We start from the raw sequence: 461373 nt of genomic DNA, 5'->3' as shown, positions 1-461373 counted from the left end.
GGTCAAGTGGTGAGCCTTGAGCAACTACAAGATGTAGTCAAACGCTATGCCTTAGAAATGCAGCTTGGCGCTGGTTTGCTTGAATTTATTGGTGAAATTGCGCAAAAAATTTATTTATATACGCTTCAGTCTACCGCCACTGTCAATGACTTGGTTTCTGATTATCAATTTGAAATCTGGTTATCCAAATTTCTAGAACTCGATAATGTGCGGGTTTATTTGAACCAATTTTTGAAAAGTAGCCCTGCGATTCGGCAGTTGTGTCAGTTTATTGCTACAACGGTTTTACAAAATAAGCTTCCTGTATTATTTACAACCTCAAACTCCAAAAGTCAGTTGCCAGAACGCGCTGAGTCTGAATGGAAACGTAAATTACGTCAGTTTTCGAGCATTCAGCAACAACGCCTTGAACAAAAGCTAGAAGATTATCTAGCTGAGTTTATTCAGCAGCAACTTGCTGGGTTAAGCATTTTAAGTAATGAGGATTTGGAAATTCTCATTCGTGATATTTGGGATGATGTCAAAGAGAAAACCATCTATCAATACGCCTCTCAACTTAAACCCATTGATATTGAAGAATTTTTTGTTCTAATTTATGAGTATTGGAAAGAGTTGCGCCAATCGCCTTTAATGCAAAATCTGATTTTACATGGAGTTGAGGTGTTCTATCGTTTTTATGAAGATGAAACTCTGCAAGATTTACTGTTTGGAGTTGGATTAACAGAACAAGATATACAAACAGAAGCTTTACGTTTTTATCCTAAGGCGATTCAGGCATTGGATGAACAGGATTTATTAGAGCCTTTAATCTTTAATCTATTGAAACCATTTTACCTTCGTTCAGATACGCTTAATGTAATTTCTAAACATTTAAAATCGAACTAATCTTTAAGCTCAATACATTTTCTAGTATGTATTGAGCTTAAAACCTGATAATCAAAAATAATAACCCACCGCGAGATAAAACATTTTATCCCAGCCATTCTGAGTTTGATTCCCCTGTGCCAAACTTTCAGCGTCTCCGCCGTTCATCGGGTCATTGCGACTCATAAGGTATTCAGCCTGAACGCCAATGGCTTTATAATTAAATGCAATCCCACCAATTAAACGCTCTGAATCTTTATAACCTGATTCATCTTTAAAGAAACGACTATGCGATAAATACGGCCTAATATTTTCTAAGTGAAAATAGGGTTGCTCAAAGGTGTAATTCACTTCATTGAGGAAATAGCGTCCTTGGTTTGCCAGTTGGTAATTGCTATCAAAAGCACCCATGGTTGAGCTGTCTGGGAACATATCGTCGTGATTATTGATCTTCTGCTGACCATATAAACTAAGCCATTGCCACTGACCGAATTGAGTCGTAGCAAAAATATTCCATGTGCTACGATGTCCATCGCGATGAGTACGTTTATTTTCAATCTCTGAATACCAAAAAGATGTCCCTAGCTCTGTACTTAGCTGACGACGTTCATCTAATTCAATTTTTTTGGTTAACCTCGCGATCCACATATTTTTTTCTTTTAAATGTGTTCCCGTAGTTAAATCATCTGATTCCACAAAGTTTGGAGTATAACGACTGGCATCTTTTGATGTGCCTTTATAATTTCCACCATCACTTGGATAGAATGCAAAGCTCGCGTGATAGTCATCATGATGAAGTTGGTATTGGATTCCAAGATTGGAAACATCCTCAAACCCTAAGGTATTCATGAGCGTTTCATAATAACTACTGCCCCAAAATTCACCTAATCCAAAATTAATAGGCTGCAAACCTAAACTTATCCGTTGTTCATCATTTAACTTGTAGCCTATCCACGCGTGACGTAAAAAAACCGCATCACAAAGTTGATCATATCGATAGCAGCGTCCATCTATCGAAGCCAGCCAATCTGGATTTTCATAATCCAGCACCAGACGAATATCTGCTAAACGCCAGAGATTATTTTGACCCTCATTGGCTTTTTCCTGATAATCCTTACTATAAAAATGAGTTCGTATTGCACCTGAAAGTTTGATTTCCCCCAGATTTTCTTGAGGATCACCCCAACTTAAATCGGATGCCCATAGGCTGCTCGAGCTAAAAATAATACTTGTTGTGAGTAGTAATACTGACTTATTCATGTCATAACTTCCTGAAAGTGAGGTAATGAAAATGCATAAGTTCGTTTTTAATTAGAAAACTAAAACATTGAACTTGATGTTAACAAAAGTAGATGAACGAAAAATGTAAATAAAAAAAAAGATCACGTAAGGTACATGATCTTTAAAAATGGTGGCTATGACGGGACTTGAACCTGTGACCCCCGCATTATGAGTGCGGTGCTCTAACCAACTGAGCTACATAGCCATAAACTGTGTGCGCATTATCTATAGAAGCAGGATAAGCGTCAACACCTTTAGCGACCATCTGTTCATCAAATACTCAAATACATTGAAATACTGGGTGACATTTAAAATTTAAGAACATTTAGCATACAAAATACAATATTGGGTGATGCATGACTCAAATTCTATTGAGCAGTTTATTTGAGATAAATAAATTAAAAATAGTATTGCTGTGTATGTTTAGACAAAAGACTTCTGTCATCATGGTTTGAAACCGCCTTTTATTTTTCTTCCGCAAAAAGAAATAAAAGAATGTCTGAAATAAGTCTAAAAATGATCCATATAAAACTTAAAGAATATTTAATTTTTGATCAATTTGATACAAAATTTATTATATATATGTAACCAAGAATCATTCTCTATAATAAACCCGTTACTATGTGATCTTGAAAAAGTTTTCGACATATAAGGACGATCCAATGACACGAGCATTTAAGACTACGCTTTTTCTTTTAACTACATCAGTCATCAGTATGTCTGCACTTGCTGACTTTAAACAAGCACCTTTACCCTATGCCAGCAATGCTTTAGAGCCCGCCATTGATCATCAAACCATGGAAATTCATTATGGCAAACATCATAAAGCTTATGTCGATAACTTGAATGCACAGATTAAGACTTATCCAGAGCTCGACAAAATCGAACTTATTCAGCTACAAAAACAGATTTCAAAATACAATACAGCTGTTCGTAATAATGGTGGTGGTCATTTTAACCATACCTTCTTTTGGGATAGCCTAGCACCCACAGCGAAAACAGGGCAACCAAGCGCAACACTGCTGAAAAAAATCAATCAGGACTTTGGTTCATTAGATGCCTTTAAACAAAAATTTAACGAGGCAGCTTCGGGTCGTTTTGGTTCAGGATGGGCTTGGCTGATCGTCACGCCAGATGGAAAACTTGCCATCACCTCAACACCGAATCAGGATAATCCACTCATGGATATTGCTGAAACAAAAGGTACGCCTTTACTCGGATTGGATGTTTGGGAACATGCCTATTATTTAAAATACCAAAATCGTCGTGCGGACTATATCAAGGCATTTTGGAGTGTGGTGAACTGGAATAAAGTCAACGAACGTTATACACAAGCCGTCAAAAAATAATTTTTCTGCATCCATAAAAAGCAAGCGCCATTTAGGCGCTTGTTTTTGCTTTTAAAATATTAACCTTCTTTCCGACGCATATGCGGGAATAAAATAACATCACGGATACTTGGTGCATCAGCAAATAACATCACCAAACGATCAATTCCGATGCCTTCACCTGCGGTTGGTGGTAAACCATACTCAAGTGCTTCCACAAAGTCAGCATCATAGTGCATCGCTTCATCATCACCTGCATCTTTTTCTGCAACCTGCGCCTGAAAACGTTCCGCTTGATCGATCGGATCATTCAACTCCGAGAAACCATTCGCCAATTCACGACCACCAATAAAGAATTCAAAACGATCAGTAATATGTGGATTGTCGTCGTTACGACGCGCTAGTGGTGACGTTTCCGCTGGATATTCAGTAATAAATGTAGGCTGACGCAATTTGGTTTCAACGGTTTCTTCAAACACAATCGTTTGTAATTTACCTAAACCAAAGCCAGGTTTTACCTGTTCTTTTAATACGTCTTGAGTAAATTTAGCCAAAAATTCACGATCATTCACATTTTCAGGCGTAAATTCTGGATTATTTTCCAAAATCGCATCGAACATGGAAATCTTTTTAAACGGCCCTTTAAAGCTGAATACTTCGCCTTGATACGGAACGTCTGTACTACCCAGAATATCCAGAGCCAATTTTTCCAGCATGTTTTCAGTCAATTGCATCAGGTCTTTATAATCCGCATAAGCCTGATAAAATTCGATCATGGTAAATTCAGGGTTATGACGTGTCGATACCCCTTCATTACGGAAGTTACGGTTAATTTCAAACACACGTTCAAAACCACCTACCACCAGACGTTTTAAATAAAGCTCAGGCGCGATACGCAAGAATAATGGCATATCCAATGCATTGTGATGCGTTTCAAATGGACGCGCAGAAGCACCACCCGGAATGATATGCATCATTGGGGTTTCAACTTCCATAAAACGTTCATTGTTCAAAAATGCACGAATCCCTGCAACCACTTTGGCACGAATTTCAAAAGTCTTACGCGTTTCTTCATTGACGATCAAATCCAAATAACGTTTGCGATATTTAGCTTCGGTATCAGTTAAACCATGAAATTTGTCTGGTAAAGGACGCAACGATTTGGTCAGTAATTCAAAGCCTTCAAGGTGAACATATAAATCGCCTTTGCCTGAACGACCAATATAGCCTTCAGCCGCGATAATATCGCCCAGATCCAGACTCTTAATGGTTTCCAAAGTTTCTGCTGGCAACCCTTTACGGTCCACATACAGCTGGATACGACCTGTCATATCCTGAATCACCATAAATGATCCACGATTGAGCATGACACGCCCTGCAACTTTCACATAAACATGTTCAGCCGCTTCAATCTGTGCTTTATCTTGATCGTTAAATTGTTCTTGTAAATCAGCAGCGTAATGTTCGCGTTTAAAGCTGTTTGGCCACGGACTTTGGCCACTTTGCTTCGCATTGTCCTGAATTTGTTTTAACTTGGCATGACGCTGTGCAATTAAATCGTTTTCGGAAATAATGGGTTCAGAAGTCGATTGAGCGTTTTGTTGCGTCATCTCTGCCTCGATTAAGTAAAAAAATGAAGTCGTAGAGTTTAGCAGATGTCATCAGATTTTCGTATGATTTCTTCGGCTCTATCTTTGAAATTCATGTGAATCCTATTTTCTTGAATGCTTTAACCCATCTCCTTAGACCAAAATCTAAGATTCATTCTCCATACTTCACAGTAAAATATTTAAACATTGAGGTGCTTTTAAAACGAATAGCTGTGGACATGGAATGACCAGTTTATTCATCCTACTGGTTTAAATAAAAATGCTGCAAGATCAATTTAAAATATTATTTTTGCATGGCTTGGATTCCTCGCGTGAATCCACCAAGTTTCATGCTATTCAAAGTACAAACAAGTTTTGTATTGATGTCGATTATCGCAATTTAAACTATGAAACAGTTGCACATTTTTATCGAAATATTATTCAAAGCATTCGACCAAATATTCTGATTGGACATAGTCTAGGCGGGTATTGGGCGCTTAAACTCTCTAGTCAATATCAATTGGCTGCGATTGTGGCTAACCCAAGTTTAACCCCTCTTTTTCGTGATGACTATCCCCCTATTTCGCCTGAAGATCTGGATAACGATCTTCCACGACTGGCTTATCTTGAATTAGGTGATGAGGTGATCGATATGCGTGAAGTTCAATCACAATTGGAAAACTATATGCTAATCGATGCTGTTGAAGGTGGTCATCATCGTCTTGAACAGCCCGAAAAGATTAATCATCTAATTGAACATATTCAAAAACAGTACTTTAAGTAAATCTGAAGGCTATCCTATAGCGCCTATAGAGAATGAGGTCTCATTCTCTTTTTATGGATATGATTTATTCAGAATAACCCTCAGATTTATTATCTAGCACATGCCAGACTGATAAACCTAAATCCGCATGAAGATCTGGCAAATCCAGTAAAATGACAGCACCCAAGACCTGATGTCCACATTTTTGACAAAGTTGATTAACCGCTTTTAAGGTTCCACCTGTCGCTAGCACATCATCTACCAAAATAACTTTTTGCGCTTCGATTTGCGCTGACATTTCTAACTGATCTGAACCATATTCCAGACTATAACCAACACATTCGACTGGTGGTGGTAGCTTGCCCGCCTTACGCACCAACAATAAACCTTTTTTTAATCGTTGTGCCAATAACGTGGCTAATACAAATCCTCTTGCCTCCACTGCAACAAAACTTTCGACCTGTTGTAATTGTGACTCGGGAATGGCTGCAATTAATGCATCAGTGAGTAAGTCTAGTTCTTTGACAAATAAAGGAGTTAAATCATAAAAACAAATGCCTTTTTTAGGAAAATCAGGCACAGTCCGAATATGCGACCATAAAGTCTGAGCAAGAGCGGTCATAAATACAATCTAAGATGGCAAATGAATGTCTTAATTTTACACCTTCATATTTAACTAGACCAGTGAGACCAATCAACAACAAGATTATTGATTAATTATCACGCCACTTTTTCAAGAAAACCGCGATACAACCAATTGTAAAACATCAATTTATTTTTATTCAAAATGACTTAATTGGCTTCATTGCCCAAAAAACCACGCTTTTGTCCCAAGCTGCCATTCCGCTTTTATTCTGAATGATTAAACTCCTTTAATTGCTTTACTTAGCTGATGATCTGCGCAAAAATCATAAGTTGTATAAATGTGATTGCATTTATCGCTAGAGTCTATATTTAGAGAATGGATTCGTTTTACGACAGGCAGCTGAAGCGAACTTATCGGGTTGGAGAATCAAATGAAAAAATATCAATGCATCGTATGTGGATGGATTTATGACGAGTCAGAAGGCTGGCCACAAGACGGCATTGCACCGGGGACAAAATGGGATGACATTCCAGATGACTGGACTTGCCCAGATTGCGGCGTTTCAAAAGCTGATTTTGAAATGATCGAAATCTAATATGTTTCATCAAGACCATGTACAATTCATGGTCTTTTTACTTAAAAGTTAATCATTTACTGTGAATGGAGAATACGCAATGCATCCTATCGTCATCATTGGATCAGGCATGGCAGGTTACACGTTGGCTCGCGAGTTTAGGAAATTAAACCCAGACCATGAACTTCTCATGATTTGTGCTGACGATGCAGTAAATTATGCTAAACCGACTTTATCTAATGCACTTGTTGGCAATAAAGCACCTGAACAAATTCAGTTGGGTGATGCCGAAAAAATGTCAACACAACTCAATATGCAAATTCAGACGCATACATGGGTCAAAGAAATTCATGCAGATCGTCATGAGCTAGTCATAGAAAAAGATGGACAACAAAACGTTCAACCCTATTCAAAATTAGTGTTAGCTGTGGGTGCAAATCCGATTCGCCTTGCCATTGCAGGCGATGGAAGTGATGACATTCATGTGGTGAATTCACTGATTGATTATCGCGCCTTCCGCGAAAATCTAGCGCAATGTAATGACAAACGTGTGGTCATTTTAGGCGCTGGGCTCATTGGCTGCGAATTTGCAAATGATCTTCAAAATACAGATCACGATGTCACCGTCATTGATTTATCACCTCGTCCTTTAGGTCGTCTATTGCCAGCCCATGTAGCCGAAGCATTCCAACAAAATCTAGAACAAAGTGGCATTCGTTTTGTACTTTCAACCACAGTTGAAAAAGTCACAAAAATAAATGATGGACAGGATTATGCGGTTACACTTGCCAACGGGCAGACCCTCGTTGCAGATATCGTCCTTTCAGCCATTGGTTTACAGCCTAATATCTCTTTGGCAAAAACCGCCGAGATTCAAACCAGTCGTGGTGTCATTACCAACAGTTTACTCGAAACTAATCAAACTGATATTTTTGCAATTGGCGACTGTGCCGAAGTCAATGGAACATTGCTTCCTTATGTTATGCCAATTATGCAGCAAGCTCGTGCATTAGCTAAAACATTAACTGGACAAACAACGTCTGTACATTATCCAGCCATGCCCGTTGCTGTTAAAACACCTGCGGCACCTCTGACTGTACTTCCCGCCCCTGTAGATGTTGACGTCAATTGGGAAACTGAAGAACTTGAAGATGGCATGCTTGCAAAAGCTTCAGATGCTGAGGGGACATTACGTGGCTTTGTACTGCTTGGGCCAACAGCAGCGAAACAACGTTTGACCTTAACAAAACTCGTTCCAGACTTGATTCCAGCTCAAATTTAAGGTTTAAATAATCCAAGGCATTTATCTTGTTAAATGCCTTTTTGGAGAATCAAAAGAAAAATGAATAGCGCCTTGGAATACAAAGTTTCACCTTACACCTCATTTATGCATGAAACAAAAGTCAAACTGAGCAATGGACTTGAACTTCATGTCGAAGTCGGTGGCGATCCTGAAAAACCAACGATTTTATTGGTGATGGGCTTGGGCGCCCAAATGTTATTCTGGCCTGATTTCTTTTGTAAATCATTGATCGATCAAGGCTTTCATGTCGTTCGTTTCGATAATCGTGATATTGGTCTTTCCTCCAAGATTCGACATAAAGGGAAACGTTTAAATACGCTTAAGCTGATGGGACGTTTTGCATTGGGTTTAGGCAATCAAGGTGCGCCTTATACCCTTTATGATATGGCTGAAGACGTATCCATGTTGATTGATGAAATGCAATTGGGTAAGGTTTATGTACTCGGAGCATCAATGGGCGGGATGATTGCCCAAATTGTTGCGGCGAAATATCCTGAAAAAGTAGAGAAGTTAGGTTTATTATTTACCAGTAATAATCAGGCCTTGCTACCGCCTCCATTTCCCAAACAGCTTTTTAGTCTGATTGGTAAGCCTAAATCCAATGATGAAGATGGTATTATTAATCATAGCCTAAAACTTTATGAAATTATTGGCTCACCGGGTTATGTCAATCAAATGGAAGCCATGCAAACTGCACGCAAACTTTATCAACGCAGTTATCATCCTGCGGGCGTGTTACAACAATTTTTAGCCATTTTATGTACAGGTTCATTACTACAACTTGATAAGCAAATTCAACAGCCCACCCTTGTTGTACACGGATCACAAGATCGGTTACTTCCGCCAAGTCATGGTAAAGCTGTTGCCAAAGCAATTTCAAATGCCAAATTTGAATTAATTCATGGAATGGGGCATGATATCCCTGCACATTTTATTCCACAACTTAGCGGTTTATTTGCGAACCACTTTAGAACATCAAATTAGGACACTATGGCTGCATTACCATCATTGAGACAGCTGTCATACTTAGTGACGCTGTCAGAAACGTTGCACTTTACAGAAGCAGCACGTCGTTCTTTCGTCACGCAGTCGACTTTGTCGGGCGGGATTATGGAACTTGAACGTTTGCTTGGTGGCGTTCTGGTTGAACGTGACCGCCAAAATGTACGTTTAACTCCGCTTGGTGAACAAGTGGTTGCGCGGGCTCGTGTTTTACTGGCAGATGCTCAGGATTTGATGCGTTTAAGTCGGGAAATGAGTGAACCTCTCACAGGAGATCTCCATTTGGGGATTATTCCGACCATTGCGCCTTTTATTTTGACACCGCTTCTTGAAGAGGTGCATAAGCAACTTCCTAAGATTCAGCTTCATCTACACGAAGCACAAAGTGAAAAAATTGTAGAGCGCCTTGAACATGGCAATCTGGACATGGTGCTGTTGGCTCTACCATTTGATACCCGCGGCTTAAAAGTCTCAGAAGTTGCCAAAGAAGACTTATACCTCGTCTGTAATAAACATGATCAACATTCTTTAAATGCTCAATCTTTGGATGATCTTGATTTATCCAGATTGATGCTTTTAGAAGAAGGTCATTGTTTACGTGATCATGCTTTAAGTGCCTGCCCAATTGGTGAGCGTAAAAATGATAATCGTCTGAAAGCCAGCTCCTTACCTACCCTGATTGAAATGGTATCTTCAAACTTAGGCTTTACCTTGTTACCTGCGATCGCGATTGAAACGCATATGTTAAAGGGTAATGATGAGTTAGTAATCAAACCACTTCAGGATGCTCCAAGTCGCACCCTCGCCTTAATCACGCGCAAAAGTACTCCACTTCAAAGCGAGTTTGATGTGATTTTAGGTATTTTGAAAAAGATTACAGCGAATTTAAATTAACACTATCTATAAATAAAAGAGTTTTCGCATATTACGAAAACTCTTTTTTATGATTAAATTTTTAATATTCTTTAATCACGATAAAAGCGAATACATTATTCACTTTTATCTCACGCTAATTTACTTAGAAAATAATTTGTTGATTATGTAATAAATCATCAATGGTTAGATTGGCATGCGTTTCATTGGCCTGAAAATTAAGTGTAAGTAGGGTTTCAGATTGATATGATCCAGCTGTACCATCGCGGTCAACATTGAGTTTATAAGACGTATCACTCACTTTAACCAAGCTTAAATAATCATTGATATTTCCAGCGTTGGCAGAAGAATCCAACAACTCTGAGACATTAATTTTATCCGCATTTTGGTCTGTCGTGATATTGCCTACATGGAAATCTGTCCAAGTATCTAACCCACTATGACCGCCTAAACTGTTATTGGATAAAAGATCAAAGAATACCGTATCTGAACCCGAACCGCCATTAAATGTATTTTGTCCAGAACCACCATTAAGATAATCATTTCCGGCGCCCCCATTCAAAATATCGTTTCCATCGCCGCCTCGAAGTATATCGTTAGCAGATCCGCCCTTTAATATATCATTACCAGCAAGACCATATAGATGTACAGATGATGTGCTACTTGCATAATCCAGTGATGAAGAATCATCTCCAGATGTACCTACATGTACTGGCGTATTATTTCCAGAAAGTAAGTTTTTCAAGACTCCCGCATCAGCTAAATCCATTCGAGTATATTCTGTTGAAAGATTTGTCAGATCCGTTGCTTTAATCGTCAAATCATTCAAAAGACTGAGGCTTAAAACTCCCCCTAAAAGGCCACCCGACATTTTCACTGAAGCTAAAAACTCATTAATGATCTGATTATCAAGTGGGGTATTTGCAGTTAATGACTCAATGGTAATTTTGGCTGGTTGGCCAGGAATTAGAACTATTCCCAAGAGAGGATCCGTAACCGTCAAACTACTTGTCTGTGCAGTTATTTTTAAACCAAACATTTCTGCTAAATATTGCGAATATTCAAACTTTTCACCACCTAATGAGACTGTTGAATCTAATGTAATTTCAACTTTTGATAAATTGTTATTAACATCAGCCGCTACAAAGAACTGCTTATTTAAATCAATTAAGCCCGTAACATCTGCACCCACTAAACCTAACAATGCATTACTATTTGCCGCAGCAATTGGTGCTGCTGGTCCAGTTACATTAAGAGTAAATGTTGAATTTGTCTGATTTCCAGCAACATCACCCGCGCTAATTGCCCAAGTATGTTGAACACCTGTCGCAGATGAGGTCAATGCGTTTGTTGGCGTGTAACTCCAATTTCCACTTGCGTCAACATTCACGGTTATAGGTGTTCCACCATCCTGAACAATGCTAATCGTAGTATTAGGCTCTCCTTTCCCATACAGTGTTGGTGTTGAGTCATCTGTAGTTGCCCCAAAATATAAATTATTTTGCGACACGCCTACATTGTCCTGCGCACCCAAAATACTGAGCAAAGGCGGTGTGGTATCAATCGTTACAGCGCCCAAATCGGTTATTGCACTAACATTACCCGCACTATCTTTTTGTTGAACCTCTACGCTGGTATAAATACCATCATTTAATGTAAAGCTTGAACCTGTACCTGTTTGCCAACTACCACCATTTACACGATATTCCCATGTTGCATTTTGCTCAACTCCAGTAACATTTATCGTTCCATTATTGGTAATATGATCTGCATTACTGCTTCCATTATCTGCAGCTAGACTTAAACTAAGAGTAGTTGCACTTTTATCAGCAATATTAATGGTTAAAGTTGCTTGATCTGAGCTAATACCGTTAGACAACGTATAGGTAAATACATCTGTTTTTCCTGCTGATGTTGCATCTCCATAGGCATTATAAGTATAGGTACCATCTGCTTTGATGGTTAAGGTGCCATATTTCCCTGCAAGCGTAACATCAGTATTATCAGATAAAACTACTTTTTGAACACCCTCACTGTTTTGAATTAAAGTAATAAAATCACCCTGATTTGGATGATCATTTGTGATCACATTTCCTGAAGCGCTTTCTACGGCAAAATCAGTTTCAGTGAGTGTTGTGGTAATAGTCGTGGTTTGAAGAAGAGTCAAGGTATTGCTTAAAAGGGCTTGAGCCACATCTGAAATAATTGTGTCTGCAAGTCCAGTAAAACCAATAGTATTTAAAACACTAACTATAGGATTTACAAGTTGATCAACACCAAGCCCATTAAGTGTAGCTAAAACAGGAGTAAGTAAATTGACCGCAAGTGGTCCAAGTGTAGAACCCAAAGCATTTGATAGCGCAGTTAAAATAACTGTCTGATTATTTGCACCAATGATTACGCCAGCATCCCCTAAATCTTGTAAGGATACTCCACCACCATCGGCATCAAGCAGATTCGTTAAAGTGCTAGAATCATTTCTTACCACCACAGAATAACTACCAGGTAATAAACCATCGATGGTTGCAGTTAAAGTGTTATCGCCTGTTAGCCCCAATATTGGAAGACCGGCTACATCTCCTAATAAAGAGTTTTGAGTCACAGCCGAATACACAATATTTCCACTGCTATCTATCACATCTAAACGGAATGCATCTGCCACAGCAACCAATGCTGTCTGACTAATCTCAATTTTCAATGAACCAGACTGGTCAGGAGCAACGATCACTGATGCACTATTGTCAGTGTTATAAGTCGACTGTAACAAACCCAATACTTGAGTGTCACTATCAATTACTGGTGCATAAGTGACTGAGGTCTGGCTGATAATATCTAAATCAACCGTATCATTAACAGCATCGACTGTTTCTATCGTATAAACCTTATCTTGTGTAACGATACCAATATTACCTGCTGCATCGCTTGCACTGACACTCACATTGATGGTTTTGTCTGCATCTGCAACCAATTCACTGCCCGCAACACTGATGCTCCATGCTCCTCCTGTTTGTACGGTGGTCGGAATATCTGTGCCATTAACATTGACTGTCACCGCATCGCCTACGCGATAGTCTCCAGTCACACTTCCACTGATAGTCACGTTGCCGCTGGCTTCTGTTGCATTCAGGATGTTGTCAGTGGTGATGTTATTAATAGTAATAGTGGTACTACTGCTATCTGGCGGTGTAGTGTCAACCGTATAAACCTTATCTTGGGTCACCACACCGACATTACCCGCTGCATCGCTTGCACTGACACTCACATTAACGGTTTTGTCTGCATCTGCAACCAATTCACTGCCCGCAACACTGATGCTCCATCCTCCTCCTGTTTGTACGGTGGTCGGAATATCTGTGCCATTAACATTGACTGTCACCGCATCGCCTACGCGATAGTCTCCAGTCACACTTCCACTGATGGTCACATTGCCGCTGGCTTCTGTTGCATTCAGGATGTTATCAGTGGTGATGTTATCAATAGTAATAGTGGTACTACTGCTATCTGGTGGTGTAGTGTCAACCGTATAAACCTTATCTTGGGTCACCACACCGACATTACCCGCTGCATCGCTTGCACTGACACTCACATTAACGGTTTTGTCTGCATCTGCAACCAATTCACTGCCCGCAACACTGATGCTCCATCCTCCTCCTGTTTGTACGGTGGTCGGAATATCTGTGCCATTAACATTGACTGTCACCGCATCGCCTACGCGATAGTCTCCAATCACACTTCCACTGATGGTCACATTCCCGCTGGCTTCCGTCGAATTCAGGATGTTATCCGCGGTGATGTTATCAATAGTAATAGTGGTACTACTGCTATCTGGTGGTGTAGTGTCAACCGTATAAACCTTATCTTGGGTCACCACACCGACATTACCCGCTGCATCGCTTGCACTGACACTCACATTAACGGTTTTGTCTGCATCTGCAACCAATTCACTGCCCGCAACACTGATGCTCCATGCTCCTCCTGTTTGTACGGTGGTCGGAATATCTGTGCCATTAACATTGACTGTCACCGCATCGCCTACGCGATAGTCTCCAATCACACTTCCACTGATGGTCACATTCCCGCTGGCTTCCGTCGAATTCAGGATGTTATCCGCGGTGATGTTATCAATAGTAATAGTGGTACTACTGCTATCTGGTGGTGTAGTGTCAACCGTATAAACCTTATCTTGGGTCACCACACCGACATTACCAGCTGCATCGCTTGCGCTGACACTCACATTGATGGTTTTGTCTGCATCTGCAACCAATTCACTGCCCGCAACACTAATACTCCATGCTCCTCCTGTTTGTACGGTGGTCGGAATATCTGTGCCATTAACATTGACTGTCACCGCATCGCCTACGCGATAGTCTCCAGTCAAACTTCCACTGATGGTCAAGTTGCCGCTAGCTTCTGTTGCATTCAGGATGTTATCCGCGGTGATGTTATTAATAATGACTGTGGTGGTGGTGCTGTTGGGTGCTGTGGTATCAACATTTACAATCGTTTGAGCTGAATCTATATTTCCCAGACCATCGTCATGTATAACAATTATAGTATTGCTACCATCAGCCACACTTACCGAAGTAACAACTTTCTGTGCATCTATTTCTGACTGCGTCAAAGTATGTGACTCGCCATTGATTACAATCACATCTCCAACAACCGCATCTGCACCTAAGCTAATATCTACATTGACTTTACCATCCACACCCAATTCTGCGGTGTTAATCACACCATCATTATTTGCATCTTCTCCTGCTGATAATGCCACGCTACCTATGACATCTTTTGCAGTTGGATCAAAATGAAAGTCATTATTCCCATCCAATGTCGCATTTGTACCCGTATTACCTGCAAGATCGGTATAACCACTTCCTGAAACTTGAATACTTGGTTGTTCTGTGCCTGATTGGGTAAATTTTGCTGTCCAAGTCAAACCGCCATCGGTGCTTTGAAGTTGGGAAATCGAACCGCCTAGGACTTGGATATCTGATTGATCAAATCCAATCACTTTTTCACTAAAATGAAAGGTGATGTCTACTACTTCGTTAGCGGATAAGGTGGTATCACTGGTCGTAATCGTCAAACTTGGCGCTGTCGTATCAATTATCAAATCGAAAGCTGGACTCGTATTGCCTTTGTTACCTGCTGAGTCAACCAAAGCGACAGTAAATGAATGATCACCCTCACTTAAATCAGTTGATGGGGTAAAACTCCACGAACCCGTAGCAGGGTCTGTAATTACGGCTATACCAATCGCGTTACCATTATCGTAGACAGTGATTACACTGCCATCCGTTAAACCAGATGGACCTACAATACCCATAAGGGTTGGGGTTTTGTCGTTACTGCTATCACCAGAATCCAATGCTCCCGTTTCAGGTACTGCATTATCTTCAACAGAATTTATAGTTGGAGTGAGAGTTGGTGCTGTCGTATCAATATCAATACGAATACTATCAGTCACACTTTCATTGCCAGCCGTATCAATCACAGAGGTGGATCAGGAAATTTGAACAACACTTATAAGTGATATTTTGCTCCCCAAATGATGTTATAAACATCAATATATGGAGTATTTTATGGCACGTAGACCAAGAAGAAATCATTCAAATGATTTTAAAGCTAAGGTAGCACTTGCTGCGATTAAAGCAGAAAAAACACTTGCTGAATTGAGTGCTGAATTTGATGTTCATCAAAACCAAATTATCGACTGGAAAAATCAACTGATTTCAGCTTCCTCGCAAGCTTTCGATCAATCAAAAGCTCCAACAGAACCACCCATCGATCTAAAAAAACTACATGCAAAAATCGGTGAGCAGGCATTAGAAATTGATTTTTTAGAAGGTGTGTTGAAGAAACTGGGCCGCTTCAACCACAAAAGTTAATCGATGACTCACTTCAGATTTCAGTATCTAAGCAAGCTCAGCTGCTGAAAGTCTCCCGTGGTTGTTATTACTATCGCCCAAAACCTGTGAGTGCATCAGATCTGAAGCTAATGCGGTGTATGGATGAGTTACATATGCAATACCCTTTTGCAGGTAGCCGGATGATGCGTGATTTGTTGAATCGTCAAGGACATCATATAGGACGACGTCATACACGTACTTTAATGAAGAAAATGGGCATTAATGCGTTATATTGCAAACCAAATTTAAGCCAGGCTAATCAAGCTCACCGCAAATATCCATATCTGCTCAAAGGATTGGCTATTCAGCGCAGTAATCAAGTGTGGTCTACGGATATAACGTATATCCCTATGGCAAAAGGCTTTGTTTATTTATGTGCTGTGATTGATTGGCATAGCCGCAAGGTACTTGCGCATAGAGTATCGATTAGTATGGAGGTTACATTTTGCATAGAAACATTAAATGAAGCTATTGAAAAATATGGTCGACCTGAAATATTTAATACAGACCAAGGCAGTCAGTTTACCAGTGATGCATTTATTGATGTATTGAAATCAAATGGCATTCAAATCAGTATGGATGGTAAAGGTCGATGGGTTGATAATGTGATGGTTGAACGATTATGGCGGAGCGTTAAATATGAAGAGGTGTATCTCAAAGCCTACAGCAATGTTTTGGATGCGAAGAAGCAATTAAACGCATATTTTGAATTTTATAATTTGAAACGACCTCATTCGAGTCTGGACAAAATGACTCCAGATGAGTTTTACTATGACCAGCTACCACAACAAAATAAGGTAGCTTAACTAGAGCAGAGTATCACTTATAAATAAGCTTTTAGTTGTTCAAACATGTGGAACCACCTCTCACTTTTGCACGATAAGTATGCTCACCATCACTAGCAGCTGTAACATTTGGACCACTTAAATCCGTCCATGTACCAGCAATTAATTCTTGATAAACAACAGTGGTTCCCGCTTCTTGACCAGAAATACTTAAGTCAAAAGTATTATCATTGCTTATACCATCTGCCTGTACACCGCTATCGGTCAGATTACTAAAAGCCAGTGTACCTGCCACAGGTGGAGTAGCATCGATGTTGATACTGATAGTGGCGGTCGTACTTTCATTACCCGCAGCATCAGTTACTTTTGCACGATAAGTATGTTCACCATCGCTTGCTTCTGTAATGTTTGGACCCGTTAAATCTGTCCATGCACCCCCAATCAGCTCTTGATAAACGACAGTTGATCCTGCTTCTTGACCTGAAATACTTAAGTCAAAAGCTTTATCATTGGTAATACCATCCCCCTGTACGCCGCTGTCGGTCAAATTATTGAAAATTATTGTTCCCGCAGCGGGTGCAACCGTATCCACAATTAAATCAAAAACAGGACTAGCATTGCCTTTATTTCCAGCTGGATCAACCAAAGCAACTGTTAGCGAATGATTACCCTCACTTAAATCAGTTGATGGTGTAAAACTCCATGAACCCGTAGCTGGGTCTGTAATCACCGCTGTACCAATCGCATTCCCATTATCGTAGATAGTAATGACACTGCCATCTATTAAACCAGATGGATCTACAGTACCTGTCAAGGTTGGCATTTTGTCGTTGCTGCTATCTCCTGAATTCAGAATTCCCATAACAGGCGCAACATCATCACTCACTGATCCTATTATTGGTGTAACATTTGGAGGTGTAATATCAACATTAACAGTCGTTTGAGCTGAATCTATATTTCCCAGACCATCGTCATGTGTAACAATTATAGTATTGCTACCATCAGCCACACTCACCGCAGCAATAACTTTTTGTGCATCTATTTCTGCTTGCGTCAATGTGTGTGATTCGCCATTGATTACGATTACATCCCCAACAACTGCATCTACACCTAAGCTAATATCAACATTGACTTTGCCGTCAGCTCCTAATTCTGCTGTATTAATTACACCATCATTATTTGCGTCTTCTCCCGCAGATAAAGCCACACTGCCTATCACGTCTTTTGCATCTGGATCATAATGAAAGTTGTTATTGCCATCCAATATGGCATCTGTACCATTATTACCCGCAAGATCGGTATAACCAGTGCCAGAAACTTGAATGCTAGGCTGATCGGTACCAGACTGGGTGAATTTTGCTGTCCAAGTCAAACCACCATCAGTGGTTTGAAGTTGTGAAATTGAGCCTCCTGTGACTTGAATATCAGACAAGTCAAATCCGATGACTTTCTCACTAAAGTTAAAGGTGATATCTACAGTTTCGTTAGGCGATAATGTGGTATCAGTTGTCGTAATCGTCAAACTCGGTGCTGTGGTATCGATAGAAATGTCTTTGGAAATGGTATTGCTATTTCCTGCGGCATCAGCTGCATTTACCACAATGGTATGTGAACCATCGGTTAAAGCAGGTAATGTATTGTCTGGCAGCGTCCAGGTTCCATCCCCGTTATTCGTAGCTGGATAACTCACACCATCAACGACAACTGTGACTTTTGCAGATGGATCATCAACCGTTCCATGCAATGCTGGTGTATTATCATTGGTTAATAAATTATCCAAACTCACTACTGGCGCCACACCATCAACAACTACTTGTGCAGGTTGCGAACTATTTCCAGCAGGATCCTGAGCGACCGCTATTACTTTATCGCCATCCTGAAGTCCAGGATTTGGTACATCCCATTTCCCATCAGAATCAGCAACTACTGTCGCTGTAGTTCCATCAGGAAAAGTTACTTTTACTGTAGAACCTGATTCGGCTGTTCCCGTAATTGTATCCGTACCATTTACTGGATTAATTATTGGTACATTGGGTGCAATCGTATCAATCACTAAATTATCTGTTATTGACCCGACATTCCCTGCTGCATCAGTTGCATTTACCACAATGGTATGTGAACCATCGGTTAAAGCAGGTAACGTATTGTCTGACAGCGTCCAGGTTCCATCCCCGTTATTCATAGCTGGATAACTCACACCATCAACCACAACTGTGACTTTTGCAGCAGGGTCATCAACAGTTCCATTTAAAGCAGGCGTTGAATCATTGGTTAAATGATCATCAAGAGTCACTGTTGGTGCTACACCATCAACAAACACCTCTGTAGGTGATGAAGTATTTCCCGCTGGATCCTGAGCAATCACTGTTACTTTATCGCCATCATGAAGTCCAGGATTTGGTACACTCCATTTCCCATCAGAATCCACAACCACTGTGGCTGTAGTTCCATCAGGAAAAGTTACTTTTACTGTAGAACCTGATTCGGCTGTTCCTGTAATTGCATCCGTATCATTTACTGGATTGACAACAGGGGCAGCTGGTGCCACAGTGTCGATCATCACTGTCCCAGTGGTTGTCCCCACATTTCCTGCGGCATCAGTTGCATTTATCACAACGGTATGCGAACCATCAGTTAAAGGTGGTAATGTATTGTCTGCCAGAGTCCAAGTACCATTCCCATTATTAGTAGCCGGATAACTCACTCCATCGACAACAACTGTGATTTTTGCAGTTGGATCATCTATTGTTCCATTCAATATTGGCGTTGAATCATTCGTCAATTGAGTAGAAAGAGTCACTTTTGGCGCGACTTTATCTGGATTGTCAACTGGTGTGGTGCCGCTCCCTCCTGATGATCCACCACCTCCACCACCAGCCGCAGCAGCAATTGCCCCTACAGCAGCTACGCCAGCCACCCATGCCCACGGACTAATCGCATTGCCATGATCATCATATAATAATGGCTCAAGCTTGGTTAATGGTTCATAGATAACGGGATTCATCGCATTGCCTTGAGCATCGACAAACTGCGCCCACATTAATTTATTAGGTGCATCTTCAAACACTAAGCTATTGTTAGTTGCAGTTTGGGTACTAAAGAAATCCTGAATAATGATTTTTTCGCCATTATTCAATTCGACAACTGCACTCATTCCATTTCTTGTAATGGCTTTAACATCTGTGGATGGGGCTTTTATTAAAACAACTGAGGCTTCTGTTAATTTAACGGTACTAGCAGTTGAATTAACTAAAGTTGCATGGCTCGCTTTGGCAATAATTTGTATATCTGACATATTCTCATTTCCTTATTTATTTAGTCTTAGGGTTTTATTTTCTAATTATTTCACTTCGATATCTCACACTGTAAAATGAGAAATACTTCAGTTTTTATGTAAATATTATTTAAAACCTAAAATTTAAAAAATAAAATATGCAAAATATGACACATTAAAAAAAAATGATACTCAAATCACTTAACGCATAATCAAAACACATAAATACTTGTTTAATTTATAAAAATTTATTTAACAACAAAATCAAGTCACATTTAAAATACATTTCGATACAAAAGATACACTATAAAATTATTATTTATTTAGATGATCTTTAAATAAGTTCAATTAATTTAAATATTTTTTAATAATAGCATTTTCACTTTAATTCATTCTAATATATTTATTAAACAAAATTTAATAAAAAAGCTAAAAGTTACATCCATAAACTTTTAGCCATATTGAAAACTACATAAAAAGAACTAACCAATTAAAAATTATCGGGATTCTCTAAACGTTTTACTTCTTCAATTTTATTAGGATTATGCACAGAGGCTATTCCATCTTCTGATTTTTTATCAATAATGACTTCAGGGTTGTAAATCGTAATAGTCTCCATTCCGTTGGCATCTTCACCAACAATGTATTTAAACCCACGCCGATTCATTTTATGGCATAACTGCTGATACCAACCTTTAAACCCTTGAGTTTCCTCATTCGGATTATAATAAAATGCATTCATCACCGCAGGTAAACCCAAACCACAAACAACACCCGAAAGAAGTACGCTAATAAATGTATAACCAATTAAAATACTACTATATTCACGTAATTCAGGAACGTTTGCGACTGCTAATATTAAAGCTAATGAAATACCACCACGTACGCCCCCCCAAGATAATATCGTCAAACTACCATTATAACTCTTTGATCTAAATGATGGAAAAAATGAGAAGGATAAAAAGTTTGCTGCAAATCTAGAAATATGTAGCGCAATAAATGCAAGAATCCCCCCAAAAATCATGCTTGCATTTAAATCCAGAATAAAAAGTTCCAGCCCAATTAATGTGAAAAGGAAAGAATTAATAATCCCTTCCACGGTATGCCAGAAATGATTAACTTCACGGATTTCTCGTTCCTGTAATATTTCTTTCCATTTGTTACCTACGATTAATCCCCCAATCACACAAGCAATCGGTGCGGAAGCATGGGCAAATAATGCCACCAAATAAGAACCACAAGCGAGTAATGCTGTTGTTAAAATCAGGGATTCCATTTCATGTTTCCCACGAAGTAAGCGTAGAATTCCTAATCCAAACGCCCAGCCAATCATCGCAGCAACGACAATTTCATAAACGAAATTTTCAAGTGTATGCATAAGAGAGAAATGTTCCCCTTGCAATACATTGAGTAAGGTCATAAATACCGCAATACACATGGCATCATTAAATAAAGATTCACCTTCTAATTTAACAATCAAATGATGTGGAGCGCGAACCGAACTCAGTACACCCTTAATACCGATCGGATCTGTTGCACCCAAAGCTGACCCTAAAAGGAGTAATACAAGTATAGGAACTGGATGACCAATCAAAAATTGAAAACCATACATTAAACCTGCAAAAAGAATCGCACAAAGCAATAGTGCAATCGTGGCCAGTATCCCGATCGGTTTCCAATGGTTTCGTAAATCAGATATTTTAAATTTGAGCGCTGAGGAGGTTAAGATGAAGCAGATTACACCATTGATTAAAAAATCATAAAAATCAATCCCCCGTACCGCTTCTTCAATATTATGGATATTGATGGTGATAAATTGATTGCCTTGAAGTAAGTTCGCCCCCCATTGCAAAACAAATACCAACACCGCCGAAACAATAGGCACGCCAATGGCTTGAGGAAAATCTAAAATTCGCTTATTGAACATCGTAGTTGCAATTGAAAGTGCAAATATAACGCTCAGTGCTTGTAGTAAAAAATAATTACCCATAAAAGTCCTTCACTTATTACAGGAATAACCGAAACCGTTTTCAATTATTTCTAATAAAAATACACATCAAAATGTCATTTCAAAGTCATGATAATTTTAACGAAAACTTTCTCTCAATCTGTGAAATAATTAGCTTTTTTAACATAAAATCTACCTATTCAAAGAGTGTATGATGTTTTTACAATCAACATGCTTGAACAGGTTCGAATGTTAAAGTCTTGGGCTTAATTTTAAAATTTTAGTAGATGAGTATGCATCAAACGATCAAAAAGATATTCCGCTTGAGCCTAGCGATCTGTATTTTTGTAATTACTGCCGCTTTGGTCATCACATGTCTTATCAAAGCACAGGATATTTTAAACAGTAATGAGCTGTATGAAAGTCGAAAAGTCGTTCATTTTAGTACAGATGCAGATCATCAATACATCTTGATGTCGAATAATCAAAAACCAGATCAATCTGCGCTGATCGTGCTAAAAGATCACGGTTATGTGATGAAGCTCAGTTGTGAACATTATTTAAAAACTGTTTGTACGGATCAATACAATCTATTTAGTACACGTTACATCCGCAAAGCGACCATTCAATCGATCGGAAATTATCTTTATTTTCAAAATATTCAATGGATAGACATTCAAAACAATCAACCCACCGCTTTGACTTGGTCACAGCAAGATATTCAACAGCTTTATCAGAATGATATAGACAATTTAAAATATATCTTAGGCGCATTGATTTTATTTTCATTGAGCGGATTGTACGTTTGTTATCGGATCATACGTGATTTTAGAAAATTCATTGGTTAGTTCACATGATGATAAAGATAAATTGAACCTCAATAATTTATCCCATTTTTTATTTTTCAACTTAGATTTTCAATAAAGAGTGACAATGGAAATTGGCTCAAATTTAATCAGTTTGCGATCCAAAAGTTGTCGGATTGATCTGTTAAATCTGAGCCAATATTGGACATCATTATTTTGTTAGGCTAAACCGATCGGTAATCGTTTGAATACGCTCTGCATAACTTTTGACTGTTTCAATATCACCTTCTGGAATTTCATCTACACTGGCATCCGCAGGAGTTTGAATCAGTGCACCGACTGAACCACCCAGATTATTGATGTCCTGACGCGTTGCTGTTTTAGTATTGGCAGGCAATAAACCTAAACTGACCCAAATACCACCATGTTGTGATGCCAATGTCTGGAACTGAATTAGAGTGACTTGTTTATCACCATTTAGACTTGCACTGTTAGTAAAACCACCAAAAATTTTGTCTTGCCAAGCGCGCGTGAACCATTTCTTAGAGCTTGCATCGGCGAATTTTTTAAATTGCCATGGTGCCGCAGCCATATAGGTTGGTGCTGCAAATACAATTGCAGCAGAATCATCTAGCGTCTGCCAGTCATGATCCTGAATATCACCATCCTGATTAATTTCAATCAAATTCGCTTCAATTTGCGCGGCAAAAGTTTCTGCCAAAACCTTAGTGTGACCATAGCCTGAAAAATAAACCAGAGATACCTTAGCCATTAGAAATGCCCTATTTGCATGGAGATGGTTTAATGATATATTTTAGAAACTAGGTGTCAATTAGTTACCAAACAATAACCAAGTGCTTTCTCGTAAAATATTTACACAAAAGCCACAATTTAGGAGTACAGTCGTGAATTCTGCCTGCGGATATAATGTCTATAGTCAAAATTGTCCTGCACGTCTTTTTTTTGAAAAAATTGCAGATAAATGGGTACTATTGATTTTAAATGTCTTGGAAGAACAACCGATTCATTTCAATTTGCTCAAGAAAAAAATTGAAGGAATTTCTCCAAAAGTTTTATCGCAGAAACTAAAAATATTAGAACGGGATGGCTTTATTTTGCGCGAGGTACAAGATACTGCGCCCATTCGAGTCGAATATCGTTTAACCGATTTAGGTCGCGATGTTTCGCAAACAGCTTTACAACTCAAAGGATGGGCAGAAACCCATATTGAAGCTGTTCTCAAAGCACAACAAAATTATGATTCATCTCAAAACACAGCGACATCATAAAAAAGAGAGATAGAATGACACCTCAACCTTTAATTGCAGTTCATAATGTCGAACTGAGTAGTCAGTGGTATCAACAGGTTCTTGAACTTAAAAGTGGTCATGGCGGCACTGAATACGAACAACTGCTGAACGAACAAGGTGAAATGGTTTTACAGCTACACCAATGGCAAGCGCACCATCACCCTTATTTGGGCAATCCTGATGCCGCCAAAGGCAATGGTGTTTTGCTCTGGTTTAAAACCTTTGATTTTGATGACTTGGTACAGCGTTTACAGATACATCAAGTCAACATTCTGGAACAACCGAAAGTCAATTTAAATGCCAACCATCGCGAAGTCTGGTTTAAAGACCCTGACGGTTATGTCATTGTGGTTGCAAGTCATTATGGAGATATTTAAATCTTCTTATGATAAAGGCTGAAAACCTTGTTGCCGCCATGCTTCATAGACAATCACTGCCGTTGCATTCGACAAATTCAGACTGCGTGAGTTTTCTGCCATCGGTAAACGAATCCAGTTTTTTTGTGGAAACATTAAACGCACATGCTCAGGCAAACCGCGCGTTTCAGGCCCCATCAATAATGCAACCGAACGATTTAAATCGACTGTATGTGGTGTCGCACTGCCTTTGGTGGTTAATGGAAAAACTTCAGATTCAGTAATTCCATGCGCTTTAAGATATTTAAGGCATTGTTCAATATTGTCCCAGATCTTCATCCGCGTATATTCGTGATAATCCAATCCAGCACGTTTCAATTTTTTATCATCGAGTTCAAAACCTAAAGGTTTGACCAAATGTAACTGCGCACCTGTATTAGCGCATAAACGAATGATATTACCCGTGTTGGCAGGAATTTCAGGCTCAAACAATACAACGTGGATCACAAAGTCTCTCTACTAAATAATTGGAACAATTCGTGTTATAACCATTGCAATTGTTCACGTAAACTGACCACTTCACCAATAATGGTCAAAGTTGGTGCATGGATATGGTATTCGGCAACTTTAGATGCAATATCAGAGAGTGTACCGACCACTACTTTTTGTTCAGGAGTTGTGCCTTTAGAAATCAAAGCGACAGGCATATCAGGACGTTGACCATGTGCAATGAGTTGCTGGCTAATATGCTCAAGCCCGACTAATCCCATATACAGCACAAGCGTCTGATTTTCATACACCAGTTCATTCCACGGTAGTTCTGGCGAACCCTCTTTTAGATGTCCTGTCAGAAAACGTACACTTTGCGCATAATCGCGATGAGTCAATGGAATACCCGCATAAGCTGAACAGCCTGACGCTGCGGTAATACCTGGCACCACCTGAAACGGAACACCCGCTGCAAATAACTCCTGAATTTCTTCGCCACCACGTCCGAAGATAAAGGGATCGCCACCTTTTAAACGGCAGACACGTTTTCCTGATTGTGCGTATTGAACGAGTAAAGCATTAATGCCATCTTGCGGTACACTGTGATTGGATCGTGCCTTACCCACATAGACTTTTTCGGCATCACGGCGGCAAAGCTCTAAAATCGGAGGAGAAACCAAGCGATCATAAATGACTACATCTGCTTGTTGCATCAGACGCAAGGCTTTAAGTGTGAGTAATTCTGGATCACCCGGCCCAGCACCCACCAAATAGACCTCACCTTTAAGCGCAGTCCATTCAGAAAGCGCCTGTGCCATCATTTGATTGGCGGTTTCCAGATTGTCATGAAACACTTGTTCTTTGAGCGGACTGGCATACAGTTCTTCCCAGAAAATACGACGCTCATCTGGATTGGTAATCTTAGTCTTAACTCGGCTACGCCACTGTCCAGAGAACTCAGCGAGTTTCCCCATACCATGTGGTACTAATGTTTCAATTTGGGTACGCAACTGACGTGACAGCACAGGTGAAGCCCCATTTGAGGCGACAGAAATGACTAATGGCGAACGATCAATAATCGCAGGCATCATGAAACGACAGTTGGGAATATCATCCACACTATTCACTAACAGATTTCGGAGTTCGGCTTGCTCAAACACGCGTTGATTGACCGCAGCATCATTGGTTGCAGCAATCACTAAACGATAGGCTTGATCTAAATCACTGTCTTCAAATACTTTTAAATACAGTGTCCCTTGGCTTTGTTCAACCAGGGTTTGAAGCTGCTCCTCAATTTCAGGTGCAATTACATCAAGAATTGCACCCGCCTTGACCAGTAATAGTGCTTTGCGATAGGCAATATGCCCCCCACCCACGATCAGACAACGTTGCTGTTGCAACTTAAGTGAAATTGGAAGAATTTCCACAGCCGACCTCTACATCTTGATTTTGGGTAGGTTAAAGCAAAAATCATGCACAATAGATATCGATTTGATTAATCGATATAAGTTGCTCCACCCATATAAGGGCGCAATACTTCTGGAATTTCGATCGAGCCATCAGCACGTTGATAATTTTCCATCACCGCCAATAAAGTACGCCCCACCGCCAAACCAGAACCATTTAAGGTATGTACCAATTCAGTTTTTTTCTGATCCGCGCGGTAACGTGCCATCATACGACGTGCCTGAAAGTCACCCATATTTGAGCAGCTTGAAATTTCACGATAGGTATTTTGACTTGGAACCCAAACTTCTAAATCGTAAGTTTTGGTTGAACCAAAACCCATATCCCCGCCACAAAGAAGAATTTTACGATAAGGTAAGCCAAGTGCCTGCAAGACTCCTTCAGCATGACCTGTTAATTCTTCTAATGCCTGCATCGAATTTTCTGGTTTGACGATTTGCACCATTTCAACCTTATCGAACTGATGTTGACGAATCAAACCACGGGTATCACGTCCATAAGAACCAGCTTCACTACGGAAACAAGGCGTGTGTGCTGCATATTTAAGCGGTAAACGATCTGCATCAATGATTTCGTCACGCACAAAGTTGGTCACAGGGACTTCAGCAGTGGGGATTAAGTAATATTCTTTTTCGCCTTGTAGCTTGAACAAATCTTCTTCAAACTTTGGCAGTTGGCCTGTACCACGTAATGAATCTGCATTGACCAAATACGGTACATAGGCTTCGGTATAACCATTTTTTAAGGTATGAGTATCTAGCATGAATTGCGTTAAAGCACGTTGTAACCGAGCTAAAGGCCCTTTCAATACGCTAAAACGTGAACCCGTCAACTTGGTTGCGGTTTCAAACTCAAGACCGCCCATCCACTCACCCAAATCGGTGTGATCTTTTATTTCAAAATCGAACTGACGTGGTGTTCCCCATTTTGAGATTTCCACATTGTCATTTTCATCTTTGCCTTCTGGCACAGAATCATCTGGCAAGTTTGGAATACTCAGTGCTTTGTCTTCAATTTCAGCCTGTAATTCTGCTAAAGCAACTTCTGCTGCCTTAATTTCATCACCAATGGCCTGCATACGCGCCATGATCTCAGAGGCATCACCGCCTGCTTTTTTAATCTGACCTACCTGTTTAGCACCAGAATTACGTTCTGCCTGTAAACTTTCAGTTTTGGATTGAAACTCTTTACGGCGCGCTTCCAAAGATGCCCATTCAGCAGGATCAAGTTGTACACCACGTTTTGCCAAAGCCTGATTTACAGCTTCAATATTATTTCTGAGTAATTTTGGGTCGATCATAGCCAATCATAAGTTGCAAAGAAAAACTGCCTATAGTGTAAGTGCTTCACAGCAAAAAATATAGTCACTATGAAGTGACTATATTTACAAATCATGATTTTAGCTTTCAGGTATTGATTATTCTTTAGGTAGCACAGGCTGACTTGGTAAATATTCAGGTTTGACTACATCTATGGCCTGATCATAAGGTAATGTCAATTCACTTAAACCTTCGGCATAAGAAGCCAGTTCATACAGTGGATACACAAAGACAATGCCTTCATTACCATAGTAGAAGTTATCGCTCAGTTGAAATTTATCTTTGCTAATATTGTGTTCTTCCAGCCAGCTTTGATTAAAGCTATATAAGCGATCACGCACAGTTGTATCGCTTCCTTCTTTCAGCAAGTCTGCAACACTCACGCGTTTTTTCTTATTCAAGTCAAAAATGACATATTCTTCATGATGCATCCCATGTGCTGCGCCCGCCGAGTAGGTATAGCTATATAACTGAAATGAAGCCAAATTATAATTTTGCCCCAAATAACGCACAAAGATCGTGCTTTCACCATCCTGAGGCATACCTTCAGGCAATTTGACTTGCTGATCCTGAATATTGTCAAACGCATTTGGATCGGCTTTTTTGATCCGATTCATAAAATATTCATTGATCCACGGTTGATTGGTTTCGACTGTTTGAAAATGATACGTGGTACACCCATCTTCCAAACACAGCTTATTTTTGGGTAATTTAACTGTAACTACCTTAGACTGAATGACAGGCACACTCACTTTTTCAACTTTGCTTTGTGTCGGAGTGTCGTCCTTTTTACTCTCCGTTTTTGGCTGACAGCCCACAGTGAGAAACACAGCGCTTAAAAATGGCAGAATCAATAATGTTGTTTTAAAGTGTCGTGCAGACATTGCCGCCCCTTCTGATCGTTTTCGATGTTCATTTTGATCTACTATACAAAGCTCTATTTATACTGAACATTGAAAATATGTATCTATATGATCCATCAAAAAATTAACCGCCCAAAATGAGCGGTTAACTGAAGCGATGTTTTGGAAATCAACCAGATATTATTGATCAATAATATCTGTTCCCTTTGGAGGCGTGAAATTAAAAGTCGAAGCGGGAATCGATGGATTTAGCTTCACATTATTAAAACGCACATAAGTCGTTTGACCCAAAGAGTCCTGTAAAATCATCAAACTTGGGGCTTTATTTGCACCAAAACTAATGGTCAGACTTTGAAAAGCACCTTCACTGTCTTTAGGGTATAAGGTGTAATAAGTTTTGCTGCTATCAGGCTGAGTCACACGATAAGACTGCATAATCTGATTGGTATTACCCGACAACAATAACGCAGGTGTATTGGCAACCTGATCATCCAGGTTTTGGCGTACCGCTTGCTGTAAATCAGGGTCATAAATCCAGACGGTTTTACCTGTTGTCGCAATCGTTTGTTTTGAGGGTGAAGTCGTTTCCCAGAAGAATTTACCCGGACGTTCTACTTTCATCACCCCTTTAAAGGTTTGATTCATATGTTGTGCGGTTAGACCTTTATTTTTTGGCGCACGAGTATTATTAGTAGCTTTTGTCGTTTGTTCAAAATTGGCAGATAAACTTTGCATACCACTCAATTGTTTCACTAGGTTTGAGGTCGCTTGCTGTTCCGAAGCTGCCGTGGCCGCAAAAGCAGTTGCGCTCATGACAGGTGCAACCACACTGGCGCTTAGAGTTAATGCATATGCCACTTTTTTTACGGAAATCATAAAATAAAACCTCTAATCAGTTTTTACTGTTATATCGATATCTTACTGTTTTTGAAAACTAAAATTGTGGAGAAACACATGGATTTTGTGTAATTAATGTCTCCAACCACAATTTTATGTACAAAAATCACTGCATTATGAAGAAAATAACAAGATAAAGATATTCAATTAGATACCGAACTATTATGAGAGGAGATATCAAAATTAAAATACAGTGTTCTATTATACGGACTGATCTTATCTGGATAAAAGTCATATGCTAAACAGATGACAATAGATTAAAAATAATGGAGTTCACCTATGAAAAGCCTTGCATTTATTCATCGCAACGATACCCGTTTTTCAGTCGGTGACTTCTACCCTGTACTTTCCGTGTTTTCTTATCATGAACTAGGCAATACCGTTTCCCCTTTTTTATTGTTGGATCATTTAGGTCCTGGCGTATTAAGTCCGTCAAATAAACGTCGTGGTGTAAATGAACATCCACATCGCGGCTTTGAAACCGTAACCTTTATGTTTGAAGGTGAGTTAGAACATCGTGATTCTACTGGCAGTGGCGGAATCATTGCAAAAGGCGATGTACAATGGATGACTGCGGCCTCTGGCGTGATGCACCGCGAACAATTTAGTTCTGCTTTTCGTGAGCGCGGCGGAGCTTTTGAAATGGTACAACTTTGGGTCAACTTACCCGCTAAAGATAAAATGGCCGAGCCACGTTATCAAAGTTTAAAAAATGCCGATATTCCAAAGATTGAATTACCTCAACAGGCGGGTTCAGTTCGAGTCATTGCAGGACAGTACCAACACGTACAAGGACCAGCACTAACCTACAGTCCAATGACTGTTTTAGATATTGATCTACGTCAAGGACAGCACCTGATCTTGCCTGCCCAGCATGGGGACAGCTCTTTACTTTATTTGCGTCATGGTCAGATACAATTTACAGAACAAGATGAGCTTTTAGAGGAACAGGCGTTGGCTGTCATGTCGAGTCATGGAGAAAATATTCAAATCACGGCATTGCATCACAGCAAATTACTTTTACTTTCAGGAAAACCGTTAGGTGAACCCATCAATGGTCAAGGTCCTTTTGTCATGAATACTTATGATGAAATTTTACAAGCCTATGACGACATTAAACATCATCGATTTATTCGAAATCAGGCTAAAGAGACAAGTTCGTAAACCAAGTAATAGCTTTAAACATAAAAAAAACCCGCAAGATGCGGGTTTTTTAAACTATTAAAACTTATACAGATTCAACAGTTACATAGCGACGGCCAAATTGACCTTTCACTTCAAACTTTACTACGCCATCAGCAGTAGCAAATAAAGTATGGTCACGACCCATACCTACGTTAGCACCAGCGTGGAATTCAGTACCACGTTGACGAACGATGATGTTACCAGCAGTTACTGATTGACCACCGTAGATTTTAACACCTAACATTTTAGGATTCGAATCACGACCGTTTTTAGTCGATCCACCAGCTTTTTTAGAAGCCATGTCTATTACTCCTCGTGATTAGCCTGCAATACCCGTAATTTTCAACTCGGTAAACCATTGACGGTGACCTTGTTGTTTACGGTAGTGTTTACGACGACGCATTTTGATGATGCGGATTTTGTCGTGACGACCATGACCAACCACTTCTGCAGTTACTTTTGCGCCAGCAACAACTGGAGCACCGATTTGAATGCTATCACCATTTACAACCATTAATACGTCATCAAACGTAATAGTTGAGCCAGTTTCAGCTTTCAACAATTCAACTTTAAGGGTTTCACCCTCAACTACACGGTGCTGTTTACCACCGCTTTGGATTACTGCGTACATAACGTACTCCAACCAAGCCCGTGTCGTCGTGTCGATAAAGGGATATATCGATCTTAAAACGAACGCCACTGGGATGTATAAGGCGAAAGATTTTAAGGGATAACTGGGCAAACAACAAGTATTTTGATGCAAAATTACGCAAGCTAAAACAAAAAATAAGAAGAAAGACAGTTAAGCTTTATGATCGGCTGAATCAACCTAGTATTTCGTTTGAATATGTGTAAAATCGCAAATAAGGTTTAAAAACAAATTGCTACTATAAAACCACTCAACATGGAGCTTCTCCCTATCGCTGGCTAGACAATATTTAGCATCAAACGTTCATACCGTTGTATCGGTATGAAAACTTGTGTTTTGTCATTCATTTGAGTTTAAGATTTTATAGCTTTAAATCCATTGAGCAAATTACCAATATATTGATGAGGTTTCCTTTCATATGGCCATCGACTTTAAGCAAGATATACTCGCGCCTGTAGCTCATGACTTTGCTGTGATGGACACATTTATTAATGAAGGAATTACCTCAAAAGTCGCTTTAGTCATGGCGGTGAGTAAACATGTAGTCGAAGCTGGCGGTAAGCGTATGCGCCCCATCATGTGTTTGCTGGCAGGTCAGGCATGTGGCGTTCAAGACTTAGAACATCATCGTAAATTGGCTGCGATCATTGAAATGCTGCATACCGCGACGCTAGTACACGACGATGTTGTGGATGAATCGGGCTTACGTCGTGGCCGCCCAACAGCCAACGCAACGTGGAACAATCAAACGGCGGTTTTGGTAGGTGATTTTTTAATCTCCCGTGCTTTTGATTTATTGGTCGATCTAAACGACATGGTCTTACTCAAGGACTTTTCAACAGGAACCTGTGAAATTGCCGAAGGTGAAGTGTTACAACTTCAGTCGCAACATGACCCTGAAACTACAGAAACAACCTATTTAAATATTATTCACGGTAAAACTTCCCGACTATTTGAACTGGCCACCGAAGGCGCAGCGATTTTAGCCAATACCCCCCAATATCGTGAGCCATTACGTCATTTTGCAGGTCATTTTGGCAATGCTTTCCAAATTATTGATGATATTTTGGATTACACTTCTGATGCAGACACCTTAGGTAAAAATATCGGTGATGACTTGATGGAAGGCAAACCCACGCTACCATTGATTGCCGCGTTACAAAAAACCACTGGCGAAGAACATGACATTATTCGTAAAAGTATTTCCACAGGTGGGATCACGCAACTTGAGCGAGTCATCCAGATTGTGCAAAATTCGGGTGCTTTAGAGTATTGTCGCGCCCGTGCTGAGCAAGAAACACAAGCTGCGCTTGATGCTTTAAATCAATTACCAGATAGTGAGGCGCGTCAAGCACTTACCAATCTGACTTTAATGGCTTTACATCGGATTCAATAATCTCTTTTGCCTATGCATATAAATTTATCTGATCTTTACATTCAAATGCAGCAACAGCTTGATCAAACTCAGGCTGTTTTAGATGAACATATTATTATTGAGCTGATCAATCGTATTCGTCCAAGCGACAGCAAAAATCAAGATGAAATCAATGATAAGTTTGAGGCATTTGTCGAGTCTTTACTGATCGGACCTAACGCCGCCAACACCTTACAAAGCTTTTTATTACGTCTAATCAATCAATACAAACAAACCAGTTTATATGCCGACAGTGGCATATTGTCTTTAGATGGTTTTTGGAATCAGTTAGTCAAACGTCTTGGCGCACACTTTCTCCCTTTAATTCAGGATGACCATGACCTGAGTACCTTGATTGGCAAAGTATTTCATCAACGTAGTGACAAATATTGGCTAAATGCGATTGATGAAAAGCACTGGTATGCTCTTTTTGAAATCATTGGGCAAAGTAATAGCAATATCGATGAAAAACGTGCCATTCAGGATCAAATGATTAAAGCCATTACGGTTTTATCTTACCGTATCAGTGGTATTGGCTTATATCCAGAATTTATTAATGCGCAGCCTGAACTGACCGAATATGAATCGCCTTTTTTAGTGCAAAATCGAGAAGTGATCGATTTTATTGAAAAATTTAAAAAGCAGCATTATACCGGTCACGAAGTTGCAGTGCTTGAACCGCCTGATGCCTCTCAAGCCTTTGTTATGTTTGAGCAATGTCGGGAAGTTGTACTTAAAATACGACGAGCCACCAAACGGATCGGTGTCAGTCTGAGTCTGACTTATTTATTGTCCTTGCTTGAGCAATGTCTGGATCGAATCGAGTTACTTTTAAATATTGTGGTGGGTGATGCCCAAATTCGTTATCTCTCACTGGGTGAATTTCTAGAAGATATTACAGAAGCACATTATAGTGAAAAAAGCGTACGCTCACTAATGACCACAAACAGTGAGTTAATCGCCTTACAAGTGACAGAAAACGCCAGCCGCACTGGTGAACACTATGTAAGTACCGATAAAAAAGGTTTTTTTGAAATGTATCGGGCCGCCGCAGGTGCAGGTGTGATCATTGCCATCATGGCAACACTGAAAATATTGGCCGCACGACTCACCCTCGCCCCCATGATGCATGCCTTTATTTATAGTATGAACTATTCATTGGGCTTTGTTCTGATTCATGTTTTGCATTTTACGGTTGCGACAAAACAGCCTGCCATGACTGCGGCTGCGCTTGCTTCGACTGTACAACAACGCAAAGGTTCAAGAACGGCTCAAATTGCAGAACTGGCAGCCCTAATTATCAATATTATCAGGACACAGTTTGTTGCGATTTTAGGAAATATTTCTATCGCCATTCCTACGGCCGCCATCATTACTTATCTGTGGCAATACTTTTTGGATGAACCATTACTCAATCATGCAAAAGCCAATATCGTACTGCATAGTTTGAACCCTTTTACCTCGCTGGCTATTCCCCATGCCGCTATTGCTGGTGTGTGTTTATTTTTATCAGGCTTGCTGGCGGGTTATTTTGACAATATGGCTATCTATCGTAAAGTCGGCCCACGGTTGAAAGCACACCAACGGTTGGCAAACTGGATGGGTCAAGAGCGCCTCAATAAATTTGCCGACTACATCCAACGTAATCTTGGTGCGCTTTCGGGTAACTTTATTTTCGGGATTATGCTCGGGAGTATGGGAACCATAGGCTTTATTTTAGGTTTACCTCTAGATATCCGACATATTGCGTTTGCTTCTGCCAACTTTATACAAGGTTTGATGTGTATTAATGGTCCCCCAGATATTGGACTCATTATTGTTTCTTTTTTAGGGGTGTTACTCATCGGTTTGACCAACCTATTTGTTAGTTTTAGTTTGACTATTATTGTGGCTTTGCGGGCGCGTCGTGTACGCTTTGAACAATGGAAACCTTTAGCCAAACTGGTAATCACACATTTTCTCACTCGTCCTAGTGATTTTTTCTGGCCACCCAAACAGCCTCTTGAAGTGGATGATGGTACAGCCAAGTCAGGATCTGCATCACACTAGCGACGGTTCTAAATAATGAAGAAAATGTGCCAAAATTCACTTAAAATTGTTATATTTGTGTGCTGATAGTTAAATATTTTCAAAAAAGAAATTAGTATAAATAACCTAGTCTTGAAAAAAAGTGTACTGGCGAGTACACTTCATAACCATATTCCAACCGATAAGCTTGGTTAAACTGAAGGCTGTAAGTATGCCCTACCTAATACTCTGTATTGGTTGCATTTTATTTTTGTTGAGTGTGTTTGGTTTATACTCTCCCGTCATCTCAGGATTTGATCTACATGCAATTCAAATCCTGAATGAACACCGAAATAAAACGCTCAATCAAATTGTAATTACTTTAGCTTATTTAGGTGGCATGCCTTTTGTATTATTTTTTACTATGGTCTGGTGTTTAGTCTGCGCATGGTATAAAAAATACTCAACACTCATCTTCATTTTAATAGGTGTGAGCGGAAGTATTGTTTTAGGATGGTTATTAAAGTGGTGTTTTAATCGGCCCAGACCACCAGAAGTCTATCAGCTGGTGGTCAACTATGGCGCATCATTTCCCAGTGCTCATAGTGCCTACGCGGCTACTCTTGCCAGTTTAGTCATCTTGATTTATCAAAATCATCCTAAAAGATCATATTTCCTAGTGGTTTCCTGTTTTTGGCTGCTTAGTATGGGGCTCTCAAGAGTGTATGCAGGTGTTCATTATCCTACAGATGTATTAGCGGGTTGGAGTATCGGTTTTATTTGGATCTCACTGCTTTGGTTGTGGAAACAAAGCAAGTTGAACAACAACAAATTATTTTTAGATAAAGCTCTAAATGAGGTGAAACAATGATGTCTGCAAAGCTTTGGGCTCCAGCCCTTACTGCTTGCACATTAGCAGCAAGTATCGCACTTGTTGGCTGTAGCAAAGATCCAAAAGATGCGCAGCAAGCTGGTGCAGCTCAGCAAATGCCCCCGACTGAAGTGGGTGTGCTTGTCGCACAACCACAAAATGTTGAGCAAAAGGTTGAGCTTTCTGGGCGTACAACAGCCTATCAAATTTCTGAAGTGCGTCCTCAAACGAGCGGTGTAATTCTGAAGCGGTTATTTACAGAAGGAAGTTATGTTCGTGAAGGTCAGTCATTGTATGAGCTGGATTCAAGAACAAATCGTGCGACTTTAGATAACTCCAAAGCAGCATTGTTACAACAGGAAGCGAATCTAAACTCACTAAGAACCAAAATGAATCGTTACAAACAACTGGTTTCGAGTAATGCGGTTTCTAAGCAAGAATATGATGATTTAGTTGGACAAGTGAACGTTGCAGAAGCTCAAGTTGCTGCGGCTAAAGCGCAAGTTAAAAATGCTGAAGTCAATTTTGGATATTCAACCATTCGTTCACCTATTTCTGGTCAATCAGGACGTTCTTCGGTAACGGCTGGTGCATTAGTCACTGCGAATCAGACAGATCCACTGGTGAAGATTCAACAGCTAGATCCAATTTATGTTGATATCAATCAGTCAAGCGCTGAATTGTTACGTTTACGCCAACAATTAAGCAAAGGAAATCTGAATAACAGCAACAATACCAAAGTCAAAATCCGCCTTGAAGATGGTTCAACTTATCCAATTGAAGGTCATCTCGCTTTTTCTGATGCCAGCGTAGATCCAGATACAGGTACGGTGACTTTACGTGCTGTATTCTCAAATCCAAATCATTTACTGCTTCCTGGTATGTATACGACTGCTCAGATCACTCAAGCCGTGATTCCTAATGCTTATCTGGTTCCGCAACAAGCCGTTACACGTACACCAACTGGTCAAGCAGTTGCCATGTTGGTCAATGCAAATGGCGTAGTGGAACCGCGTCAAATTGAAACAGCAGGTACTAATGGTACCAACTGGATTGTGACCAACGGCTTAAAAACTGGCGATAAAATTATCGTTGACGGTATCGCAAAAGTGAAAGAAGGTCAGCAGGTTTCTGCAAAACCTTATCAGGCACCAGCGCCGCAAGCAGGTGATCAACCACAAAATCCAAAAGCAAATGCAGAAACACAAAAGTCAGCTGATCAAAATAAAGCTCAACCTGAACAGAAAGCTGCTTCAAATGCATAAGGGGTAGAGTGAATGGCTCAATTTTTTATTCATCGCCCCATCTTTGCGTGGGTGATTGCATTGGTCATTATGTTGGCAGGGATTATCTCTCTGTCAAAAATGCCAATTTCACAGTATCCAACGATTGCGCCGCCCAAAATCTCGATTTCGGCGACGTATCCAGGTGCATCTGCTGAAACCATTGAAAACTCAGTGACACAGGTCATTGAGCAACAGTTAAATGGTTTGGATGGTTTACGTTATATCAGCTCTCAGAGTTTATCTAATGGTAGCGTTGCCATTGATGTTAACTTCAATCAAGGTGTCGATGCCAACATCGCGCAGGTTCAGGTTCAAAACAAACTGCAAACTGCCACAGCATCTTTACCTGAAGTGGTACAACGTCAAGGGATTACCATTAAGAAATCGGGCGCTAGTTTCTTTCAGGTCGTTGCATTTTATTCACCCGATAATTCTCTATCTGGTGCAGATATTAAAGATTATATTAACGCCAACATTAAAGACCCACTGAGCCGTGTCCCAGGTGTCGGTGAAGTACAGGTCTTTGGTGGTCAGTATTCGATGCGTATCTGGCTCGACCCTGCAAAACTAAATACCTACCAACTTACTCCTATTGATGTATCAAATGCAATTAAGGCACAAAATGCTCAGGTTGCAGTTGGTCAGGTTGGTGGTGCACCTGCTGTAGAAGGTCAAACCATCAATGCCACAATCAACGCTCAAAGTCTGTTACAGACACCAGAACAGTTCCGTAATATTTTCCTGAAGAATACTTCATCTGGTGCTCAGGTACGTTTAGGGGATGTAGCTCGCGTTGAATTAGGCTCGGAAAACTACCAGTTCAACTCAAAATATAATGGTAAAGAAGCAGGTGGTATTGCGATTCGTCTTTCAACAGGTGCAAACGCACTCGATACTGCGAACAACGTACAGACTGCTTTAGACAAACTTCGTCCCAACTATCCGGCTGGATTTAAAGATGAAATTGCGTTTGATACCACTCCATTCGTCAAGCTATCGATTGAAAACGTAGTTCATACATTGGTTGAAGCAATCGTACTGGTATTTATCGTGATGTTCTTGTTCTTACAGAACTGGCGCGCGACGATTATTCCAACACTTGCAGTGCCTGTTGTTGTATTGGGTACATTTGCAGTCATTAATTTGTTTGGGTTTACCATCAACACACTTACCATGTTTGCCATGGTTCTCGCGATCGGCTTATTGGTCGATGATGCGATCGTCGTAGTGGAAAACGTTGAACGAATTATGCAGGAGGAACATCTTGAACCTGTACCTGCAACCGAAAAATCAATGCAACAGATCTCTGGCGCTCTTGTGGGTATTACTAGCGTCTTAACAGCAGTATTTGTGCCGATGGCTTTCTTTGGTGGAACAACAGGGGTCATTTATCGGCAATTCTCGATTACGCTAGTGACAGCCATGATCTTCTCTTTGTTCATCGCGCTGACCTTTACTCCTGCGCTTTGTGCAACATTCTTGAAGCAGCACGATCCAGATAAAAAACCAAGCAATAATATTTTTGCACGCTTTTTTAGATGGTTTAACGAGAGTTTCGACAAACTTTCTTCTAAGTATCAAAATGGTGTCAATCATATGACACATCATAAAATATTCTCAGGGATATTCTATGCAGTCATTATTGCTATTTTTGTCTTAGTGTTCCGTAATTTACCAAGCTCGTTCCTACCCGATGAAGATCAGGGTGTGATCATGACACTGGTACAGTTACCTCCGAATGCTTCATTACAAAGAACAGATAAAACGCTTGATACGATTACTGATTATTTTATTGATCAGGAAAAGAAAAGTGTTGCTTCTATCTTCACCGTATCTGGCTTCTCATTTACAGGTCAGGGACAAAACCAAGGCTTGGCATTTGTTCGCTTAAAAGACTGGGCAGATCGTACATCAGATGACACTCAAATTGGTGCGATTGTTGGTCGAGCCATGCGCTTGAATGGCATGATTCAAGATGCCTCCATGATCTTCCCATTACAATTGCCAGCCATGCCTGAATTGGGTGTGAGTCAGGGTTTTGACTTCATGTTGAAAGACGTGGATGGTCAAGGACATCAAAAACTGTTACAAGCTCGAAATACCATACTGGGTCTTGCATCCAAAGATTCACGTTTGACCGCAGTACGTCCAAACGGTATGGAAGATACACCACAATACCAAATTGAAATTGATCAGGCGAAAGCTGGTGCCATGGGCGTTAGTCTGGCAGATATCAATAACACTATGAGTATTGCCTGGGGGAGTAGCTATGTAAACGACTTCCTCGACCGTGGTCGTATTAAGAAAGTCTATATGCAAGGCGAAGCCGCTGCACGAATGATGCCTGAAGATTTGGATAAATGGTATGTGCGTAATAGTGCGGGTACGATGGTTCCTTTCTCAGCATTTACCACAGGTCACTGGAGCTATGGTTCACCGCGTTTAGAACGCTATAACGGTGTATCATCTATGAACATTCAAGGTTCACCTGCCCCTGGCGTGAGTTCTGGTGAAGCGATGCAAGCCATGGAAGACATCATGCAAAAACTTCCATCTATGGGTCTTTCTGGATTTGACCATGAATGGACAGGACTTTCTTTAGAAGAACGTGATTCTGGTCAATCAGGAACAGCTGTTTATGTTCTGTCTTTGCTGATTGTATTCTTGTGTCTTGCCGCGTTATATGAAAGCTGGTCAATTCCGTTTTCAGTAATGCTAGTGGTGCCATTAGGTGTATTAGGTGCCGTACTCCTCACCTACTTTGGCTTCCATGTTCTGCATAATCCAAACCTTTCCAATAACATCTACTTTAGGGTAGCGATCATTGCCGTGATTGGTCTATCCGCGAAGAATGCGATCTTGATCGTTGAGTTTGCCAAAGAGTTACAGGAAAAAGGTGAGGAATTATTTGATGCGACCATGCATGCTGCAAAAATGCGTTTACGTCCCATCATTATGACCACACTTGCCTTTGGCTTTGGTGTACTCCCACTTGCAATTTCTTCAGGTGCGGGTGCAGGAAGCCAGCACTCTGTTGGTTTCGGTGTACTCGGCGGCGTACTCAGTTCAACACTTTTAGGTATTTTCTTTATCCCTGTATTTTATGTATGGATTCGTAGTATCTTTAAGTACAAACCAAAAACCCCAAATAATCAGGAGCAAACATCGTGATGCAAAAAGTATGGTCTATTTCGGGTCGTAGCATTGCGGTATCTGCACTTGCGCTTGCTTTGACTGCTTGTCAAAGCATGCGTGGCCCAGAACCAGTGACAAAGGCCGATATTCCTGGAAGCTATAGTTATGGCGCTTCAGGTACATCTATTGCAGAACAAGGCTACAAAGACTTTTTCTCTGACCCTCGCTTATTGCAAGTGATTGAGTTGGCTCTAGACAATAACCGTGATCTTCGTACGGCGACTTTGAATATTCAACGCGCGCAGCAGCAATATCAAATTACTGAAAACAATCAGTTACCAACTATTGGTGCAAGTGGTAGTGCTGTTCGTCAAGTCACACCGACTCGTGATCCAAATAATCCTTATTCCACCTTTCAGGTCGGTTTAGGGGTGACCTCTTATGAGTTGGATTTTTGGGGACGTGTTCGTAGTCTAAAAGATGCAGCCCTCGATAATTATCTCGCGACACAAAGTGCGCGTGATGCGACACAAATTAGTTTGGTCAGTCAGGTGGCTCAAGCTTGGTTAAGTTATTCTTTTGCTAGTGCGAATTTGAAACTGGCTGATCAGACCTTAAAAGCTCAACTTGATTCATATAATTTGAACAAAAAACGCTTTGATGTCGGGATCGATAGTGAAGTTCCATTACGTCAGGCGCAGATTTCTGTTGAAACTGCACGCAATGATGTAGCGAACTATAAAACCCAAATCGCGCAAGCACAAAACTTGTTAAATTTACTGGTCGGGCAACCTGTTCCACAGAACTTACTGCCAAATCAACCTGTTAAATCTGTAACACGTCAAAATTTATTTGCGACGGGCTTACCAAGTGACTTGTTGAATAATCGCCCTGATGTAAAATCTGCGGAATATCAATTGAGTGCCGCTGGTGCCAATATTGGTGCAGCAAAAGCAGCATTATTCCCGACGATTAGCCTTACAGGTTCGGCAGGTTATGCGTCTGCTGAATTGAGCGATTTGTTTAAATCTGGCTCAGGTATGTGGTCAATTGGACCAAGTATTAACCTGCCAATCTTTGATTGGGGCACTCGTCGCGCGAACATCAAAATTTCTGAAACTGATCAGAAAATTGCATTGTCTGATTATGAGAAATCAATTCAGTCAGCATTCCGTGAAGTTAACGATGCATTAGCCACACGTGCCAATATCGGAGATCGTATCTCTGCGCAACGTCGTCTGGTGGAGGCAACCAATACAACCTACAACTTATCCAATGCCCGCTTCCGCGCTGGTATTGATAACTACTTAACGGTATTGGATGCGCAGCGCTCATCTTACTCAGCAGAACAAGGCTTATTGTTACTTGAACAAGCCAATTTGAATAATCAAATTGAGCTTTACAAGACTCTGGGGGGTGGCGTTAAAGCCAATACTACAGATACTGTTGTTCATCAGCCATCAAGTGCTGACTTGAAAAAACAGTAATTCTCAATAGTTTGACTAAGCTCACTTCGGTGGGCTTTTTTATTGCATCTATATGACTTTTTTTATATCTTCATAACACCATTTTTAAAAAATAAGTATATGTTATTAAGTAATTTAGAAAGTATGCCAGGTTACCTCATCACACAACAACTTGATGTCGTGTACGGAAGCACTGTTCGTAGTAAACATGCGGGACGCGATTTGCTTGCAGGTTTAAAAAATATCGTGGGCGGTGAACTCACCGCATATACAGAACTTCTAGAAGAATCCCGTCAGGAGGCTATGCAACGTATGATTGCTAAAGCTGAGCAATTAGGTGCAAATGCAATTGTAGGAATACGTTTCTCGACATCGAACATTGCACAAGGTGCATCCGAACTTTTTGTGTATGGTACAGCCGTGATTGTGCAACCTCATGCACCCAAACTCCCCGATCCTTTTAGTTCTTAAGGCATAACTGATGGAAAATCTTATTTTTCAGGTTGTTCTTTTTTTGATTCTTTGTGCTATTGGATGGGGTTTTGGTCGGTATTTTGAACGAAAACACTGGCGTGAACTTGAGCACAAAGAGCAGCAACTTGCTCATATTCGCATTGATAGCAATCGCTTTGTCTATAGTGAATTATCAGGTCAATTTATTTCAAGTAATGTTGTGATTTCTCATGATTATTTTAAATACATCATTGCCAATATCCAGAATTTTTTAGGGGGTCGGCTCACCAGTTATGAAACCGTAGTCGATCGTGCACGAAGAGAAGCCATTGTCCGACTTAAACAAGAAGCTGTTCGTCACGGCGCAGATAAAATCATGGGACTACGTTTAAGTACCACGGAACTCGGTATGCAAGGCGGTATGGTCGAAGTATTTGCTTATGGAACAGCTATTTTTGCTAAAACTACAACAGAACAATCAAGAAGTTGAGAGCAACTTCTTGATAAAACCAAATAAAGCTATTATTTCACTTTCATTTTACGAATCATTTTATAAAGTAAAGAAGGGGCTAAGCGAGAGATTAAAACACCTAGTTTTTCTTTAGTCCCCCCGACTACAATATATTCCTGTTCCTGCATAAGCGCCTTCACCACTTCCTGCGCAAATTCATCGGCTTCAAGACCATTTTCAATTGCTTCATCTTGATGACCTTGTGGCTTTCCTTCGCCATTAAGCGCATTAAAAGACACATTGGTTTTAACAAAGCCTGGAAAGATCACCGAAACTCCAACGCCAAACTGTGCAATTTCAGCACGTAAGCTATTCGCCCACATATGAATCGCTGCTTTAGCTGCCGAATAACTGGCGCGATATTGAGTGCCTAACAAACCCGCCACACTAGACACAAAGACAATTCGACCTGTTTTTTGCTGAATAAATGTCGGAAGTACAGTTTTAGTCAGATAAACTTGTGAAAAATAATCCACCTCCATAATCGCACGTTCAGTTTGCATAGTGGTGTCCTGAATGAGCGCGCGTTGACTCAATCCTGCATTGTTAATGAGCCAGTCAATTTTTCCTTTTTCTTCCAGAACTTGTACATAGGCATGGCGAATTTGAACTTCGTCGGTAATATCCGCAGCAATTGAAAGATGTCGTTCAGGTTTAAATAAACTGATTCTGACATTTTCCAGTTCATCGTATCGGCGCGCGGTTAAGATAACCTGAGCTCCCTGTAATGCACATTCACGTGCCAAAGCTTTGCCTAACCCCGATGATGCCCCAGTAATCCAGACGACTTTATTTTCAAGTGGTATTAGCTTCGCCATGTTTATTCCCTTATAAAAACGCTTATAAAATAAAATTATGCTTCTTTTTGCATAAACATCAGAAAGTGTTCAATATATTCATTTGCTGTACTTGAATCAATTTTTTCACCTAATTTTTCAAGACGTTTGTATCCTAAATGCGTAGTCATCTTAATCACACCATTAAGGGTTTTATCTACAACCAAATTAAATTTGAGCAGTTTCTTAGGCTTACGAATAAGACTGGTAACCCCCTCGTCCACAATCTGAGTCAGCACCTGAAATGCTTTAGGCACATAACTCATCTGCCCTTCGCGCACTTTTTCAATATGTGCAAAAGCTTCTTGAACCAAGGATGGATCTAACTCATAACGAACATAAATTTGTCGATTATGCTCACTTAATAAATCTGAAAAATAGTTGACTAGCGGTGTTAATCGTTCATTGCTAAAAAAAGAAACAGACCACGGCATATATTTACGCATAGTCTCTAAAACCTGTTGAACTACTTTTTCTGATTCTGCGACATGCTTTTGCGCATCTACACTATTCTTTTGCTTTTGTTGATATAACAAATCGGCAAAGACCTGCTCAATAATTTCACAGGCAATTTCAGATAAGACATTCCCCAATGCCTTAGACTGACTTTGTTCAGCGCCCAAATTTAATTGAGTACGAATATTTTCAAAACGACCATGTGTTGCTTCATTAATTTTTAAAAAAACTGCATATCCCATTGCATCATCCCTAAATTCCTAACATCTTCTGTAGCTTGTTTTTATAGACCAGTGAAACATTGATCTGATGTAAATTTAACAAGTTTCGATCAAAACATAAACTTTTTTACTGACTCGACAGACTACTTAACCATCAAAATAGATCAGCACTTTTTTGCCACAGTCAATCTGATTGTAACGCGCCATTTTGATTGTTTTTTTGCTACAATAGATGCAATTTTTTATACACTTTTGACTTTTAAATTATGTCTGACGCAAACGCTCCATCTGCTCAAAACATTGCGACCACTTACGATCCGACTGAGATTGAAAAAAAGTGGTATCAAACTTGGGAACAACAAGGTTACTTTAAGCCATCTGGTCATGGTGAATCATTCTGTATCATGATTCCACCACCCAATGTCACGGGTAGCTTGCATATGGGACATGGTTTTAATAATACCATCATGGACGCTTTGACCCGTTATAACCGTATGATGGGAAAAAATACCTTATGGCAACCGGGAACTGACCATGCGGGGATTGCCACACAAATGGTGGTTGAGCGTCAATTGGCCGCGCAGAATGTCAGTCGTCATGACTTGGGTCGTGAGCAATTCATCGACAAAGTCTGGGAATGGAAAGAGCAATCTGGCGGCACCATTACCAAACAAATTCGTCGTTTGGGTTCTTCGGTTGACTGGTCGCGTGAACGCTTTACCATGGACGAAGGTTTATCTAATGCCGTTAAAGAAGTCTTTGTTCAACTGCATGAACAAGGCCTGATCTATCGTGGTAAACGTTTGGTCAACTGGGATCCTAAACTCCAAACTGCCCTATCTGACCTTGAAGTTGAATCGGTTGAAGAAAAAGGCTCTTTGTGGCATTTCAAATATTTCTTTGAAGACAAATCACTTAAAACTCAAGATGGCAATAACTATCTCGTCGTTGCAACCACACGTCCTGAAACCTTATTAGGTGATAGTGCAGTTGCGGTACATCCTGAAGATGAACGTTATCAACATCTGATTGGCAAAAATATCGTATTGCCGATTACTGGCCGTTTAGTGCCTATCGTTGCAGACGAATATGTCGAAAAAGACTTTGGTACTGGCTGCGTCAAAATCACCCCTGCGCATGACTTTAATGACTATGACTTAGGCAAACGTCATGACTTGCCAATTATCAATATCTTCAATAAAAATGCCGAAATTCTGGCTGATTTTGAATTTATTGCCAAAGCAGGCGAACAAATTTCAGCAAGCATTGCTGCACCGACCGACTATATCGGTCTGGAGCGTTTTGCTGCCCGTAAAAAATTGGTTGCACAGGCAGAAGCAGAAGGCTGGTTGGATCAAATTCAACCGTATGACTTGAAAGCACCTCGTGGCGACCGCTCAGGTGTCATTGTTGAGCCATTATTGACCGATCAATGGTATGTCAAAATTGCACCGCTTGCTCAGCCTGCGATTGAAGCGGTTCAAGATGGACGCATCAAATTTGTTCCAGAGCAATATACCAATATGTATATGGCATGGATGAACAACATTCAGGACTGGTGTATTTCACGTCAATTGTGGTGGGGTCATCGTATTCCTGCATGGTACGACGTTGATGGCAACATCTATGTCGGTCGTAACGAAGAAGAAGTTCGTGCCAAAAATAACATCCCTGATGATGTGACGTTACAGCAAGACGAAGATGTTTTAGATACTTGGTTCTCATCAGGTCTTTGGACATTCTCAACACTAGGCTGGACAGGTGATGCCGCCAAAGATAAAGAAAACTATTTCTTAAATACCTTCCACCCGACCGATGTTTTGGTGACAGGTTTTGACATTATCTTCTTCTGGGTCGCACGAATGATCATGCTGACCATGCACTTTATGAAGAATGACGATGGCACAGCACAAGTCCCGTTCAAAACCGTGTATGTACATGGTTTAGTACGTGATGGCGAAGGCCAGAAAATGTCAAAATCGAAAGGCAACGTGCTTGATCCTTTAGACTTGATTGACGGCATTGATCTAGAAAGTCTGGTGGCGAAACGTACTTTTGGTTTAATGAATCCGAAACAAGCCGAAAAGATTGAAAAATCGACGCGTAAAGAATTTCCGGAAGGAATTAATGCCTATGGTACAGATGCGGTACGTTTTACCTTCTGTGCGCTTGCCAATACTGGCCGTGACATTAAGTTTGATTTAAAACGGGTTGAAGGCTACCGTAATTTCTGTAATAAAATCTGGAATGCGACCCGTTTTGTCTTGATGAATGTAGAAAGTCAAACGGTTGCTCAAGAAGCACATCCTGAGCTTTGGGAACTTCCAGAACAATGGATCATCAGCCGTCTGCAAAAAGCAGAACAAGCCGTTCATCAAGCATTTGCAACGTATCGTTTGGACCTTGCTGCACAAACCATTTATGACTTTATTTGGAATGAATATTGCGACTGGTATGTTGAACTGACCAAACCCGTCCTGAATGATGCAGAAGTATCTTCCGAGCGTAAAGCTGAAGTTCGCCGTGTGTTACTTGCAGTGATGGAAGCATCACTTCGTCTAGCACATCCATTGATGCCGTATTTAACCGAAGAAATCTGGCAAACACTTGCGCCGATGATTGGTAAAGGTGGCGATACGATCATGACAGCGCAATACCCTGTTCCTGAAGCAGCAAAAATCAATGAACAAGCCGAAGCAGATATGCAGTGGTTGCAAGGTTTAATTGGTGCAGTGCGTAATATTCGTGGAGAAATGGGCTTAGGGAATGCACGTTTGTTACCAGTATTGCTGCAAAATATTTCGGATGCAGAACGTACTCAAATTGAGCGTATTGAGCCACTCTTTAAAGCATTGGCTAAAGTTGAAAGTATTGAATTTTTGACGAAAGATCAAGAACCACCATTATCGTCTTCTAGTGTTGTTGGTCATGCGTCTGTCTTTGTTCCAATGAAAGGTTTGATTGATCCGAAAGCTGAACTGGGTCGTTTACAGAAAGACTTGGATAAAGTTCAAAAGCAACATGACCAGATTGCCAATAAACTAGGTAATGAAGGTTTTGTGGCGAAAGCTCCTGCTGCTGTAGTGGAAGGTGAAAAAGCCAAGTTGGCTGAATGTGCGGATCAGTTAAGCAAGATTAAAGCGAGTATGGAGCAGATTGCTGCGCTTTAAAATACTTATTCTCAACATAAAAAATACCCATCCTAATTTTATTTAAGATGGGTATTTTTATGTCATTCAGTAAACAAGCTCAAATTAAAATATCATCTAGATAAATTTATGAAGTATCAATTTACATATAACCAATCCATAAGTTCGTTATCTTTTCTACATTAGCTCTCAATTAATTTGGGCTAAGTCCACTTAAAAATATTAAAACATGCATAATCTTCATATTTTATGGTTGTAAATCATTAACAATCGTCATTACAGCTTTTTCGATATCCTCGATTTCATTCTGTGGAGTACCAGTACTAGATAAATCACGAGCTATTTTTTTAAAATTTCCTATCATTCCACCTTTAGATGCTATTTGTTGTTTACGTTGAAACGTTTGAACGACTTCTCCGTTATAAGTAACTTTCACATTGTAAGTAAAAACAGTATCCGCATAGCCACCAACAAGTTTATCTCCACCTATAAACTTTAACCCTTCTCCCATAAATACTCGTTTATGAATTAAGCCTATATCTACTAGTGCAAACCCTGTCGATAGATTAGATATATTCTTATGCTGACGTTCTAGTTGCTTATTTAGCTCATCTACGTATGTTTGCTGAATGTTATCTTTTGTGAGAAAACCTTCCTTTTGCACACTGCTCTCTAACCGAATATTTACGTCATTCAATTTATATTGTTTAGGGTGCATATTGGTGAAGGCAATAATATTTTGTGATTTTTTATCAATATTAGTTGGATTAGATGCACAACCAACCATACCCAAGACTACTGGTAAAATCACCATTAAAAATTTTTTCATATTTTAATTTCACATAAAGATTAATATAAGCATTAACAAAGACTAAGTCTTTGAACGCATCAAAATTCTATCTGCTTTTCAAATTAAATTACATGCATATTTAAAACTGAAATAACAGGATATTTAAACTATGTCTTTTCAAAGTAAAAGCGTTAAATAAATTTGATTACAGATACTTATCAACATCATCCCCAAACAAATCACCAAACACAACGTCATTGCAGCACACAAAGTCTGTAAACTAATCACTGCGGCGATAAGCTGACTATCTGCTTTTAAAACTTTAGTTAAAATATAAGCGGTCGATGCAGTCGGTAAAGCAAAGAAGATCATCATAATCTGGATTTCAAGATGCGATACCCCAAACCACAGATACTTCGTTTACTCATTACCACAAGCACCATATTTGCTCAAGATGCACCACAATTATTGAAAAAATGATGAATCACATCCAAACTGGTGCGTTTTTTGCTTAAAGTTTCAAATTATCAAAGCATGATGACTTTGGTTCCTATTTTTTAGATTTACTAAACCATTTTGGTGCATTAACTCTAAAAATTATGTATTAAAACTGGTTTATAGCACCTATTTTGAGCAAACTATGCAAAATGTAGATCTCTTTTTCTTATTGCTTGGAGCAGTACTCGTCTTAGCCATGCATGCAGGTTTTGCATTTTTGGAATTAGGGACAGTTCGCCATAAAAATCAGGTCAACGCCCTCAGTAAAATTTTGACCGATTTTTCTATTTCAGCAATTGCCTATTTTTTTATCGGCTATTACATCTCCTATGGGCTGCATTTTTTTCACATGGGCATAACGCTTTCGGCAGAACATGGTTATAACCTGATGCGTTGTTTCTTCTTACTGACGTTTGCCGCAGCCATTCCTGCCATTATTTCAGGTGGTATTGCCGAACGAGCCAAGATGCGACCACAAGCGATTGCCACCTTTTTATTGGTTGCTCTGGTTTATCCATTTTTTGAAGGTATTGCATGGAATGGCAATTTGGGTTTACAGAGTTGGTTACAAACACATTTTGGAGCACCATTTCATGACTTTGCAGGTTCTGTGGTAGTTCATGCCATAGGTGGCTGGATTGCACTTGCCGCCGTAATTTTATTAGGTGCACGTCATGGTCGTTATAAAAATGATGGTCGTGTCAGCGCGCACCCACCATCATCTATTCCTTTTCTGGCCTTAGGTTCATGGATTTTAATTGTTGGCTGGTTCGGCTTTAATGTCATGAGCGCCCAGCGGGTTGATGCAATTTCTGGCTTGGTGGCAATCAACTCACTCATGGCAATGGTCGGCGGTACATTGAGCGCAAACTTAGTCGGAAAAAATGATCCAGGATTTTTACATAATGGACCTTTGGCTGGACTTGTTGCAATTTGTGCAGGCTCAGATGTCGTGCATCCTTTTGGGGCATTGCTGATTGGGTTAATTGCGGGTGTGATTTTCGTTAAGTTATTTACTTATACCCAAAACAAATTGAAAATTGATGACGTTCTAGGTGTTTGGCCTTTGCATGGCGTTTGTGGTGTTTTTGGTGGTCTTGCTGTAGGAATATTTGGACAACAATGGCTAGGTGGATTAGGTCATGTTTCTTTTCTATCACAGTTAATTGGAAGTGCTTTGGCTGTCAGTATTGCTTTACTGGGCGGCTTCATTGTCTATGGTGTTTTAAAAATGACGATGGGCATTCGATTATCACAGGAAGAGGAATTTCAGGGCGCAGATCTTTCTATTCATAAAATTTCTGCGAACTCAGAAGAAGGCATGTTTTAGATCAATTTTTTGATTAATTTTTATATTACCTTAGCGGCTCCATTGAGCCGTTTTTTTATACATCATCATTTAAATTTACTCAACAAATCCCATCGTGACAGCACGTATCAATCCGCCTAGAATAAAAGACAGATGATGACAGGATTATATTGATGGGCAATTTTGCAGACTTCTTGAAGGCGTCTATTGATCAACAAAATGAATCGATACAGTCTTATGAGTACAACGGTCGTAAAGTTTGGTTAAAGAAAGCATCTGAGCGTCATGCACTTTGGTTATACACTCCTTTGAGATGGTTTGCCCGCTTGCTTCAACTAGATGCACTGATTCCCGTTCCTAATCGTGGTGGCAAAGAGGTCATTCAATGTGAATATCAACGCCTTACTGCTCTGCAAAAGTTAGGTATCAAAACGCCACAGGTTTTGGCTGTTTCACATGAAGGTATTTTAATAGAAGATGCAGGCTCCAGTGAGCACGAAGTCGTACAACTAGATCATGCCTTAGCCAGAGCCATCAGCTCTGAACAACGCATTCAACTCTATACCGATGCAATTTTGGCAATTCAATCTATACATGCAAAGGATAGTTATTTGAGTGAAGCATTTGTCCGTAATATTTTAGTCGATGAGGATCATCAGTTTACCTTTATAGATTTTGAGACAGATCCGGGAGAACTTTTAAGTTTAAATGAATGTCAGGTACGTGATTGGTTATGCTTTATTTTTTCATCGTCATATCGACTTGAACTCACGGAACTTGATCAAGCAAGTGCTATTTTTTATCAGGCTTTAAATAACAATAAAAAGGTCTATCGTGACATTTGCAATATTGGTCATAAATTGCAGTGGATCTTGAGTTTTAAACCTGAAAAATTAGGCAACGACGGCAAACGTATCCAAAAAAGTATGTTGTTTTTAAAGAAACTAGAATGCCAAGACCCATTACCGATGATTTAAAACACAGTTGATCCATTCGCTTTAGCTCTGATCAATGCTTTAGTCTCTTGGCTTTTTTAAAATCTTTAAATATTTGGGCTTTTAATAGGCTAGCTCTTAAATATCTTAACTTTTTAAGATCTTGGGTAAGCAAACCAAAATACTGAGTCCACCCAATTCTATGCTTTGGGAAAGAATCAGTTGACCACCTAAACGCTGTGTTGCTTTATCCACAATGGATAACCCCAAACCACTGCCCACTTCCAGATGATGATGTACCCGATAAAAACGTTTTAATACCTGATCATAATATTGAGGATCAATCCCCGCACCACTGTCTTCAATTTGCACGCAGGCACAGCTATTTTCATCTTCATAGACGGAAATATTAATCACTCCTGCTACGGGAGTGTACTTAATCGCATTATCAATCAGGTTAAAAATAATGGAATGTACTGTGGGCTCAATACTCACCATTTCAATGTCTTCATTGCGCTCAAAACCCAGATCTATTTCCTTTTCCATTGCTAAATTCATCAATTGCTCAACGCAATTTAAGGCAACATTATTAAGTTGGAAAGTACTGAATCGCTCAAGGCTACTCATTGAGGCATCTTGTTTAGCCAGAGCCAACAGTTGACTGACCAAATGCTGAATTCGCGCGAGTCCTTTGCTCAGATTTTGAAAGGCAGCATGATCAGGAAACTGACTGAGTAGAATCTTGGTTTGCAAATTTAAAGCAGTAATGGGTGTCCGTAACTCGTGAGCGGCATCAGCGACAAATTGTTTCTGCTCTTGTTGAGCCGTCGAAATTCGTTCAAACAACCGATTCATTTCATGAATGGTTGGAGAAAGCTCTTCTGGATAATCTTTTTCATGAATAGGCGCTAGATCATTAGAATCACGCTGTATCAATTCAGATTTGAAGTCATCCAAGGGTTTTAAACTACGTCGAATAATACCTGCCAAACCAATCAAGGCAAAAGGCAAAATAATGACATAAGGGAGGAACATACTACCCGCAAGTTCCAACGCCATCACTTGTCTGACTTTTTCTTGCTGACTGATCTGGATTTGAAAATCTTTGGTCGGCATCACATAAGTACGCCAGATGCCATGGTCGGTTTGCTGGGTATAAAATCCAGCATACTTCACAGGAGGAACCAATAAACGGTCTGCATGACTTAAATGACTTTGATCTTTATAAGCCCAAATATCAACAAATAAATCTTCTTCACGATACACACGATCTTTTTCAAAATGACTGACGACTGCTCCATAAGGTTGAGTCGCAGCACGTTTGGCCAAATATTGCATTTGTGCATCAAGAATTTGATTACTTTCCTGCAATGCAATTTTATAAGCTGAAAATATCAGAACACAGCCGAGCAATATACTAAAAATGGACGTGTACCAGATTAAGCGTCGCTTTAAAGAGTAATGCAGGGCCATAATGGAAAAATTCCTTAGCTGTGACCCAGACGATAACCTAAACCACGAATGGTACGGATGAAATCTTTACCCAGTTTAGAACGTAAATGATGCACATAGACTTCAATGGTATTACTGGTGACTTCGCTATCAAAGTCATACAGTTTATCTTCGAGATTTGCTTTGGAGAAAATCTTGTTTGGATGTGTCATCAGTGGAATTAAAATTGCCCATTCACGATTGGAAAGTTCAACTTCCTGACCTTTGACTGTTGCAACATGCTTTTCGATATTTAAAGTCACATCACCACTTTTAAGAATTTGATCCTGACTTGTGGCCTGGGCTTCCTTTCCACTTCGACGTAATAAGGCATGAATACGGGCCAATAATTCATCAAATTCATAAGGCTTAATCAAATAATCATCTGCCCCTTGATTTAAACCATCCACACGATTTTCCAGTTGATCACGCGCTGAAATAATAAGCACAGGAACAGCCGTTTTTTGACGAATCTGTTTAAGCACTTGCATGCCATCCATCATCGGCAAACCGAGATCAAGCAATACCAGATCAAAACTTTGTTTTGAAAGTTGCGATAAACCATCAATTCCGTTATTTACCCACTCCACATCAAATTGATGATACTTAAGCAAAGTGAGCGTAGACTCTGCAATCATGAAGTCATCTTCAATAATCAGGATTTTAGGCATGGTGTTGGCTCACAGCTAATTAGTTTATTATCAGGATTTATATCAGTATGTCATCTGGCTCAGATCTTCATAAGATGTGAAATATCTGAAGTACAATGACTGCGTATCTGAACATTAAAATGTTTATTTTCATCTATATTTAAACAGGTTATGTTTAAAATGACTAGACCAATATAAATCCTGCACACAATTTTATATTGAATAAATAACGTCAATCATTTTCGGCTTGATGAAATTTTATTTTGACCTAATTGAATGATTTGAATAAATCATCTTGATTTGTCAAATCTACTAAAGTCTCATATAAGCTTAAAAAATGGAATTGGGCATCAACATCATATTCAGATTACATTCACTAATCTAAGAATTTAAGCTTAAAACTCTCTTAAATACATAAAGGTAAGCGTAATACTCAACTTTAATTAGCCTATTGATTTATTGGAATTTAAGCGACAGCCTAGTTTCTCTGGCTGCTGTTCATCTTTGTTCAGCCACTTTTCAGGATGAAATCACTTGAGTAACGGTGCATTCTATAAGCTTTGCAAAAGGTGTCGGCTTAAAACTTGAAGTGGACTGCCTATCGCCCACCGTGCAGAAAATGCTATAAACCACTAGAAAAGTCGATTGAAAGAAATTAATTTTTAAAAATTTGTGCCACATCAATTGAATTAATTTGATATGACAATTTTTATTATGCTTATGATCTGCTTACGCTACATAAACCCCAAAAACAACAAAGCCCCAATAAAGTGCGTTTTCCATTTTAAGTCGGCCTGACGATCCCTCTTGGAATCAAATAATTCGGTGCCTTACCATCTGAAAGCAGGGCTTGAAAGTCATTGGCCCATAGTGCGAAGCCACCAACTGAATCACAAACATAATTTTCAAAGTAGTGAATAACCTCTTTAGGTAATGTCGACTTATTTTCTCTATTTCTAATAATATCGTATGGTCGAGCACCTTCTGGCGCATAGACATTCAGTATTTGACGAATGTTTTCAAATAACCCGTCATTTATCTTTGTAATCGCAGTAATCTTTTCCTTTCTACCAATTCGCTCTCGTGTTTTTCGATGAATAAAACGCGCATATCCGCCTTCACGAATCCATTGATGATAAAGGGCTAGCTGACTTTGCATTTGTTGTTCAAATGAGGAACTACCTTTTACATGAGCCATAAAATTATTCAAATCTTGTTGCCATTGGGGGTTAAAAGTATAGAAGTTTCTAAAAATTATATTTTTTGCTTTTGACTTTTCAAGTTCGTGTATCGTAAAAAATTTTAATCCATAGGCCGTCGCACGATTAAACATTGCATGTAAAGTGATCCTGGATAAGCCTAAATTACGACCTTGCTCCATAGGCATATAGCCTCCCCCCACATTTGAATGTGCCCCTGGAAAGACTTGTTGATCATGAATTAATTCTTTTACATTATTTGCACTAGGTCGTCCTGTTGGAGTAACAGGAAATGACTGTCGCATTTCAAGCGAGGCAGCCAAATGCATACTGTGCTCAACATAACTTTCTATTCGGGTACGATAGATTTGCGGAGCCTTATTTTGCGCAGCCATCCCAATCGATTCCACCGTATCAAAAATACCCAAGAATTTTGCAGTTAATGGCTTACCCCGATAAAAAAGTTTCTGAGCATTACCCGTACCTTGGCTCGTCACATTTGGCGCATATTGTAACCAGTTCATAAAAATACGCGCTTCGGTCGCACCACGTGAAAAGCCAAAAGCGGAGACATTGATTTCCGTAATACCATTTTGTTGATAGATTCTATCCAGATAAGCAACTAACTCAAAAATGGCTTTTTGTAAACGCTGTTGTATTCCAAGAGCGAACCCCAGCCCCATCTTCCCTTGTTTTCCAGTGCCCGTCTCGGAATAGCCCTGCTTACGCCATTGTGGATCAGTGATATCAATTGGACCTTTTAATCCTCTGGCACCATTGGCAACTTTAGATGAATCATATTCTGAATATTTATCAAACTGAAATGCTGTTCCCAATCCCTCATAATAAAATTTTTGTATTCCTTTTTCAGCTTCTTGCTTATGTGCCTCAAATAGGGCGACGACATTACTTTGATTTAGAGTCGTAGCATCTGCATCTTTGTTATTGCCTGTACCATCAAAGAAAAAGCTGACCCATACAGGAACACGACAAGTCTTACAGGGACTTTCGGTCGCTTTACCATCTTTGACCAACACTTTGGCGGAAATCAACATATCACGAACCGAACGGGTTTCATTTTGTATCGCTTGGGTCATAAATGCTCCTATTATTATTTAGTTCATCTTAATCTGGAAACTGTTTTCGGGCCGCTTCATTCTCAGGAATACTGTTCCACATTTGTGGCGAACTTAGAGTTATGCTTTTTGATTTTTCTGCTAGTGCTTGATCAAATAAGTCCTTGCGGAAACTTGGCCAGCGCATACTGACTTCAATGACACCAGTATTATTGGGGAAATAATGCAAAACAGCAAAAGAACGTGGAGTATCTTTCAGGTTTTCTACAGGCACCTTAATATGATATTGCTTATATCCCTCCCCATGGTCGGTATAAAAACTGACTTCAGCCGTATCACTATTTGCCAGTAGATGAGCACAGCAGGCTGTTCCTGAGCCACCGACACTGCCCAATCTTTCTGCTGCCTCTACAATTGTGCTGCCCTTCCCATTCACCTGAAGCTGGCCAAGTTCCTCGGTAGTGTAGTTATAAACCATAAAGGATAAATCTACAGTTTCCGTTTCAGCTTTACAGGCCACCATCATGGGTAACATGGTTAGAGAGATTGCAAACTTTAAGAATTTATTCATCATTTTTCCTAGCTTCTTTGCTGTATTTAATCTGGAAAATCTATTCGGGCAACTTCATTTTCAGAAATGCTGTTCCACATAGTTGGAGAGTCTAATTCAATCGTTTTTGCTTTTTCTCCCACTCCCTGCTCAAACAGGTCCCTACGAAAACTTGGCCTACGCAAAGTGACTTCAATCACACCAGTATTGTTCGGGAAATAATGTAAAACTGCATATGAACGTGGAGTATCTTTTAAGTTTTCAACCGGAACTTTGATATGATACTGCTTATATCCATCGCCTCGATCTGTATATAAACTTACATCAGCTGTATCACTGTTAAGCAATAATGAAATACAACAAGCGGTTCCAGCTTCACCCACACTACCGAATCTTTCTGCAGCACTCGCAATTCGATTTCCTTTACCATTGACCTGAATTTCTCCAAGTCCAGCAGTACTATAGTTATAAACTAAAAAAGTTAAGTCCACAGTTTCCGTTTCAGCTTTACAGGCCACCATCATGGGGAGCCAGAACAGATATAACAGAGTTTTTAAACAATTCATCATATTCAGTCTTCTATAGCTGGGCTTTTTGATATTGCTTGTACCAATGGTCAAGCTCATTCAAATCAATTTCATCTGTTGCTTTTTGGAAACTGATATTCATTCTCTGGGCTTTCAACAATGCTTTTTTAAATGGCCCATCGCTAAGAAGAAACTCACCGTGATCCTAGCCAAAATAATGGACACATAGTCTCTCTAAAGATAACGTAAGGTTAACTTTGGAGATGTAAAATGGCTAAACGCTTTAGTCCAGAATTTAAACAGCAAGCAATTGATTATGCACTTTCAAACTCACACGAGTCTGTAGCTACAATCGCCCAGAAATTAGGTGTGGGTTATTCAACATTAGATAAATGGATTCGTGAGACCAACCCCACTGGTTCCAGCAAAAGACAGCTCTCGCCAGAACAACAGCGTATTCTCGATTTAGAAAAAGAAGTCAAACAACTCAGGGAAGCTAATGATATTTTAAAAAAGGCGCATGTGTACTTCCTGACAGATCATGCCAAGAAAAGTACACGGTAATCCAAGGCCTAGCTGTGACTGAAATTACGGTTTCTTCTGCCTGTAAATGCCTAGGTGTCAGCACTTCGGGCTACTATGCTTGGCGAAAGAGACAGATTTACGTCAATCAGAAGTACACTGATTTAAAAGCTGTATATTGGCAACACCATGCTCGCTTAGGAGCACCTTCATTGGTGCACGACATGCATGATTTAGGTTACTGCATGAGTGAACGTACAGTTGGCATTCAAGTTAATTTCATTCGGAGAAGTTAACTCAATATTCGATTTAACAGAAAGGATCTTAACAACTTCATTCGCAATCATCTCAATAGATTTTTCATGAGTCTGTATTTCCAACTTACCCTTAGCACTAATAATTTGCATAAGTTCTTCATGAGAAAATAAACTCATCCCTTTTTGGCTGGCAATAACAGTGTTTTGATCACTCACTAAATTGATATTTTGTTTGGCAGAAATATAAGTATTTTACTGACTTTGAATCATTACATTTTTAGAAGAATTTAATGTGATATCTGCTGGACTCGTTAAAATAATAATCGCTTCTTTTAAGGTTTTAACCTCTTGATCTTTGCCAGAAGCTTCGAGCGCTTCAATACTTTTAGTTAAGGTTGCAAGTGCCTCTAAAGCCATAACCTTATGTTCTTTTATATTTTCATTTAAAGTCTGATTCCACTCTTCATGTATTTTTAAATCAGCAATTGTCTGATCAATATTTAAAACATCATCATTCGCATTTTTTTGTTTATACGTTGAAAGCAGTAGTCCATCACCAGCACGAACTGCCCCCCATTGATCACTACGTAGTTCAAACCCCTCACCACGACCTTCACTTTCAGCCGTTTCCTTTGGATGGCTTAGATTACCGAGGTTCAGTTGGGTTACACCGTGACTACTGTGTAATTGGGCACTGATTTGTCCAGTCGTATCATCAAAACGTAGTTGGTTATAGCCCTCGCCACCAACTTCTTTTGAACGAATTCCGCTGAGTTTTTTTGTATCGGGCAACTGACCTTTAATATCAAATTTGGTGGGTGAACGTTGCGCTTCATGAATACGTCCAGTCACAAATGGGCGGTCAATATTGCCATCAAAAAAGTCAATTACTACGATTTCATCTTTACGTGGTAAAAAGCGCGCACCATAGCCTTCGCCCGCCCACGGAGTGAGCACATCGACCCATGCTGAATCAGTATCACTGTCATTCGATCCCGCACCACCATCATGTGCATGGTCTTCTGTACGGGTAAATAGAAAGCGAACCTTGATTCGCCCCCATTTATCAACATGGATTTCTTCACCATCACTCACCACTTTGGCACGCTGCACATGCGCAGTCGGTCGGTGAAGTAACGGATCATATTCAGGCACAATCGCAATCGTTCGACGTACTAGCATTAATTCATTGGCTTGGCGTTCGTGCTCGCTGTCTTTACTGATTGGCCAATGGCTAAGATTGAGTAATTTTTCGACTTGCTCCTTTATATCTTTCGGAAGATTGTTCTGGTTATAAAAACGCTTAGTTAAAATTAGAAATTCTTTATCATTCTGACTATGATTTTTTTCTAATTCTGGATGATCATTCAACTGAAACCAGTGACCAACCTGAGTATCTCGAACACTACTATGTGCAGTAAAGTATTTCGCCTGTAAAGCCTGATATTGATTGAGCTGCTTCTTGAGTTTCTCTAATTGATTATTTCCTGATGCTGTTGCCTGATCCTCTCCATTTAAATCAGCAATCCATGCTGGTGAAATGTTCCAGACTTAAACTTTCATTATCTCGCTGGGTACTGTGTTGATGTGAACTGAGAACTGAACCACCGGCATCTTCTTGACTTAGACTATCTGCTTGCCAACGTTGCACATGTATAGCCGTAGGCTGTAATTGGCGCTGGGCAATAAAACTGGTAATACTGTCAGCCTGCTCAACCGCATTGGAACGGTGGTAACGAATAGATCGGCGTTCAAGCGCCTTAAATTGTGCGTTATCATCAATCAGACGTAACTTTTGGGCTTCGATACTTTGACTTGAACTCGCAACAATATAATTCGACTCATCAATTAAAAAGTTAATCGACTCTTCGCGTAATAATCGTGTTAAATATTCATAATCGCTTTAAAGGGCGGATATCATAGTTTTGAGTTAAACCACTGGTATCTAGTTTCAGACTAGCGGCAGACAAAGGGCTTTTGCTTTGCCATTCCTTGAAAATAATTTCGCAAATATCCACCGCACTTTTATTCATAAATACGCGGCTATTGCGTCTTTTATGCCATAAGCTGGTGGCATCCTGCATTGTTAGTCGATAAAGGCTCAATGCACCATCACTTTGTCCCTGACTAGCCCCTGTAATAATTCCAGTTGTTCTAAAGAGTTGTCCGTAATCTGTAACTTGATCAACGGCAACTTGGTTACCAATAAATTGTTTTAATTCGATATAGGGATTTGTAGATAGACAGATCAGTTCTAAGGAGAGTCCCTCATTAATACCATGATAACCATCAACACGTTGTAACATGATTTGAGTATTTAGGGCTGCATTTGAAAACTGAATACTAATGGCACGTTTTTGAGTATCAAGACCTAATTTTTCCAAGACTTGATAAATATTATTTAACATTTTTATAAAATATTTGATCAATATTATTGCATTTTACAAATATAGCCTTCCCATGTCCATACAACTCTGTCTATTTATGACAATTTACGTCATATTTTTGATTGCAGTTTTTTTAATAAAATTCGACGATATTTAATCTGCTCTTTACTAATTTGATATTCTTGTTGCAATTGTTTTATCTTTAAATTCGTTAATGGGATGGCATGTTGCAAAACCCATTTTTCTATTTTCCCCTGCCCAATCGTTTCTTCTATCTTTAATTTTCGACGTAATGCTTTACGTGCATTATGAATTTCTTCGATTGTTATTTTGAGTTGTTCAGCAATTTGTTTAATGGTCATCACTGGATTAAGAATCGTATCACGATGCTGATAACGCCCGAGAATACCTTTATAACCTTTCAGACCATAGGCAAGGCACCAAGCAAAAGTATCTATCAATTTTGGAACGGCTCAGGATGCCGTTATTTGCTGACATGCCAATTAATACGATCACCAGCCAAATGTTGCGTAGCGCGGTGAATGGACGTGAATGGACTTCAGCGAAGACTAGAAATGATGCTTTGATTCCATTACGCGGCGCATTTGAGTTAGCGCATGACGATGAAATTATTGATAAGAATCCATGCGATCGATTGAAGAATCAGAAAACTCAAGAAGCTGAACCTGATCCATTTAATGAAATTGAAAGGGAAAGAATACTGAACTGGTTAAGAGAGAAATATCTTGCAGACTACCCAACTGTGTATTGGTATTTTGTGGTGGCATTTTGGACAGGTTGCCGTCCATCAGAAATTATCGCACTCACTTGGCAGGATGTAGATTTTTTGAATAAGCAGATTCACATCAATAAAGGTCGTGTGAACGGCGTTCAGCAGGGAACCACTAAAACCAATAAAGCTCGATTTGTAGATTTGAATGATTTTGCATTTGAAGCATTCCAACAACTCAGATTACTAACTTATCTCAAATACGAGCATGTATTTATCTGTGATGAGACTGGTGAGGAATTTACTACGCAAAAATCATTGAGTGAAAAGTTTGTAGCCTCACTGAAAGCGAATGGCATACGCTATCGCCCTGCCTATAACACTCGTCATACTTATGCGACTGTATGCTTAATGAATGGACTTAATCCGGTCTATGTGGCTTCACAGCTGGGTCATAGTTTGGTGATACTCATGAAGCGTTACGCGAAGTGGATTAACTCGGATAAAAACAAAGAAGAGATAGCTAAAATTTCGAATAGTGCCAAAATTGTGCCAAAGAAAAAGGGAATCAAACTATATATTTGATTCCCTTTAAAATATTTGGCGGAAGCGGTGTCCGTCTAACACCAATCCTAAGAAGTCCAATCCAATATTATAAATTAATATTTTTCAATTAATTACAATTACACCCATCCAACTCAGTCTTGTCTAATCCGACTATTTCCAGTATTTTATGAGGGGTAATTTGAGGGGTAGACAATAACATGCCAAAGAAAGCTAAAGAGCTATCTGCGCTTAGTGTAGCAAAAATTAAAGAGACTGGTCGATATCACGTAGGTGGTGTTGATGGTCTTTGTTTAAACGTCGAAGGAACTTCCCGTGTCTGGATTTTACGTGCGGTGGTGGGAAAACATCTGGATAAAGATGGAAAATTAAAACCTCATCGACGTGATATTGGTATTGGTCCATACCCTGAAGTTTCTTTAGCTGAAGCTCGTGCTAAAGCCACTGAATTAAAATTACAAATACGAAGTGGTATTGATCCAATTGTCCATCAACAGGAACAGCTTGCAAAGCTTCATGTTCAGCAACTACGGAACAAAACATTCATGGAATGTGCAAAAGTTGTTATTGCCAATAAAACCCGTGAACTCAAAAATGAAAAACATATTGGACAATGGTCATCAACACTAGAAACTTATATTTACCCAACTTTGGGCAATCTTACTATTAGTAACATTACCAAAGCCGATATTGCTGAAGTTTTAAGACCTATTTGGGTTGAGAAAAACGAAACAGCCAAACGTATCCGTGGTCGTATAGAAACCATTTTTGATTATGCCAAAGCAATGGGATATTTTGAGGGTGACAACCCTGCCGAATGGAAAGGCAATCTTGAACCTATATTAGGTAATTTAAAGCAGGAATCACGCCCTCACCCATCCCTGCCCTATGAACAGGTTGCTGAGTTTATCCAACACTTAAGACAGAAAAAAGGAATTTCACCAAAAGCTCTGGAATTTGCAATTTTAACCGCCTGTCGCTCTGGTGAGATTTTTGGGGCGAAATGGCAGGAAATTGATTTTAAGAATAAAGTCTGGATTATTCCTAAAGAACGTATGAAAGCAGAAAAGGAACATCATGTGCCTTTGTCGAAAGAAGCGATAAGTTTGCTTGAATCAATTCAAAATCATACTCTAATTCAAGATTTCATCTTCCCTGCGCCACGGAGTGGTGAGATGCTTTCTGATATGTCTTTGACGACCCTAATCAAACGACTGCATGAGCAAAAGCTTAAAGAAAATGGCTTAGGCTATATTGATCCCAAACAAAACCGAGTCATTACAACGCATGGCTTTCGGTCTACTTTCCGTGATTGGTCGGCAGACAAAACAGATTACCGTAGAGAAGTGTGTGAACATGTTCTCGCACACAAACTTCCAGATAAGGTTGAAGCTTCTTATTTACGTGGAGGCTATTTAGAAAAACGTAAAGGCTTAATGGCTGATTGGGCAACATATATCATGCACAAATAGCCTGAAGCCATGTGGTACAGCTCAAAAAAGTACAATCCCAATTACAAAAACACTTAATATAAAAATAAGAGATAAAGGAATTTTATCTCTTATAAATCTGAATTTTAATTGCTCATCCATCCAACTAATTTGATGTTCCCAAAAGAATTTGTAATGAGCATACCAATTACTAAAAAGGATCTGCTTACTTATCCCACACTCGCTTTAAGTAAGCGAATCCGAAATAGAGAAACGCTGGCGTAACACTATAAGTAGCTAAATAAAAAAACAATATAGAAAATCTAACTCCACCCATGAGAGGTGGAGTTAGCTTGATTTATTTCAGTGAATGTATTGATTATTCTTGATTGTCTAAATACTTTTCAGCATCCAATGCTGCCATACAACCCGAACCAGCCGAGGTAATCGCTTGACGATAAATACTGTCTGCCACATCACCCGCAGCAAATACACCCTCGATAGATGTAGCTGTTGCATTACCCGTAGTTCCACTTTGGACTTGGATATAGCCATCACGTAGGTTCAATTGACTTTCAAACATTCCTGTATTGGGTTTATGTCCAATCGCAACAAACAAGCCTTGCACTTGAACATCTTGGATACTTGCATCTTGAGTGGATTTAATACGTACCGCCGTTACACCTGTGTTGTCACCTAAAACCTCATCAACTTGATGGTTCCAAATAATGCTGATTTTGCCCTCTTTTTCTTTGGCAAAAAGATGGTCTTGCAAAATCTTTTCAGAACGCAGACTGTCACGACGGTGTACCAGTGTCACATGTGCAGCGATATTTGACAGATATAAAGCTTCCTCAACCGCAGTGTTACCACCACCAACCACCATGACATTTTGGTTTTTATAGAAGAAACCATCACAGGTTGCACAGGCACTCACACCCTGCCCCATGAAAGCTGCCTCTGACTCAAGACCTAGATATTGAGCCGTTGCACCTGTTGCAATAATCAGTGCATCACAAGTATATTCACCCATGTCACCTTTGAGTACGAATGGGCGAGTTTTGAGATCCACCTCATTGATGTGATCATAGACCATTTCTGTACCAAAGCGTTCTGCATGCGCCTGCATACGCTCCATGAGTACAGGACCAGTTAAGCCCTCAGCATCGCCAACCCAATTATCAACTTCAGTCGTTGTTGTTAATTGCCCGCCTAATTGTAGTCCAGCAATCAATGTTGGTTTGAGGTTGGCACGAGCTGCATATACGGCTGCACTATAACCCGCAGGTCCCGAACCTAAAATAATTAAACGAGAATGTTGATTTTGCATTTAATTTTCTCCAGCATTCTACAAACTTCGCTGATTAACACGTTTTGATAATTCTTCAGCAGATTCTTTACGCTCAGAATAACGATCAGTTAAATACTGACTTTGCCCCCGTGTCAGCAAGGTGAATTTATACAGCTCTTCCATCACATCCACGATACGGTCGTAATACGATGATGCTTTCATTCGCCCATCTTCTTCAAACTCTAAAAATGCTTTTGGAATTGAAGACTGATTCGGAATCGTGATCATCCGCATCCAACGCCCTAAAATACGCATTTGATTGACACTATTGAAAGATTGCGAACCACCACTGACTTGCATTAGTGCCAGTGTTTTTCCTTGAGTGGCACGAATCGCACCACCTGCCAATGGAATCCAATCTATCTGTGACTTAAAGATCGAACTCATTGAACCGTGACGTTCAGGCGAACACCACACCATGCCCTCTGACCATGCCAAAAGCTCATGTAGTTCTTTTGCTTTTGGGTGTTCCATATCCGCATCTTCTGGCAAAGGTAGCCCTTTCGGATGAAAAATTTTAACCTCAGCACCAAACTGTTCCAAGATTCGACCTGCTTCCATCACGGCTAAACGACTATACGAACGCTCACGGTTAGAACCATATAACAACAAAATACGTGGCGCATGATCTAACGATTTAGCTTGAACTTTTTCCAAAGTTGGCTGTTCAAGTAGCTCCATATCAACATTAGGAAGATTCATTACAATTACACCGATTTAAAATACTTTTTTCTGAGCCATAGAGACACACTCACTAAAGCGATCAATACAGGTACTTCAACTAAAGGACCAATCACGGTGGTAAATGCCACAGGTGAAGCCAAACCAAAGGTTGCAATCGCTACAGCCAAAGCCAACTCAAAGTTATTACCAGCAGCCGTGAAAGAAATTGCTGTGGTTTTAGGATAGTCATTGCCCATCCATTTACTCATAAAGAAGCTGATGAAAAACATCACAATAAAATAAATCGTGAGTGGGATTGCGATACGCAGAACATCCAATGGTAAGCTCACTACATCACCACCTTTTAGGCTAAACATTGCCACGATGGTAAAAAGAAGTGCCAATAAACTGAGTGGGCTGATCTTGGGTAAAAAGACATTTTGATACCAATCTAAGCCTTTGGCTTTGACCAAAACCAAACGAGTCAAGAAACCAAGAAGAAATGGAATCCCCAAGTAAACCAACACCGCATGGGTAATCGTCCAGAAATCAACATTGATCACTTGCCCTGCAATACCGAAATAGGGTGGCAAGAATGTGAGGAACAGCCAAGCATAGGTACTAAAAAACAGAATCTGGAAAATACTATTGAATGCCACCAACGCTGCTACATATTGGTTATCACCACAGGCTAAACCATTCCACACCAAGACCATTGCAATACAGCGAGCCAAACCGATCAGGATCAAGCCTGTCATGTACTCTGGATAGCTATGTAAAAAAATAATTGCTAATGCAAACATTAATACAGGCGCAATCACCCAGTTCTGCACCAAAGACAAAGTTAAGGTTTTCTTGTCTTTAAACACTTGTGGCAAAGTAGCATAGTCCACTTTGGCTAAAGGTGGATACATCATCAGAATCAAACCAATCGCAATTGGAATATTGACGGAATCCACACTCATTTTGTCTAAAGTAACGGAAGCTTGCGGAAAGAACACACCTATCGCAATCCCCAATGCCATGGCGATAAAAATCCATAGAGTGAGGTTACGATCTAGAAAAGATAATCTTTGTTGAGCCATGATGTTCTCATTCAATATGCGAAATTTGATTGATTGCTGCAATCAAATCTGGGCGAGACATATGAGTTGTATCTAGTGCCAATAAAGCGTCTAAGCGGCGGTTGATATGATCAACAGTAACTTGGAATGCTTTTAATTTTTCTTCTTTCGGCAAATCTAAATGTGAAGGATCAGCCAAGCCCCAATGTGCCTTAATCGCTCCACCTAAATAAAGTGGACACGCTTCTTGAGCTGCTGAATCGCAAACAGTAATCACGACGTCAGGTTGATATTGTTCGCAGTCATCAATGGTTTTACTCCACAAACCATCTGTTGAGAGACCAAGATTTTCTAAAGTTTCTATAGTCAATGGATGTACTTGCCCTGATGGCTTACTACCTGCACTGTATGCTTTCCATCCTTCAGGCGCACGACTGTTAAAAAGGACTTCTGAGAGGATGCTACGGCAACTATTTCCAGTACACAAAAAAAGAAATTTCATATTCTATTACTCACAATAGCTATTTATTTGGATATTTTGGGAATCTTTATTTACTATGGTTTGACTGCTTACCAAAAGATTCAGAACGTCATGGCACCACATTGGTAATTGCGGATTAATGCTGTAATACACCCATTGGCTTTGTCTCCTGTCCTGTAAGAGACCAGAAGAACGCAATAACGCTAAATGCCTAGAAATCTTTGGCTGACTCAGTTGCAACTTTTCAGTCAAATCACAAACACATAATTCTTTATTCTCAGCGACTAAAGTCACGATATTTAGTCGAGTTTCATCTGATAAGCATTTAAAAAAATTAACTTGGTCCATTCTTAACTCCCATTCACTTATTTGGATATGCGGATAATCACATACAAAAAGTAAAATTTTTAATTCACTCGTTGACCATTTTCATCAATCACTTTTTCACCATCCTCTTTCGTAAAGGCACCCTTCTGAGGTAATGGTAGAATATCTAAGACAACTTCAGAAGGACGGCTTAAGCGAGTGCCTAATTCAGTAACAACAAATGGTCGATTAATCAATATTGGATGATCAAGCATAAAACTAAGTAACTGCTCATCACTCAAATCACTACGATCAAGGTCTAAATCCCGATAAGGATCTACATTCTGGCGAATGGCCTCTCTTACTGTTAATTTTGCATCCTGAATCAATTTAACTAATTCGTCATGACTAGGTGGTGTAATGAGATATTCAATCACAGTTGGCTCAATCCCTGTATTACGGATCAAAGCCAAAGTGTTGCGAGATGTCCCACAAGCTGGGTTGTGATAAATCGTCACAGTTGATGAAGTTGTCATCGAATTGAGCTCTTTTGATAATTTATAATATCTTTATATTCGAATTACCATATATATGCAATACCATATGTTTTGTTTTTTATTAGAGAATAAGGCTCTTTTGAAAAGAACCTCATTACTATCAAAATTCTATCTACTAAATCATCCTATTTTTTTAACTTAGCAGCTACGACTGTGTATGTTTCTCCCTCAGCCTTTAATTCAAAATCAACTTTTTGCCCTACTGCAAGCCCATTCAATAATGCAGGATCAGCAACTTTAAAGCCCATGGTCATCGCAGGCCATTTAATCGCAGGAATTGCCTCATGATCGAGTGTCAAAATATTTTCTTTCGTATCAATAGCCGTAATCACTCCAACTGCTTGAGTTGTCGTTGCTGTAGATGATTCTTTACTCATCTGCTCCATAGGCGCTTCCGCTTTCTTTTGCTCTGACGCCTCATTTTTACTACATGCACTTAACGCAGTAACAGTGGCAACAAGAGCGACAATTTTAATAAATTTAAACATAATAAAACCTCTTTGAACGAAATAAGAAAACTATCAAGATTTTGATAGTTTTCTTTTGATTAAAAGCTGATATGCAGCGGGAATAACAAACATTGATAAAAGTGGAGCTGAAATCATGCCCCCAACCATAGGTAAAGCAATACGACTCATCAATTCAGAGCCCGTTCCAGTTCCTAAAAGGATAGGAATCAAACCCGCCAGAATGACAGCTACAGTCATCGCTTTAGGGCGAACCCGTAGTACTGCCCCTGTACGAAGGGCATCATTGAGTTGCTGCTCAGTTAAAGATGATAAATTTTGTTGAGCATGTTCTATCGCCTGCTTTAAATAAAACAACATGACCACTCCAAACTCTGCGGCAACACCGGCAAGTGCAATAAAGCCTACTGCAATGGCAATTGAGAAATTATAACCACTGAAATACATTGCCCAAATACCACCAATTAAAGCGAATGGTAGAGTCAGCATAATCAGAGCAGCATCTTGTACTTGTCTAAAAATCAGATACAGCAATAGAAAAATGATCATCAAAGTGATTGGTATTACTACCTTTAGGCGAGCATTTGCTCTTTCCATAAATTCAAATTGACCTGAATAACTAATACTCATACCCGCAGAGCGTTTCACTTGTTGGTCAATAGACTGTTTCAAATCCCGAACAACGGAGGCTAAATCACGTCCTTGTACATCAACATAGACCCAACCACTTGGACGAGCATTCTCACTTTTTAACATCGGAGGACCATCTGTGATTTGAATGTTGGCAACACTACTCAAAACAATTTGCTGACCTGATTCAGTCAGAATTGGTAAATTTCTTAATGCCTCAAGTGAATCTCGAATTTCTCGCGGATAACGTACATTAATAGGATACCTTGCTAACCCTTCAACAGTTTCACCAATATTTTCCCCACCAATTGCTGATGACACAATTTGCTGTACATCGGTGATATTGAGACCATAGCGTGCAGCTTCCATTCGATTAATATCGATATCAACATATCGCCCACCAGTGAGTCGTTCAGCTAAAGCTGAGCTAACACCGGGCACTTTTTTGGCAACCTGTTCAATTTGTTGTGCTACCCGATCAATATCTTGCAAATCATTTGCTGAAATCTTGATCCCGATTGGGCTTTTAACCCCGGTCGCCAACATATCAATTCTGTTACGAATAGGCGGCACCCAGATATTTGTTAAACCCGGTACTTGAACAGCTTTATCCAGTTCTTTTATCAACTTATCTGGTGTCATACCTGAACGCCATTCAGATCGTGGTTTAAACTGAATCGTGGTTTCAAACATTTCTAAAGGTGCAGGATCTGTAGCCGACTCTGCTCGCCCAGCTTTACCAAATACAGTGGCAACCTCTGGAACAGTTTTAATCATTCGATCAGTCTGTTGAAGTAATTCAGAAGCTTTTGCTGCGGACAATCCCGGTAAAGCTGAAGGCATATACAGTAAATCACCTTCATCCATATTAGGCAGGAACTCTCCACCTAATTGCGTTAAAGGAAAAAGACTGATAAGAAAAATGAGTAACGCACCTAATAACGTTGTCTTTGGATAAGCTAAGACTTTATCTAACATAGGACGGTATATTTTGATGAGAAAACGGTTTAATGGATTCCGTTGTTCAGATGGTAACTTCCCGCGAATCCAGTATCCCATCAAAACTGGAATCAATGTAATAGATAGCCCCGCAGCAGCAGCCATGGCATAAGTTTTAGTAAATGCCAATGGAGAGAACAATCGTCCTTCTTGTGCTTGCAAAGTAAAAATGGGAATAAAGGATAAAGTAATGATGAGTAAACAGAAAAATAAAGCAGGCCCAACCTCACTGGCAGAACGTGTAATGATGTCCCAACGCTCTTGTATTTCTAAAACTCGATCAGGATGTTCATGTTGCCAAGCTTCGATATGCTTATGTGCATTTTCGACCATAACCACAGATGCATCAACCATAGCACCAATCGCGATTGCAATCCCACCCAATGACATGATATTGGCATTTAGTCCCTGATAATACATCAATAAAAAGGCTGACAAGATTCCCAAAGGCAAAGAAACAATCGCAACCATTGCTGAACGTAAATGCCAGAGGAATAGCCCACAAACCAAAGCCACTACAATAAACTCTTCAATTAATTTATGGCTGAGATTCTCTACCGCCCGATCAATCAATTGACTGCGGTCATACACAGAAACAACTTGTACACCTTTCGGTAGACTTTGTTGTAATTCAGCAAGTTTTTCTTTTACAGCAGTAATGGTTTCACGTGCATTTTTACCAGCACGTAAAATCACAACACCTCCAACAGTTTCCCCTTGTCCATTGAGTTCAGTAATTCCACGACGCATTTCAGGACCGAGTTGAATCGTTGCAACATCTCCAAGAGTGATTGGAACACCTAAATCGTTTGTACGTAACGGAATCTGCCGAAAATCTTCTAATGTTTTTAAATAACCTGAAGCTCTCACCATATATTCAGTTTCAGCCATTTCTAGGACTGAACCGCCAGTTTCCTGATTTGCCTTTTGAATTGCTTCAATTATGCTTCGCTGAGTTATACCGAATGCTGCCATTTTGGTTGGGTCTAAAACAACTTGATATTGTTTAACCATCCCCCCAATTGTGGCGACCTCAGCCACATTTGGTACTGTCTTCAGTTCATACTTCAAAAACCAATCTTGTATGCTTCGCAGTTGTGAGAGATCATGTTGCCCTGTTGGATCAACCAAAGCATATTCGTAGATCCAACCAACACCTGTAGCATCTGGTCCTAATGAAGATTTTGCATTTGCAGGCATTCTTTCTTGTATTTGATTGAGATATTCCAATACACGAGAACGTGCCCAATAAAGATCAGTATGTTCATCAAAAATGACATAAACAAACGAATCACCAAAAAAAGAATAGCCCCGAACAGCTTTAACACCGGGTACTGATAACATGGTCGTTGTTAAAGGATAAGTCACCTGATTTTCAACAATTTGTGGTGCTTGACCGGGAAAATTAGTTCGCACAATCACTTGTACATCAGACAGATCTGGCAAAGCATCAACCGGAGTATTCTTGACAGCCCAAGTTCCCCAAACGGCAAGAACTACAGCAGCTAATAAGACAAATACTCGATTTGTAATTGAAAAACGAATAATACGGGCGATCATAATGGTTCTCCCGTTTAGTTCTGCATAGATGTCATAGACATCTTGGAAATGTCAGAAATAACATAAGCATCCCCAACACGTGTAAAACGAAAACTGACCTGCTCGCCTTGCTGAATTTGGGTAAATGGTTGTACTGGTTGTTTAAAGCTCATGGTCATAGCCCCCCACCCCAATTCAGCAATTGCATGATGTGAAATGGTAATGTCTTGAGCTGTAACTTTTTCCACTTTACCAATGCCTTGGTATATTGATGCCTTAGTCACTTGAGATGATGTAATCGATTGTCCAGTGTTCAGCTTATCCAGTACACCCTGTAAATTGGCCTCAGAATCAATTAGGAATTGTCCCGAAATCACGATTTTCTGACCAGCGTTCAAACCCTGTAGAATTGCTATTTTATTTCCGTCACTCTGTCCTAACTGTACAACAACAGGTTCGAAACGCCCTTTTTCATGTGCGACAATAATAATATTACGAGTACCTGTACGTATAACAGCTTGCTCTGGCACAACTAAACTGCTTTGAGGATTGTTGGAAAATTTGACAGAAGCAAACATTCCGGGCTTGAGTTGCCCCTCTCTATTGGGTAACTCAATACGAACTTTTATGGTTCTGCTTGTAGTATCTAATGTCGGTAAAATATCAATGACTTTGCCAGACACTTTTTGAGGGTACGCAGCAAAAGTTGCTTCGATTTTATCTCCTCGCTTTATCCCAGCAATTTGCGTTTCAGGCACTGCTGCTTCTAACCAAATTGGATTCACGCCTTTAATGGTGGCAAGTGTTTGCCCCATAGCTAAAGCCATTCCACTACGAACTTCTAGTGAGTCAATGAATCCACTCAAAGGAGCACTCAAAGTCATATTAGACTGTACTTGATGTGTCCGTTCGACTTGATGGATCACATTTGGTGGGATTCCCAGAAGCTGTAGGCGTTGTCGACTTGCTTGAATAAGAGAACGGTCTCCTATTTTAAGTACTGCCAAAAACTCAGTCTGTTCCCCAGTCCACTCAGGGATTGAAATATCAGCAATCGGACTCCCTTGAGTCACTATATCCCCGACTGCATGGCCATAAACACGCTGAACAAAACCACTTGCTCGTGTTTGCAGAATTGCTACCTGTCGTTCATTCGCTTGTAATATGCCATTGGTTAACAAGGTATTGCCCATTACAGCCTGTTCGACTGTGGCATAACGAATGGCTAGATTTTGTTGAAGAGCTGGATCAATCTTTACTCCTGCACTTTCAGTTATTCCAGAAGTACTTTCATCCGCATACTTAGGGACTAACTGCATATCCATAAAAGGGGATTTCCCTGGCTTATCAAAATGCTGTTCTGGTTTCATTGGATCGTACCAGTACAACACTTTAGCAGTTGCCTGATCACTTACAGTTTGCTTTTCATCATTTTGATGCGCATACCAATATCCAATCCCACTACCGACTCCCAAGCTGCCCACAATCAAGCCAGCAATTACAAATGCCAATTTATTTTTTAACATTATCTTGACTCCTCAGCATGGTTTAAGGTGGGTTCTACAAAAGAAAAATAGAGCTGGGCTTTGATAATTGCTTGCTGTTGTTGTAAATCGATGAGACGTAATCGCTGATTTAGTAATGCTTGTCGTGTCTCAATGACATCTGACAAATTGGCTTTACCAGCCTGATAACTTGCTAACTGTAAAGTTACTTTTTCTTTAGCCAAAGGAAGTGTACTTTGAACGGTACGTTGGATTTGTCTTTCAAGAGCTTTTAAATCCGATAGCCCCTCATCTAACATGGTGAGATGGTCGCGGTATTTTATCTCCTGATCTGCTGTAATCCGATTTTGTTCAGCTAATGCTGCCTGAATGAGCGGACCACTACGTTTTTTTGAAAATATTGGTAGTTCTGTTGTCAGTTGTACACCAATCATATCTCCAAATTCAGGAGCACGATGCTGATAGGCAAGCTCAATACCCCAATCTGGTTTTTGAAGGGCTTGGGCTTGCTTAAGCTTTGCTTCAACAGTTTGCTTTTCTGCTTGGAATGCTTTTAGTTCAGGGTGTTGATGCAGATGATGATATAAACGTGATGTATCAAAATTAATTATAGGTTCTTGGGTAGGCAAACTTTCTATTTCAGTTGTACCACTAGAATCCTCACTGATTAATCGGTGTAATTCTAGTTTTGCCTTATTTATATCTCGAAGCAAATCATCTTTTTGATCAAGCAAAATAGTTTTGTCCAGCCTAGGGGAAATTGTATTAGCAACCATGGTTCGACCAGACGCAACCTGTGTTTGTGTAATCTGGGATAGCAATCCATTTTCTGAAAGAAGGTCATCATATAACGCCAGTTTACGCTCAAGATAAAAACGTTTAAGCCATGCCGATGCTACTTTTTGACGTAACTCAATTCGCAGAATTTCTGTTTGAGCATTTGCTGAACCCAATTCAGCTTTTGCTAATTCAACTTCAGCTAATCTTTTGGCACGATTTGGAAAATCTTGCATGATGCCAATCTTTTGCATCGTCATCCCCTCTTGTGTGACAGACCATGCAGCATCACCTGATACAGGGTAATTATCGAGACCCACAAATAGTTTAGGATTGGGCAAAATACCTGAAGCTGAAACTATATTCTCAGCACCTTCAATCTGAGCACTATTAGCTCTTAGAGCAGGCGCATATCGCTCAGCAAGCTTCAATGCTGTATCCAAAGTCAGTGGCTGGGCATAAGCATGTCCATAACTCAAGAAAAAACAGATCGTCGCAATCGAGCATCCACCCCATTTTAGGGACAGCTTTCCTTTATTAAAGTTCATATTTTTAGCTCTAAAATGATGTACACGCGCACGTGCAGAACACCCATAGAAAACTCTATGAATGATGAAGAATCATCAAATTAGTTAAAGCGTGGGGGTTTCCATAAATTGGAAAGATCAGATGAGATGAAATTTTGATTTAATGGAGAAAAAGTAGACTGTTCCGCAGGTAAAAAAATCATCGACTGCAAAACATCCAGCGCTGTAGATGTATATGCAATTTTAGAAAATGACATAATACAATCTTGCTTAGACATACATGATGGATCATGTAATTGCTTCTTAATCTTTACCTCAGCTTTCATACAATCCATGTGCATAGCACTTGCTTTTTCATGATCTTCAGAATTCATCATTTGCATGGATTGTGTATCTTGAGATGACATTAAACATGGGCTATGTACAGATGCAGCAGCTGCTGCCGATCCTACAATTAGGATAGCAAAAGATAAAAACAGCGATAAGCATGTCCTTAACAAGTGCATAACATCAAGACCAAAATTTAACCTTTTTAGTTTTACAGATTATCCTGTAAATAACAATCCTATAATTAATTAAACTAATTCATTAAACAGCGGTTGTTGGTTTATATCAACAACCGCCTTCTAAATTAAAACCGACTTATAACTTGATAAGTTATAAAGGAAAATAAATAAGCCAATGAAAAGAGATATACAGCCATTACGACTGGTTGTTTCCAACTCCCTGTTTCTCTTCGAATGGTCGCTAGTGTTGCTAAACAATGCGGGGCAAAGATAAACCAAACTAACAATGACATACCTGTCGCTAGCCCCCATCCATCCGGACCAGATATTTGAGATAATAAAGTCTGGGTAACTGCATCTTCATCACCAGACATTGCATAGATCACCCCTAACGCAGCAATAATCACTTCACGAGCTGCCATTGCAGGAATCAAAGCAATACAAATTTCCCAAGTAAATCCAATCGGAGCAAATATTGGATGGATTAGATGCCCTAACTGTCCAGCAATACTATAATTGATTGGTGGCATTGTTGGATTATCAGGTGGTAAAGGGAACGTTACCAAGAACCATAATAAAATAGAAAGTGCGACAATAATTCCACCAACTCTTTTTAAGAATATAGTTGCTCTATCATAAAGCCCCAAAGCTACATTTCGAACATCTGGAATACGGTATGTAGGTAATTCAAAAATGAAAATACTTTCAGTTTTATCTTTTCTGACTAATTTCAGGAATAAAGAAACCAATAAAGCGGATACGATTCCTGACATGTAAAGCCCGAACAGAACTAGACCTTGTAAACTGAGCCAACCATAAACCAACTTGTTTGGAATGAATGCAGCGATCAGCAAAGCATATACAGGTAGTCGTGCAGAACACGTCATTAAAGGTGCAATCATAATCGTTGCTAAACGATCTCTTTCAGAGCTAATACTTCTAGTCGCCATGACTCCGGGAATTGCACAAGCAAAGCTCGAAAGTAGTGGAATAAATGAACGCCCACTTAAACCAGCTTTAGACATCAGCTTATCTAACAAAAAAGCAGCTCTAGGTAAGTATCCCGATTCTTCTAAAATTAAAATAAAGAAAAATAAGATCAGAATTTGAGGCATGTACGCGAGTACACTACCAGCACCTGCAATTACACCATCAACGACCAAACTTCTTAAAAGTGGATGAGTAATCAGAGGTCCTATCGCCCCACCAAACCATGAAATCGAATCCTCAACAAAGGAAATTAACGGTTGAGCCCAAATAAAGACAGCCTGAAACATTACAAACATGGTAAAGGTCAATATTAATAATCCAAAAACTGGATGTAAGAATATTTTGTCCAAGAAAGCCGTTCGTTTATCACCATTATCATTTTTCAAGATGACTTGTTTTGTAATATATTTGATTTGGTCAAAGTGACTCAGATCAGAATGATAAGGGGCAACAAACAAATTCTTTTGATCCAATTGGGTCAATAGCCCCTGAATGCCTTTTGTTTTTACAGCTACTGACTCAACAACAGGAATACCTAAAAGCTGAGATAGCTTCGTTGTATCAATTGAAATCCCACGCTTTCTAACCTCATCCATCATGTTAAGAACAAGTAACATTGGTCTGTTTAAAGCCCTGACTTCAAGTACAAGACTTAAATGAAGATGAAGATTCGTAGCATCGACAACACATACAAAAATATCAGGTATAACTTCGCCTTTTAATTCACCAAAGCATACTGCTCTAGTTACCTCCTCATCTAAACTGCTCGGTTTTAAACTATAAGTCCCAGGCAAATCCAATACTCGAACGGTATCACCAGATGGCAGTTTAAAAAATCCCTCTTTCCGTTCTACCGTTACCCCAGCATAATTTGCAACTTTTTGACGAGTCCCTGTGAGGGTGTTAAAAAGTGATGTTTTACCGCAATTAGGATTACCAACAAGTGCAATATTTTTAGTGTCCATTGGTAATCTCTACAAAAATTCGTTCTGCTTCATTTTTTCTTAAGGCGAAACGTGAGGTTTCGATTTGAACCAACACAGGATCACCACCAAAAAGCCCTTTCGCAAGCACTTGTAAGGATTCACCTACTCTAAAGCCCAGCAGTTCTAAACGCTCCAGAACAGGATCATTTTTATCTTGATACTGTTCACCCTTTTTAAGATCAATGATTTTTACAGTCTGGTCTTGCTTTACTTGAAATAAATTCATTGTCAGCACCCTACTTCAACGCCAAAATTTTTCGAGCGCCATTCAGTACAAACAGTGAAACAAGAATACCAATAATCAAATCTGGGTAAGCTGAACCAGTCCATGCAACAAGTACACCTGCTAAAATAACCCCCATATTTACTATTACGTCATTAGCTGAAAAGATCCAACTCGCTTTCATATGGGCTCCGCCATCTCTATGCCCAGAAATGAGATACAAGCACGTCACATTGGCAATAAGTGCTAAGAAGCCAATAATGATCATCAAATCTGACTCTGGTTCACTACCGAACATGAAACGTCTGACAACATCAATAATAACGATCAAAGCTAATAAAAGTTGAATCCATCCTGCAAAATGAGCTGCTTTTAATTGGTATTTAGCCGCTTTCCCTACCGCGTAAAGTGCTATACCGTAAACGGCCGCATCAGCAAACATATCAAGAGAGTCCGCAATGAGCCCCGTCGATGCGGCAATAATTCCACTTATGAACTCAATAAAAAAAAGAACACCATTAATCGCTAGTAATAATTTAAGGACTTTCGCCTGCTTAGTCGGATCTGGTGTTTCAGGCAATTCCCCAGTGGCTTTTACTGTTTCCACGAGCTTTGCACCAAAACCTAGGGCTTCAAGTTTTGTGGTAATTTCATTAATCCCATTGGTATGGAAAACAACTAACTGTCTTTGCGCCAAATCAAAAGATAAACCTTTAACTTCATGCAAGGGAGAAAGTGCCATTCTTACCATTTGCTCTTCTGCCGAACAATCCATCTTCGGAATCAGAAAAGTACTAGCTTCTTGTGCTTGTTCTTTATTTTCATAAGCTTCAGTTTTATTTAATTTTGCCCCAAATCCAAGAGCTTCAAGTTTTGCAGTGATTTCATTACTTTCACCATTATGCAGAACTTTTAGGTTTCGGTTCGGCAAATCAAAAACCAAGCTCTTAACATCTACCAATGAAGATAAAGTCATCCGAACCATTTGTTCCTCTGCGGAACAATCCATTTTCGGGATGCTATAGTCACTGATGAAAGTCGCTGTATCTTCACTCCCCCTAATCTTTTCAGGTGAAGTTATCGAATCCGAACCACAGCATGAATTCGACTGCTTACTACCGCATGAATCTTTTTCATCAGGGTTAGGTTCTTGCTGTACCTCATTATCGCAACAAGAACTTTCACTTTCTTCTGTAGCTAAATCTTTAATTTTACAAGAATCTGTTTTTGATTCATTTTGTTTTTGCTTAGTGTCTTCACAAGAACTTTCTTGATTACAACCGCAACCACTCATTGATGTGCCTATAGTCATATCTTCACGTATTGCATATTAAAATCCCTATAGCTACTATAGAGTCAATAGATCAGGTGACTTGAAATGAACTTAAAAATTGGTGAATTATCTCAGCTATCCGGTTGCCCTGTTGTTACAATACGGTTTTATGAAAAAGAAGCTTTATTACTAGCCCCTAATCGTTCGGAAGCTAATTATCGACTTTATAACAAAGACCACTTAGAGCGACTTCTATTTATTCTTAATTGCCGAACTTTGAATATGAGCTTGGACGAAATAAAAATTTTATTAGCATACAAAGACAAACCTTGTGGAAACTGTAGTTCTATTAACATCTTAGTTGATAAACATATTCATCAATTAGAGCAGAATATCCAAAAACAGATTCAGCTTAAGCAACAACTTTCTGATTTAAGAAGCAAATGCTCTGGTTTTTTGGAAATTAACTCTTGTAAAGTACTTGAAGGGTTATCCGTAAGTTTAAAATAATTAAGAATGAATAATGGAATATCACCATTATTCATTCTTAATAAAATATTTAGAAAACTAATTCAATACCTGCCCCGTATAACCACCCCTTTTCAGAATTTGTAGCTTCTTGAAAAGTTGTTAATTTCTGTCCTTTTTCATATTGATAAGCGACATCAACAAATGGTCTTATACGCTTATTAATCTCGTAACGAGTTTTTAGACCTGTCTTTAACTCAGACAAACCTGACTTTGTAGCAAAATCAGAATTATCATTAAACACAATATCTGCTGCAATATATGGCTGAGTAATTAGCTTTTGAGTGAGTAATAGATCTCGATCAAACTCAAAACTGGCTCCCCAAAAATTATTTTCACCACCATAAAGGTAGGCTTTTGTCTCAAAGAAATAAGGTGCAAGGCCTAATAATCCAATAACGCCATCAATGCGATTACTATTACGGTTATTTTTGTCCTCACTATACCTTACCCCAGCTTGTACATCCCAAAATGGTGCAACATTTCTACTGTAAAGAGCTGATACATCATATTTGGGATCATTACTCTCCGCTTTATTCATATTAGCTTCAACAAACATTCGATTTTCATCTGTTCCAATCAATGCCTCGAAACTCGAACCTAAGCTGCCCTTTCCATCTTTATCAACTATCCACTCATTGGAAAATTTAGTTGTCTGATAAATTTGCCCACCATGCTCGTTCATATGATTTTGGCTAAAAGCTAAAGTTTCAGACCCTTTGCTGTTTGAAGACTTTTGATCAGTATTACGTTCAACATAGCCTAATCCGCCTGATTCGCGTAAAAGCACACTCATACTTGACGTACTCTTATTTAGATTTTCAGTCGAATTATCATTCGCAAATGCCATACCCGCTAAGCCAATTAAAGCAACAGATAAAATTGTTTTTGAATATAACTGTTTAGTGATGTGCATGTTGATTCACTCCCTCATGGCTAGTTTGAGGTTGGGCAACGATACTTTTCGTATCATCATCATTGCTATCTACATTTGCCACAATGAGTTTGTTCATCATTCCAGCTGCCATGTGATATAACAAATGGCAGTGGATAGCCCATTCACCCAATTCATCAGCAGTAAGTAAAGTTGTAACTGTTTTCCCCGGTGGCACAATGATCGTGTGTTTATTTGGCATATTACTTGGATCTTGACCATTTTCAAGCTGCATAAACATACCGTGCAAGTGCATTGGGTGAGCCATCATACTGTCATTCACAAATTTCAAGCGTATACGTTCCCCGTATTTCACTTTGAATGGTTCTGTTTCATTAAACTTCTTACCATTAATTGTCCAAATATAGCGCTCCATGTTCCCACCAAGACGGATTTCCATTTCACGTTCAGGGGCACGAGTATCTGGTTGAGGCTTTAAAGATTGTAAGTCACTATATTGAAGTGCTTTTTGACCAACAGGTGTTGAAGCATTTGCCCAGCCATATACAACATCACCATTCTTTTCTTGTGTAGGTGCATTAGATGTAGTCATTTGCATGCCATGGTTCATACCTGACATAGATTGATCTTTTGAGCTGTCTGTCATAGACGACATATCGTGATCCATGCCTTTCATTGAAGACATGTCATGGTTCATTCCAGACATTGACTGATCTTTTGAGCTGTCTGTCATAGACGACATATCGTGATCCATGCCTTTCATTGAAGACATGTCATGGTTCATTCCAGACATTGACTGATCTTTTGAGCTGTCTGTCATAGGCGACATATCATGATCCATGCCTTTCATTGAAGACATGTCGTGATTCATGCCCGCCATAGAAGACATATCATGCCCCATCCCCATATCTTCCATAGTTAATAAAGAACGAGGACGTGACTTCGGCATTTTGATTTGATTTATTGGAGGAGTATTCTCATCATGTAAGGAACCAACTGAAAAACCACTCCTATCAATTGATTCTGCTTCAATTTGATAATTTGATTGTTTGGGTTCTACAATAACATCATACGTTTCAGCCGTCCCTATTCTGAATTCATCAACCGGAACAGGTTTCACTGGTTGCCCATCTGCACTGACTACCGTCATTTTCAAGTTAGGGATTCTGACGTCAAAGAATGACATTGCTGAGGCATTAATAAACCGAAGACGTACTTTTTCACCCGTCTTAAAATTACCAGTCCAATTTTGTTCTGGAGTCTTACCATTCATCAAAAAAGTATATTTTGTCACATCAGACATATCTGTCTTGAGCATTCGCATCTGGTTCCACATCGAACGGTCTTGCCATGTTGCTTTTAAACCATCTTTTTTAATTTGTTTAAAAACATCAAAAACAGTTTCACGACGGTTCTGATAATAGTCAGCTTCTTTCTTTAGATTATTCATGATTTTATCACTAGTTGAATCATGAAAATCTGAAAGTAATACGACATAATCCTTATCTGTTTTCTCAGCTACAGTTAAAGGTGTCCTATTTTTGGGGTAAATGACTAACGGACCATACAAGCCCTCTTGTTCTTGACCTTTACTATGCGAATGATACCAATAGGTACCATTTTGGCGTACCTTAAACTTATATTCGTAGGTCTTATTAGGGGCAATACCGTCAAACTGATTAAATCCGGGTACGCCATCCATGATGCCCGGTAGAATTAACCCGTGCCAATGAATAGAAGAATCTTGTTTTTTTAGCTTGTTATGGACACGAATAATAGCATCATCACCTTCCTCAAACTCAAGAAGAGGTGCAACAAATTTCCCATTAACCGTAATTCGTTTTAAAGGCTTACCTGTGATATTCACCGTTTGCTCAGCGATTGTTAAATCATATTCTTTAACTGCTGCCACAACCCAAGTTGATGAAAATAAACCGACTCCTATTAAAAGGACATGCGTTAATTTTGTAGACATTTATTTCACCTATCTAATATAAGGATGGGAGAATCAAGCAAACCTATTATTCGCTTTAATTTCCCCCGATCTTTCATTTATCGTATTTGTTATTTATTTGATGTATTTGACATGTTCATCTTTGAGTGGTCCATGTTCATCATACTGGAATTATCCATATTACTCATTTTAGATTGCCCCATATTCATCATCTTAGAATGATCCATCTGAGACATATCCGTCATGTTACCATGCTCATGCTGACTATGATCCTGTTGGGTTTTATCATCATTCTTCATATTACAAGGTTTTTGACATTTCTCTTGCGTCTTTGAATCGGCTTTAATTTCAGACACAACTGTAGTTCCTTGTTTCACATCTGCTGCCCAAGACTGAGTTCCTACAATTAAAGTACCAACACACATAAGAGTGGTTAAGCTACGGCTGAATAGAGTTTTCATGTTTTGCTCCAAAAATTAACTTTATGTAAATACCTTAAAGGCCTTCACTAAACATCTATGTGACATGAAAATGACATTTTTGTAATCTACAACGAATCACGTATTTATAACGTTATTATGTTCTTAATGAGTGATATGGGATTTTTATCAATGAGAATCTTACTAGTTGAAGATGAACAAAAAACCGGTGACTACCTTAAACAAGGTCTATCTGAAGCTGGGTATATAACGGATTGGGTAACGGATGGATTATCTGGTAAACATCAAGCGCTTTCCGAAGAATATGACCTCATCATTTTAGATGTGATGCTTCCAAAGCTAGATGGTTGGGATATCATTTATGATATCCGAAAAAGTGGCAAAACTATGCCTATTCTTTTTCTTTCAGCACGTGATCAAATTGAAGATCGTGTGAAAGGCTTGGATTTAGGTGCTGATGATTATCTAGTCAAGCCTTTTGCTTTTGCTGAGTTATTAGCACGAATTAAAAGCTTACTCCGACGGGGACAACAAAAAGAAGATAGTAACCTTATTACAATTGCTGATCTTGAACTTGATCTTCGTAAACGCCGCGTCACTCGCGCTGGGCAACGTATTGACTTAACAGCTAAAGAATTCGCGCTGATGGAATTATTTATGCGTAGACGTGGTGAGATATTACCTCGTACGCTCATTGCCTCTCAAATATGGGACATGAATTTTGATAGTGATACCAACGTTGTAGAAGTCGCTATCAAACGTTTGCGCAGTAAAATTGACAGTAATTTTAGCCCAAAGCTGATACAGAACATACGTGGAATGGGGTATGTTTTAGAGGTAGAAGATGACTCGTAAATTGTTTAATGCAATCAGCTTTCGTATAGCAATCATCTTTTCTCTTTCTACTGTTATCATCTTAATGATTATGGGGTTGGTTATTCACAAGCTCGTAATGCATCATTTTGAAGCTCAAGACCGAACTCAATTAGAAGGCAAAATTCAACTTATAGAGAATCTACTTGAACAGAACCCATCTAACTCTCAAGAACTAAATTTATATTTAAAAGATGCCTTAATTGGACATCACGATCTGATTGTTCAGATTGAACGTCCAACAGGTCAAGTTATTTTTAGCTCAGCACCATCAGTAATTCATCCCCAAGCACTCAACAAATCAAAACAAGATCCATGGCTTGAATGGAAAATTAAAAATAAGACTTATCGTGGCTTAATTTATAAAAAGACTTTTGATCATAATGACTCGTTTATATCAGCTCAGATTATTGTTGGAATCGATACCTCTGAGCATCTACATTTCTTAAATGACTTTAGACGTCAACTTTTATACATTGGATTTGTGGGTACAATTTGTTTAATGTTCTTAGGGTGGTTCGCAGCATGGCGAGGGCTACGTCCAGTACAACAAATGGCAAAAGTAGCAGAGGGTATCTCAGCCCAACATCTTTCTGAACGTTTAGAAGTCGAAAATACTCCAACCGAACTTAAATCACTGGCTGTCGCTTTTAATGATATGTTAGATCGGCTAGAAGCCGCAGTAGAAAAACTTTCAGATTTTTCATCTGATCTTGCTCATGAAATAAGAACACCTATTAACAATTTGATGACTCAAACTCAAGTATGTTTATCTCGTAGTCGAAATATTAATACTTATCAGGAAGTTCTATTTTCAAATTTAGAAGAGTTTGAGCATTTAGCTCGCATGGTCTCTGATATGCTATTTTTGGCAAAAGCAGAACATGGTCTACATTTACCTAACCTACAACAGGTTAATTTAGTTAAAGAAGTTTCAGCATTATTTGATTTTTATGATGCTATCGCTGCTGAAAAGGGAATGTCACTCGAACAGAGTGGTTCAGGTAGTATAAAAGGTGATCCTTTAATGCTACGCCGCGCTTTAAGTAATTTGTTATCGAATGCAATTAAATATGGCAAATCAGATTCGGTCATCAAAATCACATGCCAACAAAACTTTGATACAACAACATTCATCATTGAAAATGAAAGCTCCCCACTATCATCAGAACAACTTAATCGGTTATTCGATCGTTTTTATCGAACAGATGTATCTAGACAGAGAGTTGAAGAAGGTACTGGCCTTGGTTTAGCAATTACCAAATCTATTCTTGATGTGCATGGAGCTTCCATTCAAGCGACTTATAACGAGGGACATATTTCTTTTAAAATTATCTTTAAAAATTAGTGATATCTCGGTTATTAAGCACTCATTCTAATGATGCTTACCACTCATTAACTTACGCTAATGAGTGGTAAGTCGTGATTATTTTTGATGACGTAATCGTAAGGCATTACCAATTACCGATGCTGAGCTTAGGCTCATTGCTAATGCAGCAATCATAGGCGAGAGTAACCAGCCAGTAAATGGATACAGTACACCAGCAGCCAAAGGGATACCTAATCCATTATAGAGGAAAGCAAACATCAAGTTTTGTTTCATATTTTTAACAGTTGCCTCTGATAAAGAACGAGCAATTTCAATACCACGTAAGTCACCTTTTACTAATGTAACTTGGGCACTATTCATTGCTACATCAGTACCCGTGCCCATTGCGATTCCAATATCAGCTTGAGCCAAGGCTGGTGCATCATTAATTCCATCACCAGCCATAGCAACAATTCTCCCTTCTTTTTGCAATTTTGTGACCAAATCTAATTTATCAGCAGGTTTAACCTCACCATAAACCTCACTAATTCCTAACTTAGCCCCAACTGATTTTGCTGTAGTTAGCCCATCACCTGTTGCCATGATGATTCTTAAACCTGAGTCTTCCAACGATAAAAGGGCCTCTGGAGTGCTTGCTTTGATTGGATCTGAAACTGCCAGAAGACCTAGCAGTTTTCCATCGGCTGCCAAATACATAACACTGGCACCTTCAGCTCTTAATACCTCTGCTTGTGGAATAAGAGTGTTAACAGATATCCCTAATTGCTTCATCAGTGCCGTATTGCCTAGCGCTAATTTTTGTCCGTTTATCTCTCCATTAACACCAATACCTGAACCTGATTCAAATGAAGTAGGTTTACTTAAAGTAAGATTTCGCTCACGGGCGGCACGTACAATTGCATTTGCTAAAGGATGCTCACTGCCCTGATCTAAACTCGCAGCTAAACGGAGGACTTCATTCTTTTCATATCCTGAAGTGGCTACTACTTTATTGAATGATGGTTGTCCTTCTGTCAAAGTTCCTGTTTTATCAATAATCAATGTATCAATTTTACGTAGATTCTCTATTGCGGCAGCGTCTCGAAAAAGTACTCCATTTGATGCACCTCGCCCTGTTGCTACCATAATTGACATTGGCGTAGCTAATCCCAAAGCACATGGGCATGCGATGATTAAAACAGCTACTGCATTGATTAATCCATAAACCCAACTAGGTTCAGGTCCGAATAGCCCCCACCCCAAAAAAGTTAGAACAGCAATACCTATAACCCCCATAACAAATCGTCCTGCAACATGATCCGCCATCCGCTGCATAGGTGCTTTTGAACGTTGAGCCTGAGCAACCATTTGCACGATTTGAGAAAGTACGGTTGATGATCCAACTTTTTCTGATCGCATCACCAATGAACCATTCATGTTCATTGTTGCACCAATGACTTGATCACCCACACGTTTTGTAACTGGCACAGGTTCACCAGTTAACATCGATTCATCTACAGAGCTTGAACCTTCTGTAATGACTCCATCAACAGGAACTTTTTCACCGGGGCGTATCCGTAATAAATCGCCTACGTGTACATGAGATAGTGGAATATCTTCTTCTATACCATCAACACTGATTTTTCTTGCTGTTTTAGGTGCTAGCCCAAGTAGGGATTTAATTGCCGCTGAAGTTTGGGAACGTGCTTTTAACTCTAGCACTTGACCTAACAATGTGAGAGAAATAATCGCTGCGGTCGCCTCAAAATACACAGCAACACGCCCCATAGATACAAATGAGTCTGGAAATACTTGAGGTACTATTGTTCCAACAAGGCTGTATATAAAAGCAGCTCCTGTACCTATTCCAATCAAGGTCCACATATTTGGACTCCGATTCCAGATTGACTGCCAACATCTAACAAAAAATGGCCATCCCGCCCAAAAAACTATTGGCAAGGTAAGAAAAAGTTCAATCCAGCTTTGCACCTGCATTTCGAACCAGTTCAATTGATGACCAAACATTGCTAAGAAAACTACAATAATGGTTAGCGGTAAGGTCCACCAAAATCTATGCTTAAAATTCTTGAGTTCTGGGTTTTCATCAGCGTCATCTAAGTCAGGAAGTAAAGGCTCTAACGACATACCACAGATCGGACAATTTCCCGCATGGTTCTGTCTAATTTCAGGATGCATTGGACAAGTGTATATCGTGAAGGTATTAACATGAGCAGGCTGATTAACTTCATTTGAATCCTCACCATCCCTCTTTTGTGGTTCTTTTAACGTAACTACATTCTCAACTTTAGTAATATAAAAATGAGGATCACTTTTAAACTTTATGTGGCATTTCTCACTACAAAAGTAAAAAGTTCTATTTTTAACTTCTTCATAAAACTTGGATGCTTCTGTAACTGTCATACCACAGACAGGGTCAGTAAGTCTGTTATTGAGTACTTTGTTTTCATGATGATGGTCCATAAAAGCCTCCTTCATATTTAATTTTTTAAATTAATAATTTCATTAAGATGGAAATAGACTCCCTCTTATTAGTTTGTTTAGTGATCATTGTTTTCTTTAAAGCCAGTGTACCACTTGTGGTTTTTTAATTTTTAAAATGACAAAAATGTAATTTTGAAGTCATCGGGATGTTTCTCTCATCCTTTAATAATAAGCATGAGAAAGGTGATGACCAAGCAACCAATTGATGCATTTCATTCGGTCATTACTGAGCCCAAGATTAGTTTAAAGAGGATGAAGAAATGAAAATTTTCAAAAATAAAATGTCAGCTCTACGTAACACTCTCGTAGGTGCAACACTGATTGTTACTGCTTCAAGTGCATTTGCACACGTGAAACTTGAAAGTGCAATTCCTGCGATCAATGCTTCTGTAGCAAGTCAACCAAAAAACATAACACTCAATTTTGGTGAAGAAGTCATGCTAATGAACGTTAAGTTACTTGATGCCCAACGTAAGGATATCCCTTTGAACTACCAAATAACTCATGATATGAAAAAATCATTTGACGTAGCGGTTCCAAAACTAAAAAAAGGAAAATATACGGTGGTTTGGACCACAATGGGTACCGATGGCCATAACATGAATGGTGAATATAATTTCACTATTAAATCGGCAAAATAACAATGAGTGAAAATAGTCAACATGCCAGCAGCTTGCTGGCATGTTGCTATAATAAAGGGAGAAAAATATGATTCCTGAGACTTGGATATATGCAACATGGTTGGTTAAAGTCATTTTATATTTAGGGATTGCATTTGTTATTGGCGGTGCTTTCTGCTATTTCTTACTTGGACGTTATGTTGAAATCAAGGAGACTATTCTAAAATACATGACTATTGGTACAGGTTTAGGCCTTTTTTCAAGTGTTCTCGGCTTCTTCATTCTTATAGGAAGTTTTGCCAACACTGGCCTTTCAGGTATGTGGGATAGCAACTATATAAATATACTAGTCAATACTCCTACTGGACATGTCTCTATCATTCGATCAATCAGTTTTGCACTTTTACTCATATTTATGATAGTCAAACTTAGTAAAGGGACGATTGATATTTCCAAAACTGAAGGAGCAATCTTTACCATACTGCTCACACCAATCGTTTTAAGTTTTTCACAACTCGGACACGTCACGAATTTACCCTTATTCGCTCAAGCTTTGTTATCAATACATGTACTTGTAATGTCCTTATGGATGGGGTCGCTTTATCCATTATGGAAAACAAGCAAAAAAATTAATGGCTTACCACTTAAAGAACGTATGCATCTATTTGGGCAAATAGCAGCCTTTATTGTAGGAATACTCATCGCTTGTGGTCTTAGTATTGCTTTATTACTCTTTAAAGATTTTAATACTCTAATCAATACACCTTATGGGCATGGATTTATTATTAAAATATTATTTGTCCTAAGTATTTTATTGTTAGCAGCCTTTAACAAATGGTATTTCACACCTCGCTTACAAGACCCGAAATTTGCGAAACAATTGGGCTATGCCATTTTATTTGAGATGTCATTAGGTCTATCAATTCTTTTAGCCACTGGTTATATCACCACTGTAGTCGGTATTGAGTAAAAAAGGATCACGCTATGACTTCATGGATGAAGTACAATTTATTATTTTTCATTTTTTTGAATACGACATCATGGGCTGAACCTAGCACTTCAAAAACGATTCGCTCCTTAGATGATACCGAATTACGTAATATCACTGATCATAATCATGGCGACACCAAAGTCGAAGAGAATAAAGACCATCATTCTAAAGATAAACAACTACGTAATGAAGATAGTAGACAACAAAAAGTTATAAATGGATTAATGTTACAAAAGCCTAACGTACTACCGCCCTCCAAATAAACGATACTTAAGTAATGTTTATTGATTCAATAAGTAGTTCAAATTTTTTAATAAAAAATAGTAGCAATATTACTGTTGGGGGCTTCTTAGCCCCCAACAGTATTTAATTCAGAGCTTGAACCGACTGCTGTAAGCCTTTCTGAATATCTTGAACATGAGTGAGATCATGCGTTTGCTGATGCTCTGTTTGAGATTCAACGCTGTAAAACTCCTCCACTATATCCAAACCCTCTTCACCTCCCACCTCAAAGCAGGCATTACCATAACCCTGCCGTGCCACATGATCCAAAGCCTCCTGATAGAACCCTGCTGTCTTACTTTGTTCATCCATCTGTTTGGCTGAACTAATCGCATCTTTCAGGTTTGTGCCATCACGTAAAGTCAGATCCACGTAGTAGATCGGGGTACGGTAACTTTGTGTGGTGCTTTTACCTCGCAAGGTCAATTGCAATGGCAAACAAGAAAGTAAGTCACCCGATGCTGCGTGATAGTAACGAAGTCGAGCTGCCAAAGTGCGGATGCTGTTAAAGCCTGTGGTTCTAAAGATGAAAGTACCAAACTCATCTGATTCATCTAAGTTGACGTAGAGTCTGCCATAGGGCTTGCATAATCCACCCTGTGCCAATGGACATAAATCAGGGGATGGACAAGGATGTTGTTCAATGCCATTTTGACCGAGTCGCTGACAGCTTTCGCCATTGCCTGAACAGATTAAACGTCCAGTTTGGCGGTCAAATAGGCTGTACTCTGCTCTTAAGTTGAGATCGGGATCATTGAAGATCATGCGGACTGGAATGCTTCTCAGCTTTTGGTTCTGATTGGGCGCTTTGGCACGTAGTTGCTCATCCAGTGGATGTTTGACCCACCCATCTTTATTTTGGATTTGGCTGGTAATGGTAAATTGATCATCTTTTTCAGGCAGACGTTTTCCATTCTTTTCGACAATTTTGCCGATACTGATACGCCCCAACACAGGTGGGGTAATAGCTAAACCTTTAATCATGATGATGTACTCTATATAGATGTTGAAATGGCGTTTAAATTTGGATAAATAAATTTTGGGCATAAAAAATCCCATACTTGTTTGGGGTATGGGATCAGTTGGTTGGGGTGTTAGTTAAATTGAAATGGGTTACTTGGGTATCAGCCCTATCCACCATTCGGATAAATCTGAAAGCGTCGTGTTCCTGCTTTGGTTTGGGGAAATTGCTGTAGGTATTCAGGATGCTGTTTAAGCAATGATTTACTGTCTAGGCTGATTGAGTCTTGTGATTTCTTCCATGTGACTGAACCACCTGTAAATACCGCTCGCTCTGCTTCTTTCATCATCATTTGTAGTTGATGTTTCAGTTCATCAAAATACTGCTGGTGTTGTTCAACTTTATGTCGCTCCTCTAGTAACTGATTAAACAAATAATTAGCTTGTTCATTTTGGGTCAGGTCTTCTACTGTTAATGGAATCTGTTCAGGATAAAGTTGTTGCAAGGCTTTAGCTGCTGAATCCGAAGCATCTACACTGGGTGGAATACCTGTTTCGACACATTGCCAGAAATGACGTTCCGCATTAATGATGTGCTGAATCACAGTTTCATTACGAGTCACTTTATAGATTTTGGTTTCATGCCCACAGATCAAGGCACAAATATGCGCTGCCTGTTTACCTGTCACTGCCAATTGATGCTGTACCTGACACAGCACATATAAAGGCACGCCATCTCGCCATAGTTTTGCGCCATATTCCCCCACGGTTTTACATTCCAAAATTTGCACTTCTTCATTACCGACTACAGCATAATCCAAGTTCGCCAACATAAACTGTTTGTCTTCATCAGGGTGTTGCAATACTGCATTAACTCGACGGACTTTATGATTGGTGTGCATGCTGTAGTATTCAGCCACCAAAGGTTCTAGCTTTTTTCCCCAGTACAAGGGTGCGTAACCTGCACTTTCATCCTCGATGTTTTGTTGCATCCGCCCTGTCTTGATCATCCACAGTTCCAGCATCGACATATAGGGATTCAGTCCACAGGCCGTTGCTGCATCACTGCTGCCAATACCCTGTTTTCTGACTTCTAACCATTGTTGATAGTTCATCTGTTTGGTGTTGGCAAGTCTTTTTGCTGTAAGGGCTTTGGTCTTTCGTGGTTGCGTATTCGGTCGATCTCGTTTGGTTCGGGTTCCCACCTCAATCTGCTGAATGGATTGATTTAGATTCGGTAAATAGGGTTGTAGTGGTGGGTTATTTAGCGTGTTTTGAATTTGAGTATGACTATTCATTGCAATTATTCCTGTATCGATAAAATCGTAAAAGCTGAATTTTGGGCATAAAAAAGCCGCATGAGGGTGCGGCTAAAGGTGTTGCTGTGCTTGTACGGTGTTACTGTATGCTTAGGCTAATGGAGCTGGCTTAATTGAAACTGAATTTAGGCAATCATTCTCAATGCCTGTTCCAGACCACGCTGTTTAATGGCAGCCCCTGCACCAAACCATGCTGAATCGAGTCGATGATCGGTACTCATCGCTCGACGTTCATGGTCACAGAACTCGGTGATGCTGCACAATAATCCATAAGCGGTATCCTTGGCTGAACTCAGTTCTGCACCACGTCCATGTCCGTTAAACATGGTCATGACTTTCGACATGGCACGTCCATTTGGCTCGGTTTTATTGTCCGCTTTGGTTGGGGTGTTGATGCCTTGGTTTGGCATAGCAGCATTTCGATAGAACTGAATGATGCTTTCATCTTGTTCAGCCATAGTTAGGTTGGTATTGTTAAACACCGCATCAAAGAAGGCTGCTGCTTCCTGCTGAGTTACCTTACGCTGGCTCAGTTGTTTCATTTCATACATGTGTTCATCCCATGCACGGACTGAAATACCCAACTGTTGTTTAACTTTCTCAGCATCGAAACGAGTGCTGTGTGGGACTTTAACCACACCTGCACTGGTATTTTGTCCTTTGAGAGCAATTGCCAAAGTATTGTTACATACCACCCGGATACTGGTGAACTGTGCAGTGGTTGCTAGAGTGCCATCACAAGCCGTCGCTAGTAGAATATAGCCATTACTCACATCCTTACCCTTGAGTGCTGAAGTCTGTCCAGTCTTGGCTAATGCCCAGAATTTCTTGCCACCTTTCAGTACCCCTGCGGTTTCCAGTTCAAAGCCTGATTGCTCCGTCAGGTCTTTGTAGAAGTGTAGGATTTCCATCGGTTGGACTTCTTGAAAGCGTTGGCTGACCACGGATAAAGGTGCATGCGTATCTGAACGGTAAAGCACTCGTTGTTCTTCAAAAGGCATGATGATGCTTTGTCCACGTTCATTCTGTGCCATGTAATTGACATCCGAGGATTCTATCCGCCAGTCCATGCCTGCTTGTTGTGCCCAAACCTCGATGGGTTGGTTTGGTGTGAGTTCATTGCCTAACCCATGCCAAGGGGTTTGTCCAGTGAATGCCATAGTTTCAACTAAATGTGCCATAAGAATAATTCCTGTATCGATTTTGAATGGGTAAAAGGGTTCGATTTAAATTTTGCTAAATACTTAATTGCGTAAATTCGGGCTAAAGCTGCGGTCACAGTTGTTGCAGTAATACTGTTTGCGATAAGTTGGGTGAAGCGGTTGTTGCTGTTCATCTTCAGTGATCAACATCCAGATACCGCCAATCAGTACCCCAACGATTGCACCTGCAATTGGAGGAATATTCAGGCTTTTGGAAACACTCACTCCTAATGTGGCAAGTGCCATCGGTGACATCACACTATTGGAAATGGGGTTATTGGTTGAGGTACTGGGTAAATGTTGGGTTGATTCAAGCAGTACCGTCTCTCGGGACTGGCAATAAGGACATGGCAAACTCATTGTGGTATTTCCTGTAAATGAATAAAAAAACCTGCTGGGGAAGCAGGCAAAATGATTGCAATGTAGCTGAAGCATGTATTGGTGCTATCTCAAATGGAGAAACACTGTTCTCAATTAGATGCTATGTATTTGTATTTTTTTAGAATGCGTTTTTTTTCATCAGTTTTAGGCAATTTTTGAATGATGATTAAACAGATCAATTGACCTGTTTTTTAGCAGCGATTATGATGCAAGGGCTGACCTACATTGTCAGTCGGTTTTGACAGACCGCTCATCTAGCGCATCGGAGTTTATTCATCTGAGTATTCTTTGTATGTGTAAAAACCTTCTCGTCCCCCTTTGCGGTAGAACGGGAGGGGGACGCGTTCGCGCGTGCTGGTTCTAGATGTCCAGTCTGTCAACCCCTTTTCGTTCTGCCACCATAATCAATTGACAGTGATTCGGTAGAACTTCTAATTCATCTAGGAGTCAACCATGACGCAATTTACTGTGCTTTATTATTCCCCTGCACTTTCTCTGCCTCTCAGGCATTTTATTCCAATTCATTTATCACACGCTTTCACTGTGTCCTGATTGACTCAAGGCATCAATTAACTGCTGCATCCATTTTGGTCAGTGGTGTTTTGTGCTGGATAAAAATCATGAAATTCATCGCACAGCTTATTTTGGTTGTCCTTATTGTGCTCAGTAACAGCATCGCTAGAGCCTATGACAGCCAAGCAAAATGTATTTGAAATTACAGGCAATTTCATAATTCATTTTTAAAAACTTAAAAAATATTGGATGGGGAAAATAATAGGATGAAATACATTTCAATTGCGCTGCTCACCAGCCTTGCGTTGGTCGGCTGCTCAAAACCACAACAAGATGATGTAGAGAATAAAGAACTATCTCAAAAGATTGAAAACATGTCATTGAATGATGCTGTCCCTGCACAGGCTGTTTCTTCTCCTTTGATTATCGCTCGCAATAAAATTACACCTCCGCTAACAAAGACTGGAGAAGACTTTCAGGAACTCATCAAAGATGAGGGGTATTTTTCCTTTTATCCACCGTATAAAACCATCTATGGATTGCAGATGTTTGCTGAAAATGACGATGTTGCAGATTATTGTGCAAACTGCGTGTATTTCCAGTCCATTCTCAATGATTTAAGAAATGTGCTGGCTTTAAAAAACAATCAAGTTTTAGTGATCGGACATACTGATCAACAGTTTCCTGCATTCACTTTTGCTTTAGGTGATGACTATTCTTTGCGTGCAGCGCATGATACGGCAATCAATTATATAAGATCGACAATGCAGGTGACTCCACCACAAAAAGATCAATTTGAGAGTACAGAACAATATCAACAACGTATTCAGACACTTCAAAATGAGTTGGATACTAAAAATGCCCATCTAAATTATGACTTGAAGCTTTTAGAACTCAGTTTAAATGCTACGTCTGGTCAAAGTCTGTTTATGCCAAGCAGCTATACACCGAATGATCGACCAAATGGTCCGATTGATAATTTTGTTTATTACGATGCTGATTCGAAACAATTACATTTTGAGAATATGAATTTCGCATCTGATCTTATTGTGAATTTCACAGCCCCATCCACGCCAGAGTTAGCACAAAATATTATTACGGCTGGTGGACAGAAGTATGTCGGTTACATTTTTAACTTCAATAATCATAAATTGGAATTAGAGAGCTTAGTCATTTATCAGGCCAACAACACTCAAGCTGATTCTGCGAATGAACCGATTGCCATCCTTGAACCGAGCACCATGTCCTTTCAACGCAAACATTTCAACGGCATAGAAAATGCTCGATTAAAGCAATTTGATGTGACACTGAAAAAGCCAATTCCTTTTGATTTTAGCTTGGAAAACTACACGCCGATCGAAAAGGTATTTAAAAAGATCGATGAGTAATTCCCACTTTTATAAAAAGTAAAAAATTGATTGACCAAACAATTAAATACACAGAGTTGGGCTTTCACCCAACCCTGTAGATCACAATATTCGATTAAATATAGGCATGTGTAATGAATTTTATTCCATCGATTGTTTTATCCAGTGTGTTGCTACTGACTTTAACTGCGTGTAATTCAGGTAACGATGCACCAAAACCAAAGGATACCCCAACTCAAACAAGTGAGCATAGCACTGCTGATGCGACTGAAACTCCGCCTCAATCTGAAGATGATTTTCCAGCCGTTGATAAATCCTTTCTGGAAGATGAGTCATATAATGCTGAGGAAGGGACTGAACCCACTGTACAAGAACAATTTGAAGTCCGTGTCCGTCGTGAAGAATCACAATACTCCATGACAGGCTATACCGATTTGTTAAACATCATGTCCTTGAACGATGCGCCAACCACCATCACAGGGGTTTTAATCAACCGTGGTAATTGCAGAAGCAAAGGCACTTACGATTACCAAAATATGCGCTATGGCTCAGTGGCAAAAGTCTACTTGGGCTGTTCCGCTGAATATGTCCGTGAAGTGACCATCACCACCAACAGTGGTTTGACCTATACCTATAATTTTTAGAGATTTAATCACAGCGATTTATACAAGCATAAAAAAGGCGTTCTAATCAGAGCGCCTTATATTTGAAAAGTTTACTTAGCAGGGATATTCCCTGTATAGCTTTGCCATAAATAGGAAATATGCTGACTCATATACCGATAAAGTTTGAGGGGGCCATTTAGAAACTCAAGCTGTTTACTCCAGTAGCTACGCATATCACTGTCCGCAAAGTAACAGTGTTTTTCCCAAACCAAATAAGGTGATCCTTGCACAAGCTCATGTCCCTTGTGTAAACAAGCCCCTCTCCATACCCGTAAGATAAAATCAGAATATTTACACTCATCACCAATCACATAAATGATGGCATGGACTGAATAAAATCCATTCAGTGATTTCACAATACGCCATTGCACATCATACAGCTTGCCAGCTAATTCTTCGGATTGATGTAATCTTTCCAGCCATTTACTAGCAAGTTTTGGTAATTTAACTTCGGCATCAAATTGTAAGGGAATAGTAAACATACAAGGTAAATCATAGATCATACAATTGATCTGCTTATGTTTGTCTAGACAACGTTTAAACAATGCCTTTTGGAATTTAATACTTTCATTAATTGGTTCAATAAATTTTGTATATTCCAGTGCAATCCGTCGTTTCAGAAACTTATGTTTAAATTGATCATGAATAAGCTCTGCATTCTCTACAAGGTAATTCATATTACCGTAATGAGAAAAGCCTACTGTATCAAAGATTGCAGCCCAATAAGGATTTAGTTGAAATCCATGTAATACCAAACGGTGATAATGCAGCCAAGGTAGAGAATTTAAAAATATACGATAATTCTTATCCAAACATTTGGGTGATCGTTTATCCATAACCGCTAGTTTCCCATTTTCAATTTGAGCTGCATTTTGAATACTCTGTCCTAAGAACAAATGAGTATTAACATCCAGCATGAATGGGATAATTGGTGTCTGCGGTATATAGTGTGCTTGAGGAGTCGCTGAATAATGAGTCATTTCATGCCTCCTTTTGACCAGTATTTTTAAGAGATTTACCCATTTTTATCGCAACATCCTTAGCAATATTTTTACCAAATACACGTATGAAGTAGGCTTTATCATTTCTAAGGTTTTGCTCATTCTCTTCATCCTGCTTAATCCTTTTATGCACAATGAATTGGTCTCTTTTGGTTATATAACGGATGGCTTTAATCAAATACTCGTATTTTTGTTTATCACTGCGATGTAAGGTGCCAATACCGACATCTTTGTATTTGCCATTGTGAGCATCAATATTGCAATTATAGTAAGTCCCCTCATCACCAATCACTCTTTTCCAGACCTCACCAATCTGTTGTGCTAACTTAATGTCCTGTGAGTGTTTACGACCATCGAGAAAGAAAAAACAGTGGTAGTGATAGCCCGTTTTTTCGGCAAATTCCAATTTCCATAGATAGCCCAATATACGTAAATTTGAAGTACGCTTTAAATAACGAAGGCATGTGATTAAATCTGCTTTGACTTGGGCAAGTTCAGGGTTTTGTGTTTTTCCATAACGAAAATCGACACGAGCAATGACAATTCTCGAATGTTTAGCCAGTATCGTATCTACACATTCTGTAGCGACCTTTTGCTGATATTGGGAACGTTCCCTTCGTTTTTTCTGTTGGTATTTGAATTCCTTTTCTTGAGTTAGCAAATACAAACGTTCAATGAATAGATTAATTAATTCTGCATAACAAATTGAAGTTATTGTTCCATCAGTATTTCTTAGCTGAATAATATCATTGGGGTAATGTAGATAAAAATCAGCATGAAAATAACCCTTTAGAATTTCGTTATACGCTTGCATAACAATCTTATGATGCTCACAATCATAATGCTCTAGAGGATCAAACCCTTGGATGAGTATTTGCTTTAATAATTCAATGAATTTTTTATCAATAGGCTCATACCATCCATGATACAGAGTGCCTTTGATCTTACGATAAGCCTGCACATAGTTGTGTTTTAAGATTTGTTTTACTAATTCAATTTCTGAGAATATTTTCTCAGCTTCAGGATTTGATCGAATTTCATATTGGTTATATTCAGTGTTGAAATCTAATAAGTAATCCAATGCCAATGAGCTTGAATGCTGATCGTCTGCTGCATTGAAGCATTCTTCATACATTGAATTGAGTAAAGACTGTTGCTCTTCCAATGGTGCTGTAATCTGAATGGGCTGATTAGATGAATCAGTATCAGTTATTTCAGTCTGCTGATTTAGAAAGTGTTCAGGTACTTGTGTTAAGTATTCATGTGCTAAAGCAGGTGTTTGATTATTACTCATAAGATAGGATGATTGATTCATAATAATGAACTTCTCTGTACGTAATTACACCTAACAATTTGTTAATTAAGTCAATTTATATAATAATTAATATTATTAGATATACTGATCATATAAGTAACACAAATGGTCAGGCGTAAAAATCACTGTAATCCCATGACCTCGAAATCAAGGAATTACAGTGTTATAAGGGTTAATAGGGTATGTGAGAGTTGTAAAGATATCTTGCTAATCTGGTTAGCTTTTTTTTGAATTGATCCAATCAATTATGTCCTGCTCTAACCAACCAACGGCTGATAGTCCCAATCTAATCGGACGAGGAAAAGACGAATCATATCTCTTGGATTTCGGGTTCATTTTGTCATACAGACTTGATTTACTTAAACAGACTAATTCTGTTACTCCTTTCATTCTAAGAATCTGATTTTTTTTGGTTTCTGAGGTTTGCATTGTTTACTCCGATTTAAACCTGATGTGGATGTCTTCGGATATAAATATGCTCTAGAATCCTCAGAAACATCAGCAAAACAAGATTCACAATTGTTAAGTAGCGTATTTAAATGAGTAATCCCGTCTTCGATCATGAAATTTACAGAATAGCTCACCCTGTAATGCAAAAATTAGTAAAGCAAGCTGTAAAAGCAAGAGAGTTTCAAGCAACTTTCCCAAATCTGTATAACGAGTTAATACGTATTAGGGATGTAATATTGAGGCAACTGGTCAACCTGCTAACTGAAAAATATAAAGAAAGAAAGTCACTACCTATTGAGCAAATCAAGATTGAAGTAGAGATAATTGTCTTTGGCAGACAGTTACTCAACCATGTAATGGGATATTGTCAAACAAGGCAATTAGTGGATGAAGATATATTTTTGTTAAACCATTTACTTCAACCAGATGAACTAACATCAATATTTGAAGAACTTTATTGCATATTTTGGGAAAACATCAAAAGTTATGAAGAATGGACACAATTCCCCAATTTTTCGACAAACCTCAAACGTATTTTGAACGAAAAGTATTTCTTACCTGACTTGTTACCATTCTGGGATATTAAATCTCTATTTTTGGATTATCTTAAAATTTATATTGAATATCATAATTTTAAGAATAGCAAAGATATAAAAGGCACAAATATAACTCAAGTCCCTTCATATCACGAAGTTAGGAATGCAATTAAAGGATTGAAAATTTATGGTACACCACTACAGAAGTCCACAAAATCATTTATTGGATGCTCTCCGTTAGATGCCAATTTGCCACCTTCAAAGTTCATAAATCTTCATCTAAATCTAGAAGAGGATGTTAGCAATCTGCCTGTGCTTTTAAGTAAATTTATACATGAATTTATGGCTACAAGATTAGATAATCAGAGAAATGGGACAGATGCCCAGCCTATTATTGACAATAAGGTTTCTGAAAAAATTCATAGCTTGAGCATCATTTTAGATGATTGTGCAAATTCACTTGAAGTACTCAAAAGAGCTGATGCAATTCTTACTGCGCTAATCAGCCTGATTTACTACGATAAAATTTTTGAAACAAAGATCAACAAGGGTAACATCCAGCAGTTTGAATCAGCGAATTATTCTAAATTTATGCTAAGTGAAATTCACGGCTCTGCAAACCAAACTATAATTGAGAATGCTATCAATCAAGATCGTCGCAACTCAATCAATCATACAGGCATGGATTATTTTTCCGATTTGTTCCAAACGCTTTATGAATTACTTGAAAATGATAAAGATATAAAAACCATAAAGCCTAAAAAAGCAACAATATTTATCACTTGTGGTATGAGGGACATACTTTATGAACATACATTTAGTAAAGCAAGTCTAAGTAAAGGTCTAAATGATATGGTGAAAAATTTATCACCAGAAAATTTATATGAGATCATCAATCTGTAAGGATGCAGACAACTTAACAGTCCGTATGATATACCAGTATCATCAAATTTATGGGTTTAACATCACTTACAAGCATCTAAAGAATATGGGTAGATTTATTTTTTTACAGTCTGCCCATAATTATGAATCGATAAAATCTCATAAACAGAATGTATAAGATCAAGAAAACTCATCCAAGATGAAAGTAAAGATAAGCAACAGTAAAAAACCAAATACAACAGACCATTCAAGCATAAGACCAAAGTGGATATTTGCAAAATTCCCCACCTTAAAATCAGTTTGGAATTCTACTAGAAATTTTCTTTCAACTAATATGATGTCCAAATAAGTAAAAAGATGTCTCTTTAGATATCACCTAATCCAATGTTTGATGAGGGGTAGGTTGAGGGGTAAAATCATAGATAAAAAACAAGCCCTTGTAAAAACAAGGGCTTATTTAAATATTTGGCGGAAGCGGTGAGATTCGAACTCACGGAGGACTCACACCCTCGTCGGTTTTCAAGACCGGTGCATTAAACCGCTCTGCCACGCTTCCATGTGCGTAAGAATACAAAGACACTTCATTTTATTCAAGAAAAATTTGAGTGCCTGATATTCAATTGGATATTGTTTCATCAAAAATTAAAGCTGGGCAGCCAATTCTGCACCTTCGCGAATTGCGCGTTTAGCATCTAACTCAGCAGCCAATTTTGCACCTCCAATAATATGATAATTCGCAAGTGTCGCTTCATTTTCACTTGGCATCAAATCCTTAATCGATTCTTGCCCTGCGCAGACGATAACAGTATCTACCCGTAATAACTGATCATACCCATTAAGCTCAACCCACAGTCCTTCATCAGTCACAGCTTTATATTGCACACCGCGCATCATACGCACTGCATGTTTTTTCAACTGTGCACGATGTACCCATCCAGATGTTTTGCCTAAACCGATACCCAATGGCGTCGTTTTACGTTGTAATAGATAAACCTGACGAATGGGTGCTTCAATTTGCGGAGCTTGCAAACCACCTTCGGTCATATAATCTGGTTGAGGATCGATGCCCCATTCACGTTGCCAATCAACTAACGGTTGCGGCTGAGGTTGATGTATTGGTTTTAATAAAAACTCAGATACATCAAAACCGATCCCACCTGCACCAATCACAGCTACACTATTTCCGACTGGAGCGCCTTTGAGTACTTCTGCATAAGATAAAACTTGTGGTAATTGACTCCCTTCAATTTTAAGCTGACGAGGAATCACACCTGTTGCGACAATCACCTCATCAAAACCCTCACGCTCTAATTGCTCACGATTGACTCGTGTGTTTAAGCGTAAATCCACACCCGTTTTTTCAATTTGAACTTTAAAATAACGAATGGTTTCATGAAATTCTTCTTTGCCTGGCACCACTTTCGCCAGATTAAATTGGCCGCCAATTTCAGAATTTGCTTCAAATAACGTCACCTGATGTCCACGACTTGCCGCCACAGTTGCCGCAGACATGCCTGCAACACCGCCACCGACAACCGCAATTTTCTTCGGTTTTTTTGTTTTTACATAAACCAATTCTGTTTCATAGGCTGCCCGTGGATTAACTAGACAGGTGGCTCGTTTATTTTTGAAAGTGTGATCCAAACAAGCTTGATTACACGCAATACAAGTGTTAATTTCATCAACACGATTGGTTGCGACTTTCGTCACCCAAAATGCATCAGCAAGGAGTGGTCGCGCCATTTGCACCATATCTGCTTTGCCTGCTGCCAAAATTTCTTCGGCAGTATCAGGCATATTAATACGATTTGACGCGATCACAGGGATTGAAACATGCTGTTTAACATACGCCGTATAATCCACGAAGGCAGCACGTGGCACAGAAGTTACAATCGTTGGAACACGTGCTTCGTGCCAGCCAATTCCTGTATTTAAAATGCTCACGCCTACTTTTTCCAGTGCCTGAGCAATGGCAATCACTTCTTGCATGGTATTGCCATCGTGCACCAAATCAAGCATGGATAAACGAAAGCTAATGATAAATTTTTCGCCTACTTTTTCACGAATTGCTTTGACGATTTCAATCGCAAAACGCATTCGATTTTCGACTGAGCCACCCCAACGGTCTGTACGTTGATTGACATGGCGACTTAAAAATTGATTCAGCAAATAACCTTCAGAACCCATAATTTCTACGCCATCATAGCCTGCCTTTTTGGAAAGACTGGCGCAACGCGCATAATCCTCAATGGTTTCAAGAATATTTTTTTCCGACATTTGACGAGGCTTAAACGGAGAAATAGGTGATTTAATCGGACTCGCTGACACCACAAAAGGCTGATATCCATAACGACCCGCATGCAAAATTTGCATCAAAATCTTGCCGCCATGTTTATGCACCGCATGAGTAACCAATCGATGATGCGGTATATCTGCCAATGAATTCATGGTTCCACCCGCAGGTAACAACCAGCCTTGACGATTCGGTGAAATCCCTCCCGTAATAATTAAGCCCACCCCCCCTTTGGCCCGCTCGCCAAAATAAGCAGCTAACTTGGGATAATTATAAAAACGGTCTTCTAGCCCCGTATGCATCGATCCCATCACAACTCGATTTTTAATTGTGGTAAAACCTAAATGTAATGGTTTTAAAATATGTGCATAGCTAGTCATAGGAAATCCTTGTTGAATTTGGCGGTGCAACTTGTTGCATAATACTTTAATACTTTTTTTATAGGTTGGGATGGCTTGTTATCTTTTTTTAGCTGTTGAAATTGTCAATCATCGCTAAAGCATATCTTATTTTCTCTACAAAAGATGAATTGCTGAAACAACGCTTTTATTCATTCTGGAATTCTACTGAGCTCCATACCGTTATGATAACTATAGTTCATTGAACAACTTTGACTTCGGTTGATCCTTAAAAAATGTTATTCCGTCTTATTCCTATCCTAAATGAATCTCTACTGTACTTCATCAGAGATTCTAAAAAATAAAAAAGCCATAAAAAATATGGCTTCCAAGTTAAAACGCTTTCTTTCAATATGAAATGGTCATTCTTATCGAGATTGTTTAGAACAATAATTAAATTGGGCATTTTTTGATTTTAATTTCAACGAACTCATCACAATCCCTGAACAAATCAAGGCAGCTCCCATCAGAATATTCATCGTGAGAGGTTCATGCCAGATTAACGCACCAAAACATAAACTTAAAACAGGTATACACATAATTGAAATCGAAGCGATAAAGGTATCGACCTGACTCACAATCCAGTTCCACAGGGCAAATGCAAAACCAGTTCCAATGACAGCAATATAAAAAAGCAATGATTGGTTTAAAGGATTCATCCATACCGTTATATCTACAGGCTCAAATATTAAAGCACCTATCAGAATCGCAATCCCACCGATGAGCATTTGCCAGATTGTTAGCTTAATTTTGTCATAAGTTGCAAAATTTTTTTTGATATACACCGTTGCCATTGCCCAGAAAAAACCCGATCCGATCAAGAGTAACTCACCTGCTAAAGACAGATTCCAGCTCAAATGCAACAGTTGTGGCCAAAGAATCGCAATCAGTCCTAATGTTCCTAAAATTAATCCTAAGACCTTTTGTCTGTTTAAACGTTCGTGTAAAACATAGTGTGCCAAAATCCCAATAAAAATAGGCATGGTAAACACCAACACGGCGGACAAGCCAGAATCTACAAATTGCATGGCAAAGATTTGTGTCGCATAGAAACCCAGACACACCAACGCACTTAAAATGATTAAGGATTTCCATTCGCCACGTTTAGGCAGAATCGATTTCTTCAAAATCAACTGAAGCAGCATTAAAGTCACAGCAGCCAAAATCAGACGGAGCGAAGTAAATAAAAAAGGTGGAAAAACCTGCAAGCTATGTTTAACCAGTCCCCATAAAGATCCCCATACCAGACATAATAATGCGATCGCACTGATGACCCGAATATTCACGAGCGTCTCTCAACAAATCAAATAATATGGTGATAGTGTATAAAACAAATGACATCATGAATAATGCTATGTTTTAATAGATACATCATTTTTTTTAATGCCTTTTTAAAAGAGTCTGCTTGATCTGATTAAATTGGCTATTTTGCACAGATTGAGGCATCTCTATGAATATTGACATTAGCGATATCCGGTCATTTGTAACTGTTGCCGAATTAAAAAGTATTACCGCAGCGGCGCATAAGCTTAATTATTTACAATCCAACATGACCGCCAAAATCAAGAAAATTGAAAACCATTACAAACGTCAACTTTTTATTCGCAAGCCCAAAGGCGTTGAGTTAACTGAATCTGGATTACATCTTTATAGTCAATATAAAAAAATGCTGTTTACGTGGGAAGAAACCGAACACAAAATCGATCAACAAGACAATAACTTACGCTTTGGCACCAATACCAGTTTAGGTGGCATGCGCTTTTATCCCTCTTTTAGTCAACTCTATCAGGCCTACCCTGAGCTTTCGATTACCATGAAAACTGGTGCAACAGGTTTTATTGAGGATGAAATATTAGCTGGAAATCTGGATATCGCTTATGTGCTTGGTCATCCTAAGCAAAAAAATATTCAGTATATTCAAAAAGCTGAAGACCAATTAGTGATTATCGGAAAAAATGTGATTAATCATGAACGGCTTGAGGATTGTTTGAATCAGCAAAATATTCTGTTGGCATCTGAAGAATGCTGTTATGCCACAACACTGGATCAGATTTATGCAGACTATGGTTTAACTAAAGGTGAGTTTACCCACATTTATGATCATGAAGCTTTGATTCATTTCACGCAACTTGGAATGGGCATTTCTATGCTGGCCAAATCACTGATTGAAAAATATAAGATTCAATATTATCGGGAAATACCTGAACAATATCGCAATATTGGTTTATATCTGATCGCACGTAGCGACCATATCTTTACCCCGATTGAGAAACAATTTATTGGATTAAATGATACTCTTCAAAACAGTCAAAGCTTCCATCAGGTTAAAGTGGCTTAAAAAACTAAAATTGAAAAATTGAGCGCCTCTAAAAATATCGACATCGATTTTTTATTTTTCGGGATGGATATTGAACGATCAGAAAAAATAAAATGAAAAAAGTGCTACAATATCTGCCATTCTGAATTCTCAAGACCATCGGTTTAGGTCTTTTTACAAATGTTAGTTAGGATTAGCAATGACTGATAACGCAACCATTTTGCAGCATGTACCAGTAGGCAAAAAAGTGGGTATTGCCTTCTCTGGTGGTCTGGATACTTCAGCAGCTTTATTGTGGATGAAACAAAAAGGTGCAGAGCCTTATGCATATACTGCAAATCTGGGCCAGCCGGATGAAGATGACTACGATGCCATTCCAAAGAAAGCTGAACAATATGGCGCAGTCAAAGCCCGTCTTGTAGACTGTCGTTTACAACTGGCTTTAGAAGGAATTGCGGCGATTCAATGCGGCGCATTTCATATCAGCACGGGTGGTGTTCCTTATTTCAACACGACGCCACTTGGTCGTGCGGTTACTGGAACCATGCTGGTGACTGCCATGAAAGAAGATGATGTGAATATCTGGGGCGATGGCTCTACCTATAAAGGGAATGACATTGAACGTTTCTATCGTTATGGTTTGCTCACAAATCCAAATTTAAAAATCTATAAACCATGGTTAGACCAACAATTTATCGATGAGTTGGGTGGTCGTGCAGAAATGTCACAATTCCTGATTGATAACGGCTTTGACTATAAAATGTCAAAAGAAAAAGCCTATTCAACTGACTCAAACATGCTCGGTGCAACGCATGAAGCCAAAGATCTTGAGTATCTGGATGCAGGTATCAAAATCGTTGATCCAATCATGGGCGTGGCATTCTGGAAAGATGAAGTTGAGATTCAGCCTGAACTGGTTTCTGTGACTTTTGAAGAAGGTATGCCTGTTGCATTGAATGGACAGCGTATCGAAGATTCTGTTGAGTTTATCCTAGAAGCAAACCGTATCGGTGGTCGTCATGGTCTCGGCATGTCTGATCAAATTGAAAACCGTATCATCGAAGCGAAATCTCGCGGTATTTATGAAGCGCCTGGTATGGCATTACTTCATATCGCTTATGAGCGTTTAGTTACTGGCATCCATAATGAAGATACGATTGAACAATACCGCATTAACGGTTTGCGTTTAGGTCGTTTGCTTTATCAAGGTCGCTGGTTTGACTCACAAGCGCTGATGCTACGTGAAACTGCGCAGCGTTGGGTTGCAAAAGCGATTACGGGGACTGTGACACTTGAACTTCGTCGTGGTAACGATTACACCATTATGAATACTGAATCTCCAAATCTGACTTATGAAGCAGAGCGTTTAACCATGGAGAAAGGCGATTCCATGTTTACACCAATGGATCGTATTGGTCAGTTAACCATGCGTAATCTGGATATTACCGATACACGTGCCAAACTTGGGATCTATACCAATACAGGTTTACTGTCGATTGGTCAGGGTTCAGCTGTTCCTCAATTGGACACCAAAAAATAAGTCGATCTTTAAATAAAAAATTAAGTGCATCGAGTTTGATAATTCAATGCACTTAATAAAATAAAAGAGAGGTTCAATTGAGCCTCTCTTTTATTTTTAAGTCTAAATCATGATCGGCGGCGATAAAGTACCAGTCCAACAAGTCCTAATACTGTAAAGATACCTAGGCTACCGCCACCACTACTACTCTGGTTATTAGTAGTAGATGCTGTATTTTTTAAAGTCACAGTCGCCTCTGATGACTTTGTGCCATCAGCATCGTAAATGAGATAACTAAATTTATAGTCAAATACGTTGAAATTATTTTTAACCTGAATCGCAAGATTACCGCCATAGCAGGTTTCTTTTTGATCAGGATATGGACATGGCCCAGTATGCTCAGAAGTAACGGTGATACCTGAAGGAACGGTGGTTAAACGAATTGGTAATTCAACCCCATTTTCATCGTGGTAAAAAGCAGGTTTGTTTGGCTTATTGACCAAAGCCGAAACAGGCCCATCACCATCATCAGAAGCATTACTCAGTAAATTGACATTGATCTTCTGATCAGTTCCATATTGGATGGTGTATTCAGCGGCTTTGGCAATTGGAGCAATATTGACAAAGTTCACCTGCATCAAACCTGATGATTGTTTAGATGTATTGAGTGAACCATCTGCATTTTTTAGGGTTAAGGTATACTGACAGAAGTTATATTCACCTGCTTGAGTAATCCCATCATCCAGACGATAAACCATGATCCGCTTAAGATCAGGATTCCATTCACATTTTAAATTTTCATCTGGTCGAACATCAAGTTTAGTGCTATCACCACTTCCTGTGATCATGCCAACACCCAAGGCTTTTACAGAAACGGCATAAGTATCTGGCGTCAAATGCTGAATTTGACGACCACCATCTGGCAGCACAACTTCATCTGGCAGACTAAATGCAAATGGATCTACATAGACAGCCCGATATTTCTCATTGGCTTTGGTATAGCTAAGGAGATCTTCATACTCTTTAATACGTTTATTGTAATAAGGCAAGAAATCTGGATTTGTACTGGTGTTTGCAACTTGCGCCTTAAAGAAATCTAATTGTGTTTGATAGCCATCCAGTAAGGTAACAAGAGAACTATTGACGATACCATTAATATCGCCTGCGGTTAAACGCATGATTTCAGTTGAACCAAGATCACAGCTATTTCGCCCTGCTGGATTTAAGATTAAAGTTCCATCAGTGATACGATTAATACCGCGTTGATCTTGGGTGCTACATCCATCGGTATTCACATCGACCAAATCTGTATCGGATGAATTATCTTTAGGGAAGTAAAGAGGTAAGAAGCTGGTATATTCCGAAGGTGTCTGCAAGCTACTTAACACACTCGACATACTGCTGTTACTCATGTCGATATTGGTCTGTTTCTCTGGCAAGACTTCACTTGCAACATCGCACTGACTTTGACTTCCAGCGGCCAAACTTACTGCATTATAGACTAAGCCTACACCAGTATCTTTTTGATCTTTGGCTTCACCAAGTAAATAACGACATGAACGATTACTATTAAATGCTAGTATGTTAAATGACAACACTTTGATACCAATTTTGTCATATAAAAAAGTACTGAACGCATTATTTTCTACAATCGTGTTACTCACCATTTGCAAAGTACTTGCTGTACTTAACTTGTTTACATCGGTATTTACGCGGCTATCTCCTGTAAATTTGATAATGCTTCCATTATCAGCATTTACCGTATTCTGTGCGATGGTATTTGCAGTTAAAGTCGTGGTCGGTTCACCACAAAACTCCAGTGTACTTTTACTATCCGAAGAACCATTTTGAATAAAACTGTTATTGGTAAACGCCAACGTGCGTTTGTTGTATGACAAATTATCCAGACAACTCATGGCGAGTACATCACCAATATTGTCGACATCATTTTGGTTCTTCTTAACGGTTTTATTACCCTGATAAATCCCACTGGTTAAAGTTAACGATGAATTATTACCTTCGAGATAAATCGCAGCACCCTGATTTGCACTTGAATTTAAAATCGAAACCCCTGTTAAAGTTGTCGCAGCACCTAGATAGAGTGCACCACCACGGCTGTCACTCTTACCATTTTGCAACTGGACATTACTCACCGTAATAGAAGCTTTTGTACCACTGGTATTAATGAGTCGGCTCTTACCCTGACCATCGATAATCGTCTTCAAGATCGTTTTAGCTGGATAATCATTGGTTATGACATCGATCTTGCTGTAGTCTTGAGGAATTTTTCCCATCAATGAAATAGATGATGCTGGAACCAGCTCCGAATTAAGCTTATAGCTTCCTTCTTCAAGCTGAATGTAATCTATGGCAGAAGCTGCGGTATTTCCAGCACCACAGCCACCGTAAGATCGATTCAGTTCAGCCGCTTTCATCGCCATCCGAAGTGAACATTTACTGCTACCTTGATCATCAATATCATCAAAAGTATTGACATAAATGGTTTTATCTTCTGCGGCCATGAGTGACATGGCAGATAACACCATTACTGTCAGTAGTCCTTTTTTATAATTTTTCATGACTTATCCCTTATATCCCTATCCCTACTTTTTAAATCGTCTTAAACCTACAAGTCCCAATAAGGCGATTAACATTCCATAACCAAAGCTACCACCACCCGTTTTTACTTTTTTACTTTCAAAATCATTCGGTGGATCTTGTACAATTTTTCCAGGAATATCGATATAGCGATTTCCAATAGAATCACTGAATCGAGTAATCGTGGTCATAACGCGAAGTTTAAACTCATCAGAACCATGCCAGTTTCCATTTGGTACATAAGTCACATTACCTTCCTGATCGAGTGTTAATGTACCTTTAGATGGCGTGTTGGTTTGCACGATTTGCAAACAACCTGCCTGCCATGCTTTACCGTCTTCTCGTTTGCCCAATAAGCTTTCACATTCACTGGCAGGAAGTAGTTCCCCATCGGCTAACTGATCCGCAATCGAAAACTTCGCAGTTTCACCATACAAAATATCTTGGCCTACAGGTGAAATAGAATCTGCATCAATGACCAATTCAATCGCCCCAATGTCACAAAGCTCTTTCGTGCTACGTGTTCTGCCACGCTGATCGACCGATTCGCAACTGGAAAGACTGGTAATATTAGTCCCATCACTGAGGACACGACCTCGATTCACAATCAGCGAATCACTTAAAGTTTGATAAGACATCAAAAGACGGGGTTTGAAGAATCCCAGAAACTGCTTTTCAGGCAAGTAATATGGACAAAGCAAACCTTCTGCTGGAGCAGCATTACATTTGCCTTCTAACTCACCCGCCAATAAGGTATTACTGCCTATCTCGATATTTGGATCAGTCGAATTGCCACTACCGCAATCAGAAGTCTTGGTCAGATTGTTAATGAATTGGGTTTTATCGCCATCTGCAAATACACAGTTTTTTGAACCATTTTCAGAAATGATGCTATTAGACACATAAGCATCACCTTTTGGTGCTTGAAGGTAGAAACCTGCGTTATTTCGAATCATGGTGATATTATTAATAATCATGCCATCACGTACATTGGTGATATAGCCCGTATTATTAAAAATCGTACTGTTCTTTAAACCATATAAACGAGAGCTGGCATTACCACTGGTTGAGTCATCATTAAATGCGATAGCAGAATATAACAATGTCGATTGATCTAAACCTGTTGCCTTGTTGTCACGCAGAACAGTCTGATAAAGATGAAACCTTGGTAATTCACTATAAATGACTGCGCCTTGCGAAGCTGTATTATTCTGGAAAATAACATTTTGGGCACTAACGTAGCCTGCACTTTTGTCAGTAGAGACACCTTCGTTATAAATCGCGCCACCATTGACCGTGGCATGTCCATTGATCAATTTGACATATTGCAAACCCAAAGTCTCATGGTTGAAAATTAATCCACCATTATTAATAGGACTATTTGGATTGCCTTCCAGATTGACCTCAATCAATGAAACGCTATATTGGGCATTTTCACTATTGTCATCATATATTTAGAATATACGGTCATTGCCGACCATTTTAATCGTGGCATTATTTAAACCATATTGGTTTTCACCGACACTGGTGTCATACGTTGTTTTAAGCTGTAACGCTTTCTGAATTTTAATCTGGCTATTTAATTCATAGGTTTTTTGTTTTTCCAGCAATACAACAGCGGTAGAGTCTTTTCCCCCACATCCATTATAGCCTGCTTCTGGCATTCCCTGATTGATATACTCAATTGCTTCGCGCAAAGAACAGAGATTATCGTTCTTAACTTCGTCTGCTGTTGTATTGACTATGATTTCGCCAGCACTATATGCATGACCAGCGACAAACAACAGCCCAACGCCTATACCCCGCTTGAGCATACCTTTCTCCTTCATTTCCATTTTCATTATTTTTGTAAAGTCGCCACGTCCTAGCAACTTTTCGTTCAATTTGCGTACTTTCGCATAGCTTGAGTAATTACTCAAGATTTTTCACATGACTAGCGATACTCATCTATCAAGGCATAGATTTGCCTCAAAGTCGCATTAGAAAGCTTGGTTTTTTCACCTTTGAGCATTTTTTCAAGCTGTGCCAATGTCTGTAATAGTAAAGACGCTTGATGAGGACCATGCAATAGCAGATATTCAATTATTTGCGGATCAAAATGCAAACCGCGACGTGCTACAGTGGATAACACCAAAGCTTCACGATCAGCATACAGACTGCCATTGGGTACTTTCACACTCACAGCCTGTGTTAAACGCGACTGTAAATCAGGAAGTTCCAGTTTGAGTTCAATCGGAGCAACGCGCGATGAAAATACTAGTTGTCCACCGACTTCATTATTATAATTAATGAGATGAAAAACAGCCCGTTGCCAATGCGGAACGCCACTAATCGCTTCAATGTCATCTAACGCGACCAGATCATAACGCTCCAGTGAAGTAATCGCTTCAATCGGGGCATCTAAAAGTTCAAGCAATGAAACTTTGATTGCAGATTTACCTATCTCCAGATAGGAATCACATATTGCTGAAAGTAAATGACTTTTTCCAGAACCCGCCCCGCCATAAATATAAAAGCGATTGACTAATCCTGCATGTAACTGACGAACGGCATCAACAACATGTCCCCAACCCGGCCCAGAAAAATCGCTGATTCGGGCATCAAGTTGAGGTTCAATATCCAACTGTAGTTGACGCATACTATGTCATAAACCTCGTGAGCAACCTCTTGGCTATTTAGGTGTAGAATTGTTTGGGACATCAGTATCTTGCGGGTTTTTGATTTCAATATCAAGATCAACATTTTCAGTTTCGACACTAATATGTTCACCCCCAGCATGTTGTACAACAATGGCATCTGACCCATATAGCTGACTATGCTCATAAGCTTCACGAACATGTCGCAACAATACCACGATAACAGCAGCGACAGGCAGCGCGATCAACATTCCCCAGAAGCCTGCAAGTTGTGCACCTGCTAGTACAGCAAAAACAACCGCCACAGGCGACAAACCGATTTTATCACCCAGCAAAAATGGCTGTAGAATATAACCTTCAACGGCTTGTCCAATCATAAATACAATCACGACCAGCGCGAGTTGCATCCAGTCCACGCCGAACTGAAACAGTGTGGCAATAAGTGCTGCAATAATGCCTACAGCAAAACCTAAATACGGGATAATACTGGCCAACCCTGCTACCATCCCGATAATGAGTCCAACTTCAAGACCAATCAGTTGAAGTCCTACAGCATATACAATACCTAGTAGCAACATCACCAAAAATTGACCTTTTACAAATGCACCTAACACACTATGACATTCACCTACTATGCGTAGAGTACTTTCTTCATAAGGACGTGGAATGAGACGACGTAAGCTTTGCAACATACGGTTCCAATCGAGTAAGAAATAAAACGCAATTACAGGGATTAAAACAACAGTTCCGCCAATTTGGATAAAACTTAGACCAGACTGAGCCAGTCTTAAAGCCATTGCTTGAATACTGTCGGCACTATAATTGGTCTGGATATATTCCATGACCACTGTTGAAATCTGATCGGTATCAATTTCCATGCGTTCCACATTAAAGGTATGTGATACCCATGGCAGAAAAGTCGCATTGATCCAATGAATGCCCGCAGGAATACTATCTCTGGCATAGATCAACTGTTGCCAAACTAAAGGAACGACATACCAGATTGCCAAAACCAACAAGATGCCAATACCAATAAATACAATCCCAATAGAGACCCAACGAGGAAGTCCGATTTTGCTGAGTTTCTCAACCAGTGGACTAAATAAATAGGCAACCAAAAATGCGACCACAAATGGAATCACAACGGGTTTAAGTAAATAAAGAACCCAAATTAAAAGTGCTATACCTGTCAAAATAAAAATGCGACGCAGGGTACGATCTTGCATAAAATCTGACCTTTTTCTAATGTATTCGTTATAGAGGCAAAAATATTTAATTAAAGATAGCATTTAAAAGCATAAATAACATAAGAGTTTCGTATATTCAGGTTATAATCTGCCGCCAATGCGGAGACTTCACTATGAGCAACTCAACTTCTACCCCAAATACTGGTTTAAGCTATAAAGATGCGGGCGTCGACATTGAAGCGGGCGACGCACTGGTCGATCGTATCAAGTCGGTAGCTAAACGTACTACTCGCCCTGAAGTCATGGGCGGTCTAGGTGGCTTTGGCGCACTCTGTAAAATTCCAAAAGGTTATGAAGAACCAGTTTTGGTTTCTGGCACAGATGGTGTAGGCACAAAATTACGTTTAGCACTCAACCTCAATCGTCACGACACCATTGGGCAAGATCTGGTTGCCATGTGTGTCAATGATTTATTGGTCTGTGGTGCAGAACCATTATTCTTCCTCGACTATTATGCAACAGGACATTTAAATGTAGACGTTGCAGCTAATGTCGTGACTGGTATTGGGAAAGGCTGTGAGCTTGCAGGTTGCGCATTGGTAGGCGGTGAAACTGCTGAAATGCCAGGCATGTATGAAGGTGAAGATTACGACTTGGCTGGTTTTGCAGTCGGTGTGGTTGAACAAAGCAAAATTATTGATGGCTCAAAAGTAAAAGCAGGTGATGTTTTGATTGGCATCGCTTCAAGCGGCGCACATTCAAACGGCTATTCACTGCTTCGTAAAATTCTTGATGTAAAAAATGTTGATTTGACTCAACAAATTGACGGTCGCTCATTGGCCGATGTCGCAATGGAACCTACACGGATTTATGTAAAACCAGTGCTTGAACTGTGCAAACAAGTCGATGTGCATGCAATGGCACATATTACTGGTGGCGGTTTACCGGGTAATTTACCACGCGTACTTCCAAACGGTGCTCAAGCAGTAATTGATGAAGCATCTTGGGAATGGCCAGAATTGTTCAAACTACTTCAACGAGAAGGTGGTGTAGAACAGTTTGAGATGTATCGTACCTTTAACTGTGGCGTGGGCATGGTCATCGCAGTAGATGCGGCTGATGCAGATAAAACCATTGAAGTGCTGAATTCACAAGGTGAAAAAGCATGGAAAATTGGTCATATTCAGGATAATGCTGAATCTGTAGAAGGTGCTGACGAAAAAATTCGTGTGATCTTTGCGTGATGAAAATTGCGGTACTTGTTTCAGGAAATGGCAGCAACTTACAAGCCCTGATTGATGCTCAATGTATGCAACATTGGTCTGGTGAAATTGTCGGTGTCATTTCCAATAAAGCAGATGCCTATGCGCTAGAGCGGGCTAAACAAGCCAACATCGAAACGCAAGTCATTGAACATAAAGCTTATCCTCACCGTGAAATGTTTGATGATGCTATGCATCATCAACTTATACAGTGGGGTGTCGACCTTGTGATACTTGCTGGTTTTATGCGGATCCTGAGTGAAAAATTTGTAAAAGCATGGGAAGGGAAAATGATTAATATTCACCCTTCCCTATTGCCTTTATATAAAGGCATGCATACCCATCAACGAGTGCTTAATACTGGCGACGTTTTTCATGGCTGTACTGTTCATTATGTGACGGCAGAACTTGATGCGGGCCCTGCCTTATTACAAGGTGTAGTTAAAGTTGCTCAAAATGATAATGCCAACACGTTAGCAAAACGTGTGCATGAACTTGAACATCTGATTTATCCTCAAGTGGTAGAATGGATTTGTAATCAAACTATTCAGTATCAGTCTGGTCAGGCATTATTTAAAGGCAAGCCGATTAGCAAACCTTTACAGCTCTGCCAAATGTAAAAGTAAAGTGGGCACAGCCTAAATTGCTGAAAATTTTCAATAAAAGCCAGTTAAATAATTAACTGGCTTTTAATTTTTCAGACATTTGAGTTGATGATGATATTCCCAAGCTCCTCAATCCATTTGAGTAAGCATTTCAAGATCAATGGTAGATTGTTTTTCATTCAAATCAGATGAACTGATTTTGACAAATACCATATAACTCACCATCTACTATTATCGTTGTGAAGGTCATTGAATCATTTGATTATGTATAATACTTGATCTTAAATTATTCCCATAAGATGAATATTATAGGTTTAAAATTATTTCAAAATAAGAAACCCTATAAAATAATAAATTATTGCCTCAACAATAACTTTTTTGTTTATAATCATAAAATTGCGCGCTTGTAGCTTAACTGGATAGAGCAGTTGCCTCCTAAGTGACCGACGTGGGTTCGAGTCCCGCCGAGCGCACCATTTTATGTCCACTTCCCTTAAACTGAGACAGTCATAACTAGAGTTTTCTGATTAAATAAGATCAGGAGACAGACATGAAAAAATGAAGATTTACCGAAAGCCAAATTATCAGCATCTTGAAAGAAGCCGATGCTGGGATGAAAGTTGACGATATTTGCCGTAAACATGGTATTGGCAATGCCACCTATTATGTATGGAAAAGTAAATATGGTGGTATGGAAGCATCTGAAGTCAAGCGTATGCGTGAGTTAGAAGAAGAAAATACCAAACTAAAAAAAATGTTTACTGAACTCAGTCTGGAAAACCATGTGATGAAGGAATTATTCGCAAAAAAGGGTTGGTGATAGCAGATCGACGAGATTGTGTGAATGCTCTGATTTCACTTGGATTGTCAGTCATGCAAGCCTGTCGTTTGAGTGGGTTCAGCAAAGCCAGCTACTATCGACGAAGTACAAGTTGGCGTAAGCGAGATGCTGCTGTCATTGATGCCTTAAATTATGTCTTGAAACAGTCTCCACAATCGGGCTTTTGGAAATGTTTTGGTCGTATTCGTCGTCAAGGCCATAGTTGGAATCACAAAAGGGTTTATCGAGTGTACTGTTTGATGGGTTTGAATATGCCACGTCGCCAAAAGCGAGCTCTTCCTAAGCGCATTGCACAGCCCTTGAAAGTAGTGGCTCAAGCCAACCATCAATGGGCGCTAGATTTTATGAGTGACAGCCTGTATTGCGGTAGACGTTTTCGTACTTTGAATATTGTGGATGAAAGTACTAGGATGTCTGGATATTGAAGTTGATACATCACTGCCCGCTGAACGTGTTGTCAGAGTACTGGATAGATTACCGCAGCAACGTGGTTTACCTAAGCAACTTCGAGTTGATAATGGTTCTGAATTGATTTCGGCTAAATTACTGGACTGGTGTGAAGAACATAGGATTGAAGTGGTACATATACAACCTGGCAAGCCACAGCAGAATGCATTCATTGAACGGTTCAATGGTTCATTCAGGAGAGAATTTCTCAATGCATATTTATTTGAAAACTTAACTCAAGTGAGAGAAATGGCATGGTTGTGGCGTACGGATTACAACGAGCAACGCCCCCATGAAAGTTTAGGCAATTTACCCCCTGCGATTTACAGGGTAAAACTGGAAAACTCTAGTTATGACTGTCTCAGTTTAAGGGAAGTGGACATATGCAGCTATGAATGGCAAAACACCCTATGAACGATTAAAAGAAAAGTTATGCTAAAATCTTGGTGTCAGTGGAGGTACTAGTATTCACACCATCGATAGATGGGAACCAAGCAAACGATCGCAATCAATACAATCAGTGCCAAATACAGGGCATAACCCAACCAATCCCCCACAATTCCACTTAAGATATATAAACCACCGCTTACTGTTGCCATGATGGCAACCTGAAAAGTGAAATCTGTTCCTGCAAACGCTTTGCGACTGTATTGCATCACCAAAGTCAGCATAACCACTAAAAGCATCGCTGATACCGCATCTTCCAGTGCATTAATCAAATACACAATAAGATTAGGAATCTGGACATTCCGCTCAAAAGCGAAGGCTAAACCTGCATATGCGAAGAGCGTTAAAATTTTGCAATAAGAAAACACCACCAGCAAGGTTGATCGTGTATATCGCTTAAGTAAATAACCTGCGATAACTGCTCCACACAATGCCGCAAATGCACCGAACATGGTGATATAGACACCAATCTGAGTAAAGTTCAGTCCTATATCAACCATAAGGGGCTTTAATAAAGGACCACTCAAACCATCAACAATTTTAAAACTGATCAGTACCCACAACCAGCAACGTAACTCAGGCGACTGCGTAAAATGCTTAAAATAGTCTTTCAATGCAAATTGCGTTGGGGTTGGTTGCGATGCATGATTTATTCGGGTTTGTTCATTGTTATAAGACCAGACAGGAATGGTATTGACGAGTACCAGCAAAGCCAGACCGAGAAAAGTCATTTGCCAACTAAACCAATCCAGAGCCCAAAGCAAAACGCCTCCACCCACAATAAACCCAAGACGCGAACCAATCACCTGAAAGGTATTGCCCCAATGTTGCTGATCTGTTTTCAGCAGATTCACTGCCAATGCATCAGTGGCAATATCCTGTGTCGCACCAGTTAGATTAAGGCAAAGCAGCAGTACAAAAAATAAAAATAGGGAATCTGTTTGGCTCAGTGATTCAATCGGATAAAAAGATAACATTACTAAAATAAGCACACTAAAAATCTGAGTCGGTAAAATCCAACTCCGATAATGTCCTATTTTAGCGCTACCCAAGCGATCGACTAAGGGTGCCCAAAGAATCTTGATTGACCACGGCAACATCAGTAAACCAAACCCACCAATATGTGCCAAAGAGACTCCCTGCGATCTTAAAATCACAGGCAAGGCATGGGTCATGAAACCAACAGGTAATCCCTGCGCCCAATACAATGAAAATAATAAGACATATAAGCGCACAGGATTGAGCATCCTTTTCCCTTTGCAAAAAAGTTGAGCAGTAAAGTCTACATTTTGCCAATGTCAGTTCAATTTCAAAAGCCTATGATCATAAAAAAGGATTTTTATAGTGATAAATATATACCACATTTTCCAGAATTACCTGATCAAGTCCCGCATCGGGGTACACCTTTGAGCCGAGCATTATTTAAAACCCTTTTTTTAGCGCAAGGCTGGAGCATTGAAGGTGAATTTCCAAATTTAAGTAAGGCTGTTGCGATTATTGCGCCACATACCTCAAATATTGATGCATGGTATGGTTTCTTGGCGATTGGTGGACTAGGCATTAAGATTACTGTGTTGGGTAAAGATAGCCTCTTTAAACCGCCCTTTCAGCCTTTTTTAAAATGGGCTGGCTTGATTCCTGTGAAACGTGATCGTATCAATGGATTAACTGCACAAGTGGTGGAGTTTATTCAACAGCAAGATCAAATTTGGGTCGGTATGGCGCCTGAAGGCACTCGAAAAAAAGCAGAAAAAATTAAAAGTGGTTTTTATCAAATCGCTTTAAAAGCACAAATCCCAATTGTCATTTTTGCTTTTGATTTCGATCATAAGATTATTCATAGCTTGGGCGTGTTTGATCCAACAGGTCACTATGAACAAGATTTGGATCAGATGATGCAGCGATTTGCAGGAAAATTCTCACCGCATACCCCAGACTGGCTCTCACTACCTTTACAAAATCTAGTCAAAAAATGCTAGTATTCAGGTCTCAAATCTGTTGAGATGTGCGCATCTTTTTGACCATTTTTTGCTATTTTAACTGAAAATGAAAGTTGCACATTTTGCCTTGATTGGCACCCTGAGCCTTGCACTATTTGGCTGTGATAAAACCGTTAAAACTCCGACTCAAACCACTCCTCTCAAAGCCCGCGAACCTGTGATTGCATTGGCTCTTGGCGGTGGCGGTGCGAAAGGATTTGCACATATTGGGGTGATTAAAGTTTTAGAATCTCATGGGATCAAGCCTAAAATCGTGACAGGAACCAGTGCTGGAAGTTTTGTTGGCAGTATTTATGCGAGTGGTCAAACGCCTTACCAAATGCAGAGTCTCGCGCTGAAGTTACAGGAATCTGATCTGCGCGATCTTACCCTCAATCGTCAAGGCATTATTTTAGGTCAAAAATTACAGGATTATGTGAATACTCAAGTCGGAAATAAACCGATTGAAAAGTTCCCGATTCGTTTTGCCGCTGTTGCTACTCGTCTGGACAATGGTCAAAAAGCCGATTTTATTAAAGGTAATGCAGGTCAGGCCGTTCGCGCATCGTGTAGTATTCCCAATGTCTTTGTACCTGCAACAATTGGGAATGTAAAATATGTCGATGGTGGTCTAGTCAGCCCAATTCCAGTTAAAACGGCCAAAGATATGGGTGCAGATATTGTCATTGCTGTCGATATTTCTGCCCGTCCGACAGGTTCTGGCGCAGGCAATATGCTAGGTTTATTGGATCAGACCATTAATATTATGGGTCAGCAAAGTATTAGCACTGAGCTCAATCAGGCCAATGTCGTCATTCAGCCTAAAGTTGGCAATTTAGGCGTACTGGATTTGAAATCGAGCAATCAGGCCATTTTGGAAGGTGAAAAAGCGGCACAGCTCAAAATTAAACAGATTCAAGGCGTCATTAATGCCTTTAAACAATCTCCTGCCGCACTCAAACCGGCACCACGTCCAAAATTTTAAAGCTTGTTCATCTTAGACTTCTTTTATCAATCCCTTTGATGTCTCGCTAAGAGAGAAAAATAAAGGGAGTCTAAAAAGCGATGAAAAAAAGCCATTCTCAAGGGTATTTGACTCTGATTTAAATATCCTACACCCCATCAACTAGAAAGCATTTTTTTGATTTTTATATTCATTTCGCTATTTTAATATTCATCTTTGCCCAGTTCTGTTACATTGATAACTGATGATTTTTTCATCTTTCACATAAGTAATATGAGCAACGCTATGGAATTAGTTTTAGAACCCTGGCATTGGTTTGTTTTAGGTATCATTCTCATGCTTTCTGAGTTGATTTTACCTGCCTTTGCCGCCCTTTGGTTTGGTATTGCCGCCATTATGGTGGGTGTTTTATTGTGGCTTTTCCCCATCATGTGTTTAAACATACAAATTGTGATGTGGATCATCTTGTCTATTCTTTGCACGATTCTATGGTTTAAATTTATTAAGCCACTTTCAATTGATAAAACCAAAGCCGGATTATCCCGCGAAGCCACCATTGGTCAAATTGGCATGGTAATTCAGGTCGGTTTAACTCATGATCAGGTCGTGGTGCGTTTTGCCTTGCCCGTATTGGGTGCTGATGAATGGAACTGCCGTAGCCTCTCACCTGTAGAGGTGGGTGATCGTGTACGTGTAGTCGATATTATGGGCAATGATCTGGTTGTTCAATTACATAAATCTCAAGAAACATAAGAGGATTTTTTATGCCAGTCGGTACGATTATTGGTTTAGCCTTTCTCATTTTTGTGGGAGTGACCATTTTTAAAGGGGTACGTATTGTTCCTCAGGGCTATAAATGGATTGTTCAGCGTCTAGGAAAATATCATGCAACACTCAGTCCTGGACTAAATTTTGTGATTCCCTATGTCGATGAAGTCGCTTATAAAGTCACGACCAAAGACATTGTCTTAGATATTCCTTCGCAGGAAGTCATTACTCGCGATAACGCGGTTTTGGTCATGAATGCCGTGGCTTATATTAATTTAACCACGCCTGAAAAGGCGGTGTATGGTATTGAGAACTATACATGGGCAATTCAAAATCTGGTTCAAACCTCGCTACGTTCTATCGTCGGCGAAATGGATCTGGATGATGCATTATCCTCGCGTGATCATATTAAAGCTAAGCTTAAAGCTGCCATTTCAGATGATATTTCAGACTGGGGCATTACCTTAAAAACCGTCGAAATTCAGGATATTCAACCGTCAACAACAATGCAGGCGGCGATGGAAGCGCAAGCCGCAGCAGAACGTCAACGTCGTGCAACCGTCACTCGTGCAGATGGTGAAAAACAAGCGGCGATTTTAGAAGCCGATGGTCGTCTGGAAGCTTCGCGTCGTGATGCTGAAGCTCAGGTGGTCTTGGCTGAGGCTTCGCAAAAAGCCATTGAAATGGTGACTTCGGCAGTCGGTGAACAGGAAATTCCTGTGGCTTATTTGTTGGGGGAACAATATATCAAGGCCATGCAGGATTTGGCGAAATCCAATAATGCCAAAACCGTGGTACTCCCTGCCGATATTCTCAATACTATTCGTGGTGTGATGGGACGAAATCCGTCATAATCCCCAAATAATACCTCAACACGTGCAATTTTTTTGAAAAAGAATTGCACGTTAAAATCCTGAAAATTAGTTTTTTCTCGATAATACAAACTGTGCAATTTCCAGCAAATCTTTGGCAGATTCACCAAAATAATCCAAAGCTGCAAGCGCTTGTTGCTGTAAAGATTGGGCATATTGTTGTGCTTGTTCTAAACCCATCAATGCTGGATAAGTTGACTTTTCTACCTGTTCATCTTTACCTGCGGTTTTACCTAATGTTTCGGTAGTGGAAATAATATCTAGTACATCATCATGCACCTGAAAAGCCAGCCCAATGTTTTGCCCAAATTGACGCAATTGAGGAATGGCTTGATCTGTGCCTGAAAATGCGGTGACGGCACCCATCATAATCGCAGCCTGAATCAATGCCCCAGTTTTATTGCGATGGATGGTCTCAAGTTGATCTTGATCGATTGCTTTGCCTTCTGCCTGTAAGTCCATGACTTGACCACTGACCATTTTAGAACTAGCAGTTGCCAAGATTTGAACTTGTTTTAGTACAACTGTACTATCAACACTTGCCTGTTGGTCAAATAAGCGACTGGTCAAAACTTCAAATGCCATCGACTGTAAAATATCTCCCGCGAGTAAGGCGGTGTCTTCACCAAAGGCCACATGACAAGTCGGCTGCCCACGGCGTAATAAATCATTGTCCATACATGGCAGATCATCATGAACCAATGAGTAACAATGAATAAATTCCACCGCAACCGCAGCACGACGTGCCGCAGCAAAATTTGAATGTTCACTGAGTGATGCTGCTGCATAACACAATGCTGGACGCACACGTTTTCCACCTAACATTACAGCGTGATAAACGGCTGACTTCAAAGGTTCAGCCAAAGAAAAAGCATCTAAGGCCAATTTTAAATCTTGCTGAATACGCTCTTGTGCCGCAAATAATGCATTGGCATTTACTGGTGAAATCGATGTCACGACAGCCTCTGATGAAACAAAAAATAAGAGATCTTTACACGCCCAAGCGCGATCTGATGAGTTGCCCACAAAGATAACATATTCATATCAGGCTTAAACTTTTTTCATCAACTAAAATGTGACAGATGTATCTGTTTTACATAAAATTTAAACTTGATAAAACCTTAATCAAAATTTTATGCAATGGATCATTCTAATGAAATGCTTTTATTCTTTTCTCGGACTTTGACATTCTTGATCGCAAAACATAAACGCGATTCAATTTCAGAAAATGACGTCGATTCTTGAAATGAAGGTTTGTAAATCGCAACCGTTGCAGTAAGGCGATCATGAACACCTTCTTCAAAAAAATATGCAGCATCATAAATTGCAATGCGCAAACGCTCTGCCAATGTATAAGCCGTAAGTTCTGAGGCGTTAGGCATAACAATGACAAATTGAGCAGAATTTAGTCGATACAGCATACTTTCTTTGGGATTTAAATAACTTTGTAAAAGTTCTGCAATTTCTTTTAAAACAATGTCTCCCTGACTATAGCTATACGTCTGATTGAATTTTTTAAAATCATCCAGATCAAACATCAAGGCATAAAAAGGGGTCTTTTTTTGCTCGGATTGAGTTTCACTTAACCATTGTTCCAGTGCCAAGCGATTGGCAGCACCAGTAATCGCATCAACATACAGATATTCCTGTAAACGTAGATTATTAAGTTCGAGTACTCGCTCTCGGCGTTTTAATTTAGTCACTTCCGCCCAAACCGTCATCAACGCGATAATTTGCTCATTATCGTTTTTTAAGGCTCGGCAATACGTATTATAAAAATGACCCTTTACATAGAGTTCTTTTTCATAATGTCCGTCATTATGCTCAAATTGTTCAAGTATAGCGGATATTTCAGATTCAATATTGTCAATAAAGCTATTGATCGACTTGCCTTGCATATATAAAGCATCACTAGCATAGATATCGGCAAATAACTGATTGACCTTTAGAAAAATGCCATCACTACTTAAAATAAATGCAGGAACAGGTAATTTATCCAATAAAGACAGAGTGGGTACTGAACTTTGTATAGATTCCTTGGAGATTAGAGGTGTCAACGTACGTAATTGTTGCTGCCCCAAAATAAACACCGTTTCTAAATCATTATCATTAAGCATATTTGCAATTATATTTTCCCACCAGAAGGACATTGTACTCAAAATTTCTTCAAAATATGCAATAAAATCCACTCATTTAATTATTTTAATGATCTAATTCTCACAAATAAATTAGACTTCTTTCATAAGTCCCTTTTACTTCTGCCTATGCAAGAAAAATCACGAGAGTTTAAACAAGGATTAAAGAAGTGTATTTAAGATAATCTTAAAATAAATCGCCTTTTGCGTTACATAGAATTCAAAAGCCTCATTTTAACGCGCTAAATTCAAACTTAATATCAATTCTCTTTACTCAACGATAAAGTCCTGTATAGCTTATTTAATCTATATCGGGACTTTATGTCGAAATTAACTCATACTGCTTATTGCAGCAGATGAGCTGCTTTTAAAAGCATGTTTTTATTAGAAACTATCTGATGGAACGCGTACCCAGCCTTCCATTAATACACGCGCACTGCGACTCATGATGGCCTTTTTCACTACCCATTTTTCACCCTGTTGTTCGGCTTGCGCTCCTACTCTTAAGCTGCCTGATGGATGCCCAAAACGTACAGCTTCTCGTGCACCGCCCCCTGCCGCAAGATTGACCAAAGTTCCAGGAATAGCAGCAGCAGTTCCTATGGCAACAGCTGCCGTGCCCATCATGGCGTGATGTAATTTACCCATAGATAATGCACGTACCAATAAATCAACATCTTGTGCTTGAACCGTTTTACCGCTTGAAGATTGATAAGTACTTGCAGGAGCGACAAATGCAATTTTTGGCGTATGTTGGCGCGCTGCGGCTTGACTCACATCTGAAATCAAACCCATTTGAACTGCACCATAGGCACGAATTTTTTCAAAACGTGTCAAGGCTTGAGCATCACTATTAATCGCATCCTGCAATTCCGTGCCGGTATAACCCAAATCGTGAGCATTTAAGAAAATTGTAGGAATACCTGCATTGATAAAAGTGGCTTGAAAACTTCCAACTTCTGGTACATCAAGCGTATCTACGACATTTCCTGTCGGAAACATGTCGCCGCCCTCTTCGCCATCATCAGCAGGATCAAGAAATTCAATTTGTACTTCTGCTGCGGGGAAAGTCACTCCATCTAATTCAAAATCACCTGTTTCCTGAACCTGACTATTGGTGATAGGAACATGTGCAATGATAGTTTTTTCAATATTTTTTTGCCAGATTCTCACTGTACAGATACCATTTTCAGGAATACGGCTCGGATCGACCAAGCCATGACTAATCGCAAAAGAACCGACCGCAGCAGTTAAATTGCCACAATTTCCACTCCAATCCACAAAAGGCTGGTCAATGGATACTTGTCCAAATAAATAATCAACATCATGCTCTGGCTGCGTACTTTTGCTCAAAATGACGGTTTTACTGGTACTGGATGTTGCACCTCCCATGCCATCAATTTGTTTTCCATAAGGATCTGGACTTCCAATCACTCGGAGCAACAATTGATCACGCGCCTGTCCAGCCACTTGTGCAGATTCAGGTAAGTCATCCAGTTTAAAGAAAACGCCTTTACTGGTTCCACCACGCATATAAGTTGCTGGAATTTTAATTTGTGGTTGCGAACTCATGATCCGTTATCCTTTTCATTTATTTTTTGCTTAAGACAAAATGTAACATGACTAATTTCATACATCATATAAGTAAAAAAAGCCAATATATGAATCTCTAGACTTAAGTCTAGAAATTTATTTTCTTACAGCAGGGTATGTTTTCTCAATGACCCAAATCCTGACGAAACGATTTAAAATGTCCATGCATTGATCGAAATCAAGATAAATTCGACTATTAAGTTCAACTAAAGTTGATCGCTTTTTTTATAGTCAGGCTAGGCTAAAATCACTTGATCTATTAGAATGTCCCACTTATTCACGGTCGAGCGAAGTCCTTTGAACAACGATTCTTCAAAACTTCAGCGGGGGTTAAAAAACCGTCATATCCAATTGATTGCCATGGGAGGCGCAATTGGTACAGGTTTATTTCTTGGTTCCGCACAAGTTATTCAATCTGCTGGTCCCTCTATTATCCTAGGTTATGCCATTGGTGGTTTGATTGCTTTTCTCATCATGCGCCAACTTGGTGAAATGATTGTAGAAGAACCTGTTGCGGGTTCATTTAGCCATTTTGCTAATAAATATTGGGGCAAGTTTCCTGGCTTTTTAGCAGGCTGGAACTACTGGATTCTTTATGTTCTGGTGGCTATGACTGAACTAACAGCAGTCGCTAAGTATATTAATTACTGGTGGCCTCATATTCCGTCATGGGTTTCTGTATTGTTTTTCTTTGTGGTGATCACGGCAATCAACTTAACCAATGTTAAATTTTATGGTGAATCCGAGTTTTGGCTCGCCATCATTAAAGTCGTTGCAGTGATTTCAATGATCATTTTTGGTCTGTATCTGTTGTTTACAGCAGGTCCAGATTCAACTGCATCATTTAGTAATCTATGGACACATGGTGGATTTTTTCCAAATGGGTTTGATGGCTTATTTTATATGTTGGCATTTCTCATGTTCGCCTTTGGCGGCATTGAATTGATCGGAATGGCAGCAGCAGAGGCAGATGATCCTAAGAAAACTATTCCTAAAGCGATCAATCAAGTCGTGATTCGTATCCTAATTTTCTATGTGGGTTCATTGACTATTTTGCTGTCGCTGGTGCCTTGGAATCAGTTGGATTTAGGCGGTCTGGATAAAAGCCCATTTGTGATGATCTTTAGTCAATTGGGAATTGGCTGGGCAGCTCATCTACTGAATTTCATTATTTTGACTGCGGCTTTATCGGTTTATAACAGTGGAATGTATGCCAATAGTCGGATGCTCTATGGTCTAGCGCAGCAAGGCAATGCACCAGCCGTGTTTAAAAAGGTGAATAAAGAAGGTGTTCCTATTCCAGCCGTTTTATTGTCTGCGGTATTGATTTTCGGTTGTGTATTATTGAACTATTTTGTTCCAGAAGATGCGCTTGGTCACTTGATGTATGTCGTTGTGGGTGCTTTGGTTCTAAATTGGGCGATGATCAGTCTAACCCATTTAAAATTCAGATCTGCAATGAAAACATTGCATCACAAAGTATCCTTCCCTGCGCTTTGGTCTCCTGTGAGTAACTATATCGTTCTTCTGTTTATTGCGGTTGTACTCTATATCATGTGGACACAAGGATTTAAGGAATCAGTGATTATGATTCCGATCTGGATTGTGCTGATGTATGTTTTATATAAGTTATTAAATTCTAAGCCCTCTGCTTCTGAATAAAATCACGATATTACTTGTTAAAAAAGTTTGACTTTTTTTGATTAAAGCCAGTTACGCAAGTAACTGGCTTTTTGCTTTATTAGACTTCTTTCATCATTGTCTAAAATTCTTTATTGTTCAAAGCTTCTCTATTTTTCTCGCAGAGGAAGGAGTAAAAGGAACTGATGAAAGAAGTCTATTCTAATCTCTAATTTGGAGCCAACATTCCCGCACTTGGGGTGTGGTCTCTGATTATTATTGAGCTCTATCCATTTAGGATCAATACATCTTATTTACAAATATTTCGCCAGTTTATAGTAAGAAATTTCTATTCGATTTTAGTCAATCGCGGTATTTTGAAGATAATTCAAACCTATTTGCATTCATAACACTTGTATTGAGGCAGGTGCTAAGACACCTGTTCCATGTTTTCAAATGACTTTAGAACTGAGCAGGAAGCCAGAACTTTAGCTCATAAAAAAGCGCGTTAATTACGCGCTTTTTTGTTGGCTCTGCTCATTGATTAATTGTCTAATCTGATCAGATGTCGCCAATGGATATTCCAATGGGAACATATGCCCACCTTTGACCACCGTATACGGAATACTTAATGTTTTTTTGGCTTTTTGAGGAAAACCTCGTTTTAGAAAATCACTTCTTTCTCCAACCACCAAATGTACAGGGACATGTGGAGAATGACGCGGTGTTAACCACCACCAAGATGGATTCTGTCGGAAGATCTCAACTTCATCTGCCTTAGGAATGGTCAGCGTCACACCACCGCGCGCAGGATCTGGACTTAAGCCATACTGAATATAAGCCTCGAAACATTCTGGATCAAAATGCTGATAAAAACCCTTAGGACGCAATAATTCAGCGGCTTGCTCTTTCGATGCCCAATGATCCCGACGTCGTGAAGACAAACCAGCAGGTGTCATTTTATCCACTTGCTTTGGACTGATCAGCTTTGCCATATGAAAAGCAAAGGAGTATTTACCCAAAATCAACGGCGGATCTAGCATGATCACTTGAGAAAACAATTCTGGACGTTGATAGCAAGCCATCAAGGTTAACACTGAACCCAGAGAATGTCCTAGACCAATCACTTTGCGACCTTGCGCCTGTTGCACAATACTATCAACAATTTGCTCAACCAGATGCGGCCAATGATTGGTAATCGGATAACGCTTATCTGGCCCGATCAAAGGCACATAAATGATGTCATAGTCATCTTTAAGTGCATCAAAAAGTTTTTGATAGACTTTGGACGGCACGCCATTGGCGTGCGCAAAGTGAATTATTGGTTTATCAGATATCATATTTACGAACTCAATTACTTGAATTGCGCCTGCTGTTCCGTCTGCAATTGCTGAGAAATCGACTGGCTAATTCCCTGACCTATTTGTGATCCCATACGTCCAAGCAAAGACTCAAATGGACTACGTTCAATGGTATAGTTTACTTTAGTATCAAGTTTTAGCTCACGCATCAAACTATCTATGTTACCTGTACGGTCAGCAATACCGAGTTTAATCGCTTGTTCACCTGTCCAGAATAAACCTGAGAAGATCGCAGGATCATCTGTTTTCAGGCGTTTACCGCGACCTTGTTTCACTGCATCGATAAAGTGTTGATGCACATTATCCAATAATGCCTGAATATGTTCACGCTGCTGCGGATTAATCGGTTTGGTCATGCTCAGAATGTCTTTATTTGAACCTGAAGTCATGGTGCGGTCTTCAATACCTAACTTTTGAGCAAGCCCACTTATGCCGTAATTCGGCATAATTACCCCGATCGACCCGACCAGACTTGAAGGGTTGACAATAATTTCATCTGCCGCCGACGCGATATAGTAAGCACCAGAAGCTCCCATATCACCAATCACTGCATAGACTTTCTTGTCGGTATGCTGTTGTTTTAAATATCGAATTTGTTGCCAAATTTCATCAGACTGCACAGGTGATCCACCTGGAGAGTTGATATTTAACACTACAGCTTGACTTGATTTTGACTCAAATGCTCGTTTCAGTGCTTTATTGGTATCTTCGCTGTTGACGGACTGGTTACCTGAATCAATCGTACCAATAATATTCACGACCGCCAGATGCGGACTTGAACTTGAAGTCGTTGTACTACTTTCTACACTAGAACACCCACGACCCAAAACAACGATAATGAAAATTAAGTAAAGAAAGGTGAGAAGTTTGAAAAATATTCCCCAACGTCTGGCTCGACGTTGTTCTTCTACAGAGGCAAGAACCGCTTTTTCCAAAATTTGCCATTCCTGTCCAGCCTTATTATTGCTATTCGATGGTTCATTTTGTGGTTTTGGTGGCCAATCGGACATAAAAAACAACCCAAAAAGTTAAAATCTCTGCCATTATATACACTGAATCGGTAAAAACTATTTAATCGATAGGATTTCACTTATAATATTTTTGTCCGATGATTTTTTCCTTACTTTATTCAACACTTTTTTGATAATGACGACACCTGATACTCATAGCTTCAATTACCGTCTTTTAAGGTTCGTTAGCCGACAGCCTATTCAATTTTCACGTTTTATTGCGCGTATGCTCGCAGGATTAGTCAACACTTTAAAAATTACCAAAACGTCTAGAACCATTCAGCTAAACCTACAAATCGCTTTACCTTATTTGACTGAAGATGAACGTGATCAGATTACACAACAAGCCATTCGTAATGAACTCACTTCATATTTTGAGTTCTTTAGTGTTTGGGGTTCGTCTAATCAGAAAAATATTTCTCGTATTCAAAATATTACAGGTGAGCATTATTTCCACGAAGCCTTAGCCGAAAATAAAGGCTTGGTTTTAATTGTTCCACATTTTGGTACATGGGAAGTGATGAATGCATGGTGTGCACAATTTACAGCCATGACCATTTTATATAAACCTGTTAAAAATGCAGATGCAGATGTATTTGTCCGTGAAGCAAGAAGCCGAGAACAGGCAAATCTGGTTCCCACTGATGAAAGTGGTGTTCGTCAGATTTTTAAAGCCTTGAAGAAAGGTGGAACGACAGTGATTTTACCCGATCACTCCCCACACGTAGGTGGAGAAATGGTCGATTATTTTGGTATTCCACTTGCATCAAGTAACCTAAGTTCAAAACTCATTCAAAAAACCAAAGCCAAGGCACTTCTTCTGTACGCGATTCGAAATGAAAGTGATGGTTTTGACATGTTTATCGAACCGATTGATCCTGCGATCTATGAAGGATCAGATGCACATGGCACCTTGGTCATTCATCACGCCATTGAAAATCTAATTCGTCGATATCCTCAACATTATCATTGGAGTTATAAGCGCTTTAAAGCGAATCCTGAACTCGACAATGTTTATACGCTAGAGGATGAAGATGCTTTGGAAAAAGTAGAACAAGTCCGTGAACAAGCCAAAAAACTTAATATGACTCGTACAGATTCAGCCACTTAACTGTATTTCGATATTGTTCCAGTTTTACTTCATGATCTTCCACCTTAAACGTGATCGTTCCTGACTGGATCGTGGTATAAAGCGGAATATGTAAAGCATCTAATCTAGATAAGGTTTCTAAACTCGGATGTCCATAACGATTGGTATATCCAACGGATGCAACCGCGATTTTAGGCTGATAATGTTTTAAAAAATCATAAGATGAGCTGTGCTTGCTACCATGATGTCCCAACACCAAAACATCAACTTTTAAGTCGGGATACTTATGCAAAATTTGATATTCGGTCTCCCAGCCAGCATCGCCCATAATTAAAAATCGACGTAAACCATTCGCCTTCAACAGCTCCAGATAGACCACGCAGGAATATTCATTTCGGTTGTATTGAATTGTTTGATCATCAACAGGTTCAGGAGAAAGTATTTGTAAGCGTATCTCTGAAGTCTGCCATGTTTGACCCGTATGACATCTGGAAAAAGAAGCATCTGTTTGTAACGATAATGTGGGCTGTGGTAGGGTTTCATTGGCCATTAAATGCTTGACTCTGGTTTGCTGCAAAACAGCAGCAAGCGCTCCACTATGATCCTGATCCAAGTGAGAAAGTAAAATACGATCAAGTTGTGCAACCCCTTGAGATTTTAAATAAGGAACCACAACATTTTGACCAATACTAAATTTGCTTTCATCATAATAACCGCCCGTATCAATCAGCATACGCAGAGATGCATCTTGTACAAAAACAGACTGCCCTTGCCCTACATCAATCACCGATATCTGTGTATCCCGTTTAATCCATGCCAATAAAAATATGGGACAAATACATAACACTGCCCATGACTTTGGAATACTACCTCTAGGTAAAAATAACAACACAATACCGAGACTAAAACTGAGCAAAAGCATGGGAGTTAAAGCAAATGCGTACAGCTCAGGCTGAAAAAGATGATCCAGACCGTTTAAAATAAAAAATAAAAGACCTATTAATAAGTCATTAATATGAAAAAGTAGCTGTCCCAAAGACGGAATGATCAAGGAGATACAAGCTGCAATAATGCCCAGTGGCACGATCACCCCACCTAAAAATGGGATCACAATCAGATTGGTAATCGGCGCGATCCAAGACAGCTGTTTAAAAAATATAAGCACCAGTGGACATAAAGCAATAAAAATTTTCCATTGCGATTGAACCAATATTTTGCTGTTTTTCCAGATTTTTTGCCTTAGATTAGGTACTGAATCTGACTGATGCTGCATGGATTGATAAATATTTAATAAAATAAAACAAGCACCATAAGATAACCAAAAAGCAGCCGATAAAATACTCAATGGATCAATCCATACACTCAGACTTGCGGTATATAACAGCAAATTAAACGGTCGAATTTCATGTTTAAAGATTAAGAATAAACTGGCAATCAGGGTGAATAGTAAGGTGCGTAATGCTGGAATTTCAAAGCCCACAAATGCGGTATAAATAAAAACACAACTACAAAATGGCACAATCATCAAAATTTTTCTGGGAAATCTTAAATAAAGTGTGGGCTGGTATTTATGGATTATGGAGCTTAGTAGCCATGTAAATAATGCCGCCAAGATGAGTACATGTGGACCAGAGATCGCCAATAAATGTGAAATACCAAAGCGCTGAAACATTTGTTCCGTATTTTTATCCAATAAACTACGATCACCTGTCAACAGCGCCAGCATTAATGCTTCATATTTCAGGGGTTGCTGTAGTAATTGAATACGAAAATCCAGTCGCAATTGCTCAACATTTAGACCAAATTTGTGCCAGAGATTGTTTTGCTGTTTGAGATGTTGCTGAAAACCCAAACCATAAACTTGTTGCATCGATAAGGGCTGAATCTGTTGGACTTGAAAGCCTGACATCCAGTTTTGCTGAACAAACCACTTTTCCTGATCGAATCCTCCTGCATTCGCATAACCATGCACAGGCTTCACGATTCCCTGTACCTGATAATATTGTCCTAGCGCTAAGCTATTATTGTTAATCTGCATATTTTCCAAAAGCTGATCATCAATATAAGCTAGCCATATAACAGTAGGTTTATTTTGAGATAAAATTTCTATTGGCTGCTTAATTCCGTGTTCTGTACTTTCTCCGATTTTTCGAATATAGATGACTTCAGATGCCCTTCTTGACGTCATTTCTTTATATTTAAGATGTTCAGTCAAGGCATGATCTGTGTATAGATCACCAAGTATCAACATAACAAATGTTGAACTTGCGATTAGAACTGCTTTAAAGGATATATTTTCGCTGCATGTTTTTATTTTTACAAAATAAATCATCCATAAAATCAAAACAAATACAATAACATAAACGCTGATCGATTTCAGGTAAGGCAATGAATATCCCATCAAACTGATGCCTGCAATCCATCCCAACAATATAATTTTTAACATGTAATTTTATAGGCATTCTTTTTGGGCAAAATTAAAGCCCATTTTCATGAGCTTTAAAAGGTTATTGGTCGGTAAATCATTTCATCTTAGCTAATTTGATCAACCCATAAACCATCTTGCATATGCAAAATTGAATCTGCGGATTGAGCAAGCTGCTCATCGTGTGTGACTATGAGCATGGCCATATTCAGCTCTTTTTTCAGATCCATCAACAACTGAAAAATCGTCATCGCTGTTTTACGATCCAGATTACCTGTGGGTTCATCGGCTAACATTAAAGCAGGTTTAGTCACTAAGGCACGAGCTAAAGCCACACGTTGTCTTTCACCCCCCGATAACTCACCAGGTTTATGTTCCAAACGATGTGATAATCCAACTCGTTCTAGCAAATACTCTGCACGTTGTTTCACCTCTTTAAAGTTGCTATTACTACGCAGCATAAGCGGCATTGCTACATTTTCGAGTGCCGTAAATTCAGGTAACAAATGATGAAACTGATAAACGAAGCCTAAATATTCATTACGCTTAAAACCGCGCTCCGCTTCACCTAAAGTGTCAAAGCGCTGACCATTTAAAAATACTTGACCTTGCGTTGGCTGATCCAGTCCGCCCAATACATGCAGTAAAGTACTTTTACCAGAACCACTTGCTCCCACGATTGAGACAAAATCACCCGCGTTCACCTGTAAAGACAGACCTTTAATCACGTCAACCTTGGATTTACCATCGGTAAAACTTTTATAAATATCTTTGGCTTCCAGAACGATTTTACTCATAACGTAAAGCCTCCGCAGGCTGAATTTTTGCAGCACGCAAAGCTGGATAAATGGTCGCTAAAAAGCTTAAGATTAAAGACACAGAAACAATCAACACCACATCTTGCCATCTTAAATACGACGGTAAATAGTTAATAAAGTAAGCGTCAAACAAATGCCAGCCAAAAGCAGTATTGAGCCAGTCGATCACATTACTGATACTGGTCGCTAGTATGATGCCCAAAATCGCACCTGCAACGGTCCCAATCACACCAATCACCGTGCCTTGTACCATAAAAATTTTGGTAATGGTCGCTGGAGAAGCACCCAAGGTTCGCAAAATGGCAATATCTGATTTTTTATCGGTCACGACCATCACTAAAGAGGATACGATATTAAATGCCGCTACCAACACAATTAAGAACAGTAGCAAACTCACCATCGCCTTTTCCATCTGAATCGCACTGAATAAGTTACCGTGAGTATAGGTCCAGTCAGATGCATAAAAGTTCGGTGGCAGGGTTTTCACAATGTCATTTGCGACTTGAGGTGCCTGAAAGATATTGTCTAATTTTAGTCGGATACCTTGTGCGCCATCGGGCAAACGTAACAGCGTTGAAGCATCATTTAGGGCGATATAGCCAATCATCGAATCGACTTCTGCGCCAATGCTAAAAATTCCCACCACTTTGAAACGTTTAAAACGCGGTACGACACCTGCTGGCGATGGCGTTGCTTCGGGAAGCACTAAGGTCACGTTATCATGAAGACCCAGCCCCAATGCATCTGCCATTTGTTTACCCAATACTATGCCAAACTCACCTTTTTGCAGGCTATTAATATTCCCTGCAACCATATGATTTTGGATAATAGAAACCTTGGTTTCGTATTTGGGTTCGATCCCAGTCACCATAATGCCTGCCACCTGACCATGTGCAGTCAACATGCCTTGTAACTGGGTAAAAGGGGCAACACCCGTGACATGCGGATGACTTTCAATTTTTTTTGCAAGTTCTGGCCAATCTGTTAAAATTTGTGTTGAAGAAACAGTAGCTTGAGGTATCATGCCTAAGACACGGTTTTTCAACTCACGGTCAAAACCATTCATGACCGATAGCACGGTGATGAGTACGGCAACACCTAAGGTGAGACCAATCATGGAAACCAATGCAATAAAAGAAATAAAGTGATTACTACGCCGTGCGCGAGTATATCTCAACCCGATATATAACGAGATTGGTTTAAACATACCATCTAATCCGAGGTAATTTCATTATGGAAAATTCACAGCATTCGAGTGGTATAACTGAACGCCGTGTCATGTCTCGTATAGATGCTGCGTTAAGAATCAACTATCAGATTATTTCTGATGCAGTTGCGCTTAACGATCCTTACGATCCAAGTTTTGTTTTGCCGCGCTATTTTCTACTACTTGCAGAATTAGATCAAATTGATCATGCGTTTAGCTACGAATTAGAACAATTAAATCAAAAAGATCAACAAATTGCTCGTATCTTATCTTTATTTAATCAAAAATTGAATTTAATTACGGGTTCTCTGTACGACTCTATCGTTCAATCCATCTTACCAAGTACTGAACAAGTCAATGTCTCTGAAACTGGACTCAGTTTTTATGCATCTGAGTCATTAAATGAAAGCACTTATATTCATATCACCCTTAGTCATCCTGACAACTATTTTCATATCGCGGTGACGGCTCAAGTGGTATATAGCATTCCTGAAGATGATCATAAATTTAAAACAGGGGTTTATTTTATTACCTTGCATCCACACGATCGAGTGAAGCTAGCAGAATGTATTGCGGAACAAATATTAAACGACTAACTAAATCTTTATGAAGGTTATTCGTTTTCAAATGATTGCTTGGAATTTTGCTGTTTTAAGTGCATTTGTAATCTACGACTGGCTTGTAAATCTTTATAAAAATATAGAAATAACCCAATTAAAATAATCGCCGCGCCTATCACCCCAAACATGGATAGTTTTTCGTGATTGACCAAAACACCAACCAACATGGCCAAAAGTGGTGTCATGACATTGGTGAGTGATAAAGTCGTCGCTTTGATATTGCGTACCAATTTAAAATAACAAAACATCGCGATCAACGATGCCATAATCACGGTATAAATTAAGGCCAATAACGATTTAGCTTCAGGTAGATGTGTGGGTGCATATTGCCAAATCCACGGCATCAAACAAATTGCTCCTAAAGCTGAGACTAAAATCGACCCTGTTGCCTGTGCCATCGGTTGTACATTGGCATTGACTTTCTTGACCCAAAAAATGGATAGACAATACATAAATACACTGATCAGCATTAAACCAATCCCAATGGGCTGAATATTCTGCTCAGATCCAGCAAAACAAATCAGTGCAAGCCCAGAAATCGCCACAAACATTCCTAGCCATTGCAATCGATTCAGATGTTGATTCAAAGCAAAATGCGCCATTAGTCCTGCAATAATCGGCGCTAGACCAAACATTAACGCGATAATTCCCGAACTTAAATATTGTGTTGCGATATAGGTAAAAATCTGCGAACCAATCAGACTAAAAGAACCCGCCACATAACTCTGTAGTGCAACTTTGTCGGTAGGAAATTTAACTTTGAGAAAAAACAATAAAATCGCAGCAATGGGTAAAGCAATAAAAAAACGTAACGCCATTGCCCATAATATATAAATATCAGACACGCTCCACACAATCGCAAGAGGCGTAGTGGCCCAGATAAACACCAACACAACATAGGTTATGACAATGTTACGTTTAGATAGCATTCTGGATTCTCATGCTGTTTTACGCTTTTGTTTCAAAATGGTTTGATCCAAAGCACTCGAAAACTCTCGTTTATCCCGTTCAGATATTGGCGGTGGCCCACCTGTTTGTACACCTGCGCCGCGCAAGGTATCCATAAAATCACGAAGATGTAGACGCGCCTTAACATTTGCTGTGGTATAAACCTCACCACGCGGATGAATCGCAACGCCGCCTTTTTCAATCACTTGCGCTGCAAGCGGAATATCTTGCGTAATGACAATGTCATTTTCTTGCATCCGCTCCACAATTTCTTGATCTGCCTGATCTGCACCACTCATGACTTGAATGGATTTAATTCGAACTGATGGTGTAATCCCGACATTTTGATTGGCGACGAAGGTCACTTCGAGTTGATAACGATCAGATGCCCGTAAAATCACTTCACGCAGAATTTTAGGCAATGCATCTGCATCTACCCATAACTTGAATGCTAACAACTGCATGTCTCTTGGACGAAAATAAGCAATATTTTAACAGATTCAGTTTTGCGCATGGATATTTATTCGGGTGAAAAATCCTGATGTTTTTTTTACATAATTACAGTGCTAGACTTGAAAAAACCAAGATATGCTCGATTTAATATATCAAGTTATCCATTTTCGATTCACAGCCAATATGAAAAATCAAAACAGCCCTGAAATCATTCACATTGAAGAAAATAATTTTGGCAGTCATGCGCAGCACTGGACACTTCTTTCTACCCAGCCTGAGCAAGATGTCCCAAAATGGTTGGGCTTGGCTTTAGATAGCCCTGTTATGCCGATGGGGATTTGTGAATGTGAAGAAGAAATAGATCAGGCTTTTTGGCTCATTCAAGGCCCTGCAAAGTCTCCTATTCAACTGAATCAGATTATTGCAGTTGAAAATAATAAACCAAAAGCATTAAAAACTGCATTTCCTACATTTGAAAGTCCGTATAAATTTAATGCGACCATTGATCGAATTATTACTTCGGATTCTGCGACTCAAGCAGTATTACGACTAAAAGTAAATGCAAACACGATTATTTATGCCTTTGATAATTTATATGCTGTCAATCATGGCCATTATCAAAAAGATCAAAATTATCAGGTTCAACTCAATGCTTGGGCCTATGAGTTAGAACAGGTAGCGGATAATGAAACGATTATTGTGGATGATCCAGCCTCAATTAAACATCATCGAGCATTAAATGATATTTTAGCTGAACATAATGGCGTGGCACCTGAAAATTTACAGGAACTGATTAATGCATGGGAGCCGAAAACCCCTGAAGATAAAGAACCTGTCACTGTTGATTTTTCTAAAATGGTGGCCTATTTATATGGCGAAACAATGGGTCAGGAAGATGAAGCGTGGTTTCAGGGTAATATTGTAGGTAAAACTTCCATGACGTTTATGAATGAGGAATATACCCTTTATGATGTCACTTTAGTTTTAGAAGATAATCTGCCTGCAACATTAATTCGTATTGCAACAAAACAACATTTGTATAAAAACTTTGAAATTGGGCAGTATATTCGCGGCAACCTCTGGATTCAGGCGAATATTTATGCTAAAACTACGAATAATTAATATATTTTCACAATAATTTAATTATTAGGCTCATTAATGAAAATTATTCGAGAACAACAAAGCTATAGTCTCATCCAATTTAGTGGTCAACGAATTAAGTTGGACAAAGGCGCCTTTTGCTTTTTTATTCTTGGAATGTTTCTCGCAGCCATGATTTTTTACCATTTTGGCTTATTAGCTGCCTAATTTTATTGGTTTTTTGATATATCAAATATGCAAAACAAAGCCCTCACATTTTGAGGGCTTTATTTTTTTGCTCAATTAACCATTGCGTCGAGCAAAGTCATCCATAAAGTTCACCAAAGCTTGTACACCTTCAATCGGAACAGCATTATAAATACTCGCACGCATCCCACCGACTGAGCGGTGTCCCGCCAGATTTAACAAATGATTTTCTTCAGCTTCTTTCAAAAACAGTTTTTCCAGAGCTTCGTCTGCCAGAGTAAATGGCACATTCATAATTGAACGATTCGCTTCAGCTATCGGGTTATTATAAAAGTCGCTGGCATCGATATAACCATAAAGCAATTTGGCTTTTTCCAGATTCACCTGATGAATAGCCTCTATCCCACCCTGTTCGAGTAACCAATCAAAAACCAAACCAGACAAATACCATGAATAAGTCGCAGGCGTATTCACCATTGAATCATTTTTTGCTTGTGCAGAATATTTCAAAATACTAGGAATCTCTGAACGAGATTGATCCAATAAATCATCCCGAACAATGACGATCGTTAAACCCGCTGGACCAATATTTTTTTGCGCACCCGCGTAAATCAAACCGAACTTGGATACATCAATTGGCGCAGACAAAATACTTGAAGACAAATCAGATACTAAAGGTGCATTCACCTCTGGAACACCCGCGAACTGTAAACCGCCAATAGTTTCATTATCAGCATAATGTACATAGGCAGCATCTTGAGATAAATTCCATTCGCTTTGGTCTTTAATCGCCAGTTTGCCATTGAGCGTTGTACCCGCTTCTACGATATTGATCTCGCCATAACGCTGTGCTTCTTTTAAGGCTTTTTCTGACCAAATCCCAGTATGAATATAGTCTGCTTTAGGATTTTTACCCAAAAGATTGAGTGGAATCGCTGAAAATTGAAGTGATGCCCCGCCCTGTAAAAATAAAACCTGATAATTTTCAGGAATATTCATCAGTTTACGCAAGTCCGCTTCAGCTTTTTCCGCAACCGCGACATAATCTTTACTGCGATGACTCATTTCCATGATGGAAAGGCCCTTACCGTGCCAGTCCAATAACTCAGCTTGAGCTTTTTCTAAAACGGCAGTGGGTAATGCAGCAGGACCAGCACAGAAATTGTACGCGCGCATGATTTTTCCTTTGTTAGAGTGAAACAAAACTGAATGTGGCATTTAACCATATCTTGAAGTTTCGTGCAGTAATTGAACCCATAAATATTTCAATATGAACTGCTAAGTCTCTTGATTTAGTCTATTCAAAATCTTAATTTAGGCTAATATCAAACTGACAATCTCCTGCTTGATCAAGATTAGGGTTTGATTTGGACTTGATCAGCGGTTTAAGCCTGTTATACAAATGTATTGTAAACAATTCAATAACTTACTTTTATAAATAATCGATTACACTAGCTGAAAATATTAAAAGTTGTTTTCTATGAAATTTAGACGTCAGGTTTATACAACAAAACCAACCTTCTTGACGCAGACTTTATTCAAGATCATGGCGGTTGGATTAGGTTTTACAGGCTTGTGCGCTCAAGTACAAGCCCAAAGTTATAGCTATGCACAAGCTGAACAGCAAGTGCTTGAAAACTCGTACACCTCTCAGGCCAATCAAGCCCTGCAAAGTTCTGCAAAATTGGATGCCGAAGCTGTAAAAGGTTTGGGGCTACCACGGATTGATTTGAATGTTCGCGCCTATAAATTTCACAACGAAGTAGATGTGCCATTAAATTCATTTAAACAGGGCATTGAAAATGCGCTGAATGAGAAACTCGATAACCAGTTGAATGAATGGGAAAATGTGATTCCTCCTAATATCATTGGTGATATTGAAAATGGAGTCAGTGGTGTTATTCATGATGGCGTCAACATGGTTCCTAATTACGCCAATTTAATCTTACAAGATGAACAAATCAGATCATCTATCTCGATGGTCATGCCGCTTTATACAGGCGGCTTACTCAAATCAACCAAACAAATTGCAGCGATCCAATCACAACGTTCAGAACTTAATACCGAGCAACAACAAGACGTACAACGCTTTGAAATGATTCAGGCTTATTTCAATGTGCAATTACAACAGCAATTGCTGAAATCTAGTCAATTTAATTTTAATGCCATGCAACGGCATTTGGATAATGCTCTCAAACTTGAAAAACAGGGCTTTTTAAGTAAAGGACAGCGCATGCAGTTTGAAGTGGCAAGGAACAATGCGCAGCGTTTATTGCAAAATGCACAGGCAAATTTACAAAGTAGTCAGTTTCAACTCAATAATCTGCTCAGAACCAATCAAGTGAATCAACTTACTACGCCGTTATTTGTTAACAAAGCCCAAACTCAATCATTAGACAATTTAATGGCCACCTATCCAGAACAGTCCAGTCTGGTGCGTAAAATGCAAATGGATACTCAAATTGCCAATGAAAATGTTCGAGCTCAACAAGCCGCCAAAAAACCAAATTTATTTGCTTTTGGTGAATATAGCCTCGATGATAAAGAAAACTGGATCGTTGGTATTGCAGCTCGCTATAACTTATTTTCAGGCATTGATAAAAGTAAAAGTATCCATTCTGCCGAACTTAAACGTTATGCTACAGAATTACTTACGGCACGTACCAAACAAGAAATTGAAAATGTGCTGAATAAATCTTATAGCGAACTTCATTCAGCACAACAGACCCATAGTTTACTTTTACAAAACCAAAAAGCGGCACAGGAAAATTTACGCATTCAAGAGCTGTCCTTTAAAGAAGATATGGGTACTGCAACACAAGTGATTGATGCTCAAAATGCCTTAAATGCTTTAGATAGCGAAATGGCGCTCAATGCCTATAAATATATTTTATCATTGGCGACTTTATTACAAAGTCACGGATCGATTTCAAACTTTAAAGCTTATGTAAACCAACCAAATACCGATTTCATTCGTTAAAGGAGAGGACATGATGAATCAAGATCAACCACCATCTGACGCTCAACATCCAGATTCCTCTTCTAATCCAGAGAATACAGAAGCAAAACCTGATCAGATCGAGCAAAATCAAACGGAACAACAGCAAAGTAAGTCTGAAAAACCTAAAAACAAAGGACTCTTGAAAGTCATCGTTGCAATTGTGGTGTTATTACTCCTGGGACTGATTGCTTATGGATTATGGAAAGCCTACCAACCCAAACAAGTACAAGTGCAAGGTCGAGTAGAAGCTGAAACCTTACATATCAGTACCAAAGTGCCTAGTAGGATCGAACAAGTTTATGTCTCTGAAGGGCAAAAAGTAAAAAAAGGACAGGAACTGGTGTTGTTAACTAGCCCTGAAATTCAGGCAAAGAAACAGCAAGCTCTGGCTGCCTTACAATCTGCACAAGCGCTGCAATCCACGGCTGAACGTGGTTCACAGCAAGAAAACATTGAGACGTTGTATGCCAATTGGAAAAGTGTACAGGCACAGGCAGAACTGGCCACTAAAACCTATCAACGTGGAGCCGTGCTCTATCAAGAAGGTGTAATTTCACGGCAACGTCGTGATGAAATGTATGCTGCTCAACAATCTGCCAAAGCACTCAGCGAAGCAACTTATCAACAATATGCCCGAGCCAAACGCGGCAGCACCCCTGAACAAAAATCAATGGCGGATGCGCAGGTTGAAATTGCTCAGGCTGCATTAGCAGAAGCTAACGCACTTGAAGGTGAAACCAAACTGTATTCACCTGTCAATGGAACTATTTCTAAAACTTACGGCAAACCATCCGAGCTGGTCGCGACCGCTGTACCCGTGGTTAGTATTTTGGAAGATGATGAACTTTGGGTGAGTTTAAATGTGCGTGAAGATCAATATCGCTCGGTGTATAAAGCCAAGACTCTAGAAGGTTATATTCCTGCGCTCAATCAAAAAGTCGAGTTTAAAATTAAAAATATTGATGCGGAAGGTGAATTCGCCACGATTAAAACCACGCGCCAAACAGGTGGTTATGACATTCGTAGTTTTAAACTACATTTAGTCCCAGAACATGCCATACCAGATTTGAAGGTAGGAATGAGTGTGGTCTTTAAAGTGACTGAGGCAAAATAAACATGCTGGCCAGTATGTTACGAGAGCTACGCTATCTCCTTCACAATAAGTGGGATCTGGCAATGGTGGTGATTGCCCCACTATTTATCATTTTGTTATTTGGTAGCATGTTTTATACGGGCAAACCTGATCATCTACCCATTGCCGTCATCGATCAGGATCAGAGTGAACTCAGTCGTAACATTAGTCGTGATTTATCACTCAATCATACCCTCGATGTAAAATATCAAACTCAAAACCAGACTGAAGTTGAGAATTTACTCAACCAAACCAAAATCTGGGGTTATGTCCATATCCCTGCGGGCGCAGAACAGCGTTTGGTCAATGCACAGGATGCCCAAATTAGTATAGTGTTTAATCAGTCATTTTTTAGTGTGGGAAATACGGTTTCATCGGCCATGCTTTTGTCTGTTTTGAATGGCATGGCAGATTTTGCTGGAGAAAGTTATCTGGGAAATGTGCTGCCTTACCTCAGTATGCCAACACCCAACGTTAAAATTTCAACTTTATATAATCCAAATTTAAGTTATGAATTTTACTTAGAACCTTTTGTTATTCCTGCTATTTTACATTTATTACTATGTTGCTGTGTGGCATTTGCGATTGGACAGGAATTAAAAAGAGAAACTGTACCTGACTGGGCAAACCAAGATGATTATATCCAAGCACTTTTTGCAAAAATATTGGTCTATGTGGTGATTTATACTTTCTGGACTTGGGCGTGGATGTTTTGGTTAATCGAGATTAGAGGTTGGTTTGTTGCAGGAAGCTTAGTGATGATACTGGCAGGACAAATTTTACTGTATTTTGCCTATGCCTTTATTAGTTCAACGGTAGTGCTTGCCAGTAAAAATTTAGGACGAACTTTTGGGTTTATTGCAGTTTATGGAGGCTCATCGTTAAGCTTTGCGGGTGTCACATTACCATTAAATAATGCTCCCATTTTTACTCAGTTTTGGTCAATGATCATTCCTTATACCCCTTATGCACGTTTACAAACAGAGCAATGGGTTGTAGGGAGTGATATCTCAATTTCAGTTTGGTCTTTTCTCATCTTACTGGGCTATTGTCTATTTTATTTTGCGCTGAGTGTGTTACTCATGAAAAAGTTAGTGAAGGAGCAAAGCAATGCATAATTTCTTTCACTATTATCTTGAAACATTTAAAAATATTTTTAAAAACTCATCTATTTTGACCACCGTCATTTTATCTGTTTTCTTTTATAGTATCTTTTATCCAACGGCCTATAAGGCAGAACACGCTGAATCTCTTCCTATCGTCATTGTAGATGAAGAACAGAGTGTCGTCACTTCAACGATCATTACTCAAGTTGCCAATAGTCCTGATGTGAAGATTAAAGCAGTTACTGGTAATTTTCTTGAAGCCGAACAAATGGTGCGTAACCAAAAAGCGGATGGCATCTTGTATTTACCCAACAATTTGTCTAACAGTATTCAACGCGGCGAAGTTGGAGGGATCGGACTTTATATCAGTACTGCCTACTTTTTAAAAACCAAAGATATTGGATTAGGCTTAGCCACTGCGATTGAAAATGCGATTCGTGAACAAGCCGAACGCTTTGGAAAAATTTCACATTTCAAACCCGAACTTTCAATCCACCAAATCCCTTTGTTTAATACCTTATCAGGTTATGGAAGTTATATTTTCCCTGCGGTCGCACCTGTGATTATTCATCAAACCATCGTTTTAGGTTTGGGCATGTTGATTGGCGGTTTTCGAGAAAAAAACTGGCGTCCGAAAGCAAGTGAATTTTGGGGAATTTTTGCCTGCTTTTTTACCATAGGTTGCTTAGGTTGTTTTTATTTATTCGGCTTCATTTTTTGGGTTAATGACTATCCACGTGGCGGAAACTTCTGGGGAATGCTGTTGGCTGTACCCATTTTCGTCAGTTGTGTCAGTGGATTAGGTCTACTTTTTGGTTCACTCTTGGATATGTCTGAACGAGCTGGACTTTTTCTGGTTTCGACCTCTATTCCCTTATTTTTATTAACAGGCATTGCCTGGCCTATTCAAGCAATGCCGTTATGGATACAGGGTTTTACTTGGCTTTTGCCTTCCACGCATGCTGTTCAATTGTTTATACAACTCAATCAGATGGGTACCCAAACTTATTTTGTATTACCTAAACTGATCTTTTTGAGCTGTGCCGCAGGGACTTTCTTATTCATTGCTTATTATCGTTTAGTGATGCATCCCAAAGTGTTATCAAATAAGTCTTAAAAAAAGTACGCCTCAAGCGTACTTTTTTATCAATTTGCTTGACTTACCAATTTACATTGACACGGCGATTGGGTTCTAGACATTCAACCAGTTGAGACTTATCTGAGTTTGTCCCACATTGTTGATAGGCAGTGGTCTGATTTTTCGCTTCTATCTTTATACGATTAGAATCAATGCCATATTGCGTCAACAATGTCGCTACCGTTTGTGCGCGTTTTGCAGAAAGTTTTTGGTTATAGGCATAAGACCCTAATCGGTCGGTATAACCCGCAACAATCACAGGACGATGATCTTGTGAATGATTAATCTGTTCTGCAATTTCTTTGACCGAATCTACTCCAGTTGTAATTCCTGCAACATCTGAGCGATCAAAAGCGAATAGGATATCTTTTGATCGAACGGGTGCTGGAGCAACAGGTACTGGAGTTGGGGTTAAAGTTGGTGCTGGATTGCTAGGATGTATTAAAGCTTCACAATCCTGACCTTTCCAAGATAATCGCTCAGCCTTGTTGTTCTTGTCAAAATCAATACGAAGCTGGCAACGTTTATAATCATTACTGTTCGGTACACGAATATCCAACACATAATTCCAGACTTTTGCACCAAAAATTCCTTCATTAAATTGTGGATTACCTAATAGGTGCCTGATCTGGTCTTTATTCAATCCAGTATCTAAACGAACTACATCAGCCACTTCATAACGCAATACCTGTTTAAGATAGCTTTTACTGATGTCAGGGAAAGTAATTTGTTCTGTCGTTGCCGTCGGTTCAGCTGCTGTTGCAGACATCATAAAGCCCAACATTGCAGCGAACATAAAAGTTTTTTTGATTTGCATAGCTTTTGTTCTCTTTAATATTTTTGTGAAAGGAGATGGCCCATCCATCTCCTGTTGAGCATTCATGAAATTAATCAATCACACCACTGATACCCACACGGACACTTGGATCTCCCTGCGACGCTGCTGCAACACCGCCTGTAATTGACCAGCGACCATTATCCGCAGTTTTACGCAAGGTTGCACCGACTGCATTTTCTCCACCATGATAAGCAGCGCCTACAGCATAGGTAAATTTACCCGCAACAAAAGGCGCTCCTTCCAGTGCCATCGCAGAAGCAATACCTGCATTGGCTTTTTTCTCGACATCATCAATACGGCCGTTTACGTTATAGAACACTTGTTCCAAACGATCTCCAAGATTGGTAATTCGATTTCCAAGATTGATATCTGCCTGATTTAATGCACCCAATGCATCTCCGACATTGTTATAACTTCCATTATTTACATTGTAGGTAGGGCCAGTAAATTGACCATTTTCATACTTGGCACCCCCACCCAGCGAGTTCACGATATATTGATTCGAGGTATTTAATTGCGAACCATTGACAGCATCTTTGGATGTGCTGGAAATTTCACCCGGTGCCACATTTGTGATTTTATGATTGCCTGCATTGATACCATTTTGGTCAATATTTACATCGCCAACTTTCACATTATTTGCAGTCACGGTATTTGAGGTGACCGAGTTAAATTTCACATCATCTGCGGTCGCAACGGTATATTCTTTACCGCCATTACTATTGGTACTTTCTTTAACCGTAATATTTTGACCTGCTTCAACAGTGCTATGTTGACCTGCTTTTTGATTGATTGATCCAATCGCATCATTAATGTTGGTTGCACCCGTGCCTCCAATATTGGTAATGGTATTGCCATCGCCTCCCTGAAATGCACCATCACCGATAATGTCATGAATCTGGCTGCCATTGACTGCATCTTTACTGCCTTGAGCAATGCTACCTTCTGCAACACCAGTGACTTTATTGCCAGCTGCATCGATACCATTTTTGGTTACACTTGGCCCACCATTGATGGTTAAACCATTGTTATTCACTGTTGTATCACCAGCCTTCACACTATCAACTTGAATATCTTTCGCCAAGTCAACCGTAATGTTATTGCCTGTGTTATTGACTTTGATATTGCCGTCTTTATTGGCAAAATCCACAGTATCCGTTGGTTTTACCTGACTTGCATTTTGACCATTGGTGGAAACTGTCCAACCTTTATTGGCATTTTGGGCGGTGTCATTGATCGATTTGATCGCATCATTGATGTTATTTTGTCCAGTATCCCCAATATTATTATTGGTATATGTCCCAGTATTAGGATCATAAGTGGTATTGCCACCAATAATATTTTGAACACCGCTACCCAGATCGTGAAGCTGACTGCCATTTACCACATCTTTTGAATTTGCTGCGATGGTTCCCGCTTCTACACCCGTAATTTTATTGGTGGTTTTGTCAATGACCACATTGCCGACCGTTACTTTATCAAAATTCACTTCTGGCGTGGTGGTAACAGTCACCTTGTCGCCATTTTGAATAAGCTCCACGTTATCGCCAGAAATCATGGTAAATCTTTGATTCGGCTTAATCGTTTGAAGTGATGAATTTACGGTTTGCCCCTTACCTGATGTAGCTGTAGTAAACACCCATCCTTCTTCTGCAATCGCTTTTACATCATTTAACTGATTCACATTGACTGCATCCGTTCCATTTTTACCTGGGGCCACATTGCTAATAATTTGGTTACCCGCATTAATTCCACCTAAAGAGATCGATGGAGTATTAGACAAAGGTAAACCTGTAATAGGGTCAACAAATCTTAGACCGCTCTTATCAATAACTGTTCCACCAGCATTCACACTATCTAGCAGCAAATCTTTACTCAGACTAAAGTCAATGGTCGTGGTTCCATTACTATTAGTCGCTGCAACCTTAAGATTCTTTTCGTCATTCGCGAGACCTATATCGACAGTATCTTCTGGTTTAACTTGAGTAGATGCTAAAGTTGAATCTGATTTAACATTCCAGCCTTTATTGGCATTTTGAGCAACGTCACTAACCGATTTAAGCTGCTCTTCTGTGGCCGCTTGCTTTTGGTTATAGGTTGCATTCGGATCCCATGTGGTATTGGTTAACCCGCTAACTCGACCTGTGGCCCCATTAATAATAACTGGGTTTGATCCAGCCCCAACCGTAATTTGTGATGCACCTACGGTGGTCGTATTTGTTCCATCAGACACCACGGTACCATCTACCGTACTGCTATTTGATTTTGCACCATCTTTTAGTTCAACCTTGCCGTCAGTCACTTTAGTGTTACCAACCGTTAAACTACCCGCTTTGCTCAAATCTATATTTTTGGAAAGCTCAACGGCAACCTGACCATTCACGACTTTGGTGGTGATATTGCTATCGGCACCTACAATATCAATGGTTTCACCTAACTTCTTATTAACTGTATTACTATCCGCTGCTTTAAGGCCAAAACCTGAATCAGTTAAACCTGTCTGGATCGTCTTTAATTGTTCTTCTGTCGCTGCACGACCTACGGTTGCAAAGTCCGAACTTGTCGTGGTTTTGTTGGTTAGGCCTGTAACATTACCAGAGGTCACATTGGTCGAACCCACTGTCAATCCATTGTCAGTCAAGGTATTAGAGCCCACTTTGACTTCATTATTTTTTATGCTAGAAGATCCAACTGTTAAACTTCCGGCTGAAGTCAAATTCACATCAGGATTTAGATTTACGGTCAGATTATTCGCTGTAGCAGCTAATTTAATGTTACCGTCTGTGTTATTAAAATCCAAGGTTTCATCTGGTGCAATCTTCTGCGCAGCTGATGCGACTCCGCCTTTGTTTGTTGAAGTGAATTTCCAGCCTTTATTGGCATTTTGAGCAACGTCACTAACCGATTTAAGCTGCTCTTCTGTGGCCGCTTGCTTCTGGTTATAGGTTGCATTCGGATCCCATGTGGTATTGGTTAAGCCACTAACACGACCTGTGGCTCCATTAATAATAATTGGGTTTGATCCAGCCCCAACCGTAATTTGAGATGCACCTACGGTGGTCGTATTTGTGCCATCAGACACCACGGTACCATCTACCGTACTGCTATTTGATTTTGCACCATCTTTTAGTTCAACCTTGCCGTCAGTCACTTTAGTGTTACCAACCGTTAAACTACCCGCTTTGCTCAAATCTATATTTTTGGAAAGCTCAACGGCAACCTGACCATTCACGACTTTGGTGGTGATATTGCTATCGGCGCCTACAATATCAATGGTTTCGCCTAACTTTTTATTAACCGTATTACTATCCGCCGCCTTAAGACCAAAACCTGAATCAGTTAAACCTGTCTGGATCGTCTTTAATTGTTCTTCTGTCGCTGCACGACCTACGGTTGCAAAGTCCGAACTTGTCGTGGTTTTATTGGTTAAGCCTGTAATTTGACCGGTGTTGCCATTAATCGTAACAGGACTTCCTCCAGTCGCAGGCCCGACTTTAACCACAGGCTCCAGACCAAACGTAATTTGATTATTTCCAGTATTGGTCACTTTAATATTAGTATCAGTTGCACTGAAATCAACATTTTCACCTAAGGCAATCGTATCCTTAGCGGCTGTATTTCCATTTGAACTGACGGTAAAGCCTTTATCTATAATGCCTTTGATCTGACTACCATTTACAGCATCCATTGAAGTATCAGTGATTGCTCCAGCGCCAACATTGGTAATCTTATTGGTTCCCGCATTGATACCTGTCGCGCTGATACTTGGTGAATTTGGAATAGCCCCACCACTCGAATTAACAAACGTTAATCCCTTGCTATCAATCACTGTACCCGCGGCATTTACACTATTAAGTTTGATGTCTTTAGAAAGTTTGACCGTCAGTTTGTTGTTGGTGCTATCTGCAACGACACCAATATTATTATCGGTTAAATTTGTTGCGACAGATTCACCACCAACAATACTGAGCTGCTGACCCAATTTACGTTGAACATTTACACCCGCGTTATCCCCTGTGAAGGTAAGTGGTGTCGCAAGTTGATCTTCCGTAGCTGCCCGTCCAGTTGTGTAATTATTTGGATCAAAGGTTTTATTGGTTAAACCAGTAATGGTTCCATTTTTACCATTGACACTAATAGTGGCGCCTCCAGACTGCCCCCCAATATTCACCACTTCGGCCAGTTTTAGATCAACATTTGTACCTGAATGGCTGACTGTAATATTTTTATCACTATTGGAGAAATCTACTGTTGCGTCTGGCGCTACATTAGACTTGTTGGCTGTATCTTTATTGGTCGTGATGTTCCAACCTTTATTGGCTGTATCATTCACCAGCTTTAACTGCTCTTCTGTCGCTGCTCGTCCTTGCGTTGCAAATCCAGATACAGTTAAAGTTTTATTGGTTAACCCAGTTAAAGTTCCTGTTGACCCACTAAGCACGACATTATTGGCAGCATTCTTTAATGTAATGCTATTTGCATCGATCGTATTACTGCTCGCACCTGCTGTCATTACAGTATTGGTCGATGTACTCACATTGCTATTATTGGAAGCATCTTTTATTTCCACTTTTCCATCTGTTAATTTAGTAGTTCCAACCGTTAAACTACCCGCATTGGTTAAATTCACATCTTTCGCCAGTTTTAACTGCAAAGTATCGGAGCCATTGGCGACCACACCAATATTACCCTCGGTTAATGTACCACTTGCACCACCCGTAACTTTAAGCTGATCACCCAACTTACGATCAACTTTTGTACCACTATCACCAGCAAAGCTAAGTGGTTTTTGTACCTCTTCCTGTACTGCGAAGAGTTGACTGCCGTTAACAGCATCAGTACTTGTAGCAGTCACACGACCCGCAGCAACATTGATAATTTGTCTTTCATTATCCTTTGTTCCAACACTGACAGTAGATAAACCTGCACCAGAACCTGCATAGTTATAATCTCGACCATTAATGGTGCTTTTCGTCGTTTGGTTATAATCACCTGATACCGAATTACTTCCTAAGGCTACAGCGTTGGCATGATTATTATTAACCGTTGTATTACTACCTAATGCAATTGAATTTTCTGCATAAGCATTTGCATTTGTACCTGTAGCAATTGCATTTTTTGCATATGCAGTTGCTGTTTTTCCAATGGCAATTGCTTGTTGAGCTTGAGAAACAGCACCATTACCCAGTGCCACTGCATCACTTGCAGAAGCCCGAGCCTGATTACCAATTGCGGTACTATTTTCTGATGAAGCAGAAGCTCCAGTGCCTAAAGCCAGAGCATTGAGCGCAGAGGCATTTGCCGCTGTACCCATTGCATTTGCATCTTTTGCCTGAGCTTTTGCATTGTCACCTATTGCATTTGCACTTTGTCCCGATGATGATGCTTTATTCCCGATCGCTGTGGTATTTTCAGCGGATGAGGTGGCTTGTCTTCCGATAGAAATACCTTGTTCACCCTGAGTCAATGCTTCATTACCAATTGCAACGCCATTGTCCTGACTTACAATCGCCTTTCGACCAATTACGATCGCTTGGTCTGAATTTTGTACTTCTGCATCACTACCAATGGCAATAGCGTAATTTGTTGTACTGCTCGTCGCATCAGTCTGAACATTTTTACCGATCCCAATACTATCGATACCTTTGGTACTGACTAAAGTTCCTAAAGCGATATTGTTAATATCTGCCGTAGTATTTTCTTTACCGATAGCAATCGAACTTTCACCTTTCGCTCGAGTTCCACTATTACCAATTGCAATACCATTTAAAGCCTCAGTACGAACGTTTGAACCTAAGGCAATACTATTTTCTGCAACAGCCGTAGTCCCAGTACTTGGACCAATAGCCACTGAATTATTTGCAATCGCTTGGTCACTTAACTTATTCGCTCCATCAGTGCTATTGATGGACACATATTTGACTGTGGCATCTTTCGCAAGCGCTTTGACCTGTCCTAAATTAACGGCTTGATCATCTTTGGTCGCTGTCGCAACATTGTTGATGGTTGTTCCTTTTCCGCCATTCGGACCTAGATTAATTTCATTCTGACTTGAGTTCGTGTAAGTGACATAATAATCAGTAGGTAAAGGTCCGCCACCGCCACCACTAGCAGCAATTGCCGCGACAATACTTCCGTAAGTTTTACCATTAATATCAATTTCACCAAATTTCCCATCGGTGGAACCTGTCAAACCCAATATAGAAGAAACGTCATTATGTAATTGAGTCAATTGGCTCACATTCACAGCGTCTGTTGGATTTCCCCCTGGCGCAACATTGGTAATTCTTCGAGTCGTTGTTCCGTTCCCAACCGAAACAACACTGTAACCAACCGTCGCAACATCTGGAATCGTATCAGAGACTAAATAGGCTTTCGTCGTCGAATTAGTACTAGCATCACTATTTATACCCAACGCAATGTTATTGGCAGCTGCTTGGGTATTGGCACCGAGTGCAATACCGCCTGTGCCCGTGACTTGAGCATTGTATCCCACAATGGTTGCATCGGTTCCCGAAGTGACTTTAGACGAGTTTCCAACTACAACAGACTGGCTAGAGCTTTTGGTTTCTGAGCCTAGTGTCACTGAACGTGTAATGGCTCCTCCATTTGTATTACTATTGCGTCCAATGGAAATATTATCATCGCCATTAATGCCACTTCCCGCTGCAATCCCTATGGCAATATTACTATCCGAACTAGAATTGTTATCTGGAGATAAATTAGAACCTGCGCCACTGCCAATGGCAATGTTTTGATTACCAACGACATTTTGTCCTGAATTTTTACCAATCGCGATATGTTCTACACGGTCAGTGGTTGAACCTTGTGATGATCCTACGCCTGCATTTTCACCAATGGCAATCCCAGAACTGGTGTCTGCAATTGCACCTTTACCAATTGCAATCGTATTGGAGCGAGAGGAAGAAGCCTGAGTGCCGATGGCTACCGCATTACTCGCTGACGCACTATTACGATCCCCAATTGCGATACTGGAACTACCATTTGCATTATTATTAGAACCTAAAGCGACACTCGAAGTCGCACTTGAACTATTCATTGAACCCAGAGCGACACTGGAATTTCCAGTTGCAAGATTCGAGGTTCCGAGTGCAAGACTGGCTTCTCCACCTGCCAGATTGGCACCACTACTCAGTAGTGCAATAAAAGCATTTCTTTGATCAGGTGTTACAGCAGTACCATTAATTTCGGTAATGGTATCTGGCGTTGAACCCGTCGCAGTCACAGGAATACCATAAATAGCAGTGAGTTGATTGTTATTATTACTATCGTTAGTTAACACTGGCGTTCTAGGCTGACCAGTACTTGCACCAATGGCGGTACTGTATTTTCCTAAGGCAGCAGATTCTTTACCAATCGCGACGTTATTTTCCTGATAGGCAATCGATTTTTGACCAACGCTAATACTACCAAGACCATTGGCTTGCGATGTATTGCCAACCGCTATTGAATTATGACCATTTGCAGTTGCTAAAGGTCCAATTGCGGTAGAGTCCTCACCTAAAGCACTCGCATCAGCTTTGGTTGATTTTGTTCTAAAATACTGAATACCATCATAATTATTCCCAATCACCAGATTTTTAATCTGACCATAGTTGACCGCATCACTATCAGCAGTACCATTGGCAAGTCCAGTGATTTTCTTATTATTTAAATTGGCACCATTATTTAAGTTGGCATTGCCTGTTACCGTCAGTGCTCCACCAATGCTTGTATTACCTGTGGTGGTGAGCGTATTGAAATTCACATCATCCGCAGTTTTAACGGTATAAACGGTTTGTCCATTACTTCCAGTAGTTGAAGTTACATTAATATTTTTGCCTTGCACAACTTCCGTCTTTGCAGCTGTTACTTCTGCCTTGGAAGCTTTAGTAGCTAATCCTGTGGTTGCGCTATTTACTTGATTATTCAAGTTATTAAAATCAGTTTGGGACGCTTTTCCATTTACTGTTGTTGTCAGATTATCTAAATCAGTTTGCGAAGCTTTGCTGGCCAAACCTGTAGTTGTATTATTAACTTTACTATTCAAATCATTGAGAGAGGCGCCACTATCGGTAGTCACATCCGAACCAGTAATCGTGCCGGTAGCTGTTATTTTACCTGTGACATTTAAATCTTCATTGATATCCTGTGAATGAGCTGAAACTGTAATAATCGCAGCAGTTGCAACCACTACACTTCCTGCTATTTTTTTTTACAGTTTTCGATTTGCCTTTGGATTTAGCTAACTCAGAAACCGCAACCCAAGCTCCCAAAGAAGCGTTCCATATGACTCTGTATGCTTTGTTCATTATTTGTTACCGCCAGTAAAGTAAGTTATAGGATTTTTTGATTTTGGCTAAAGTCTACAACTAAAATAATTATAAATCCATCACACTAAAAATAATAAACTTGATTTAAATCAGATATATTGTTAAGTTTTTATTTTTAATCCCTATATATAATTTAATATAATTAATAGGAAGTGTGGGTTTTCTATTAAATTTTGTATTTAAACTTAATTTATTAGGTTAATTAAATTATTTTTTTGATAAAATTCATGTGAGATATTCTTTTAATTTTGTGTGTTTATTTGTTAGAGAGTTGGCATTTTGTAAAAAATATGAAAAATCTTCGTAAAAGTTTAGCTCGGAAGCGAAAACAGCTAAACAAATTTCAGCAAAAGAACTCAGCTTCGGCGGCATTATTCTTTTTTAGAAAATTTTTAATAATGACTCGTCATCAAAAAATCGGTCTTTACCTACATGCTTTTGGCGAAGTTCACACGCAGCTTTTAATTGAAGAATGTTATAAATTAAAAAAACAAGTTTATTTACCCATGATCTGTAATATGAATAATAAACTGGTGTGGGTCAAAGTCAGTCGCCATCAATATAGAAATAAGCGTTTTTCTCATCATCCTTTAGGTATGAAAGAACCCATGGCAAGTCGTGGTTATTCTGTGTCTCATCTTGATTTATTGGTGATGCCTTTAGTGGCCTGTGATCATCATGGAACCCGAATGGGAATGGGCGGTGGTTTTTATGACCGCACATTGGCAACAGCCCCACATCAACCATTCCGTTTAGGTTTGGCTCAGACGTTTCAATTGCTTGATCAAACCTTGCCCCGTCAAGCATGGGATCAGCCGTTGGATGCACTCCTCACACCTCATAATATTTATCGTTTTAAGCGTTAAACCTTTCAGGATACTAATTCCGACTGATTTGCTTATTTTTTTGCATTTTCTATATGAATGCCCTTGTAATTTTTAAAATACACATCACTATAAAAAACATGGCAACATTGTTGTCACTCATTAGGAGTGCCCATGTCTGAAAATATTATGAATATAGAAACCTTAGAGCCTCAGGTTCCAAGTGTATTACCGCTTTTAGCGTTGCGTGATGTTGTGGTTTATCCACACATGCAAATTGCGCTATTCGTGGGTCGTGAAAAATCGATCAATGCAGTGGATGTGGCTCGTAACAGTGACAATTTAGTATTTGTAGTTGCACAAAAAGATTCTCTTACTGAAGAAATTGATCACGACAACCTTTATCAATACGGTACTGTCGCGAAGATTGTGCAAGTTGTGAATCACGAAAATGATGAAAACTGTATTAAGGTCTTAATCGAAGGTCTTTACCGTTCAAAATTAACCAAAATTATTGATGAAGATAGCCATCTAACGGCCGAACATCAATTAAGTCCGATGACGGTTAATATGGACAAACAAGATCAGGAAACTCGTTTGCAGGAGTTACGTACTTTATTTGCTCAATACGCAGAAGCAAAATTACGTAATGCCCGCGAACTGGTGACGGCTGCAAATAAAATCGATGACTTATTACAACTCATGTTTTTTGTCGCGACTCGTGTGCCTTTAAATATCGATGTAAAACAGAAATTTCTGGGACATGATGAGTTTGAAGCACATTTGCAAGAGCTAACAACCTATTTAACTCAACAATCTGCTGAACAACAAATCGAGCAAACCTTACATGACAATGTAAAACGCCAAATGGAAAAAAACCAGCGCGAATACTTTCTAAATGAAAAAATGAAAGTGATTCAGCGTGAGCTTTCCGATATGAATGGCGGTGCTGAAGATGACGTTGCTGAAATTGAAAAACGTCTGGTTGAAGCAGATTTACCTGAGCATGTTCGTAAAAAAGCCGAAGCGGAGTTTCGCAAGTTAAAAGCAATGCAACCTGCTTCGAGCGAAGCGGCTGTGGTGCGTAATTATCTTGAAGTGATTCTGGATACCCCGTGGAATACCGCAAGTAAAGTCAGTATTAACCTGAAAAAAGCACAGGAAATTCTGGATGCCGATCACTATGGTTTAGATGATGTCAAAGACCGTATTGTGGAATATCTGGCAGTTCAGTCTCGTGTGAAAAAACTTCGTGGTCCAATTTTGTGTTTAGTTGGTCCTCCAGGTGTAGGTAAAACCTCACTGGGCGAATCTATCGCCAAAGCGACAGGTCGCGAGTTTGTGCGTATGGCCTTAGGTGGTGTGCGTGACGAAGCTGAGATTCGTGGTCACCGTCGTACTTACATTGGTGCGATGCCGGGTAAAATTGTGCAGTCATTGACTAAAGTCGGTGTGAAGAATCCATTATTCTTGCTCGACGAAATTGACAAGATGGCACAGGATTATCGTGGTGATCCTGCTTCTGCCCTGCTCGAAGTTCTGGATCCATCACAAAACAGCAAGTTTAACGATCACTATCTTGATCTTGATTTGGACTTGTCAGAAGTGATGTTTATCTGTACAGCGAACAGCATGAATATTCCGGAAGCGCTGCTGGATCGTATGGAAGTCATTCGCTTACCGGGTTATACCGAGGAAGAGAAAGTTAATATTGCTGAACGTTACCTCGTTCCTAAAGCAATTAAAGACAATGGCTTACGTAGTAGTGAATTGACCGTTCATGAAGAAGCAATTCGAGACATCGTTCGTCGCTACACACGTGAAGCGGGTGTGCGTAGTTTAGAGCGTGAAGTTTCTAAAATTGCACGCAAAGTGGTGAAAGAAGCGGTGAGCAAGAAGTCGAAAAACTTGCACATCGATGTCACTGGTGAAAATCTGCCAGATTACTTAGGTGCGCATAAATTTGACTACGGCATGGCTGAAGATGAAGCTCAAGTCGGTCGCGTTAATGGCTTGGCATGGACTTCTGTCGGTGGTGAGTTATTGACTATCGAAGTGGCAGCAGTCAAAGGTAAAGGTAAATTCATTACTACAGGTTCGCTTGGTGATGTAATGAAAGAATCGATTACCGCTGCAATGACCGTGGTTCGTACTCGTGCAGATGAACTGGGAATCGAAGCATCTCGTTTTGAAGAAACTGATGTCCATGTTCACTTGCCTGAAGGTGCAACACCAAAAGATGGCCCTTCTGCTGGATTGGCATTAACAACCGCATTGGTTTCTGCATTTACTGGGATTCCAATCCGCGCTGATATTGCCATGACTGGTGAAACCTCTTTACGTGGTAATGCACTTCGTATTGGTGGCTTGAAAGAAAAACTTTTGGCAGCACACCGTGGCGGAATTAAGTTGGTATTTATTCCGCAAGATAACGTCCGTGATTTGGCTGAAATTCCAGATAATGTCAAAGAAGGTCTGGAAATTAAAGCCGTGAAAAGCATCGATGAGATTCTGCCGCTAGCTTTAACTGAACAACCCAAACCATTGGCAAAAACGCCGATCGTAAAACCAGTTGAAGAGTCAAAAGCTGCACGTCATTAATCTCATACTATGTCAATCAAAAAGAGAGCTCAGGCTCACTGCTGTCCCACAAATATCACAAGAAGAACCTCAATTGAGGTTCTTCTTGTTTTCGCCATTTTTTATCAGGCACAAAGAGTGACCTTAAAAGTTTCCTTTCAAATAAATTGACCTGAATAATTCTCAGTAAACGCTGAACACTCCATCCTTCTTGTGCCATGTGTTTAGCGAAGTTCACCAGCAAATAGGCAATTAATGCAATCCATATTTGCGTTTGTATCGCATTGCGGCTTCGACCTAGAAATGACTTCAGTTTTAAATTCTGCTTGATGGCTTTAAAGAATAACTCAATCTTCCAGCGATCTTTATAAATTGCAGCAATGGTGGATGCTGCCAGATGAAAGTTGTTGCTCAGAAATTCGAATGTTCTTTTCTTATCTGTATCATAAAACTCTATACGTCTTAATAATTCAGGTGCGCCTCTTTTCTTGGCATGCGCACTGCTCAATTCAATACATTCATCCGCAATAATCCCTTTAGTCTCTAATACGCTGCGGCTTGATTTAACTTGATAAACTGTCTTTGGGCGTAGCCGGGTTACAAAGCTGACGTTCTGAAGTGTCAACTGAGCAAACCATTGATAATCAACATATCCTTTATCAAAGACGATAATGCTGCCAGCAGGAAATTTAAATGCTCTGCCTTGCACCATATCATTTTCAATACCATCCCCAAGCGCTACAAATTCAGGAATGGTATTGCTGTGATTTAAGCCAACACTGAGTTTAATACTGGCTTTGGATTCATGCACTTTTGCCCATGCGCACAATGACAGTGAAAGATCAATATGACTGGCATCTAGTGAATACAGCGGATTTTTGAATCTAAATTTATGTGCAGTTTTAGAGTTTTCACAGCGCTGAAGCAGCTGTGTGAACAATTGCTGATACAGGCTGGCGGGCTGTTCTTCGTTGAGTCTTGCTAAGGTGCTTCGCGCAATTCTCTTCGCGCCAAGATGATAGAGCTTTTCCTGCTGGGATTCGAGATTGGATTGAATGTCTCTTAAGCTTTGCCGACAAGAAAGTTGGGACATCAATATGGCAACAAACTGATCCCAGCGGGTGGCTGATCTTAATTTTTGCCCAGAGTGGTGCAGTTTAGCCAGACGTTCAAAATCTTGTCTTAGAATGGGTTTGAGTAATTGATGAAATACGGTATTCTGATGTGACAAAACCTGAATCCTTGTAGTTGAAGTGTTTGTTCGCACTTATATTTTAACTACTTTGGACTCAGGTTTTTTTATTTAAGTTTAACTATGGGACAGCAGTGGCTCAGGCTCTCTTTTTTACATTCATTAGGTTGAAAATTGATCAATTAACCCCATAATAAAAGTAACAATTCATCATTTTCACTTGTTGAATTTAGTCTGGTCATCTGATTCTCCAGACAGATGACCTTTTAACCGCAGCCCCTTCACGCTTTTTGTGGGCTGCGTTTTTTTAATGTACTTAGTTTTTTTGTCTAAGGCTTAATCATTCAAATAGATACAATTACAATCGACATGAAGCCCGCTAAGATCCTCGTTATACTTAGATTTGTTCGCATTGTGCATCGAGCCATATTATGAAAATTCGCATCCTCACGATTGGTCAGAAAATGCCAGCTTGGGTACTCACGGGTTTTGAAGATTATTTCAAACGTATCCAACCTTTTGTGCAGACTCAAGTGATTGAGCTCCCAATGGCGAAACGTGGAAAAAATGATTCAGAAGCCGATATTTTAAAATATTGCCAAATTGAAGGTGAAAGTATTCTGAATACACTCAAACCGAATGAAACTCTAATTGCACTGGAAGTTGGCGGACGGGAGCTAAGCACAGAAAAACTTGCAGAGACGATGAAGTCATGGATGCTGGAAGGCAATGATGTAGCTTTAGCCATTGGTGGTCCAGATGGATTATCTGATCAAGTCCGTCAAGCTGCTGCTTGGCATTGGTCTTTATCTAAACTCACGATGCCACACCCGATGGTTCGGATTTTATTGATTGAGCAACTGTATCGAGCCATGAGCATCAACCACAATCATCCTTATCATCGCGCTTGATGCATCGTTTGAGACAAAATTATCAAACTAAAACGTTATATGTTTGGCAAGATAAATTGATATTTGTATGAGGTAAACAGCATGAATTTACAAACACTTCCCGGGCTATTTATCTCTCATGGTTCACCTATGCTTGCGCTGGATCCTGAACAAGTCGGGCCAGCTTTACACCGCTTGAGTTTTAATTTACCTAAACCTCAAGCGATTATCATCATGTCTGCACACTGGGAAAGTCAGTCTCTGGAAATCAGTACTTCAACGCGTCCACAAACATGGCATGATTTTCGTGGCTTTCCCAAAGAACTCTATCAAATTCATTACCCTGCGCCAGGTCAACCAGAACTGGCTGAGGAAATTTTAAAATTACTGGCCGAACAACATATTCCTGCTCATGCCAATAGCACCCGACCACGTGATCATGGAGTCTGGATGCCGTTATTGCATATGTATCCTGAGGCGGATATACCCGTAATTGAAATTTCATTGCCGATGAACATGAATGCAGATGAAATTTATCAAATTGGCAAAGTCCTTGCTCCGTTACGCGAACGCCAAATTCTCTTAATTGGTTCAGGCAGCATCACCCATAATTTGGCAGAATTATCATGGGATGGAAATGCTCAACATGTTCCCGAATGGGCTTCTTCTTTTCGTAATTACGTGGTGAATAAACTGACTCATCAAGATTATGATGCTGTGCTGAATTGGCCAGATATTCCATACGTTGAACGTAATCATCCCACTCTGGAACATTTTGCTCCATTATTTTTTGCGATGGGAACAGGTAATCGTTTTTCGATTGTACATAGTAGTTTTTCTATGGGTGCACTAGGCATGGATATTTATCGGTTTGACTAACTTTGACAAATAAACACACTTCTCTTTCTTAAATCTTGATTAATTTAGCAAAATACTTAGTGTAGTCATTGTTGCAAAATAGATACAATCTGAAACTGAAAGCCTTCATTGTCCTTATTTTATTTCCCCAATAATCCATTAACATACAATCTGTTAAAGTAAATATTGTACACTTGCATGAAAATCAAATACTTAATCCTTGCTCTTTTACCTTTTTCAATTGTGGCATGCCAATCTGTACATCAGAACTCTGCTCCTGTCACTGTGAATGCAGAAAAACAAATGAACGTAAATAAAATTTTGAGTGCTTATACTTGGAGCTACCAGCCTGAAGGTACGCCTCGTCCAATTCAGTTAAATTTCTCAGAAAATCGTTTGAATATTATTACAGGTTGTAATAATCAAGGTGGCTCTTGGAAAGTCGAAAATCAAAAATTGATCACTTCCTCGCTTGTTTCAACCATGAAAGCCTGTGAACCTGCACTGATGAAGAATGAGCAATTCTCAAGCAACTTATTTAACGATCAACAGAATAAATTTGAACTCAATACTGCATCGGTTGAACAGCCACGCTTAACCATTATTGCATCGAATGGTCAGAAATATGAGTTTGAAGGCAGCATGACGCCTGAGACTAAATATCAGTCTCAAGGTGAAATTATTTTTCTGGAAATTTCCCCAGAAACTAAACAATGTACTGGCGTAGGCCCACAAACCTGCTTACAGGTTCGTGAAATTAAATACGACAACAAAGGCATTAAAACTCAAGTCGATAAAGACTGGACTTTATTTTATGATCAGATCGAAGGCTATCAGCACCGTGATGATCAACGTGTGATTATTCGTGTTAAACGTTACGAACGCAAAAACCCTGCGGCTGATCAGTCAAAATATGCTTATGTGCATGATATGACAGTGGAACAAGAAATCGTAAAGAAACCATAAATCCATAATGGATTCAAAAAATCCGATGCACTTCACTTTGCATCGGATTTTTCATTTAAAATATATGAATGATTTTAAAAGACACCTTGTGCCAGCATGGCATCCGCCACTTTTACAAAACCTGCAATGTTGGCGCCATCTACATAATTCACTGAACCATCTTCTCTGGTTCCATACTTGACACAGTTGGCATGAATATCTTTCATAATTAGATGTAAACGCTCATCAACTTCGGCATGTGACCACGATAGACGAATCGCATTTTGCGACATCTCTAAGCCTGAGGTTGCAACACCACCCGCATTTGAGGCCTTACCCGGGGCATATAAAATTTTAGCTTGGATAAATTTTTCCACCGCCCCCAATGTTGAAGGCATATTTGCGCCTTCTGCCACACAGATAACCCCATTTTGAATGAGAGTCACGGCATCCTCAGCATTTAATTCATTTTGAGTGGCACATGGCAAAGCAATATCGACTGGAATATGCCACGGTGTTTTTCCTTCAAAATATTCAAAACCATGTTTAGACGCAAACTCAGAAATACGACCACGCTTTATATTTTTGAGTTGCATAACTTCAGCAAGCAACTCATCATTAAAGCCATTTTTTAGATAAACTGTGCCGTTAGAATCAGACAACGTCACTACTTTTGCCCCTAAGAACATGGCTTTTTCGGCAGCGAACTGCGCAACATTACCTGAACCTGAAATCGCAACCGTTTTACCCTGAAAATGTGTGCCCTGAGTTTTTAACATTTCTTCTGCAAAATAGACCGTGCCATAACCTGTTGCTTCAGGACGCATCAAACTTCCGCCAAAAGAAACACCTTTGCCTGTAAATACAGATGAGGAGTTATTACTCAGCTTTTTCATCATGCCTGCCATATAGCCAACTTCACGGCCACCTACCCCAATATCACCTGCAGGGATATCGGTATCTGACCCCAAATGACGATAAAGCTCAATCATGAGTGCCTGACAAAAACGCATAATTTCACCTTCAGATTTTCCTTTAGGATCAAAATCTGAACCGCCTTTGCCCCCTCCCATAGGAAGTGTGGTTAATGCATTTTTGAATGTCTGCTCAAAACCCAAAAATTTTAAGATAGATAAATTCACCGAAGGATGAAAACGCATACCGCCTTTAAAAGGTCCAATCGCAGAATTATATTGCACACGAAAAGCACGGTTAACTTGCGTTTGTCCCTGATCATCCATCCAAGCTACGCGAAACTGGATGGCACGTTCAGGCTCAATTAAACGTTCTAACAAAGCATAATTTGCATATTCTGGATTTTTTTCAATAAATGGCCACACACTCATCATGACTTCTTCTACAGCTTGCAAGAATTCTGGTTGGTGTGGATCCCGTACTTTTACGGCGTTTAGGAAGTCGTTAAGGCTAGTATATTTCAACGCTTCATCCTCAGTAATAAATGATTCAATATTGTGCAAATTTCTCAAAAGATGATAAATTTTAGAGCAACTGATTAAATAATGTTTATAAAATAATCTCAATCTTTATTTTATAAATTATTAAAATATTTTAATTCAAAGCATTATGGTTGGAATTAAAATTTAAGCTAGATCAATCCAAAATAAATTTGAATTATTTTAGTGCATTTATGGCGCTAAAATAGATCAATATACTCACCTATATTTCATGCTAAAATATTGCGCTGGTTTGTACGCCACATTTACTGCGTCTATTTTATCTTTTTCTTTAGTTTGCCAAATCCATGAATGCTGCTATTACGCTAATCCGCGAAGTCGATGCCCTTTTGCCCCAAACCCAGTGTGGTTTATGCGGACATCGTGATGGATGTTTACCTTATGCAAAGTCGATTGTAGAAGGTGAAGATGCCAATAAATGTATTCCAGGCGGACAGCCTGTCGCAGATGCGCTTGCGATGCGACTAAAACGCCCTCGATTGCAAGCAGAAGCCAGTGTCTGGCCCATTCAGGCAGACGGACGTCCGCAACGCATGAAAGCGATTATTCGTGAAGATGAATGTATCGGCTGCACCAAATGTATTAATGCCTGCCCTGTAGATGCGATCATTGGCAGTGGAAAAGTCATGCATAGTGTCCTCAGTGACTTATGTACAGGTTGCGAACTCTGTATTCCACCTTGCCCAGTCGATTGTATCGATCTGGTTGAAGATACTCAGCCCTTATTAACAGATATCCAGAGACAACAAGAGCAAAACGATCTACGACAACGTTACTATGCACATATTCAACGCGAAGAGCAGCAACGTTTAACCCGTAAAGGACCTATTGTTCGTGCTGAAATTGATACTGAACTTTTCGCTCAGTTTTCTAGTGCTGTTGAAGAAGTACCTGTGATTAAATTAATTGAAGATCAGGCAAAAATACCCACTACATTAGATGCTAAAACCACAATCGAACTGGCAAAACTACGCACTCAAATCAAAAAGCTGGAAAAACAACTCAGTGTCCGCCCAGATCCAGTAAAACAGCAGCAATTGGATCAATTGCAACAACGCTTAGATGAAATTCAGGAGCTTTAAATGCCAGTGAAGAACATGACAAAAAAGCAGATTCAAACCTTTTTTGAACGTCTACGTGAGCAACGACCACATCCGCAAACGGAGCTAAACTATTCTTCCCCTTTTGAATTGCTCATCGCAGTGATGCTCTCGGCGCAAGCGACAGATGTTAGTGTCAACAAAGCCACCGATAAGCTCTATCCTGTCGCCAATACCCCTGCACAAATTTATGCATTAGGCGTTGAGGGACTGAAGCACTATATTAAAACCATTGGTTTATATAATGCCAAAGCTGAAAATGTGATTAAGACCTGTCAAATTTTACTGGAAAAACATCAAGGCGAAGTTCCTCAAACACGAGCTGAATTAGAAGCACTGCCTGGTGTTGGACGTAAAACCGCAAATGTCGTCTTAAATACAGCTTTTGGTCAGCCTACAATGGCAGTTGATACCCACATCTTTCGTGTTGGCAATCGCACTGGTTTGGCCGTTGGAAAAAATGTACTTGAAGTAGAGCATCGATTGATTAAGGTGATTCCTAAAGAATTTATAGTCGATGCGCATCACTGGTTAATCTTACACGGTCGTTATTGCTGTATAGCTCGTAAACCTAAATGTAATGAGTGTGTGGTGTCAGATGTCTGCAACTGGCCTGAGCGGTTTGAATTTGGCGCCGCTAAAAACAGTGCTATGAAGTCATAAGATTTATTTGGTTTGTTTGTTTTGAGGGGATCGCAAATGATCTTTTTGCACAGACTGACTTGGTAATTTTTCCTGTGCTTCCTGCTTTTGGACACGTCGCAGCATTTTATAGCTGATATAGACTAAATAACTGAGTCCAATTAAGCTTAAAATCACCAAAAGTGCTAAAGCGATTTTCAAAATTATCGACCTAAAAAACAAAAAGAGCCCTATCATAACAGAGCTCTTTCAAAACGAATAATCAGACTTATTGAGTTTGGTCTAAAATTGCAAACAAATCTTGTTGTACGTCTTCAATTTTACGTAAACCATCGAGCTTGTCATAAGTCGGAGCATTTTCGCCTGAAGCTGCACGCTCTTCGTAAAAACCAACTAACAACTCAGTCAAAGTATGATAATCAGCCAAACGTTTACGAATGGTTTCTTCCTGATCATCCGCACGTTGAACTAAATCTTCACCTGTCACGTCATCTTTACCGTCCACTTTTGGTGGATTATATTCAATATGATAAACACGACCAGATGCAGGATGCTGACGACGTCCAGATAAACGTTTTACAATCTCTTCATCAGGTACCGCAATTTCAATCACATGATCAATGGTAATGCCTGCACTTTCCAAAGCTTCTGCCTGTGGAATAGTGCGCGGGAAACCATCAAAGATACAGCCATTCGCACAATCAGGTTGTGCAATGCGCTCTTTTACTAAGCCAATAATTAATTCATCTGAGACCAAACCACCAGATTCCATTACACTTTTAGCTTTAAGGCCGAGTTCAGTACCTTCACGAATTGCAGCACGGAGCATATCACCGGTTGAAATTTGTGGGATATCGTAGCGCTTACAGATCAACTGAGCCTGAGTACCTTTACCTGCTCCAGGTGGTCCGAGTAAAATAATGCGCATAACAAAAAATCCTCATTAAGAACAATTTTCAGAATGTCTTGGACTATGGTTGTATAGACCATACCTACCAACATCTAATTAAATTATAAGAAAGCAACAAATAAGTGGATCGTACCAGCAACAAAACCTGTGACCCCACCTAACACAATCAAAATCCATTCATCTTCCTGAAAGGCAGGGCGCAATAGATTTTGAAACTCTTTCGGTGTTAGTTCACGAATACGATCTCGAAACATTTGAAATATTTTCTGTGCGCGGCTCGCATTAAACGCAGGGTCGCATACAGGCACCATCGTAATTTCAATTGATCGATCAATCAAGTCTGTCTTAAGTTTAGCATATTCACGCGGCCCCAAGGAAAGTTGTAATGAAGTTCTTACCAATGGAGTTTCCATAATTTCATTAATATGCCGCTTGACAATTCGACGGGTTTTGTCCTTCTTAGGACCATACATCATTTCAGTCATGATGGATTTGAGTGTAATCAGATCTTCTGTCACGACACTGGCAAAGACATCCGAGACTTCTTCCTGACGCTTCATGAAAGCACCCTGAACATTGTAGGTGCCAATACGCGGCAGGATGGGAACAATCCATGGAAACTTACGATCTTGGGTTAAACGGAAAAACTGTGGATAGCGTACATAGTGCGGTTCTATTGGGTTAAACACCATCCAGATCGCGATCCAGTTGGTTAAAAAGCCCCAGATTGCAGCCCAGAAAGGTACCGTCCAGTGCCACGGTACCAGAAACCAGACCAGCATTTGGAACACACCAAAAAACATCCCAATCAAGGCACTAATATGCCAGATAAAATTGATTTCTTTTTGACCGACTTTTAGGAACATACGTACCATTAAACGACGGTCACCCTCCATCTGGCTGACCACCATTTCCCGCATATTCACAAGTGACTCGACGTTCATGGTCAGCTCAGTCACTAATTCTTTTAATACACCTGGTAATTGTTTATGTGCTTGAGCATAGATACGACGTTTAATGGAATAAGGAAGGTTTTCCCAAAGTACAGCATTACGATCAATCATGACCTCATCAATCAGATGCTCAAGTTCAAATCCCACTTGTTCACCAATGATTCTTGCCATATCTTCTGGATCCATTGCTTCCAGAAATTCACGTAACGAACCTAATTTGGATAAAGTATTATCGGTAATAATGCCAGAAATACGACCCGCTTTGCGTGGAACAATGCCTTGCCAACCTACGGGTATCGGCCCTAGATGAAAGCCCCAAAAAGTAATTGGGTAAAACACCATTTTTAAAGCCATCCACACGTGCGCCCACGTCACAAATGCAGTTACAGGGATAATACTCAAGACCGCCAGATGATCAGGTCGGTTCAAAAAGGTTTGCCATAATTCACTGACGTAATCTAACATCCATTACTCTCATATTTCGTTCTACTTTATGGGCTTTTACATTTTTTAAAGCTATGATTAAACACTACAAACCAATACTTAAGGTATAGGAAACTTGTAATTTAGGTTCGATATCAGCCACCACATCACCATTGGCATTCTTTAACTTCTCTCCAGTGCCAATACCGACACTAAAGGTACTAATTCGTTCTTTATCCAACCAGACGTAAGCAAGATCAACACCGCCACCTAAACGGGTTTTATCATCACCATCAATTTCTTTGCTTTCGATTGACCCTGCATAAACGCCAAAATAATAACCATTTTTGTTCACGCCAGTCAGATAGTAAGGATATCTAAATCCAATCTGTCCACCCACATTATGGTCATTATTGAGATAAGCACCCAGTTTTGCATAGGCAATGCCATAAGGATTGACCCATTCACCATTTAGATGGACTAGCTTTTGTGTAAAGCCAGCACCTGCATTCCATGTTGATGCACTTCCCTCGGTAAGTTTTGCTTCAGGTTTAAAACGACTGTCATCGGCAAAGGAAAACTGACTAAGTGCAAGAAGCATGACCAAGGGATATATTTTTTTCATTATTTTCTCCATGTGTCCCTAATTATCTGATTTAGGGGATTCCGCTCATCCGTTTGGTGACTTTAACAGAATTATTTTCGTTCTTATATACAGCACATTACAATTTTAATGTCTACAAGGTCAAAAAACGTCACTAAATTTATTTCGTGAATAATTTAAAAATATCCAAAATTCTGACGACGAATGGGTTAAACTTGTCGGCTATTTTTGTGGTCTGCTTTGTCAAGTCAGTTAGGTATGAAACAGCACTTTCCTTTAAAAGATAATCAGCAAGAAAAGCGCATTTATCGAGGGCGAATCTTTTTTGCCATTGGACTGGTTTGCTGCTGTTTGTTATTGCTCTTAAGTCGTTATGCTTATTTGCAAATTGTACATTACGATGAGTTTTCAACGGCTTCTGATAAAAACCGTATCCGCTTACAGCCTCTTGCACCGGCGCGGGGATATATTTATGACCGCAATGGCGTTTTGCTCGCAGATAATTACCCTGTATTTACGGCAACGCTAAGTAAAGCAGATATTGAAGATATGGATGGTACAGTTGCACAACTGATCCCCATTTTAAATCTTTCCCAAGAAGATGTAGACCGCTTTAAGTCGCGTATCAAAACTGCACGTAAAACTGAACGGGTTTCAATTAAGCTGAATCTGACTGAAACTGATATCGCCAAATTCAGTGAAGTGAAATACAAATTCCCCGGGGTGCGCATTGAAACGCAAATGACGCGCTATTATCCACATGGCGATTTATTTGCGCACGTGATTGGTTATGTCGGACGAATTAATGACAAAGAATTAAAATCAATTAATAGTGATATTTACGCAGGAACCAACCTGATTGGAAAAATCGGGGTAGAAAAAACCTACGAAGATTTGCTACATGGAACTCCCGGTTATGAATCGATCGAAGCCGATGCTCATGGTAATGTACTCAGACATTTAGGTCGCAAAGAATCGACTCGTGGCAATGATTTATATTTATCTATAGATTATGGTTTACAAGTGGTTGCTGCCGAACAACTGGCAGATAAACGTGGTGCAATTGTGGCAATCGATCCGCGTACTGGTGAAATTCTGGCACTGGTGTCAAGTCCAAGTTTCAATCCTAACCTCTTTGTTACAGGCATTAGCAGTACAGATTATAGTGCTCTACGTGATAATCTGGATCAGCCCCTCTATAACCGTGCAGTTCAAGGTGCTTATCCACCGGGATCCACCATTAAGCCCATGGAAGCGATGGGTGGCATTCACTATGGTTTAGTCGATTGGGCAACCACCATTAATGATCCGGGTTATTTCCATCTTCCTGGCGATTCGCATAAATTCCGTGACTGGAAAAAAACAGGTCATGGTGTAGTGAATATGCACAAAGCCATTATTCAATCGTGCGATACCTATTTTTATGTACTGTCCTACCAAATGGGCATCGAGCGTATGAATGACTGGATGCGCCAATTTGGTTTCGGTGAAAAAACTGGGGTTGATTTACCCAGCGAAAGTACTGGTTTATACCCAAGTCCTGAATGGAAGCTACGCACTCGAAAAAGCAAATGGCTAAAAGGCGAAACCATTTCCGTCAGTATTGGTCAGGGGGCATTTACAGCGACCCCACTTCAGTTAGCGATGGCAACTGCAATTACCGCCAATCATGGTGCGCATGTCACGCCGCATGTATTACGTGCCACACGTGGTGCAAAAAAATATGAAGTTCATAATGCGCCTGATGGAAAGATTAATTTTAACGGTACCGAACAAGACTGGCTCAACATGCGCGATGCCATGATTGATGTCGTGCAATCAGGTACAGGTCGTGGGATTCGTACACCGCTTTATCAAATTGCAGGAAAAACAGGTACAGCTCAGGTTAAGAGTATTGCACAGGGTAAACGTTATAACGAATCGATACTGACACAGCGCCAACTGGATCATGGTTTATTTGTTGGGTTTGCCCCTGCTGAGAATCCTGAAATTGCCATTGCTGTGGTGTGGGAAAATGGTCGTCACGGTGGTTCAGCTGCGCAACTTGCCAAGCCTGTGTTTGATTATTGGTTGGTCAATCGTAAAAAAGAGCAGATTCGTCCCGCAAATCATCAAATCAGTGGCGGTTTAATGACCGCTGGCATTAAGCCGGGTGAACTTCCAAGTGGTGCATTACTTGAAGCAGATCCAAATGCCAATCCAAACAAGAAAAAGCCTGAGCAACCATCACCAGCGGCATCCGTGCCAACACCTACACCTGTTGTCAATAACGCTGAGGTGACTGAATAATGAAAAATCAGCTCAGAATTATTGGCGGTGAATGGAAACGTCGTGTATTACCTTTTGCGAGTATAAATGGATTACGCCCTACACCAGATCGCGTCCGTGAAACGCTCTTTAACTGGTTAATGTGGGATATTCCAAATGCTACGGTTTTAGATGTCTGTACAGGTTCAGGTGCATTAGCATTTGAAGCTTTGTCGCGCGGCGCGAGTTCTGTTTTGATGATTGAACCTGATTCAACTCAGGCTAAAATACTCAAACAAAATATTCAGCTTCTCAATGCACAGCATTGTGAATTAAAAGTAGCGACTGCACAGTACATCTTACCCAAGCTCAATCAACAGTTTGATGTGGTCTTTCTTGATCCACCCTATGCGCTGGAACTCTGGCAAGAACTTTCTATTTTGATAGATCGGCTATTAAAAGATCAGGCCTATATTTATGTCGAGGCGGACCGTGATCTTCGTCAGCTACAACTTCCCGCTTCATGGCAATTAGTTAAATCCACTAAAGCAGGCACCGTTCGCGCAGGACTTTTCCAAAAAACATAATTTATTCTTATAGAAATAGAAAATGAGATAAAACAGCTATGCAATCATGGTCATTGTTTTTAGTCGGTGCGTGTATTGCAGGTTTTATTCAGGGCCTGACAGGTTTTGCCTTTGCACTGGTCGCCATGTCTTTTTGGGTATGGGCTTTGCCACCTCAACTCGCTGCTCCATTGGTGGTATTTGCTTCCCTTTGGTGTCATATCATTGCGCTAAGTAAGGAACGTCCACATCAGCTTGCTATCTCTCTGGTTATTCCTTATATCATCGCAGGTTTAATTGGTGTTCCTTTAGGAAGTTATCTTTTACATCAGATCAATGCGGAAACATTTAAACTGATTTTAGGTGTTTTTTTGCTGATCTGGTGCCCTATCATGTACTTAGCTCCAGAATTTAAGTCATTAAAACGTTTAGGCAAAAAAACTGATGCCGTAATTGGCTTTTTGGGTGGTGTATTGGGTGGACTCGGTGGTTTTTGTGGATCTTTACCCTCTGCATGGGTGATGCTCAAGGGTTTAAATAAAATTGAACAACGATACATTCTCAGGCATTTTAATTTTGCGATTCAGCTTTTTACTTTTGCAGTTTATATATTTCAGGGAACGGTACAGCTCAATCAATGGCCGTATATTATGATATTAATGATCAGCGTCACCATTCCTGCAATCTTGGGTTCACAGCTATTTTATAAAGTTTCAGAAAAACAATTTAAGCATATCGTGCTGTCTTTATTATTTGCCTCAGGTACGTTTTTAGTAATTTCAACTGTGATTTAACATTTAATTTATTGTGGACGATCTAACCGAACGGGTCGTATATCGCGCACTATTTCTTCTTCACGGCGCTCACGTACATCATCATCGTCATTTTGCTGTTGAGGTTGTAAGCTCCAATGTTGTATATGATGAATTGACAATAAATTAGCACTAGCCAAACTGCTTTGTGCCTGAATCGGAACACTCAATATACATCCCAATAGACTCAGTATAACCAAGAGTATTGAACGAAATTTTTTCATTCTCAGTCACCGCATTGCCTCTCAAACTGCAATCAGTCTGCCTGAAACTGCATCGATGAATTTGAAGAAAAGACAAGCAATGTATACTTGTTCGATATCTCTTCTGTTAAAACGGTAAATAAATTTAACTACAATCTTAAAAAGACCAAATCCAGAAAATACGAATCAATTGACCACGATCATAAGGAAAACTTGAAATATATTCATAACCGATTTTATGATCAGCATTAATTTTATAAGTCATCCCATAACCAAATGAAATGGATAAATCATGGGCACTGATATGCTCTGAGCCAGCATTGATCATTTTATTTTTTAAGGCATCGGTATTATAGGCAGTGTAATTATAAATGTTGATCCGTTCATTCGAATAAAAAGGGTTTTTCAGGATTTCATAATCATTTTCTTCTTGATCGTGCTGCTCAGCTAGATGTTTTTGGATTTGATTCAGATCGGTATTTTCAGGATGATGCTGGTCGTCAACAATCTGTTCTTGGTTATTTTCTGCAAAAAAATCATAGGCGTAAACATTGGATAAGCATGTGATTCCACCGACGACCAACAACCCCAAAATGATGTACTGAAAACTCATGATCTGATGAAAATAACCAATAAAAAGGTAGCATACGCTACCTTTAAACTTGAATAAATACAAACGACTAAGTTAAGCCGATCACAGCAACAATCGCAGCCAATCCTGCCATGATCTTACGACCGTAAGGCACATAACGATTGATCAATGCACCCAAGCCAAGTCCTAGCGCATAGAGGATTGCCATACCACAAATCATGCCTAATACCAATCCGACCACATGACCTTGTGGCGCAAGCTCAACACCATGCGCCATACCATGAAAACTCGCCATTAATGCCGCAGCTAGGGGTAAAACACGATAGGATTTGCTCCATAACGCCACGGCTAATACTATCAGCGAAGCAACAATGCCATATTCAGCCATATTTGCAGGCACAATCTGATTGGCACCTAAAACAAAACCAACTACCAAGCTTAGGCTTAAACCCAATATCCCCAAGACTCGCCATTGTTTAGCAACTGTCCAGAGCAAAACACCAAAACCAATCGCCATCACCAGATGGTCAAGTCCCGTAAATGGATGAATCAGACCTTCCCAAAAACCCACATGCGTCTGATCATGCCCGGGATGTGCCATCGCCATCATTGGTAAAAAGCCAAAAATCATAGCCAACACGTGTTTGTTGAATGCGCGCATAGCGCCTCCTTAAGCTTTAAATAAGCCCTGTTTTTCAATAAATTCGATGATCTGATTTAAACCATCTTCAGTTTTCATATTTGAAAATAAAAATGGTTTTTCGCCACGCATACGTTTGGCATCCTGCTCCATCACATCCAGATTCGCCCCAACCATCGGTGCAAGATCGGTTTTGTTAATAATCAGCAAATCAGACTTGGTAATGCCCGGCCCGCCTTTACGTGGAATCTTTTCACCACCACCAACATCAATCACGTATAAAGTCAAATCAGAGAGTTCTGGACTAAAGGTCGCCGCCAGATTATCGCCACCACTTTCAATAATGATTAGTTCCAAACCATCAAACTTTTCACATAAATCATCAATAGCTGCCAGATTAATCGAAGCATCTTCACGAATTGCAGTATGCGGACAGCCACCTGTTTCTACACCCACAATACGGTCGGGTGACATGGCTTCATTACGGGTTAAAAAGTTGGAATCTTCCTTGGTATAAATATCATTGGTCACTACGGCCATATTGTATTTATCACGTAATGCACGGCATAGGTTTAAGGTCAAAGCGGTTTTACCTGATCCGACTGGCCCACCGATACCGATACGTAAAGGACTACGTTCTGTCATAATTATTTCCTATTGCTATAACTGGGTTAAATTTTTTTGGGAGAACATCTTAGATTTCTTTCATTGGGCCTTCTTAATTCTCATTGAGGAAGAAAATAAAGAAAGTCCAAATAATGATGAAAAACCTATCTAAGATCCCCCACATTTATGATCTAAATAATCTGGAATACTGCGTTTCATGTTGCATACTCAACATGGCATAACGTGGTAAAGCACTGCTGAGTTCATCATCCTGTAATGCCAAAGCCTGCTCAACTGCCTGTGGTACAAGGCTATGCAAATGCCATAAAATGCGCTGTCCACTCATCTGCCCCAAAGGCACAGTTTTTACCGCTGCCAACACCTGATTTTCCAACACACTAAAGCTATATGCGGTTAAAACATCAGCTTCATTTAAACCCAATCGACCACAGAGTTGTGCATAGACAGGAACAAAACCAAATTGCTTTTTGACCTCAACGGGCATTTTCAGGACATCTTTAATCCATGCATTTAAAGAAAATGCCAACTGCTGCGATTCGGCTAAAAGCTCTTTGCTTTCACGACTGGCTTTATATAAATTTGCCCAATGTAAAAACTCTGTATCATCGGCATAAGATTGCACCAGTCGCTTAAGCACAGGCAGTTCAAATCTAACCAGTAGCATTTCCAAGACTTCTTCAAAATACGCCATACTGCTGGCCTCATCCTGAATTAGTCCTATTTCAATCGCGCTTTCTACACCTTGCGAATAGCAATATGCACCGACAGGTAACGCCGTTGAGGATAAAGTCAATAGCTTAAGCAGTTGCGCAGCATTAATGGACATGATGTAAAGACTTGATTGGGCTTAAACGATGATCATGGGCATGTTGTGCATATGCACCACTTTCAGGTTCAAACGCATGTTCGACCAGTTTTACATGCAAGCCTAAGCCTTCGACCATTTCTGCCAGTACATGATCAGGTTCAAAATACAGCTCATAAGGAGTAAGCATTAATGGCACATGGCGGTTACCCAAATGATAAGCCGCTTTAAGCAATTCAAAATCAGTCTTGGCAGTCACTTGCATCAGTTGTTCAGGTTTAGCATCAACACGCAACACCTCACCCTCATTTGTGGCAATAAAAGAGCCACTACGTAAAATGCCAGTACGTGGCAAATCCGCACCAATATCAGTGCCGTTGCTTAAAGTGGCACGAAAGCGTGATTTTTGACGTGTATCAAAGCTCAGTTCAACCGTTTCAAAGGCTCGATCTGATGCAATTTCATCAAGACGCTGGGTGTAGATTTTCATACAATTCCTCGTACTTATTTTTAATCATCAAAACAAGAAATAACGTTGTGCCATCGGCAACACATCCGCAGGCTCACAGGTCAATAACTCACCATCTGCACGTACCTCATAAGTTTCAGGATGAACATCCATCACTGGGCAATAGGTATTATGCTTCATATCCGCTTTGGTGATATTACGGGTGTTTTTACAAGGGCTAATCAATTTCTTCAGTTTTAACTTTTCAGCCACACCATTTTCAATAGCGACTTGTGATAAAAAAGTAATACAGGTGTTATGCACGCCACGCGGATAAGCACCAAACATCGGACGATAATGTACAGGCTGTGGCGTTGGAATGGAGGCATTAATATCACCCATTGGTGCTGCTGCAATCATGCCACCTTTGATAATCATGGACGGTTTTACCCCAAAAAAAGCGGGTTTCCACAGTACCAAATCTGCCAATTTACCTTCTTCTACCGAACCGACTTCATGACTTAAGCCATGCGTAATCGCAGGATTAATCGTGTATTTCGCAATATAGCGTTTCACCCGATTGTTATCATGCGTGGCATTATCGCCCTCTAAAGCACCGCGTTGAATTTTCATCTTATGCGCAGTTTGCCAAGTCCGAATAATCACCTCACCGACACGTCCCATCGCTTGCGAGTCAGAAGACATCATCGCAATTGCACCCAAATCCTGCAAAATATCTTCGGCAGCGATAGTTTCACGGCGAATCCGACTCTCGGCAAATGCCACGTCTTCGGCAATTGCTGGATCAAGATGGTGACACACCATCAACATATCCAGATGCTCATCGATAGTATTGATGGTATAGGGACGAGTCGGATTGGTTGAAGATGGCAAAACATTGGCCTGACCAATCGCTTTTAAAATATCGGGTGCATGTCCACCACCCGCGCCCTCGGTATGGTAAGTATGGATGGTACGATTTTTAAATGCCGCCAGCGTTTCTTCTAGAAAACCACTTTCATTTAAAGTGTCAGTATGAATCGCCACCTGTACATCAAATTCATCTGCAACACTTAAGCAATTATCAATGGCTGCTGGCGTTGAACCCCAGTCTTCATGTAGTTTGAGTCCTACCACACCTGCTTTAATTTGCTCTCGAATCGGATCGGGCAAACTTAAGTTGCCTTTACCTAACAATCCAATGTTCATCGGTAAATCATCAATCGCCTGTAACATGGTCGCAATATGCCACGGCCCTGGTGTGACCGTGGTTGCCGATGTTCCCGCTGCTGGGCCAGTGCCGCCACCGACCATCGTGGTCACACCAGACATCAACGCTGTTTCGACTTGTTGCGGGCAAATCCAGTGGATGTGGGTGTCGATACCTCCTGCGGTGAGAATCTGCCCTTCACCTGCAATCACTTCGGTTGCTGCACCAAGCGGAATGGTAATATCTGGCTGAATATCAGGATTCCCTGCTTTACCAATTTTCCAGATTCGGCCATTTTTAAGACCCACATCAGCTTTGACAATGCCCCACCAATCGACAATGAGGACATTGGTAATGACCGTATCGGCAACGGCATCAGCCAGCATTTGCGATTGGCCCATCCCATCACGAATCACTTTACCGCCACCGAACTTGACTTCTTCGCCATAGGTGGTTAAGTCTTGTTCAACCTCAATAAATAGTTCGGTATCGGCTAAACGAACTCGATCACCCACCGTTGGCCCAAACATTTCAGCGTATGCACGACGTGACATTTTCATAATAAGTTTCTCTGTAATATTTTATCTTTTTAATCCAATACGCCCATCACACGACCTGCAAAACCATATACTTCGCGTTTCCCTGCCAATGCCACCAGTTCCACATCACGGCTTTGCCCTGGCTCAAAACGTACCGCTGTTCCTGCGGCGATATTCAATCGATAGCCCCTAGTTTGCTCACGATCAAACTGCAAGGCATCATTGGCCTCAGCAAAATGAAAATGCGAACCCACCTGTATCGGACGGTCACCTGTATTGGCGACACTGACTTTTAAAGTCTGGCGTCCGACATTTAACTCGATTTCGCTGTCAGGGGTGATTACTTCACCAGGAATCATCTTGTTCTCCTTATTATTGTTATACGATCGGTTGATGAACCGTAACTAATTTAGAACCATCAGGGAAAGTCGCTTCCACCTGTACTTCGGCAATCATCTCAGGCACACCGTCCATCACATCATTTTTAGTTAACAGTGTGGTGCCATAGTGCATCAATTCAGCCACACTCATCCCATCGCGCGCACCCTCAAGCAAAGCTGCTGAAATAAAAGCCACCGCTTCTGGATAATTCAATTTCAACCCACGGGCTTTGCGGCGCTCTGCCACCAATCCCGCAGTAAAAATCAGCATTTTGTCTTTTTCGGTCGGATTAAGTTCCATGAATTCTTCCTAATCTTGGTGGTTTAATTTAAGCAAAATATATGCACAATTTGCGATAATGATCTTGATATGTCATGCGACTCATCAGCAGTATTGAATAAGCCATATATCAAGTGCGCCAAATACGCGGAAATTCCTCATCCAGATTAAACCAGTAGCGGCGCAGTCTGGCTCGAATAGCTGCAAATGCATCGTGACACACACGCACGTCATCTCCTAAAAAACGCGCACAGATCACATCGTCCAGTAATGTTAATCTAACAGGCACTTTCATACGTACCATCAATTCACGGATCAATTCAATGTGTTGTTCTAGATAAAAACTTGCACGGTATTGTTCAGGAGCCACCGCCCAAAAACTTCCCATGACCGCACAACCGTTCATGCCTAAACAGGAAGATAACCAACGATCCTGACCTTTAAAACGCAATGTATCTGCCACTAAAAGTTTCTGCTCACGATACAATTTAAACTGATTGGCATAGGCGCCGGTTTGAAAGGTTTCAGCTCTGGCCTGTCGACCAAGTACCAACATATCCCAACCAATGAAACTCGCAGTTTGACCCAGATGAATACGGGTTTCTGAATGGGCATTGGCACCATCAAATAGCATGGTTTCCTGAGGAAGCCATTCCAGTATCGAATGGTCTTTTACCTGTAAATGAATATGTTGAAATGCCTGTTTACCGTTGGTTTTATACCATTTCCCCGCCCCAGGTGTCGTCACTACCGCATGGGCATTTTCTTGAGTAGAAATTTGAAACGTTAAATGATCACCCCCTGCAATTCCAGCAGGTGGATGCACAATAATGGCATGGCACACCCCTGTCTTTTCAGGCCACAGCATTTTTTGCACCCGAACAGGACCATAATGTTTACGATGACTCATAATGGTGCGTTGACCATCATATTTAAATCCTAGTTCCAACTCGGCATACCACAAAGCTTTAGACCTTTGGGCTGTAAAGTCCTGTGGTTGATTCATTGCATTCCTTTTATAACGAAATATGAAGGGTATTGTTATAATGCAAAAATTGCACCAATAACTTGCAAATGATGCTTTTGCAAACTATATACTCTGTTTATCATCAATCCTAAAACAATATAGGTTTGATTTCAGACTGGGTTTTTCCTAATCTTAAGTCATCTTGGTACTCTCTAAAAAGTGATTTGACATGGAAATTCAAGAACAAGTTGTGCTGGTGACAGGGGGAGCGCGTGGTCTAGGTTTAGCCATTTCTCAAGCTTTACTCAAACAAGGTGCTCGTGTTGTAGTCAACTATCTCAATAGCCATAGCGCCGCACAAGATTTGCAACAACAATTTCCAAATCAGGTTTTGATCTATCAGGCAGATATCACTCAAGCTGATCAGGTTTTAGCAATGTTTAAAGCCGCGAAACATCATTTTGGTAATGGAATTACATCTGTAGTCAATAATGCATTAATCAAATTTGAATTTAATGGGGAAGCGCGTCCGCATATTGAAAACTTAAATTGGGACGATATGCAGCAACAATTTGAAGGTGCTGTAAAAGCCGCAATAAATACCCTACAGGCTGGACTTGAGGATATGAAAGCAGCGCAGTTCGGCCGTGTGGTAAATATTGGAACCAATCTGGTACAAAATCCTGTAGTGCCCTATCATGACTATACCGCTGCCAAAGCAGCTTTATTGGCTTTCACACGTACCAGTGCGCATGAACTCGGTCAATATGGAATCAATATCAACATGCTTTCAGGTGGTTTACTCCAAACGACTGATGCCAGTAAAGCAACACCTGATGCGGTATTTGATTTAATTGCAGCATCGACTCCGCTCAGACGTACCACCACACCACAAGAATTTGCCGATGCTGTTTTACTGTTCTTATCGCCGTGGTCACGTGCTATTACAGGACAAAATTTAATCGTAGATGGCGGTCTGGTAAAAAACTAATTTTTCCGATCGAGATAAAATTGCTTAATTAGCCAAAAATTAAGCAGTTTTTTTAAATATGCCAACTTTTTTACTTTAAAATCCTTATAAACTATTTGCTTCTTTTATTTTCACTCAATTTTTATGAAACTTTTCTTGGTGATCGCCACGTGTAGCTTATTATTTGGCTGCTTACTTGGAAGTTCGAGTGAAATTAAACGTGCCGAAAAAATGCTTGAACATTTTCAGTGCAAAAATATTGAAGTTCATGAGATGCCTCAAAGTAATATCAACACTTTTCATCAGCAATCTTTAGCAGTAAGTAAACAAAAAGCCAGCCACTATATTGAACAATATAAGCAAGGGGAAAGCCTGTTTGATATGCCGCTTGATGAGGTTGTTGAACAGCAATATCAACTATATAAATCTGCATGCCAATCTTTAGGTGGTGTCACGTCTGACTGATGCCTCATCAATTGATGAAAGCCTACACAACACAACTAAATTGATACTAAAACAATGATTTTGTTCAAATTACTTACATATCGCTACTATTTACAGAACGTGTAATTTTGTAGGCTAATCTCTGATTTAAAAAAACTTGGATAAATCGATATGAAAAAATCACTTATTGCGATTGCAATTGCCAGTACTTTATTAGTGGCATGTTCAAAAAAAGAAAATCAGACTGAAACAACGACCTCTGCTGCTGACCAAACTCCTGTTGCCTCCGCTCCTGCTGAAACAGCAACGGCTGTTGATACAGCCCATACAGCTGAAAACTCTCTAGATTGGGCGGGTGATTATAAAGGCAAATTACCTTGTGCGGATTGTGAAGGCATCCAAACAGAGCTCGAATTAAAAGCGGATAAAACTTTTGAATTAAAAGAAACTTATCTAGGTGGCAAAAGCGATGGTAAGCCAATCGAAACTAAAGGCACATTTAAATTTGATGAACAAAAACCTTCAGTAATTGTTTTGGATACTCAACCAGATCAGCGTCAATTCTTTATTGGTGAAAACACCGCGACTGCTTTAGATATGGAAGGTAATAAAATCGAAGGTGCGATGGCTGGTCTTTATGTTCTTAAAAAAGAAAGCCATTAACACGTCCTGATTTATAAAATATTGAATACCAATCCTAAGTGATTGGTATTTTTACAAATACCGCATAATGAAATAAAGTTTCTAAAAATACATATTCAATTATAAAAAACAAAACACTATAGTAAGATCAAACTATCAATCAAATCGAAGTAAAAACAAGGATTCTCTTCAATGAAAACGCGTGTAACCGAATTACTTGGTATTGAATATCCTATCGTTCAGGGCGGGATGATGTGGGTCGGACGAGCTGAATTAGCAAGTGCTGTTTCAAATGCAGGAGGGCTTGGCACATTGACAGCCCTGACTCAACCAAGCCCTGAAGACCTACTCAAAGAAATTCAGCGTTGCCGCGACATGACGGATAAACCTTTTGCAGTGAATTTGACTTTTTTACCCGCGATTAATCCGCCACCTTATGCCGAATATCGTCAAGCCATTATCGAAAGTGGCGTCAAGATTGTAGAAACCGCGGGCAATAAACCTCAAGAACACATTGAAGATTTTAAAAAGCATCATATTACGGTGCTGCATAAATGTACGTCGGTACGGCATGCGCTTTCTGCCCAGCGTATGGGGGCAGATATCATTTCAATTGATGGTTTTGAATGTGCTGGGCATCCGGGTGAAGATGACATTCCTGGACTGATCTTGATCCCAGCCGCTGCCGATCAAGTCAAAATTCCGCTGATCGCTAGTGGTGGTTTTGCCGATGGTCGTGGTTTGGTGGCTGCTTTGGCATTGGGTGCAGAAGGCATCAATATGGGAACGCGTTTTTGTATGACGCAGGAAGCACCCATTCATGAAAAAATTAAGCAGTACTATTTAAATCAGGACGAACGCTCAACCAACCTGATTTTTAGAAAGTTCCGTAATACCACTCGAGTGGCAAAAAACAGTATTTCCGATCTAGTGGTAGAACTGAGTCAAAAACCTGATATTCAATTTGAAGAAATTCGTCCTTATGTGTCTGGTGCAAAAGGTCGTATGGCTTTAGAAACGGGTGATGTCGATGCAGGCTTACTTTCCGCAGGTCAGGTTTTAGGTCTAATTCATGATATTCCAAGCTGCCATGATCTCATTCAAGGCATTATGACTGAAGCACACGAAATTATTCAGCAACGTTTGAATCGTTTAATAGATTGATTATTCTTTATTTTTTAATAATTTAGTTCATTTTTCATCTCATAAAAAACCCTGCTAATGCAGGGTTTTTTTTAAACCATTCGACTTAGTGAGCGAATTGGTTCATGGTGTTTTTGCTCGCATCACCTGCTTTAAGCGCTTGTTCACCAGCAAAGATTTCTTTATGGTCATCACCGATGTCAGAACCAGCCATTGCTTGGTGTTTAACACATGCGATACCACCGCGGATTTCTTTACGTTGTACGCCAGCAACATAAGCCAACATACCTTCTTCACCGAAGTAACCTTTCGCAAGCTCATGCGTAGAAAGAGCAGCAGTGTGGTAAGTCGGTAGAGTGATCAAGTGGTGGAACACACCCGCTTCACGTGCAGCATCAGCTTGGAAAGTACGGATTTTTTCGTCAGCATCAGCAGCTAATTCAGAGTTATCGTACTCAGCGCTCATCAACTTCGCACGGTCATAACCAGAAACGTCTTTACCTTCAGCAACCCAACGATCATAAGATTGTTGACGGAAGTTTAACGTCCAGTTGAATGACGGAGAGTTGTTATAAACAAGTTTTGCATTTGGAACTTGTTTTTTGATGTCATTTACGAAACCAGCAATACCAGCAACGTCTGGAGTTGGTGTTTCGATCCAGATCATGTCTGCACCGTTTTGTAAGCTCGTTACACAGTCAAGTACAACGCGGTCATGTTGAGTGCCTTCACGGAACTGATACAAGCCAGAAGCTAAACGAGTTGGACGGTGTAATTTACCATCACGTTTGATCAGGATTTCGTCTTCTTGAGCATCAGCGATATCAATTTCTTGAGTGTCTAAGTAGCTGATGTATTGAGAAGCCAAGTCACCTTTCTCTTTAGATACAGGGATCTTTTGAGTCAAGTCAGCGCCTTCAGAGTCAGTACGTGCAACGATTACACCTTCGTCAACACCAAGCTCAAGGAATGCATAACGTACAGCATTGATTTTTGCAAGGAAGTCTTCGTGTGGAACAGTGACTTTACCAGCTTGGTGACCACATTGTTTCGCATCAGAAACTTGGTTTTCGATTTGGATTGCACAAGCACCCGCTTCGATCATTTGTTTAGTCAACAAATAAGTTGCTTCTTCGTTACCAAAACCAGCATCGATGTCGGCAATGATTGGCACAACGTGAGTTTCGAAGTTGTCGATAGACGCTTCGATTTCTTTCACTTTTGCAGAATCACCAGCCGCTTCAGCTTTTTGTAAAGCACGGAACAAATCGTTGAGTTCTTTTGCATCCGCTTGACGCAAGAATGTATAGATTTCTGCGATCAACTTAGGCACAGCAGTTTTTTCGTGCATAGATTGGTCAGGAAGTGGACCAAATTCAGAACGAAGTGCAGCAACCATCCAACCAGAAAGGTAGATATAACGTTTGTTGGTTGTACCGAAATATTTTTTGTTCGCAATCATTTTTTGTTGCGCGATGAAACCATGCCAGCAACCCAAAGATTGAGTATAGCTGCTGTTGTCAGCATCATATTCAGCCATATCTTTACGCATGATAGCAGCTGTATATTTAGCGATGTCCAAACCAGTATGGAAACGGTTTTGAACGATCATGCGAGCAGCGTCTTCAGGACGAATCGCATCCCAAGTGCCACCTAATTTATTTTTTACGGCACGTACGTGCTCAAGAGCTGATTGATATGTCATGATATATTCCTTTTTAGGATTTCATCGAAAAGATGTCATGCTGAACAGTCATGTTTATTTGACTCGACTATAATTCAGTCACTTCATCAATATGCTCACAGCTTAGTCTGAGCTAAAAAATTAATCCAATATCCTCCATTAATCTTCAGTATTTTTTAAAAAAATATATAGATTAAAGTCGTATTATAATTATATTTCAAAATATTAAGATTTTGATTTTATTAGAATAAATAAAAATCAAAGATTCATAAAACTGTTTAAACCAAATAATTTAAGCGTTTTTTAATGTCTTCAACTGAGATCTTGCTACTCATTGAAGCATCGATAAATGTAAAAAATAGTAAAAATTTGCCAATGTGAAGGTCAATCAGGCTTGTTACAGTCGAAAGCTAAAGAATGAAAATCAGATATTCATTCAGATTTTCTAATTTGAATGAAAAGGCCATGCAATGTTTTTCATCTCTTGCTTGAATTTTTTAAAGCCTCACTATTGTTTAGGCTGAGCGAGATGAGGTGCTGTTTTTTGCAGCGTTTTTTTACACAAATAGTTTCATCTATGGCATAATCATTCGCAATTTCATAATTTTATTTTCGGTATTTTTTTTATGAATCTGGAGCGGGTAGATCTTAATCTATTAATTTATCTTGACGTGCTTCTTCGCGAAAAAAATGTCACTCGTGCAGCCGAACAATTGGGCGTTACCCAACCCGCGATGAGTAATATTTTGCGTAGACTTCGCAATTTATTTAATGATCCCCTCTTGATCCGCTCCTCAGAAGGCATGACTCCAACTGAACGTGCGCTTGAACTACAACCACGTATTCGCGATGCGCTTTCTGATCTCTCGATGATTTTGGAGCCTCGTACCGAATTTCGTCCTTATACCAGTAATCGTGTGTTTCGGATTATGACTTCCGATTATGCGGAGGCAACACTGGTTCCTCGTCTGGTCAAAGCCCTGCGTTCAGAAGCACCCAACGTTGTTTTGGATTTTCTAACCCCAAGCGATGTGTCTTATCGCGATATGGAACAGGGTAAAGTTGATCTTGCGATTAATCGATTTAATGAAATTCCACAAAGTTTCCATCAGGTCTTAGTTTGGCGAGATAGCTTCAGTTGTTTACTCAATGATAAACATCCAGCAGCACAGCACCTCAACCTCAAAAATTATTTGGATGCCCAACATATCTGGGTTTCTAAAACAGGCATGGGCGTTGGCTTTGGGATTAATCCTGATAAACAGGCAGGTCTAGGCTGGATTGATCAGGCATTAGAGCGAATTGGACAAAAACGCAAAATCTCAGTGTTTACCCGACATTATCAAATGCCAGCTTTATTGGCTCAAAACGTAGATTTAGTTGCTACCTTACCTACTCGTATGGCGCGCCTACAAGCCAATAATCCTAAATTACTCATCAAAGACCCTCCATTTTATATTCCTGAGTTTGAACTTAAGATGGCATGGTGCCCTCTATTGCATCATCATCCTGCGCATCGCTGGTTGCGCCAATTGATTTTATTTGTGGCGCGTCAGATGATTGAAGAAGAAAATCGTGAGTTTTTAACAAATAATTCGCAGTTTTCGCATTATTAAAATAAATTTTTGTTAATTTCTTCTATTTTCAAGCTTATACTTAATTTCGTACGGAGGTAGTTTCGACTACCTCGCTTTTTCTTGTTGTGTTAAAACTTTCTCATAATAACGAATGACTACAGGTGAACTGTGAGCCTCTTTCAAAACGTCGTTATCATTGCCATACTGATTATCGCGGCGGGTTTTTTATCTTTAACTGAAATCGCGCTGGCGGGTGCTCGTAAAGTAAAATTAAAAATTCTTGCTGAATCGGGCGATGAACGCGCACAAAAAGTCCTTGATCTTCAGCATCAATCGGCTGATTTCTTTGCAGCTTCTCAAATCGGTCTCAACGCCGTCGCTATTCTTGGCGGTATCTTGGGAGAAGCAGCTTTTCGTCCATTTTTCGTCCATCTGGTCGACCGTTTCTATGATGGGCCGTGGACAGAAACGATTGGATTTGTACTTTCCTTTACCTTTGTTACTTCCCTATTTATTTTATTTGCCGATCTGATGCCAAAGCGTCTGGCGATGATTGCACCCGAAAAAATTGCAGTCTCGGTCATCAATCCGATTCAGGTATTTATCAAAATTTGTAAACCTTTAGCATGGTTTATCAATGCGATTGCCAATTTGCTATTTCGTTTATTTAAAGTGAATACCACGCGTGATGATAATATTACCTTTGATGATATTTCTGCGGTGATGGAAGCAGGTGCTCAAGCGGGTGTCTTGCAAAAACAAGAGCATCATTTTATCGAAAATGTATTTGAACTTGAAGAGCGCACCGTTCCTTCAAGTATGACGACACGTGAAAATATCGTGTATTTTGCGCTTGATGAGTCCGATGAAAGTATTCGTCAAAAACTGGCAGAATATCCTTATTCCAAGTTTTTGGTGTGTAATGATAATATTGATCAGGTGATTGGGTATGTCGATGCTAAAGATATTTTGGTGCGTATTCTCAATAGCCAGTCCTTGATTCAGCTCAAAGAAAATACCATCCGTACTGTATTGACTATTCCAGATACGCTAACGCTTTCTGAGGTTTTAGACAGATTTCGTTCGACCAAAGAAAAATTTGCAGTGGTCATTAATGAATATGCCTTAGTCGTCGGGGTGATTACTTTAAGCGATATTATGATTACGGTGATGGGCGATTGGGTTACCCCTATTGAAGCAGATCAGCAGATCATTAAGCGTGATAATAATTCATGGCTGATTGATGGCAGTACGCCAATCGAAGACCTGAAACATGCACTCGAAATTGATGAAATGCCAGATGAAGAAAACTATGAAACGCTGGCAGGTTTTATGATGTATCAACTGCGTAAAATTCCGCGCCCTGCCGATAGTGTCGAGTTTAGTGGTTTCAAATTTGAAGTTGTCGATGTCGATCATTACAAAATTGACCAATTACTGGTTACGCGGATTTTGGAAAAACTGGAAGATCAAAGTTTAATTGAAGACTAATTCGTGAGAGAGAAAATATTGAATCTCTCTCACTTTTTTCAATCAATGCGCAATCAATGCATTAATTAATGCCCCATAGTGTAATTGAATATCTTCTGACAAAATTTTGTAAGCACTATCAAATTGCACCATCGGCCAGCCTTCTTTCCAGAACGGGAAAATATTATGCAAATCTTTGGTGACAATCGCATCTTCACGAGTGATGGCTTGTGCGATTTGTGCTAAAACCTGTGCTGTTTCGGCACCATCAATCGCCATATAATCTATACCACGTGCTTTCAAAATACGAATACGGTCTTTCTTATAACGAATTTTCTTTGCTTGTGCAGGATTCAATTCCAATGCCAGCGTCACAGCCTCTACAAATTTTTCTTCAAAACTATGGTTTAAAGCTACAAGTGCTTGTTTATGTGCTTCTTGTCGACCCGCTTTGCCCCCATTACGGATAATCTCTTTCGCTTCAACATCAAGCTCATCTTTTTTCATTGACTGTAAAATATCTAAAATTTCGATATCCGTTAAAGATTCAGGAGATTGGTCGGTCATGGAAGTCTCTGCAAAAATGAAAGAACTATTGTCGCATAAAAGCGATGTCAAAGCAGAATTAAAATGTCAGTTTTCTCTTGCTGAATCTATCAATATTTTATTCCTGTTTGGACTTTTTTTATTGTATATACAATAATTTAATTGAGCTCAATTTTGATCATAAAAAACCCGCTTACGCGGGTTTATCAATTTCAAATTGGTTTCATTACAAACGAACCAATTCCACCACCTGATCGACTACTTCTTCTACAGTCTCAGCCGTAACATCTGCATCTGACGCTTCTGTAACGGTTGTAATCACCACAATACCCGTTTCACGAAGTAAGTTGATTTGATCAGCAGTCAAATCTGATTTGGCAATCGCCACGACACCTTGCTGAATCAGCAAGCTTTCAAGTGCTTGTGCTTTTTCAAGGATTTTCGCTGAAACACCAATCACCGCAGGTTTTTGACCCAAACGCGCTGCACGGTCTTCGGCAGTCACAGGATTGTTGCTCGCAGTCCATTCCACCGCCGCTTCAACCATACCAGCACCAACCGTTACATTGCTTAAACGGTCAATAAAGATGAAAGAACCTGTATAGCGGGAATCTTGATAACGATCAAAGACCACTGGTGCATCAAACTCGACTGTTACATCTGCAATTGCATTCAGCTCAAGCTCTTCCACTTGAGTATGCTCAAGGGTATTCACATTGACACGATAATGAATTTCAGTCACTTTAGCAGGAACAGTCTGTGTTCCAATTTTGACATTGTACAGCTTACCTTTGACTAAAGGATGCTCAGTCATCCACACCACAGAGGCACGTACACTACGTGAAATCAATGGCTGTTCACCAGCACGGACTAAAATGTTCCCACGAGAAATATCAATTTCATCGTTTAACGTCAAGGTAACGGCTTGACCTGCAATCGCCTGTTCTAGATTGCCATCAAAAGTTACGATTTCTTTGACCGTCGATTTTTTACCCGATGGCAATGCAACAATCTCATCGCCTACATTGATTTCACCGAGTGCAATCGTACCGGCAAAACCACGGAAATCCAGATTTGGACGATTTACATATTGAACAGGGAAACGAAATTCGTGTTTATTGGATTCACGTTTAATTTCCACAGATTCCAAAATGTTCATCAAGGTTTGACCCTTGTACCACGGCGTACTTTCCGATGGATTTACGACATTATCGCCATTCAAAGCTGAAATTGGGACAAATAAAATATTCTCTGGACGGCGATCACCCAACTGGCTGACAAAAGCATCGTATTCAACCTGAATTTCGTTGAAACGCGTTTCAGAAAACTCAACCAAGTCCATTTTATTAATGGCAACGACGATATTTTTAATACCCAATAAGCTGGCAATAAAAGTATGACGACGGGTTTGAGTTTGAACACCATAACGGGCATCGATCAAGATAATCGCAAGGTCAGCGGTTGAAGCACCTGTGGCCATGTTACGGGTATATTGTTCATGTCCTGGGGTATCGGCAATGATGAATTTGCGTTTCTCGGTCGAGAAATAACGATACGCGACATCAATAGTAATGCCCTGCTCACGTTCAGCTTGTAAACCATCAACAAGTAACGCTAAATCAGGTGCTTCGCCTGTCGTACCGACTTTCTTACTATCGCGGGTCACCGCCTGCAATTGATCTTCATAAATCAATTTTGAATCGTAAAGTAAACGCCCGATTAAGGTACTTTTACCATCATCGACATTACCACAAGTCAAAAAGCGCAATAAGTCTTTTTGCTCATGTTGTTTTAAGTACGCCAGAATGTCCTGACTAATAAGATCTGACTGATGAGACATGCTCTAACTCCACAAATTCTGAAATCTTTTCCTAAGCTCCCCTCTTTTTAAGAGGGGTTGGGGGAGATTTATTAGAAATAACCTTCCTGCTTTTTCTTTTCCATTGAGCCCGCTTCATCATGGTCAATCATACGACCCTGACGTTCAGAACTTGTGGCCAAAAGCATTTCCTGAATGATCTCAGGCAAAGTATCTGCCTCAGATTCCACCGCACCCGTTAATGGGTAACAGCCGAGCGTACGGAAACGTACCGATTTCATTTGTGGAACTTCGCCTTCTTTTAAACGCATGCGCTCGTCATCAACCATGATCAGCGTACCACTACGCTCAACCACAGGACGTACCGCAGAGAAATAAAGAGGAACGATTTGAATATTTTCTAAATAGATATACTGCCAGATATCCAGTTCAGTCCAGTTTGACAATGGGAATACGCGGATACTTTCGCCCTTGTTTACTTTACCATTGTAAAGATTCCAAAGTTCTGGACGCTGATTTTTAGGATCCCAACGGTGCTTACTATCACGGAATGAATAAACACGTTCTTTAGCACGTGATTTTTCTTCATCGCGACGCGCACCACCAAAAGCCGCATCAAACTGATACTTGTCCAACGCTTGCTTTAAGCCTTGAGTTTTCATGATGTCGGTATATTTCGAGCTACCATGATCGAATGGATTGATGCCCGCATCACGACCTTCTTTGTTCTGATGCACGATCAAATCAAAGCCATGGGTTTTAGCCATATTGTCACGAAAGGCAATCATGTCCTTAAATTTCCAGCCTGTATCGACGTGTAATAAAGGGAATGGAAGTTTTGCAGGATAAAACGCTTTCAGTGCCAGATGCAGCATCACCGCAGAATCTTTACCAATCGAGTAAAGCATCACTGGGTTTTCAAATTCGGCTGCAACTTCACGAATAATGTGAATACTTTCAGCTTCAAGCTGCTTGAGATGGGTTAATCTATCTTCAGTCATGTGCATCTCCTTTCCAGTCCGTTTTAATCATTAAGCCGCCAAGTAGTTTTTCGTCACAACTTGCGCCACCATATGGAGGAACGAGTGCCATAACAACTCCAAATTGAAAATTCGACATAACTCTCCAGATTGGCCTTATGCTAGATCTGGAAATAGATATTCATTATAGTGATTTAAACAATACTTACTTTGCATGTTTTTTCATATGTATATCTGATTTAATCATATACAAAACATACAGTGTAGCCTGCATTTGACCACTACGTTGATCGTAAAAATAACGTATTATGCCGTAGCTACCCCCTTTCTGCCTACCCGATTTTATTGATAAGCATATCAGCATGAGACATATTTCAATTTTTGGAACTTCCAGTGATGCTGGAAAATCCACCATGACCTTTGTGATTGCCAAAATCTTACAAGATACAGGTTTACGGGTTGCGCCCTTTAAAGCACAAAATGTCTCGAATAATGCACGGGTTTGTGATGATGGCAGTGAAATTGCGATTGCCCAATCCTTTCAGGCTGAAATTCTAGGTATTACAACTTCGTATCACCTTAATCCTGTATTACTCAAATCTGGCTCAAATGGTCGTGCTTCGGTCATCGTGGAAGGCAAAGTTATTTCACAGCAGCATGTACTCGACTATTACCGCGATCTGGATCAACTCAAACCTGCGGTAAAACGATGTTTTGATTATTTGGCTGACCGTTATGATTGCGTGGTCGCAGAAGGTGCAGGCAGTCCAGTCGAACTTAACTTAATGGACAAAGATCTTTCTAATATTTTTATTGCTGAAACCTATCAAACCAAAATTATTTTAATCGCTGACATCGAAAAAGGTGGCGTATTTGCTTCAATCTGGGGGACTTATAACTTACTCCCCGCTCACCTACGTAACAACGTCATTGGTGTGATCGTCAATAAATTTTGTGGTGATTTGTCTTTATTTGATGCGGGCATCGATATTATTCAGGAACAATTTAAAATTCCAGTTTTAGGCGTTTTGCCCTATATGCCGTTTAATCTCGGGTTTGAAGACAATGCCAGTCTGCAAAATTTTGTACAGCAATCTGGTCAGCAGAAAATCTCGATTGGCGTCATTGCCTATCCTTATATGAGTAATTATAACGACTTTGAACCCTTGATTGCCGATGATGAGGTTTTACTGGAATTTATTCATAGCCCGATTTCTTTAGAACGTTTTGATGTGGTGATACTTCCGGGCTCAAAATTAGTGATTCAGGATTTAAACTGGTTAAAACAAAATGGCTTATTTGAACAACTACAACAACGCACAAAAGCGATTTTTGCCATTTGCGGCGGTTATGAAATGTTATTTCAACAACTACATGATCCTCATCAGATTGAAAACCCACAACCAACCATCGCGACGGGTCTAAGCTTGATAAGTGATGATATTCACTTTGCTCAAGATAAAATTTTAGCGAAAAAAAATTATTCAATTTTTGGCATGCAGATTGAAGGTTTTGAAATGCATCATGGGATAAGCTCAAAATACCCGCTGTATTTTCAAGATCAACATATTCAAGGCACGTTTATTCATCAAATCTTTGATCACAATGCGTTTCGGACGCAATACTTAGCTTCAATTTGTACTGATTATCAGGGTTTTGATTTCCAACAATATAAAACTGAGAAAATTGAAGATTTTGTCGGACAATGCCGTAATCGTTTAAACGTCAATTTAATTTTGGATGCGATTCAAGAGTAATTCGATTTTTACGTTCCAGTTCTTCTATTTATCTTTTTTATTTTGATTCATTTTAATTTTATCTACAGCACAATTTTTTGACCATTTTTGCTTAAACTAATGTACAAAAACGGCCAAATATTGATTCTCAAAACATCACAAGATAATGTTTTCAGTTAAATTCCTTTCAATACACGAGCTGCAAAAGTTTTAATATCTTTGTCCTGAATTGTGGTTTTGCCATGACTGATATTTTGGAATTGCTGATTAAAAATCTCGTTATATTGTTTACTCGCCTGAGCCAAATGCTCGTCATAACGCTGAGTAAATTCACCCACATATTCATCTTCAGATAGGCTGAGATCCTTATTACTATCCGTTAAGAAAAATTGTTGATCACGATGGGTTAAATAGTCGCCTAAGGTCACATATTTTTTATTGTTATTGGCATACATTTGAATAAATTCATTCACATCCGCTGCCATTGGCATCGACAATGGAGATTTTACTTTAAAGCCATCATGTGTACCTGTTGCAGTGGCCTCGTTCTTGGCATCTTCGGCAGTAATAATCCCATCCTGATTTTTATCAAATTGATTAAAGGTTTTAAGGCCAATTTCCTGATATTCCTTTAAGGTAATTTTGTCGTCTTTATTGGTATTTAATACACCAAAACGAACATGTGCCTGTTTCAACGACATGTCACGGCGCTGCTTTAATACAGGCTCCAATCTGGCTTGTTCGTACTTCACATATTGTTGTTGATTCACTTGCTTTTGGGTTTTAAATAAATCTGCATAATCAGCCGCATAGTTTTTAATAAATGTTGCGTTGTTTGGATTTTTATCTTGTGGATGGTACAACGCATAAAGGCCATAAGCCTGTGCTTCAATCTGATGATCTGGCGCGGCCATTACAAATGAGCTAAAAAGGCTGCAAGTCAAGAGCGTAAATTTAATGTGTTTCATGATGATAATGTCCTATACAATCTCTGATAATAATTAATATTTAAATTCAACACTTGCGACCACATTACGGCCTGCCTCGGCAGAACGATCACGCAACGCATTAATGCTTCCACTGGTACTAGTCGCGGTATTTAATGTGCCTACACTTGAATAATTCCAATAGGTTTTGTCAAAAATGTTATTTAAAGAGACATTGAATTTCATATTTTTATTGACATTCCAATAAGCGGACAAATCAAATACGGTATAGCCTTTCACAGGAATATAGTTTGAGTTGGTTGAATAGGTACTCACATCCTGTGATGCGGTTTTACTATCCACAGCAGTCGTTGTAAATCCAAGACCGTAGATATGCTCAGGATCATCATAAGCAAGTGTTAGACTGGCTTTCGCAGGAGTAACAGAGTTTACCCCACTCTCTTTGCCATCATTATCTTTGGCATGACCTCTGGTTTTACCTGCAACCAAGGCTACACTAAAACCATCTGCATCATGAATAAAATGTCCAAGATCTACACGTGTAGAAAGCTCCCCGCCCCAAATCGCAGCTTGTGCCAGATTTTCTGCTTCATAACATAAAAACACGCCTGAAACGGTACATTCAGATGCTGGTAAAGATTTATAATCAATGAAATTATCGTATTTGGTATAAAATCCGGTTAAATCCAGTTTTATCCCTTCAATCGAATCATTTCTTAGCCCTATCTCAAATGCATCACTGGTTTCTTTGTCTAAATTTGAGTTACCCGCCAAATAATATGAATTGGTAGACGTGGTCTGGAAATAACTGCCTAACTCCGTTGCACTTGGAACACGTGTACCACGAGTGTATTTCGCATAAGTGTAATTGTAAGGCGTTAACTGATAACTCAGTGACAATCCTGGCGATAAATAATTGAAAGCTTTAGCAGAAAAACCTGAATAATTTGAATTTTCTGGTTTAATTTCTTGGCGTTCGGCACGTAAAGACGGGGTCAGTCTTAAAGCACGATCAAACACATCAAAAGTCATGCTATCTGACACATAGGCAGCGTAACGATTGACTTTAGAATCAGACAAATAACTTCCCTGATATAAAGTTGATGAAGTTGGAGCACCATTACGCAATTCCTTACGATCACTTGAATATTTCTTTTGATCTACTAACAGACCATATTCAAAATGATGCACACCAAGATATTTTTCGGCATCGAGTTTGATGCCCGTATTTTCTTCTTTAAAGGTATTATTGACATCACGATAATAAGTCGCGGCTTTATAACCCGTACGGGTATCATTATGTGATTCCTGATACCAAGCTTTGGCTTTCAACTGATCGAATAAACTAAAGTTACTTGGCTTAAACCGATAATCCAGACTGTATTGTTCGCGTTCAATATTTTGGTTTTGTGTACCATCTCCATACGTGATCCCTGTATAGGTAGAACCATCCATCTTACTAATATCATTTTTCTTTTTATAATAATCCGCGGTAAAACCCAGTTGATGTTGTTGATTAATGTCCCAGATGATACGACCTAAAATAGCATCAGATTTCCAGTCAACAGGGAATTGTTTGGTATCAGAATTACCCTGAATTTCTTTACCATCCCGATGCGCATAAGCAATCAATGCTTTAAGCGTATCATTTCCAACAGCTCCCGTTACCGAACTCAACCATGCTTCATCTGCCGAGCTATAGCCCGCTTTCGCAGTAGCAGCTACATTTTTCCCATCTATCAGATAATCTTCAGGTGATTTAGTCTTGAATGAAACACGTCCACCAATCCCGTCTGTTGAAGCACCCGTTGTACCTGATTGGATATTCACTGTTTGAAACATTTCAGGCTCAATATAATCACGGCCTGCGGCACTATTTCGCATACTTGCACCTGTCCAAGTCGCAACAGTAGCATCTGCGATATCAATACCATCAACATCTAACCCAACCCGATTACCATCAATCCCACGAATGTTATAACTACTGGTACCTGAGCCTGCATAAAAAGCACTCGCCCCATTGGCTGCAAATGGCGCACTCACCAAAGGCAAATATTTCACAATACTGGCCATATCTGTTGCACCTGTTCGATCTAAATTATCTCGACTAATGCTCGTCACAGAAGATGGAACTTTGTCTTCCTTTTCGGCGTACACCGTAATAACAGAAAGCTTAGTATAGTGATTTGAATCAGCCGTTTTACTTTCTTCTGCCGCCAAGAGATTCGTGGAGACTGGTACCATCAACATGCCAAGACATACCGCTAAATAGTGCGGTTTCAATCGAATTTGCGGATTGACCTTATTTATGGACGTGAACTGATTCTGAGGACGATACATAACCCACCAATAAATGATAAAACTAAAGATAATGATTACTATTCAATAAATTAATTTATGCAGTTTTAGGCCTGATAAATTGCAGGAGAAATAAAGAATGAATAGACTTAAATGAGAATGATAATCAAAAGTAATAATATTTGCTACAAAAAATCACAGAAAATTGACATCCTGATTAATTTACAAGCACTTATAGATTCAATGACTTAAAACATCACGATAAATGTTATTTAAATAATTTTCACACAAACCAAGAAAATTGACATAAAAAAAGACCATGCAGGAGCATGGTCTGTTAAATGGTGGCTATGACGGGACTTGAACCTGTGACCCCAGCATTATGAGTGCTGTGCTCTAACCAACTGAGCTACATAGCCGAAAACTGTGCGCGCATTATCCAAAGTTATCTGAGATACGTCAAGCAAATTTTTCATAAAATTGGTGAAGTGGACCTGTAAGCCGGGTTCTGTCGAGGACGATCATTCCTCTAGGCGTACAATCACTCATACGCTCAAGCGACCTACCCGAATCCAGTACGGGCCGTACCTCAGGATTCCTATTTGGTCTTGCTTCTGGTGGGGTTTACCATGCCGTGAACTGTTACCAGACACGCGGTGCGCTCTTACCGCACCCTTTCACCCTTACCTCACGAATGAGGCGGTCTACTCTCTGCTGCACTTTCCGTCGACTTTCGCCGCCCAGGCGTTACCTGGCACCCTGCCCTATGAAGCCCGGACTTTCCTCCCCTGCTTCAGTCACGAAGACCTCCACAGCAGCGACCGTCCAGTCCACTTCAGGAGCGCATAGTAGCAAAGATTTGGATTAATTGCTTGTGCTTTTTTGATCAATTAGTTTTTGATACTTTTGCAAAAGCTCCCCATGTGTTTCAACATGGTCAGGATCTTTAGGAATGCAATCAACAGGGCAAAATAACTGACATTGCGGTTCATCAAAATGTCCCACACATTCAGTACATAAGTCTGGATGAATCTCGTAAATCACGTCGCCCATAAAAATGGCCTCATTTGGACATACGGGTTCACAGACATCGCAATTGATGCATTCATCAGTAATAATGAGTGACACTCTACCAACCTTGTTGATGTTTGCGTTCGAAGGCTTCCACCACAGCTTGCGGGACAAACTTGGCGACATCTCCTCTTAAACGCGCAATTTCACGAACTAAAGTCGATGAAATAAAGGAATATTGTTCAGACGGGGTTAAAAACACGGCTTCAAAATGTGAATCTAATTGACGATTCATATTTGCCAATTGAAATTCGTATTCAAAATCAGATACAGCGCGTAAACCTCGTAATACTGCTGTTGCATTTTGTTCGCGAAAAAAATTGACCAATAAGCCGTCAAATCCAACAAACTCAACATTGGGTAAATGGCTTAAAGAGGCTTTGGCCAACGCGACACGCTCTTCTAAACTAAAGACTGGGTTCTTATGATGTCCAATCGCAATGGCGACCACAACTTCATCAAACATTCGTGAGGCGCGAGTGACCAAATCAATATGTCCATTGGTGATTGGGTCAAATGTACCTGGATAGATAACACGTGCTTTAGTCATCCATTTTTACTCTAGTTTATTTTCTGAGAGTTGTATTCTAGCAAATCTTGATTTCTTAGCGAAGACATCGTATCAATAAGCCACCTGATTAAAATGAAAAAACTTCACCTCTGTCACTGTTTCAGGCACAATAGCTTAACTTTGGAATTTTTAAGATTATGGCGAAAGCAGTAGTAGTGAAGAAAAATAACGGCGGCACCATTGCGCAGAATAAACGCGCGCGCCACGATTATTTTATTGAAGAAAAATTTGAAGCAGGCATTGCGCTGCTAGGTTGGGAAGTAAAATCTTTACGCGCAGGCCGCATGAGCCTGACCGAAAGTTATATTATTTTTAAAAATAGTGAAGCCTATTTGTTTGGTGCACAGATTCAACCTTTACTTTCTGCATCCACACATATCGTTCCCGAAGCAACGCGTACCCGTAAATTGTTATTGTCTCGTAGACAAATTGAACAATTGATGGGTGCAGTCAATCAGAAAGGTTATTCGTGTGTACCTTTAGCCTGTTACTGGAAAGGTCATCTGGTCAAACTGGAAATTGCATTGGTAAAAGGTAAGCAGCAACACGATAAGCGTGCGACTGAAAAAGACCGTGACTGGCAGCGTGATAAGGCAAGGTTAATGCATAAATAATTTGATGCATTAACAATTAAATGAATACAAAAGCCTCTGAATTTACTTTTTGGAGGCTTTTTCTTTCTCTGCACAATTTAAACGATAGAGCACACCCGCAATATACTCCCCAAACCATATTGCAGTATCAAGATCACCTTTAGGCGGGGTAATCTCAACAGGAGCATTATCGGATTGAGTCATCAAGCCTAAACAACTCGAAAGTCGATTTAAATCTGTTTCTGTAGAACCCGTTGCCATTAATGGCAATCCAGACCAAAGCATACCGTGCTGCATCGCGAAAATATTAAGTTGTTGAAGGACTGCGAGTTTATCACCGCTTAGACCACCAGAATTTGCAAAGCCAGCGGCAAGTTTGCCTTGCCAGAGACGATTTTTCCAACGCTTAGATGTACTATCCATAAACTTTTTAAAATCAGCCGAAACACTTCCCATATAAGTGGGGGACCCGAAAATAATCCCGTGTGCCGCATCCAGAGCATCCCAGTCAATATGTTCAATCGACATTAAATGCACATCAATAGCTAAGGTTTTTGCACCTTGTGCAATATACGACGCAACTTTGGCAGTATGTCCATAAGGGCTATGATAAACAATACAAAGTGATTTTTTGAGCAGTGACATAAATCAATCAAACTGATAGTACTTTGAAAGTTTACCACTTTTATCGGATAAAAACGAATGTCGCCATGCGTCCTGTTTTGGCATTACGCCGATAAGAATAGTATTCATCTTGTTGACGATATGAACATTGATCACCGCCAAGTATTAACTCTATTCCATGTTGCTCCAAGATATAACGCGCAATGGCATAAAGATCCGCATAAAACTTATCATCCTGTTTGCCTTGTTCAAAAGCTATATCCAGTTCTGGGTATTTTTCACAGAACGTTTTCTTGACCTCAATCCCTACCTCAAAACAGGGCTGACTAATCGCAGCACCCAGCCAAGCCCATGTCGCGCCACTTTGCATGGCTTCGATGGTATTTTCAATTATTCCACCCGCAAGACCACGCCAACCTGCATGTAAATTCGCAACTTCTGTACCATCCCGATTGCCCAAAACCACAGGCAGACAATCAGCCGTCATCATCATCAGCGCATGACCTTTGGTTTGAGTAACTAATCCATCTCCAACCAGTGCATCAAATGTTATTTGTTCATTAACAGTATGGCAAATAGTGCTATGGGTTTGGGTCATCCATGTGATTTTATTAACCCCATATTCGGCAAACTCATTCAGCAATATCATGCGATGCTGCTGAACACGCTCAGGATCGTCATTGACATGTAAAGCCAGATTAAATCCAGCTAAATCAGCATGAATACTTGGCAGCGCTCCAGCATGTTGAATGGTGGTCTGTCCCACATAAACACCTTGTGGTAAACCCTGCACAAAATTCATGAACTGATTCCTTTAATCTTGAATGGAGTTTTTCATAAGCCCCTTTTATTTCCTCCTTAGAAAAAAATAAAGAGGGCTTAAATAGTTACGAAAGAAACCTAATAAGCCGCATTGTCCTGACGCAAGACCTCAACCAAATAACTAAAATCTTCTGGCCACGGTGCTTCAAACATCATATTTTCGCGAGTACGCGGATGAACCAGACCCAGTTTGGAAGCATGTAAAGCCTGACGCTTGAAAGCACGTAAGGTAATATTTAAACGTTCACTTGCTCCCGCAGGAACACGAACTCGATTCATATAGACAGAATCGCCCACCAAACCATGGCCGATATAACTAAAATGCACCCGAATCTGATGCGTCCGCCCCGTTTCAAGTTGTGCCTGTACACGCGTAAAGTTTTGGAAACGCTCTTTGACATTATAATGCGTTACCGCATCACGCCCGCCCGGAAGAATAGCCATTTTAATACGGTCAACTGGATGACGTTTAATCGGTTCATCAATAGTACCTCCCGCCACAATATTGCCATAAACAATTAAATCGTAAATGCGGTAAACCGATTTATCTGCCAGTTGTTTACTTAAGGAAAACTGTGCTTCGAGATTTTTGGCCACTACCAATAAACCGCTCGTATCTTTATCAATACGATGCACAAGTCCCGCTCGCGCTAATTCAGCCGATTTTGGATAGTGATATAGCAAGGCGTTAACCAGTGTCCCTGAACTATTGCCTGCGCCGGGATGCACCACCATGCCCACAGGTTTATTAATCACTAAAATATCATCGTCTTCATAGACAATGTCCAGTGCAATATTTTCAGGCTGATTAGTAGTCTGAGCCTCAAGCTCGACATTTAAGGTCAATAACTCATTACCTTCACAGCGATATTTGGGCTTTACGATGTTACCATTTACCAACAAATGGCCATCTTTCATCCACTGTTTGAGGCGTTCTCTGGAAAAGTCGCTCCACACACTGGCTGCGACCTGATCAATGCGTTGTCCCAGATAAGTTTCATCAAGCTGCTGTTGCAACGATAAACGTGTTGCAGTTGTGTCAGAATTATGATTATCTGCATCCTCAGAATCTTCAAGTAAGAAGTCTGTTTCTGAGAGATTTGAATGAGAAGATTGTGCTGAAGTCATTTGCTCAAATTGATAAAAGTGGTTTAATAGCGCAATTGTAGCTCATTGCCCGTATATAACAGAGGAGTTTTTATGTCGCTACCAAATTATAAGATTACCATGCTTGCCCTTTCTCTTGGTGTAGCGACTGCAATGGTGGGTTGTAGCAGTAATCCAAAAAAAGAAGTAGTCGATACTGGGCCTAAGTCAAGTGAACTGGTTTATTTTGAAAAAGCCGAAAAATCACTGAGTCGCAAACAATATTCAGACGCAGCAAAGTCCTTAGAAGCAATCGATACCTATTATCCTACAGGTCAATACGCCCAACAAGCGCAACTTGATCTGCTGTACGTCAAATTTCAACAAAAAGATTATGAAGGTGCGATTGCACTTGCAGAGCGTTTTATTCGCTTGAATCCACAACATCCTAATGTCGATTATGCCTACTATGTACGTGGCGTGTCCAACATGGAACTCAATTACGATAGCTTGTTGCGCTATACCTCATTACAACAGTCACATCGCGATGTGAGTTATTTAAAACTGGCTTATCAAAATTTTGTTGACTTTATTCGTCGTTTCCCAAGTAGTGAATATGCGGTCGATGCAGCACAGCGCATGAAATATATTCAGCAAGAACTTGCTGAAAATGAAATTAATGTAGCACGTTTTAATTTAAAACGTCAGGCTTGGCTTGCGGCGGCTGAACGCGCACAATGGGTTGTTGAACATTATCCACAAACACCGCAAACTCCTGAAGCACTCGCAACTTTAGCGTATGCCTATGACAAATTAGGTGATCAAGAGCTTAGTCAACAATACACCAATGTATTAAAACTAAACTACCCAGATTTAGTGAAATCTAATGGTAAAGTTGATTTGCGCGCAGCGCGTCATGAGGGAAGCTGGTGGAATCGTGCAACACTGGGTATTTTAGGTCGTGGATCGAAAACCTCAGGTGTTGAAGAAGCAACATCGGATCATCCAACTGAAAAACGCAGCCTGACCAATCGTTTGAGTTTTGGTTTACTGGATAAACCTGAACAACATGAAGTTGCGCCTATTTCCGCACCACCAGTACAACAAACTGTTCCGAGTATGAGTGTTGTACCAGATACGGTCGCGCCACAAACCAATGATGATGATGCTGCCAACTAAACTGGTTTCGTTACACAGCAAGGCAAGTTCATCTGACTTGCCTTTTTTCATTTTGAGCGCATTGAAATCATCACCATTAGACTGCATCATGTAAAGTGGTCTCAATGACAGCAATATTTTTCGTCCAGACACGGTAATTTTATTATGGCGATTCCACAACATACGATTGATCAAATTCTGGATCGTACAGATCTGGTCGAACTGATTGGTCAGCGGGTAAAGCTTAAGAAAACTGGACGAAGCTATTCGGGCTGTTGCCCATTTCATCAGGAAAAAACCCCTTCTTTCCACGTCTATCGTGACAAAGGCTATTACCACTGCTTTGGCTGTCAGGCCAATGGCAATGCGATTCGCTTTTTAATGGATATTGATAGCCGTAATTTTATCGATGTTATGCAGGAGCTTTCTAGCAAAGCAGGAATCGAATTACCCAAAGATAATTTTGATAATAAAAAACTGTCTTATAAACGCACACCACAAAAACTTGAGCCCAAAGCGATTGCTGCACCAGAAGTCACATCACCAGCAATTACACAGCAAGACCAAGATCCCAATCAGGCTTTTGCCGACGCGGCAAATCTGGCAATGCCTGTCTATTTAGATGATCCTTTTGCACAGTTTGATAGCACCCTTTCTCCTTTTGAGGATATCCCGCAAGAAGGAAATTTATACGACTTACTTGAAAATGTAGCGCAGTTTTATGAACGACAACTTCCTCACAGTAAAAAAGCACAGAGCTATTTTAAGCAACGTGGATTAACAACTGAAACCATTCAGTTCTGGCGGTTAGGTTATGCACCTGAAGATTGGCAACATCTGGAAAAAGCATTTCCACAGGATATTGACGGTCTAAAAAAAGTCGGCTTAATTCGTTCCAGTGATAACGGACGGGATTTTGATTTATTGCGTGAACGGGTGATTTTCCCGATTCGTGATCAAAAGGGTCGTGTAGTGGGTTTTGGCGGCCGTGCGCTGAATGATGAAATCAAACCCAAATATATCAATTCACCAGACTCCGATATTTTTCATAAAAATCAATTGCTCTATGGACTCTATGAAGGACGAAAACTCAAAGCCCATGACTGGTTGATGGTTGAAGGTTATATGGATGTCATCGCCTTACAACAATATGGCGTTTATGGTGCTGTTGCGACACTTGGAACTGCCAGTAATGCAGATCATCTCACGACCTTATTTAAGCAAAATCCGCGGATTACCATTGCCTTTGATGGAGATGCCGCAGGTCAAAAAGCCGCTCGACGCACGCTGGAAATTGCACTTCCTTTATTAAATGATGGACGTGAACTTAAATTTTTTGTATTGCCCCATGAACACGATCCAGACTCATTGATTCGTCGTGAAGGCTTAGAAAGTTTTAATCGTCTACTGGATCAGGCTCCGTTATTGTCTGACTTTGTCTTTGCGCATTTAACAGGACAGCACGACATTTCCAGTCCAGAAGGTAAAAGTCTGGTGATGGGCGAACTGAAAGCACTGACTGAGTTATTACCTAAACATGGCTCGTTTCGCTATTTGCTTACCCAGTCATTTAGAGAAAAGTTAGGTTTAGGGCGCAAATGGACGCCACAAATCAGCCATGATGCATCTTTGTCTTTTAATATTCAAACCAAAGATGAAGATTTTGCACTGGCGATTTTGATGCACCATCCTTATTTATATATTCACTTTGAGGCCCTCCGCGCAGTCATCGATTCCAATGAGTTGCTTGGCAAAACTTTGGCTATTTTCGATCGTATTTTTGATGAATTACCCGATGATCAAGAATTGGCAACTTATTATGTGCTGGGCGCATGCAGTGCCTATTGTCATGAAATTGCAGACATCATGCAAAGAACCAATATCGAAAGCCTGACACAAGCTCCCGAAATTGCGGATAAACTTGCCAAAGAATATTCTTTAGGATTACAAGAGAAATACTTGCGGCAAAAATTAAAAGCACCGATCTCTCTATTGGAATCGCGTAACTTACGTCAACAGCTCAATGAACTCACCAAGCAGATTGGTTTAAGATTATTATCTTAGCGATATTAATAGATTATTTTTTAGGCTTTCGTTCTTTGGCAAACACGTCAGCCAATTCATTCTGTATCCATTCAAAATAATCAGGACTTTCATTTTGCGCCGCTTCACGCAATAAAATTGAAGTCGGATGCAGCATTTTTTGCGTTAAACGATGTGCAAAGTTTTTTAACACATCTTCTGGATTTTGCCCTGTTTTTAAGGCTTCAAGCGCAAGTGCAAGCTCTGACCGACGTTGTGCCTCGCCATGCTCACGATACGCTTGTATGGTGCTCCCTGCCTGCTGAATTTTTTGCTGTGTGACCAGTTGAGTCGCCAACTGATTGACCATCACTTCAGCTTCAACTGCTGCCTGACGACGTTGTGCCAGATTTTCATCAATCACACTTTGCAGGTCATCGACACCATACAGATAAACGCCATCCAGACTTTCAACTTTCGGATCGATATCACGTGGTACAGCCAAGTCCACCATGAGCATCTGTTTGTAACGACGTTTTTTCAGCGCAGCACGGACATCTTTATAATGAATGACTTGATGCAAACTACCCGTACAACTCGACACGACATCTGCGCGATGCAAATGATCTGCTAACTGATTAAATTCTAAAATCTCGACATCAACCTGCTGAGCAATTTCCTGTGATAGGTTTTCAGCACGTTCACGACTCCGATTACAAATAATAATTTTCGCAACTCCCATTTCTGCCAAATGTTTAGCCACCAGACTATTCATTTCACCAGCAGCAACCACCATCACGGTCAACTGTTCAGGATGGCTAAACACCTGCAAAGCCAGTTGCGCAACAGCATAGCCCATCGACACTGCATGACTACCCACCGCGGTCTCTGTACGAACCCGCTTGGCAGCATAAAAAGCATATTCAAAAATTCGATTTAGACTAGGTGAAATGGTGTGCGCTTCTTTAGACAAATTCAGCGCACTTTTGACTTGTCCTAAGATTTGTGGCTCACCGAGCATGAGTGAATCCAGACCACTGGCCACCCGCATCAGATGTGTAACCGCTTGCGCATTTTCGTAACGATAAACATGATGAAGTAATTGTTTTACTTCAATATCATTTGATTGGGCAAGCCAGTCTAGTACCATGTCCGCATTATCTGCGATGGCGTACACTTCAGTACGATTACAGGTCGAGACCACCACCATATCATTTAAATGGTGATGATCTCGCTGCTCGGCAAGCAAAGCACTCAATCGCTCTGCATTAAAAGCGATTTGTTCTCTCAACTCTACGGAAGCTGTTTGATGATTGACACCCAATGCAAAGAAGGACATATCAGATCATCATTTCGCTAAATTTATGCTATTGTGCAATAACGGTGTCATAAAAAGCATACTTAGATTACGGAAAAATGGATTACTAAAATTGCGTCAAATGAATTGCCGAATTAATGGTACGTCGATTAGACAATATTCTACCACATTCTTACTGTTAGGAAGCATGGCATCATCAGCGCATGTACGTGCTGTGACTGATTTTTATCCAATTCAACCCAATACAGAAGCACTTAAGCAAAGTATGATTGCTGAGTTTGCACTGGCTTATGACGACATTCCAACCGCAATCCATAACTACACCGTTTTAGCCATTAAGAGCAATTCACCCGCCATTAAACAACGGGCTTTGGATATTGCACTCGAATATAATGACATGAAAGCGGCACTGGATATTGCCACGCATTGGGTGGTACAAGAGCCAGAAGATGTTCCCGCACTGTTTTATCTGGCCCATATTGCCTTAAAAGCACATGAATACAAGCTTGCAGCAGATACACTGGATAAAATTTTAAATATCGATCCCAATGCGGATTTGGAACAAATTGTCGCGGGCATTTCACCTGAGTCAGCTGCCGATCGTGCTGACTTACTCAATATTCTGAATTTTAGTAAAGAGAAAAATAACCCTTCGGTGTTGGCCTTGATCGCAGGATTACAAGCACAAAATGGCGAACTCGATCAGGCGCTTACGACCATTAATCGAGCATTGCGAAAACGCCCCAAAGTCACAGGTTTTATTTTAATGAAAGCCAATTTATTGATTGGCTTAAATGATCTGGAAGGCGCTCAACAGTGGTATGCAAAATCAAGCAGACGTCACAAGGATAATCTGGAGGTTCGTTTGGCTGAAGCACGTTTTTTAGTCAAAAACAATGAACCAGAACTGGCACTGGAAAAACTACAAAGCATTATTAAAGACTGGCCAGATGCAGAAGAAGCCAAATTTATTGCAGGCTTAACCAGCATTGATTTAAAACAATACGAAAAAGCCGAGCAATATCTGGTCGATTTACGCTATTCAGCCAAATATCAAAATGAAGCCTATTATTATCTAGCTGTGAATGCTGAACGCAAACAGCATTTTGAAACAGCAAAAGCCTATTATCGGCTGGTCGATGGTAGCCTCTATGTCGTTTCACGTCGCAATATGATTGCCATTTTTGAAAAACAAAATAACCTAAATGATGGTTTACGCTTTCTCACTCAAGAGCGCGTCAATTACCCACAACATGCCAGTTTTTTATATCAAGCTCAGGCTGAAATTCTCAAAAAAATGGGCAATAAAAAAGCAGCCATTCGCCTATTAGATGAAGCGATCAAAAGTATTACAGATGATCCTGAACTGATCTACGCCGAAGTGTTGATGCTCGATCCGAATATGGATCGGGATAAACTTGATCGGGCATTAAAGCAATTATTACAGATTGAACCCAATAGCCCGACTTATTTAAATGCCTATGCCTATACCCTTGCCTTGCAAAATCGCCGACTGAACGAAGCCAGAGAATACGCTGAACTTGCACTGGAATATGCACCTGAACAAGCTTCAATATTGGATACGCTGGGCTATATTGCCTTTTTACAAAATGATTTTCCTGCCGCGGCTGATTCATTGGGGAAAGCATATAACTTAAGTCAGAACGTCAATATCGGCGTTCGATTTGCCAAAGCCTTGTACATGCAAGGTGATCTGGACAAATACACTCAAGTGTTACAACAGCTGAAACAAAAGCATGCAAATGATCCACAATTACAACAGCTTGATGGATTAATCTTACCGTTAAGTACCAAAAAGAGTTAATTTATGAATACGCTTTCTCAAACCTGTATTGCACTTTGTTGTTCCAGCGCGTTGTTTTTAACAGGTTGTCAGCATTTTACCCAACCCCAACTGCCAAAGAGCACTCAAGAAAGCGAAAATCAATTTAACCTACAAGGTAAAATTGGCGTACGAACCCCACAACAAACAGGCAGCGCTTTTTTTACGTGGGCACAACAACAGCAAAACTTTGATATCGAATTGACTGGCATTTTGGGAATGGGTAAAACTCAAATTCAGGGAAAAAATGGCAAGGTTACCCTGAATAGTGCAAAAACAGGACTCATTACAGCATCCTCCCCAGAAGAATTACTCGAACGTGCAACAGGATGGCAAGCTCCGATTACCCACATTATTAGTTGGGTACAAGCCAGACCTGCAACTACACAGGCTCAAACCACTCAAGATGCCGATGGTCGAATAAACCATATCCAAGAAGATGGCTGGAATGTTGATCTCAGCTATGATGCAGAGCAAAAATTACCGAATAAACTTATTTTAAAGCAGCCACTTGAAGATAATAAAGAAAACCGTATTACAATGGTCATTCAAAATCGTTAAGTCAAGTGAAGATAATGATTCGGGTTCCCTCTCCTGCCAAACTTAATTTGTTTTTGCATATCACAGGTCGTCGCGCAGATGGTTATCATGAATTGCAAAGCATTTTTGAGTTGATTGATTTATATGACTGGATGAACTTTTATCCAAATGATGATTCAGCCATAGAAATCGCAGGGCTTGAACAAGTCGATCTGAAAAATAATTTAATTTATCGTGCCGCAGAAATATTAAAACCTTATGCCCAAAAATTATGCGGCCTAAAGATTGAAATCGAGAAAAATATCCCGATGGGTGCAGGGCTAGGTGGAGGTTCATCCAACGCTGCCACAACGCTGATCGTGCTCAATCAACTCTGGCAATGTGGTCTCAATATTCAGCAACTGGCAGAGCTTGGATTACAGTTGGGCGCTGACGTTCCTGTGTTTGTGCATGGTCAAAATGCATGGGCAGAAGGTGTCGGTGAACATTTATCATTCATAGACTTAGCTCAAAAACAATACATCATTTTAAAACCTGACTGTTTTATCAGCACTCAATTACTTTTTTCGCAAAAAACATTGACAAGAGATTCCAAGCCTACTACATTTTGCGCCTATCAGTTAAAGCCATCCAGCTTTGGAAATAACTTTGAGCCTATCGCTAGAAGTCTATATCCACAGGTTGATGAAGCAATGCATTATTTAGATCAATTTGGTCAGGCAAAGCTTACAGGAACAGGTGCTTGTGTTTTTACTGATATCAATGCTGAAATGAATATTGCTGAAATTGTTGAAAATGCGCCATGTAAAGCTTATGTGGTGAATAGTTTAAAACAATCTCCACTCTATGATTTTCAACTTTGAAGATAGGGGCGTCGCCAAGTGGTAAGGCACCGGGTTTTGATCTCGGCATCCGTTGGTTCGAATCCAGCCGCCCCTGCCAATTACATCTGAGATTTCTGTATTAGGGGCGTCGCCAAGTGGTAAGGCACCGGGTTTTGATCTCGGCATCCGTTGGTTCGAATCCAGCCGCCCCTGCCATTACAGATTTCACATTAGGGGCGTCGCCAAGTGGTAAGGCACCGGGTTTTGATCTCGGCATCCGTTGGTTCGAATCCAGCCGCCCCTGCCATTTACATCATGAAAGTCAGACTGGTTTTTACTTTGTTTTTTGTTGAATTTTCTTGACATAAACAGGTAAAAATATTAAAGTTCTGCCGCATTAGGGGCGTCGCCAAGTGGTAAGGCACCGGGTTTTGATCTCGGCATCCGTTGGTTCGAATCCAGCCGCCCCTGCCATATAACAGATTGTTCCTTAAACTACCCGTTAGAAAAATGAAACATTTTTCTTTTGCGCTCGGGCAAAGCATTGCTTTACCCCTTTGGAAAATCATGCTTTTTTCCCTTGCGCTCGGGTGAAGCGTTGCTTCACGTAATCCTCGCTCAGGTGCTTCATGCCCAATCTTGTCGTTTTTAGTGGAACTGCTCATCCACAATTTGCTCAAAAAGTCGTTAGTCATTTGCACATCCCTCTGGGAGCCGCTGCTGTAGGTAAATTTTCTGATGGTGAAATCACTGTCGAAATTACTGAAAATGTGCGTGGCAAAGACGTTTTCATTGTTCAGCCTACCTGTGCACCCACCAACGATAACCTGATGGAAATTCTGGTGATGGCAGATGCCTTGCGTCGTGCCAGTGCGGGACGTATTACGGCTGTGATTCCATATTTTGGTTATGCTCGTCAAGACCGTCGTCCACGTTCAACGCGTGTACCCATTACTGCAAAAGTCGTTGCAGATATGTTAACTACAGTTGGCATTGACCGTGTGGTAATGATTGACTTACATGCTGACCAAATTCAGGGCTTCTTTGATATTCCTGTCGATAACATTTATGGTACTCCTGCATTGCTTGCTGACTTACGTCAACAACAGCATCACAACTTAATGGTCGTTTCGCCAGATGTTGGTGGTGTTGTTCGTGCGCGCGCCGTAGCCAAGCAAATGGGTGACATTGACTTAGCAATTATCGATAAACGTCGTCAAAAAGCCAATGAATCGCAAGTGATGCATTTGATTGGTGATGTAAAAGACCGTGATTGCGTCATTGTTGATGACATGGTCGATACAGCAGGTACATTGTGTAAAGCAGCCGATGCACTTAAGCAATTTGGTGCGCGCCGTGTGATTGCATACGCCACTCACCCTGTTCTTTCAGGTAAAGCGATTGAAAACCTTACAAATTCTGTGATTGATGAACTGGTTGTGACAGATACCATTCCTCTTTCTGTAGAAGCGCAGAACTTAGGCAAGATTCGTCAAGTCTCAGTTGCGGGCATGGTTGCTGAAACAATTCGTCGTATTAATAACGAAGAATCTATTAGCGCAATGTTCGATAGTTATCTATAATAGCGCAGCTTTTTTTTCTAAACCCTAGCTTTGGCTGGGGTTTTCTATCACTAAACTGGTCGCAAGTTTAGTTTATTTAAACCTTAATGAGGATTTACTCATGGCAAATTTCGTATTAAACGCTCAAGCGCGTGCTGACGACAAACAAGGGAAAGGTGCGAGCCGCCGCCTTCGTCGTGAAGCATTAATTCCTGCTATCATCTATGGTGGTAATGCAGAGCCTGTAACAGTCACTTTAGAACTTCGTGAACTTGTTAAAGCGTTAGAAAACAATTCATTCTTTGAAGAAGTTGTTGAAATCAAAATTGGTGACAAAGTTGAAAACGTTAAAATCCAAGCGTTGCAACGTCATCCTGCTAAAAACACACCAATGCACGCAGACTTTAAACGCGCGTAAGTTGTGTTGAGCGTAAATTAGTGTCAAATATTTCGCTAATTGTTGGTTTGGGCAATCCCGGTGCGGAATATGCTCAAACCCGCCATAATGCAGGTTTCTGGTTTGTTGAACAACTTGCAGATCAATATGGTATTACCCTCAAAAAAGATCCAAAATTTAACGGTTATACTGGGCGTGGTACAATACAAGGACATGATGTCCGTCTATTGATTCCAACCACATTCATGAACCGCTCTGGTCAAAGTGTTGTTCCCTTTGCCAAATTCTATCAAATTGCCCCCGAATCCATTTTAATTGCTCATGACGAATTGGATATGAATCCTGGTGTCATTCGCCTAAAAAGTGGTGGTGGTCATGGTGGTCACAATGGTCTGCGTGACATTGTTCCGCATATTGGTTCAAATTTCCATCGCTTACGCATTGGTATTGGTCATCCTGGTTCGAAAGAACGTGTTTCAGGACATGTACTGGGTAAAGCCCCTAAAGATGAACAACAATTGATGGATGATGCAATTCATCATGCATTAAGCAAAGTGAAATTGATGGTCGATGGACAAATTTCACAGGCAATGAATCAAATCAACGCCTATAAACCCAATTAATATGATTTGTCGAATATTGCTGCTTGCCATACGCATCTTTTAAGAGCAAAATGCGCATGCAAATGCCGACTCAAAAAGTCAGATTAGGTTTCAACCATAAGATCATACGCTTAGGTCAACTCAGGAGACGCTAGCCATGCTATCTCGTTTATTAAAATGCAAAATTCACCGTGCAGTGGTTACGCATGCCGAACTTCACTACGAAGGTTCTTGTGCAATTGACGGCGTATTAATGGATTTAGCAGGAATTCGCGAATACGAAGAAATTCATGTCTGGAACGTCACCAACGGTAAACGTTTTGCGACTTATGCGATTCGTGGTGAAGACAATTCGGGTATTATTTCAGTCAATGGCGGCGCAGCACATCAGGCTGATGTGGGTGATCTTGTGATTATTGCAACATTTGGGGACTTTACTGAAGCCGAAGCAAATGCCCATAAACCACGTTTAGTTTATGCGAATCCAGATAACACTGTAAATCACACTGCAAACTGTATCCCAGTGCAAGTGGCTTAAAAATTAGAAATGAATAAAAAGCTCGCATTTGCGGGCTTTTTTATGCCTATTTGAAATAAGCTTTGAACCTATTGTTCTAAAAAAGTACTCGTTTTTTAGTTGAAAAAGACTATAATTATTGAACATCGCTTCAGGGCGGGGCGTAATTCCCCACCGGCGGTAAACTCAACATGAGTAAGCCCGCGAGCGCTTGGCTGTATCTGGTCAAACGCAGATTTGGTGCAAATCCAAAGCCGACGGTATAGTCCGGATGAAAGAAGACGACGTTTCACAGTAGAACATTTCTGTTCTATTGTCACGACCCTATTTCTGCATCAGTCCTGAAATGTTTAACCGTAACTTTACGAGAGCATTTCACATGTCTAGTTTAATTCAACCTGAAATTTTCTTTTCAGCTCTATCCCCTGCCGAACAAAGAATTCAACAAGCCTTAGAAGATATACGTCAAGGCAAACCTGTTTTGGTGATGGACGATTTTGACCGCGAAAATGAAGCAGATCTGATCATTGCCGCAGAAACATTAAATGTAGACACCATGGCACGCATGATCCGTGATGGTTCTGGAATTGTCTGTTTTTGCTTAACGGAACAGCTTGCCGACCATTTAGACTTACCGCCAATGGTACAAAATAACTCAAGTCAGTTTCATACTGCATTTACTGTGACGATTGAAGCGGCTCAAAGCGTAACTACGGGTGTATCTGCACAGGATCGCGTCACTACAATTCATACCGCGATTAAAGATGGAGCTGTTGCCAGTGACCTCAATCGTCCTGGCCATGTATTTCCTTTACGTGCGCGTAATGGTGGCATTTTAAGCCGACGTGGTCATACAGAAGCCACGATTGACCTTGCTCGACTTGCAGGATTAAAACCATCTGGAGTGCTATGTGAGTTAACAAATCCCGATGGAACAATGGCATCGGGCATTCAAGTCTTAGCTTATGCTCAGACCCATCACCTTACTGTGATCACTATTGAAGAGTTAGTTCAATATCGAATGGAACATCATATTTAAGACTTCAAGCCCCTTATTAGGGGCTTTTTAGGACTCTTCAACTATTTTCAAAAAATGAGTCCGCATCCCGTCTGCACGTAACCATGCAAAATCATAACTGGCCTGTGCTAATGACAGAATTCGTCTTTCAAACTCCAGCCATAACGGTTTAACCTGATCACTCGTAATTACTAGTCCACTTTCATCAGCCAGATGCTTATTTTTTTCACATAATTTCAGTGCATGATAAAGCTTACGTCCAGTTGTAGCATGTTCAAGTACACGAACACGCTTTAACTCTAAAAATTGTATCACCACAATTAAATTGGCATTTGGCAACATCGGAATCAAAATTTGATCCAATTGCGAATCCAAGCGTTTCCATATCGTCAGCTGCTGTTCGGGAGTGAAGGTATTCCAACGAATAATTTCATGATTAAAACGCCGACAGCCACGACATACGTTGTCCCCGAACGTGGTCGAACAACGTCCTGCACATGGGGTTATTGTGGGGATGCGGCGATCATTACTCAAAATTTGTCTCTCTGCGTAAAGCCCCAATCAAATGGAGCTTCGTTTATTCTAGGTCATCTGCTTATACTATATCTTGTATGCAATGAAATTTTAACCACAATACTTGGTATTTTGAATAGAAATACGACAGTTATTTGATGTATATCTTCACACCGCTGATATCTCACTGTAATCAGAAAGATTTTATGATGAGCTAAATACTTTTTTAGATTTTGAAATAATCCCTATGAAATGTATTACTTTCTCGCCTAATTCTATATTTCGCGCTAAAATACGCGCCAGAATTTTTCTCTCATCTTTTGGAGTTTTCCATGAACGCTACTGTAGAACAGCTTGCACCTGTAGAACAGCAAGCGACCACTGATTGGGTTGTTGCCGCGCTATATCAATTTAAAGAAGTTAATGATGCTGCCGATTTACAGCAACGTCTTCTGGATCTAGTCAAAACCATTAATCTATGTGGAACTCTAATCGTTGCAAGTGAGGGAATTAACGGTACGGTTGCGGGTGATCGTCAGGCCATCGATACGATTCGTCAGTTTTTATTGAATGAAGGTTTTCAGGCGATGGAATACAAAGAGTCACTAAGCTCTGAAAAACCGTTTCGTAAAATGAAGATCAAACTTAAACAAGAAATTGTGACCTTGGGTGTTGAGGTCAAACCACGTGATTTAGTCGGCCATTATCTTGATCCCAAAGAATGGAACGAACTGATTAGCCGTGACGATGTGATCTTAGTCGATACCCGTAATGATTATGAATATAAAGCGGGAACATTTAAAGGCGCGATTGATCCAAAAACTGAAACTTTTCGTGAATTTCCAGAATATGTCAGACAAAATCTGGAACAGCACAAAGACAAAAAAATTGCCATGTTTTGTACGGGCGGAATTCGCTGTGAAAAATCAACTTCTTTACTTTTGCAAGAAGGTTTTAACGAGGTTTATCATCTCAAAGGCGGTATTTTAAAATATCTGGAAGAAACACCTGCCGATGAAAGTTTATGGGAAGGCGAATGTTTTGTATTTGATGGTCGTACTGCGGTGACACATGGCGTGGAAGAAGGTCAGAATATCAAATGTCATGCCTGTGGCTGGCCTTTAACCCCTGAAGAATCAGCTTTACCAAGTTATGAACATGGCGTGTCATGCGTGTACTGTATCGACAAAACTTCTGAGAAACAAAAAGAAGGTTTTCGTATGCGTCAGTCACAAATTGCCGCAGCAAAACGTAAACGCCTTTAAGATTTCTATGCATTCACGAATAGATTTAAGCCGAAATTCGTATTTCGGCTTTTTTATGGTTTTACGCCATTTGCCCTAAGATAAAAAATTGTCCCGAAGCCAAAACCACTTTATCTAAAACTTGCATGCCCAAAGCATCATGAATTTTAAGCGAAATAGGATTATCCGCATCAATAAAAGCCACAATGGCATCGAATCCTTGAGCTTTTAGTTCTTTTAAGGCTTGATCATGTAAGGTTTTGGCAACGCCTTTGCCACGAAACTGATCATCGACCAAAATCGGACCATAAGCTGCATAGCGTAAATCTGCCAAAGGGGTTTCCTGTAAAATTAAAATATTGGCATGTTCTTGGATATACGCCAAAATCTCTGGGCTTTCAGACTCAATTTCACGTTGTATCACTAAAAAACCAGCAGCTTGCTCTTCTATTTCAGCCACAGAAATAGCCGATAGCTCAATCCAGTGTTGCGTTAATTGATTAAAATGTGGATTGTCCTGTACAAAACCCGCATCCAGATTTCGTCCATTTTGATGAAGCTGTTGTTTTGAATTATGGTGGTATAGCTCAATCATCCAGTCTTTGTCTTGCTGAGTCGCTTGCCTAATTTTGATCGGTGTCATGTCCCTGCCTCACTTTTTTGTTGATGATGCATCCTTTTTCAAACGGATTTATTCACCGCTTTTCTCACTTCTGGTGCTATTTTTGTTCCATAAATTTCAATAGCGCGCATCATATGCTGATGCTCCATCGCTCCAGTATCTAGATGAGCCGCAAATCGAGTCAGCCCAAAAGTCTCAATGACTTCAATAATCTTATCCACCGCATAGGCTGTATCACCTACGATCAGGTGACCTGCCTGACTACGTCCCTGCTCGTATTGTTTGGGTTTATAACTGGGCCAACCGCGTGTCGCGCCTACACGATTCATTTGTGCGGCGTAAGTGGGATAATGAATGTTCATGAGTTGCTGGCTATCATCGACAAAAAAAGCATGCATGTGTACGCCGACCTGAAAATTCTGCATATCGTGACCATAGGCCTGATACGCTTGTCGGTAATAATCAAATAAAGCCTTGAAGTTATGATAATGACCACCAATAATCGCAAACATGACAGGTAAACCTAAACGTGCAGCACGTTCGACAGACTGCGGGGTGCCTCCGACAGCGATCCAAATCGGTAATTTTCCATGTTTGGGCCGTGGATAAATTTCCTGATTGTTGAGTTCTGGACGAAATTTACCTTTCCAAGTAATCGGATCATTCGCATTAATTTTTAATAATAAATCGAGTTTTTCTTCAAAAATTTCATTGTATTGATCGAGGTCATAACCGAACAAGGGAAATGATTCGGTAAATGAGCCACGTCCAGCCATAATTTCGGCACGTCCATCAGATAACAGATCAATCATGGCAAAATCCTGAAAGAGCTTTACAGGATCAGCAGAACTGATCACCGAAACTGAACTTGCCAAAATAATATGTTGGGTTTGAGTTGCTGCTGCCGCCAAAATAATTTCGGGCGCTGCAACCACATAATCCGCCCGATGATGTTCACCAATGCCAAAATAATCGAGCCCCACCTCATCCATCAATTTAATTTCTTCAATAATTTCTTTCATCCGAATTTCAGGAGACTGAATTTGATTGGTCGCCAAATCAAAACGCGAATCTCCGAACATGGTAATGCCAAGTTGCATAGCCTGATCCTTTTATTATCATCATTCCATCCTAAGCGATGCTGCTTTAAGTTACATGCCTGATTATGTAGGGAAATGTATAGAAAAAATTACATACGCTTATTTACATAAGAAAGATTTAAAAACAGAGACTTAATCTTTAATATCAATGTATTTACCAATATATATTTATGGACAATTGGATCATCCAGATCATTGAGAGTCTGGGCTATTTCGGCATCGCTTTTTTGATGTTTCTGGATAATGTTTTTCCTCCCATCCCCTCAGAAGTGATTATGCCGAGCGCGGGCTATACTGCATCTCGTGGGCAGCTTCAGATCGTCGGGGTGATTATTGCAGGCAGTATAGGGTCGATATTGGCTGCTGCCGTTTTGTATGCCATTGGTCGTAAAATCCCAAAAAAAGCACTGTTTAGATGGGTCGATCGTTACGGGAGATACTTATTTATTCACTCAAAAAGATTTAGAGAAAGCGCTGAATTGGTTTGAACGATATGGACATCGTATCGTGTTTTGGGGGCGAATGATTCCTGCGGTTCGCTCTTTAATTAGTATTCCTGCCGGCATGAGTCAAATGCCTTTTAGCAAGTTCATGCTGTATAGCAGTTTAGGTACCATTATCTGGACCACATTTTTAGCCTGCATCGGTTTTTATTTTGGTGAAAATCAAGAACTGATGTTTACGATTATGCACCGCGTTGGCTATATCATTTTAGCGATTACCTTATGCTTTTGTGCATGGTGGCTCTATCGTAAATTTTATAAAATTAAACCGAGGTAACTATGCAACACGAATTTTGGCACCAGCGCTGGCAGGAAAATCGAATCGGATTTCACCAATTTATGCCAAGTCCGCTCATGGTTTCATATTTTAATGGATTAAATTTAAAGCCTAATTCACGTGTTTTTGTGCCTTTAAGTGGTAAAACACTCGATATTCGTTGGTTGCTCCAACAAGGCTTTCGTGTGATTGCAGTTGAACTCAGCCAAATTGCAGTGGTTGCTTTAATTGAACAACTCAGCACAGATTTTGGATTTGATTTTGAAATGTCAGAACAAAATAATTTGATTCATTATTCACATCCACAAATCGATATTTTCATCGGTGACTTTTTTGATCTGACTCACAAACAATTGGGACAAGTCGACGCGATTTATGATCGTGCTGCGCTGATTGCCTTGCCTTATGAAATGAGACAACAATATGCACAACACCTGATTCAGATCAGTCAGGTGGCACCTCAATTTCTGATTAGTTATGAATATGATCAGGGCAGCTTTGAAGGGCCTCCGTTTTCCGTTGAATCTGCCGAGATTCATCAGCTTTATCATCATGTTTATGACATCAAATGTTTAACAGAACAATATGTGGATGCGCAAAAAAATAAAGGAGATCATCCTCGCAGTAAAGTCTGGTTACTTCGCACGAAAATATAAGCATAAAAAACACCTCAGTTTGAGGTGTTTTTATTATTGCTTTGCTTCGCTTCGTAAAGTGAACATTTAATTAGGCGTGTGATACATCAGATACAATTCATTTAAATTATCTGGGATTTCTTCGGCCAATTCGTCCATTAACTGACCATTACGACGGAAAGATTCCATTTGTGGGTCTTCCTCATCAATGCCACTAAACACCATGATTGGCAAAGTCAAATCAACTAATTGTTCTTCATATTCTGGTGCAAACCATGCTTCTTCATTTAGGAACATTGCATCGACAAAACCGACGCTCCAGTCGCCTAAACTTGAATCCACGTCTGCTTCTTCAATTTCAAAAGGAAACTCAATCCCTTCTTCATTGGCCAAGTTTTGACGAATCGAATCTAGCCAAAGTTTAATTTGTTCAATAATCGCAGCAGGAACTTTTTTCTGATTGCTTTCAAATAACTCATCTAACCAGCGATCAAACTGCGGGCCAACTGCAATCGCACACAGAAAACCATGAGTGGCCGCAAAATCCAGACCATGTTCATTTTGGTCACCATCAAGATAATCACTTAATTGATCTAAATCCAAGGTACTCATTGTTTATCCAGTGTTATCAATAAATAGCATATAGCATAACATTTTCAGTTCGCTATGCGGTGTCTGATTGTATTAGTCTTCGTCATCCAGATCATCGTCATCAAAGTCATAATCAAAGTCTTTTAACTCACGCTCTAAACGACGTTGTGCCAAAAGATCATCAATTAAACGTCGCTTTTCCAATGACTCTTTTGCACTGATTTTGCCTGATGCTTCATCAAAACTAACATCATCATCATCACCGTAGCTATCATCTAATTCAAAATCTGTAGAAGACACTAAAACTACCTCGTAGTGAAAAAATGTGAATAGGTCTAGGCGCTATTTATCTTGCCTAATCGGGCATGTCAAGTTTTTTTTATTTTTTTCGACTTTAGCGGATTATTTGTATCTTTTTTCATCAAAAAATTTGTATATTGATAAAACTCTTGCTAACGTCTATCGATAATTCTTGATGAAAAATTTAGGATGACATAACTTGAAAAAAACAATTCCAACCCAATATTCAAAAAATAGCTGTGAAATCAAATATATTTTTTAATTCAGATGTAAGCGATCAAATCGAAAACATTTAGAGCGAATTGTGCTATCATGCACGGTTTTTTACTGCCACAGATTCAACGAAGAGTAAGCAAAGATGAGCGATATGCATTCCCCTACTTCCCAAGTAGCGGCTCTGATTAGCCGAGGCAAAGAACAAGGTTACTTAACCTACGCTGAGGTCAACGATCATCTCCCAGACTCAATAACCGAAAGCGAACAGATTGAAGACATCATTCAGATGCTTCAGGACGTTGGTATTCCTGTGCATGAACGTGCGCCTGAATCTGATGATGCAATGTTTGGCGAATCCACTGAAGCTGCTGATGAAGTTGCAGAAGAAGAAGCGGCTGCGGTATTGGCATCGGTTGAAAGTGAGCCTGGGCGTACGACTGACCCGGTGCGTATGTACATGCGTGAGATGGGAACAGTTGAGCTCCTGACTCGTGAAGGTGAAATCAGCATTGCAAAACGTATCGAGGAAGGTATCCGCGATGTGTTGCACTCAATCGCTTATTGGCCAAATGCTGTTGAAGTTGTATTACAAGAATATAATGACTTTTTAACTGGTGAACGTCGTCTTGCCGATATTCTTTCAGGTTATCTCGATCCTGAAACCGATGAAGACATTCCAGAAGTGCTTGAAGAAGAAGCTGAACTGGAGGAAGACGAAGAATCTTCATCTAAGACCACTAAAGAGGTGAAACTGGATGATGATGACGAAGAAGAAGAATCTGAAGGTGATGATGATTCTGAAGGTGAATCTGGTCCAGACCCAGAAGTTGCGAAAGTTCGTTTTGAAGAATTAGAAGCTGCGTGGAATAACACCAAAGCGGTGATTGAACAACATGGCCGTAGCAGTGAACAAGCCAATGAAGCTTTAGAATCACTTGCATCTGTGTTTATGATGTTCAAATTTACGCCACGTCTATTTGATATTATTTCAGAAATGATCCGCGGTACACACGAACAAATCCGTGCCAACGAACGTGAAATCATGCGTTATGCAGTGCGTCGTGGTCGTATGGATCGTAATCAGTTCCGTACCAGCTTTCCTGGTCAGGAATCTAATCCAGCATGGTTCGATGAACAGATTGCAAAAGCCCCTGCTGAAATGCGTTCGTACTTAGAAAAAGTTCGTCCTGATGTCTTGGCATTCCAGCAAAAAATTGCCGATATCGAAAAAGATCTCGATCTTCATGTCCGTGAGATCAAAGATATTTCCAAACGCATGGCAGTTGGTGAAGCGAAAGCTCGTCGTGCCAAAAAAGAAATGGTGGAAGCTAATTTGCGTCTGGTGATTTCGATTGCCAAGAAATATACCAACCGTGGTTTACAGTTCCTTGATTTGATTCAGGAAGGTAACATCGGCTTGATGAAAGCAGTGGATAAGTTTGAATACCGTCGTGGTTATAAGTTCTCAACTTATGCAACATGGTGGATTCGTCAGGCGATTACCCGTTCGATTGCGGATCAGGCGCGTACCATTCGTATTCCTGTCCACATGATTGAAACCATTAACAAAATCAATCGTGTATCACGTCAGTTATTACAAGAAATGGGCCGTGAACCGACACCAGAAGAATTAGGCGAACGTCTGGAAATGGACGAAGTCAAAGTTCGTAAAGTGTTGAAAATTGCCAAAGAGCCAATTTCGATGGAAACACCAATTGGTGATGATGAAGATTCGCATTTGGGTGATTTCATTGAAGACTCAAACATCACTTCACCAGTGGATGCAGCGACTTCAGAAGGCTTGAAAGAAGCCACTCGTGAAGTGCTGGAAAATCTGACTGAACGTGAAGCCAAAGTCTTAAAAATGCGTTTTGGTATTGATATGCCAACCGATCATACTTTGGAAGAAGTGGGTAAACAATTTGACGTTACCCGTGAGCGTATTCGTCAGATTGAGGCAAAAGCGCTGCGCAAATTACGTCATCCTTCACGTTCTGAGCACTTGCGTTCGTTCCTTGAAAATGACTAATTTGAATCAATGAGCAGTCACTTGAAATTTGAGTGACTGTCCCCATTTAATATTCAAATACATACAACAATGCCTGCATTTTCGCAGGCATTTCATATGGAGAATGTTATGTTAGACCGTACTCCTTCTCGCGAATTACAAGAACATCTTTGGGTTTTTCCAATGGATTATCCAATCAAATTGATTGGTAATGCGGGAGATGAGCTTCGTACTGCTGTGATTGACATCTTGCAAAAACATTTTCCAGAATTTGATGGCGATTCACTCAAAGTGCAACCATCTCGCACTGGAAAATATCACTCGATTACTGCGCAATTGCGTTTTGATGAGCTTGAGCAAGTACATGCCTTATATGCTGACTTGGCTGCATGTGAACACATTCGTACTGCACTCTAAAACAAAGCGAGAAATAAAAAACACGCCTGTAGGCGTGTTTTTTATAGCTGAACAGAATCTAAAATCAATGATCGGGTCTTTAATCAAATAAAAGTTGCCTCTTCAACCATCTCAACCAATTTATGAATGATTTTATAGCGCTTTTTATTCATGATTTACACACATCACATATAAATCAGTGTGATCCATGATTTTATTCATAACTAACTTCTTTATAATGAACAAGTATTTTGATTGAACATAGGGCTGACATTTGTGAATAACGTCATAATCAAACCAACTTTGACTATACGTCAATATCAAAACTTGACCCCTTATGCTGATCGTTTTCAGGAAATGAAAAATCTGACTGAACAACGGGATGAAAATACGCCCGATCAACTCTGGATTTTGCAACATCCAAATGTGCTCACGCAGGGACAAGCAGGCAAGCCCGAACATATTTTAATTCCAACTGATATCCCTGTGGTACAGTCCGATCGCGGTGGTCAAGTCACTTGGCATGGCCCAGGTCAAATGGTCATTTATTTTATGTTTGATCTAAATCGCTTGAAATGGAATGTACGAACATTGGTCTCTTTTGCTGAAAAGCTGATGATCGATCTGTTAAACAAATATGCAATCAAGGCCTATGCCAAACCTGATGCACCGGGCGTTTATGTGGACGAACGTAAAATAGGATCACTCGGGTTTAAAATCCGACGTGGACGCAGCTATCATGGGTTAGCGTTAAATATTGATTGTGATTTAACTGGCTTTCAAACCATTAACCCTTGTGGTTATGCGGGGCTGGAGATGGTTCGCTTATCTGACCTTGTTCAAGATTATCCAACGTTTGAACAGCTTGCTTCAGATGTAGTTGAATATTTTAACAACACCGATTACTTTAGTGACGTAGAAGTCACCTCTGCATAATTTACTTTATTTTTTCCAAAAAACTATTTAGAGTAATTACTCTAAAACTCAAAATTAGAATGTTAAAAGGGATAAACGTGTGATTTCAAGTAAAACCGTAAAACCCGCATTGCAAATGGGCTACGTCAAACTCATGATGGATGTGATTGGACGTGGTCTCGTAATGGCAAGTCAGGTCGATCAAGAAATACAAAATGAAGTGGCGAAATTTCCAGTAGGCTTTGTTTTATCCATGAATGTATTCCCTAACGGGCCTGCATTTGTTGCGAAAGTGACTGAAGATAAAAATTTGCAACTGATTTCGCTTGAACAGGGAAAACCTGATTTGACCATTACTTTCAAGCATTTAACCCATGCTTTTATGGTATTTTCATTTCAGGAAAGTACGGCACAGGCATTTGCAAATGACCGTATGATTGCTGATGGCGATGTCTCCAGTGCAATTCGACTGGTACGCTGCCTCAATAAAATGGAATCTCTAATTTTACCAAAAGTCGTGGCATCGCTCGCCGTAAAACAATATCCAACCGAGCTTAGTTTGAAAGATAAACTCAGTGAAGCAGCCAATATTTATCTGAAAGTCGCACAGTCATACTTAAAACGGAGTGTATAAAATGGCTAAACCGTATTATGAATTTTTTTGTCCAGTTAAAGTCATTGCAGGCAGTGCTGCTTTAGAACACATTCCATTTGAACTTGCGACTTTAGGTTCAAAACGTCCGATGATCATTACTGATAAAGGCGTAAGAGCAAATAAATTACTTGAGCCGATTGAAACGGCTTTTGCATCGACTGATGCTGAAATTGGCTATATTTTTGATGATGTACCACCAGATTCAAGTCTGGAAACCGTCCGTAATGCTGCCCAGTTTTATCGTGACAACAACTGCGATGCAATTATTGCAGTCGGTGGTGGTTCAGTGATTGATACCTCAAAGGCAACCAATATTTTAGTGTCTGAGGGTGGTAACGATCTACTCAAGTATTCTGGTGCACATAACTTACCTAAACCACTCAAACCATTTTTTGTGATTCCAACCACATCTGGGACAGGTTCGGAAGTCACCATGGTTGCCGTGGTTTCAGATACGCAAAAGAATGTAAAACTGGCATTTGCATCTTATTATCTCATGCCGCATGCTGCGATTCTTGATCCACGTATGACGCAAACTTTACCTGCACATTTAACTGCCATGACAGGTATGGATGCACTGACGCATTGTGTGGAAGCTTATACTTGTCTAGCCGCCAATCCGTTAAGCGATGCCTATGCAAGTGCGGGCATTAAAAAAATTAGTGAAAACTTGTTTAATGTCATCGAAAACCCGTCAGATGCACAAGGTCGTTTAGAGTTGGCACAAGCTTCAACCATGGGCGGAATTGCATTCTCTAATTCTATGGTCGGTTTGGTACATTCGCTTGGACATGCGTTAGGCGCAGTTGCACACTTACCACACGGTCTTTGCATGAACTTGTTCTTACCGTATGTGCTTGAGTACAACAAGGAAGTAAATGGCAACAAAATCGGTGAATTGTTACTGCCATTGGCGGGTGCAGATATTTATGCACAAACCCCTGCTCATCTTCGTGCTGAAAAAGCCATTGCGACTATTTTAGCCATGCGTGACCGTTTATTCATGATGACCAAATTGCCGCGTAATTTACGTGAAACAGGTAAAGTGACAGAAGCACAGCTTGATGAGATTGCAGAAAAAGCGCTCAATGATGGTTCAATTATCTATAATCCCAAAGAAGCGAACTTTGACGATTTAAAAGCCATTTTACAAAAAGCATGGTAATTTAAAACGCATTCGCTGTTGTTACTCTAAGTAAGAGTCTGAATTCTCAAGTCATTCAGACTCTTTTCTTTTTTTATGATTTTCATTCATCATAATTTTTAGCAAATTGGCAAAAAATTTGCTAAAAAATCCACAAAGTTACTGACAAAAGGCATCGATTTAGGATAGATTGGCGCACTTTACTTTTTCATATAGGGGGGATCGTTCGTCTCAAACGATCCTTAACAGACATGACTGATCCTTGATCAACGATTATGAGGATACGCCGTTGACAACTCACACTGGGACTCAACCTGCGGCTAAACTGCAAAAAAATCTTGTGCTATGGCACATCATTATCATCGGTTTGGCATACATTCAGCCCATGACTGTATTTGATACGTTTGGTCTCGTATCACAAGATAGCCATGGACATGTACCAACGTCATATATTTTTGCTTTAATTGCAATCCTACTTACGTCCATCAGCTATGGACATATGATTAGGCGTTATCCTTCTGCTGGCTCAGCATATACCTATGCACAAAAATCCATTCATCCCAATGTCGGGTTTATGGTGGGCTGGTCATCATGGCTCGATTATTTACTCTCTCCGTTGGTCAATATTATTTTGGCCGATATTTATCTGCGTGCGCTGTTTCCAGATGTCAATAACTGGATTTGGGTCATTGGCTTAACCATCATTATGACTGTGGTCAATTTGTTTGGTGCTCGTTTTGTGGCTCGTTTTAACAGTACAATTGTTTTTATCCAGATTGGCGTCATTTTCTACTTTACGTATAAAGTCTATTTGCTGCTCACTCAGGGCATGAATGCCGATGGTAGTCTGGATCAATCACAATACCAACTCTGGAGCATCGCACCTTTCTGGAATGAGATGACATCTATTGGTGCGCTGATCACAGGTGCAACCATTCTGTGTTTCTCATTTACGGGCTTTGATGCATTGTCATCTTTGGCGGAAGAAACCAAAGACACTGAAAAAGTATTGCCTAAAGCCATTTTCCTGACTGCATTAATTGCAGGGGTGATCTTTATTATTAGCACCTATTTTATGCAGATTTACTTTCCGAGTGACCCTGCAAATTACTTCAAGAAAATTGATGAAACCCAGCCTGAAATTTTATTGGCAATCGGTGGAATCACTTTCCAAACGGTGATTCTTTATTTTGCGATTGTCACGGTGATGGCTTCAGGGATTTCAGCCCATGCTGGTGTTTCACGTTTAATGTATGTGATGGGTCGTGATGGGGTCATTAACAAGAAAATCTTTGGACATATTAGTCCTAAGCTTTATACACCTACCTATAACATCATCATTGTAGGGGTAGTGGCGCTTGCAGCAGGTTTCCTTGATTTTGAACACATTGCCAATCTGATTAGCTTTGGTGCGTTAACTGCGTTTAGTTTTGTCAATTTCTCAGTGATTTCACGCTATGCATTGCGTGATGGACGTACCAAAAATATCAAAGATATTTTTAATTATATCGTCATTCCTGTACTTGGTTTTGCCAGTGTATTTATGATGTGGCTTGAAATCGATCAACTTGCACTGAAAATTGGTTTGATTTGGGCTGCGATTGGAGTCGGCTATTTAGCTTACAAAACTCGCGGATTCCGTTATCCACCTCCACAGCACAATGAACATGAATAAATTTTAAAAATAAAGGGCTTAGATAAGCCCTTTATTTTTTATTAGAGATTGGATTCAAAAGTATTACACTGATTTAAATCACCCGTTTTAAGTCCGACCTGAAACCAATGCATACGTTGCTGACTGGTACCATGGGTAAAGCTGTCTGGTACCACCTGACCTGTTGCCTGTTTTTGCAAATAGTCATCACCAATTTTTTGCGCGGCATCCATCGCCTCTTCAATATCACCCTGCTCTAAAAATTGGGTTCTTTGTTGATTATGGTTTGCCCATATTCCTGCAAAACAATCGGCTTGTAACTCTAATCTAACCGAAAGCTGATTGCCTTGGGTACGAGTACCTTGCGCCTGTGCTTGTTGTACCTGAGAAGAGATTCCAAGCAGATTTTGCACATGATGACCAACTTCATGTGCTATCACATAAGCCTGTGCAAAATCGCCTGCTTGATCTTGACGGGAAAGTTCAGTTTGATTTTGCTCACCCGATATTCCCATTTGCTGACGCATATCTTTAAAGAAAGCGGTATCAATATAGACTTTTTGATCTGCGGGACAATAAAACGGCCCCATTGCAGCTTGAGCTGTACCACAGCCCGAACGAATCGCGCCAGAAAACATGACCAATTTGGGGGGAGTATAAGTTCCGCCTAGCTGTTTAAAAATGGGCGACCATGTATCTTCGGTATCTGCCAGTACAGTTCCCACAAATTCAGAAGCCTCCTCCTGTTCAGGTGTCAGTTGTTGAGGAGCCTGATCACTGACCTGCTGTTGTTGAGTAACGCTTTTAGTCGCCTGATAAGCCATTTGTGGATCAACACCAAAAAACTTCCATGCCACAAAAGCAATGATTAAACCCAAAATACTAATACCGCCTGCTTTGGCAGCGCCGCCGCCACGACGATCCTCCACATTGGTACTGATACGACGACCTTTCCAGCGCATAATTCACCTCTTATCTTTTATTATAATGATGACTTCATTCAACTCTATGAAGTTACTTTTTTAGGCCACAGCTTTTGAATTAAGCTTACAACCAATAATACGATGACGCCAGCAATCATCCCAACTGCGAAATTGATCAACGTCGGGGTGATTGCACCAATAATATTACCAACGTTTGGAATCAGCTCCAGATGGTCTGTGGTATCTTCAGTAAAGTGATGTAACAATGGAATGGTATGCGCAATAATACCGCCTCCAACAAGAAACATTGCGATCGTCCCTACAATCGTTAAAGTTTTCATTAACTTCGGCGCAAATGCCAATAAACCGCGTCCAATACTTTGTTTTACATTTGATGTTTGTTGCGTCAAATAAAGTCCTAAATCATCAATTTTGACAATCATGGCAACGAAACCATATACACCCACTGTCATAATAATGGCGATGATACTCAATACCGTCACTTTAGAGATAAAAGATGCGGCTGCCACAGTCCCCAGAGAAATCACCACAATTTCAGCTGATAAGATAAAGTCAGTACGAATAGCACCTTTGATTTTTTCTTTTTCATAGGTGACTAAATCAGTTTCATCTTTCACCAATTTTTCTGCGGCTTCTTCCGCTGTCGCTGCTTTTTTATGATGTAAAGAATGCAAGACTTTTTCAACGCCTTCATAACATAAGAATAAACCACCAATCATCAACAAAGGATTAATCAACCATGGCGCAACCACACTAATGAGCAAGGCCAAAGGCACTAAGATCAGTTTATTAATAAAAGAGCCTTTAGCCACGCCCCAAACCACAGGAAGCTCACGATCAGCGCGTACTCCACTGACCTGTTGAGCATTTAAAGCCAAATCATCGCCCAGTACGCCTGCTGTTTTTTTTGCTGCCATTTTACTCATGACGGCAACGTCATCCAGCACAGTGGCAATATCATCTAATAATAAAAGTAAGCTACTCGCCATTTAATTTTCCTTAGGTTTTTTAGGCTTCTTTTTTATTGTGACTGACATTAAAAAAAATTATGCCGTACAATGTCGCCTATTCAATCGTTTAATGATATGTAGATTCATACTACTTTGGAATAGAGAATGAGTAATCTTGATCATCGTCCAATTATTTTGACTGGCGACCGTCCCACTGGACAGCTTCATTTAGGCCATTTTGTAGGTTCACTACGCTCACGTGTAGGTTTACAGGACAGCCATCATCAACATTTATTATTGGCAGATGCTCAAGCCTTAACAGATAATGCAGATAATCCAGATAAAGTGCGCCGTAATATCCTAGAAGTTGCACTGGACTACTTAGCAGTAGGGATCGATCCTGCTAAAACTACAATTTGCGTTCAGTCTTGCTTACCGGCACTGAATGAATTGACTATGCTTTATCTGAACTTTGTGACCGTCGCACGTCTGGAGCGCAATCCAACGATCAAATCTGAAATTCAGATGCGTGGCTTTGAGCGCGATATTCCCGCTGGTTTCTTATGCTATCCAGTGGCACAAGCGGCTGATATTACCGCATTTAAAGCGACTGTAGTGCCTGTGGGTGAAGACCAGATCCCGATGATTGAACAGACCAATGAAATTGTTCGTCGCGTCAATCGCCAAATCGGTCAAGACTTATTGCCTGAATGTAAAGCCCTGCTTTCGAACATGGCACGTTTACCGGGTTTTGATGGTAAGGCCAAAATGTCAAAATCACTAGGCAATACCATTGTCTTAAATGCTTCGGATAAAGACATTAAAAAAGCCGTCAATGCCATGTATACCGACCCGAACCATTTGCGTATTGAAGATCCAGGTCAGGTTGAAGGCAATATTGTATTTACTTACCTAGATGCTTTTGATCCAAACTCAGAAGAAGTTGAAGAATTAAAAGCACATTATCGTCGCGGTGGTTTAGGTGATGGTACGGTGAAAAAGCGCCTTGAAGGAATTTTGAAAGATTTAATAAGCCCAATTCGTGAACGTCGTGAAGAATTAGCTAAAGATCCAGATTACATTATGGATGTATTACGAGATGGTACTGAAAAATGCCGGATCATTACTCAAAATACATTAGATGAAGTCAAAGATGGTTTAGGTTTATTTAAATTCTAAATTAAATCATTGTTTTATTTAAAGGCTCTTATCATTAAGAGCCTTTTTTATGAATGATATTCTTTAAAGAAATAGCAATACATTATTTAAATGATATACAGCTCACAAAATAATCGCTTTATTAACGTGATTTAACACTACTTAACGTGAATACCAATGAATTTGGTCAGTTATAAAATTACTATAAGTCATGAAAGTTATGAATTTCCCCAATTTCATGACATTTCTCCTTAACCGAAGCTGTTTATAACAGATTCGTTGTTCTGCGTAATGATCACCCCAATCATTGCGCTTTTTTTTGTTTAAAATTTACTCTAGTAGTAAATCATATATTTCACGCATTGTCTGCTAATTATTAAAAAAAAATTAGAATTATTTATTTGAGGGCTTTTGTTATTTAAATTACCTTTAAAAAATAAATTGAATAAAATTGATAGACTTAGAATAGACTTTATAAATGATAAATGTTATCGTTTTTAAATTACTCGTAAAAAGACAGTAATAACAATAATTTAATTTCAATAAGATAAAGAGCCGCTTTATGTTGTGGGACTTGTTTACTCATCCTTCAAATTATATTTTCAGCATTAGTTTAGTTTTATGTTTTGCCATTGGAATACTTGAACTTATCTTGCTTATGATTGGAGGTTCATCTCAAGTTTTAGATCAATTTCTTCCAGAGCAGTTAAGTGATTACCAACCTGATGTCGATTTAGATGCCGATCAAGGCATGCTCTGGCAATTTTTTGACTGGCTATACCTAGGCAGAATCCCTTTATTAATCTGGTTAATTGTTTTTCTTACCACTTATGCCCTGACCGGTTTTATCATACAGGGAACATTTTATACCTTTACTGAACATTATTTTTCAGTATGGCTGATTGCCCCTGCGGTGCTTTTTTTGTCAATGCCTTTTGTACGTTGGGCTTCTGCTTTAGTCAGCAAAATCATACCAAAAGATGAAACCACAGCAATTTATAGTGAAGATTTGATTGGGCAACCAGCAAAAATTATTTTAGGGATTGCTCAAGCCAATTCGCCCGCTCAAGCAAAAGTAAAAGATCAATTCGGACAAACGCATTATGTCTTGGTTGAACCAGAACAAGATGAAAGCTTTCAACAGGGACAAATCGTTATTTTAACTCGGAAAACCAAACTCGGTTTTCAGGCGATTTCTCAACTTACAAATGATTAAGAGACAATAATATGTTTAATTCTGCTCTTTTTGAGATTCTCATTTTTGCTGGCATCATTCTTGTTGCCCTTGTGATTATTGGCGTCATTATCGCCCGTCTTTATCGACGTTCAAGCAAAGAAGTTTCTTTTGTGCGTACAGGCTTTGGGGGTGAAAAAGTCATTTTAAATGGTGGTGCAATCGTACTTCCTGTTTTACATGAAATTATTCCAGTGAATATGAACACCTTGCGGCTTGAAGTAAAACGTGCGGCTGATCAGGCACTGATTACGCGTGATCGTATGCGTGTCGATGTCATGGCTGAGTTTTATGTACGGGTCAAACCGACTGCCGAATCGATTGCCACAGCGGCCCAAACGCTGGGTAAAAAAACTATGTCTCCTCAGGAACTCAAAGATCTGGTTGAAGGTAAATTCGTTGATTCTTTACGTGCTGTTGCCGCTGAAATGGCGATGGAAGAGTTGCATGAAAAACGCGTAGATTTTGTACAAAAAGTTCAGCAAGTTGTATCTGAAGATCTATTTAAAAATGGTCTGGAACTGGAAACGGTGTCTTTGACTGGACTGGATCAGACCAGCTTTAAGTTTTTCAATCCGCAAAATGCATTTGATGCAGAAGGCTTGACCAAACTGACTGAAACCATTGAAGACCGTCGTAAAAAGCGTAATGACATTGAACAGGACGCAGATTTGGCAATTAAAGCCAAAAATCTTGAAACTGAACAGGCGCGATTGCAGATTTTGCGTGAAGAAGAGTATGCAAAATTGCAACAAGAACGCGAGATTTCGATTCGCCGTGCTGAACAACTTGCAGAAATTGCGTCGCAAGAAGCAGCAAAAAAACGCGAAGCAGAAGAAGCACGAATTGCGGCTGAACGGGAAGTTGAAATCAAACGTATTGCTTCTGCTCGTGATGTCGAAAATGAAAATATTTTAAAAGCCCAATTGATTCAAAAAGCGCAGGTTGAGCAAAAGAAAACCATTGAACTGGCGGAACAAGATCGCGCGATTGCCATTGCTGAAAAGTCCCGTGCTGAATCTGAAGCCAAGGCGTTGGCAGATCAGGCTCGCGCAGCCGCAGTAAAAGCCGAAGAAGAAGTATTAACTGTTCGTGAAACCCAACGTGCAGAGCGTGAAAAAGCGGTCGAGTTAGTCGCAGCAAAACAAGCGGCTGAAAAAGATGCAATTGCTATTACGGTTGCAGCAGAAGCTTCTAAACAAGCCGCTGTTGATGATGCTGAAGCGGTACGTATTGCAGCAGAGGCTGAAGCGGAAAAATTACGCTTAAAGGCAAAAGGTGAATCTGATGCCAAAATGCTACTCGCGCAGGCTCAGGAAAAACAATATCAAGTAGATGCCGAAGGTACTCGCGCGGTCAATGAAGCATCCAATGTTCTATCGACTGAACAGGTCGAAATGCAAATTCGCCTTGCGTTGATGAAATATCTACCTGAAATTATTCGTGAAAGCGTTAAGCCGATGGAAAATATTGATGACATCAAAATTTTGCAGGTGAATGGTTTAAATGGTTTCGCAACCGGCGCAAATTTAGGCGAAGGTCAGGAAAATATGCAAACGTCTTTGTCTGATCAAGTGGTAAACAGTGCACTGCGTTATCGTTCTCAGGCGCCTTTAATTGATAGCTTGATGAATGAGTTAGGCTTACAAGGCGGTGATATGAATGGTTTTACTCAAAATTTAAAGTCCAATACACATAAACAAGAATAAAACGTGCAGAGATCAATCTCGATGAAAATGCGATTTAGCTTCGCATTTTCATCAAGTTAAATTGATATCAAAAACGATAACTATAACCGATAGTATAAACCACAGGATTGACATCCAGTCGCCCAATCTTTTGCCCATCAAGTTTGACATCACTTTCAACCTGTGCATAACGTACGTCAGCAAACACGCCCCAGTTTTTAGCATCTGCTGGTTGAAAATTAAATCCGATCTGGCCTGCATAACCATAAGTGACATCTGCTTTGAGCTTGGTATCACTTCCAATTAATTTTTCATCCCACGGAATCGCGACGGTAAGCCCTGCTCCAATATAAGGCGTAAAACGTGTGGAGTTTCTAAAATGATATTTTGCAGTCAGGGTTGGCGGTAAATGTTTAAATTTGGCGGCATCCACTCCATTTAACTGAATATCATGCTGAAACGGTGCTAAGGCAAGTAATAATTCTGCGGAAAACGGAGAATTTCCAAAAAAATATTCAACTGATGGCGTCGCATTAAATTCATTACTGACATCAGCTTTAGCACCAGCTAAGACACCATTATCATGTGCAGGCGCGAGAAAGCTTCCTCCTAGTTTGACTTGCCAGTTTTCGGCATGAGTCAGAGGCATAGTGCCTAGAACCATCACAGTCACAAGCAACCCTTTATATCGTTTTAAATCTATAAGCATGTTTAGCTTACCTCTATCTTTTTAAATGCTGATTTATAAGTCTTGCCAAATACATATCAGTCTAAAAATAAATGATCTCTAAGATTTATTGTTCTTTGATTCAATCATTCTAAGTGACATATTCTATTATTTGGTCTAAACACTTTAATCAGATTAGATTTTTGATAGAAATAATTAATCGCAATTTATTTATCTTAAATTTTCAATTAATGAAAACATGCTAAGTTTAACTGAATCACATCTATATATTGAAAAGATTCAGCTCTTGATTTAATTATTAGACTTCTTTCATCATTGTTTGAACCCTCCTTATTTTCCTATCATAGGAAGAAATAAAAAAGGTGTTATGAAAGAAGTTTATTCTATTGAATTTCAATCTTTAACTATGAAAAAATAAGTTTCAAAAGGCATTCACCTGATCAGAATACCTTTTGAAATTAGAAATATTTAAGTATTTTATAAATCTGTGTCATATTTAATCAGATTTCCGTGTTCATCAAAATGTAAAATCATATTCTTGGAACTTTTCATCGTATGAATATCACGTACATTTAAATTAAAACTTTGCGCAATCTGAGCTTCGGTTGCGGGTTCTGGTGCATTACGTCTTTGAACATTATAAAAACGTATCCAGTTATAAGATGCCCAGACAAATAAAATCAGAATTAAAATCGCAATACAGATCGCAAGCATATACAAGCTATATCGACCATTGTTGTTTAATGATAAAAACAACTGTTTGTAAATATTTTGCCCTTCAAACCACCAAAGAAAAACAGTAAAAAGTGGCATAATCAGCCACATCCACAAACTCCACCCTAAAATTTGCAGTGAAAATCCAGCCCATTTATTTTTCACATATTCAGGTCGATCAATATATTGTGGAATATCCAGTGGGTTCTGATCTACATGACTATGCGAATGAATTTGATCATTTTTCATATTCTTTTTCTGCTCCAAAACCACGATCTGGACTCACCCAACGTGCTCGCTTCTGAGTTTTAAAAATCGTTTTAGGTAATGCAACGACGGTCGATAGCATGGCCAATATCCAGAAAAAAAGTGGATACCAGATCACCCAAAAATAATTGCGAAAATGTCGACGATCATACTGACGATCAATCAACAAACTTACTAAAAACTGGATTAAACAGGTCAATCCTAAAATTACGCCATACCATTGTGGCCAGAGAGACTGAATCGCCCATTCTCCGGGTAAGCTAAAAAACAAACCATAGAAATACAATACAAAAATACTAAACATCACATATGCCCAAACGACGCTGATTAATGCCTCAAACGCGATCGGCCACATACGGCGTAGTCGCCATTTGAATATTTTTGGCACATAAGCAAAAATAACTTCAATCCCCCCTTGTGCCCAGCGTAGGCGTTGCTTCCATAGTCCCTTAAAAGTTTCAGGCATATAGATATAACAGAGTGCCTGCGGGACATAATGTAAGTCCCAATGATCGAACTGTAAGCGCCAAGAAACATCAATATCTTCAGTGATCATATCGTCGCGCCAATAACCGATGCGATCCAGAGCCACTTTACGAAATCCCACAATGGCACCCGACACCGTGAATAAACGCCCGTAAGTTCGCTGCGCCCGTTTGATCAGTCCAATAATAGAAGAAAACTCACCGACTTGTACTTTAGCTAAAACACTAGAACGATTAATAATTCGTGGATTGCCTGTCACTGCACCGACCCGTGGATAAGTCGTTAAATGATGCATCATCCAGAGTACGGTATAAGGATGTAGCAAAGCATCTCCATCGATACATACCAGATATTCATACTGACTCACCATCGCGCCTGCTCTTAAAGCATGCGCCTTACCCTGATTTTCTGCCAGATGCACAACACGTAATTGCGGATGCTGTTTTTCCAGTTCATTTAATATTTCACCCGTGCGATCAGAACTACCGTCATTAATCGCAATCACTTCGAAAGTTGGATACTGACTTTGTAGGGCGTATCGAATGGTTTGTCGAACTTGCTTTTCCTCATTAAAACAAGGAATAAGAATACTACAGCCTTCCTGACTTGGACTCGGATGATCTGGCTGATTAAATTCACGTTTAAAATAAAACCATAGCCCCCCTGCAATCCACGCCCAAGCCATAAATAACGGATATAAAAAGGCAAAACCAAACACAACATCACTGATACGGAGCTGACTCAATTCAAACATTATTTGTGCTCCGCTTTAGAATCAAGAATATAAGGATCTTTATAATTCAATGCAGAATCATTTAAGCTTAAATCAACATATAAATTTTTCTGAATTGCCTGCCCCTGATTCAATTGATAATCTTCAACACCCAGTTTTTGTATCCCTAAGCTCTTAAGCTGTTGATAGGCTTTTTTATAAACCATCCAATCTTTTTTCTGTTGTGGCGAAATATCAAAGCCCACCATTAAGCGTTGCTTTTCTAGGCTGCTTAATGGTTGACTGGCTTTCACAAAAGCCTTAAATGTATTCGGGGCATGCAATGGATCAAGCTCAACATAAATTAAATCGCTACACATTAGACCTTGTTCAAGCAATGGCTTTAATCCATTAAATTGTGAAATCTCAGGTTTTACTTTAAGCACGGTACGAAAATTGGTGCTGATATTGATCAGACCATTGGCTTTGGCTTTCACTTGCTCTTTGATTTTGAAAATCTGTTGAATATTTTGCTGGCATTGTTGATTCCAAGATTGAGTTTGCAACGCACAATCCAGATGGTTTTGTACATTGAGAATCAGACCGTCCAATGAACTATTGTTCTTGAATAAGTCCTCAGTCAAATTCGCAAGCGGAATCTGTTGTTTTGTTTCTAAATCAAGCGGTAATTCTACAAAAGCCTGTTGCCCAATCCTTGTCCTCGCTTGCCAGATCATTCGGTTAAGTACATCCTGATGATGGGGCAATAACCGCGTCGGAAAAAATGCACCGTCTATTTTTCCATCTTGATTCTGATTGACAACTACTTTAAAGATGATCGCGTTGGTCTTTAAACTTGCCAACTGCTCTAGCATTTGACCCAATTTTTTATCATCTAAAGTACCATCAGCACTCACAAAATCAGTTGGATCGATGGCAATGAGACTTCTTCTATTTTTAGAAGGTCGTCGAATATCTTCAAGAAATCTAAGCATTTGTGCATGTAATTCTTCAGGTACTGGATTTCCCATCGCAATTGCACGCTGATACGTCTGTATCGAGCTTTCATGAACCGAAACATCTCCTAAACTAAAGGAAAGCGGTAAGCCTGCTTGTTTGGCCAACTGTTCGGTTTCTCTAGTCACTGCGCCATACGGCCAGAAGATTGCTTTGGTATTAATGCCTAGTTTTTGATCTAAAATAGTCTTTGATTTTTTTAAATCATTTAATATTCTCTGATGATACACTTCATCCGTTTCATAGCTTTGTTGTGCAGGTAAATATTGGCGGGTGATTGCAGCGGGTTCCATATTTTGTTGTGGATTTGCCAAAATCCCTTTATGTAAGTTGTCTGAATGGGAAACAAACTCGACTAAATGTGAGTTTTCCATCTCACGCATCTGTTGCCAATTCATTAAATTACCTTGACCATAAGCCTCATATGCATCGTGATTATTGCCATTGATCCAGCTTGTCACGATCGCAAAAACAGCGGGAATCTGATACTGTTTAAGTAGAGGATAAACACGGCTATAACTACTCAATGCACCATCATCAAATGTCAACAGTACGGCTTTGTCAGGCAAGGCGACGTTGTGTTCACGTGCCTGCCAGACATCTTCAAGCCGAATTACCGTCCAGTCGGATTGTTTCAGCCATGCCAAAAATTGAGCTAAATTTTTACTACTAATTGCATAACTATCTCGATCGCCATTCACAGCAACATCATCACGCACATCATGAAAGGTCAAGGTGACAAACTGACCTTGCGTATGCAGTTCGGCATCCTCTTTGATCTCTTGTGCATATAGACCCACCGAAGGACTCAGTAATAGCAAAACCATCATTATTTTTAATTTTTTGAACATCAGAATCGTCCTTCAAAACCGAATTGGGCATATGTTTTATGTTCATTTTCTTCATCGTAAGGATGATTTGACCAACCGATGCCATAATTCATTGACCATGTTCTGGATAACTGCCAATCATGTCGATACAAAACATTAAATAAAGCTTTGGTTGAATAATCTGCTTGTGAAAATGCGCCAGTACCCACTTCAAAATGCTGGCTAAAATGACGTTCGTAATTGCGCCAAGTCATCCAGTCATGAGTTAAAATCACTTCTGCACTATTGCTATAACGTGGATTAAAATAATTCACCTGAACATCTGAATTTTTATCGTACTCATTTCTCAACGTCATCCGGGTAATATGATGCGGTGCTTGATAAATTTGCTGACTAAAATAGCCCACGATTTCATGTCGATGATTGCCATCATCAATATCGGTAAATTGATAAGCCAGACCCGCCTTTTTGGATTCATTGGCTTGCCAGAGCAACTGAGCCTTATAAGCTTTACCATCATCGCCTTGTTTAAGCGCCTGTAGCGGAATATCTGCTTGACTGTCAAAACCCAAAACATATTGCCAATGATCATTAAGCCAGTGTGACCAATCGAGTTGAATCCCGACATCATTGGAATGTGAACGCTGGCTTAATTGTAGATTTGCCCAGCGTCGATTATTTGCCCACTCCAACCCCACACCATAGCGTTCATCTGTTAAGTCTTCTCCTTTAAATTCTGCTTTACGCTGTACGAGATCAACATAGGCACGATAATCATCGGCAAACCACGGCGAATTGATCCGTGTTTGATGTTCTCTCTCAGACGAACCCGTTAAATTTTGTAGAACTTCTGGTTGATCAGCACGGCTTCTGGAAAATGTACTTTGATGTTGAATTGAAGCATGATTACGATCTTCGAGTTCCTTTTTACTTTGTTGTACGCCAGTATCGTCTGGCGCAGTCAGAGTTAATAATTGATTTTGTTCACGCCAGTCAGCTACACGGCTGAGCGCCTGACTATTTTGCATTTGATTAACCAAAGTGCTGATGGAAACAGGCTCTATCCCATTAAATTGAGACAAAGTCGCAGATGAGGTCAGTGGTTTTTCACGCCAACGCTGTACCGTTGCTAAATTGTTTTGATAGCCGATATTATTCGGCGCTTTTGCGACTAAATCTTGAAAATAGCGCTCTGCTTTGGCTTGTTCATTTCGATAGGCATAATTTAAACCTTTTAGAGCCAAATACTCAGCACGATCTTCATGGGTAGTTTTATCCACCCCTTTTGCTGCACTATAACGGAATGTAGGTAAAAGATGATCCATCTCCTGTATCAGTTTATTGGCTTCATCAAATTTTTCCTGCTCAATCAGTGCGTAATACAAACCCGAATAGACACTATAATCAGGATAATTTTTTTCTTTTAATAAACTTTTATATAGATACTCTGCCTGCGCAGGCTGCCTGACTTTTAAAAATGAATCGGCAGCCGCCTGACGCACATAAGGTGGCATCTGCTCATAGGGTTGATCCAGCTTGATGAGGGTTTGAATAGCTTCGTGGTAGCGATCACGAAAATTAAGCGCATAAATATAATCGTAATAAAATAAACGCCGCAATGTCGGATCATTAGGTAACTCAGATTCATAAGCTTGCATTTGAGCAAGTACCTGATCCAATATAAGATATGACTCAGTGACCTCGCCCTGATAATTCTTCACCTTATAATATTGAATCGCGTTTTTAATTTTCTGGGAAAACTCTTGTGTTTTGACCGTATAAAGAATATTAGGAATTTTTTGTTCAAGCTGATGTTGCTGGATATATTGTTCAGCACTACGAAAATCACTATTTAGTATTAAGGCGTATATATACTGTTCTTGAATATTACGACTAGGTTGAGGGGCTGCAATTGCTAAATTTGCTGCCTGTAACGCCTCTACAGGCATATTCAACAAACGATACGCATAAGCTAACTGAGCAAGCTGTTCTGCACTCAAAGACTTCGAATCGATCGATTTTAAACTAGCCTGTGCTTGCGCATTTTTTTTCGATTCAGCTTGGATAGTTCCCAATAACAGCTGTATGTCATTAGAAAAATGCCGTTGATTAAATTGTTGTGCATAATATTGTGCAAGATCAAGTTGCTTTAAATCACGTAAAGCTTTGATCAAGACTAACTGACCATACTCAGGATAAGTTTGTAAATTCAAATTTTTAACTAGGCTGATCTGTTCCAACCCAAAAGCATTATTTTGATAAAGGACAATGATGTCATCTGCCAGAATCCTTTGATCATTAGGATAACGTGCTCTTAAGCTTTCTAACTTTGCAATACCCGTCTCAAGTTTGCCTTGTTTAATTTCGGCAATAATCGCTTCGCGTTGTTGATCCTGAGGCGTTATGGCAAAACTGATCGTGGTTATTGAATATAAACTTATGATCCCGATATAACGGAAACTTATTTTTTTTCTCATGAGAACAGCTTTTAAACCTACTAAACAAAAATATGTGAAATTCGTCACATAATATGTTTTTTTAGGAGTTATTGTGGTTTTTTACCTCGTTATTTATGTTCTTTTATGTTAACCGCCCCGATAATCTTATTTTAATTTTAGATTAACTTAACAATAAAAAACCTCCTGATGACTCAGGAGGTTTTTGGGTATTTAAAATTTAAGCTAAGCTTAAGCTAAACCTTTCTCTTTCAACACTTGTAACATAGTCGAACCAAGTTCAGCAGGACTACGTGTATACGCCATGCCTGCTTTTTCAAATGCTGCAAATTTCTCTTCAGCAGTACCTTTACCACCAGAAATAATTGCACCAGCATGACCCATACGCTTACCTTTAGGCGCGGTTACACCTGCGATATAGCCAACAACAGGCTTGGTTACATTTGACTGGATATATTCAGCAGCTTCTTCTTCTGCTGTACCACCAATCTCACCAATCATGATGATTGCATCAGTATCTGGATCGTCTTGGAACAATTTAAGTGCATCAATCTGGTTCATCCCTGGAATTGGATCGCCCCCAATACCGATACAAGTTGACTGACCTAAGCCAAGCTTCGTGGTTTGAGCAACAGCTTCATAAGTCAATGTACCAGAACGCGAGATGATGCCGATACGACCTGGCTGATGAATATGACCAGGCATAATCCCGATTTTACATTCGCCCGGTGTAATCACACCTGGACAGTTAGGACCAACCAAACGAGTACCATTACCATTCGTTTCAAGGTAACGTTTCGCTTTTAACATATCTAGAGTTGGAACACCCTCAGTGATCACTACAATCAGACCAACACCAGAATCAACTGCTTCAACAATCGAATCTAAAACGAAAGGTGCTGGCACATAGATAACAGAAGCATCTGCGCCTGTTTCACGTACTGCATCTTTCATGGTGTTGAAAACTGGTAGATCAAGATGAGTTGTGCCACCTTTACCCGGAGTTACACCACCGACCACTTTTGTGCCGTACTCAAGCGCCTGAGCTGAGTGGAAAGTACCGTTTTTACCAGTAAAGCCTTGTACCAATACTTTAGTGTCTTTATTAATTAATACGCTCATGATTGATACTCCCTTAACCTTTTACCGCAGCAACAATTTTTTCTGCCGCATCAGATAAACCGTTAGCAGAAGTTAATTTCAAACCAGATTCATCAAGGATTTTTGCACCGAGTTCAGCATTGTTCCCTTCTAAACGAACAACCACTGGAACTGTTACATTGACCTCTTGAACGGCTGCAATAATTGCTTCAGCAATCATGTCACAACGTACAATACCACCGAAGATGTTAATTAAAACACCTTGCACAGAAGTATCCGCAAGAATCAATTTAAATGCTTCGATTACGCGTTCTTTGGTTGCACCACCACCTACATCTAGGAAGTTTGCAGGTTGACCACCATATAATTTGATGATGTCCATAGTTGCCATCGCAAGACCGGCACCATTGACCATACAACCAATGTTACCTTCAAGCGCAACATAGTTGAGCTCAAACTCAGAAGCTTTGAGTTCACGCTCATTTTCTTGTGACTTATCACGAGATGCCGCGATTTCAGGCAGACGGTATAATGCGTTTGAATCAATGCCAATTTTGGCATCAACCGCCAAAATATCACCATTTTCACGCACAGAAAGTGGATTGATTTCAAATAATGCAAAATCATTTTCAACAAATGCTTGATAAGCACCTGTCATTAATTTTACAAATTGATTAACTTGTTTATCTTTCAGACCTAAGGCAAACGCAACTTCACGCGCTTGAAATGGTTGTAATCCGACAAGAGGATCAACCGTTGTTTTAATGATTTTTTCTGGCGTTTCTTCAGCAACTTTCTCGATTTCTACACCGCCTTCAGTTGAAGACATGAACGTTACACGTCGAGTAGAACGGTCTACAACCGCACCCAAGTATAACTCGCGTTCAACAGGGTAGACATCTTCACAAACCAATACGCTATTTACTGGTTGGCCATTTGCATCTGTCTGATAAGTGACCAGATTTTTGCCAATCAATTCATTTGCGACTTCAGCAGCTTCTTCTTTTGACTTAACGACTTTTACGCCGCCTGCTTTACCACGACCACCAGCATGCACTTGCGCTTTAATCACGGCAAATTTACCGCCAAGCTGTTCAAATGCAGCGACTGCTTCCGCAGCGTTTGTTGCAAGAATCCCTTCCTGGACTGGTACTCCGTATTTTTTCAATAACGCTTTTGCTTGATACTCATGTAAGTTCATTTATTTACCTATTTTACTTCTGCCCTTATTAATAACAACCAATAATTAAACATCCTTCACAGTAATATTGATTGTTATGTTCTTTTTCTTATTCACAGCGATCATGACTGTGAATAATGCGAAAAGAGCGGACTAACCGCTCTTTTAAAAATTACTTACGTTTACGTTGAATCGCGTGAATGGCACGCCCATCGACTGCGAGTGCAGCTTCATGCACCACTTCAGAATATGTTGGATGACCAAAAGTCATTAACTGAAGATCTTCAACAGAAGATACAAACTCAAGTGCAATCATCCCTTGGTGAACAATATCAGAAGCACTTGGGCCAATAACATGCATACCCAGTAAACGATCTGTTTTTGCATCAGCAACAAACTTGACAAAACCAGAAGCTTCGCCAGCTGCTAAAGCACGACCATTGACTGCAAATGGGAACTGACCTGTTTTAACTTCATGGCCTTTTTCTTTAGCGGCTTCTTCAGTTAAACCAACCCAAGCAGCTTCTGGATGCGTGTAGATTACGCTAATAATCGTGTCATAGTTCACTTGTGCTGCATGACCATGAATACGCTCCACAGCCATGACGCCCTCTTCCATTGCTTTATGCGCAAGCATTGGACCGCGAACCAAGTCACCAATCGCATAAACACCTTCAACAGATGTTAAGCATTGATCATTCACTTCAACAAAACCACGATCAGTCAGTTTAATGCCAGAATCTTCTGCCAATAAACCTTCAGCATATGGCTTACGACCCACACAAACGATTAATTTATCAAACGCTTGTTGTTTGTCTTCGCCACCTTGTGAGTATTTAACAGTCACTTCACGACCATTCACTTCAGTACCAGACACTTTGGCACCAATGCGAATGTCCAGACCTTGTTTAGTCAGGATTTTTTGGAATTCTTTAGACAGCGCTTTGTCGGCCATTGGCAAGAAACTATCCAGTGCTTCAAACACGACAACTTCTGAACCTAAACGACGCCACACTGAACCTAGCTCAAGACCAATAACACCTGCACCAATCACACCCAGACGTTTAGGAACTTCTGCAAATTCAAGCGCGCCCGTTGAGTCAACAATCAAGTCTTCATCAACAGGTGCCACTGGAATATTCACAGGCACAGAACCAGATGCAAGAATGACATATTTTGGTTCTAAAATTTGAGCTTCACCTTCAAATGGTGTGAACTCAACTTTTTTACCTGCAAGTAACTTACCAGAACCTTGTAACCACTCGATGCCATTACCTTTGAGTAATTGAGCAACACCACCAGTCAAGTTATCAACAACTTTGTCTTTACGAGTTAGCATTTTCGCGATGTCGATATTCACTTCACCTGTGGTGATCCCGTGATCACCCAAATGATGCAATGTATCTTCATAATGATGAGAAGAATCAAGTAATGCTTTAGACGGAATACAACCCACGTTTAAGCAAGTACCGCCCAAAGAAGGCTTACCTTTATGAATACGTTTTTCAATACAAGCAACTTTAAAACCAAGTTGCGCAGCACGAATTGCTGCTTCATAGCCACCCGGGCCACCACCAATTACAACAAGATCAAACTGTTGAGACATTGTTATCTCCAAGTCCCAGATAGAGGATCGCTCTATCTGAGTTTTATGATTCGCAAGAAATTAAAGGTCAAGAATAAGTTTTGCTGGTTCTTCCAACAATTCTTTGATCGTTACCAAGAAACCAACTGCTTCTTTACCATCGATTAAACGGTGGTCATAAGACAAAGCAAGATACATCATTGGCAGGATTTGAACTTGACCATTGACTGCCATTGGACGTTCTTGGATCTTGTGCATACCCAAAATTGCAGTTTGTGGCGGGTTGATAATTGGCGTAGACAGTAATGAACCGAAAGTACCACCATTGGTAATGGTGAACGTACCACCTGTCATATCTTCAATCGATAGTTTGCCATCACGTGCTTTTGCAGCAAAAGCACCAATGCCATTTTCAACTTCTGCATAGTTCATACGGTCAGTATCACGTAACACTGGCACCACAAGACCACGATCAGAAGAAACGGCAACACCGATATCGTAGTAACCGTGATAAATAATATCATCGCCATCAATTGATGCATTGACTGCTGGATAACGTTTAAGCGCTTCAGTTGCTGCTTTTACGAAGAATGACATAAAGCCAAGACGCGCACCATGACGTTTTTCAAATGCGTCTTTATATTGCTTACGCATGTCCATCACTGGTTTCATGTTGACTTCGTTAAACGTCGTTAACATTGCTGTTTCTTGAGTTGCAGACAATAGACGTTCAGCAACACGCTTACGAAGACGCGTCATTGGAACACGTTTTTCAATACGCTCACCAACCGCAACGCTTAATGGTTGTGCAGCAGGTTTAGTTTGATGATTCGCTACATCTTCTTTGGTGATACGACCGCCACGACCTGTACCTTGTACATCAGCAGGATTTACACCTGATTCAGTCAACGCCTTACGAACTGCTGGAGCTTGATCTGCAACAGGTTGTGAACGTTCAACTACAGGCGCCGCGCCCGCTTCAGTTTTAGCCGCAGCTTGTTCTACTTTCTCTTCGCTTTGAACCGCTTGAGTCGAAGATGCACCTGAAACTGCACCTTCTTCAAACTGTGCAATCACTTCATCAGAAAGAACTGTGTCGCCTTCATTTTTAACAATCGAAGTAATTTGACCATCGGCAGGAGCAACAACTTCTAAGACAACTTTGTCAGTTTCAATATCACAGATCACTTCGTCACGTGATACCGCTTCCCCTACTTTTTTATGCCATGTCGCAATTGTCCCGTCCGCAACTGACTCTGGGAATACCGGTGCTTTGATTTCGGTTGCCATTATTTAGTCTCTCCTGATTGGTCAGCCTGAATTGCAAGTGCATCATTGATGAGCTGAGCCTGTTGTTTTGCATGCAAGTAAGCTGAACCACAAGCCGGTGCAGCAGAAGCTTCACGACCTGCGTAGCTAATACGGATTTGTTTACCAGATTTTAATACATCATCATATAAACGAGGTGCGATGAATAACCATGCGCCTTGGTTCTTCGGCTCTTCTTGACACCAAACCAACTCTTTCACGTTTGGATATGCTGCCAGAATTTCCGCCAAACGTTGTTCTGGGTATGGATACAATTGTTCAATACGTACAATTGCAACATTATTCAATTCTGCTTCACGACGTTTTTCAAGCAAGTCGTAATAAACTTTACCACCACATAACACGATGCGGGTAACGTCAGATTTATTCACTTGATCGACTTCATCAATCACGGTCTGGAATGTACCAGTAGCGAGCTCATCTAAAGTTGAAGTTGCCAATTTATGACGAAGTAATGATTTTGGTGACATGACGATCATTGGCTTACGAATTGGACGAACAGCCTGACGACGTAATGCATGGAAAATTTGTGCTGGTGTTGTAGGGGTTAATACCTGCATATTTTCTTCAGCACATAACTGCAAGAAACGCTCTAAACGTGCAGAAGAATGTTCAGGACCCTGACCTTCATAACCATGTGGAAGTAGCATGGTTAAACCACACACACGCTCCCATTTGGTTTCACCAGATGCGATAAACTGGTCAATCACGACCTGCGCACAGTTAGCAAAGTCACCAAATTGCGCTTCCCAGATGATCAAACCATGTGGAATGGTGGTTGCATAACCATATTCAAATGCAAGAACCGCTTCTTCTGAAAGAAGTGAATCATAAATGGCAAAACGTGGCTGATTTTCTTTGACATGACATAATGGAATATATGTCGAACCATCTGCCTGATTATGTAATTTGGCATGACGATGCGAGAACGTACCACGGCCAACGTCTTCACCTGTAATACGAACCAGATAACCTTCATCTAGCAGCGTTGCATAAGCTAAAGTTTCAGCTGCACCCCAGTTCAGTGGCATCTCACCTGTTTGCATTTTCAAACGGTCATCAATCACTTTAGACACTTGACGTTGCATCACAAAGCCTTCAGGCAATTTACGCATGCCTTCGCCTAATTCTTTCAAGCGATTGATATCGAATGTGGTATCCCAAACATCGGTATAGTCATGACCTAAGTAAGGTTTCCAGTCCACAAACATTTTAGTGTTCGGCTCGAGTACCAATGCATTGGCAACATGATTACCTGCTTCAAGATCTGAACGATAATCTTCAACCATTTTATCTGCTTCAGCACGATCAAGAATTTTTTCCTGAACTAACTGATCTGCATACAAAGTACGTGTTGTTGCTTTCTTATTAATGACTTGATACATCAATGGCTGAGTTGCAGATGGCTCATCTGCTTCGTTGTGACCGCGACGACGATAACAGAACAAATCAATCACGACATCTTTACGGAAGGTATGACGGAAGTCATGTGCCAACTGTGCAATAAATGCAACTGCTTCAGGATCATCACCATTGACATGGAAAATTGGAGATTGAACCATTTTCGCCACATCGGTACAGTATTCAGTAGAACGTGCATCACGTGGATCAGAAGTGGTAAAACCGACTTGGTTATTGATGATGATATGAACTGTACCACCCACTGTATAACCACGGGTTTGTGACATCTGGAAAGTTTCCTGATTCACACCCTGACCTGCAAACGCAGCATCACCATGAACAATGATCGGAAGTACATCATCACCACCGATGTCACGGCGACGAACTTGACGTGCGCGAACTGAACCCTCAACCACAGGTCCAACAATTTCCAAATGAGACGGGTTAAATGCCAAAGCCAAATGCACTTCACCACCCGGTGTCATGACATTTGATGAAAAACCTTGGTGATACTTCACGTCACCTGAGCCTTTTTTATGCAGCGCTTTACCTTCAAACTCACCGAAAAGTTCAGCTGGGTTTTTACCCAAAATATTCACCAGTAGATTGAGACGACCACGGTGTGGCATACCAATCACAACTTCTTTACAACTGACTGAACCTGCACGTTGGATAATTTCGTTCATCATCGGAATGAAAGATTCACCACCTTCCAAACCAAAACGTTTTGCACCCACGTATTTATTGCCGAGATATTTTTCCAGACCTTCCGCAGCAGTTAAGCGTTCTAAAAAGCCTTTTTTCTGGTCTTTGTTAAAATTAAACTGACCACGCGCCCCTTCAAGGCGTTGTTGAATCCAGCGCTTTTCTTTGGTATCCACAATGTGCATATATTCTGCACCAATGGAACCACAGTAAGCAGCTTCCATGGCATTAACCATTTCGCCCAGTGTGGCTTCTGTCTTACCAATCGCCAAGTTACCCGTATTAAACACGGTATCAAGATCAGACTTGGTTAAACCATGGGCAGCTAAGTCAAGGTCTGGCACGTCTTCGCGTTTTGCAAGACCAAGTGGATCTAGTTTAGCTTTTTGGTGACCACGGTTACGATACGCAGCAATCAGTTGTAACACACCAATTTGACGACGTTCATGTTCAGTACTTACTGTACTTTGAACCACTGGTTGAACGCGACTAGAATTACGACCAAGTAAAAGGAACTGCTCACGCACTGAACCATGAGGTTGATCACCTTTAGGGAATTTATCGAAATACTGGCGCCAATCCTCATCGACGGAGGTTGGGGAGGATAGGTACTGCTCGTAAAGCTCTTCAATATACGCTGCACTATCAGCGGAAAGTTCAGTGTCAAGACGCAATGCGTCAGCAACTTCTTGCATTTGTGGACCCATTTCCTATTGCAAAAACATTACGGGTTGCCTTTTAAGCACACCCATGATTGATAACACCAAAATTGTAAAATGGCATTAAACACCCAATTGGCACTTTGTCCAGTCGGTACGTTATTACTACATTAGATTTAACCCAATGTAATCAATGAATCATAACGCCCTTTTTGGCATCATCACTCAAGTTTATACTCGACAAAGCCGAGCAATTTTTGCAAATCATCTTGGAAAAAATAAATCATGATTTAGCTTTTCTAAAATGACTTTTTTACATAAAAATTAAGCACAATACTCAGATCGTGCCTGCAAGAGCACTGCTATTATTATGCTCTTTTTTCATATAAAGATTTGTGTCAAATCGTATCATGTTCTCAACATTCAATTGATTTTTTTGACACATACCATCTATAAATCAGCGAAATACACAGGCCAATTTCTCAACTAATATATGGTGCCTTCTATTCAAAAATACAACCCTTTAGACTAAAGTCGATTCATTTTTTATAAAATAAATCTTGGCTGTTAATATTTTAACCAATCCCCATCGATGAACTAAAAACAACCTACTTTGCCTCAGCATTTATGGCCTTAATCTTCCCTGTTTACATAGGCACAATACGCACTATTTTCAAGAAAAAAAGCAGCAGCAAATGTCGATTAAGATTCAAAACCTACAACAGCAATCAAAACTTTCTAAATAAAAAAAAGCGCACATGATGCATGTACGCTTTTTTGCCGCCTCAAACGAATTAACCCGCTTGATCAAGCAACATATTACGGATGTGACCAATCGCTTTGGTTGGGTTCAACCCTTTAGGACAAACAGATACACAGTTCATAATCCCTTTACAACGGAACAAACTGAACGGATCGTCAAGACGAGCCAAACGATCTTGAGTTGCTGTGTCACGCGAGTCGATAATGAAACGGTAAGCATTTAGCAATGCAGATGGCCCCAAGAATTTATCCGGGTTCCACCAAAACGATGGACATGATGTTGAACAACATGCACAAAGAATACATTCATACAAACCATCCAAGTGTTCACGCTCTTCAGGAGACTGTAAACGCTCTTTGGGTGGCGCAGGCTGATTATTAATCAAGAACGGCTGAATTTTGTCATATTGATCATAGAATTGGTTCATATCAACCACCAAATCTTTAATCACAGGCAAACCTGGCAATGGACGAATCACGATTTTTTCTGGCAAATCGTTCAAGTTCCACAAACATGCCAAACCATTTTTACCATTGATATTGACACCATCCGAACCACAAATCCCTTCACGACAAGAACGACGGAAAGTCAATGTTTCATCCTGCACTTTGAGTGCAAGCAAAGCATCAAGCAACATACGATGCTTATCAGTCAGCTCAAGCTTATAAGTTTGCATGTACGGCGCTTTATCCTTATCAGGATCATAGCGGTAGATTTCGAATGTACGAGTACCTCTACTCATCTTTTATTCTCCTGATTAGAATGTACGTGGTGCAGGTGGAATCGAGTCAACAGTCAGCGGGCTATAACGCACTGGCTTATACTCAAGACGGTTATCTGCCGAATACCAAAGTGTATGCTTCATCCACTCATCATCACGACGACCATATGGGTAGTTTGGATGATCAGGTGGTAACTCATAGTCTACAACTGTATGCGCACCACGACACTCTTTACGTGCAGCAGCCGAAATCAAGGTTGCTTTCGCAACTTCATACAAGTTTTCAACTTCCAAAGCTTCAACACGAGCGGTGTTAAATACTTTAGATTTGTCTTTGAGATGAATATTACGAACACGTGGAGCAATCGCAAGAATTTGTTTTACACCTTCATCCAGTAACTCTTGAGTACGGAATACCGCTGCATGGTTTTGAACAATTTCACGAATCTCATCGGCAACTTCTTGTGCATTTTCACCAGAAGTTGAATCATCTAAATGACGGATACGTTTCAGTGTATTTTCCAGCACATTGGTAGGAAGTGGTGAGTAATCATCACCGTGATGTTTAGTCACATAGTCAATGATATGTTCACCAGCAGCTTTACCAAATACCACAAGGTCAAGCAATGAGTTGGTACCTAAACGGTTTGCACCATGTACCGATACACAAGAACATTCACCAATTGCATAAAAGCCTTTGACAGGTTTTACGAAATCTGGACAGTTAGTCTCAAAAGTATATTCTTTGGTGTCGTTATTATAGTTGGTTTCCAAATGCAGATTTTCTGTTGCAACAGGAACCACAACCTGACCATGAATATTGGTCGGAATACCACCCATTTGATAATGGATCGTAGGTACTACTGGAATTGGTTCTTTGGTGATATCCACGTTTGCGAATTTTTTACCAATCTCAAATACAGATGGTAAACGCTTCATGATGGTTTCCACACCCAAGTGAGTCATATCGAGTAAGATATAATCCGCTTTAGGGCCACAACCACGACCTTCTTTAATCTCTTGGTCCATAGAGCGTGAAACGAAGTCACGTGGAGCCAAGTCTTTTAAAGTTGGCGCATAACGCTCCATGAATGGTTCGCCGTCTTTGTTACGAAGGATTGCACCTTCACCACGACAACCTTCAGTTAACAGTACGCCTGCACCTGCCACACCTGTTGGGTGGAACTGCCAGAATTCCATATCTTGTAATGGAATACCTGCACGTGCCGCCATGCCCAAGCCATCACCAGTGTTGATGTAAGCATTGGTTGATGCACGATAAACACGACCAGCACCACCTGTAGCAAACAGAGTTGCTTTGGCTTGGAATACTGCAACATTACCAGTTTCCTGATCGTAAGCAGTTACACCAAGTACATCACCTTCTTCATTACGAATAAGATCTAAAGCGATCCATTCTACGAAGAATTGAGTGCCCATTTTGACGTTGCTTTGATAAAGCGTATGTAACAGCGCATGACCTGTACGGTCAGCAGCAGCACAAGCACGTGGAACTGGCTTGTCACCATAGTTTGCAGAGTGACCACCAAACGGACGTTGGTAAATTGTACCATCGGCATTACGGTCAAAAGGCATACCCAAGTGTTCAAGTTCATAAACCACTTTTGGTGCTTCACGCGTCATAAATTCAATCGCGTCTTGGTCACCTAACCAGTCAGAACCTTTTACGGTGTCATAAAAGTGAAAATGCCAGTTATCTTCTTGCATATTACCTAACGATGCGCCAATACCGCCCTGAGCAGCAACGGTATGCGAACGTGTCGGGAATACTTTGGTCAATACGGCAACTTTTAAACCAGCTTGAGCAAGCTGATAAGCTGCACGCATACCTGAACCGCCACCACCTACGATGACAGCATCGAACGTGAGGTTTTGGATATTTGAATAATCTTCTTTAGGGGTAATCGCGCCCATGATGTCTTCCTATCAATTCGCCCAGAAAATCTGGATTCCCCAGATCACAAATACAAACACTGCAATAATCACAGCTGATGTAAGTACCAGACGTAAACCTGAAGCTGAAGGACCCATTTGACGAGTAGTTACATAGTCTGTAAATACTTGCCACATCCCAATCCACGCATGTGCAGCCAATGATAAAATTGCAAGTAAAGATAAAATCTTCATTGGCAGGGTCATCATAAAGCCAGACCACTGTTCATAGTTAAAACCACCATGAAGCAAAATCCAGCCCAAAATCACCACGGTATAAACCGCTAACACGACTGCACTCACACGCTGGATAAACCAATCGCGAGAACCTGAACCTGTTAAACCTGTAGCACTTTTCATTAGAACATAATCCATACGAATGCTGCGAGAATACCAATCACAGACAAGATCAATGAAATTGTAGCTGCAGTACGACCGCTTTGTAGTTCTTCAGCAAAACCAAGGTCAGCAAGTAAATGTTTGATCCCATTAATAAAGTGGAAAATCAAACCCGCTACAAATACCCATACGATGAAACGTACGAAAAAGTTTCCGAAAACGACATTTTTAACGTATTCAAATCCTTCTGGTGAAGATAAAGATTTATCTAGGATCCATAAAAGAACGGGAATTAATAAGAATACGATCACACCAGAGAGACGGTGTAAGATTGATGCAATAGCCACGGGTGAGCGTAAGTTTACCGCTAACACCTGACCCATGGACAAATTGACAGGTCTGTTGCTTTTCACAGCGGGCATCCTGTAGGTAAAAACTCCAGCCGGAGTTTGTTGGAATTAATTCGAAGGAAAGCTGGCATTGTCAGGCAAGCAAATGCCTAAACTTAATAAACGACACCGAATTATAAATCGTCAAATATCAAAATACAAACGATCACATTTGGCTTTTTTCTAAAAAAATCATTAAATAAGAATCATTCACAGATGTGACGTGAGATTTAGCAACATCAACTTATCACCTCTTTCAGCTATGTCCTTATTTTTTATAAATTAACCATAATATTTTAAATTCGGACCTACTTTTCAGTGGTCTATAAGCGAGTTAGACTAAAGATGAAAATTATTTTTTAATCGAAATCTCACTATATGATTTTTTTATTCATTTTAAAACATGCAACACACTTTTTGCTTAACCTCGCCATATTTCATTTAAAAATACAAAACTTCTTTTTCATACTTTTGACACCACAATCGTATGAGAAAGAGCGACTTATTCTGTGTATAACTCTGAAAATAAACTGTCACTAAATACAATCGAATCAGTAAAACATCTCAGAAAAACTGCTTGTCGTCTCGTATTAGGACGCATTTCTTGGCAAAAGTGGCCACTCAACAAGCTATTTTTTAATCAATTAAACTTCTATTTTTTAATATCCACTTTTTTTTAGTGGTGGAATTTACACTGATAAAAGTCCACTCAATGCAAAGCTAAGTTATCGGATTTCATTCATTTTAAGTAAAAATTGGCATTTTGTTTCAGATTAAAAAACTGCCTAGCACATAATAAATTTGCTTACAATTTACTCCTGAGGACTGATTTTTTTCTGCACCTCGTCATAAATTTGACTTATTATAGCCCGTCGAGACTGTGATTTTATTCAGTTTTTTCTGAGTAATGCACATGGAATATCTCCCTATGGATCAAGTGTTTTTCATCCATAAGTATGATTGACAAAATCACAGTAGCCTCTAATCTTATAGCAATTTTTGACCCCGTCTGATTCGCGAATGAAAAGATTAGTACTTCGAGTCAGATTAACATTCACCAGGACAGGAGATCTATTGAATGTCTGAAGCAACTGGCAAAAAAGCCGTATTACAGCTTGATGGCAAAGAAATTGAATTACCAATTTACAGCGGCACATTGGGCCCAGATGTAATCGACGTTAAAGATGTATTGGCCTCAGGTCACTTTACTTTTGATCCTGGTTTTATGGCTACTGCCTCTTGTGAATCAAAGATCACATTCATTGATGGTAACAAAGGTATTTTGTTACACCGTGGTTACCCAATTGATCAACTTGCAACGCAAACAGATTATTTGGAAACTTGCTACCTTCTTCTCAATGGTGAGCTGCCAAACCAAGAGCAAAAAGAAGATTTTGACAAAAAAGTTCGTGCCCATACGATGGTTCACGATCAAGTTAGTCGCTTCTATAATGGTTTCCGCCGTGATGCACACCCAATGGCAATCATGGTTGGGGTTGTAGGTGCTTTATCTGCGTTCTATCACAACCAGCTTGATATCGAAGATGTTAATCATCGCGAAATTACAGCGGTTCGCTTAATTGCTAAAATTCCTACTCTTGCAGCATGGAGCTACAAGTACACTGTAGGTCAACCATTTATGTATCCACGTAACGATTTAAGTTACGCTGAAAACTTCCTATACATGATGTTTGCTACTCCTGCTGATAAAGATTACAAAGTTAATCCAGTGCTTGCTAAAGCTATGGATCGTATCTTTACTTTGCATGCTGACCATGAACAAAATGCGTCTACATCTACTGTACGTTTAGCGGGTTCAACTGGCGCAAATCCATATGCATGTATCTCTGCCGGTATCTCTGCACTGTGGGGTCCTGCGCATGGTGGCGCGAACGAAGCAGTACTGAAAATGCTTGATGAAATTGGTAGCGTAGAAAACGTTGCTGAGTTCATGGAAAAAGTAAAACGTAAAGAAGTGAAACTCATGGGCTTCGGTCATCGTGTTTATAAAAACTTCGATCCACGTGCTAAAGTCATGAAACAAACTTGTGACGAAGTGCTTGCTGCATTGGGTATTAACGATCCACAGCTTGCACTTGCCATGGAACTTGAACGTATTGCGCTTTCTGATCCGTACTTCATCGAGCGTAACTTGTATCCAAACGTAGACTTCTATTCAGGTATCATTCTTAAAGCGATTGGTATCCCAACAACCATGTTTACGGTTATTTTTGCTCTTGCTCGTACTGTAGGCTGGATCAGCCACTGGTTAGAAATGCACAGCGCAGCTTACAAAATCGGTCGCCCTCGTCAGCTTTATACTGGCGAAACTCAGCGCGACATCAAACGTTAATTTTCAAGCGAAAATTCAACGTCAAAAAAAGACCGCTTTTGCGGTCTTTTTTATTGTTCAAAACTTAGTTATTAAATTTTAACAGATTAGAAACAATCAGGTATTACGATACATACTGCAAGAAGGCTGGGTGTTTTGCTGCAAACGGTGAATCTTTCTTTGCTCTGCTGCTTCAAAACGACAGCGCTTCAAATCATTATCCAGTTTTAAGCAAGGGACTTGTTGAGGTTTACCGTTTTCGTCAACAGCTACCATAGTAAAGTAGCAACTGTTGGTATGACGAATCGTTCTTTTTCGAATGTCTTGTGCTTCAACACGAATCCCAATTTCCATTGAGGTTCGACCCACATGATTCACACACGCCATAAAAGTGACCAACTCGCCCACATAAATTGGCTCTTTGAACGTAACTTTATCTACTGATAGAGTCACCACGTAGCTGCCTGAATAACGACTTGCACAAGCATAAGCGACTTGATCAAGCAGTTTTAAAATTGTTCCACCATGAACATTTCCTGAAAAATTTGCCATATCAGGAGTCATTAGCACTGACATTGCCAACTCGGCTTGCTCATCCGAAGCCTGAGTAATTTGATCTAATGGAGACATTTAACGGACTCTATGAAACAATAACATAAGCGTCTTATTATGATCCCTTTTTACTAAGAAAAAAATGTCTAGAGCGGCAAATCAACGGATTATTTAATATAACTGAAAATGAGTATTATTTATAACCGACTTCTTTTCATACCTTTCTTTTATTTCTCCTTACAGTCCAAAAATAAAGAGGGTTTAAATCATTATGAAACAAGTCTAATCATTAAAGTGACTTTAAAATCTTATAATCGATTGATCCATGATGAAAACTTTTCAATTCTAAACAAAGCCTAAATAGTGCTATCAATACCAACACTGTTTTAAAATAAAACTCAGGTCAATATGAAGATATAACGACCTGAGTTTAATATTTTACCCCGTAACAGGAATATCTCGGATCACTCCAACAATGCCTGTAATAATCATATCAATTGCAATGGTTCCAATGAGTAAGGCAGACAACCGCCCAACAATATCTACATAACGATCGATATATTTAGCATGTTTATAGCGTAAATGATCGTGCGCAAATTTCATCAGAATTAATAGACTACAGGTAATGGCAAGAGTGAATGCGATAATCAGTGCTGCTCCACCAATCGGTAAACCGATGCCAGTCACAACAGCCGCACTAATAGTCCCAGGCCCGATCATAAACGGCATGGCAATGGTGCCTGCCAAATGTTCAGGCGCGCCGCGCATCTCGCCAATGGTATCCGCACCCTGAAACACATAGCGATAGCCAATCACCAAAAAGATGAGTCCACCAAAAATCTGGAAAGCCTCAAAACGTACATTGAGATATTTACTAAAGATGGTTTCGCCTCCCCATGCAAATAGCATAAATACCACGAAAGCGATCACGCATCCTTGAATCAGTGCCCTGTTAAACACTTTGGCTTCCGAATTTCGGATCATGCCCACCATATAAATGCTCATCAAAAAGGGATTGAGCAAAGAAAAAAACAAGGCAAAGGAATGAATATACGGCGTTAACATTCAAGGGCTCTCCTAAGCTTTAGGATCTGGAAAAAGCGGACGATTACCGGGACTAATCCGATTAATATGTAAGAAAGTCATGTGTCGCTCATAACGATCCAGAATGTCATTAATGACCTGTTCTTTGGTATAACCTACAAGGTCATTGCCCTGTGAACCTTCATATAAATAAGTTTCCAGACGATAATAAAACTGTTTTCCACGCTTGCCGCGCTCACTAAAGTTTGGCGCGATATAGCGTACAGGCCAGATCTGATAGATAAAGTTCTGCTCTTCTTCCAGATGAATGGTGATATCCAGATGATACAACTCTACATCTTCTTCAAGTGGAACTTCGGTAACATCGACTTGAACAGCTCGTTTCTGCAACTCTTCAGTCACCGCCAAAACCGCTGGACGACAGATTTCATTCAGCATTTTTTTGGTTTCAAATGTCCCTGGATGATGCATAACTCGGGACAAACGTTTTTTCCAATTTAAAATATCTACGTTTCCGACGACAGGGGCAGCATTTAAACTGGCACTGGCTTGCCGATAATCTTCAAGTCTTAAAGATTTATAAAGACCCGCCATCACTAAAAACATCACAAAACTAAAAGGCAGTCCCATAATAATGGTGGCATTTTGTAGTGCGGTAATGCCGTTGGTCATGAGCATCGCTAAAGTCAATAAACCAATCGCAACAGCCCAGAACACACTGAGCCAGCGCGGCGCATCATGATCAATATTGGTAAATTGCGTGGTAAAGTTACCCAATACTAGCGCACCCGAATCCGCGGATGTCACATAAAATAGTAAGCCTGTAATGGTTGCAACACCTGCAATAAACGGAAACCACGGATATTGAGCCAATAAATCATAAAAACCATGTGCTGGATTAGATAGTACCGTTTCAGCCAGTGCAATATTGCCGTCGAAAATGACGTTGTGTAATGCACTATTCCCAAAAATAGATAACCAAGTGAGAGTAAATAACAATGGAATAATTAAGGTTCCTGACACAAACTCACGGATGGTACGACCACGTGAAATACGTGCTAGGAATAGCCCCACAAATGGCGACCACGCCACCCACCATGCCCAGAAAAACAGCGTCCAGCTATTCATCCATTCTTTGGGTTGATTAAATGCAAAGCTTTCCAACGCCAGACTTGGGAAACGGCTGAGATAATCCCCTACATTTTGAACAAGCGCATTGAGTAAAAATTCTGTATTGCCCAAAAATAAAATAAACAGCATCAGCCCAACCGAGACATAAATATTGATCTCAGATAAAATTCTTAAGCCTTTATTAACACCAGACGTGACCGAAATAATCGTGATAATAACCGCCACTAAAATGAGCGCAGTTTGAATCCATAAATTTTCAGGTAAATCGAATAATACGTGTAAGCCATAATTCAGCTGAACCACACCAATACCACAAGTCGTTGCGATACCAAATATCGTTCCAATCACCGCAGCCGTATCCACACTATGACCAATCGGCCCATTAATTTTTTTACCAAAAATTGGATATAAGGCAGAGCGAATGGTGAGTGGCAAGTTATAGCGGTAACTGAAATAGCCCAGTGCCATCCCAATGAGGGCATACATACACCAGCCTGTTAAGCCATAATGAAAGAGTGTCCAGACCATACCTTGACGTGCAGCTTCATAGGTTTGCCCCTCTCCCACTGGCGGATGCATATAGTGCGATAATGGTTCAGCCACTGAGAAAAACATCAAATCGATACCAATGCCCGCAGAAAACAGCATGGCAGACCAACTGAGTAGACTAAACTCAGGCTTGGAATGTTTTGGGCCCAATTTAATATTGCCATAACGTGAGCAGGCGATAAAAATCACAAACACCATATATAAGGTGGCAGCCAGCAGATAGTACCAGCTAAAGGTTGAACTGACCCAACCTAAAACCGCGTTTAATGCATGATTGGCAAAGTCATTAAATAAAATCGTGGTCAGTGAAAATATTAAAATAATAAGGGCAGAAACATAAAAGACCACACGATTTAAACGATCTTTTGGATGAGTCTCTTGATCATCGACTGCTCTTGGATTATCTGTTGCCATACAATCCTCAAGTAAATTTTAGAAAATTAAAAAAAGTTAAATACTCAATATCAGTGAATAGACTTAATCCATTCAAGCTTAGACCACAGCAGGATGTAGGCTTGTAATAGATTCTTCAATTACGATATCGCCACCGATTGACTCCATGATTGGATATCTGCATTTACAAATCCAGATATTCTATGTATAGAAAATGCAAAGGATTTTTTTTGAGATGCGCAATCGAACATCGCGTCAAAGCAACATCATCGACTGCCACATATTTAAAAATAACTCTTTGCCTCTTCCATACCTTGTTGCAACAATTTTACGATACAATCATAACGCTTATTGATTGAACGTTCAATCAATAAGCGTTATGATAAAAAAATGCGATCATGTTCTATAACCAACTGATTGAAGCAAAACCTTATATTTTTAAGGACATACATGAACAAACGCCAAGTTAAACCTGAGCATGTGCGCCGTGAAGAAATTATCAACGCCGCCTATGACGTGATTTATGAAGTGGGATTATCCAATACCACCATTGCTCAAATTGCAAAAAAAGCCCAACTTTCAGTGGGGATCGTGAGTCATTATTTTGGTGATAAACAGGGTTTAATTAATGCCTGTATGTTGGAAATGCTGAATGTATTACGAGGTAAAACCGCTCAATACAAAGCAGAACTCAGCGACTCTGACCCTCAGAACATGATTAAAGCGATTATTGATTCAAACTTTGACATTAGTCAGGTCAATCAAAGAGCGATGCGCATCTGGCTGGATTTTTGGTCGGCCAGTATGCATATGCCAGCATTGGGACGATTACAACGCATTAATGATCAACGCTTGTATTCCAACCTGAAATTTCATTTTCTGAAATTACTTCCCGAAGATCAGGCCAGTATCGCGGCTCGTGGTCTTGCCGCTTTGATTGATGGTTTATGGTTACGTGGAAGTTTAAATGGCGATACAGAATTTGATGCAACAATGGCACGTTCGATTGCTTATGACTATGTCGATACACAGCTCAAGCTGATGAAACACACAAGGCAGGAGAGACAAAATGAGTGATGTAAAACTTCATCGTTTATATATCCATGGACAATATACAGATGCAAGCAGTGGCAAAACATTTGATAGCATCAACCCAGCAACAGGTGAAGTCATTGCCACCATTCAACAAGCCTCTCAAGCAGACATTGAAGCTGCGGTAAAAAGTGCAACTGAAGGTCAAAAAATCTGGGCAAGTAAAACTGCGGTTGAACGCTCACGCATTCTGCGCCGTGCAGTCGATATTTTACGTGAACGTAATGATGAACTGGCTCATTTAGAGACACTGGATACAGGCAAAGCTTTGAGCGAAACTTCTACAGTGGATATTGTCACTGGTGCAGATGTACTTGAATATTATGCAGGACTGGCGACTGCAATTCAGGGCGAACAGGTTCCATTACGTGAAAGCAGTTTTTTCTATACTCGCCGTGAACCTTTAGGTGTGGTTGCAGGTATTGGCGCATGGAACTACCCCATCCAGATTGCACTTTGGAAATCTGCCCCTGCCCTTGCTGCGGGCAATGCCATGATTTTTAAACCGAGTGAAGTGACACCGCTCACAGCCCTAAAGCTCGCTGAAATTTATACAGAAGCAGGACTGCCTGATGGTGTATTTAATGTGGTGCAAGGCGCTGGCGGTGAAATCGGACAATGGCTGACTGAACATCCTGTGATTGAGAAGATTTCGTTTACGGGTGGTGTGGAAACAGGCAAAAAAGTCATGGCCAGTGCTGCGGGTTCCACGCTAAAAGAAGTCACCATGGAACTGGGTGGAAAGTCTCCACTGATCATCTGTGAAGATGCGAATCTTGATCGTGCCGCAGATATTGCTGTGATGGCAAATTTCTTTAGCTCGGGTCAAGTCTGTACCAATGGTACACGTGTCTTTATTCCACAATCGCTAAAGTCTGATTTTGAGCAAGCAATAGTTGAACGTGTTCAACGGATTCGCATCGGTGATCCACTAAATGCAGACACCAATTTTGGCCCATTGGTCAGCTTCCCGCATATGGAAAAAGTCTTGTCTTATATTGAATTAGGCAAACAGCAAGGGACGACATTACTGATTGGCGGTGAACGTGCTACAGAAAGTTCACTCGCCAAAGGCGCTTATGTTTTACCCACTGTATTTACAGACTGTACTGATGATATGAAGATTGTACAGGAAGAAATCTTTGGCCCCGTCATGAGTATTTTGGCTTATGACACAATTGAAGAAGCCATTCAACGTGCTAACAACACTAACTTTGGTTTGGCTGCGGGTGTCGTGACTCAAGATATTTCTCAGGCGCATCGCCTGATTCATCAGCTTGAAGCAGGTATTTGCTGGATCAACACATGGGGTGAATCCCCTGCTGAAATGCCTGTTGGTGGCTACAAACAGTCAGGCGTTGGACGTGAAAACGGCATTTCAACCCTTAATCATTATACCCGTACCAAGTCGATTCAAGTTGAACTGGGTGATTATCAAAGCGTGTTTTAGCCCATTTTATACTCTTTGTATTTCTCTTTTATTTTCCTCAAAACATCTGCTGTCAATGCTGCTCAGGCAGCTTGACACCTACAAGATTAAGGAATAGTAATGACAACTCAATCTTACGATTACATTATTATTGGAGCTGGTTCAGCAGGCAATGTACTGGCTGCACGTTTAACTGAAGATGCCCATGTTTCGGTCTTGCTTTTAGAGGCAGGAGGACCTGACTATCGTCTGGACTTCCGTACTCAGATGCCCGCTGCATTGGCTTATCCATTACAAGGTCGCCGATACAACTGGGCGTATTTGACCGATCCTGAACCATACATGAATAACCGCCGTATGGAATGTGGTCGGGGTAAAGGTTTGGGCGGGTCATCGCTGATCAATGGAATGTGCTATATCCGTGGCAATGCCATGGATCTTGAAGGTTGGTCAAAACTCGAAGGTTTAGAAAATTGGAGCTATGCCGACTGTCTGCCGTATTATAAAAAAGCAGAAACCCGCGATATTGGCGGAAATGATTATCATGGTGGAAATGGCCCAGTCAGTGTCGCAACGCCTAAACAGGATAATAACGTCTTATTTCATGCCATGGTCGAAGCAGGTGTACAGGCAGGTTATCCACGCACAGATGATTTAAACGGTTATCAGCAAGAAGGTTTTGGCCCGATGGATCGCACTGTGACCAAAAATGGTCGCCGCTCCAGTACTGCGCGTGGTTATCTGGATCTGGCAAAAGATCGTCCAAATTTAACAATTGTGACCCATGCGACGACCAACAAAATTTTATTTAATGGCAAACAAGCGATTGGCGTTGAATATATACAAGGTGCCAATCAACATGATGTAAAAAAAGGCTATGCCAATAAAGAAGTGCTGTTATGTGCGGGCGCAATTGCGTCACCACAAATCTTACAGCGCTCTGGTGTGGGACAAAGTACCTTTTTAAAATCGATGGATATTGAAGTCATCCATGATTTGCCAGGGGTGGGTGAAAACCTGCAAGATCATCTGGAAATGTATTTGCAATATAAGTGTAAACAACCTATATCGCTCTACCCTGCGCTCAAATGGTATAACCAGCCAGCTATTGGCGCAGAATGGCTGTTTTTAGGTAAAGGCATTGGGGCAAGTAACCAGTTTGAGGCAGGTGGGTTTATCCGCTCTTCAGATGAGTTTGCATGGCCAAATATTCAATATCACTTTTTACCAGTTGCGATCAACTACAATGGCAGTAATGCCGTTAAGGAACATGGTTTTCAAGCCCATGTGGGTTCCATGCGTTCTCCATCACGTGGTCGTATCAAACTAAAATCCAAAGATCCATTTCAGCATCCAAGTATTTTGTTTAACTACATGTCTACTGAACAGGACTGGCAGGAATTTCGTGCGGCGATCCGTATTACTCGTGAAATTATGCATCAGCCCGCGCTTGATCCATATCGCGGTGAAGAAATCAGTCCAGGGAATGCGTTAAATACAGATGATCAGCTCGATGACTTTGTACGTAATCATGCCGAAACAGCTTACCATCCATCCTGTAGCTGCAAAATGGGTGAAGATGAGATGGCAGTGGTCGACCATCAGGGTCGAGTTCATGGTATGCAAGGCTTACGTGTAGTCGATGCCTCCATTATGCCATTAATCATTACGGGCAATTTGAATGCCACCACCATTATGATGGCGGAGAAAATTGCAGATCAAATTCGTGGGCATGCGCCATTACCACGTTCCGAAGCACCTTTTTATCGCGCCTAATTCATCCTGATCAATCATCGGACTAATTTACCCCCATGTTCGATGATTGAAATTTTGCATCATCTATCGTACACCTCGTACAATTTCAACGCATCAATGCCTCAGCTGATGTGCATTTTTATTATTTTTTAGACTAAACCTCAAGAAACTACACTTTTCAAGTTTCACAAGATTATGAATAAAATAAGGATTTTTTTGATATAATTTGTATTTATTGTAAAAATTTAATCATTTCAAATTAAAATTCGATTATTGATATTCATCTCATCTAGAATACGCGTCTATTGGAATGTAGCGGTTATCTAAAAAATTAATGTATTTTAAATAAATAGATTAATTTCCCTCCCTCTAAACTTTAGATGCCGTTACATTCCATTTTTATACCTATCAAAAAAGCTAAGCTATTACTCAAGCCTATTAAAGCGCATCATCTGTCCTATTAAAATTTTGTTGGCATAGTCGTATTAGAGCGTTCATTAGCGAAAGCATCCTGAATGTTAAATAGATACTCATCCTTTCAAAGCGCAAACTGACCAGCAAATTTAAGACACTTTCTTCACAAATCGACAGTATGATCTCGATCTGAATAGCATTTATGGCTAAAAATCAAACATGCTTTATACATAATTTACATGCGTAAAATAGAACGATTATTTTTAAAAGAATATGCTAAACACATGTCATAAAACGTAGAGGAATAAAATGAATATGGCGAGAATAAACAGCATTTCGCATAAGTTTTATTCTGTAATCTATCTGTTAATCATCACCATTATCGGGGTCGTTTGTGCTTTAAACGCAACTTACGATGTCATGATTGGGGGCACTCCGTTTTATTTTTTTGCTATTGTGGTGCTTGCACTTCAGAGTATTTTTGCACTGCGTGAATCTGAAAGAAGTCGTAATCTAGCTGGTTTAGGCTTGATTCTATTGATCATCGGGCTGATTTATAGTTATGGATTTATGTTTTTAACCCATCTTAAAGCAATTGTATTATTGCCATCAGTTTGTTTGACGTTGTTCGGCATTCCTTCTATTGCCCAACATCCGCAAAAACTTCATTTACTCAAAGCCGTACTGTTATGCTCACTAATTGCTTTGGCAGCGGTTCAGTATTACGAACTTAGCTTACTCAAAGGGTATTATGATTCACTTCCTTATAACGGTAGCTGGCAACATTATGGTGCCTTATGACAGGTCATTTTCCGTCCCGTCATAACATACCTCATTGTATTGATCGACTAAAAATATTTAAGCCATGCAATATGCTTATTCGCATGCTTATAGCTTGAAAATGCTTTAACCACCGGATAAAGCAGACAGATCAAAAATAATGTGATGATCCATAATTGAGCCACCCCAGAAACTGAAAAATAGCCTGATTCATTTGCTCCCCACCATAGTTCAGAGATCACATATAGCAGCTTGAGCACATATAAATGCAGTAGATAAAAGAACATAGGGACTGAACCAAACACCACCAACACTTTCAAAAAAGGCGTTTGAATCCATCGATCAAAGGCAATCAGAACGATCAATCCAATCCCGACATTCCACAAAATGAACAATAAAGATGGCGGATATTTGGTGAAGTTAAAAAAGCTCATTAGACTCAATGTCAAAGAATCATAACTTTGCCAAGCTTCATCCCCATAGATATTCAGCAAACGAAGCAATACAAACAATACAATGCTCAACATCGCAATTAAGATCAAATAACGATCACGTTGCTGCGCATTAAACTTGGGCTGAAAAAACTGCCCTAAACAGTACCCAAATAAAATCACACCCACCCACGGTAATACGGGGTATGACGTTCTGACTCGTAACCCTTCAAATTCAATCCAGCCCCGCTCGTGCAGAATCAACCAGAGAGGTTCCAGTATTGGAATATCTTTAAAACTTATTTGATCTAGCAAATTATGACCAAAAATGATCAACAACCCGACACTGAGTAAAATCTTTTTAGGTAGTCCAATACACATTGACAAGATCACCATACTCAGACCAATTGCCCAGATCACTTGTAAATAAATCACCTCTGGAGGAAAAGTGGCTGTCCATGCAAAATTAACCAAGGTGAATTCCAGCAAAATTAAAAACAAACCACGTTTCAATAAAAAATGACGGGTTTGCTCAATGCTCTGAGTTTTCATCTGAAATAAAAAAGCCGACATTCCCGTAAGCAAAACGAATACAGGTGCACATAAATGTGCCAAAAATCTGCTCCAAAAAAGTGCAGGCTCCGTTTCAGTGACATTTATTGGGTCACTGACCTGTTTATCTAAATAAAATGTTTCACGAACATGATCCAGTAACATGATCATAATCACTAAACCGCGTAATGCATCGATAGATTGGAGACGTGGAATATTTTTTGCTTGTGGCATAAACGTTATAGCTTCAACTTTTGAAATGTTATATTATTTCAAAAGTTGTTTTTTGTCATGTTTATCGAGGGGTTTATGCAGCATAAATATCGTCTGCTGTCGTCATTTATTGGCTTTTCTTTTCTTTCTGGTCTCAGTTGGGCCGATTCTCCAAATAATGTTCTTTCTACCATCACCCTACAGGCTGATCAAAATCAGGAAAATGAAAAAACCACCTCTGCCGCAAGTAAATTTTCACATGATGTTTTAGATATTCCTTTTAGTCGTAGCTATCTTTCACAGGACATTTTAAAACAACAAGATAGTCAACGTATTGAAGATGCAATTCATCTGGTCAGTGGTGTCTTTGCACAAAATAATTATGGCGGTGGCTTTTGGGATAATTACTCTTTTCGTGGTTTTGCAACGGATCCTAATCTTGGCGCAGCCAGTATCCGAAATGGCTTAAGCGTAAATCGTGGACTCAGTGCACCACGAGATATGCTCAATATTGAATCTCTGGACTTCTTAAAAGGCCCCGCCGCCGCGCTATACGGTCGTGGTGAAATGGGTGGTTTGCTTAATATCACCACAAAAAAGCCACAATGGCAGCCGCAAGGACAACTCAACTTACGCGCCAATACCGAACAACAATACCGTGGTAGCTTTGAATATACTGCGCCGCTGAATGATCAACTGGCTTATCGATTGGCCATTGCCCATGAAGACAATCAAAGCTTTCGTGATGAGGTGAATAGTGAACGCTGGTTTTTTTCACCGCAGTTAAGTTGGAAAATCTCTGATCAGACTCAACTTGATTTTGACAGCGAAATCACTCAGCAAAAAGGCACTTTTGATCGTGGTATCAGCGCCTATAAAGGCCAGATTCTGATGAGTCCCAAAACCTTTACAGGCGAACCAGACGATGGCGACATGAAATTGAATGATCAGTTTTATCAACTGCGTTTGGCGCATGAATTAAATAATGAATGGAAACTCAATAGTGCCGTCAGTTATAAGCAAGGATTGATGAAAGGCTTTTCCACTGAACCTAAATCTTTTGAATCAGATGGTGAAACTTTAAATCGTCAACGTCGTTATCGTGATTATTTCACCAAAGATCTACTCGCACAGGCTGAACTTTTAGGTAAGTTGAATACAGACTGGGCGCGTCATGAGATCCTGATCAGTACTGAAGCAGGTCAATTGACTTCTGATCAATATCAGCTCCGTTGTGATTATAAATATTCAGGCGCAAGATACTGTGTCAATCAGATCAATGTCTATCATCCTCAATATGGCGTGTATTTACCCAATATGGGGCTGCAAACCAATACCCGTGAACAACAGGACTATTTTGCTTTAAATCTTCAGGATCAAATGTTCTTCGATGATCAATGGAGTCTTTTAGTTGGTACACGTTTCGACCAAGTCAAACAGTCTTTAGATAATTACAAAGCCAATACTTCTACCGATAAAACCTTTCATCAGGCTTCGCCTCGTGCGGGTATAAATTATAAATGGAATGAGCAGTTGTCATTCTATACGAATTATGGACGCTCTTTTGCCATGAACAATGGTACAGATGCCAATGGACAAGTGTTTGCACCTGAAAAAGGTGAAAGTTATGAAATCGGAAGTAAATATCAGTTTAATGACACATCCTTATTGAGTCTGGCATTATTTCACATGAAAAAACGAAATGTGCTCACCACCAATCCAAGCGATGCAAATTATCAGTATGCCGCAGGTGAAGCATTAAGTCGGGGCATTGAGGTAGATCTGCAAAGTCAACTCACAGATCAACTGCATTTAATGGCAAACTATGCTTATACCGATGCACAGATTCATAAAGATACAACCATTGCCAAAGGAACTCCGCTCAATAATATTCCTCGCCATAGTGGTAATCTGGCATTAGATTATGTGCTTTTACAACAGGCTATAAAAAAAGCAGGTGTTGGGGCAAATGTACAGTATGTTGGGAAACGTAATGGGACACAAAGCACAGGCTTTGAATTACCCGATTACACCTTGGTCAATTTAAATGCGTATTATGAACCGAATAGCCAGTTACGTTATCAATTCAATATTAACAACGTGTTTGATAAAACCTACTATGTTGAAAGTTATAGTGATCTGTGGATCCAGCCAGGTGATCCGTTAAATGCGTCACTCTCGGTACAATGGACATTCTGATTTGATCTTGTCACATGTTTCATTCCCAAAAGTTGTCATGTTCAGCATTTGTGTACTTTTGGGAATCACATTGACAGCCTGTCAGCCCAGAAACATTACAGAGCAAAAACCACAATTAGAGACTCAATCAGTTCAAACCACCCCATCACGCTCTCGTCTTAGTGTTGTTGATTCTTCGGGTTATCGTGTTACGTTGGAGCATCCTGCCCAACGTGTGGTGTGTTTATTTGAGTCGAGTTGTGATGGTTTATATATGCTCAATCAGGGCAATAAAATTGTAGGAATTCCTGCGGAAATTTATCAACAGCCGATGTTATATCACGCATATTCTGTTTTAGACCGACGCATTCAGGCCAAACAGATTCAAAGCCCCTCTCAAGGCAATAATGCGACCAATATCGAAAGTCTATTAATGCTACAACCTGATTTAGTCATTATGGGTGGAGGAGAAAAACAGACCATCGCCCTTCTGCGCAAATTAGGCATAGCAGTTTATATTATGGAATCTTCGACTTATGCTCAGGTCAAAGAAGAATTATCGAACATTGCAGTTTTAACCGATGCAACGGTACGCGCAAAAACCATACTGCAATATTCAGATCAAAAAATAACAGAGATTCAGCGTAATACTGCCAAACAACCCCATCAGCAAACTATTTATTATGCATGGTCGGGCGGTCGTATTTTTTCGACATCAGGAACTCAATCGATTACCAATGATTTTATCGAATTGGCTGGCGCGAAAAATGTTGTTTCGACCAAAACCAATCAACCCAACGTCAATCCAGAAACCTTGATTGAATGGAATCCTGATAATATCGTGCTTTGGAATACCGATCCGCAACTGATTTATCAACGCCCTGAATTACAAACGCTGAAGTCTGTTCAACAGCGTAGAGTTTTTAATTTAAGCCCTGCTTTTATCTATAATCCTCATACCATCAAAATCGTGCTGACTGCACTTTATTTACATCACCACATTTATACTGAAGTGCAATCATCTGACAACATGAAAGAAACCCAATATCAAGTGCTGAGCATGTTGTATGGTTCAAAAGCAGCAAAAGCGTTGATCGCCCCATGAAATTGATCACTCCCATGAAGATGATGCGTCTTGAATCCATCACCCAATTAAATCGTGTCATTCGATATACTGGCTTTATTGTTTTACCTCTGCTTTGTCTGTTTTGTTCCTTATTAATTGGGCCCAGTCATGTTTTAGGTTATCAGGATTATCTGCTCTGGTTCTGGCAAAGTCTGTTTGGTGGAAGCTATATTGCTCCTGAACAATATGCTCTGATGCAGAATATTCTTTGGAATGTACGCCTACCCAGAATTTTGCTTACCTTTATGGTTGGTGCGGCACTGGCGACCGCAGGAAATGGTTTACAAGCTTTATTTCGAAATCCATTGGTGGATTCTTATGTACTCGGTATTTCTTCTGGAGCAGCATTTGGTGCGGCACTGGCGTTGTCTTTTAACTTAAATTCACCTAATTTATTGGCGTTTATTTTTGGTATTGCAGCGGTACTTCTGACTTATTTATTTGCCTATCAAAAACAGGAACAACAAACCTCTTTGGTCATGATTATTTTGGCAGGCATGATTGTTTCAGGGCTGTTTTTGGCAGGATTAACCATCATTCAATATATTAGTGATCCGTTTAAATTACAGGCCATTGTGCAATGGACCATGGGCAATTTACATCAGGCCAATTGGGATAAAGTACAATATGCAGTATTGCCTATTTGTATCGGACTTCTGGGCTTATTTTTAATGCGTTGGCGACTCAATTTGCTCGCACTTGGTACAGAAGAAGCCCAAGCGGTCGGCATCAATCCAAAATGGGAACAAATCTTGCTGATTGGATTGGTCACCTTATGCACCTCTGCTTCTGTGGCTGCGGCAGGGATTATTAGTTTATATGGTTTATTTATGCCCCACATTGTGAGAATACTAGTTGGGCCTGATCATCGTGCAACCATTCCCTGTAATATGATATTGGGCGGCTGTTTTTTATTATTGATTGATAATTTCTCACGTGTTTTATTGAGCTTTGAAATCCCAATTGGAATTTTTACCATGCTGCTTGGCGCACCTTTCTTTTTGCTACTCATGAAAAGCCAACGGATGAACTGGTCATGATCCATATTCATCAGCTTAACTTTGCTTATGGGCAAAAACAGGTGCTTAAAAATATCGATCTCACATTTGCTGAACATCGGTTTTCAGTGATCTTGGGACGAAATGGTTGTGGTAAATCGACCTTGTTTAGACTCATGGCAGGTCTGGAACCTTTACAATGTGGCAGTATTTTATATAAAAGCAAACGTTTAGATCAGTATAAAGGCAAACGTCGTGCGGAACTTTTAGGCTTTTTACCACAATTTCACAAAACCGTTTTTCCCTTTAAAGTCAAAGATGTCGTTTTGACAGGCCGTGCTGCGTTTAGTCATTTTCACCCCACCAAACAGGATGAATATCTGGTCGATCTGGCATTGGAAGAGCTAGATATCGGCCATTTAAAACATCAGGCGTATACTGAGCTTTCAGGTGGAGAACGACAATTGGTGATGATCGCTCGAATATTAGTACAAGCACCCAAAGTGATTTTACTGGATGAGCCAACGAATCATCTGGATGTCTATTATCAGTCTTATTTGATGAAAAAATTACGTCAACTTTCTCGACAAAACTATACCGTGATTGCCATTATGCATGATCCTAATCTGGCATTTTTATTTGCAGACGAACTGTTTTTTATGCGTCAACATGAAATTATTCGACCTGAATCTCGGCAACGCCTGACGGATCCTGTGTTTTTAAAAAGTGTCTATGATGTTGAATTTCATGAGGCCATGCTTCAGGACAAAACCATTGTAGTGCCAGACTATTCATGGCTTTAGACATCGAACTTTTACAACCAGCAGATGTGCCTCAAGCCACTCAATTTGCGATTTATACACGCCAAATTCTTTTTCCAGAAGTCTATCAATCTGAACTTCCTCATGATCTAACTCATTTCAGCCAAACTTATCTTGAACACCCGCAAGGCGCTTGCTTCGTGGTCAAAGATAAGCACACAATTATTGGCATGGTGGCTTATCGAGCTTATAACCATCGTTTTAATTTGGACTTACCGTTGAAAGTTGTCGAGGTGGTTAAACTATTTGTACAGCCCGAATATCGCCGACAAGGTTTAGCATCGCAACTTTGCCATGCTTTATTTGAATATGCTCAACGACAAAATATTCGACATTTTTATTTGCATACTCATCCCTTTTTACCTGCCGCTGAATATTTCTGGCAAAAACAGGGATTTCAGGTCATTCATCGTGAATGGTTGGCGCATTACGATACGATTCATATGTTAAAAACCAGTCAATCAACTTCATGTTGTATGATGAATTTGAGATCATCCAGAATTTAAAAAGCCATAAAACCGCTCTTGGATTTTATGGCGACAAACGAAATAAAAGAATTAAAAACTAAAGCCAAAGTTTAAATTGACCCGATACAGCCATTTATCACTATTCAAGGAAGTTGCTGTGGTATAGCCCGTACTATTGGTCGAACCTCCAATAATATTGGCATTTTTTCCCCAAGTATAATCTGCCCAGACCATAAACGGAGATGCAATAAACATCATGCCTGTGGTATTCATCTGTGACGCTGACCAATCTGTATGTGTTTTATCCAGATAACTAAAATCGTTATAGAATTTAATCGCTTTAAGTTTCCACATATCCTTGATTGGCAAGGTATAAGAGACATTGAGACTCGAAACAGTCCCTTCAGAAGCAATCAAATAAGAAGGTGTTAAACCATTGGTTCCCATTAAAGTCATACGATCGTCAACACCTTCTGGATTTTTGGCATCGTATTGATAGTGAATGATGGAGCCATGAATGTTCCAGCGATTAAGATTGCTATTGGCATGAAGACCTAAAGCATAATATTTTCCATCATCATCTGTGATTTTATTATGCAGTTGTGAAATAGCCCCTGATAATCCAACTTCTTGCTTGCCTAGCGTCGTATCAAACTTTTTAACCACACGGGCATTGACCTGATTTTGTTTTTCATTTTGATAGCCTTTCTGATTTGGAAAAGTATTTTTCAGATCATCATAAGAGCCGCTTTCTGGAGAATAACGCATATTAGTTTCAAGCATGTTTGGATAATAACCCAGTTTAATATCCCAATTTTTGTCATCATAATTCCAGTTCAAACCAGGGGCAATGTTGTTGCCATAGCCTAAAAAGAATGGCAAATGATAGGTCCAGCCATTTTGCGGATAAGGATAAATGGTAAATGGTTTGTAGACGAAACCTGCCTCCAAACTATTGTGAGGATTGAGTTTATATCCTACATAGGCTTTTTCTATAGAGGTAAACTCTTGATCCTGCAATAAAAAACTAGAATTTAAATAAAAATCATCATATGTTCCCTTAAGATCAAGTCTTAGGACATCAAAGTCCAACTTGCCCATTCCTCGATTGGAACTTTGTGGCCAGCTTTCATAGCGATCCTGCACGCGAATCACCCCACCCACTTTAAATGAAGCTGTACCATCTTGATTTTTCCACTCCAGTGGTGATGTCTCTGCCCAAGAGCCAGTCGAAACACCTACGCAGAAAATTGAAACATTTATTGTTGAAACTACACTTTTTTTCATCATCGCTTCCCAATATTTAGCCACGAGCTGATAGTGAAAAACAGCAACTCATGTTTTATATATAAAACTTTGTTTATTTTGATTTTTACCTAAAAAAATTTGGTGATCCTATTTGAAGCGAGAGCAATCCTTAGCTCATGGCATATTATTCATCACCATTTTTAGTTGTTTACTTAGATGCCTTAGCACCTAAGTAAAGCCAGATCACAATAATGCTGCTATAAGGTTTTGAAATTCAATATCCCTTAAACTTAATAGAGTTTTTTCTGTGGTGGACCCGCAAAGCTCAACGGACCAATAGAATGCATAACAAGTTCGATGACCGCAGGACCATTAAAATCAACAGCCTCTTTGATCGCAATTTTAAATTCATCTGCACTGCCGACTTTCCAGCTTTTAACGCCCATCGACTCCCCCAATTTTTGATAATCCGGGGTATGCAGCTCATTGAAATATTGGCGACCACCAAAGTAGTTATTTTGAATACCACGCATCACCCCATAGCCCCCGTCATTCATGATCATGAGGACCATGTCGGTATTTTCTTGCGCCATGGTTGCGATTTCACCGATTCCTAACATCAAACCGCCATCACCGACCAGACCCACTACTTTTTTGTCTGGATTAGCAATACTGGTTCCAATCGCATGCGCCAAGCCTAAACCAATTGCCCCTGCCAACGAGTGAATATTACGATTTGGTGCTTGTACAGGGAATAAACGGCTGCCCCAGGTACTGCCCGACATGGTAATGTCACGAACGAAAATACCATCTTCAGGTAAAGCCGCACGTAAGTGATCACAAATCAATGCATATTGATCAAGCTGTTTACGCAGTGCATCGACCGCAGCATTTTTAGCATCAACAATGGCTTGATCATAGTCAGCATCAACTTTCGAAACACCATTAAGTTGAATCAAACTACGCGACAAAATATCTTTAGCATCCGAACAAATGAAATGACGAATTTTGTAATTACGTTGTTGTGCGACAGGATTAGCATCAATCTGAATGATATTTTCGGGGAACTGAACCGAATACGTTTTGGTTTCGTTACTGCGTAAACGAGAACCCACCACGGCCAATAAGTCAGCATTTTTTAATAGTTCTTCGACTTTAGCCGAGTTATGAAATGCACCTAAGCTACGTGGGTGTGCATCAGGTAAAATACCGCGACCATGGGTGGAGGACACCACAGGAATACCTAAATCTGCAATCGCCTTGATTTCATCCACACTATTTAATGCACCGCCACCAATCCAAAATACTGGACGTTTAGCTTGCTTGATTTGATCAACCAATAACTGAACCTGAGTTTCATCTACCGCAGGCAATTGCATCGCTTTCACTGGACTTAAATTCAACGGTAAATCAATTTCTGCTGCTTGCACATCGATTGGTAATTCAACACTGACAGGTCCCATTGGGACAGTTGTAGCGACACGAATCGCTTCACGAATGACCCCAATTGCGTTATCTGGACTGGTAATGCGAAATGCAGCTTTGCTCGAAGCACGTAAGAAAGTGAGCTGATCTTTGGTTTCATGAATAAAACTGGCATCACGATCCAAATATTCCCGTTCCACTTGACCTGTTAAATGCAACACAGGACTGGCTGCATTCATGGCTTCAATTAATGAACCCACGGCATTGCCTGCACCTGCACCCGTACTGGTTAAAGCAACACCCAAACCTTTAAATCGTGCATGTGCATCGGCCATCGTGACTGCACCCGCTTCACCTCGCGCCGCCACAAAGCGGATTTTTTCACGGCGACCCACAGCATCAGCAATCGGCAAGTTATGAATGGAGATCACGCCATAAATGCTATTTACATCATGTTCTTCTAATAAGCGAGCAATTGCTTCACCCACATTGACACGTTCAGTCATGAAAATCTTCCTCTAAATTCTGTTTAATATCCATTGAAATGGTTAAATCGTTAAAACCATCTTCTATTTAAGTCATCAGTCACACCATGCATTTGGCTGGTCGCTTAATCCCATATAAATGCTTTTTTGCTGCATATAAGATAAAATTCCCAAACGTCCTTTTTCACGTCCAATACCACTATCTTTAAAACCACCAAATGGCGCTGAAATTGAAAATTTCTTGTAGGTATTAATCCATACTGTACCCACTTCAAGCGCACGAGAAATCCGCCACGCCTTACGATAACTTTCAGTCCAGATGCCTGCCGCCAAACCAAAACAACTATCATTGGCTTGCTGAATTAAATCTTGCTCATTGTCATATTTCATGACCACTAAAACGGGGCCAAAAATTTCTTCTTGGCATACTTTTGCCTGATTTTTCAATCCAGTAATAATGGTCGGCAAATAAAAACTACCTTTGGCAAATTCACCTGTTGTCAATGCTTCGCCACCTGTCAAAACTTCCCCACCTTCTTGCTTGGCGAGTTGTACATAACGATCGACAGACTGTAAATGCGCCTGATTGATCAGAGATCCCATATGCACATCTTTTTGTTCAGGATGCCCAACTCGTAAGCCTTTGGTAATTTCCACCAGACGTGTGAGAAACTGATCGTAAATACTGCTATGAATAAACAAACGAGAACCTGCAATACACGCTTGTCCCGCAGAACTAAAAATGCCGTATGCAATCCCTTTTGCAGCAAGCTCTATATCCGCATCTGGGAGTACAATCGTTGGCGACTTACCACCTAACTCTAAAGATGTGGTAATCAGTTTATCTGCTGCAATATGTGCCAAATGGCGTCCTGTTGTGGTTCCACCTGTAAAAGAGATCTTTCGAACTAATGGATGCTTCACAATGGCATCACCGACGACCGAACCTTTCCCCACTAAGACACTCAATAGACCTTTAGGTAAACCGGCTTCTTCAAAAATCTTTGCTAATTCCAGTGCAATCAGCGAAGTGGCTTCAGCGGGTTTTAAAATCACCGCATTTCCACCTGCCAAAGCAGGAGCCAGTTTTTGTACTTCACTGGCAATCGGTGAATTCCATGGAGTAATCGCAGCCACGACACCTACAGGTTCATGCACACTTAATGTCATAAAATCTGGCGCACGTTGTGAAGTCAACTCATCATTCAGGGTTTCACAGGCAGCCGCCACATAACGTGCTGTCGCAGCCGCGCTTAAGACTAAACCACGAGTTTCTGCCAAAGGCTTACCATTATCACGGGTTTGTAACTGAGACAGTTCATCGACCCTTGCTTCAATAATATCCGCGACTTTATATAAAATTTTGGCGCGTTCATGTGGCATACGATTACGCCATTCAGGTGCGCGCCAAGCCTGATCTGCTTTAGCAATCGCTTCTTCAATATCTTCAGCACTTGCTGTAGAAATTTCGGCATTTATTGAATTGTCTGCTGGAAATGTACTTTGAATCACATGACCGCGACCCAAACGCCATTCACCCGCAATATAAAGTTCCTTAACCATGATAGTAATCCTTGTTAAATCTGAATGGCTTCAACACTATTGCGACAAGCACGAATCACGCTAAGTGCCGCCAATGTTGATGTTTTAGGGTTAGATGCAAGCGGAACACCGACCATTTCAATCGTCATTTGCCCAAAACGGCCTTCGGCAACAATGGTATGTTTGTTCTGGGTCGTTTCAGGATCCACGGTCAGCTCTACGATGGTGTGATCCATGCCTACACCCGCCAGCGCGATAGTGGCGGCTACATTGGCATTGGCAGGAAAATTCAACGCGGCTTCGCGTGCTGTCCCACGATAAAACACGGTGGCTTTTTTGACTTGATCCAAATCAATCAATTGCTCGGCATAACTACCACGCCAACTGTTGGGGCTTTTACAACCTTTATAAGTTACTTTTTCAAGTCCACCTTCTTTTGCAGCGGCAATCCCATCTATGCCTGCAATTGCACCTGCCAATAGGTGTAAGTGCGCGCCATTTTGTTCCGCCGTTTGCTGAAGTTCAGTAAAAAATTCGCTATCTGCCAAAGTACCCACAGAGATCAAACCAATGGTCCAACCATTTTCCAGTACTTTTTTGGCATGTTCTTTGACTGCTGCCTGACCTGCCACTTCAATCACATAATCTGGTGTGCCATCGCATTGATTGACATCGGAAATAACCTGAATGTTGGTATCGACTTTTTGCTTGACGTTTTCAACACTACGTTCAGGCACAACAATCCATTTCAATTCAAGATCATGTGGCAAATGTGCATATACTTCCGAGGCCATTGCGCCAAAACCAATCATCATTAATTGTTTCATTGCATTCACCTTATAGATGCTTGTTAAAACCACCAGACACATCAATGGTTGAACCTGTGGTATAGGATGCTAAAGGTGATGCCAGAAATACCAGTGCCCGTGCTGGTTCTTCTGGTTTTCCCAGACGCTGCATTGGAATACCACGTTTTCTGGCAATATTGGCTGTCCATTCTTCCCATGATTGATTGAGATCAGAACGGGTTTCAAAACGGCGTTTCCACTGAGCCGATTCAACCATGCCCAATAAAATTGAATTGACACGCACGTTATATTTAATAAATTCATGTGCCAATGAATGAGTAAGATTAAGCAGAGCTGCACGTGCCGATGAAGTCGCGATCATGTGCGGTTCAGGCTGTAAAGCCAATAACGAATTGACATTGGTCACAGAGCCAATTGCTGAGTTTTTTAAATCATCCAGAAAGGCACGAACCGGATGCAATACACTGAAATACTTTAGTTCAATTTCTTTCATCCAATCTTCATCTTGTGTATTTTCAAAAGTAGAAACTCGCCCTTGACCTGCGTTATTAATCAACATGTCGACATTGCCCAAATGCTGTTTCACTGTATGAGCAAAGTTTTTGACATCTTCTTTATCCAATACATTGCAAACCTGTGTAAAAACATGGGCATGTGGATATTTTTCTAATATATAAAGCTTTGATTCAGCAAGACGTTGTTCATCGCGTCCACACCATGCTACTTTTGCGCCTTCTGCGACTAAAATTTCAACAGCAGCCAATCCGATGCCAGAAGAGCCACCGGTGACAACTGCTACTTTTCCTTCTACCTGAAAGCTCATACTTTTTCTCTCGTTTCAATGCTGCTGTGCAGACACAATAATGTCGTTAAAAATTGTTGGTTGATCGACATAACTCAAATGTCCTGCTTCACTAATTTCAATATAATTTTGGCACTGGATTTCCTGTGCCAAAGCTGCAATTGCTTGCGGCGGTGTAATGCTGTCGCATAATCCTGCAACGACAACGCATGGCACAGCCAAATCTGTTAAATAATTACGAATTTCATCATGAGCCAATAAATAGGAAGCCTGAGTAAAGCCACCCAGATTCAGGTTTTGCATGACCTGTTCAATCAGCTCAAGCGTTTGAGGTTGTTTCAAATAAGTTAGATGGGGTCCACGACTTTGTGCTAAACCCTGATTTCCAAGTTCTGCCAGCATTTTTGGTCTTTTGTTATAAACTTCGGCTTGTTGTTCAACGGGATAACGCTGATAACCCTGTGCAACATTGGCAAGAATGAGTGTTTCGACATACTCTGGATAACGTCGCGCAAAGGCACTTGCTTGTAATGCACCCAGTGAATGTCCAACCACAATCGCCTTTTTAATCTTTAAATGTTCAAATAAGCCCGCCAAACGCTGTGCATAATCTTCAGCGTTTGGTTGCTCAGTGGGTAAGGCATCGGACGAACCGTAACCGGGTGCGTCCCATGCAATGATATGAAAATGATGATTTAAATCATGCAGTTGTTTAACCCACGACCCTGATCCAGAGCTAATGCCATGCAATAACACCAGATAATGCTCTCCAGTGCCTGCTTCACGATAGCTTTGCTTGTGTCCATCGATCTCGACAGATTTCACTGGAAATTGTTGTAGAGTTTCAACAAGTGTCATCATCATTTTCCTTTAAGGCCACAATCAGAGTTTCAAACCTCTTTTTGCAACTCAGATTCAATCCATTTAGTTACGTTTAATTTGAGAAAGTGGATGCTCAGGTGGATAGTTTGGAATGGTTGGTTTACCTGTTCCTAACATCACACACATCAAGGCATCTTCTTGACCCGGATTAAATAATCCACGGTAGATGCCAGGTGGAATAGAAATCAGATCGCGTTCTTTTAAACGAGTACTGAACTTTTCACCGTTATGCTCAATGAACAAATCAATTTCACCACGCAACATAAAGAACACTTCTTCAACATCATGGTGAATATGCAAAGGCCCTTCACACTGTGGCGGTAAAACCATCGTAGAAAACGTAAAGTTTTCAGCAGGAACAGTGTTGTTATCATTGGAAACACCTGTTGCACCTGTTCCCATGTAGCGCATTTGGGCACGGCGATATTTCGGATCATAATCTGCCTGAAATTTCAGTGCGTTAAAGTCATATTTGCGAGTTTCAAAACGTGCAATACGGGTGTTTAACCATTCTTCTAAGCTCGCACCTTCGGGTTGCGTCCATGATTCAAATTGTTGAGTGCTCATGTCTTACTCCTGATTAAAATGAAAACTGTAATTAGTAACGTTTGAGTAATGGTGTAAGGAAAAAGGAACCCACGATAGCCACCACTGCCAAGAACGTGATTCCCAAATTAAAGCTGCCCGTTTGCATCACAATCATGCCAATCAATACTGGCGCAATCGCACTGGCAAAATTTGCCAAACCATTAAAAATACCGCCTGCTGTCGCCCCGACATCTGCTGTAGTGACACGCGCCAACAAAGCAAATACCGCAGCCACACCGAAGCCCCATGCCATTGAGCTGATCGACATCGCCAAAATAATAAGAAGCGGATTGGTCATTAACACCATGACGTACAATGAGATACCTGCGACCAGTAAGCCACCAAACACCTGTACTGCGCGTTTACCAAGCTTGTCGGAGAACACAGCCCCAACCACCTCACCCACGAGCATGGCAATAAATGGTAGGCTTGAATAAAAACCAAACTCTTTTAAATTAAAGCCTTTATCCTGAATCAGATAAGATGGTACCCAACTGTTTAGGCCCCAGAGATAAGTCATTAAAGCGATATTGAAGATACAGACCAGCCAGAACGCGCTGTTTTGTAATAACAATTTAGTATTACGAAGATGACCTTTAAAATTGATACGTTTGCTTGAATCTTCGATCTCAATAGTTTTGCGTAGTTCTAAGTTACGCAGTCCAACCACCACAAAGACCAAGACCAATAAGGTCATTGCAGCCATTACAAAGAAAGTGGTATGCCAGTCGTGTTTAGCCAAGACAGCCGCAGTGATCGGAAAGCCTAGAAATGCGCCGATCGGAGTACCCAGTAAAAACATGGTGGACGCTCGTGCCTGCTGACGATCGCTATAGGTTTGTTTAACAATGGCATAAGCCAATGCAAATAACGGCCCTTCTGCGATTCCCAACAGCACACGTAAAAAGAGCATGCTGCCATAATGCGTGGTGAAGCCCATGATCATCATCAGAACGCCCCATGAAGCAACGCTCCAGAACAGCATTTTCTTGGGATTGAAAATATCCCCTAGAAAACTCAGGAATATAGATGAAAAACCATATGCCAGTAGAAAACTGGTCATTAACCAGCCCAACTTGGCTTTATCCTGTGCAATTCCCATCGCATCCTGAAAATGTGGATCTGAGAACAAAACTGCAATACTAATCTTGTCAAAAAATGCCAGTACGACACAGGCCATTAGGACAAATGCGGGTATCCAGTGTTTGAATCCTTTTTTTTCATCTACATCATTTAACATGCAAGCGTTCCTTCGATCTGGCTAAAGATCTAAAATGATTGTTCTGGCTAGAGGTCTGAAAGCGTTATTAGGGTTTTAGCTTCATGACATTAAATTCAGGATCGGTTAATTGTTCTGGGTTCAACACTGTAGCGCTTTGAATCCAGCGTTTGGCCAGTTTGACGAGCTTGGAATCGTTGACCGCGATCATATTGATCAGACGGTTTTGTTCATCCAAATATAAATAGCTAACTTGTGTAGGACTGCTTTGACGGATGACCAATTTCGGGTTTAACTGTGGTTGATAAGTCCCTAAAATCTGGATATTAAAGTGATACTGATCTGACCATAACCACGGAATATCGACATATTCAGTGGCGACACCCAACATTGATTTTGCCGCAGCAATCGCTTGATTTTGTGCATTTGCCCAAGATTGGATGCAGTAACCTAAAACAGGGTGAATGGCAACATCACCTGCTGCATAGATGTCAGCATCAGAAGTTTGACCATAACAATTGACCACGATGCCATCTTTCACATCAAGACCTGCATCTACACCCAATTCTTTGGCAATCTCGGCACCTGCACCCACTACTACACAATCAAAAACCTGTGCAGTCTGCGGATGATTCAGTACTTGAATCGTTTGATCTGAACTTTCAATCAGATGTAAATTTTTACTGTCCAGATGAATTTGCGTACCTTGTTGTTCATGGATATCTTTTAAGAAAGCTGAAACTTCAGGACTGACACTACGACCACATAAGCGATCAGCATATTCAAAAACATGTACTGCCTTGCCTTGCTTACGCGCTGTTGCAGCAATTTCAAGCCCGATCCAACCGCCACCAATAATTGCAATAGAATTTGCATGTTCAAGTAAATCTGCCAAACGTTCGCAGTCTTGAACGTCACGCAAAGTTACGACATTCGAAATTTCTTTCCACGTATTCACAGGTACACGTGCCCGACTACCTGTTGCAATTAATAATTTGTCATAAGGTAAAATCTTGCCGCTTTCCAAAATGACCAGTTTGTGATTGCGATCAATTTGTGTGGCTAGATCAGGCTTATGCCATTGCACTGAAAAAGCATCAATTTGTTCAGGAGAAAACAGATTTAGGCTGTCATAACTGGCTTCTTTGGAAAGCACTTGTTTAGAAAGCGGTGGGCGCTCATAGAAAATCTGATGTTCATTGGACACCACATGAATTTCACCACGATATCCTTCCTGACGCAAAGTACTGACCGCCCAACCTGCTGCCTGACCTGCTCCAACCACAACGATTTTTTCCATGAGCCTATCTCCTTCTACCTAAACCTTAGCCTTGAATGGGTTTAACCTGACGACGAGTATCATGATCTAGACCACCCTCAATCGCCCATTCGGTAAACAGTTCCAAACGATGCTCTTCAACACGTGGCTGCCACTCTTCAGTCAAATAGTCATCATTGGTGTAATATTCAAATGCACCACCTAGAGGTGAGTTGACATACCAGAAATAAGCAGAGGAAATAGGATGACGACCTGGCCCAATAAAAGTTGACCAATCGGAACGATTCATATTCAAACCACCGCCAATCACTTCGTGAATATCACGCACCACAAAAGCGACATGATTCAGACCTGCTGGTTTATTCGGGATAGAAAGCAAGAATAAATCATGATGGAAACCCTCTGCGCGGCAACGCAGGAAAGCGCCACGATTTAAATAGGCATCTGATAAATGAAAGCCTAATTTTTCTTTATAAAAATTTTCTGTTGCAGCTAAATCTGGCGTGAAGAACACCACATGACCAATTGCTATTGGTTCACCCTTTTCATAAACAGGGCTAGCTGCATTGACACGTTGGATATTGCCGTACTGATTAATACCTTCAGTTTTTTGTTCAGGTACATCTTTGGTAATCGAATGTTGAAAAACAATCGTCATGCCATTTGGATCTCGACACTGCACCTGTGTTGCACTTTTTACAAAGCCTTCTACATCTTTTAAATTTTCAGCAAATTGGATTAAATCCTGATCATTGTCTACACCCCACGTCACTTCACGAAGGGTTGAACCATTTTCAATCGCAGCAGGTAAGCGCGCATCTGAGATATCAAATAAATAAATCTTGCTGCCATTTTGAGTTTGAAACAGTTCAGTATCTTCAATATCTGTTGTTTGTTTTGACAAACCAAAATCAGTTAAAAACTTGATTGCTTCAGCTTTGTCTTCAACCCCAAACTTTAAAACTTCGATTCCTGTAATCATGTTATGTGCTCCTAATTAAAGACAAAGCCGCCGTTGACGGGGATATTCTGACCTGTGACAAAAGATGCCAAATCAGAAAGTAGATACAAAGCTGTGCCATTTAAATCTTGTGGATGTTGCTGGCGCTGAATCGCTCGACCTGTAACATAAAGGTCATGACGTTCTTGTGGGACATACTCTGTTGCTTCAACTAAGGTCAATCCTGGAGAAATTGTATTCACACAAATGTTAAATTCACCCAGTTCACGTGCCATAGAACGAGTCATGGAAATAATCGCCCCTTTACTTGCGACATATGCCATGAGTTTAGGCGCGCCCCAAAGCGCAGTATCAGAAGCAACATTGATAATTTTGGCCGCACCTGACTGTTTCAAATACGGAACACAGGCCTGAACCATCAACCATGTTCCCTTGACATTGATGGTCATCACTCGATCCCACAGATCAGGATCGTATTGCATGAGATCTTTACCACCCACACCAGTTGCGAGTGCTGCGCAATTCACCAGACCATCTAGACCATTCAGTGTATCTGCTGCAAATTGAACAGCTGACCGAATAGATTCAGGTTGAGACAAATCCAGCCCAACAGCGTGAACACCCAAGCCCTGTTGTTGTAACTGCTTTGCCTCTTGCTCAACCAGTTCGGTCAGAATGTCCGCCATGACAACGGTTGCACCCGCTTTGGCAATCGTCTGAGCAAAACCCAGACCCAAGCCACGCGCTGCTCCTGTTACCATGATTTTTTTACCTTGCAGTAATGTGTGAATGGTCATAGCCACAATCCTTATGGTGTTTCAGTCAAAGATGAAGTATCTAGCACTGCAATTTTTTTCAATTGCTTCTCTGCTTCTTTTTTCATTAAACGACGCAGACGTGATAGACCAACATCATGTTGATAAAGAAACTCTTTAGAACGCGCATTTGGTGCCAAATTTTCCAAAATAATGCGATCCTGCTCCAACACATCCCAGTGCAATTTTTCTAAATGATTTCGGTATAGGAAACGCCAGACATTACGTTGCCAACCACTGACTTTACGGCAACGCCAGAAAAATACACGGGTATTGTGGGCATCAATTGGCGTTGCAAAACCTACAATCCAAAACACCCCACCTGGACCAAATTCTTTACGATACGGAATAGAAAGACGTAACCAACTTGCTCCAGTATTGCCATATTCTACCCAGTCAAAATTGACACCCGTTTGACCTTCTTTTTCAAAAATAAATCCATTTTCAGTACTACGGTGTTTCATTTCCGCAGTGCGCTCACCCTCTGCCATGGAGTGCGAAGTACAATGTAAATAGGTACCATGCATCGGATCCATCACGTTATCGATGGCGTATTGATGATTCACTTTCCAGTCGGCCTGACATAAAAAAGAACTCCATTCTGTACTGGCTAACTGCTCAGGAAATTCAAGTTCAGCAGGTGGTTCATTTGCATCAATACCAAACCAAATAAAAATGGCATCATGCTTTTCTACGATTGGGTAGCTTTTTACACACTCACTGCCTTTCATTGGACAGTCATGTACAGCAGGTACATCGACCACTACACCATCACCGCCGACTTCAACACCGTGATACCAGCATGCCACGCGATTGCCCAAGTTCCAGCCTAATGATAAACGTGCGCCACGATGTGGACAGCGGTCTTCAAGCGCATGAAGCTGACCATCCTGATCACGCCAAACCACAATATTTTCGCCCAAACGTGTGATTCCAACTGGATTAGCATTGACTTCCCAACTGGCGAGAACTGGATACCATTGATCACGTAAACCTAAATCAAGGTATTCTTCAGTACTTGGAGCTTGTTGATAAATTGCATTCATTATTGTCTTCCCTGAACTTAGTAACCCAAACGCTGCATTTCTTCTGTAAAGCTCTGCATGGTCCAGACTTCACCTGACTCACGACGAAAACCCTGTTGGTTTAATGCGTTGACCAAATCATTCAATTCAGTCATCCCTGCTCCAAAAGCTCGTATTAGATGCTGAACAAAGTCCTGTTCATAGACGGTCGGCACTTTGTAGCGAGTCTGCCAGACCAAATGTTCAACTTGCCCAGGAATCTGAATATTATTAATGCCAGCATCCCTAGAAGGTGTCGCATTGATCCAGTTTTCCAGTTTTTCATTAAATTGTTTCATGGTGAATTCCTTCTATCCATTACAGTTGAATCTGTATGTCTTGACCTTCTACACGTACTGGATAAGTACATAGGTCACGACATCCTGGACCACTCATGAGCGAACCCGTCTGGATATCAAAAATAGCTTCATGCAATGGACATTCAACGGTCTGATCCTCGATAAATCCTTCTGTCAATAATGCAAAAGCATGTGGACAGACATTTTCGATCGCAAAATAATTTTCATCGATGACAAATACACCTATTTTTTTGTCATTGACTTCTACTGCCTTTGGTTCGTCTTCCGAGACATCATCAATGCCACAAACTGAAATCCAACTCATCGTTTGAGCCCTCGATACTGTTTTATATATAAAACTTTATTTGATTTTCAAAACATTGACAAAGAATAATCCTCATTTGCTTTTTATGTCAATAAATTAAAATTAATACATTTCAAATACTTAATAAATTATTAATATTTTATTACGTTTTATTAGGAAAATTTAGTTTTATATATAAACATTGTTTTATGCATCCGATATCATTACAATAGTTCTAAAATAAAGCAGTGTGCACCAAATATTACCCTTTTCTTTTTTAGGAATTTTTATCGAATGAGCTTAGTCATTGAAGAAGATGTACAAGAAGCTGAAATCACAAAAAACGATGACCGTTATTTGGTTCCAGGTCTTGTCAGAGGTTTAGCAATCTTACAGGCGTTTAATCAGGAAGCTCAGGAAATGACCATTTCTGAAATTGCTGAAATTCTGGATGTGAACCGTTCTAGTGCATTTCGCCTGATTTATACTCTAGAATCCTGCGGATATTTACGTAAAGCTTCACAGAAAACTTATGCTTTAGATTCAAAAGTCATGGAGCTTGGTTTTAACAGTTTATCTAAACTTTCTTTACTGGATTTATCAACGCCACTAATGAAAGAACTACGTGATCAAACCAAAATCGCAGTTCATCTTTCAATCTTGGAAGGGACTCATATTGTATTTGTAAATAACATTCAATCGAGTGGACCTTTTACCAGTACGATTAATTTAGGTACACGTTGGCCCGCGCATGCGACTGTGATTGGTCAGTTACTTTTATCCAATTTACCTGAGACTGAAATTCGTCAGCGTTATCGTAAATTTAATGAATGGGATACTTTCTCCGACCTTACTCCCAAGAATCTAAAAGAATTGCTACTACGTTTAAACTATGTCAAAACACAATCATCCATGGTGAGTTGGGGACATTACAATAACGATATGGCAGCCTGTGCAGCACCTATTTATCGTCAATCATCAAAAGATATGGTCGCTGTACTATCGGTCAGTTGTCCGATCACCACCTATGATGAACAGACCTTTAAACACATCATTGCAAATCAAGTTATTGATACTGCAAATAAAATCTCTAAATTTATTTATTAAAATAATAGGCAAAGGATTGCCATTTATAAAAATATTCTGTTATTGCTTAAAAATATTTTAAAACACTGCCTAAACCCTTTCACTTTAAGAGTTTTTATAAAGTTGACTTTCATCCAAATCAGCATCATTATAAATTTCGTTTCATATAAGAAACTGCACTTTAAATATAAATACTTATTTCAATATAAGTATTTCATCGGACAAAGTAGTGCGTTCAGGTATAGCGATTGAAGATGCAGTGCTTATTAATCCAATTTGCTAGATGCAAAGAACAAACAACTTTAAAAATTTTTGAAAAACAACCTCAACAATGAACCACACAAATTTAACTGGTTTCGCATGGTAAACAATGGATGAAACAATAGAGAAATACCGACTAGATCTATAACTACGTTGCATGGAATCCCTCCATTGCAAACCGTGTATGATACATCCTTAAAAAAACAAGCTCACTGTTAGATGAGCTTGTTTTTTTTCATTCAATTAAAAAACCAATGTAAATCAATTAAAACTTAAATGTATAATCCACATTCAAACGAGTTTCATTGGTTGAATGAAATACCATATTCGTAGGCATATCATTACGATAATGAGAAAAACGAGCTCGTAGCCCAAGTCCTTTTAACTTTCCTTCTGGAATGCGATAGCCTAAATCGAATTCGAGTGAGTCCTCCTTAAAACGCTGATCCCCATAACTCAGTAAATCAATATTCTCGCCTTTGGCATAACGCGTCATAAAGCGCAGACCATTTAAAGAAACATCTCCCATCCGTGCATCTTTAAAATCATATTCATAACGAATCGAATAGACTTTTTCATCTTTATTGGAATAATCTGAACTCATAAAATCCAGAACGACTGGACTTTCTGTACCTGATAAAAATGGTAGTCCTGTTGAACCAAAAGCCTGCATATAACCCAAAGAAACAGTGTGATTTTGATAGTTCAAACCAAACAAACCGCTCAAATGTTGATTGTCAACATTACCAACTTTACGTGACCCCGTATCTTCACTGTTAAAAAAACGCACATCACTTAGAAAATTTAAGTGATCATTCAGCACGTGTTTACCATTAAATCCTAAAAACTGCTGCTGATAAATATTCTGAAGTTCTGCCTGATAAGCACGTATCCGATAGTTCTTAAACTGATAGGCTCCGCCAATGCTATAGAAATGATCCGTCGTTGCAGCCTTGTCAAAACGATGATTAATATTATCAATACCAACATCGGTATAACGTATTGAGTCACGCTGCCGTACCTCATCGACATAAAAGCCTTCCAACTGTAAATTTGGAATTTCAGTCGATAGCAAACGAACACCACGATACGTTTGTGGAAAAAGCCTTGCAGGGGACGAAAAAATAGTGGGCAGTAAAGGAACCAGATCCCCTACAAATAATTCATTTTGGCGATATTTTGCTTTTGCAGTAACCCCTATTTTTCCATAATAATCATCACGTGTATTATCGGAATTTACCTGTAACAAACCACTTCGTGCGTAATCATCAGCATGGTGACCAAGCAGGTTAAAACCTGCCATTGCCAGTACATCAACCCCCAAGCCAACGGTGCCTTCGGTATAGCCCGATTGCCCTTTAAAAATCAGGCCTTGTGCCCAATCACGTGCAGCAGTATAGGGATACGGGTCTTTTTTATAATCCCGATCGAAATAAAAGTTTCGAAGTGTGATCTCAGCGTTGCTATCTGCAATGAATTCGGCATGAGTACATGGGGCAAATAATGGGCACAAGCAAATCCCCACCCATAAGGATGTCTTTGTCATTTTTAATCTCTACAATTTAATTTCTTATGAGGTTAAGCTAATGTTTTCATGGAATAAGATTGAGCTTTTTGTTGGCGATAAAATGCCTTACCCAAACTTAGAATCAGAAAGATTGCAAGAATAAAAACAATGCCGTAATACGCATATAAAGTTGCAGGAGCTACGCCCTGATCCAGAAAAATTCCCGCAATGGTTGGAGATAAAATGGCACCCATACGACCAAAACCAATCGCATAACCCACTCCGCGACTACGAATATCTGCGTCATAAATGGTTGGAGAAATTGAATATAAACCAGCGACACAACCATTAATCAGTGTCCCAAGTAATAGCCCCACAACAAGTGCAATACTGACTTGAGAAGAGACTGCGACAAATAAGAAAATACAGACAGCAGTCAATCCTAAAAATAAGCTTAAGGCATAGAAAATTTTCATACGAGATGCGAGCAAACCAATAATCGCTGCACCAAAAATTCCACCAATACTAATTAAAATACCCGTACTCACACTTTGATCTGGCGACATCCCCATTGAAATTAGGATTTTAGGTGTCCAGCTCATCACAAAATAAAAACCAAACATCACCATAAAAAAAGCGCCCCATAAACAAAAAGTTTGAAACCCAAGTTGACCCTGAAATAGCTTGGCAATTTCTCCACCTTTATTTTTATGACTTTTTTCATAGTGTGGTAAAACTAACAACGTCGATAAACCCATCCGCTGCATGACCGCATTTACCTTTTCTAATGCCTGTTTTGGTTTTTTTGCAAATAAATAATCAATTGATTCAGGTAATAGCCATAGGCTCACCAACAGCATAAAAATCGTGGTCAAACCACCTGCCATAAAAATTGAACGCCAACCCAAATGCTCAATTAAAACAAGTGATAAAATTCCACCCAATGTTGCACCTATTCCATAGCCTGTTGACATCAAACTGACGGCTAGACTTCTCCAACGAGTATTCGCATATTCACTGGCCAATACATTACTGCTTGCCAGAATCCCCCCTACGCCAATACCTGTAATGAAACGAAGTGCTGCCAGCAAGCTATGACTATGTACAAATGCACACGCGATCATGCTTAATCCCGCAATCACCAAACAGATTAAAATCAATAATCGACGGCCAATTCTATCGGCAAGTGGAGCTAAAAAGATCGAGCCTGCTGCCATACCAAATAAGCCAGAGCTCAACAACAATCCAATTTGCGCACCTGAAAGTGACCACTCAGCGGCAACTGATGGTGCAGTAAATGCCATAACCATGACATCAAAACCATCGATAATATTAAGACAAAGACAAATCGTAATGACAAACCACTGATAGCGGCTCATTTGATTTTGATTAATTTCACCTAGAACATCTCTTTCCATTTGCATATCTCCCAATATGGACAAGATATACACGCGACATTCTGTAATGAGATGCTGGGTGATTATGCATATCCGTATCCATAATTGCCTAGAAGGAATAATTTGATTACAAAAATAGAATTCATCTATTTTTGGAGCATCCTGCTCAATATACATACTGATACATTACTGGATCCATAAAATCAATTTTTTAAGATATTTTTTGTGCGATCATCGTAACAATCCAATCCCCCACAAGCGATAAATAAACATAAAATATTATTAAATATATAAAAATAAAGTTTAAAAATTTTATTTCATTTAAATTCTAAAAAAAGCACAAAGTGGAGAAAAACAGTTTTAAAATTATTTTCATAAAAAATAAATTTTATTTAATTACAATAATATAAATAATAAAAATTGAATAAGTCTGTATTTCACCACTTGACGGCAATTTTCAAACCCAATAAATTGGATCCAATAAGTGATAAGGAGTCGTCACACATGTTTATAAAAAATGCTTGGTATGTTGCCTGCCGTCCTGAGGATATTCAGGATAAGCCTCTTGGTCGTACCATTTGTGGAGAAAAAATTGTTTTCTATCGAGGCAAAGAAAATAAAGTCGCTGCGGTTGAGGATTTCTGTCCACATCGGGGTGCGCCCTTATCTTTAGGTTATGTCGAAGATGGCAATCTGGTTTGCGGCTATCATGGTCTGGTCATGGGCTGCGAAGGTAAAACCATATCCATGCCAGCACAGCGTGTAACAGGTTTTCCATGTAATAAATCCTATGCCGTTGTAGAAAAATTTGGATTTATCTGGGTTTGGCCAGGTGAAAAAACTTTAGCGAATGAAGCTGATTTGCCTGTATTAGAATGGGCAGATCATCCAGAGTGGAGCTATGGCGGTGGCTTATTTCATATTCAATGTGACTACCGCCTCATGATTGATAATCTCATGGATCTTACCCATGAAACCTATGTACATTCGAGCAGTATTGGTCAAAAAGAAATTGACGAAGCGTTGCCCGTTACTAAAGTCGATGGTGATCATGTCATTACCGAACGTTATATGGAGAATGTATCTGCCCCTCCATTTTGGCAAATGGCACTGCGTGGCAACCAGCTAGCAGATGATGTAGCAGTAGACCGTTGGCAGCGCTGTCATTTTTTTGCGCCAAGTAATGTTCATATCGAAGTAGGCGTCGCACATGCAGGTCACGGTGGCTATCATGCAGCCAAAGACAAAAAAGTATCATCGATTGTGGTGGATTTTATTACGCCTGAAACCGAAACATCGCATTGGTATTTCTGGGGAATGGCTCGTAACTTCCAACCAGAGAATGTCGAGCTGACCGAGCAGATCCGCGAAGGACAAGGTAAGATTTTTACTGAAGATCTGGAAATGCTGGAACAACAGCAACAAAATATTTTACGCAATCCTCAACGTCAGTTGCTGATGCTGAATATAGATGCAGGCGGGGTACAGTCACGTAAAATTATTGATCGCTTGCTTGCCAAAGAAAATCCACCATCTCCTGATAGCCAAAACCGAAAATTTCCCAATATTCGCGTGATTTAAGGAGTACAGCACATGGATGTGATCATCAATAAAATTCATCAACTCACCTCAAACATTCGTGCATTTGAGTTAATTTCAGCTAATCATACCGCTTTGCCCATTTTCGAGGCAGGTTCGCATATTGACGTTCACTTAAAAAATGGACTAATACGACAATATTCACTTTCCAATTGTTGTAGTGAAACCCATCGTTACGTGATTGGCGTTTTACATGATGTAAATTCACGTGGTGGGTCACGTTGCATCCATACCGAATATCGAGAAGGTGATCGACTGAGCATTGGTAAACCGCGCAATTTATTTAAAATCCATCCTGAAACTCAGCAAGCTGTTTTATTTGCAGGTGGCATTGGAATTACGCCTATTATTTCCATGGCCTATCGTCTGAGACAACAACACATTCCTTTTGAATTACATTATTTTGTACGTCGCCATGAAATGATCGCCTTTTTTGGCAATTTGACTGAGCATTTCCCAAATCAAATCCATTTTCATATTCAGGATCAGCCAGAAACTCAGTGTAATATGCAAGATGTTCTAAAAGAGGTTTCAACACAACGACATTTATATGTCTGTGGTCCAACGGGTTTTATGCAGTTTGTGATGGATTCAGCCCAGCAGGCAGGTTGGTCAAGTGAGCAATTGCATCAGGAACATTTTGTCGCACAACAGTTAGATCAAAGTGAAAATGAGGCATTTACTATTGAAGTGCTTGGCTCAGATCGTAAAATCGAAGTTCATCCACATCAAACTGCCACTCAGGCTTTACTGGAAAATGGTTTTGAAGTGCCAATATCGTGCGAACAGGGCGTTTGTGGAACCTGTATCACCCGTGTAATAGCAGGCACACCTGATCATCGTGATGTATTTATGACTGATGATGAGCATTCTCTCAATAACCAATTTACCCCCTGCTGTTCACGCGCCAAATCAAAAACACTGGTGATTGATCTGGCTTAAAACTTTGCTGTTTTTCTCCTATACATTTCATCAAGCCCATGTGTAGGAGTTTTTTCAAAGTCATGTCGATAAGATATGTTTGACTGTTTCGCCTAACATCACGACAGCACTATGTTCTCGCATCAAACTTTCAGCACGTCCTGCCTGACGTTGAACTAAAGCATCATAGATAGAACAATGCTGTAAATGAGCATAATGTAGACGGCGATATTCCGATAGCGCACGAGATTGGTCATAGGTCAATGCTTGTGCAGAGGCCATCGGCAATTGATTATTTTTCGCCAAAGCCTGTGTTAAAGCGATATTCCCTGCCCCCTGAATAACCGTATCGTGAAAAATAACATTCCAGTGATGATAGCTTTCCAATTCTTCGTCACCAAATTCAGTTTTGCCCTCAAATAACTTTTCAGTTTGTTCAATACAGTGACTTAAGTTTTTTTTCTGTTCCTCGGTTATTCCCTTTTCTGCCAATGTTTTTGCAGCCAAACCTTCAAGCACCCCACGAACTTGCAAAGCATCCCGTATAAGGTCATCCGAAATTTCACGCACGATATAACCACGGGTTGGATTCTTAATGAGCAGTCCTTCCTGCTCAAGCAAGCGAAAAGCCATTCTCACCGGCTGCCGAGAGACCCCAAGCATTTCAGCCGTTGGAATTTCCGCAATACGGCTGCCACCTTCAAGTTCACCTGCAATAATCATTTTTCTGAGTTTAATTAAAACTTGTTGCCCTGAAGACATAACAGACACTTGTAATGGAAAATCTCAATCGATGCTAACAAGATCGATATGTTGATGACAATGCTTTTCTTATTGTTTAGCCTCAAAAAAAACAAATGAAAAAAGCAGCTTAATGGGCTACTTTTTTTCATTCGCTACGATCAATCAATATTTGCCAGAGAAATTGGCACTGATCCGCTGCGCCAGATAATCCTTTGCAGTAATGTCAGGATATTTGCCTTGAGGACTTTGAATCAATACATCCTCATTGGCTTGACAGAAAAAAGCCAAACTATAACGTGCACCTTGATATTCATGATCCGCTGGATTTTTTACACGATGGAAATTAGATGGTAAAACGTCATCACTCCAACGCATCAACATATCACCAATATTACACGTGATTAAATCTTCACGTGGCTCGATCGAAGTCCATGCACGATTTTCCATTTCCTTGCCTGGGCAAACCTGTAAACCCCCTTGTCCTTTTTGTTGGAATAATAAAGTTAGGCAGTCAAAATCGGTATGTGCACCTGCACGCCACAAACCGAGTTCATCTTTAAGCGCAGGATCGACAGCAAAATAATGCAACATGCGTAAGGTGCTTTGATAGGTTTCTTTAGATGGATCATGCGCCAAAGTGAAGAAATCTTCAGAAAAACCCATTTTATAGGCAAAACAAGACAGAATTTTCATGCCTACCGACCAACATTGGCTTTCAAAATTCAATACTTGCGCTTTAAAATCTGGCAATTCTTGTTGGGTCGGCCATAAGTTGCTCATGCGGGGACGCGTGATTTGATAAGATTCTTTTTGATCTGGCGTTTTAGTAGATGGACGAATTTGTGCCTTGCTTTCCCAACCTGCATTACGGTTTAGGGGATATTGTGCTTTAACTTCACGTGGCAAAGCAAAAAATTGTTCTGCCAAACCAAATGCATGCTGAATCTCTTTTTGCGGAATGCCGTGATTGGCAACTTGAAAAAAACCAATCTCAACCGCTGCATTCCAGAGTTGATCGGCAATTTCATATTTGCGATTTTCAAAATCACTGAGGTCGATAATCCGTACTTCACGTTGGGTTTCCGTTCCCATCACGCCCATCACGGATTCTTTTTTTAATTCTTCTAAAGAAAATTCGGTATTGGTATTTAAACTGTTCATGCTTGTCACTTACATTAAAAAAGGAACTTTAATGATGTGACTCAATGTCATGAAAATGGGTCGAACATTCAATTGAGCCACGCTAAACAACATCATTATTTTCGCAAGGAAAATACATGTCGCTTAGAGCAATGACCCACATAATGAATAAATCAATATGTTGACAGCTTATACTCTAATCAAACTTAAGCAATGATTATGCCAGATTAGAAATTATTTTTAAATTTTCTACTTTTCCAAGTCCTTAGAATATTTGATACTCCGTTATTGAGCACTTTTTCAAAAATAGATCACTCAGATATGCCTCACTTTAGTGCAATTAATGCACCACTATGGAAAATTTAACTGATAAAAATCTTAACTTTTAGTTTCTTAAAATCAATGTAAATCATGATAAATACATTTTAGATATATACACAACTCATTGTTGTTGTTTTAAATTTCCCGCAAATTATGCCTTATACTGCGCAAAAATTAGGATCACATAGAATAAGAATAGATTTTTTCTAAAAACTTTAGTCATTATTAGGATGCTATCTTCAGCTTAAGAAATATTCTAGGCATAGACTATAAGCAATATTTACGTAATCAATCTGATGACAGCTTGTATCAAGCCAGAATCAATAGATTGATTCCCAATGTTATATTGACGATTGAGCAAAAGTTTTAAGATTAGACAGTAAGCTCTTTTTTAAAGTTGCATTTAAGCCCTCTTCCATCAAGAGAAGGACATCGTTGAATATTTTGTCATATTTCAAAACGAAAATCAGGCATTTAGTACTGGATTTAGTGTCTGAAACAACAGCGGTATAGAGCTTTCCATTATGCTTTAATAATCCCAAAACAATCATTTTATCAGCAGCAGCTCTTGCAGTTACACCAAGCATGAAAAACTTTAGCAATTTTAATTGGCTATTTGCAATTCAAGGTTGAGAGTTGTTAATTTGATTTTTTACTTATATGCTTATTTTTTCATGCCATGATTGTAGGTATTATGTAGATAATATACTCCACAAGCCTTTGAAAATGAAACTTGCAGATGTGCCATTTTATATTGATATGATTTGCCAAGACCTTAGTTATGATGACTTTATGGAATACCATCAAGGGTTATTTGAAGGCATCTGTAATGATGAAGAAATATCTAAAAAATTTTCCACAATTACAAACTCACACCAAAAATTCATTGAAGTATTAAAAAACAATGAAGATTTTTGGGAATTTTTTGATGTCGGTTGCGCGAAGTGGGCTAGTAGTTTGGTTGTTATGGCTCATAGTCAATGTGATGATGTGCGAATGAGAGCGGCTAAAAATAACAAGTTAATTGCACATGAGTTAATGAATGATAAAAGTCCTGATGTTCGGGCTTCCTGTATATATGCTTCAACAAAGATTTCAGATGTACTTTTAAACGATACACATCACTATGTTCGTGCTGTAGTTGCTGTGAAAAGTGAAGAATATGGTTTGAAATTAATGAATGATTCTTCTGACTTTGTACGAGAGTGGTGTGCAAAATGGGAGGTGTGTGCTAGACAGTATGTAAATGACAAAAGTTTAAAAGTTAGATGGAATGCGCTGTATCAGCATAAAAATCTAGCTGAACTCTTTATCAACGATGAATCGGCTGATATTAAATTATTGTGTTTTCATATAGACAAATCTTTTGCATCAAAACTAAAAACTGACCTAGACTCTAAAATTCGCAAAAACGTGTTGGTTGAACTACCTGAAATGGCTGAATACTTCTTAAATGATGAAAGCGAAGATATTAGAAACTTAGCACTTAACAAGTTAAATTCAACCAAGTAATGCAAATAGCCTTTTAATTGAATTTTCTTATTTAATTTACAATTGGTTAGCTTCATTTTCCTAGATTAGCACATTGCGAATCTAGTACAGCCCTTAGAAAATTAATATTCTACCCTCAGCATTACATGACAAAGGCTTTTAAAACACTTATATATGCTGTTCTTGCTGAGATTCTTCTGATCGTTGAATAGTTTCACGAATATTAAGTAGAGCATTTTCAATATCGGTGAGCGACTTGGCATTACCACCACTCAGGGCTTGTCGCCATTTGCGTGCACCCGGAAGATTTTGAAATAAACCTAAAATATGTCGAGTAATAATCGAAAGAGGTGCACCTTCGGCTAAACGTTTTTCGATATAAGGCATCATCTGTTGCATGATGTTAAATCGATCTGGCATGTCTAAGTTCCAGAATTGTCCAAATTCCGCAAGTAAATAAGGATTATGATAGGCTTCACGACCAATCATGACGCCATCTACATGTTGCAGGTGTTGTTGTGTTTCTTCAAAAGTCTTGATGCCACCGTTAATTTCAATGGTCAAATTTGGACGTTCACGTTTTAAACGATAGACATCTTCATAGCGTAATGGAGGAACTTCGCGATTTTCCTTCGGTGATAAACCCTGCAAAATCGCAATGCGAGCATGTACCACAAAATGCGTACAACCAGTTGCAGCAACAGTATCTACAAAATGCAGCATTTCGTCATAAGACTGCATATCATCTATCCCAATCCGATGTTTGACTGTCACGGGAATACTGACAGTTTTTTGCATCTGATCAATACATTCAGCAACAAGGTTGGGTTCAGCCATTAAACATGCACCAATCTTATTGTTCTGCACACGGTCACTTGGGCAACCGACATTTAAGTTGACCTCGTTATAGCCCCAATCCTCAGCCATTTTAGTGCAAGTGGCTAATTCTTTTGGATTAGAGCCACCCAGTTGCAACACAATCGGATGTTCTTGTGAATTAAAATCCAAATGACGTTTGGCATCACCATGAATAATCGCGCCTGTCGTTACCATTTCGGTATACAGCACAATATTGGGATTAAATAGTCGTGCAAAAAAACGGTAGTCTCGGGTTGTCCAATCCATCATCGGGGCAACGCTGATTCTGAAATCTTTAGTATTTTCAATTTTGTCTGATTTAATCATTAAAAATCATCCATATATGTTGATGTTGATACTAAATTATTTGCAACCATTCAGGCCTAATTTGCACCGTTTCGATTAGAATCTATACCATCTTTGAGCCATAAAGGCGCAAATTTTATGGTGTAAATTTTGCGGGTACTATACCACAATGAAAACTTAAGCATGGAACAATCCGTTATCGTGTGGAGATCAGAATTAATAAAAAGAATTTCCTGTATTTAAAGAAAGTCAGACATTTTTTACCAAGCGTTTGACTGGCTTTTAAATCGATAAGCATGAAGCAGAAATTGATAAAATCCAGAAATTTTATTTGAGTCAACCAAATTCGATGGGGATAAGATGGGTAAATTAACCCATTTTTAACCCACAGAAAGCAAAAATGTAGTCAAACCATGTCGAATTGCATCGACAAATAACCAAATAAAAAAGCCTTTAAGTATTAAACTTAAAGACTTTTTATATTTCATCGGATTGCTCCGAATCGAATTTTGGTGGAGGTGGCGGGAGTTGAACCCGCGTCCGCCAGCACTACACTCGAGAATACTACATGCTTAGATATCGTCTATTATTTTAACACCAAGTGACCCGACGAACAGGGTACAAGTTGCGATCCTCTAAGTTTGGTATAAAGTCCCGAGGCTTGACTCTATACGGACTTGTGTGCGTGCGCTACAGTCGGGTTCCTAAACCACAAGTATTCTAGGAAGCGGACAAGCGGCCCTTAGGCAGCTAGAGCGTAAGTTTCGTCGTTTGCGACTATTAAAATGCAAATTTTATTTACGAGAGAAAATGCGCTCTCGGCATGCATCTATGAGCTTCATCACCAGCGTCGAAGCCAATAACACCCCCAGATGAGTTCATACATCATAACACAGGCGGCAAAAATTGCTATGCAATTTATAACCAACTAGATTCTACTGATGTATTTAACATGATAATTGAGATAATATTTTATTTTTCAAGTCTATCTATAACAAATATGAGCTATTTACTTGCACTCGATCAGGGAACGACTTCTAGCCGCGCGATTATTTTTGATGAACAGGGACGTGTTCATGCAACCGCTCAACGCGAAACAAAAATAAGAACCCCACATTCAGGTTGGGTCGAACAAGATGCCGATGAAATCTGGTCAAGTCAGATAGCAGTGGTACAGCAGGCTTTAGCCTCTGCACATGTCTTGGCAAAGGATATTAAAGCACTAGGACTGACCAATCAGCGTGAAACGACGGTGGTATGGGATAAACGTACTGGCAAAGCACTAGCACCTGCTATTATTTGGCAGGATCGTCGTGCGACAGACTGGTGCAGTGGCCTAATCCAACAAAAATTGCAGGATAAAGTCCATCATAAAACAGGACTGCGAATCGACCCTTACTTTAGCGCAGGCAAATTGGTCTGGCTGCTTGAGAATGTAGACGGACTAAGAGCGCTCGCAAAGCAAGGACATGTTGCTTTTGGAACGATCGATAGTTGGTTAATCTGGAATTTAACTCAAGGCGCAGAACACGTCATTGAAGTCAGTAATGCTTCAAGAACCATGCTCATGAATCTTCAGACTCAAAGCTGGGATGAAGAATTGCTCGAATTGTTTCATATCCCGGCTTCGGTTCTTCCAACTATTATTTCATCTGATGCTTATATAGCTGATACAGCACCTGGGCTACTAGGTAGCACCATTCCGATCGCGGGTGTTTTAGGTGATCAGCAAGCCGCCCTATTTGGACAGTCATGCTTTGAAATAGGTACAGCAAAAAATACCTATGGAACAGGATGCTTCATGCTGTTTAATACTGGCGAGGAATTACAATTTAGTCAAAATCAACTGCTGACCACGCTGGCATGGCAATGTCAGAATCAAACCCGCTATGCGCTTGAAGGGAGTGTATTTATGGCTGGCGCAATTGTACAGTGGTTGCGTGATGGTTTAGGGATTATTCAGAGCAGTGTTCAGGTTGAACAATTGGCCAATCAGGTCAAAAGCAGTGAGGGTGTAGTATTAGTTCCCGCTTTCACGGGCTTGGGTGCACCACACTGGGACAGTGAAGCACGTGCGTTATTGTGCGGGATGTCACGGGGAACCAATAAAGCACATATCGCGCGGGCGGCGCTTGAATCGATTGCTTTTCAAGTGTCGGATGTGCTTTGTGCCATGCAGTCAGATTTATCCCAACCTTTAAAAGAATTACGAGTCGATGGTGGAGCGAGTCAGAATGATATGCTGATGCAATTTCAGGCAGATATTCTCAACGTCCCTGTATTACGGCCTAAAATGCTTGAATCAACGGCTTGGGGGGCGGCCGCGATGGCAGGTCTAAAGTCTGGCCTTTTTTCAAATCTCAACGAAATCGCTGAGTCTTGGCAACTTGATCGTGCCTTTGAACCGCAAATGAACGAAGATGAACGTTCTCATCATCTTGAACGATGGCATCATGCGTTAAAACGTGCTAAATCAGATTTATATTGATTGTAACTTTTTATCGATTATTTCTATTTATCAAATTAGTGTCACTCTCAATATATTTATATGCGAGCTCTCGTCATATTTATATGCGAGCTCTCGTCATTATTTTTTAATTCAGAACTAAATCCAGTAAAAATTGATTTATTTAAATTCTTTTTTACCAAATTTTAGCCAAATGGCACTGAATTAAAACCATGATAAATTTATATTTTTTTATAAATGTTTCAGACTTGTGAAATATTATTACATTCCTTAAAACACTTTTTAAGGTTCAGACGATAGCATCATTCCGCCAAGCAAATACATTGTTATTGATATGTGTAAATAATGTAAGAACGAGTTTGAACGATGATTTATGACGGACAAGTAGCAGATAGTTATCAAACACAGAATGCCCCCCAAGTGACTGTGACTGAAAACAGGGAAAGATCAGCACCGTTTTCTTTTGGATCGGATGGTTCACGTAGCCAGATCGATATCCACAAATTCGTTGCTAAATTAAAAAGTATCAGTGGTAACTACAGCACGGCAAAATGTGCCAAAAGTGTTCGTATCGCTTTGCAATCTGCGGGTGCCAAGATCGTCAGCCACCCTATTGCTGCTTCTGACTGGGGCGACACTTTAACCAAAATTGGTTATCGACAAATTCAACCTGAGTTTGATCATCCACAAAAGGGTGATATTTATATTATTAAACGCACCCCAAATCATGTATATGGACATATTGCGGGTTACAGCGGTAGTCAGTGGATTTCTGATTTTAAGCAGCAAAGCTACGATGTATATAAAGATAATAATGTCACATATACCTATTATCGCCCGTTGTAAGCTTAAAATAGTATATTAATAATGAACGAAGCTTATTTAGGCTTCGTTTTTTTCATGTCTAATTTTTTCAAAACTTCAGCCGCTGCAATCATGCCAAAGCTGGAAGTCACCATTACCGATGAACCATAGCCGCCACAGCGTAAACCCGCACTCGCGCATAGATTGTTTTGTAAGGTAGGTTGTTCGAGCGAATAAATACAGGTCATCCCGAATTTTTCTTTTGGCTTTTTGCAAATTCCTTTAGCACGTAATTGACTGCGTAATTTTGCCAACATCGGGTCTTGTTCAGTTTTGGACAGATCAGCCACTCGAATTTTGAGCGGATCAATTTTTCCACCTGCGCCGCCCGAGACTATTAAAGGGATTTTATTAAAACGACAATGCAGCATTAAAGCCAGTTTGGCTTTGACATCATCAATACAGTCCAAGATCACATCGGGTTTAGACATCAATAGGTCTGCGACATTCACAGATGAAAGAAAATCATCGATCACGTTGACCTTGATCCGCGGGTTAATCTGACGACAGCGTTCCGCCATGACTTCTGCTTTTTCCTGCCCCAAAGTTGAAGATAGCGCAGGTAACTGACGATTAATATTGGAAGCGGCCAATACATCCATATCCACCAGTGTCAATTCGCCAATCCCTGTACGTGCAAGTGCTTCCACAGCCCAACTTCCAACACCGCCAATTCCAATCACCATAACATGACTTTTTTTATAATGAGTAAACGCATCATCACCATATATCTTGGCAACGCCTGCAAAACGGCGGTCATATTCATCGGTTTGGAGTTCAGTCATTACATCTTCTTTCAGGAATTTTTCAGCATGCTATTTTACTGGGTTTAATTTGAGAATGTTAGTGCCTGAATTTGACAACCGCCTTCTTGCCGTGAAGAAGGCGGTTAAAGGAACTGAGTTATTTTTATGCCGCAATCAAATTGCGCAATACATAATGCAAAATACCGCCTGCCTTAAAGTATTCGACTTCATTTAGAGTATCAATACGGCATAACACTTTAAACTGATCGGTTGAGCCATCCTCACGTTTCACCGTGATATCCAGTGTTTGATGGGGTTGAATATCATCCGAAAGCCCAGAAATCGACAACTGTTCTTTACCTGTCAGGCTCAGCGATTGACGATTTTGTCCATCCACAAACTGAAGTGGCAGCACGCCCATACCCACCAGATTTGAACGGTGAATACGCTCAAAACTTTCTGCAATGACTGCTTTTACACCTAAAAGATTGGTTCCTTTTGCCGCCCAGTCACGTGATGAGCCTGTACCGTATTCTTTACCTGCAACAATGACCAATGGCGTTTGATCTTCTTTATATCGCATGGCTGCATCATAAATCGCCAATTTTTCACCTGTTGGAATATAAATGGTATTACCACCTTCTTCACCACCAAGCATTTCATTTTTAATACGGATATTGGCAAAGGTACCGCGCATCATCACTTCATGGTTACCACGGCGCGAACCATAAGAGTTAAAGTCTTTAGGCTCAATTCCATGTTCCTGTAAGTAACGTCCCGCTGGGCTGTCTTTTTTGATATTTCCCGCAGGAGAAATATGATCGGTGGTGACTGAATCACCCAATACCGCTAAAATCCGTGCTGAATCAATATTGGTGATGGATTCTGGCGGCTGATCGATACCCTCAAAAAACGGTGGATGACGGATATACGTCGAATCATCTTCCCACTCATAAGTTTTACTTTGTGGAATTTGAATCGATTTCCAACTCTCGTCGCCCTCAAATACAGCCGCGTATTCCTTGTGGAACATATCCGTATTCACTTTCTGCAAAACTTCTGCAATTTCAGCACTGCTCGGCCAGATATCTTTTAAATAAATATCCTCGCCATTTTTGCCCTGCCCAATCGGTTCAGAAGTTAAATCTTTACGAATGGTTCCCGCCAATCCATAAGCCACAACTAAGGGAGGAGAAGCTAACCAATTGGTTTTCACCAAAGGATGTACTCGACCTTCAAAGTTACGGTTGCCAGACAAGACAGATGCGACATTTAAATCATATTTTTGAATCGCGGCCTCAATCGGATCTGGTAATGGACCTGAGTTACCAATACAAGTGGTACAACCATAACCCACAAGGTTATAACCTAATTCATCCAGATATGGGGTCACACCCGCAGCAGCCAAATAATCCGTGACGACCTTAGAACCCGGAGCCAGAGAGCTTTTTACCCATGGCTTACGTTGCAAACCTTTTTCAATGGCTTTTTTAGCCAGCAACCCTGCCGCCAACATCACACTTGGATTCGATGTATTGGTACACGATGTAATCGCTGAAATCACCACATCACCATGATGCAGCTCATAACGTTCGCCATCAATCACACAATGGGCTGTTTCAGGTTCAAAATTGGCTTGCTGTGCATCAACCGCTGTCCCGCCACCGCCTTCATTTTCTAAACGTTCTTTTTCAGGCTTTGTTGGCTTTAAAGTCAAATCCATGACAGCTTGAAACGTTTCAGGTACTTTGGCCAATACCACACGATCCTGTGGACGTTTTGGTCCTGCCAAACTGGCCTCAACCGTTGCCATATCTAGCGTTAAAGTATCGGTAAAGACAGGTTCGTCACCTGTACTACGCCACAAACCCTGTTCTTTGCTATAGGCTTCGACCAACGCAATACGATCAGCTTTACGTCCTGTTAAACGCATATATTCAAGGGTAATATCATCTATCGGGAAAAAACCACATGTCGCACCATATTCAGGTGCCATATTGGCAATCGTTGCCCGATCTGCCAATGGTAAGTCCGCTAGACCATCACCATAAAATTCAACAAATTTACCCACGACGCCTTTTTGACGAAGCATTTGGGTAATTGTCAGCACTAAATCTGTTGCAGTAATCCCTTCTTTCAATTTTCCTGTCAGTTTAAATCCGATCACTTCTGGAATCAGCATGGAAATCGGTTGACCTAACATCGCAGCTTCAGCCTCGATCCCACCGACGCCCCAACCCAATACGCCCAAGCCATTGATCATGGTGGTATGTGAATCTGTTCCGACCAAAGTGTCGGGAAAAGCAAAAGTTTGTCCTTGTTCCTCACCCGTCCAAACCGCTTGAGCCAGATATTCCAGATTGACCTGATGGCAAATCCCTGTTCCGGGTGGCACTACACTAAAGTTATTAAAAGCAGACTGTCCCCAACGTAAAAACTGATAACGCTCGCCGTTACGCTGCATTTCAATTTCGACATTTTCTTCAAAAGCATGATCATTGGCAAAATGATCGACCATCACCGAATGGTCAATCACCAGATCAACAGGCGAAAGTGGATTAATTTTTTCAGGGTCTCCACCCGCTTTGGCCATAGCAGCACGCATTGCAGCCAAATCGACCACCGCAGGCACGCCTGTAAAATCCTGCATTAGCACACGTGCAGGACGATATTGAATTTCCTGATCCGATGTTTTGGTTTTTTGCCAATCGACTAAGGCATGGATATGCGCAGCGCTTACCGTCTGATCATCTTCAAAGCGTAACAAATTTTCTAATAATACTTTTAAGGATTTGGGAAGCTTGTGAATATCACCGAGCTTCGGGGCTGCTTGTTGCAAACTAAAAATTTGATATTGAGCTGAACCGACATTGAGTGTTTTTAAAGCATTAAAACTATTGATTTTGCTATAGCTGGCCATGCGGCTATCCTCCGGTTTGGCTATGTTCTTTTAAAGTTTCATTGGCTTCTTTTAATGTATGCCACTTTTAAAATTAGAATGTTTTCTTTTGGTTATACTTTTGAATGTACTTGTTTTTTATTGCGTTAATTGAAGTGCGTTCAATGAATTTTCCCATACTTTTTGGGCAACAGTTGCTTCATTGATGGCTAAACTTGCCGCTAAACCCTCTAATACATAAGGTAAATTCACAGGCGTGTTTCGGGTCCGATGTTCGGTCGAATGTTGACAACACAATGGCGTCATATCGGGACAATCCGTTTCCAGAACCAAATGTTCAAGTCCAACTTCTGCAACGACACGATGCAGTTTTTTCGCATTTGGATTGGTAATTTGCCCAGTGATACCCAACTTAAAGCCAAGTTGAATAAAAGCTTTGGCTTCTTCAACACCACCACTAAAAGCATGTGCGATACCGCCCAACTTAAAATGTTGCTGTTTTAAAATCTGTAACACATCTGCATGTGCTTTTCGAATATGCAATAACACAGGTTTGTTATACTGCGTTGCTAAATTCAGTTGATCCGTGAAATATTGTTTTTGTTTCAGATAAAGTTCTGACTGTTTATGCTGTGGCAAAAAAGTATCAAGTCCAATTTCTCCGACAGCAATACAGGACTCTTGTTTTAAAATTTGTTCCAATCGCTCCAAATGATCTGGTGCATGCTGCTCAATATAAAAAGGATGCAGCCCCGGAGCCAAATAGCTGATAGGAGCATGCTGTAACTGATTTAATTCATGTTGAATACGAATCAAATCTGCAAATCTGGACTCGCTAAAGCCAATTAAAATCAGTCTTTCTACACCAACAGCTTTGGCTTGTTGTGCCAGTTCCTTCCGATCAGGATCAAAATCTGGCACATCAAAATGCGTATGCGTATCAAATAGTGAAAAATGCATCCCTTAACTCTGTGGCTTATGATGCTGCGCATTCACCACAGGCTCAGAAGTTGCCTGAGTATGTGGTAAATATTCAGCTTTTAAAATACCGTTGAGTTGATCATAAGGAATCACCAAACGTGGTAACCCTGCCGAATAAGGTCCAATTTCATATTCACCATATTGTAAAATTAAACCTTGCTCGCCTAATAGGAAGTTATCTGAAAGCTTAAACTTCCAAGCTTGTTCATAATCGTTGACATTATCCGCAAGTTTAGAGTCCATCACCCATGCTTTAAAAGCATCATGTGCTTTAGCTTCCAGTGCCTTTCTCTGATTGGGCAAGAGCAAATCATTCAGCTGAATTTGCTTTTGTTGCTTCAAATCAAAGTTGTAATACTGCTGTGCCGAAGAACCATGCGCACCACCTAAATAGCTACTGGTGTTTAAAACCACAGTCGCGATCGGTTCTTGAGATTTTAAAATTGAGGGTTTAATCATGATATTAATCTGATGATTGGCACTCAACGCTTTTAATTCTTTATCCATCTCGACAAAAGATTGAACATAGGGCTCAACTTGTTGCTGCATTTTTTGCTGGTCAGATACAGGTTCTGAACTCGCAGCAACATCATCTGATTTCGATGGATTCGTTGCAGGTGTTGAAGCCGCCTGCTCTTTTTGATTAATCTCTGAAATATCCAAAATTTGTTTTAAGTTCTTTAAAATTTCCCGATCCATGATTTGATCAATAAAAGGGAAATTACTCTGTAAACGTTCAACCACAAATTGAGGGCAGTTCTTGCCTGAACAATCTGGCAAATTCACAGCTAATCGTACAGATGACCCTTCAAGTGCCAACACTTGTGGTTGCACTTCAGAAGCTGCATTTTGCTTCTGGTCAGTATCTTCAGGTTTAGACTTGGGCTGACAAGCAGTGAGCAATAAAGCACAGACCGCAACTGCCAAACTAAGTTTTGCAGTAGATTGTTTTCTTTGTGGAGCTGGAAACAGCGAATATTTAGATTGCAACATTTGTCATTGCCTAACAAAAAATAATTTTCAATTCATGCTAATGTAACTTGATCATGCTTGACCAGTATTGTGTAAATTTCAATACAGATTAAAACATTTTGTGATAAATCTCAGGCTGTAACAATGCTTTAGTTTGCGCTGTTGATAAATAAATATCAAATTGACCCGCTCGTTTGCTAATTTGATTGGCACGATAGTGCAGTCCAATCCCTTCGCTATCAAAAAACCAGTCCGCCTGCCCCCAATATAATTTTTTCGGCGCTTCGGCCTGTACTTCAGCCGATTGTTGCTTCAACCATTTTTGATAATGATCCTGAACAATTTGATTCATGTTACTTTGTTGATTCTTCTGTAAAATATCCAGAATGTTGACTTCTTTTTGCAGTTTGCGATTGGCCACAAAAAAATAATAACGATCTTTTACGGTGACTTCTTCTTGTTTTGAGTTTAGGCCAACTTGCAATAATACATATTCATTACGCTGCGAAGCGACTCGCGTGGTGATATGGAGCTCATAAGCCTGATTTTTAGAATACTGATCCTGCCAATTATCGGATTTGGCAACATAGGCATTAATAGCTTTTTGCAAATTGATTTTCTGATTTTGACCGATTTGCGCCTGTACCACATACGCCAGTTTTTGCTCAACCCAGCTATTAAGCCAACTGTCTTTAGTCTGAATACTTTGTATATCAATATCAATACAGTTTTTCTTTTCACAAAAAGGCAACGCATATTTGGCTTTGCTTTCCTGAATATCCAAATAAGGTAAAATCTCTGCTTTATCGTGTGAAGTAGCCGACTTTTCCTGCTCAGCTTTCTGATCATGATCGCTTTTTGTGCAAGCAGCCAGCATGGACAATATCCCGATTAAACCCACCATCAAGAACTGTTTTGTCATCTGCATGATGCTTATCCCAAACCAATCAAAGCGTCTACTTTAAAATAAAAAACAGCTTCCCGAAAGAAGCTGCTGCATGCAATTTAGTGTTCGCGTGTATTGCGGAACTCAATATCAGGCCAGCGTTCCTGCATAATTTGCAAATTAACACGACTCGGTGCCAGATAAGTCAAATGACCACCACCATCCAGTGACAATTGATCATGCGCCTTTTTCTTAAAGTCATTCATTTTTTTATCGTCATCACAGTAGATCCAGCGCACGGTATTAATGTTGACTGGCTCATAAATACAATCGACTTTATATTCTTCTTTTAAGCGGTACGCGACGACATCAAACTGAAGTACCCCCACCGCACCGACGATCAAATCATTGCTATTTTGCGGCATAAACACTTGGGTTGCCCCTTCTTCTGACAACTCCTTTAAACCTTTTTGTAGTTGTTTGGATTTGAGAGGATCACGTAAACGGACACGACGGAACATTTCTGGGGCAAAGTGTGGAATACCAGTAAAATGCAATTTTTCACCACTGGTAAAGGTATCCCCAATCTGAATGGTGCCGTGATTATGTAAACCAATAATATCACCCGGCCAAGCTTCTTCCAGATGCTCACGCTCACCCGCAAGGAAGGTCAATGCATCTGAAATACGCACATCTTTTCCAATACGCACGTGATTCATCTTCAAACCTTTTTCATATTTGCCTGAGCAAATACGCATAAAGGCAATACGGTCACGATGTTTCGGATCCATATTGGCCTGAATTTTAAAGACAAAACCACTAAAGCCTTCTTCCGTCGCTTCAACGGTACGTTCCTGCGTGGGATGTGCTTTCGGCTCTGGCGCCCATTGAATAAAAGCATCAAGTACATGATCAACGGCAAAGTTACCCAAAGCTGTACCAAAAAGTACAGGCGTTTGTTTACCTTGCAGGAACAAATCACGATCTAAAGGTTCATTGGCCATTTGCACCAGTTCTAACGACTCTTCAAATGAAGCCCAAGCCAATTCACCGACTTTTTCACGAATATCAGCATGATCATAACCATCACGCACTTCGATATCGGTAATGGTTGAACCAAAACCTGCCTTATAGACATATAATTTATCTTCAAGAATATTATAAACACCCGCAAAGTCGCGTCCCATGCCTAAAGGCCATGTAATAGGAACACAGCGAATATTCAAAACATTTTCGATTTCATCCAGAAGTTCTAAAGGCTCTCGAATTTCTCGGTCCATTTTGTTGACGAAAGAAATGATCGGTGTATCACGCATACGACACACTTCCATCAATTTAATGGTTCGTTCCTCGACCCCTTTTGCACCATCAATCACCATCAATGCCGAGTCTACTGCGGTTAGAGTACGGTAGGTATCTTCGGAAAAGTCTTCATGTCCCGGCGTATCGAGTAGGTTAATGGTATGTTGTTTATAGGGGAACTGCATCACTGACGTGGTAATCGAAATCCCGCGTTCTTTTTCCATTTCCATCCAGTCAGATGTCGCTGCACGGTCAGATTTACGGCTTTTTACCATACCTGCAACCTGAATGGCTTTACCCCATAACAGTAATTTTTCTGTCATGGTCGTTTTACCCGCATCGGGATGCGAAATGATGGCAAAGGTTCTACGCGCACTCACTTCTTGCGCTAACTGATCTTTAAACATGTATAAATCTTCATATTGAACATCGTTGCGGTAAACACGATTTGTTACCTAGATGTAAGAAAACTAAAATTGGCGCAATTGTAGCAGAAATAGCAAAAGGATAAATCGCCACATCCGTTTCTGTGGATGAAATCTGTTTTATCCACAAGCTATCTTCGGCAGTCAGCGCCTAAATACCAAAACTGTTTATTGTTTATTGCTTTCTTACATCGGATGTATCCAATACAAATTTCAATGATGATATCTGGTATTTAGCAAAGTTGAAAATCTGTTCTCGACCTTGCTTACTTTTTTTGAAGAAAAAATGAATTATTTCGTCTATTTTCGAATCAATGATTCCGCTAAGATTTAGCACGAATAATCATGTTGGTCGCTGTAGCATGCGCATATAATTTACCGTTTTCGTCACGTAAATAGCCTTCTGAAATCACCAGATTTTTGCCCATATTAATCACCTTGCCTTCAGCGATCAGCTTTTGATTAAATGGCATCGGACGACACATTTTAATAGCTAGATCTGTCGTGCCATACGCCTCTCCTGCCGCCAAAACAGTATGTGTAGCACAACCTGTCACTGAGTCAAGTACTGTGGCAGCAAACCCACCATGCACACCACCTAAAGGATTGGTATGTCGTTCATCCGCAATCGCTTCAAATACAATTCGCCCATGTTCAACTTCAAGTGGTTGCATCGGCATGGTTTTCGCAATACCAGGTGCGGGAAATAAGCCTTGAGCAAAGGCCTGCATTATTTCCAATCCTGTCATTTTTTTTAAATCCATGATTCATTCTCTCCTGTGCTACCTTTTTTAAATACTTAGATAATTAAAATCGTATAAATCTTGCTGTATTAAAATGAGCATTCGTCCTTAACATCAGCAGATCTCAATACTATACACAATCGAGTTCCAAAAAAGAACTTAATATGGTAAAAAATTACCGAACTATTTAAATTATTAAAATAATTTAAATAGTTCGGTAATTTACAAAAAACATTTAAGCAAATTGGTGATTTTCTTTATATATAGCAAGACGATCTACTGAAACAGGCGTACCCAATAGATAACCTTGTAGCTGATGGCAACCTAAACGACTTAAAATTTCGGCTTGTAGAGGGGTTTCCACGCCTTCTGCTGTAACACATAATCCTAATTTTGTTGCTAGCTGAATAATACTTTCCAGAATAATTTCTTCTTTCGAACCTGATTCAAGGTTCACAATAAAACCACGATCAATCTTAAGCTCATCTACAGGTAAATCTTTTAAATAAAGAAAACTAGAATGACCTGTACCAAAATCATCAATGGCAATCCGGATACCCAAATCACGTAAACGCTCAAAAGTGCGAATACTCATATCAATATGACGCATCGCAGTTGACTCAGTAATTTCGATAATTAAATGATTAGGTTGAATATTATATTTTTCTATTAAACTTTCAAGAGTCGAAAATAATTTTCTGTTTTCAAATTGAATTGCAGAAAGATTAACGGCAATCGGATAAAAAGGAATATTATTATGGACCCATTCCTGAATCTGCTTACAGGCCTCTTCAAGCGCCCAATAGCCCATTGGAACAATCAAACCCGTTTTTTCCGCCCCATCAATAAACATATGGGGAGTGAGTAATCCCAATGTTGGATGTTGCCAGCGAATTAAAGCTTCAACCCCACAAATTTTTTGATGAATGGTAAACTTCGGCTGGTAAAATAATACAAATTGTTGCTCATCTACAGCCTTATACAAATCATTGATTAATTTAGACTGACTTTTTGCCTCATCCTGTACGCTGGAATAACTAAACAATGTACTGGTATTACGTCCTTGCTCTTTAGAAATCAACATGGCCGCATCAGCATTAATTAATAAATCTTGTAAATTTGCCCCATGTTCAGGATACATTGCGATCCCCACACTGGCCGATACATTAATTTCTTTGCCAATAATGAGATAGGTTTCCTGAACCTGCTGCAAAATATCTTCAGCTTTTTCCATAGCTTCTGCAATAGTCGAGTTTTCAATGATCAGTAAAAACTCATCCCCCCCTATTCTCAAAAACTTACTTCGTTCATTTAAATGGCGGTAAACACGATTCGCCATCTGAATCAATAACTGGTCTCCTACATGATGACCAAAAGCATCATTGACTGACTTAAAGCGATCCAAATCTAAATATAAAAAAGCAATATTCTGCTCACGTAAACGGTGTTCTGCAAAAATGACTTGCGCATAATCAACTAAAAATAAACGATTGGGTAATTTGGTTAGATTATCTTTGGTTGCTAGACCTGCAAGTTCTTTATTTAATTGTGAAAGTGCATGATTACGCTCCTCCAGCCTGAGTTCTAGAACAGCAACACAAAAACCAGCAACCAAAATCAGGCTAGTCACAAACAGGATAGTAAATAAGAGCAGTCCCTGACCTGCTTCATAAACCATCATGACATGATTATTATGAGTCGAAATGAATGTAGTCGCAGCCATACCCGTATAATGCATCCCCACAATACTGAGCGCCATTGTCACCGCTATTGCTAGTTTTAACCCAGATTTTCGTCCAATTGCACTTTTATATTTGAAAATGAGAAAAAAAGCTAAACCTGAACCACTAATCGCAATGAGTACTGAAAATACAACAATCAAAGGATCATAGACCAGATGATGATTTTCGATCACCAAGCCCATCATACCCGTATAATGCATCCCTGAAATTCCCAAACCCATGAGAACAGAGCCAATCACAAGACGAGGCAAAGGTAAAGTTGGACGTGACGTTAACCAAAGTGCGAACAGTGAAGCTACTGCTGCAATCAGGTAGGACAATATGGTTAAGCCTAGATCGAAAGAATAGCCTTCAGGTAAATGGCAGGCAAACATCCCAACAAAATGCATCGACCAAATAGCAAAGCCCAAAATAAGACTGCTAGAAATTAGAATCCATTTTTCAAAATGCTTGTAGGTGTCTTTAAAAATTAATTGTTCTGTAGAAATGGCTACATAGCACACGATGACAGCGACTAGAACTGAACCGAGTACAAAGGTATAGTCATAATCAACATGTACCATACAAAATTTCCATGGTTATTAGATACTTGTTTTTATTTTGAAAGCTAAATAAACAGCCCTCTCCCTGCTCACTTTTACCTTCTTAACATCAAGTTTTTGATGTCATTAAACAATACCACTATCGCTGTGAAGGTCAAGTTTTTTTTACCTTAAAAATCAACAGAATAAAAACACAAATTTAATGGGTTTTATGAATTAAATCACGGGTTTCCAACAAACCTGTGATAAAGAAAAACCCTGCAAATTGCAGGGTTTTTCAGAAACTCAACTCAAATTAGTTCTTTTCTTTGTCTACGATTTTATTCGCTTGAATCCAAGGTACGAAAAAAGATGGAAGCACTGCTTTCATCTTTTTGAGGCACGTAACAATAAACATAAAAGACCCACTCAAATAGAGTGGGTCTTGGCATTCAAATTAATTGATTCGAGAAATTAGTTCTTCTCTTTATCAACAATTTTGTTTGCTTGGATCCAAGGCATCATCGCACGTAGCTTGTTACCCGTTACTTCGATACCATGAGCAGCGTTTTGACGACGACGTGCAGTCATAGAAGGATAGTTCAACGCACCTTCTTGAATGAACATTTTCGCATATTCACCAGACTGGATACGTTTAAGCGCATTACGCATTGCTTCACGTGATTGATCATTGATGACTTCAACACCCGTGACATATTCGCCATATTCAGCGTTGTTAGACACTGAGTAGTTCATGTCTGCGATACCACCTTCGAACATCAAGTCCACGATCAATTTAAGTTCGTGTAAGCATTCGAAGTAAGCCATTTCTGGAGAATAACCCGCTTCTACCAAAGTTTCGAAGCCCATTTTCACCAATTCAACCGCACCACCACAAAGAACCGCTTGTTCACCGAACAAGTCAGTTTCAGTTTCTTCACGGAAAGAAGTTTCGATAATACCCGTACGACCACCACCTACGCCTGAAGCGTAAGAAAGCGCCACATTACGTGCATTACCAGAAGCATCTTGATGGATTGCAATTAGATCTGGCACACCAGAACCACGTTGGAATTCTGAACGTACAGTGTGACCTGGTGCTTTAGGCGCAACCATGATGACGTCCAAGTCTTTACGTGGAACAACTTGGTTATAAAGAACAGAGAAACCATGAGCAAATGCTAAAGTCGCACCCTCTTTGATGTTCGGCTCAATTACATCACGATAAAGTTGTGACTGGAATTCATCTGGGGTCAAGATCATGACTAAGTCAGCTTGAGCAACTGCTGCCGGAACTTCAGAAACTTTCAAGCCTGCATTTTCAGCTTTTTTCCAAGAAGTAGAACCCGCACGTAAACCCACGGTAACGTCAACGCCAGAATCTTTAAGGTTAAGCGCGTGTGCATGACCTTGTGAACCATAACCAATAATGGCTACTTTTTTGCCTTGTATGATAGATAAATCACAGTCTTTATCGTAAAAAATTTGCATCTGTTGTCTCCATGAAAACTTTAAAATATGTTGAGTATTTTCCCCTCACCCTAAGCCTCTCAAGGAGAGGGAACGTCTTCTCCCTCTGGGAGAAGTTTGGGATGAGGGTTTTTAAAAAATTAAATTGTTAAAACCTTTTCGCCACGTGCGATACCAGATACGCCTGAACGAACCACTTCCAAGATCGTATTTTCTGCAAGTGCATCGATAAAGCCATCAAGTTTATCGGTAGTCCCTGCAATCTGAATGGTATAAGTCGTTGGCGTTACATCGACGATTTGTGCACGAAAAATGTCCGCGGTACGTTTAATCTCAGCACGAGCTGCACCTAAGGCTTTTACCTTGATCAACATCAATTCACGCTCGATATGAGCACCTTCTGAAAGATCAACGACTTTCACCACTTCAACCAGTTTATTCAGTTGTTTGGTAATTTGCTCAATCTTGTGATCATCACCATACGTGGTCAAGGTCAAACGAGATAAAGTTTCATCTTCAGTTGGCGCAACATTCAATGTTTCAATGTTATAGCCGCGTTGACTAAACAAACCAACTAGACGAGAAAGCGCACCAGCTTCGTTTTCAACGAGTACAGAAATAATATGTCTCATTAGGTACGCTCCCCTTTTCCTAACCACATGTCTTGCATAGACTGACCTGCGATTAACATTGGATAAACATGCTCAGTACGATCAACCATGACATTAATGAACACACATTTATCATTAATGGCCATCGCTTCAGCCAACTTGGACTCAAGTTCATCTGCATGCTCAATGGTAATGCCAACATGACCATACGCTTCCATCAACTTGGCAAAATCAGGTAATGATTCAACATAAGAACTTGAATGACGACCTTCGTAATTCATGTCCTGCCATTGTTTAACCATCCCTAGGGCGCGGTTATTCAGGCATAAAATTTTGACATTTAATCCATATTGCTTACAGGTTGATAATTCCTGAATACACATTTGAATCGATGCTTCACCCGTGATACACACTACTTGCTGATCTGGGAAGGCAAGTTTTGCAGCCATTGCGTAAGGTAAACCAACACCCATGGTGCCCAAACCGCCTGAGTTGATCCATTGACGTGGACGCTTGTATTTATAATACAACGCACCAAACATCTGATGCTGACCAACGTCAGAAGTAATAATCGCTTCACTATTGGTAACACGATCCAATGCTTCAACCACTTGTTGTGGTTTCATCACACCATTTTGACCCGCTTCATAGCGTAAGCCATGAACTTTACGCCACTCATTAATCTGAGACCACCAAGCAGCAATATCTTCTGAATTTGGCTTCGACACATTCATTTGCTTAAGCTGCGCTAACATTTCCTGAAGCACAGGTTCAACAGCACCAACGATAGGAATATGCGCCATAATCGTCTTGGAAATGGTTGCTGGGTCAATATCAATATGAATGACTTTGGCATTTTGACAGAATTTGGCAGGATTATTGGTGACACGGTCATCAAAACGCGCACCAATCGCCAAAATCACATCGGCATTATGCATCGCCATGTTGGCTTCATAAGTCCCGTGCATCCCTAACATGCCCACAAATTGTGGATCATCGCCTGGAAACGCCCCCAAACCCATTAGGGTATTGGTCACTGGATAACCGAGCAAATGCGCAAGCTCAGTCAATAATGCAGATGCATTGCCCTGAACCACACCACCACCCGTATAAATCATAGGGCGCTTTGCAGAAAGCAACTCATCAATGGCTTTACGAATTTGTCCTGAATGTCCACGTGAAGGTGGTTGATACGAACGCATCTTCACTTTTTCAGGATATTCATAGGCAAATTTTTCAGCAGGATTAGTGGCATCCTTTGGAATATCGACCACAACTGGCCCCGGACGACCACTTGAAGCAATATAAAATGCTTTTTTAATAATGGCAGGAATTTCACTGGCATGACGCACTTGGAAACTGTGCTTTACGATTGGACGGGAAATACCGACCATATCTGTTTCCTGAAATGCATCTTCTCCAATTAAGTGGCTGGCAACCTGACCAGACAAAATCACCATCGGGATTGAGTCCATGTAAGCTGTAGCAATTGGAGTGACAGTATTGGTTGCGCCTGGACCTGAAGTGACCAGCACCACACCCGTCTTACCAGTTACGCGAGAGTAAGCATCGGCCATATGACCTGCGGCTTGTTCATGGCGTACAAGGTAATGATTAATTTTGTCTTGTTGAAAAAGCGCGTCATAAATATGTAAAACTGCGCCGCCTGGATATCCAAAAACGTGTTCAACGCCCTCATCCGCAAGTGCGCGAACGAGCATTTCACCACCAGATAAAAGTTCCAACGTGATTCACCCTAGTCTTTTGCACCATTTATGGGAGACATAAATAGTGTGTCATTCATTTACTTTCTGCACTGTTATAGCACACATACTTCCAAGTTTTTGCTGTAATAGGAAAAATTTCTAAACTGATCACCGTATAAGTTGTCTCAGCTTCATTAAAGAACTGTTGGGATAAACAGGTCTTGAGCAAAATCACCCTCTCGGCTAGAGAGAATGTCCATTACATACCATGACATTATTCGAAGGGTGATCGAATAAAGGCATATAAAACTAAAGCGAACATTTTTTATGTTTCAACTATTAAAGTCAAGGCGAAATGCTCGCTTTTTGCCGTTTATTTTTTGTGTGTATATTTTTAAACCAGATTACTTGTTGAAGCTTAATCGATTTATTTACACCATTTATCGCAATTCCTCTTTTCATTTTTGTTCATTTACCGCAATTTAAAGCGTATGATTTACAATCAGCATTACTCAACTTTATTGACGTTTTTTTCGTTATAAAATCAGATTGTTATTAATGGACATTCAGGCTATGAGCAAATATATAGTGTATCGTTCTAAGGTATTTTTTTTAGCACAAAGCGCGCTAATGGCTAGTCTGATGCTATTTGCCACTCAGAATCATGCTGAACAATATTACAAATGGGTGGATAGCAAAGGTTCGACGCACTACACCACCACACCGCCACCCAAAGGTTCAAAAAAACAAGGACAAGTTAAAACTTATGGGCATACTTCACGCCCTACACAAAATAATCCATCTCATCCAGAGCAAAATCAGCCAAATACAGAAAATGGCAATAAAAATCAGTCATCAACACCTGCACCTAACCCACCTCAGGTAATGCCAAAATCTGAACAAACCGCACCAAGCGCTGCTCCAGCGACAAATCGTGCAGTTTAAATGACCTCACTCAAATCAAAAATAAATCTCAGGTCTGGATAAATTCCAGACCTGTTTTTTATATTGTGTATAAAATCCCTTGTACAACATGCGCTTTTTTTTTGATTTTGCGCTATGCTGTGCAGCAATATTTTTTAACTTTACATTGTTGTCCTTAATACGTTTATGACTACTCACATTGACCCCGAATATCAAGCAAGTGCTATCGAAGCTCAAGTTCAACAAGACTGGGAAGCTCGCAAGGCATTTAAAGTTGCAGACACTGTTGAAGGTAAACATCGCTACATCCTGTCGATGTTCCCCTACCCAAGTGGCAAACTGCATATGGGGCATGTGCGTAATTATACCATTGGTGATGTAATCAGCCGTTTTCATCGTTTAAAAGGTGAAACCGTATTACAACCAATGGGTTGGGATGCTTTTGGCTTACCTGCTGAAAATGCAGCGATTGCGCATCAGGTTGCCCCTGCCAAATGGACCTTTGAAAACATCGCCTATATGCGTGACCAATTAAAAAAATTGGGCTTGTCTGTAGATTGGGATCGTGAATTTGCAACCTGTACCCCTGAATATTATCACTGGGAACAATGGTTATTTGTCCAACTTTATAAGAAAGGCTTGATTTATCGTAAGCTTTCAACCGTAAACTGGGACCCAGTTGATCAAACGGTTTTAGCCAACGAGCAAGTTGAAAATGGTCGTGGCTGGCGTTCAGGTGCATTGGTCGAAAAGCGCGATATTCCAATGTACTACTTCCGCATCACTGATTATGCACAAGAGTTATTAGACGATTTAGATACCTTAAAAGACGGTTGGCCACAACAAGTTTTAACCATGCAGCGCAACTGGATTGGTCGTTCTACCGGGATGGACATTACTTTTCCATCGGCGAACACCGAAGTCTACGCCGATGGCATAACCGTTTACACCACCCGTGCAGATACTTTGATGGGTGTGACTTATGTTGCGGTTGCAGCAGAACATCCAATGGCACTAAAAGCAGCGGCGCTCCAAGCAGAAGCAGGCGATTCTACACTTGCTGCATTTATTGAAGAATGTCGTATGGGTTCAGTCGCAGAAGCGGATTTAGCCACGGCTGAAAAGAAAGGTATGGCAACAGGTTTATCTGTTAAGCACCCAGTAACGGGTGAAGATTTACCTGTCTGGATTGCCAACTATGTGTTGATGTCTTATGGCTCAGGCGCGGTCATGGCAGTTCCTGCACATGACGAACGTGATTTCGAATTTGCCAATAAATTTAACTTGCCTATCACCCAAGTGATTGATGCCAAAGGTGCTGACGATGCAGAATATTCTGCAACTGAATGGCAAGAATGGTACGGCTCTAAAGATGGCAAACTGGTGAATTCAGGTGAGTTTGATGGTCTAGATTTTCAAGCGGCATTTGATGCTTTCCTTGCAAAATTAGAGCCACAAGGACTTGCCAATGCCAAAGTTCAATTCCGTTTACGTGACTGGGGTGTTTCTCGTCAGCGTTATTGGGGTTGCCCAATTCCAATGATCAACTGCGAAAAATGCGGTCAAGTACCTGTTCCAGAAGATCAATTGCCCGTGGTATTGCCAACCGATGTGGTTCCAGATGGCTCGGGTAATCCACTCAATAAAATGCCTGAGTTTTATCAAACCACTTGCCCAAGCTGTGGTGGCGAAGCTCGTCGTGAAACAGACACTTTAGATACTTTTGTTGAGTCATCTTGGTATTACGCACGTTATGCATCTCCAGACTTCACTGGTGGTATGGTCAAACCGGAAGCTGCGCAAAGCTGGCTACCTGTCAATCAATATATCGGTGGTGTGGAACACGCGATTTTGCATTTGCTTTATGCACGTTTCTTCCATAAATTGATGCGTGATGAAGGTGTAGTACAAGGTAACGAACCATTTACCAACTTGCTGACTCAAGGCATGGTGTTAGCAGATACCTTCTATCGTGAAGCAGAAAACGGCAAGAAAACTTGGTTTAACCCTGCCGATATCCTTTTAGAAAAAGATGAAAAAGGTCGTATCCTGTCTGCGAAATATTCAGGTGATGGTCAGGATGTCGTGATCGGTGGACAAGAAAAAATGTCCAAATCGAAAAACAACGGCATTGACCCACAAGCGATCATTGATCAATACGGCGCAGATACCGCGCGCGTGTTTATGATGTTTGCCGCGCCACCTGATCAATCTCTAGAATGGTCAGATGCAGGTGTGGAAGGCGCAAACCGTTTCTTGAAACGTGTATGGCGTTTGGCTGCTGGCTTCCTAGAACAAGGCAACCCAGCAACGACGATTGATACTGCTAATCTATCTCAATATGCTCAGGATTTACGTCGTAAAACCCATGAAACCATTCAAAAAGTAGGTGATGACATTGAACGTCGTCATGCCTTCAATACCGCTATTGCCGCATTGATGGAATTACTTAATGCCAGCAATAAGTTTGAAGCAAAAGATGACAATGATATCGCTGTATTACGTGAAGCGATCACGACACTCCTAACCTTGCTTGCTCCATTTGCACCGCATTTAAGTCAGACTTTATTGAGCCAGTTTGGTGTTGATTTAGTTCAGGTCACATTCCCTGTGGTTGATGAGTCTGCATTGACCCGCAATACTCAAACTATTGTGGTACAGGTCAATGGTAAGCTTCGTGGCAAGTTAGAAGTCTCTATTGATGCATCGAAAGATGAATTATTGGCATTGGCTAAAGCATTGCCTGAGGTTCAACAATTCTTAACGGGTCCAACCAAGAAAGAAATTGTTGTACCGAATAAATTGGTCAATTTAGTGGTTTAATTTCCTGCTTAAATCCCCTTTGCTTTTAAGAGAGGGTTAGGGAGAGGTCATTCCCCCTCATCTTAACCTTCTCTCTAAGGGAGAAGGAACTTGAGTAGAATAAACAAAACCCAAACAAAGCCCGTTGTCATTCAATGGGCTTTGAATCTAAAATGTTGTGAATTTTAAAAAATTAATGATTCCAAGTATTTTGGAATCCCATGAGGACAAAGCATGCATTTAGTTCAACGTGTTGCAGCAGTTGTATTAACTTTAGGTCTAAGTGCAGGCTTGGCGGGCTGTGGTGGTTTTCATTTAAAAGGAACTAATCCAACTGCCGCACCATTGGCTTATCAAAGGCTCAATCTTGCTTTGCCTAAAAATACCGACGAATTGGAAAAACAGCTGAGTGTTTATTTGGCTGCCAGTGGTGTTCAACTGAGTAATGCCAACGATGCCTATACGCTGCGTGTGCTTGATTATACACCGCGTCGTCAACTCCTTAATGGAAAACTCACCGAAGTTTTATTACGCTTAACTGTCACTTTTCAGATCGAAGATCATCAAGGCAATCCGATTACTGCGCCACGCACTTTAACCGCAGCGCGTAGTTATCAATATGATTTAGCGACGGTTAACACCGAAAATCAGGAAGAGACTTATCTGGATCGTATTGTGATTGATGATATTGCTCAGCAGATTGCGCGTCAGATTTCTGCCAACCGTTTACCGAAAGTTACGCCACAAAGTACATCTAACTAAATGTATTTTTGTGTTGATCGATTATGAAACTGGACTATTTACAAGCGTTAAAACGTGCCCCAGAAGCGCGTGGCGCATGGATTTTGCACGGCCAAGAACCTTTGCTTGAGCAAAATTTACTGGATCATTTTCGTAAAAGCTGGCAGCAACAAAACATTGAACGCCAGCGTTATGACATCAGCAGTGTCAATGACTGGAAAAACGTTTTTAATGCATTAAATAGTCTTTCTTTATTTTCACAGCAACTTGCCATTGAAGTACATGGCAACATCAAACCTGATGCCAATGGACTCAAACAGCTCAAAAGTTATTTACAACATAATGAGTCCAATCTCTTACTGATTGTTTTACCGAAACAAGATAGTTCAAGCTTAAAGTCGGCATTTTTTCAAACGGTTGAAGCCAATGGTGTGGTGGTTGCTTTAACAGCCTCCTACCCTCAAGATCGTCAGCGTATTTTAACAATTGAAGCTGAGAAATTGGGAATTCAACTGGATTCAGATGCATGGGCATGGCTCATGCAGCATCATGAGCATAATTTATTAGCTGCAAAAAATAGTTTGATGCGGGTAAATGATACATTTCCTGAGCATTCTCTGATTCAAATTGAACAGCTTTATGCCTGTTTACAAGATCAATCTCGCTATACTACTTATGATTTAAGTGATGCTTTACTTGAAGGCAATCTGCCACAATCCATTAAAATTTTTCAATATTTGGTTGCATCAGGTGAGCCACACAGTTTGATCTTGTGGACACTCAGTAAAGAAATGCGGCTCTTAATGCAGTTATTTGAACAACCGCAAAATGCCTTACAATTGGGAATTTGGAAAACCAAAGTTTCTCTCTATCAACAAGCACTACGCCGTTTACATCCACAACAATTTTTAAACTGGCCTAGCTTGTTATTAAAAGTCGATGCGTCTATCAAAGGCATGTCTAAAGAAAATCCAGAACATTTGATTCAGCAAGGGATTGCGGAGCTCTGTGGAAAAACCTTGTTTCTCGTTTAAGACTATTCTGCACTATTGCATTAAATCAATAAAAATATTCACGTTTTATCCTTAATTCACTTTTATACTAGTGCCAAATTACGTCGAACTCCAGATATTGCTATGCCAAAAATAAAAGCCTCTAAAATGATCATTGCGGTGGTGTGTGTCGCGATTATTGCTGCACTCGCATGGACTTTTTTCAAACCCAAACAGCAACAGCCGCAGTATATTACTGAAACGGTTTCACGCGGTGATCTGGAAAATACTGTACTAGCGACAGGTACACTGGATGCCACGCGCCTGATTAGTGTCGGTGCACAGGTGTCTGGTCAGGTCAAAAAAATGTATGTGCAATTGGGAGATGAAGTCAAACAAGGGCAACTTATTGCTCAGATCGACTCGACCACTCAGGAAAACAGCTTAAAAACTGCCGATGCCAATATCAAAAATTTAGAAGCGCAGCGCTTACAGCAACAAGCGAACCTGAATGAAAAGCAACTGGAATATCGTCGACAACAACAAATGTATGCACAGGATGCCACCTCAAAAGCAGAATTAGAATCGGCAGAAGCTGCTTATAAAACAGCACAGGCACAAATTAAAGCACTCGATGCCCAGATTGAATCGGCTAAAGTGACTCGTTCCACAGCTCAGACCAATATTGGTTATACCCGAATTGTTGCACCAACAGATGGTACAGTGGTTGCGATCGTGACTGAAGAAGGTCAAACCGTAAACGCCAATCAGTCTGCACCAACCATTGTTAAAATTGCCAAACTGCAAAATATGACCATCAAGGCACAAGTCAGTGAAGCAGACATTATGAAAGTGGAAAAAGGTCAGCAGGTTTATTTCACGACATTGGGCGATGATAAAAAACGTTATGCAACCTTACGTCAGATTGAACCCGCGCCAGACTCTATTTCGAGTGAATCGAGCAACTCATCGAGTTCTTCAAGCTCAACCAGTAGCAGTGCCATTTACTATAATGCTTTATTTGATGTACCCAATGAAGATGGTAAATTGCGTATTGATATGACGGCTCAGGTTTATATCGTACTGGATTCGGTGAAAAATGCTTTATTGGTGCCTTCTTCTGCACTATCCAGTCGAACAACAGGCGCACAGAATCGTACAGCCCGCACTCAAACTGCGGGAGCTTCAACACCAAATGCAGAACATAAACAACGTGATAAAGACAAAAACACTCCAAGTTTTGAACGCTTGAATTTAAACGCTGAACAGAAACAGGCAGTTACAGAGGGTAAAGCCAGCTTAAGTGTGGTTCGTATTTTACAAGCAGATGGCTCTGCTCAACCGAAACAAGTGCTGATTGGTATTAATAACCGTGTCAATGCTCAAGTCCTTGCAGGCTTAAAACAAGGTGATCAGGTCATTATTGCCGATAGCGCTGATACTTCAGCCGCTTCAGCCAATAGTGGTAATCGTCGTCGTGGACCTATGGGAATGTAAGCATGACTCAACAAGCTTTGCTTGAAGTCAGCAATCTGGTACGAGAGTTCCCTGCTGGCGATAGCACCGTTCAAATTTTAAAAGACATCAACCTTACGATTTATGAAGGTGAATTAGTTGCCATTGTCGGTCAATCAGGCTCTGGCAAATCAACCTTAATGAATATTTTAGGTTGTCTGGATCGACCAACCAGTGGTAGCTATAAAGTCAGTGGACAGGAAACAGGGAAACTCGAACCTGATGATCTGGCAAAGTTACGCCGTGAATATTTTGGTTTTATTTTCCAGCGTTACCATCTACTGGGCGATTTAACGGCTGAGGATAATGTCGAAGTGCCTGCCGTGTACGCAGGTGTCAATCCTACAGAACGAAAACAACGTGCCACCGCTTTACTCACAGAACTGGGCTTAGGCAGTAAAACCCAAAATCGTCCAAGTCAATTATCTGGTGGTCAACAGCAACGGGTTTCTATTGCTCGCGCCTTGATGAATGGTGGTGATGTCATCCTTGCCGATGAACCCACTGGTGCGCTTGATTCACATAGCGGTGTTGAAGTGATGCGGATTTTACGCGAACTCAATGCGGCGGGTCATACTGTCATTATTGTCACCCATGACATGCAAATCGCCAAAAATGCCACACGAATTATTGAAATCAGTGATGGTGAAATTGTTACGGATCGAGCCAACGTACCGGAGTATGAAACTGAATTAAATTCTGATCCAGATGCAGCACCTGCGCTTGCCAATAAACAAGCTAAAGGCAAAAGTGTTTCAGCCTTACGTTCTGCACTGGATCGACTTTCAGAAGCATTCCAAATGGCATTATTGTCCATGAATGCACATCGTATGCGTACTTTTTTGACCATGCTCGGCATTATCATCGGGATCGCATCCGTGGTCACAGTGGTTGCTCTGGGCAACGGTTCACAAAAGCAAATTCTGGAAAATATTAGTAGTTTGGGCACCAATACCATTACTGTGTTTCAGGGGCGCGGTTTTGGTGATAACTCTAAAACAGCTAATTTTAAAACCCTGGTTCCCGCCGATGCAGAGGCCTTGGCGACACAGCCTTATGTGAGTGCGGTCACGCCGATGGTCAGCACCTCAAAGACCATTCGTTATCAGGAAAATGAAGCCAATGCGACCATTAATGGTGTGGGCAATGACTATTTTGATGTAAAAGGCTTAACCTTTAAAGATGGGCAAAGCTTTGATGGACGTAGTGTGCGTGATCGTACGCAAGATGTCGTGATTGATACCAATACCCAAAAACAATTTTTTGCCGATGGCAGCAATCCGATTGGGCAAGTGGTGTTACTGGGCAGTGTGCCTGCACGTATTATTGGAATTGTAGAACCGCAAACCAGTGCAATGGGCTCAGATGATACGCTAAACGTGTATATGCCCTACACCACAGTCATGAGTCGTATGTTAGGTCAAGCCAATGTGCGTAATATCATTGTGCGGATTAATGATCAATATTCCACTAGCGCTGCGGAAAATGCCATTGTGAACTTATTGACCTTAAGACATGGTCAACAAGATATTTTCACCATGAACAGTGACAGTATCCGCCAAACCATTGAAAAAACTACCAGCACCATGACCTTGCTTGTGTCTGCGATTGCCGTGATTTCACTGGTGGTCGGAGGAATCGGCGTGATGAATATTATGTTGGTATCCGTGACAGAACGTACGCAGGAAATCGGCGTTCGTATGGCAGTTGGTGCACGACAAAGTGATATTTTACAACAGTTTTTAATTGAAGCAATTTTGGTGTGTTTAATTGGCGGTGTACTCGGCGTGCTGTTGTCACTGGGTTTAGGGCAACTGATTAATAAAGTCGCCGCAGGAAACTTTGCTGTTGCCTATTCGACTACCTCGATTATCGCAGCATTTGTATGTTCTACCCTCATTGGTGTGGTTTTTGGATTTTTACCTGCAAAGAATGCCGCAAAACTCGACCCTGTTGCAGCGTTGGCACGAGAATAATAGGAAGCATTATGTCATTATCTAAATTAACCCCGTTATGTGCTCTCATCATCGCTTCATCTACCCTCGTTGGTTGTGCTGCTGTTGTTAAAACGCCCTATCAAACACCGACCGTACAAACGCCACAACAGTTCCAATATGATCAAACTGCTAAAAATACAACTTTTGACCGTTATGCAGATCATTGGTGGACATTGTTTGGTGATCCACAATTGAATCAACTGGTCGATCAAGTCATTGCCAAAAACACGGACTTGGCTGTTGCTGGAATTGCAATCCAACAGGCCCGTTTAAAAGCCGGTTTAGCAGCCGATCAACAAGGCCCACGCGTCAGTTCAGGGGTTTCTGCCGGACATCGAATTGATCTCAACTCAGGTGATGACAGCTCACAAGGTTTATCTTTAAATGCAGGTGTCAGCTATGAACTAGATCTATTTGGTAAATTGGCACGTCAGACGGAAGCATCAAAATGGGAAGCTTTAGCCACTGAACAAGATTTACAGGCGACTGCCCAAACTTTGATTGGAACAACCGCAAAACTCTACTGGCAACTGGCTTATCTGAATGAAAGCCTAGCAACGGCGAAACAAAGTCTGGCAACTTCTGAGAAACTGTATAGTTTAGTGAATAGCCAATATAAAGCTGGCGCTGTTTCAGGTTTAGATCTGACTCAAGCCGAGCAATCGGTACAAAGTCAAAAAGCCAATTTAAGTCAAATTCAGCAAAGTCTGGTGGAAACGCGTACTGCCATCGCTGTGTTACTTCATATTCCTGTACAACAGTTAAATTTGCAAGAGCCCCAACGTCTGCCTCAAGTCAGCTTACCGCAGATTGCAGCAGGATTACCCTCGGATATATTATCGCGCCGTCCTGATTTAAGGGCATCAGAACTACGCCTACGCGAAAGTTTAGCAAACAAAGATGCCACCACTGCGAGTTATTATCCCTCTATCAATTTAACTGGAAATCTGGGTTCGAGTAGTACCTCTTTGACTGAGTTAATCAAAAACCCTGCCCTGACTTTAGGTGCTAGTTTGAGCTTACCTTTTTTGCAATATAATGATATGAAAAAGAATATTGCAATTAGTCAGTTGGATTATGAAAAAGCCATTATTCAATACCGTCAAACTTTGTATCAGGCATTTGCCGATGTTGAAAATTCACTTTCGGCGCGTACTGAGTTAAATCAACAAGTCCAATTACAACAACGTAATCTGGAACTGGCTGAAAAAGCCGAGCGTTTAACTGACGTCCGTTATCGCAATGGTGCTGTAGCGTTGAAAAACTTACTGGATCAACAAGAAACGACACGTGCAGCGAGATTAAGTTTAGTCAATACCAAACAGAATCAATACAATGCTTATGTCACTTTGATGCAAGCATTGGGTGGTTCGCCGATATCACAATTACCTTGAAGTAAAAAGCCACTTCGGTGGCTTATTTTTCTGATCAATTAATCTTCTGGATAGGAATCTTGATCTTTTAGCTTATTAGGATATTTCATTGCACTCATCTGAACAACTTCATCCGTTAAAAATTCACTATAAAAATCCTGTTCTTTTGAATATTAAAAACCTTATTTTTCAAATATTTGTTCGGCTAATTCACCAAAAATTTCATCAGATTTTTGGAAACTAAAATAGATCACCTCAATCAATTTACGATCCTTGTTATGATCAGCACCTTATACATATAAAAAATCGAGTGAATGACTCAACTCGATTTTTCATTAAAACTTAAGACATTAGATTTTAATGTCTTAAAATCTTTTAATATTTAACGCTATAACTCAGACCGTAAGTACGACCTTGAGCAGGTAGACTTGAAATCGCCCCATAAACAGGTACAACGGCTTGGCTATACACCGTTTTGTAATCTGTATTCCAGACATTATAGACACCAAAGCTCAAAGTACCAGGTCCAACTTTAGCATTTGCGATCACATCCATAACAGCATAACCTTTAATTTTAGTTGCTGTATTTGGGCGAACATTTGCATTATAAGTTGCTTCTAGTGAATCGTTATAGGCTTTATTAGATCCCTTGATTGCGAGAGTCTGTACGCGAAGACTATTACCATTACCATCATTCCATTCACCAAAGACTGTTCCCTTAACTGGTGAAATCTGTAATGCATTTAACTCACGCCATTCATTACTTGAGTCTTTATATTGACCACGGGTATAGCTCAATGTTCCACCTACAGTAAATTGTTCAACCACTGGAACAGTAATATTTGCTTCAGCACCATAAATGCGTTGGTCAGTGTCTGCAACCGTTACAGTACGATCAGTATTAAATTGAACAACTTTATCTGAAGTATTATAAAAACCAGTTAGACCCAGATTTAGGCCATCCTCTCCTTGTAAACGCCAACCTAACTCATAGCTATTAACGGTAATTGGATCAACATTCCCTGAACGAACAACATAACTTGCTGAGACATCACGTAAAACACGTTGAATATCTGGCAAACTAAAACCTTGTGAGAAGTTAGCAAAAACTTGTTGTTGATCATTGAATTTATATACTGCTCCCAAATTAAACAGGGTCTTATCATGATCAACAGAACCCGCTGCTACAGAAGCAACTGGTTGACCAAGTAAATCACCTTGAATCGCAACAACTGTAGGTTTAAATGATTCAGTATCACTATCAATACGTTGATAACGAATCCCTGCTTGAAGATTCAAAGCATTGCTTACTTCATAATTACTTTGAATAAATGCACCAAGATTTTTAATAGTAGCCTCTGGACCAAAATCATAACTGCGCCCAGTGCTAGTATATTTTAAACCGTTATTACTAAAACTATAAAGATCAGCAGTTTGCTTATCCTTTTCATGGTCATAATCTATACCATAAGTTAAACCTAGATTACGATTCGCAACATTGAACTTTGAGGTTACTGCCGCTCGAATACCTGCAACATCAATATCTGATTCAGACTGATATGCCAAATAATAGTTATACGGAATAAAATTAGTTAATAATGCAGGGAAAAATCGTGCTTTTTCATTACGATAGTACGTTTCAATATTCAGTTCTTGACCTAGAAAGTCTGTATTTTGATATTGCGCATTGACCGAATAACGCTTTGTGAATGGTTGATCATCTAATTCAAGACCTTTGATTGCTTTTAAGCTCGGTTGCGCCCCTCTCAATACAGCATAATTTGGACCATAATCTGGACCATAATCAGAGTCTTGCTTATCTTCATAATACTGTGTACCAAAACTTAACTTCTGATTATTGGTCATTTGCCAACTTAATCGTCCATTTACATCAACAGTTTTGGTATCTTGTCGATCAGTCTGTGCAATTTCAGGCCCAATTCTGTCACCATGACTGTCCTGAATCTCACCGCGTTGCGTATAGCCAGCACCTAAAAATCCACTCAGATCATCCTGTTTAAAAGCGACAGATTGGTATGCTTCATATGCCAATGCATCGTGATTAAAATTATTGCCTGAAGTCACACCCAGCTTTGTTTCAAAATTTAGCCCATCTTTTGCAGCCTGTTTAGTAATAATATTAATAATACCGCCTGTCGCTCCAGAACCATAAATACTCGAAGCTCCAGAAACAACCTCAATCTTTTCGATGGAACTTGGGCTAATGCTATTTAGCTGACGCGATACATCTCTTGAGCCGGTTAAAGCTACGCCATCTACCATGACTAATACTTGGCGTCCACGCATGGTTTGACCATAGTTACTGGTCGTGCCACTACTTGGGCTAAGTGAAGGAATCAATTGAGCCAAAATATCGGCAATTTTCCGACCCGCGGCGGCTTGTTGCTGAATTTGAGCCTGATCAATCGATTGCACTGTCCCCGCGATTTCAGCAATACTTTGTGCTGAACGTGTCGCAGTGGTGACGATTGGTGCTAACTGTTTGGTGGTCTGTACAGACTGCTGTGTATCCCCCGATACTTGTGTATCAGCATAAAGCTGACCGCTTACAGCAAGACTTAATACAGTAATAGATGTAGCAAATGAACGATGTTTCATGATAATCCCTAAATAAGAGTGGGGTTCGTTTTTGATTTTCTAACAATCATCTGAGACAAAATGACACTTAAAACTGAAGCAATGGCAAGCACGATATAAAAATTGCCATACCCCAATCCTTTGGCTAAAAAGCCAGAAAAAGCACCTCCTAAGAAATAAACCAGCAACTCAAAACACACCAGAATGGTAAAGTCAGTACCCGCCTGTTGTTTTGAACTGTTCTGCATGAAATACGCATAGAGAGCCGTCATGGCGATATAACGAATCGCCAAAATGACAATCACAAATAAACCCAATAAGCCGTGCCAGACGTCAAACCAACTGAGTAAAATAGCGATGCCAATGACGGCATAGACAAAAGTTCTTAACCAACCCGCCCAGATCAAAAGTTGGGTTGCTGCCAATTTTTTCAGTAAAAAAGCGGCCGTGACTGCTGCCAACAATCCGACTAATGCGCCGAACACCGACATCAACACCCCGATTTCAGTCAAAGACCATTGCTGATCTATCAGCATAGGATTGAGCATGGCCATGGCAGGTGCTTCAACAAAGCGATAACATAGGATCAGTAGCAAAGCCCAACGAATTTCTGGGCGTTTAAAGGCATTTCTTAAACTTGGCGGTTGTTTGAATGTCGTCTGCTGTGGACGTTCTTTAATTTGCGATATAGCCAACATGGTGAGTGCGGTTAATACCGCCAAAGTCAACAAGGCAACTTTCCAGCCATAATGTTGATAGAGCCATAAGGTTGCAGCACCCCCAATCATACTGCCTAAAGCCACGCCGATACTTTGTGCCATACTGCCCAAACGATACTCAGACTCAGCTAATGTCTCGACGGTATAGCCATCTATCGCAATGTCCTGTGTGGCAGCAAAAGTAGAAATCCACAAACCAATGATTACAAAGATCCATATCCCATAATTAAACTGAGTCATCGCGAGCATGATCACTCCTGCAACTAATGCCAGTTGCGTAAACAACAACCATGTTTTGCGTTTTCCCAGTTTTTTCAGATAAAACCGATCCAGTACGGGTGCCCAGAAAAATTTAAAAGCCCATGGAATATAGAGCAGTGACAACATGCCAATCCAGCGTAGATCAACCCCTTGATGTCGCAAAATGGCAGGCAATGCCACATTGTAAAAATACAATGGTAAAGCATGCGCTAGATATAAAATGACAATTACGCCCAGTCCCAATGCCGAGACTGCTGTGATTTGTTTTTGGTTTGTCATGTGATTTGCGTCTTGCATAATGACCTCTGCACGGCCCAATCCAGTGCATCTGTTTTAGATAAACTTACAAAATAAGGCACTCGCCAAGCCTGCTGTAAAGCTGGTGTATCCAGACGAATACGATCATCTTCATCCTGTGCAATACGAGCCAATCCCAAACAATATTGGAAAAAAAGTGACTTATAGCTTTTGTACCAACGTGACTGAATTTCCCGATAATCCTCGGGAAATTCAGTCTGTGGTAAGGTTTGCATAATGAGGACAAAAGCACGTCCCTGATCCAGAAAAACCTGTATCTGCGACAGCCAATCTTCAAATTCCTGACTCGACACCTGACCTGAAAACTGCATATCAAGGATCTGGATATAATGACTACTTAAGCTCATGAGCTATATTCTGCCGCTAGATTTTGTTTCTTAACTGATTGCGAGCGAATCAGATCATCTTCAAATTTGTTATAAAATTTATCGCGATAGCAGTAATACAGCATTGCTGTTTTTTCAGCCATTGGAATCAAGCGCTGCGCTTCATAGCATAGTTCTTCTACAACCGCCGCATAGGGTTTAACGGTATGATCAGGTTCACCCACGATCTTGATCGATTGCGCATGTTCAAAAATATAAAAACTTAATAATCGAATGGTCGGACGTAAATATCCTTTACCAAAAGCTGATTTTTCACCAAACAGCAAATGCCAACCCAGATCATGCTCGTGACCGTCATAATAGCGCCCCAAACGATCACGCTTGCCTTCATAAATTTCGGTATAACCGACATCTTGCCCATCAATGCCAACAATTAATAAGCGTTGATGATCATCAGCCAGCATTTTGTCAAAATAAACCTGTAGCTCTAATTCAGTTTTATTGAGTTGCCATTGTGGAATCACATGCGGTTCGTGCATCCATTTATGTAGTAGGGCTATATCCTGTGGATATTGCACCTGACGCAAATAATATTGAGTGCCTTCTTCAAAATATTCATAATAATCGGGAAGCTGACTTGAAATCGTATTCATTTTTATCTCATCACTAGGCAATTTGAATGTCTTTAGATTCGGTTTGGAGCTGACGCTTCCAGTCTGCTAATGTTTTTTCACTGACAGGATTTGGAATAGGATCAAGAAAAACAGGAACAGGACGTTCTACTTCATCGTTATAACTTGTGGTAAATAAGCGCACCCGATTAAGACAAATTTTTTCGAACTCAGGACGCAGCATGGCGAACTTTTCAATTCTTTCTGATAATTCTGGATGTGATTGATGCAAATCCAGAATACTGTTTTGGATGGTTTGCCAGAAATCCAGCTCGCTATATTCTGAAAAATCCTCTAAAAACACATTACAGATATAGCGGTAATGCACCATGAATAAGCCAGTAAAGATAAAATGGCTCAGCTCTAATGCACTGTGACGTAATAAAATATTCCCTTCTTCAGGTAAAGCATTAAGCTCAGGGAAATCTTCATCAACCAAATTCACATCATCAATAAAATCTTTAAGAACTAAAGCTTTGGGAACACCATTTTCATGTACCAACATGGTATTTTCGCCATGTGGTGAAAATGCCAATCCATAACGATAAAGACAGATCAGAAGCGGCGTCAAACACACCTTTGCGAACTGCGACAACCAGTCTAGCGGCTTTAACTGAGATGCTTCGATTAAAGTCTGAAGGACGGAACGGCCAGATAAATCGCGGTGCAATAATGCGGCTTGTGACAATACTTGCTGATCGGAAGAAATATACGGATCAACACTTTCACGCCATAAACAGCCGAACAATTCTTTAAATTGATATGGCACGCCATCTATACGATCGAAACATGGCTGATGAATGGTTAAAGTCGCAACTTCTCCTAAAAACACCACTCCACTTGCTTGTAAGTCTGCATCGTTGGCCAAAATACTTTTAAGCCAACCTGTCAAAGCAGGTGCAGCCAAATTTCGTTTTGAAGGTAAGCCTCGATAAACAGCGGTGTTAAAAATACTGACGGGAAGCTTGATATAATGCCGTTTCGGGTTAGAAATATTACATAGGGTTCTAATCGATTGCATCGGTACAAAACTGTCGAAGCTGATATCCAGTTCAACGATTTTTTGATCGACAATTTCATTGGCATAAGTTGCCACTAACCATTGATGCCATTGCCATGCATGTACAGGAATGAGGTAATAATCTTCGACACTCAAACCCTTTTCAGATAGTTTTTGCGCAAAGTGTTGTAGCTCTTTAGCATCAAATTCATACTGATAAAGTTCTGCTGCACTCCAGTTTGAGCTAAAACGATAATTGGCCAGATCACGATGTACCGCTAACCATAATACTTTCACTTCAGGTGACAATTCAGGCGCGGCATTGAGATAGTCATCATAGCCAAAGCCCATACGGCCTTTACTCATGATGAGCCACGGATGTCCACGTAACATTCCTTCAATTCGATGATGCGATTCCGTTAAAACGGCTTCACTATTTAAGCGTTTTTCATCAAAAAGGTGTGCTTCTGCCAACCAAGTATTGTTCATTTCCTTGATCAGATAAGCTTGCGTAAATGGCTTAACCTGAGTCGCTTGCGCTGCTGCAACGATAAACTCATGTAAATTCCATGCTGCTTGATGATTGAGCTGAGTTAAATCACGAACAGAGCCTGACTGAATATTCCAGTGACCTAATAAATAGCGATAACCATTAAATTGATAAGTTCGGTCTGCCAACTGTAATTGATACAATCCATTGCCTAATGCCTGAACTTCTATAATTTCTTCATATAAAAATTCAGCAATCGCCATTTCAATTAAACGCTGTCCAGCTGCTCTCCATTGCTGCTGGTTAATTTGTAACTGTGCAAAACTCATAGGGATTTCTCGTACTGAAAAACATGGGACAAGACTTGTTTCAGCTTGGATTTATTTCTTTGAAGATGCAGCAGATGATTTGTGGGACGACGATATTGACTCACCTCCACTCCGCTGTGATCTGATTGGTCCTGACAAGTCTCAACCATGTTTGTGACAGAATGGGTAAATTGAATATTTGGATTTTGACTCAAATCGAAATGTTGGAACGTTTGCGGCTGATCGCCTAACTCATACAGAGTCTGCTGAGCCAGTTGATTGGCAATCACTGCCGAACGATAAGCGCCCAACCCTAAGTCTGGCGTACCCACACCATGACTATGCATTTCCTGATTTTGAACAAAAATGTTTCCGCAGCCTGAATGTACAAGCTGATAATCCTGAGTAATCTTCCAGCGATGTTTCGAATCTCGCTCAATCAGCGACGAGATTTTTTCCATAAAACTTAACTGGGGTGTTCGATAACCAGTAGCTGCAATCACATGATCAGCATCTAAGTAAAACGCCTGTTGCGTGGTCTTATGCACAAAATGCAAACGGATTTGTCCATTTGTTAAAGATGTCGCATCGATTAACTCGCAACTATTATGCAAATGAGTCGCAAAAGGCTGTCCAGAAATGCTGCGCTGATAGAGTCTGTGATAAATCTCACGAATGGTTTTGGCACTAATGCCTTTATAAAGCAAGGCTTGTTGAGCCAATTGACTGCTCTTCACTTTTTCATCAAGTTGATAAAAATGTTGCAGATAATCTGGACTAAAATGCTCCAGACCGAGCGGTGCATATTCCATCGGGAAAAAACCACTGGAACGGGTAAACCAATGCAATTCAATATTTTGATCTGGCCGATTATTTTGCAGCTCAAATAAATCCAGAAATACTTCAGCCGCAGACTGTCCAGATCCTAAAACGACGACATTTCCATTTAAATCAGCTTTATTTTTAAACAGATAGTGCGCTGAGTGTAAGCATTGTTCAGGACGAATTTCTGCAATAGCTGATAAGCAAGCGGGTAAGTGAGGAACATGACCCGTGCCAATCACGAGTTGTTTACAGCGATAATGCTGCTTAACACCATGTTGTTCAACAGTCACCTGAAAACCAGAAGCTAAGGCTTCAATGCCCACGACTTTAGACTGATATTGAATGTGATCGAGTTGCGCCGCAACCCACTGGCAATATTGATTATATTCTCGTCTTGGAATATGCGACTGTTCAAGAAAATAAAATTTATATAGCCGTTGCTGATGTTTTAAATAATTTAAAAAGCTATAAGGACTGGTAGGATCAACCATCGACACCAAATCTGCCATGAACGGCACTTGCAGCATGGTGTTAGGTAGTTGCATACCTGCATGCCAGTCAAACTGATCTTTTTGCTCAAAAAATAAATAGTTCAGCTTGGTTTTGTCTTGCAGCAAACTGGCTAAACTTAAATTAAAAGGGCCTAAACCAATACCAATAAAATCAAGCATAGAGTAAATCCTCTTGTTTGATCATCAGTGGATTCGGTAGTTCAACATACACAGATTGATGCTCAACAGGTGCAATCAACTCATCCAGTTCATGCAACCGAGTCAGCAAATTGCCCTTATAAGGCAGGCTGTCTTTGTACAACAAACCTTTTAACAATGAACTTTGCGGATATTGCGCTAATAATGCGATTAAGGTTTTTTGCAGATATTCGAGTAAATCGTCTTCAGACACATAGCCCGTCGCAGCAATCGCATTCATCAACCCAAACAAGGTATTGCCAAAGAAATAATAACTGAAACGCTCATCCACAAAGCTTTGTGGTCCAACTGCATGCGCTTTTTCATTGAGTTCGGGAAACTGGTGAAGAACTTTCTCGGCCAATTCCTCGATATAATAAAATCCCTGATTATCACGTAACCAGATATTTTTGGGCTTAAAGTTTTCAAGTTCCACCAAAACATTTTGCTGATGCGACTCAAAAGCCATGCCATATTCATGGTAGAGATACATCAATGGTTTTAGGCTAATTTCTAAAAAGTCATGAAACCAGTTCATTGCAATTTGTTGATGGGTAAATGACGGATGCTGCTGACTGATTTTGTCAAATAAAGCATTAAAACGATTCAGTGGTTTAGTGGGATGATCCTGACACAACGAGGCGATACAGGTAATCTGATCATTGCGGTTAAAAGGCTGCTCTCTAAAAATACAAATACTTTCATTAATGATTTCATCATCCAGTCTCAGTGCAATCCATGCAGGATCATTCACCGCTTTAAGGGTGGGACAATTTTTGAGAATTTGTTTGCCTAAAACGCTATGCCATAACCGATGTGTCAATTCCCCCCGATGACATTCTTTAGCCAGATTGATCCGAATTGAATTGGTAATCATCACTGACAATGAGGGTTTAAGCATCCACGGCGATGAAAAACTGGCCAGTGTTCGCACGGAAGTGGTTGGATAAAAATCGACCCCTTGTAAGCCAAGATCAATCAATCTCGTTTTTTGCTTCAGCTGACCATACCATTTCTTACTTTGCAAATAACGGGCTTGCCATGGATGTAAAGGCAATAATTTATAATGCGGGTAGTTTTCTAAAAGACGTCCATCCGCTTCAGACATGTGCCATTTCAAATAATCTTTAAGCTGATTAGAAATGAGTTGCCCTTCTGCACTCCCTTCGGCAATCGAATCTGGATGAACCAACCAGAAATGAAGTGGCGTTTTCCCTTGATATTCAGGCGAAAATTTATGCCAATCTTCATGAATAAAACCTGTACGGCTTTTCGGTGCTGGATGCATACTGTGTCCCAACAACAAAGCTTGTTCAGACTCGATAAAATTTTGTTCTGCATCAATTAAAGCATCTAAGTTCTGTGATCGATGGTTTAAAAACTGCTGCAAGGCATCACGACTTTGTATCCATCGCTCAATGAGTGATGCCGCATCTAATTTATTGGTTTCATTACAAATTAATTCTTCCAATAAAATGGTGGCAATCGCCACCATACTTAAATCACGAAATTGATGATTGATCCATAACTTTGGCAGTGCGGCCAGACGATGTCGACCCACTCGACTCACATACGATAAAGCAACCAGTACTTGAGCATTTAAGCTTTCAACTGGAATTACAAGTAAGGTCAAGCCTTGGCTAAACACTTGTTGGGGAGAGTTTTGTTGAAAGTTTTCGAGTAAATGCCCTTTACCAGTTTCCTGCGTATAAGCATTGACGAGATGTTGCATCGCCAAACGATTGGCAAGCTCTTTCATCGGAAGATCCTCTAAGATAGAGTAAAGTAAGTGATTTTTGACGAATCACTGACATTAGCTTTTGATTTTTCTTAAACAACACACTGCTTAAAGGCAGTAAAAACAAAATAATGATAATAATTAACATTTACATTTGCAATTTATTGAATTTTTATTATAATTTGGTAAATTTCACATAAGCATTTGATATTTTTATCTATTATTAATTTTATGAGTAACCAATTATTTGACATTTCTCATGATATAAAACTATTAAATTTTGACTCGGGATTGGGATTCTTGATTAAAATTCCATACAAAAACAAGGGATTAAATTTTTTGAAAAAATTAGAAGCGTGATTAAGTTCTTCATATATTTCCATAAAATTCATTACACTCACGGGGTTTGAGTGAATATGAGTGGTTGGTATTTATTGATAGCTTAGATTCGAAGCCTTTAAAAACCTATAAAAATATAAAAACCATAATCAGTTCTGCTCTTGGCTAGATTTATTCGATGTACACAGATCGATCACGGCAAAAATTATAGTTTTTCTGCACCAATTGCTCATCCGATCATTCAATTTAAGCCTATGGGTTAGTCAAGTTTTAGAACATTCATAATGAATCATGAAAGCTATCCAATTAAAAACTTGTCAAAATGACAGGTTTTTACCGCAATTTCTGCAATCTCTGGAACAATTCCTGAATCACGGTCAGAACGATAAATTGCACTGTATTTAATGAGGGGTAATCTTGGCGTGAAATTTAAGATTCTTAATTTGTCGCTATTAATTAAATGTTCTAACGGCTTTAATGGCAAATAAGTAATGCCCATTCCTGAAATGGTCAGACCTAATTGCGCCATTAAACTATTACAAATAATATTTTTATTTAAAGTAATTTTTTGCGATAAAAAATAACGCTCATAAATCAAGCCCGTACCTGAAGTTGCGCCTTGAACAAAAAATGAAAATTTCTCACGGCTGGCTTGTTCAAAATCAATATTTTTATTTTTTGGAATGAGTTTGGGTGAACACATCCAGACATTTTCTACGCTTTTAAGGGGAAGTGATTTTAATCGAACATCATCATACATATCAGGCGCAATAATAATATCGAGCTGGTCATTAATAATATTTTCAAATAAGACCCGACTGACTTCAACGGTCGGCTCAATATGTACTCGTGGATAAATTTGTCGGATCTTTTCAATAAAATCTGGTAGCCAGGTCATTGCAGTTAATTCAGTCACCCCTAAACGTAAACGACTGATCAACACTTTTTTATCGCTGACTTTTTCGAGCATGACATCACGGCGTTCCAAAATTTCCTGACAATAAATCAGAAGCTCCCTACCCTGTTCAGTGAGTTTGGCATTACGATTACTTCGGTCAAAAATTTCGATATCAAATGAGCTTTCAAGCTCATGGATACGTTTTGAAATCGCCGACTGTGACATGTGCAATTTATCTGCTGCCGCTTCAAAACCACCTAACTTACAAATCCAAGTCAGTGCTTCCATTTGTTTAAACGTGATCATATTGATTTCCTTCTGGATGAGATCAACATAAATCCTTTAATCACGGATAGCAAATAGCCAGAACTTAATGGACAAGTTTTAATATCAATAAGACACTGTTTTTATTTATAAAAAAATATTTAAAAAAATAAAACATGAAAAAAAGTGTTTTAAAAATATAGATAAATATCGCTAAAAATATTGTTTAAGCATTGCTAGTATCAGCTCAAGAGGAAAAATCATCTTCAATGGATTTTGAGAATTAGAGGATACCACCATGTCATTACCCGGCAGTATGATTCACCCCGCAGCAACGCCACTGACTCAGCAAGAACGTCAACAATTTGTTGATGTCGTGACGCCTCATCTCAGCGACAACATGAACCGTAATGTCGGTATTCATGGTCTACAACGTTTTAATAAAACAGGAAAACTGATCGGAAATGCGCTCACCGTAAAAGTCCGTGGCGGAGATAACCTATTGGTATACAAAGCCATGACCATGTTGCAAGACGGTCATGTTTTGGTGATTGATGCTCAAGGCGATGAAAATAACGCGATTATTGGCGAACTGATCAAATTAGACTGCATCCGTCGTGGCTGTGTTGGTTTTGTGATTGACGGCGCAATTCGTGATGTTGCCAGTTTTGAAAATACACCATGTTATGCCCGTTCGATTACTCATCGCGGCCCATTTAAGACAGGCCCAGGTGAAATTAATGTGCCTGTTATTGTCGGTGGTCAAATCGTTAATCCCGGTGACATCATTGTCGGTGATGAAGATGGTGTGGTGTCTTTCCCTTATGCACACAAAGATGAATTACTTGCCTTAGCCGCCAAACATGCAGACAAGGAAAATAAAGTCAAAGAAATGATCGCGTCTGGTGTTGAGAATCAATCGTGGTATATGGATCTACTTCATGAAAAGGGATACCTCTGATGAATGCCATGAATTTTATTTCTCAGCGCTTGCAGATGATCAAACCATCACCAAGTATTGCTGCCAATGATCTGGTCAATAAATTACGCGCAGAAGGTAAAGATATTATTAACTTCACCATTGGTGAGCCTGATTTCGATACGCCTGAGCACATTATGCAAGCAGCGATTGAAGCGATGCGCAAAGGTGATACCCACTATACCAATGCAGCAGGTACAGTCGCAGTACGTCAGGCAATCAGCCAAAAACTGAAACGCGATAATCAGCTTGATTACAGCATTAATGAGATCGTATGTGGTAGTGGTGGTAAGCCACTTATTTTTCATGCTTTTGCAGCAACGCTAGATGTACAGGATGAAGTGATTATTCATGCACCATATTGGGTATCTTATCCTGATTTGGCTACCTTGAATGACGCGACGCCCGTGGTGATTGAAGGGCGTCAGGATAATGGTTTTAAGCTTACAGCCAAAGATCTAGCACCAGCCATTACCGAAAAAACCCGTTGGGTGGTGTTGAATTATCCAAACAACCCAACAGGTGCAGTGTATTCAAAACAGGAACTTGAAGCTTTAGCAGAACTGCTGAGAAAGCATCCTCATGTCCTGATTATGCTAGATGAAATTTATGAATTTTTCGTTTATGACGACCATCAGCATATTTCACTGGCTCAGATCGCACCTGATTTAAAAGATCGTATTTTGATTATTAATGGTGCTTCAAAAGGTTATGCCATGACAGGCTGGCGTATAGGTTACGCCGCTGGGCCAGAATGGTTAATCAAAGCCATGACCAAACTGATCTCACAAACTACGACTTGCCCAAGCTCGGTCAGCCAAGCTGCCGCAGTAGCTGCATTTGTGGGTGATCAACAGCCCATTTATGACATGCTGGAAATCTATAAAACACGTCGTCAGCGTGTGGTCGATTTGCTTCAACAAATTTCTGGTTTTGATTTTGAACCGCCGCAAGGTGCATTTTATGTCTTTGCCCATGTTGCAGGTCTGATTGGTAAAACCACACCTCAAGGGCAAGTGATCCAGTCGGATGCCGATGTCGTTGAATATTTACTGCGCGAAGGCGGTGTTGCAACGGTCAGTGGTCAGGCTTATGGCATGTCCCCATTTATTCGTCTTTCTTTTGCAAGCTCAATCGAAGTGATTGAAGAAGGATGTCAACGGATCAAGAATGCGGTTGCAAAACTCGCTTAATCGTATTCTTTATTATTAACGATGTTGAGAGCATAACCACGATGTCAAACTAATCGAGCCGATGCAGGTATGGAGAGGCCGTCACGGATGACAGCGCAACACTTTATGCTCTCACCCCTACTCCTTTTGGGGTGAATGATGAACAAGAAACCAAAAATTTCATTAGTCTGGCAAATCATGATCGGTTTGGTCTTGGGTATTTTAGTGGGTTTTTACCTCAATACTCATCCTTCCGATAATAAATGGTTAATCGAACAAGTCTTCCAACCGATGGGTGATATTTTCATTAAACTGATGAAAATGATCGTGATCCCGATCGTCTTTTCATGTCTGGTCGTGGGTATTGCGGGGCATTCCGATGGCAAATCCATGGGACGCATGGGTGCTAAAACTATTTTTTATTTCCTGTGTGTGACCACGACAGCCATTATCATTGGTCTAGTGGTTGGAAATGTCGTAAAACCGGGTGCAGGTGCTGACCTTTCATCGATGGTTGCTGCGCATGTGAATACTTTACCGACCACCGAAACCAAGCATGGTCTAGGTCATGTTATTTTAAATATCATCCCAGACAATATTGTCGATGCCATGGCAAAAGGTAGCTTGCTTCCTGTAATTTTCTTTGCTGTGATGTTTGGTTTAGGCGTCGCGTCTTTACCTCACGAGAAAAAAGACATTGTGGTTTCTTTCTTCTCTTCTGTGTCAGAAGCCATGTTCAAAGTGACACACATGATTATGGCGTATTCTCCAATTGGTATCTTTGGCATGATCGCAGTCACCGTGACCAATTTCGGCATGGAATCCATGTTGCCTCTGCTTAAATTGATTGGCACAACTTATGTCACTGCAATTTTATTTGTTGTCATTGTCTTTGGTCTGATTGCCCGATTCATCGGAATCAATATTTTCCAGCTGATTCGCTTTATGAAAGCGGAACTGGTGCTGGCCTTTTCAAGTGCAAGTTCGACCACGGTATTGCCGCAAGTGATCCAAAAGACTGAACGTTTTGGTTCTGACCGCGGTATTTCAAGCTTTGTGGTTCCAACGGGTTATTCATTTAATCTCGACGGTGCATCACTCTTCCTTGGTTTGGGAACGCTGTTTATTGCCCAGATTTATGGCATCCATTTGTCGCTTGCAGATCAGATCATGCTGGTGGTGACGATGGTCATTACCTCTAAAGGTGCAGCAGGCGTACCGGGTTTTATGTTTGTGATTTTATCGGCAACGTTATCCAGTGCAGGGATTCCACTCGAAGGTATTGCCTTTATCGCAGGGGTTTATCGTCTGATGGATATGCCTAATACAGCATTGAATGTTTTAGGTAATACGCTCGCACCGTTAGTAATTTCTAAATGGGAAGGAAAATTCAGCGAAGAGCGTCATCAACAAGCGTTACTCAGCATGAAACATTCAAATCCTTCTGTTGCTCAGCCTACTTCGGAATCTTGAGGTAATCCCCATGCAAAATTTATCTTATGTTGATGAAAACGAAGGTCAAGCTTGGCTCAACTTTCTGGAACAACTGGATCGTGTAGAGCCATATCTGGGCGATCTCAAAGAAAATCTGGATCATTTACGTCGTCCAAAGCGTTCATTGATCGTGAATATTCCAGTCAAAATGGATGATGGTACGGTTCGTCATTTTGAAGGTTTTCGTGTTCAACACAGTATTACTCGTGGTCCGGGTAAAGGCGGGGTTCGTTTTCATCCTGATGTGAATCTGAACGAAGTGATGGCGCTGGCAGGCTGGATGACTATTAAATGCGCAGCGTTAAATTTACCCTTTGGCGGTGCTAAAGGTGGCGTTCGAGTTGATCCGACGACGTTGTCTAAAAATGAGTTAGAGCGTTTAACACGTCGCTATACTACGGAAATCAATTTAATTATTGGACCACAAAAAGATATTCCTGCGCCAGATGTGGGTACGACACCCCAAGTGATGGCATGGATGATGGATACTTATTCCATGAATGCAGGCTCTACTGTGACTGGGGTGGTGACAGGTAAACCAGTACATTTGGGTGGTTCACTTGGTCGTTCCAAAGCCACTGGGCGTGGTGTATTTGTCACAGGACTGGAAGCCGCACAAAAAATTGGTTTAGACATTGCGCATGCAACGGTCTGCGTACAGGGCTTTGGTAATGTTGGCGCTGAAGCAGCCTTACTGTTCCATGAGTCTGGCGCAAAAGTGATTGCGGTACAGGATCACACCGCAACACTATATCATCCTGAAGGCATTAACATTCCAGATTTATTGGCTTATCAGAAACAACAAGGCGCCATTAAAGGCTTTGATATGGTTCATGATATCGACAAAAATGAACTCTGGAATATTGAAGCCGACATCTTTATCCCTGCTGCACTCGAAGGTGTGATTAGCAAAGAAATCGCACAGAAACTTCAAACCAAGCTGATTTTAGAAGGTGCCAATGGCCCCACCGATCCGGCCGCAGATGACGTACTCAATGAACGTGGCATTGTGATTGTTCCAGATGTCATTTGTAATGCGGGCGGTGTGACTGTCAGTTATTTTGAATGGGTACAGGATTTAGCCAGTTACTTCTGGACGGAAGATGAAATTAATCATCGTATGGACGTAATTATGCGTAAAGCCATTCATGATGTCTGGGATCGTGCACAACATGCCAATTGTTCACTTCGAACAGCCGCGTATATCGTTGCCTGTGAGCGAATTTTACTGGCGCGTCGTGATCGGGGTTTAATTATCTAGGCAATTTGTAGACCATTTTAAAGCTTGGAAGCATCTCTATAACCATTAAAGATGCTTTCTTCAATCTTATCGAGATGATCTAAGAACTGAATTTTTAATGAAATATCTAATAAATACAATAACATTTAAATAAAAATAAAGTCCGAGTTATAGCTAAAGTCTATTCGGCTTTCTTTGATTATTTTGATTGCGCAAAGATTAGGACTCAACTCATCTCCCTATCTGCACTGATCTAAATAACGGCTAGATAAAATTATGAAATAAAACGGTCAATGTCATCTTATCCTTTGGCAGCATGACTTAGATGATAGTGGCTATTTATTTAAGTGATCTAAAAGAGGCTTAAGCATCTAGCGCTAAATTAAACTATTTCTAAAAATTTTAAGCATCATTGGATGTGATTATTTTTTAATCAAATGTAAGAGTTTTCCTACATTTGCTGTAAGAAATATCTTATTTTTTTGTCAGCTTATCCATTTTAAACTTCTTGTTATCGTTGTTCATCTCAATGTTTTATCACGCATAAACATGAGAAAATATCATGCTGGGAGATAGACTATGTTTCGCAATAGAAATACAGATGAGGTTCTAAATCAAATTTATGATTTTATAAAAGAACGACCAAATTTCTCTAAAAAAGCCCAATGTGAAAAAATTATCGATTTTTTTAGAGAAATACATGAAGAAAATGATGTTGCGTTTGAATATGAAAAACCACATCGAATTATTGGAAACTTTGGTTTTCCTCTGATCGTCTCGATTCACGATGCGCCCGATTATAATGATAAGCAGCGTTTCATTGACTGGGTTTTAGCACGAATCTAACTCTCCAGTTTGAGTCCGCTTTCGATACTGTATCATGCAATGTTCTGATCAAGTCTATATATAAGCTGTTTAATTTTTTATCTATTTGATTTAAAGTCACTTTTCACATAAGCAACCAAAAGGATTTTAAGATCATTTTGTTGATTTCAGGATGACTCAAAAAAGTTTCTTAAATATTTTCAAAAACTTAACAAAATAAAATTTAAGTTACTGATTTTTATAAATATTAATTTTAAAAAAACTAATGCTATTTATATAAAATTGTGTATAATTTCGCCAAATAAACCCTCGCTTGGTTGTAGAAATTTTCTATGACTTAAGTGAGGGTTTTTACATGGATGGCTTATCTGGAAGGGATAATATCGGGTCTTAGATTGGCGGCTTTAGCATGATCTTTTTTTCCAGAGCAGCACGCGCTGATGCTCAAATTCAACTTGTAGCTCAACGTCTTTCAACACGTCTTGCTTTCTTTTCACTCGGTTTTGCAACAGCAGCTTGGGCTCCTTTGATTCCATTTGCACAACAGCGTTTGCATTTAAATCACGCAGACTTTGGTCTATTACTGCTATGTAGTGGTTTAGGCGCGATTTTGGCTATGCCCATCACTGGCCTATTAATTTATCGTATAGGCTGTAAAGTGCTGATCAGTGCTGCCCTGCTGATGCTCTTACTATCATTACCTGCTTTAGCATTGGGTAGTACCGCGCTAAGTATGGCGGTAATTTTATTCTTTTTCGGAACTGCGGCAGGTAGCTTGGGTGTAACGGTCAATTTCCAAGCGGTTTTTGTAGAAAAGAATTCGGATAAACCCATGATGTCAGGTTTTCATGGCATGTGCAGTTTAGGCGGCTTGCTTGGCGTCATGAGCATGACAGTTTTGTTGGCAATCGGCGTTTCACCTGTGATCAGTGTTTTTATGATTGGTCTGGTTCTGGTCGCGATGAGCTTCGTAAGTGTTCCTTATGCATTAGCAGTTATACCAAAAGAGACTCCACTCAATGAAAAGTCTCACGAAGATTTATCAGTCAGCAACACAAAAAAACGCCCGAGCCTTTTAATCCTGATTATCGGGATGATTTGCTTTATTAGCTTTTTATCTGAAGGTTCAGCGATGGACTGGAGCGGCATTTATCTGACGCATAATTTTGGTCTGAATGCTGCTTATGCAGGACTGGGTTATACCTGTTTTGCTATCGCCATGACTGCGGGCCGTTTAATGGGTCAACAAGCACTTCAGCTATTGGGTGAATCCAAGCTGATTCAGTATAGTGTGATTTGTGCATTTGTCGGATTGATGAGTATCATACTGGCACCGCAATGGATATTTGTTCTGATTGGCTATGCTTTACTCGGCTTAGGTTCGGCCAATATTGTACCTGTGATGTTTTCACGCGTTGGACGACAAAATAGCATGCAAAAAGCGGCTGCTTTATCATGTGTATCGACCATTGCCTATACAGGATCATTAACTGGACCTGCCCTGATTGGCATTATTGGAGAATATATAGGTCTTCAATTAGTCTTTGCATGTCTGGCGGGTTTAATTCTATCAATTCTGGCACTGAATCACTTTAGTCAAATCAAGGCTCAAAAATAGTTTGTATCAATAATAAAGTCTTTGGTTGTTAGCACAAAGACTTTATTTTTACTCTAAGCGTTGTGATAAATCTCAGTTCGAATGTTGATATTATTTATTGTTTAGATCCGATATGACGATGACGCGTCAGGATAAAACAAAACCGAAGAAAGGATATTTTCATACTCAAAATTATGTAAGTATTGAGTACATTCAAGGTCATTTAGAAAATCTTGACACCAGTCATTGATATCATAAATGCTTAGTCCATGAATTAGTTTCTGGTAGCGACTTTTTCGCTCTGCCAATGGCATATTGAGTGCTGTTTCCAGTGCGGTCGACATGGCTTCACGGTCTGTTGGATCAACAACCAGAGCATCGGTCATTTGTTCTGCCGCTCCAGCAAATTTTGATAAAATCAACACGCCCGGATTTTGTGGATCTTGTGCAGCAATATATTCTTTTGCGACCAAATTCATTCCATCTTTAAGTGAACTAATCCAGCAGATATCTGCATCACGATAAAACTGCATCAGTTGATTGTGTGCTTTTGATTCATAACTACATACAATCGGATACCAGTCCTCTCGCTTAAATTCGTTGTTGATAATATCCATTTTTAATTTAAATCGTTCAAATAGACGTTTATAGGTGGCGACATCAAGGCGACAAGGACATGCGATTTGTAAATGTTGAATCTGCCCACGCCGTTCAGGATGTTGCTCTAAGTAGTGAGCAAAACTATTAAACCTCTCGAATAAGCCTTTAGAGTAGTCAATACGATCTACTCCAATAATGGTTTTCATCGCCAAGTGCTTAGTCTGTAGCTCTGAGCGAGCATTTGCTAAATCTGCAACCGATTTTTGGATCCCTTTAACATCGACCCCAATCGGATAATGTTGAATCGAAACCAAGCGCTGATTCAGACTTAAACTATTTTTTTGAATTTTTTGTGCTTGCAATAATTGCGTACATACCTGTAGACAATTCTTTTGATCTTGCTGGGTCTGTAATCCAACTAAATTATAATGGCAGATATCCTGAAGTAGCGTATTGGCAACGGGTAACTTTTTCCACAGTTCAAGCGCTGGAAATGGAATATGTAAAAAGAAACCGATTTTATTTTGCATGCCCAATTCACGACAATGACGTGCAACACTTAAGAAATGATAGTCTTGCACCCAAATCAAGTCATCTGGCGCGGCAAATTCACTTATTTTTTTGGCAAATAAAGCATTCACTTGTTGATAGGTTTGATATTCATCATATTGATAATCAATCAAATCAGCGCGGTCATGCATCATTGGCCACAAGCTATTATTAGCAAAACCACAGTAATAATCCTGATATTGTTTCTGGGTGAGCGGACAGGTGATATAGGTAATTTTTGATTTGTATAAAATATCAAAGCGTTGATTGGTCTGTTGTTCAACTTTCTCGCCATTCCAGCCTACCCATATACCGCCGACTTTACTCAAAGCATCCTGCATAGCGACGGCTAAGCCGCCTGCTACACATTTTTCAGATTGAGGTAAACTGACACGATTCGATAATATAATAAGCCTAGACATGTTCTTCTCCATATTTTTCTAAATGTTCAGGAATGGCGGTATCACGTAGTCGTTCTAAAAAAACCCTTAAAAAGAAATTGACCTGATCAATATTTTTAAATCGATATGTCGCATTTGTTGTACCCTCACCCACCTTGATGGTTACGCCTTTCATTTGATTGACGTAGCTAAAACCATCTTCATCGGTTCGATCATCGCCAATGAAAATAGCTAAATGATTTTGCAGATTGAGTAAGTGCGAGATTTCTGTGATGGCTTGACCTTTATCAATATCATTCCAAACTAATTCATAGACATATTTGCCTTTGATCAATCGAAGCTGGTCATGTTGATGTTGTAGGCGCTGCATGATCAGACTAGCAATCTGTTGTAGTTCAGGGCATTTTCGATAATGTAGCGCGATCGCATGTTGTTTATTTTCAATAATTAATTCTGGATAACGTTGAATATCCTTATTTAAAATAGTCTCAAGCGCTTGAAACAATTCACTTTGAGAATGCTTAGAAAATTGATTTTGATCATTGAGATAAATCAACAAACCATGCAAGGCTGCAATAGGTAGATCAATTGCTCCAAACATGTGCTTGGCAGATGATAAATCTCGACCTGTGATCGCAGCTACAGTAAGATGCTGTTGAATATGTTGGATTAAATCCAGTATGTCTTTTGAAATAAAACAACTTGATGGATCGATTTGAAACTCTGCTAAAGTTCCATCAATATCTAAAAATAATGCCATTGATTTATTTTGAGAAAAAATATCATTTACCACATCCTCACAGCGATCATAATGTGAAGGGGCTAATATGCTATTTTCATTTTGAATATTTATGTTCATGTGTTCATCGTTATAATGTGAATGCTTTTAATTAGATTGAGTTAAAAACGATCAAAAATAAAGCAAAATTACTTAAACACCTCAACAATCCGCTTAGGATTTACTTAAGTTGATTTGAATGATACAAACTCATGATTTGTTACATAGACTGAATAAATTTCTTATTAAAAAAAAAGCCGAATAATTTTTTTATTTTCATTATTTTACAAAGGTTAAAAGATTTAAATATGTCATAAAGTCTATAAACTCAAAAAAGAAATCAATATGTTAAAGTGCCTTTATCTTAAGAACTAGATACACAATCCTACTTAGCTTACATGATCCACATAGTCTGATCATAAAAACTAAACATTTGAAACAAGAGTGATGTTTTTATACGCCCCCCAATATAGGCATGCTAACCACTCACTTATTTGATAAAGAGAATTTTTAAATGACGGACTACGAAAAAATTAATGATCTCATTAAAAATATAAGAACGGTCATCTTCACCTTTAGCAATACTGAAGGACATTTACACGCGGCACCTATGACCACCCAAAATCGCGAATTTAATGGTCAAGTATGGTTCATTGGTTCCAAGAAATCTGAATTATGTCAAAGCCTTCAGACAGATTCTCAAGTAAACCTTGCCTATGTCACCTCTTCAAACCATTATGTTTCTATTCATGGCACAGCAAACCTTGTTGATGATCAAAGCATTTTAGATGAACTCTGGTCTCCTGCTTATGAGGCTTTCTTTGAAAATGGAAAACAGGATCCCGACGTACAATTAATTCAGGTAAATGCGCATGGAGCTCAGTATTGGGAAAGTGCAGGAACGATTGCAACTTTATATAAATTAACTAAAGCTGCAATTTCAGGAGAAAAGCAAGAATTAGGAACCAGCGATACTGTGAGACTTTAAAACAACGTATTGCAATTTCTGTATGACTATCATTATTAATGGTATCGATACATCTCAAGCAACTAGTCGTCATGATGAACATCCAGATCATCCATCAAAGATGGAAATCATGATTCAATGAACTGTTTGAGTTATACATGGAGCATTCTTGCTTCATGTATAACTCAAAACAAACTATTATAATTTTTATTTTAAACTCAAACATCGTCTCTTAATAAAAATTTAAATTCAACCAATTCCTATTATAATAATCACTCTATGTATTTTCTAATATTTAGCAGTTTTTTCTTTAGTCTTACATGAGAACTTTTTCATTCATCCCTTTTTATTTCTTCGTATAGGAGAAAAATAAAGAGAATTTAAACAATTATAAAAAAAATCATTCCTTATTAAAAACCAAGAACACTTCAAACTAAAAATGAATTAGATCACAATATTATAATGATGGTCATTCAATCTGTGCATGATGATATGCATCAGCTTTGTAAAATTTCCACAAATTTTAAAACTATAACTATACAGAGCATCCATTTTTATAGCCCGAGATTTGTTAATATTAATTAATACCAGCTACAAATCATCTAAATAATTCTCTAGGGAGCATCATCTATGGAGAATCATCGCATCATTCTTCAAGATGAAGATAAAAATCAACATCAAATCATTCGTGTGAAAGATGTCACTTTCAATACTCAAACCCTTATGAATACTCATCATTGGTTATGGGTTTATGCTGAAAGCTATGAATTTTTTCCATTTGAATCATGGGAACAGCTTAATCACGCTAAAGTCAGTGAAACGATTTCTCTTCAGGGAAAACGATTCAAAGTCATCAAAATCTTAAAAACTAAAAAGCCAAAGTTCTCTTAGTCAAAGAAAAAACAAATCAGTTCACCGACATTTTTCTATAGATTTAGATCGTTAGTCATGCATCATTTTTTAATCCATAGCTTACAACAGTGTAATCCATAGCTTACAAATGTTCATTTATTAATCAATCATTTTAATTTTTGATATATTTATCAATAAGATATGAATTAATATTTTAAAGAAATTTATTTTTATCATTTATTTTAATTTAATTGATATATCTCATTAATTATTTGAATTATAACAAATTACCCAAAAATATTATTTAGTTAATTTAATTAATTAAATCAAATTATTAAATTATAGTTAATTTCAATAATTCGCCAATTTGTGAAAAACAGACTACTATGAGATACGTCACTCCCACTCCTCTAAATTTAATCTCTATTTATTAATAAGATATAAATTTTATTGACTCTTTATTGCTCATTTTTAGTTGAAATGTGACGTAAGTTATTTAAGGAATGTGCAATTATGAAAATTCAGTTATGTTATGCGAGTACTCGCAATCTACAATCAGAAGATCTGTTACAAGATCTGAATGATATTTTGACCATAGCTCGTGATTTTAATAGTCGTCATGATATTTGCGGCGTGCTTTACTATGCTGATGGCTCTTTTTTTCAATGCTTGCAAGGTGAAAAAGAGATCGTCGAAGCATTATTTGCCAATATCTGTAAAGATGAACGCCATTGTGAAATTATTTCATTTGAAATTATGGAGATTGAGGAAACCAAGTTTAAAGATTGGTCAATGAAATATGTGCAACGTAATTCAGAGATTAATAAATTTTTTAAGAAAATGAACTTTAAAATGTTTTCTCCATCTGCACTTGATGACAAAACACTTCCTGTTTTTTTAAATCATCTTTATGATGCTGATCAAGCCAAAATTAAGCAACGAGTCGGTATGAATAATCGTGGTGTAAATAAATATATTTAGTATTATCTATTAGACTTATTTCATAAATCCCCTTTATTTCTTCCTATGAAAGAAAAATAAAGGGCTTCAAACAATGATGAAAGAAGTCTATTTTGCCTATATGAATAATGCTAACAGGCTTCAATCTCAACCAGCCTGTTAGCATTATTAAAAACGTTTTGATTAAAAAAATTTAAATGTTAAAATTTCAATGAATCAATTCATCGCGATATAATTTATACCAAATAAATAATAGTACTATCTTGAAATTTATAACAGATATTCCCAAATGACATAACCAATAGCAAAACCTAAAAAGGCATATAACGTAATGATAAAGAAGACAAAACTTGCCTTATTTTTTTGCTTTAAAAATTGCATATCATTAACCTCAATGATGATCGACCTGACTTAAACCCACAACAATAAATTAAAATAAAATATTAAAATTCATATACTTAATAAAAAATTACTGATGTTCAACCACTACCTGCTTTTGTTGCTGGGATGGCATATATTCAGGTTCATGGCTCACAGCAAAATAAAATAATGCTAAGAACATACAACCTAAAAAAATGCTAATTCCTACGACCACAAATGGAAATTTTGATTGATCCTTTGACATAAGACCAGACTCCTCAATATTTAAAAAATAAATTAAATCGAAGAACTTTCTAAACGCTTCAGCATATTTACATTTTGAATTTGCGTTTGAATATATTCGGCATAGACTGAAATTTTTTCAAAAATATGTTCCGAATAAAACATATCTTCTATCAAATGATGTGCCTGTTTTGGGCTAAAACCATGCGTCAACATGATTAATGGTACATTTATTTCAGAAAATTCATGGCAAAGCTTTTGGTGCAAATCATCTTTTCTTTTAAACAGTAATTTTTTCTGATCGATTTGATTCGATCTAAAGGCTACATCTCCAGCCTGTTGTTTAATGACATATATTTTGACTTTTAAAAAATGACTCATTTGATTTAAGATTTCTAAATCAGTTTTTAAGTACGTCAAAATAAATATTTTTGAAGTATCTGAACGACATATTGCCTGAATCAATTTTAAAAATACAAAATCTAAATCATCATCATATTCAAAAATATCCAGATACAGATTTAAGGACTCCAATGTCCGATCAATATGAATTTGAGTGTGATGATGAACTTGATAAAATGGTGACAGCAGATCGCGAATCATGGGAGTAAAAGGCGTTGAATAAATAGTTTTTTTATTTAAATTCGCCAAGATGAAGGGCGAAAAAACATAAGCCACATTCATATCATCCTGTTTAATCGCAGACTGGATCATATAAGTCAAATCTACAGGCGCCATACTTCTTAATACTTTGGCACGTAGGATGGTTGCTTCGAGATTAACATATTGATTTAAAATCTGTTGTTGTACATTCTGAGAAGGTGCCTGTTCAGGAAAAATCTTCAACAGTTGATTTAATTCTTCAGTTTTGAACACATCACACCTCTTTATTTCATCTCAACAGTAAATCAAATCTAAAAATGTATATCTGCTTGAGTTTTAATCTATTGTCTTTGGAAAATAGGTGGATTGTAAGATACAGATTGAGCTATAAAAAATATAACAGATGAAGCAGTTTCTCTTAATCTGTTATATTTTTACATCCATTTTAGTCCATTTTCGATTAAATCTACGCTAAAGTGTTATATCTTTCTTTCGATTGTGTTTTTCATTGCAATGTATAAATCTGAACAGTTGGCGCAGCATTTAAAACAATTGATTGAAAATGGGACATGGCCTGCGCAAAGCAAATTGCCCTCTTTACGTGAACAAGCTGAAATTTCTGGGTTTAGTTTGATGACCGTGATGAATGCCTATCAGAATCTTGAGGCACAAGGCTTAATTTATTCAAAAGAAAAATCGGGTTATTTTGTTGCTGAACAGTCAAAAAACCAAACTCCTCAAGCAACAACCCTCGTTTCACTAAATCCTAAAATAGAGATCAACTCTCTTGTCTTTAAGTATTTAAAATCGATTCAATCCAAAGATATTGTGCCATTTGGTTCTGCTTTTCCAGATCATCATCTGCTGACGCCAGCAAAGCTGCTGCAAACCTTAAGTCAGATGGCACGAGATCGAAATAGTTATGATCAAACCAGTAATCTTCCACCAGGAAATCTGGCCTTGCGCAAAATGATTGCCCAGCGTTATGCCATGCAAGGAATAGCCACCGATGCAGATGATATTGTGATTACGTCGGGGGGTCTGGATGCCTTGAATTTATCATTACAGGCGCTGACTCAGCCAGGTGACTATATATTATTACAACAGACCACCTTTTATGGGGCATGGCAAGCCGCAGAACGCTTAGGCTTAAAAGTGATTACGCTGCCAGAACATCCGACACATGGTTTTGACCTGCAAGCCTTTGAACAAATCATTCAACATTATCCAATTAAAGTATGCTGGTTTATGTTAAATGCCCAGAATCCGATTGGATTTACTGTGAGTGATGATCTCAAATATAAAATTGCCAAACTTTTACATCAATATCACATCCATTTAATTGAAGATGATGTCTATGAGGAACTTTATTCTGGTTTAAATAAGCCGCTTCCCATGAAATATTTTGACAGTAATAATCTAGTTTTGCATTGTTCGTCTTTTTCAAAAACTTTAGGTGCTGGTTTTCGTGTAGGTTGGGTCTATGCAGGAAAATATTCAGAGCAAATTCAGCATTTGCAACTGATGAGCACCATTTCAGCCAATACCTTGATTCAAAATGCTTTGGTTGAATTTGTATCGAGTCATCATTATGAAAAGCATTTACGTCAATTACGTCAACGTCTGGAAAAGAACAAAAAACGCTTTACTCAATATTTAAAACAACATTTGGGACAATGCTGCGAAATTTATAGTTTTTCGGGCGGTTACTTTATTTGGATCAAGCTTCCCTTATATCTTAATAGTCTGGAGCTTTACCATCAGCTCATCACCCAACAGATTGGCGTTGCTCCTAGCGCTCTTTTTAATGTTTTAGAAAATAACCAACATGCTATTCGTTTAAATTGCTCATTTGAATGGAATGCATCCATACAAACTGGATTAGATACGCTTATTGACTCTATTTTAAATATTCAAATCCAATCTTGATCTTTTAAATAGTTGAAACTGACCAGAGTCAGAATTTATTCAGCCGAGTAAAAATAGGGAACTCAAGTTCCCTATTTTTACTTAATGAGGTGCAGGCCCTTGTAAACTGCGCTGTGGTTTTGGACTTAACCAGATGATGAATCCTGCAAAAATGAAAGCCATAGCAAATAACAAAAACACATGATTTGCCGACATGGTAATCGCTTCTTTATCCACTAGACTAGAAATAATGCCCAATGTACTGTCTGGACTAAAACCACTCTGAATCAGCGTGTTTTGGGTTTCTTCAACATGTAAGCTCGAGACCATTTCACTACGGGCAACTTTGGCATGGTCATCCCAAATGGTGACCGCAATAGACGCGCCAATTGCCCCTGCCATAGTTCTTAGGAAGTTCATCAATCCCGCAGCGGATGCGATTTCTTGTGGGAGAACCGAAGCAAGTGCAATATTGGACAGAGGAATAAAGAAAAATGGCACAGCAAAGCCTTGCAATATCTGCGGCCAAGCCAAAGTCATAAAGTCTGAATCGGTAATCCAGAAGGCTCGCATAAAGGTCACAACACCCAGCAGTAACAGACCAAAACTGGCCAAAGCGCGTGGATCATGTTTTGTTGCTAATTTAGCAACTATAGGCGACATGGTTAAGCTACCAAAACCCATGGTTGCCGTCAAATAGCCTGCCCAAGTTGCGGTATAACCGAGGTTCATTTGCAACCATTGGGGAATCAGGACAATACTGCCAAAAAACGCGCCAAAACCAAAGGACAGCGCCAGAACCGACACCGTAAAACCTCGATGCCGAAAGATCCAGAGATTGACCACAGGCTGTTTATCGGTCATTTCCCAGATCAGAAAAACAATGAAACCAATAATGGCCGTCAACGCAAGCATGACAATACTGGTATTATTAAACCAGTCACGTTCATGCCCCAAATCTAGCATGAGCTGTAATGCACCAATCCACAGTACTAATAGAAATAAGCCAACACTATCGATTCTTAAGCGAACGGTATCTGTTTCTGCCACAGATAGCAGTCGGATGGCTGCCATCACACAAATAATCCCAACAGGAATATTGATAAAGAAAATCCAGTGCCAAGACAAATTATCACTGATTAAACCACCTAAAATCGGACCTAGAATCGGACCTAATACGGTGGTCATTGCCCAAAGTCCCATCGCTTGAGAATGTTTTTCCTGTGGGAAAATACGCATCAGCAAAGTTTGACTGAGCGGCATCAATGGCCCACCAGACAAACCCTGCCCGATCCGACACAACACCAACATTTCAAGGCTGGTCGAGAGTCCACATAAAAATGAGAATACAGTAAAACCAATCAGCCCCATCACAAAGACACGAACTGTACCAAAACGGCTTGCCAGCCAGCCTGTCAATGGAACACAAATCGCTTCGGCAACTGCATAGGAGGTCACCACCCATGTGCCTTGCGAAGAAGAAACTGCCAGATTTCCTGTAATATGCGGTACAGAAACATTGGCAATAGTGGTATCGAGTACCACCATAAAATTAGATAACGCGATGACAAATGCTGCAAGCAGCAAGCGACCACCACTTAACTCGGCAAAAGGTGTCCGTGATGCCGCCTGATTTTGAGCACTCATAGATTACTTCTTCGAAGAAAGATCGACTTTGGCTTCCATTGACAGACCCACTCGTAATGGATGATCTGCCAACTCTTTAGGATCAAGTGCAATCCGTACAGGTAAACGCTGAACCACTTTAATCCAGTTACCTGTCGCATTTTGTGCAGGGATTAAGGCAAAAGCAGCGCCCGTTCCGCCAGAGAAGCCGATCACCTTGCCATGATATTCAACATCATCACCATACAAATCTGAAGTCAGGGTTGCTGTTTGTCCCACACGGACTTTAGCCAACTGACTTTCTTTAAAGTTAGCATCGACATACAGTTGAGAAATCGGAACAACACTCATCATCACTGTACCGGGAGCGACACGCTGACCAACCTGAATATTACGACGTGCGACTACACCATCAACTGGCGCGCGAATCACGGTACGATCCAGATCAAGCTGTGCTTGTTCAACTTTCGCCTGAGCGACCAATACATCTGGAAGCGTGTCTTCATCGGTACCTTTAATTAAGGCATCATTGGCAGCCAAGTTACTCATGGCCGCTTTACGATTAGATTCAGCCTGAGATAGTCCAGCCTGAGCCACATTTAAATTGGCTTGTGCTGTATGCAATGCGCTTTGTGCAGAAGTCAGTTCTTCTTTGGAAATCGCGCCTGTCGCTGCCAGTGATGCACGGCGATCATAATCCTGTTTGGCTTTGTCTACATCCGTCTGTGCTTTGGCAACCTGTGCTTTGGCACTATTGATTTCATCGTCACGCACGATAACTTGTGAACTTAATGAACTACTATTGGCTGAACTTTGTTGATATTGACGTTTTGCTTTTGCCAATTCAGCCTTTGCCTGCGCCAAAGCAATCGTTGCATCTCGATTGTCAATTTCAACCAGAATATCACCTTGTTTGACTTGTGCTGTGTCAGTGACCAAGACTTTGGCAACCTGACCGCTCACCATAGAGGTGATTTGAGCATTTTCAGCCCCCACATAGGCATTGTCGGTGCTGATCGAATGATTAAAAAATACAGCCCAAATCGCATATAAAATGGCGGCAATAATCACAATCAAGGCAAAATAACCGAGTAGTTTTTTGCGTTTAGACTTCATTGCGTCATCAGAAGTTGATGCTGTCTGCTCTGTTGCCTGCACATCATCTTGAGCATTTGTCATCGGATATTCCTAATTCTGTAGGTTGAAATTTCACAATTTTCCAGTTCGATCGACCAGTCTAAGTTCTGAATCTGAACTTAATCTTAAATGAGAATAGTTTTGACAATGTTAATTTTCAAATGAAGCAAGAATAACCAAAAAAATCATAGGCTGATAATAAAAACATAACTTACCAGTTCATTTTTGCTTAAGCTGAGTTTTACTGCATTTCCAAAAGAAATCGCATAAAAAAAGCATCTCTAAAGATGCTCCTCTGTCCTAATCGATCAACTTACTTAATAGGCATAAGATGCTGTTCCAACTGCAATTATTTTGTCTTCATTATTTTTCATCGTCATTCGCATGGTACAACCTTTACGCCCCAATCGCAGGACTTCAGCTTTAGCAATAAAGTATTCTCCACGTCCAGGGGCTAGATAATCCACCCGCATATCAACCGTTGCCAAGCGTGAAACTTTCTTGATGGTTTCCGCCATATGTTCAGCTTCAGTTTGTTTATACAACTCTCCCATCGCCACAATTCCGCCGATGCTATCCAACATTGTCGCAGCAACACCGCCATGTAAAATTTGAAAAGCAACATTCCCGATTAAATTTGGCAACATTTCGATATGCGCTTCTATCTCATCATTTACAACGCGCATGGTCATCGCATTATGTTTAAAAAAAGGAGAACTATTAAATGCCTGACATAACTGATTCAGAATCACGCTAATATCGATTTTTGAGCCTAATTGAATATGTCCAGTCCATGTTTTTTTCGCTTCAGTCATACGTTCCCTAATCTTCACAAATCTAAATTAAAGCCAATTCTGCTTGTACAAATGCCCTATTATGGGTCTACAATACGCCACAAGTTAATACTGAGGCTTGAGATTGTTATGACTTATACGTTCAATCGTCCTGCATTTCCAGCGACTCGCATGCGTCGAATCCGTAAAAATGATCAACTGCGGGCGATGGTCAGCGAAACTCAACTGACGCCGCATCATCTCATTTATCCAGTATTTGTACTTCCAGGACAAAATCAACGTCAAGATATTCCGAGTATGCCAAATATTCAGCGTTTATCGGCAGATTTACTCGTCAAAAAAGCAGAACGCCTTTTAGAATTAGGCGTATCCAAGCTTGCCTTATTTCCTGTCACACCACAAGAGGACAAAAGTTTGACCGCCGAAGCAGCATGGCGCGAAGACGGTCTGGTACAGGAAACATGTCGATTACTCAAAAAAGAATTACCTGAAATGGTGCTTATCACCGATGGTGCTTTAGATCCATATACCACACATGGTCAGGATGGCATTATCGATGACACGGGTTATGTACTCAATGATGAAACCGTAGAATGTCTCGTCAAACAAGCTTTGAGTCATGCGGCTGCGGGCGCAGACGTCGTGGCGCCAAGTGACATGATGGATGGTCGCATTGCTGCGATTCGTCAGGCCTTTGAACAAAATGGCTTTATTTATACCAACATCATGGCTTATTCAGCCAAATATGCCTCTAGTTTTTACGGGCCTTTTCGTGATGCGGTCGGTTCTGCCAGCAATTTAAAAGGCGGCAATAAATACAACTACCAGATGGATATTGGTAACCGTGCAGAAGCTTTGCATGAAATTGCACTGGATTTGCAAGAAGGCGCAGATATGGTGATTGTCAAACCGGGTATGCCGTATCTGGATATTGTTCGTGAAGTAAAAGATACCTTTGGCGTCCCAACCTTTTTGTATCAGGTCAGTGGCGAATATGCCATGTTGGCAGGTGCCATTCAAAATGGCTGGTTATCTGATAGCGTAATTTTAGAATCTTTACTGTGTTGTCGTCGTGCAGGTGCAGATGGAATCTGGACATATTTTGCCGAAGAAGCAGCACTTAAATTGAAAGAGATGAAATAAAATCTCCCCTAACCCCTCTTTGATAAAGAGGGGAATTTTTAAAATGGTTTAACGTTATCATGCATATTGCCATTATTGGTGCAGGAATTAGTGGGTTACTCACCGCACTGGAACTGGTTGAACAAGGTTGTCAGATTTCTATTTTTGATCAGCAACAATCAGGTCAGGCAGCTTCATGGGCGGGTGGTGGCATCCTCTCGCCGATGTATCCGTGGCGTTATCCTCAAGCCGTTAATACACTGGCGCAATATGGCAAAAGCATGTATCAAACATGGAATGAAAAATTACTACCGATGACAGGTATTGATTTTGAAATCCATGACACAGGTATGCTGATTTTTGATGAAGATGATTTTGATATTGGTCTGAATTATGCAGCGCATTATCAAGACCCCATGCAACAGGCTGACTATCTAGAATATGACGCGTTAGAACAAGTGAATCCGTGGATTAATCCAAAATTTCAACACGCGATTTATTTTTCGCAATTATCCAACGTGCGTAATCCACGACTTTTACAGTCTATCATCTGCTATTTAAAGCAACATCCTCTGGTGCAGTTTTTTGAACAGACTCAAATCTTCAAATTTCAGATTCAAAACCAACAAGTGCTGTCTGCGATAGATCAGCATGGCAACAAAATACAAGCGGATCAATTTGTTATTGCAACAGGGGCATGGAGTCAACATTGGCAACAACAGCTTGAGCTAAAAATTCCTGTACAGCCCGTACAAGGGCAAATGGTGCTGTTTAAAACTCCAGCTCAATGGCTTCCCACCATGTGTATGAATAAGGTCATGTATCTGATTCCACGTCAGGATGGTCATATTGTTTGCGGTTCTAGTATGGCGAATTGTGGTTTTGACACGACGCCCGATGCTAAAACTCAACAGAATATTATCGATGCCTGTCTGGAAATGGTGCCTGAACTGGCTCAATTTCCCATCGTCAAACAATGGGCGGGACTACGACCAAGTTCTCCAACAGGTGTTCCCTATATTGGTGCTGTTCCTGATCTAGACAATCTATGGATGAATGTTGGTCATTTCCGTAATGGTTTATGTATGGGGCCTGCTTCTGCACAGTTGTTAGCTCAGTTAATGCTGAAGCAACCCACATTAACCGACCCAGCACCATATTCTCCTGAACGCCTAAAGACAGAACAGTTGGTCATGGGCTAAACGACAAAAAGGCAAGCTTCAAGATTTATTTAGATTCAAACATTTTGGCTGCCATACGCTGGGCTTGTTTGCCATAAAACCAATAGGTAATCAGATACAAAGGAATCGCCAGCACCAAAAACATGATTAAAATGATGCTGATAAATTGCGGTTGTTGTAAATAAAGTAAAAAATTTTGAAAAACTTCTGGATCACGTATCGAAAATATAGTTAGCCCCACTAAGACACCCAATAAATTATAGCCCCAGAAAATAAGGGAAAACCCCAAAGTTAGTTTTTTACGCTCCTGTTGGCTTGGTGCGCGTTTTTCCTGTTTTAAAAATCGAAAAAGTACGGCGATAACCGCCACCAAATAAGGCACAGCCGTTACAATTCCACCGACACCTTGAGGTAATAGCGCCGCAATCACGCCCATGATCAGCGTCATTATGAAACATATAAGAAAAAACCATAAGTAGTAACGGCGTAAGTTGGTCATTTTCATCACAAATTAAACATTTAAAAAATTATTTTAAGTTTTTTTCAAGTTTTTTGCATTTTGTTGTCAACCTTTTTGGTTGGAGCTTCGTTATATAGAGTACAAGGTCAGCAGCAACCGAATAGTATTTGCACGGCATCCGCAAATTTTCGGTGACCTTTCATTATGACATCTCCTTTAGAGTATGTTTTGTTAGCAGCCAGACATATTTTAAAGTTTTTGACCGACGATTTATCATCACTCGAATCGTCGGTCTTTATTTTTTAAGCTTTTGTTTTATGCTTACCCTATCCCAATTATTGAGCTCTATTTTATAACAACCAAACTCAATATAGTGATGATTAAAAGGATCTTTAAGTGTCTATAAAAATTAAATTTTTATCAGTTGTATTTTTACCTTTACTCACCGCTTGCGTAGGAAATATGAATCCTACGGGTGGTAACTCATCTCCAAACTATCCCTTTTTTATTACAACTCAAGCCCAAATTGTAAAAAACATTGCTGTTCCAATAGGGACAAAGTTAGTTTATCAGGAACAACCTTTTAAACAGGGAAAACAAGATCGGCTAATGTCTGAGACAAAGCTGACTGCGATTGAATTCCCACATGACCAAACCATACTTTGGGGAGGTGTTCCTATTACCTCAATCAATAAGTTTTTTAACTCTGAAATGCATGGCTATACCGTTTATGCCGATTTTAAACGATTGCCTAACAGGCAAAAAAATAGATTTAATCAACTTTGGCAGTCATGTAACGATAGCTTAGGAATTACTGTAAAAAATACAGATGATTGGTCATTTAATAAAGAAAATATTGCAGATATTGAAAGTTGCAGTGTTAATTATCAAAGATATTTTAAAAATAATCCGAAACAACAATATTTTTTGGATCAATTACATCAAGCTTTAAATCAAGTGAATGAAAGCTAAACTATCGAATTTGACATCATTATGGATGAATTGTCTTTTTTCACTCTTTCATCAAACTTAGTCTAAAAATATCATGATGCGATTGATTTTTGATGCGTTCTGAATTGCAGTTCGATTTATGTTACCTTATCCTCTAATCAAAAATAGGAATATCATCACTGATGACCGTGCGCTTTTTTCATACTTCCGACTGGCATTTGGGACAATTTTTTTATAACCATTCCCGCCATTACGAGCATGAACAATTTCTGACATGGTTACTTGAGCAAATCAAACAAAAACAACCACATGCCTTACTGATTGCTGGTGATATTTTCGATGTGATCAATCCTAGTTCGCAGGCACAAAAACAACTTTATCAATTTCTTGCCGATGCACATCAACTTGCACCGCATATGCAAACTTTAATGATTGCAGGCAATCATGATTCAGGCTATCGGATTGAGCAAGTCGAGCCACTTTTAGAAAAATATAATGCCAAAACCGTGGGTGTAATTCGTTGGAATGAAGACAAAACTTTAAATTTGGATCGTTTAATTTTGCCCATTTACGATGAGCAAAAGCAGATCGTAGCATGGTGTATCGCCTTACCCTTTTTACGTTCTGCTGAAATTACGGGTTTCAATGATCAAACAACCAACAGCCAAAATGCCATTGCCTATTTGCACGAGCAACTGATTGCTGAAGCCAAACGACGTAAAACGCACGATCAAGCGATTATTTTGATGTCACATGCCCATATGCAAGGTGGTGAAACTTCGGATTCAGAACGCCCGATTATCATTGGCAATGAAGAAGCGTTATCTACCACTTTGTTTGAAGATGGCATTGATTATGTGGCGCTGGGACATTTACACAAACCGCAAAAAGTTGGACAAACACATATTCGTTATAGTGGCTCACCTATTCCGCTTTCCTTTAGTGAAATTAATTATAAACATCAAGTGGTTGAAGTTACTATCCATCCAGAGCAAAAAGATGATCCATATTTTCAGTTTGAGGCTTTGGAAATTCCGCGTAGCGTTCAATTGCATAAAATTCGTGGTGAACTGACTGAAGTCATGCAACAGTTAAAATCACTACCCAGTGAAGTCATTGAAAGCATTGACCAACGTGAATATATCGATATTGAATATCATACCCTCACGCCACCTCAGCCAAATTTAAGACAACAGTTTGAGAATGCCCTTCCGCCAGATCGCTATCGTCTGGTTCGGATTTCGCGCCAATATTTATCCACCGAAAATAGTGCCGAGCAGCAACAACAGATTCATCTTGAACCGCCAACACCTGAAAAATTATTTCAACAAATTTGGGAAAAAAAGGGATATCACGCAGATGATGAAGTTAAAAAAGACTTTATGAGTTTAGTCGCTCAAGCCCAGCAGCAACTTGAAGATCAACACAAGAGTTAAAGGATTCACGTGAAAATTTTATCCATCCGACTCAAAAATCTAGCATCATTGGCAGGCGAACATTTTATTGATTTTGAAAGTGAGCCACTTGCCAATGCGGGTTTGATTGCCATTGTTGGTAAAACAGGTGCAGGCAAATCCACGATTTTAGATGCAATGTGTTTGGCTTTGTTTAATAAAATTCCTCGGCTCAAAGACAGTGATGGCAAGCTTTTAGATGTGGATGGTTCAGAACTTTTAACCAACTCCCCGCTTACGGTACTACGACGTGGGACAGCACATGGCTTTGCTGAACTCTGTTTTGTCGCACAGGATCAAAAGCATTATTTAGCCCGTTGGGAGATTAAACGCGCCCGCGAAAATGCCACGGGTAAATTACAAAGTGTACAACGCACCTTAAAATGTCTCACCGATGGCGTCGTGATTGCAGACAAAACTAAAGCGGTTGAAGTTCATATCCAACAAATTACCCAACTTAGTTTTGAACAATTCACTCGTGCAGTACTTTTGGCACAATCTGAAGTGACGGCTTTCTTAAAGGCACGCGATAATGAACGCGGTGAACTGCTCGAATATCTGACTAATTCCAGTATTTTTGCCAAGATTGGTCAGCTCGCATTTGAAAAAACCAAAGAAATTACTCAACAGCGCAAACAACTGGAAAATGTTTTAGGTCATATTGAATTACTTTCCGATGAAGAATGCGCTGAACTATGCACTCAGTTTGACAGCGCGAAACAGCAGCAGCAGAAACTTGAAACAGAAAAAGCAAAACTGGAACAAGTGCAACAATGGTTTGAACGCCGACAAAAACTTGAACATGACGTCACGCTCAAACAACAACACTATGATCAACACATCAAAGTAAATCAGGATTTAGAAGCAGACCGTCAGCGTTTAAAACAGTTGAGCATTTTTTCTGAAATACGACCACATGTGTTTCAACAACAGCAGTTACTCAAACATCAGCAGCAACTTGAGCCACAAATTTCAAAGCAGCAACAACATTTTTCAAACTTGACTGTGCAATATGAACAGGAACAAGCGCGCTATCATCAGGCTGAAAATGCACTGCAACAGTTTCAAAGTTTTGAGCAAAAGTACCAAACTGAATTAAATCAGGTGCGTAAATATGTGTTGGAACGCGACTCGATTGCAGAAAAATATAAAGAAATCCAAAGTCGTTTAAAGCAACTTAAACATACGCAACAGCCTTTATTTAGTAAACAACAGCAATTTGAACAACAACAGCAACAGCTTAATGATCGACTGCACCAAACGGCGCTTCAATTGGATCAAAGCAAACAGTTTATGCCGCTTGATCAAGGTTTAAAGACTCATATTCAGCAACTTAGTCAATTTATTCAACATTATCAAAAAATTGAACATAGCATTGGCGATATTGCAGCAGCTCAGCAACAATTGCAGCTTGATGAAAAGACCGTTAAGGATTTAATTGAACGCTTTGGCGATGTTCAGCAAATTGAAGATCAACTGCAACAGCAGCAATTACTCAAAGACCAGCAGTTAGAACGATTGAATCAACTTGAAAGTGTTCAACATAAACTCCAATTATTTATTCAGCTCAAACAAGAACTTGTTCAGCTTCAAGCAGAATTAGAAAACACCAGTCAAACCCAGAAAAAGCTTGAAACACACACTGAAGCGACACAACAACGTTATCAACATGCGAAAACTGAACGTGAACAACTGCAACAGATGTTACAACAGCAACGTTTATTGCATAGCGAAAATATCGAACATTTGCGTGCAGCATTAAAACAAGGCGAAGCTTGTATTGTCTGTGGAAGCATTGAGCATCCTTATCGTGATGATGAAAGTTTGGTCTCTAAAGCCTTATATGAATTACATCAACAACAAGAACAACAAGCTAGCCAAAATGAACAACAGCATTTCAATGAATGGCAAACCACTCAGCAACAACTCAACCAAATACAGGCACGGTTTAAGGAATTAAATAGTAGTTGTGTTCGTAATCAGGAAAAATTTAACGAACAACAACACGTATTAGTGCAAGCAAATCAACAACTCGATATATCTTTAAATTTAACGGAAGCGCCTCGTGAATTAACAGCCCAATTGCAATTGGTTATTGAAAAAAATTTAATCAACAAACAAAAGATTGAACAAGACCTTCAGCAATTAAAACAGGCACAAAAACAACAGCAGACCTTGCAACAGAGAATCCAGAATACCCAATATCAACTCCAAACCATTCAACAATTACAACAACAAGTTCAGCATATTGTGCAATGTTTAACCGATCAGGAGCAGCAACACTGGTTAAAGCATAGCTTAACGCTTGCCGAAAAAATCCTGCATCGCTTGCAGGAGCGTGTCCAACAGCTTAAAACAAGTGAAGAATTGCAACAACAGTCTGATCAACTACAGCAACAACTTAAACAATTGATTGCTGAGATTGGGTATAACAACAAACAGTTGGCTGAGCTAAAGCAGCAACTAGAACATGTAAGACAACAAGGTCTACAAAATAGTGAAAATGCGACTCATCTCGTTGAACAGATGACAGGTAAGACCGCTGTAAAAGCCAATGAATGGCTCACACAACATGAGCAGCAACGTCACGATTTACAAAAAAATTATCAACAACTCAAACAGGGCTTTGAGCAATTACGACTGACTTTTGATCAGCAAAAAAGTGAATTAGATCGCCTCAATGCACATTTGGAGCAAAATCAAAAAGATTTAATGCAATGTCAGGGTCAAATTGAACAATGGTTAAATCTTCATACCGCATTTAAACAACAACAATTTGCAGAATTGCTAGCCATTTCAACCTCGGAAGAACAGCAACTTCGTATGGTCTTGCAGCAGGCTGAACGTCAACTCAATGAAGCACATTCAGCACTGAAAACGATACAGGAACAACTTGCAGAACATCTGCAATCGCAACCCGAAATAGCTCTCGAACAGCTTAAAACACAGCTTCAGGATACTCTGAGTCAGTTACAAAGCACCGGTGAGCAACGTGATCAATATAAAGTTAAATTAGAGTTACATCAGCAGAATCTAGCCAAGCAGCAACAATATGCCGATCAGATTCAACTGATCCAACAACAAGAACATCGCTGGAGTAAGATTTCTAGTCTAATTGGCGATGCCAAAGGTAAAGAATTTCGTGATTTGGCACAGCAATATAATCTGGATATTTTACTGGAATATGCCAATCAACAACTCGCCATGCTGTCACAGCGCTATACCTTAAAACGTCTGGAGAACTCACTCAGTCTTGCCATTATCGATCATGATATGGATGGTGAAATCCGTTCCGTCGCGTCGCTCTCTGGCGGTGAATCATTTCTGACTGCACTTGCAATTTCTTTGGCGATTGCCAATATGGCTTCTGGTTCAATGAAAATCGAATCTTTATTTATTGATGAAGGCTTTGGCACACTGGATGCATCTTCTTTGCATATGGTCATGAATGCGCTTGATCAATTACAAAGTCAGGGGCGTAAAGTGGTTTTAATCTCGCATATTCAAGAAATGCATGAACGCATTCCTGTACAAATACAGGTTCAGCCAATCGGTTCTGGTTCGAGTCGAATTGAAGTGGTGGGATGATCTTTTCATTGGCTAAGCATCGTCCAAACTTTACATATCCCCTACTATTTGCTTGTGAATCATTCATTGTGAAAGAGAAAGAATTTGGTAACTTAAAAATGATTCTGATTAAAAACAAAAATGATCAAAGCAAGAAAATATTTGTTTTTAGGCGGAGATAAAAAATTTAATTTGGGCTAAAAAATGCATACATTATCAATAAACTGTCAGCTTCATTATCGCGTCATAAATGCAACCCAATTTATTTTTCAATTGCAGATCGCAGAACATCCCTGGCAGACGATCGTCGATGAATCATTTCAGCTAAAGCCCGATTTGACCTTTGAACAATATCATCGTGATAATGCTTTAAATCGACTTATTCGTGTGTACGCGCCACAAGGCGATTTAATGGTTCAATATAATGCAGAAGTTCAAACTTATATTCCTGAACGTGACACGACTTTAAAAGAATGTGAAATTCAAGATTTACCTTCGGATACATTATTTTATCTTGCGCCAAGCCGTTTTTGTGAGTCCGATTTGATCGGTATAATGGTAAACAATACTTTTGCTGATTTGCCAAAAGGCTATACACGTGTACAAGCAATTTGTGATTGGATTTATAATAATATTCTATACCAATCAGGTTCATCAGACAGCACGACCACAGCACGTGATATTTTAGTTAATCGCGCTGGGGTATGTCGTGATTTTGCTCATCTAGGCATTGCGATTTGCCGTGCGCTGAATATTCCTGCACGATTTGTATTTGGTTATATGCCTTTTTATGAAGCTCAGCCTGATTTCCATGCAATTTTTGAGGTTTATCTTGAAAATCAGTGGGTGCTTTTTGATGCCACACGTATGGGGCCGATTGATCAGTTTGTTCGCATAGGTACTGGACTCGATGCCAAAGATGTTCCATTTGCAACGGTTTATGGAGAAATTGAACTCATTTCTATGAGTCCCTTGATTGAGCGTGTTGGAGCATAATCTGAATTACGTTCATGATATATCGGTTAGTTGTCTAAGGTTTTTTTAATTTTTCAAGTGAGGGAAAAATATTCCCCTCATCTTGTATTGATCTCCAATATTTAAGCCGAGCTTAAAACCACACCTGAAAACACCAGACAATAAATCCCAAATAAATACCAGCGACCATGCTCTAGCCATGCAGAGAGCCATTTAAGCGCCAGTAAACCTGTTAGAAAGCTAAAGACCATGCCAAACAAGCTTGGTAATAACAAACTTCCTAATGCCAAATGGGAAGCTCCCACAGTTGCCTGTTGCGCATGAACCAAACGCAATAATTCTTTTGCGATCACAGCAGGCGTTAATACCACAGCCAAGGCAAAACTAAACTCTTCGGCTTTTTGACGAGATATGCCTAAAAATAACGCTGTGGAAATCGTTGCACCTGAGCGAGAAAAACCTCTAAAAGGTAAACATAAAGCTTGCACTGCCCCAATCACAATAGCACTGGATAAACCGATATCACCTTGTTGTCCACGATCAAAACGTGAAGATAGAATAATTAAAACCCCTGCCGCAGCTAAAGCTGCTGCCATCAATTTGGAGTTACTAAATAAATGTTCAATCTCAAAATTACTGGCTCCGCCAAAAAATACATGTTTAATTAAAGCTTGCAATAACAGCCCTAACACACCCGTAATTGCGGTTGCGATTAAAACATAGAAGAAACGCTGTTTGAAATCATCCCGGTTTGAGAAATAAGTTTTTTTCCATGACCGCCAAAAATACACGATTACGGCAAACATTGTTCCTGTATGTAGCATCACCAATAAAAAAGTCATCTGTGGTGCAGAAGGGTCAAAACCCATGATTTTTTCTGCCAAAATCACATGTGCAGAACTGGAAACAGGCAAAAGTTCAGCTAAGCCCTGAATCACTGCCAAAATAAATACATGGAAAAGGTTCATTTATATTCTCGTAAAAGCCCGTGATGCTTATATACGTTCGAGCCATTAAAACTAGATTAAAAAGCTCAATCGAATTAAACAAACACCACGCTTATCATCCGAATAAATGAATTTATTCCTTTAAAAGTTGTCTTACTTCATTTTTAAATTTTATTTTGAATAATCCCGTGCTCCAAAAAGAGCCGTACCAATACGGACGATGGTCGCTCCTGCTGCAATTGCAGCATCCAGATCACCAGACATTCCCATACTTAAAGTATCCCAGTCCTGTGGCTGCGCATGTTGAGGCTTTACCTGTTCAAATAATTCTTTGGCATCGATGAAAGCCTGAGAATGATCTGGCGCAGGAATCACCATAATTCCGCGTAGACGAATATGAGGCAATTGACTAATTTGTGCGACCAGTTCAGACACTTCATCTGGTTGGCAACCATCTTTTGAGTCTTGCGCATCAATATTGACTTGAATGCATAAATTTAATGGTGGCTGCGTATCTAAACGCTGGCTGGATAAACGCTCAGCAATGATTAAACGATCTACGCCATGTACCCAATCAAACTTTTCCGCCAGTTGCTTAGTTTTATTACGCTGTACATGTCCAATAAAATGCCATTCAATATCGAGATCTTTTAATTCTTCAATTTTATCCAGCGCTTCCTGTAAATAATTTTCTCCGAAACACTGCTGGCCTAACTGATACATTTCACGCAACGACTGACTTGGATGAGTTTTAGATACCGCCAATAAACGTACCGTAGCAGGGTCACGCCGAGCACAATCACAGGCATTTTTGATTTGATTCAGGACCTGATTTCGTGCTTGTTGAAACTGATTCATTGACAGGGTTCTCATTTCAGTTATTTTTTTTGCTTAACCTTACTTTGAAGTGTTGGTAAGCGATTCGGAAACGCTTATTATTCTACAAAATAACGATACTTACTCATTATATTAGGGGAAATCATGGATATCACAGAATTACTCGCCTTTTCGGTTAAAAACGGTGCATCAGATTTACATCTTTCAGCAGGAATGCCACCGATGATTCGTGTCGATGGTGAGGTTCGTCGTATTAATTTACCAGCACTGGAACACAAAGAAGTTCACCGTCTTGTTTATGACATTATGAATGACAAACAACGTCGTGACTTTGAAGAACAGCTAGAAACTGACTTTTCCTTTGAAGTTCCAAACATTGCGCGTTTTCGTATCAATGCCTTTAACCAAAATCGTGGTGCAGGTGCAGTGTTCCGTACGATTCCGTCTAAAGTACTCACCATGGATGATTTGGGTTTAGGACAAATCTTTAAGGATATCTGTGATTATCCACGTGGTATTGTACTGGTTACAGGGCCAACGGGTTCGGGTAAATCAACCACGCTTGCCGCCATGCTAGATTATATCAATGACAATCGCTATGACCATATTTTAACCGTAGAAGATCCGATCGAATTTGTACATCAATCCAAAAAGTGCCTGATTAACCAACGTGAAGTACATCGTGATACTCATGGCTTTAATGAAGCACTACGTTCAGCACTACGTGAAGACCCTGATATCATCCTTGTCGGTGAGATGCGTGACCTTGAAACCATTCGTTTGGCTTTGACCGCCGCAGAAACAGGTCACTTGGTATTTGGTACATTGCATACCACATCTGCTGCAAAAACCATTGACCGTGTAATTGACGTATTCCCTGCTGAAGAAAAAGATATGGTTCGCGCCATGTTATCTGAATCTTTACAAGCCGTTATTTCTCAAACATTATTGAAGAAAAATGGCGGTGGCCGTGTCGCAGCGCATGAGATCATGATCGGGATACCTGCGATCCGTAACTTAATCCGTGAAAATAAAGTCGCGCAAATGTACTCTGCTATTCAGACAGGTGCTAACTATGGCATGACCACGCTAGATCAAAGCCTCAAAACATTGGTTTCAAAAGGCGTGATCAGTCCACAAACTGCGCGAACAGCTGCCAAATCGCCAGAATCCTTCCTATAAACCATAAAAATAAAGGATGATAAGACATGGATTTTAATGATCTTCTCAATCTGATGATTGAACAACAAGCATCAGACCTGTTTGTCACCGCAGGTGTGGAACCTTCGATGAAAATTAATGGTCAGATTGTCCCAGTGTCTAAGACTAAGCTGAATGCTGAGGTCGTTGGACAACTGATTCAGTCCATTATGTCTGATAAGCAACGCAAGGAATTTGACGAGAGCAGAGAGTGTAACTTTGCGATTGTAAATCGGGAAAAAACCGCACGTTTTCGTGTCAGTGCATTTCAGCAGCGTGATATGCCAGGCATGGTATTACGTCGTATCGAAACGATTATTCCTACAATGGATGAATTACGCTTACCGCCCATTCTTAAAGATCTGGCCATGACCAAACGTGGCATTATTATCTTTGTTGGGGCAACCGGTACGGGTAAATCCACTTCATTGGCATCCATGATTGGTTATCGAAATCAGAACTCCAAAGGTCATATCATCACGGTTGAAGATCCAATCGAGTTCATTCATGAACACGCAGGTTGTATTGTGACCCAACGTGAGGTCGGTATTGATACAGACTCTTTCGATGTGGCCCTGAAAAACACACTACGACAAGCCCCTGATGTGATCTTGATTGGTGAGATTCGTTCACGTGAGGTCATGGACTATGCCATTGCCTTTGCTGAAACAGGACATCTAGTCTTAGCGACATTACACGCCAACAACGCCAACCAAGCGTTGGATCGTATTATTCATTTCTTTGAAAGTGATCGCCATAATCAGCTCTATATGGATCTCTCGCTCAATCTAAAAGCGATGGTGGCACAGCAATTGATCCCAACACCAGATGGCAATTCACGTCGTGCTGCGATTGAAATTCTGATCAATACACCATTACTTGCTGACTATATTCGTAAAGGTGAAATTCATGAAATCAAAGATTTAATGAAACGTTCACGTGAACTCGGCATGCAAACCTTTGATCAGGCTTTATTTGATTTATATAAAGCAGGTCAAATTACCTATAAAGATGCCTTAAAACATGCTGACTCACCAAACGATCTACGCCTCAGCATCAAACTTTCAGAGGAAGGTGCAGAACAACTCTTAAATGCCAGCCGTAATATTACTTTCGATGGTCAGTAAAGCGATTGAGCTCACGCTGAAATAAAAAAGGAAGCGCAAGCTTCCTTTTTTAATTTGTTGTATTTATGTGATTTTATTGCTTTTTACGATAGGCTTCCTGACATTCAGGTGCATCACAATAACCATATAAATTTAAAGAATGGCCTGTTAAGGTAAAACCATGCTTTTCAGCAACGGTATGTTGCTCATGTTCAATGATTTCATTTGTAAATTCAACGACTTTACCGCAATTTAAACATACTAGATGATCATGGTGATCTTCTTGCATAATCTCAAAAACAGAATGATTGTTTTCAAAATGATGGCGCTGAATAATACCTGCGGCTTCAAATTGTGTTAATACACGGTAAACTGTAGCTAAACCGACATCTTCACCTTGCTCAAGCAAAGTCTTATAAATATCTTCTGCGCTCAAATGGTGCTGTTTTGAATTTTCTAATAATTCCAAAATCTTAATTCGTGGCAGGGTGACTTTGAGTCCAGCTTTACGTAAATCTTGATTGGAAATCGGCATAAAAAAAGGTCTCTCAACAAATTTAAAGTTGGAATAGGCAATCGTAGTTAGATGCAGTATGATCTATCCCTAAGTCAAATGCATCATAATTTATTGGGATAGTGTAGCAAAATGCAAAAACTTATGTTGGCGTTATTCGTCACTTCACTGCTTGCTGGTTGTTCAACTTTAGGTGTCTACAAAGTTGACATCCCTCAGGGAACTCCATTAACTAAAGCCCAAGCATCAAAAGTTCAAGTGGGTATGAATTTTCAACAAGTTCGCTTTTTGCTCGGTAGTCCAACCGTTACAGATCCTCTAAATCCATTACGCTGGGACTATATCTACAACTATATTCCAGGTACTTATGCTAAAAAAGCAAAAATTCCTGCTGCACATGGTCAGCATTTAAAAATTTACTTTGACGAATCAGGGATCGTCAAAAGTATCGAAGGCTTGGATACTATTCCAGAAACACAGCCTGGTTTACCAGCTTCTAAGGAAGCCATCCTAACAGCCCCACCACTATAATGATTTTTCAATAAAAAGATACCCCTCGCTTGAGGGGTTCTTTCTATGAGTCAGATTGTTTAAAACGATTACCACGCTGAAAACGTCCCACTGGATTTTTCTGAGCACGATTACGCCGAATATCTTGAGGATGAATCATCAGAGGTCGATAAATCTCCACACGGTCACCAGCTTTTAACGGCGTATCCAACGTAATTTTGACACCAAAAATACCCAATTTTAGAGGTTCTGCAATCTCAATTTGTTGCCTAATCTGACTGAGTTCAATCGCTTGAATTGCAGTCATCCCCTGAGTAAATGGGACAGCAATTAAAAACTGCTGATTGACCGCCGCATACGCCACCCAGACCTGAGCATGGCTCATGAGAACAATGGCCCAATGATCGCCAGCATTGCCAGAATAATCGATAAAGGTAGAACAATGCGGATTGCGATCCGCCATAGATTATAAAAAAGCTCATTACTAAAGTTCATCGATTTGCGCAAATGGCTAATTTTCATAATCCAACCTGCAAAGATTGAATAAATCAGACAAATCAATAATCCCCACAGCATAAGCAAGATATTAAACTCAAACTGCATATTAGGGATCAGCCAGATCAATATGGCAATCAGCAAGATCACCCATTGCATCAACACTGATAACTGACGCTGTTGTAGTTGCTCTCGGGCCAGTTGAAATAACAAAGCGGCTGCAATAACGCCTGCAATAGCCAGTGTTGTATCAGAAAAATTTTGTTGTGCTGAGTAAAACCCGAAAGCAATCACGGCAACAAACTGAGCGATCCAGATCGGAAAAGCAGTTTTACTCGCTTCTGATGTATTTTGAATCTGAATCAAGCTATTTTGCCAGTACAGCCCCATGCCTAAACCTGTCGCCACCAATGCCAAAACTGTGGCACTACCCCATTCTTTAAACTCAATGGGTGTCCAGTGCCAGCTAGTGGTTGGCTGCGCCAAAAATAGTGAGCTGATCAATGAAATGACAACCCCTAAGACCATCAGAATCAGTAAAATCTGGCGTGGAATAAACGACAAAGCAAATGCAATAATCGCTAAACCAACAAATAGAATCTGCGAACTAAAACCAAGTCCCACAGCCACAGATGCAGACATTCCCAAATGGGCTAAAATTGCGCCTGCCAAAAATGGAATAAATACAACGGCGAGCCACCCCACAATTCGCCATTTTTGTGAAGCATCCGCATCACGGGTTAAACTGGATAATGCATTCAAGGCGGTTGTTTTTGAGCGCTTCGCCAGTGCAATTTCCAGATAGCAAAGAGGAAGTGCCAAAATTACCATAGTCCCTAACCAAAGCAACCAGAAATCCAGTTGACGGTCGATCTGAATCCCCACAGCCGATGCTAATGCTGCAATCATAATAAAAGTAAAGCAAAACGCCATAAGTGGTGATAACCACCGCGCGAAAGCTGAATCCTGCATCATTCATTCCTAATATGAAGTCTGGAGATATTTTGCCTTTGTCGAGTATGAAAATCAAAGTTTGCAAATAAAAAATGCAAACCATCTATTTCTAGATGATTTGCAGCGCTGAGTCTTGTTGTTATTTTCTTTTATTGAAGCTTGCCGATTCGTGACTTTTATTTATGAAAAGAAACGTGCAAACCACCCCTTGCCTTTTTTCTGTTCTTTTTCCTTAATAATACCCATCATGTTTTCTTTCACTGCACCAACATAATCAGCATCATCATGTTGGATATGATTAATCAACCATTTTGATAGCACTTCATAAAGTTCTTCCTCAACATCATGCCCCATTTCAAAACGTTCACGATAGTGCTCAATTTTTTTAATAAATAAATCATGCACACGTTTATGAGGAACTCGATATTTATAATTTGCCTCTTCCTGTAAACTTTCTTCAAAGGCAAAATGCGATTGAGTATAATCAATCAAGTTTAATAGCACATCTTTGACATGAGCTCTGTCATGTGTTTTTCTGACTTCTTCAAGCTCATTAATATATTCAAGAATACGTTGATGCTGATCATCAATGACTTCAATGCCAGTATTATATTCAGAAAGCCATCTCATATCACACCTCTGCTGTCTAAAACATTTATTAGATATCAATATAATATCTGTTATTTTTTTAAATGAAAATAAAGCAAATTGGTCGGGATTATAATAAGCATCAAAAAATAGGTTTAATTGTCTGATTTGCATAAAATTTCAGCCTAAAAACAAAGCAAAAAAGTAAGATATTTTTTAACCAATTTCTAGGTTTATTATTAACAAAAAAAGAAAAATAAATAAAAAATGCAGAATATACATAAAATTTGTCTTTATAAACAAAAATAGCAAATTATTTTAAATATATGGTTACATTATTTTTTAAGATAATCATCAAAGCTTAAATTTAAATGAAATCTAATATTGGTCTGCACGAGTGATTCGTTTAAGTTCAGGATTTTTTAGTTCACGCTCTAAACGTTCAACATGTGTTTGAGCATGTTTTAGTGGTTTTCCATCCTGAAATAAAATCATTTCTCCAGCTTGATAAGACGTCCACTGTTCATTTTGAGTAAGCGGCTCAGTCGTAATCACGGCAACACGATCATGGGAGGTAGTGACTTGACTGAAATCCACTTCCACATCCAGATCAATCAGCCGTGCGGCTTTAAAAGGGTATTCTCGCACCAACCAATGTAACTTGGTTGTCGCATAGCTAAACAATGCCTGACCATTGGACAAGCAATAATTGAAGGTTCCAAACTCAGCAACTTTGGGTGAAATTTGTTCAAGAACAGCAAAGACTTGTAGCACACTCGGTTCGGTATAACCAAAATGCTCAACCAACTGGTCTAGCAAATAGCAAAATGCGCGCTCACTATCCGTATTGCCAATGGGCGTAAAACGCCCTGTTAACGGTGGATCAAAATGATGTAAATCTCCATTATGTGCAAAAATCCACTGTCTGCCCCACAGTTCACGGATAAACGGATGCGAGTTTTCTAGGGTAATCTTGCCTTGTGTTGCTTTACGAATATGGGCGATGACATTACGTGATTTGATTGGATAGTTACGCACCAGTTCTGCAATGGGCGATTCAACCGCAGATTGATTATCGACAAATAAACGGCAAGCTTTATCTTCAAAAAATGCAATCCCGAAACCATCGGAATGATCAGAGGTAATCCCCGCGCGTTGCGAAAAACCTTTAAAAGAAAAGGTAATATCGGTCGGAGTGGCACAATTCATTCCAAGTAGTTGGCACATAGCATGTCAAATCAAAGCAAGAGGCTTAGCTGTATTGTGCATCAGTGGCAAAAGGCTTGCAAATCTGAATATATAGAGCCTAATACAAAATTAACGATAAATTCTATTTATGGACACGTTTACTCAAGACAAAAGACTTTGCAACCTGATTCACTTCCAAAAAAACAAAGTAATCCAGACAATTAAAAGTTTCATCGTAGAACGCTTGACGCGATAATTTAGATTGCATGTCCAGATACATTTTAAATAATTTGGGCATACGCTCATCTTGTGGAAAACTAAACTCAGGACGCGGGATCTCAAAATGATTTTTTGAGGCAATACCGATGGTCTGCTTTGAATCTAAACGCTGAATTTGCTGATGTGTGTGATAAGCGCGCGCCAAATTATCTTGCAAATGAATACTGACACAGCCCATCAAATATTTGGCACGCATCGACCAAAGTACCTTGGGCACCAGATTCAGCCAGAGTATCGATAATGCTTTACCTGAACGAAACCGTGGATGTACACAGGTACGACCTATTTCAAGTACATTGGGTAAATGTGAAAGTTGCGGAACAATTTCAAACTCACTCGCACTATAACTTTGTGATATTTCTTGGCCCTGAAAAAGTTTAAGGCGGGTATATGCCACGATCTCGCCTGTCCATTTTTCTCTTAATACCGCATGTTCGCAGCCAAAATCATAAATATCCTGATCCAGTCCATCTTCAAAGCTTACACCAAATTGTTGACTAAATTGAACTGCACGAAATCGTTGTACTTCTTGTAATTCTTTTAGGTTATCGACCCAGTCAAAGCGAAACTGAGTTTGGTTGGTTTTTTGACGAGTTAAAGGCAGACTAAAATTTTGGCGATAGTGATTGAGTTTTTCTAGCATAATGTCACCCTGTTTTTATCATTATGCTTACACTAGGATAAGATCATGACAGGAAAATGACGTTTTATACCCAATAAAAAAGTCATCCGAAGATGACTTTATAAAACACAATACAAAAATTTAATGCGTAACTTTATGTGCAAGTCGGTTGGTAATCAATGTCCCGACACCATGATCTGTAAAGATTTCCAGTAAGGTTGCATGCGGTACACGACCATCGACAATATGCGCACTCACCACGCCGCCTTTCACCGCATCAAGAGCACAGCCTACTTTAGGAATCATACCGCCATAAATCACACCTGTTTCGATTAAACGATCGACTTCCTGTGTGCTTAAGCCAGTCAGCAGATTTTTATTTTCATCCAGTACACCCGTGATGTTGGTCAACAAAATCAGTTTTTCAGCGCCTAAGGCTTCCGCGACTTTACCTGCGACCAAATCTGCATTGATATTGTAAGTATTTCCCTCTTCATCGACACCTAAAGGTGCGATCACAGGAATGAAATCACTTTGGGTAAACATTTCCAACACGTCGGTTTTTACCCCAACCACTTCACCGACCATGCCCAAATCAATATGCTGCACCTGACCTTGCTCATCTTGTTTTTCCATGAGCAATTTACGTGCACGCAACAAGTTGCCATCCTTACCTGTTAAACCAATGGCACGGCCACCGTGTTTGTTGATCAGGTTGACAATGGATTTGTTGACACTCCCACCAAGCACCATTTCCACAACTTCCATGGTCGCTTCATCGGTGACACGCATTCCATCAATACGGTCAGATTCTTGTCCTAATCGTTTGAGGAGCGAATCAACTTGTGGACCACCACCATGTACCACAATCGGGTTTAAACCCACAGTTTTTAATAACACAATATCGCGTGCAAATGAGCTTTCCAGTTCAGGATCGGTCATTGCATTGCCACCATATTTCACAACTAGCGTTTTACCCGAAAAACGTTGAATGTACGGCAAAGCTTCGGTCAATATTTTCGCTTTGTCGATGCCAGTATGCTGATGTGGCATTCGCCTCTCCTTAATGGATGTTTGAAATATCTTGCGCTATTTTAGGATATTTATCCTGCAACATGCGAACAAACTGATGTCGAATCTGTGCCAATTGCAATGGACTGCCCGCATCAAACCTGACAGTAAAGTATTCGCCCGTGTTGGATGCTCGAATAATGCCAAAACCATCGTCAAAATCAAGTCGTATCCCATCTATTTTGCTGAGTTGTGCTTTAGATTGATAACTACAACTTTCAATATCCTGCAACACAATTTTGGGTTCCGAACGATGAGTGCTAATGTAAGTATCTTCAGTACAATAACGCTCTGGGAAAGCAGACAACAGCTGAGACAGTGTTTGCTTAGGGAACTGACTTAAATATTCCAGTACCCGCAGTGCAGCATATACACCGTCATCATAACCAAACCCACGACCATCATTGAACACATAATGCCCTGCGTACTCTCCACCAAAAACCGCTTTTCCCTGAGATTGGGATAAATAACGTCGCAGAAAACTACTGCCTGTGCGGATCATAGTTGCAATGCCGCCTAAGTCATTAACAGTTTGTGTCACCATACTGGAGCATTTAACATCAAAAACAATTTCAGCTTGCGGATGTTGCTCTAGGCACATTTGTGCGAATAGAGAAATCAAACGATCGGCAGTAATAATATGTGCCTGTTCATCCATGATGACTAAACGGTCACCATCACCATCTAGCGCAATCCCAATATCTGCTTGATGATAAAGCACGGCGTGTCGTAATTTTTCCAAATGAATCGCCTGAGAAGGATCAGGCGCGTGATCTGGAAATTCACCATTGGCTTCACAACGCAAAGCAATGACATCACAACCCAATCTATTCAGCACCATTTCAGCACAGCGTCCTGCTGAACCATGCAAACCATCTAAAACCACCTTGAAAGGTCGTTTTAGATGAATATCTTCAAGTAAACCCTGCTGATACATTAAACAGTATTCGGTTTTGATTTGATGGCTTAATCCTCGAATACGAGGAACATCTAATGCTTGAATATGATGATGGGCGGCTGCATTGCCAACCGCTTCAATCTGTGCCGGTGTTGGAGGTTCACCGTTTAAAATCCATTTAATTCCATTGTCCGACTTTGGATTATGGCTTGCCGTCACCATCACCCCATTACCATGGGTCTGACGCGCCATAAAATACATCATGGGGCTTGAACAACAGCCTAAATCTATAACGTCTAAACCCTGTTTTTCAAAGATGGTTGCTACTATTGCAGCATATTGTGGACTACTCAGCCGTGCATCATAACCAATCACGACTTTGCTTTGACCTGCCAAGCTGTACTGCTCTGCCAAAGCATAAGCAATGGCAGCCACCACTTGCGGTGTAAACACCGTTAGCTTGCCACGAATATCGTAAGCACGAAAAATATGTAAGGGAAAATTAAACATCGCATCCATAGGCATCTTCTTTTAATTCAAGGCCTACTTATTAAAAGTAAAAATAGTATTGCTTATGCTAAAGGAAGTAGGCAGCATTCTTGTCAGTCATTCAGACAGATTAAGTGTGATGTTTTAATCTAATTTTTTGAAACATTCAATACAAAAAAAGAAACGCCTGTTTAAACAGGCGCTTGAATTATTGCTTACCGGTATGACCAAAACCGCCCGTACCACGATCGGTAGCAACAAACTCATCTACTTGTTCAAATTCTGCCTGAACCACAGGCACTAAAACATATTGCGCCAAACGTTCACCCGGCTCTAAAGTAAAGCTCTGCTGACCGCGATTCCATACTGAAACCATCAGTTCGCCTTGATAATCTGAGTCAATTAATCCCACCAGATTCCCCAAGACAATACCATGCTTATGACCCAAGCCTGAACGTGGCAAAATAAGACCTGCAAAAGCGCTATCGTGAATATAAATCGCCATGCCTGTTTTAACTAAAACAGTTTGACCTGGTTCAATTTGAATCGCTTCATCAACACAGGCACGTAAGTCCAGACCTGCTGAACCTGTGGTTGCATACGAAGGAAGCGGCCATTCATTGCCCAGACGCTGGTCTAAAATTTTTACTTGGACTTTCATTATATTTCCTAATCGTTCAATCAATTATTTCTTTAATAAGGCTTTTAAATTCGCTAGATATTGCTGTGCCTGCTCTTTCGGATCCACATTACCCGCCAATTTCTTTTTGCGTCCTAACCACTCTAGTTCGTCTTGTGGCAATTCATCCAGAAAACGGCTTGGTGTCATCTGTTTCATTTGTCCGCCATTTTTACGCTGTTCTGCCAAGGTCAAGGTTAAGCCCTGACGTGCGCGAGTAATGCCCACATACATCAAACGGCGTTCTTCTTCGATAGTTTCAGCGGCAATCGAGTTTTTGTGCGGCAATAATTCTTCTTCAAGTCCCATAATATAAACAAATGGAAATTCAAGACCTTTTGCTGCATGTAAGGTTAGAAGATTGACTTTATCGGTGTCTTCTTCTTCTTGCTGCTGCTCCAGCATATCCAGTAGAACCAGTTTACGAATCACGCTTTCAATATTTTTTTCATCGACATCTTCAGTGCGATTCAGTAAGCCTTGAATACTGCTAAATAAGTTTTCAATATTATCGAGCTTGGTTTTTTCCTGCGCAGGGGTAGCCGCAGTTTCACGGATATAATCAATATAACCCGCTTCATTCATCATCTGGCGAACCTTTGGCACGGGTTCATCGTCATCCATCAGTTCACGTGTAAAATTGCTGATAAAATCGGAAAATTCATGTAATTGTGTTGCAGCTTTTTTCGGAATGACCATAGTGAGGCGCTGATCGGATGCCGCACCCAACAAAGACAAATGATTTTCCTGTGAAAAAAGACCCAACTTTTCTAGTGTGACAGGCCCAATAGCACGTTTTGGAGTATTAATAATGCGTAAAAATGCGCTGTCATCTTCTGGGTTAATAATCAGACGCAAATAGCTCATCACATCCTTAATTTCTGCCCGTGCGAAGAATGACTGTCCACCCGAGAGCTTATACGGAATCTGCATTTGACGCAGTTGCGTTTCTAATACCCTTGCTTGAAAATTACCGCGATACAACACCGCATAATCTTTCCAGTTTTTGCCATTCATCAGCTTATGGGTCATTAAATCTTTGACCACACGCTCAGCTTCATCATCATCATTACGGCAAGTAATAATCCGAATCACTTCGCCATGCCCTTTATCGCTCCACAATTTTTTATCAAAAATATGCGGATTGTTTTCAATCACAGCGTTGGCTGCTTTTAAAATTCGACTAGTTGAACGATAATTTTGTTCAAGCTTAATGACTTTTAGATTGGGAAAATCTTCTTTGAGCAATGCCATATTTTCAGGTTTTGCGCCACGCCATGCGTAAATGGATTGGTCATCGTCACCCACCGCAGTGAACTGTCCCATGACCCCAACCAGTAATTTCACCAAAATATACTGGGCGGTGTTAGTGTCCTGATATTCATCGACCAAAAGATAACGGGTACGGTTTTGCCATTTATCACGGACTTCAGCATTTTCCTGCAAAAGACGTGTGGGTAATACAATCAGATCATCAAAATCAACCGCGTTATAAGCCCGTAAATTACGCTCATAAAGCTGATACAGATGAGCAAACTGGACATCTTCTACCGTTTCACAAGTCGAATGAGCTTGTTCAGGAACAATCAGATCATTTTTCCAGTCTGAGATTTTTTTCATCGCTTTGGCAATCAGTTCTTTGCTTTCAGCTCCAGAAAGATTGTCACGCTGCATTAAATCCATCAGGATGCGTTTACAGTCATCAGCATCCAAAATCGAAAAATTATTTTTAAGTGGCGTATGTTTCAGTTCCAGACGCAATAAATTCAAACCAAAGGTATGAAAGGTTGAAACTGAAAGACCTTTTCCTTCCTCACGAGAAAGCAACTTCCCGACGCGTTCTTTCATTTCACGCGCAGCTTTATTGGTAAAGGTCATTGCAGTAATGCGATGTGCAGGAATACGACAATTTTTCACCAGATAAGCAATTTTCTGGGTAATCACCGAGGTTTTACCTGAACCAGCCCCTGCAAGCACTAACAAGGGTCCTTGAGTATATTTCATGGCTTCAAGTTGCTTGTCATTGAGATGACTTGCTGCTGACATAGGTTTTCCTCTTAAGAATCCGAGCATGATTATAGACATCTAATCAGCAGATGCCTAATCGATTCACATGGATTTTACTCATAAAAAAACCACCCGAAGGTGGTTTTTAGAAACTAAGCGACTAAGATTGACGCTCATAGATGCTAATTTCAACACGACGGTTTTGTTCACGACCATCCGCAGTCGCATTTGATGCAATCGGATTCGCTGAACCGTAACCTTGTGCATTAATACGAGCAGATGAAACACCTTGACCACTTAAATAGTTCGCAACTGATTGAGCACGAGCCTGAGACAATGGAATATTGATCGAATCGTTACCTGTGCTATCTGTATAACCTGTCACGAGGATCGCACTCTTGTTATCTTCTGCAAGTGTTTGTGCTACTTTGTTCAAAGTCGAATAGAAATTTGGTTTGATGTTTGATTTGTTAGTATCAAAAGTAATGTTACCAGGCATGACCAATCCAACCGAACCATCTGGATTACGATTGACTTCGACACCAGTACCCGCCATTTGTTGACGTAATTTTTTCTCTTTTTGGTCAAGATACAAACCACTTGCACCACCTAACACGGCACCAATCGCGGCTGCACGGTTATTTTGACGGCTAGAGTTCGCATTTGATTTAGAAATACCGTAGCCCGCTGCTGCACCAGTCAATGTACCTAAAGCAGCTTTGTCATATTCAACGCCACCCAGATTTTGTCCTGTTGATTGGCAACCAGAAAGTGCCACTGCTGCCCCAACCACTGTCGTAATTAATAGTGCACGCATTGCATGCCTCCTCGTTTGTGTCTTTGTTGTCTGTAAAAATAATGATAGAAAAAAGCCACTTAGACCATTGATTTTTTGTTAACAATACGCTGTTTTTTTACATTTTGTAATACTTTAAGTATCTTTCGTTTAAATCTTCACTACATTTATCCATTGTTGCACTGTTTAACTTTTTAAATCGGTGTACAACGTCTATATTGTGCTCAGATTTTTACAAGTTGGACGTGATTCATCATCAGGATTTAGATTATGTCAAAACAACCCCAAAAACAGTCGATGCTTAAAAAAATTACCCGAGGCATGACCGTGGGCAGTGTCATTACAGGCAGTACTTTTTTGCATGGCCCTCCAGTATTGGCACTGGGTTTAACCAAATTATTCAAACAATCTCGCAAAGTCGATGAAACCACCATCCAGATTACCAATAACTGGCTGGGAATCAATAATTGGTTGATCGATCAGGTATTGCCACATTTACAATGGGATATCACGATTGATCCACAGCTTGAAGTGAGTATGCAGGGTCGTTATCTCATGATGTGTAACCATCAAAGTTGGGTGGATACTACAGTCAATCAATACTTTGGCGTTAGTCGTATGCCTCTGACCCGATTTTTCACCAAATGGGAACTGATTTTTATTCCTTTTGTCGGTCAAGCCTTTAAGATTTTAGGCTTTCCGATGATGAAGCGTCATAGCAAAGAGCAAATTGCCAAAAATCCAGAACTCAAAACTCGCGATATGCTAGAGGCTCGTAAAGCGTGTGAGCAACTTTTGTCTCAACCCTTTACCTTACTGAATTATTTGGAAGGCACTCGCTTTACACAAGCCAAACATGATCAGCAAAACTCACCTTATCAAAATTTGCTGAAACCCAAAGCTGGCGGCTTGGCTCTTGCCTTAAATATTTTGGGCGATCAAATTGATGCATTAGTCGACATGACTATTGTTTATCCAGACGGACCACCTGAATACAGCGATTTCTGGCTGGGCGATGTATCTCGTATTGCGGTGAATTTGCGTAAAATCGAGATTCCAGATTGGGTGTTGGGGGGTAATTATGAGGAAGATGAAGATTATCGCAAACGCTTTCAGGATTGGGTTGATCAGCTTTGGACTGAAAAAGATCAGTTGATTGATCAAATGAAAGCCCAATACGCTAATCAGGCATCTTAATCATTTAAAATCATTAAAATTGACAGGCATTATGCAGAACAGTTCCAGAGAAAAATCTAAATATCATCATGTCGATCCGACCAGTTTATCGTTCAAGGTATTTCTGGTGTATGACATCTTTATGGTGTTTATTATTATTTTTAATTTGTTCTGCCTATGTGCCAATTTCTTTTTAATGAGCAGTATTGGCACTTGGTTTTTCGATCATATCCATCTACCGCAAGTGCTTGAGTTTTATCGGACACATTTGCATCCATGGGTGATTACCACAGAAGCATGGTTTATTGGGTTTTTAATTATTGAATTACTCATCCGTTGGGCAATTGCAATTATCAATAAACATCATTCTCGCTGGTTCTTTTTTCCATTTATTCATTGGTACGAAATTTTAGCCATTATTCCACATTTACGTTTTTTAAGATTATTTCGTGCAGGGATTATTGCCTATCGGCTGCATGAACTGGGCTATAAGATCATTCCTGAGAGCTGGTCCAATCAAGGGCTGTTTTATTATCACGTGGTCATGGAAGAACTTTCTGATCGTGTGGTTTTAACGGTGATTCATGGTATTAAACGTGAACTTGAAACCAGTTCTACGCATAAACGGATTATTCATGAATTGGTGGATCATCATCGTCAACTATTTGCAGTCACGATCGCTGAATTATTGCAAGAAAGTCTGGCCACAGAACTTCGGGCACAGCAGGATCAAATTTCCAAAGGAGTTGGGCAAATTGTCAATCAAGCCATTGAGGATACGCCAGAATTAACTCAGTTATTACGTTTGATTCCAATTGTTGGCGGTCGCATTGAACAGCAGATTCAAAGTATCGGGCAACGTTTGGGTGAAAATATCACCTCAGGTCTGATTCAACCCTTTGCAACAGGTTCAGAACGTGCAATCAATCCTAACTATGAGCTAATTGCACAACGTATGAGCGAAATCAATATTGATAACAAACACTTGGAAGAATTGGTCGAATCTGTGGTATTTGAAAGTCTGGAAGCCATTCGCCAGCAAGTCAAAGTCAAACAATGGCAGCAAATTTTAAACGATCATGATCGTGTTGAAGAATCGAGTTAAAGATTAGTCACTTCAACAATTTTTTTTGACCAATAGCTAGAGAAATCATTAAATTTGATCTAGGATTTGGACTATTTACAACATTACCTCGGCGTAACAGCTCGTCAGAGGTTCTTAAGGAATAATTATGGCTGATATACGGATTACAGGCAGAATGGTCAACTTTACCCGGTTGACCTTAGATACAAATGATCATGATGCCATCCGCCAGCAATTAGCAAATACACTGAGTGAAGGTGCTTATCAAGGCACTTTGGTGATTATTGACAGTACGGTTGAACAGGAACTCATTGCGTTAATTCAGCTTTTGATCAGTCTGGGCTTACAGCCTATGGCTGTGATTGATGGAATTTTGGGTGATGAAGCGCGCGCCATTCAATTTCCAGTGCTTCCTGCTGATCAGCCTTTACAACGAATTAAACCCTCACGTGAAGAAGTGGTATTGGTTGAAGAAGTTAAAGCCGATACATTAAACTCCGAAACAAAAACAACACCAACAAAAACAGCGATTGCGCACAAGACCTCTTACCATGATGAAATTTTGCGAACAGGACAAAGTCTGGTACAGGATCATGGTGACATTATTTTAAATGCCAGTATGAATAGCGGTTCCGAAGTCATTGCATCGGGAAATATTCATATTTATGGCAATGTTCGTGGTAGAGTCATCGCAGGTGCAGGTGGAAACTCCGCAGCACGTATTTTTTGTCATTCATTAGAAGCTGAATTGGTCTCTATTGCAGGAACTTACTGTGTAGCGGATGATATTCCCAAAGATGTGCTCAAAAAAGCGGTACATATTTATTTAAATGACAAGCAAGAACTTGTATTTCAGGCTTTGGAATTTTAAGGTATAAATTAAACACCAATAAAAGCCCTTTTCTAAAGGGCTATGACCATAACAGGAGTGGATTCGGTGGCCAAAATTGTTGTCGTAACATCAGGCAAAGGTGGTGTAGGTAAAACTACAACGAGTGCATCTTTTGCAACAGGTTTAGCCCAACGTGGTCATAAAACTGTTGTGATTGATTTTGACGTGGGCTTACGTAACCTCGATTTGATCATGGGATGTGAACGTCGCGTGGTATATGACTTTGTCAATGTCATTAACAATGAAGCCCGTTTACAACAGGCCCTTATTCGCGATAAAGATATTGAAAATTTGTATATTTTGCCTGCTTCACAAACACGTGATAAAGACGCTTTAAGTGACGAAGGTGTTGCGCGTGTTATTGATGAATTATCACAGGAATTTGATTACATTATTTGTGACTCACCTGCTGGAATTGAACGCGGCGCGATTTTAGCGATGTATCATGCAGATGAGGCTATTATTGTCACCAATCCTGAGATTTCATCTGTTCGTGACTCAGATCGCATTATTGGAATGCTCGATAGTAAAACCAAGAAAGTAGAACAAAACGAAGGACGGATACGTAAACACTTATGTATTACCCGTTTTAATCCTGAACGTGCCGATCGTCAGGAAATGTTGACGATTGACGATATATCCAAAGACATTTTACGAATTCCAACTTTAGGCGTAATTCCAGAATGTCCAATCGTTTTACAGGCATCCAATGAAGGTAAGCCTGTGATTTTGTATAGCGACTCTAAATCAGGTCAGGCTTACGATGATCTGGTGGCACGTTTTCTAGGAGAAGAACGTCCATATCGTTACATTACAGTACAGCCGAAGAGCTGGTTGGCGCGGTTATTTGGAGCATAACTATGGCAGGATTTTGGAGTAAACTTTTTAGCGGTGATGACAAACCATCAAGTGCACAAACAGCCAAAGATCGTTTAAAAGTCATTGTCGCTTCCGAGCAGGGTTTAGGTCGTCGTTTGAGTCAAGACAAAATTGACCAGATGAAAAAGGAAATCATGCAAGTTGTAAATCGCTATGTACGTGGTGTCGATGAAGGCCATATTCAGATGCAGGTACGTTCTGAGGCCAATATTGAAATGCTGGAAATGAATATCAACTTACCCGAAGAGCGATAAGCGGTTTTATTGATATTTAAATTATAAAATTCTTATTAGCGCTTTTCGGCAAATAAGGGCAAAATGTGAGGCTCGCAAGGCGCGAAGCTATGCTTCGAGTCAAAACATTTTGCCCTTAATTATTTTAAGACTGAGGAACGTGTAATGGCATTATCACAGCCAGCAACTTTCAATGAAGAATGGTCAGACGAGCGTGTTTTTGCCTATCTTAATCAACTTCCACCCGAAGGTGTAAACGCTGACTTTCATGTGTTATACCATGCCTTCAAACACATGCGTCCAAACGATTATGAACGTTTATTAACTCAGTTTGTTGCAGATGGTCGTGATGTCAATGCCACTAATCCTCAAGGCCAACGCATTCATGATGTCATCGCTGAATTTCCGCGTCAGCGTGAACCATTCTTAGAAGTTTTGGCAAAATTTGCCTAATTCAAATTAATAATAGATTTCTTTCATTGCAGTTTAGATGCTCTTTTTTTCCAAAAAAGAAGAAGTAAAAAGGACTGATGAAAGAAATCTAATAAAAAACCTGCTGATGCAGGTTTTTTTATTTATCCTTATTTTAGCGATGGCTAATCAAATAAATGCCAAACGCCGTAAAGATACCACCAGAAACACCATCGATCCATTTCGCAACATTTTGATAAGCAGATTTAAAACTTGGTAAAGAAAATACAAATACCACAAATAAAAACCAGATCAGAGTTTCTACCGCAATAATAATAAACAGCAATGAATGCACATGATCTAATGCAGGATTTGCCAAGAACAAAGAAAATACACTACCAAAATAAATCACGGCTTTAGGATTGGATAAATTGGTTAACAAACCTTTTAGGAAAAACTTGGTCTCAGTTTTAGGTAAATCAATTGGCGTATTAGTATTTTGAACTTTCTGTTTGGAAAAAGCAGAACGTAGCATTTGAAAGCCGAGCCAACACAAATAAATCCCACCAATCACCAGTAGAATCTGCTTTAACCATGCCATTTTTTCAAAAATGATATTTAAGCCCATCAAGGCTAAGATTGCCCAAAACATGACCCCAACTGTAATTCCTAGAACGACAAAGACAGCTTCACGACGCGAACGGCTAATTGCCGTTTGAGAAACTAGAAAAAAATCTGGACCTGGGGTAATCAGCGCGCAAAACTGAATGAACATCAGTGTGATCAAGGCAATAAACATTCATCCCCCAAATAAAGCGCATCTAGAGTCTAAATTTAACATTTTTTTGCATAATTCCCCAGCCATTTTTATGTCTGAACAGCTAATAAAAGTTTATTATTTTTTGATTGACTCAATGATATTGTTAAATTAGATAAATTAATGATGTCTGATAAAAAGTCAGATCGTTGATTTTAGCGTTAATATTTTTTAGTTTCAGTTCATTGTTATAGCGAGAAAAAAATGGATAAAGATCACCAACCTAATCCTAATGAAGACATTGAAGTGATTGATCAAGAGCAACTCAAGAACTTGCCAGTCTTTAAAAAATCGGTGCTTGAATATAAAGGATTGGTGACAGCAGAAGAATCTAGCTCCGCCGCTTTACCGGAAAGTTATCCTTATCGTACACGTATGTCACGCAAGACGTATGAAGCCGAAAAGAAACTCCTTCAAATTGAATTACTCAAAGTTCAATCTTGGGTGAAGGATACGGGACAACGTATTGTGTGTTTATTTGAAGGGCGTGATGCAGCAGGTAAAGGCGGCACGATTAAACGTTTTATGGAGCATTTAAATCCACGTGGCGCGCGTGTAGTCGCTCTTGAAAAACCAAACCCTCAGGAAAGTGGTCAATGGTATTTCCAGCGCTATATTGAGCGTTTACCCACTAAAGGTGAAATGGTATTTTTTGATCGGTCATGGTACAACCGTGCAGGTGTGGAACGGGTCATGGGATTTTGTGAACCACAAGAATATTTGCAGTTTATGCGCCAAACACCTGAGCTTGAACGCATGCTGGTCAATAGCGGCATTCATTTATTTAAATTTTGGTTTTCGGTCAGTCGCGAAGAACAATTACGTCGCTTTATCTCGCGCCGTGATGATCCTTTAAAGCATTGGAAGCTCTCACCGATTGATATTCAATCTCTTGATCGCTGGGATGATTATACTGAAGCCAAGAATCAAATGTTTTTCCACACACATACAGGCGACGCGCCGTGGACGATTATTAAATCTGATGATAAAAAACGTGCACGTTTAAATTGTATTCGTCATTTTTTATCTCAATTAGATTATCCAAATAAGGATCTTAAAGTGACGAATCGTGTGGATGACAAAATTGTTCTTATTCCAAATCCACAATTTAAACAAGTGATGGATACAGATTTAGATTAAAACAAATGAACTAACCTATCTCTCTATAGGTTAGTTCAAATCATATGTACCTATCGCCGCCATAAAATGTATTAGACGTCTTGCAAAAATTAAAATTTTAGCATCTATCGAAGTTGATTTTAAAGGTTTTGGTTAAGCTGAAAATCATTCAAAATAACTACCAGACTCAAATTAATTAATTTATATTAAGCGATAATTATACAAAAGAGTAAACAATGTTGACTGAGCAAATGACATCTATTCAAACGTCATCACAAATTGAACCACAAAAAATTATTAGCTTAAAAAAATTTATTTTTTTATCGATCATCACGTTTAGCGCATACGATATATGGTGGATGTTTACTGCATGGCGTTTCTTCCAACAAAAAGATAAATCAAAAATAATGCCAGCACTGAGAGCCATATTTGCTATTTTCTTTTTATATCCACTCCTAAAAAGAATAAAAAAGTTTTCTACTGAAGAAGGTGATACCCCAGATTACTCTCCTGCACTACTTTTTATAGGATATATATTTTTTTCTATGCTGTACAAACTACCTGATCCATTCTGGTTAATTTCATTAGGAAGTATTATATTTTTAATTCAACCTTTTCAAGCTTTAAATACTGCAAAAAGAAAATCAGAACAAGTTGTCATCATTGAACAAAAATCCTTTAGTAAACCACAAATTGTCTTGATTATTATTTTTTCAATCATGTGGATTCTAATTTTATTGGGTTTATTTTTAGGTGAATAAAATAAAAAGGTTGCAATGACTATCAATAGCCATTGCAACCTCATATTTTAAATTAAACTAAAATTTCACGTTTACCGTTTGCACCCATCGCGCTCACTATTCCGTTTTCTTCCATCTGATCAATGATTCTTGCAGCACGGTTATAGCCCAAACTAAATTTGCGCTGCAACGAAGAAGTCGATGCTTTACGGGTTTCCAAAACAAAGGCGACACATTGGTCATATAGCATGTCACGATCCGATCCACCTTCTCCGCTGTCTTCAAAACCACGTGAAGTGGGTTCTTCATCATAAGGGGTCAGGATTTCATCGACATAGTCTGGATCACCACGTTCACGCCATGCATCACAGATTCGGTTAACTTCATCATCACTGATAAATGCGCCATGTACACGCTCAGGCTCAATTTTACCCGGCCCAAGAAATAGCATATCCCCATGACCCAATAAGTCTTCTGCCCCACCCGCATCTAAAATAGTACGTGAGTCAATTTTTGAGTTCACACGTAAGGCTACACGTGTCGGAATATTGGCTTTGATCAACCCGGTAATCACGTCAACCGAAGGACGTTGCGTGGCAAGCAATAGATGAATGCCCGCAGCACGTGATTTTTGTGCCAAACGGGTAATCATTTCTTCGGCTTTTTTACCGACCTGCATAATCATATCGGCAAATTCATCTGCCACAATGACGATAGAAGGTAAGGGTTGTAAACGTGGTGCACGCTCCTGTGTTGCCGAATCACTTGGCTTCCACGTCGGGTCAATTAAGTCTTCACCATTCGCAATCGCTTCTTCAACCTTACGATTGTAATCCGCAAGTTTACGAATTTTTAAGAACGACATCAGTTTATAGCGACGCTCCATTTCATTGACACACCAGTTTAAAGCACTGACTGCATCTTTCATGTCAGTCACAACAGGCGTCAACAAATGCGGAATATCGTTGTAGTTGGCAAGTTCTAGCTGTTTAGGATCGATCAAAATCAGACGTAATTGATCTGGCGTATATTTTAATAACATCGATAAAATCATCGAGTTTACCGCCACAGATTTACCAGAACCTGTGGTTCCTGCGACCAACATGTGGGGTGCTTTACCCAAATCAGTAATGACAGGATTACCTGAAATGTCTTTCCCCATGGCCATGGAGAGTAAACCCGCAGGATCTTTAAAAGAAGGCGTTTCTAGTAATTCAATCAAACGTACCATTTCACGAGTACTGTTCGGCACTTCAATCCCGATATAAGGTTTCCCCGGAATCACCTCCACTACACGAACCGATGCCATTGACATAGAACGGGCTAAATCTCGTGAAATATTGGTGACTTTAGAAGCTTTAACACCGGGTGCCAAATCCAGCTCAAAACGGGTGACTACAGGCCCTGGTTGCGCTTCGATCACTTTGGCTTTGACATTAAATTCCTGAAGCTTAATTTCCAGTAATTCCGACAAACGTTCCAATTGCTCTGCGGTAAAGTTCACTTTTTTATTTGGATCAACTTTATCGAGCAACTCAAAACCCGGCAAGGTCGGCAAATCACGACGTTTTTGTGCCACTTGCATAGCACGCGACATCGGTCGACCTGAAATATCTGTTAATGGTGCATCAAAGTCAAATTCATCGAGCTCATCATCAGGTTTACCTGCGGTTTCCTGCCAAGCCTCAATAAATTCTTCTTTAGATAACTTATGATTTAAATCGGTCTGGATCGAAGCTTGAACAAATGGGGTGGATTGCGCATAACTGCTTGTGGTTTGAATTGTAGCTTGAGCTTTAGGTTCTTCATCATCGACCAATAAATCAGTCAGATCATCAAGTTCCTCAGCATAATGCATATTTTTAGGTGTTGATGGGGCAATTGCTGCTTGCTGAATGGTTTGTTCCACCTGCTCAATCAATCCATCTGCATCATGTTCAACATGCACATGCGCTGAGGTATTTTCGACAAATGGCGTATGAATATCAGCTGCTTTATTATTAGGTACAGCCGCCAATAACTCATCAAAAATTTCATCGTCATTCCAATCCAGAGACGATTTTTTTTGAGCTTGAGCAGAATAATCGGTCATTTCAGCGTCAGTCTGGGCCACTTGCTGTAAATGATCATACGGCGAACGCGGTGCTTCTTGCGCATCATCAGCCGCACGAAGTAAGGCATCAATTTCCTGTTTATGATTCAGATCATCGGATTGTAAGGCACGCCAGACTTCTCCAGTTGCGACTAAACGCTGACTATCTTTTTGGAGTTGGTGCGCCTTTTGAATAGTTTTTTCAAATTCCTCAGGATCTTCATCATCTAAAATTTGTTGGTTTGCAGCCTGCTCTTTGGCTAAAACATCATCAAATAATCGTTCTGCGGTGGCATCACTTACATAACCATTTGCTTTGATTGTTGGAGAAGAATGCAATTGTGGCTGAATATCAGACTCAGAACCAGCTACAGAAGTTTCAACTTTTGAACTTGATACGGCCGTGGTTACAGGCGAAGCAATTGTCTTTTTAGGAGGATCCGTCAGATCAAAATCAGACTCATGAGGAGATACATTTTTATAGAACAAATCCTGTAAATAAGCAGGTGTCGCTTTTAATGTCACCCACGTTTTATTCCACTGAATCCCAAAGGCAAATGTGATTAAAACCACCCAAAACACCAATAAGAATAAAGTTGCGCCATAGATGGTTAATAAATGACTCAGGCTTTCTCCGATCTCATAACCAATAATCCCCCCAGAGGCATTATCCAGTGTATCGGCAGGCAGATTCCAGTGTAAATACAATAAGGTAGATGTCGCCAAAATAATAAAAAACTGTGCGGCATAACGAAATGGACGGTTTAAAAAACTGCGTGGCCACCAAACCTGTATTGCTTCAATAAACAAAAACAGTGGAATCAGTAAACTTGCCCAGCCTAAAAAGCCAAAGAGCAAATCAGCAATCCACGCCCCTGCCACACCACTTGCGTTAGACACTTGTTGGGTGTCACTTGAAATATGCATCCAGCCGGGATCAAACGGTGTATAGGTCACTGTTGCCAGAAACATATAGATCCCAAAAGAAACCAGAAATAATGTGATTAATAAGCGCTGTGCATAAACACTTGACACCGCAGTCATATACTGTCCTGTAACCCAGTTATAGATTGATCTTGTTATGTCGTAACGTCAAAAGGTCGCTACGAATAAAGGTTATATTATGCACCTGTTCTTACAAAAAAGATGCATGATTGTTTACGCTTGTTGTTAATCTTGTTGTCAGGGGCAATTCACCTGATGACACAACATTAAAGGATTTTTTAAATTGTCTACAATTGAGACTTTTATCTATATAGCTCAATTCGATTTAGATGATCAATATTATCGACATCAAATCAGCCCCTTTATGATCGACTTTCACGTATAATTTTCTCAATTTTAGTATAAATAAGGAAGCTTAGATGAGCGCTCGTCACTCGCGGTTAATTATTTTGGGTTCAGGTCCTGCGGGCTATAGCGCTGCGGTATATGCTGCACGTGCCAATTTAAAACCTGTTTTAATTGCAGGTTTACAGCTCGGTGGTCAACTCACCACCACAACTGAAGTCGATAACTGGCCGGGTGATCCTGAAGGATTGACAGGGCCTGCGCTTATGGAGCGTATGCAAACGCATGCAGAACGCTTTGGTACAGAAATCCTGTATGACCATATCAATGAAGTTGATCTAAAAACTCGTCCATTCGTGTTAAAAGGTGATATGGGTGAATATACCTGTGACGCACTAATCATTGCGACAGGTGCAACTGCTCAATACTTAGGGCTAGAGTCAGAAGCTGCATTTATGGGTCAGGGTGTAAGTGCCTGTGCAACTTGTGATGGTTTCTTTTACAAAAACCAAAAAGTCATGGTTGTCGGTGGCGGTAATACAGCAGTTGAAGAGGCGTTATATCTCTCCAATATTGCTTCACATGTGACACTGGTGCATCGTCGTGACAGTTTGCGTTCTGAGAAAATTTTACAAGATCATCTATTTGCCAAAGAAAAAGAAGGCAAAATCAGCATTATCTGGAATCATCAAGTCGATGAAGTGTTGGGCGATAATACAGGCGTAACTTCTGTTCGCTTAAAATCGACTCAAGATGATTCAACTCAAACCATCGATGTACAAGGACTATTTGTTGCCATCGGCCACAAACCCAATACTGGCATGTTTGAAGGCCAGCTAGAACTCCGTGATGGTTATATCCAAGTACAAAGCGGAACCAAAGGCAATGCGACTGCAACATCTGTAGCGGGTGTTTTTGCTGCAGGTGATGTGGCTGATAATATCTATCGTCAAGCCATTACCTCTGCGGGTTCAGGCTGTATGGCCGCGCTAGATGCAGATTTCTATTTAGACAGTATCTAAGTGGATGATTTAGACCCTGCAAAAATTAAGTAAGCTACAAAAAACCACCAATAAAGGTGGTTCTTTTTGTTTAAGGACACGCTATAACTATTATCTAACTATTTTTTATAAGAATATTTTAATTAAATTACCACATTAAATAGGAAGCTTTATGACTATAACTTGGACCAACGGCTATCAAACAGAAGTAAATTATACCTATGGTTATTATCGAGACTTGAGTCCTAACTATCAGCGTTTTTGTTTATTGCTCAATGGCGTTGATTGCCCAAGCTCTAGTGAAACCCATCAGCATTGTGAACTGGGTTTTGGACAAGGGGTCAGTATTAATATTCATGCAGCGTCCAATGAAGGAACTTTTTGGGGAACAGATTTCAATCCTGCACATGCAGCACATGCCAACCAAGTTGCTGAACATAGTCAGACCGAACATTATTTTTATGATGATAGTTTTGAAGAACTGCTCAACAAACCTGATTTACCTATGTTTGACTCTATTAGCTTACATGGGATCTGGAGCTGGATTAGCTATGAAAACCAACTGATTATTTTAAAATTTATACGAAAATACCTAAAACCGAGTGGCATTGTGTATATCAGTTATAACTGTGTCACAGGTTGGGCCGCGAATATGCCGATCCGTGAGTTATTCCATAGTCATTTCAAATTTAATAGCAAAAGTACCAACCCAATCCAGAAAGTTAAAGATGCGTTAGATTTTAGTGAATCTTTGCTCGCTCAAAATCCATTATTTGTGAAACGCCATCCCCATGCGCTGTCAAAAGTGGGCGAACTAAAAAATCAAAATCCAAATTATCTGATTCATGAGTACTTAAATCAGGATTGGCAATGTTTCTCATTTCAGCAAGTCGTGCGTTTACTGGAAGAAATTAAACTTACTTATGCTGGTTCCAGTGACTTAAATACGCATCTGGATAATATTAATTTTTCTCAGGAGCATCAGGATTTCTTAAATGCGATTGAGCATCCTATTTTTAAGGAACAATGCCGTGACTATTTTGCCAGTACGCAGTTTCGTCGTGATTTGTTTATACGAGGTAAAAATTCACTTACCGCTTTACAAACTCAAGAACGTTTAAGAAATACCGCATTTATTTTACTCAGCTCACCTGAATTTCTGCCTCATGATATTACTGGTTATCTGGGTACATTTAATCTGATCGAAGAAATCTATCACCCCATAGGTCAGCATTTTCTAAAACATGAATATCAGCCACAAACCATTCGGGAACTTGAGTTAGCACTGCCGCAGCTAAATTATGCGCAGATTTTAAATGCGCTGGTCATTCTATCTCATTTAGGTTTTGCTCAACCTTGCCAGAGCATAACCCCAAGTGAAAAAGTTACGGTACAGTGCCAACAACTTAATCACTATTTAATTCAACAAGCCAATTTCCATCAAAATTATCAGGCACTCATTAGTCCCTTGACTGGAATTGGTATTCCAACTGAGCATTTTCATCAGCTATTTTATCGTGCTCATTTTATCGATGGATTAACGACTGCGCATGAATTTGCTCAGTACGTGCAACAGGTTCTCAATCAATTAAACTGGTATGTCTTGGATGCAGATAAAAATACCATTAGCGATCAAGCACAAAGTTTAGCGATTATTGAGAAGAAAGCAGCGGAGTTTCTGGCCGCAGATAAATTAACGATTGCCCGACAACTCAGGCTATTTGCGTAAATGACCTGTTTTATCTGTGTGGATCGGCTAAAATAAGGCCGATCTTTTTTATCGTCTTCCCATCATGCTGCTTCCATCCATGTATCTTTTTCCAGATCCTATTGAGTCTGATCCACAAGGTCAGGGTCTGATTTGTATTGGAGCAGATCTAGAACCATCCACCTTATATGAAGCTTACACACATGGGCTTTTTCCGTGGTTCAATGAAGGCGATCCCATTTGTTGGTGGTGTCCAGAGCCACGCTGTGTGATCTATCCTGATCAATACAAACCCAGCAAAACCCTATTACGCAACATGAAAAAGATGGATTATCGGATTACCATCAATCAAGCATTTGAACGAGTCATGCGTTCATGTGCATTGCCGCGTAATTACACCAGCGAAACATGGATATCTGAGGACATTGTACAAGGCTATGTTGAGCTGTTTCGTGAAGGTTATGGCTACAGTGTTGAAGTTTGGGATGATCAGGAACTCATTGGCGGTTTGTATGGCGTGAGTATTGGTCGAGGCTGTTTTGGTGAATCCATGTTTAGCGTCCGTACCGATGCTTCAAAAATGGCATTTTACGCTTTGATGCTTCTCGGACAGGAAAATCAATTGGCATGGATTGATTGTCAGTTAGTCAATGATCACTTACTTAGCTTGGGTGCCTGTACACTTTCTCGGCAAGAATATTTAAAATCGTTACAAGATGTAATTATTCGCCCCCCTATCGATTGGAAAAATTATCAAGAGCGTGTATTTTCAAGTAAAACGGTTGCCGAAAATGCAAAGTTAATTGAATGATAATAACGAGGGACCAATAATATGAAATCTTATCATCCCAAGTCCCTGCTCAATGATTTGCAGTATTACATCACGCCTCCGCACGACTGTAGTTATCTTGAAAATAAATCTGCGCGAATGGTATTTTTAGACCCGATTCACCGTATCGATGTAGTGACCTTATCTGAACTTTCACGAGTTGGGTTTCGCCGCAGTGGCGATTTTGTTTATCGTCCAGAATGTCATTTATGTCGCCAGTGTCTATCCTGTCGTGTTCCTGCTCATGATTTTCAAATGAATAGCGTGCAGAAAAAAGCATGGAAGCGTAATCAAGATTTGCGCATGCAAATTATGCCAACCCATCAAGCAAGCCAAATACACTACGAACTGTATGAACGTTATATCAATGAGCGGCATGCAGATGGTGATATGTACCCGCCAAGTCTGGATCAATTTGAAAAATTTTTAGTGCATAGCTGTACTGAAAGTTTTTTTATTGAACTCTGGAAAGATGATCAACTAATTTGTGTTTCAACCAGCGACAAAATGGATGATGGTTTATCTGCGGTTTATACTTTTTTTGACCCTAATGAAAGTCGACGCTCTTTAGGTGTTTTTGCCATTTTAAAACAACTGGAATACGTTAAAACGTTGAATCTGGATTATTTGTATTTAGGTTACTGGGTACCGCATTCACAAAAAATGAATTATAAATCTCAGTATATTCCACTTGAACTTTTACTTGATGGTCAATGGCGTAGACTCAATCGGGCACTTAGCGCAGAAGAAATACAACGTTTGGGTAATTCATTGATGACGACACTGCCTTCCGAATGGAATAATTTGATCGTCGAGTAAATATTATCCATTCCATTAAATAATGCGCTTTATTTAAATCAATTATTTAAATAAAGCCGCAAAATCATCACTACAACTTTTCACCATAATAATCGCATGCTCACGTGTGCCATCAGGTTTTGGATAATAATTGCGTCTTAGATCAATCTGATGAAAACCAGATTTTTCATATAGCTTGATCGCCCCTAAATTACTTTCACGCACTTCTAAAAAAATCTGCACAGGATGGTTTTTGAGTAATTCAATCGACTTTTCTAAAAGTTGATAACCTAAGCCCTGCCCCTGAAATTCAGGATGAATCGCCATTAATAATAAATTCGCTTCATCCAACACAGGCTGCAAAATACAAAAGCCTAGAATCTGATTTTGCTGTTCGATCACGGTACTCTGGTAGGATTCAACCGACTCCAAAAACTGCTGTGCTGTCCACGGATGCGTTTGTACCTGCTGTTCAATTTGGGTAACAGCCTGAACATCGTTGGTTTGCATGGAACGAATCAATATATTTTGCATGTCAGCAATTTAAGCGAATGAAAAGATATCTGATCTTATAGAATCCTACACCATAAAAAAAGGGCAATTCATGCATTGCCCTTTGCATGAGCATTTAACTTTATAAACCCAGTTTGGCTTTCCAATTTTTTAACAACTCAACAGTATCTAAATCATTGGGATGAAATCCAGGTTTAAAATAAGCCAACATCTCACCCGTCATACCCGTAATAATCCCTTTTGACGGGCTATAGGCATATTTATAAATCATCGTTAACTCTTTTAAATTGAGTTTTTTGTCTTCACGTAAAAGACGAACAACAAAAGAAGACTGCGTAACAAAGATCAGCCCCATTGCCACCAGTAATGCGGTATTACGCAAAGCATAAGCTTTTAAACCACGACCAAAAATACCCTCATACACATCGTAAGCCACGGCTTTATGTTCATTTTCTTCAACCGCATGCCAGAGCCACATATATTTCATGGTGTCATCGGTCATAAGTTCCTGAATATGAGGATTACGTAATAGTTCTGAAGCAATCGTTGCGGTAAAATGTTCAAGAGCTGTGGTTGCGGTTAAATCCACCATTTCCTGTGTCATGCCAAAAGGTTTCACTACTTTGGCAAAGACTTTACGACCTGTCTGAATGACCACATTAGTCTGTTTTTCTAATTTATTAACATCATGTCCATACTTTTGTGCTGATGCATTAAAACCTACATGCTCTTGAGTATGCATAGCTTCCTGACCAATGAAAGCACTGATCTCTTTTTGTAGCGCTTCATTGTCTTTAATCGCAGGATGATAACGAACTGCACGGACAGAATCGATAAAGAGTTTTTCGCCATCTGGAAATAAAGCAGACAATGCGGTCATAAAATGGGTCAATCCTGCCGAACCATTCATCCAATATTCAGGTACATGGTCAAAATCAAAATTCATACGACGGACTGGAAAACTTGCACCCGCACGATTTGAAATATTTACCTTAGCATTCATGCTCATTACTCCTCAATGACGCTGACGCCATTGCTATTTATTGTTTGTTTTCTTCGTTGTTATCATACGGTATTGATCAAAAGCCTTAAGTGCAGTTAAGGACACAGAATTATCAGTTTAGGTCATGATGACAAAAAATATGGAGAATGATCTTTTCTAACGAACCTTAAAAAGCTAAATAGCCCAAAAACTATCACAAAAGCATGTCACTAGAGCATTATTTAAATTCAGGCATAAAAAAACGCCCCGAATGGAGCGCCTTTTCACTATAAAGTGATTATGCAGTTACTTTCGCAACAACACCAGCACCTACAGTACGACCACCTTCACGAATCGCAAAACGTAGACCTGGGTCCATTGCGATCGGGTGGATCAATTCTACTGACATTTCTACGTTGTCACCTGGCATAACCATTTCCACGCCTTCTTTCAACTGGATTGCACCAGTGACGTCAGTGGTACGGAAATAGAACTGTGGACGGTAACCATTTAGGAATGGAGTATGACGACCACCTTCTTCTTTAGAAAGTACGTATACTTCTGCGTCAAATTTAGTGTGTGGCTTGATCGCACCTGGCTTAGTCAATACTTGACCACGTTGTACGTCTTCACGCTTAGTACCACGTAACAATACACCACAGTTCTCGCCTGCACGACCTTCGTCAAGCAGTTTACGGAACATTTCAACGCCAGTCACTGTCGTAGTTTGAGTATCACGGATACCCACGATTTCAACTGATTCACCAACTTTAACGATACCTGATTCTACACGGCCAGTTACTACTGTACCACGACCAGAAATTGAGAATACGTCTTCAATTGGCATCAAGAATGCTTTGTCGATTGCACGCTCTGGCTCTGGGATATAAGAGTCAAGTGCAGCAACGAGGTCAAGAACTGATTTCTCGCCGTACTCGCCAGCATCGCCTTCCAACGCTTTAAGCGCAGAACCACGGATTACTGGAGTGTCATCACCTGGGAAGTCATAAGTAGAAAGAAGTTCACGAACTTCCATTTCTACTAGCTCAAGAAGCTCTTCGTCGTCTACTAGGTCGCATTTGTTTAAGAATACGATGATGTAAGGTACACCCACCTGACGTGAAAGAAGGATGTGTTCACGAGTTTGTGGCATTGGACCATCAGTCGCAGCACATACAAGGATCGCACCATCCATCTGAGCAGCACCAGTGATCATGTTTTTAACATAATCGGCGTGGCCTGGGCAGTCTACGTGCGCGTAGTGACGAATTGGAGAATCGTATTCTACGTGTGAAGTATTAATGGTAATACCACGTGCTTTTTCTTCAGGAGCTGAGTCGATTTGTGAGTAATCTTTCGCTTCACCGCCGTAAGTTTTCGCACAGATTGTTGCGATTGCAGCAGTAAGAGTTGTTTTACCATGGTCAACGTGACCAATTGTGCCCACGTTTACGTGTGGTTTATTACGTTCAAACTTAGCCTTAGCCATGAGTTTTTCCTTTATAAACTGCTCATGAGGGTCGCTCATGAGCGCTTGGTTTTTTAACTAAAAATTAGTTTGGGCTTATAGTAATCGAAAGATTACTCGTCGTCACCTTTTTTACCGCCTGACTGGAATTTCGCAATAATGCCTTCCGCCACGTTACGTGGAGTCTCAGCATATTTAGCAAATTCCATTGAGTATGTCGCACGACCTTGAGACATAGAACGCATTTGAGTTGCGTAACCAAACATCTCAGCAAGTGGAACTTCTGCTTTAATGGCTTTTGTTCCACCAGGAAGATCGTCCATACCCTGAACCATACCACGACGACGGTTTAAGTCACCCATGATATCGCCCATGTAGTCTTCTGGAGTTTCTACTTCAACTTTCATGATTGGTTCAAGCAAAATAGGATCTGCTTTCATGAAACCATCACGGAAGGCATAAGAACCTGCCATTTTGAACGACAATTCATCAGAGTCGACATCATGGTAAGAACCATCAAATAATGTCGCTTTGATACCCACAACGGGATAACCAGCCAAGACACCATTCTTCATACGTTCTTGAATACCTTTGTCAACCGCACCAAAGAATTCTTTAGGAACTACACCACCAACAACTTCTTCAGCGAATTCGTATTCTTTACCAGCTTCTTCAACATCAAGCGGCTCAAGACGGACATATACGTGACCGAACTTACCTTTACCACCAGTTTGACGTACGAATTTACCTTCTTGTTCAACTGACTTTTTGATCGTTTCACGGTAAGCAACCATTGGTTTACCAATGTTCGCTTCAACACCGAATTCACGCTTCATACGGTCAACAATGATGTCAAGGTGAAGCTCACCCATACCCGCAATAATCGTTTGACCAGATTCTTCATCTGTACGAACGCGGAATGATGGATCTTCTTTCGCCAAACGACCTAAAGCGATTGACATTTTTTCTTGGTCAGCTTTAGTTTTTGGTTCAACAGCCAAAGAAATTACTGGCTCTGGGAATTCCATACGCTCAAGCGTAATGATGTTTTTCTCATCACACAGTGTATCACCTGTGGTTACGTCTTTAAGACCTACACACGCTGCGATATCACCTGCACGGATTTCATCAAGATCTTGACGTTCGTTCGCATGCATTTGCACGATACGACCAATACGTTCACGCTTAGACTTCACAGGGTTATATACTGGGTCACCTTGTTTAAGGACACCAGAATAAACACGTACGAAAGTCAAGTTACCTACGAATTTGTCATTCATGATTTTGAATGCAAGTGCAGAGAACGGTGCTTCGTCAGATGCTTCACGAGATGCTTTAGTTTCAGCTTTGTCGTCAAGAATACCTTCAATCGCTTTTACTTCTGTTGGAGAAGGTAAGAATTGAATCACAGCATCCAACATACGTTGAACACCTTTGTTCTTGAACGCAGAACCACATAGCATCACCTGAATTTCAGATGCCAATGTACGCGCACGAAGACCAGCGATGATCTCTTCTTTTGAAAGATCACCTTCTTCTAGGTATTTGTCCATTAACTCTTCAGAAGCTTCAGCAGCTGCTTCAACCATGTTGGTACGCCATTCGTTAGCAGTATCAACAAGATCAGCAGGAATCTCGCCGTATTCAAACTTCATACCTTGAGAAGCTTCATCCCAAATGATCGCTTTCATTTCGATCAGGTCAACAACACCTTGGAACGTATCTTCTGCACCAATTGGCACAACGATAGGCACAGGATTACCGCCTAAACGAGTTTTAACTTGTTCCACTGCACGGAAGAAGTTAGCACCAGTACGGTCCATCTTGTTCACAAATGCCAAACGAGGCACTTTATATTTGTTTGCCTGACGCCATACAGTTTCAGACTGAGGTTGTACACCACCAACTGCACAGTAAACCATGCACGCACCATCAAGAACACGCATAGAACGTTCAACTTCGATCGTGAAGTCTACGTGTCCCGGAGTGTCAATTACGTTGATACGGTGTTGTTCGAACTGATTCGCCATACCAGACCAGAAACAAGTCGTAGCAGCAGAAGTAATGGTAATACCACGTTCTTGCTCTTGTTCCATCCAGTCCATTGTTGCTGCACCGTCGTGTACTTCACCAATTTTGTGAGATACACCTGTGTAGAACAAAATACGTTCAGTTGTTGTAGTTTTACCTGCATCGATGTGAGCAGAAATACCGATGTTACGGTAACGGGTAATCGGGGTTTGACGAGCCATGATGACTTACATTCCTAAATATGATGTTTAAAACAGGACGCACCAATACAGGATTGATGCGCGCGAATACTCACAGTGGGGGCAACTTAAATACCCGCAAATCCCCCGCTAGGGTAAAGTGCGATGTTAAATCGAGATGCGGTACGCATGAGTATTCTCCTGATAAGGGACTGTTTTATCCGCTTAGAAACGGTAATGAGAGAAGGCTTTGTTCGCTTCAGCCATACGGTGCACGTCTTCACGTTTTTTGATTGCAGCACCTTTGCCTTCAGCTGCATCAAGCAACTCGCCAGCAAGACGTAAAGCCATAGTTTTTTCAGAACGCTTTGCAGCAGCATCTACTAACCAACGCATCGCTAGGGCAGTACGACGGGATGGGCGCACTTCCATAGGAACTTGATAAGTAGCACCACCAACACGGCGTGCTTTTACTTCGACCATAGGGCGAACTTTTTCAAGCGTAGCTTCAAAAAATTCAACTGGGTCTACTTTATTTTTTTCTTGAACGCGGTCTAAAGCACCGTAAACGATACTTTCTGCAATCGATTTTTTACCGTCTTGCATAACGTGGTTCATAAATTTAGCGATTGTTTGGCTGCTGAATTTTGGATCTGGAAGGATCTCACGAGCAGCGACTACGCGACGTCTTGGCATTTTAAAACTACCTATAAATATGACACTTCAGGGTGATCCAGCAGATTGTGCAAGTGTCATGCACGCTACGCTGGCCTTACTATACGTCGCTTGAATTTCAATTTGAAATCTGGACAAGCGAAACGCTAAAGGATTGCAGCTTGGAACGACTTAAGAATTACTTCTTAGGACGTTTCGCACCGTATTTAGAACGAGACTGGTTACGATCTTTCACACCAGCACAGTCTAAAGAACCGCGAACGGTATGGTAACGTACACCTGGTAAGTCTTTAACACGACCACCACGGATAAGAACAACACTGTGCTCTTGTAGGTTATGACCTTCACCACCGATGTAGCTAGAAACTTCAAAACCAGAAGTTAAGCGAACACGGCAAACCTTACGCATTGCTGAGTTAGGTTTTTTAGGTGTAGTGGTATAAACACGTGTACATACACCACGACGTTGTGGACAAGCCTTCAACGCAGGAACTTTGGATTTTTCAACCAAAGTTGTGCGACCCTTACGGATCAACTGATTTGTTGTTGCCATATGGCAATTCTCCCGTTAATAAAAAACCTCAAAAAGAAAACACCTCTTTTTGAGGGCATACAATTGTAAGCCAAGATATAAAAATGGTCAACATTGGCATGGTTCGCAAATGTTGACCATTTCTGGCATTGCTGCGCTTTTTATTGTTCAGCACCCTAACAGGCTTTGTTTAAGTTTTGATGACAAAAAAACTCTATTCAGCTTTAGGTTTAACGCTACGCTTGCGCTTCGGTTTAGCAACCTCAGCTTCAACATTAGCCTCTATCGCTTCTAATTCAGGTACTGGTGCAGTTTTTTCAGTCAAGGCAGGCTGTTGTTCAGTTTGCTCGTGCGGCTCAACGTATTGTTCAGCCAATGAATGAATACCCTCTTCAACCTTTTGCGCAGAATCCTGCTGTGTTGGTGCAGTCCGAGGCTTACGCGCTTTAACTGTGACTTTCTTTATGCTTGCTGAAGTTGTCGGTACATCAACGCCTTGTTTAATTTCCTGAGTACTAGGTTGCTCTAGTTGCTGAGAAATGGCTTGAGTATTGGGACTGATCAATGAATGCTTAGCTTTTCCAACCTGTTGTTCCAAGGCTAGATATGCATTAAGTGGCGAAATCTGTGCATCAGGATGTTGTAATAAATAATGACGTGCACCACCAAAAATTGCCTGAGATTTTTGCCCAGCATCTTCAATTAGACGCCAACTATAAATGGCACTCACCGTTGCTCCTGCAAGTGGACTTAATTTTCCAATCGCAGAGAATTTGGAAAACCCATTCAACCATTTATACTTAAACTGTCCCTGATCATCAACCAACCATTTTTTCAAAAACTCAGTATCATTAGTTGAACCTAAAAGCTGCTGAAACTGCGATAAATCATGGGTTTGTAGCATATTTTTTAAAGTCTTGATCGCCATGAGCAATGTTTGCTTTTCTGCAACCAATCCCAAATCAATTTCTTTAAAAACAAATTCAACGATGTCCTGCTCTTGTTGTTGGTTCAGTTCAAAACCATGCGCGCGACCTGTCTGATAGATCGTTCTTAACGCCAATGCCAGTGAAAAAGGCACATCAACCGCAGCACCGACTATACCTGTTGCACCACTGACCGCACCTTGGGCAACAGCTAAAATTTTATTTTGTTCAATCAATGCCTGACTGATCCGTTGCGAACGATCAGGGTTATTTTGAAGTTCTTGCAGTGACTTCGCACCTGCCTCTTCCAAAACCTTAGTGGCAGAGCTGGTTTGTTCGGTAAAATCATTTAATCGATCAAATAGATAATCTGAAATTTTTTCATTAATTTCTGGCGATAAAAAACTGGCCACGCTGTAAATGCGATTGTAATGACGACCTAATAATTGCTGTGAGACTTTAGGTAAATGCTGACGCAACATTTGCTGTGGATTTTCGTATTGTTCAACTTCCAATGGATTTTTTACACGCGCGCTTCCATCCACTGTACGTGCCTGATCAACAGCCGTGTTTATTTTTGAAACTGTGCCAGGTGCAACATGACCCAAAGCATTTAAACCACTGGAACTGAGCTTTTTAGCCACTCCAAATGCCGTGCCAAGCAAACTTTGCGATTGATTATTATTAGAATTTGTCATCAAGTACCTCTATGTTTTGATTCTTGCATTTAGTGATAAATACTAGGTGTAGTGTGGACTTATCTCAACTTTAATCTGTTTCTTTTGGTAAAGCATTGTCTCAAATAACCTAGATACCACATGATTTTTGTCTTTGTGCAATGCGCATAAAATTTGCCATAAGAATTGAAAATTCTTTCTGTTATCATGATATCAATCTCAAACATGAGTGACGCAATTCTTCGGGCTTTAATCTCCCTCTATCAATAATGTCGAATTTCGTCGCACTCAAAACCATCACCATATAAGGGATCTGTAGATGAAACGTGTTGTAATCACTGGCATGGGGATTAACTCATGCATCGGTAACTCCTTGGAAGAGGTCACTCATTCACTTCAAAATGGAATCTCTGGGACACGTTTTAACCCATCTTATGCTGAACTCAACTTTAAGAGTCATGTTAGTGCGGCAGCGGAACAAAACTTTGATCATATTGATCGTAAAATTAAACGGTTTATGGGCGTGTGTGCGATGTACGCATACAATGCAGCGGTCGATGCAGTTCAACATGCTGGCTTAAAAGTCGAAGATTTAGCAGGTAATCCGCGTTATGGTATCGCGGGTGGTAGTGGTGGTAACTCAACACATTCTGTGGTTGAAATGGTCGAACTGCTTGAAGAAAAAGGTGCACGTAAAGTCGGGCCTTTCTTCGTACCGCGTAATATGAGTAACACCATCACTGCAAACGTGGGCGTTGCTTTTAAATTGCAAGGCGTGGCTCACTCTATTACCAGTGCATGTGCAACTTCTGCCGATGCGATTGGTTATGCCTTTAACCTGATTCAGCTCGGCAAACAAGATTTAATGCTGGCAGGTGGTGGTGAAGAAGACCACTGGTCACAAAGCCTATTGTTTGATGCCATGGGCGCATTATGTTCAAAATACAATGATACACCTGAAACGGCTTCTCGCCCTTATTCAGCAGACCGTGATGGTTTTGTGATTGCGGGTGGTGGCGGTTTTGTGGTGCTTGAATCCCTTGAACATGCACAGGCACGCGGTGCAAACATTCTTGCTGAAGTCGTGGCTTATGCGGCAAACTCTGACGGAGCAGACATGGTTGCCCCAAGTGGTGAAGGTGCAACCCGTTGTATCCTAATGGCACTAGATGAAGCCAAACAACATGGTGTCGAGAAGATTGACTATGTCAATACACACGGTACTTCGACACCAGCAGGTGACGTGACCGAGCTCAAAGCCATGGAACGCGCATTTGGTGAAGGTCAAGTTCCAGCGATCAGCTCAACTAAATCGATGACAGGTCACAGCTTGGGCGCAGCAGGTGTACAAGAGGCGATTTATTCTGTCCTAATGATGCAAAATGACTTTATTGCACCGAACATTAACGTGACTGAATTGGATGAAGGTGCTAAAGGTTTTGATATCGTACTTGAAAAACGTGATGCAAAACTGAATACTGTCATGAGTAACAGTTTTGGTTTTGGCGGCGTCAACGCCTGCCTCATTTTCAAGAAGTGGGATGCCTAATATCCCACTAGGGATAATCGATGGATGCACCGACTGATGCTTTCCTTTGGGTAAAAGCATTACATATCATAGCTGTAGTATGCTGGTTCGCGGCACTGTTTTATTTGCCGCGTCTCTATGTCTATCACGCCATGAGCGAAGACACGATTAGTCATCAACGCTTTGAAGTGATGGAGCGCAAACTATATCGGGGAATTATGTGGCCTTCCATGATTGCCACTTTAATTACTGCTCACTTTCTGGTGGACTGGGGTGATGCAACACAGCATTATCATCAAGCAGTATGGTTTTATCTCAAGGTTGCTTTAGTTGCACTTTTAGTGATTTATCATTTTGTCTGTGGTTACTATCGCAAAAAACTGATTGGCAATGCGCATTATAAATCACATAAGTTCTGGCGGTTTTTTAATGAAATGCCAACTCTGATTTTATTTGCCGTTGTCATTTTAGTGGTGGTTAAACCGCAATTTTAAAATAGACCATACGCGTCGAAAGCCTCAGTTGACCTGAGGCTTTTTTGTGATCCATTTCTGTCTAATCTTATGATTTAAAGGCCTAGAATAATATTTTTCAATTAACCAACTGAGCGTAAATGTTGTCACTAAAAAGATTAGCAGCAACATGATTTTCTGATCGGGCAAGGTGGTTTTAGGAAAATACAAAACTTTGATCAATCCCAAAATAACCAAATGAAATAAATACATTTCGTAGCTGCGCTGTCCAATCCATATCATGATTTTTGAAAAAATGGAAAGATGATGAGCTTGTGATTGTTGAGCAAAACAGAAAATCAAGATTGCTGTTAATAACACAAATACAGTCACACTCCATGTACTCACTTCTTTGATGGGGGCATAGAGATATAACATGCTCATCAAAAAAACCGACACAGGAATTATCCATTTCATCTGGACAGCTTGGATCGAAAATTTCTGAGCAAACAAAGCCGTTAAACAGCCAATCGCAATACCATCAAAACTGGAGAAATAATGATAAAGATATGCCCCACTTTCTTCACCATAATGCAGTGAACGGAAATATGGTGCATAGGCAACAATCAATACAAGAAATAAAACAAAGGCTTTGCCTCTAGCCAATGTTAAACATAACAATGGAAATGCGAGATAAAAAACCTCTTCAACAGAAAGTGACCATAATACGCCAAGCGCATAATTGACCCAGCCATATTCAATAATCAGGATATTCATCCAGAAGGTAAAGGCTGCAAAAACCGTCAAGCCATAAGTAACTTCAATACTATTCGGTGTTTGGTTTAAAAATGGCTGGAGTCCTAAGCACCCCAAGATGGTCACCATCACAACGAGCAGCACCAGACAAGGAATAATCCGTGCCACACGGCGAATATAGAAATTTTTAAGCTGTATCTGCGCAAGGCTACCGTTTCTTTGTAAGGTATGTTGGGTAATTAAAAACCCCGAAATGACAAAAAACATCGTCACACCATAATTACCATTGCGGGCAATTAAAGTAGTTAAAGGCTCTCCAAACACTGAAACGCCTAGCCATGTATCATGTAACTTATAAGGAATATTAAAATGATGCAGTAACACCAAAAGAATAGAAACACCTCTTAAGATGTCAATTTTATAATTTCGCATAAGTTTCAAATTGGTTCAGCCAACGGAATCATCCATTGGGTCTAGCAAAAAATAGATCAACGGATTCGTTTTTTATTGGGTTGGATAGACTAAGAAACCAAGTGCTTGCGCCTGAGCCAATTGTTTCTGATCGATACTAAATATTGCAACTTTACCATCTGGCGCACCACACATCTGAGGTCGCATCATGCCATCATGTCCAACAGATTCGGCATAGACGTGGATATGTTTTGTCTGCAATTGTTGTTTCAATACTGAAATAGCCAAACCTTGCTGTTCGCACTGTTTCCCTTGAAGTGATTTAGCCACCTGTACCCGCTTGCCAGAATCAGCGTTTGGAAATGCATGGCAAGCCGCCAAACCCGATATTAACACAGTGCTTAGGACTAAATTTTTCAACATGAGTACTCCCTGATACTTATGACTTATTATTGGGAAATCATCATAAAATAAAGTCTAACCAGATGCTGTTCGGATTTGGTATTTATCCATTCAGGTCAATAGATCAAGTAATTGCTTAAAACTTTTGATTTTATATTTGGGCGCTGCCAAATTAAGTTCTTGTTCGGAACCATAACCATACTCAACCGCAACAGTTTCAATGCCATGACGACGTGCCCCCAAAATATCATGTTCACGATCCCCGACCATTAAACATTCAGCGGGATTTAATTGTTCTTTTTCGAGTATGTAGGCGATCAAATCGCCTTTATTGGTTCGCTCACCTGTCAACTCACTTCCATAAGGATGGGTGAAATATTGTAATAATTCAAAATGTTCTAAAATACGCACCGCATAGACATGCGGCTTTGCAGTAGCTAAATACAATTGATAGCCTTGATTTTTAAGTGTCTTCAAAGTCTCAATGACATCGGGATAGAGTTCATTTTCAAATAACCCTGTCACTGCAAAACGCTCACGATACCCTAATAAAGCCTGTTCAGCCAAATCATGAGTTACATCAACATTGATCAGTTTGGCGAGTGAAGCTTTCAGAGGCGGCCCAATGATCCAGTCAATATTTTCATGATCGGCAATTGGAAAGCCCACTTTATTTAAACCATAACGCGCTGAAGTGGTAATTCCGACTCTTGGGTCGGTCAATGTTCCATCTAAATCAATCAAAATATTTTTTACTGCGTTCACAAATGATACTCAAATCAGCTACAGGCGAATTCCCATCAGAATCCGATTAAAAATAGGGTCGAGACTTTACTCAAACTTGCCTATACTAACGCAAATCAAATCGTTTAAGGATAATAACTGTGCGCCCAACCGTACTTTGTTTCTCTGGTCTCGATCCTTCTGGCGGTGCAGGATTACAAGCCGATATTGAAGCCATCGGACAAAGTGGTGCACATGCTGCCATTGCCTGTACAGCACTGACCATCCAAAACTCACAACAGGTTTTTGGCTTTGAAGCCACATCTAAAGAATTGTTACTCGCCCAAGCCAATGCTGTGGTTGAAGACTTACCCATTAAATGCGTCAAATCTGGCATGTTAGGCACAACAGATAATATCGCGGCACTTGCGCAATTTTTACGTGAGCATCCAGATTATCTTTATGTACTTGATCCTGTTTTAGTCGCTAACAGTGGTGGTTCTTTAGGAGATCAGGCTACTTTGGTTCAGGCTTTTGTTGAACTGATTCCACTTGCCACAATTTTAACGCCAAATACAGTCGAATTACGCGCTTTAACAGGACTGGATAACTTAGAAGCAGCGACCCAAAAATTATTTGAAATGGGTGCAAAAGCAGTTTTGGTTAAAGGCGGTCATGAAGACACACCTGACTATATTCGCAATATTTTATATATGAATGGTGAACGTATAGCTGAAAGCACTTGTCCACGTTTGGAAGGCGAATATCATGGTTCAGGTTGTTCTCTGGCAAGTTATATTTCAGGTCGTCTAGCATTGGGTGATGATTTGAAAATTGCAGTACAACATGCCGAAGTTTGGCTATTTGGCGTGTTAAAAAATGCTGAAACGCCTGTTCCAAATGGGCAAAAGATTCCAAAACGATTTTAAAATTTAGATAAAAAAACAGCGCATGTTAATGATATGCGCTGCTTTTTATTTAGACGGCTTGTTTATTGCGGAATACGCAACACCTGACCTGGATAAATATCATCAGCATCCTTTAAAAGAGGCTTATTGGCTTCAAATATTTTATTGTACTGGTTTGGATCACCATAATATTCTTTTGAAATTTTCGATAAATTATCGCCAGATTTCACCGTATAAAATTTACTTTCAGGTTCTGGCGTTTCAACCGTCATCTGATCATCCACTTTGGCAACATGATCAATATTACCCACAGCCAATACAATTTTCTCCTTGTCTGCTTGGCTCTTGACCTTACCCTGAATCGTCGCCAAATCTGTGGTGCTGTTATAGTTCACCACCAAACCTTCTACCGGTAAACCTAAACTTTTAATATGCGCCAAAAGCTGATTTGCAATCTCTTGTGCTGTCGGTTCAGCAGGCGTTGCAGCGGGTTGTTCAGTTTTTGCCTGATTTTTCTTACCGATACCTTTTACGAAATCAAAAAGACCCATGATTGTCTCCTGTAATGATTATTGTCATCATGAAATAAATTTAAAGCCCTTATAGTTATACTCAAAAAATATCTCGATTTTGGTATATGTTCACTTCAATCAAGTAACAGTATGTAATTTATTTCACCAAATTTTTTAGGATCAGTTGTTATTGAACAATTTAAATTTTAGCTCAGCCATAAAAAAACCACCTTGCGGTGGCTTTTATCAACACTGATCCATTAACCTAATTTCTTGGTTACATAATCAATTGCTGATTGAACAGTTGTGATTTCGTTAGAATCTTCATCAGGAATGGTGATGTCGAAGTCATTTTCGAAAGACATAACAAGTTCAACTAGATCAAGAGAGTCAGCACCCAAATCATCCATGAAAGATGCTTCGTTTTTGATCTCTTCAACTTTCATACCAAGTTGTTCTGCAACTGCTTGCTTAACACGTTGTTCGATATCGCTCACAGGAATTCTCCTCATTGCTTGTGGCGTTTTTAATTGCCGTTAGTTTAATTGAATATTGAATATTTTAAAAGTTTATCCATCAGCCTTAAGCCATGTATAAACCACCATTTACATGTAATACCGTACCAGTAATGTAACTTGCTTTATCAGAAGCGAGGAAACTTACTGCATTTGCGATATCTTGTGGTTCGCCAAGACGACCCAGCGCAACCTGATCACTCATTTTTTTACGAAGATCTTCGCTTAAGCTATCTGTCATTTCAGTTGCGATAAAACCGGGTGCAACACTGTTTACCGTAATCTGGCGACTACCCATTTCCTTGGCAAGACTGCGGCTAAATGCCTCAATGCCTGCTTTGGCTGCTGAGTAGTTGGCTTGACCCGGATTCGCAAAGTGTGCAACCACTGAACTGACATTGATAATACGTCCAAAACGGGCTTTGGTCATGCCTTTTAGCACACGTTTCGATAAACGATATACCGCTTTTAAATGAATATTTAAAATGTCGTCCCAGTCATCTTCTGACATACGCAATAATAAATTATCGCGTGTAATCCCTGCATTATTGACCAATACCAACACTGGGCCATAGTTTTGTTCGATGTTTGAAACAACGGCTTCAATCTGATCCAGATGACGAACATCTAACGCCAAACCTACACCCTGCTCACCAAACTGCTCTGTTAACTTTTGAGCACCTGATTCACTCGTTGCTGTACCTACGACAAAAAAACCGTCTTGAAGAAGTTGTTGTGCAATTGCCGCGCCAATACCTCGGCTGGCACCTGTCACCAAAGCAACTTTACGTTGTTGTGTCATGCAATTTTTCCTTCCGCCACTAAAACTGCGTTTAGGGCATCTTCCATACGACCTTTGGTATCGATCGCAAATGCTTTTTCAATATTTGGCAAACGTTTCGCAAGGTTACTCAGCACTGCACCCGGACCACATTCCACCACATACTGAATCCCTTGATCTTGAAGGTATTGCATGGTGCGTGTCCATTGTACTGACTGATACAATTGAGCCGTGAGTGCCTGACGCAATTGAGCAACATCGGTCGCGATTGCCGCGTTGACATTTTGTATTACAGGTATATGAGGTAGCTCAATGGCAGTTTGTTCCAATGCTGCTGCGAATTGTTCTGCCGCAGGTTTCATCAATGAACAATGTGACGGTACAGACACAGGCAAAGCAATGGCTTTACCAGATTGCTCTTTGGCAAGCGCCATAACATCATTCACCAATGCAGTCGAGCCCGCGATCACCACTTGACCTTGTGCATTGTAATTTGCAGCTTCAACCGAACCCTGTCCAGATGCAGATACGCTTTGGCAGAGCTCTAGCACTTTCTCGTCAGGCAATCCCAAAATTGCAGCCATGGCGCCTTGACCTTGTGGAACAGCACTTTGCATCAATTTACCGCGTAAATTGACCAATTTCACTGCATCAGCAAGGCTTAATGCTTGTGCTGCAACCAATGCACTGTATTCACCCAGTGAGTGTCCTGCCAAATATTTAGGTGCAATACCACCCAAATCTAGCCATACACGCCATAAAGCAATACTCGCAGTGAGTAATACAGGCTGAGTATTTTCAGTCTGATCAAGACCTTCACCACTTTGCGCAATCTGCCATAAATCAAAACCAATTGCTTCTGAAGCTTCAGCAAAAGTCTCTTGCACACCACTAAACTGTTCAGCAAGTTCAGCGAGCATGCCGACTTTTTGTGATCCCTGACCTGGGAACAAAAATGCAGTTTTGGTTGCTTGAGCCACTTGCTCGAGTCGTTTAGCAGACATATAAAAATCCTTTACTTCGTCTTAGCTCGTTTCCGAGGCGGAAATTTAACACTTATTGAATCAATTGATAATTGCGAAAAGCAACAAAAAAAGGGAGCTTTCGCTCCCATTTTTTCTACACTTAAGCATCACGCTTTTATGCAAATTGGTTCAATTATTCAGCATCAGCTGCTTTAGCGAATAATTGACGACCACGGTAAAAACCATCTTTAGTCACGTGGTGACGACGATGAGTTTCACCTGTAGTTTGGTCTACAGTTAATGCATTCTCGGTTAAAGCGTCATGTGAACGGCGCATGTCACGGCGAGAGCGACTTTTACGGTTTTGCTGAACGGCCATGATGGCTCCTTACAAAGATCGAAAAAATGGATCAGAACAAATTCAGTTGTCTTAACTCAACATAATAACACAAATTGTGTTATGAATTAAGTTTGCCTTTCAAACCTGCCAAAACGTCAAACGGATTATCACGTTTTTCTTCGACAACATTCTCAACGGCTGGTTGATGCTTATGCTCACAAGACACATGCTTAGGAGATAAAGGCATCAACAATAACAGTTCATCTTCTATGAGTGACAGCAAATCAACAGTGGCAGGAGTGGAAAAATCACCCTTTGTTGAAGATTCACTTTCGCCCAAGACGATGAAATCAGCATCCTCATCCAAGCGCTCTATCAGTGACTCATCATCAACCAGTGCGAGACGGAAATCTGAAACAAGAAAAATTTCCACAGGCTCCAGACAACGCTGACATTCCAGTGGAACTTTTGTTTCAACATGACCATCAAACCACACAACGCGATGATACGCATCCATTGATAGCTTACAGTCTATAGAGATCAATTGATCATTAATTGATCCAACAGCTTCACGAGCAATACGAGCAAAGCGAGACAATGGCAGTGTTCCTGACCATGTAAAGCCCTGTTCAGCCCATTTAAACGGCTCAATCTGTGCCGGAAAGGTATTTGCTGACATAATTAAGGCGGCAATTCTACAAATTCATCGGTACTCTGTCAAAGATTAAGATACAATTTTGTACTAATTTAGACAGAACTCATGGTAACACAGCAATGCACCTGTTGCAGCCGCAACCTGAAGTAACAACTTCATCACTTGTTAGCACCCATTCAACCCATCAGTCTGCCCTGTCGTCTAATACAGTGCAACTCTCACCGTGGCAAAGCCTACAAACAGAACACGATCAGGTTGATTGGCTTATTTTACACTTTAATCACTGGTTTTCCCATCAAAATGTGACGTTGGTCAAAGGAGATTTTGAACCCGAATATTTTCCTGCGCAAAATCAAGCACCCGCTAGAATTCAGTTTGCTCATGGTTTTTTTAATAGTGCCTTACACGAAATTAGTCACTGGACGATTGCAGGGGCAAAACGACGTTTATTGCCTGATTTAGGCTATTGGTATGCGCCAGATGGTCGAACGCTTGAACAGCAACAGCTTTTTGAACAAGTCGAAATTAAACCGCAAGCAATTGAGTGGTTCTTTGCTCAAGCTTTTGGTCGCAAATTTCGAGTATCTTTAGACAATTTAACAGGTGAAGGTGGCGACGGAACATCGTTTAAAGATCGTGTGTTTACTCAGGTACAGGCTTATTTTTCAGGTAAAGCAACATTACCATCTGATGCAGCGTATTTTATTCAATGTATTTGCAGCTGTACTCGTGACGGTAAAATTTTACAATCTGATGAATTTAAACGTGAATTACTTGATTAAATCTGCTTTTAATTACATAACCGCAACTTCTCATCACGTACTGAATCTATTCAATGTGATTAAATAAACGCTGTAATCAGATTCTTTTCGTCTTTGTTTAATCCCTGTTTATTTTTCTTTTCAGGGGAGAAATAAAAGGACTGATGACAGAAATCTATTGGATAGAAGTGACACTTTACAACAATAACATTTGACTCAGGAGGATCCAGATATGTTGCATTTGCATATTCATCCAGAAAATCCACAAGCCCGATTGATTACTCAGGCCGTTGAACGTATCCGTGCAGGCGAAGTAGTAGTCTATCCAACCGATGCCGCCTATGCGATTGGTTGTCAGATTGGCAATAAAAACGCAATGGAGCGTATTGCGCAAATTCGTGGACTTGGCCCAAAACATCAATATGCGATTATGTGTTGCGATTTATCAGATATTGCCACCTATGCCAAAGTCGATAATGCCATGTATCGTTTATTGAAAAATAATACGCCAGCAATCACCACTTTTATCTTGCCAGCCACCAGCGAAGTTCCAAAGCGGTTAATGCACCCCAAAAAGAAAACTATCGGGTTACGTATTCCAACTAATCCTATCTGTCAGGCATTGTTACAAGAATTAGGTGAACCCATTTTGACCAGTACCCTGATCCTGCCTGGTCAGGAAGATCCATTGGATGATCCTTATGATATTGAAAATCAATTATCTAAGCGGATTGATGTGTTTATCGATGGGGGATTTGGCACATTAACCACTACCAGTATTGTAGATTTGTCTGGAGATCATCCTGAGGTTGTTCGTCAAGGCGCGGGTGATGTGAGTGCGTTTGAGTAATCATTCATAGCCATCTATAAAGGACGAAATTGTTCAATCACATCATTTAAACGTTGTTTTTGCTTGGCACGTTCATCAAAGTTATCAGGGCTTAGCCAGACATCATAGGCAGATTTCAATTCAGACCATTCCTCGTCAATGATTGAAAACCATGCTGTATTGCGGTTACGTCCTTTTGTTACTCGATCTTGGCGAAATAGTCCTTCAAAATAAAATCCAAAGCGTAATGCCGCACGTTTTGAAGGCTCATTCAAGTCATCACACTTCCATTCGATTCGTCTAAAATTGTAATCAAAACACTGTTTAAGCAATAAAAAGACAGCTTCTGTAGCAGCGGTTGTATGTTTTAAGCGATGTGAAAAATACACGTTGCCAATTTCAATAGCAGCATGCGCTAAACGTGGATTGAGCAATGCGATCCAACCCACAACGTCATCATTCATCTTAATCAGATAATGATAAGAAGGATGAAACCCAAATACATTTTGCAGGGCATGCTTCAACTCATCGCGACTTTGAAAGCCCTCATAGGGTAAATATGTCCAACACCGTGCATCTGGTTCAGTGCTAATCGTTTGCCAAAGTTGCTCTAGCTCCAAATCATTTGGACAGGTATCAGAAAGAGGAAGTAATTCCACAAATTGTCCTGTTAATTTTTCATATTGATAACTTACAGGTAATAATTGTTGTACCTGAAATCCAACAGGTTGTTGGTACGAATTTAAGTTTGATTTTAAATAATTTTTCATTTTAATTATGCCCTAAGTCTAGTCTATTGATCCGACCACATTTCTAAACAAAATAACACTATCACAAAACCTTGAGCGTATTTAGGTATAAAATAGTGTTTATTTATTTATGGTTTTAATGCTTTTAACAATTTATTAAAGTCTGAATTTCCATTAGAATAAAACCCATTCTAATCTCCTTCTCTTTATGGCATTTATGCTCAATATGTCTAAAGTGACTCATGCTTTTGAAAATTCGCGTGGCCTATAACTGTAATGAACCAAGCTTTGAATCATTCATCGGAAGCTTTGCCGCAGATTCGCGTATTGGACGAATGGCAAGATGTTATTCCTGAAGATTTATATATTCCGCCTGCTGCTTTTGAAATTTTACTCGAACATTTCGAGGGACCTCTCGACTTTCTGATTTACCTGATTCAAAAAAATGGTTTTGATTTATTACAACTCGATATTGCCCCTATTGCGACTCAATACCTTTCTTATATGGATGCAATGAAGTCTCTCAATATTGAATTGACCGCAGATTATATGGTCATGGCAGCGTTGTTGGCTGATCTTAAATCACGATTACTCCTTCCTAAACCCACATCAATCACTTTAGAAAAAGATCCTAAACAGGAATTAATTGATCGTTTAGAAACCTATTTGCGTATTAAGCAAGCTGCCGAATGTTTAGGACAGTTTACAGTACTAGATCGGGATACTTTTAGCCCGAATGTCGGCTTAGGTCATACAGCACCTGTGTATGAAGGATATGATGTCGAAAGCTTACGCGATGCACTGTTTTGTGTATTTAATCGACCTGAACCTGTCATGCATACGGTTGAACAAGAACCAGTTTTACTTGAAGAACGTATTGCATTTATTCAGAAAAAAGTTAGCTCTGGATCTGTTTTAGTATTTGAGGAATTATTAAATCCAGTACAGGGTCGGATGGGCATGGTTGTGACCTTTATGGCTGTATTGGAACTGACACGCCAACAAATAATTAGAATTGTTAGCACAGGTATTGATGCGCCACTCTCGATTCAGGGAGCGCAGCTATGACTCTCGATCAACAATTGGCGATGTCACCTGAAGACATGCATCATGATGTGTTATTGCAAATTGAAGCGATTTTATTTGCCAGTGATGCACCAGTGTCACTTGCACGATTAAAACAAGCCTTTCAGGATCAATATAATAAACCGCAATTACGTCAGTTTTTACAACAGCTTGCTGTCTTACAACATGGGCGATCTATTGAACTGATTGAAACTGCTCAAGGCTTTCGGTTTCAGGTTCGATCAAAATATCGTAATATAATCACACAAGTTTGGCCTGAACGCCCAACCAAGCTCTCACCGTCATTGCTCGAAACCATTGCCGTGATCGCCTATCATCAGCCAGTCACGCGCGCGGATATTGAACAGATTCGTGGTGTTACCAACAATAGTCAGATTTTGCGCACATTATTTGACTGGAACTGGATTAAAGAATCGGGTTTTAGAGATTTACCCGGAAGACCTGCGTTGTTGATTACAACGCCCCAATTTTTGAACGCTTTTGGCCTAGCATCTTTAGGTCAATTGCCTCCCCTACAGGATGCCAAGGAAGCTTTCATGACACTGGATGCAAATGCAGCCAAGTCTTGAATAGGTGAACTGTTGACAATTAATTCTAAGGTTGTGCTGTCATGAGTGAAAAGTTGCAAAAAGTATTAGCGCGAATCGGTCTCGGTTCACGTCGATATATGGAAGAGGTTATTGCCGCAGGTCGCGTCAGTGTAAATGGTCAGATTGCGCAGGTAGGCGAACGAATCGAACCAGGTGATGAATTACGTATTGATGGTCGTAAAGTTCAGTTTCAAGTCGAAGATGAAATTCGTCGTCGTGTCCTGATTTATTACAAACCTGAAGGTGAAATCTGTTCCCGCAACGACCCTGAACAGCGTCCAACTGTGTTTGAGCATCTCCCTCAAATTGCCAATGATCGCTGGGTCATGGTAGGCCGTCTGGACATAAATAGTACAGGTTTATTGCTTTTTACAAATGATGGTGAACTTGCCAATCGTTTAATGCATCCTTCCAATGAAGTTGAACGTGAATATGCAGTTCGTGTCATGGGTGAGGTTACTCCGCAAATCCGTCAGACCCTTTTAAATGGTGTAGTACTGGATGATGGCCCTGCCAAATTCGAGTCATTTTCAGAGCTCGGTGGTGATGGGATCAACCGTTGGTATCAGGTTGTGGTTAAAGAAGGACGTAACCGCGAAGTCCGTCGTTTATTTGAATCACAAGGTTTAAAAGTCAGCCGTTTGTTGCGTACCCGTTATGGCACTGTAATTTTGCCACGTGAACTGCGCACTGGCCGCTGGATGGAACTAGATAAAGCAGATATTGATAACCTAACCAAACTAGTTGAACTCAAGCCACGCCAAGGTACTGGTCTGTATGGTATGGCCAAACGTCGTACTGAACGTATGGTGGAAAAACCGCTTGCTGCACGTCGTGGTGGTTATTTACGTCAACAAAAACGTGATACTGACGATCAAACTGAAAGCCAATCCAAACCATTTACTCAACGTAAAAGCTTAGGTCAAAATAAAACGTTTAAAAAGTTTTAATCCAAAATCTCAATGAAATGAAAGAGCCCAAGATTGGGCTCTTTTCGTTTTATGATAATTTTTTTCATGATTGTGACCATATTATAAACATATACATCCGTATATAATTAAAACAAAATGAAACAATCCAACAACAATAGGTTCATGATGATGAAAAAAATATCTTACCTCACAATCGCAATATCTTTAGCCGCTTTAGCTGGCTGTGGGGGTGGTGGATCAGGTGATTCTGGGATGACTGCTGGTGGGAACACATCGAATAATGGATCAGGAGATACTAAATTAAAATGTGATCGTGGTATTTTACTTAACTCCAATTTAACAGCTAAATCTATTTTTGATGATAAACTATATATTCTCGATCATAATTATAGCGATGATCAATCTCACACAGGGCAATTATATGCATCCGAAATTACCCGCGATAATCAAATGCTATATGCCAATTACAAACCAATATATAATATAACTCTTGATTTTTTAAATGAAGATGAAAAATATAATTACCAAGATAGCTATATTTTAAATTCATCTGGATTATTTAAACAAAGTTCATACAAATTACAAAACAAAGGATGGCCTATCCTTTACCTTAACTCATCTAATAATCTAAATTTTACAGTTTCAACATTCAATGATACCTGTAGTTTACAAGCTGAAAAGATAACTTATTCTTTCAAGAAAATTGATTTATCTGGAAAAAAAATAGCAGATATCTTACCTTCTAATATATCTGGGAATATTTCTTGGGAAACTGAATTTGTTTTTACAACACGTGAAATTGCCTATATCCTCAAAGATAAACCTGATTCTCTACAAGCCTTACTAAACAGTAATGCAACATTTCCGCAAGGATCGATTGTTTACATTCCAATATCGGGAATTTATGATGATAACCAAATTACATTCTCAGACAGTGATGTAAAAGAATATAGAAGTCTAGATGAGTGGTTGAGCGCAACATATCCACAATCTTCGTTTAAACACAAAAAAGCTAAAATTTCTGGTTTGAATGTAATTTATAGTGTTGATTCAAATGATAATCCATTGTATGGCGCTGATGATCCAGCCATTGAAATGAATGGAAAAATATACGATGGTGAATGGTATATTAAAGGAGATATTTTTTCATCAAATTATGGTTTAGCCACGAACAATCAATATGGACATGTCAATCATGAGCTTCCAAATGATTACGTGTTTTTCAATAAATCTAGTTATGATTTTATTTCCAGTCAAATCCAAACCTATTATAAATAATGTGATCTAAATTATTTATCAAAAAAGGCTTTATCTTTCTGATAAAGCCTTTTTGCTATATAAGCGATTATTATAATTTTGGAATATCAATCCATTTTACTTCCGGAAAATTTTGTTTTAAATAGTTCTGTAAATATTGTGCGGTATCTTTTGAAATGAGTTCATCCTGAGATTCATCATTCAGATTATAGGCAAGTGCATAAAGCGATAAACCTCGTTGTTTTAAAGCTTCCAGACTGAGTAAAGTATGATTAATACTACCCAAACGCCCAGAACTGACCAAAATTACAGGCAACTTTTTTTGTTCGATATAATCTATGGTGAGCAGTTCTGTCGTTAAGGGAACCATTAACCCACCTGCCCCTTCCAATAACACCACATCAAAACGCTGTTGTAAAATTTGAGTCGCTTTTTCAATCTTATCAAAATCAATGTCTCGACCATCAAGTTGTGTCGCCAAATGCGGCGAAGCAGGATAACTAAAAATTTCAGGCATAGTCAATTTTTCATGATCTTCTGGCAACCAGCCTATCCCCATAATGTCACGATGCTTTTCGATATCCTCAGAAACATCCACATTTCCAGTCTGAATCAATTTTTGGGTAATGGTCGACTGCCCTTGTGTGTTCCAGAGTTTCGCCAGATAACCTGTGGCATAGGTTTTTCCAATTCCCGTATCAATCCCACTGACAAAATAAACTAAGCCACTCATGCTGTTCTCCGTGCAATACAATAAATGGGATGATAGGTCAAAGAATACTGCTGATTTTCTAGCTGAAACTGTTGATAACGTTGATAAAATTCAGTAAGTGATTGTTTTGTCCAACGTTGTTGCTGTACAGATGCCCCAGTCACACCCGTCGCTTTAAGGTGTTTGAGTACCGCTTTGGGGGTTTCAAACTGCATATATAAAGATTGTTGGCTTAGCTCAACAATCTCAAAGTTTAATTGTTCAAGCTGTTGCCGCCAGTCATTGATCGACCAGTATTCTAAACCTTGCCCAGTAAGCTGTTTAATCTCAGTAAAATTATCAGGGCCAAAGGTGGAAAAACATAACCAGCCTTGTGCCTTTAGCGCCGTATGACAACGCGCCAAAAGTTTAGGTAAGTCATTGATCCACTGAAGGGCTGAACTCGACACGATTGCATCTAAATCTGCGGGCAAATCCAGTGTTTCAATATCCCCAATCATCCATTGGATCGGTAAATGATCCTGAAAATGTTGCTGCACTTGTGGATACAAATCATTTAAATACCATTGTTCAATTTGAAAATTATTCGCCAATTGATGGGTTAAATTGCCTGATCCACAGCCAATTTCCAAAACATGTGCTAAATTTTCAGGACAATGGTTTTGCATCAGTTGGCATAAATGCTGGCTGATTTGTTTTTGAATAATCGCTTGTTCCGTATAGCTTTGCCCCGCTTTGGCAAAGCGCTGGGCAATCAGGGATTTATTGAGATTCACAAACACGCTACCAATCGTTCTAGATCATCAGACTGAATCAGTGATGTTAATGAAATTCTGAGCCGTGCGCTATGCTGTGGCACAGTGGGAGGACGAACGGGCATCGCATAAAAACCATGTTGCTGTACGCTTTGAGATTTTTCTACTGCTGTTTGGCTTGCTCCGACAATAATTGGAATAATCTGGCTCGTGGACGGGCTACTGTAGCCTCTGGCCACAATTGCAGCTTGTAAATCCTGACTGATCCTGTGCAAATGTAAGCGTTCGCTCTTAGCTGCCATGACTTTCTTAAAGATAAAATCCGACCATGCAATATTGATCGGCGGCAAAGCGGTACTAAAAATCAAAGGCCGCATGGTATTGATTAAATAGCTGCGAATTATTCGATCACACATCAGATAGCCGCCCACTGATGCACAGGCTTTTCCAAAGGTACCGACCAGTAAATCAATATCAGCCATCACGTTATATTGCTCGGCACAACCCAAGCCCTGCTCACCGCGAACACCGATCGCATGTGCTTCATCCACATACAACATGACTTTATCAAAACCATGCTTGATTTGAACCAATGCAGCCAAATCAGTTTCATCACCATCCATGCTAAAAATACTTTCAGTCACCACAATAATGCGTTCAATGTCGACATCATCATGATATTTTTCAAGCAATTGAGTGAGATGCTGTAGATCATTATGCCGATAACGTACATATTTGGCAGAGGATAAGCGAATGCCATCAATCATACTGGCATGTACCAGTTTATCCGCTAAAATCAGCGTTTTACCATCACTTAAAGCGGGTAAAATCCCGATATTCATATGATAGCCACTATTAAATAATAACGCTGCACGACCTAAAAATGCCTGACTTAAATTCGCTTCAAACTGTTCATATTCCTCAAAATTACCTGTCAACAAGCGTGAAGAAGACGAACTAAAATAACGGCGCTGAATGGGTTGCTGATCTAAAAACTCTTCGCGAAGCTGAGTGTTGGCAGCCAAGCCCAAATAATCATTAGAGGAAAGATTAAGCATCTTTCTTCCTGCAATCTCAATATAAGCGCCGTGTTGCTCATTGGCGGTAAACTGGCGTAAATTTCCAGTTTGTTTAAGCTGATCAAGCTGCTGTTGATAATGATCAAGCAATGCCATGTTGCACCTCAGCTTGCATGTGTTGCACGACTTGAATGAGTTGTTGTAGTAAGAAATTTAACTCATCTTTGGAAATGACATACGGCGGCATCACATACACCAATTTTCCAAAAGGCCTCACCCAGATCCCACGCTCAACAAATTGTTGTTGTAGGGTTTTCATATCCACATTGAACTTGAGCTCCACCACACCAATCGCCCCCAAAATTCGTACATCGGCAACATATTCTAATTCGGACAATATTTGTAATTGTTGTAATTGTTCAGAAATCCGTTGAATATTATCCTGCCAATCTTGTTCAAGTAAAAGTTGCGTACTTCTGAGTGCTACCGCGCAGGCCAAAGGATTTGCCATAAAGGTTGGGCCATGCATAAATACTCCTGCTTCACCGGCACTAATGGTTTCAGCGACCTGCCTAGTCGTAAGTGTGGCTGATAAAGTCATATAACCGCCTGTCAGTCCTTTACCAATACACATAATATCGGGCTCAACCTGTGCATGTTCCCACGCAAACAGTTTTCCAGTACGACCAAAGCCTGTGGCAATTTCATCAAAAATCAGCAGTAACTGATATTGGTCGCACAACTTGCGGAGCTGTTTTAAATATTCTGGATGATAAAAGCGCATACCACCCGCGCCCTGTACAATCGGTTCAATAATAAATGCAGCTAACTCATGATGATGCAGTTTTAAGATTTGCTCCACTTCATCAAGTTCATGCGGATTCCATTCACCATCAAAACGACTTTGCGGCTCAGACACAAAAATACGTTGCGATAAACTATTTCCAAAAATCTGATGCATGCCCGTGACAGGATCACAAACCGACATGGCATTCCATGTATCGCCATGATAGCCAGAACGTGTCGTAATAAAATTAGTCTTTTGTTTGAGGGTTGTGTCCGATTCGACTTTTGATGACCCTGCTTTTGATGACCAATACTGAACCGCCATTTTCATGGCGACTTCCACCGCAACTGAACCTGAGTCGGCATAAAAAATTTTATCCAGACTGGGCGGCGTGATTTTGAGTAGTAATTTTCCCAGTTCAATTGCAGGCTCATGGGTGAGACCACCAAACATGATATGTGCCATATGGTCGAGTTGACGCGTCACAGCAAGATCGAGTTCAGGATGATGATAACCATGAATTGCACACCACCATGAAGACATGCCATCAATCAACTGACGACCATCTTCAAGTTCAATGGTTACGCCATAGGCACGTTTGACTTTAAAGGTAGGCAATGGATGAAGCATGGAGGTATAAGGATGCCAGATATGCTCCAAATCAAACTGATCACTCATCCATTGACTCCATTGATGTACCTTTTCAATATGAAACTACATATTAAACGTGCAGACTTTGAAAATATATTGCGATAAACACCATTTCGTTTAAAGCTTAAACTGATGATTCAATAAATTTCGTAATTTCATCGCAAGTTTTTTCGACCTGAATAAATGGAAAACTATGTGCAGCATTTTTAAGTGTTACAATCTGAATTGATTTTGCATTAATCTTCTGCATATCTTGCACAATTTCGCGAGGAACTAGCGCATCATAATCTGCAAAGAGATGAAGCTGCCGACCTGTATAATTTTTTAAGATTTCAACCAGATTAAATTGTTCTAGTATCGCTAAACCTTGTTTTAATAGCGACATGGGCTGCGCATGCAACATGGTTTGCATCGTATTAAAATCAGATTTAGCTGTTTCAACACCTTTGGTCACCAACAAACCAAAACGCTTTAGAATCGTAATCGGATCATGCTCAAAAGACTGCTTAAACTGATGAAAATCATCTACCGACATCGCATGTCGCCAATTTTCATGTGCTACAAAACTTGGATTAGAGGCCATCGTAATTAAAGTCTTGTTTTGACCTGTCTTAAGAGCAACGTCATGCACCAAGCGCATGGCTAACTCGCCCCCCAATGACCATCCTGCAATTACATCAAATTTGATAGCTTGTTCTACCTGTTGCGCTAAAACCTGCTCATCTAGCGCATTAAAAATATTACTGAGTTCAACGGTATAGTCTTGTTGTTCAAGTAACTGTTTTAAGGGGTTTAATAGCTTTTCACCGCCACCCCATCCTGTAATGAGAAGAATACGTTGTTTCAATGTCTTACTCTGTGCCTTTCATTTGAAAAAGTATAACCATTTTTATTCGGTGATTTGATTGCGGGGTTGCTCATTATTGTCCAGATCAAGTAACAAATTTGCAGGAATCACTTTTTCCCAACAGTCTCGTTTAAATTGTTGATGAACTTGATCAATCTCAAAAGGACTGGTTTTAGCCATTTGTTGCGCTTTAACTAAATCGACGGCTCGCATATAAGCAATTAAATAATCCTGCCCTTCGATCTGAACATGAAACCATGATTCAACTGTAACACCTTCGGCTTGAAGCGTTTCAATCGCTTCAACTTTGCGCTGCTCAAACTGTTGTTGCCATGTTTTAACCTTTGACCATGTATTGGGTTTTAATTTAATCAGTGCTGCGCCAACGTCCATTGATCTTCTTTCACTTTATTTATTTTGATTGATCTAATATGCATAGACGGAATCACAAAAGCAAAAATTTCTTAGTACATTTCAAAGTTGATTTTGTTAAACTGAGATTTAGGCTTTTCCAATGGGCTTTTGAATAAACATGAAAATGACGCGCACAATAACAATATTGAGAACAGGCTTAATCAGTCTCTGTTTAACCGCAGGACTGATCAATTTCACACATGCTGCCAATGAGGTATTTTCAAAATCCAGTACAGATCAAAAACAATGGGTCGGTCAGCCTGCACCTGAGTTTCGATTACAGGATCAAAATGGAATCTGGCACGAATTAAAAGATTTTCGAGGCAAGTGGCTGGTTTTGTATTTTTACCCCAAAGATGACTCTCCTGGTTGTACCCAGGAAGCCAATCGCTTTAAAGCGCTTTCTTCGCAATTTACACAATCGAATGCCGTGGTCATGGGCGTAAGTCTGGATGATGTTGCCTCACATAAGAAATTTTCAGACAAATTAGGACTCACTTTTCCCATTTTGGCAGATAGTGATCATCAGTTAGCCGAAAAATTTGGCATTGTGCGAAATATGGGGATCATGAAAATCGCCAAAAGAGAAAGTTTTTTAATTGACCCCAAAGGTACTGTGGTCTATCACTACACCAGCGTCAACACTCAAACGCATGCTGATGAAGTGCTTAAAGATGTCAAACGTTTACAGCAAAAACCATAATGTCAAAATGAAAAACTCAGCCGAAGCTGAGTTTTTTAATCTTATATCTGTGATTGAATATAATTTTGTAAGCCCATCAATTCAATCAAACGTAACTGTTTTTCTAACCAGTAAGTATGATCTTCTTCAGTATCTGACATTTGTGAACGGAGCATATCACGGCTGACATAGTCCCCTTTTTCCTCACACAATTTCACGCCATCAGCCAATTTCTGACGAACATGATATTCAAGCGCCAAATCTGCTTTCAGGCAAGATACAACATCTTCACCAGTGACAATATCATCACGGTTCATGTTAGGCTTGCCTTCGAGGAATAACACACGGCGAATAATCGAATCCGCATGTGCAGCTTCTTCTTGCATTTCATGATCGATACGTTCATAAATTTTGCTTAAACCCCAATCCTCATACATACGTGAATGAATCAGGTATTGATCACGGGCAGCCAGTTCGCCACCGATCAACATATTTAAATAGTCTATGACTTCTGGATTGCCGCGCATTTGTAATTCTCCTCTCGAATATGAATATTATGGTCAAGTTTAAAAATGATTGCAAAGTAAAAATGATGTAAGTTTATGATTTTTATAAAATTAAAATGAGAAACATACGCATTTACAGTTTTAATTGGAAAATTTATTGTGAAAAAATAAATGTTTGCACGCTTTTAAGAGAAAAATTTCTTCAAAATTGCATTCGTTTCTTGTTTTTTTATTTTGTAACTAAAGACAATGCTTCTTATTTCATCTGTTTTCATGAAAATATATGTTGCACCTGATTGTATATTTCTGAAAATTTCGTTAAATAAAATAGAGCAAAAACCCTAATAGGCCGCAAAATGAATAAGAACACACCGATTTTAGTGACGGGTGCTACAGGCTATGTAGCTGGCTGGATTATTGAACGTTTACTCATGCAAGGTTATATCGTACATGCAACTGTGCGTGACCCATCTAAAAAAGAAAAACTACAGCATCTCACCGAAATTGCAAAAAAATCATCCGGTCAAATTTATTTTTTTAAAGCCGATTTATTGACACCCCATGCTTTTGACGAGGCCATGAAGGCTTGTGAAATTGTGATTCATACTGCATCTCCTTTTGTGATCAGCAACTATAAAGATGCGGTGAAAGATATTATTGAACCTGCGGTCAAAGGTACCATCAATGTCCTTGAAACAGCCAATCGAACAACAACAGTCAAACGTGTTGTGGTGACATCAAGTATTGCCGCAATCTGTGGAGATGCCATCGAAATTGAAGACACAGCTAACCATGAATTTGATGAAAGTCATTGGAATAACAGTAGTAGTGAGACACATCAACCTTATTCTTATTCCAAAGTCGCAGCAGAACGTAAAGCATGGGAAATGGCGGAGCAGCAGGATCGCTGGTCGCTAGTTTGTATCAATCCCGCTTTGGTCATGGGACCTTCTCTTACAACAGCTACACAATCTGGCAGTGTTGAGCTATTGGAAAAGTTTGGTGATGGAACACTTTTATTTGGTGCCCCTGAAATCTGGATGGGAATTGTTGATGTCCGTAATGTCGCAGATGCCCATGTTGCAGCTGCATTTTCTTCAACGGCAAATGGACGTTATATTATCTCAGGAGGAACTTTAAGCTTTCTCGAAATGGGAAAAATATTGACTCAGCGTTTCGGTTATCGTTATCCATTCCCGCACTTCACGGTTCCTAAAGCAGTTTTCTCTTTATTCGCACCACTGTTTGGTCAATCTCGTAAATTTGTACAGCGTAATGTGGGTTATCCAGTTTATTTCAGTTCAAAACGCAGTCAGGAAGAACTTGGTATCGAATATTTAGATATTCAGCAAAGTCTTTGTGAACATTTTCAGCAGTTGCTAGACGATGGTCTGATTAAAAAACGGGGATAATGCAAATGTGAATAGAGAGCACGCGATATCACCATCACGATAGATAAGACAATAGATACCCATCAGCCTGAACGTTCACCTTAATCCAGATGAACGCATCATGGCATAATGAATCACAGCATATTAATTGTCGTATTGTGCCAAAAACTCTAAAAACTCCTGTTCGTTCATGACACGAATATTGAGTTTTTCGGCTTTATCAAGCTTACTTCCTGCTTTTTCGCCAGCAACCACACATTTGGTTTTACTGGAAACACTACCACTGACACGCGCACCCAGAGCTTGTAAGCGCTGTGTCGCTTCATCACGGCCCATACTAGACAATGTACCGGTCACTACCCAACTTTCACCATTTAATGGCTGACGCGTTGGAGCAGTCGGTGCATCCCAATGAATACCAGCAGCCAATAAACGATCAAGTACTTCAATGTTATGCGGAGCCATAAAGAAATCAAAAATCCATTCGGCGGTAATTTCCCCCACATCAGGCGTTTTCTTCAAGGCTTCAATATCGGCATTTTTTAATGCATCAAAAGTTTGAAAAGTATTAGCCAGCATTCTCGCTGTGGTTTCCCCAACACCACGAATTCCAAGTGCGTAGATAAACCGCGCCAGCGTGGTTTTTTTACTGGCTTCAATCGCATCCATCAAGTTCTGAACGGACTTTTCTCCCATTTTTTCAATACTGAGCAAAGTCTCGCGATGTTCGTGCAAATGATAAATATCTGCGACATCTTTTAAGAGATTCAGATGCAATAGAGACTCAACCCAGCGGTCGCCCAAGCCTTCAATATCCATCGCCTTACGCGATACAAAATGTCGAATCGCTTCAATCCGTTGCGCAGCACAATACAAACCACCTGAACAACGTGCCAAAGCCTCACCTTCGGGCATTACCACGGGAGAGGCACAAACTGGACAATGGTCAGGCAATCCAACTACTTGTGCATCGGCAGGACGAAACTCTGGCCAAACTCGTTCAACTTTAGGAATCACATCGCCACTACGATACACACTGACCTGATCACCTACACGCACATCCAGACGATGAATTTCGCCAATATTATGCAAGGTCACATTGGATACCGTCACGCCGCCCACTAATACAGGCTGCAAACGCGCCACGGGGGTCAATGTTCCCGTTCGACCCACTTGCCAATCAATATTTTCAACCGTGGTTCGTGCAATTTCGGCAGGAAATTTATAAGCTGTCGCCCAACGTGGTTCACGACTTAAAAACCCAAGTTGCTGTTGTTGTTTCAGATCATCCACTTTGATGACCATACCATCAATTTCAACGGTCAGATTCGGACGTTCGTGTTGGATTTGCTCATAACGCTGCTGAACTTCTTCAATCGAGGAACATAAAAATTGGCGTTCAGCAATTTCAAAACCTAACTGGGTTAACCAATGCAAGCTTTCATGCATGCTTGCCAAACCATGATGTGGCTCACATTGCGCAATACCATAAGCATAAAAGGCCAAAGGACGAGATGCTGCAATATTTGGGTCAAGCTGTCTTAGGCTTCCCGCTGCGGCATTACGTGGATTGGCAAAAGTTTTTTCACCTTTGGCTTCATTGGCGGCATTTAAGCGCTCAAACCCCTGTTTGGGCATGAGTACTTCGCCTCGAACTTCCAGTAAGCGCGGGATTTCAACAGGATTATGACTTAGAAACTTCGGTAAATTACGAATGGTTTTAACATTTTGGCTGATGTCTTCGCCAGTTTCGCCATCCCCGCGAGTCACCCCTCGGATCAGAACGCCATTTTCATACCACAGTGAAATCGCAAGACCATCCAGTTTCAACTCAACATCATAATGAACCTGTTGATTGGGTAAGCGTTCCTCAATTCGACGGGCAAAAGCAAACAGTTCTTCCTGATTAAACACATTGCCTAAAGACAGCATCGGCACAGCATGGGTCACCGTTTCAAATTTGCTCAATGCCTGACCACCGACTTTATTGGTGGGGGTGTCGGGTTGTAATAGCTCAGGATATTGCTGCTCTAAAGCTTTTAACTGATGAAATAGCTGATCATATTCATTGTCACTAATACTCGGTTGATCCATTACATAATAAGCATGATTATGTTTTGCAATCAGTTGAATTAATTGACGCATTTGCGCAATGACATCGCTATTCTTCAGCATAAAAACTCACCATATAAAAGGGCGGAAAATCCGCCCAGAGTTGCAACGACTATGCGTTGCAATAAAAGCACTATAAAAGGGGTTCAATTGGAACCGTTAAGCAGTTTCCTGCGTTGAACGATAGTCAATCACATGATGACGACAATGTTCTTTCAGTTGTGGGGTAAATTCCAGATTATTTTCATCAAAGACTTTGCCGTCCACTTCCCGTGCGATTAATCCTGCAATACTGGTCATCATATCGAAGCCTTTTAAAGCATCCTGATGTGGCAATGCAAGGAAAAATGCCAACCCTTGTACCTGTTCGCTCGATAAAGTTTCAAGATCAAACCCAGCAGGCCCATTATCAGTCATACGTAATACTGAAAACATCAGTGGACTTGGTTCATCCGTTTTATCGTAACGATGAAAACATGCCATTTCACCAAAACGCAAACCGTATTTGAGCAATACTTTTAAGGTCTTATCACCTGACAATGCACGACGAGGGTTCGGATATACATTCAACGCCACAATTTCTTGCGCTGTGGCCAAAGCACTTTCATCATCGAAAAGCTGCTGTTCATGTAGATGCACATCCAGTAAGTTACTTTCACCATCAAACTCAGCAATCGTTGCTGCTTCTATTTCTGGATTAAGCTGAAATTCATCGATTTTTTTGGCATGTTGAACTTGCGCCTCATCAGCTTGCACAGCAATCTTAGCTGGATCAAGCTCTGCATCTGGTGCAGGAACAGCCTCAACAACATCGACTACAGTCACTTGCTGTTCTAGCGGTTGTTCAATCTTGAGGGAGGTCTCTTCCGTCTTAAAGTCAACAGATGTCATTTCTTTATCCAGCTTATCCTCACTCAGTTCAGGCGAAGTCAATGTTTTCGCCGCCTGATCTTCGAGAGTTTCTGGGATATCCTGCAAAGCTGGCTCTTTACGCTCTGATTCTTGAGCTGCTATTTCTACAGGTGTTTCAGCAGGCAATTGATCACGCACATGTCGTGGAATGATCGGCTGATTACTCTCAGGATCAATATGTAATGCACTTTCTAATGAGGGTTCGGTTGGAGCAGGTTTTCTAAGAACCATTCTTAAACCGACAATCATGATAATAATGGCGGCGACTATGCCCACAATAGTGGTAACTTCCATACTATGACTCCGTAACTAACCCATATTCTTTTGCTTGTTCCAAATTAACAGTAACCAGTTTTGAGGTACCAGGTTCAGGCATGGTTACCCCTAGTAAATCGGTCGCCATTGTCATTGCAAGTTTATTATGTGTAATGTAAATGAATTGCACCTGTTCAGAAAGCTCTTTTACCAAATTACAAAACCGTTGCACATTGGCATCGTCTAGCGGCGCATCAACTTCATCCAAGACACAAAAAGGTGCGGGATTCAGCCGAAAAATTGCAAACACCAAAGCCAGCGCCGTTAATGCTTTTTCACCACCTGACAATAACGCCAATGAACTGTTACGTTTTCCAGGTGGGCGTGCCATTAGTTTTACACCTGATTGCCAGTCATCTTCAAGACTTAAACTCGCTTCTCCCCCACTAAATACTTTAGGAAATAATTCTTGAAGCTCGGTATTGACCTGATCAAAAGTCGTCATAAATAACTTTCTGGTTTCCTGATCAATACTTTTCATGGCATCTTTGAGCTGCGATACCGTATTTTCCAAGTCTTGAATCTGGTGGCTAAGCTCTTCAAAACGTTGCGATACTTCTTGATATTCTTCAGATGCCGCCAGATTGACTGCACCCAATTTTTCAAATTGCCGTTGTGCTTTTTCCAGACTTTGTTGATGTTCTGTTAAGTGAAGTTTTAAGCCAAGAACAGGTTCACTACCCAAACTCTTGAGTTGTTCCTGAAAATGTTCCAGATCAGATTTCGCCGCTTGCCAACTCAACCGTTTGTGTTCCAGTTGCTCGCGCAGTTGTTCATCACGTTGTTGGGTTTGATGACGCTGCTCGGTCAAGTGCTGCTGCTTTTCCTGTACGCTATTTAGTTCAATCTGCCATTCAGTCCAACTTTTTTTAAGCTTTTCGGTCTGTTGGAATTGTTCAGAAAACTCGGACTCAAGTACAGGCAACTCCAACTGAATCGGATCGACAAATTTCTTTGCCTGTTCTATTTGCTCAATTATCTGGCGATATTGCGTTTTTAAAAAACTGAGATCTTTCTCAAGCAGTTCGATCTGCTGTTGCGTTTGTGCAACGCCTCGACGTGCATTTTCACGCTCTTGCTGCTGCTGTTGCAGTTGCTGCTGCTGATCATCCAGTTGTTCCGCTAAAGTTTCGAGCTGAAATTGTTGGGTTTTATATGCTGGCAAACTGGCTTCAAGCTTTAAATTTAAAGCGTATAAATCAATATCCAGATCATCACGCTGCATAGCATCATCTTCAAGCTGAACTTCCAGTTGTTTTAATTGTTCCTGTAGTTGTTGCTTTTGCAACACAAAAGCCTGCGCCGCACTTTGGTATTTGGTGATACTGAGTTCAAGTTGTTGCTGTCGCTGTTGCTGTTGTTTCGACTGATGTTTGTATTGTTGAATTTGCTCAAGCTGTATATTGAGTTGCTGTTGTTGCGCAGAATTTCTTAGTTCAAGTTGCTCAAGTTCTGGTTCCAAGCTTGCAAGAAGCTGTACAATTTCATCTAGTCGAATCCGATGACTCAACACCCCACTGCTTTGGCTGTCTTCATCATAATCCAGTGCAATCACCCAATCCGGCCCGACATGATAAGCATCCAACGTCACGATGCTCTGTCCAGATTCAAGCTGCGTCTGCAACGCTAAAGCCTGATTCAAATCATCTGCCAACCAGATATTTTGCCATAGCGATAACTGCGGGGTTTTAATCCAGTTCGAGAATGGCATTAATGTCAATTGGGATGATTTTTTAGAAAGCGCTGAGGCTTTAATTTGCCGTGCAAGTTGCGGTTCAAAAGTGGCATTCTGTTCAAGATAACGGGCATTCATCCATTGACTGAGTAATTTTTCAATCAGACTGGCATGCGCTTTGCCTGTTTCCGTTAACTGCAACACCGACATCAAACGTAGAGCATCCGATTGTTTCGGACTTTGTTTTGCCACCAATTGATTGAGATTTTTTTGTTCCGCCTGCAACACTTGTATTTGATTGTTGTGTTGCTGAATTTCACTCTTGAGTTGATTGTGCTGTTGTTGCTGCAACTGTAATTGCTGTTCGGCCTGTTCAATCTGCTGTTCAAGCATCACCATTTGTTGCGTCAACTCAAGCAATTGTTGTTCGAGATGTTGTAACTCATCATCTTGGACTTGCGCCGCGATTTGCAAGCTTTGAGTGTCCAGTGTGTGCTTCTGTTGTGTGAGGCGTTCTATACTTTTGCTCAGTTGCTCAAGTTGCAACGACATCTGGTTTTTCTGTTGTTGCTGCTTGTCCACTTGCTGCTGAATATGATTAAACTGCTCTTGCGCCTGTTGGTGTTGAGATTTTAAATCCTGATAATGATTTTCACTGTGTTGGCTATTGGCCTCAAAAGTATTTAAATGTTCTGTGTACTCATCCAATTGCGTCAATAAGTTTTCAAGCTGTAGCTCGCTCAGTTGTAGGCGTTCTTTGGTTTGGGATTTTTGTTGTTCTAGCTGCGTTAAAGTCGTACTGTTTTGTTGATACAAACTTTGTTTCTGCTCTAGCGTCATTTTCAATTCAGCCAGTTTTTTCTCAGCCTGTTGCCATTCATGTTGCAGCGGAGTCGATTGTTGAATCAGCTTTTGAAATAAGGCACTACTGGCTTCAAGATCGTGTTCAATGGTATTTAATTCAGAGCGAACCAGTTTAAACTCTTCTCCCAAAGCGGTCATTTGCAGCGTATATTCTTGCTGGAGCTGACTTGACTGCGCAGATTGAAACGACAATATTTCGATTTTTAACGTTCTAATTTGCTGTTCAAGCTGTTTGTAATGAACCGCTGCCTCAGACTGGCGTTTGAGTGTTTTGAGTTGTGATTTGAGTTCTAAGGCAATATCTTCTAAACGTGACAGATTTTGTTCGGTATGCTCTAAGTGCTGTAAAGTTTCACGACGACGTGCCTGATAACGTGAAACTCCTGCGGCTTCCTCGATAAACACCCGCATTTCTTCAGGTTTAGCATCGACCAAACGGTTAATCATGCCCTGCTCAATAATGGCATAAGAGCGTGGCCCTAAACCTGTTCCTAAAAAAATATCGGTAATATCACGGCGTCGGCAGCGTGTTCCATTTAAGAAATATTCAGATTTTCCATCACGATTGACCTGACGTCGTACCGCCAGTTCATTATAGGCATTATAAGCACCGCCCAATTTTCCATAGGTATTGTCAAAACGCAGCTCAACACTGGCCACACTGACGGGTTTACGTTTTGCAGTTCCAGTAAAAATCACGTCCTGCATGCTGCCGCCACGTAATTGACGGGCGCTAGATTCGCCCATCACCCAGCGAATCGCATCAATCACATTGGATTTGCCACAGCCATTCGGACCAACCACTGCGGTACGGTTGGCCTTAAATTGTAAAGTGGATGAGTCCGCAAATGACTTAAAGCCTGCAAGTTTTAAACTGCTTAAACGCATAATGTCCTGATCAAAAGTTTTTTTTATTTGCCCAAGATATTTCAATCATCTGATTTCAATATTTTGGACACAGTCGAATCTCGATAACAGGCTATTTTAAAATGAATGCGGTTGAATAGGGATTTTTTTTAGGCTGAAGTTGAACAATTTTATCCAGAAATAGGACGATAAGCTAAAATATCGTCAAATTTTTAGATCATTTAAGATTGGCATTCTATTTGTGTAACCGATCTAGTCATATTAACGACGAGAACGACGCGCCCAAGCCAACTCAATTTGTTTCATTCGAGTCAGTGAATCCAGTACCAAATTGCGTAAATGACGACAAAAATCTTCCATGAATAATGTTGCCTGATGTGATTTTCGGATCAAAATTGCATCTGCGACCAATTTAAACAATGCCAAAGATTCCTGTAATTCACGACGTGACGTATTTAACGTCAAAAAGTAACTACGACGTAATGAAGGCAATAACTCCTTATAAAATTTCATCAAATAAGGATTTGCCACCATATCATGCTGCACCGCCAGATATTGAAAAATACCATCATAAAATTTTTCAGTGTCGCCTGCCTTGACCTGCTCAGCCAAATGCTCCATAAGCTGTTGCAGTTGTTCAGCCTCATGTACACGCCACGTTTCACTAATCCGTTGCACAATATGACCCAACACCAACACATTGGTATCGAACAAAGCTTTGACTTGTTGAGAAGACATTTCCGAAACAATCGCGCCGCGACGTGGATAGATATGAATCAAGTGAGTACGTTCCAGTAGCAATAATGCTTCACGAACAGACCCTCGACTCACGTCCAATTCTTTGGCAATACGCAATTCTTGAATGCGCTCACCTTCAACCAGTTCACCCGTAATAATCTGATCGCTAATATGTTTTGCAATTTGCTCCGACAGGCTCTCTGTCTCTTCAAGTTTCATGAATCACCTGTTTCTGATTTTTACGTTGGCGTTCCGCTGCCATTTATTGTGATTGTTTTAACTGATTCTATGGATTGCTGACTATGTCATTGTCTAACAATTTTATTGCATTTTGAGCCAATTCGATATTCAGATCATCGGAAATATCATGCGATTTACCAATTCCTCAGCCACTAAATTCATCATTTAAAATCATCATTTAAAGCTGGATTTTAGTGACTTGGAATGGATGATCTTGGGTGCTTTTTATTGAATGAATCCCTGATAAATAAAATAAGTTCCAACGACGGTGAGTAAGCAAGCAAAACATTTTTTCAGCATGGCAGGTGACAACATATGCGCGACTTTTGCACCCAGTTTTGCGGTGATAAAACTCATAATACTAATGCCTAAAAATGCATAAATATGGATATAACCAATGGCATTGGGAATATGAATATGCTGCTTTATACCAAACCACATAAAGCCGACTGCACCCGCAACCGCAATCGGTAAACCACATGCAGCAGAGGTGGCGACTGCTTTTTGCATGACCACGCCATTACGATTTAAGTAAGGTACAGTCAGACTTCCACCTCCAATCCCAAAAATCGCCGAGGCAATCCCAATGCCGCCACCTGCAAGCATTTGCATCGGCGCTGAAGGCAAGTGTCGTGTTTCATCCACGATCACGTGGGCACCTTTAAACATTCGATACGCCACCCAAATCGCAAAAATTCCAATGATGATTTGCAGATTTTGTCCAGACAAAAGATCGGCAATGCCCGCTCCTAAAAAAGAACCAATCATCAGACCCGGTGCCAGATTGCGAAATACCTGCCATAACACCGCACCGCGTTTATGATGAGCCATCACCGAACTGATTGAGGTCACAATAATGGTCGCCAGAGAAGTTCCTAGCGCCATATGCATAATGACCGCGGGATCATAATGAAGCTGGGTAAATACAATATAAAGAATCGGGACAATAATTAATCCACCGCCCACACCAAACAAGCCCGCAGCAAATCCAGCGATTGCACCAATGGCTAAATATATGATTAACTCCATACCTGATTTTCCAACTTTATAAAACTGAACATGGATGCAGAAACTCGTCAACTACGACAACGCTTAAGCGATGCTGGACAAGTGCCTGACATTGTTATTTTGAAACAAACGACCACATCGACCAATGACGATGTCCGTGAATTGGCTCAAAAAAATATTTCGTCCATTTTGATCTGTAGCGAAACCCAGACGCAAGGGCGTGGGCAACATCAACGAGTATGGATTTCCCCAAAAGGCAATATTTATCTCAGCACACTCATCAACTCACAGACACCTTTAGACGGTCGTTTAGCGCTTGAAGTTGCATTGAATATTTTGCAAATGCCAAAGCTACAGGGTCTAAATCTGCAAGTCAAATGGCCGAATGATTTATATAGCCAACAAGGCAAATGGGGCGGAATTTTAGTTGAACCATTATCAACACATCAGGCCATCGTTGGAGTGGGTATCAATTTGTTTACCCCTGAATCACAAGATCCATTACAACCCATCAGCTCACTCACTGATTTTGGTCTAAACGATCTTGATCGTATGGAAGTCATTGCACAGCTTTATCTGGCCATTCAGCAAGCCGCGCAATGGTTTGAGCATGGCTGTTACAATCTTGCAGAACGGTTCAATCATCATGCCGCATTTATGCAGGAATTGGTTCATTTTGAACATCATCAAGGACAAGTGACAGGTCATTTTGAGGGCATTAATCAGGAAGGCGCTGTTCTTATTTCAACGGATGGACAACAACAGGCATTCTATCAGGGTCGGATGCGTCGCATTGCAGTTCAGGATAACCAAATATGAAACAACTTTGGTTAGATGTAGGAAATACTCGCCTTAAATACTGGATTACGGATTCAGATCAGATCATTGAACATGCTGCCGAATTACATTTACAGTCCCCTGCCGATTTATTACTCGGTTTAATTCAACATTTTAAAACCCAAAAATTGCAGCAAGTAGGAATATCTTCGGTACAAGATCAAGTCAATAATCTGCGTATTCAGACCATTCTGAGTCAATTGGGTATTCCCGTGATCTTTGCACGGGTGCATGAGGAATACGCAGGCTTACGCTGTGGTTATGATCATCCAGAACAACTGGGGATTGATCGCTGGTTACAGGTTTTGGCACTGGCAGAACCCGATCAACATTTTTGTATTATTGGTTGTGGAACCGCTTTAACGATTGATTTGAATAAAGGTTTGCAACATTTGGGCGGTTATATTCTGCCAAATTTATATTTGCAACGTGACGCCCTCATTCAAAATACCAAAGGTATTAAAATCCCTGACTCAGCATTTGATAATCTTGAACCAGGTACAAATACGGTGGATGCAGTACATCATGGTATTTTATTGGGGCTATTAAGTGCTATTGAACATATTTTAAAACAATCACCAAGACAATTGGTACTGACTGGCGGTGATGCCCCTCTGTTTGCCAAGTTTTTGCACAAATATCAGCCTCGTGTTGAGGAAGACTTGTTGCTCAAAGGCTTACAACGTTATGTCGCTTATGATTCGCTGAGCAAAGGACGTAATACATCCCAAAGTTGAGGAAAGGCTGTATAACCATCTTCCTGCATAAAATGTCCTGCCTGTTTGATTTCTAATAGTTGTGCATTCAGGCGTTGTCCCAAACGAATGCTCAAAGGCGGCGGGACAAAAGGATCATTACTCGATAAAAAAACATAACGGCGTAGAATCTTTTGGCGTAGTAATTTATCGTCCAATCGTTGTGACTCGATAAAAGTATCGAGCTCAGGGATTGCTTTGAGTTTTTCAGTAAAGCCTGAGACAAAGATGCCTGCTGCGATTGATGAATGTTGAAGGGATTTACTCAAAAAATTTAAACTCGATAGACAGCCTAAACTATGTGCCACAATAATGGTATTTTCATCAAGTACGCTACACTGTGCATTTAAACATTCCTGCCAAACTTCTGGATCGGGATGTGCCGAATCGGCTAAAAAAATCCGTTCGGCTGTAGCGCCTGCTTGCTGGATATGTTGTTCGAGCCAAATAAACCAGTGATCTTCAGGCACGGCTCGATAACCGTGAATAATATAAACATTTTTCATTTTTATTGTTCCCCAATACCCAATATTTTTTATTTAATTGATTCAGTTTAAAGGACACATCACCTGAAAAAAGTAGTGATTTTGTTGTGATAAAAAAAGGCGCATCAAGCGCCTTTAGTGGTATGGAAAGAATCCATTATTTTTTATCGTCATTGCCGCCGAACAATGGTCCCATACCACCGCCGCCGCCAAATTGTTTCTGCATACCACCTAATGAACGTAACATTTTGCTCATGCCTGATGGATTGGCAAATTTCTTCATCATTTTGGCCATTTGGCTGTGCTGTTTCAGCAGTTTATTAATCTCGGAAACATCCATACCACAACCTGCCGCAATACGTTTTTTACGGCTTGGGTTAATAATATCTGGATGCTTACGTTCTTTGGGTGTCATTGACTGAATAATGGCTTCCATTTTCTTGACTTGCTTTTCAGGATTAGCCTGCTCAATCGCCTGCTGAATACCTGAATTACTCATGCCTGGAAGTTTATCCAGAAAGCCCATCATGCCGCCCATTTTTTTCATTTGCTCAAATTGCATTAACATGTCTTCCAAATTGAAAGACCCGCCTTTTTGCAATTTTTTCGCCATTTTCTCGGCTTTTTCTTTGTCGATTTTGCGTTCGACTTCTTCGACTAGTGAAAGCACATCGCCCATGCCGAGAATACGCTGCGCGACACGTTCTGGATGGAATGGCTCAAGTGCATCGAGCTTTTCACCCATACCCAAGAACTTGATCGGCTTACCCGTAATCGCACGAACTGAAAGTGCTGCACCACCACGCGCATCACCATCGGTTTTGGTCAGAATGACGCCCGTCAAAGGCAAAGCATCATTAAAGGCTTTGGCGGTATTTGCCGCATCCTGACCTGTCATGGCATCGACCACGAACAGGGTTTCAGTTGGCTTGACCGCTGCATGTAATTCTTTGATTTCGCCCATCATGTCTTCATCGACATGTAAACGACCTGCGGTATCGACAATCAATACATCAGCAAATTTAATCTTTGCCTGCTCAATTGCACGATTGACAATATCAATCGGCTTTTCTGAAGCATCGGATGGAATAAAATCAGCACCGACTTCAGCGGATACCGTTTGTAACTGTTTAATTGCTGCTGGACGATAGACGTCCGCAGAAACAGTCATGACTTTTTTCTTTTGACGTTCTTTTAAGAATCGCGCCAGTTTTGCCGCAGTGGTGGTTTTACCCGCACCCTGCAAACCTGCCAGAAGTACAACCACAGGAGGTTTGGCAGATAGATCAAGGCTTTCATTGGCCTCACCCATCATTTTGGTCAATTCGTCATAAACGATTTTGACAAAAGCCTGACCTGGGGAAAGCTGAGTCATGACTTCCTGACCCAATGCCTGTTCCTTAACTTTCGCGATAAATTCACGAGTTACAGGTAACGCAACATCAGCTTCAAGAAGCGCCATACGCACTTCGCGTAAAGTATCTTTAATATTGTCTTCGGTCAGCTGCCCTGAGCCAGTAACATTTCTTAAACTCTGCGTGAGTCGTTCTGTTAAGGTATCAAACATTGCAAAATCCGCTAAAAATGGCCAGTTGCAAAAAAATCTTTCTCAAAATAGAAAATTTATGCATAGATGCTATAGGATACTGTAGTTCGCCGCGAATTTATATCTTATGTAGATGAATTTTAGGGTCTGATGATATTCATTTATAATTAACACTGAATGATCGAATGAAGCTCCAACTCCCGAATAAAGGTTTGACATGATTAGTCTTCCATTGGTTTACACCATTTTGGCACTCATCGCATATACCACCGCATTTTGGTATTTGTTTATGAGTCTGATGTCAAAACGTGAACCAAATCATTGGTTTCTAGGCTTGATATTGGCTTTAGGTCTCATCTTGCATGCAGGTGTGCTGTCTCAGGATATGCTCACACCAATGGGAATTAATTATGATGTGTTTAATCTGATGTCGTTTACATCAGGTTTGATGTTGGTCTTAAGTCTGATTTTTAGTACTTTTCGTCCCACGCTTGCACTTAATTTGATCGGGATTCCTGTCGCAGCGATGGGTTTGATTCTTGGATTTGTCTTTAGCCAACCCAATCAATTTATGGAGCAGCATTCGCTCGGGCTAGATTTACATATTATTTTATCTTTATCGGCTTATGCAGTTTTGCTGATGGCCACCATTCACTCTATTTTGATGTGGTTTCAAAATCAGGAACTGAAAAAGAAACAAAAAAGCCGTTTCTGGGTCAATTTATTGCCTTCTTTTCAGGCGATGGAATCCTTATTATTTGATTTACTACGAACTGGCTTTGTATTACTTACCGTTGCGTTATTGTTTGGCTTCTTTACCATTGATGACTTTTTCGGACAACATCTGGCGCATAAAACCGCGTTTAGTATCATTTCATGGTTTATTTACGGCGCGCTGTTGTTGGGTCATGCCAAATTTGGCTGGCGTGGAGAAAAGGCCATTCGTTTTACCTTAATCGGATTTATCCTGTTAGCGATTGGATTTATTGGCAGTAAATTTGTACTGGAAATGATTTTGCATCGTTAATTTTTAAATTTGCAGCGCAGACTAGACAGCGTTATACAGATGCCGTATAAACGCTGTTTTTATTTTCAGGTAATGTTGACGTGAAGCTAGTTCTTGCACCAATGGAAGGATTAACCGATCCAATTATGCGAGATGTGCTGACGCATACAGGCAGTTTTGACTGGTGCGTAACTGAATTTATTCGCGTCACAGAAAGCATTTTACCCGATCATGTCTATTATAATTATTGTCCTGAACTGCTCACCGATGGCAAAACGGCCGCAGGTACACCTGTCCATGTGCAATTTTTAGGAAATCATCCTGAAATGCTGGCGGCCAATGCAGCCAAAGTCGTAGAGCTAGGCGCACCTGCGATCGACCTAAATTTTGGCTGTCCTGCCAAAACCGTGAATCGGCATCGGGGTGGTTCGATTTTATTAGATGAACCCGATGTGGTGCACCTACTGGTCAAAGCCGTTCGGGATGCCGTCCCTGCACATATTCCTGTTTCTGCCAAAATGCGTCTGGGTTATCTGGATGAACACCATACGCTAGACAATGCCCATGCGATTGAAGATGCAGGTGCCAGTTGGCTTACCGTTCATGCCCGTACCAAAGCTGATGGTTATACCCCACCTGCTTATTGGGAAAAAATTCAGCCGATTCAAGATGCTTTAAACATCAATGTGATTGCCAATGGTGAGATTTGGAATAATGCCGATGCCAAAGCTTGCCGGCAGCAATCAGCCTGTCAGGATTTGATGATTGGACGTGGTGCAGTAACAACACCAGATTTAACCTTATGTATTCGCCAAAATAGAGATGAAGCATTGCTTTCTTGGCAAGATTTAGTCGAATTACAACTGCGTTTTGTCAACGGTGCATTTAAGACTGAAATTGGCATGGTCGGACGTTATAAGCAATGGCTTGGCATGATGAGCAAAGCTTATCCTGAAGCCAAAGCGCTCTGGAATGAGATCAAACGGCTGAAAACGCTAGACGAGATTGTGGGAAAATTACAATCTCATACATAATCTCTCAAGTGTTTGATAAGGCTAACTATCTAAATCCATCTTAATGTGGCTGAGGTTTAGTTTCACGATCGGCCAGATAGCATTTTGAGAAAATCAATCTTAAGGCATAGACGATCGCCATCAGAAAAACCCCTAAACCAATATGCGGGGAAATGGCAGGAATACAAAAAATGATCAGCGCGGTAATCGGATATAACCAGCGTCTAACGCCTGATAAATAAGGTAATTCATTTAACAGCCAAAGACTGGTGGTATAACCGAGTAAAGTCGCAGCCACGATATATTGCATAAATTGAGCGCTAACTTCTGCACGACCTAAGGCCACATCTACCGCGGCGGCCAATGCTGCACCCACTGCCGCAACACTGATAAAAATAAAATAATGACCATAACCCCATAAAAATGCATGTTTGCTACTTTTGAGTAAATGATGCGCATCTCGATCAAAATATGCCCACCACATGGTGAACATCATCATCAAACCACCAACCATTAACAACATGATGTCGGTATGAACAATATGTGTGGCTAAATCATCTTGAATAGCTTTATAGCAAGCCACAACAGATTCACCCAATACAATAATCGTCAATAATGAATAACGCTCTGCAATATGATGGGGATGCCACGAGGTTGGATTGCCCCATTCTGCGAAGATTGGCACAGCTAACTCAAGCACCAGCAACAATATAAACAGCTCAAGGGTAAAATTGATGGGCGAAAAATGAAAAAGTAGCCATCCCATTTGCACAAAGATAATGCCAAATGCATAACGCAGTGCCACCGTGCGATGCGCAGGATCATGCTTCGCTGCCCGAAACCATTGACTGACCAAAGCCAAACGCATAATGACATAACCAATAATAATAATATCAAAATCCTGATGATGAAAAACATCAGGAATACCTGCCGCCATGATTAATGAGCCTGTAATCTGTACAAAGGTCATCAGCCGATAAAACACATCATCATTGTCATAAGCAGAAGCGAACCAAGTAAAATTCATCCATGCCCACCACAGAGCGAAAAAAACCATAAAGTAATATGGCAATGCGCTTCCTAGATGATTTTCAATGATCGCATGATGTAACTGCTGACCCGCCTCAGCAATGGCAACGACAAAAATCAGATCAAATAACAGCTCAAGAGGCGTCGCGACTCGATGATTTTCTTTGGGATCACGTGCAGCCACAGGACGCAGTGCTAAATGTTTTGAAGTTTTCAATAAGCCCATGGTTTAGATTTCTTTCTATTTTTTGTGATATCAGCCATTATTCTAAGCCAAATGGCACAGAAGGTTTAGCTCATTCAGCTTACGCAAGCCAACAAATGTGATTTCGATATTACGGTTCTGCAAAAATATACAGCGGTTGTTGTTTCTCACAGTCAAAAGGCATTGACATATGTTCATGTACCACTTTCCATTTGCCTGATTCTTTGTAAAATCCAACAGTAGTACGACACCATGGTATATCTTCTGCCGAGGTCTGAGCATCGCCCAATACTTTAGAATAACAATGCAAAAACACCACTTGATCAGCGGCATAAATGGTTAATTTTCGTCGATGCACCTGAATATTGTCGCCAAAGTAGGGAAAACAATGTTGCCATAAGTTGCGATATGCATTCTTATCGTCTATTTGTAATGCAACATCAAAGACACACACATTTTCAGCATAATCTTGTGTCATTTCATCCAGATCATACTGATTTAAAGCCTGATCCCATATTTGAGTTAAGGCTAAAACCTCAACAGCACTTTGTTGATGACCAATAATTTCGATTTCCACTTGCAGACCTTTTATTGTTGTTATGACTCAATCAGCTTGGCAAAAAAGCAGAGTCTGCGCTAGCTTGAATTTGTGCAATTCAGGTAAATAATCTGGTTGCATACTGATCTTTGTATGCGTAATCAATAAAAAAACCACTGCAAGAGTGGTTTTAGTTTTGGATATGCCAAATAGCTTATGAATCAGCTATAGTCAAATCTTTGATGGTCGTACTCGAACCATTGGTTTTAACTGACTCAATGCCTTTGTCTCGTGATTGTTCTGAGGCATAAAACTGGCTTGTTCCAATAATCTGGTGATTTGCAGCTTTCAGATTAAAATACGGCTTTTCATTTTTTGCCGTTAATTTTTCATAGCAAGCCTCATCAGGACTATTATTTTGTACCGAAGCAATACCATTTTCGGCAGAGGCTTTAGCCTTATACAGCTCACTGGTTAAAATCACTTCGCCATTGCCTGCCTTCAATACAAAACGATATTGACCGTCTTTTGCCTTGCTCAACTCATACCATCCAGCCATGATCCACCTCTTGTTGTGTTTTGTTCTAAACGTTGTTTTTAAACCCTATTTATGCAATATAAATGATTTCAGACTTGGAATCAGCTTATTTTTTATACTTTTTTATAGCTTAATCATGCCAATTTATAAAAAGCCATAGCTTGATTAAAACTTTCGAAATATCACCTCTCCAGTAAAATTTAGACAGTCCTGAACACGTACTCTTTGAATAGGACTAAGTTCATCTAATGCAAAAAAAGTATATTCTGAATGTTCATGGCTTAACTGAATCTCGGTGTGATCAGGCAACTGACAACGAAAAATACTGACGTGAGCATTAATATCGGTATGTAGATAAATTCCTGACAAATATTCAACCTGAACGATTGTCCCTAGCTCTTCTTCACATTCACGTTGCAAGCCCTGCAATATGGTTTCTTCTGGATCAATCCCGCCACCTGGTAGTCCCCAAGAAAAGTTTGCATAAGTCGCTTTGAGCAACAGAACTTTGTCATCACTATTGGTAATCACTGCATGTGCGCCAACCCGATAATGATCAGAAAACGCCATTCTAAGTTCCTTGTTCTCACGTCAAATCTAAAAATCAAAAAAAGGGAGGTTCCTCCCTTTTTATCGTGATTATGCTTTTTTGACAAATTCGGATTTGAGTTTCATTTGACCAAACCCATCAATTTTACAGTCGATGTTATGTCCATCACTGGCATCTGGCACCAGACGAATTGTTTTAACTTTAGTGCCGACTTTAATCACAGAAGACGAACCTTTCACTTTCAAGTCTTTAATCACAGTGACGCTATCGCCATCTGTTAAAACAGTTCCATGCGCATCTTTAATCAGTTGCTCGGCATCAGCCTGACTCACTTCCCATTCTTTCCATTCATTGGCACATTCAGGACAAATCAGTAAATCGCCATCTTGATAGGTATATTCTGATTGGCATTTAGGACAATTTGGCAAAGACATAAAAAACCCTAAAAGCTTTATTATGACTGGATTTCAATCAAATATCAAAAACCTTAACACTCGTATGGATTTATTTTTTAAAAATTATCTACAAGTCACTCTTTTTATCAGGATATATCCATTTCTCAATCACTTAAAATGAATATATCCAGTTCAGCTAGGCAGTTTTAACTTTCTAAGTGTTCGTCATCTTCATATTCATATAAATAGCTCATACAGCCCCAACCATCGTACTCACCATTAAAATCCTGCGCGATGCGGCTAAACCATTCTTCCAAATCCTGTATATCTTCATATTCAGGAATCATGGTCACATGAATATTTAAAACCCAAAGGTCTGAACCATCTGTGTGTTGATCTTCTTGAAAAAATGAAACTTTTTGTTCCTGATGCAGTAAATGCAAGGCGCATTTTTCAAGCTGTTCCTGAGTTTTAAATACGATTGTAAATTCAAACTCATGTGGCTCAGTCAGGTCATTGCCATCTTCAATCATTTGCCAAAGTACATTGCCATTATCATCATCTGGAAAAAGTTCGTAGTTACGGCTCATTGTCGTTATCCGTTGTTATGATTTTGATACTTAAATAGCTTAACCCAGTTTTATGTCAGTTTGGAGTTAATTTATGCGCATTTTTTTGTTTGAATTGAAAGTACTGTTCAATCTTCAAGATCAAAATGGCACCTCAGTTTCAAGATGAACGTCAACACCAGTAAAAGGTTGGGTAAATGTTAAAGCATGCGCATGTAACGCCATTCTCGCTAAAGAAAATGCAAATGGATCAGGATGATATAACTTATCTCCCATAATCGGATGCCCAAGATGTTGCATATGCACCCGCAGTTGATGCGACCGTCCCGTTACTGGTTCCAATAAAACACGACTATAGGGATGTTCAGGGTGATCATCCAATAATTGATATAACGTTTTGGCTTGCTTGCCTTGTTCAAAATCTACTTTTTGCTTGGGGCGATTGGGCCAGTCCGTGATAAGAGGAACCTCGACACAACCTGAATCAGCAATTTTCCCCTGTACCAATGCCACATAATGTTTTTTAATTTTTCGCGTCTGAAAGATTTTACCCATTGCGATTTCAGCTTGGCGATGCTTGGCAAATAACAACAAACCAGAAGTTGCCATATCTAAACGATGCGTCACTTTAGCATGTGGATACTGCTTTAAAACACGTAAATAGGCGCTGTCCTGATGTTGGGGTAAGCGCCCCATCACTGACAATAAACCCGCAGGTTTATCGATAACAATCAAATCTGCATCTTCATACACCGTCTCTAAAGGATCAAGCGGCGGTTGATAAATGAAATGTGCTGAAGACATACAAATCGCAGTAATGAAAATTTCGCGCAAGATAACAATGCTTCCACAACCTGTCAATCTTGCTGACTTCATAAACAAAACAAATAAAAAAGCCGCCCTCAAGCAGCTTGTATATAACAAATCAAATCATTGTTATTGTAATTGAGACTTCTGCTGGCGCATTGCAAAAGCGGTTTCAATATCCCCGATCTTTTTCATGGCAGCAGCTTCACCTGAATAAATTGTGTTTTCACGTTCTTTCACATCAAAAATATGCGCTTTTTCATGCAACTCAGGCTGGATCACGATATCTGCATGTTTGAGCTCTTCGGTTGCCAAGCGATTTTGCATGATATTAATATTTTGGTTAAATAACCCCCAAATATTGGTGGTCGGCGTATAAGCAGGCTGCGCCAAGATATCGACCGCAATGACAATATCTGCCCCTAATTGACGTGCAACATCGACAGGTACGGGGCTGACCAAACCACCATCAACATATTCTTTGTGATCGATTTCAGTCGGCACAAACATACTCGGAATCGAAATCGAAGCCCGTACTGCCTGCCCCGTATTCCCATAATTAAAAACTGTTTTTTTGCCATTTTTTAATTCTGTTGCAACCACATACATTGGGATTTTTAGTTTTTCCAATGGCGTATCATCGACTTGCTGATTAACAAAATCTTCTACTTTTTGACCATCAAAAAAACCTTTACGATCAAAGGTAATTTCTCGAACATCGCCCACTTTCATGTTCAGGGCAATCTGTTTCAATTGCTGGGCATTTTTACCACTGGCATAAATCGCCCCGACAATACTTCCAGCACTGGTTCCCACAATAAAATCCGGTCGAATCCCATGTTGCTCCAAGACTTCTATCACCCCAATATGTGCATAACCTCGCGCGCCACCACTGCCTAAAACCAATGCAACTTTAGGATGTTGCTTCTGCTCAGTTTGTAGAGGAGGCATAAATAAAGCCGATTCCTGAGCATGAGGCAAAGAAGATACGCTGGAAGTCGTGGTTTGTGAGGACGTCGGCAATTGCTGACAGCCGCCCAATACCAGCCCTCCACCCAAAATCAAAGCTTTGAGATAGTTCATTTCGCACTAAGACCAAAATTTTTCAGCATAGATTTTATGCCGATCTTTTTTAAAATGCTGTATCAAATTATTTAAAACGTCATACTTCTCTGTTAATCATGAGATATTTTATTTTTTAATCGATGCTTCGATTCGATTTTTCTCAGCATTTATTTCTCATCTCTGATAAATAATTTTCTACTAATTCAAAGACTGTTAAAAACAAAAACCGCCAGTCTGAATTAAACCAAACTGACGGTGAATTGAAACCAATATGGATTACCAAATATCAGAATCTACTCGTTTTTTCATCTCAGGATATTGATCAATTTTAAACTCTGGATCTTTTTTACCACCTCTAAGTTGCGCGGTATAATCCTTTAACAAGGTTCGCGCATACGGCGTAAGTAATAAGATTGCAGTCAAGTTAATGGTTGCCATGATTCCCATGAACAGATCAGCCATGGACCATACTAAGGGCACACCGCTAATCGCACCAAAGTAGACCATGATCAACACCAATATCCGAAATGCAAACATCACTTTAGGACTGTTATTGATAAACTGCATATTACCTTCTGCATAGGCATAGTTGCCCAGCACGGCAGAATAACAGAACAAAAATAATAAAACCGCAAGGAAGTCTCCGCCCCATCCGCCTAGCTCCATCTCCAAGGCTCGTTGTGTCATTTCAACACCCATGACACTTGTATCATGATACACCCCAGAAATCAGGATAATCATTGCGGTAGAAGTACATACGATAAAAGTATCAACAAAGACCCCTAACATTTGTACAAGTCCCTGATCAACGGGATGTTTTACATCGGAGGCAGCAGCAGCATTGGGTGCTGAACCCATCCCTGCTTCGTTTGAAAATAGACCACGTTTGATGCCCTGCATCATCGCCATCGAAATCATACCGCCAAAAAAACCACCCGCTGCGGCATTAAACTGAAATGCTTCAGTGAAGATTAATTTGAATACTTCAGGGACAACTTCATAATTACTAAAGGCAATATAAAATGCCGCCGCCAAATAAAGACCAGCTTTAATGGGAACAAACATTTCAGCAAACTTTGCAATTCGCTTAATACCACCAAAAATTGCAATGGCCACCAATACCACTAAAACCAATCCAACCCACGAAACGACAAGATCTAGTCCACCTAGACTCAAGGTCTGATTGGCTTTGTCCCATCCCCATGAATGAGATGTGGCATTGGTAATGGCATTGATCTGGACAGAATTAAAAACAAAACCATAGGTAAAAATCAGTGAAATAGCAAAGACGATCCCAAAAGGCTTACTCTTTAATCCCTGAGTAATATAGTATGCAGGCCCACCACGGAATTGCTTGGTTTCACTGTCACGTACTTTAAATAATTGCGCTAGACTGGATTCAATAAAGGCAGAACTCATGCCTAACAGAGCTGTAACCCACATCCAAAATACAGCGCCTGGCCCGCCAATTGCGATGGCAATGGCTACGCCCGCAATATTTCCTACCCCAACCCGACTTGCCAAGCCTGTTACAAATGCCTGAAATGGCGTGATTCCATGTGTATCTTCACCTTCTTTTCGGCTTCCTTTCATTACCCTGACACTTTGCCAAAACATACGAATTTGCACCGCTTTCGTCGCAATGGTGTAAAACGTACCCGCAGCAAGTAAAAAAATAACGAGGAAATCCCATAAAGGATCATTAAAGAAACTCACCCAAGCCATCAGGGTTGCTGTTAATTGTTCATTCATACTCGAAGCACTTATTGTTGTCATATTGCTATGACATCTATCCTAAATAATACTTAACAAATAAAAAAGCCTCTAAGCATAGAGACTTTGTTGTTAAAAATTTGCAAATTAAACAAATCTTAAATCAATTTTAAGTTTTACACAAAAAACTTAAGAATTACTTGAATGACAGTCGCATTAATCAAATCGACAAAAAAGGCACCACACAAAGGCACAATTAAAAAGGCTTTATGCGATGGACCATACATATTGGTAATGGCTTGCATGTTGGCAACGGCTGTTGGTGTTGCACCCATACCAAAACCACAATGACCCGCAGCAAGTACTGCTGCATCATAATTTTTACCCATCACTCTAAAGGTCACAAACGCTGCATATAAAGCCATGGTGAGTGTTTGCGCGGCAAGGATAATCACCAGTGGACCAGCCAAATCTGCCAATTGCCACAACTTTAAAGATAACAATGCCATCGCCAGATAAAGCGATAACGATGAGTTTCCAAACACATCAATGGCGCGGTCAAAAATATCGACTCGAAATGCACTTTCCAATACATTTCTGAGGATCACACCACCGCCTAATGCCCAAACAAAGGTCGGTAACTCAAACCATGTCCCTTTGCTATAACCTGTCATAAACTCAGCAAAAGCTAAACAGGCAGCAAACATCCCTAAAGTAGTAATGGCGTTATCTGCGGTAATTAGACGAACCTGATGCGGATTTTCAAATGGTGCTAAATCTTCTGGGTGCGCATCTAAATGGGTATCACGATCCTTGATTTCAGCATCTGTTTTGGCATAAGAAAGCTGATAACGGTTAATTAATAGCTTTGCTAATGGCCCACCAATGACCCCACCAATAATCAGTCCAAATGTAGCACTTGCCATACCGAGTGCTAAAGCTCCTTGAATCCCATGCTGCGTTTCTAAAATTTCTCCCCACGCACCTGCCGTACCATGTCCGCCAGTTAACGTGATCGAACCTGCGATTAGACCAATTAAGGGATCCAACCCAAGTAATTTTGCCAGACTCATGCCTACAACATCTTGCACGATAATAAAAGAAGCCACACAGATCAAAAATATAATGAGACCAATCCCGCCCTCTTTAAGCTTGGCAAAATGCGCACTTAAACCAATAGAGGCAAAGAAGATCAACATAAAACTGGTTTGCAACTCGCTACTAAAGATAATGCTATATCCCCAGATGGAGTGAACAATTAAAGAAATAATAGCAGCAACCAAACCACCAGCCACAGGTTCAGGAATATTGTAGCGTTTTAAAAAATCAATATGGTTAACCAAAAACCGCCCTAATAACAGCACAATCACTGCTGCAATAAGCGTATAAAATGCATTGAACGTAAATTCCATATTTTTCCCAGTTCATATTCCGTTAAGTAAGGATCTCAAGCCTCTCACTTAACTGTTTTAAGGATCATATCGAAGATAATGTTGCCCTTTGAAAAGTTCTCTACCACGAAATGACATGTAGAAATTTAAATTAAATCTGCTAGAGCTTGCCCGACTTTAGCTTAAATCAACATTTAGAATTTGTAACGAAACAGTGTTTAATGAAATGATTTTATGTAATTTTCTACATATAAAAAAACCACAGAGTATATCTGTGGTTTTTTAAATGCTCATCTAAGCATCAAATATGAATGATCAATGCATTAGAAACTATAACGGGTCAAGAAGTTAATACGAGAAAGATCACCTTTGTCACCCGCAAATGTTTCACGTTGACCATAAGTGTACTCTGCCCCAAGATCTACGTTTTTAACTGGTGTGTAGATGATGTTGGCAATCGCATTGTAAAGTGTCTTGTTATAACTTTGATTATTTTCAGCATAAGTATTGTCATCTTTAAACCACATGCCTGCTAAAGAAAATGCAGAACGTAGTTTTGGAGACCAATTACGTTGATATCCGATTTGAGCCGTATCAAACTCATTATTGTGAATATCATAATCAGTCGTCTTACCATCTCCAGTAGTCGTATAAGCAGTATTAGTTTGACCACTATAAAGGATATAACGTGAGTCGCCTTTGACATGGTAATAGTTTGCCATGATGGCATCTTTTGGCGTGAATTGATACTTACCACCTACACCAAGACCCCAACCCCATTTTTCTTCGTCATTAGAATCATTGGTTGATACACGATTTTCATGTGCTAAACCATGAACTTGTAATAGACCTTTAGAGTCACTGGTTTTAATGTCATATCGTGCGGTCAAAGCAGGGAAACGGCTACCACCAGCAGTTTTACCATTTTCTACATCGCCACCCTCAAGGGCGACCAATACTTTCTGATTTGCATCAATCGGCTGAGTATAACGAACTTGAACATTACGTTGAGTACCGCCACCCATTGGGCCTGTGAAGTCAATAAGATCAGGTGATGTATCTGTATTAACAAATGGAGAGGTCGTCTGACCTGCCAACCATTTTCCTAACGACGCGTAAGCATGACGGATACGAAGTTTTCCATCACCGTTTGATGTGCCATCACCCCAAAAATCTGCTTCAATTTTACCTGTTAACTCACCTAAATCAGTTTGACGTGCAATATCAAGTCCAATGCGTGTAGGAGCAGCAGAAACATTCAAAGAATCCTCAGTTGGATTATCTTTGTTTAAAGGAACCTGCCCTGTTTTGTTATTGATACCACCAGTTGTACCTTTAAAGTCATAGGCTGCATCAACACGTACGTTTCCATACAACTTCACTTGCGTTTGTCCATCTGGCAAAGTTAACCAACCTGGTTTTGCATTAGCAGGCGCAGGTGCGGCAGGAGCTTGTGCCACGACCACCGCAGGTGCAGAAGCCACAACCACTGGACGTGCTTTTTGCTCTGCCACGATTTGTTTCTGAGTTGCCGCCTGTTGTTGAATTAATGCGCGAAGTTCTGCGACTTCTGCACGTAATTGTTGAATCTCTTGCTGCTCATTTGTCCCCGCATAAGCTGTAGACGCCATAATAGAGGTGGATCAGGAAATTTGAACAACACTTATAAGTGATATTTTGCTCCCCAAATGATGTTATAAACATCAATATATGGAGTATTTTATGGCACGTAGACCAAGAAGAAATCATTCAAATGATTTTAAAGCTAAGGTAGCACTTGCTGCGATTAAAGCAGAAAAAACACTTGCTGAATTGAGTGCTGAATTTGATGTTCATCAAAACCAAATTATCGACTGGAAAAATCAACTGATTTCAGCTTCCTCGCAAGCTTTCGATCAATCAAAAGCTCCAACAGAACCACCCATCGATCTAAAAAAACTACATGCAAAAATCGGTGAGCAGGCATTAGAAATTGATTTTTTAGAAGGTGTGTTGAAGAAACTGGGCCGCTTCAACCACAAAAGTTAATCGATGACTCACTTCAGATTTCAGTATCTAAGCAAGCTCAGCTGCTGAAAGTCTCCCGTGGTTGTTATTACTATCGCCCAAAACCTGTGAGTGCATCAGATCTGAAGCTAATGCGGTGTATGGATGAGTTACATATGCAATACCCTTTTGCAGGTAGCCGGATGATGCGTGATTTGTTGAATCGTCAAGGACATCATATAGGACGACGTCATACACGTACTTTAATGAAGAAAATGGGCATTAATGCGTTATATTGCAAACCAAATTTAAGCCAGGCTAATCAAGCTCACCGCAAATATCCATATCTGCTCAAAGGATTGGCTATTCAGCGCAGTAATCAAGTGTGGTCTACGGATATAACGTATATCCCTATGGCAAAAGGCTTTGTTTATTTATGTGCTGTGATTGATTGGCATAGCCGCAAGGTACTTGCGCATAGAGTATCGATTAGTATGGAGGTTACATTTTGCATAGAAACATTAAATGAAGCTATTGAAAAATATGGTCGACCTGAAATATTTAATACAGACCAAGGCAGTCAGTTTACCAGTGATGCATTTATTGATGTATTGAAATCAAATGGCATTCAAATCAGTATGGATGGTAAAGGTCGATGGGTTGATAATGTGATGGTTGAACGATTATGGCGGAGCGTTAAATATGAAGAGGTGTATCTCAAAGCCTACAGCAATGTTTTGGATGCGAAGAAGCAATTAAACGCATATTTTGAATTTTATAATTTGAAACGACCTCATTCGAGTCTGGACAAAATGACTCCAGATGAGTTTTACTATGACCAGCTACCACAACAAAATAAGGTAGCTTAACTAGAGCAGAGTATCACTTATAAATAAGCTTTTAGTTGTTCAAACATGTGGGACCACCTCTTAATTGAAGCTGTTGCTACTGCAAGACCATGCTTAATAAATTGCTTTTTGATGAGGGGTAAACTCATGTATGAAGCTCCTTCATTGTTATTGATTGGTTAATCATGAACCGCTTTGTCATCCCTTGGGCCATGAGATCTTGTTCATCCCTTTTTCCCATCCCGAGTATGGAGATTTTGTCATAATTTAAAAAGGGGGCAGATTATGCAAATAAATGATATTTTTTGTTTATTTTCTACTAACAAACTGTATGATTTGTTTTAAAACTAATCTGGAAAATAATTTTATTTAAAAATAATCAATGAGATAAGCCACAACCATCCCGACCTTAAGTCTATAAACAAGCGTAGAAGATATTAGACTAATTGATTAATTTTTTTTGAAAATACACGACGTCATATTTATTCTTTTGCTAAATACCATCATATTTTTTGATCAAAGTCATTTGATTTGAGCTACGCACTGAACTCACTGGTTCAATAGACAGCCTCATCATTTGAGTTTTTCTCAAATAATCAAATTACTAGAAAATAGATTAAAGATTGAGTGCATATGCTTTATAGTCTACACCTGTTTTATAACTTAATGAGAAAGGAACTCCTATGAATCCCGAGCAAGTTCAATTCGTAGACGATGCCATTCGTTCAAGACATTCTGTTCGCGCTTTTCTATCAACACCTGTTGACGCTCAAATCATCAAAGATATTTTAGAAGTCGCTTGCCGTGCGCCTTCAGGGACCAATACTCAGCCATGGAAAGTCTATGTCGTTACAGATAAAAAACGTGACGAAATGGTCGATCGGGTCTGTAAAGCTCAGCTTGAGATTTATAAGCATCCTGAAAAAGCCGCAGAATATCAGGAAACCTTTCCCTACTATCCAGAAAAATGGATTTCGCCATTTATTGACCGTCGCCGTGAAAATGGTTGGGGGCTTTACGGATTATTAAATATCCAAAAAGGCGAAAAGGAAAAAATGGCAGCACAACAATTACGTAATTACCAGTTATTTGATGCGCCTGTTGGATTATATTTTACTGTAAACAAAGCGATGGGCATTGGGTCAAAAATGGACATTTCGATGATGATTCAAAATGTCATGGTCGCAGCCAAAGCTCGTGGACTTGATACCTGTCCACAAGCCGCATGGAATCATTTCCATCCGATCGTATTAGAGGTACTCGGAGCATCTGATGATGAAGAATTAGTTTGTACCGTTGCACTGGGTTACGCTAATCCTGATGAGATTGTGAATACGTTTATTACCCCACGTGAACCTGTTGAAAAATTTACAGTATTTCTGAGCGAATAAAGCATTTTGAATTAAAAATAGACCTGATAACAGGTCTATTTTTTAATCTCAGGATGATCGAATTTGTTTATGACGCATCTCTGCTGCAATCTTGGTAATCGCCCAGACGCCCGCCCCCGTAAAGATGACCATCATCACGCCCATATTAAGCAGAGGATTCCAAATCAGTAAATTCAACATTAATCCACCAAACAACCCCACTGCAAACTGCATACTGCCCATAATGGCACTGGCTGTTCCTGCGCGAGCACCCTGTTCTGACATGGCCAAGGCCATCGCATTGGGTCCAGTAAAACCCAAACCAGATACTGTAAAAAATAAGCCAACCATCACTATTGCTAATGATGCATGTGGCAACAAACCACTTAGCAGCACGATCACTGCCCCTGTAAACTGAATTGTTCCGCCCAGTTTGAGTCGCTGAATCGTACTCAGTCTAGTGACTAAACGTTTATTGATTGATGAGAGGATAATAATTCCCATCGCATTAAAGCCAAAAGCATAAGCAAATTGTTGCTGGTTCAGACCATACATATCCATAAAAACAGGTGAGGCTGAACTGATATAACTAAATAATGCACCGCCTGTTAAGCAGCCGGCCAACATCGGTAAGCGAAAACTTTTATCTTTGAGAATAGCCGCATACAAAGTCAATATTTGATTGAAACTTAGCTTGAGACGACGCGCAGGTTGCAATGTTTCTTTAAAAAAGAAATGTACACAGATCAAACAGATACATCCCACTATTGAAAGAGAAATAAATACCGCATGCCAGTTAAAGAAATATAAAATCCATGCGCCAAGTGTCGGTGCTGCAATCGGTGCAATCCCCATCACTATCATCATACTGGAAAATGCCTGAGCAGAACCTTGTACATCCAATCGATCTCGGATTGCGGCACGAGCAATCACAACACCAACGCAACCACCCAATGCCTGAACCACGCGCAAAGCGATTAAACTCCATTCGCTACTGGCAAAGATACACAGCAGACTCGCGATGGCATATAAACTCAACCCCACATAAAGCGGTTTTTTACGCCCAATCCGATCACTAATCGGGCCATAAAGTAACTGACCAATTGCTAAACCAAAAAAATACGCAGGCAATGTATTGGCCATCATTTGGGTACTGACCCCAAAATCCTTTGCCATTTGTGGCAAAGCGGGCAAATACATGTCAATGGATAACGGTCCCAATGCGGTCAATAAGGCCAGTAGCATGATCCAGGCAGATGAATATTGCTGTCGTGATCTATTTTCAGACATATCTACATTTCAATTTTAAATAGTGGGTTTAAAGACAAGGAACACTGTCCATAGTATGATTCAGACTATAGAACGAGTATTTTCCAAACGTAATTTGTGAGGCTTGGCTAAGGTTAAGCTCATGTTACATTTGTCACAAAGGATTCAGGTTGAAACCCTTATTCGCGCATGTCAGAAGAGCCACTTATAATACGACATTAATGTACAACCTGCGCATGTTAATTGCATTTACAGGTACAGCATTTGTTCCCTATTTCCTAAATTTTCAGCTTGCCACCATTCCTTTAACTTTAGGCGTGGTCGCCGCTGGTTTAAGTGATATTGATGACCGCTTTTCTGTGCGCATCATGAATTTGGTCTATACCGCGGTTGGATTTTTTATTACGGCGGCTTCGGTTCAATTACTTTTTCCCTATCCATTTTTGTTTGCCATTGGGCTAATCGCTTCATGTATCGGCTGGATTTTACTCGGTTCGTTGGGACGGCGTTACGCCACTATCGCCTATGGTTGTCTGGTGGTTTCTGTTTATTCCATGCTTGGTGTACATCTTTTTGATGAATGGTATATGCAACCCGTTTTACTGGTCATTGGGGCAGCTTGGTATGGTCTGATTTCTACCATTAGCTTTCTACTTTTTCCTGTACGTCCTTTACAGGATAAACTCAGTGCATGTTATGAGGCGCTTGGAAATTTTCTGTTTGCCAAGTCAAATTTGTTTGATGTCGATATGACAGCGGAAAGCTATCAACAAAGTATGATTGATCTTTCACTGGAAAATGGCAAATTGATCGGTGTATTCAACGATACCAAAACCGCCTTGCTGACCCGTCTAAAGGGCGACCGTGGACAAAAAGATACTCGCCGTAGTCTGCATTATTATTTTGTGGTGCAGGACATCCATGAACGTGCCGACTCAGCACATATCAGTTATCAAGAACTGTCTAAAGTATTTCAGCACAGTGATATTTTATTCCGCTTCCAGCGTATTTTGTCAATACAGGGCAAAGCTTGTCAGGATTTAAGTCAAAGCATTTTAAAGCGACAAGCATATATCCATAACAAACGTTTTAAACATGCTTTTGAAAACCTGAAACTTTCTCTGGAAAAGTTACAGCAAGAACAGATCTATGATCAGGTCTGGGTCAATGCTTTGTATGCCTTATATCAAAATCTAAAATCGATTGATGCACAACTGCGTAACCTAGAAACAGAACGCAATATCAGCTTTGAAAAAAGCAAACAGTTTGAACATCAGTTAAAAGATGATGATTTAAAAGGCTGGAGTGATATCGTTACCCGCATTAAACAAAATCTAACGCCTGAGTCGGTGTTATTTCGACATGCAATTCGACTCTCGATTGTGCTGCTCATTGCCTATATCTTCGTTCAGATCACGGGGATTAAGTATGGTTACTGGATTTTGCTTACCGCTTTATTTGTCAGCCAACCAAATTTTAATGCGACTAAACGACGATTAAGATTGCGCATAGTCGGAACATTAGTCGGTATTATTTGCGGTCTTGCTATTTTATATTTTGTACCATCACTCGAAGGGCAGTTGCTGTTACTGGTGATAAGTGGCGTCTTATTCTTTGAACTACGTAGTAAGCAGTACGCGCAGGCGACTGCATTTATTACGATTTTGGCGTTGATCAATTTTAATCTGGACAGTTCAGGTTTTTCTGCGGGTATCCCTCGACTGATCGATACTTTAATTGGCTGTGCTTTGGCATGGTTTGGAGTGAGCTTTATCTGGCCAGACTGGAAGTTTCGACGCTTGCCTCGTACCATTCAGCGCTCTTTACAGGCCCAGTGTAATTATTTAAAAGATGTGGTGCGCCAGTATCATGAAGGGCGTGATCATGGTTTGAATTATCGAGTGGCACGTCGCGCAGCACATAATACCGATGCAGAAGTTGCCTCTCTCATTTCTACTCTGGCCACTGAACCTGATTTTGATCCTTATCAAAAAACACTGGCTTTTGAGTTTTTATGTTTGAATCATACTTTCCTGAGCTATATTGCTGCGTTAGGTGCGCATCGTGAACAAAGTCAGGATCAAGATATTTTAAAATTACTCGATCAAGCACTAGATGATATTCAGGGCGCCCTTTTACGCGATGAAGTTCCAGATTTAAGCTCACAAAATATGTTGCAAACCATTCGCCAGCGCCTCAAACAAAATAGTCAGGAAGATCAAACTTCTTTAATTATTTTGCAACAGTTGTCACTTATGCTCAGTATTTTGAATCAGCTCAGTCGGCTGAAACAAAGTCTGAGCCATGATCGGGATAATGATGCCACCGAATTAGGGTCATTATAATTCCCCTTAAAATGGCAGAATATATTCACGAGATTGGCTAAATTAATGCTAAACTCCAATCAGTTTGAAATTCACAATTTGCACTATGACCGCGAAATCTTTATACGCTTATACATTACAGCCTGTTATCTACGAAGTTTCTGAAGCAGAACAACGCAATGTTCAACTGATGATGTGGCGTAGTACTAATAAAATTAGCACCAAAGCATGGATCATTATGGCTGTGGTGGTTGCATTATCACTTGCTGGTATTGTCTTACTCAAAAATTATTCCACAATCTTTTGTTGGGTCGCCATTGTCTGCGTGGTGCTCTACTTTTTAATCCGTAAATACGGTCTTGAATGGTATGTAAAACGTAAGATGAACGAGTTTCCTGTTCAGGAAATTAAAGGAATTCGTTTAGGTGTACAACCGCATGGGATTGTCATGCGTCAGCAAATGGGTGCACAAGAAGGCGTAGGCACGATTGGCTGGAAAGACATTTATGAATGGTACAATACACCTGATTTTATCTTGATGAATTTCAAGGTCAAAGGCCAACAAGGGGCGTATATTTTACCGAAACGGATGGATTCAAAAAACTTTTCGTTTAATACGATTCGTAAGCATTTAACTGAAGCTGTCGGTGAACCCAAAACCATTTAAAGTCTAGTCTTCATTAAAGCCTCCTTCATGGAGGTTTTTTTACATTTTATTTATAAATGATAATGAAAATTAATATTACCTACAAAATCCATATTATCTTCTCAATGTTTGGTTATAATTAATCAAATTTCTTTGCTTAAAACATCTTCTATCATCATGTTTAAAAAAACGTTTTTCCAGATTCACTGGTTTTTAGGGATTACAGCGGGGCTGATTCTTTCTTTAATGGGAGTCACAGGAGCAATCTACTCCTACGAGCAACAAATTTTAGAATGGATCAATCAAGACAGCTACGTGGTGCAAGCCCAAGCGCAACCTAAGCTTACACCTGTTCAGCTTTATGAGCATTTTTCAACGCAAGATCCCGACATAAAAATCAATAGCATTACCATCGCAAAAGATCCAACGGCATCATCGACGGTGAATATTGCCAAAGAAGGTGAACGTCGTGGTTATAACATGATGGTCAATCCTTATACCGCTCAAGTACTCCCTGAAATTAAAGGTCGCGGTTTTTTTCAGTTTGTACAACAGCTTCATCGTACGCTCACCTTTGGTCCTGTAGGTAAACAGATTACTGGTGCATGTACCCTGATGCTCATTTTCTTTGTCTTGAGTGGTTTGTATCTGCGTTGGCCAAAAAAGCATTCTCTGCGCCAATGGCTCTTTGTAAAACCAAAACTCAAAGGCCGCAATTTTATTTGGGATTTACACGCAGTCGTCGGAACGTGGGTGGTGGTGTTTTATCTGATTTTGGCATGTACTGGGCTATATTGGTCATATGACTGGTGGCGCAGTGGCATGTTTAAAGTTATGGGGGTCGAACAGCCTAAACCGCAAATACAGCAAGGTGGTCGAGAACGTACGGGCACTCCACATAATCAAGAACAAAATGGTCGACCACAGTCTGCAAATGACAAAGCTCAGACAATGCAACAAAATCATCGTCAAATGAATCACCCCAAAACTGGCGATAGATCAACAGATCGAGAGCAATCAGCGTTATCCCCTGTTCAAATCCAGCAAGCATTGAACCAGACGTGGACTGAGTTTAACCAAAAAATTGGTCGTGATTATTCAACCTTAACCATTAACTTACCGAAGAAAGCAGATGGTTCAATTGAACTGAGTTTTGTCGATCCAGTTGCACAACATGAACGCGCTCGTAATAGCGCAACATATAACTATCAAACCCATAAAATTGAAAAACTTGAACTTTATGAAGATAAAACGCTAAATGAAAAAATCATGAGCAGCATGTTACCTGTGCATCGTGGTAGTTTCTTTGGACCTATTTATCAATTTTTTGCCCTATTGGCTTCATTGGCAATGCCTTTATTTTTTGTGACCGGTTGGATGCTTTATCTGAAACGTCGCAAACAGAAACGATTGGCTCAAGCTGCACGTCATCAACTCGCAGATCATTATATTGATCCAAATGCAACACCATGGCTCATTACCTATGCCTCTCAGACAGGCGTATCCGAGCAACTCGCATGGCGCACAGCCACCAGCCTGCAAGAAGCACATCAGCCTGTGACGGTGAAACCCATACAGCAATTGACCGAAAATGAACTTAACACTGCACCACAAATTTTATTTGTGGTCAGTACCTACGGCACAGGTGAAGCCCCTGATTTGGCAAGTAGTTTTGAGAAAAAGTTTTTAAGCTCAAATCTGGATTTAACTCATATGCATTATGCCGTATTGGCTTTAGGTTCAGATGAATATCCAGATACTTATTGTAGCTTTGGACATCGCGTCAATGACTGGTTAAAACAGTGTGGTGCACATGCATTATTTGATTTGATTGAAGTCAACAATGCCAACAATGAAGATGTACAACGCTGGAATCAAGCTTTAGCCAAAGCAAGTCAATTAGAACTTCAATCGATGAGTATTGAAAAAACATTTGATACATGGGTACTGGATAAACGCACTCAACTCAACCCAGACAGTCTGGGTGCGCCTGCCTATAACCTTGAGCTTACGCCCAAACATGAAGTGCATTGGCAAGCGGGTGACATTGCCGAGATTCAACCTGGCAACAGTGCCGCTCGTATTGAACAGTTCTTACAAAAGCATCAAGTCCATCCTGATACATTGGTCGATTCTTTATCTATTTCTATTCAACAAGCACTTTGGGATAAAGACCTGACGGTAGAAGTTGAACCTTTTGCCAATATGGAACATTTACTCGAACAACTTCCCACATTGCCAACACGTGAATACTCGATTGCCAGTATTCCAACCCAGTTATTTTTAAGGCTTACGGTTCGTCAACAGCTTGATCAAAACGGTCAACTTGGACTGGGTTCTGGTTGGCTGACCGAGCATACTCAAGTCAATGACACAATCGCCCTTCGTATTCGTACCAACGAATCTTTCCATTTAATTGATGATAATCGCCCAATGATTTGCATTGGGAATGGTACAGGTATCGCAGGGTTAATGAGTTTATTACATGCACGTACTCGTCAGGATTATTCAGAAAACTGGTTAATATTTGGTGAAAGACAACGTCGTTGCGATTTTTTCTATCAAACAACCATTGAAGCATGGCACAACATGGGCATGCTCAAACGACTGGATTTAGCCTTTTCACGTGATCAGGAACAACGCGTCTATGTGCAGGACATCTTAAGACAACAAGCCGATGAATTGAAAGCATGGATTGATCGTGATGCAGTAATTTATGTTTGCGGTAGCATTGAGGGAATGGCGAGCGGTGTAGATCAAGCACTCAACGATATTCTAGGTGAGGCTCAAGTCGATGAATTACGTTTAAATGGGCGTTATCGTAGAGACGTTTACTAAGCAATTTTGCAAATCCTTAAAATCAATGAACAAGGGATATTCCAAAATATAGGAATATCCCTTTTTATTCGACTCGACTCAATGAAATTGCTACAGTTGGTTTTTATTGTATAACTTACCTTTGATAAGAACATTTGATATGTCTGCTCCTTTTTTAATGCGTCTCAGCTTATTCATTGTCGGTTTAATTTTATGTATAGATGCGATATTGCTTTTATCTTATCGAAAAATCCATTTGGGGGTGATATTACCTCTATTCATTGGACTCATTTTCTGCATATATGCGGTCTTCAACGTTCAAATCCAAACATGGCTAAATCGACATCTGAAATTTAAAAAACTTTGGCGATTTGGCTGGGGAATCTTCATTGTCTGGTTAATGACACTGTTTGCATTCTTTATTTTCTTGACGGTACAAATTCAACATAGCCCCTCTATTCCCGCGGTAAAATCCATTATTGTACTGGGTAGTGGTATCGAAAATGGACAACCTTCAGCAGCCTTAGCCAAACGATTAGACATCGCTGCTCCAATTGCCCAGAGCCAACCACACGCGCTGGTGATCCTAACTGGAGGATTAGATTTTGGAGAAACTCAAACCGAAGCAGCCATTATGGCAAAGTATTTACAGCAACATTATGCCCTGCCATCCCAGCAAATGGCGCTTGAAACTCAAAGTACCAGCACCGAACTCAATTTAAAAAATAGTCAGCTAATTTTAAAACAACACCAGATTCAGTTGAATGATCCTATCGCCATTGTGATCAGCGACTTTCATACCGTTCGCGCCAAAGCCATCGCTCAAAAACAGGGTTACTCAGATGTATATATGGTTGCTGCGCCAACTCCGCTACTCATTCGCTATAACGCATGGTTAAGAGAATATTTTGCTTATCTGAGCGGGTGGATACTCCATGAATACTAAACTAATTCAACCGAATGGAACGGGGTAAAGCTAATTGTAAATCAGCAAAGGCCTCTGGCTTTTGCATATAAAGCTGATAAAGACAGCGCCTAATATCCGCGAGCAGATTTTCAGGATTGACCAGTAAATTCTGCCCTTCTGGTGTCAAATTTAAAGAAAATAAAGTACGTTGCTCACGTAAATAGGGAATCAGTTTTTGCACTAAAGTTGAAAGCGAAATTTCTTGAATCTGGTAATTTTGCCAACTTCCTTTTTGTAATAACTGGGCTAAATTTTTACTTTGCCACATTGCAAATGCCTGCTGACCTGTTGGAGTAGAACATAATGCCCAACCCTCATCATATAAACCGATGACATGCTTCTGCATCAGCATTGTTTCAATGAATTGTTTATATAAATCTTTGGGACTTAATGAAGAATGAGACTGACCCAATGAATGACGTTGATAGGGATTTCGCATATTGTAATAATAATGAAGCAGAATAAAGCTAAAGCTTAGGAAAAACGTAGAAAAAAAGCAAGATAAAGGAGATATGGTGGGCGCTGACGGGATCGAACCGCCGACATTCTGCTTGTAAGGCAGACGCTCTACCAACTGAGCTAAGCGCCCTGAGCGAAGACAAACAAAGCGAAGCTTTGTCTGAGCCTAAGAGAAAAATCTATGATTTTTCTAAAAGCATCTTGTATCAGAGAGGTAAGTATTTACATACTTTATATAAAGTGGCGCAGCGGACGGGGCTCGAACCCGCGACCCCCGGCGTGACAGGCCGGTATTCTAACCAACTGAACTACCGCTGCACATAATACTTTTTAAAAAAAAGTATAAGTCACATATATGGTGGGCGCTGACGGGATCGAACCGCCGACATTCTGCTTGTAAGGCAGACGCTCTACCAACTGAGCTAAGCGCCCTCAAAAGTGTTTGTAAAAAGTGGCGCAGCGGACGGGGCTCGAACCCGCGACCCCCGGCGTGACAGGCCGGTATTCTAACCAACTGAACTACCGCTGCACTTTCACAAAGTCACTATTGTGGCAAACGATATTAAAACTTAAGTGGCGCAGCGGACGGGGCTCGAACCCGCGACCCCCGGCGTGACAGGCCGGTATTCTAACCAACTGAACTACCGCTGCACTGAAGTCTTAACGTAAAGGCTTGGTGGGCGCTGACGGGATCGAACCGCCGACATTCTGCTTGTAAGGCAGACGCTCTACCAACTGAGCTAAGCGCCCTTAACGTCTTTATCGTTTGTGAGGTGCATTATAGAGAATCTAAGCAGCGTGTCAAACGCTTTTGCTTTTCTTTTCTTAAAATCCAGTGTGAATGATTAAAAAATAAGTCATTCGATAGAAAAACCTGAAAATTCTGTGTCTTATTTAAACATCAACTTTCTTTTTTAACTTTAGAAATCATTCAATCTTAAATTGAAAATGTTTTTTCGGAGCTCAAATTTGCCTGTACAGGATTAAATGATTCAATTTTTGTTTCAGATAAATAAACCAATGCACCTTGTTGGACCAAATCGAATACCTCAACCACATCTTGATTACGCATCCGAATACAACCATGTGAAACAGGTATTCCCATTGGTTCAGTGTCAGGTGTTCCATGAATATAAATATAGCGTTGTTTACTATCGCAACCTTGCCCCTGATTGAAGCCTAGTTCAAGACCATCTAACCAAAGGATTCTAGATAAAATCCAGTCTCGTTGCGGATTCTGTACTGCCAATGATGGGGAATAAATTTCACCTGTCGGCTGCCGCGCGATAAAAACAGTATTGATAGGCAAATGTTCACCAAACTTTTCAGCAATTCGGTGCCAGCCACGAGGTGTTTTGCCCGAATTTTCCTGTTCGCCAATTCCATTTTTACCAGAGGAAATCAAATATAACTTATTATGTTGAGGTAAATATAAAAGCTGTTGTTCTAAATCAATCAAGATATCGGCTTGTTCTAGCGTATAAGACATGGTATTTCTCTGATTTAATATTAAAAATAAAAGAAAATTTCGCAAATTCCCATAGAGTAAAAAATTCAAAATAAGGCTTTAAGTTTTTTTAACAGTTTCACTCAAAGGTAGTTCTCTTCTTGCGGACCTAAAAAGCCTTAAAGCGATGCTTTAAGTTTTTTAACGGTTTCACTCGGGCATAGCCCTCACCTTGCGCACCTAAGAAATCCTTAAAGGGGTGCTTTAAGTTTTTTAACGATTTCACTCGGGCATAGCCCTCACCTTGCGCACCTAAAAAGCGTTGCTTTTTTTAACGGTGCTCAGGACGGAGCCATAACCATACTGCGACAATCAACATTATGCTATCAGTAAAAACCTTTACCCAAAATGGTGCATTGGTAAACAACATTATGATGCCACTGATGAGCATCATAATGCTGGCAATCCATTTCGCTCTACGTGGAACCGTACCATGTTCACGCCAATTACGTAAGGTCGAGCCATATTTAGGATGGTTGAGTAACCATGCATCCATCTGCGGCCAGCCTTTTGAAGCAGCCCACGCTGCCAGGATTAAAAAGACCGTTGTTGGCATACCAGGCAAAATTGCACCAATAATCCCAAGTGTGATAAATATCAGCACAAGGCTTCGCCAAAACAACGTTTTCATACCGAATCCTAAAATTGCTTACGCGCGCCTAGTATAAAAGTTTTATCACGTATTTGCTTATTCCGAGTTTAAATTATTGCATCAGGTGATTATGCCCTCATCTCTTTTCAAATCTGAATATTTTGAACCATGGCTACAATTCAAACAACCAAGTGTACGTCAGTTGGCTTTTTGTTTGGCGAGTCCGAATATTATTAAAAGCATTCCAGATGAACTAAGTATTCATTATCATTTTGATCTACACACTGCGAATTTCTGGCAACAACAATTTAAAACGTATCAACCACGCTTAGATAAACTTGATCAATCCCCTGCCCCCCTACTAGATTTTTTAAATCAACTAAAAAGTACCCGTTTAGGTTTACGCTTTGAATACCTACTCTGGTTCTGGCTACGAGATGCTGATTATCATCCGTACCAGCTTTTAGGTCATAGCATTCAACAAATACAAGGGGCAAGAACTTTAGGCGAACTGGATTTTTTAGTTTTAAACCAGGATACGAACGACATTGAGCATTGGGAAGTTGCTTTAAAATATTACTTGGGTGAAGCAGATCTCTCCTTAGGGTGTTGGTTTGGACTCAACCGTGACGACACATTATCCAAGAAAATGAATCATTTTACTCAACGACAATTTCAATTTGTACAAGTTGAGGAGCATCTTATCCAGAAACGTTATGCTCTGCTCAAAGGACAGCTTTATTTGCCCGAAGCTTCGTTTGATAACACAGGATCTTTAGACTGGATTCAACCACAGAGACGATTAGGTCAATGGGGAAATCAAACCAAAAAAAGTTATTATCGATTAACACGGCATGAATGGTTATGTCCCAACCTTAATCAATCCTCAAATGAGGCTATTTGGTGGACCAATGGCCTATATTTTAACCCCAAGTCTGATATCCAAAACTATATGTATCGACAACACTTACTGACCTATAAATAGTTTATTTACAAGAACAATTCTCTTTTGAAACACTTTTTAACACATTTACTATCAAACACTCATGTTTATTTTTACGATTAGTTTTTAATCTTTTAAGTACATCAGAATTAAATCTAAAGTGGAGATAGATGATGAAAAAAATCTTAGTTGCATCAGTCATGGTTGCTTTTGTTTTAACGGGTTGTAATACTTTTAAAGGTATGGGTCAGGACGTGTCTAAAGCAGGCGACGCTGTATCTAAAACTGCCGAAAAAACACAGAATAAGATGTAACGATCTCTATTCTAAAAAACCTTATCTCTTGATAAGGTTTTTTTATTTTTACATATCTATCAAGATCAGATTAGCCTATTATAACGACCAGTTTTATTTCAACTGCTTATAAATTTGCTATGACTTCTTCAGCCACCTTAGACCTCAGTTTAGAACTTCTTCGTCAGCCTTCTGTCACTCCCATTGACCACAATTGTCAAAATATTATGGCCGATCGGCTTGCTCAGGTGGGTTTTAACATCGAGCATATGCGTTTTGAAGACGTTGATAACTTATGGGCACGTCGTGGTACTCAAGATCCCGTATTTTGTTTTGCAGGACATACAGATGTAGTTCCTACAGGCGACTTACAGGCATGGCAATCAGCTCCATTTCAACCTGAAATTCGCGATGGAACGCTGTATGGACGTGGTGCAGCAGATATGAAAACGGCCTTGGCTGCCATGATCATCGCGACGGAACGTTTTGTAAAAAAACATCCAGATCATAAGGGTTCAATTGCTTATCTCATTACCTCAGATGAAGAAGGTCCATCTATTAATGGAACGGTAAAAGTCATTGAAACATTAGAAGCGCGCCAAGAAAAGATTACATGGTGTTTAGTTGGTGAACCTTCTAGTACGCAGCAACTCGGTGATATTATCAAAAATGGACGCCGTGGCTCACTCAATGGCGTTTTAACGGTTAAAGGTAAACAAGGACATGTTGCTTATCCACATCTGGCACGTAATCCAATTCATTTGGCTGCCGCTGCTATTGATGAACTATGTCAAACTATTTGGGATGAAGGTAATCAATATTTTCCAGCAACCACCTTTCAAATCTCCAACATTCATTCTGGAACAGGGGCAACCAATGTTGTTCCGGGAACACTAGAAGTAACCTTTAATTTTAGATACTCAACAGAAGTTACAGCCGAGATTTTAAAACAGCGTGTTATAGATTTACTTAATCGACATGGGCTTGATTATCATATTGACTGGACTCTGTCAGGATTACCTTTTTTAACTCCTGTTGGCGAACTCGTCAATGCAGCCAAACATGCGATTCAAAAAGTTACAGGCACTAAAAGTCAATTATCGACAACTGGCGGCACTTCAGATGGACGCTTTATCGCCCCTACTGGCGCACAAGTTTTAGAATTGGGCGTACTAAATGCATCTATCCATCAAATTAATGAGCATGTGAATGTTGCCGATCTAGAACCTTTAGCTGAAATCTATGAGGAAATGCTAACGAAGCTTCTTACCTAAGCTAAAATTGATCTCATAAATGCACTTTTGAGTGCATTTTTTATATTTAGAATAGCAATAAAAAAGAGCAGCTCTAAAGCTGCTCTTTTGCAATCAAAAACTCAGATTATTGAGCTTGTTGACCAGGTTGAACTACGACAGTACGGCTACCAGTAATTGTAGCGAATACACGACGGTTCATCGCACGACCTTCTTTAGTGCTGTTGTCAGCAATCGGTTGATCCCACGCGAAACCTTGTGTAGATAAACGTGATGCATCGATGTTGTATTCGTTTACAAGAGCTGATTTAACAGAGTTAGCACGAGCCAATGATAAACGTTCGTTCAACTTACGTGGACCAGTGTTATCTGTGTGACCATCGATACGTGCAGTTGCATTAGGATATTCAACTAACTTCTCAGCAACTTTCGCGATTTCAGGTTTATATTGATCTTTGATGTTTGATTTGTTTGTATCAAAGAACACACGAAGTTCCATGTTAAGGTCTTCAGTCAACTCTTGTGGTTGAGGTTGAACTGGAGTTGGCTCAACTGGAGCAACTTCAACAACTGGAGCAGCTGGTTTCAAATGACCACCAAGAACTACGTTCAAACCTGCAAGTGCAGTATAGTTCCAGAATTGTTCATCAAAGTTATATGTACCACGAGCTTCAGTACGAAGTGACAATGCATCGTTTAAGCGCCAGAATGCACCAACACCAGCATTACCTAAAGTACCTTCTTCGCTATTGCCTTTCCATGGAGCACCACGGTATACGCCATCATCAAATTCATATTTGTAATGACCAGCACCTAACAACACATAAGGTTTGATTTTGCTGTCATAGTTTTTGGTGATCAAATCAGAAGTTACATAAAAGTTACCATTGATTTGTTTTTGTTTGTATTCAGCACCAGCGATAGAACCGTCTACATCACCTTTTACTTGGTTATATTCAGCTTCGAAACCTAACCAAGGCGTTAATTCAACACCCAGTGCCGCACCAACGAATAAATCGTCTTGAAGCTCTGGTCCGTTAGTTAGCTTGTTGTTGTTGTGCTCCGTGTCTTGGAATGTATAACCAAGCAATAAAGGAGTTACGGTAACGCCAGCATTTACAGCAGCGAATGGAACAGCAGCAAGCATAGTAGCAAGTGCAATACGACTCAATTTCATGGATATCCTCCAGAGATAAACAAATTGTTTGTTGTTCAAGCTCAGCCTAAAATTTTTATGGCCCTGAGATAACTTTTTATATACCCCAGTATTATTTTTAAGCTACTCACGTTGAATCATACAAACACTTAAACTGATTTCCAAGTGCTTGATAACTTTAATCAAGTAAATTATTGACAAAATTACTTACAATTTCCGTTGTAATTCGGTAACTATTTACTCAATTTATTGTTGTGAATAGCTTATCTTCACGCTTTCTTTATTTTAACAGTATTCAA

The 461373-nt window shown here is 40.1% G+C and carries 396 protein-coding genes, 14 tRNA genes, 2 other RNA genes, 11 pseudogenes and 1 riboswitch (1 of these 424 only partly in view); of the genes and pseudogenes, 175 read left to right on the top strand and 248 right to left on the bottom strand.

The genetic code is table 11. The features are described 5' to 3' along the window. Positions 1-885: the 3' portion of a hypothetical protein gene (locus tag I6L31_RS15475; protein ID WP_005003302.1), read on the top strand. Its footprint begins 180 nt before the window's first position; 885 of the gene's 1065 nt are visible here — the last part of the coding sequence; the start codon falls outside the window, past its left edge; the stop codon is at positions 883-885. A gap of 51 nt (positions 886-936) precedes the next feature. Here I6L31_RS15475 and I6L31_RS15470 read toward each other — a convergent pair whose 3' ends face one another. After that, positions 937-2124: a hypothetical protein gene (locus tag I6L31_RS15470; protein WP_005003300.1), complete on the bottom strand. Its 1188-nt coding sequence runs from the start codon at positions 2122-2124 to the stop codon at positions 937-939. Positions 2125-2273: 149 nt separating this feature from the next. Further along, positions 2274-2350 (bottom strand) — tRNA-Met (locus I6L31_RS15465). 457 nt (positions 2351-2807) lie between these two features. On the opposite strand from I6L31_RS15465, the gene I6L31_RS15460 reads away from it, so the two are divergent. Continuing rightward, positions 2808-3494, top strand: coding sequence for a superoxide dismutase (locus I6L31_RS15460; protein ID WP_005003297.1), 687 nt, complete (start codon positions 2808-2810; stop codon positions 3492-3494). A gap of 59 nt (positions 3495-3553) precedes the next feature. On the opposite strand, the gene lysS is transcribed toward I6L31_RS15460, so the two are convergent. Next, a complete protein-coding gene (gene lysS / locus I6L31_RS15455; RefSeq protein WP_005003294.1) occupies positions 3554-5083 on the bottom strand; it encodes a lysine--tRNA ligase in 1530 nt (509 codons plus the stop codon). A gap of 259 nt (positions 5084-5342) precedes the next feature. On the opposite strand from lysS, the gene I6L31_RS15450 reads away from it, so the two are divergent. After that, the gene (locus I6L31_RS15450; RefSeq protein WP_005003292.1) at positions 5343-5846 is read left to right on the top strand and encodes a YqiA/YcfP family alpha/beta fold hydrolase; all 504 of its coding nucleotides are present in this window, start codon (positions 5343-5345) and stop codon (positions 5844-5846) included. 64 nt (positions 5847-5910) lie between these two features. Here the strand turns inward: I6L31_RS15450 and I6L31_RS15445 are convergent, their stop codons facing one another. Further along, positions 5911-6447, bottom strand: a complete 537-nt coding sequence (locus I6L31_RS15445; RefSeq protein WP_005003289.1) for an adenine phosphoribosyltransferase — start codon at positions 6445-6447, stop codon at positions 5911-5913. 394 nt (positions 6448-6841) lie between these two features. Here I6L31_RS15445 and rubA point away from each other — a divergent pair, with 394 nt between their 5' ends. The 4 genes from rubA to oxyR all read left to right on the top strand — a co-directional run bounded on the left by rubA (position 6842) and on the right by oxyR (position 10184). Further along, the gene (gene rubA / locus I6L31_RS15440) at positions 6842-7006 is read left to right on the top strand and encodes a rubredoxin RubA (RefSeq protein ID WP_004990351.1); all 165 of its coding nucleotides are present in this window, start codon (positions 6842-6844) and stop codon (positions 7004-7006) included. A gap of 79 nt (positions 7007-7085) precedes the next feature. Beyond that, a complete protein-coding gene (gene rubB / locus I6L31_RS15435; RefSeq protein WP_005003284.1) occupies positions 7086-8267 on the top strand; it encodes a rubredoxin reductase RubB in 1182 nt (393 codons plus the stop codon). Between the two features lie 60 nt (positions 8268-8327). Then, the gene (gene estB / locus I6L31_RS15430; RefSeq protein ID WP_004990357.1) at positions 8328-9272 is read left to right on the top strand and encodes an esterase EstB; all 945 of its coding nucleotides are present in this window, start codon (positions 8328-8330) and stop codon (positions 9270-9272) included. Positions 9273-9278: 6 nt separating this feature from the next. Continuing rightward, entirely contained in the window at positions 9279-10184 is a 906-nt protein-coding gene (oxyR, locus tag I6L31_RS15425; RefSeq protein ID WP_004990358.1) for a LysR family transcriptional regulator OxyR, read from the top strand. Between the two features lie 124 nt (positions 10185-10308). On the opposite strand, the gene I6L31_RS15420 is transcribed toward oxyR, so the two are convergent. After that, positions 10309-15657 carry a beta strand repeat-containing protein gene (locus I6L31_RS15420; RefSeq protein WP_219349268.1) on the bottom strand — a complete coding sequence of 1783 codons (5349 nt, stop codon included), beginning with the start codon at positions 15655-15657 and terminating at the stop codon, positions 10309-10311. An 88-nt stretch (positions 15658-15745) separates the two neighbouring features. Between I6L31_RS15420 and I6L31_RS15415 the strand changes: the two genes are divergently transcribed. Then, positions 15746-16878, top strand: a protein-coding gene (locus I6L31_RS15415) for an IS3 family transposase (RefSeq protein ID WP_223235881.1) whose coding sequence is annotated in 2 segments (ribosomal slippage) — positions 15746-15998 and positions 15998-16878 — 1134 coding nt in all. Because the reading frame shifts where the segments join, the coding sequence is not laid out codon by codon here. 298 nt (positions 16879-17176) lie between these two features. Here the strand turns inward: I6L31_RS15415 and I6L31_RS15410 are convergent. Both I6L31_RS15410 and I6L31_RS15405 read right to left on the bottom strand, forming a co-directional pair. Beyond that, positions 17177-20140: pseudogene (locus tag I6L31_RS15410) on the bottom strand (Ig-like domain-containing protein); the annotation flags it as partial. A 481-nt stretch (positions 20141-20621) separates the two neighbouring features. After that, the gene (locus I6L31_RS15405) at positions 20622-22121 is read right to left on the bottom strand and encodes a cation:proton antiporter (protein ID WP_004996495.1); all 1500 of its coding nucleotides are present in this window, start codon (positions 22119-22121) and stop codon (positions 20622-20624) included. 251 nt (positions 22122-22372) lie between these two features. Here I6L31_RS15405 and I6L31_RS15400 point away from each other — a divergent pair, with 251 nt between their 5' ends. Beyond that, positions 22373-22927, top strand: coding sequence for a hypothetical protein (locus tag I6L31_RS15400; protein ID WP_005003274.1), 555 nt, complete (start codon positions 22373-22375; stop codon positions 22925-22927). Positions 22928-23096: 169 nt separating this feature from the next. Here the strand turns inward: I6L31_RS15400 and I6L31_RS15395 are convergent, their stop codons facing one another. Further along, the gene (locus I6L31_RS15395) at positions 23097-23657 is read right to left on the bottom strand and encodes a flavodoxin family protein (RefSeq protein ID WP_005003273.1); all 561 of its coding nucleotides are present in this window, start codon (positions 23655-23657) and stop codon (positions 23097-23099) included. A gap of 133 nt (positions 23658-23790) precedes the next feature. Between I6L31_RS15395 and I6L31_RS15390 the strand changes: the two genes are divergently transcribed. Both I6L31_RS15390 and I6L31_RS15385 read left to right on the top strand, forming a co-directional pair. Continuing rightward, positions 23791-24174: a winged helix-turn-helix transcriptional regulator gene (locus tag I6L31_RS15390; RefSeq protein WP_005003267.1), complete on the top strand. Its 384-nt coding sequence runs from the start codon at positions 23791-23793 to the stop codon at positions 24172-24174. A 14-nt stretch (positions 24175-24188) separates the two neighbouring features. Then, the gene (locus I6L31_RS15385) at positions 24189-24572 is read left to right on the top strand and encodes a VOC family protein (protein WP_005003266.1); all 384 of its coding nucleotides are present in this window, start codon (positions 24189-24191) and stop codon (positions 24570-24572) included. Between the two features lie 6 nt (positions 24573-24578). On the opposite strand, the gene I6L31_RS15380 is transcribed toward I6L31_RS15385, so the two are convergent. The 5 genes from I6L31_RS15380 to lolA all read right to left on the bottom strand — a co-directional run bounded on the left by I6L31_RS15380 (position 24579) and on the right by lolA (position 29565). Continuing rightward, a complete protein-coding gene (locus tag I6L31_RS15380; protein WP_005003263.1) occupies positions 24579-25058 on the bottom strand; it encodes a tRNA (cytidine(34)-2'-O)-methyltransferase in 480 nt (159 codons plus the stop codon). A gap of 35 nt (positions 25059-25093) precedes the next feature. Then, the gene (gene cysG, locus I6L31_RS15375; protein ID WP_005003261.1) at positions 25094-26467 is read right to left on the bottom strand and encodes a siroheme synthase CysG; all 1374 of its coding nucleotides are present in this window, start codon (positions 26465-26467) and stop codon (positions 25094-25096) included. 68 nt (positions 26468-26535) lie between these two features. After that, on the bottom strand, positions 26536-27807 hold the full coding sequence (gene serS, locus I6L31_RS15370; RefSeq protein ID WP_005003260.1) for a serine--tRNA ligase: 1272 nt from the start codon (positions 27805-27807) through the stop codon (positions 26536-26538). A 117-nt stretch (positions 27808-27924) separates the two neighbouring features. Beyond that, complete coding sequence (locus I6L31_RS15365; RefSeq protein ID WP_005003258.1) at positions 27925-28710, bottom strand: RsiV family protein; 786 nt, start codon at positions 28708-28710, stop codon at positions 27925-27927. Between the two features lie 159 nt (positions 28711-28869). Next, positions 28870-29565 carry an outer membrane lipoprotein chaperone LolA gene (lolA, locus tag I6L31_RS15360; RefSeq protein ID WP_004996475.1) on the bottom strand — a complete coding sequence of 232 codons (696 nt, stop codon included), beginning with the start codon at positions 29563-29565 and terminating at the stop codon, positions 28870-28872. Between the two features lie 300 nt (positions 29566-29865). On the opposite strand from lolA, the gene I6L31_RS15355 reads away from it, so the two are divergent. After that, on the top strand, positions 29866-30750 hold the full coding sequence (locus I6L31_RS15355; protein ID WP_005003252.1) for a pirin family protein: 885 nt from the start codon (positions 29866-29868) through the stop codon (positions 30748-30750). 64 nt (positions 30751-30814) lie between these two features. Here I6L31_RS15355 and rpmA read toward each other — a convergent pair whose 3' ends face one another. Then, on the bottom strand, positions 30815-31072 hold the full coding sequence (rpmA, locus tag I6L31_RS15350; RefSeq protein WP_004929519.1) for a 50S ribosomal protein L27: 258 nt from the start codon (positions 31070-31072) through the stop codon (positions 30815-30817). 18 nt (positions 31073-31090) lie between these two features. Beyond that, positions 31091-31402 (bottom strand): 50S ribosomal protein L21, encoded by a 312-nt coding sequence (gene rplU / locus I6L31_RS15345; RefSeq protein WP_004664501.1) that lies wholly within the window; start codon positions 31400-31402, stop codon positions 31091-31093. Between the two features lie 436 nt (positions 31403-31838). Between rplU and sdsA the strand changes: the two genes are divergently transcribed. The 8 genes from sdsA (at position 31839) to I6L31_RS15305 (ending at position 42542) form a co-directional block, all read left to right on the top strand. Next, positions 31839-32816, top strand: a complete 978-nt coding sequence (gene sdsA / locus I6L31_RS15340; protein WP_004996472.1) for an All-trans-nonaprenyl-diphosphate synthase — start codon at positions 31839-31841, stop codon at positions 32814-32816. Between the two features lie 12 nt (positions 32817-32828). Next, positions 32829-34883 carry a site-specific recombinase gene (locus I6L31_RS15335; RefSeq protein ID WP_005003247.1) on the top strand — a complete coding sequence of 685 codons (2055 nt, stop codon included), beginning with the start codon at positions 32829-32831 and terminating at the stop codon, positions 34881-34883. A 190-nt stretch (positions 34884-35073) separates the two neighbouring features. Next, complete coding sequence (locus tag I6L31_RS15330) at positions 35074-35712, top strand: phosphatase PAP2 family protein (RefSeq protein ID WP_004990390.1); 639 nt, start codon at positions 35074-35076, stop codon at positions 35710-35712. Further along, the gene (locus I6L31_RS15325) at positions 35709-36977 is read left to right on the top strand and encodes an AdeA/AdeI family multidrug efflux RND transporter periplasmic adaptor subunit (RefSeq protein ID WP_035272001.1); all 1269 of its coding nucleotides are present in this window, start codon (positions 35709-35711) and stop codon (positions 36975-36977) included. Before I6L31_RS15330 ends, I6L31_RS15325 begins: the two co-directional genes overlap by 4 nt. Before the next feature lie 12 nt (positions 36978-36989). Continuing rightward, complete coding sequence (locus I6L31_RS15320; RefSeq protein ID WP_005003239.1) at positions 36990-40169, top strand: efflux RND transporter permease subunit; 3180 nt, start codon at positions 36990-36992, stop codon at positions 40167-40169. Continuing rightward, positions 40169-41620, top strand: coding sequence for a multidrug efflux RND transporter AdeIJK outer membrane channel subunit AdeK (gene adeK / locus I6L31_RS15315; protein ID WP_004990394.1), 1452 nt, complete (start codon positions 40169-40171; stop codon positions 41618-41620). Before I6L31_RS15320 ends, adeK begins: the two co-directional genes overlap by 1 nt. 99 nt (positions 41621-41719) lie before the next feature. Next, positions 41720-42070 carry a YbjQ family protein gene (locus tag I6L31_RS15310; protein WP_004990395.1) on the top strand — a complete coding sequence of 117 codons (351 nt, stop codon included), beginning with the start codon at positions 41720-41722 and terminating at the stop codon, positions 42068-42070. A 10-nt stretch (positions 42071-42080) separates the two neighbouring features. Beyond that, positions 42081-42542, top strand: coding sequence for a YbjQ family protein (locus I6L31_RS15305; RefSeq protein ID WP_005003235.1), 462 nt, complete (start codon positions 42081-42083; stop codon positions 42540-42542). Between the two features lie 32 nt (positions 42543-42574). Here the strand turns inward: I6L31_RS15305 and I6L31_RS15300 are convergent, their stop codons facing one another. Together I6L31_RS15300 and I6L31_RS15295 are read right to left on the bottom strand one after the other, a co-directional pair. Further along, on the bottom strand, positions 42575-43381 hold the full coding sequence (locus I6L31_RS15300; protein ID WP_005003233.1) for an SDR family oxidoreductase: 807 nt from the start codon (positions 43379-43381) through the stop codon (positions 42575-42577). Between the two features lie 35 nt (positions 43382-43416). Further along, a complete protein-coding gene (locus I6L31_RS15295; protein WP_005003232.1) occupies positions 43417-44097 on the bottom strand; it encodes a hypothetical protein in 681 nt (226 codons plus the stop codon). Positions 44098-44342: 245 nt separating this feature from the next. Between I6L31_RS15295 and I6L31_RS15290 the strand changes: the two genes are divergently transcribed. Then, positions 44343-47246, top strand: a complete 2904-nt coding sequence (locus I6L31_RS15290; RefSeq protein ID WP_005003228.1) for a valine--tRNA ligase — start codon at positions 44343-44345, stop codon at positions 47244-47246. 226 nt (positions 47247-47472) lie between these two features. On the opposite strand, the gene I6L31_RS15285 is transcribed toward I6L31_RS15290, so the two are convergent. Both I6L31_RS15285 and I6L31_RS15280 read right to left on the bottom strand, forming a co-directional pair. Then, positions 47473-48054 (bottom strand): putative periplasmic lipoprotein, encoded by a 582-nt coding sequence (locus I6L31_RS15285; RefSeq protein WP_005003226.1) that lies wholly within the window; start codon positions 48052-48054, stop codon positions 47473-47475. A gap of 138 nt (positions 48055-48192) precedes the next feature. Beyond that, positions 48193-48423: pseudogene (locus I6L31_RS15280) on the bottom strand (hypothetical protein); the annotation flags it as partial. 232 nt (positions 48424-48655) lie between these two features. On the opposite strand from I6L31_RS15280, the gene I6L31_RS15275 reads away from it, so the two are divergent. Further along, positions 48656-49843, top strand: coding sequence for an ammonium transporter (locus tag I6L31_RS15275; protein ID WP_005003217.1), 1188 nt, complete (start codon positions 48656-48658; stop codon positions 49841-49843). A gap of 152 nt (positions 49844-49995) precedes the next feature. Further along, on the top strand, positions 49996-50799 hold the full coding sequence (locus I6L31_RS15270; RefSeq protein WP_005003215.1) for a BUD32 family EKC/KEOPS complex subunit: 804 nt from the start codon (positions 49996-49998) through the stop codon (positions 50797-50799). Between the two features lie 105 nt (positions 50800-50904). Here I6L31_RS15270 and I6L31_RS15265 read toward each other — a convergent pair whose 3' ends face one another. From I6L31_RS15265 to I6L31_RS15245, 5 genes are all read right to left on the bottom strand, one after another. Further along, a complete protein-coding gene (locus I6L31_RS15265) occupies positions 50905-52224 on the bottom strand; it encodes an ATP-binding protein (RefSeq protein ID WP_228128615.1) in 1320 nt (439 codons plus the stop codon). 20 nt (positions 52225-52244) lie between these two features. Next, positions 52245-52919: a DNA-binding response regulator PmrA gene (locus tag I6L31_RS15260; protein ID WP_004990411.1), complete on the bottom strand. Its 675-nt coding sequence runs from the start codon at positions 52917-52919 to the stop codon at positions 52245-52247. A 763-nt stretch (positions 52920-53682) separates the two neighbouring features. Next, a complete protein-coding gene (locus I6L31_RS15255; protein WP_005003211.1) occupies positions 53683-55194 on the bottom strand; it encodes a T6SS phospholipase effector Tle1-like catalytic domain-containing protein in 1512 nt (503 codons plus the stop codon). A 28-nt stretch (positions 55195-55222) separates the two neighbouring features. Then, positions 55223-55747, bottom strand: coding sequence for a DUF3304 domain-containing protein (locus tag I6L31_RS15250; RefSeq protein ID WP_125269144.1), 525 nt, complete (start codon positions 55745-55747; stop codon positions 55223-55225). Between the two features lie 23 nt (positions 55748-55770). Then, a complete protein-coding gene (locus tag I6L31_RS15245) occupies positions 55771-56247 on the bottom strand; it encodes a DUF3304 domain-containing protein (RefSeq protein WP_228738692.1) in 477 nt (158 codons plus the stop codon). A gap of 273 nt (positions 56248-56520) precedes the next feature. Here I6L31_RS15245 and I6L31_RS15240 point away from each other — a divergent pair. Then, positions 56521-57038, top strand: a pseudogene (locus I6L31_RS15240) (transposase); the annotation flags it as partial. On the opposite strand, the gene I6L31_RS18600 reads toward I6L31_RS15240, so the two are convergent. From I6L31_RS18600 to I6L31_RS15230, 3 genes and pseudogenes are all read right to left on the bottom strand, one after another. Then, entirely contained in the window at positions 57006-57245 is a 240-nt protein-coding gene (locus I6L31_RS18600) for a DUF2345 domain-containing protein (RefSeq protein WP_005003203.1), read from the bottom strand. The pseudogene I6L31_RS15240 and the gene I6L31_RS18600 overlap by 33 nt on opposite strands. Positions 57246-57520: 275 nt before the next feature. Continuing rightward, positions 57521-59437 (bottom strand): annotated as a pseudogene (locus I6L31_RS15235) (type VI secretion system Vgr family protein); the annotation flags it as partial. 89 nt (positions 59438-59526) lie between these two features. After that, complete coding sequence (locus I6L31_RS15230; protein WP_005003200.1) at positions 59527-59877, bottom strand: hypothetical protein; 351 nt, start codon at positions 59875-59877, stop codon at positions 59527-59529. A 17-nt stretch (positions 59878-59894) separates the two neighbouring features. On the opposite strand from I6L31_RS15230, the gene I6L31_RS15225 reads away from it, so the two are divergent. Next, positions 59895-60731, top strand: a complete 837-nt coding sequence (locus tag I6L31_RS15225; protein WP_005003199.1) for a tyrosine-type recombinase/integrase — start codon at positions 59895-59897, stop codon at positions 60729-60731. Between the two features lie 179 nt (positions 60732-60910). Then, positions 60911-62182, top strand: coding sequence for a tyrosine-type recombinase/integrase (locus I6L31_RS15220; RefSeq protein ID WP_004699746.1), 1272 nt, complete (start codon positions 60911-60913; stop codon positions 62180-62182). 21 nt (positions 62183-62203) lie between these two features. Here the strand turns inward: I6L31_RS15220 and I6L31_RS18510 are convergent, their stop codons facing one another. The 15 genes from I6L31_RS18510 to I6L31_RS15150 form a co-directional block, all read right to left on the bottom strand. Then, on the bottom strand, positions 62204-62362 hold the full coding sequence (locus I6L31_RS18510; RefSeq protein WP_324097330.1) for a hypothetical protein: 159 nt from the start codon (positions 62360-62362) through the stop codon (positions 62204-62206). A gap of 157 nt (positions 62363-62519) precedes the next feature. Continuing rightward, positions 62520-63470: a thioredoxin-disulfide reductase gene (trxB, locus tag I6L31_RS15215; RefSeq protein WP_004699744.1), complete on the bottom strand. Its 951-nt coding sequence runs from the start codon at positions 63468-63470 to the stop codon at positions 62520-62522. An 18-nt stretch (positions 63471-63488) separates the two neighbouring features. Continuing rightward, the gene (arsH, locus tag I6L31_RS15210) at positions 63489-64193 is read right to left on the bottom strand and encodes an arsenical resistance protein ArsH (protein WP_004699742.1); all 705 of its coding nucleotides are present in this window, start codon (positions 64191-64193) and stop codon (positions 63489-63491) included. A gap of 5 nt (positions 64194-64198) precedes the next feature. Continuing rightward, on the bottom strand, positions 64199-65239 hold the full coding sequence (arsB, locus tag I6L31_RS15205; RefSeq protein ID WP_004699740.1) for an ACR3 family arsenite efflux transporter: 1041 nt from the start codon (positions 65237-65239) through the stop codon (positions 64199-64201). Between the two features lie 7 nt (positions 65240-65246). After that, a complete protein-coding gene (locus I6L31_RS15200) occupies positions 65247-65720 on the bottom strand; it encodes an arsenate reductase ArsC (RefSeq protein ID WP_004699737.1) in 474 nt (157 codons plus the stop codon). A gap of 6 nt (positions 65721-65726) precedes the next feature. After that, positions 65727-66047, bottom strand: coding sequence for a metalloregulator ArsR/SmtB family transcription factor (locus tag I6L31_RS15195; RefSeq protein WP_004699734.1), 321 nt, complete (start codon positions 66045-66047; stop codon positions 65727-65729). Positions 66048-66106: 59 nt separating this feature from the next. Continuing rightward, positions 66107-66541 carry an arsenate reductase (glutaredoxin) gene (arsC, locus tag I6L31_RS15190; RefSeq protein WP_004699732.1) on the bottom strand — a complete coding sequence of 145 codons (435 nt, stop codon included), beginning with the start codon at positions 66539-66541 and terminating at the stop codon, positions 66107-66109. 146 nt (positions 66542-66687) lie between these two features. Then, on the bottom strand, positions 66688-67050 hold the full coding sequence (locus I6L31_RS15185) for a copper-binding protein (protein WP_004699729.1): 363 nt from the start codon (positions 67048-67050) through the stop codon (positions 66688-66690). 33 nt (positions 67051-67083) lie between these two features. After that, positions 67084-70218, bottom strand: a complete 3135-nt coding sequence (locus tag I6L31_RS15180; RefSeq protein WP_004699728.1) for an efflux RND transporter permease subunit — start codon at positions 70216-70218, stop codon at positions 67084-67086. 14 nt (positions 70219-70232) lie between these two features. Next, positions 70233-71723: an efflux RND transporter periplasmic adaptor subunit gene (locus I6L31_RS15175; protein WP_004699726.1), complete on the bottom strand. Its 1491-nt coding sequence runs from the start codon at positions 71721-71723 to the stop codon at positions 70233-70235. Next, on the bottom strand, positions 71723-73027 hold the full coding sequence (locus tag I6L31_RS15170; protein WP_004699724.1) for a TolC family protein: 1305 nt from the start codon (positions 73025-73027) through the stop codon (positions 71723-71725). The genes I6L31_RS15175 and I6L31_RS15170 overlap by 1 nt, the downstream gene beginning before the upstream one ends. A gap of 80 nt (positions 73028-73107) precedes the next feature. Continuing rightward, positions 73108-73512, bottom strand: a complete 405-nt coding sequence (locus tag I6L31_RS15165; protein WP_004699723.1) for a hypothetical protein — start codon at positions 73510-73512, stop codon at positions 73108-73110. A 125-nt stretch (positions 73513-73637) separates the two neighbouring features. After that, positions 73638-75467: a ferrous iron transporter B gene (gene feoB / locus I6L31_RS15160; protein ID WP_004699721.1), complete on the bottom strand. Its 1830-nt coding sequence runs from the start codon at positions 75465-75467 to the stop codon at positions 73638-73640. Next, on the bottom strand, positions 75457-75714 hold the full coding sequence (locus I6L31_RS15155) for a FeoA family protein (RefSeq protein ID WP_004699719.1): 258 nt from the start codon (positions 75712-75714) through the stop codon (positions 75457-75459). The genes feoB and I6L31_RS15155 overlap by 11 nt, the downstream gene beginning before the upstream one ends. A gap of 10 nt (positions 75715-75724) precedes the next feature. Further along, positions 75725-77005, bottom strand: a complete 1281-nt coding sequence (locus I6L31_RS15150) for a cation transporter (RefSeq protein ID WP_004699717.1) — start codon at positions 77003-77005, stop codon at positions 75725-75727. A gap of 84 nt (positions 77006-77089) precedes the next feature. On the opposite strand from I6L31_RS15150, the gene cadR reads away from it, so the two are divergent. Continuing rightward, positions 77090-77494: a Cd(II)/Pb(II)-responsive transcriptional regulator gene (cadR, locus tag I6L31_RS15145; RefSeq protein ID WP_004699715.1), complete on the top strand. Its 405-nt coding sequence runs from the start codon at positions 77090-77092 to the stop codon at positions 77492-77494. Between the two features lie 49 nt (positions 77495-77543). Here the strand turns inward: cadR and I6L31_RS15140 are convergent, their stop codons facing one another. The 3 genes from I6L31_RS15140 to I6L31_RS15130 form a co-directional block, all read right to left on the bottom strand. Continuing rightward, positions 77544-78428, bottom strand: coding sequence for a copper resistance protein B (locus I6L31_RS15140; protein ID WP_004801527.1), 885 nt, complete (start codon positions 78426-78428; stop codon positions 77544-77546). Continuing rightward, a complete protein-coding gene (locus tag I6L31_RS15135) occupies positions 78415-80382 on the bottom strand; it encodes a multicopper oxidase domain-containing protein (RefSeq protein ID WP_062846547.1) in 1968 nt (655 codons plus the stop codon). Before I6L31_RS15135 ends, I6L31_RS15140 begins: the two co-directional genes overlap by 14 nt. Before the next feature lie 89 nt (positions 80383-80471). After that, positions 80472-80822, bottom strand: coding sequence for a hypothetical protein (locus I6L31_RS15130; RefSeq protein WP_004801531.1), 351 nt, complete (start codon positions 80820-80822; stop codon positions 80472-80474). A 150-nt stretch (positions 80823-80972) separates the two neighbouring features. Between I6L31_RS15130 and I6L31_RS15125 the strand changes: the two genes are divergently transcribed. Beyond that, on the top strand, positions 80973-81656 hold the full coding sequence (locus I6L31_RS15125) for a heavy metal response regulator transcription factor (protein ID WP_004722337.1): 684 nt from the start codon (positions 80973-80975) through the stop codon (positions 81654-81656). Continuing rightward, positions 81646-83022, top strand: coding sequence for a heavy metal sensor histidine kinase (locus tag I6L31_RS15120; RefSeq protein WP_004801537.1), 1377 nt, complete (start codon positions 81646-81648; stop codon positions 83020-83022). The genes I6L31_RS15125 and I6L31_RS15120 overlap by 11 nt, the downstream gene beginning before the upstream one ends. A gap of 78 nt (positions 83023-83100) precedes the next feature. On the opposite strand, the gene I6L31_RS15115 is transcribed toward I6L31_RS15120, so the two are convergent. Next, positions 83101-85464, bottom strand: a complete 2364-nt coding sequence (locus I6L31_RS15115) for a heavy metal translocating P-type ATPase (RefSeq protein WP_005003192.1) — start codon at positions 85462-85464, stop codon at positions 83101-83103. Between the two features lie 281 nt (positions 85465-85745). On the opposite strand from I6L31_RS15115, the gene I6L31_RS15110 reads away from it, so the two are divergent. From I6L31_RS15110 to I6L31_RS15100, 3 genes are all read left to right on the top strand, one after another. Continuing rightward, positions 85746-86126: a copper resistance CopC family protein gene (locus I6L31_RS15110; protein WP_004722340.1), complete on the top strand. Its 381-nt coding sequence runs from the start codon at positions 85746-85748 to the stop codon at positions 86124-86126. A gap of 67 nt (positions 86127-86193) precedes the next feature. Continuing rightward, entirely contained in the window at positions 86194-87075 is an 882-nt protein-coding gene (locus I6L31_RS15105) for a copper resistance D family protein (protein WP_004801541.1), read from the top strand. 14 nt (positions 87076-87089) lie between these two features. Further along, positions 87090-87359 (top strand): hypothetical protein, encoded by a 270-nt coding sequence (locus I6L31_RS15100; RefSeq protein WP_004722342.1) that lies wholly within the window; start codon positions 87090-87092, stop codon positions 87357-87359. A 103-nt stretch (positions 87360-87462) separates the two neighbouring features. On the opposite strand, the gene I6L31_RS15095 is transcribed toward I6L31_RS15100, so the two are convergent. The 4 genes from I6L31_RS15095 to I6L31_RS15080 form a co-directional block, all read right to left on the bottom strand. Further along, positions 87463-88362: a recombination directionality factor gene (locus I6L31_RS15095; protein WP_004801544.1), complete on the bottom strand. Its 900-nt coding sequence runs from the start codon at positions 88360-88362 to the stop codon at positions 87463-87465. Between the two features lie 146 nt (positions 88363-88508). After that, the gene (locus I6L31_RS15090) at positions 88509-89636 is read right to left on the bottom strand and encodes a YqaJ viral recombinase family nuclease (protein ID WP_004801545.1); all 1128 of its coding nucleotides are present in this window, start codon (positions 89634-89636) and stop codon (positions 88509-88511) included. Positions 89637-89782: 146 nt separating this feature from the next. Beyond that, the gene (locus tag I6L31_RS15085) at positions 89783-90838 is read right to left on the bottom strand and encodes a DUF932 domain-containing protein (protein WP_004801549.1); all 1056 of its coding nucleotides are present in this window, start codon (positions 90836-90838) and stop codon (positions 89783-89785) included. Positions 90839-90901: 63 nt separating this feature from the next. After that, a complete protein-coding gene (locus I6L31_RS15080; protein WP_004801552.1) occupies positions 90902-91219 on the bottom strand; it encodes a hypothetical protein in 318 nt (105 codons plus the stop codon). A gap of 800 nt (positions 91220-92019) precedes the next feature. Between I6L31_RS15080 and I6L31_RS15075 the strand changes: the two genes are divergently transcribed. Both I6L31_RS15075 and I6L31_RS15070 read left to right on the top strand, forming a co-directional pair. Further along, positions 92020-93141 carry a putative periplasmic lipoprotein gene (locus tag I6L31_RS15075; protein WP_005003187.1) on the top strand — a complete coding sequence of 374 codons (1122 nt, stop codon included), beginning with the start codon at positions 92020-92022 and terminating at the stop codon, positions 93139-93141. A 113-nt stretch (positions 93142-93254) separates the two neighbouring features. Then, positions 93255-93764, top strand: a complete 510-nt coding sequence (locus I6L31_RS15070) for a hypothetical protein (RefSeq protein WP_004699703.1) — start codon at positions 93255-93257, stop codon at positions 93762-93764. A gap of 71 nt (positions 93765-93835) precedes the next feature. Here the strand turns inward: I6L31_RS15070 and I6L31_RS15065 are convergent, their stop codons facing one another. The 3 genes from I6L31_RS15065 to I6L31_RS15055 form a co-directional block, all read right to left on the bottom strand. Next, positions 93836-94765, bottom strand: coding sequence for a hypothetical protein (locus I6L31_RS15065; RefSeq protein ID WP_004699700.1), 930 nt, complete (start codon positions 94763-94765; stop codon positions 93836-93838). 1 nt (position 94766) lies between these two features. Further along, entirely contained in the window at positions 94767-96101 is a 1335-nt protein-coding gene (locus tag I6L31_RS15060; RefSeq protein ID WP_004699698.1) for a YagK/YfjJ domain-containing protein, read from the bottom strand. A 216-nt stretch (positions 96102-96317) separates the two neighbouring features. After that, positions 96318-96491 (bottom strand): helix-turn-helix transcriptional regulator, encoded by a 174-nt coding sequence (locus tag I6L31_RS15055; protein ID WP_228127864.1) that lies wholly within the window; start codon positions 96489-96491, stop codon positions 96318-96320. 149 nt (positions 96492-96640) lie between these two features. On the opposite strand from I6L31_RS15055, the gene I6L31_RS15050 reads away from it, so the two are divergent. Beyond that, entirely contained in the window at positions 96641-97990 is a 1350-nt protein-coding gene (locus tag I6L31_RS15050; protein WP_004801557.1) for a hypothetical protein, read from the top strand. Between the two features lie 445 nt (positions 97991-98435). Here the strand turns inward: I6L31_RS15050 and I6L31_RS15045 are convergent. The 3 genes from I6L31_RS15045 to I6L31_RS15035 form a co-directional block, all read right to left on the bottom strand. Next, positions 98436-98525 (bottom strand) — tRNA-Ser (locus I6L31_RS15045). A gap of 86 nt (positions 98526-98611) precedes the next feature. Continuing rightward, the gene (locus I6L31_RS15040) at positions 98612-100642 is read right to left on the bottom strand and encodes an NADPH-dependent 2,4-dienoyl-CoA reductase (RefSeq protein WP_005003186.1); all 2031 of its coding nucleotides are present in this window, start codon (positions 100640-100642) and stop codon (positions 98612-98614) included. A 386-nt stretch (positions 100643-101028) separates the two neighbouring features. Next, positions 101029-101946, bottom strand: a complete 918-nt coding sequence (locus tag I6L31_RS15035; RefSeq protein ID WP_005003184.1) for a DMT family transporter — start codon at positions 101944-101946, stop codon at positions 101029-101031. A 164-nt stretch (positions 101947-102110) separates the two neighbouring features. Here I6L31_RS15035 and I6L31_RS15030 point away from each other — a divergent pair, with 164 nt between their 5' ends. Then, complete coding sequence (locus tag I6L31_RS15030; protein ID WP_005003182.1) at positions 102111-102998, top strand: LysR family transcriptional regulator; 888 nt, start codon at positions 102111-102113, stop codon at positions 102996-102998. 178 nt (positions 102999-103176) lie between these two features. Further along, positions 103177-104517: an argininosuccinate synthase gene (gene argG, locus I6L31_RS15025; protein WP_005003179.1), complete on the top strand. Its 1341-nt coding sequence runs from the start codon at positions 103177-103179 to the stop codon at positions 104515-104517. 107 nt (positions 104518-104624) lie between these two features. Here the strand turns inward: argG and I6L31_RS15020 are convergent, their stop codons facing one another. The 4 genes and pseudogenes from I6L31_RS15020 to cxpE all read right to left on the bottom strand — a co-directional run bounded on the left by I6L31_RS15020 (position 104625) and on the right by cxpE (position 110956). Then, entirely contained in the window at positions 104625-107075 is a 2451-nt protein-coding gene (locus tag I6L31_RS15020; RefSeq protein ID WP_004987268.1) for a CSLREA domain-containing protein, read from the bottom strand. A 24-nt stretch (positions 107076-107099) separates the two neighbouring features. Continuing rightward, positions 107100-108908 (bottom strand): annotated as a pseudogene (gene rbtA / locus I6L31_RS15015) (rhombotarget A). Positions 108909-109027: 119 nt separating this feature from the next. After that, a complete protein-coding gene (gene hda / locus I6L31_RS15010; protein WP_004987277.1) occupies positions 109028-109732 on the bottom strand; it encodes a DnaA regulatory inactivator Hda in 705 nt (234 codons plus the stop codon). 33 nt (positions 109733-109765) lie between these two features. Continuing rightward, a complete protein-coding gene (gene cxpE, locus I6L31_RS15005; protein ID WP_004987279.1) occupies positions 109766-110956 on the bottom strand; it encodes a chloramphenicol efflux transporter CxpE in 1191 nt (396 codons plus the stop codon). Between the two features lie 134 nt (positions 110957-111090). Here cxpE and purM point away from each other — a divergent pair, with 134 nt between their 5' ends. From purM to I6L31_RS14985, 4 genes and pseudogenes are all read left to right on the top strand, one after another. Then, positions 111091-112161, top strand: coding sequence for a phosphoribosylformylglycinamidine cyclo-ligase (purM, locus tag I6L31_RS15000; RefSeq protein ID WP_004998948.1), 1071 nt, complete (start codon positions 111091-111093; stop codon positions 112159-112161). Next, on the top strand, positions 112158-112799 hold the full coding sequence (gene purN, locus I6L31_RS14995; RefSeq protein ID WP_035271982.1) for a phosphoribosylglycinamide formyltransferase: 642 nt from the start codon (positions 112158-112160) through the stop codon (positions 112797-112799). Before purM ends, purN begins: the two co-directional genes overlap by 4 nt. A gap of 385 nt (positions 112800-113184) precedes the next feature. Then, positions 113185-113260, top strand: a tRNA-Arg gene (locus I6L31_RS14990). Between the two features lie 86 nt (positions 113261-113346). Then, positions 113347-114486: pseudogene (locus I6L31_RS14985) on the top strand (IS3 family transposase); the annotation flags it as partial. 47 nt (positions 114487-114533) lie between these two features. Here I6L31_RS14985 and I6L31_RS14980 read toward each other — a convergent pair. After that, a complete protein-coding gene (locus I6L31_RS14980) occupies positions 114534-115766 on the bottom strand; it encodes an MFS transporter (protein WP_005003158.1) in 1233 nt (410 codons plus the stop codon). Between the two features lie 72 nt (positions 115767-115838). On the opposite strand from I6L31_RS14980, the gene I6L31_RS14975 reads away from it, so the two are divergent. The 4 genes from I6L31_RS14975 to I6L31_RS14960 all read left to right on the top strand — a co-directional run bounded on the left by I6L31_RS14975 (position 115839) and on the right by I6L31_RS14960 (position 119084). Continuing rightward, the gene (locus tag I6L31_RS14975; protein WP_212749725.1) at positions 115839-116498 is read left to right on the top strand and encodes a 1-acyl-sn-glycerol-3-phosphate acyltransferase; all 660 of its coding nucleotides are present in this window, start codon (positions 115839-115841) and stop codon (positions 116496-116498) included. Positions 116499-116565: 67 nt separating this feature from the next. Continuing rightward, positions 116566-117483 carry a patatin-like phospholipase family protein gene (locus I6L31_RS14970; RefSeq protein WP_004996434.1) on the top strand — a complete coding sequence of 306 codons (918 nt, stop codon included), beginning with the start codon at positions 116566-116568 and terminating at the stop codon, positions 117481-117483. Positions 117484-117747: 264 nt separating this feature from the next. Further along, positions 117748-118215, top strand: coding sequence for an NfeD family protein (locus I6L31_RS14965; protein WP_005003152.1), 468 nt, complete (start codon positions 117748-117750; stop codon positions 118213-118215). 11 nt (positions 118216-118226) lie between these two features. Then, on the top strand, positions 118227-119084 hold the full coding sequence (locus I6L31_RS14960) for an SPFH domain-containing protein (protein ID WP_004990430.1): 858 nt from the start codon (positions 118227-118229) through the stop codon (positions 119082-119084). 66 nt (positions 119085-119150) lie between these two features. On the opposite strand, the gene I6L31_RS14955 is transcribed toward I6L31_RS14960, so the two are convergent. The 3 genes from I6L31_RS14955 to prpF form a co-directional block, all read right to left on the bottom strand. Beyond that, the gene (locus tag I6L31_RS14955; protein WP_004990432.1) at positions 119151-120059 is read right to left on the bottom strand and encodes a polyprenyl synthetase family protein; all 909 of its coding nucleotides are present in this window, start codon (positions 120057-120059) and stop codon (positions 119151-119153) included. Positions 120060-120247: 188 nt separating this feature from the next. Beyond that, a complete protein-coding gene (locus tag I6L31_RS14950; RefSeq protein ID WP_010588655.1) occupies positions 120248-121219 on the bottom strand; it encodes a sensor domain-containing diguanylate cyclase in 972 nt (323 codons plus the stop codon). A gap of 402 nt (positions 121220-121621) precedes the next feature. Beyond that, the gene (prpF, locus tag I6L31_RS14945; RefSeq protein WP_004990436.1) at positions 121622-122809 is read right to left on the bottom strand and encodes a 2-methylaconitate cis-trans isomerase PrpF; all 1188 of its coding nucleotides are present in this window, start codon (positions 122807-122809) and stop codon (positions 121622-121624) included. Between the two features lie 318 nt (positions 122810-123127). Here prpF and I6L31_RS14940 point away from each other — a divergent pair, with 318 nt between their 5' ends. Then, positions 123128-124492 (top strand): amino acid permease, encoded by a 1365-nt coding sequence (locus I6L31_RS14940; protein ID WP_005003150.1) that lies wholly within the window; start codon positions 123128-123130, stop codon positions 124490-124492. 470 nt (positions 124493-124962) lie between these two features. Here I6L31_RS14940 and I6L31_RS14935 read toward each other — a convergent pair whose 3' ends face one another. Beyond that, positions 124963-125787: an alpha/beta fold hydrolase gene (locus I6L31_RS14935; RefSeq protein ID WP_026039882.1), complete on the bottom strand. Its 825-nt coding sequence runs from the start codon at positions 125785-125787 to the stop codon at positions 124963-124965. Between the two features lie 17 nt (positions 125788-125804). Beyond that, on the bottom strand, positions 125805-126821 hold the full coding sequence (gene sppA, locus I6L31_RS14930) for a signal peptide peptidase SppA (RefSeq protein WP_004990442.1): 1017 nt from the start codon (positions 126819-126821) through the stop codon (positions 125805-125807). A 136-nt stretch (positions 126822-126957) separates the two neighbouring features. Between sppA and I6L31_RS14925 the strand changes: the two genes are divergently transcribed. Beyond that, entirely contained in the window at positions 126958-127932 is a 975-nt protein-coding gene (locus I6L31_RS14925; protein WP_004990443.1) for a lysophospholipid acyltransferase family protein, read from the top strand. Here the strand turns inward: I6L31_RS14925 and I6L31_RS14920 are convergent. From I6L31_RS14920 to I6L31_RS14910, 3 genes are all read right to left on the bottom strand, one after another. Continuing rightward, positions 127901-130357, bottom strand: coding sequence for a DNA internalization-related competence protein ComEC/Rec2 (locus I6L31_RS14920; RefSeq protein ID WP_035271978.1), 2457 nt, complete (start codon positions 130355-130357; stop codon positions 127901-127903). The genes I6L31_RS14925 and I6L31_RS14920 overlap by 32 nt on opposite strands. 86 nt (positions 130358-130443) lie before the next feature. Beyond that, on the bottom strand, positions 130444-131133 hold the full coding sequence (lolD, locus tag I6L31_RS14915) for a lipoprotein-releasing ABC transporter ATP-binding protein LolD (RefSeq protein ID WP_004996415.1): 690 nt from the start codon (positions 131131-131133) through the stop codon (positions 130444-130446). Further along, positions 131126-132361 carry a lipoprotein-releasing ABC transporter permease subunit gene (locus I6L31_RS14910; RefSeq protein WP_004990448.1) on the bottom strand — a complete coding sequence of 412 codons (1236 nt, stop codon included), beginning with the start codon at positions 132359-132361 and terminating at the stop codon, positions 131126-131128. The genes lolD and I6L31_RS14910 overlap by 8 nt, the downstream gene beginning before the upstream one ends. A 26-nt stretch (positions 132362-132387) precedes the next feature. Here I6L31_RS14910 and I6L31_RS14905 point away from each other — a divergent pair, with 26 nt between their 5' ends. Continuing rightward, on the top strand, positions 132388-132957 hold the full coding sequence (locus tag I6L31_RS14905) for a PilZ domain-containing protein (protein WP_005003144.1): 570 nt from the start codon (positions 132388-132390) through the stop codon (positions 132955-132957). Between the two features lie 17 nt (positions 132958-132974). On the opposite strand, the gene I6L31_RS14900 is transcribed toward I6L31_RS14905, so the two are convergent. Continuing rightward, positions 132975-133910 (bottom strand): DMT family transporter, encoded by a 936-nt coding sequence (locus tag I6L31_RS14900; protein ID WP_005003143.1) that lies wholly within the window; start codon positions 133908-133910, stop codon positions 132975-132977. A 9-nt stretch (positions 133911-133919) separates the two neighbouring features. Beyond that, on the bottom strand, positions 133920-134393 hold the full coding sequence (locus I6L31_RS14895) for a YaiI/YqxD family protein (protein ID WP_004990454.1): 474 nt from the start codon (positions 134391-134393) through the stop codon (positions 133920-133922). Between the two features lie 172 nt (positions 134394-134565). Here I6L31_RS14895 and I6L31_RS14890 point away from each other — a divergent pair, with 172 nt between their 5' ends. Beyond that, positions 134566-135504, top strand: coding sequence for a hypothetical protein (locus I6L31_RS14890; protein ID WP_035272230.1), 939 nt, complete (start codon positions 134566-134568; stop codon positions 135502-135504). A 261-nt stretch (positions 135505-135765) separates the two neighbouring features. On the opposite strand, the gene serC is transcribed toward I6L31_RS14890, so the two are convergent. Then, entirely contained in the window at positions 135766-136845 is a 1080-nt protein-coding gene (serC, locus tag I6L31_RS14885; protein WP_005003140.1) for a 3-phosphoserine/phosphohydroxythreonine transaminase, read from the bottom strand. Positions 136846-137149: 304 nt separating this feature from the next. On the opposite strand from serC, the gene I6L31_RS14880 reads away from it, so the two are divergent. Genes I6L31_RS14880 through I6L31_RS14865 form a run of 4 tightly spaced genes read left to right on the top strand, consistent with a single transcriptional unit; the run spans position 137150 to position 142025 of the window. Then, entirely contained in the window at positions 137150-138649 is a 1500-nt protein-coding gene (locus I6L31_RS14880; protein WP_005003139.1) for a TolC family protein, read from the top strand. Positions 138650-138659: 10 nt separating this feature from the next. Continuing rightward, positions 138660-139784 (top strand): HlyD family secretion protein, encoded by a 1125-nt coding sequence (locus I6L31_RS14875; protein WP_005003138.1) that lies wholly within the window; start codon positions 138660-138662, stop codon positions 139782-139784. Between the two features lie 2 nt (positions 139785-139786). Continuing rightward, a complete protein-coding gene (locus I6L31_RS14870) occupies positions 139787-140920 on the top strand; it encodes an ABC transporter permease (protein ID WP_005003137.1) in 1134 nt (377 codons plus the stop codon). Continuing rightward, a complete protein-coding gene (locus I6L31_RS14865) occupies positions 140913-142025 on the top strand; it encodes an ABC transporter permease (protein WP_005003136.1) in 1113 nt (370 codons plus the stop codon). Before I6L31_RS14870 ends, I6L31_RS14865 begins: the two co-directional genes overlap by 8 nt. 43 nt (positions 142026-142068) lie before the next feature. On the opposite strand, the gene tpgA is transcribed toward I6L31_RS14865, so the two are convergent. From tpgA to I6L31_RS14850, 3 genes and pseudogenes are all read right to left on the bottom strand, one after another. Further along, a complete protein-coding gene (gene tpgA / locus I6L31_RS14860; protein ID WP_004990470.1) occupies positions 142069-142863 on the bottom strand; it encodes a trimeric autotransporter adhesin/peptidogylcan-associated protein TpgA in 795 nt (264 codons plus the stop codon). Positions 142864-142933: 70 nt separating this feature from the next. After that, complete coding sequence (locus I6L31_RS14855; protein ID WP_219349267.1) at positions 142934-151078, bottom strand: YadA-like family protein; 8145 nt, start codon at positions 151076-151078, stop codon at positions 142934-142936. Further along, a pseudogene (locus I6L31_RS14850) lies at positions 151065-151196 on the bottom strand (ESPR domain-containing protein); the annotation flags it as partial. The pseudogene I6L31_RS14850 and the gene I6L31_RS14855, both read right to left, overlap by 14 nt. Before the next feature lie 311 nt (positions 151197-151507). Here I6L31_RS14850 and I6L31_RS14845 point away from each other — a divergent pair. Further along, a complete protein-coding gene (locus tag I6L31_RS14845; RefSeq protein WP_051070637.1) occupies positions 151508-152083 on the top strand; it encodes a 5-formyltetrahydrofolate cyclo-ligase in 576 nt (191 codons plus the stop codon). A gap of 132 nt (positions 152084-152215) precedes the next feature. Continuing rightward, positions 152216-154642: an endopeptidase La gene (gene lon, locus I6L31_RS14840; protein ID WP_005003125.1), complete on the top strand. Its 2427-nt coding sequence runs from the start codon at positions 152216-152218 to the stop codon at positions 154640-154642. Between the two features lie 55 nt (positions 154643-154697). Here the strand turns inward: lon and I6L31_RS14835 are convergent, their stop codons facing one another. After that, positions 154698-155852, bottom strand: a complete 1155-nt coding sequence (locus I6L31_RS14835; RefSeq protein WP_005003123.1) for an IS4 family transposase — start codon at positions 155850-155852, stop codon at positions 154698-154700. A gap of 392 nt (positions 155853-156244) precedes the next feature. Here I6L31_RS14835 and rlmH point away from each other — a divergent pair, with 392 nt between their 5' ends. From rlmH to I6L31_RS14820, 3 genes are all read left to right on the top strand, one after another. Then, on the top strand, positions 156245-156724 hold the full coding sequence (rlmH, locus tag I6L31_RS14830) for a 23S rRNA (pseudouridine(1915)-N(3))-methyltransferase RlmH (RefSeq protein WP_005003120.1): 480 nt from the start codon (positions 156245-156247) through the stop codon (positions 156722-156724). Between the two features lie 81 nt (positions 156725-156805). Further along, positions 156806-157582 (top strand): dioxygenase family protein, encoded by a 777-nt coding sequence (locus I6L31_RS14825; RefSeq protein ID WP_004996395.1) that lies wholly within the window; start codon positions 156806-156808, stop codon positions 157580-157582. 177 nt (positions 157583-157759) lie between these two features. Then, positions 157760-158527 carry a DUF4377 domain-containing protein gene (locus tag I6L31_RS14820; RefSeq protein ID WP_005003117.1) on the top strand — a complete coding sequence of 256 codons (768 nt, stop codon included), beginning with the start codon at positions 157760-157762 and terminating at the stop codon, positions 158525-158527. Positions 158528-158601: 74 nt separating this feature from the next. Here I6L31_RS14820 and gdhA read toward each other — a convergent pair whose 3' ends face one another. Next, positions 158602-160005 carry an NADP-specific glutamate dehydrogenase gene (gene gdhA, locus I6L31_RS14815; RefSeq protein ID WP_228128613.1) on the bottom strand — a complete coding sequence of 468 codons (1404 nt, stop codon included), beginning with the start codon at positions 160003-160005 and terminating at the stop codon, positions 158602-158604. Between the two features lie 263 nt (positions 160006-160268). On the opposite strand from gdhA, the gene I6L31_RS14810 reads away from it, so the two are divergent. Both I6L31_RS14810 and nth read left to right on the top strand, forming a co-directional pair. Further along, positions 160269-161063 carry an RnfABCDGE type electron transport complex subunit B gene (locus tag I6L31_RS14810; RefSeq protein ID WP_005003113.1) on the top strand — a complete coding sequence of 265 codons (795 nt, stop codon included), beginning with the start codon at positions 160269-160271 and terminating at the stop codon, positions 161061-161063. Continuing rightward, positions 161064-161744, top strand: a complete 681-nt coding sequence (gene nth, locus I6L31_RS14805) for an endonuclease III (protein WP_004996387.1) — start codon at positions 161064-161066, stop codon at positions 161742-161744. 3 nt (positions 161745-161747) lie between these two features. Here the strand turns inward: nth and I6L31_RS14800 are convergent, their stop codons facing one another. From I6L31_RS14800 to I6L31_RS14785, 4 genes are all read right to left on the bottom strand, one after another. Beyond that, the gene (locus tag I6L31_RS14800; protein ID WP_228128600.1) at positions 161748-161924 is read right to left on the bottom strand and encodes a LysE family translocator; all 177 of its coding nucleotides are present in this window, start codon (positions 161922-161924) and stop codon (positions 161748-161750) included. A 67-nt stretch (positions 161925-161991) separates the two neighbouring features. Beyond that, complete coding sequence (gene adk / locus I6L31_RS14795; protein ID WP_005003109.1) at positions 161992-162651, bottom strand: adenylate kinase; 660 nt, start codon at positions 162649-162651, stop codon at positions 161992-161994. 83 nt (positions 162652-162734) lie between these two features. Continuing rightward, entirely contained in the window at positions 162735-164051 is a 1317-nt protein-coding gene (locus tag I6L31_RS14790) for a hypothetical protein (protein WP_004990497.1), read from the bottom strand. A 64-nt stretch (positions 164052-164115) separates the two neighbouring features. Then, on the bottom strand, positions 164116-164634 hold the full coding sequence (locus I6L31_RS14785; RefSeq protein ID WP_005003108.1) for a hypothetical protein: 519 nt from the start codon (positions 164632-164634) through the stop codon (positions 164116-164118). Positions 164635-164871: 237 nt separating this feature from the next. Here I6L31_RS14785 and mrdA point away from each other — a divergent pair, with 237 nt between their 5' ends. From mrdA to I6L31_RS14770, 3 genes are read left to right on the top strand one after another with little or no spacing between them, the layout of a single operon-like run. Then, positions 164872-166902 carry a penicillin-binding protein 2 gene (mrdA, locus tag I6L31_RS14780; RefSeq protein ID WP_005003106.1) on the top strand — a complete coding sequence of 677 codons (2031 nt, stop codon included), beginning with the start codon at positions 164872-164874 and terminating at the stop codon, positions 166900-166902. Further along, on the top strand, positions 166902-167447 hold the full coding sequence (gene rsmD, locus I6L31_RS14775) for a 16S rRNA (guanine(966)-N(2))-methyltransferase RsmD (RefSeq protein WP_005003104.1): 546 nt from the start codon (positions 166902-166904) through the stop codon (positions 167445-167447). Before mrdA ends, rsmD begins: the two co-directional genes overlap by 1 nt. A gap of 38 nt (positions 167448-167485) precedes the next feature. Next, positions 167486-168220 (top strand): sulfite exporter TauE/SafE family protein, encoded by a 735-nt coding sequence (locus I6L31_RS14770; RefSeq protein ID WP_005003100.1) that lies wholly within the window; start codon positions 167486-167488, stop codon positions 168218-168220. A gap of 8 nt (positions 168221-168228) precedes the next feature. On the opposite strand, the gene I6L31_RS14765 is transcribed toward I6L31_RS14770, so the two are convergent. The 10 genes from I6L31_RS14765 to I6L31_RS14720 all read right to left on the bottom strand — a co-directional run bounded on the left by I6L31_RS14765 (position 168229) and on the right by I6L31_RS14720 (position 174968). Further along, positions 168229-168462, bottom strand: a complete 234-nt coding sequence (locus tag I6L31_RS14765) for a hypothetical protein (RefSeq protein ID WP_051070636.1) — start codon at positions 168460-168462, stop codon at positions 168229-168231. 136 nt (positions 168463-168598) lie between these two features. Further along, positions 168599-169054, bottom strand: coding sequence for a hypothetical protein (locus I6L31_RS14760; protein ID WP_005003097.1), 456 nt, complete (start codon positions 169052-169054; stop codon positions 168599-168601). A 67-nt stretch (positions 169055-169121) separates the two neighbouring features. Further along, positions 169122-169694 (bottom strand): HupE/UreJ family protein, encoded by a 573-nt coding sequence (locus tag I6L31_RS14755; RefSeq protein ID WP_005003095.1) that lies wholly within the window; start codon positions 169692-169694, stop codon positions 169122-169124. A 9-nt stretch (positions 169695-169703) separates the two neighbouring features. Continuing rightward, positions 169704-170318, bottom strand: a complete 615-nt coding sequence (ureG, locus tag I6L31_RS14750; RefSeq protein WP_004996365.1) for an urease accessory protein UreG — start codon at positions 170316-170318, stop codon at positions 169704-169706. 145 nt (positions 170319-170463) lie between these two features. Then, positions 170464-171126 (bottom strand): urease accessory protein UreF, encoded by a 663-nt coding sequence (locus I6L31_RS14745; protein ID WP_005003093.1) that lies wholly within the window; start codon positions 171124-171126, stop codon positions 170464-170466. Continuing rightward, on the bottom strand, positions 171116-171595 hold the full coding sequence (gene ureE, locus I6L31_RS14740) for an urease accessory protein UreE (protein ID WP_005003090.1): 480 nt from the start codon (positions 171593-171595) through the stop codon (positions 171116-171118). Before ureE ends, I6L31_RS14745 begins: the two co-directional genes overlap by 11 nt. 27 nt (positions 171596-171622) lie before the next feature. After that, the gene (gene ureC / locus I6L31_RS14735; protein ID WP_005003088.1) at positions 171623-173323 is read right to left on the bottom strand and encodes an urease subunit alpha; all 1701 of its coding nucleotides are present in this window, start codon (positions 173321-173323) and stop codon (positions 171623-171625) included. 29 nt (positions 173324-173352) lie between these two features. Further along, positions 173353-173661 carry an urease subunit beta gene (locus I6L31_RS14730; protein ID WP_005003087.1) on the bottom strand — a complete coding sequence of 103 codons (309 nt, stop codon included), beginning with the start codon at positions 173659-173661 and terminating at the stop codon, positions 173353-173355. 19 nt (positions 173662-173680) lie between these two features. Beyond that, positions 173681-173983: an urease subunit gamma gene (ureA, locus tag I6L31_RS14725; RefSeq protein ID WP_004996355.1), complete on the bottom strand. Its 303-nt coding sequence runs from the start codon at positions 173981-173983 to the stop codon at positions 173681-173683. 109 nt (positions 173984-174092) lie between these two features. Next, positions 174093-174968, bottom strand: coding sequence for an urease accessory protein UreD (locus tag I6L31_RS14720; protein ID WP_005003086.1), 876 nt, complete (start codon positions 174966-174968; stop codon positions 174093-174095). Between the two features lie 190 nt (positions 174969-175158). Here I6L31_RS14720 and I6L31_RS14715 point away from each other — a divergent pair, with 190 nt between their 5' ends. From I6L31_RS14715 to I6L31_RS14700, 4 genes are all read left to right on the top strand, one after another. Continuing rightward, the gene (locus I6L31_RS14715) at positions 175159-175920 is read left to right on the top strand and encodes a 3-oxoacyl-ACP reductase (protein WP_005003085.1); all 762 of its coding nucleotides are present in this window, start codon (positions 175159-175161) and stop codon (positions 175918-175920) included. A 123-nt stretch (positions 175921-176043) separates the two neighbouring features. Continuing rightward, positions 176044-176364, top strand: a complete 321-nt coding sequence (locus I6L31_RS14710; protein ID WP_005003083.1) for a hypothetical protein — start codon at positions 176044-176046, stop codon at positions 176362-176364. A gap of 150 nt (positions 176365-176514) precedes the next feature. Then, complete coding sequence (locus tag I6L31_RS14705; RefSeq protein WP_005003081.1) at positions 176515-177006, top strand: copper resistance protein NlpE; 492 nt, start codon at positions 176515-176517, stop codon at positions 177004-177006. A 171-nt stretch (positions 177007-177177) separates the two neighbouring features. Further along, entirely contained in the window at positions 177178-178149 is a 972-nt protein-coding gene (locus I6L31_RS14700; protein WP_005003079.1) for an NAD(P)H-dependent flavin oxidoreductase, read from the top strand. 85 nt (positions 178150-178234) lie between these two features. On the opposite strand, the gene I6L31_RS14695 is transcribed toward I6L31_RS14700, so the two are convergent. Beyond that, positions 178235-179833 carry an isocitrate lyase gene (locus I6L31_RS14695; protein ID WP_004990558.1) on the bottom strand — a complete coding sequence of 533 codons (1599 nt, stop codon included), beginning with the start codon at positions 179831-179833 and terminating at the stop codon, positions 178235-178237. A gap of 605 nt (positions 179834-180438) precedes the next feature. On the opposite strand from I6L31_RS14695, the gene I6L31_RS14690 reads away from it, so the two are divergent. Together I6L31_RS14690 and I6L31_RS14685 are read left to right on the top strand one after the other, a co-directional pair. Then, on the top strand, positions 180439-181428 hold the full coding sequence (locus I6L31_RS14690) for a LysR family transcriptional regulator (protein ID WP_004990560.1): 990 nt from the start codon (positions 180439-180441) through the stop codon (positions 181426-181428). Between the two features lie 129 nt (positions 181429-181557). Further along, positions 181558-182880 (top strand): hemolysin family protein, encoded by a 1323-nt coding sequence (locus tag I6L31_RS14685; protein WP_005003078.1) that lies wholly within the window; start codon positions 181558-181560, stop codon positions 182878-182880. 42 nt (positions 182881-182922) lie between these two features. Here the strand turns inward: I6L31_RS14685 and I6L31_RS14680 are convergent, their stop codons facing one another. From I6L31_RS14680 to cysD, 3 genes are all read right to left on the bottom strand, one after another. Continuing rightward, a complete protein-coding gene (locus I6L31_RS14680) occupies positions 182923-183426 on the bottom strand; it encodes a hypothetical protein (protein WP_005003075.1) in 504 nt (167 codons plus the stop codon). Between the two features lie 205 nt (positions 183427-183631). Next, the gene (gene cysN / locus I6L31_RS14675) at positions 183632-185245 is read right to left on the bottom strand and encodes a sulfate adenylyltransferase subunit CysN (protein WP_005003074.1); all 1614 of its coding nucleotides are present in this window, start codon (positions 185243-185245) and stop codon (positions 183632-183634) included. A gap of 71 nt (positions 185246-185316) precedes the next feature. Next, positions 185317-186225, bottom strand: a complete 909-nt coding sequence (gene cysD / locus I6L31_RS14670) for a sulfate adenylyltransferase subunit CysD (RefSeq protein ID WP_004990602.1) — start codon at positions 186223-186225, stop codon at positions 185317-185319. 341 nt (positions 186226-186566) lie between these two features. Between cysD and I6L31_RS14665 the strand changes: the two genes are divergently transcribed. Beyond that, positions 186567-187961, top strand: a complete 1395-nt coding sequence (locus tag I6L31_RS14665; protein WP_035271965.1) for a cobyric acid synthase — start codon at positions 186567-186569, stop codon at positions 187959-187961. 155 nt (positions 187962-188116) lie between these two features. Here the strand turns inward: I6L31_RS14665 and I6L31_RS14660 are convergent, their stop codons facing one another. From I6L31_RS14660 to coaD, 6 genes are all read right to left on the bottom strand, one after another. Then, a complete protein-coding gene (locus tag I6L31_RS14660) occupies positions 188117-188908 on the bottom strand; it encodes a CREC-EF hand family protein (RefSeq protein WP_005003069.1) in 792 nt (263 codons plus the stop codon). Positions 188909-188941: 33 nt separating this feature from the next. Beyond that, a complete protein-coding gene (locus I6L31_RS14655) occupies positions 188942-191227 on the bottom strand; it encodes a TonB-dependent hemoglobin/transferrin/lactoferrin family receptor (RefSeq protein WP_005003068.1) in 2286 nt (761 codons plus the stop codon). Between the two features lie 300 nt (positions 191228-191527). Continuing rightward, positions 191528-191604 (bottom strand) — tRNA-Met (locus tag I6L31_RS14650). Between the two features lie 62 nt (positions 191605-191666). Continuing rightward, an RNA gene (gene rnpB, locus I6L31_RS14645) (RNase P RNA component class A) lies at positions 191667-192022 on the bottom strand. A 27-nt stretch (positions 192023-192049) separates the two neighbouring features. Next, on the bottom strand, positions 192050-192313 hold the full coding sequence (locus I6L31_RS14640; RefSeq protein ID WP_010588836.1) for a YfhL family 4Fe-4S dicluster ferredoxin: 264 nt from the start codon (positions 192311-192313) through the stop codon (positions 192050-192052). Between the two features lies 1 nt (position 192314). Further along, the gene (gene coaD / locus I6L31_RS14635) at positions 192315-192806 is read right to left on the bottom strand and encodes a pantetheine-phosphate adenylyltransferase (RefSeq protein WP_004990612.1); all 492 of its coding nucleotides are present in this window, start codon (positions 192804-192806) and stop codon (positions 192315-192317) included. A gap of 158 nt (positions 192807-192964) precedes the next feature. On the opposite strand from coaD, the gene smpB reads away from it, so the two are divergent. After that, positions 192965-193441, top strand: a complete 477-nt coding sequence (gene smpB / locus I6L31_RS14630; protein WP_004990613.1) for an SsrA-binding protein SmpB — start codon at positions 192965-192967, stop codon at positions 193439-193441. A gap of 42 nt (positions 193442-193483) precedes the next feature. On the opposite strand, the gene I6L31_RS14625 is transcribed toward smpB, so the two are convergent. From I6L31_RS14625 to rluD, 3 genes are all read right to left on the bottom strand, one after another. Further along, positions 193484-194065, bottom strand: coding sequence for a flavodoxin family protein (locus I6L31_RS14625; RefSeq protein ID WP_004990614.1), 582 nt, complete (start codon positions 194063-194065; stop codon positions 193484-193486). Positions 194066-194105: 40 nt separating this feature from the next. Further along, the gene (gene pgeF, locus I6L31_RS14620; protein WP_004990615.1) at positions 194106-194846 is read right to left on the bottom strand and encodes a peptidoglycan editing factor PgeF; all 741 of its coding nucleotides are present in this window, start codon (positions 194844-194846) and stop codon (positions 194106-194108) included. A gap of 98 nt (positions 194847-194944) precedes the next feature. Beyond that, complete coding sequence (gene rluD / locus I6L31_RS14615) at positions 194945-195994, bottom strand: 23S rRNA pseudouridine(1911/1915/1917) synthase RluD (protein WP_004990616.1); 1050 nt, start codon at positions 195992-195994, stop codon at positions 194945-194947. Between the two features lie 72 nt (positions 195995-196066). On the opposite strand from rluD, the gene I6L31_RS14610 reads away from it, so the two are divergent. Then, positions 196067-197131: an outer membrane protein assembly factor BamD gene (locus tag I6L31_RS14610; RefSeq protein WP_004990617.1), complete on the top strand. Its 1065-nt coding sequence runs from the start codon at positions 196067-196069 to the stop codon at positions 197129-197131. Positions 197132-197275: 144 nt separating this feature from the next. Then, positions 197276-199174: a DNA primase gene (locus I6L31_RS14605; RefSeq protein WP_004990618.1), complete on the top strand. Its 1899-nt coding sequence runs from the start codon at positions 197276-197278 to the stop codon at positions 199172-199174. Positions 199175-199187: 13 nt separating this feature from the next. Here the strand turns inward: I6L31_RS14605 and hemA are convergent, their stop codons facing one another. Continuing rightward, the gene (gene hemA, locus I6L31_RS14600; protein WP_005003065.1) at positions 199188-200471 is read right to left on the bottom strand and encodes a glutamyl-tRNA reductase; all 1284 of its coding nucleotides are present in this window, start codon (positions 200469-200471) and stop codon (positions 199188-199190) included. A gap of 100 nt (positions 200472-200571) precedes the next feature. Here hemA and I6L31_RS14595 point away from each other — a divergent pair, with 100 nt between their 5' ends. The 12 genes from I6L31_RS14595 (at position 200572) to ribB (ending at position 207774) form a co-directional block, all read left to right on the top strand. Next, entirely contained in the window at positions 200572-202275 is a 1704-nt protein-coding gene (locus I6L31_RS14595) for a tetratricopeptide repeat protein (protein WP_080632315.1), read from the top strand. A 3-nt stretch (positions 202276-202278) separates the two neighbouring features. Then, complete coding sequence (gene lolB, locus I6L31_RS14590; RefSeq protein WP_005003063.1) at positions 202279-202854, top strand: lipoprotein insertase outer membrane protein LolB; 576 nt, start codon at positions 202279-202281, stop codon at positions 202852-202854. 14 nt (positions 202855-202868) lie between these two features. Continuing rightward, positions 202869-203696: a 4-(cytidine 5'-diphospho)-2-C-methyl-D-erythritol kinase gene (ispE, locus tag I6L31_RS14585; protein WP_005003061.1), complete on the top strand. Its 828-nt coding sequence runs from the start codon at positions 202869-202871 to the stop codon at positions 203694-203696. 4 nt (positions 203697-203700) lie between these two features. Further along, positions 203701-203775, top strand: a tRNA-Gln gene (locus I6L31_RS14580). A 23-nt stretch (positions 203776-203798) separates the two neighbouring features. Continuing rightward, positions 203799-203873, top strand: a tRNA-Gln gene (locus I6L31_RS14575). A gap of 16 nt (positions 203874-203889) precedes the next feature. Beyond that, positions 203890-203964 (top strand) — tRNA-Gln (locus tag I6L31_RS14570). A gap of 92 nt (positions 203965-204056) precedes the next feature. Then, positions 204057-204131, top strand: a tRNA-Gln gene (locus I6L31_RS14565). Between the two features lie 155 nt (positions 204132-204286). Beyond that, positions 204287-205240 carry a ribose-phosphate pyrophosphokinase gene (locus tag I6L31_RS14560; protein ID WP_004990629.1) on the top strand — a complete coding sequence of 318 codons (954 nt, stop codon included), beginning with the start codon at positions 204287-204289 and terminating at the stop codon, positions 205238-205240. A gap of 100 nt (positions 205241-205340) precedes the next feature. Next, positions 205341-205637: a 50S ribosomal protein L25 gene (gene rplY / locus I6L31_RS14555; RefSeq protein WP_004990631.1), complete on the top strand. Its 297-nt coding sequence runs from the start codon at positions 205341-205343 to the stop codon at positions 205635-205637. A 20-nt stretch (positions 205638-205657) separates the two neighbouring features. Continuing rightward, on the top strand, positions 205658-206239 hold the full coding sequence (gene pth / locus I6L31_RS14550; protein WP_004996304.1) for an aminoacyl-tRNA hydrolase: 582 nt from the start codon (positions 205658-205660) through the stop codon (positions 206237-206239). Positions 206240-206375: 136 nt separating this feature from the next. Next, positions 206376-206756 (top strand): aspartate 1-decarboxylase, encoded by a 381-nt coding sequence (gene panD, locus I6L31_RS14545; RefSeq protein ID WP_004990637.1) that lies wholly within the window; start codon positions 206376-206378, stop codon positions 206754-206756. 123 nt (positions 206757-206879) lie between these two features. Beyond that, positions 206880-207022, top strand: a riboswitch (FMN riboswitch). A gap of 92 nt (positions 207023-207114) precedes the next feature. Further along, entirely contained in the window at positions 207115-207774 is a 660-nt protein-coding gene (gene ribB / locus I6L31_RS14540) for a 3,4-dihydroxy-2-butanone-4-phosphate synthase (RefSeq protein WP_005003056.1), read from the top strand. 27 nt (positions 207775-207801) lie between these two features. Here the strand turns inward: ribB and I6L31_RS14535 are convergent, their stop codons facing one another. Beyond that, positions 207802-208287, bottom strand: a complete 486-nt coding sequence (locus I6L31_RS14535) for a DUF1289 domain-containing protein (protein ID WP_005003055.1) — start codon at positions 208285-208287, stop codon at positions 207802-207804. Positions 208288-208598: 311 nt separating this feature from the next. Here I6L31_RS14535 and trhO point away from each other — a divergent pair, with 311 nt between their 5' ends. Beyond that, entirely contained in the window at positions 208599-209531 is a 933-nt protein-coding gene (gene trhO, locus I6L31_RS14530; protein WP_005003053.1) for an oxygen-dependent tRNA uridine(34) hydroxylase TrhO, read from the top strand. A gap of 61 nt (positions 209532-209592) precedes the next feature. Here the strand turns inward: trhO and I6L31_RS14525 are convergent, their stop codons facing one another. Further along, positions 209593-210153, bottom strand: coding sequence for a GNAT family N-acetyltransferase (locus I6L31_RS14525; protein WP_005003051.1), 561 nt, complete (start codon positions 210151-210153; stop codon positions 209593-209595). A gap of 38 nt (positions 210154-210191) precedes the next feature. After that, on the bottom strand, positions 210192-211232 hold the full coding sequence (locus I6L31_RS14520; RefSeq protein WP_005003049.1) for an Atu2307/SP_0267 family LLM class monooxygenase: 1041 nt from the start codon (positions 211230-211232) through the stop codon (positions 210192-210194). A gap of 170 nt (positions 211233-211402) precedes the next feature. Here I6L31_RS14520 and I6L31_RS14515 point away from each other — a divergent pair. Next, positions 211403-212012 (top strand): annotated as a pseudogene (locus tag I6L31_RS14515) (DedA family protein). Between the two features lie 2 nt (positions 212013-212014). After that, the gene (gene tmpT / locus I6L31_RS14510; RefSeq protein ID WP_005003045.1) at positions 212015-212668 is read left to right on the top strand and encodes a thiopurine S-methyltransferase; all 654 of its coding nucleotides are present in this window, start codon (positions 212015-212017) and stop codon (positions 212666-212668) included. A gap of 66 nt (positions 212669-212734) precedes the next feature. Here tmpT and I6L31_RS14505 read toward each other — a convergent pair whose 3' ends face one another. Both I6L31_RS14505 and I6L31_RS14500 read right to left on the bottom strand, forming a co-directional pair. Beyond that, positions 212735-213259 (bottom strand): YecA/YgfB family protein, encoded by a 525-nt coding sequence (locus I6L31_RS14505; protein WP_004990656.1) that lies wholly within the window; start codon positions 213257-213259, stop codon positions 212735-212737. 72 nt (positions 213260-213331) lie between these two features. Then, positions 213332-213538: a PA3496 family putative envelope integrity protein gene (locus I6L31_RS14500; RefSeq protein ID WP_004990657.1), complete on the bottom strand. Its 207-nt coding sequence runs from the start codon at positions 213536-213538 to the stop codon at positions 213332-213334. Between the two features lie 358 nt (positions 213539-213896). Between I6L31_RS14500 and rpoD the strand changes: the two genes are divergently transcribed. The 6 genes from rpoD (at position 213897) to I6L31_RS14470 (ending at position 220547) form a co-directional block, all read left to right on the top strand. Beyond that, positions 213897-215783 carry an RNA polymerase sigma factor RpoD gene (rpoD, locus tag I6L31_RS14495; protein WP_004990659.1) on the top strand — a complete coding sequence of 629 codons (1887 nt, stop codon included), beginning with the start codon at positions 213897-213899 and terminating at the stop codon, positions 215781-215783. Positions 215784-215891: 108 nt separating this feature from the next. Next, positions 215892-216179, top strand: coding sequence for a YbeD family protein (locus tag I6L31_RS14490; RefSeq protein WP_004990660.1), 288 nt, complete (start codon positions 215892-215894; stop codon positions 216177-216179). A gap of 255 nt (positions 216180-216434) precedes the next feature. After that, positions 216435-217094, top strand: a complete 660-nt coding sequence (lipB, locus tag I6L31_RS14485; protein WP_005003040.1) for a lipoyl(octanoyl) transferase LipB — start codon at positions 216435-216437, stop codon at positions 217092-217094. A 79-nt stretch (positions 217095-217173) separates the two neighbouring features. Then, entirely contained in the window at positions 217174-217707 is a 534-nt protein-coding gene (locus I6L31_RS14480; protein WP_005003038.1) for a hypothetical protein, read from the top strand. A 1-nt stretch (position 217708) separates the two neighbouring features. After that, positions 217709-218893 carry an iron-containing alcohol dehydrogenase gene (locus I6L31_RS14475; RefSeq protein ID WP_005003035.1) on the top strand — a complete coding sequence of 395 codons (1185 nt, stop codon included), beginning with the start codon at positions 217709-217711 and terminating at the stop codon, positions 218891-218893. Positions 218894-219161: 268 nt separating this feature from the next. Beyond that, positions 219162-220547: an APC family permease gene (locus tag I6L31_RS14470; protein WP_004990667.1), complete on the top strand. Its 1386-nt coding sequence runs from the start codon at positions 219162-219164 to the stop codon at positions 220545-220547. 41 nt (positions 220548-220588) lie between these two features. Here the strand turns inward: I6L31_RS14470 and ypfJ are convergent, their stop codons facing one another. Continuing rightward, on the bottom strand, positions 220589-221488 hold the full coding sequence (gene ypfJ, locus I6L31_RS14465; RefSeq protein WP_005003033.1) for a KPN_02809 family neutral zinc metallopeptidase: 900 nt from the start codon (positions 221486-221488) through the stop codon (positions 220589-220591). Between the two features lie 44 nt (positions 221489-221532). Beyond that, positions 221533-222459, bottom strand: a complete 927-nt coding sequence (locus tag I6L31_RS14460) for a DUF808 domain-containing protein (RefSeq protein ID WP_005003031.1) — start codon at positions 222457-222459, stop codon at positions 221533-221535. A gap of 126 nt (positions 222460-222585) precedes the next feature. Between I6L31_RS14460 and trpS the strand changes: the two genes are divergently transcribed. The 3 genes from trpS (at position 222586) to I6L31_RS14445 (ending at position 226521) form a co-directional block, all read left to right on the top strand. Continuing rightward, positions 222586-223599 carry a tryptophan--tRNA ligase gene (trpS, locus tag I6L31_RS14455; RefSeq protein WP_005003030.1) on the top strand — a complete coding sequence of 338 codons (1014 nt, stop codon included), beginning with the start codon at positions 222586-222588 and terminating at the stop codon, positions 223597-223599. A gap of 541 nt (positions 223600-224140) precedes the next feature. After that, complete coding sequence (locus tag I6L31_RS14450) at positions 224141-224794, top strand: YqiJ family protein (RefSeq protein WP_004990677.1); 654 nt, start codon at positions 224141-224143, stop codon at positions 224792-224794. A gap of 11 nt (positions 224795-224805) precedes the next feature. Next, positions 224806-226521 carry a flotillin family protein gene (locus I6L31_RS14445; protein ID WP_005003027.1) on the top strand — a complete coding sequence of 572 codons (1716 nt, stop codon included), beginning with the start codon at positions 224806-224808 and terminating at the stop codon, positions 226519-226521. Between the two features lie 67 nt (positions 226522-226588). On the opposite strand, the gene I6L31_RS14440 is transcribed toward I6L31_RS14445, so the two are convergent. From I6L31_RS14440 to sdhC, 14 genes are all read right to left on the bottom strand, one after another. Further along, a complete protein-coding gene (locus I6L31_RS14440) occupies positions 226589-227209 on the bottom strand; it encodes an OmpW/AlkL family protein (protein ID WP_005003026.1) in 621 nt (206 codons plus the stop codon). 456 nt (positions 227210-227665) lie between these two features. After that, complete coding sequence (pgaD, locus tag I6L31_RS14435) at positions 227666-228151, bottom strand: poly-beta-1,6-N-acetyl-D-glucosamine biosynthesis protein PgaD (RefSeq protein WP_005003024.1); 486 nt, start codon at positions 228149-228151, stop codon at positions 227666-227668. Beyond that, the gene (gene pgaC / locus I6L31_RS14430; protein WP_005003023.1) at positions 228141-229409 is read right to left on the bottom strand and encodes a poly-beta-1,6-N-acetyl-D-glucosamine synthase; all 1269 of its coding nucleotides are present in this window, start codon (positions 229407-229409) and stop codon (positions 228141-228143) included. Before pgaC ends, pgaD begins: the two co-directional genes overlap by 11 nt. Beyond that, a complete protein-coding gene (gene pgaB / locus I6L31_RS14425; RefSeq protein WP_005003021.1) occupies positions 229409-231235 on the bottom strand; it encodes a poly-beta-1,6-N-acetyl-D-glucosamine N-deacetylase PgaB in 1827 nt (608 codons plus the stop codon). Before pgaB ends, pgaC begins: the two co-directional genes overlap by 1 nt. Continuing rightward, positions 231235-233691, bottom strand: coding sequence for a poly-beta-1,6 N-acetyl-D-glucosamine export porin PgaA (gene pgaA, locus I6L31_RS14420; RefSeq protein WP_005003019.1), 2457 nt, complete (start codon positions 233689-233691; stop codon positions 231235-231237). The genes pgaB and pgaA overlap by 1 nt, the downstream gene beginning before the upstream one ends. 210 nt (positions 233692-233901) lie before the next feature. Then, positions 233902-234792 (bottom strand): succinate--CoA ligase subunit alpha, encoded by an 891-nt coding sequence (gene sucD / locus I6L31_RS14415; protein WP_004990694.1) that lies wholly within the window; start codon positions 234790-234792, stop codon positions 233902-233904. A gap of 13 nt (positions 234793-234805) precedes the next feature. After that, positions 234806-235972: an ADP-forming succinate--CoA ligase subunit beta gene (gene sucC / locus I6L31_RS14410; RefSeq protein WP_005003015.1), complete on the bottom strand. Its 1167-nt coding sequence runs from the start codon at positions 235970-235972 to the stop codon at positions 234806-234808. Positions 235973-236123: 151 nt separating this feature from the next. Next, the gene (lpdA, locus tag I6L31_RS14405; RefSeq protein WP_005003013.1) at positions 236124-237557 is read right to left on the bottom strand and encodes a dihydrolipoyl dehydrogenase; all 1434 of its coding nucleotides are present in this window, start codon (positions 237555-237557) and stop codon (positions 236124-236126) included. Positions 237558-237617: 60 nt separating this feature from the next. Further along, positions 237618-238826, bottom strand: coding sequence for a 2-oxoglutarate dehydrogenase complex dihydrolipoyllysine-residue succinyltransferase (gene odhB / locus I6L31_RS14400; RefSeq protein ID WP_004996252.1), 1209 nt, complete (start codon positions 238824-238826; stop codon positions 237618-237620). Continuing rightward, positions 238826-241666 (bottom strand): 2-oxoglutarate dehydrogenase E1 component, encoded by a 2841-nt coding sequence (locus I6L31_RS14395; protein ID WP_005003011.1) that lies wholly within the window; start codon positions 241664-241666, stop codon positions 238826-238828. Before I6L31_RS14395 ends, odhB begins: the two co-directional genes overlap by 1 nt. 758 nt (positions 241667-242424) lie before the next feature. Continuing rightward, entirely contained in the window at positions 242425-243135 is a 711-nt protein-coding gene (locus I6L31_RS14390; RefSeq protein WP_004990705.1) for a succinate dehydrogenase iron-sulfur subunit, read from the bottom strand. Between the two features lie 15 nt (positions 243136-243150). After that, positions 243151-245049, bottom strand: a complete 1899-nt coding sequence (locus I6L31_RS14385; protein WP_005003009.1) for an FAD-dependent oxidoreductase — start codon at positions 245047-245049, stop codon at positions 243151-243153. Positions 245050-245061: 12 nt separating this feature from the next. Next, entirely contained in the window at positions 245062-245427 is a 366-nt protein-coding gene (gene sdhD / locus I6L31_RS14380) for a succinate dehydrogenase, hydrophobic membrane anchor protein (RefSeq protein WP_005003006.1), read from the bottom strand. Beyond that, positions 245427-245828 carry a succinate dehydrogenase, cytochrome b556 subunit gene (gene sdhC / locus I6L31_RS14375; protein WP_010588832.1) on the bottom strand — a complete coding sequence of 134 codons (402 nt, stop codon included), beginning with the start codon at positions 245826-245828 and terminating at the stop codon, positions 245427-245429. The genes sdhD and sdhC overlap by 1 nt, the downstream gene beginning before the upstream one ends. A gap of 1045 nt (positions 245829-246873) precedes the next feature. Here sdhC and gltA point away from each other — a divergent pair. Further along, the gene (gltA, locus tag I6L31_RS14370; protein WP_004990720.1) at positions 246874-248148 is read left to right on the top strand and encodes a citrate synthase; all 1275 of its coding nucleotides are present in this window, start codon (positions 246874-246876) and stop codon (positions 248146-248148) included. Between the two features lie 96 nt (positions 248149-248244). Here gltA and I6L31_RS14365 read toward each other — a convergent pair whose 3' ends face one another. From I6L31_RS14365 to I6L31_RS14355, 3 genes are all read right to left on the bottom strand, one after another. Then, positions 248245-248757 carry an acyl-CoA thioesterase gene (locus I6L31_RS14365; RefSeq protein WP_004990728.1) on the bottom strand — a complete coding sequence of 171 codons (513 nt, stop codon included), beginning with the start codon at positions 248755-248757 and terminating at the stop codon, positions 248245-248247. Between the two features lie 360 nt (positions 248758-249117). Next, on the bottom strand, positions 249118-249744 hold the full coding sequence (locus I6L31_RS14360; RefSeq protein ID WP_004996247.1) for a MarC family protein: 627 nt from the start codon (positions 249742-249744) through the stop codon (positions 249118-249120). Between the two features lie 12 nt (positions 249745-249756). After that, positions 249757-251817 carry a choline transporter gene (locus I6L31_RS14355; RefSeq protein WP_005003005.1) on the bottom strand — a complete coding sequence of 687 codons (2061 nt, stop codon included), beginning with the start codon at positions 251815-251817 and terminating at the stop codon, positions 249757-249759. Between the two features lie 429 nt (positions 251818-252246). Between I6L31_RS14355 and betI the strand changes: the two genes are divergently transcribed. The 4 genes from betI (at position 252247) to I6L31_RS14335 (ending at position 257287) form a co-directional block, all read left to right on the top strand. Further along, positions 252247-252873, top strand: coding sequence for a transcriptional regulator BetI (betI, locus tag I6L31_RS14350; RefSeq protein ID WP_005003004.1), 627 nt, complete (start codon positions 252247-252249; stop codon positions 252871-252873). Further along, positions 252866-254338 carry a betaine-aldehyde dehydrogenase gene (betB, locus tag I6L31_RS14345; RefSeq protein ID WP_005003001.1) on the top strand — a complete coding sequence of 491 codons (1473 nt, stop codon included), beginning with the start codon at positions 252866-252868 and terminating at the stop codon, positions 254336-254338. Before betI ends, betB begins: the two co-directional genes overlap by 8 nt. Positions 254339-254437: 99 nt before the next feature. Then, complete coding sequence (gene betA, locus I6L31_RS14340; RefSeq protein WP_005002999.1) at positions 254438-256093, top strand: choline dehydrogenase; 1656 nt, start codon at positions 254438-254440, stop codon at positions 256091-256093. Positions 256094-256795: 702 nt separating this feature from the next. Further along, positions 256796-257287 (top strand): hypothetical protein, encoded by a 492-nt coding sequence (locus I6L31_RS14335; RefSeq protein ID WP_005002996.1) that lies wholly within the window; start codon positions 256796-256798, stop codon positions 257285-257287. Positions 257288-257334: 47 nt separating this feature from the next. Here the strand turns inward: I6L31_RS14335 and I6L31_RS14330 are convergent, their stop codons facing one another. Then, entirely contained in the window at positions 257335-258483 is a 1149-nt protein-coding gene (locus tag I6L31_RS14330; RefSeq protein ID WP_005002994.1) for a DUF1624 domain-containing protein, read from the bottom strand. 75 nt (positions 258484-258558) lie between these two features. Here I6L31_RS14330 and I6L31_RS14325 point away from each other — a divergent pair, with 75 nt between their 5' ends. The 5 genes from I6L31_RS14325 to I6L31_RS14305 are packed head-to-tail and all read left to right on the top strand — an operon-like array spanning position 258559 to position 264091. Further along, positions 258559-260661: a TonB-dependent siderophore receptor gene (locus tag I6L31_RS14325; protein ID WP_005002992.1), complete on the top strand. Its 2103-nt coding sequence runs from the start codon at positions 258559-258561 to the stop codon at positions 260659-260661. Then, positions 260630-261745 carry an ABC transporter substrate-binding protein gene (locus I6L31_RS14320; protein ID WP_005002990.1) on the top strand — a complete coding sequence of 372 codons (1116 nt, stop codon included), beginning with the start codon at positions 260630-260632 and terminating at the stop codon, positions 261743-261745. Before I6L31_RS14325 ends, I6L31_RS14320 begins: the two co-directional genes overlap by 32 nt. Positions 261746-261768: 23 nt before the next feature. Further along, positions 261769-262806, top strand: a complete 1038-nt coding sequence (locus tag I6L31_RS14315; protein WP_035272219.1) for a FecCD family ABC transporter permease — start codon at positions 261769-261771, stop codon at positions 262804-262806. Further along, positions 262803-263567 (top strand): ABC transporter ATP-binding protein, encoded by a 765-nt coding sequence (locus tag I6L31_RS14310; protein ID WP_005002986.1) that lies wholly within the window; start codon positions 262803-262805, stop codon positions 263565-263567. Before I6L31_RS14315 ends, I6L31_RS14310 begins: the two co-directional genes overlap by 4 nt. Continuing rightward, on the top strand, positions 263558-264091 hold the full coding sequence (locus I6L31_RS14305) for a GNAT family N-acetyltransferase (RefSeq protein ID WP_005002983.1): 534 nt from the start codon (positions 263558-263560) through the stop codon (positions 264089-264091). Before I6L31_RS14310 ends, I6L31_RS14305 begins: the two co-directional genes overlap by 10 nt. A 51-nt stretch (positions 264092-264142) precedes the next feature. Here I6L31_RS14305 and I6L31_RS14300 read toward each other — a convergent pair whose 3' ends face one another. The 14 genes from I6L31_RS14300 to I6L31_RS14235 all read right to left on the bottom strand — a co-directional run bounded on the left by I6L31_RS14300 (position 264143) and on the right by I6L31_RS14235 (position 277795). After that, a complete protein-coding gene (locus tag I6L31_RS14300) occupies positions 264143-265339 on the bottom strand; it encodes a hypothetical protein (RefSeq protein WP_005002981.1) in 1197 nt (398 codons plus the stop codon). Positions 265340-265590: 251 nt separating this feature from the next. Beyond that, positions 265591-267231 (bottom strand): thiamine pyrophosphate-binding protein, encoded by a 1641-nt coding sequence (locus I6L31_RS14295; protein ID WP_005002979.1) that lies wholly within the window; start codon positions 267229-267231, stop codon positions 265591-265593. A gap of 75 nt (positions 267232-267306) precedes the next feature. Further along, positions 267307-268773 carry an aldehyde dehydrogenase gene (locus tag I6L31_RS14290; protein ID WP_005002978.1) on the bottom strand — a complete coding sequence of 489 codons (1467 nt, stop codon included), beginning with the start codon at positions 268771-268773 and terminating at the stop codon, positions 267307-267309. A gap of 14 nt (positions 268774-268787) precedes the next feature. Next, positions 268788-269579 (bottom strand): aspartate dehydrogenase, encoded by a 792-nt coding sequence (locus I6L31_RS14285; protein WP_005002977.1) that lies wholly within the window; start codon positions 269577-269579, stop codon positions 268788-268790. A gap of 10 nt (positions 269580-269589) precedes the next feature. Continuing rightward, a complete protein-coding gene (locus I6L31_RS14280; protein ID WP_005002975.1) occupies positions 269590-270384 on the bottom strand; it encodes an SDR family oxidoreductase in 795 nt (264 codons plus the stop codon). Positions 270385-270399: 15 nt separating this feature from the next. Further along, positions 270400-271224, bottom strand: a complete 825-nt coding sequence (locus I6L31_RS14275; RefSeq protein WP_005002973.1) for an alpha/beta fold hydrolase — start codon at positions 271222-271224, stop codon at positions 270400-270402. Positions 271225-271287: 63 nt separating this feature from the next. Next, entirely contained in the window at positions 271288-271812 is a 525-nt protein-coding gene (locus I6L31_RS14270) for a cupin domain-containing protein (protein WP_004990771.1), read from the bottom strand. A gap of 31 nt (positions 271813-271843) precedes the next feature. Next, entirely contained in the window at positions 271844-273073 is a 1230-nt protein-coding gene (locus I6L31_RS14265) for an MFS transporter (RefSeq protein ID WP_005002971.1), read from the bottom strand. 67 nt (positions 273074-273140) lie between these two features. Further along, positions 273141-274352 carry an NAD(P)/FAD-dependent oxidoreductase gene (locus I6L31_RS14260; protein WP_005002969.1) on the bottom strand — a complete coding sequence of 404 codons (1212 nt, stop codon included), beginning with the start codon at positions 274350-274352 and terminating at the stop codon, positions 273141-273143. Positions 274353-274377: 25 nt separating this feature from the next. Next, on the bottom strand, positions 274378-275313 hold the full coding sequence (locus tag I6L31_RS14255; protein ID WP_005002966.1) for a VOC family protein: 936 nt from the start codon (positions 275311-275313) through the stop codon (positions 274378-274380). 11 nt (positions 275314-275324) lie between these two features. Further along, positions 275325-276089, bottom strand: a complete 765-nt coding sequence (locus tag I6L31_RS14250; RefSeq protein ID WP_005002964.1) for an SDR family oxidoreductase — start codon at positions 276087-276089, stop codon at positions 275325-275327. An 11-nt stretch (positions 276090-276100) separates the two neighbouring features. Next, positions 276101-277153 (bottom strand): aromatic ring-hydroxylating oxygenase subunit alpha, encoded by a 1053-nt coding sequence (locus I6L31_RS14245; protein ID WP_005002960.1) that lies wholly within the window; start codon positions 277151-277153, stop codon positions 276101-276103. A 17-nt stretch (positions 277154-277170) separates the two neighbouring features. Continuing rightward, entirely contained in the window at positions 277171-277470 is a 300-nt protein-coding gene (locus I6L31_RS14240) for a recombinase-like helix-turn-helix domain-containing protein (RefSeq protein ID WP_005002957.1), read from the bottom strand. 19 nt (positions 277471-277489) lie between these two features. Then, on the bottom strand, positions 277490-277795 hold the full coding sequence (locus I6L31_RS14235; protein WP_004990784.1) for a non-heme iron oxygenase ferredoxin subunit: 306 nt from the start codon (positions 277793-277795) through the stop codon (positions 277490-277492). Positions 277796-278068: 273 nt separating this feature from the next. On the opposite strand from I6L31_RS14235, the gene I6L31_RS14230 reads away from it, so the two are divergent. Then, positions 278069-278881 (top strand): IclR family transcriptional regulator, encoded by an 813-nt coding sequence (locus tag I6L31_RS14230; protein WP_005002954.1) that lies wholly within the window; start codon positions 278069-278071, stop codon positions 278879-278881. A gap of 505 nt (positions 278882-279386) precedes the next feature. Here I6L31_RS14230 and I6L31_RS14225 read toward each other — a convergent pair. Both I6L31_RS14225 and I6L31_RS14220 read right to left on the bottom strand, forming a co-directional pair. Beyond that, positions 279387-280667, bottom strand: a complete 1281-nt coding sequence (locus I6L31_RS14225; RefSeq protein ID WP_005002952.1) for an OprD family outer membrane porin — start codon at positions 280665-280667, stop codon at positions 279387-279389. Between the two features lie 32 nt (positions 280668-280699). Beyond that, a complete protein-coding gene (locus I6L31_RS14220) occupies positions 280700-282046 on the bottom strand; it encodes an MFS transporter (protein WP_005002950.1) in 1347 nt (448 codons plus the stop codon). A 483-nt stretch (positions 282047-282529) separates the two neighbouring features. Between I6L31_RS14220 and I6L31_RS14215 the strand changes: the two genes are divergently transcribed. Beyond that, on the top strand, positions 282530-283606 hold the full coding sequence (locus tag I6L31_RS14215; RefSeq protein WP_005002948.1) for an aromatic ring-hydroxylating dioxygenase subunit alpha: 1077 nt from the start codon (positions 282530-282532) through the stop codon (positions 283604-283606). Positions 283607-283618: 12 nt separating this feature from the next. Further along, positions 283619-284566 (top strand): PDR/VanB family oxidoreductase, encoded by a 948-nt coding sequence (locus tag I6L31_RS14210; RefSeq protein WP_005002946.1) that lies wholly within the window; start codon positions 283619-283621, stop codon positions 284564-284566. Positions 284567-284626: 60 nt separating this feature from the next. On the opposite strand, the gene I6L31_RS14205 is transcribed toward I6L31_RS14210, so the two are convergent. The 3 genes and pseudogenes from I6L31_RS14205 to I6L31_RS18595 all read right to left on the bottom strand — a co-directional run. Continuing rightward, entirely contained in the window at positions 284627-285307 is a 681-nt protein-coding gene (locus I6L31_RS14205) for a GntR family transcriptional regulator (protein WP_004996178.1), read from the bottom strand. 144 nt (positions 285308-285451) lie between these two features. Beyond that, the gene (locus I6L31_RS14200; RefSeq protein WP_004996174.1) at positions 285452-286450 is read right to left on the bottom strand and encodes an isopenicillin N synthase family dioxygenase; all 999 of its coding nucleotides are present in this window, start codon (positions 286448-286450) and stop codon (positions 285452-285454) included. Between the two features lie 776 nt (positions 286451-287226). Next, a pseudogene (locus tag I6L31_RS18595) lies at positions 287227-287331 on the bottom strand (IS1595 family transposase); the annotation flags it as partial. A 145-nt stretch (positions 287332-287476) separates the two neighbouring features. On the opposite strand from I6L31_RS18595, the gene I6L31_RS14190 reads away from it, so the two are divergent. After that, the gene (locus tag I6L31_RS14190) at positions 287477-288262 is read left to right on the top strand and encodes a HEAT repeat domain-containing protein (RefSeq protein ID WP_005002944.1); all 786 of its coding nucleotides are present in this window, start codon (positions 287477-287479) and stop codon (positions 288260-288262) included. A gap of 147 nt (positions 288263-288409) precedes the next feature. Here the strand turns inward: I6L31_RS14190 and dusA are convergent, their stop codons facing one another. Together dusA and ssrA are read right to left on the bottom strand one after the other, a co-directional pair. Next, positions 288410-289426 (bottom strand): tRNA dihydrouridine(20/20a) synthase DusA, encoded by a 1017-nt coding sequence (gene dusA / locus I6L31_RS14185; protein WP_005002943.1) that lies wholly within the window; start codon positions 289424-289426, stop codon positions 288410-288412. Positions 289427-289915: 489 nt separating this feature from the next. Then, positions 289916-290275: a transfer-messenger RNA gene (ssrA, locus tag I6L31_RS14180) on the bottom strand. Positions 290276-290405: 130 nt separating this feature from the next. Here ssrA and glpK point away from each other — a divergent pair. Beyond that, positions 290406-291893 (top strand): glycerol kinase GlpK, encoded by a 1488-nt coding sequence (gene glpK / locus I6L31_RS14175; RefSeq protein ID WP_005002941.1) that lies wholly within the window; start codon positions 290406-290408, stop codon positions 291891-291893. Between the two features lie 345 nt (positions 291894-292238). Next, entirely contained in the window at positions 292239-292718 is a 480-nt protein-coding gene (locus tag I6L31_RS14170; RefSeq protein WP_004996081.1) for a hypothetical protein, read from the top strand. Between the two features lie 32 nt (positions 292719-292750). Here I6L31_RS14170 and I6L31_RS14165 read toward each other — a convergent pair whose 3' ends face one another. The 11 genes from I6L31_RS14165 to I6L31_RS14115 all read right to left on the bottom strand — a co-directional run bounded on the left by I6L31_RS14165 (position 292751) and on the right by I6L31_RS14115 (position 307779). Next, on the bottom strand, positions 292751-293521 hold the full coding sequence (locus tag I6L31_RS14165) for a tRNA threonylcarbamoyladenosine dehydratase (protein WP_005002940.1): 771 nt from the start codon (positions 293519-293521) through the stop codon (positions 292751-292753). Between the two features lie 124 nt (positions 293522-293645). Beyond that, positions 293646-296402, bottom strand: a complete 2757-nt coding sequence (gene acnA, locus I6L31_RS14160; RefSeq protein ID WP_005002939.1) for an aconitate hydratase AcnA — start codon at positions 296400-296402, stop codon at positions 293646-293648. 117 nt (positions 296403-296519) lie between these two features. After that, a complete protein-coding gene (locus I6L31_RS14155) occupies positions 296520-297341 on the bottom strand; it encodes a TatD family hydrolase (protein WP_005002938.1) in 822 nt (273 codons plus the stop codon). A 3-nt stretch (positions 297342-297344) separates the two neighbouring features. Beyond that, positions 297345-298355 (bottom strand): RsiV family protein, encoded by a 1011-nt coding sequence (locus tag I6L31_RS14150; protein WP_005002934.1) that lies wholly within the window; start codon positions 298353-298355, stop codon positions 297345-297347. Positions 298356-298443: 88 nt separating this feature from the next. Further along, the gene (locus I6L31_RS14145; protein WP_005002931.1) at positions 298444-299262 is read right to left on the bottom strand and encodes a hypothetical protein; all 819 of its coding nucleotides are present in this window, start codon (positions 299260-299262) and stop codon (positions 298444-298446) included. A gap of 77 nt (positions 299263-299339) precedes the next feature. After that, complete coding sequence (locus tag I6L31_RS14140; RefSeq protein WP_005002929.1) at positions 299340-300929, bottom strand: peptide chain release factor 3; 1590 nt, start codon at positions 300927-300929, stop codon at positions 299340-299342. Between the two features lie 341 nt (positions 300930-301270). Then, entirely contained in the window at positions 301271-301711 is a 441-nt protein-coding gene (locus tag I6L31_RS14135; protein WP_004990861.1) for a PaaI family thioesterase, read from the bottom strand. A gap of 214 nt (positions 301712-301925) precedes the next feature. Further along, positions 301926-303995, bottom strand: coding sequence for a bifunctional diguanylate cyclase/phosphodiesterase (locus I6L31_RS14130; RefSeq protein ID WP_005002926.1), 2070 nt, complete (start codon positions 303993-303995; stop codon positions 301926-301928). A 432-nt stretch (positions 303996-304427) separates the two neighbouring features. Further along, positions 304428-305444: a ketol-acid reductoisomerase gene (ilvC, locus tag I6L31_RS14125; RefSeq protein ID WP_004990871.1), complete on the bottom strand. Its 1017-nt coding sequence runs from the start codon at positions 305442-305444 to the stop codon at positions 304428-304430. A gap of 119 nt (positions 305445-305563) precedes the next feature. Further along, on the bottom strand, positions 305564-306055 hold the full coding sequence (gene ilvN / locus I6L31_RS14120) for an acetolactate synthase small subunit (protein ID WP_004990873.1): 492 nt from the start codon (positions 306053-306055) through the stop codon (positions 305564-305566). Further along, on the bottom strand, positions 306055-307779 hold the full coding sequence (locus I6L31_RS14115) for an acetolactate synthase 3 large subunit (RefSeq protein WP_005002924.1): 1725 nt from the start codon (positions 307777-307779) through the stop codon (positions 306055-306057). Before I6L31_RS14115 ends, ilvN begins: the two co-directional genes overlap by 1 nt. 534 nt (positions 307780-308313) lie before the next feature. Between I6L31_RS14115 and I6L31_RS14110 the strand changes: the two genes are divergently transcribed. The 7 genes from I6L31_RS14110 (at position 308314) to I6L31_RS14080 (ending at position 318105) form a co-directional block, all read left to right on the top strand. Further along, the gene (locus tag I6L31_RS14110; protein ID WP_005002922.1) at positions 308314-308685 is read left to right on the top strand and encodes a DUF4124 domain-containing protein; all 372 of its coding nucleotides are present in this window, start codon (positions 308314-308316) and stop codon (positions 308683-308685) included. Positions 308686-308850: 165 nt separating this feature from the next. Continuing rightward, positions 308851-311487: a leucine--tRNA ligase gene (gene leuS, locus I6L31_RS14105; protein ID WP_004990879.1), complete on the top strand. Its 2637-nt coding sequence runs from the start codon at positions 308851-308853 to the stop codon at positions 311485-311487. Positions 311488-311700: 213 nt separating this feature from the next. Continuing rightward, on the top strand, positions 311701-312228 hold the full coding sequence (locus I6L31_RS14100; protein ID WP_004990882.1) for an LPS-assembly lipoprotein LptE: 528 nt from the start codon (positions 311701-311703) through the stop codon (positions 312226-312228). 23 nt (positions 312229-312251) lie between these two features. Beyond that, the gene (gene holA, locus I6L31_RS14095) at positions 312252-313241 is read left to right on the top strand and encodes a DNA polymerase III subunit delta (protein WP_005002918.1); all 990 of its coding nucleotides are present in this window, start codon (positions 312252-312254) and stop codon (positions 313239-313241) included. A gap of 102 nt (positions 313242-313343) precedes the next feature. Next, the gene (locus tag I6L31_RS14090; protein WP_005002915.1) at positions 313344-314696 is read left to right on the top strand and encodes a MacA family efflux pump subunit; all 1353 of its coding nucleotides are present in this window, start codon (positions 313344-313346) and stop codon (positions 314694-314696) included. A gap of 2 nt (positions 314697-314698) precedes the next feature. Next, positions 314699-316690 carry a MacB family efflux pump subunit gene (locus I6L31_RS14085; protein ID WP_005002913.1) on the top strand — a complete coding sequence of 664 codons (1992 nt, stop codon included), beginning with the start codon at positions 314699-314701 and terminating at the stop codon, positions 316688-316690. 11 nt (positions 316691-316701) lie between these two features. Next, entirely contained in the window at positions 316702-318105 is a 1404-nt protein-coding gene (locus I6L31_RS14080; protein ID WP_005002911.1) for an efflux transporter outer membrane subunit, read from the top strand. Positions 318106-318143: 38 nt separating this feature from the next. Here the strand turns inward: I6L31_RS14080 and I6L31_RS18590 are convergent. The 9 genes and pseudogenes from I6L31_RS18590 to I6L31_RS14040 form a co-directional block, all read right to left on the bottom strand. Next, positions 318144-318338, bottom strand: a pseudogene (locus I6L31_RS18590) (putative type VI secretion system effector); the annotation flags it as partial. Positions 318339-318459: 121 nt separating this feature from the next. Then, positions 318460-320703: a TonB-dependent receptor gene (locus I6L31_RS14075; RefSeq protein WP_005002908.1), complete on the bottom strand. Its 2244-nt coding sequence runs from the start codon at positions 320701-320703 to the stop codon at positions 318460-318462. 8 nt (positions 320704-320711) lie between these two features. Continuing rightward, complete coding sequence (locus I6L31_RS14070) at positions 320712-321959, bottom strand: MFS transporter (RefSeq protein WP_005002907.1); 1248 nt, start codon at positions 321957-321959, stop codon at positions 320712-320714. Beyond that, positions 321938-322327, bottom strand: coding sequence for a hypothetical protein (locus I6L31_RS14065; RefSeq protein ID WP_005002905.1), 390 nt, complete (start codon positions 322325-322327; stop codon positions 321938-321940). The genes I6L31_RS14070 and I6L31_RS14065 overlap by 22 nt, the downstream gene beginning before the upstream one ends. Beyond that, positions 322324-322959, bottom strand: coding sequence for a GNAT family N-acetyltransferase (locus I6L31_RS14060; protein WP_004990898.1), 636 nt, complete (start codon positions 322957-322959; stop codon positions 322324-322326). The genes I6L31_RS14065 and I6L31_RS14060 overlap by 4 nt, the downstream gene beginning before the upstream one ends. A 13-nt stretch (positions 322960-322972) precedes the next feature. Beyond that, entirely contained in the window at positions 322973-324796 is a 1824-nt protein-coding gene (locus tag I6L31_RS14055; RefSeq protein WP_005002904.1) for an IucA/IucC family protein, read from the bottom strand. 173 nt (positions 324797-324969) lie between these two features. Continuing rightward, positions 324970-326271: pseudogene (locus tag I6L31_RS14050) on the bottom strand (lysine N(6)-hydroxylase/L-ornithine N(5)-oxygenase family protein); the annotation flags it as partial. After that, positions 326264-328048, bottom strand: a complete 1785-nt coding sequence (locus I6L31_RS14045; protein ID WP_005002898.1) for an IucA/IucC family protein — start codon at positions 328046-328048, stop codon at positions 326264-326266. The gene I6L31_RS14045 and the pseudogene I6L31_RS14050, both read right to left, overlap by 8 nt. A 616-nt stretch (positions 328049-328664) precedes the next feature. Continuing rightward, positions 328665-329570 (bottom strand): LysR family transcriptional regulator, encoded by a 906-nt coding sequence (locus tag I6L31_RS14040; RefSeq protein ID WP_004990907.1) that lies wholly within the window; start codon positions 329568-329570, stop codon positions 328665-328667. Positions 329571-329826: 256 nt separating this feature from the next. Here I6L31_RS14040 and I6L31_RS14035 point away from each other — a divergent pair, with 256 nt between their 5' ends. From I6L31_RS14035 to I6L31_RS14010, 6 genes are all read left to right on the top strand, one after another. Then, a complete protein-coding gene (locus tag I6L31_RS14035; protein WP_005002895.1) occupies positions 329827-330489 on the top strand; it encodes an RraA family protein in 663 nt (220 codons plus the stop codon). Beyond that, positions 330489-331700 carry a pyridoxal phosphate-dependent aminotransferase gene (locus tag I6L31_RS14030; RefSeq protein ID WP_005002893.1) on the top strand — a complete coding sequence of 404 codons (1212 nt, stop codon included), beginning with the start codon at positions 330489-330491 and terminating at the stop codon, positions 331698-331700. Before I6L31_RS14035 ends, I6L31_RS14030 begins: the two co-directional genes overlap by 1 nt. 138 nt (positions 331701-331838) lie before the next feature. Further along, on the top strand, positions 331839-333152 hold the full coding sequence (locus I6L31_RS14025) for a cation:dicarboxylate symporter family transporter (RefSeq protein WP_227613797.1): 1314 nt from the start codon (positions 331839-331841) through the stop codon (positions 333150-333152). 10 nt (positions 333153-333162) lie between these two features. Next, positions 333163-334434 carry a Glu/Leu/Phe/Val family dehydrogenase gene (locus I6L31_RS14020; protein ID WP_005002888.1) on the top strand — a complete coding sequence of 424 codons (1272 nt, stop codon included), beginning with the start codon at positions 333163-333165 and terminating at the stop codon, positions 334432-334434. Positions 334435-334992: 558 nt separating this feature from the next. Next, on the top strand, positions 334993-335259 hold the full coding sequence (locus I6L31_RS14015) for a hypothetical protein (RefSeq protein WP_004990919.1): 267 nt from the start codon (positions 334993-334995) through the stop codon (positions 335257-335259). A gap of 388 nt (positions 335260-335647) precedes the next feature. After that, entirely contained in the window at positions 335648-336856 is a 1209-nt protein-coding gene (locus tag I6L31_RS14010; RefSeq protein WP_005002887.1) for an MFS transporter, read from the top strand. Between the two features lie 101 nt (positions 336857-336957). Here the strand turns inward: I6L31_RS14010 and I6L31_RS14005 are convergent, their stop codons facing one another. Both I6L31_RS14005 and otsB read right to left on the bottom strand, forming a co-directional pair. Further along, on the bottom strand, positions 336958-338406 hold the full coding sequence (locus I6L31_RS14005; protein WP_005002886.1) for a trehalose-6-phosphate synthase: 1449 nt from the start codon (positions 338404-338406) through the stop codon (positions 336958-336960). Then, the gene (otsB, locus tag I6L31_RS14000; RefSeq protein ID WP_005002884.1) at positions 338399-339244 is read right to left on the bottom strand and encodes a trehalose-phosphatase; all 846 of its coding nucleotides are present in this window, start codon (positions 339242-339244) and stop codon (positions 338399-338401) included. Before otsB ends, I6L31_RS14005 begins: the two co-directional genes overlap by 8 nt. 433 nt (positions 339245-339677) lie before the next feature. Here otsB and I6L31_RS13995 point away from each other — a divergent pair, with 433 nt between their 5' ends. The 3 genes from I6L31_RS13995 to I6L31_RS13985 all read left to right on the top strand — a co-directional run bounded on the left by I6L31_RS13995 (position 339678) and on the right by I6L31_RS13985 (position 341963). After that, complete coding sequence (locus I6L31_RS13995) at positions 339678-340151, top strand: pyridoxamine 5'-phosphate oxidase family protein (RefSeq protein ID WP_005002882.1); 474 nt, start codon at positions 339678-339680, stop codon at positions 340149-340151. Between the two features lie 609 nt (positions 340152-340760). Beyond that, positions 340761-341021, top strand: a complete 261-nt coding sequence (locus I6L31_RS13990; protein WP_004990931.1) for a hypothetical protein — start codon at positions 340761-340763, stop codon at positions 341019-341021. A gap of 474 nt (positions 341022-341495) precedes the next feature. Continuing rightward, positions 341496-341963 (top strand): BLUF domain-containing protein, encoded by a 468-nt coding sequence (locus I6L31_RS13985; protein ID WP_005002881.1) that lies wholly within the window; start codon positions 341496-341498, stop codon positions 341961-341963. A 249-nt stretch (positions 341964-342212) separates the two neighbouring features. Here the strand turns inward: I6L31_RS13985 and I6L31_RS13980 are convergent, their stop codons facing one another. From I6L31_RS13980 to I6L31_RS13970, 3 genes are all read right to left on the bottom strand, one after another. Next, positions 342213-342323 carry a hypothetical protein gene (locus I6L31_RS13980; RefSeq protein WP_004990935.1) on the bottom strand — a complete coding sequence of 37 codons (111 nt, stop codon included), beginning with the start codon at positions 342321-342323 and terminating at the stop codon, positions 342213-342215. A gap of 88 nt (positions 342324-342411) precedes the next feature. Next, a complete protein-coding gene (locus I6L31_RS13975; RefSeq protein WP_005002873.1) occupies positions 342412-342567 on the bottom strand; it encodes a hypothetical protein in 156 nt (51 codons plus the stop codon). A 32-nt stretch (positions 342568-342599) separates the two neighbouring features. Next, positions 342600-343421 (bottom strand): hypothetical protein, encoded by an 822-nt coding sequence (locus I6L31_RS13970; RefSeq protein WP_005002869.1) that lies wholly within the window; start codon positions 343419-343421, stop codon positions 342600-342602. A gap of 240 nt (positions 343422-343661) precedes the next feature. Between I6L31_RS13970 and I6L31_RS13965 the strand changes: the two genes are divergently transcribed. Then, the gene (locus I6L31_RS13965) at positions 343662-345077 is read left to right on the top strand and encodes an aminotransferase-like domain-containing protein (protein ID WP_005002867.1); all 1416 of its coding nucleotides are present in this window, start codon (positions 343662-343664) and stop codon (positions 345075-345077) included. Positions 345078-345158: 81 nt separating this feature from the next. Here the strand turns inward: I6L31_RS13965 and I6L31_RS13960 are convergent, their stop codons facing one another. The 3 genes from I6L31_RS13960 to I6L31_RS13950 all read right to left on the bottom strand — a co-directional run bounded on the left by I6L31_RS13960 (position 345159) and on the right by I6L31_RS13950 (position 348634). Further along, positions 345159-346703 carry a DHA2 family efflux MFS transporter permease subunit gene (locus tag I6L31_RS13960; protein WP_005002864.1) on the bottom strand — a complete coding sequence of 515 codons (1545 nt, stop codon included), beginning with the start codon at positions 346701-346703 and terminating at the stop codon, positions 345159-345161. Between the two features lie 3 nt (positions 346704-346706). Then, positions 346707-347861 carry an HlyD family secretion protein gene (locus I6L31_RS13955; protein ID WP_005002862.1) on the bottom strand — a complete coding sequence of 385 codons (1155 nt, stop codon included), beginning with the start codon at positions 347859-347861 and terminating at the stop codon, positions 346707-346709. Between the two features lie 275 nt (positions 347862-348136). Then, on the bottom strand, positions 348137-348634 hold the full coding sequence (locus tag I6L31_RS13950; protein ID WP_005002861.1) for a thioesterase family protein: 498 nt from the start codon (positions 348632-348634) through the stop codon (positions 348137-348139). A 108-nt stretch (positions 348635-348742) separates the two neighbouring features. On the opposite strand from I6L31_RS13950, the gene hemB reads away from it, so the two are divergent. Both hemB and thiO read left to right on the top strand, forming a co-directional pair. Beyond that, positions 348743-349756, top strand: coding sequence for a porphobilinogen synthase (hemB, locus tag I6L31_RS13945; protein ID WP_004990964.1), 1014 nt, complete (start codon positions 348743-348745; stop codon positions 349754-349756). Positions 349757-349815: 59 nt separating this feature from the next. Continuing rightward, on the top strand, positions 349816-350937 hold the full coding sequence (thiO, locus tag I6L31_RS13940) for a glycine oxidase ThiO (RefSeq protein WP_005002860.1): 1122 nt from the start codon (positions 349816-349818) through the stop codon (positions 350935-350937). 25 nt (positions 350938-350962) lie between these two features. Here thiO and I6L31_RS13935 read toward each other — a convergent pair whose 3' ends face one another. Further along, the gene (locus I6L31_RS13935; protein ID WP_162897679.1) at positions 350963-351415 is read right to left on the bottom strand and encodes an ABZJ_00895 family protein; all 453 of its coding nucleotides are present in this window, start codon (positions 351413-351415) and stop codon (positions 350963-350965) included. 357 nt (positions 351416-351772) lie between these two features. On the opposite strand from I6L31_RS13935, the gene I6L31_RS13930 reads away from it, so the two are divergent. The 4 genes from I6L31_RS13930 to I6L31_RS13915 all read left to right on the top strand — a co-directional run bounded on the left by I6L31_RS13930 (position 351773) and on the right by I6L31_RS13915 (position 358344). After that, positions 351773-352348: a hypothetical protein gene (locus I6L31_RS13930; RefSeq protein WP_005002854.1), complete on the top strand. Its 576-nt coding sequence runs from the start codon at positions 351773-351775 to the stop codon at positions 352346-352348. 149 nt (positions 352349-352497) lie between these two features. Beyond that, a complete protein-coding gene (locus I6L31_RS13925; protein WP_171064984.1) occupies positions 352498-353763 on the top strand; it encodes an exonuclease SbcCD subunit D in 1266 nt (421 codons plus the stop codon). 9 nt (positions 353764-353772) lie between these two features. After that, complete coding sequence (locus I6L31_RS13920; RefSeq protein ID WP_005002849.1) at positions 353773-357369, top strand: AAA family ATPase; 3597 nt, start codon at positions 353773-353775, stop codon at positions 357367-357369. Positions 357370-357552: 183 nt separating this feature from the next. Continuing rightward, complete coding sequence (locus I6L31_RS13915) at positions 357553-358344, top strand: transglutaminase-like domain-containing protein (protein WP_005002847.1); 792 nt, start codon at positions 357553-357555, stop codon at positions 358342-358344. Positions 358345-358445: 101 nt separating this feature from the next. Here I6L31_RS13915 and I6L31_RS13910 read toward each other — a convergent pair whose 3' ends face one another. Both I6L31_RS13910 and I6L31_RS13905 read right to left on the bottom strand, forming a co-directional pair. After that, positions 358446-359291: an undecaprenyl-diphosphate phosphatase gene (locus I6L31_RS13910; protein ID WP_005002845.1), complete on the bottom strand. Its 846-nt coding sequence runs from the start codon at positions 359289-359291 to the stop codon at positions 358446-358448. A gap of 150 nt (positions 359292-359441) precedes the next feature. Continuing rightward, positions 359442-360128 carry a YggS family pyridoxal phosphate-dependent enzyme gene (locus I6L31_RS13905; RefSeq protein WP_005002840.1) on the bottom strand — a complete coding sequence of 229 codons (687 nt, stop codon included), beginning with the start codon at positions 360126-360128 and terminating at the stop codon, positions 359442-359444. Between the two features lie 123 nt (positions 360129-360251). Between I6L31_RS13905 and I6L31_RS13900 the strand changes: the two genes are divergently transcribed. Both I6L31_RS13900 and I6L31_RS13895 read left to right on the top strand, forming a co-directional pair. Further along, positions 360252-361289, top strand: coding sequence for a type IV pilus twitching motility protein PilT (locus tag I6L31_RS13900; RefSeq protein WP_005002838.1), 1038 nt, complete (start codon positions 360252-360254; stop codon positions 361287-361289). Between the two features lie 26 nt (positions 361290-361315). After that, on the top strand, positions 361316-362434 hold the full coding sequence (locus I6L31_RS13895; protein ID WP_004990996.1) for a PilT/PilU family type 4a pilus ATPase: 1119 nt from the start codon (positions 361316-361318) through the stop codon (positions 362432-362434). 73 nt (positions 362435-362507) lie between these two features. Here I6L31_RS13895 and fur read toward each other — a convergent pair whose 3' ends face one another. Beyond that, on the bottom strand, positions 362508-362948 hold the full coding sequence (gene fur, locus I6L31_RS13890; RefSeq protein WP_004990998.1) for a ferric iron uptake transcriptional regulator: 441 nt from the start codon (positions 362946-362948) through the stop codon (positions 362508-362510). A gap of 111 nt (positions 362949-363059) precedes the next feature. Here fur and I6L31_RS13885 point away from each other — a divergent pair, with 111 nt between their 5' ends. Beyond that, on the top strand, positions 363060-363458 hold the full coding sequence (locus I6L31_RS13885; protein ID WP_004991001.1) for an outer membrane protein assembly factor BamE: 399 nt from the start codon (positions 363060-363062) through the stop codon (positions 363456-363458). A 43-nt stretch (positions 363459-363501) separates the two neighbouring features. Here I6L31_RS13885 and I6L31_RS13880 read toward each other — a convergent pair whose 3' ends face one another. The 10 genes from I6L31_RS13880 to I6L31_RS13835 form a co-directional block, all read right to left on the bottom strand. Next, the gene (locus tag I6L31_RS13880; protein ID WP_005002835.1) at positions 363502-363822 is read right to left on the bottom strand and encodes an RnfH family protein; all 321 of its coding nucleotides are present in this window, start codon (positions 363820-363822) and stop codon (positions 363502-363504) included. Further along, positions 363819-364904 (bottom strand): SLC5/6 family protein, encoded by a 1086-nt coding sequence (locus tag I6L31_RS13875; protein ID WP_005002834.1) that lies wholly within the window; start codon positions 364902-364904, stop codon positions 363819-363821. Before I6L31_RS13875 ends, I6L31_RS13880 begins: the two co-directional genes overlap by 4 nt. A gap of 162 nt (positions 364905-365066) precedes the next feature. Beyond that, entirely contained in the window at positions 365067-365516 is a 450-nt protein-coding gene (locus tag I6L31_RS13870; protein ID WP_005002831.1) for a bacteriohemerythrin, read from the bottom strand. Positions 365517-365852: 336 nt separating this feature from the next. Next, entirely contained in the window at positions 365853-366701 is an 849-nt protein-coding gene (locus I6L31_RS13865) for a class II glutamine amidotransferase (protein WP_035254157.1), read from the bottom strand. 103 nt (positions 366702-366804) lie between these two features. Further along, positions 366805-367584 carry a GNAT family N-acetyltransferase gene (locus tag I6L31_RS13860; RefSeq protein WP_005002829.1) on the bottom strand — a complete coding sequence of 260 codons (780 nt, stop codon included), beginning with the start codon at positions 367582-367584 and terminating at the stop codon, positions 366805-366807. A gap of 120 nt (positions 367585-367704) precedes the next feature. Continuing rightward, positions 367705-368616, bottom strand: a complete 912-nt coding sequence (gene argB, locus I6L31_RS13855) for an acetylglutamate kinase (RefSeq protein WP_004991011.1) — start codon at positions 368614-368616, stop codon at positions 367705-367707. 10 nt (positions 368617-368626) lie between these two features. Beyond that, positions 368627-370051, bottom strand: a complete 1425-nt coding sequence (locus I6L31_RS13850; protein ID WP_005002827.1) for a phosphomannomutase/phosphoglucomutase — start codon at positions 370049-370051, stop codon at positions 368627-368629. Positions 370052-370229: 178 nt separating this feature from the next. After that, positions 370230-370682, bottom strand: coding sequence for a dUTP diphosphatase (gene dut / locus I6L31_RS13845; RefSeq protein WP_005002825.1), 453 nt, complete (start codon positions 370680-370682; stop codon positions 370230-370232). A gap of 24 nt (positions 370683-370706) precedes the next feature. Further along, entirely contained in the window at positions 370707-372746 is a 2040-nt protein-coding gene (locus I6L31_RS13840) for a UvrD-helicase domain-containing protein (RefSeq protein WP_004995963.1), read from the bottom strand. A 121-nt stretch (positions 372747-372867) separates the two neighbouring features. Beyond that, positions 372868-373524 (bottom strand): OmpA family protein, encoded by a 657-nt coding sequence (locus I6L31_RS13835; RefSeq protein ID WP_005002823.1) that lies wholly within the window; start codon positions 373522-373524, stop codon positions 372868-372870. Positions 373525-373773: 249 nt separating this feature from the next. On the opposite strand from I6L31_RS13835, the gene I6L31_RS13830 reads away from it, so the two are divergent. The 6 genes from I6L31_RS13830 (at position 373774) to I6L31_RS13805 (ending at position 378220) form a co-directional block, all read left to right on the top strand. Beyond that, the gene (locus tag I6L31_RS13830) at positions 373774-374700 is read left to right on the top strand and encodes an acyltransferase (RefSeq protein WP_005002820.1); all 927 of its coding nucleotides are present in this window, start codon (positions 373774-373776) and stop codon (positions 374698-374700) included. Positions 374701-374731: 31 nt separating this feature from the next. Next, the gene (locus tag I6L31_RS13825; RefSeq protein WP_005002817.1) at positions 374732-375784 is read left to right on the top strand and encodes a hypothetical protein; all 1053 of its coding nucleotides are present in this window, start codon (positions 374732-374734) and stop codon (positions 375782-375784) included. Between the two features lie 127 nt (positions 375785-375911). Beyond that, entirely contained in the window at positions 375912-376634 is a 723-nt protein-coding gene (minC, locus tag I6L31_RS13820; RefSeq protein WP_004991019.1) for a septum site-determining protein MinC, read from the top strand. A 66-nt stretch (positions 376635-376700) separates the two neighbouring features. Next, entirely contained in the window at positions 376701-377513 is an 813-nt protein-coding gene (minD, locus tag I6L31_RS13815) for a septum site-determining protein MinD (protein ID WP_004991021.1), read from the top strand. A 2-nt stretch (positions 377514-377515) separates the two neighbouring features. Then, positions 377516-377788 carry a cell division topological specificity factor MinE gene (minE, locus tag I6L31_RS13810; RefSeq protein WP_005002814.1) on the top strand — a complete coding sequence of 91 codons (273 nt, stop codon included), beginning with the start codon at positions 377516-377518 and terminating at the stop codon, positions 377786-377788. A gap of 144 nt (positions 377789-377932) precedes the next feature. Further along, entirely contained in the window at positions 377933-378220 is a 288-nt protein-coding gene (locus I6L31_RS13805; RefSeq protein WP_004995952.1) for a PA4642 family protein, read from the top strand. A gap of 133 nt (positions 378221-378353) precedes the next feature. Here I6L31_RS13805 and rhtC read toward each other — a convergent pair whose 3' ends face one another. Then, on the bottom strand, positions 378354-378977 hold the full coding sequence (rhtC, locus tag I6L31_RS13800; protein ID WP_005002812.1) for a threonine export protein RhtC: 624 nt from the start codon (positions 378975-378977) through the stop codon (positions 378354-378356). A gap of 222 nt (positions 378978-379199) precedes the next feature. Between rhtC and ppk2 the strand changes: the two genes are divergently transcribed. Then, positions 379200-380135, top strand: coding sequence for a polyphosphate kinase 2 (ppk2, locus tag I6L31_RS13795; RefSeq protein ID WP_005002806.1), 936 nt, complete (start codon positions 379200-379202; stop codon positions 380133-380135). Between the two features lie 215 nt (positions 380136-380350). Next, positions 380351-380875, top strand: a complete 525-nt coding sequence (locus I6L31_RS13790) for a DUF4234 domain-containing protein (protein ID WP_005002800.1) — start codon at positions 380351-380353, stop codon at positions 380873-380875. 52 nt (positions 380876-380927) lie between these two features. Here I6L31_RS13790 and I6L31_RS13785 read toward each other — a convergent pair whose 3' ends face one another. After that, a complete protein-coding gene (locus tag I6L31_RS13785) occupies positions 380928-383990 on the bottom strand; it encodes a DNA translocase FtsK (RefSeq protein ID WP_005002797.1) in 3063 nt (1020 codons plus the stop codon). 320 nt (positions 383991-384310) lie between these two features. Here I6L31_RS13785 and trxB (I6L31_RS13780) point away from each other — a divergent pair, with 320 nt between their 5' ends. The 4 genes from trxB (I6L31_RS13780) to I6L31_RS13765 all read left to right on the top strand — a co-directional run bounded on the left by trxB (I6L31_RS13780) (position 384311) and on the right by I6L31_RS13765 (position 388593). Further along, positions 384311-385258 (top strand): thioredoxin-disulfide reductase, encoded by a 948-nt coding sequence (gene trxB / locus I6L31_RS13780; protein ID WP_004991030.1) that lies wholly within the window; start codon positions 384311-384313, stop codon positions 385256-385258. A gap of 151 nt (positions 385259-385409) precedes the next feature. Then, on the top strand, positions 385410-386966 hold the full coding sequence (locus I6L31_RS13775; RefSeq protein WP_004991031.1) for a class I SAM-dependent methyltransferase: 1557 nt from the start codon (positions 385410-385412) through the stop codon (positions 386964-386966). Between the two features lie 61 nt (positions 386967-387027). Beyond that, positions 387028-387756 (top strand): leucyl/phenylalanyl-tRNA--protein transferase, encoded by a 729-nt coding sequence (gene aat / locus I6L31_RS13770; protein WP_026039972.1) that lies wholly within the window; start codon positions 387028-387030, stop codon positions 387754-387756. Positions 387757-387777: 21 nt separating this feature from the next. Then, entirely contained in the window at positions 387778-388593 is an 816-nt protein-coding gene (locus I6L31_RS13765; protein ID WP_004991035.1) for an arginyltransferase, read from the top strand. A 42-nt stretch (positions 388594-388635) separates the two neighbouring features. On the opposite strand, the gene rimI is transcribed toward I6L31_RS13765, so the two are convergent. The 7 genes from rimI to I6L31_RS13730 form a co-directional block, all read right to left on the bottom strand. After that, a complete protein-coding gene (rimI, locus tag I6L31_RS13760) occupies positions 388636-389094 on the bottom strand; it encodes a ribosomal protein S18-alanine N-acetyltransferase (protein ID WP_010588904.1) in 459 nt (152 codons plus the stop codon). 112 nt (positions 389095-389206) lie between these two features. Then, on the bottom strand, positions 389207-390088 hold the full coding sequence (locus tag I6L31_RS13755) for a metal-dependent hydrolase (protein ID WP_004991038.1): 882 nt from the start codon (positions 390086-390088) through the stop codon (positions 389207-389209). 277 nt (positions 390089-390365) lie between these two features. Beyond that, the gene (gene tuf, locus I6L31_RS13750) at positions 390366-391556 is read right to left on the bottom strand and encodes an elongation factor Tu (protein ID WP_004991043.1); all 1191 of its coding nucleotides are present in this window, start codon (positions 391554-391556) and stop codon (positions 390366-390368) included. A 92-nt stretch (positions 391557-391648) separates the two neighbouring features. Continuing rightward, positions 391649-393787, bottom strand: a complete 2139-nt coding sequence (fusA, locus tag I6L31_RS13745; protein ID WP_005002791.1) for an elongation factor G — start codon at positions 393785-393787, stop codon at positions 391649-391651. Between the two features lie 183 nt (positions 393788-393970). Beyond that, complete coding sequence (gene rpsG / locus I6L31_RS13740) at positions 393971-394441, bottom strand: 30S ribosomal protein S7 (protein ID WP_004901967.1); 471 nt, start codon at positions 394439-394441, stop codon at positions 393971-393973. A 157-nt stretch (positions 394442-394598) separates the two neighbouring features. Next, positions 394599-394973 carry a 30S ribosomal protein S12 gene (gene rpsL, locus I6L31_RS13735; RefSeq protein ID WP_000246374.1) on the bottom strand — a complete coding sequence of 125 codons (375 nt, stop codon included), beginning with the start codon at positions 394971-394973 and terminating at the stop codon, positions 394599-394601. A 193-nt stretch (positions 394974-395166) separates the two neighbouring features. Further along, positions 395167-396576: an EcsC family protein gene (locus tag I6L31_RS13730; RefSeq protein ID WP_005002789.1), complete on the bottom strand. Its 1410-nt coding sequence runs from the start codon at positions 396574-396576 to the stop codon at positions 395167-395169. A 298-nt stretch (positions 396577-396874) separates the two neighbouring features. Here I6L31_RS13730 and I6L31_RS13725 point away from each other — a divergent pair, with 298 nt between their 5' ends. After that, the gene (locus I6L31_RS13725; RefSeq protein WP_004991050.1) at positions 396875-398104 is read left to right on the top strand and encodes a beta-ketoacyl synthase N-terminal-like domain-containing protein; all 1230 of its coding nucleotides are present in this window, start codon (positions 396875-396877) and stop codon (positions 398102-398104) included. A gap of 20 nt (positions 398105-398124) precedes the next feature. Next, positions 398125-398577: a protoporphyrinogen oxidase HemJ gene (hemJ, locus tag I6L31_RS13720; protein ID WP_004991052.1), complete on the top strand. Its 453-nt coding sequence runs from the start codon at positions 398125-398127 to the stop codon at positions 398575-398577. 24 nt (positions 398578-398601) lie between these two features. Here hemJ and I6L31_RS13715 read toward each other — a convergent pair whose 3' ends face one another. The 3 genes from I6L31_RS13715 to I6L31_RS13705 form a co-directional block, all read right to left on the bottom strand. Continuing rightward, positions 398602-399723, bottom strand: a complete 1122-nt coding sequence (locus I6L31_RS13715) for an acyltransferase family protein (protein WP_005002788.1) — start codon at positions 399721-399723, stop codon at positions 398602-398604. A gap of 72 nt (positions 399724-399795) precedes the next feature. After that, a complete protein-coding gene (locus I6L31_RS13710) occupies positions 399796-400125 on the bottom strand; it encodes a hypothetical protein (RefSeq protein WP_005002787.1) in 330 nt (109 codons plus the stop codon). Positions 400126-400215: 90 nt separating this feature from the next. Further along, positions 400216-400869, bottom strand: a complete 654-nt coding sequence (locus I6L31_RS13705) for an HAD-IA family hydrolase (protein WP_004991061.1) — start codon at positions 400867-400869, stop codon at positions 400216-400218. A gap of 119 nt (positions 400870-400988) precedes the next feature. Between I6L31_RS13705 and I6L31_RS13700 the strand changes: the two genes are divergently transcribed. Continuing rightward, entirely contained in the window at positions 400989-401756 is a 768-nt protein-coding gene (locus I6L31_RS13700) for a hydroxymethylpyrimidine/phosphomethylpyrimidine kinase (protein ID WP_005002783.1), read from the top strand. Positions 401757-401818: 62 nt separating this feature from the next. On the opposite strand, the gene lysM is transcribed toward I6L31_RS13700, so the two are convergent. From lysM to I6L31_RS13670, 6 genes are all read right to left on the bottom strand, one after another. Beyond that, positions 401819-402286: a peptidoglycan-binding protein LysM gene (gene lysM, locus I6L31_RS13695; RefSeq protein WP_004991076.1), complete on the bottom strand. Its 468-nt coding sequence runs from the start codon at positions 402284-402286 to the stop codon at positions 401819-401821. 221 nt (positions 402287-402507) lie between these two features. Continuing rightward, the gene (gene acpP, locus I6L31_RS13690; protein WP_004991077.1) at positions 402508-402744 is read right to left on the bottom strand and encodes an acyl carrier protein; all 237 of its coding nucleotides are present in this window, start codon (positions 402742-402744) and stop codon (positions 402508-402510) included. Between the two features lie 85 nt (positions 402745-402829). Then, positions 402830-403564, bottom strand: coding sequence for a 3-oxoacyl-ACP reductase FabG (fabG, locus tag I6L31_RS13685; protein WP_004991091.1), 735 nt, complete (start codon positions 403562-403564; stop codon positions 402830-402832). Next, positions 403561-404547: an ACP S-malonyltransferase gene (fabD, locus tag I6L31_RS13680; protein ID WP_005002781.1), complete on the bottom strand. Its 987-nt coding sequence runs from the start codon at positions 404545-404547 to the stop codon at positions 403561-403563. Before fabD ends, fabG begins: the two co-directional genes overlap by 4 nt. A 154-nt stretch (positions 404548-404701) precedes the next feature. After that, positions 404702-404887 (bottom strand): 50S ribosomal protein L32, encoded by a 186-nt coding sequence (gene rpmF / locus I6L31_RS13675; RefSeq protein WP_004723964.1) that lies wholly within the window; start codon positions 404885-404887, stop codon positions 404702-404704. 79 nt (positions 404888-404966) lie between these two features. Next, positions 404967-405527 (bottom strand): YceD family protein, encoded by a 561-nt coding sequence (locus I6L31_RS13670; RefSeq protein WP_005002778.1) that lies wholly within the window; start codon positions 405525-405527, stop codon positions 404967-404969. A 95-nt stretch (positions 405528-405622) separates the two neighbouring features. On the opposite strand from I6L31_RS13670, the gene I6L31_RS13665 reads away from it, so the two are divergent. Then, positions 405623-406285 carry an elongation factor P hydroxylase gene (locus I6L31_RS13665; protein ID WP_005002776.1) on the top strand — a complete coding sequence of 221 codons (663 nt, stop codon included), beginning with the start codon at positions 405623-405625 and terminating at the stop codon, positions 406283-406285. Positions 406286-406496: 211 nt separating this feature from the next. Further along, positions 406497-407114 carry an L-threonylcarbamoyladenylate synthase gene (locus I6L31_RS13660; RefSeq protein ID WP_005002775.1) on the top strand — a complete coding sequence of 206 codons (618 nt, stop codon included), beginning with the start codon at positions 406497-406499 and terminating at the stop codon, positions 407112-407114. Positions 407115-407128: 14 nt separating this feature from the next. Here the strand turns inward: I6L31_RS13660 and I6L31_RS13655 are convergent, their stop codons facing one another. Further along, complete coding sequence (locus I6L31_RS13655) at positions 407129-407863, bottom strand: GNAT family N-acetyltransferase (protein ID WP_005002774.1); 735 nt, start codon at positions 407861-407863, stop codon at positions 407129-407131. Positions 407864-408118: 255 nt separating this feature from the next. Between I6L31_RS13655 and I6L31_RS13650 the strand changes: the two genes are divergently transcribed. The 4 genes from I6L31_RS13650 to I6L31_RS13635 all read left to right on the top strand — a co-directional run bounded on the left by I6L31_RS13650 (position 408119) and on the right by I6L31_RS13635 (position 411728). Beyond that, complete coding sequence (locus tag I6L31_RS13650; RefSeq protein ID WP_005002771.1) at positions 408119-408910, top strand: segregation and condensation protein A; 792 nt, start codon at positions 408119-408121, stop codon at positions 408908-408910. After that, positions 408907-409497, top strand: coding sequence for an SMC-Scp complex subunit ScpB (scpB, locus tag I6L31_RS13645; protein WP_004995886.1), 591 nt, complete (start codon positions 408907-408909; stop codon positions 409495-409497). Before I6L31_RS13650 ends, scpB begins: the two co-directional genes overlap by 4 nt. A gap of 41 nt (positions 409498-409538) precedes the next feature. Beyond that, on the top strand, positions 409539-410468 hold the full coding sequence (gene rluB / locus I6L31_RS13640) for a 23S rRNA pseudouridine(2605) synthase RluB (RefSeq protein WP_004991112.1): 930 nt from the start codon (positions 409539-409541) through the stop codon (positions 410466-410468). 144 nt (positions 410469-410612) lie between these two features. After that, positions 410613-411728 (top strand): hypothetical protein, encoded by a 1116-nt coding sequence (locus I6L31_RS13635; protein ID WP_228738691.1) that lies wholly within the window; start codon positions 410613-410615, stop codon positions 411726-411728. Between the two features lie 70 nt (positions 411729-411798). Here I6L31_RS13635 and bioD read toward each other — a convergent pair whose 3' ends face one another. The 6 genes from bioD to I6L31_RS13605 form a co-directional block, all read right to left on the bottom strand. Continuing rightward, entirely contained in the window at positions 411799-412440 is a 642-nt protein-coding gene (bioD, locus tag I6L31_RS13630) for a dethiobiotin synthase (RefSeq protein ID WP_005002765.1), read from the bottom strand. Further along, positions 412437-413195 carry a malonyl-ACP O-methyltransferase BioC gene (bioC, locus tag I6L31_RS13625; protein WP_005002762.1) on the bottom strand — a complete coding sequence of 253 codons (759 nt, stop codon included), beginning with the start codon at positions 413193-413195 and terminating at the stop codon, positions 412437-412439. The genes bioD and bioC overlap by 4 nt, the downstream gene beginning before the upstream one ends. Further along, positions 413192-414349, bottom strand: a complete 1158-nt coding sequence (locus I6L31_RS13620; RefSeq protein ID WP_005002760.1) for an 8-amino-7-oxononanoate synthase — start codon at positions 414347-414349, stop codon at positions 413192-413194. Before I6L31_RS13620 ends, bioC begins: the two co-directional genes overlap by 4 nt. Further along, on the bottom strand, positions 414336-415658 hold the full coding sequence (gene bioA, locus I6L31_RS13615) for an adenosylmethionine--8-amino-7-oxononanoate transaminase (RefSeq protein ID WP_005002757.1): 1323 nt from the start codon (positions 415656-415658) through the stop codon (positions 414336-414338). The genes I6L31_RS13620 and bioA overlap by 14 nt, the downstream gene beginning before the upstream one ends. 97 nt (positions 415659-415755) lie before the next feature. Then, on the bottom strand, positions 415756-416478 hold the full coding sequence (locus I6L31_RS13610; protein ID WP_004991122.1) for an alpha/beta hydrolase family protein: 723 nt from the start codon (positions 416476-416478) through the stop codon (positions 415756-415758). 42 nt (positions 416479-416520) lie between these two features. Further along, positions 416521-416871 (bottom strand): DUF6176 family protein, encoded by a 351-nt coding sequence (locus I6L31_RS13605; protein WP_004991123.1) that lies wholly within the window; start codon positions 416869-416871, stop codon positions 416521-416523. Positions 416872-417010: 139 nt separating this feature from the next. On the opposite strand from I6L31_RS13605, the gene I6L31_RS13600 reads away from it, so the two are divergent. Beyond that, complete coding sequence (locus tag I6L31_RS13600) at positions 417011-417595, top strand: peroxiredoxin (RefSeq protein WP_005002754.1); 585 nt, start codon at positions 417011-417013, stop codon at positions 417593-417595. 41 nt (positions 417596-417636) lie between these two features. On the opposite strand, the gene ftn is transcribed toward I6L31_RS13600, so the two are convergent. Further along, a complete protein-coding gene (ftn, locus tag I6L31_RS13595; protein ID WP_005002752.1) occupies positions 417637-418101 on the bottom strand; it encodes a heteropolymeric bacterioferritin subunit Ftn in 465 nt (154 codons plus the stop codon). Between the two features lie 335 nt (positions 418102-418436). Between ftn and I6L31_RS13590 the strand changes: the two genes are divergently transcribed. Then, a complete protein-coding gene (locus I6L31_RS13590) occupies positions 418437-419492 on the top strand; it encodes an SDR family oxidoreductase (RefSeq protein ID WP_005002750.1) in 1056 nt (351 codons plus the stop codon). Between the two features lie 123 nt (positions 419493-419615). Here the strand turns inward: I6L31_RS13590 and ligA are convergent, their stop codons facing one another. The 5 genes from ligA to I6L31_RS13565 all read right to left on the bottom strand — a co-directional run bounded on the left by ligA (position 419616) and on the right by I6L31_RS13565 (position 428223). After that, positions 419616-421646 carry an NAD-dependent DNA ligase LigA gene (ligA, locus tag I6L31_RS13585; protein WP_005002749.1) on the bottom strand — a complete coding sequence of 677 codons (2031 nt, stop codon included), beginning with the start codon at positions 421644-421646 and terminating at the stop codon, positions 419616-419618. Positions 421647-421742: 96 nt separating this feature from the next. After that, complete coding sequence (locus tag I6L31_RS13580; protein WP_005002748.1) at positions 421743-422789, bottom strand: cell division protein ZipA C-terminal FtsZ-binding domain-containing protein; 1047 nt, start codon at positions 422787-422789, stop codon at positions 421743-421745. A gap of 1 nt (position 422790) precedes the next feature. Continuing rightward, positions 422791-426237 (bottom strand): chromosome segregation protein SMC, encoded by a 3447-nt coding sequence (gene smc, locus I6L31_RS13575; RefSeq protein ID WP_005002747.1) that lies wholly within the window; start codon positions 426235-426237, stop codon positions 422791-422793. 240 nt (positions 426238-426477) lie between these two features. Beyond that, positions 426478-427173 (bottom strand): GntR family transcriptional regulator, encoded by a 696-nt coding sequence (locus tag I6L31_RS13570; protein ID WP_004991137.1) that lies wholly within the window; start codon positions 427171-427173, stop codon positions 426478-426480. A gap of 246 nt (positions 427174-427419) precedes the next feature. Next, positions 427420-428223 (bottom strand): sulfite exporter TauE/SafE family protein, encoded by an 804-nt coding sequence (locus tag I6L31_RS13565; RefSeq protein ID WP_004991140.1) that lies wholly within the window; start codon positions 428221-428223, stop codon positions 427420-427422. A gap of 30 nt (positions 428224-428253) precedes the next feature. On the opposite strand from I6L31_RS13565, the gene I6L31_RS13560 reads away from it, so the two are divergent. Together I6L31_RS13560 and I6L31_RS13555 are read left to right on the top strand one after the other, a co-directional pair. Continuing rightward, entirely contained in the window at positions 428254-429021 is a 768-nt protein-coding gene (locus I6L31_RS13560) for a biotin--[acetyl-CoA-carboxylase] ligase (protein WP_004991143.1), read from the top strand. Then, positions 429018-429776 carry a pantothenate kinase gene (locus tag I6L31_RS13555; RefSeq protein ID WP_004991144.1) on the top strand — a complete coding sequence of 253 codons (759 nt, stop codon included), beginning with the start codon at positions 429018-429020 and terminating at the stop codon, positions 429774-429776. Before I6L31_RS13560 ends, I6L31_RS13555 begins: the two co-directional genes overlap by 4 nt. On the opposite strand, the gene I6L31_RS13550 is transcribed toward I6L31_RS13555, so the two are convergent. After that, complete coding sequence (locus I6L31_RS13550) at positions 429734-430300, bottom strand: RBBP9/YdeN family alpha/beta hydrolase (protein WP_004991145.1); 567 nt, start codon at positions 430298-430300, stop codon at positions 429734-429736. The two genes, I6L31_RS13555 and I6L31_RS13550, sit on opposite strands and share 43 nt — an antisense overlap. A 136-nt stretch (positions 430301-430436) precedes the next feature. After that, positions 430437-431846: a signal recognition particle protein gene (gene ffh / locus I6L31_RS13545; protein WP_004991146.1), complete on the bottom strand. Its 1410-nt coding sequence runs from the start codon at positions 431844-431846 to the stop codon at positions 430437-430439. Positions 431847-432042: 196 nt separating this feature from the next. Here ffh and I6L31_RS13540 point away from each other — a divergent pair, with 196 nt between their 5' ends. Together I6L31_RS13540 and I6L31_RS13535 are read left to right on the top strand one after the other, a co-directional pair. Continuing rightward, a complete protein-coding gene (locus I6L31_RS13540; protein WP_004991147.1) occupies positions 432043-432852 on the top strand; it encodes a cytochrome C assembly family protein in 810 nt (269 codons plus the stop codon). A gap of 80 nt (positions 432853-432932) precedes the next feature. Beyond that, positions 432933-433865, top strand: a complete 933-nt coding sequence (locus I6L31_RS13535) for a tRNA dihydrouridine synthase (RefSeq protein ID WP_005002744.1) — start codon at positions 432933-432935, stop codon at positions 433863-433865. A 40-nt stretch (positions 433866-433905) separates the two neighbouring features. On the opposite strand, the gene I6L31_RS13530 is transcribed toward I6L31_RS13535, so the two are convergent. The 11 genes from I6L31_RS13530 to I6L31_RS13480 form a co-directional block, all read right to left on the bottom strand. Beyond that, positions 433906-435099, bottom strand: a complete 1194-nt coding sequence (locus I6L31_RS13530) for a low temperature requirement protein A (RefSeq protein ID WP_004991149.1) — start codon at positions 435097-435099, stop codon at positions 433906-433908. 109 nt (positions 435100-435208) lie between these two features. Continuing rightward, complete coding sequence (locus I6L31_RS13525) at positions 435209-435655, bottom strand: YybH family protein (protein WP_004991152.1); 447 nt, start codon at positions 435653-435655, stop codon at positions 435209-435211. Positions 435656-435830: 175 nt separating this feature from the next. After that, positions 435831-436175: a YegP family protein gene (locus tag I6L31_RS13520; RefSeq protein WP_004991154.1), complete on the bottom strand. Its 345-nt coding sequence runs from the start codon at positions 436173-436175 to the stop codon at positions 435831-435833. A 144-nt stretch (positions 436176-436319) separates the two neighbouring features. Continuing rightward, on the bottom strand, positions 436320-436724 hold the full coding sequence (locus I6L31_RS13515) for an NUDIX hydrolase (protein ID WP_005002741.1): 405 nt from the start codon (positions 436722-436724) through the stop codon (positions 436320-436322). Between the two features lie 69 nt (positions 436725-436793). Further along, positions 436794-437138, bottom strand: a complete 345-nt coding sequence (locus I6L31_RS13510) for a zinc ribbon domain-containing protein YjdM (RefSeq protein ID WP_004991158.1) — start codon at positions 437136-437138, stop codon at positions 436794-436796. A 167-nt stretch (positions 437139-437305) separates the two neighbouring features. Beyond that, entirely contained in the window at positions 437306-437689 is a 384-nt protein-coding gene (locus tag I6L31_RS13505) for a ribonuclease E inhibitor RraB (protein WP_004991166.1), read from the bottom strand. A gap of 120 nt (positions 437690-437809) precedes the next feature. Next, positions 437810-438472 carry a pseudouridine synthase gene (locus I6L31_RS13500; protein WP_035245760.1) on the bottom strand — a complete coding sequence of 221 codons (663 nt, stop codon included), beginning with the start codon at positions 438470-438472 and terminating at the stop codon, positions 437810-437812. Positions 438473-438604: 132 nt separating this feature from the next. Further along, the gene (locus I6L31_RS13495; RefSeq protein ID WP_004991170.1) at positions 438605-439558 is read right to left on the bottom strand and encodes a patatin-like phospholipase family protein; all 954 of its coding nucleotides are present in this window, start codon (positions 439556-439558) and stop codon (positions 438605-438607) included. 258 nt (positions 439559-439816) lie between these two features. Beyond that, the gene (locus tag I6L31_RS13490) at positions 439817-441292 is read right to left on the bottom strand and encodes an alanine/glycine:cation symporter family protein (RefSeq protein WP_010588851.1); all 1476 of its coding nucleotides are present in this window, start codon (positions 441290-441292) and stop codon (positions 439817-439819) included. A 137-nt stretch (positions 441293-441429) separates the two neighbouring features. Beyond that, complete coding sequence (gltS, locus tag I6L31_RS13485; RefSeq protein WP_004991174.1) at positions 441430-442665, bottom strand: sodium/glutamate symporter; 1236 nt, start codon at positions 442663-442665, stop codon at positions 441430-441432. Between the two features lie 302 nt (positions 442666-442967). Next, positions 442968-444275 carry a DcaP family trimeric outer membrane transporter gene (locus I6L31_RS13480; RefSeq protein WP_151813835.1) on the bottom strand — a complete coding sequence of 436 codons (1308 nt, stop codon included), beginning with the start codon at positions 444273-444275 and terminating at the stop codon, positions 442968-442970. A 91-nt stretch (positions 444276-444366) separates the two neighbouring features. Here I6L31_RS13480 and I6L31_RS13475 point away from each other — a divergent pair. Both I6L31_RS13475 and I6L31_RS13470 read left to right on the top strand, forming a co-directional pair. Then, positions 444367-445499, top strand: a protein-coding gene (locus I6L31_RS13475; RefSeq protein WP_223235881.1) for an IS3 family transposase whose coding sequence is annotated in 2 segments (ribosomal slippage) — positions 444367-444619 and positions 444619-445499 — 1134 coding nt in all. Because the reading frame shifts where the segments join, the coding sequence is not laid out codon by codon here. A gap of 662 nt (positions 445500-446161) precedes the next feature. Then, the gene (locus I6L31_RS13470; protein ID WP_005002728.1) at positions 446162-446869 is read left to right on the top strand and encodes a nitroreductase; all 708 of its coding nucleotides are present in this window, start codon (positions 446162-446164) and stop codon (positions 446867-446869) included. A gap of 48 nt (positions 446870-446917) precedes the next feature. On the opposite strand, the gene I6L31_RS13465 is transcribed toward I6L31_RS13470, so the two are convergent. Then, positions 446918-448138 carry a multidrug effflux MFS transporter gene (locus tag I6L31_RS13465; protein ID WP_005002726.1) on the bottom strand — a complete coding sequence of 407 codons (1221 nt, stop codon included), beginning with the start codon at positions 448136-448138 and terminating at the stop codon, positions 446918-446920. Positions 448139-448287: 149 nt separating this feature from the next. Here I6L31_RS13465 and yccS point away from each other — a divergent pair, with 149 nt between their 5' ends. The 4 genes from yccS to I6L31_RS13445 all read left to right on the top strand — a co-directional run bounded on the left by yccS (position 448288) and on the right by I6L31_RS13445 (position 454850). After that, positions 448288-450462 carry a YccS family putative transporter gene (gene yccS, locus I6L31_RS13460; RefSeq protein ID WP_080632314.1) on the top strand — a complete coding sequence of 725 codons (2175 nt, stop codon included), beginning with the start codon at positions 448288-448290 and terminating at the stop codon, positions 450460-450462. Positions 450463-450547: 85 nt separating this feature from the next. Further along, the gene (locus I6L31_RS13455; protein ID WP_004991187.1) at positions 450548-451108 is read left to right on the top strand and encodes a YcxB family protein; all 561 of its coding nucleotides are present in this window, start codon (positions 450548-450550) and stop codon (positions 451106-451108) included. Positions 451109-451264: 156 nt separating this feature from the next. Then, complete coding sequence (locus tag I6L31_RS13450; RefSeq protein ID WP_005002719.1) at positions 451265-453925, top strand: PepSY domain-containing protein; 2661 nt, start codon at positions 451265-451267, stop codon at positions 453923-453925. Between the two features lie 139 nt (positions 453926-454064). Continuing rightward, on the top strand, positions 454065-454850 hold the full coding sequence (locus I6L31_RS13445; protein ID WP_005002718.1) for a YdcF family protein: 786 nt from the start codon (positions 454065-454067) through the stop codon (positions 454848-454850). A 1-nt stretch (position 454851) separates the two neighbouring features. Here I6L31_RS13445 and I6L31_RS13440 read toward each other — a convergent pair whose 3' ends face one another. The 9 genes from I6L31_RS13440 to I6L31_RS13400 form a co-directional block, all read right to left on the bottom strand. After that, on the bottom strand, positions 454852-455310 hold the full coding sequence (locus I6L31_RS13440) for a DUF2750 domain-containing protein (RefSeq protein ID WP_004991193.1): 459 nt from the start codon (positions 455308-455310) through the stop codon (positions 454852-454854). Between the two features lie 74 nt (positions 455311-455384). Continuing rightward, positions 455385-455460: transfer RNA gene (locus I6L31_RS13435), tRNA-Val, on the bottom strand. 111 nt (positions 455461-455571) lie between these two features. Next, positions 455572-455648, bottom strand: a tRNA-Asp gene (locus tag I6L31_RS13430). Positions 455649-455686: 38 nt separating this feature from the next. Further along, positions 455687-455762: transfer RNA gene (locus I6L31_RS13425), tRNA-Val, on the bottom strand. A gap of 20 nt (positions 455763-455782) precedes the next feature. Then, positions 455783-455859, bottom strand: a tRNA-Asp gene (locus tag I6L31_RS13420). Positions 455860-455904: 45 nt separating this feature from the next. After that, positions 455905-455981: transfer RNA gene (locus I6L31_RS13415), tRNA-Asp, on the bottom strand. 23 nt (positions 455982-456004) lie between these two features. After that, positions 456005-456080, bottom strand: a tRNA-Val gene (locus I6L31_RS13410). Positions 456081-456267: 187 nt separating this feature from the next. Next, the gene (gene elsL, locus I6L31_RS13405; protein ID WP_004991195.1) at positions 456268-456819 is read right to left on the bottom strand and encodes a cell wall-recycling L,D-carboxypeptidase ElsL; all 552 of its coding nucleotides are present in this window, start codon (positions 456817-456819) and stop codon (positions 456268-456270) included. Positions 456820-457108: 289 nt separating this feature from the next. Then, the gene (locus tag I6L31_RS13400) at positions 457109-457468 is read right to left on the bottom strand and encodes a YbaN family protein (RefSeq protein WP_004991198.1); all 360 of its coding nucleotides are present in this window, start codon (positions 457466-457468) and stop codon (positions 457109-457111) included. 91 nt (positions 457469-457559) lie between these two features. Here I6L31_RS13400 and I6L31_RS13395 point away from each other — a divergent pair, with 91 nt between their 5' ends. The 3 genes from I6L31_RS13395 (at position 457560) to dapE (ending at position 459939) form a co-directional block, all read left to right on the top strand. Beyond that, positions 457560-458414, top strand: coding sequence for a DUF1853 family protein (locus I6L31_RS13395; RefSeq protein ID WP_005002714.1), 855 nt, complete (start codon positions 457560-457562; stop codon positions 458412-458414). Positions 458415-458542: 128 nt separating this feature from the next. Continuing rightward, a complete protein-coding gene (locus I6L31_RS13390) occupies positions 458543-458686 on the top strand; it encodes an entericidin A/B family lipoprotein (protein WP_161798683.1) in 144 nt (47 codons plus the stop codon). Positions 458687-458805: 119 nt separating this feature from the next. Further along, positions 458806-459939, top strand: coding sequence for a succinyl-diaminopimelate desuccinylase (dapE, locus tag I6L31_RS13385; protein WP_005002711.1), 1134 nt, complete (start codon positions 458806-458808; stop codon positions 459937-459939). 106 nt (positions 459940-460045) lie between these two features. Here dapE and omp38 read toward each other — a convergent pair whose 3' ends face one another. Beyond that, on the bottom strand, positions 460046-461095 hold the full coding sequence (gene omp38 / locus I6L31_RS13380; protein WP_004995788.1) for an outer membrane protein Omp38: 1050 nt from the start codon (positions 461093-461095) through the stop codon (positions 460046-460048). Between the last annotated feature and the right edge of the window lie 278 nt (positions 461096-461373).

This window comes from Acinetobacter septicus (assembly GCF_019355975.1).
Lineage (GTDB): Bacteria > Pseudomonadota > Gammaproteobacteria > Pseudomonadales > Moraxellaceae > Acinetobacter > Acinetobacter ursingii.
The sequence above is the reverse complement of the archived record's forward strand: the minus strand, read 5'-3'. Positions and strand labels throughout refer to the sequence as shown.

Bases quoted from the DNA above. Each gene is read 5' to 3' on its own strand.
- I6L31_RS14745 (WP_005003093.1), bottom strand. From the start codon at position 171,126: ATGTCCATTAATGCTGCGCAACTGCTTAAGCTATTGACTTTATCCTCA.
- trxB (WP_004699744.1), bottom strand. From the start codon at position 63,470: ATGCAAAATCAACATTCTCGTTTAATTATTTTAGGTTCGGGACCTGCG.
- I6L31_RS13540 (WP_004991147.1), top strand. From the start codon at position 432,043: ATGATTAGTCTTCCATTGGTTTACACCATTTTGGCACTCATCGCATAT.
- I6L31_RS13995 (WP_005002882.1), top strand. From the start codon at position 339,678: ATGACGGACTACGAAAAAATTAATGATCTCATTAAAAATATAAGAACG.
- I6L31_RS15085 (WP_004801549.1), bottom strand. From the start codon at position 90,838: ATGGCACATTTAGTTGAAACTATGGCATTCACTGGACAAACCCCTTGG.
- I6L31_RS15445 (WP_005003289.1), bottom strand. From the start codon at position 6,447: ATGACCGCTCTTGCTCAGACTTTATGGTCGCATATTCGGACTGTGCCT.
- I6L31_RS14130 (WP_005002926.1), bottom strand. From the start codon at position 303,995: ATGGTACATGTTGATTATGACTATACCTTTGTACTCGGTTCAGTTCTA.
- I6L31_RS13465 (WP_005002726.1), bottom strand. From the start codon at position 448,138: ATGTCTGAAAATAGATCACGACAGCAATATTCATCTGCCTGGATCATG.
- I6L31_RS13570 (WP_004991137.1), bottom strand. From the start codon at position 427,173: ATGAAACTTGAAGAGACAGAGAGCCTGTCGGAGCAAATTGCAAAACAT.
- I6L31_RS13900 (WP_005002838.1), top strand. From the start codon at position 360,252: ATGGATATCACAGAATTACTCGCCTTTTCGGTTAAAAACGGTGCATCA.
- serC (WP_005003140.1), bottom strand. From the start codon at position 136,845: ATGCGCGCGTACAATTTCTGTGCTGGTCCTGCTGCATTACCCACTGCC.
- I6L31_RS13875 (WP_005002834.1), bottom strand. From the start codon at position 364,904: ATGCAGGATTCAGCTTTCGCGCGGTGGTTATCACCACTTATGGCGTTT.
- I6L31_RS13725 (WP_004991050.1), top strand. From the start codon at position 396,875: ATGAAACGTGTTGTAATCACTGGCATGGGGATTAACTCATGCATCGGT.
- ypfJ (WP_005003033.1), bottom strand. From the start codon at position 221,488: ATGCGCTGGAAAGGTCGTCGTATCAGTACCAATGTGGAGGATCGTCGT.
- I6L31_RS13565 (WP_004991140.1), bottom strand. From the start codon at position 428,223: ATGGAGTTAATCATATATTTAGCCATTGGTGCAATCGCTGGATTTGCT.
- I6L31_RS15290 (WP_005003228.1), top strand. From the start codon at position 44,343: ATGTCTGACGCAAACGCTCCATCTGCTCAAAACATTGCGACCACTTAC.
- prpF (WP_004990436.1), bottom strand. From the start codon at position 122,809: ATGAGTTCGCAACCACAAATTAAAATTCCAGCAACTTATATGCGTGGT.
- I6L31_RS15400 (WP_005003274.1), top strand. From the start codon at position 22,373: ATGCATCAAACGATCAAAAAGATATTCCGCTTGAGCCTAGCGATCTGT.
- I6L31_RS14765 (WP_051070636.1), bottom strand. From the start codon at position 168,462: ATGAAAAAATTTCGTTCAATACTCTTGGTTATACTGAGTCTATTGGGA.
- ppk2 (WP_005002806.1), top strand. From the start codon at position 379,200: ATGGATAAAGATCACCAACCTAATCCTAATGAAGACATTGAAGTGATT.
- I6L31_RS14490 (WP_004990660.1), top strand. From the start codon at position 215,892: ATGTTAGACCGTACTCCTTCTCGCGAATTACAAGAACATCTTTGGGTT.
- I6L31_RS14715 (WP_005003085.1), top strand. From the start codon at position 175,159: ATGGAAATTCAAGAACAAGTTGTGCTGGTGACAGGGGGAGCGCGTGGT.
- I6L31_RS15335 (WP_005003247.1), top strand. From the start codon at position 32,829: ATGCATATAAATTTATCTGATCTTTACATTCAAATGCAGCAACAGCTT.
- I6L31_RS15165 (WP_004699723.1), bottom strand. From the start codon at position 73,512: ATGCACTTGTTAAGGACATGCTTATCGCTGTTTTTATCTTTTGCTATC.
- I6L31_RS14065 (WP_005002905.1), bottom strand. From the start codon at position 322,327: ATGAGCTTAAGTAGTCATTATATCCAGATCCTTGATATGCAGTTTTCA.
- I6L31_RS14905 (WP_005003144.1), top strand. From the start codon at position 132,388: ATGGAAAATTCACAGCATTCGAGTGGTATAACTGAACGCCGTGTCATG.
- I6L31_RS13715 (WP_005002788.1), bottom strand. From the start codon at position 399,723: ATGCGAAATTATAAAATTGACATCTTAAGAGGTGTTTCTATTCTTTTG.
- I6L31_RS15405 (WP_004996495.1), bottom strand. From the start codon at position 22,121: ATGGGTAATTATTTTTTACTACAAGCACTGAGCGTTATATTTGCACTT.
- scpB (WP_004995886.1), top strand. From the start codon at position 408,907: ATGACTCTCGATCAACAATTGGCGATGTCACCTGAAGACATGCATCAT.
- I6L31_RS14305 (WP_005002983.1), top strand. From the start codon at position 263,558: ATGGCTTTAGACATCGAACTTTTACAACCAGCAGATGTGCCTCAAGCC.
- I6L31_RS14660 (WP_005003069.1), bottom strand. From the start codon at position 188,908: ATGAAACACATTAAATTTACGCTCTTGACTTGCAGCCTTTTTAGCTCA.
- I6L31_RS13555 (WP_004991144.1), top strand. From the start codon at position 429,018: ATGAAACAACTTTGGTTAGATGTAGGAAATACTCGCCTTAAATACTGG.
- I6L31_RS14680 (WP_005003075.1), bottom strand. From the start codon at position 183,426: ATGACCGACCAATCTCCTGAATCTTTAACGGATATCGAAATTTTAGAT.
- I6L31_RS14445 (WP_005003027.1), top strand. From the start codon at position 224,806: ATGTTTAATTCTGCTCTTTTTGAGATTCTCATTTTTGCTGGCATCATT.
- I6L31_RS15055 (WP_228127864.1), bottom strand. From the start codon at position 96,491: ATGAAAGGAGTAACAGAATTAGTCTGTTTAAGTAAATCAAGTCTGTAT.
- lon (WP_005003125.1), top strand. From the start codon at position 152,216: ATGTCTGAAAATATTATGAATATAGAAACCTTAGAGCCTCAGGTTCCA.
- fabD (WP_005002781.1), bottom strand. From the start codon at position 404,547: ATGTCTGCTAAACGACTCGAGCAAGTGGCTCAAGCAACCAAAACTGCA.
- I6L31_RS15140 (WP_004801527.1), bottom strand. From the start codon at position 78,428: ATGCACATCACTAAACAGTTATATTCAAAAACAATTTTATCTGTTGCT.
- ureC (WP_005003088.1), bottom strand. From the start codon at position 173,323: ATGAAAATGTCACGTCGTGCATACGCTGAAATGTTTGGGCCAACGGTG.
- bioA (WP_005002757.1), bottom strand. From the start codon at position 415,658: ATGAGTGATCAGTTTGATTTGGAGCATATCTGGCATCCTTATACCTCC.
- I6L31_RS14205 (WP_004996178.1), bottom strand. From the start codon at position 285,307: ATGTCTTCAGGGCAACAAGTTTTAATTAAACTCAGAAAAATGATTATT.
- ispE (WP_005003061.1), top strand. From the start codon at position 202,869: ATGATTCGGGTTCCCTCTCCTGCCAAACTTAATTTGTTTTTGCATATC.
- ureG (WP_004996365.1), bottom strand. From the start codon at position 170,318: ATGACAGAACGTAGTCCTTTACGTATCGGTATCGGTGGGCCAGTCGGA.
- lpdA (WP_005003013.1), bottom strand. From the start codon at position 237,557: ATGTCTCAACAGTTTGATCTTGTTGTAATTGGTGGTGGCCCGGGTGGC.
- I6L31_RS13495 (WP_004991170.1), bottom strand. From the start codon at position 439,558: ATGAACTATCTCAAAGCTTTGATTTTGGGTGGAGGGCTGGTATTGGGC.
- rsmD (WP_005003104.1), top strand. From the start codon at position 166,902: ATGAAAAATCAGCTCAGAATTATTGGCGGTGAATGGAAACGTCGTGTA.
- I6L31_RS14325 (WP_005002992.1), top strand. From the start codon at position 258,559: ATGCAGCATAAATATCGTCTGCTGTCGTCATTTATTGGCTTTTCTTTT.
- I6L31_RS14270 (WP_004990771.1), bottom strand. From the start codon at position 271,812: ATGAGCACTCAACAATTTGAATCATGGACGCAACCCGAAGGTGCGAGC.
- I6L31_RS13785 (WP_005002797.1), bottom strand. From the start codon at position 383,990: ATGACTGCGGTGTCAAGTGTTTATGCACAGCGCTTATTAATCACATTA.
- rpsL (WP_000246374.1), bottom strand. From the start codon at position 394,973: ATGGCAACAACAAATCAGTTGATCCGTAAGGGTCGCACAACTTTGGTT.
- I6L31_RS13960 (WP_005002864.1), bottom strand. From the start codon at position 346,703: ATGAGTGCTCAAAATCAGGCGGCATCACGGACACCTTTTGCCGAGTTA.
- I6L31_RS13835 (WP_005002823.1), bottom strand. From the start codon at position 373,524: ATGCGTGCACTATTAATTACGACAGTGGTTGGGGCAGCAGTGGCACTT.
- lolB (WP_005003063.1), top strand. From the start codon at position 202,279: ATGAATACGCTTTCTCAAACCTGTATTGCACTTTGTTGTTCCAGCGCG.
- cysD (WP_004990602.1), bottom strand. From the start codon at position 186,225: ATGACTGAAGATAGATTAACCCATCTCAAGCAGCTTGAAGCTGAAAGT.
- I6L31_RS13560 (WP_004991143.1), top strand. From the start codon at position 428,254: ATGGATGCAGAAACTCGTCAACTACGACAACGCTTAAGCGATGCTGGA.
- acnA (WP_005002939.1), bottom strand. From the start codon at position 296,402: ATGGCCAGCTATAGCAAAATCAATAGTTTTAATGCTTTAAAAACACTC.
- I6L31_RS13990 (WP_004990931.1), top strand. From the start codon at position 340,761: ATGGAGAATCATCGCATCATTCTTCAAGATGAAGATAAAAATCAACAT.
- I6L31_RS14525 (WP_005003051.1), bottom strand. From the start codon at position 210,153: ATGACACCGATCAAAATTAGGCAAGCGACTCAGCAAGACAAAGACTGG.
- I6L31_RS14255 (WP_005002966.1), bottom strand. From the start codon at position 275,313: ATGATTACAGGAATCGAAGTTTTAAAGTTTGGGGTTGAAGACAAAGCT.
- I6L31_RS15170 (WP_004699724.1), bottom strand. From the start codon at position 73,027: ATGAACTTTAATAAAGGAAAGCTGTCCCTAAAATGGGGTGGATGCTCG.
- arsH (WP_004699742.1), bottom strand. From the start codon at position 64,193: ATGAATCTTCCTAATGTTGATATGGAGCTACTTGAACAGCCAACTTTG.
- sdhD (WP_005003006.1), bottom strand. From the start codon at position 245,427: ATGAAAAGTGCTACAGGTTTAACAGGTTCAGGTTCTCGCGATTGGTTT.
- I6L31_RS14220 (WP_005002950.1), bottom strand. From the start codon at position 282,046: ATGGAAAGAGATGTTCTAGGTGAAATTAATCAAAATCAAATGAGCCGC.
- I6L31_RS13660 (WP_005002775.1), top strand. From the start codon at position 406,497: ATGTTGCATTTGCATATTCATCCAGAAAATCCACAAGCCCGATTGATT.
- rubB (WP_005003284.1), top strand. From the start codon at position 7,086: ATGCATCCTATCGTCATCATTGGATCAGGCATGGCAGGTTACACGTTG.
- I6L31_RS13805 (WP_004995952.1), top strand. From the start codon at position 377,933: ATGGCATTATCACAGCCAGCAACTTTCAATGAAGAATGGTCAGACGAG.
- omp38 (WP_004995788.1), bottom strand. From the start codon at position 461,095: ATGAAATTGAGTCGTATTGCACTTGCTACTATGCTTGCTGCTGTTCCA.
- I6L31_RS14145 (WP_005002931.1), bottom strand. From the start codon at position 299,262: ATGCAGATGACAAAACAGTTCTTGATGGTGGGTTTAATCGGGATATTG.
- dusA (WP_005002943.1), bottom strand. From the start codon at position 289,426: ATGATTAAATCAGACAAAATTGAAAATACTAAAGATTTCAGAATCAGC.
- I6L31_RS14390 (WP_004990705.1), bottom strand. From the start codon at position 243,135: ATGAGTAGAGGTACTCGTACATTCGAAATCTACCGCTATGATCCTGAT.
- I6L31_RS14875 (WP_005003138.1), top strand. From the start codon at position 138,660: ATGATGAATCAAGATCAACCACCATCTGACGCTCAACATCCAGATTCC.
- I6L31_RS13975 (WP_005002873.1), bottom strand. From the start codon at position 342,567: ATGTCAAAGGATCAATCAAAATTTCCATTTGTGGTCGTAGGAATTAGC.
- I6L31_RS14755 (WP_005003095.1), bottom strand. From the start codon at position 169,694: ATGCGCGCATTCAACAAACACGTGTTGGCTATGATTTTTGGCTTTTTA.
- I6L31_RS15320 (WP_005003239.1), top strand. From the start codon at position 36,990: ATGGCTCAATTTTTTATTCATCGCCCCATCTTTGCGTGGGTGATTGCA.
- I6L31_RS15130 (WP_004801531.1), bottom strand. From the start codon at position 80,822: ATGAAAACTCTATTCAGCCGTAGCTTAACCACTCTTATGTGTGTTGGT.
- I6L31_RS14070 (WP_005002907.1), bottom strand. From the start codon at position 321,959: ATGCAAGACGCAAATCACATGACAAACCAAAAACAAATCACAGCAGTC.
- I6L31_RS14290 (WP_005002978.1), bottom strand. From the start codon at position 268,773: ATGGTTAAGGAACTTTATATTGCGGGTGAATGGCGTTTGGGTCGCGGT.
- gltA (WP_004990720.1), top strand. From the start codon at position 246,874: ATGTCTGAAGCAACTGGCAAAAAAGCCGTATTACAGCTTGATGGCAAA.
- I6L31_RS14225 (WP_005002952.1), bottom strand. From the start codon at position 280,667: ATGACAAAGACATCCTTATGGGTGGGGATTTGCTTGTGCCCATTATTT.
- I6L31_RS15310 (WP_004990395.1), top strand. From the start codon at position 41,720: ATGTTATTAAGTAATTTAGAAAGTATGCCAGGTTACCTCATCACACAA.
- I6L31_RS15020 (WP_004987268.1), bottom strand. From the start codon at position 107,075: ATGAAAAATTATAAAAAAGGACTACTGACAGTAATGGTGTTATCTGCC.
- ilvC (WP_004990871.1), bottom strand. From the start codon at position 305,444: ATGCAAATTTTTTACGATAAAGACTGTGATTTATCTATCATACAAGGC.
- I6L31_RS14315 (WP_035272219.1), top strand. From the start codon at position 261,769: ATGCGTCTTGAATCCATCACCCAATTAAATCGTGTCATTCGATATACT.
- thiO (WP_005002860.1), top strand. From the start codon at position 349,816: ATGCATATTGCCATTATTGGTGCAGGAATTAGTGGGTTACTCACCGCA.
- dut (WP_005002825.1), bottom strand. From the start codon at position 370,682: ATGAAAGTCCAAGTAAAAATTTTAGACCAGCGTCTGGGCAATGAATGG.
- lysS (WP_005003294.1), bottom strand. From the start codon at position 5,083: ATGACGCAACAAAACGCTCAATCGACTTCTGAACCCATTATTTCCGAA.
- ftn (WP_005002752.1), bottom strand. From the start codon at position 418,101: ATGCGCGGCAATCCAGAAGTCATAGACTATTTAAATATGTTGATCGGT.
- I6L31_RS14335 (WP_005002996.1), top strand. From the start codon at position 256,796: ATGAATATGGCGAGAATAAACAGCATTTCGCATAAGTTTTATTCTGTA.
- fur (WP_004990998.1), bottom strand. From the start codon at position 362,948: ATGCCGATTTCCAATCAAGATTTACGTAAAGCTGGACTCAAAGTCACC.
- I6L31_RS13505 (WP_004991166.1), bottom strand. From the start codon at position 437,689: ATGAGCCGTAACTACGAACTTTTTCCAGATGATGATAATGGCAATGTA.
- I6L31_RS13605 (WP_004991123.1), bottom strand. From the start codon at position 416,871: ATGGACGTTGGCGCAGCACTGATTAAATTAAAACCCAATACATGGTCA.
- I6L31_RS15245 (WP_228738692.1), bottom strand. From the start codon at position 56,247: ATGATGGTGGCCTGTAAAGCTGAAACGGAAACTGTGGACTTAACTTTT.
- hemB (WP_004990964.1), top strand. From the start codon at position 348,743: ATGACTTATACGTTCAATCGTCCTGCATTTCCAGCGACTCGCATGCGT.
- I6L31_RS14890 (WP_035272230.1), top strand. From the start codon at position 134,566: ATGAAAAATCAAAACAGCCCTGAAATCATTCACATTGAAGAAAATAAT.
- I6L31_RS14295 (WP_005002979.1), bottom strand. From the start codon at position 267,231: ATGACTGAACGTGTCAATGTGGGTGAAGCAATTGCTCGCTTATTAGAA.
- arsC (WP_004699732.1), bottom strand. From the start codon at position 66,541: ATGACAACTTCATCAACTGTGACGATTTATCACAACCCAGCTTGTGGG.
- I6L31_RS13880 (WP_005002835.1), bottom strand. From the start codon at position 363,822: ATGAGCCATGCTCAGGTCTGGGTGGCGTATGCGGCGGTCAATCAGCAG.
- I6L31_RS14235 (WP_004990784.1), bottom strand. From the start codon at position 277,795: ATGAGTTGGATTTCAGTTTGTGGCATTGATGATGTCTCGGAAGACGAA.
- I6L31_RS14440 (WP_005003026.1), bottom strand. From the start codon at position 227,209: ATGCTTATAGATTTAAAACGATATAAAGGGTTGCTTGTGACTGTGATG.
- hemJ (WP_004991052.1), top strand. From the start codon at position 398,125: ATGGATGCACCGACTGATGCTTTCCTTTGGGTAAAAGCATTACATATC.
- I6L31_RS14810 (WP_005003113.1), top strand. From the start codon at position 160,269: ATGAATGCTGCTATTACGCTAATCCGCGAAGTCGATGCCCTTTTGCCC.
- I6L31_RS14110 (WP_005002922.1), top strand. From the start codon at position 308,314: ATGAGCAAATATATAGTGTATCGTTCTAAGGTATTTTTTTTAGCACAA.
- I6L31_RS14005 (WP_005002886.1), bottom strand. From the start codon at position 338,406: ATGTCTAGGCTTATTATATTATCGAATCGTGTCAGTTTACCTCAATCT.
- ribB (WP_005003056.1), top strand. From the start codon at position 207,115: ATGTCTAGTTTAATTCAACCTGAAATTTTCTTTTCAGCTCTATCCCCT.
- I6L31_RS14250 (WP_005002964.1), bottom strand. From the start codon at position 276,089: ATGACCATTCACACATTACTGCAAGGTAAAAAAATCATGGTAACAGGA.
- I6L31_RS13905 (WP_005002840.1), bottom strand. From the start codon at position 360,128: ATGAATCAGTTTCAACAAGCACGAAATCAGGTCCTGAATCAAATCAAA.
- pgaD (WP_005003024.1), bottom strand. From the start codon at position 228,151: ATGAAAAATGATCAAATTCATTCGCATAGTCATGTAGATCAGAACCCA.
- I6L31_RS14190 (WP_005002944.1), top strand. From the start codon at position 287,477: ATGAAACTTGCAGATGTGCCATTTTATATTGATATGATTTGCCAAGAC.
- I6L31_RS14045 (WP_005002898.1), bottom strand. From the start codon at position 328,048: ATGAAAGAGCTTGCCAATCGTTTGGCGATGCAACATCTCGTCAATGCT.
- rluB (WP_004991112.1), top strand. From the start codon at position 409,539: ATGAGTGAAAAGTTGCAAAAAGTATTAGCGCGAATCGGTCTCGGTTCA.
- I6L31_RS15065 (WP_004699700.1), bottom strand. From the start codon at position 94,765: ATGACTCATTATTCAGCGACTCCTCAAGCACACTATATACCGCAGACA.
- sucD (WP_004990694.1), bottom strand. From the start codon at position 234,792: ATGAGCGTATTAATTAATAAAGACACTAAAGTATTGGTACAAGGCTTT.
- I6L31_RS15200 (WP_004699737.1), bottom strand. From the start codon at position 65,720: ATGAAATTTCTTTTTTTGTGTACTGGAAATAGTTGCCGTAGCATCCTC.
- I6L31_RS14365 (WP_004990728.1), bottom strand. From the start codon at position 248,757: ATGTCTCCATTAGATCAAATTACTCAGGCTTCGGATGAGCAAGCCGAG.
- I6L31_RS13515 (WP_005002741.1), bottom strand. From the start codon at position 436,724: ATGGCGTTTTCTGATCATTATCGGGTTGGCGCACATGCAGTGATTACC.
- I6L31_RS14790 (WP_004990497.1), bottom strand. From the start codon at position 164,051: ATGTTAGATTACGTCAGTGAATTATGGCAAACCTTTTTGAACCGACCT.
- dapE (WP_005002711.1), top strand. From the start codon at position 458,806: ATGACTTCTTCAGCCACCTTAGACCTCAGTTTAGAACTTCTTCGTCAG.
- I6L31_RS13655 (WP_005002774.1), bottom strand. From the start codon at position 407,863: ATGAAAAATTATTTAAAATCAAACTTAAATTCGTACCAACAACCTGTT.
- I6L31_RS13400 (WP_004991198.1), bottom strand. From the start codon at position 457,468: ATGAAAACGTTGTTTTGGCGAAGCCTTGTGCTGATATTTATCACACTT.
- I6L31_RS14035 (WP_005002895.1), top strand. From the start codon at position 329,827: ATGTCATTACCCGGCAGTATGATTCACCCCGCAGCAACGCCACTGACT.
- I6L31_RS13520 (WP_004991154.1), bottom strand. From the start codon at position 436,175: ATGGCTGGATGGTATGAGTTGAGCAAGGCAAAAGACGGTCAATATCGT.
- fabG (WP_004991091.1), bottom strand. From the start codon at position 403,564: ATGACACAACAACGTAAAGTTGCTTTGGTGACAGGTGCCAGCCGAGGT.
- I6L31_RS14865 (WP_005003136.1), top strand. From the start codon at position 140,913: ATGCATAATTTCTTTCACTATTATCTTGAAACATTTAAAAATATTTTT.
- I6L31_RS14100 (WP_004990882.1), top strand. From the start codon at position 311,701: ATGCATTTAGTTCAACGTGTTGCAGCAGTTGTATTAACTTTAGGTCTA.
- I6L31_RS14170 (WP_004996081.1), top strand. From the start codon at position 292,239: ATGATTTATGACGGACAAGTAGCAGATAGTTATCAAACACAGAATGCC.
- coaD (WP_004990612.1), bottom strand. From the start codon at position 192,806: ATGACTAAAGCACGTGTTATCTATCCAGGTACATTTGACCCAATCACC.
- I6L31_RS15255 (WP_005003211.1), bottom strand. From the start codon at position 55,194: ATGACCCAAGCGATACAAAATGAAACCCGTTCGGTTCGTGATATGTTG.
- I6L31_RS14265 (WP_005002971.1), bottom strand. From the start codon at position 273,073: ATGTTAAATGATGTAGATGAAAAAAAAGGATTCAAACACTGGATACCC.
- I6L31_RS15385 (WP_005003266.1), top strand. From the start codon at position 24,189: ATGACACCTCAACCTTTAATTGCAGTTCATAATGTCGAACTGAGTAGT.
- I6L31_RS14820 (WP_005003117.1), top strand. From the start codon at position 157,760: ATGAAAATCAAATACTTAATCCTTGCTCTTTTACCTTTTTCAATTGTG.
- I6L31_RS14275 (WP_005002973.1), bottom strand. From the start codon at position 271,224: ATGATGACACTTGTTGAAACTCTACAACAATTTCCAGTGAAATCTGTC.
- I6L31_RS13830 (WP_005002820.1), top strand. From the start codon at position 373,774: ATGTCAAAACAACCCCAAAAACAGTCGATGCTTAAAAAAATTACCCGA.
- I6L31_RS13790 (WP_005002800.1), top strand. From the start codon at position 380,351: ATGTTGACTGAGCAAATGACATCTATTCAAACGTCATCACAAATTGAA.
- I6L31_RS15115 (WP_005003192.1), bottom strand. From the start codon at position 85,464: ATGGACCATCATCATGAAAACAAAGTACTCAATAACAGACTTACTGAC.
- I6L31_RS14245 (WP_005002960.1), bottom strand. From the start codon at position 277,153: ATGAATGCAATTTATCAACAAGCTCCAAGTACTGAAGAATACCTTGAT.
- I6L31_RS15070 (WP_004699703.1), top strand. From the start codon at position 93,255: ATGAATTTTATTCCATCGATTGTTTTATCCAGTGTGTTGCTACTGACT.
- I6L31_RS13825 (WP_005002817.1), top strand. From the start codon at position 374,732: ATGCAGAACAGTTCCAGAGAAAAATCTAAATATCATCATGTCGATCCG.
- I6L31_RS13950 (WP_005002861.1), bottom strand. From the start codon at position 348,634: ATGACTGAAGCGAAAAAAACATGGACTGGACATATTCAATTAGGCTCA.
- bioD (WP_005002765.1), bottom strand. From the start codon at position 412,440: ATGAGTGGCTTAGTTTATTTTGTCAGTGGGATTGATACGGGAATTGGA.
- oxyR (WP_004990358.1), top strand. From the start codon at position 9,279: ATGGCTGCATTACCATCATTGAGACAGCTGTCATACTTAGTGACGCTG.
- I6L31_RS15125 (WP_004722337.1), top strand. From the start codon at position 80,973: ATGAGAATCTTACTAGTTGAAGATGAACAAAAAACCGGTGACTACCTT.
- lolA (WP_004996475.1), bottom strand. From the start codon at position 29,565: ATGATTTCCGTAAAAAAAGTGGCATATGCATTAACTCTAAGCGCCAGT.
- I6L31_RS14165 (WP_005002940.1), bottom strand. From the start codon at position 293,521: ATGACTGAACTCCAAACCGATGAATATGACCGCCGTTTTGCAGGCGTT.
- tmpT (WP_005003045.1), top strand. From the start codon at position 212,015: ATGCAACACGAATTTTGGCACCAGCGCTGGCAGGAAAATCGAATCGGA.
- I6L31_RS14695 (WP_004990558.1), bottom strand. From the start codon at position 179,833: ATGACATATCAATCAGCTCTTGAGCACGTACGTGCCGTAAAAAATAAA.
- tpgA (WP_004990470.1), bottom strand. From the start codon at position 142,863: ATGCAAATCAAAAAAACTTTTATGTTCGCTGCAATGTTGGGCTTTATG.
- nth (WP_004996387.1), top strand. From the start codon at position 161,064: ATGCCAGTGAAGAACATGACAAAAAAGCAGATTCAAACCTTTTTTGAA.
- I6L31_RS15300 (WP_005003233.1), bottom strand. From the start codon at position 43,381: ATGGCGAAGCTAATACCACTTGAAAATAAAGTCGTCTGGATTACTGGG.
- I6L31_RS13955 (WP_005002862.1), bottom strand. From the start codon at position 347,861: ATGACAAATGCTCAAGATGATGTGCAGGCAACAGAGCAGACAGCATCA.
- I6L31_RS15095 (WP_004801544.1), bottom strand. From the start codon at position 88,362: ATGATTAAAGGTTTAGCTATTACCCCACCTGTGTTGGGGCGTATCAGT.
- I6L31_RS14280 (WP_005002975.1), bottom strand. From the start codon at position 270,384: ATGAGCTTTCAGGTAGAAGGAAAAGTAGCAGTTGTCACCGGTGGCTCT.
- I6L31_RS15260 (WP_004990411.1), bottom strand. From the start codon at position 52,919: ATGCCTAAAATCCTGATTATTGAAGATGACTTCATGATTGCAGAGTCT.
- hda (WP_004987277.1), bottom strand. From the start codon at position 109,732: ATGCGTCAACTACAGTTGGATATTGAACCTCAACTTGATGCCCGAATC.
- I6L31_RS14310 (WP_005002986.1), top strand. From the start codon at position 262,803: ATGATCCATATTCATCAGCTTAACTTTGCTTATGGGCAAAAACAGGTG.
- I6L31_RS14700 (WP_005003079.1), top strand. From the start codon at position 177,178: ATGAAAACGCGTGTAACCGAATTACTTGGTATTGAATATCCTATCGTT.
- I6L31_RS14910 (WP_004990448.1), bottom strand. From the start codon at position 132,361: ATGTTTAAACCAATCTCGTTATATATCGGGTTGAGATATACTCGCGCA.
- I6L31_RS13910 (WP_005002845.1), bottom strand. From the start codon at position 359,291: ATGAACCTTTTCCATGTATTTATTTTGGCAGTGATTCAGGGCTTAGCT.
- I6L31_RS13620 (WP_005002760.1), bottom strand. From the start codon at position 414,349: ATGGCATTGCTTGATCATTATCAACAGCAGCTTGATCAGCTTAAACAA.
- I6L31_RS15155 (WP_004699719.1), bottom strand. From the start codon at position 75,714: ATGAATTTATTTCAAGTAAAGCAAGACCAGACTGTAAAAATCATTGAT.
- I6L31_RS15060 (WP_004699698.1), bottom strand. From the start codon at position 96,101: ATGAATCAATCATCCTATCTTATGAGTAATAATCAAACACCTGCTTTA.
- I6L31_RS14025 (WP_227613797.1), top strand. From the start codon at position 331,839: ATGAACAAGAAACCAAAAATTTCATTAGTCTGGCAAATCATGATCGGT.
- purM (WP_004998948.1), top strand. From the start codon at position 111,091: ATGAGCAACTCAACTTCTACCCCAAATACTGGTTTAAGCTATAAAGAT.
- adeK (WP_004990394.1), top strand. From the start codon at position 40,169: ATGCAAAAAGTATGGTCTATTTCGGGTCGTAGCATTGCGGTATCTGCA.
- lysM (WP_004991076.1), bottom strand. From the start codon at position 402,286: ATGGGTCTTTTTGATTTCGTAAAAGGTATCGGTAAGAAAAATCAGGCA.
- panD (WP_004990637.1), top strand. From the start codon at position 206,376: ATGCTATCTCGTTTATTAAAATGCAAAATTCACCGTGCAGTGGTTACG.
- elsL (WP_004991195.1), bottom strand. From the start codon at position 456,819: ATGTCTTATACGCTAGAACAAGCCGATATCTTGATTGATTTAGAACAA.
- I6L31_RS14975 (WP_212749725.1), top strand. From the start codon at position 115,839: ATGATCATAAAAAAGGATTTTTATAGTGATAAATATATACCACATTTT.
- I6L31_RS14610 (WP_004990617.1), top strand. From the start codon at position 196,067: ATGTCGCTACCAAATTATAAGATTACCATGCTTGCCCTTTCTCTTGGT.
- I6L31_RS15110 (WP_004722340.1), top strand. From the start codon at position 85,746: ATGAAAATTTTCAAAAATAAAATGTCAGCTCTACGTAACACTCTCGTA.
- I6L31_RS14705 (WP_005003081.1), top strand. From the start codon at position 176,515: ATGAAAAAATCACTTATTGCGATTGCAATTGCCAGTACTTTATTAGTG.
- I6L31_RS13865 (WP_035254157.1), bottom strand. From the start codon at position 366,701: ATGTGCCAACTACTTGGAATGAATTGTGCCACTCCGACCGATATTACC.
- I6L31_RS15180 (WP_004699728.1), bottom strand. From the start codon at position 70,218: ATGATCGCCCGTATTATTCGTTTTTCAATTACAAATCGAGTATTTGTC.
- I6L31_RS13650 (WP_005002771.1), top strand. From the start codon at position 408,119: ATGAACCAAGCTTTGAATCATTCATCGGAAGCTTTGCCGCAGATTCGC.
- I6L31_RS13455 (WP_004991187.1), top strand. From the start codon at position 450,548: ATGACCGCGAAATCTTTATACGCTTATACATTACAGCCTGTTATCTAC.
- I6L31_RS13550 (WP_004991145.1), bottom strand. From the start codon at position 430,300: ATGAAAAATGTTTATATTATTCACGGTTATCGAGCCGTGCCTGAAGAT.
- I6L31_RS14230 (WP_005002954.1), top strand. From the start codon at position 278,069: ATGAGCTTAGTCATTGAAGAAGATGTACAAGAAGCTGAAATCACAAAA.
- I6L31_RS15175 (WP_004699726.1), bottom strand. From the start codon at position 71,723: ATGTTAAAAAATAAATTGGCATTTGTAATTGCTGGCTTGATTGTGGGC.
- argG (WP_005003179.1), top strand. From the start codon at position 103,177: ATGACTGATAACGCAACCATTTTGCAGCATGTACCAGTAGGCAAAAAA.
- I6L31_RS14155 (WP_005002938.1), bottom strand. From the start codon at position 297,341: ATGCATTTTTCACTATTTGATACGCATACGCATTTTGATGTGCCAGAT.
- cadR (WP_004699715.1), top strand. From the start codon at position 77,090: ATGAACTTAAAAATTGGTGAATTATCTCAGCTATCCGGTTGCCCTGTT.
- I6L31_RS13440 (WP_004991193.1), bottom strand. From the start codon at position 455,310: ATGCGAAATCCCTATCAACGTCATTCATTGGGTCAGTCTCATTCTTCA.
- I6L31_RS14360 (WP_004996247.1), bottom strand. From the start codon at position 249,744: ATGTTAACGCCGTATATTCATTCCTTTGCCTTGTTTTTTTCTTTGCTC.
- betB (WP_005003001.1), top strand. From the start codon at position 252,866: ATGAGTGATGTAAAACTTCATCGTTTATATATCCATGGACAATATACA.
- I6L31_RS13510 (WP_004991158.1), bottom strand. From the start codon at position 437,138: ATGTCTTTGCCAAATTGTCCTAAATGCCAATCAGAATATACCTATCAA.
- I6L31_RS14060 (WP_004990898.1), bottom strand. From the start codon at position 322,959: ATGAATACGATTTCAAGTCAGCTTCCCGATTATTATGAATATTTTGAA.
- cxpE (WP_004987279.1), bottom strand. From the start codon at position 110,956: ATGCAAGATCGTACCCTGCGTCGCATTTTTATTTTGACAGGTATAGCA.
- I6L31_RS14845 (WP_051070637.1), top strand. From the start codon at position 151,508: ATGAAAAATCTTCGTAAAAGTTTAGCTCGGAAGCGAAAACAGCTAAAC.
- ureE (WP_005003090.1), bottom strand. From the start codon at position 171,595: ATGAAAATCTACACCCAGCGTCTTGATGAAATTGCATCAGATCGAGCC.
- rluD (WP_004990616.1), bottom strand. From the start codon at position 195,994: ATGACTTCAGCACAATCTTCTCATTCAAATCTCTCAGAAACAGACTTC.
- I6L31_RS14140 (WP_005002929.1), bottom strand. From the start codon at position 300,929: ATGTTTAAAGATCAGTTAGCGCAAGAAGTGAGTGCGCGTAGAACCTTT.
- I6L31_RS14655 (WP_005003068.1), bottom strand. From the start codon at position 191,227: ATGTATCGTCCTCAGAATCAGTTCACGTCCATAAATAAGGTCAATCCG.
- I6L31_RS14870 (WP_005003137.1), top strand. From the start codon at position 139,787: ATGCTGGCCAGTATGTTACGAGAGCTACGCTATCTCCTTCACAATAAG.
- I6L31_RS13600 (WP_005002754.1), top strand. From the start codon at position 417,011: ATGAAAATGACGCGCACAATAACAATATTGAGAACAGGCTTAATCAGT.
- I6L31_RS14080 (WP_005002911.1), top strand. From the start codon at position 316,702: ATGTCATTATCTAAATTAACCCCGTTATGTGCTCTCATCATCGCTTCA.
- I6L31_RS15285 (WP_005003226.1), bottom strand. From the start codon at position 48,054: ATGAAAAAATTTTTAATGGTGATTTTACCAGTAGTCTTGGGTATGGTT.
- I6L31_RS15470 (WP_005003300.1), bottom strand. From the start codon at position 2,124: ATGAATAAGTCAGTATTACTACTCACAACAAGTATTATTTTTAGCTCG.
- sdsA (WP_004996472.1), top strand. From the start codon at position 31,839: ATGGCCATCGACTTTAAGCAAGATATACTCGCGCCTGTAGCTCATGAC.
- I6L31_RS14730 (WP_005003087.1), bottom strand. From the start codon at position 173,661: ATGATTCCTGGTGAAGTAATCACCCCTGACAGCGAAATCGAGTTAAAT.
- I6L31_RS14475 (WP_005003035.1), top strand. From the start codon at position 217,709: ATGGCTAAACCGTATTATGAATTTTTTTGTCCAGTTAAAGTCATTGCA.
- I6L31_RS15365 (WP_005003258.1), bottom strand. From the start codon at position 28,710: ATGTCTGCACGACACTTTAAAACAACATTATTGATTCTGCCATTTTTA.
- I6L31_RS14505 (WP_004990656.1), bottom strand. From the start codon at position 213,259: ATGAGTACCTTGGATTTAGATCAATTAAGTGATTATCTTGATGGTGAC.
- pgaC (WP_005003023.1), bottom strand. From the start codon at position 229,409: ATGTTTGAATTGAGTCAGCTCCGTATCAGTGATGTTGTGTTTGGTTTT.
- I6L31_RS15355 (WP_005003252.1), top strand. From the start codon at position 29,866: ATGAAAAGCCTTGCATTTATTCATCGCAACGATACCCGTTTTTCAGTC.
- pgeF (WP_004990615.1), bottom strand. From the start codon at position 194,846: ATGAATTTTGTGCAGGGTTTACCACAAGGTGTTTATGTGGGACAGACC.
- I6L31_RS15185 (WP_004699729.1), bottom strand. From the start codon at position 67,050: ATGTTTAAATTTATTAAAATTGTCGCTCTTGTTGCCACTGTTACTGCG.
- I6L31_RS14135 (WP_004990861.1), bottom strand. From the start codon at position 301,711: ATGGATTTAAAAAAAATGACAGGATTGGAAATAATGCAGGCCTTTGCT.
- I6L31_RS13670 (WP_005002778.1), bottom strand. From the start codon at position 405,527: ATGTCAGCAAATACCTTTCCGGCACAGATTGAGCCGTTTAAATGGGCT.
- rhtC (WP_005002812.1), bottom strand. From the start codon at position 378,977: ATGTTTATTGCCTTGATCACACTGATGTTCATTCAGTTTTGCGCGCTG.
- I6L31_RS14980 (WP_005003158.1), bottom strand. From the start codon at position 115,766: ATGCTCAATCCTGTGCGCTTATATGTCTTATTATTTTCATTGTATTGG.
- I6L31_RS13870 (WP_005002831.1), bottom strand. From the start codon at position 365,516: ATGAGATGGCTTTCTGAATATAATACTGGCATTGAAGTCATTGATGAT.
- I6L31_RS15080 (WP_004801552.1), bottom strand. From the start codon at position 91,219: ATGAGTTTGCCATGTCCTTATTGCCAGTCCCGAGAGACGGTACTGCTT.
- I6L31_RS15030 (WP_005003182.1), top strand. From the start codon at position 102,111: ATGAATATTGACATTAGCGATATCCGGTCATTTGTAACTGTTGCCGAA.
- I6L31_RS13755 (WP_004991038.1), bottom strand. From the start codon at position 390,088: ATGAATGCTAAGGTAAATATTTCAAATCGTGCGGGTGCAAGTTTTCCA.
- I6L31_RS13985 (WP_005002881.1), top strand. From the start codon at position 341,496: ATGAAAATTCAGTTATGTTATGCGAGTACTCGCAATCTACAATCAGAA.
- I6L31_RS15305 (WP_005003235.1), top strand. From the start codon at position 42,081: ATGGAAAATCTTATTTTTCAGGTTGTTCTTTTTTTGATTCTTTGTGCT.
- ligA (WP_005002749.1), bottom strand. From the start codon at position 421,646: ATGCTGAAGAATAGCGATGTCATTGCGCAAATGCGTCAATTAATTCAA.
- rpsG (WP_004901967.1), bottom strand. From the start codon at position 394,441: ATGCCAAGACGTCGCGTAGTCGCTGCTCGTGAGATCCTTCCAGATCCA.
- I6L31_RS14450 (WP_004990677.1), top strand. From the start codon at position 224,141: ATGTTGTGGGACTTGTTTACTCATCCTTCAAATTATATTTTCAGCATT.
- cysN (WP_005003074.1), bottom strand. From the start codon at position 185,245: ATGTCTCATCAGTCAGATCTTATTAGTCAGGACATTCTGGCGTACTTA.
- I6L31_RS15220 (WP_004699746.1), top strand. From the start codon at position 60,911: ATGCCAAAGAAAGCTAAAGAGCTATCTGCGCTTAGTGTAGCAAAAATT.
- I6L31_RS15195 (WP_004699734.1), bottom strand. From the start codon at position 66,047: ATGGACCAAGTTAATTTTTTTAAATGCTTATCAGATGAAACTCGACTA.
- estB (WP_004990357.1), top strand. From the start codon at position 8,328: ATGAATAGCGCCTTGGAATACAAAGTTTCACCTTACACCTCATTTATG.
- I6L31_RS15450 (WP_005003292.1), top strand. From the start codon at position 5,343: ATGCTGCAAGATCAATTTAAAATATTATTTTTGCATGGCTTGGATTCC.
- I6L31_RS15225 (WP_005003199.1), top strand. From the start codon at position 59,895: ATGCCGTTATTTGCTGACATGCCAATTAATACGATCACCAGCCAAATG.
- I6L31_RS14260 (WP_005002969.1), bottom strand. From the start codon at position 274,352: ATGGAAAAAATCGTTGTGGTTGGAGCAGGTCAGGCAGCAGGTTGGGCG.
- I6L31_RS14895 (WP_004990454.1), bottom strand. From the start codon at position 134,393: ATGCAGTTGTTAGCATTCAAGTTATGGGTAGATGCAGATGCATTGCCT.
- I6L31_RS14040 (WP_004990907.1), bottom strand. From the start codon at position 329,570: ATGATCACGTTTAAACAAATGGAAGCACTGACTTGGATTTGTAAGTTA.
- I6L31_RS15090 (WP_004801545.1), bottom strand. From the start codon at position 89,636: ATGAATAGTCATACTCAAATTCAAAACACGCTAAATAACCCACCACTA.
- I6L31_RS14760 (WP_005003097.1), bottom strand. From the start codon at position 169,054: ATGAGTTTTCAGTACATCATTTTGGGGTTGTTGGTCGTCGGTGGAATC.
- I6L31_RS13530 (WP_004991149.1), bottom strand. From the start codon at position 435,099: ATGGGCTTATTGAAAACTTCAAAACATTTAGCACTGCGTCCTGTGGCT.
- I6L31_RS14075 (WP_005002908.1), bottom strand. From the start codon at position 320,703: ATGAAACATCGTTCATTTGCTACATCTATTACTGTATTAAGTCTTGCT.
- I6L31_RS13470 (WP_005002728.1), top strand. From the start codon at position 446,162: ATGAATCCCGAGCAAGTTCAATTCGTAGACGATGCCATTCGTTCAAGA.
- rplU (WP_004664501.1), bottom strand. From the start codon at position 31,402: ATGTACGCAGTAATCCAAAGCGGTGGTAAACAGCACCGTGTAGTTGAG.
- I6L31_RS14520 (WP_005003049.1), bottom strand. From the start codon at position 211,232: ATGCAACTTGGCATTACCATGTTCGGAGATTCGCGTTTTGATTTGGCG.
- I6L31_RS13665 (WP_005002776.1), top strand. From the start codon at position 405,623: ATGCACCTGTTGCAGCCGCAACCTGAAGTAACAACTTCATCACTTGTT.
- argB (WP_004991011.1), bottom strand. From the start codon at position 368,616: ATGCCACATCAGCATACTGGCATCGACAAAGCGAAAATATTGACCGAA.
- I6L31_RS15135 (WP_062846547.1), bottom strand. From the start codon at position 80,382: ATGTCTACAAAATTAACGCATGTCCTTTTAATAGGAGTCGGTTTATTT.
- I6L31_RS15100 (WP_004722342.1), top strand. From the start codon at position 87,090: ATGACTTCATGGATGAAGTACAATTTATTATTTTTCATTTTTTTGAAT.
- trxB (WP_004991030.1), top strand. From the start codon at position 384,311: ATGAGCGCTCGTCACTCGCGGTTAATTATTTTGGGTTCAGGTCCTGCG.
- holA (WP_005002918.1), top strand. From the start codon at position 312,252: ATGAAACTGGACTATTTACAAGCGTTAAAACGTGCCCCAGAAGCGCGT.
- minE (WP_005002814.1), top strand. From the start codon at position 377,516: ATGGCAGGATTTTGGAGTAAACTTTTTAGCGGTGATGACAAACCATCA.
- I6L31_RS15295 (WP_005003232.1), bottom strand. From the start codon at position 44,097: ATGGGATATGCAGTTTTTTTAAAAATTAATGAAGCAACACATGGTCGT.
- I6L31_RS14010 (WP_005002887.1), top strand. From the start codon at position 335,648: ATGATCTTTTTTTCCAGAGCAGCACGCGCTGATGCTCAAATTCAACTT.
- I6L31_RS13480 (WP_151813835.1), bottom strand. From the start codon at position 444,275: ATGGCGTCTACAGCTTATGCGGGGACAAATGAGCAGCAAGAGATTCAA.
- lolD (WP_004996415.1), bottom strand. From the start codon at position 131,133: ATGAGTAAAATCGTTCTGGAAGCCAAAGATATTTATAAAAGTTTTACC.
- I6L31_RS13635 (WP_228738691.1), top strand. From the start codon at position 410,613: ATGATGATGAAAAAAATATCTTACCTCACAATCGCAATATCTTTAGCC.
- smpB (WP_004990613.1), top strand. From the start codon at position 192,965: ATGGCGAAAGCAGTAGTAGTGAAGAAAAATAACGGCGGCACCATTGCG.
- trpS (WP_005003030.1), top strand. From the start codon at position 222,586: ATGAGTAATCTTGATCATCGTCCAATTATTTTGACTGGCGACCGTCCC.
- I6L31_RS13395 (WP_005002714.1), top strand. From the start codon at position 457,560: ATGCCCTCATCTCTTTTCAAATCTGAATATTTTGAACCATGGCTACAA.
- I6L31_RS14355 (WP_005003005.1), bottom strand. From the start codon at position 251,817: ATGGCAACAGATAATCCAAGAGCAGTCGATGATCAAGAGACTCATCCA.
- adk (WP_005003109.1), bottom strand. From the start codon at position 162,651: ATGCGCATTATTTTACTCGGACCACCTGGAGCAGGTAAAGGTACTCAG.
- I6L31_RS14020 (WP_005002888.1), top strand. From the start codon at position 333,163: ATGCAAAATTTATCTTATGTTGATGAAAACGAAGGTCAAGCTTGGCTC.
- tuf (WP_004991043.1), bottom strand. From the start codon at position 391,556: ATGGCTAAGGCTAAGTTTGAACGTAATAAACCACACGTAAACGTGGGC.
- I6L31_RS14920 (WP_035271978.1), bottom strand. From the start codon at position 130,357: ATGTTAAAAATTATATTGTTGGGATGGATTGCAGGCATCAGTTTGATG.
- I6L31_RS14200 (WP_004996174.1), bottom strand. From the start codon at position 286,450: ATGAACAGTTTAAATACCAATACCGAATTTTCTTTAGAAGAATTAAAA.
- I6L31_RS14285 (WP_005002977.1), bottom strand. From the start codon at position 269,579: ATGAAACAATTAATGATGATTGGTTTTGGCGCAATGGCCTCGGAAGTA.
- I6L31_RS14030 (WP_005002893.1), top strand. From the start codon at position 330,489: ATGAATGCCATGAATTTTATTTCTCAGCGCTTGCAGATGATCAAACCA.
- I6L31_RS14210 (WP_005002946.1), top strand. From the start codon at position 283,619: ATGGATGTGATCATCAATAAAATTCATCAACTCACCTCAAACATTCGT.
- otsB (WP_005002884.1), bottom strand. From the start codon at position 339,244: ATGAACATAAATATTCAAAATGAAAATAGCATATTAGCCCCTTCACAT.
- I6L31_RS15270 (WP_005003215.1), top strand. From the start codon at position 49,996: ATGGGCAATTTTGCAGACTTCTTGAAGGCGTCTATTGATCAACAAAAT.
- I6L31_RS15040 (WP_005003186.1), bottom strand. From the start codon at position 100,642: ATGACTAGCTATGCACATATTTTAAAACCATTACATTTAGGTTTTACC.
- I6L31_RS15330 (WP_004990390.1), top strand. From the start codon at position 35,074: ATGCCCTACCTAATACTCTGTATTGGTTGCATTTTATTTTTGTTGAGT.
- I6L31_RS15395 (WP_005003273.1), bottom strand. From the start codon at position 23,657: ATGGCTAAGGTATCTCTGGTTTATTTTTCAGGCTATGGTCACACTAAG.
- I6L31_RS14560 (WP_004990629.1), top strand. From the start codon at position 204,287: ATGCCCAATCTTGTCGTTTTTAGTGGAACTGCTCATCCACAATTTGCT.
- rubA (WP_004990351.1), top strand. From the start codon at position 6,842: ATGAAAAAATATCAATGCATCGTATGTGGATGGATTTATGACGAGTCA.
- rpmA (WP_004929519.1), bottom strand. From the start codon at position 31,072: ATGGCTTCTAAAAAAGCTGGTGGATCGACTAAAAACGGTCGTGATTCG.
- I6L31_RS13490 (WP_010588851.1), bottom strand. From the start codon at position 441,292: ATGAATGAACAATTAACAGCAACCCTGATGGCTTGGGTGAGTTTCTTT.
- I6L31_RS13840 (WP_004995963.1), bottom strand. From the start codon at position 372,746: ATGTCAGCAGCAAGTCATCTCAATGACAAGCAACTTGAAGCCATGAAA.
- I6L31_RS15075 (WP_005003187.1), top strand. From the start codon at position 92,020: ATGAAATACATTTCAATTGCGCTGCTCACCAGCCTTGCGTTGGTCGGC.
- rpmF (WP_004723964.1), bottom strand. From the start codon at position 404,887: ATGGCCGTTCAGCAAAACCGTAAAAGTCGCTCTCGCCGTGACATGCGC.
- pgaB (WP_005003021.1), bottom strand. From the start codon at position 231,235: ATGTTCAAAAAATTAAAAATAATGATGGTTTTGCTATTACTGAGTCCT.
- I6L31_RS14395 (WP_005003011.1), bottom strand. From the start codon at position 241,666: ATGCAAGAAGTTGCTGACGCATTGCGTCTTGACACTGAACTTTCCGCT.
- rplY (WP_004990631.1), top strand. From the start codon at position 205,341: ATGGCAAATTTCGTATTAAACGCTCAAGCGCGTGCTGACGACAAACAA.
- I6L31_RS14960 (WP_004990430.1), top strand. From the start codon at position 118,227: ATGCCAGTCGGTACGATTATTGGTTTAGCCTTTCTCATTTTTGTGGGA.
- I6L31_RS14215 (WP_005002948.1), top strand. From the start codon at position 282,530: ATGTTTATAAAAAATGCTTGGTATGTTGCCTGCCGTCCTGAGGATATT.
- I6L31_RS14085 (WP_005002913.1), top strand. From the start codon at position 314,699: ATGACTCAACAAGCTTTGCTTGAAGTCAGCAATCTGGTACGAGAGTTC.
- ffh (WP_004991146.1), bottom strand. From the start codon at position 431,846: ATGTTTGATACCTTAACAGAACGACTCACGCAGAGTTTAAGAAATGTT.
- I6L31_RS14090 (WP_005002915.1), top strand. From the start codon at position 313,344: ATGCCAAAAATAAAAGCCTCTAAAATGATCATTGCGGTGGTGTGTGTC.
- I6L31_RS14055 (WP_005002904.1), bottom strand. From the start codon at position 324,796: ATGAGTTTTGCACAGTTACAAATTAACCAGCAGCAATGGAGAGCAGCT.
- I6L31_RS13730 (WP_005002789.1), bottom strand. From the start codon at position 396,576: ATGACAAATTCTAATAATAATCAATCGCAAAGTTTGCTTGGCACGGCA.
- serS (WP_005003260.1), bottom strand. From the start codon at position 27,807: ATGATCGACCCAAAATTACTCAGAAATAATATTGAAGCTGTAAATCAG.
- I6L31_RS14330 (WP_005002994.1), bottom strand. From the start codon at position 258,483: ATGCCACAAGCAAAAAATATTCCACGTCTCCAATCTATCGATGCATTA.
- I6L31_RS14950 (WP_010588655.1), bottom strand. From the start codon at position 121,219: ATGCTTAATGATAATGATTTAGAAACGGTGTTTATTTTGGGGCAGCAA.
- I6L31_RS13965 (WP_005002867.1), top strand. From the start codon at position 343,662: ATGTATAAATCTGAACAGTTGGCGCAGCATTTAAAACAATTGATTGAA.
- I6L31_RS14710 (WP_005003083.1), top strand. From the start codon at position 176,044: ATGAAACTTTTCTTGGTGATCGCCACGTGTAGCTTATTATTTGGCTGC.
- I6L31_RS14300 (WP_005002981.1), bottom strand. From the start codon at position 265,339: ATGAAAAAAAGTGTAGTTTCAACAATAAATGTTTCAATTTTCTGCGTA.
- I6L31_RS15460 (WP_005003297.1), top strand. From the start codon at position 2,808: ATGACACGAGCATTTAAGACTACGCTTTTTCTTTTAACTACATCAGTC.
- I6L31_RS14720 (WP_005003086.1), bottom strand. From the start codon at position 174,968: ATGAATCAACCACAGGACTTTACAGCCCAAAGGTCTAAAGCTTTGTGG.
- I6L31_RS15275 (WP_005003217.1), top strand. From the start codon at position 48,656: ATGCAAAATGTAGATCTCTTTTTCTTATTGCTTGGAGCAGTACTCGTC.
- I6L31_RS13775 (WP_004991031.1), top strand. From the start codon at position 385,410: ATGACTATAACTTGGACCAACGGCTATCAAACAGAAGTAAATTATACC.
- I6L31_RS15105 (WP_004801541.1), top strand. From the start codon at position 86,194: ATGATTCCTGAGACTTGGATATATGCAACATGGTTGGTTAAAGTCATT.
- I6L31_RS14385 (WP_005003009.1), bottom strand. From the start codon at position 245,049: ATGGGCGCGATTACCCCTAAAGAAGATTATTCAAATATCCAAAACCTC.
- ilvN (WP_004990873.1), bottom strand. From the start codon at position 306,055: ATGAGACATATTATTTCTGTACTCGTTGAAAACGAAGCTGGTGCGCTT.
- I6L31_RS13590 (WP_005002750.1), top strand. From the start codon at position 418,437: ATGAATAAGAACACACCGATTTTAGTGACGGGTGCTACAGGCTATGTA.
- betI (WP_005003004.1), top strand. From the start codon at position 252,247: ATGAACAAACGCCAAGTTAAACCTGAGCATGTGCGCCGTGAAGAAATT.
- arsB (WP_004699740.1), bottom strand. From the start codon at position 65,239: ATGGCTCAACAAAGATTATCTTTTCTAGATCGTAACCTCACTCTATGG.
- hemA (WP_005003065.1), bottom strand. From the start codon at position 200,471: ATGTCCTTCTTTGCATTGGGTGTCAATCATCAAACAGCTTCCGTAGAG.
- minC (WP_004991019.1), top strand. From the start codon at position 375,912: ATGGCTGATATACGGATTACAGGCAGAATGGTCAACTTTACCCGGTTG.
- fusA (WP_005002791.1), bottom strand. From the start codon at position 393,787: ATGGCTCGTCAAACCCCGATTACCCGTTACCGTAACATCGGTATTTCT.
- I6L31_RS15120 (WP_004801537.1), top strand. From the start codon at position 81,646: ATGACTCGTAAATTGTTTAATGCAATCAGCTTTCGTATAGCAATCATC.
- feoB (WP_004699721.1), bottom strand. From the start codon at position 75,467: ATGGACACTAAAAATATTGCACTTGTTGGTAATCCTAATTGCGGTAAA.
- I6L31_RS13895 (WP_004990996.1), top strand. From the start codon at position 361,316: ATGGATTTTAATGATCTTCTCAATCTGATGATTGAACAACAAGCATCA.
- betA (WP_005002999.1), top strand. From the start codon at position 254,438: ATGACAACTCAATCTTACGATTACATTATTATTGGAGCTGGTTCAGCA.
- I6L31_RS14150 (WP_005002934.1), bottom strand. From the start codon at position 298,355: ATGTTGCAATCTAAATATTCGCTGTTTCCAGCTCCACAAAGAAAACAA.
- rlmH (WP_005003120.1), top strand. From the start codon at position 156,245: ATGAAAATTCGCATCCTCACGATTGGTCAGAAAATGCCAGCTTGGGTA.
- I6L31_RS14785 (WP_005003108.1), bottom strand. From the start codon at position 164,634: ATGAAAAAAATATATCCCTTGGTCATGCTTCTTGCACTTAGTCAGTTT.
- I6L31_RS15150 (WP_004699717.1), bottom strand. From the start codon at position 77,005: ATGAGTGGTTGCGGTTGTAATCAAGAAAGTTCTTGTGAAGACACTAAG.
- sppA (WP_004990442.1), bottom strand. From the start codon at position 126,821: ATGTCCGATTGGCCACCAAAACCACAAAATGAACCATCGAATAGCAAT.
- I6L31_RS13980 (WP_004990935.1), bottom strand. From the start codon at position 342,323: ATGCAATTTTTAAAGCAAAAAAATAAGGCAAGTTTTGTCTTCTTTATC.
- ureA (WP_004996355.1), bottom strand. From the start codon at position 173,983: ATGGAACTTAATCCGACCGAAAAAGACAAAATGCTGATTTTTACTGCG.
- I6L31_RS13390 (WP_161798683.1), top strand. From the start codon at position 458,543: ATGATGAAAAAAATCTTAGTTGCATCAGTCATGGTTGCTTTTGTTTTA.
- odhB (WP_004996252.1), bottom strand. From the start codon at position 238,826: ATGGCAACCGAAATCAAAGCACCGGTATTCCCAGAGTCAGTTGCGGAC.
- I6L31_RS13765 (WP_004991035.1), top strand. From the start codon at position 387,778: ATGAAATCTTATCATCCCAAGTCCCTGCTCAATGATTTGCAGTATTAC.
- I6L31_RS14015 (WP_004990919.1), top strand. From the start codon at position 334,993: ATGTTTCGCAATAGAAATACAGATGAGGTTCTAAATCAAATTTATGAT.
- pgaA (WP_005003019.1), bottom strand. From the start codon at position 233,691: ATGAGAAAAAAAATAAGTTTCCGTTATATCGGGATCATAAGTTTATAT.
- I6L31_RS13850 (WP_005002827.1), bottom strand. From the start codon at position 370,051: ATGGATGCGATGTTTAATTTTCCCTTACATATTTTTCGTGCTTACGAT.
- I6L31_RS13445 (WP_005002718.1), top strand. From the start codon at position 454,065: ATGTCTGCTCCTTTTTTAATGCGTCTCAGCTTATTCATTGTCGGTTTA.
- I6L31_RS14970 (WP_004996434.1), top strand. From the start codon at position 116,566: ATGAAAGTTGCACATTTTGCCTTGATTGGCACCCTGAGCCTTGCACTA.
- I6L31_RS14595 (WP_080632315.1), top strand. From the start codon at position 200,572: ATGAATTGCCGAATTAATGGTACGTCGATTAGACAATATTCTACCACA.
- gltS (WP_004991174.1), bottom strand. From the start codon at position 442,665: ATGGAATTTACGTTCAATGCATTTTATACGCTTATTGCAGCAGTGATT.
- I6L31_RS13860 (WP_005002829.1), bottom strand. From the start codon at position 367,584: ATGCTAGAAAAACTCAATCACTATCGCCAAAATTTTAGTCTGCCTTTA.
- I6L31_RS14900 (WP_005003143.1), bottom strand. From the start codon at position 133,910: ATGCTATCTAAACGTAACATTGTCATAACCTATGTTGTGTTGGTGTTT.
- I6L31_RS14925 (WP_004990443.1), top strand. From the start codon at position 126,958: ATGACGACACCTGATACTCATAGCTTCAATTACCGTCTTTTAAGGTTC.
- I6L31_RS13580 (WP_005002748.1), bottom strand. From the start codon at position 422,789: ATGGAAGTTACCACTATTGTGGGCATAGTCGCCGCCATTATTATCATG.
- trhO (WP_005003053.1), top strand. From the start codon at position 208,599: ATGAACGCTACTGTAGAACAGCTTGCACCTGTAGAACAGCAAGCGACC.
- I6L31_RS13450 (WP_005002719.1), top strand. From the start codon at position 451,265: ATGTTTAAAAAAACGTTTTTCCAGATTCACTGGTTTTTAGGGATTACA.
- I6L31_RS14880 (WP_005003139.1), top strand. From the start codon at position 137,150: ATGAAATTTAGACGTCAGGTTTATACAACAAAACCAACCTTCTTGACG.
- I6L31_RS13885 (WP_004991001.1), top strand. From the start codon at position 363,060: ATGCAAAAACTTATGTTGGCGTTATTCGTCACTTCACTGCTTGCTGGT.
- I6L31_RS13710 (WP_005002787.1), bottom strand. From the start codon at position 400,125: ATGTTGAAAAATTTAGTCCTAAGCACTGTGTTAATATCGGGTTTGGCG.
- I6L31_RS14665 (WP_035271965.1), top strand. From the start codon at position 186,567: ATGAGACATATTTCAATTTTTGGAACTTCCAGTGATGCTGGAAAATCC.
- I6L31_RS14625 (WP_004990614.1), bottom strand. From the start codon at position 194,065: ATGTCACTGCTCAAAAAATCACTTTGTATTGTTTATCATAGCCCTTAT.
- I6L31_RS14460 (WP_005003031.1), bottom strand. From the start codon at position 222,459: ATGGCGAGTAGCTTACTTTTATTATTAGATGATATTGCCACTGTGCTG.
- I6L31_RS15325 (WP_035272001.1), top strand. From the start codon at position 35,709: ATGATGTCTGCAAAGCTTTGGGCTCCAGCCCTTACTGCTTGCACATTA.
- I6L31_RS14320 (WP_005002990.1), top strand. From the start codon at position 260,630: ATGCGTCACTCTCGGTACAATGGACATTCTGATTTGATCTTGTCACAT.
- smc (WP_005002747.1), bottom strand. From the start codon at position 426,237: ATGCGTTTAAGCAGTTTAAAACTTGCAGGCTTTAAGTCATTTGCGGAC.
- I6L31_RS13500 (WP_035245760.1), bottom strand. From the start codon at position 438,472: ATGTCTTCAGCACATTTCATTTATCAACCGCCGCTTGATCCTTTAGAG.
- glpK (WP_005002941.1), top strand. From the start codon at position 290,406: ATGAGCTATTTACTTGCACTCGATCAGGGAACGACTTCTAGCCGCGCG.
- I6L31_RS14240 (WP_005002957.1), bottom strand. From the start codon at position 277,470: ATGAAACAATTTAATGAAAAACTGGAAAACTGGATCAATGCGACACCT.
- I6L31_RS14770 (WP_005003100.1), top strand. From the start codon at position 167,486: ATGCAATCATGGTCATTGTTTTTAGTCGGTGCGTGTATTGCAGGTTTT.
- I6L31_RS15050 (WP_004801557.1), top strand. From the start codon at position 96,641: ATGAGTAATCCCGTCTTCGATCATGAAATTTACAGAATAGCTCACCCT.
- I6L31_RS13935 (WP_162897679.1), bottom strand. From the start codon at position 351,415: ATGACCAACTTACGCCGTTACTACTTATGGTTTTTTCTTATATGTTTC.
- mrdA (WP_005003106.1), top strand. From the start codon at position 164,872: ATGAAACAGCACTTTCCTTTAAAAGATAATCAGCAAGAAAAGCGCATT.
- I6L31_RS13915 (WP_005002847.1), top strand. From the start codon at position 357,553: ATGCATACATTATCAATAAACTGTCAGCTTCATTATCGCGTCATAAAT.
- I6L31_RS14690 (WP_004990560.1), top strand. From the start codon at position 180,439: ATGAATCTGGAGCGGGTAGATCTTAATCTATTAATTTATCTTGACGTG.
- I6L31_RS14825 (WP_004996395.1), top strand. From the start codon at position 156,806: ATGAATTTACAAACACTTCCCGGGCTATTTATCTCTCATGGTTCACCT.
- leuS (WP_004990879.1), top strand. From the start codon at position 308,851: ATGACTACTCACATTGACCCCGAATATCAAGCAAGTGCTATCGAAGCT.
- I6L31_RS15250 (WP_125269144.1), bottom strand. From the start codon at position 55,747: ATGATGAATAAATTCTTAAAGTTTGCAATCTCTCTAACCATGTTACCC.
- sdhC (WP_010588832.1), bottom strand. From the start codon at position 245,828: ATGCCCGCTGTGAAAAGCAACAGACCTGTCAATTTGTCCATGGGTCAG.
- rpoD (WP_004990659.1), top strand. From the start codon at position 213,897: ATGAGCGATATGCATTCCCCTACTTCCCAAGTAGCGGCTCTGATTAGC.
- I6L31_RS14605 (WP_004990618.1), top strand. From the start codon at position 197,276: ATGGCGATTCCACAACATACGATTGATCAAATTCTGGATCGTACAGAT.
- I6L31_RS14965 (WP_005003152.1), top strand. From the start codon at position 117,748: ATGGAATTAGTTTTAGAACCCTGGCATTGGTTTGTTTTAGGTATCATT.
- sucC (WP_005003015.1), bottom strand. From the start codon at position 235,972: ATGAACTTACATGAGTATCAAGCAAAAGCGTTATTGAAAAAATACGGA.